This window comes from Chromobacterium vaccinii, from assembly GCF_001855275.1.
In the GTDB taxonomy this organism is placed as follows: Bacteria; Pseudomonadota; Gammaproteobacteria; order Burkholderiales; family Chromobacteriaceae; genus Chromobacterium; species Chromobacterium vaccinii.
Window position 1 is genome coordinate 3,420,129 of record NZ_CP017707.1, and the last position, 445,987, is coordinate 3,866,115.

Consider the following 445,987-nt stretch of genomic DNA (forward strand, 5'->3'; position numbering starts at 1 on the left):
GAGAATCCGATGAAGCAGCAAAGGTTCGACATCGATCTGGATAAGCATTACAACGCCACCGTGGTCATCGCCTGCGAGGAGTGCGGGCGAGAAACCCGCCAACATCTGAAGGCCTTGTTACCCGACCATGCGCTGCGCTGCAGTTGCGGCGCCGACATCACGATGGCCACGCCGGACATCCAGAAGGCGGAGCGTCAAGCCGACGCGATCCGACAATCGTACCGAATCCACTGAACCGCCTAGACTGACAATCCGTTGAATGCAAGACGCCGGCCTTCCGCGCCGGCCTTATCAGGCCAAGCCTGAATCTCCGATGCATGTCCGATGACGGCGGCCCCAGCGGCCGCCGTCGGCATTCGGCCTATTGCGCCAGCTGGGCGTCGTAGTCGCGGAAGCCATCCTCCACCGCCGGAATGATGTCGACGAACTCGAAATAAGGTTCTGTCATCAGCGGGCTGTCGCGCAGCGCGTCGATCAGGTAATAGAAGGCCTGCACCGATTCGGTCTCGAACATCGCCACGTCGCTGCAGCGGGCGGTGAAGGCTTCGGCGTCGAACCAGCGCATGCGCACCTCGGGATAGCGGGCGTAGATCGGCTTCAGGGTATCGTCCTCGAAGCGGCGGCGCTCCGGCCGGCTCAGCCGCAGCCAGTTGGGGTGGACGCGCATCAGCGCGAAGAAAGCCAGGGTCTTGGACATGGCGATATTCCCGTGTGGATGGAAAGAGAGGGCGGGCCGGCTCCGCGCCAGCCGCTAATGTAAGCGCGCTTGCGACGCCGGAAAACTCGTGTTTAGCTAAGCCCATGACCGCCATTCCGCAGCCGCGCAAACAGCCGCGCCAGGCCCGTTCCCGCCACGCCGTCGCCGCCATTCTGGAGGCGGCGGCTCGCATTCTGGCCGGCGACGGCTACGCCGCGTTCAACACCAACCGCGTCGCCGAGCTGTCCGGCGTCGGCATCGGCTCGCTGTACCAGTACTTCCCCAACAAGCAGGCCGTGCTGGCCGCGCTGCACCGCCGGCATGGCGAGGAGACGCTGGCGGCGCTGGACGACGCGCTGGCGCGCAGCGCCGGCCGGCCGCCGCGGGAGCAACTGGCGGCGATGGTGGCCGCAGCGCTGGAGCTGCACCGGCGCGAGTTGGGCCTGCACCGGGTGCTGGAGCGAGAATGGCCGATCTACGACGAGCCGCCGGCCAGCAATCCCATCGACGCCGCGCTCCATGCGCGGATCGCGGCCTGGCTGGCCGAAGCCGGCGGCGATCCCGCCCGGGCCGCGCTGCTGCTGCGGATGGCCGACAGCCTGGTGCACGGCCTGCTGCTGGACGCCGATCCGCAGGCCGAGGCGCTGGAGCAAGCGATTACCGACGCGCTGGCGGGCTATCTGGCCCTGCCGGCATATCACCACACTTGAGGAGAAGCGCAGATGCAGTGGATAGACTTTCGCAGCGATACCGTCACCCACCCGACGCCGGCGATGCGCCGCGCGATGGCCGAGGCCGAGGTCGGCGACGACGTCTACGGCGACGACCCCACCGTGCTGAGGCTGGAGGAGCTGGCCGCCGACAAGCTGGGCAAGGAGGCGGCGCTGTTCGTCCCCAGCGGCACCTTCGGCAACCAGCTGGCGTTGTTCACCCACTGTCGCCGCGGCGACGAGGTGATCGTCGAGGACAACAGCCATATCGTCTGGCACGAGGCCGGCGCGGCGGCGGTGATCGCCGGCGCCCACATGCGCACGATAGAAGGCGACAACGGCCTGATGGCGGTGGACGCGATCGAGCGCCGCATCCGCGTCGGCGACGACATCCACGAGCCGCGCACCGGCCTGATCTGCCTGGAGAACGCCCACGGCAATGGCCGCGTGCTGCCGCTGTCGGCGATGGCCGACACCGCGGCGCTGGCGCGCGAGCACGGCGTGCCGGTCCACCTGGACGGCGCGCGGGTGTTCAACGCCGCCGCCCATCTGGGTTGCGACGCGCGCGAGATCACCCGCCACGTCGACAGCGTGATGGCCTGTCTGTCCAAGGGCCTGGCCGCGCCGATCGGCTCCATTCTGGCCGGCTCCGCCGACTTCATCGCCCAGGCGCGCCGCAAGCGCAAGCTGCTGGGCGGCGGCATGCGCCAGGCCGGCGTGATCGCCGCGCCCGGCATCCTGGCGCTGAGCGAAATGGCGGCGCGGCTGGACGAAGACCACCAGAATGCCCGTTACCTGGCCGAGGGCCTGGCCAAGCTGCCGTGCGTGGACATCGATCCGGCCGACGTCCACATCAACCTGGTGTGGTTCCGCTTCAACGCCGACATCGACGCCGCCGAGCTGATGTCGGCGTTGAAGCAGGCCGGTTTCCTGGCCAACCCGCCGCATCAGGGCGCGATGCGGCTGGTCACCCACTGGCAGGTGGGGCGCGCCGACATCGACCGGCTGCTGGACGTGATGCAGCGCGTGCTCAGCGACTGAACGTCTGCCGGCCGCTTCCCGGGCGCGGGGCTCGCAAAAGGATCGAGAACCGGCCCGGGGGCCTATAACCAGTAGATGGGAACCGATGGGAGCAGGCCGGATGCGGCTACGCTTGCAGCTCGGCGCGCTGCTGGCGGCCATTCTCCTGTTCCCGATGCCGGGACGGGCCGATGGCCTGGCGCAGGTGCGCATCTACACCGACGACGATCCGCCCTACGTGATGGTGGGCCCGGGCGGACAAGTGATGGGCGGCACCACGGTGGAGAAGGTGACGCGGGTGATGCGCAAGCTGGGCCTGCCGTTCAGCGCGCTGCAGGCGGCGCCGTGGGCCCGCGCCTACCAGGAGGCGAAGAGCCGGCCGTATGCGATGGTGTTTCCCATCGCCAGGACCCGGGAGCGGGAAAAATACCTGGACTTCACTTTCAAGATCATCGACACCGACATCTATTTTTACCGGCTGGCCGCGCGCAACGACATCCAGCCGCGCACGCTGGACGAGGCGCGCAAATACAGCATCTGCGTGGTGCTGAACGACTATCGCCACGAGTTTCTGGAGGAGCAGGGCTTCGCCAGGCTGGAGGTGTCGCCGGACTCCACGCTCAATGTCAGGAAGCTGGCGGCCGGCCGTTGCGACCTGTTGCCGTCCACCGAGAGCGGGATCGCCGGCAAGCTGAAGGCGTTGGGTCTGGACCGCGCGCTGGTGGCGCGCGGCATCCGGCTGGACAAGCTGGACAGCGGCCTCTACGCCGCGTTCAACAAGGACACGCCGTCCGAGGTGATCGCCCGGTTCCGGGCCGCGGCAGCAGAGTTGCCCTGAGCGCCTGCCGGCTGGAAGGCGCTGGCGTGCCGCGCCAGACATCGTGAACCGCTGTCAAGGGAGAACGCCATGCGCACTCGACTGCTGCTGTGCTGCCTGCTGGCGCTGCCCGCCTGGGCCGAGCGGCTGGTGGAGATTCCCACCCGTCCCGGCGTCACGCTGCGTTTCCTGCTGCTGGAGCCGCCGGGGCCTGCGCGCGCCAACCTGATCCTGCTCGCCGGCGGCGAGGGCCTGCTCAAACTGTCGGCCGAGGGCGAGCTGGGCGCGGGCAAGGGGAATTTCCTGGTGCGCACCCGCCAAGGCTGGGCCGACATGGGTTTCCGAGTCGCGGTGGCGGACGCGCCATCCGACATGCCGCGGGGCCTGTTGGGCGATTTTCGCGAGAGCCCGGAGCACGCGGCCGACATCGCCGCGGTGTCCGGCTACCTGCGCCAGGGAGCGGCGCTGCCGGTATGGCTGGCCGGCACCAGCCGCGGCACCACCTCGGCGGCGGCGGCGGCGTTGAACCGGCCGGACGCGGCGGATGGCCTGCTGCTGACCTCCAGCATAGATAGCGGCCGCGGCAGCCTGGCCGGCCTGCCCCTGGAGCGGCTGGCCATCCCGGTGCTGATGATCCAGCACCGCCGCGATGAATGCCGCGCCAGCCGGCCCGGCAATCTGGGGCCGGTGGTGGACCGGCTGCGCGCCGACGCGCCGCGCGAGCTGATGCTGCTGGACGGCGGCAAGAACGAGGGCGATCCATGCCAGCCTTGGGCCTGGCACGGCTACAACGGCATCGAGGCGCGGGCGCTGGGCCTGGCCGGCGCGTGGATGCTGGCGCACGGCCGCCGTTGAGAGGACGCTATGGCGGTTGGGGCGCGCCGGTGCTACCCTCGCCGCCATCCTTGGATTTTCTATCGCCGACATCATGACGCCATCCCACGACCCCCACGCCTGGCTGGAAAGCCTGGATTCCGACCAAGCCGCCGACTGGGTGGCCGCGCAGAACGCCCGCACCGAGGGCGTGCTGGACGCCGATCCGCGCTTCGCTGGCCTGAAGGCGGACATCCTCGCCCACCTGCGCGACACGCGACAGATACCGTACTTCGCCGAGCACGCCGGCTGGCTGTACAACTTCCACCAGGACGAGGCGCATCCGCGCGGCCTCTACCGCAGAACCACCTTGGACGCCTACCGCGCCGGCAGCCAGGACTGGCAGGCGGTGCTTGACATCGACGCGCTGGCCGACGCCGATGAGCGCGACTGGTATCTGGACGGCGTGTCCCACTGCACGGTCCGGCCCGAGCGGGCGCTGGTGCATCTGACCGACGGCGGCGGCGACGCCACCGTGGCGCGCGAGTATGACGTCGAGGCGCGGCGCTGGGTCGAGAACGGCTTCAGCTTCCCGGAAGGCAAGAACCACATCGCCTGGCGCGATCCGGACAGCGCCTTCGTCTGCCCGGGCTGGAAGGGCGCGCCGCTGACCCGCTCCGGCTACCCGCGCGAAGTGTGGCTGGTGGCGCGCGGCGCGGACGGCCAGCACGGCTGGACCCAGCTGTTCGCCGCGCCGGAAGACGCGATGATGACCGCCGCCTGGCGCTTCCTCGACAGCGACGGCAGCGCCGTCGACCTGATCGAGGCCTCCGACGGCTTCTACCGCAAAACCTACCATCTGCTGGACGGCGGCCTGGAGGCGCACGCGCTGCCCTTGCCGCCCAAGGCCGAGATCGAGGCCTATATCGGCGGCGATTTCATCGTCAAGCTGGCCGAGGACTGGTCCTGGCGCGGCGAGACTTACGCCAGCGGCAGCCTGCTGGCGGTCGGCTTGTCCGGCCTGATCGGCGACGGCCCCGCGCCGCAGCTGTTGCAGGCGCCCGAGCCGCGGCTGGCTGTGGCGGCGGTGGAAACCACCCGCAGCCGGCTGCTGGTCAACCTGCTGGACAACGTCAAGAGCCGCATGCTGTGCTTCGCCAAGCAGGATGGCGCGTGGACGCCGCAGCCGCTGGACCTGCCGGCCGACGGCGTGATCGAGATCGCCGACCAGCCGTGGCAGAGCGATGTGTTCTACTACAGCTACAGCGATTTCCTGACCCCCAGCGGCCTGTACCGGCTGGACCTGGCCAGCGGCGAGCGCGAATGCCTGCGCCGCCAGCCGGAGGCTTTCGATCCCTCGCCCTATGTCGCCGAGCAATGGCAGGCGACGGCGCCTGACGGCGAGCAAATCCCGTACTTCGTGGTGCGGCGGCGCGACGCGCCGTTCGACGGCGCCACGCCGACGCTGCTGTACGGCTACGGCGGCTTCGAGGTGCCGATGCTGCCGTATTACATCGAGAACTTCGGCCCGCACTGGCTGGCCAGGGGCGGCGCCTTCGTGCTGGCCTGCATCCGCGGCGGCGGCGAGTTCGGCCCGCACTGGCACCAGGCGGCGCAGGGGCCGAAACGCCAGGTCAGCTTCGACGACTTCATCGCGGTGGCGGAAGACCTGATCCGCCGCAAGCTGACCTCGTCGGCCAAGCTGGCGATAGAGGGCGGCAGCAACGGCGGCCTGCTGGTGGGGGCGGCGATGGCGCAGCGGCCCGAGCTGTTCCAGGCAGTGGTGTGCGAAGTGCCGCTGCTGGACATGCTGCGCTACACCCAGCTCTTGGCCGGCGCCAGCTGGATAGACGAATACGGCGATCCGGACGACGAGGCCGAGCGCGCCGCGCTGGCCGCCTATTCGCCGTACCACAATCTGCGCGCCGACGCGCGCTACCCGCTGGCCTTGTTCACCACCAGCGCCAGCGACGACCGCGTCCATCCCGGCCATGCCCGCAAGATGGCGGCGCGGCTGCTGGAGCTGGGCCACGACGCGCTGTTCTACGAGACCGACGGCGGCGGCCACGCCGGCAACGCCGGCCAGGAGGACACCGCCGCAGAACTGGCGCGGGTGTTGGTGTATCTGTATCAGCGCTTGTGCGATTGAGGCCGACGATGTGGCAGCAAAGGGCGCGAGAGCGCCCTTTTTCATTGCGGCCTGCCTTTCCTGGCCGATTCCTTGAGTGATGATGTCGTTTGCATTTTGCCGATTGCCGCCGCGGGAAGCGCGGGCGTACCATCGCTCGAGGCCGGGCAGAGCCCGGCCGCTTCAGAACGATAAGAGGAAAACCATGCAAGGGAAGAAATTGCTGCCGCTGGCCATGCTGTTGTGCCTGCAGGCGGCCTGGGCCGGAGGGTTGGACTATGGCGCGTACGGCATAGATTTCCAGGGAATGGACCGCGCGGTGCGGCCGCAGGACAATATCGCGCTGCATGCCAACGGCGGCTGGATGAAGCGCGCGCGGATTCCGGCCGACCGCTCGTCGACCGGCGTATCCGAGTTGCTGTACGACCGCAATCAGCAGCGGGTGCGGGAATTGATCGAGCATGCCGATCCGGCGGCTTCGGTCGACTCGCGCAAGATCGCCGATCTCTATCGCAGCTTTCTCGATGAACAGACCATCGCCCGTCGCGGCCTGGCGCCGTTGAAGTCCAAGCTGGCCGCCATCGCCGCGCTGGACAGCGCCGACGCCGTCATCGCCTACATGGGCCGGCTGCAGGACCAGCCGGAAGACACGCCGTTCCGCTTCTACGTGGCGCAGGACAACAAGAACTCCGCGGCCTACCTGGCCGGCGTCGGCCAGTCCGGCCTGGCGATGGACCGCGACTATTATTTGCTCCAATCCGCTGATTTCGCCGCGGCGCGCAAGGCCTACCGCGCCTATCTGGCCAGGCTGCTGACGCTGGCCGGCGAAAAGGATGCCCTGCCGCGCGCCGCCGCGGTGCTGGAGCTGGAGACGCGGCTGGCCAAGGCGCAGTGGAGCAATGTCGACAACCGCGACGCGCAGAAGACCTACAACAAGACCGGCGCGGCCGAGTTGGCCAAGCGCCTGCCCGGCTACGACTGGCCGGCGTTGTTGAAGGACGCGCAACTGTCCGCCGCAGCCGATCTCAACCTGGATCAGCCCAGCTATCTGGAACAGCTGCCCGGCCTGTTGCGCGCGACGCCGCTGCCGGCGCTGCGCGACTACCTGACGCTGCGCCTGCTGGACGCCTACGCGCCTTATCTAGACAAGCCGTGGACGGCGGCGCGCTTCGCTTTCTATGGCAAGGCGCTGGATGGCCGCAGCGCCGACCGGCCGCGCTGGAAGAAGGCGGTGACGCTGGTGGACGAGGGCATGGGCGAGGCGGTGGGCAAGCTGTATGTGGCCAAGTACTTCACGCCGGAGGCCAAGCGCCAGGCCGACGAATTGGTGCGCAATCTGCTGGCGGCCTACGACCGCAGCGTGGACACGCTGGACTGGATGAGCGCGGAAACCAAGCGCGAGGCGCACCTGAAGCTGTCCAAATACACGCTGAAGATAGGCTATCCGGACAAGTGGCGCGATTACTCCAGCCTGGAGATCCGCCCGGACGACCTGATCGGCAACGCCGAGCGCGTCGCGGCGTTCAATTACCGCCGCCAGGCCAGGCATCTGGGGCAGCCGGTGGACCGGACCGAATGGGGCATGGCGCCGCAGACGGTCAACGCCTATTACAACCCGGCCAACAACGAGATCGTGTTCCCGGCCGCCATCCTGCAGGCGCCGTACTTTGACCCCGCCTTCGATCCGGCGGTCAACTACGGCAGCATCGGCGCCACCATCGGCCACGAGATCAGCCATGGTTTCGACGACCAGGGCCATCTGTTCGACGGCGACGGCAATATGCGAAACTGGTGGACGCCGGCCGACGAGGCGCACTTCAAGGAGGCGACCGCCAAATTGGTCAAGCAGTACGGCGGCTACGAGCCGGTGAAGGGGCACAAGGTCAACGGCGAGCTGACGCTGGGCGAGAACATCGCTGACAACGCCGGCCTGGAGATCGCCTACAAGGCGTACAAGATCGCGCTGGACGGCAAGGAAGCTCCGGCGCGCGACGGCCTCACCGGCGATCAGCGCTTCTTCATCGCCTTCGCCCAGTCCTGGCGCAGCAAGAGCCGCGACGCGGCCACGCTGCAGCAGATGGTGTCCGATCCGCACACGCCAGACCAGTGGCGCGCCTTCGGCACCGTCCGCAATCTGGAGCCGTTCTACCAGGCCTTCGGCGTCAAGCCGGGGGACAAGATGTATTTGCCGCCGGCGCAGCGCTTCCATTTGTGGTGGTAAAAAAAGCCGGGCTCCTTCGGGAGCCCGGCTGTGTGGAGCGCAGCGGGAAGGCGTCGTCTACCACTTGTCCTTGTCGGCGTCGAACATGCCGGCGGCCGGCCTGTGCTTCTTGGCCGGCGCCTTATTGCCGGCTGCCGGGGCGGAAGCCTCGGCTTTCGCCGGCGCGGCCGGCGCCAGTTCGCGCAACTGCAGGCCGCCTGGCGGTATCTGCTCCAGCGGCATCTTCACGTTTTCCAGATGGCCCTGGGACATCGTCGGCATCACCTTGTCGACTACCACTTCGCAGCAGTCGAATTCGGAGCGGCCCAGCGATTGTCCGGTCTGCGGATCCTTCACCTCCTGGCCCAGCGATACCAGCTTGTAACGCGCGCCCTCGCGGACGGACTGCCCGCCTTGGCTGAGAATCACGTTATTGCCGGTGCGCGAGGCGACGGAGATGGGAAAGGTGCGGACCAGGATGGCGCTGACGATGCGATCGACGATCTGGCCTTCCATGCCGCGGCGGGCGGCATCGGCGGAGCCATCGCCCAGCTTGCCGGCGTCGCCGGCGAGCATGTTCGACAGTTGCACTTGGCGGTTGGCCACGTTGATCACGCGCTGCGACAGATTCCAGCTGGCGCGCTTCTTGTCGTAGCCGAATGCGGTCAGATGGCCGGTCCAGATCAGGTCGGCGCTGAGCGCCTGGCTGATCTTGGAGCGCTCGGCGGAAGGCGTCTGGCCTGAGCTGATCATGTCCAGCTCCTGCTGCACATCGTCGCCCAGCTCGCGGTCCAGCACCGAGAAGCGGCCGGTGTTGGCCAGCGCGTCCAGCGTCTGCTGGTGTATCTCGCGGGCGACCTGTTCGGCCGGCACCGAGATGCCCGCCAGCTTGAAGGATTCGCGATCGATGTACACCGGACCGACCACGATCTTCAGCTTGCCGGCGGATGCCGGCTGGACGAATTTGGCGATCTTGGCTTCGATGCTCGCCTTGTAGCTCTTGTTCAGCAGGCCGGGCTCTTCCATCTTGACCAGCTTGAAGCCGGTCACCACGCCGCCGGATTCCTGGGCGACATATTCGGCGAACGCGTGCGCGCTGAGCTGATCGGCGTCCTTGCCGGCGGCGACGGACAGCGTGGCCTTGACCTGTTCGGAGGACATGTCGAAGGAGGCACCGTTGACCTGCTTGATCGCCAGTTTCAGCGCTTCCTCGACGGCTTCCGCCGGGCTGGCGCCGATGCCGGTTGCCGCGCTGTCCACCGATGTCAGCTTGCCGGCGTCAGGCTGGGCCTGGACCGGCGCGCTGGCATCCGCCTTGTGGGCGGTCGCCGCGTCTTCCTTGTGGGAGCAGGCCGCCAGGCCCAGGGCCAAGGCGGCGGCGCTCATCGCGTATCGCAATTTCATGTCGTTTCCTTGGCCGGGTCTGGGCTTAGAGCGCCTGGGTCGCATCCTTCGGAACCGGGATATCGTGGCTCTGGGCGAAGCTGACCGCCTGCTTCAGCGCCTCGTACAGGTTCTTGGAGTTGCCCGGCAGGCTGGTGACGATGTAGGCGCCGGAGGACAGCTTGGGCAGGTCCAGCGGGGAGGCGGATGCCAGCGCATCCTTGAAGCCGCTGAACTGGTTGGCCATCTTGGAGTACTTCAGCACGCCCTTGGCCAGCGAGCCCAGGCCTTCGGCATAGGCTTTCTTCGCCTCGGCGTCCAGCACCGTGCCGGTGTTCTTTTGCTGTTCGCTGATGGCCTTGGACACGGCGCTCTGGGCGGAGTCGGCCTTGCTCAGGCTGTCCTTGGTGGCGCCGGAGGTCAGGGCTTCGGCTTCGGCCTTGGCCAGCGCGGCGGCATCCTTGGCGCCCAGCGCGGTCGCCATTTGGGACTGGGCCATCAGCACTTGCTTGTTGGCGCCGGTGTAGGATTCGACCAGTTGTTTCTGCTGGCCGATCAGGTCGGCGCCGCTGCTGCTGTTGCCGGCGCCGCCGGTCAGGCTGGTCACGGCGTCGAACATGCCCGCCTGGGCGGTCACGGCGGTCAGGCTGAGGCCGGCAAGGGCGGCCACGATCAGGGTTTTGCGCATTTTCATCTCCGGATGCATTGTTGTTGGGTGAGTTTTTTCGGGTTTATTTGATGCCGGCGTTGGTCATCTGGCTCAGCAATTCGCGGGCGACGTCCTCGGCGGCTTTCTTCAGCGCGTTGACTTGCGCTTCTTCCTCGGTCGGACCAAGGCCGGCGGCTTGGATCGGACCGACTTCAGCCTTGGTTTCGGGGATGGAGTCGCTGGCGTCCAGCAGTTTGCCGGTGGCGGCTACCGATACGCGGAACATGCCGGTGGCGGGATCGGTGTCGGCCAGGCGCACGTCCAGCGTGCCATAGGCGATATAAGGCACCTTGGCGTTCTGCAGGCCGGCGGCCACGTTGCGCTCGGTCTGCGGCTGCAGGTCGTTGCCGGATTTGAAGTCGGCCTCCACGCTCTTGATCTTCAGCAGGCCCTTGGTGTACGGCTCCAGGTAGGCGGCATCCACCACCTTGAATCCGGCGCCGGCGAATACGCCGTTGAATACGCTTTTCAAGTAGTTGCTGGGGAAGATCGCGTAGGTTTTCTTGGTGGCCTTGCGGGTGGTGCTGCCGCCGGTTTCCACCGACTCGCGGTACTGAGCGCCGGAACGGCCGGCCTTGCCTTGCGCCTTCAGCTCCACCGCCTGGTACTCGCGGTCGTCGAAGCGCTGCGAGCTGTCGGTCTGACGGGAGACGAAGATGAAGGTCAGCTTGGATTTCTGGCCGCCGTTGGCTGCCTGGGCTGCGGCGGAGGATGCCTTGACCGCGTTGTTCAGTTGGGAAACGTTGAGCGTGGCGCGGATGGTGACGGTGAACTGGCCCATGTCGGGACGATCGTCCTCGTTCAGGATCGCGGTATCCAGGATGTACCGATCCGGGTCCGCCTTCACTTTTTCGCGGATGGCGTCGAGGTTCTGCGACTGCGAGTCGCCGGCCTCGGCATAGTACTTGTCGATGGCCTTCAACTGCGCCTGCAGCACGGCCTGGGCGCGGACTTCGGGCGTGACCTTCTTGCCGAACAGCGAGGGCTCGTATTTGACGGTCGCCTGGCCCTTGGCCGTGGCGGTCGCCGCCAACGCCTGGGCGCCGAACAGCATCAGGAATGCGATCAGGAGACTACGGATCATTTGCAGGCTTTCAGTAATTGCTGGGTGGATTGGATCTGTTTGTCGATGTCGGACGCGGAGGTGGACGATTTCAGCCAACCATTGCGGTTGCCGGCCAGATTGTCGGCCAGCTTGGCGAACAGGCCCTTGATGGCTTCGTGATAGGCGGGGAAGTCGTCTATGGTGTCTTGCGACGCCGGCACCAGCTTGATCTCGCCGTTCTTGAAGTCGGCGTCCAGATAGTTCTTGCCGGATACCGGCTCCTGGATGTTGACGTGGGCGTAGGCGCCGTAGATATAGCTGGTGCCGGCGGCCACTTCTCCGCTGGTGATGCGGCGGAGCTTAGGGATGTCCAGGGTGATGGCGTAGTCGGCCTCCGGCAGCTTGAGCATGAACACGTCGCCCTCGGATACGCGCATGGACAGCGTGTTGCCGATGGCGTAGCCCTTGGTGTAAGGCAGCAGCGGCACGCCGGTCTTGCTGGAGAGGTTTTCCGCGAACAGATCCGCGGCCCAGGTTTCCGCGGTGCCCGGCGTGCGCGTCAGCTCGGGGGGCAATGCCTTGCGGGCGTCGTCGCCGATGCGGACCTTGGCGACTTGCAGGAAGCGCGGAACCTGATCGGGCACGGCGGCCTCATGCATGATGTCGGCGAAGCGCTGCAGAATGCCGGGCTTGTCCTGTTCGCCGTAGTAGAGCGCGGCGAAGCGATCGTGCATTTCCCGCTCGCTGGGGTAGTGGTCGATCAGGTCCAAGTAGGCGAAGCTGAGCGGATAGGCGCGCAGCACGGTCATGTTCTTGAAATCGAAGAACATCGCCTGGGCGCGTACCTGGGTCATCAGTTTGGCGACATTGCCGAAGCGTTCGGCGGAAACGGTCTCGCCGGTAATCAGCAGCGTGGCGACGATGGCCTGGTCCTGCCCCTTCAGCGAAGTCAGGCCCTGCTGGTTCAGGTCGAAATGCAGCGGCTTGTCGGCGGCCAGCTTGGCCGCTAGCTGTTTGTTCAGCGGGTTGCCGCGCGCGGCCAGCGTCTTTTCCAGCTTCAGGCTGTAGGGAAAGCGGGCGGGAATGGACTTGCTGTCGCCGGAATAGGATAGGCCGGCGAACGTCACTGTGGCGGCATGGGAGGCCGTTGCGGCCAGCAATAGGCCAATGGCCAGCCATAAGGAGCGTAGCGTGGATTTCAAGAAAGCATTCCTTTCGTAATCCATACCATATCTGTATGGATTTTTAGACGTATGCCATATGTGAGGCGGCATAGTATACGTTAGGAATAATCTTTTTTGAATATTGTAAACAGTTTGCTGCGGGAAAAGGGGTTGATCGCGCTCAAGAAGGCGTGGATTCGGCGGGCGTGTGGAAGAGAAAACGGCTCCCTGGGGAGCCGTGAGGAGGACGGGCGAGGATTAGAAGCTCAGTCCCGCGCCCAGGTAGGCGCCGTCGGCCAGCGTGCGGCTGCGGCTGTCGTTGTCGCGGCGGATGTCGAAGTAGCGGTAGCCGGCTTCCACGCTGAGCGGGCCGACCACGTTCCAGCGCACGCCGGCGGCGTAATCGCTGACGCGGTCGACGCTGCCGCTGGCGAAGCTGCTCGGCGCGTAGTAGGCCTGACCGAACAGCTTGACCTTGGGCGCGAGGTCGAAACTGGCGCGGCCGCCGACCAGCGCGGCGGTGGCGGAGCCGCTGTCCGGCGACAGCGCCATCAGCTTGCCGCCGCCGGCCACGGTCAGCGGGCCCAGCGGCAGCGCGAACTCCAGGCCGGCGCCGCCGGCGCTGCCCTTGTGGTCGTCGCGCAGGTAGTCGAGATTGAGGCCGATGCCGAAACCGTCCGGCGTGCGGGTGAGTTGCTGGGTGCCGTTGCCGGCGCCGAACATGTAGTCGGCGGCGTGGGCGCCGCCGGCCAGCCCGGCCAGCGCCAGGGCGATTGCGAAATGCTTCATGCGGTCCATTCCTGTTGGTTCAAACGACAACAGGTAGTGACCAATTGCTAAAAAACAAGTTCAGCCGTCAATTGCTCAGGCGCTGCTCCAGCGCCAGCAGCATGGTTTTCAGCGCCGCCACTTCGGCTTCCAGCGCCGCCACCCGGCCGGTCAGGCCCACGTCTATCACTTCGCAGGCTGGGGCCGGGACGATCTGCGGCTCGCCGGACAGCAGGTGGCACCAGCGCGCCTCGCGCTCGCCCGGCTGGCGCTCCAGCTTCATCGCCAGCGGCGGGTACTTGTCGGCCAGCGCGTTCAGCGCGGTTTCCACCTCGTCCACGCCGGAGAAGCTGTAGATGCGGCCGGCGCGGGCGCGGATCTCGGCGCCGGTCTGCGGGCCGCGCAGCGTCAGCAGGCATAGCGCGGCCAGCCGCGCGCCGTCTATGTTCCACTCGTAGTTGAGGCGGTGCTCGTACTTGGCCACCCGGCTGCCGGCCGGCAGCCGCTCGGCCACCAGCTTCTTGGCGATCAGCGCGTCCAGCGCGGCGCTGGCGTCGGCCTCGGACAGCTGCATCACCGGCTCGCGGCTGGTCAGCTGGTTGCAGGCGCCGACCAGCGCGTTCAGCGTCAGCGGATAGGCGTCGGGCGTCAGCGCCTGCTTTTCCAGCAGCGCGCCCAGCACGCGCACCTCCATCGGGTCGAGTTGATGCGTGTCCATACATCCTCCATGGCGAGACAATACTGTCATGATCGCATCAAATCCGCCGGCCGTCCCGCGGCCTGGTCAATCCTGCTGGCGTTTTCCCAGCGCTTCCAGCTGGCGCAGGCGACGGATCTCGCGCAGGCGGCTGTTGTGCTCCTCCTCGTCCAGCGCGCGGTACAGCGACACCGCCATGCCTATCATGATCAGCATGAAGGGCAGCGCGCTGACGATCAGCACCGCCTGCAGCGCCTTCAGGCCGCCGCTTTGCAGCAGCACCAGCGCGATGGCGGCCAAGAGCACGCCCCAGATCAGCTTGACGCGGTGGCTGGGGTTCAGGTCGCCACCGCTGGTGAACATGCCCAGCACGAAGGTGGCGGAATCGGCCGAGGTGACGAAGAAGATGATCACCAGCGTCATCGCCAGCAGCGACAGGACGCGGCCGCCGGGCAGTTGCTCGAACATCACGTACAGCGCGGTGGAGACGTCGGTCTTGACCGCGGACACCAGGTCGGCGCCGCCGAACAGCTGCAGGTCCAGCGCGGTGCCGCCGAAGGCGGAGAACCAGACGAAGCTGGCCAGCGACGGCACCAGGAGTACGCCGACGATGAATTCGCGCACGGTGCGGCCGCGCGAGACGCGGGCGATGAACATGCCGACGAAGGGCGCCCAGGTCACCCACCAGGCCCAGTAGAACAGCGTCCAGTTGGCCATCCAGGTACCCTGGGTGAACGGGCTCATCCGCAGGCTGGTGCTGGTCAGGTTGCCCAGGTAGTCGCCCAGCGTGGTGGTGAAGGTGTCGAAGATGAAACCGGTGGGCCCCAGGACCACCACCGCCAGGAACAGCAGCGCCGCCAGCAGGATGTTGAGGTTGGACAGCCACTTGATGCCGCGCGACAGGCCGGTCAGCGACGACAGCAGGAACAGCGCGGTGGCGATGGCGACGATGGCCACGGTCAGGGTGGCGGACGGCGTCAGGCCGAACAGCATCTCCAGGCCGCTTTCGATCTGCAGCGTGCCGAAGCCCAGCGTGGTGGCGACGCCGAACACGGTGGCCAGCACCGCCATCACGTCGATGGCGGTGCCGACCGGGCCGTCGACGCGGTCGCCCAAGAGCGGGCGGAAGGCGGCGCTGATCAGGCCCTTCTGGCCGCGGTTGAACTTGAAGTAGGCCAGCGCCAGCGCGGTCAGGCTGTACACCGCCCATGGGTGCAGGCCCCAGTGGAAGAAGGCGTGGCGCATCGCCAGCCGCGCGGCCTCGGCCGATTCCGGCGCGGTGGACGCGCTTGCCGGCGTGGCGAAGTGGGACAGCGGCTCGGCCACGCCCCAGAACACCAGACCGATGCCCATGCCGGCGGAAAACAGCATGGAAAACCAGCTCAGGCGGGAGAACTCTGGCTCGTCGTCCTCCTTGCCCAGGCGGATATGGCCGAAACGGCCGAAGGCCAGGTAGAGCGCGAACAGCAGGAAGCCGAACACCGACAGCAGGTAGAACCAGCCGAAGCGGGAAATGGTGAAGCTCAGCCACTCGGATGCGGTGGCGGTCATGTGCGCGGGGGCGGCGGCGCCCCAGAGCGCGAACAATACGGCGAACAACAACGACAGGCGTAGGACCATCGGTACTCCTTGCATGGCGGCGCGCGTCCCCGCGCGGGGCGCGCGGCCGTGATGGATGGCGAGGCGCGGCCAGGGCCGCGGGCGAAACCGGCGATGGCCGGCGCGAAAGCCTTGTCCGGGCCAGAGCCCGCTGCGAGGCTCTGCCGCCAGCGGCCGTTGTCTGCCGGGCGCTGGCGGAGCGGGCCAGCATGGATGGATAAGGGCGCGCGGGATGGGGCGGGCGCTTTCTGTCCGATGCCGGCGGGGCTGTTTGAATATATGAATAAAATCAATGAATTGCTTTTTAGATTATCATTATTAGCATTTTCTTGTAAACATCTGTTGCGAGATCTGATGCAAACGGGCTGGGTCGGCGGCTTCGCTTGACAGCGGATGGCGGCTTCGCCAACCTGTCGCGTTCATCGGAATTCGGGCAGCGGGAACGGACATGATTCGAGTGGATATTTTGCTGGTGGAACAAGGGCTTGCCGCGTCGCGCACCGCCGCGCAGAACCTGGTGGCGGCCGGCCGCGTCAGCTGCGGCGGCGCGGTGGTGGCCAAGTCCAGCCAGAAATTTCCGGCGGACGCGGCGTTCGACATCGTCGCCGACGAGGTCGACCGCTACGTGTCGCGCGGCGGGCTGAAAATGCGCGGCGCGCTGGACGCGGCCGGATTGGACATCGTTGGCTGGACCGCGCTGGACGTCGGCCAGTCCACCGGCGGCTTCACCGACTGCCTGCTGCAGGCCGGCGCGCGCCGGGTGGTTGGCGTGGACGTCGGCCACGACCAGTTGCACCCGCGGATGCGGGAAGACGCGCGGGTGCGCTATTTCGAAGGCGTCAACGCGCGCGCGCTGGACCGCGCGGCGCTGCTGGCCGTCAATGAGGGCGACGGCTTCGACCTGATGGTGTGCGACGTGTCCTTCATCTCGCTGAGCCTGGTGCTGCCGTCGGCGCTGCCGCTGCTGACGCCGGGCGGGCGTCTGCTCAGCCTGGTCAAGCCGCAGTTCGAGGTGGGGCGGGAAGGGCTGTCCCACGGCGGCATCGTCCGCGACGAAAGCCTGTATCCGCAGGTTAAGGACAAGATAGACCGGGTGCTGGCCGAGCAGAACATGAAGACGCTGGCCTGGTTCGACAGCCCGATCAAGGGCGGCGACGGCAACCGCGAGTTCTTCGTCCACGCCGAGCGCCGCTGACAAACGACGAGGCCCGCGCAAGGCGGGCCGGATGGCATGGATGCCCCGATGGCATCGGGGCCGGCGTTCTGGCCGGGACTTACTCGACGCGGATGTCGTCGTCTTCCAGGCTGCGCACCACCAGCAGCGGGCACTGGCTGCGGCGCAGGATGTCCTCGGCGAAGCTGCCCAGGAACAGATGGGCCAGGCCGCTGCGGCCATGGGTGCCCAGCACGATCAGGTCGGCCTGCTGCGCGCTGGCGTAGCCTATCAGCAGATCGGCCAGGTCATGGCCGCCTTCCCAGCTTTTCTCCAGATGGCTGACCACATCGGTCAGGCCCGCGTTGCGGGCGATGGTCTGGGCGCGGGCCAGCGCTTCCTGGCCTTGCTCCAGCGCCAAATCGTAGCCGGGGTCGCCGGCGTAGACGCCCAGGCTGTCGACCGCCAGATCGCGCAGGCTGGCGACGTGGATCAGGCTCAGCCTGGCTTCGGTGAACTTGGCGACGCGGATGGCTTCATGCAGGGCTTTGTCGGAATTGTTGCTGCCGTCTATCGCGGCGATGATGTGACGATACATGGGCTGCTCCTTCGAAACACCGGCTTGGTGGGATGCCTTCAGCATACTCCGATGGCGGCGGCGGTGTCTCGCCGGGCGAGCGCGGGTATTGATCCAGGGCAAACTCGCGGGCTGCCATGCCTGACTCGAACCAGGCCATGGGTTCGGTTTGGTTTATGGAGTCCGCTGCGCGGACGAATGATTCCATGGCGGGGCTGCCCGCCGGGCAGGTCGGGGAGCTGTTTCGCCAGCTCCCCGACGACCCTAGGCGACCCCTGCGGCCCGCGAAACCCCGGCAAGACAGCCTTGGCCCAGACGCCGCCGATCGAAAAAACGGCGGCTCAAAGGCCCCTGGGCCAAGGCTGTCTTGCCGGCGCGGGCCGAAGGGGATGTGGAGCCTGTCGACAAACAATCAACGTTGGGACGCTTTAGACCAGGAATCCCAGATACTGCCGCTCCCAGGCGGTGACCTGGCGGTGATAGTCGTTCAGCTCCACCTCCTTCACCGCCAGATAGGCGCGGCTGAAGTCGGGCCCGAACAGCGCCTCGGCGCAGCCGGCTGCCATCGCGGCGCAGGCGGCGTCCAGCGTGGTGGGCAGGCTGGCGGCCTGCTGCTTGAACACATTGCCGTGCACCGCCTCGTCCGGGACCAGCTTCCGCTCGATGCCGGCCAGGCCGGCACCCAGGCTGGCGGCCAGCGCCAGATAGGGGTTGGCGTCGCAGCCGGGCAGGCGGTTTTCCACCCGCCGCGCCTCGGGGCCGGACACCGGCACCCTGAGCCCGACCGAGCGGTTGTCCAACCCCCAGCTGAGGTTGACCGGCGCCGCCATGCCCTTGACGAAGCGGCGGTAGGAGTTGGGGTTGGGGCAGAACAGCGGCATCAGCTCGGGCAGGAAGCGCTGCAGGCCGGCGATGAAGCTGAAGAATTCCGGGCTTTCCGAACCATCGGCGCGGCTGAAGGCGTTGCGGCCCTGGCGGTCGACCACGCTCTGGTGGATGTGCATAGAGCTGCCGGGCTGGCCGGGCAGAGGCTTGGCCATGCACACGGCGCTGAGGCCGTGGCGATGGGCGATTTCCTTCAGCGCGGTCTTGAACAGGAAGGTGTCGTCGGCCAGCTTCAGCGCGTCGCCGTGCTTGAGGTTGATCTCGAACTGGCTGGGGCCCATCTCGTGCACGCAGGTGTCGGTGGCGATGCCGAGCGTCTCGCAGGCCTGGTACAGCTCGTCGAAGAAGGCTTCCAGCTCGCCCAGCGCGGAGAAGCCGAAGGCGTCGAAGCCGGTTTCGCGGCGGCCGCTGGCGAGCGCGGGCGGCTGGAACGGCTGCGCCGGGTCGCCGTGGGCGGCGAACAGGTAGAACTCCAGCTCCGGCGCGACCACCGGCGTCCAGCCATGGGCGTCGTAGCGCGCCAGCACCTGCTTCAGCACCGAGCGCGGCGCCAGCGGCGACAGGCTGCCGTCGTGATCGACGCAATCGCAGATCACCATCGCGCGCGGAGTCTTGGCCCAGGGCACCGGACGCAGCGTGTCGTAGTCCGGCGTCAGCGTGACGTCCGGATCGTGTTCGCCGTAGAAGCTGTAGTCGGGAAATTCGCCGATACAGCTTTGCAGCGGCACCGCGCGCGCGATGCGCAGCGGCTGCCCCTTGATGAAGGCGGCGGCGGGCAGGGTCTTGCCGCGGGGAAAACCATGGACGTCGGCAAAGGCGAGCTCGACGTCCCGCGCCTTGCTGTGTTGCAGCCATTCGATGAGGCCTGCCGGCATGCGGGCATCAGACATACGATTCTCCACTGAAGCGTGCTGGGGTTCCTGTCTGTCCTCAGTTTTTTTTCTTGCTGTCATGGAGCGTGTGCCCGTAGCCATTATGCCAGCCGCAACGGCGGCGGCAAGTGCGGCGATGCCCGGAGCCGGTTTACAACTTCGCGGCGAGTGTTCTGCCGCCGCAGTTCAAGACGCGGCGGAGGGAAACGTATCGCGCGGCGCTCAGAGCCGGAAGCGGCTGACTGTCTGGTGCAGATTGGTCGCCTGCTGGTCGATGTCGCGCACCGCCTCCACCGCGTGGCTGACCGAATTCTGGGTTTCCTCGACCACGCCGGCCACCTGTTCGACGTTGCCGGCGATATTGGTGCCGGCCTGGCTCTGCTCGCCCATCGCCACCACCACGTTGTGCACGTGCTCGAGCGCGGTGCTGGCCTGCCGGCTGATCGACTCCAGCGTTTCGGCGGCCTGCTGCACCTGCTCGACGCCGGCCTGCACCGCGGGGCGGATCTCGTCCATGCGGCCGGAGACGTTGCCGGTTTCGTTGATCACCGCCTGCACGATGCTGCTGATCTCGTCGGTGGCGCTGGCGGTGCGCTCGGCCAGCTTGCGCACTTCGTCGGCCACCACCGCGAAGCCGCGGCCCATCTCGCCGGCGCGCGCGGCTTCGATGGCGGCGTTCAGCGCCAGCAGATTGGTCTGGTTGGCGATGTCGCGGATGGTTTCGGCGATGCTGCTGATGCTGCGGCTGCGTTCGGCCAGCTGGCCCACCATGTCGCTGGCGCCGTGGATCTGGTCGGCGATCTGGCGGATGCCGTCGGCGGCGTTGCCGGCCAGGGTCTTGCCCTCGCTGGCCAGCTGGGCGGTATCGCGCGCGCCGGTCTCGGTGTCGCGGGTGCTGGCGCTGACGTGGTCTATGCTGACCGACAACTGCTCGATGGCGGCGGCGGCCGAGGTGGTGGACGAGCTGGCGATGCCGGACACCTCATGCACCTTGTCCATGTCGCTGGACAACTGATGGCAGGAGTGGTTGATGCTGGAGGTGGCGCGGCCGATCTCCTCTATCATCAGGCGCAGCTTGCCGCGCATGTCGTTCATCGCGCCAAGCAGGCTGTTGGGCCCGCCTTTGACTTCGATCTCCACGCTGAGATCGCCGTCGGCGATCGCCTTGACCACGTCGGCGGCGTAACGCGGCTCGCCGCCCAGCGATTGCAGGATGGAGCGCGACATCCAGCCCACCAGCGTGCCCAGCACCACCGCGCAGACCACGGCGACGATCATCAGCGTGCGCGCCTCGCTCCAGAACAGCTGGTCGATGTCGTCGATGAAGATGCCGGTGCCTATCGTCCAGTCCCACGGCTCGAAACGGAACACGCCGTTCAGCTTGGGAAACTCCTCGTCGCCGCTGCCCTTGCGCTTGGTCTGGATCACCAGCACGCCGTAGTGTGCGTCCTTCATCGCATCGTCGTAGGCTTCCACCGTGGTGCGGCCGTCCGGCAGCTTGCTGCCCATGTCCAGCTTGCCGACGCGATCCTTGCTGGGGTGGAACAGCACGCGGTGCTCGCGGTTGCGGCCGAAGAAGTAGATGTCGTCCACCTTCAGCGCGGAGAGCGCGGCGATGGCCTGCTTCTGCGCCTCGGCGCGCGGCATGCCCTTGGCCTCCAGCTGCTGGAAGTGGGTGAGGCTGTTCTCGGCCATTTTCAGCAGGTGGACGATTTGTTCGCTTTTTTCCTGATGCAGGGTGGCGCGGGTGGAAAGCAAGGCGACGGTGGACAGGCCGAGCAGCGCCACCAAGCTGGCGACGATGATGATGATCAGGCGAGTATTCAGCTGCATTTTCGACACTCAGGTATAAGGGAACAAGCCGCCGCAGATGCGGCGGCGGCGCGGGCCCGTCGGGGACGGTCCGGCGCCGGCTGATTATGCGTTTCTGTTGTTACAGTCTAGTTCATGACACAACTGGCAACATCGCAATTTTCCCTAATGCCAATCGTCATGCCGCGGCGGTGGGCAAGCGTCCGCCGCGCACCGCGGCGTCGAACAGCCGGTAGTCGGCTTCCACCTGGTCGGCATAGGCCTGCGCGTAATCGGCCAGCGCTTGGTCGAACTTGTCCGACTCCCCCAGATAGCCGGCGATTTCGGCCGCGCAGCCGCCCGACTTGGCGTGGGCGCGCGCAAGCGTCCAGCCGCAGGCCTGGCCGTAGCTGGCCAGCTCTTCGGCATTGGTGAATGCTTCCAGCGCCGGGGCGGCCTTCATGTCGCGCAGCTGGCGCATGTAGAAGTGATGGCCGTCGGCGCCCTGGGTCCAGCCCAGGAACAGGTCGCTGGTGGCCTGCATCAATCGTTGGCCGAACACCACCCGCTTGCCCTGATTGCCGTGCACGCACGGCTGGGTGAAGGCCTCCAGCACCGACGGCCGCGCCTCCTTCAACTGCAGGAACAGCGGCTGGTCGTAGTCGTCCTGCAGCAGCAGCGCCAGGCAGCGGGTGCCGACGCTGCCGACGCCCACCACCTTGAAGGCGGCGTCCACCAGCCGGAAGCGTTGCAGCAGCTCGCGGCGGTCTTCCTTCAGGGTGTCGATGTAGCCGGTCAGCATGCGCTGGATCTTGGCCAGGCTGTCGCCGCCCAGCCAGTCGTCGCAGGCGGCCAACGGGCCGTTCCGGTCGTCGAGGTGGAAAATCACCGGCGGGTTGTCGCGCAGCCGCAAGCCGCCGTCCTCAAGGTCGGTCATCTTGGGCAGCAGCCGTTCCTGGGTCTGGTTGCGCGCCTTGCCGGCCACTTTGTTCAATTGCTGGCGCATGCCCTCGTCGGTGGCCTGGGACAGCAATTGTTCGAAATCGACGCGGCAGTACCACAGGTCCAGCTGGCTCATCTGCGAGAAAGCGCCGATGCGGCGGCGATAGGTGGCGGACAGGCGCTGAACGATCTCGCGGGTGGCCTGGGCGTCGAAGCCGCGGCTGCGGCCGGCCAGCACCAGGCTGACCGCCAGCCGCTTGACGTCCCATTCCCAGGGGCCGGGATGGGTTTCGTCGAAATCGTTGATGTCGAACACCAGTTGCCGTTCCGGCGAGGCGAAGAAGCCGAAGTTCATCAAGTGGGCGTCGCCGCAGATTTGCAGGCGCAGGCCGCTGTCGGGGCCGGCGGCCAGGTCGGCGGCCTGGATCATCGCCATGCCGCGGAAGAAGGCGAACGGCGACGCGTGCATGCGCGCGTAGCGCAGCGGCACCAGCGCCGGCACCCGGCCCTGGGAGGTGGACTCCACCTGAGCCACCACGTCGCGTTCCGGCGCCAGGTGGAGTTCGGCCTGGCTGGAGCGGGGGCATTGGCTGCGGCGGGCCTTGCCGTCGGCGTAGTGCTGATCGTACTTGGGATGGGAGGCGGTGGTCATCGGCGAGTCCGTTTGTGGCGTATGCCGTCAGTGTAACCGCGCGGGGCGGGCGGCGCGCTGCCGACGCGGTTCGGTAAGCCAGCCAGGTTTCGCCGCTGGCGCTTATTCACAGCTTGTTCTGAAATTGTCCACATTATGCACAGGCTGTTGTGGATGAAATCACTTACCCACATAGTCGGCAAGGAATAAGCGGTTTCCTGACAGTTTCCCACAGTCTTATCCCGGGATATCCAGATCATCCACAGCCAGTCGCGGAACGCTGGACTTATCCACAGTCATTTGCGGGCGCAGCCGTGAATCTGCTTCTTCCAGGCCGGGCTGAGCGGCATGCCGTTCAATCTGACCTCCAGCAGGCTGCCTTCCCCTTGCGGCAGGATGTCTACCCGAGTGCCGGAGGCGTCGCTGACCGGGTTGCGCAGCGCCAGGCTGCGGCTGCCGTCGCGCTTGTCGCGGCGCTCGACGAAATCATCGGGGATATGCAGCTTTTGCAAGCCTTGCTGCAGGCAGTCGGCCACTTGCTGCGGCGGGCGCTGGCTGTTCAGGCTGAGCGAGGGGGCGGCGCGCAGCGGCGTGGCGCAGGCCAGCAGGGACAAGGAGACGACGAGGGGAAGAACGGCGCGGAATACGAACATCGGCTTGGGCATGGGTTGGTGAAACAATGCCTTTTGGTGGGCCGGCCGCCGCCGCGGGTTCCGTCATTCGCGGCGGCAAGATGTTAAGCGATGTTACGCGAAGCGGTCGCCGGGCTGGCAGCGGAGCAGGAAGGCCAGCATGTCGGCGACGCGGGCGTCGCCTTCGATCGGGGCCCAGGCGGCCTGATCGGACTCGGGCAGGGGCTGGTATGGGCCGCGCTTCACTTCGAACACCACGCTGCCCGGCTCCAGCGACACCACCGAATGCCAGGTGCCGGCCGGCATCTCGAACGCGCGCGCGCCGCCGTCGCCCAGACGGTGGCGGGCGACCACGGTTTCGCCGGCGGCGTCGAATTCGATCCAGTCCAGCGCGCCGGACAGCATGATCAGCAATTCCGGGCTGCCGGGGTGGCGGTGCGGGCGGACATAGGTGCCCGGCTCCATGGCGATGGCTAGGCGCTGGACGACGTCGTCCAGCTCGGCGTGGATGTTGTGGTGGGCGCGCAGGCGCGGCGCACAGGCGGCCTTGGCGGACAGGTCGGCGAGGTCTTGGTTGGTCAGGGTTTTCATGTTTTTGGCAAGGCGAGCTTGTGAGGCAAAGGGGGATTATCGCGTGAAATGAGCGGGATGTCTGATATCGCGATAGGAGAGGCGGCGCCAAGAAGATGCGCGCGTGAAAATCACAGTTAATGATTTTGGCATTGAAAATTTCAATTACCGGACAATTTGAATGTTTGCCGCTCCGGCTACGTGAAGCGAGCAAATTTTACGCAGGCCTGAGCAGGGAGCTGGCGTGTCAATAAAAATGAAGAGGAACATCAAATGAAAGCAAATACAAATGTACTGCTGGCGTTGCTGGCTGGCGCCTTCGGCTTTGCCTCCCAAGCGCATTCCGCGCCAAGCGGAGCCGATTCGGCGCAGATTCCATTCAGCGTGCCCTTGACGAGGCAAGCCAATGGCTTCATGGCGGTCCAGGCGCGTCTCAATGGTGTGGATGGCCGCTTCTTGCTCGACAGCGGGGCGTCGATGACCTGCGTGGATCGCAAGCAGGCGGCCCGGTTTGGTTTGGAAAATGAAGGGATAACGAGGGCTTCGCATGGATCCGCCGGGACGACGGAGATAAAGCGGGCCGCCGACAAGCCGCTGGAATGGGGCGGTAGATTGGCGGCAGACAAGCTGGCTGTGTATCTGACGGATTTCGACGCGATCAATCAAGGCTTGGCCGAGGAGGGGATTGCCGCGGTGGATGGCGTCATCGGCATGGACGTGCTGGCCGGGCAGCATGCGGTGCTGGATTATGGGCAGCAGCAGTTGCGCGTGCGAAATGACGCCAAGCCGGCGGCGGCCTTTGATCGCTTGCCCTTGACGTCGCTGGGAGGCGAGCAGTTGATGGTGGAGGGGGTGGTCAATGGCGTGAAAGGGCGCTTCATCATCGACACGGCCGCGGACGGGACATTCGTCACCGATGACGCGCACGCCGCCAAGTTCCATCTGGCCCGGCAGGCTGGAACGGATCAGGTGCATGGCGTCGGAGGCAGCGTCGAAAGCCATTTTTACTTATTGGACAGCCTGCAGTTGGGCCCGCGTTTCACGCTGCGGCAGCAGAAGGTGATGACCATGGACTTGGCCGGCGTGAACGCCTCGCTGAAAGCCAAGGGGCTGGAGGAGGTGGATGGTTTGCTTGGCGCCAATGTGCTGAACCAGGGGGAGGCCGTTTTTAACATCGGGCAACAGGTTTTGCAGCTCAAGCCATTGATTTGATTTTGAGTCCGGGCCGGCCGGGCTGCCCTTCGGGCCATTCCCTGCCGGCGGGTGGCTTTGCCAAACGTTCCTGGCCGTGAGCGACATTGCGGCGCGCTGTTTTTCGCACTCTGTATTTGACAGAAATGGCCGCTGCCGCAATATCAAGACGAACAGACTCTTAACGCTGGCGACGGCCAAAAACGGCAGCGCATTTGAGCGGGGACGCGCCGGAGCAGGCAGTGCAGGCCACGGGATCTGGATGCGCAGCACACAGAGGTGTGGTCGACAGCGCGACCTGTCCACACCCTTGCGCGCGTTTCCGTCCTCCCCCTCCCGACGGCTGGTTTGGCCGGCAGTCCAGGGGAAGGCGCCACAAGGGCCGGAAGCGGCCTACTGTCTGACCTGCCCGTCGCCCAGCACGATCCACTTCTGGCTGGTCAGGCCGTTGAGGCCGACCGGGCCGCGGGCGTGGATCTTGTCGGTGGAGATGCCGATCTCGGCGCCCAGGCCGTACTCGAAGCCATCGGCGAAACGGGTGGAGGCGTTGACCATCACGCTGGCCGAGTCCACTTCGCGCAGGAAGCGGCGCGAGCGGCCGTAATCCTCGGTGACGATGGCGTCGGTGTGGTGGCTGCCCCAGTGGTTGATGTGCTCGATCGCCTCGTCCATGTCCTTCACCACCTTCACCGCCAGCACCGGGGCCAGGTATTCGGTGGCCCAGTCCTCGTCGGTGGCGGCCTTGACCTGCTCGCCCAGGATGGCGCGGGTGCGTTCGCAGCCGCGCAGCTCCACGCCCTTTTCCCAATAGGCGCTGGCCAGCCGCGGCAGCATGAATTCGGCGAAGGCGCTGTGCACCAGCAGCGTTTCCATGGTGTTGCAGGTGCCGTAGCGATGGGTCTTGGCGTTGATGGCGATGTTGAACGCCTTGTCCGGGTTGGCGGTGTCGTCGATGTAGACGTGGCAGTTGCCGTCCAGGTGCTTGATCACCGGCACCCGCGCCTCGGCGCTGATGCGGGCGATCAGGCCCTTGCCGCCGCGGGGCACGATCACGTCCACGTACTCCGGCATCGCGATCAGCTCGCCCACCGCGGCGCGGTCGGTGGTGGCCAGCACCTGCACCGCCTCGGCCGGCAGGCCGGCGGCGGCCAGGCCCTCGTGCACGCAGGCGGCGATGGCCTGGTTGCTGTGGAAGGCCTCGGAGCCGCCGCGCAGGATGGTGGCGTTGCCGGATTTCAGGCACAGGCCGGCGGCGTCGGCGGTGACGTTGGGGCGGGCCTCGTAAATGATGCCCACCACGCCCAGCGGCACCCGCATCTTGCCCAGCTGGATGCCGGACGGGCGGTAGCTCATTTCGTCGATTTCGCCCACCGGGTCCGGCAGCGCGGCGATCTGGCGCAGGCCGTCGGCCATTGCCAGCACGCCTTTGGCGTTGAGGGTCAACCGGTCCAGCATCGCGTCGTCGAGGCCGGCCTGGCGCGCGGCGTCCAGGTCCTGGCGGTTGGCGGCCAAGAGCGCGTCCTGTTCGCGGACGATGGCGTCGGCGATGGCGTGGAGCGCGGCGTTTTTCTGGTTGGTGTCGGCGCGGGCCAGCAGGCGCGATGCTTTGCGCGCGGCCTGGCCCAGCTGCTGCATGTATTCTTTGACGTTCATGGCGAAGAGTCCCGGTGCTGTTGTTTTCTGATTGTTTGCAGCTTAAACCAAAGCGCCGACAGCGAACAGAGACAGTCGGAATGTGGATTGGCTATTGTCCGGCAAGGGGCATGCAGAGGCAGGCCGGGCCGGGGCCAGCGGGATCGGCGATGGCCCCGCGCCGGGGCGCGGGGCGAGGGATTCAGCGCGGGATGGGTTGCAGCCGGGTCAGTTCGGCGGCGCGGGCGGCGGTGGACGCCAGCTCGCAGTCGGCGCCCACCAGCGATTCGGCGGTGCCGCCGTCGGGGTCGACGTAGGCGCTGCAGTTGGCGGCGCGGTATTTCAGCCACAGCCGCTGGGCGACTTGCAGCCTTTGCTGGCGCTTGGCGGGCAAGGCGGCCATCAGCTTGCGGTATGTGTCGTTCAGCTGCTTGTCCTGGCGCGCGTGTTCTGCCGAGAGGCAATCCAGCATGCCGGCGGTGACGCCGCCGGCCTGATCCATGCACTGGTCGTAATGGTGGCTGTACATCGTCTCTTCGGCGCAGGCGAAGGCGCGGAAGGACAGGAGGCCGAGCAGCAGCAGGACGGACAGGCGTAGGACGTATCGAGTCATGTTTTTATGGTTTTCCAAGGTGCGCACGCGGAATGATGGGGGAAAAGGCGGCCGGCCCGCGGGGGCGAACCGGCCATGGGCTTAGAGTTGCAGCGCGCCGGTCAGGTCGCCCGGCGGCTGCGCGCCGCGCTCGCGGAAGGCCTGGTTGCGAACCTTGACGCCCTCCAGCTCCGGCAGGCCGTGCAGGCGGCTGATGAAGCGGATGATCGAGGTGGTGTCGTAGAAGGTGTGGTCGACATGGCCTTTTTTGGCGAACGGCGACACCACGATGGCCGGGATGCGGCTGCCCGGGCCCCAGCGGTCGCCCTTGGGCGGCGCCACGTGGTCCCACCAGCCGCCGTTCTCGTCGTGGGTGATGACCACCACCATGTTCTTCCACTGCGGGCCGCTCATCAGGTGCTGCAGCACGTTGGCGACGTGGCGGTCGCCGCTCTCCACGTCGGAGTAGCCGGCGTGCATGTTCAGATTGCCCTGCGGCTTGTAGAAGGCCACCGCCGGCAGCTTGCCGGCCACCGCGTCGGCGATGAAGCGGTTGCTGATCGGGCTGTCGCCCAGGCCGCCGTCGCGCAGGTGCTCGGCGCGGGCCTGGGTGCCGGGCGCGAAGTTCTTGAAGTAGTTGAACGGCTGGTGGTGGTACTGGAAGTTGGGCGCGTCCGGACCGCCCTTGCCGTCCAGCGCCGCCTGCCAGCTGCCGCCGTACCAGGCCCAAGCCACGCCCTTGCGCGACAGCAGGTCGCCGATGGTGTCGTAGGTTTGCGGCGGCAGGGTGCTGGCGTCGGCCGGGTCCGCGTAGCGCTTGTCGCCGCCTTCGGCCGGCTTGACGTAGCTGGGCTGGAACGGCGGCGCCATGGTGTTGACCGCGTAGCCGTCCGGCGTGATCGCGCCGTTGTTGACGAATTGCGGCGGGCCGTCCATCGCCGAGCTGGGCGCTTTCACCTTCAGCTTGTAGCCCTTGGGGCCGTCGTCCAGCACGGCGATCTTCTTCGCCGCCGCGGTGTCCTTGGCGTTGAAGTATTCCGGCGTGCGCGCGGAGATCAGGAATTGGTGGTTCAGGTAGGAGCCGCCGAAGGCCGCCATGAAGAAGTTGTCGCACAGCGTGTATTGCTGGGCGATCTTCCACTGGTTGAGGTTCTTCGCGGTTTCGCTGTAATAGCCCATCACCAGCGCGCCGGAGTCGGCCCAGGCGGCGAACTGGTCGTTCTTGCCGCCGTTGATCTGCATCTGGTTCTGGTAGAACAAATGCCACAGGTCGCGGGTGATCACGGCTTCCGGCAGCGGCTCGCCGTCGGCGTCCTTCAGCGGGAACGGGCCGTTGGGCAGGTTCTGGATCTTGTCCTCCTCGATCAGATAGTACTTGCCGGCCACGGTCTGGCCGCGCTGCACCATGCCGCCCCAGATCTTGGGCAGGTTCTTCAGCCTGGAGCCGTCGCGGTCCAGCTGGATACAGGCTTCGGCCGGGGCCTTGGACAGCGGATGCCTGACGCCGGGGAAGTTGCCGTACAGATTGTTGAAGCTGCGGTTCTCCAGGTAGATCACCACCACGTTCTTCACGTGATGGCGCAGCCTGTCGTCCAGCGGGCCGTGGGCGGCCGGCGCGGCGTCGGCCGCCTGGCTGGCGACGGCGGGCAGCACGCCGGCGGCGCCGATGACGGCCAGGCCTTCGAACAGGCGGCGGCGCGACGGGTCCTGAGGCGCGGTTTCGGGAGTGGTTTCGGGCTTATCGTGTTCGGACATGGCGATTATCCTGTGGTGCTGGACGTAGAGCGGGAAACCGCCACTTTACTCCGCTTTGATGTCTATCTGAAGGCGATCAATCGTTTTGCATGGCGGCGCGGGCCTCGGCCAGCAGCGTTTTGGCTTCTTCCGGCAGGAATTCGGCGAAGCGCGGCGGCTCGGCCGGCGGCTCGCGCAGCAGCGCGACCGGGTCCTGGCCGTCGACGCTGCCCAGGTTGGGCGCGTGCACGAAGTAGCCGAGCAGCCGCTGCAGCCGTTCGGGCAGTTCGCGCGCCAGCTCGCGCGGCACCGCCAGGTAGTGGTTTTCCGCCTGGCGCAGCCAGCCCAGGCAGTAGCTGAGCACCACGCCGGTACGGGGCTGGCCGGTGCGGTTGGCGCCGCCGGCGTGGATGACGGAGCCGAAATAGATCAGCACCGAGCCGGCGGGCATCGCGGCCGGAACCACTTCGCTCTCGTCCGGCAGCCGCTCCTCGGTCCAGCGGTGGCTGCCCGGCGCGACGTTGGTGGCGCCGTTGTCCTCGGTGAAGTCGTCCAGCGCGTACATGCAGTTGATCATGGTTTCCGATCCGGGAACCTTGACCGGAAACATCAGCGCGTCGCTGTGCAGGAACTGGCGCGGCTCGCCCGGGCCGATGCGTATCGCCTGGGTCAGGTTGAGCTGGTATTCGCGGCAGCCCCTGAGCAGCATGATGTCCATCAGCTGCAGGATCAGCGGGTGGATGGCCAGCTCGCGGCAGACGGGCACGCGGGCGATCAGGCCGGACAGGCGGCGGGTGGCGTAGCCGTAGAAGTCGCCCTGGCAGTCGGGCGCGGCGTCCAGCAGCGGGAAGAGCTCGGCGCGGAAGCGGGCCAGCCGCTCGGGGCAGAGCAGCCCTTCTATGATGACGCCGCCGTCGCGCTCCAGCGCGGCCGCGATGCAGGATGCGGGGTGATCGGGAGAGAAGCGTTGCAGAGCGGTCATGGCGCTTCCTGCGGAGATCAATCGAAAGGAGACTATTGGCGTCGAAACGCCGCGGCGGGAAAACTGGCTGTCGGTACAGTCAGCCGCGGCGCTGGCGCGCGATCAGCCGCTGCAGCGCGCGCTTGACGTCGGGGTGGCTGATGCAGTCGGATGCCTGCTCCATGCCGTCCAGCGCGGTTTCGCTGATCGCCAGGGTCTTCGGCTTTTTGACGCGGACCAGTTGCAGCGCCACCTTGACCCGCACCTTGGACGCCGGATAGCCCTGCTGCGCCAGCTGCGGCAGCAGCCCGGGCGCGGTCATCCGCAGCCGGGCGGCGACGATGCCGTTGTCGGCGTGGATCACCAGCTCGTCGTCGCGGATGCGCACCGCGCGGCAAGCCTCGCCCATCGCCGGCGGAATCAGCTTCTTGAAGGCGCGGTCCAGCGCCATCAACTCGTGCGCGGCGGCGGAGAGGCGGGCCAGGGTCTGATCCTGGCGGGTGATGTCGTTGAGCGGGCGTCCGGACATGGGCGTGTGGGGAAACGGTCGATGCCGTATTGTAGCATCGAGCAGGCTTGCGGCCGGCGAAACAAAACGGGCGCCGTCCGGGCGCCCGTTGTCGTGGCTCGCCGAAGCTACTGGCCGCCCTCGACGTCTTCCAGGCTGAAGGTCTCGGTGTGGTCGTTGTAGGAGAAGATTTCGGCGTAGCGGCCCCAGCTGATCACGGTGTCCAGCGTCTCCTCGGCCGACTGGTCTGACAGCGAGTCTTCCAGCTCCTGGGCGAAGCGCAGCCGCGGCGCGCGCTGGCCGGGGCGCTCCTGCAGCACCTTGCGGATGTGGGCGGCCATCGGCACGTGGCGCAACAGGTGCTCGGCGAACATCACCTTGCGCTCCTGGGTGCCGTAGTCGGCGAACAGCTTGCCGGCGGCGGTCAGCAGCATGTCGCCGTCCTTCAGCTCGACGAAGCCCAGGTGCTCCAGCACCTCGGCCACCGGGAACAGGTCATCCACCTCCAGCAGCAGCTTCTCGGCGATTTCCGGCATGTCGGCCTTGCCGAAGTAGGGCTCCTGCGCCACCTCCTCGATCAGGCCGGCCATCAGGTTGGTGGACACCTCGGTCAGGTGGCTGCCGATCTCGAGCGGCAGCTTGTGCAGGGTGTGGGCGCTGCGGCGCGCGGTCATCAGCGCGTAGATGTCGTCCACCATCTTGCGGAAGGCCGGGTCCAGCCGGTTGCGGCGGTGCGGGAACGGCACCTTGATCTCGGCCACCACGCGGCCGGGATTGGACGACAGCACCAGGATGCGGTCGCACATGAACACCGCTTCTTCGATGTTGTGGGTGACGATCAGCACCGACTTGATCGGCAGCTGGCCTTCGCTCCACAGGTCCAGCATGTCGGTGCGCAGCGTCTCGGCGGTCAGCACGTCAAGCGCCGAGAACGGCTCGTCCATCAGCAGCAGCGTCGGGTTGACCACCAGGCCGCGGGCGAAGCCGACGCGCTGGCGCATGCCGCCGGACAGCTCGCGCGGGTAGGCGTTCTCGAAGCCGTCCAGGCCGATCAGGTCGATCGCGGCCAGCGCGCGGCGGCGGCGCTCCTTGGCGTCCACGCCCAGCGCCTCCAGGCCGGCCTCCACGTTCTGCAGCACGGTCAGCCACGGGAACAGCGCGAAGGTCTGGAACACCATGGCCACGCCTTCGGCCGGCCCCTTCAGCGGCTTGCCCTGGTAGTTGACCTCGCCGCCGCTTTGCGGGATCAGGCCGGCGATGATGCGCAGCAGCGTGGATTTGCCGGAGCCGGAGCGGCCCAGGAGGCCGACGATCTCGCCTTCGCGCAGCGTCAGGTTCACATCGTCCAGCACCTGGATCTCGTCGCTGCCCTTGGAGAAGCCGCGGCAGACGTTCTTCAGCTTGAAGATTTCCTGTCCCAGGGCGTTGTTTTCGGTAGTCATGCTTGATGCCCCCTCAGTTGAGACGGAGTTTGTTTTCGGCGATGGCGTACATCGGGCGCCACAGCAGGCGATTGAACAGCACCACGAACAGCGACATCACCACGATGCCCAGCAGGATCTTGGGATAGTCGCCGGCGGCGGTGGTTTGCGCGATATAGGCGCCCAGGCCGTGGGCGGCCAGCTTGTCGTCGCCCCAGGACACGAACTCGGACACGATGCTGGCGTTCCAGGCGCCGCCGGACGCGGTGATCGCGCCGGTGACGTAGTAGGGGAAGATGCCCGGCAGCATTACCTTGCGCCACCACTGCCAGCCGCGGATGCGGAAATTGTCGGCGGCTTCCCTGAAGTCGTTGGGGAAGGCGGTGGCGCCGGCGATGACGTTGAACAGGATGTACCACTGGGTGCCCAGCACGATCAGCGGCGACAGCCAGATGTCCGGGTTCAGCTTGTAGTGGACGATGACGATCACGAATACCGGGAACAGCAGGTTGGCCGGGAAGGCGGCCAGGAACTGCGCCAGCGGCTGGACCTTTTCGGCCAGCCGGGGGCGCAGGCCGATCAGCACGCCCAGCGGCACCCAGATCACCGACGCGACGGCGATCAGCAGGCTGACGCGCACCAGCGTGATCAGACCCAGGCCGAACACCCGCAGCACCTCCCAGGCGCCGACTTCGGTGGCGATGAAGTGCACCAGCTTGCTGGCGACGGCGACGGCGAGCAGCGCCACCAGCGCCCACCACAGCACGTCGATGCCGCGGGACACCGGCGTGTGGTCTTCCGAGTGGATGCCCTTGGGCAGACTGACGTTCAGCCGCAGACGGGCGGTCTTCTTCAGCAGCTTGCCGAAGGGCTTGAGCAGCTGCTGGATGAAATGGGTGCGCTGGATCAGGTTCAGCACCCACGATTCCGGCGCGTTCTGGCTGGCGGTGTCCTCCAGGCGGAACTTGTCGGCCCAGGCCACCAGCGGTCGGAACAGGAACTGGTCGTAGATCAGGATCACCACCGACATGGTCAGGATCACCCAGCCGACGGCGGCCAGATCCTTGTTCTGGATCGCCAGCGCCAGGTAGGAGCCGACGCCGGGCAGCATCACGGTCTTGTCGCCGACGGTGATCGCCTCCGACGCCACCACGAAGAACCAGCCGCCGGACATGCTCATCATCATGTTCCAGATCATGCCGGGCATGGCGTAGGGCACCTCCAGCTTCCAGAATTTCTGCCAGGCGGTGAGCCTGAGGTTGACCGATACCTCCTGCAAGTCGCGCGGCACGGTGCGCAGCGACTGGTAGAAGCTGAAGGTCATGTTCCACGCTTGGCTGGTGAAGATGGCGAAGATGGCGGCGAATTCGGCGCCCAGCACCCGGCCGGGGAACAAGGCGAGGAAGAAGGTGACGGTGAACGAGATGTAGCCCAGCACCGGCACCGATTGCAGGATGTCCAGTATCGGCACCAGCAAGAGGCCGGCGCGGCGGCTCTTGGCGGCCAGCGTGCCGTAGACCAGGGTGAAGGCCAGCGCGGCGGCCATCGCCGCCAGCATCCGCAGCGTGGTGCGCAGCGCGTATTCGGGCAGGTTGCCGGGCTCCAGCGAGATCGGCGCGGTCTGCAGCGCGGTGATCGGAGCCCAGGTTTCGCGGATGCCGGTGGTGGCCATCAACAGGAAGCCCAGGATCAGCGGAAACGCGATCAGGTCCCAGCGGTTGGGGATCAGCCGCCGGGCGGTGGCGGGCATGAAGTGGCGGACGGCGGTGGTCATCAGGCCTCTCCGTTTTCTATGTTTATCGCGGCGGGCGGCAACCGGCCCGCTTCTATTATGACAACTCTGGAGCGGGTGGCGGATGGCGTCCTCGACGTTCGGCATGCCGAGCGCCGCGCAACGATGCGTCCGCCATGTCAAAAGCCGTGCTGGAGAGCATTGCAAGCAATCCCGGAAGCGGCGTCGCGCCTTCCGGTTTCAGGGCATGGATGCTACCAGAGAAGCCATAAAACGAATGTTAAAAACCAGGAGGCTTTGTAGGGATTTTGTGACGAAATGTACTGATTGAAATGGTTGGCCGCGCAAGCGCGGCCAACCTTGGGGAGAGAAACCGCTTACAGCACGTTGACGGCCGGCGTTCCGGCAAGCACCTCGACGGTCTTGACGCTGGCGGTGGCCGGCGACGGCGCGACGCCGTTCGCCAGCTTGGCCATCTTGTGGAAGGCGCAGCTGAGCTTGCCCGGCGTCAGCGTCACCACCGCGTAGCCCTGGGCGTCGGTGTCGGCGTACTTCAGCCACGGGTTGAAGGTTTGCAGCGTGCCGGTGAAGGTGTTGACCGTCTGGCCGTTCACCGTCTGGTAGATCAGCGGCGCGGCCTTGGCGAAGGCCGGCACGGTGTCCACCACGTTTTTGAAATAGCTGAAGAAGGAGTTGCTGGAGATGCCGGCGGTGACCAGGTCCACCATCACCGGCGTCGGGCTGGCGGCGTCGAAGTCGTCATACACCTGTCCGGCGAAGAAGGCGTGGATGTCGCCGGTGATGCCCACCACGTTGCCGATGCCGTTGCCCTTCAGGAAGGCCATCAGCGCCTTGCGCTCGGCGTTGTAGCCGTCCCACTGGTCGGCGTTGAGGATGTACTGGTTCAGCAGCATGCTCGGCGGCAGGTTGCCGTTGAGCACCGGCTTCACCGAGGCGGCGAACACGCCGGCGCTGATGGCGCCGCCGCTGAAGCCGGCGAGCAGCGGCTGGGTGTTGGCGTAGCTCAGCACCGGCGTCGCGCCGCTGGTGTCGGCGGCGAGCAGGTCCTGATACAGCGCGCCGGTCAGCTGTTGCTGCTGGGCGGCGCTGAGGTTGAGGCCGAAATTCTGCGCCAGCGCGGCCGACAGGCCCTGCTCCAGCAGGCTGGCCACCGCCATGGTGCCGTCCACGCCCATGCGCAGCAGCGACACCTCGTTGCCCCACAGCTTCCAGGTGGTGGCGGCGCCCTGCATCTGCTGCTGCCACCAGGCGCGCTGGGCCGTGCCCAGGATGGACACGTTCAGCAGGTTGCCGCCGGTGGAGGCCATCTTGGCGGCCTCGGCCTGGGCCAGCGCGGCCTTGGGCACGAAATAGCGGCTGCCCAGATTGGCCAGGCCGGTGTCGGGCACGGCGGTTTCCGGAATGATGTGGTCGGAACGGTACAGGCGCTGGTCGGTCATCACCAGCGTGGCCAGGTTGCCGAAGGCGAAGCTGCGGTAGATCTGGATGTTCTGGAACGAGGGATTGGCCAGGTCTAGCTGGACATCCGCCGGCGTGTATTCGAACCAGGCCTGGTTGGCGCTGCGACGGCGCGGCGTCTGCGGCGCGCTGTCGTCGCCGGGGTAGTACACCTGGCGGTCTTGCCAGCAGTCGTCGGAGAATTCGTGGTCGTCCCAGATCGAGATCACCGGGAAATTGGCGTGCACCGCCTGGATGCGCGGATCGGCGCGGTAGCTCTTGTACAGGTAGCGATAGTCGGCCAGCGTGGTGGCGTAGATCGCGCCGTCGGCGCGCTTGGTGCCGTTGGGCAGTGTCAGCGGCGGGTGGCGGGTTTCGTTGTTGCCGGTCTGGAAGCCGGCGCCGACGGTTTCGTAGATGTAGTCGCCGACGTGCATCACGAAATCCAGGTCCAGCTGGACGATTTCGTCGAAGGCGCCCCAGTGGTTGACGCTCCAGTCCTGGCAGGTGATATAGGCGAACTTCAGCTGCGACAGCGGGGTGCCGGCTGCCGGCGCGGTCTTGGTGCGGCCGGTGGCGCTGACGGTTTTGCCGGTCAGGAAGCGGTAGTAATAGGTGGTGGCGCTGGCCAGGCCGGTCACCTTGTGGCGCACGGTGTAGTCCCAGCCCGGATCGGCGCTCAGCGCCTGGTTGACCAGCAGGTTGGAGAAGTCCGCCTTGTCCGACAGCTGCACGGTGACCGACAGCGAGGCTGCGCCATCGCCGCCGTCGACGCGGGTCCACAGGATGATGCTGTCCGGGCGCGGATCGCCGGACGCCACGCCCAGGCCGAAGCCCTGGCCGGCCGCGAGCTGGCGCTGGCTGCCCGAATCGGAGCTGTCCGAGCCGCCGCCGCAGCCCGCCGCGGCCACCGATACCGTCAGGAAACTGCCCCACTTGAGGAATTGCCGCCTATCCATCGTTTCTCCCGAGATTGTCGCTTGTTGTAGGAATGAACAAAGTTGCGGATTATCGCGGGTCAATATTTAAGTTGCATGAATGGGGCGGTCAATTGAATCGAGCGTTTGCTCTAAGCGAGCGTCGCGTAAAACCAACAGCGATTTCTCGACTCACATCTTGATGTGGCGCATGGATGCCCCCATAACCTTGTCTGCGAATGTGCTACACTTTTCAGCATTTTTTGCGGACACTCCCAACGGCCCGCTGGTTTCTGGATTCGACTACATGATTTCTTCGCTACTCAAGAAGGTTTTCGGCAGCCGCAACGATCGTCTGCTCAAGCAATATCGCCAAGAGGTGGCGCGCATCAACGCGCTGGAGCCGGCGATGCAGGCGCTGTCCGACGAGGCGCTGGCCGCCAAGACCCAGGAATTCCGCGATCGCCTGTCCAAGGGCGGCACGCTGGACGACCTGCTGCCCGAGGCTTTCGCCGTCTGCCGCGAGGCCTCGCGCCGCGTGATGGGCATGCGCCACTTCGACGTGCAGCTGATCGGCGGCATGGCGCTGCACCAGGGCAAGATCCCCGAAATGAAGACGGGCGAGGGCAAGACCCTGGTCGCCACGCTCGCGGTCTACCTGAACGCGCTGTCCGGCGACGGCGTCCACGTGGTGACCGTCAACGACTACCTGGTCAGCCGCGACGCCGGCATCATGGCGCCGCTGTACAACTTCCTCGGCCTGTCGGTCGGCATGAATTTGTCGCAGATGGCCCATGACGACAAGCAGGCCGCCTACGCCTGCGACATCACCTACGGCACCAACAACGAGTTCGGTTTCGACTACCTGCGCGACAACATGGTGTTCAGCGTCGAAGAGAAGGTGCAGCGCAAGCTGGCCTTCGCCGTGGTCGACGAAGTGGACTCCATCCTGATCGACGAGGCGCGCACGCCGCTGATCATCTCCGGCCCGGCCGACGACAACATCGACATGTACCAGCGCATGAACGCGGTGCCGCCGCTGCTCGTCCGCCAGGAAACCGAAGAAGGCGAAGGCGACTACTGGGTGGACGAGAAGGCCCACTCGGTGCTGATGTCCGAAGCCGGCCACGAGCGCAGCGAGGAAATCCTGACCCGCCTCGGCCTGCTGAAGGAAGGCGACAGCCTGTACTCCGCCACCAACATCACGCTGATGCACCACCTGATGGCCGCGCTGCGCGCCTATTCGCTGTTCCATATCGACCAGCACTACGTGGTGCAGGACGGCGAGGTGGTGATCGTCGACGAGTTCACCGGCCGCCTGATGGCGGGCCGCCGCTGGTCCGACGGCCTGCACCAGGCCGTGGAGGCCAAAGAAGGCGTGGAGATCAACCGCGAGAACCAGACGCTGGCGTCGATCACCTTCCAGAACTACTTCCGCCTGTACGGCAAGCTGTCCGGCATGACCGGCACCGCCGACACCGAGGCCTACGAATTCCAGAGCATCTACAACCTGGAAACCGTGGTGATCCCGACCAACAAGCCGATGATCCGCAAGGATTCGCAGGACAAGGTGTACCGCTCCGCCAAGGAGAAGTACGAAGCGATCCTGGCCGACATCAAGGACTGCCACGAGCGCGGCCAGCCGGTGCTGGTGGGCACCACCAGCATCGAAAACTCGGAGCTGGTGGCCAATCTGCTGTCCCAGGCCAAGCTGCCGCACAATGTGCTGAACGCCAAGGAGCACGCCCGCGAAGCGGACATCGTGGTCCAGGCCGGCCGTCCGGGCGTGATCACCGTCGCCACCAATATGGCCGGCCGCGGCACCGACATCGTGCTGGGCGGCAACCCGGCGCCGGAAATCAAGGCGGTGGAGGCCGATGACAGCCTGTCCGACGCCGACAAGCAAGCCAAGATCGAAGCCATCCGCGCCGAGTGGAAGCAACGCCACGCCGCGGTGCTGGAAGCCGGCGGCCTGCACATCGTCGGCACCGAGCGCCACGAGTCCCGCCGCATCGACAACCAGCTGCGCGGCCGTTCCGGCCGCCAGGGCGATCCGGGCTCGTCCCGTTTCTACCTGTGCCTGGAAGATCCGCTGTTGCGCATCTTCGCCTCCGACCGCGTCGCCGCGATCATGGATCGCCTGAAGATGCCGGAAGGCGAGGCCATCGAGCATCCGTGGGTGAGCCGCTCGATCGAGAACGCGCAGCGCAAGGTGGAAGGCCGCAACTTCGACATCCGCAAGCAATTGCTGGAATACGACGACGTCGCCAACGACCAGCGCAAGGTGATCTACCAGCAGCGCAACGAGATCCTGGTGGAAGAGGACGTGTCCGACGTGGTGGTGAACATGCGCGAAGGCGTGATCTCCGACCTGGTCGACCTGCACCTGCCGCCGGAATCGCTGGAAGAGCAGTGGGACCTGGCCGGCCTGGAGAAGACGCTGGCGTCCGACTTCCTGCTGGAAGCGCCGGTGGCCGAGTGGCTGAAGGCCGAGCCGAATCTGGACATCGAGCAGATCCGCCTGCGCATCGTCGACATGGCCGCCGCCGCCTACCAGGCCAAGGTGGAGCAGGCCGGCGACGGCGTGATGCGCCAGTTCGAGCGCAGCCTGGTGCTGCAGATGCTGGACAACCACTGGCGCGAGCACTTGGCGGCGATGGACCACCTGCGCCAAGGCATCCATCTGCGCGGCTACGCGCAGAAGAACCCGAAGCAGGAGTACAAGCGCGAGGCCTTCGAGCTGTTCGCCGACATGCTGGAGCGCATCAAGCGCAGCGTGGTGCAAGTGCTGATGACGGTGCAGATCCGCGGCCAGGAAGACGTGGACGCGGTGGAGCCGCATTCGCTGCCGGACTTCGAGATGCAGCACGCCGAGCCGGGTTCGGCGCTGGGCGACGACGAGGACAATCCGCTGTCGCCGGAAGCGCTGGCCTCGCAAGGCCTGCGCATCAACCGCAACGACGCCTGCCCTTGCGGCAGCGGCAAGAAGTACAAGCAGTGCCACGGCCGCCTAGCCTGATCGCCTGATCCGGCAGCCAAACAAAAAGCCGACGCGACCGCGTCGGCTTTTTTGCGCCGGTCCGCCGCCGCGCTTTGCAAGGCCATGCCATGGTGTTAGCATGGCGGCGGGTCAACAGTTCACCCAGGCGTCGCCGGCGATTTCGCCACGCTAAACCTGTCTTGGCTTGCAGCATCCATCATCTCGCTTGGCTCGAACTCGTGCCAGGCCGCAACGGCGACCGCGGCAGTCCTTCCCGACCTTGGCACGCAGACAGGATTCGAACCATGTCTCGCACCGTTTATCCGTTCTACAGCAGCGATATCTCGTCCCTTGCCCGTTCCCTGAAGCGGCAATGGATGGCGGAGGCCGAAGCGCCCGGCCATCTGCAGATCCTCAACATGCTGGCCCGCTCAGCCGGCTTCCAGAATTTCCAGCACCTGCGAGCCGAGCACGACCGCCCGGCGCCGGCCGAGCCGCAAACCGTGTCGAATGACGTCCGCCGCCTGTTGCGCCATTTCGACGACGAAGGCCGGCTGCTGCGCTGGCCGAAGAAATTCAGCGAGCAGCGCGCCTGCCTGTGGGCGTTGTGGTCGGGCCTGCCGCGCGGCGAAGCGTGGGATGAGCCAGCGGTCAACGCGGCCATCCGCGCGCTGGAGGCTTTCGGCGACCACGTGCTGATCCGGCGCGAGCTGGTGGAGGGCGATTGGATAGGCCGCACCGGAGACTGCCGCCGCTACTGGCTGATCGAGCGGGAAGCGCCGGAGGAGATGGCGGAGCTGATGGAGCGGGTTCGCTTGCGGCGCGCGGGATAAGCCGCGCGAGGGGAGCGGGTTGGCGAAGAGCCGGCCCCTCCCTTTTCTGCATGAGGGAAGGGCCGCGGGAGAAGCGATTACAGGTAGGGTTTGACCGCCGCTTCCAGTTTCTTCTCGTCCAGCTTGCCGGTCAGCGTCGCCGCCACCTTGCCCTGGCGGTCCAGCACCAGCGTGTACGGCAGGCCGCCGGTCTTGTTGCCCAGGCCGCGCATCAGGTCCAGCGTGTCGTCGTTGCCCAGCAGGATCGGGTAGCCGATCTTCAGCTGCTTGACGAAGGGCTCCACCTGCTCCTTGCTGTCCAGCGCCACGCCCACCACCTCCACGCCCTTTGGCGACAGCTTCTTGCGCAGGCCGTTCAGCATCGGCATCTCTTCGCGGCAAGGGCCGCACCAGGTGGCCCAGAAGTTCAGCACCGTCACCTTGCCCTTGTAGGCGGACACGGCCACCGGCTTGGCGTTGAGGTCGGCGAAGCGGCTTTGCTCCAGCGAGGGCGCCGCGTGGGCGGCCAGCGGCAGCGCGGCCAGCAGCAGGGAGGCGAACAAGCGTTTGGTGTTCATCGGCTTTTCCTGTGATGTCATTGGAATTGTCTTGGATTTCCGCAACTTGCGGCTCTCCGGGGATGATCGAAAAATAAACTTTATGTTAAAATGTTCGATTGATTACTTTGCGGAGTGGGCATGTCTATCCTCGTCTGCGGGGCGCTCGCATACGATACCCTGTTCTCGTTCCATGGCCGATTCGACAGCCAGATCCTGCCGGATCAGCTGCACAAGATTTCGACCACCTTCCTCGCTCCGACGATGCGCCGCGAATTCGGCGGCATGGCCGGCAACATCGCCTACAGCTTGTGCCTGCTGGGCGAGACGCCGATCGTGATGGGCGTGGTGGGCGAAGACTTCGAGCCATATCGCCAGCACCTGAAGCGGGTGGGCGTGGACGACCGCTTCATCCGCCTGATCCGCAAGCAGTATACCCCGCAATGTTTCGGCATTGCCGACAAGGACGGCAACCAGCTGATGGCTTTCCATCCGGGCGCGATGGATTTCGCCACCGAGAACCACGTGTCCGACATCAAGGACCCGATCGAGCTGGCCATTCTGTCGCCCGGGGGCTACACCGCCTTCATCCAGCACTCGCGGGAACTGGCGGCGGCGGGCATCCCGTTCATCTTCGATCCGGGCCAGGAGCTGCCGCTGCTGTCGCGCGACGAGATCCACGAGATCGTCGAGCTGGCCAGCTACGTGGCGATCAACGACTACGAGAGCGAGCTGATGCGCGAGCGCGCCGGCCTGACCGTCGACGACCTGCGCAAGAAGGTGAAGGCGCTGATCGTCACCCGCGGCTCCAAGGGCGCCGAGATCTACGTCGACGACACCGTGCACCTGATCCCGCGCGTGCAGATGCCCATCAAGCCGGTGGATCCGATGGGCTGCGGCGACGCCTTCCGCGCCGGCCTGCTGTGGGGCATCAGCCGCGGGGTGGATTGGAAGATCACCGGCCGCCTGGCCAATGTGATCGGCGCGATCAAGGTCACCACGCCGGGCTGCCAGAATCACTTCTTCGACTGGGACTCTTTGAAGGACATCTACTTCGAAGCCTATGGCGAGGAATGGCCGCTGTAATCCGGCCTGGCCGTCATGCCTTGGAGGGCGCCGCGTTTCGCGGCGCCTTTTTGTTTGTCCGGCGGGCTATGATGAGAGTCCTGGCGAAGGGCGAGGAGATTCCTCCGGCGCGGGACTGTCTGCCGCCGCTCTGCGGCTGGGGCCGCGGCTGCCGGATTTTCGCCTGCCTGGCGGGCCGCATTGAGCGCCGGCACTTGAATATGACTGTCGCCACCCCCACCATTAGCGAATTCAACGTCCGTTCCAAGGGGATATCATGCCACCTGTTCCGCACCTGGCCACCGCTCTCACCGGTCCGCTTTACGAGCTGGAAAGCCGCATCCTGGCCGCCCAGCCGCAGATCGAGCACTGGTTCCGCAGCCAGTGGCATGCCCACGCCACGCCGTTCTACGGCTCGGTGGACCTGCGCAACAGCGGCTTCAAGCTGGCGCCGGTGGACATGAACCTGTTTCCCGGCGGCCACAACAATCTGAATCCGGAATTCCTGCCGCTGGCGGTGCAAGCTGCGCAGAGCGCGGTGGACAAGGTATGCCCGGAAGCGCGCAGCATCCTGCTGATTCCGGAAAACCACACCCGCAACACCTTCTATCTGCAGAACGTCGCCACGCTGGTGCACATCTTCGAGCAGGCCGGGCTGAAGGTGCGCCTGGGCTCGCTGAATCCCGAGATCACCGAGCCGACCGAGCTGGTCGCCGCCAACGGCGACAAGCTCACCCTGGAGCCGCTGGAGCGCCGCGGCAACCGCCTGGTGCTGGCCGACGGTTTCAACCCCTGCGTGGTGCTGCTCAACAATGACCTGTCCGGCGGCATCCCCGACCAGCTGAAGAACCTGGAGCAGACGCTGCTGCCGCCGCTGCATGCCGGCTGGGCGGTGCGCCGCAAGACCCACCACTTCGAGGCCTACAACCGGGTCAGCGACGAGTTCGCCCGGCTGATCTCGATCGACCCGTGGACCATCAACCCCTATTTCGCCAGCTGTGGCGGCCTGGACTTCCACGCCCGCGCCGGCGAGGAGCAACTGGCCGAGACCGTGTCGCAGATGCTGGACAAGATCCGCCGCAAATACCGCGAATACGGCATCGACAACGACCCCTTCGTCATCGTCAAGGCCGACGCCGGCACCTACGGCATGGGCGTGATGAGCGTGAAGAGTCCGGACGAGGTGATCGGCCTCAACCGCAAGGCGCGAAACAAGATGTCGGTGGTCAAGGAAGGCCTGGAAGTGTCCGAGGTGATCGTCCAGGAGGGCGTGTACACCTTCGAGACCGTCAACGAGGCGGTGGCCGAGCCGGTGGTCTACATGATGGACCGCTACGTGATCGGCGGCTTCTACCGCGTGCACACCGGCCGCGGCATCGACGAAAACCTGAACGCGCCGGGCATGCATTTCGTGCCGCTGTCGTTCGAGACGGCCTGCCTGCCGGACCGCAAGGGCCTGCCCGACTGCGCGCCCAACCGCTTCTACGCCTACGGCGTGATCTCGCGGCTGGCGCTGCTGGCGGCCTCGCTGGAGCTGGAAGCCACCGATCCGGACGCCGAATAACCCCCGCTGGAGCATAGACATGCGCATCCTGTTCATTGCCGACCCGCTGGAACATTTCAAGATTTACAAGGACACCACCTTCGCGATGATGGAGGAGGCGCACCGCCGCGGCCACGCGCTCAGCTTCGCCGAGGCGCGCCAGCTGTCGGTGGAGGGCGGCCGCCTGCAGGTGGACGCCTGCGACCTGGCCATCACAGAGGATCGCCAGAACTGGTACAAGCTGGGCCAGAAGCTGCGCCAGCCGCTGACCGCCTTCAGCGCGGTGGTGATGCGCAAGGACCCGCCGTTCGACATGGAATACCTGTACGCGTCCCAGCTGTTCTCGCTGGCCGAGGAGCAGGGGGTCAAGGTGTTCACCAGCGGCCAGGCGCTGCGGGACTTCAACGAGAAGCTGGCCATCCTGCACTTCCCGGAGCTGATCTCGCCGACGCTGATCACCGGCGAGGCCCATCGCCTGCGCGCCTTCGTCAACCAGCACCAGGACGTGATCCTGAAGCCGCTGGACAGCATGGGCGGCGACAGCATCTTCCGGGTCAAGCCGGACGATCCCAATCTGTCGGTGATCATCGAAACCATCACCTGGCGCGGCAAGCGCACGGTGATGGCGCAGCGCTACATCCCGGAGATCCGCGACGGCGACAAGCGCATCCTGGTGATAGACGGCGTGCCGGTCGACCACTGCCTGGCGCGCATTCCCGCGGCCGGCGAAACCCGCGGCAACCTGGCGGCCGGCGGCCGCGGCGAGGCCCGGCCCTTGAGCGCGCGCGACCGCGAGATCGCCGAGGCGGTGGGGCCGGAGCTGAAGAAGCGCGGCATCCTGCTGGCCGGCCTCGACGTGATCGGCAACTACCTGACCGAGGTCAACGTCACCAGCCCGACCTGCTTCCGCGAGATCATGGACCAGGCCGGCATCAACGTCGCCGGCCAGTACCTCGACGCGCTGGAGCGGCGCTGCCAGCACTGAGCGCTTTGCCGCGCGGCGCATCCGCGCTACCATGCCGGTCTTTTGAAAGCCGGCGCCGCCGGATTGTGGAGCGATGATGGGAAAACCGCAGGAGAGTCCGTTCAAGGGCAAGACCGGCATCACCCGGCTGGTCAATGCCTTAGGCTATTCGCTGGACGGTCTGAAGGCGGCGTTCCGCCATGAGGACGCGTTCCGCCAGTTGACCATTCTGGCGCTGATCCTGATCCCGGCCGCCTTCATCGTCCACACCACGCCGCTGGCCCGCGCGCTGCTGGTGGCCAGCAGCTTGGCCACGCTGATCATCGAGCTGCTCAATTCCGCGATCGAGGCGGCGGTCGACCACACCTCGCTGGAGCGCCATCCGTTGGCCAAGCGGGCCAAGGACATGGGCAGCGCCGCCCAGCTGCTGGGCCTGATCAATCTGGCCACGGTCTGGGGCATCGTGCTGTTCGGCTGAGGGAACCGAACGCGGTCGTCCGGTTCTGACAACAAGGCCCCGCCGCGGCGGGGCCTTTGTCTTGTCCGGAAACAGGAGTGCGATATGTGGATTTCCCCGCAACAGGCCGGCGTCGAAGAGCTGGTGCAGAACCTGGCGTTGTGGCTGAAGCTGGCGGTGGAGGCCTGCGGCGCGCTGGCGATCGCCGCCGGCGTGCTGCTGGTGGCGGGCCGCTGGCTGCGGCAGACCCTGGCCGGGCTGCCTAGCGACTACAACCGGCTGCGGCTGACCTTCGCGCGTTTCCTCGCCCTGGCGCTGGAGCTGCAGCTGGCGGCCGACATCCTGTCCACCGCGGTGGCGCCCAGCTGGGACCAGATCGGCAAGCTCGGCGCCATCGCCGTGCTGCGCACCGCGCTCAATTACTTCCTGGCGCGCGAGATCCGCGAAGCGGAGGCAGGCAGTCTGCCGGTCCGGACTTGAAACAAGCTCTCAGGGCTGCTGGCGGTACAGATAGTCTGGATAGGCTTGGATGCCAGCGGGCTCCTCAGCCACCTCGCCCTGTTCGCCCAGCAGCTGCCAGCGCGAGTCGCGCGCGACCAGGGTGCGGTACACCGGGCTGCCGGCTTGGTAGAACATCAGATCCTGGCCGCGGAAGGCGTCCAGCGGCAGCAACGGGCGTTCGGACGCCGGCACCAGCATCGCTCGGCGTCATGTCGGCGATCTGCTCGCGGTCGGCGGCGGACAGGCCTACGATGGCGATCGGAAAGGCAACTGGCAGGATCAGGTAGGCGTGGCCCGCGAAGCCAAGCAGGGTGAGGATGGCGGCGCCGGTGAGTGCTGACTTTCATGGTTTCTATCCATTGATCCAGATTCGGCGGCCTCCACGGTCTGCGCTGGCGGCGTGTCGCGGCAGCGATCCGCGGCGCCGCGACAGATTGGATTGAGGGAGGCGCACCATAGACCGCGATTATAGCGCTGGATGGATAGTTGTTTTCTATATAATCAATAATTTACCCATGCTGCCGGCTTGCCGCCTGCAACGGTGGTACTTGCCTGGGGGGGATGCCTACCTGCATCAGCGGCGGCTGTGGCCGGCTTCTTCTGAGCAGGGGGGCTCCCTCTGTCATGGACGCCATGGCACTTGGATGCGCCGCATCCGGCGGCCGTCGACAACATCAGGCTGCAGTGGCCAGCACCTGCAAGGCTGACATCCTTCTTCCGCATTAACATTTGTCAATCCGTAGAATCCTGGCTGTTCCAAAGGTGGCACTCCATATTGTGGTTCGCTATTTTTAAAACCCAATATCCTGAAAATTCTCAGCAAAGTCCTGTTATAAAGAGCAGGTTTCATCATTATTTTGACTGATCTTTTTGTCAGGCTTATTTGTTTCAAAATCCCTCAACCTTCTCCTGATGAATGCCGATATTTCATTCAGCTGCTATTCATACGTTTTGACATGCCGATTTGAATGTGTGAATGGTGGGCGTGCAGTGGGCCAAAACCAATATTATGGGGGGCACACAAAATAGGAGAAGGTGCTTGTGCGTGAAATAGACTTCTCCTAATTCCTGGCTTTTAATTATTTGGGAGTCTATGTCATGAATGATTTTTTGAAAGAATCAGCAATTGGCTTGAATGAGATCCAAAATGTGGATCAACTGTGGCAGGCCGTTATCAAGTGCCGATTGCATGATAATCCTCCAATTCCAATCAGCGATGTCTTGGCGATGGAGCAGATATACGATCAGATGTCTGCCAGTCTTACGGCTCAGGATATGGCGAATGTGTTTGCTGGGGTATATATCGATTCCTACTGGCAGGATGATGGCCAGCATCCTGAAGTGATGGCTAATCATCTGACCGAGGCCTTGGGTATTCGTTATGAAACATCCTTGAACTATGCCAGGAATGCCATGAGGCAGTGGAGAGGAATTTTATGCAGGAAAAACAAATATGATACAGGCACTCTACCTGAAGCGGTTTATACTGACTCCTTGGACATTGTTTGCAATCAAGATGTTCCATTGACGTCTCAGCAATTGATTAGTCAATGGGAATCCGAGTTTTATAAGATTCCTAAAGTTGGCAAGAATTATATTTATACCCGCTGTCAAAATAGGGCATTCAATGGCAAGATAAGCCATGCAAAAGTGCAAATGTTTTATGCTGATGGTGGATTTAATCAGCCGCCTTCCTCTTGGGTGCAATGCCGTACTGTGGATGGCGGGAAGCAGCAGGGCGAAGTTTTAAATGAACGTGGCGGACTTGCTCTTTTGAATATGGGAGATAAAGGGGCGTCGGAAGGCTTTATTCTCGATTTGAGAACCCCTCAGCATGTCTGCATAGTCTCTACGGTGTCTTATCCATTTTTCAGCAAAAATAATCCGCTGACTTATACGACGGGAAACTGGAATTCCGCGCAGTGGATTCAGTATAACGGCGCAATGGCGTGGAGGAATGTTGATCCGCAGCTCAAGAGCGAAGACGAGTCTCTGGTATTTCACAATCAGGACGCAACGCCTGAGCAATTCAGTTTTGTCTTGAAATGCCGTCGCGTGCCGCCTGGATCCAAGTTGCGGATGTATTCGGAAGATCCGGCGGCGGCCTTTGATAGCGGTCTGGTGAATGTGGTGAACAATTTCCAGGAGCTGCATGTCTCCACGATTGTACCGCCGCATTATGCTGGCCATCTCAAGCTGCATCTGGAGGGGCCGGATGGCAAGCTGCTGCCGAGCGATGCCGCAGTGGATATCAGCATGCTTTGGTGCGTGCCTCATTCGCATCCTCATTACCTGAAAGCCGTGACTTTGCTCGGCGCAGTCCATGCGGTGCCGGCATTGCAAAGCGTGCATATGCCCTTGGGGAACTTCACTCTGTTGGGCGCTGGGGAGTGAGCCTGCAGGCCAAGCCGGCCGAGTTGACCAGCCCGGTCGATTGACCGGAGACGAAAACAGCCCTGTCGGCAACGCCGGCAGGGCTGTTTGTTGATCGGTTCGGGAGCGCCGGGCTTACGCCTCTTCGGCGGGCGCCGCTTCCTTGCCTTCCGGTGGCGCGATCTGCTCGGCGTAGCCGCATTCCTTCTGCGGGCACACCTTCTCGGTGCCGCGGCGCTTGGTGGTCTTGATCGTCAGGATCGGCCAGTTGCACTTCGGGCACGGCTCGGCGATCGGCGGATTCCAGGTCGCGTATTTGCACTTCGGATAGGTGTTGCAGCTGTAGAACAGCTTGCCGTAGCGGCTCTTGCGCTCGATCAGCTGGCCGGTCTTGCATTCCGGGCAGGTGACGCCGGTTTCGCGCGGCTTCTCCAAAGGCTCGATGTGCTTGCACTTCGGATAGTTGGCGCAGCCGATGAACTTGCCGTAGCGGCCTTTCTTGATGTGCAGCTCGCCGCCGCAGTCCGGGCAGGAGCGGCCTTCGATCACCGTCGGCGCTTCGGCTTCCTCGGCCGCTTGCTCAGCTGTCTCGCCCATGTTGCGCGTGTAGTCGCATTCCGGGTAGCCGGTGCAGGCGATGAAGCGGCCGCGCTTGCCGAACTTGATCGACAGCGGCTTGCCGCATTTCGGGCAGTCCTCGTCCAGGCTCTCGGTGGTGACCTCGGCGCGCGAGATGCTTTCCTTCTCGTCGATCTGCTTCTTGAAGCCCTTCCAGAAGGTGTCCATCACCGGCACCCACTGGCGGCCGCCGTTGGCGATCTCGTCCAGTTGGTCTTCCAGCTTGGCGGTGAAGTTGTAGTCGACGTACTGGGCGAAGTGCTCGGTCAGGAACTTGTTGACGATGTCGCCGGTGTCGGTCGGCAGGAAGCGCTTCTTGTCCAGGATCACGTATTCGCGGTCCTTCAGCGTCGAGATGATGCTGGCGTAGGTGGACGGCCGGCCGATGCCGAACTCTTCCAGCGCCTTCACTAGGCTGGCCTCGGAGAAGCGCGGCGGCGGCTGGGTGAAGTGCTGCTCGCCGTACAGCTTGTCCACCGGCAGCTCTTCGCCTTCGGCCAGCTGCGGCAGCTTGGCGTTGTCTTCGTCCTCGGCGTCGTCGACGTCTTCCTCGTACACGGCGAGGAAGCCGGCGAAGGTCTGCACTTGGCCGCTGGCGCGGAACACGCCTTCGCCCACCAGGATGTCGACGCTGGTGGTGTCGAACTTGGCCGGCGCCATCTGGCAGGCCAGCGTCCGCTTCCAGATCATGTCGTACAGCTTGAACTGGTCGGTGGTCAGGAAGGGCTTGACCATTTCCGGGGTGCGCAGGATGGAGGTCGGGCGGATCGCCTCGTGCGCTTCCTGGGCGTTCTTGGCCTTGCTCTTGTAGGTCACCGGGTTCTTGGGCAGGAAGTCGGCGTCCCACTTCAGGCCGATATAGCCGCGGATCTCCTCCACCGCCTCGTTGGCCAGCGCCACCGAGTCGGTACGCATGTAGGTGATCAGGCCGACGGTGCCCTGGCCGATGTCCATGCCCTCGTACAGCTGCTGTGCGGTGCGCATCGCGCGGTCGGTGGTCATGCCCAGCTTGCGCACGGCCTCCTGCTGCAGCGTCGAGGTGGTGAACGGCGCGGCGGGGCTGCGCGATTTCTTTTTCTTCTCGATGGAGCCGACCGTGGCCGGCAGGCCCTGCAGCCGGGCCAGCACGGCGGCCTGCTCGGCCTCGTTCGGGATGTCGAACTGGTCGAGCTTCTTGCCGGCGAGCTGGGTCAGCTTGGCGGAGAACTTGGTGCGGCTCTTGTGGCTGTCGAGGTGGACCGACCAGTATTCCTGCTGCTCGAAGGCCTTGATCTCGTTCTCGCGCTCGCAGATCAGCCGCAGCGCCGGGCTCTGCACGCGGCCGGCGGACAGGCCGCGGCGGATCTTCTTCCACAACAGCGGCGACAGATTGAAGCCCACCAGGTAGTCCAGCGCGCGGCGCGCCTGCTGCGCGTCCACCAGGTCCTGCGCGATGTCGCGCGGGTTCTGGATCGCGTCCAGCACCGCGTTCTTGGTGATCTCGTGGAACACCACGCGCTGGGCGGTCTTGTCCTTCAGCAGCTTCTTGCTGTTTAGGATCTGTACCAGGTGCCAGGAAATGGCTTCGCCTTCGCGGTCCGGGTCAGTCGCCAGATAGACGTGGTCGGCTTCGCGCACCGCGCTGACGATGGCGTCGACGTGCTTGCTGTTGCGCGCGATCAGCTGGTACTTCATCGCGAAGTCTTTTTCCGGATCGACGGCGCCGTTTTTCGGCACCAGGTCGCGCACGTGGCCGTAGGAGGCCAGGACCTCGAAGTCCGGGCCCAGGTATTTTTTCAGCGTTTTCGCCTTCGATGGCGATTCAACGATCAGGAGGCTGGAGGGCATATTATCTTTTCAGCAAAATTCGAGGCCGGACGCGCCCGGCCGACACATCTTGTTATATCCGTCAAACAAAACAAGAGCGCAAGGGCGCTCTTGAATACTAAATGGGGTCACGATCGGTCGGCGGCATGTTAAGCCCGCTACACCGAGGCTGACAAGCTATTGCATGGTTGGTTCGCCATGCACCGCTTCCAGCAGCGCCTCGCCCAGCAAGATGGGCAGTTCCGCCTGTTGCGCCCACAACACCATCAGCACCAGCAGCTTGGCGGTATCGACGTCCAGATCCTCGGGGTCCAGCTCCAGCAGGCGGTCGATCACCATTTCGCGCTGGGCGGGGCTGAGCGCGCCGTTGTCTTCCAGAAACTGGATCAGGCCGCGCACGTCGGGCGGCAGGTGTTCCAGCTCGCTGTCGGCGTAGACGCGCAGGCTGCTGCCCTCGTCGGCGCCCAGATAGGGCTCGACGCTGGTTTCGCTGACGCTGTCCAGCCAGTCCAGCGCTTCGCCGATGTCGTCGTCGTCGAAGCCGACGGCGTTCAGCTGGCGGGTCAGGGCGCCGCGATCGCCGAAGGCGGCGGGATCGCTGTATTGCTCGAATAGATAGGTGAGTACGTCAAACATCGGTATTTTTCATGAAGAACGCTGGGCGCTCAGAGTTGTGCGAGCCGCTGGAAGCGGCCGCCCGGCAGGCTGGCCACGCGGCCGGCCAGTTCCAGTTCGAGCAGCATCGCGTAAACCTCCCCGGGAGTCAACCCGAGCGTCCCGGCCAGCGAGTCCGCCAGCACCGGTTCCCAACCCATGCTGAGCAGCAATGGCGGCGCTTCCGGCTCTGTTTCCCGCTCAGCGGCGGCGGGCGCGGCGGGCAGCCGGCCGATCTCGTCCAGCACGTCATCCACGGTTTCCACCAGCCGCGCGCCGTCCTTGATCAGCCGGTGGCAGCCGCGGGCCTGGGCGTTGTGGATGCTGCCCGGTATCGCCATCACGTCGCGGTTGCTCTCCATCGCCAGCCGCGCGCTGATCAGCGAGCCGGACGCGTTGCCGGCCTCCACCACCAGGCAGCCGAGGGCGAGGCCGGCGATGATGCGGTTGCGGCGCGGGAAGTGGCCGGCCAGCGGCCCCATGCCCAGCGGGAACTCGGACAGGATCAGGCCTTCCGCCGCGACGCGGTGCGCCAGCTGGCGGTTGGACGCTGGATAGACGCGGTCGATGCCGGTGCCGATCACCGCGATGGTGGACGCGGGGTGCGCCAGCGCGCCGTGGTGGGCGGCGGCGTCGATGCCGCTGGCCAGGCCGCTGACGATGGTGTAGCCGTGCGCGGCCAGCGCGGACGAGAAGTCCTCGGCGTTGCGTTTGCCCTGCGGCGTGGCGGCGCGGCTGCCGACTACGGCCAGCATCGGCCGCGCCAGCAGTTCGCGCCGGCCGCGGGCGAACAGCAGCGGCGGCGGCGACGCGGCTTCCGCCAACTGCGGCGGGTAGTCGTCGTCCTGCAGCGTGATCAGGTGGCAGCCGTCGCCCTCGGCCCAGGCGAGCGCGGCCCGGGCCGGCTCCGCGGCCGCGCCGGCCTGCAGCGCCTCGGCCGCCTCGCGGCCCACCAGCTTCTCGGTTTGGGCGGCGCGGGCGGCCGCCGCGTGTTCGGCCGAGCCGAACGCGTCGATCAGCTTGAGAAAGCCGACCGGCCCGATGCCGGGCGTCAGCGCCAGCGTCAGCCAGGCTTGCAGTTCAGTGGTCATCAGTCTTCCGGCGTGGCGACGCTGTCGCCGACGTAAAGGGCGCCCAGGCTATCGAGCACCAGCGCGTAGGACACCTTGTCGAACACGCGATAGACGAACAGCGAGCCGGCCTGCTCGGTCGGCAGCTGGGTTTCGCGCTTCTTGCCGGCGGCGTCGGCGATGGTGATGGGGTTGCCCTTCTTGTAGATGCCGAACACCAGGCCCGGCTCGATGTGGTTGCGCGCGCCCAGGTTCAGCGCCACCGTCGAGTACTGGGCGGCGCCGTCTAGACCCTGGTAGACGGCGATGATCTTGCCGCGCAGGTCTTCTTCCGGGCGGCGCGGAACGTAGTTGACGAAGGCGGCCTTGGGCGCGCGCACCAGGTGGTCGCCGACCAGCACTTCGCCTGCCACGCTGCGGACGGTCAGCGTCTGGATGTCGGGACGCAGCTTGTCTACCGCCAGATCGCCACCATATACGGCTTCGACCCCTAGCACTTCCTTGCTGTCGGGGTCCACCAGCTGCTTGCCCAGCCGGTATGCCTGCCAGGTGCCGTTCTCGGTCACGCCGCTGGCGTAGACGCGGTCGCTCTGGGTGATGGTGAGCCGCTCGTCCGGCCCCGCCACCAGCCTCGGCCCAGTGGCGAACTGGGCGGGATCGACCACCAGCGGCCGCGCGAGGAAGGGCTCGATCGCTTCGGCCGGAATGCTGGCGATCGCGCGGTCCTGCTCCTCGGGCCTGGCCTGGGGCGACAGCTTGACCTCGCGCTGGATGTCGGAAGCCAGGCTGAGCCTGGGTCGGCCGTTGACATAGTCGAGTACCAGCACATTGCCCGGGTAGATCCAGTGCGGGTTGCGAACCTGGTCGCGGTTCATCCGCCACAGTTCCGGCCAGCGCCAAGGGCTTTGCAGGTAATGGCCGGCGATGCTCCACAGCGTGTCGCCGCGCGTGACGGTGTAGCGCGAGGGGGCGTCGGGCTTGACGGTCAGATCGTCTGAAAAGGCGGGAAAGGCCAGCCCCATCAGCAGGGCAAGCGATATAATGCGTTTACGCATGCGAGGAATCCCAATTTTGATGCCGGCGCGCCAAGGCGCGGCGCCGGAGAGGAACGAAGCTGCGCCGAACCGCTCTATTATCGACGCGGGCGCGGCAATACGACAACTTGGAGTGAGTGGATAGCAATGGCGCTGTTGAACATTTTGCATTACCCGGACGAAAGACTGCACACGGTGGCCAAGCCGGTGGAGGTTTTCGACGCCGCGTTGCAGCAGCAGATAGACGATATGTTCGAGACCATGTACGAGGCCAAGGGCATCGGCCTGGCGGCCACGCAGGTCGATTACCATCGCCGCCTGGTGGTGATGGACATCTCGGAGGAGCGCGATGAGCGCCGGGTGTTCATCAACCCGGAGATCGTCTCCAAGGACGGCGAGACCGTCTATGAAGAAGGCTGCCTGTCGGTGCCCGGCATCTACGACAAGGTGACCCGCGCCGAACACGTCAAGGTGAAGGCGCTGGACCGCGACGGCAAACCGTTCGAGCTGGAGGCCGACGGCCTGCTGGCGATTTGCATCCAGCATGAGATCGACCACCTGAACGGCGTGGTGTTCGTCGAGCGGCTGTCGCAGATGAAGCAGACCCGCATCAAGACCAAGCTGAAAAAGCGCGAAAAGCAGAACATGTGATTTCCGGCCGGATGGCCAGGAGCAGGCGGCGCCGCGCGACGGCGCCGCTGTCGTTGTCGGGGAACTGATCAAGATGAAACTGATTTTTGCCGGTACGCCGGAATTCGCCGCCGCCGCGCTGCGCGCGCTGATAGGCGCCGGCCACGAGATCGCGCTGGTGCTGACCCAGCCCGACCGCCCGGCCGGCCGCGGCATGAAGCTGAAACCGAGTCCGGTCAAGGAAGTGGCGCTGGCGCATGGCCTGCGCGTCGAGCAGCCGGAAAAGCTGCGCGGCAACCTGGAAGCGCAGCAGATGATGCGCGACGTCGGCGCCGAGGTGATGGTGGTGGCCGCCTACGGCCTGATCCTGCCGCAGGACGTGCTGGAGATTCCGGCGCGAGGCTGCCTGAACATCCACGCGTCCTTGCTGCCGCGCTGGCGCGGCGCGGCGCCGATCCAGCGCGCCATCCTGGCCGGCGACGCGGAAACCGGCATCACCATCATGCAGATGGATGTCGGCCTCGACACCGGCGACATGCTGAGCATCCACCCGCTGGCGATCGCCGCCGACGAAACCGCCGCCACGCTGCACGACAAGCTGGCCGCCTGCGGCGCGCAGGCCATCGTCGAGACGCTGAGCCGCCTGGACGCGATCCAGCCGCAAAAGCAGCCGGAAGACGGCGTCACCTACGCGCAAAAGCTGTCCAAGGCCGAAGCCGAGGTCGACTGGACGCTGCCGGCCGAGGATGTCGCCCGCGCGATCCGCGCCTACAACCCGGCGCCGGGCGCCTTCACCGCGCTGAACGGCGAACCGCTGAAGCTGTGGCTGGCCAGCGCCGAGGCCGGTTCCGCCGAGCCGGGCGCGGTGGTGTCCGCCGACGTCGACGGCGTGCTGGTGGGGGCCGGGCAGGGCCTGGTGCGGCTGACGGTACTGCAGGCCGCCGGCGGCAAGCGGCTGGCGGCGCGCGATTTCGTCGCCGGCAAGAACCTGCCGGTGGGAACCCGCCTGGGCGTTTGACGCACTAAGAGTCTGTCCGCGGTCTTTTTCTCGTGGCGGCGGTTCCCCGTCGGCCGCGGGTCTGGAAAAAAGATCGCGCGCAGTCTCTAAAAATAGGCAAACCCGCAGTTGCGAGAGGAGAGCATGAACGATAACTGGCTGAAGACCACGCTGCTGATGGCCGCGATCATGGCCCTGTTCGTCCTGATCGGCGGCATGTTGGGCGGCAAGGGCGGCATGTTGCTGGCGCTGTTGTTCGGCGGCGGCATGAATCTGTTCGCCTGGTGGAATTCCGACCGCATGGTGCTGTCGATGTACAACGCGCAGGAAGTGGACGCCAACAGCGCGCCCGAATTCTACAGCATGGTGGCGGAGCTGGCGCAGCGCGCCGGCCTGCCGATGCCGCGCGTCTACGTGATCCATGAGGACCAGCCCAACGCCTTCGCCACCGGCCGCAATCCTGAGAACGCCGCGGTGGCCGCCACCAGCGGCATCATGCGCATGCTCGACTACCGCGAACTGCGCGGCGTGATGGCCCATGAGCTGGCCCACGTCAAGCACCGCGACACCCTGATCTCCACCATTTCGGCGACGATGGCGGGCGCGATCTCCGCGCTGGCCAACTTCGCGATGTTCTTCGGCGGCCGCGACGAGAACGGCCAGCCGGTCGGCCTGCTGCCGCGGCTGGCGGTGGCCTTCCTCGCGCCGGTGGCGGCCAGCCTGATCCAGATGGCGATCTCGCGCGCGCGCGAGTTCGAGGCCGACCGAGGCGGGGCGGAAATTTCCGGCGACCCGCTGGCTTTGGCTTCCGCTTTGCAGAAAATTGAATATTATGCCCGGGGCATTGCGATGCCGGCCGCCGAGGCGCACCCGGAGACCGCGCAGATGATGATCATCAATCCGCTGTCCGGCGGCGGTGTCGGCGATTTGTTCCGCACCCACCCGCATACCGCCGACCGTATTGAACGGCTGCACGCGCTGGCGCGCGGCGCCTGTTGACGCAAGCACTTGAACCGACCCGCGGCCAGTCCCCAGGACTGGCCTTGTTTCATCGAAAGACACATCATGCATCAAATCCAGCAACTGGCCGCCGAGATCCTGGCCCGCATCGAGGCCGGCACCACCCTCACCGACGCGCTGGCCGACGCCCATCGCCAGGCCGGCAAGCTGACGCCAGCCGAACGCGGCGCGCTGCAGGACCTGAGCTACGGCAGCCTGCGCCATCTGGGCGTGCTGCGCCACTGCCTGCGCCAGCTGGTGCCGCATCCGCTGCCGGAGCCGCAGGTGGAGCGCCTGCTGCTGATCGCGCTGTACCAGCTGCAATACACCCGCGCCGCGCAGTACGCGGTGGTGCACGAGGCGGTGACGCTGGCCGGCATGATGGCGCGCGGCAAGTTCAAGGCGCTGGTCAACGGCGTGCTGCGCAACTTCCAGCGCCGCCGCGACGAGCTGCTGGCCAACGCCGCGGCCGATGAGGTGGCGCAGGCCAACCATCCGGACTGGTGGGTGGCGCGGCTGAAGGCGGCCTATCCCGCGGAATGGCGCGGCATCCTGGACGCCAGCAACGTCCACCCGCCGCTGACGCTGCGCGTCAATCGCCGCCGCGTCTCGGTGGACGACTATCTGGGCCGGCTGGAGGAGGCCGGCCTGGCGGCCAAGGCCCTGGGTGACGACGCGGTGCAACTGGCGCGGCCGGTGGCGGTGCGCGATCTGCCCGGCTTCGCCGACGGCCTGGCCTCGGTGCAGGACGAGGGCGCGCAGCGCGCCGCGCACTGGCTGGACCTGCAGCCGGGCTTGCGGGTGCTGGACGCCTGCGCCGCGCCGGGCGGCAAGACCGGCCACATGCTGGAGCGCGCCGACGTGGAGGTGACCGCGCTGGACATCGACGCCACGCGGCTGGCCCGCGTCGGCGACAATCTGCGCCGGTTGGGCCTGTCCGCCCAGTTGATCGAGGCCGACGCCTCGCGGCCGGACGACTGGTGGGGCGGCCGTCCGTTCGACCGCATCCTGGCTGACGTGCCGTGCTCGGCTTCCGGCGTGGTGAGACGCCATCCGGACATCAAATGGCTGCGCCGGCCCGGCGATTTCGCCGCGCTGGGAGAGCAGCAGGCGGCGATGGCCGACGCGCTGTGGCCGCTGCTCGCCAGCGGGGGAAAAATGCTATACGCTACCTGCTCGATTTTTCCCGAAGAAAACCGCCAGCAATTGGAGGGCTTCCTCAAGCGCCACGCGGATGCGGTGTGCCTGAAAGAAGAACAACTGCTGCCTTGTGAGCGACATGACGGCTTCTATTACGCGCTGCTTGAGAAACATTAGCCTGCTGTTGGCTCTGCTCTGTTGCCTGCTGCCGCCGGCGCTGGCCGACACCATAGGCTCGCGCCGCGCGGAGGCCGAGGTGATGCCGGACGGCACGCTGGCGGTCAGCACCCGTTTCCTCACCAAGCTCACCCCCAGCCTCAGCGAGGCGCTGGAGCAGGGGGTGGTGTTGGGCTTCCGGCTGGAGTTCGAGCTGACCAAGCCCCGCACCACGTCATATTACCTGTCGCTGCGCGAGTGGTTCGACCCGCACGCGCAGCTGGCTTTCAAACTGTCCTACCAGCCCTTGACCGGCCGCTACCGCGTCACTATCGGCAGCCTGTCCAATTACTATCCCACCTTGCGCGAAGCCTTGTCCGCCCTCGGCGCGATCCAGGGCTGGCGCGTGCTCAACCCCGGCACGCTGGACCCGAAGAAGCCCGGCCAGGTGGCCGGCCAGGTCCGGTTGCTGCTGGACATCGGCGATCTGCCCAAGCCCTTCCAGATGAACGCGCTGGGCTCTGACGACTGGTCGCTGGATTCCGGCTGGATCAGGCTGGACGTCAAGGACGCCGGCTGATGCGCTACGCCACCATCGCGATGGCGACGGTCGGGGCCATCCTGCTTTATCTGCTGGCGGTGGCCACCGGCAACGCTTCCAAGCTCAACGATTACTACTGGTGGGTGTTCGGGCTGAACAGCCTGTTGTTGCTGGCCCTGCTCGGGGTGGTGGGGCGCCAGCTGTGGCGCTTGCGCCAGCGGGTGAAGAACCGCGTGTTCGGTGCCAAGCTGACGCAGAAGCTGGCGCTGATGTTCGCCGGCGTCGCGCTGGTGCCGGGCCTGTTGGTGTTCACCGTGTCGGCGCAATTCCTGACCCGCAGTATTGAAAGCTGGTTCGACGTGCGCGTCGAGGCGGCGCTGGACCGCGGCCTGGTGCTGGGCCGCAGCGCGCTCAACTACGTGCTGGACGACGTTGGCCGCAAGGGGCGGATGGTGCAGGACGAGGTGGAGGCGCTGCCGGACGGCGTGCTGCCGGTGCGGCTGGAACGGCTGCGCGAGCAGCTGGGCCTGAAGGAAATCGCCATCTTCAGCCGCGGCAACGGCCAGTTGCTGGCTTTCGCTGGCGGCGACGCGCGCGGACTGCCGCAATCCCCTGGCCATGAGGCGCTGCGCGGGGTCAAGCTGCGCACGCCGCAGCAGAGCATAGAAAACGACGGCAACAACGGACTGGCGCTGAGAGTGCTGCTGGCTTACCGGGGCCCGGGCGAGCAGACGCGGGTGCTGCAGCTGCTGCAGGCGGCGCCGGCGGATATCAGCCGCGACGCCGAACAGATCGAAAGCGCTCGCTCCGAATATCGGCAATTGCTGCTGGCGCGGCAGGGCTTGCGCACCTTCTACATGCTGACGCTGGCGCTGGCGGTGCTGCTGGCGCTGACCGCGGCGCTGGCTTTCGCGCTGTTCCTGTCGGAGCGGCTGTCGGCGCCCCTGTCCGAGCTGGCGGCCGGCACCCGGGCGGTGGCGCAGGGCGACTTTTCCAAGCGCCATCCGGTCTACCGCCGCGACGAGCTGGGCATGCTGACCACGCTGTTCAACCGTATGACGCAGCAATTGGACGAGGCGCGGCAGCTGGCGGAAAAGAGCCGCGGCGAGCTCGAGGGCGGCAAGCTTTATCTGGAAAGCATACTGGCGAACCTGTCGGCCGGCGTGATCGCCTTCGGCGGCGACTGGCAGATCCGCGCCGCCAATACCAGCGCCTCGCGCATTCTGGGCTTCGATTTCAACCTGCTGGCCGAGCACCGCTTTCCCGAGTGGGGCGGCGTGATGCCGGCGGTGGCCAGCCTGGTGGAAACGGTGATGCAGCACGCAGACAGCGATGTCGAGAGCGACTGGCAGACCCAGCTCGGCTACGACACCGCCCAGGGCGAGCGCACGCTGCTGGTGCGCGGCGCGCGGCTGCCCGAGCATTCCAGCGACGGCTACGTGCTGGTGTTCAACGACATCACCGAGCTCGCCCGCGCCCAGCGCGACGCGGCCTGGGGCGAGGTGGCCAAGCGTTTGGCGCACGAGATCCGCAATCCGCTCACCCCCATCCAGCTGTCCGCCGAACGGCTGGCGATGAAGCTGGCGGACAAGCTGGAAGGGCCGGACGCCGACATGCTCAAGCGCTCCACCGACACCATCATCAAGCAGGTGGGCGCGCTGAAAAGCATGGTGGAGGCGTTCCGCGACTATGCCCGCGCACCCAAGATCAAACTGGTGAAACTTGATCTCAATCAGGTGATCCGGGAGGTGATGGCCCTTTACGAATCCAATCCTGCTGTTAAGATTGCGCTGGACGAAGTTCCGCTGATGATAATGGGGGATGCGGCTCTGCTGCGGCAGGTGCTGCATAACCTGATGCAAAACGCCCAGGATGCAGTCCTTGACGTTGGCATCCCGATGATTCAAATTAGCAGCCGACAAGAAGAAGGAAACGCGCTCGTCAGCGTCGAGGACAATGGCGCGGGCTTCGGCCCGGACATCCTCAGACGCGCGTTCGAGCCATATGTGACCAGTAAAGCCAAGGGAACCGGTCTTGGACTGGCCGTGGTCAAGAAGATTATGGAAGAACACCATGGACAGGTCATTTTGGGGAACGCCGGGCAGCATGGGGCGCGTGTCCTTCTCTCCCTGCCATTGCTGGAGGCCTAATGCGTAGCAGCGACATTTTGATTGTGGACGACGAGATCGGCATCCGAGAGCTGCTCTCCGAGATCCTGCAGGACGAAGGTTATACCGTGGCTTTGGCGGAAAACGCCGAAGTGGCCCGCCAATTGCGCAATCAGACCCGGCCGGCGTTGGTGCTGCTGGACATCTGGATGCCAGACTGCGACGGCGTCACCCTGCTGAAGGAGTGGGCCAAGTCCGGCCTGCTCAACATGCCGGTGGTGATGATGTCCGGTCACGCCAGCATAGACACCGCGGTGGAAGCCACTCGCATCGGCGCCTTCGACTTCCTGGAAAAGCCGATCGCGCTGCAGAAGCTGTTGACCACCGTTCAGCGCGCGCTGAAATACGGCGACATGCAGGCCAACACCTCGCTGAACCTGGACAAGCTGGGCCGCAGCGAGCCGATCCAGGAGCTCAAGCGCCAGCTGGAGCGCGTGGCCAAGGTCAAGTCGCCGGTGCTGCTGACCGGCGAGTCCGGCTCCGGCTTCGAGCTGGTGGCGCGCTTTTTCCATCAGGGAAACACGCCCTGGGTGACGCCGGCCAAGCTGGAGCAGCTGGCGGACGCGCCGCTGGAGCTCTTGCAGAAGGCCAACAACGGCGTGCTCTACCTGCCGGAGATCGGCCAGTACAGCCGCCGCGTGCAGCAGGGCCTGTTGTTCCTGCTGTCCAAGCTCGACCGCTTCAACGTGCGCCTGATCTGTTCCTGCAGCCGTCCGCTGCAGGAGCTGCTGGTGGACCCGGAGTGCGACAACCGCCTGCTGACCGCGCTGTCCAGCGTGATCGTGCCGATCCCGCCGCTGCGCGAGCACGCCGAGGATATCACCTTCATCGCCGAGCAGATCCTGGTGGAGCTGGTGGAGTCCAAGCAGGTGCCGGCGCGCAAGCTGACCACCGCCGCGCTGAACGCGATGCGCCAGTATGACTGGCCGGGCAATCTGGAGCAGCTGCGCAGCATCATCAAGAGCCTGGCGCTGACCGCCGAGTCGGATGAAGTCGACGCCGCCGAGGTCAACAAGGTGCTGGCGCAGTTCCGCCACGAAAAGCCGGTGGAGGAGTCGGGCTTCGACTTCAACATCCCGCTGCGCGAGTTGCGCGAACAGCTGGAGCGCCGCTATTTCGAGTACCACATCTCGCTGGAGAACGGCAATATGAGCCGGGTGGCGCAGAAGGTGGGCCTGGAGCGCACTCACTTGTACCGCAAGCTGAAGCAGCTGGGCATCAAGTTCGCCCGCAAGGTGGCGGAGGAGTAAGGCAAAACGCTTGATACTGCGTTGCGGTAATGTTGGGCTTCGCTTTGCTCAGCCCAATCTACGAGGCGCGCCTTGTCTCAGGCGTTTTGCTCGACACAAATCGCTTATCGACGCCAGCCTTTCCGGCTGGCGTTTCGCATTCTGGAGCATGAGCATGGAGCAAGACCGCGAACTGGACGACGAGGCGCTGCTGCGCTATAGCCGCCACATCCTGTTGCCGGAGATCGACATCGAAGGCCAGCGCCGGCTGCTGGCGGCGCGCGCGCTGATCGTCGGCGCCGGCGGCCTGGGCTCGCCGGCGGCGCTGTACCTGGCCAGCGCCGGCGTCGGCCGGATCACCATCGTCGACGACGACGCGGTGGAGCTGTCCAATCTGCAGCGCCAGATTGCCCACGACGCCGCCAGCCTGGGCCAGGGCAAGGCCGAGTCGGCGGCGCGTAGGATGGCCGCGATGAATCCTTCGATCGAGGTCAGGCCGCTGGCCGAGCGGTTGGCAGGCGACAGATTGATGGCCGAGGTGGCCGCGCACGATCTGGTGCTGGATTGCTCGGACAATTTCGCCACCCGCCATGCGGTTAACCGCGCCTGCGTCGCCGCCAGGGTGCCGCTGGTGTCCGGCGCGGCAGTGCGTTTCTCGGGCCAACTGGCGGTGTTCGACAGCCGCGACGCCGCCTCGCCGTGCTACCACTGCCTGTTTCCGGACGAGGGCGAGGCCAGCGACGGCCCTTGCGCCACCTTCGGCGTGCTGTCGCCCTTGGTGGGCGTGATCGGCAGCCTGCAGGCGGTGGAGGCGGTCAAGCTGCTGGCCGGCGTCGCGCCGGCGCTGGGCAAACTGACGCTGTACGACGCGCTGAACGGCGGTTTCAAGCAGATCCGCGTGCCGCGCGATCCGGGCTGCGCGGTGTGCGGGGGGAGAGGGTAGGAAAACGCCCCGGCCGGCGGGGCGGAGGTTTGCGGCTTAGAGGTGCTGCTCGATCAGCTTGCGCACCTCGTGGAAGTTCATCACGCCGACGTAGCGCTTGATGATGTTGCCCTGTTTGTCGATCAGGAAAGTCGTCGGCGCCAGTTGGATGTCGCCGAAGGCCTTGGCCGTGGTTCCCTGCGGGTCCAGCGCGACGAAGAAGGGCAGCTGGTTCTTGGCGACGAAGTTTTGCACGTAGTTGGGCGGGTCGTAGCTCATCGCCACCGCCAGCACGTTCAGCCCCTTGCCGCCGTAGTCATGGTGCAGCTTCTTGATTTCCGGCATCTCCTCGACGCAGCCGGGACAGCTGGTGGCCCAGAAGTTGACCAGCACCACCTTGCCTTTCAGCGCCGAGGTGCTGGTGGCGGCGCCGGTCAGCGAGGTCAGCTTCACCTCGGGCGCCGGGTTGCCGGAGAACATCAGCTTGTAGGCGGCGCCGGCGGCGACCAGCAGCGCCAGCGCAATGATCAAACCCTTCTTCATCTCGATTTCCTGTCGTGTCTGCCGCCGGTTCAGACCGGGCCGGCGGTCATCTGTTCCAGCATGGCCTTCAATTGTCCTTCTAGCACCACCGCCTTGTTCTGCTTGGCGTCGAACACCACGAAGGTGACGTCGGCCTCGGCCACTACAGTGTCGGCGCCCTCCAGCAGCACGCGCTGGTGGATCACCGCGCTGCGGTTGCCGATGGACTTCAGGCCGGTCTCGATCAGCAGCTGCTCGCCCATCAGCGCCGGGCGGCGATAGTCGATGTTGATGTTGACCACGGCCAGCGCCAGGCCGGATTTCAGGAACCAGTCCAGTCCGCCTTGCTCTTCGAACTGGCTCCAGCGCGCTTCTTCCAGAAATTCCAGGTAGCGCGCGTTGTTGACGTGGCCGAACAGGTCCAGGTGATAGCCGCGGACCTTGATCCGGGTGTGGTGCGCCATGTGTTTCCCCTCTATTGTGTGTGGCGGTTAATCGGCGTGGCCGTCCAGATCCAGCGGCGCGAAGGCCTCTCGCTCCAGCGGCTCTTCGACCAGGTCGGTCAGCACCGAGTGGATTTCCACCTTGAACCATTGCTGGAACAGGTTGGGACTGATGTTCTGCGGCCACAGGCTCTCGTCTTCGCACCAGTCGGCCAGCTCGGCCTCGAACAGCTGGCGATGGCGTTGCTGCACGAAGCGGCGCGCGGCGTCGGCGTCTTCCGCTGGCGGGATCAGCAGCGCGTTGCTGTCGGCGGCCAGCGCTTCCAGCGTCAGTTGCGGGTCGATGCCGCCGGGCAGGCTTTTCAGCCAGGCTAGAAACGGGGCCTGCGGGCGCAGCAGCGCGATGCTGCGGTTGACTTCAAACATGATGCTTCCTTGGTTCAATGGCTGGATAAGAGGTTGTCCCGGGTGAAGACGAAGCGCTGGTTGATGCGCATCGCCGGGGCGCGGGCCAGTGCGGGCGGAAACGGCGGGAACGGCGAGGACAGCTCGACGATGCGCTGGGCGGCTTCGTCCAGCACCCGGCTGCCGGAGCTGCGGGTGACCCGCTGTCCCTGCAGGCTGCCGTCGGCGGCTATCGTCACTTCCAGCGTCACCGCGCCGTGCAGGGCCTGGCGGCGCGCCTCATCCGGGTAATTCAGGTTGCCGATGCGCTCCACCTTCAGCCGCCAGTCGGCCTGGTAGCGCGCCCACGGATAGCCGCGGGCCGCCTCGCCAAGCGCGTTGCCGGCCTGGCCGCTCTCCTTGTCGTTGTCGACGATGGCGTTGTCGCCGCCGCGCGACAGCGCGCCGACCTGGGCCAGCAGCGAGCCGGTGCTGACCTGGCCGCTGGGCGGCGAGGGCTGGACCTTGGCCGGCGCCGGGGTTGGGCGGGCTATCGGGTTGGCCGGAGCCGGCGGCGGCATTTTCGCGGCGGGGCGCGGCTTGGGCGGCTCGCGGCGGCTGAGCAGCTGGCGCGGCTCGGCGCTGTTGCCCGAGCCTGAATGATCGATTTCGGCCAGTCGTTCGGTCGGCGGCGCGGCCGGCGCAGGATGGCGGACCAGGCGGATATTGATCTGGGACGCGGGCGCTTCGCCGGGCCGGTCAGGCACGGAGGCGCGGCCGCCCAGGCTGAGCAGCAGCAGGTGGGCCAGCAGCGAAACGCCCAGCGCCACCCACAGCAGCGGGGCGCTGGACGCGGATGGGCGGGGACGGTACAGGTGATCGGCCATCGCGGGTTTCCGGATTTTGCCAGAGTGTAGCATGGCGGCCATGCAAAAACGCCGCGCGAAGGCGGCGTTTCGGCGGCGGCGCGCGGCCGGCTTATTTTTCCAGCAGGCTGCGCAGCATCCAGGCGGTTTTTTCGTGCACCTGCAGGCGCTGGGTCAGCAGGTCGGCGCTGGGCTCGTCGGAGGCGCGCTCCACCACGGCGAATACGCTGCGGGCGGTGCGGCACACGGTTTCGTGGCCCTCCACCAGTTGGCGGATCATCTCCTCGGCCTTGGGCGGCGCGCCGGCGGATTCGGGGATGGCGGTCAGCTTGGCGTAGTCGGCGTAGCTGCCCGGCGCGTAGTGGCCCAGCGCGCGGATGCGCTCGGCGACGGCGTCCACGGCCAGCGCCAGCTCGTTGTACTGGGTTTCGAACATCAGGTGCAGGGTATTGAACATCGGCCCGGTGACGTTCCAGTGAAAGTTGTGCGTCTTCAGGTACAGGGTGTAGCTGTCCGCCAGCAGGCGGGACAGGCCGTGGGCGATTTCCTGGCGATCTTGTTCGTTGATGCCGATATCCATGACGATGCTCCTTTTTGGCGGCGCTGCTTCCAGGCCGCGTTTTGGACTACACTTCCCGTTTTGGGCGGGAAATGGGATGAAACCTTGGTTGTCGTGCCATGACGGCTGCGTCCGGCTGACGCTGCACGTGCAGCCGGGCGCCAAAAAGACCGAGGCGGCCGGCGAGCACGGCGACTGCCTGAAGGTCAGGCTGGCGGCGCCGCCGGTGGACGGCAAGGCCAATGCCGTGTTGCTGGCCTGGCTGGCCGATCGTTTCGGCGTCGCCAAGCGCGATGTGGAACTGCTGTCCGGCGACAAGAGCCGGCACAAGGTGGTGCGGATCGCCTGCTGCCTTGATGACGCGGCGGCGCTGGACCGTCTGGGTTTTCACTGAAGGCGGCGTCCCGGCGGCGTGGTTTCGTCCACGCGGCTGAACTCGCCCTCTATGACGTCGCTGCTGGCGGCGGGCCCGGCGGCCGGGCCGGCGCCGGTGGTCCGCATCGAGATGTCCGGGCCTTTCAGCGGCAGCAGCAGCAGGATGGCGGCGAGATCGCTGAGCAGGCCGGGCAGCAGGAACAGCAGGCCGGCCAGCGCGTAACGCAGCGGCCACAGCAGCGAATACAGCGAAACCTTGTCGCCCTGGCGCATCACGCTGCCCAGCGTCAGCAGCGCGCCCAGCTTCTGGTTGCGCAGCATCCACAGGCCCAGCATCGAGGACAGCACCACCAGCAGGAACACCGCCAGACCGCCGATGCGGTCGGCCAGCGCCACCAGGGCGGCGATTTCTGCGAACGGGTAAATCAATAACAGCAGCGGGAGAACGCGCATCTTGAATCCGATTCCATCTAACGATTGTTTATTGGTTGTCTGCAACGCGCCCGACGCGGAAACCGCCGAGCGCATCGCGACGACGCTGGTGGCCGAGCAGTTGGCCGCCTGCGTCAATGTTCTGGCGCCTTGCCGTTCAGTGTACCGCTGGCAGGGCGCGGTGGAGCGGGCCGAGGAGATTCCGCTGCTGATCAAGACCCGCGCTGACGCGTATCCGCAACTGGAAGCTAGGCTGGCGGCGCTGCATCCGTACCAGGTGCCGGAAATCGTCGCGCTGCCGCTGACGCAGGGATTGCCCTCTTATCTCACATGGGTATCGGACAGCGTTGTTTCAAGAGGCGAATGATTCCGGCACGGTTTGTTCCGACTGTTTTCGCTCCGTTTTCGTTCCCCTCTCCGGGCGGCGGCGGAGAGAAATTTTTCGCGATACGGCTTGACGCATCTGAAACGTTTCATTATAGTTGCGAGCTCTCGATGGGTCGTTAGCTCAGCTGGTAGAGCAGCGGACTTTTAATCCGTTGGTCGCAGGTTCGAATCCCGCACGACCCACCAGAGAAAGCTTGATATAGTGTAGTCGCATGTCCCGGACGGGTCGTTAGCTCAGTTGGTAGAGCAGCGGACTCTTAATCCGTAGGTCGAGTGTTCGAGCCACTCACGACCCACCATCCTAGACATGCCGCCGTACGTTGTGCGGGTCGTTAGCTCAGCTGGTAGAGCAGCGGACTTTTAATCCGTTGGTCGCAGGTTCGAATCCCGCACGACCCACCAATCAAGTTCATTTCTGTCTTCAGTGCAGACCGGATGGGTCGTTAGCTCAGTTGGTAGAGCAGCGGACTCTTAATCCGTAGGTCGAGTGTTCGAGCCACTCACGACCCACCACCATCCCTGCACCCTCCCCGACACGAATACCCCAATGGGTCGTTAGCTCAGCTGGTAGAGCAGCGGACTTTTAATCCGTTGGTCGCAGGTTCGAATCCCGCACGACCCACCAAGAATTACCGCGAGGGCCCGGCTATTGTCCGGGCCCTTCGCATTTCCATCGCCGATATTGCTGATAACGATAATTGTTATCATTTGATTCTTGCGCTATGCTGCGCCCTTTTTGTCACGGGCGACGCTGGTGTTGGACGGCTATTATCGCGAACTGCTCAATTTTCTCACCCGGGCCACCGGTTCGCGCCAGCGCGCCGAGGACGTGGCGCAGGACGCATATCTGAAAGTATTGAGTCTGCAGGCGCCGGAGGGCGAGGCCGGGGGCGCGCCGGTGCGCTCGCCGCGGGCGCTGCTGTACGCCGCCGCGCGCAACCTGCTGATAGACCGCCATCGCCGCGAGCAAGCGAGGCCGCAATTGGACATGGTGGACATCGAACTGGCCGCGCCCGCACATTGCGAGCCCGAGCGGCGGCTGGCCGCGCGCCAGCAACTGGCCTTGCTGGAGAGGACGATCGCGGCGCTGCCGACGCGTTGCCGCCAGGCTTTCGTGCTGTTCAAGCTGGAAGGTCTGAGTCAGGCGGAGATCGCGCGGGAAATGGGCATTTCCCGGAACATGGTGGAGAAACACATCATCAACGGCATGCTGGCTTGCAAGCGGGCGCTGGAACAGGAGGAGGGCCGATGAGGCGCGAGCGGGAAGCGGCGAACGGGGAACTGGCCGACGCGGAAGCCGCGCGCTGGCGCCTGCGGCAGCGGGAAGGGCTGGACGAGGCTGGCCGGGCGGAGCTGGCCGCCTGGCTGGATGCCTCCGGCGAGCGCCGCCGCGCCTACGCCGCGCATGCGCGAGTCGATGCCTTGCTGTCAGGCCTGAGCGGGGAGCGGCGGCGCAGGCTGGCGGCGCCCGCGCCGTCGCGGAGCCGCCGCTACGGTTTGGCCGCCTGCGCCGGATTGCTGCTGGCCTGTACGCTGGGTTGGCACTGGCGGGCCAGCCAACCGCAATGGACGCAGACGCTGGCCAGCGCGAGCGGCCAGCAGTTGGAGCGGACGCTGGCCGACGGCAGCCGCTTGAGCCTGGACGCGGACACCGTGGTGGAGGTCGCGTATTTCAAGGACCGCCGCGAGACCAAGCTGCTGCGCGGGCAGGCGATGTTCGCGGTGGCGCGGGACGCCGGGCGGCCGTTCCACGTCTCGGCTGGTCCGGTTCGGGTGACGGTGCTGGGCACGCGTTTCGCTGTGCGCAATCTATACGGCGCAGTCGAGGTGGCGGTGGAGCACGGCAAGGTGGCGGTGGCCGACCATGGCGATGCCGAGGCCGCCGCGGGCGCGAGCGGCGACGCGCGGAGCAAGCTGCTGCTGAGCGATGGCCAGCGCGCGTTCTGGCGCGATGGCTCGCTCCGCCGGAAAGCGGCGGTGTCGCCGGAATTCGTGGCCGCCTGGCGCGCGGGGCGGCTGGAGTTTTCCGATCGGCCGCTGGCCGAGGTGCTGGCCGAGTTCGAGCGCTACGGCCCGACCGGCCTCAGGCTGGCGCGGCCCGATCTGGGCGCGCTGCGTCTGAGCGGCAGCTTCGCCAGCAATGACGCGGCCGCGTTCGCCCGGATTCTGCCCCAGGTTCTGCCGGTGGCGTTGCGCCGGAGCGGCGGCGAGACGCTGATCGACGCCCGAAAATAGTCAGAACAAAAAATATTTGCCGATCGACGTCAGGATGGCGCGGGCGGCTGCGTCTTCATGGATGAGAACAATTATTAATTTCATCCGTAAGGTGGTCGCCATGTCGATTTCCCGTCCGGAGGCCGTCGCCCTGTTGCTGGGTCTGGCCTGCGTTCAGCCCGCGCAGGCCCAGTCCCGCGCCGTCGCTTTCCAGATCGCGCCGCAGCCGCTGGCCGGCGCCTTGCAGCAGCTGGCCAGCCAGGCCGGCATGAATCTGCTGTTTGATCCGGCTCTGGCCGGTAGTCGTGCCGCGCCGGGCCTGCAGGGCAGCTATACGGTGCGCGACGGGCTGCGCCGCTTGTTGGCCGGCAGCGGCCTGGCCGCCAGCCTGCGGGCGGAGGGCATCGTGGTGCGGGCGGCACCGTCGGCCGGAGGCGGCGCGGTGAATATCGGCGCCTTGCGGGTGCGCGGCGCCAGCAGCGCGCCGGGCGCCCTGTCCGACGACGAGATGTCGCTGTTCGACCGGCCGTATCTGAAGCCGGGCTCGTCGGCGGCGGTGACGCGCGAGCAGATCGAGCGCTTCCGCGGCACCTCGCCGGCAGACATGTTCAAGGGCGTGGCCGGGGTGCAGGTGGGCGAGAGCCGCAACAGCGGCTCGGTGGACGTCAATGTACGCGGCCTGCAGGGGCAGGGGCGGGTGCCGGTGGTGATAGACGGCAGCGTGCAGTCGGTGACCGCCTACCGCGGTTACGGCGGCGTCGCCGACCGCAACTATCTGGACCCGGACCTGATCGGCGGCGTCACCGTCGACAAGGGGCCGGGACTGTCGGCGCAAGGCGCCGGGGCGATAGGCGGCCTGGTGAAAATGGACACGCTGAAGGCGGAGGATATCCTGCTGCCCGGCGAGCGCCGCGGCGCGCGCCTGCGCGGCGGACTGCAGAGCAATAGCGCCGCGCCGCCGGCCGAGCTGAGCGCGACGCCGCGCCGGCACAGCCCGGGGCTGGACGGCCGCGCCGGCCACGGCAGCGTCGCCGCCGCCTTGCGCGAAGACCGCTACGAGCTGGTGGGCGCCTTCGCCTACCGCGACATCGGCAACTATTTCTCCGGCAAGCACGGCCATGAGCGCTATGTGGTGAAGAACGACTGGATGTCGTCCGGCACCCAGGAGGACGTCGGCGTCACCCGTATTTTCAAGCCCGGCGAGGAGGTGCTCAACACCGCCAACCGCAGCCGCTCGCTGCTGCTGAAGGGCACGCTGAAGCCCGACGCCGAGCGCTCGCTGGAACTGGGCTTCCGCCGCTACGACAGCGACTACGGCGAGATCATGACCTCGCAGATCGTTCGCAACGACGGCGATTCGATCCCGCAATGGCCGCGCAGCCAGGTGCGGGTGGACGCCTACACTGCCCGCTTCAAGTGGCAGCCGGACGACAATCCGCTGCTCAAGCTGCAGGCCAATCTGTGGCATACCGACATGGACAGCCGCGCCTACAACGGCGACGTGTTCCGCAATCCCGCCCAGGGCAAGCCGCGGCCGGGCTGGGGCGACTGCGACGCCTGCATAGACTTTTCCTATCTGGCGCCGGCGCAGGCGCAGCGCACCGGGGCGGATCTGAGCAACAGCTCGCTGCTGCGCACCCGTCTGGGCGCGCTGAAATTCGATTACGGGGTGTCGCTGCAGCATGAGCGGCTGGCGCCGGGCAAGGGCTTCATCCGCGACGAGGACGACATCCTCAACAACCGCAACCTGCGCGACGGCAGCCGCGACGAGCAGAGCGCCTTCATCGGCGTCAACTGGGCGCCGGCGGACTGGCTGAGCTTCGATCTGGGCGGCCGGTATCTGCGCTTTGCCACCCGCGACAACAACGTCGAAGTCAAGAAGCTGGATACCTACCGCACGGTGTCCAAGACCGCCCAGCTCTACAGCGACGACACTTTCGAGTATCTGGGAGAAGTGGAATGGAAGCCGGACGCCGCCGGCAACTTCACCGACGCCACCAATCCGTTCAAGCAGCCGGGCGCCACCTATGTCGACGGCAGCGGCCAGGCGCAGCCGCTGGCCGGCGCCAAGTCCAGCGAGGCGGAGGCGAGCTGGCGCGACAATCAGGAACTGGCGTCGCGCCAGTACCGCCGCAGTCAGCCCTACCGCCGCCGCGATAGCGGCTTCGCGCCATCCTTCGGCGTGAATCTGAAACTGGGCGACGCGGTCACCGGCTATCTGCGCTATGTCGAGGGCCTGCGCATGCCCAGCCTGATGGAGTCGACGCTGGGCTCGTCCACGCCCTTCCTCGGCGAGTTGAAGCCGGAGCGCAGCCAGAACTGGGAAATCGGCGTCAGCGTGCTGAAGGATGGCCTGCTGCGCGGCGACGACCGCTTCCGCTTCAAGCTCGCCTACTTCGACAACACCACCCGCGACTACATCTCCCGGCGGCCGATTCCCGGCAAGGAGGCGTGGGAGCAGAACTTCAGCATGGTGAACATGGATCGCTACCAGCTGTCCGGCGTCGAGCTGCAATCGTCGTACGACGGCGGCGCGCTGTTCGGCGAGCTGTCCGCCACCTACAACCGCAAGACGCGGATCTGCGACCGCGCGTCGGCCGAGTACTTCCGGGGCATCACCTGGTTCGGCGGCGAGCACCCGATGGCGAACACGCCGGAATGCACGCCCAGCGGCTTTTCCAGCAGCTATGTCCGCAACCACATTCCGCCGCGCCTCAACCTGAACCTGACACTGGGCGGCCGCGCCTTCGACCGCAAGCTCAGCTTCGGCAGCCGCGTCACCTACAACAGCGAGCCGGTGGCCAAGCAAGGCGCCAGCGTGGACGACAGCCGCTGGGAGAGCTGGAACGGCACCGCAAACCAGGTGCTGACCCGCGGCTACACGCTGGTGGACGTGTTCGCCAGCTACAAGGTTTCCAAAGGCGTCAGCGTCGATTTCGCCGTCGACAACCTGACCGACCGCTACTACCTGGACCCGCTGGCGCTGAGCCTGATGCCGGGTCCGGGGCGCACCGCGCGGCTGAATGCGACCTGGCAATTCTGAGCGACGCGTTTCCCCAAACAAACAAAAATAGTTATCATTAACATTTAATGGATTTTGTCCGCAAAACCCAGCTCAGTAGAAGAAAGCATCGGCATGACCACCATCGAACGCACCCGCACCCAGGACCTGAAGGCCCGCACCCACGACACCCACGACCAGCTGGACCAGCGCATCATGGCCAACCAGCCCTTCGCCAGCCGCGACAACTACGCCCGCTTCCTCGACGCGCAATACCGTTTCCTGCGCGACGCCGATGCGTTGTACGACAACCCGGAGCTGGCCAAGCTGTTCCCGGACCTGGCCGAGCGCCGCCGCTACCACAGCATCGCCGCCGACATGGGCGATCTGGGCCGCGCGCTGCCGCAACTGGCCGAGGCGCCGATCAGCGGCGCGCTGGACGTGGCCAGCGCGATGGGCTGGCTGTACGTGGTGGAAGGCTCCAAGCTGGGCGCGGCCATCCTGTACAAACTGGCCGGCAAGCTGGGCCTGGACGAGGCGTTCGGCGCCCGCCACCTGGCCGGCCACCCGGACGGCCGCGCCCGCCACTGGCGCGCGTTCACTTCGGCGCTGGACGGCCTGGAGCTGGACGGCGACGCCGAGGCCCGCGTCACCGCCGGCGCGGTGGCCGCCTTCGCCTGCATGAACGGCCATCTGGACCGGGTGTACGCTTGAACGCGGCGCGGCACCCGGCGGTGCGCTGGCTTTACCTGCTGGGCGGCTGCCTGATGGTGGCGCTGGCGGTGATAGGCGCGCTGCTGCCGGTGATGCCCACCACCATCTTTCTGATCCTGGCGCTGGCCTGTTTCAGCAAGTCCTCGCGGCGGCTGGAGCAGCGGCTGCTGGACCATCCGCGCTATGGCCCGGGCCTGCGGCGCTGGCGCGAGCAGCGCATCGTGCCGCTCAAGGCCAAGTGCTTCGCCGCGCTGGGCATGGGCGCGGGCTTCGTCGCGCTGCTGCTGGCGCGGCCGCCGCACTGGGTGCCGTGGCTGGTGGCGGCGATCGAGCTTTCGGTATTGCTCTACCTGCTGAGCCGGCCGTCCCATCCCGGTGAGCCGTCGGGCTGGCGCAGGCTGTCGGCCCGGCACTGGAAGGGCCTGGCGCTGCTGTCGTGCGTTGGCCTGCACCTGGCGGCGCTGACCGCCGGGCTGTGGTGGCCGGGCGCCAAGCCGCAGGCTCCGGCGCCGGCGGAGCAGCCGGCGATGCAGTGGCTGGCCGGCGGCGGTTCGACGGCGCCGGAGCAGAAACGCGTCGCCGAACGCCCCAGCGAGGCGGCGTCGGCGTCCCGCCGCGCGGCAGAGCGGCAACCGGCCGGCGTTCAGCCGGACAGCCATTCGCCCCTGGCGACCCAAGCGGCCGGCAGGCCGGCTCCCGCGCCGCGCGCGGATCAGCCGCCGGCGCCGCGGGCCGCCGCCGACCAGGCGCCCAGCCAGGCCGCCGCGCCCAAGGCCGCGTCGCAGGACGACAGCCGGCCGCGCGTGAGCCAAGGCCGCAGCAGCTGGGAGGCCCAGGTGCTGGCCAGGCTGGAGCGCTACCGGCAATATCCGGCCACGTCGCGGCTGCGCGGCGACGAGGGCACGGCCTACTTGTCCATCCGCATCGACCGCGAGGGGCGGGTGCTGGCGGCGCGGCTGAGCCGCGGCAGCGGACATCCGGCGCTGGACCAGGCCGCCCTGGACACCGCCTACCGCGCCGCGCCGCTGCCGCGCATTCCGGACGCGTTGCCGGATATGTTGGAGCTGGCGGTGCCGGTGGAGTTCTTCCTCGAACAGTAATGCCCGCCGGAGCCGGCTTGCCGCATAATGTCGGCTGACAGCCGACAAGGGGAACACAATGAACAAGCTGATGTTGAGCGCGCCGCTGCTGGCGGCGCTCGCTGCCGGCGGGGCCTGGGCGCAGAGCGCCGACGAACAGCTGCTGGCGGCGCAGATGGCTTTCCAGCAGGCGCAAAACCAGCAAAGACAGCTGGATGGCAGGCTGAAGACGGCGCAGGACGAAAAGGCGGTCGCCGAACAGCGGCTGGCCGGCGCGCAAGCCGCATTGGACAAGGCCAACGCCGAACTGGCTGCGGCCACCGACGCGCAATCGCGCAGCAAGCAGGCGCTGGATCAGGCGACCCAGACGCTGAACCAGGCCTGGCAGCGCAAGGACGGCGGGCAATAATCAGGGATTGAGCTGGCGGTAGCGGGCGATGTCCTGCTGCATCCGCTGGCGGAACGCGTCCAGCTCGGCGCGCTTGGACGCCATCTGCCGCAAGAGGTCTTGTTGCGATTGCCGCAGCAGCTGCAGATTGCGCACGGCGGCTGCCGGCGGCGTTTGCTGGTTCTGCCGTGCGCGCTCCAGATCCTGCTCCAGATGGCCGCGTTGCAGCGCCAGCCCCTGGCCGCGCAGCTCCAGCGCGCGGTAGGAGGATTGCAGCACCGCCAGCTGGCGCTCGCGGTCGGCCTGTAGGTCGGCCAGCGTCGGATAGCTCTGCACCAGCGCCTGGTCGTGGCGTGCGGCGTCCATCCGTTGTTGCTGCTGTTGGCGGGCCGCGGCGGCGGACGCCTCGCGCGCCTGGCGCTGGGCGGCGGTTTCCGCCGGCTTGTTGACGGCGCCCTGCTTGCTCAGCTCGGCGACGCCGCGGCTCTGGCTCTCAAGCGGCGGCGAGTCGCTGTAATGCGTGTTGCCGGCCTCGTCCACCCATTTGTAGACGCCGGCCTGGGCCAGCGAACACAGCAGCAAGAGGCCGGCAAGCGCTTTCATGTCAGTCGTCGACTCCGTATTGGGCGCGGTAGGCGCGCACCGCGTCGAGGTGGGCGGCCAGTTCCGGGCTGTTTTCCAGGAATCCCAGCACATCCTTCAGCGTGGCGATGGCCACCACCGGCAGGCCATGCTGCTGCGCCACTTCCTGCACCGCCGACAATTCGCCCTGGCCGCGCTCCATCCGGTCCAGCGCGATGGCGACGCCGGCCGGTTCGGCGCCGGCGGCGCGGATCAGCTCCACCGATTCGCGCACCGAGGTGCCGGCCGAGATCACGTCGTCGATGATCAGCACCTTGCCTTGCAGCGGCGCGCCGACCAGGGTGCCGCCCTCGCCGTGGTCCTTGGCTTCCTTGCGGTTGTAGGCGAAGGGCACGTTGCGGCCCTGCTCCGCCAGCGCCATGCCGGCGGCGGCGGCCAGGATGATGCCTTTATAGGCCGGCCCGAACAGCATGTCGAACTGGATGCCGCTTTGCTGGATGGACTTGGCGTAGAATCGCGACAGGTTCAGCGTGGACAGACCGTCGTTGAACAGGCCGGCGTTGAAGAAGTACGGCGACTTGCGGCCCGCCTTGGTGATGAACTCGCCAAACTTCAGCACCTGCTTGTCGAGCGCAAAACGAATAAAATCCTGACGAAAGTCGCTCATCCTCATTCCTTATCGAATCGTTAACTGTTTGAACGGCTGAAAAAAACCGCCGCAAGCATAGCACGGGAGACACAATGCTTCGAATCGTTTCCGCCAACCTCAACGGCATCCGCTCGGCGGACAAGAAGGGCTTTTTCGACTGGCTGGCCGGCATCGACGCCGACTTCGTCTGCGTGCAGGAGCTGAAGGCGCAGGCGGGCGACCTGTCCGAGCGGATGCGCAATCCGGACGGGCTGGCCGGCTACTTCCACTACGCCGAGAAGAAGGGCTACAGCGGCGTCGGCCTCTACACCCGGCACCAGCCGGACGCGGTGGTGGAGGGGCTGGGCGTCGACTGGATCGACGCCGAGGGCCGCTTCCTGCAACTGGATTTCGGCAAGCTGTCAGTGGTGTCGCTGTACCTGCCGTCCGGCTCCAGCAGCGACGAGCGCCAGCAGGTGAAGTTCGACTTCCTCGACGTGTTCATGCCGCACCTGGAAAAGCTGCGCGCCGAGGGCCGCGACATCGTGATCTGCGGCGACTGGAACATCGCCCACAACGAGATCGACCTGAAGAACTGGAAGGGCAACCTGAAGAACTCGGGCTTTCTGCCGGAAGAACGCGCCTGGATGACCGACCTCTTGGGCCGCGTCGGCTGGCGCGACGCGTGGCGCAACCTGTACCCGGACGCGCCCGGCTACACTTGGTGGAGCAACCGCGGCCAGGCTTACGCCAAGGACGTCGGCTGGCGCATCGACTACCAGATCGTCACGCCGTCGCTGATGGAGCTGGCCGAATCCGCCAGCGTGTACAAGGACGAGAAATTCTCCGACCACGCGCCGCTGATCGTCGACTACCGGCGGAGCCTGTGATGTGGGACGACGATGACGTCACGCTGCTGACAGTGCCCGGCTGGGGCAACTCCGGCGACACGCACTGGCACGGCTATTGGGAAAAAACCTATCCGCTGGCGCGCCGCGCGGAGCAACGCGACTGGCTGTACCCGACCCGCGACGAATGGGTGGCCGGCCTGGCCGCGGCAGTGTCGGAGATTCCGGGGCGACTGGTGATCGCCGCCCACAGCCTGGGCTGCCATACGACGGTCGCCTGGCTGCTGCAGGCCTCGCTGCTGGAGCAGCGCAAGCTGAAGGGCGCGCTGCTGGTGGCGCCGCCGGCGATTCCGCTGACCGACGAGCGCGCCCGCGTCAGCGGCGAGCTGCCGGAAGGCGCGCCGCTTCCGACCTTCGCCGGATTCGAGACGCTGCCGGAGCGCAAGTTGCCGGTGCCGACGCTTTTGGTGGCCAGCCGCGACGATCCGTTCTGCGAGTTCGAAGAGGCGAGGCGGATGGCCGCGCTGTGGGGCGCGGAATTCGTCGACGGCGGCATGGCCGGCCATATGGGCAGCCACGCCGGCCTCGGCAGCTGGCCGGCTGGGCAGAGCCTGCTGCAGCGGCTGATCCTGGGATAGCGGACAGTCCGTTCCCACGCGATCATCGGCGGGAAGCCCGGCTTGGCCGGGCTTTTTTCTTATGCGGAGGCGTTCAGCGCGCGACCGGCCGCGCCGGATCGCTGCACCATTCGCTCCAGGAGCCGGGATAGAGCCGGCTGCCGGGAAAGCCGGCGATCTCCATCGCCAGCAGGTTGTGGCAGGCGGTGACGCCGGAGCCGCACTGGTGGACGATGGCGGCGGGGTCGAAGCCCTCGCCCAGCAGCGCCTCCCACTCGGCGCGCAGCCGCGCCGCCGGCTTGTAGCGGCCGGCGTCCAGATTGTCCATGAAGAAGCGGTTGGCGGCGCCGGGAATGTGGCCGCCGGCCGGGTCTATCGTTTCGCCCACGCCGCGGAAGCGTTCCGGGCTGCGGGCGTCCACCACCGTGAATGCTTGTTCGTCCAGGTTGGCCAGCACCGCGCCGGCATCCACCGTCGCCTGCAGCGGGCGGCGGATGGCGAAGCGGCAGGGGCGGCGCTGCGGCGGCTCCGCGTCCACCGCGCCGCCGGCGGCCTGCCAGGCGGCGAAGCCGCCATCCAGCACCGCTACCTTGTCGTGCCCCAGCCAGCGCAGCAGCCACCAGGCGCGCGCCGCGTATTGCCCCGTCCCGTCGTCGTAGGCCACCACCTGGGTATTTTCCCCCACGCCCAGCGCGCCCAGATCCACCGCCAGCCGCTGGCCGTCCGGCAGCGGGTGGCGGCCGTTCTGGCCGTTCTTGCTGCCGGACAGGTGGTAATCGAGGTGCAGATAGTGCGCGCCCGGAATGCGCCCTTGCTCGTAGGCGGCGTGGCCGTAGTCGGGATTGTCCAGCTGGAAGCGGCAGTCCAGCACGATCAGCGATTCGCCAGGTTCGTCCATCAGCTGCTGGCAGGAAATCAGCGTGGTGTACATTTCTCGGCCTTGGTGTCGAAGAAGCGTCCAGCCTATGGTTATCACAACGGCTTTGGCAAGCCCGGCCTGTCCCTAGGTCTGGTGCTGGCGGCGAAATGCTTCGGGCCGCGGGGAATTTTCACAGTCCGAATAAATTAGTATTAGTATCAAATCGACCTTGAATTTATCAGCGTAAAATTTCAAAAAACTCATAAACCAAGCGGAGACGGGGAAGTCATGTTGAGTCAATTTTCCATAGGCCAGCGCATCGCGGCGCTGGCGGGGGCCCTGCTGTTGGCTGTGGGCGTGGTGGGCGGCGTAGGCTGGTGGTCGATGGACAAGATCAACCGGGAACTGACGGCGCTGTTCGACCAGAAGATCGCGTTCCGGCACCAGATGGACGATCTGCAGCGGACCATGCTGCATATCCGCCAGGATGAGAAGAACGTTTTCATCAGCATCGGCAATCCGGCCAATTCCGATCAGAGCATCCAGACCAACAAGCAACTGCTGGAAAAGCACATCGGGGATTTCAAGACCGGCGTGGCCAAAGCCAAGGGCATGGCGATGGCGGCGGACCACCAGGGCGAGTTCGACGGCATGCTGGACGGCATCGCCGGCTACGAACAGGGCATGAGCGGCCTGTACCAGAAGATATCGGCCGGCGAGATCGCGGCCGCCAATATCGGCGACGCCGGCATCGCGTCGTTCAAACCCAAGCTGTACGCGGCGCGAGACGCGCTGGACAAGCTGAGCAAGCTGGCGGACGACAGCGCGCAGCAGGCGGAGGACAGCCTGGAAACCAGCATGTCGCGCACCCAGCAGGGCATGCTGACGGTGCTGCTGCTGGCGCTGCTGGTCGGCGTCGCGCTGGCCTGGGTGATCGTGCGTTCGATCACCGCGCCGCTGCGGGCGATGCAGGACAGCATGCGCCATGCCGCCGAGCATAACGATCTGACCATCGCGGTGGACCAGACCGGCCGCGACGAGGTCAGCGAGACCGGCCGCGCGCTGGCCCAGCTGTTGGCCAATCTGCGCGCCTTCATCGGCCAGACCCGCGACGACGCGAAGCAGGTCAACGACACCGCGCACGCGCTGTCCGAGGTGTCGCGCCGCATTGCCGAGGCGTCCAGAGTGCAGACCGACGCCTCCTCGTCCACGGCGGCCGCGGTGGAGCAGATGACGGTCAGCATCAACCTGGTGGCCGAGCACGCGACGGAAATGGCCAGCGAGGCCAAGAGCAGCATGAGCGCGGCGGTCAGCGGCAGCGAGACGGCGGGCGAGACCGCCGGCCAGATGCAGGAGATCGCGAGGGTGATCGGCCGTTCGGAAACCATCATCAGCGGTCTGAACCAGCGTTCTGACGAGATCGGCAATATCGTCGACGTGATCCACGACATCGCCGAGCAGACCAATCTGTTGGCGCTGAACGCGGCGATCGAGGCGGCGCGCGCCGGGGAGATGGGCCGCGGCTTCGCGGTGGTGGCGGACGAGGTGCGCAAGCTGGCCGAGCGCACCGCCCAGGCCACCGGCGAGATTTCCGAGAAGATCCAGGCGGTGCAGGGCGACACCTCCACCGCGGCGGCCAGCATGCGCGAGGCGGCGGAGCGGGTGTCCAGCGGGGTGGAGCTGAGCGGGCGCTTGAGCGAAAGGCTGGAACAGATCCGGACGCTGTCGGCCGGCCTGCTGGACAAGACCAGCGAGATCGCCGCGGCGATGCGCGAGCAGAGCACCGCCAGCAACGAGGCGGCGAAGAACGTCGAGCGCATCGCCAATATGGGTTCGGAAAACGGCCAGTCGGTGGAGTCGTCGTCGGCGATGGCCAATCAGCTGTCGGGACTGGCCCACGGCCTGGACGAGGCGATCAGCCGCTTCCGCACCGCCTAGGCGGCGTCAGCCGGCCTGCAGCGCCTGGCGCAGCCGGTCGGCCAGGTCAGGCCAGGCGCGCGCCGGCGCTTCGCGGCGCGGCGCGGCCCAGATCGGGCTTGGAAAGTGGGCGTCGTCGTCGAAGCGGGGAATCACGTGCCAGTGCAGATGGGGCACCACATTGCCCAGGCTGGCCAGGTTGATCTTGGCCGGCCGCATGACTTGGCGGATGGCGGCCTCGGCGCGCCATACCCAGGCCATCAGGCGCAGGCGCTCGTCGGCTGCGAGGTCGGTCATCTCCTTGGCGTGCGCTTTCCAGACCACGCGGCAGAATCCCGGGTAGCCGGGTTCGTCCACCAGCACCACCCACAGTTCGTCGTTTTGGTACAGCAGATCGCCGGCGGGTTGCCGGCACAGTTCGCAGCTCATGTCTTCGCTCCCGATGAAATGGCCCGATTGTACGCGCGGCCGGAGCCGGCGGGGCGGTGGGCGAAACGGCTCTGTTATACTGGACATCAAATCCATGCGTTCAGTCTCGCGAATCGGGTGGTCTTATTCGCGGCGCAGCGCCAGCACTTGTTCGGGACCAATCGTGAGCCTTGCAAACAATCTTTCCATCATCCTTCTGCTGATCGCCGCCAGCGCCTTTTTCTCGGTGTCGGAGATTTCGCTGGCCGCAGCGCGCAAGATCAAGCTCAGGCTGCTGGCGGAAGAGGGCAACCTCAACGCCGAGCGGGTGCTGGAGTTGCAGCAGCAGCCGGGACATTTCTTCACCGTGGTGCAGATCGGCCTGAACGCGGTGGCCATTCTGGCCGGCATTCTGGGCGAGGCGGCGTTCACGCCCTACTTCGCCTCGATGCTGCATCTGGTGACGCCGGCGGACTGGGTCGAGCGCCTGAGCTTCATCCTGTCCTTCCTGAGCGTGACCTCGCTGTTCGTGCTGTTCGCCGACCTGATGCCGAAGCGGTTGGGCATGGTGGCGCCGGAGCGCATCGCGTTGTTGGTGGTGCGGCCGATGATGTTCTGCGTGCGGGTGTTCCGGCCTTTGGTGTGGCTGTTCAATGGTCTGGCCAACGTGTTCTTCCGCATGCTGGGCGTGCCGACCGGCCGGCCGGACGACCTCACCTCCGCCGACATCGTGGCGATGATGGACGCCGGCGCCGAGGCCGGCGTGCTGCAGCAGAGGGAGCATCATCTGATCGAAAACGTGTTCGAGCTGGAAAGCCGCACCGTGCCGTCGTCGATGACGGCGCGCGAAAGCATCGTCTACTTCACGCTGCACGAGGAAGAGGCCAGCATCAAGCAAAAGATCGCCGAGCATCCGCATACCAAGTTCCTGGTCTGCGACGGCGTGATCGACTCGGTGATCGGCTACGTCGACTCCAAGGACATCCTGATGCGGCTGATCAACCAGCAGAGCCTGTCGATGAAGCGCGAGCTGACGATACGCAATGTGCTGATCATCCCCGACACGCTGACGCTGTCCGAACTGCTGGAGCGCTTCAAGGCCTCGCGCGAGGACTTCGCGGTGGTGATGAACGAGTACGCGCTGGTGGTGGGCGTGATCACGCTGAATGACCTGATGAGCACGGTGATGGGCGACCTGGTCAACCAGTTCCAGGAGGAGCAGATCGTCCGCCGCGACGACCGCTCCTGGCTGGTGGACGGCGCGACGCCGGTGGAGGATGTGCTGCGGGCGCTGGACATCGGCGCCTTCCCCGACGACGAAAACTACGAAACCATCGCCGGCTTCATGATGTACATGCTGCGCCGGATTCCCAAGCGCACCGACAGCGTGGAATTCGAGGGCTACAAGTTCGAGGTGGTGGATATCGACAACTACCGGATCGACCAGCTGCTGGTGACGCTGGTCCCGCCGATGCAAGCCGAGGGCGAGTCCGCCCGCTGATATTACGATTGGTTACACCCGCTTACACAGGCCTCACAGACGGGGTGGGGCGGCCTGCCTACTATGGGTTCAAGGGCGCACGAAACAGCGCCCCTGAAACAGAATCCTTACACTCGTATTCGGGAGCATGACCATGAAAAAACTGACCGCCCTTCTGCTGGCCGCCGCCCTGGGCCTGGGTTCCGCCGCCACCTACGCCGCCGACGCTTCCGCTCCGGCTGCCAAGGCCGCCGCTCCGGCCAAGCATCACAAGCATCACAAGCATCACAAGAAGCACCACGCCAAGAAGGCCAGCTCGGCTCCGGCCGCACAAAAAGCGCAAGCCGCCAAGAAGCACGGCAAGCACCACCATCACAAGAAACACCACCACCACGCGAAGAAAGCGGCCTGATCGGCCGGGTCATCTCCGGATGTGAGAGAAAGGAGGCTTAAGGCCTCCTTTTTGTTTTGACGTCCTTTTTGAAGATTCTGTTGTATATCTGTCATTCAGTATCAGTAAAAACTGTACTAAATGACAGATGGTTTAGTCTGTTCTTGAATTTGAGTCTGGATATTCGATTCTGATACCAATGTAATACCACGTGAGACGCTCATGTCGGTGTATGCATAGGCAGAGCGAATCCCTCCGCCGTTCACTCAATCAAGAAGAGGAGAACCACCATGATGCCATTTCCGTTGTCGCGCGCGCTGCTGGCAGTCGGCGCCGCCTTCGCGTTGTCCCAGGCGGTCTGGGCCGCGCCGTCTTGCTCCCCGTGGGCCACCGGCAAGGTCTATAACGCCGGCGACTACGCCACCTTCAACGGCAAGACCTGGCGCGCCAGCTGGTGGACCCAGGGCGAGCAGCCGGGCAGCAGCCAGTGGGGCGCCTGGCAGGAGCGCCCGGCCAGCGAATGCGTGCCTGACGGCGGCGATCCGGGCACCCCGGGCACGCCGGGCAGCGGCGTGCCGCCCGAGCCCAAGCCCACCGTCGGCCGCCATGTCGGCTCCTACTTCGCCCAGTGGGGCATCTATGACCGCAACTACAAGGTCTTCAACCTGGTGAAGTCCGGCGGCGACAAGCAGCTGACCTTCCTCAACTACGCGTTCGGCAACGTCTACGCCGACGGCAAGTGCGGCATGGTCACCCGCGCCGAGAACGGCAACGGCGACGGCGGCGACGCTTGGGCCGACTACCAGCGCTCCTTCGCCGCCAACGAGTCGGTGGACGGCAAGGCCGACAGCTGGAACGATCCGCTGCGCGGCAACTTCAACCAGCTGCGCAAGCTGAAGCTGGCCAATCCTTCGCTGAAGGTGCTGATCTCGCTGGGCGGCTGGACCTGGTCGAAGAACTTCGGCAAGTTCGCCGCCTCCGACGCCGGCCGCAAGGCGATGGTCAGCTCGTGCATCGACCTCTACATCAAGGGCAACCTGCCGGTGGGCGAAAGCGCCGGCGGACAGGCCGCGGCGCTCGGCGTGTTCGACGGCTTCGATATCGACTGGGAATACCCGGGCGGCGGCGGCCTGCCGACCAATACCGTCGACCCCAACGACAAACAGAACTACACGCTGCTGATGGCCGAATTCCGCAACCAGCTGAACGCGCTGTCCACGGCCAACAAGCGCCGCTACTACCTGACCGTGGCGATCGGCTCCGGCGTCGACAAGATCCGCAACACCGAGCCGGACAAGTACAGCGGCTATCTCGACTGGATCAACGTGATGACCTACGACTTCCACGGCGGCTGGGACGCCAAGGGGCCGACCAACTTCCAGTCCAATCTCTACCGCGATCCGGCCGCGCCGGTGACTGGCGATCAGGTTTATTACAACGTCGACGACGCGGTGAAGACCCTGGTGGGCGCCGGCGTGCCGCGCGCCAAGATCAACGTCGGCCTGCCGTTCTATGGCCGAGGCTGGGCCGGCGTCGCCGCCGGTCCGAAGGGCGATGGCCTGTACCAGGTGGCCACCGGTCCGGCCAAGGGCACCTACGAGCAGGGCATCGAGGATTACCGCGTGCTGGTGACCCGCAGCGCCAAGCAGTTCAACAGCCCGGTGGCCAAACAGCTGTGGACCTACGACGGCAACGAGTTCTGGAGCTACGACGATCCGGCCACCATCCGCGGCAAGCTCGACTACGTGCGCTCGCAGCAGTTGGGCGGCGTGTTCAGCTGGTCGCTGGACGGCGACGACGCGCAATCGACCTTGCTGAAGACCAGCGCCGAGGTGAGGCTGGACGCGGCCACCGCCGCCCAGCGCCGCGCGGCCGCCGCGGCGGTGAAAGCCAAGGCGGTGAAGAAGTAAGCGGGGATGGGTGAGCAAACGGCGGGGCTTGCCCCGCCGTTTTTCATGGCCTGTCCGGATTCACAGCTCGGCCGCCGGCAGCACCCGCAGCGGCAGCGGCGTGGCGCTGGAGGCTTGCCAGACGGCGTTGAAGTGGTCGATCACCTGCTCGCCGCTCAAGGCGAAGGCGCTGAGGGTGGTATGGCCGTCGGCGATGGCGGTGACTTGATAGCCGCGCGACACCGCGTTGCGCAGCGTGCTGTCGACGCAGAAATCGGTGGCCGCGCCGCCTATCCACAGCTTGCTTGCGCCCTGTGCCGACAGCAGTTGCGCTAGATCGGTGTCGCAGAAACTGTCGCCGTAGCGCTTGTAGACGATGGCGTCGCCGTCCTGCCGCGCCAGCCGGGGATGCAGCTGCCAGGCATCGGAGCCGCGCGGCAGGTCGTCTTCCTCGTGCTGGACGAAGATCACCGGCATGCCGCGCTGGCGGGCCTTGGCGATGGTGAGGTTGAGGTTGTCGAGCACGGCGTCGAGGCGGGCGGCGCGAAGCTCGCCTTCGACGACGCCGGCTTGTACATCGATGATCAGCAGCGCGGTATCGGACATGTTTGCTCTCCGGCAGGTGTGGGAAAAGGGTGGGCGGCCTCAGGCCAGGGCTTCCGGGTTCAGCACATGCGACGCGTCGCCCTCGAAGAAGCGCAGCGCGTTGCGGTAGGCGATTTCCAGATATTGGCGGTAGCTGTCGGCCTCGGCGTAGCCCAGGTGCGGCGTGCACAGCACGTTGGGGCGGCGCAGCAGCGGATGGCCGGCGTCGTAGATCGGTTCCTGTTCGAACACGTCGAGCGCGGCGAAGCCGGGCCGGCCGGCGTCCAGCGCCGCCTCCAGCGCGCCGGGCGCGATCAGTTCGGCGCGGCTGGTGTTGACCAGCAGCGCGTCGGGTTTCATCGCCGAGAGGTCGGTGTGGGTCACGTTGCCGGCGGTGGCGGGGAGCAGCCGCTGGTGCAGGGTGACGACGTCGGCGTCGGCGAAGAAGGCCTCGCGGCAGGCGGCGGCCCGATACCCCAGCGCCTGCGCTTCCCCGCGGGCGCGTTCGCTGCCCCATACCAGTATCTCCATGCCGAAGGCGCGGCCGTAGCCGGCCACCAGCTTGCCGATCTTACCGAAGCCGAGAATGCCCAGTGTCTGGCCGCGCACCGCATGGCCCACCGGGCCCTGCCATCGGCCTGCGCGCAGGCTGGCCATGTTCTCCTCCAGCCGGCGGCGCGCCGCCATGATCAGCAGCCAGGTGAGCTCCGCCGGCGCGTGCGGCGTGCCGCTGCCTTCCACCACCGCGACGCCGGCGCGGGTGCAGGCGTCCACGTCGATGTTGCGGGCGAGCTTGCCGGTCTGGCTGACCAGCTTCAACGCCGGCATTCGCGCCAGCAGCGCGGCGTCCACCACGGTGCGTTCGCGGATCAGCAGCAGGGCGTCGGTTTCGGCCAGGACGGCGTCCGCGTCCGGCAGCCGGGACAAGTCGCCGACGCTGGCGCAGCGGTAGCCGGGGTTCTGGCGCAGTTCGGCCAGTTCGGGGCCGATGTTCTGGTAGTCGTCAGGGATCAGCAGCTGGATGGAAGGCATGGGCGGACTTCGCGATGAAAGTCCACAGTATAAGCATTTATCATGCGACGGGCTCGTCCAGCGGGTGGTAAGGCTGGGCATGGCAGACGCGGTTGCGGCCGCCTTGCTTGGCGGCGTACAGCGCGAGGTCGGCGCGGGCGACGGCGGCCTCCAGCGTTTCCGGCGGCAGCCATTGGCACAGGCCGATGCTGATGGTCACCGTCAGCCGCTTGCCGGAGGCGCTCATGATGTGATTGGCGACGATGCTGCGCAGGCGCTCGGCCAACGCGTCGTCGTCGCCGTGGCTATGGACCAGCACCACGAACTCCTCGCCGCCCCAGCGTATCAGCAGGTCGCCGCCGCGCAGCTGCGAGCGCAGCAGGTCGGCGATTTCGCGCAGCACCCGATCGCCGATCTGGTGGCCGTGCTTGTCGTTGACCTGCTTGAAGTGGTCGATGTCTATCATCAGCAACTGCGGCTCGGCGCTGGCGCGTTCGCAGGCCCGCAGCCAGCCGGGCAGCAGGTCCAGGAAGGCCAGCCGGTTCAGGCAGCCGGTCAGCGGATCGGTGGTGGCCAGCTGCCGCATCCGCCGCTGGTGGTGCTGCAAGGTGGCCAGCACCGCGATCAGCACCAGCAGCAGGATGGTGCTGTTGATGGCCAGATTGACCTGCAGCGCGGCGTGCAGCGGCTGCAGCGCGCGGGTTTCGTTCTGCTCCACCAGCAGGTGCCAGCCCAGTTCGGGCAGCAGGCGGGTGGTCAGCAGGTAGCGGTTGCCGTCGCGGCTGTACTCCAGCTTGCGCGGCTCGGGGCCGCCGGCCAGGATGGCGTCGGCAAGCTGGGCCAGGCCAGGCAGGTCGCGCAGCTTGCGTTGCCCGGCGCCGGCGCTGTCCAGCACGATGCGGCCGTCGTGGTCGATGAAGTAGATGCGGCGCTGGAAACGCCGCTCGTGCGCGGCCAGCTGCGCGCTCAGCTCGGCCTGGGGCAGGCCGACGCCTATCACGCCCAGCAGCTTGCCCTGGCTGTCGACGATGCGGTGGTTGATGAACAGCGTGGTCTTGCCGCCATTGGTCATGTCCTCGTCCAGCGCGATGTCGTAGGCGTCCTGGGCGTTCTTGAGGCTGCGGAAGTACCAGCGGTCTTCCGGATCGGCCGGCGACACGGTTTTCAGCACGCCGCCGGCGTAGTAGTAGCGCCGGCTGCTTTCCGATACCAGGAAGCTGCCGGTGATGCCGTAGCGGCCGTTGATGGCCGCCAGGTAGCGCGCGACGCGATCGGGGCCGCGCTCGCCGTCTTTCAGCCAGTCCTGCAGAAAGGTGTCGTTGGCCATCAGCGACGCCACCGACAAGGGTCGCAGGATACTTTTGTCTATCTCGGAAAAGATGGTGTCGCCGGTCAGCGGCAGGCCTTGTTCGACGATGCCGTGGCGGATGTCCTGGCTGCCCTGTTGATAGTACAGGCCGGCATTGACGATGATGCCGGCCAGCAACAGCAGGGCGACGATGATGGCCAGGCGATAACGAGACAATGGGCCGGACACGGCTACCCTTCCGAATGGCAAAATCGCGGATCGTAATATGAAGATAGGCGTTGCGAGGCCGCGCGTCAGCCACGAAGGGGCATGGCCAGGTACTGGAAGTGCGGATCATCGGGGTTGGTGACCAGCATGCCGCGCTGATCGCCGCCCAGGCCGAAGCGCAGATGCTCGGCCGGCACATGGGTCAGCACGTCCTGCAGGTATTGCAGATTGAAGCTGGCGTCGAGCGGCGGGCCCTGCCAATCGGTCGGCAGCGTTTCCTCCGCCTCCTCGCGGTCGGCGTTGCGGCAGCGCAGCGCCAGCTGGCCGGGGCGGATTGCCAGTTCCAGCTGGCGGAACTTGGCATGCGCCAGCACCGCCACCCGTTGCACCGCTTCCAGCAGCGGCAGGCGCGGCAGCGTCAGCTCGCAGTCGTGGCGCTGCGGCAGCAGGCGCAGATAGTCCGGCGCGCGGGCGTCCAGGAGCTTGCAGCGCAGCAGGGTGTCGCCGATCGCGCAGGCCAGTTGCCGCGCGCCGGGCTCCAGCAGGATGGGAGCGTCCCGATCGCCCAGCAGCTTGGCCAACTCCAGCGCCGCCTTGCGCGGCAGCAGCAGCGTTCTTCCCGGCAGCGGGGCCGGCAGCGGATAGCGCTGGAAAGCCAGCCGCACGCCGTCGGAGGCGATCAGCCGCAACTCGCCGCCGTCCAGTTGCAGCAGCAGGGCGTTGAGGTAGGGGCGGATGTCGTTGTCGGCCAGCGCGTACAGGATCTGGCCCAGCTTGCGTTTCAGCTCGCCCTGCTCCAGCCGCAGCGGGGCGGCGGTGTCGGCATCGGCCTCCAGCAGCGGGAAGTCGTCGGCCGGCAGCGCCTGCAGCAGGAAGCGGCTGCCGGCGGCCAGCAACAGCAGCTGGCTGCCATGGCGCTTCAACTGCAGCTCGCAGCCGGCGGGCAGCGCGCGCAGGATGTCCAGCAGCTTGCGCGCCGGCAGGCATAAGCGGAACGGCGTATCGGTCGGGACGGCCCGGCGGCTTTGCAGCTGGATTTCCAGATCGCTGGCGGTCAGCGCCAGGTTTTCGCCGTCGGCTTCCAGCAGCGCGTGCGACAGGATGGGCAGCGCGTGGCGGCGCGGCGCCACGCCGCAGACGATGGAAAGCGGCGCGAGCAGGGTGTCGCGGTCGGTGCGAAGCAGCATGGCCGGGTTCTCCAGAGTGGCGGACCCGGCAATTTATCACATCGTGCTATGCGAATGGATTATTCGTCAGCGAATCGGGATGTACAGCTCGGTCAGCGAGTCCGGGTGGCTGGGCGCGATGAAGCGCTGGTCCATGTATTCGAATTCGATGCCGTCCATCGCTTCCAGGCCGGCCGCCGGCAGCCAGCTGCCGTGGATGGCGCGGAAGGTGGCGGACAGGCCGTCCACCGGGCCGACGTGGCGGAAGCGGGCGTAGCGCTGGGCGGGAACATCGACCGCCGCCATGCCGTCCGGCACCGGCGCGTCCGCCGCTGCCTGCAAGGCGGCGAGATAGCGCCAGCCGCCGTCTGGCAAAGGCTGGCACAGGCCGTAGCTGCTGCCGGGGCGGGCGTCGGCTATCTCGTGCTCGCGTTCGAGGAAACGCTGCCACATGGCCGGGATGTCGCCCTCGTCCTGGGGACTCCAGGCGAGGCCGATGACGCGGAAGGCGGGCAGGTTGACGATGTCGGGCGTTTGCATGGCGGTCTGGCTCCATTCGGGTTGGTCGAGTCGGTGCTCGATGCGCGCGATCCGCTCGCGCCGCGTTTCGATCTCATCCCGCAGCCGCGCCGCATGCTCGCGCAGCGCGCGGCGCAGGGCCGCGTCGTCGGCGGGCAGCAGCCTGGCGATTTCGTCCAGCGGCAGGCCCAGCTCGCGCAGCATGACGACGCGGCCCAGCTCCGCCACCTGCGCCGGCAGGTAGTAGCGGTAGCCGTTGCCGCGGCCGGTCAGCGCCGGGCGGAACAAGCCGATGCTGTCGTAGTGGCGCAGCGTCTTGGTGCTGAGGCCGTAGCAGCGAGCCAGTTGTCCGATGGTGAGCATGAGTCGAAACGTGTGGTGGCGGATGGAGCCAGTGTGGACCTTGCCGCAAGGGCAAGGTCAAGCCCCGGCCTTTCCTGGGGGGAAGGGCCGGGGACGGAGTTACAACAGCACCCTTTCGATGCCGCCGTCGCGGGCGCGGGCCACGTATTCCGGCAGCCAGTTCTCGCCCAGCAGGTGGCGGGCGATCTCCACCACGATGTAGTCGGCTTCAGTGCCGGTGTCGTCGTTGTAGCGCGACAGGCCCTGCAGGCAGGACGGGCAGGAGGTGAGGATCTTCACCGGCCTGGCCGGCGGCTGGCCGCCGGTCAGCGCCTGCAGATTGCCGCGGATTTCCTCCTCCTTGCGCGCGCGCACCTGAGTGGCGATGTCCGGCCGGCTGGCGGCGAAAGTGCCTGCCTCGCCGCAGCAGCGGTCGGACAGCGGCACGCCGCCGCCCATCAGCTCGTTGACCACCTTCAGCGGCTGGTGGGTTTTCATCGGCGTGTGGCAGGGATCGTGATAGAGATACTGCTGGCCCTGGATGCCGTCCAGCTTGACGCCCTTTTCCATCAGGTACTCATGGATGTCGATCACGCGGCAGCCGGGGAAGATGTCCTCGAAGCGGTAGTGGGCCAGTTGGTCGAAGCAGGTGCCGCAGCTGACCACCACGGTCTTGATATCCAGGTAGTTCAGCGTGTTGGCGACGCGGTGGAACAGCACGCGATTCTCGGTGGTGATGGCGTCGCCCTTGTCCTGGTAGCCGGCGCTGGTCTGCGGGTAGCCGCAGCACAGGTAGCCCGGCGGCAGCACCGTCTGCGCGCCGACATGCCACAGCATCGCCTGGGTGGCGAGGCCCACCTGGCTGAACAGCCGCTCCGAGCCGCAGCCGGGGAAGTAGAACACCGCCTCGGCGTCTTCGGCCGCCTTGGGGTTGCGGATGACCGGCACGATGTGCGGATCTTCCACATCCAGCAGCGCGCGCGCGGTTTTCTTGGGCAGGCCGCCCGGCATCGGCCGGTTGATGAAGTGGATGACTTGCTGCTTGATCGGCGCCGGGCCGACGGTGGCCGGCGGCTGTTTCTTTTGGCCGCCGATCAACCCCAGCCGCTTGCCGACCTGGTTGCCCAGCCGTTGCGCCTTGTAGCCGACGCCGACCAGGCCGGCGCGTATGGTCTTGATCGTCGCCGGGTCCTTGGCGGTGAGGAAAGCCATGCCCAGCGCGGTGCCGGGGTTGAATTTCTTCTGGCCGGCCTTGCGCAGGAAATTGCGCATTGCCACCGACACGTCGCCGAAATCGATCTTCACCGGGCAGGGTTTGACGCAGCGGTGGCAGACCGTGCAGTGGTCGGCCACGTCGGACAGCTCTTCGAAATGCTTGAGGCTGACGCCGCGGCGGGTCTGCTCCTCGTACAGGAAGGCCTCGGTCAGCAGGCCGACGCCGAGAATCTTGTTGCGCGGGCTGTACAGCAGGTTGGCGCGCGGCACATGGGTGGAGCACACCGGCTTGCACTTGCCGCAGCGCAGGCAGTCCTTGATCGAGTCGTTGATCGCGCCGATGTCGGACTGCTCCAGGATCAGCGATTCCGCGCCCAAGAGCGAGAATGACGGCGTGTAGGCCAGGCGCAGGTCGGCGCCGGGCAGCAGCTTGCCGCGGTTGAAGTGGCCGTTGGGGTCCACCAGCTCCTTGTAGACGCGGAACGGGCCGATCTCGTCTTCGCTGAGGAATTCCAGCTTGGTGATGCCGATGCCGTGCTCGCCGGAGATCACGCCGCCCAGCCGCCGCGCCAGCGCCATGATGCGCTCCACCGCGTGGTGGGCGGTCTGCAGCATCCGGTAGTTGTCGGAGTTGACGGGCAGGTTGGTGTGCACGTTGCCGTCGCCGGCGTGCATGTGCAGCGCGACGAACACTCGGCCGCGCAGCACGTGCTTCTGCAGCTCGCGGATGGCGGCGCGGATGCCGGCGGCGGCGTTGCCGGAGAAGATCTGCTCCAGCTCGGCCAGCACCTCGCGCTTCCAGCTGACGCGCAGCGCGAAGTCGCGCAGCGCGTGGAACACGGTGTCCGGCCGCGCGGCGGCGTCTTCCAGCGGCGCGTCCGGCCAGCGGGCCGCGTACTCGTGGAAGTGCGCGTCCATGTGGTCGAGCAGCCACTGCCAGCGGTCGCGGTGCACCGCCAACAGCGACAGCGCGGCGGCGCGCCGGTCGCCGATCAGCTCTTCCGACGGCAGGTTGGTGTCCATCTTGTCGACCGGCAGCCGGCCGTGGAAGTACTCGGTCAGCGTATCCAGCAGTTCGATCTTGTTGGCGATCGACAGCTCGATGTTGATGCGCTCGATGCCGTCGCTGTAGTCGCCCAGGCGCGGAAGCGGGATCACCACGTCCTCGTTGATCTTGAACGCGTTGGTGTGCTTGGCGATGGCCGCGGTGCGGCTGCGGTCCAGCCAGAAGGTCTTGCGCGCCTCCGGCGTCACCGCGATGAAACCCTCGCCATGGCGGGCGTTGGCGATGCGCACCACCTGGCTGGCGGCCTCGGCGGCGGCGTTCTCGTCGTCGGAGACGATGTCGGCGATCAGCACCATCTTGGGCCGGCCCTTGCTCTTGGCTTTGGTGGCGTAGCCGACCGCGCGCACGTAGCGCCAGTCCAGGTGCTCCAGGCCGGCCAGCTGCACGCCGGCGGCCAGACAGGCGCCGCCCGGCTTGAACAGGTCGGTGATCTCGACGATGGCCGGCGTGGCCTCGGCCACGGTGCCGAAGAACTCCAGGCAGACGGTGCGGGTATGGCCCGGCATCCGGTGCAGCACGAAGCGGGCGCTGGTGATGATGCCGTCGCAGCCTTCCTTCTGCACGCCGGGCAGGCCGGCCAGGAATTTGTCGGTGACGTCCTTGCCCAGGCCCACCTTGCGGAAGGCGCTGCCGGGAATGACCAGCTCGCGGCTTTCCTCCACGGTCTTGCCGTCGTCGGCCAGCCGCGACACGCAAAAGCGCGCCTCGGCCACGTCGTGGATCTTGCCGTAGTTGTGGCCGATGCGCTCCACCAGCTGCCAGCGGCCGTCCGGGTCCACCATCTTCCAGCTGGCCAGGTTGTCCAGCGTGGTGCCCCACAGCACGGCTTTCTTGCCGCCGGCGTTCATCGCGATATTGCCGCCGATACAGGAGGCCTCGGCCGAGGTCGGGTCCACCGCGAACACCAGTCCGGCGGCGTAGGCGGCTTCGGAGACGCGGGCGGTGACTACGCCGGCGCCGCAATGGATGGTGGCGCGCTTGCCGTCCAGCCCAGGCAGCTCGATGTGCTCCACGCCTAGATGGCGGTCCAGCTTCTCGGTGTTGATCACCGCGCTCATCCGGTCCAGCGGCACCGCGCCGCCGGTGTAGCCGGTGCCGCCGCCGCGCGGGATGATGGTGAGCCCGAGCTCGATGCAGGCGCGCACCAGCGGCGCCATCTCGGCCTCGCTGTCCGGGCTCAGCACCACGAACGGGTATTCGACGCGCCAGTCGGTGGCGTCGGTGACGTGGGCGACGCGGGACAGGCCGTCGAACTGGATATTGTCGCGGCGGGTCAGCCGGGTCAGCTTCTTCAGCACCCGGGCGCGCAGCTCGCGGGTTTCGTCGAACTGGCGGGCGAATTCGTCCACCGCCTCGCGGGCGGCGGCGATCATCCGCTGCACCTTGTCGTTGCCGTCGCGGCGTTTCTCGATCTCGGTCAAGCGGTGGCGCATCGCCTCCACCAGCGCGGCCAGCCGCTTGGGGTTGTCCAGCAGGTCGTCCACCAGGTAAGGATTGCGGTCCACCACCCAGATGTCGCCCAGCACTTCGAACAGCATCCGCGCGGAGCGGCCGGTCTTGCGCGCGCCGCGCAATTCGTCCAGCAATTGCCACATCGGCTCGCCCAACAGGCGGATCACGATTTCGCGGTCGGAATACGAGGTGTAGTTGTACGGGATCTCCCGCAGGCGTTGTTCGCTGGTGATGGCTGTCATTTGTCCGCAAGCTGGGTCTTATTAGAGGAATGCCTGTCAGTGTATCCCAATTGCTGCGCTGCGAAAAATACGAGTTGAATAGGGTTTTTCCTCTTTAGATCAAGATATTGCCGGTTTGCATGAGCCATATTCATGGGGAGCGAATAGAATATTTTATTTAATGGGGATGGCGCGGCCTGCCGCTATTCGTGTCATTTTGTGCTATGGATTTCCATGTCCATGAGTTTTTCGATTTCCGGCGCGCCGGCGTTTTTCGGTAAGCTATCGGTTTTGAACGCTTCCTCGCGGGGCGTTTCGCACTATCGAGAGGATGACGATCATGTGGAAGAAACTATTGCTGGTCTTCGCGCTGGCGGCCACGCTGAGCGGCTGCGGCTACAACGCGATGCAGTCCCAGGACGAGGCGGCCAACGCCGCCTGGTCCGAAGTGCTGAACCAGTATCAGCGCCGTGCCGACCTGATTCCCAATCTGGTGAAGACGGTGCAGGGCTACGCCAAACACGAGAAGGACGTGCTGACCCAGGTGACCGAGGCGCGCGCCCGCGTCGGCAGCATCCAGATGGACGCGGCGGCGGCCACCGACGAGAACAAGCTCAAGCAGTTCTCCGCCGCGCAGAGCCAGCTGGGCTCGGCCTTGTCCCGCCTGCTGGTGGTGTCGGAAAACTATCCGCAGCTGAAGGCCGACCAGTCGTTCCGCGATCTGCAGGCGCAGTTGGAAGGCACCGAGAACCGCATCGCGCTGGCGCGCAAACGCTATATCGATTCGGTGCAGGCCTATAACGTCACCGTGCGCAGCTTCCCCAACAATCTGACCGCGATGATGTTCAGCCTGAAGACCCGCCCCAACTTCACCGTGGAGAACGAGAAGGCGATCTCCGCGCCGCCGCAGGTGAACTTCGACCAGCAAGGCAAGTGAAATGAGCCGCGCATGGGTCTGGCTGTGGCTCGCGCTGTGCCTGCTGGCGGGCGTCGCGCGGGCCGAGCTGGCGGTGCCGCCGCCGACCGCGCCGGTGATTGACCAGGCGGCCTTCCTGACCGACGCCGAGCGCGGCGAGCTGGAGAAGCAGCTGCTGGATTTCCATCAGCGCAAGGGCAGCCAGCTGGCGGTGCTGATCGTGCCGGCAGTCGACCCGGAAACGCCGTTTGATTACGGCACCCGGGTGATGGATAGCTGGAAGCTGGGGCGCAAGGGCGTGGACGACGGCGCGCTGCTGCTGATCGTCGCCGATTCGCACAAGACCCAGCTGCTGGTCGGGCGCGGCCTGGAGGGCGCGATTCCGGACATCTACGCCAAGCGCATCCTGCAGGATACGCTGCGGCCGCTGTTCAAGCAGGGCCTGCGTTTCCAGGGCATCCAGGCGGCGGCGGCGCAGATCGAGGGCCTGATAGACGGTGAGAAGCTGCCTGAGCCGGCCAGGCAAGCCGCGCAGGGCGGCGGCTGGGGCGAAAGCTGGCCGCTGCTGGCCTTCTTCCTGCTGATAGGCTCCGGCGTGGCCGGCAAGCTGTTCGGCCGGCTGGTGGGCAGCTTCATCATCGGCTGCCTCAGCATCGGCCTGTCGGTGGTGCTGGGCGCCGGCGTGATGATGGCCTTGCTGATCGGCGCGGTGGCCGCCGGCCTGTGCCTGGTTCTGGGCGAGCATGGCCTGTCGCTGGCCAGCTGGGGCAATTGGGGCGGCGGAGGCGGGGGAGGCCCCAGCTCCGGCGGCGGATGGTCGGGCGGCGGCGGGGATTTCGGCGGCGGCGGCGCTTCGGGAGACTGGTGAAATGAATCGATGGCAACGCGCATGGCGCCACCTGTGCAGCACCGGCTGGCAGGCGCGGCGGCAATTCCCGGCGGTCCAGCTGAAGCGGCTGGAGCGGCGGATCGCCGAATCGGAGCGGGCTCACCGCGGGCAATTGCGTTTCGTGGTGGAATCGGCGTTGGACTGGCGCGCCGCCTGGCGCGGCATGAGCGCGCGCCAGCGGGCGCTGCAGTGGTTCGGCGAGCTGAGAGTGTGGGACACCGAAGAGAACACCGGCGTGCTGGTGTACTTGTTGCTGGCGGAGCGGCGGATAGAAATCGTCGCCGACCGCGGCATCAACCGCCGGGTGGCGGCCGGCGAGTGGGCCGGCATCTGCGCCGAGATGCAGCGGGCCTTCGCCGCCCGCGACCACGTGGCGGGGCTGGAGCTGGGGCTGAGCCGCATCCACGAGGTGCTGCTGAAGCACGCGCCGCGGGACGGCGAGTCCTTCGTCAACGAGCTGCCGGACCAGGTGGTGGTGCGCTGAGCGGCGAGACGGAGGTCAGCGGCGCGACGAGCGTTGCGCCAGCTGCTCCGCCAGCCGCACCGCCTCGACCAGGCTGCCCGGATCGGCGCGGCCGGCTGCGGCCAGGTCCAGCGCGGTGCCGTGATCGACCGAAGTGCGGATGATCGGCAGGCCCAGCGTGATGTTGACGCCGGCGCCGAAGCTGGCGTGTTTCAACACCGGCAGGCCCTGGTCGTGGTACATCGCCAGCACCGCGTCGGCTTGCGCCAGCTTGTCGGGATTGAACAGCGTGTCGGCCGGCAGCGGGCCGATCAGATTGATGCCTTCGGCGCGCAGCGCGTCCAGCGCCGGCTCGATGACGTCGATTTCCTCGCGGCCCATGTGGCCGCTCTCGCCGGCGTGCGGGTTGAGGCCGGCCACCAGGATGCGCGGCGCGGCGATGCCGAACTTGCCGGCCAGGTCGGCGTGCAGGATGCGGATCACCTCCAACAGCAGCGGCGCGGTGACCGCGTCGGCGACCTCGCGCAAGGGCAGGTGGGTGGTGGCCAGCGCGACGCGCATGCCGCCGCCGGCCAGCATCATCACCACTTTGTTGGTGCCGGTGCGCTCGGCCAAATACTCGGTATGGCCGGTGAACGGTACCCCGGCGTCGTTGATCACGCCCTTGTGCACCGGCGCGGTCACCATCGCGGCGAATTCGCCGGACACGCAGCCGTCTATCGCCGCGTCCAGCGTGGCGAGCACGTAGCGGCCGTTGGCCGGATTCAGCCGGCCGGCTTCGGCGGGCTTGGCCAGCGGCACGTGCAGCACCTCCAGCGCGCCGGCGGGCGCCGGCAGGCCGGGGCGATAGTCGGCCAGTTCCACATCCAGACCCAGCGCCGCGGCGCGCCAGGCCAGCAGGCCGCGGTCGGCGATCGCCACGCAGCGGGTATCAGGCGCCAGCTCGGGCAGCCGCAAAACCAGGTCGGGACCGATGCCGGCCGGCTCGCCGGCGGTGACGGCCAGAACGGGCCGGCTAGCCATCACTTCTCGTCCAGATGTTCTTCGACGAAGGCGGAGTCGCGCAGCTGGCGCACCCAGTCGGTGTAGGCCTGTTCCATCTTGCGCGAGCGGATCTGCTGCTTGACCGCCATCTTCTCGTGGTCGCTGGACACGTCCTGGTTGCGTTTGCCTTCCACCAGGATCAGGTGCCAGCCGAACGGCGTGCGCACCGGCTGCGACACCTGGCCGATCGGTTGCGACACCATCACCTTCTCGAATTCCGGCACCAGGTCGCCCAGGTTCACCCAGCCCAGGTCGCCGCCCTTGGCGTTGCTGCCGTCTTCCGAGTACAGCTTGGCCATGTCGGCGAACTTGGCGCCGCGCATGATGCGGTCGCGCACCTGGTCGATGCGGGCCTTGGCGTCGGCTTCGGACACCGCCTCGTTGGTGCGGATCAGGATGTGGCGCGGGTGGTACTGCTCCACCATCATCGGCGCGCCGCCGCTGCGTTTGTCCACCAGCTTGAAGATGAAGAAGCCTTGCTGGGTGCGGATGACGTCGGTGTCGGCGCCGACTTTCAGCTGCTCCAGCAATTGGACGAACTCTTGCGGCAGCGAGGTGGCGCTGCGCCAGCCCATGTCGCCGCCCTTCAGCGCGTTGGGCGCGTCGGAGTAGGCGGCGGACACCTTGGCGAACGGTTGGCCGGCGGCGAGGTCGGCCTGGGCCTTGTGCACCTTCTGCGACAGCAGGTCGATCTGCTTGGCGTCGGCGCGTTCCGGCACTGCGACCAGGATGCTGGCCAGGTGGTATTCGGTGCGGTTGGCGCTCTGCGCGCTCTTCAGCGCCTGATCCACCTCGTTGTCGCTGACGTTGACGCGCGAGGCCACTTCGCTGTCGCGCAGGCGGGAGATGGTCAGTTCGCGGCGGATGTCGCCGCGCAGGCGATCCATCGTGATGCCGTCCTTGGCCAGCTGGGCTTTCAGGCCGGCTTCGTTCAGCTTGTTTTGCTTGGCGAGGTTGGCCACGGCCTGATCGACCGCGGCGTCCTCGATGCGCAGGCCACCGCTGGCCGCGTATTGCAGCTGCACTTCCTCGGTGATCATCTGTTCCAGCACCTGGCGCTCCAGCACCTCGCGCGGCGGCGGGGCCACCTTTTGCGATTCCAGCTGCTTGATCGCTTCGTCCACGCGCGCCTGCAGCTCTTGCCAGGTGATCACGTTCTTGTTGACCACGGCGACGATGCGATCCACTTCTCGTACCGGGGTGGCGGGGGCCGCCAGCGCGCTTTGCATGACGCTGGCGATCAACAGGGCAAGCAGGGTCTTTTTCATGGTCAGGCTTTGTTACTCGTTAATCTTGGTGTAGCCGGGTACGGCCAGACGCAGCGTGTCCTGCACGCCGTTGTTGCCCAAGGCGCCGAGGCCCTTGAGTTCCAGCTGGAAGAACCACGCGTTCTTGGTGGTGGTCGGGTCGGAGACATAGCGTTGGCTGTACATCCGCAGCGACCAGCAACCATCGTTGTACTCGAAGCCGGCCAGCCGCTCAATAGGCTTGCGTTCGATGAAGGAGTAGTTGTAGCGGCCGATCGCGTACCAGCGGCGGGCGATGGGCCACTGCGCGGCGACGTCCACCTGGCGCATCGGACCGAAGTTGTTGGAGTTGTCCAATTGCTCGTAGCGGCCGTAGCGGTAACGCACGCTGGCGACTTTGCCGGCGGCCGGGTTGTAGCGCAGCTGGGCGTTGTAGCGTTCGGTCATGCCCAGTTGCTGGTTGTATTGATAGCTGCTGTCGAAGCGCCATTCGCGGGTCAGATCGCCGCCGGCGGACAGCAACAGGTCGGAGCTGGGCTGGTTGACGGTCTGGGTGACATCGTCTTTCAGATAAAAACGCTTGCCGACCGCCAGGCGCAAGCGTTCCAGACCGTTACTCTGGTCGATGAAGCGGCTGGTCAGCGCGGTGGTGATCTGGTTGGCGCCGTTGATGCGGTCGTAGCCGGAGTAGCGGTTTTCGGTGAACAGCTGCGCGAAGTTGATGTCGTTGAGCGATGTGTCGAACTGCGGCAGCGAGAGCTGGTCCTTGTTGTTGGGAATGTTGACGTAGAACAGCCGGGGTTCCAGCGTCATCAGGTGGTCCCGTCCCAGGAACTGGGTGTCGCGGTCGAAATACAGGCCGGCGTCGGTGCTGAAGATCGGCAGCGTGCGGGTCTGGACATTGCTTGGGTTGCCCTGGAAGGCGTCCAGATTGTAATGGGTGTAGTTGACGCCCAGCTTGGGTCGCAGAAAGCCCCAGCTGCGGTCGAAGTTCCAGCTGACGCTGGGGTAGAGCACCAAGCGTTCGCCGTTCTGCAGCGAGGGATGGTCGAAGCGGGTCAGGTCCGAGATCAGATTGGCCGAGAAGCCGGCCGGCAGGCTCTGGTTCGCGTTGAACGTCAGCTGCGGCATCTTGGCGTAGGGGATGTCGCCGGGGGCCGGATTGATGGTCAGGTTCTGGTAGCGCTGGGCGCGCAGGGTGACGTTGCCGCCGCCGCCCTGCCAGGCGCGCGCGTAGTTCAGCCAGACTTCCCGGTTCAGGTTGACGTTGGAGGCGATGGCCACCTGGTCGCCGAAGTCGGTGAAGTAGTTGTTGTCGGATACCTGATTGAAATCCATGCCGAAGGCCAGCCCATTGCCGAGGTTCTGGGCGTGGTTGGCGCTCCAGGCGTAGCGGGACTGGTCGGTCAGCTTGTCTTTGGGCAGCTGCTCGGTATAAATGCGGCCGCTGTAGTCTGGCTGCAGGTAACGGAATTCGCCCGCCAGCATGTTGCCGTGCTTGACGTTGATGTGCGGCGTGATGGTGGCGTCGTAATTGGGCGCGATGTTCCAGTAGTAGGGCAGCGAGAATTCCGTGCCCGAACTGCCGGTCTTGAAGGTCGGCATCAGGAAACCGGACTTGCGGTTGCTGTTGAGCGGGAAGTCCAGCCACGGCGAATACAGGATGGGCACGCCGTAGAACTGCATCCAGGCGTTGTGGGCGACGCCGACGCCGGCGTTGTAGTCGAGGTCGGTGCGCGACGACTTCAGATACCAGGCCTCGTCGCCGGGATCGCAGGTGGTCATCCGGCTGCCGTAGACCCGATATTGGTTCTGTCCCTGGAAATCCACCTGGCTGCCGTCGCCGCGCAGGGTGACCGGCTTGGCGGGCTGCGCGCCGGGCGCCGGCTTGGCCGCGGTCTGGTTCTGCCGGGCCATGGAAAACACGGGGTCCATGCCGGTGCCGCTGTAGGTGTCGACGTTGTAGTCCAGCGTGGTGCCGGTGATCACGTCGCCGCCGCGAGTCATGCGGAAGCGGTCGCCGGCTTTCACCCTGCTCTTGTTCTGGTAGTAGTCCAGCCAATCGGACTCCACCTTCTGGTCATCCCGGGTCACCACCACATTGCCCTTGGCGTGGAGGATCACGTTCATTTCGCCGTCCAGATCGTCGGCGTGGACCACGGTCTGGCCCGGCTCCTTGGGCGGGGCGGGTACGGCTATCGGCGGCTCTTCGTCATCTGCGAAAGCGGCGGGGGCGTTCAGGGCAAAGGCGGCGGCCAGGGCCAGCGCCAGCGGAGTCAGTTTTTGTCTGTGCATGCACAAAGCCATATCGTGGGGGGCAGTGGGCGGTATAAAATCGTCCAATTCTATCAGCACCACGATAAAGCGACATGCAAAGACAGGAACAGCTCAAGAAATGGCTGGCGCAACAGTATCCCGGCGACGAAATCCAGCTTGAATTCGCCGCGGCCGACGCCGACTTCCGCCGCTATTTCCGTGCAATCTGGCCCGATGGCGCAAGCCGCATCGTGATGGACGCGCCGCCGGAGCACATCGGCACCGACGCCTACATCAAGGTGCGAGACATCTTCTCCATGGTGAAAGTGCCCGAGATTTACCTGCGCGACCGCGAACAGGGCTTCATCGTGATGGAGGATCTGGGCAAGGTCACCTACCTGGCCGCGCTGCAGCACGACGAACGTCCCCTGGTGCACCGCCATCTGCTGCTGGAGGCGCTGGACACCCTGGTGGAGATCCAGAAGGGCAGCCAGCCGGATGTGTTGCCGGAATACGACGAAGCGCTGCTGACCCGCGAGCTGAACCTGTTCCCGGAATGGTTCTGCGCCAAGGAATTGGGCAAGCCTTTGAATTTCAAGCAGCGCCAGCTGTGGGACGCCGGCGTCAAGGCCTTGCTGCCGGCGCTGCTGGCCCAGTCCAAGGTCTTCGTCCACCGCGACTTCATCGTCCGCAACCTGATGCTGACCTCCGGAGCGCCCGGCGTGCTGGATTTCCAGGACGCGGTTTACGGCCCGGTCAGCTATGACGCGGTATCGCTGTTGCGCGACGCCTTCATCGAGTGGGAAGAGGAGTTCGTGCTGGATCTGGCGATCCGCTACTGGGAGAAGGCGCGCGCCGCCGGCCTGCCGGTGCCGGAGGCCTTCGACGACTTCTACCGCGCCTTCGAGTGGATGGGCGTGCAGCGCCATCTGAAAGTGGCCGGCATTTTCGCCCGCCTGCACCACCGCGACGGCAAGGACAAGTACCGCGCCGAGATTCCGCGCTTCATCAAGTACCTGAAGCGAGCCACCCGCCGCTATGTCGAGCTGGCGCCGTTCTACCACTTGCTGGTGGACCTGGTGGGCCGCGACGAGACTGACGAGGAACTGCAGTCCAGCTACCCGGTGCTGGGCGTCAAGGGCCAATGATGCGCTGGCCGTTGCTTTTATTGCTGCTGCCGTTGGCGGCCGGCGCCGCCGATCTCAAGCAGCGGCAGTGCTTCCCGGCGCAGGAGCTGCGCGTGTGCCTGTGGCAGGATGCCAGGCTGGCCGCGCGGCAGGACGGCGGTTTCGGCGGCGGCAGCGAGGGCGATGGCTGGAAGCCGGCTCTGGCGCAGTCCGAGTTGCGAATCTACGACAGTCAGGGTGGCCAGTTGTCACGCCTGCGGGTCGGGCGCGTGTCGAAGCTGGAACGCACCCGGCTCAGCGACGGCGGCAAGCCGGTGTTTCTGCTGCAGGAGGACCATTCAGCCGGTTTCGGCTCTTATTCCGGGGTCGAGGCGCGGCCGTTCACCGTCGGCGCGCGCGGCATCCGCTTTGCCCAGCCCGAGGGGCGCGATCCGGCCCAGCCGTTCGCGATGGCGAACGCGTTGAAGAGCGGCTGGAAAGAGGCGCCGAACGGTTTCCTGTTGGCGTCGTGCGCGCCGGATTTCCCGGCCAAGGGCGAGTGGGACGGCGAAACCTTCCGCGTCAGCTATCGCCGCTTGAAGTTGCAGGATGGCCAATGGAGGCTGACCGAGCGCAGCGAGCGCGGCTTCTGGGAGAACGAAGGCGCTTTCCCGGCCGAGAGGCTGTTCCCGAAATGAACGAGAAGAATATGAAGGCAATAATACTGGCGGCCGGCCGCGGCGAGCGGATGCGGCCGTTGACCGACCACACGCCCAAGCCCTTGCTGGTCGCCGGCGGCAAGCCGCTGATCCAGTGGCATATCGAGCGCCTGGTCCGCGCCGGGGTCACCGAGCTGGTGATCAACCATGCCTGGCTGGGCGAGCGGATAGAGGAGGCGCTGGGCGACGGCAGCCGCTTCGGCGCGTCCATCGCCTATTCGCCGGAGGGCCAGGCGCTGGAAACCGCCGGCGGCATCGCCACCGCCTTGCCGCTGCTCGGCGACGCGCCTTTCCTGGTGCTGAACGGCGACGTGCTGGCGGATTTTCCGGTCGAACGGCTGATCAAGGCGGCAGCCAGGCTGGACGGCGACGCCGCGCAGGCCCACCTGGCGCTGACGCCCAAGGCCGGCTACCCAACCGGCCGCGACCTGACGCTGCGCGCCGACGGCCGCGTGGCCGCCTGCGGGGACGGCGACACGCCGTATACCTTCTGCGGCCTGGCCGCCTACCATCCGGCCTTCTTCCGCGAGGTGAAGCCCGGCGCGGCCAGTCCCTTGCTGCCGTGGCTGTTGGCGGCTATGGAGCAGGGGCGGGTTCGCGGAGAGGTGCAGCAGGGGGTGTGGCTGGACGTCGGCACGCCGGAGCGGCTGGCCGAGGCCGACCGCATCGCCTCCGGCTGGACGGCATGAGCCGGCGCATTCTCGGCATCGATCCCGGCAGCCGCATCTGCGGCTTCGGCGTCATCGACGTGCTGGGCAACCAGCGCCATTACGTCGCCTCCGGAGCCATCCGCACGCCGCAGGGCGCCAGCCTGGCGGAGCGGGTCAAGGTGATCGTGAACGGGATACATCAAGTCATCGATACCTACCAGCCGACCGAGGCGGCGCTGGAGCAAGTGTTCGTCAACGTCAACCCGGCCGCCACGCTGATGCTGGGCCAGGCGCGCGGCGCCTGCATGACGGCGCTGGTGTTGAAGGACCTGCCGGTGGCCGAGTATACCGCGCTGCAGGTCAAGCAATCGGTGGTCGGCCAGGGCAAGGCGCCGAAGGAGCAGGTGCAGTACATGGTGGTGCGCATGCTCAATCTGTCCGGCACGCCGCAGGCCGACGCCGCCGACGCGCTGGCGGTGGCGCTGACCCACGCGAATCACAGCGGCGGCGCCATCGGCAAGCTGGCGAAAAGCGGGCTGAAGGTGAGAGGCGGCCGGCTGGTGTAGGCAAGATCCGGCGGCCCCGCCGGTTGCCTATCGCAAAAAAAAGCGGCCTGCGGGCCGCTTTTGCCATTTTCGAATCCTCAGCGCCGCCGTTCCGTCGGCCACACCCAGTCGCCGGGAGGCGGCGTCTGGGTGCCGCCCGGGCTGAGCGTTTCCGACCATGCCTGGATATTGCTGGCGTACTTGCACAGCGCGGCGAAGGCGGACGCATTGCCGGCGTTGCCGTTGTATACCCCCACTTGCACGCCCTTGGGCGACAGCAGCGGGCTGCCGGAGTCGCCGCCGCGGCCGACGTTGCCGTTGGCCAGCAGGGAGACGCCGTTGGCCAGCGGCGACGGACCCAGGCGGACGATGTTGGCGACGCTGACCTGCATCAGGCTCTGTCCCAGCTGATAGCCCTGGTCGTCCATCCGCCGCTGCGCCTGCATCGCGCCGATGCCGGCATCGCAATCCTCCTGCGCCACCACTGGGACGATGCGGGCGCCGCCGCGGCCGGCGATAGGCTGGGACAGCTTGAGCAGGGCCAGATCCACGGCCACGCCGTGATGGTCGAACTTGATCCAGTTGGGTTGGGCGTTGTCGCGCCGGGCGCTGGCCTGGTTTTCAAAATTGCGGCCATAGTAGGCGGTGACGCCGGCCCAGTTGTCCAGGATGCAATGCGAGGCGGTCAGCACCAGGTCCTTTCCCACCAGCGAGCCGCCGCAGATATTGCGGCTGCCGTTCTGGTTTTGAAAATCCAGCTTGATGTAATTGGTTTCCTGCGGGGAAAAAGGCGCGGCGGCGGCGAAATGGGATAATGCCGACAGGCATGAAACGGCAAGCAGTTTCTTCACGGATGCATTCCTTGTCGATGGGGAGCCAAGGCGGCTTTGCGGCCGCTGTCAAAACCGAGCCCAGCAAGTTTGGGTTGATATTTCCAGTATTGATATTCTTGACTCTGGGTAATGTGGCCTTGCCGATTCATTATGCCCAGCTGAAATGATTGTGGAATGCTTGGGTTGGGATTGGCTCTGGCTTTTGGAATGACATTTGATTTTATATTGGCTTGGGAACTGAATGCCCAGCCGCGCGACTGGCTGAATATCAGGCTGCGGCCGGCGCGGCATGAAATGAAATAGCCATCTTGTTAATATTCACCGGCGCGCGACGAAATATAATCTGAGCTTGATTTGTTTTAAGCGTAGTTACTTTTAAATATTTGAATAGCTTATCGGGGTATATCAAAAGCCGGCAGCATGGGCTTTCGCCGCCGGGCGGGGTCTTGCCGGCCGAGCCGGGTGGGCGCGGGCGCGGCTTGTGGGATAATGCCGGCAGCCGCGCCAGTCCGGCGCGGGCCTGATTGCGAGAATGCCAAGATGATCGGACGTCTTTCCGGAAAACTGATCGAAAAATTGCCGCCGCAAGTGGTGGTGGACGTGAACGGCGTCGGCTATGAAGTGGACGTGCCGATGACCACCTTCTACCAGTTGCCGGCGCTGGGCCAGCCCTGCACCTTGTTCACCCACCTGGCGGTGCGCGAGGACGCCCATTTGCTGTACGGCTTCGCCAGCAAGGAGGAGCGGCAGACCTTCCGCCAGTTGATCAAGGTGACCGGCATCGGCGCCAAGATCGCGTTGGCGATCCTGTCCGGCATGACCGCCGACGAGCTGGCGATCGCCGTCGCCAGCGAGGACATCAAGCGCTTGTCGGCAGTGCCGGGCATCGGCAAGAAGACCGCCGAGCGGCTGGTGCTGGAGCTGCGCGGCAAGCTCGCCACCGGCGGCAACCTGACGGTGCCGGGCGGCCTGGCTTTCGCCGCCACGCCGGACGAGAAGAGCGACATCGTCAACGCGCTGCTGGCGCTCGGCTACAACGAGAAAGAAGCGGCGGCGGCCACCAAGAGCCTGCCATCCGAGGTCACGGTCAGCGAAGGCGTGCGCCTGGCGCTGAAGAGCCTGATGAAGGTCTGACGCCTATACTGCCGATGCGGCCGCGCGAGGCCGAGTCGACGGGAGGGCGAGGGCATGATGAGGCGGTGCGTGGCTGCGGTTGCGCTGGGAATCGGCCTGGGCGTCATGCCGGCTTTCGCCTCCCCCTTTCATTGCCCGCCGCATCCGATACGGTTGGCCTTCTACCGCATCGGCCTGTTCTACACCGACCGCAACGGGTTGGACTGGGATGTCGCCGAAGAGCTGCGCCGCCGCAGCGGCTGCCGCTTCGTATACGAGGTGATGCCGCGCGCCCGCATCTGGCGCGAGCTGGAGGCCGGCAGGCTGGACATCACGTTGTCGGCCATCGCCACCCCCGAGCGCGATCGCGTCTATTGGTTCCTCAACTACATCCAGCTCAAGCAGTATGTGCTGCTGTCTCCCAAGCTGCCGGCGGCCATCGATTCGATGGACGGCTTCATCCAGGCCGGCGCGCCGTGGCGCTGGGCCATTGTCCGCAGCTACAGCACCAGCGCCTATTACGATCCGCTGGTGGTCCAGCTGGCGGCGAAGGGCCGGGTGGTGGAAGTGCCGGAGGAGGACTTTCTGTTCCGTCTGCTGGCGCAAAACCGCGTGGCCGGCATTTTCTCCACGCCCATGGTCTATCGCCAGAAACTGCGCGAATTCAATCTGGAAGACAGCGTGCGGGTGGCCGATTGGGACAAGGTCTCCGCGCCCAGCCCGCGCGGCATCGTGTTCACCAAGCGGACGTTTTCCGAGCAGGACATCGGCCAGTGGCAGGCGCTGGTGGACAAGATGAACCGGGACGGCACCATGCGCAGGCTGATCGGCCGCTACATGACGCCGGCGGAGACCGAAACGGCGCTGTGGCATTGAGCGGGCGAAAAAAAAGCCCGCCTTTCGGCGGGCAAACGGATGCGGGACGGTTGCCGTCCGGGACGAACGGCGAAATCGGACTTAGCCGGCGGGCAGCAGGTTGACCTGGCTGCGCACGCTCTTCACGCCCGGCACGCGAGCCACTTCCTCGGCGATGCGGGAGACCACGTCCTGATTCGGCGCGGTGCCGTTCAGCACCACGTCGCCGTTGTTGACCTGAGCCTCGACCTTGGCGCCCAGCTGAGCGGCGGACTTGGCGACGATTTCGTTGATCTGGCGGCCCAGCTCCGCGTCGGCGGGGTTGGCGGCGGCGTGTTGCTGAACCGCTTGCTCCTGGGCCGGCGAGCTGGCGGTCTGCTTGGTTTCCGCGGCGATGCCGGCGCCGGCGTACAGGGCGGGAATCAGGCTGGCGATGATCAGGGTCTTGCGCATGATGAGTCTCCTTGGACTGGGTGAGGTCGTTGCGTTCGGCCGGCGTCCCGGGACGGCATCGGCGGGGAAGCATTTCCGCCGGGCCGTCTGTTCCGCAGCGCCTTGTGGCCAATCGCGCTTGGCTCCCGATACAGCAAGCGCCGTGCCAGCGCTTGTTTTTCCTTATTTATCAGTCGCTTGTCTGTTTTTGGCGGGGAGTGGACCGCTCAGCGGGGCCGGATTTGTCGCCGTTCGGCGACAGCGATCCGGCCATTTGCCGGAAAATCCATGCCAATCAATGGCTTGAGGCTGTCGCCGCTTGGCGACAGGCGCTTAGCCATCCTTGAACGCGGCGGCGTGCAGCTCGTGTTTCTGCAACAGCCGGTAGAACTCGGTGCGGTTGCGGTCGGCCAGCCGGGCGGCGTCGCTGACGTTGCCGCCGGTCAGGCGCAGCAGCCGCTCCAGGTAGTCGCGCTCGAACTCGCGGCGGGCTTCGGCCAGCGTCGGGATGGCGCGGGATTCGCCGGCCACCGCCTTTTCCACCTGGGACAGGGTCAGCAGCGGGCCGGTGGCCAGCACGCAGCACTGCTCCACCACATTGGCCAGCTGGCGGATATTGCCCGGCCAGCGCGCGGCGGCGAGGAAAGCGAGGGCGTCCGGCGCGAAGCCCGTCACCGTCTTGCCGTAGCGCGCCGCCACCTGTTGCAGGAAATGCTGGGCCAGCAGCGGGATGTCCTCGCGCCGTTCGGCCAGCGGCGGCAGCGTTAGCGCCACCACGTTCAGCCGGTAATAGAGATCCTCGCGGAACTGGCCGTCGGCGATGCGGGCCGGCAGGTCGCGGTGGGTGGCCGACAGCAGCCGGATATCCACCGGCAGCGGCCGGCTGGCGCCCACCGGCCGCACTTCCCGGTCCTGCAGCACCCGCAGCAGCTTGACCTGCAGCGGCAGCGGCATGTCGCCGATCTCATCCAGGAACAGCGTGCCGCCGTCGGCCTGGCGGATCAGGCCGTCGTGGCGGGCGGCGGCGCCGGTGAAAGCGCCTTTTTCGTGGCCGAACAGCTCGCTCTCCAGCAGGTTTTCCGGAATCGCGCCGCAGTTGACGGCGACGAAGGGCCGGCCGGCGCGGCGGCTGGCCTGGTGGATGGCACGCGCCAGCACTTCCTTGCCGCTGCCGCTTTCTCCCTGCAGCAGCACGCTGGCGTCGGTGGCGGCCACCATCCGCGCCTCGCTCAGCAACTCCTCCATCGCCGGGCCGCGGCTGACGATGCCGGCGCGCCAGCCGTCGCCGGGGGCGCCGTCGCCCACGGACAGCGTCAGGCCCTGCGCCACCTTGTCCAGCAGCAATTGGCCGTCGAACGGTTTTTCCAGATAACAGAACACGCCGCGGCTGACCGCCTCCACCGCGTCCGGCACGGTGCCGTGGGCGGTGAACAGGATGACCGGCAGCGTCGGATAGCGGCGGCGCGCGGTTTCGAACAGCTGCAGGCCGTCCATGCCCGGCAGCCGCCAGTCGGTCAGCAGCAGGTCGGCGCGGCGGGCTGCCATCGCCGCCAGCGCGGCTTCGGCGCTGGCCAGCGCCTCCACCTCGTGGCCGGCGGCTTCCAGCCGCAGCCTGACCAGGCACAGCAGGTCGGGATCGTCGTCCACCAGGACGATGCGGGCGGGGGCGTTCATCGCTTGCTTCCTCCGCTGAGGCCGTTGGGTTTGGGCAGATCCAGTTCCAGGCGGCGCAGCGCGTCCAGCTTGGCGGCCTGGTCGTCGATGCGTTTTTGCTGGTCGCGCAATTGCTGCTGCTGGCGGTCGTTCTGGTCCTGCAGCCGGAACTGGGCCTGGGCCTGGCGCAGCTGCAGCCGCGCCAGCGTGGCGCTGGCCGGAGACAGGCTCTTGTCGGCCAGCAGCTTGTCCAGCTCGCCGGCCAGGCGCCCCGGATCGCCACGGTTGGCGCGCAGCACGCGCAGCAGGCGGTAGCTGTCGCAGGCTTCGTAGGCCTGCCAGCGCTGGCGCACGGCTTCGTCCGGCCAGTCCAGCGCGATCAGCAGCGCGTCGCTGCCCGGGCAGTAGCGTATCGGCGGGCTGGGCTGGCGGACGCCGGCGCAGGCCGCGAGCAGCGGCAGCAGCATCAGCGGCAGCCAGCGCCGCGGGAAAACGGATGGGGTCATATCGGCTCCGGTTCAGGCCAGTGGAGGCGGAAGCGCGCGCCGGGGCCGTCGTCCAGCAGCCGCAGCTCGCCGCCCATCAGCTGCGCGTAGCCGCGCGCCATGGTCAGGCCGAGGCCGCTGCCGGGGCGTTCGCCGTCGGGCGTGGGTCCGCTCCAGAAAGGTTCGAAGATCTTGTCGCGCAGCGCGTCGGGCACGCCGGGGCCCTGATCGGCCACTTCCAGCCAGGCCTGGCCGCGCTCGCGGCCGCAGCGCAGCGTCAGCCGCCCGCCGGCGGGGCTGTGGCGGATGGCGTTGAGCAGCAGGTTGTCGACGATGGTCTCCACTTTGGACGGATCGCCGCGCACCGCGCCGGGCGCGCCGTCCAGCGCCACCTCCAGCCGTTTGGCCTGCCACAGCGGCTGGCAGCTGGCCAGCCTGGCCTCCAGCAGCTGGCGCAGCGGAAAGGCGGAAACGTTCAGCGTGGTGGACAGCCAGAGGCCGGCGTCCTGCTTCAGCAGCGCCTCCACCCGCTGGCGCAGCGTCAGCGCGTTGTTGCCCAGGATGTCGACGATGTGGCGCTGCTGCGGATTGAGCGGGCCGGCCACCTGTTCCTTCAATAGCGCGGCGGCCTCGTGTATCGACGCCAGCGGCGTCTTCAGCTCATGCGAGACCTGACGGAAGAAGCGGGTCTTCTGTTGTTCCAGCTCAACCAGCCGCAGGTCCAGCTGTTCCAGCTCCCGGCCCAGGCGCTGCAGGTCGGCGGGGCCGGCCTGGCGCCAGTTCAGCTGCCGGGCGCCGCCTGCCAGCCGGGCGATGCGGCGCTGCAGGCCGCGCAGCGGGGCGTGGATCAGCAGGGTGACGATCAAGGCCAGCAGCACGGCGGCGGCCAGCGCCAGCCAGGCCAGGCGGTTGGCCTGCAGCCGCATCCGTTCGATGTCGTCCCGCCAGCTGGCCTGCCGCTTTTCGCCGGCCTGGGCCAGCGTCTGCTGCTGTTGATCCAGCACGCGGTTCAGCTGGCGGAACAGAGCGTCGCGCTGCTGGCGGCGATTGGGGGGAAGCCGCTGCAATTGCGAGGCGAGGGCAAGGGCGCTGTCTATGCCGGCTTGCGCTTCGGCCGGAGCATCCTGCCGCAGCGTCCGCTGCGCGCGCAGCAGCTCGCCGCGCGCCTGGCTGGCGGTCTCGTTGAGCTTGCGGTCGCGCAGGATGGCCGCCTGGCGGCTGGCGCGCTCGAATTGCACCGCCTGCTCTTGCGACAGGCGCGCGATGTCCTGCCAGCGCTGGGCCTGGCGCTGGTGACGCTGGGCGCTGTCGGCGGCCAGGCCCAGCTCGTGGCGCAGCTGCACCAGCGCCGCGGCGGGGATGAGCGCGACGCCGAGAAAGCCGGCCAGCAGCAGGCCGCGGAAGGAAATGAAGCGGAGCATGGAGTCGGCGATAAAGAAAACAGGGGCGCGGATGCGCCCCTGTTCAGCAGACAGGCTGGCGGCCGATTGGTTCGCGGCCGCCGGTCCGCGCTCAGCGCGCGGCCAGGGCCGGGCGGTGGCGGCTGGCTGGCAGCAGCGCGGGCGCCAGCTCGTCCAGCCTGGGCGCGAGCAGCGGCATCAGCGCCGCCAGCTTGTCTTCCAGCGCTTCGCGCATGGTGTCGACCAGCACCTGGGTGTCGCGTTCGATCTCAAGGTTCAGCCTGCTGCCGGCTTGCTTGGCGCCGAGCGAGGTGGCGCGGCGGGTTTCCGGGATCAGCCACACTTCTATCCAGCCGGCCTGCTTGTCGATGTCGGCGATGGTCAGGCTGACGCCGTCCAGCGCCGCGTAGCCTTTGGCGAACAGGTAGCGCAGCGCGCCGGCGGGCACAGAGAGCCGCAGGCACAGGTTGTCGCCGTATTCCTTGCGCTGCTCGACGGTCGCTTGATAGTCGACGTGGCCGGACAGCGCGTGGCCGCCGATCTCGGCGCCGTCGCGCAGCGCGCGCTCGGCGTTGACCGCGTCGCCGACGCCGCACGCGGCCAGCGTGCTGGTGACCAGCGTCGGCAGGATCAGGTCGAACTCGGCGCGGTCTCCCCGCGGCGGCGCGGCCACGGTCAGGCAGGCGCCGTTGACGGACACGCTGCAGCCCTGGATGAGCCCGGCGCAGAAGCCGGCCGGGAAGTCTACGGCGATGCGGCGGCTGGCCTCGCCTTCTTCGATGGCGGCGATGCGGCCGATGGCCTGGGTGATGCCTGTGAACATGTCGCGCCTCCTCAAGCCTGTTCGCGCTGCAGCCATTCGGCCAGCTCGGCGACCGACAATTGCGGCAGGCCATGGCGCTCGGCGTAATCCTGCACTTGTTGGCCGCGCATCATGGTGCCGTCCGGATTCATCAGCTCGCACAGCACGCCGGCCGGGCTGAAGCCGGCAAGCCGCGCCAGCTCCACCGAGGCCTCGGTGTGGCCGCGGCGCTCGCGCACGCCGCCGGCGCGGGCGACGATGGGATAGACGTGGCCGGGGCGCACCAGATCGCTGGGCTTGGCATCCGGCGCGATGGCGGCGCGCATGGTGGTGACGCGGTCGGCGGCGGACACGCCGGTGGTGACGCCCTCGGCCGCCTCGATGGCGACGGTGAAGGCGGTGCCGTAGCGGCTGCCGTTCTCGGCGGCCATCGGCGGCAATTGCAGCCGCTCGGCGCGCTCGGGCGTGACGCACAGGCAGACGATGCCGCTGCCGTCGCGGATCATCCGCGCCATTTCGGGCACGGTGAGCGCGTCGGCGGCCAGGATCAGGTCGGCCTCGTTTTCGCGGTCGGCGTCGTCGGCGACGATGACCGGCAGGCCGCGGCGCAAGGCGTCAAGCGCGGCGTGGACGCGCAGGGAAAGGATATCGGTGTGGGCGTTCATGGAAACGGTCCTCAAATAATGGATTGAGAAACACGTCCCGTGGGCGTGAAGCGGATAGCGTACGGCTATCCGGCGCGATAAACGCGCGGATACGACACAGTTTTCCAGCCGCGGGCGCGGACGGATGACTGGCGTCGTCTTCTTTCATCCGGACTATTACCGTCGGCTCTGGCATTTCACCAGATCTGCTGACCCTTCGCCGTGCGGCGAAGGCGCTCGCGGGCTCGGCGCTTGCGCGCCATACCGCCGGTGGGGAATCGCACCCCGCCCCGAAGACGTTGGCCGCACAGCGCGGCCAGCGGCGAGTATAGCGCGGTGTTAGAATGTCGGCAGCAAGATTCACCCCAAGAGTTCCCCGATGATAGAAACCGACAAGCTGTTCGGCGCCGCGCCGGAGCGCCGCATCGTCACCCCGCAACGCGCGTCCGACCAGGAAGAGGCGCTGGAGCGCGCGCTGCGGCCCAAGCTGCTGGACGAGTACGTCGGCCAAAAGAAGGCGCGCGAGCAGCTGGAGATCTTCATCGAGGCGGCGAAGAAGCGCGGCGAGGCCCTGGACCACGTGCTGTTGTTCGGCCCGCCGGGCCTCGGCAAGACCACGCTGGCGCATATCGTCGCGCGCGAGATGGGCGTCAATCTGCGCCAGACCTCCGGCCCGGTGCTGGAGCGCGCCGGCGACCTGGCGGCGCTGCTCACCAATCTGGAGCCGCACGACGTGCTGTTCATCGACGAAATCCACCGCTTGAGCCCGGTGGTGGAGGAAATCCTCTACCCGGCGCTGGAGGATTACCAGATCGACATCATGATAGGCGAGGGCCCGGCGGCGCGGTCGGTGAAGATAGATCTGCCGCCGTTCACGCTGGTGGGCGCCACCACCCGCGCTGGCATGCTGACCAACCCGCTGCGCGACCGCTTCGGCATCGTCGCCAGGCTGGAGTTCTACAACGCCGAGGAGCTGACCCGCATCGTCAGCCGCTCGGCCGGCCTGCTCAATGTGCAGCTGTCCGATGACGGCGCCTTCGAGGTGGCCAAGCGCTCGCGCGGCACGCCGCGCATCGCCAACCGCCTGCTGCGCCGGGTGCGCGACTACGCCGAGGTGAAGTCCGACGGCGTGGTGACGGTGGCGGTGGCCGACGCCGCGCTGGCGATGCTGGACGTCGATCCGGCGGGCCTCGACGTGATGGACCGCAAGCTGCTGCAGGCCATCCTGGAGAAGTTTTCCGGCGGCCCGGTGGGCCTGGACAACGTCGCCGCCGCGATAGGCGAATCCACCGACACCATAGAAGACGTGATCGAACCCTTCCTGATCCAGCAGGGCTATCTGCAGCGCACGCCGCGCGGGCGGATGGCCACCGCCCAGGCCTATCTGCATTTCGGCCTGCCGGCGAAGGATGCCTGACGTCCTGCCCATGATCCGCCGAGCGGCCCTTCGGGGCCGTTTTCGCATCCCGGATAGGGCAGAAGGCGGCGGCGCTTGTCCGCGCGCAAAGGCTGGCCGGGTGGCGCGCATGCAAAGCGCGTACAATGACAGTATTCCTTGATCGAGCAAGCCATCATGTTCTACGTGTTGTTCACCACCATCCTGATCGTGGTGGTGGTTACCGCCGCCGCCGCCGCCCGTTTTTTCGACCCCGCCGTCGGCAAGATACTCAGCCGCACGCTGGGCCAGGACCTGGCCGACGCCTGGCGCAAGTACGTGTTCTTCGCCATCGTGGTCAGCGGCATTTCCGGCGGCGTGCGCCAATGGTCGCTGCAGCAGTACCTGCCGCCGGCGCCGGGCAAGGGCACCTCCCAATTGCAGCTGAGCGGCGAGCGCTGGCTGCTGGAGTTGTTCCAGGCCTTCATCAGCACCTTGCAATCCATCGCCTGGGTGGTGCTGTTGTTTTTCCTGTGCGCGATGCTGGCCTACGCGATCATGCGCGCGGTGGAGTACCGCCGCGAGGAGTCGGGCCCGCGCCGGCATGGCGACGAGTGACGCCGGCCGGCTGGCGGAGCTGGTCCGCGCCTCGCCGTGGCTGATGCGCGCGCTGCGCGCCGCGCGGGACCTGGGCCTGGCCGACTGGTGCATAGGCGCCGGCGCGGTGCGCGGCCTGGCGTGGGATGCGCTGCATGGCTTCGAATCCAAGCCGTCGGCGCTGTCCGACATCGATCTGGCGTACTTCGACGCCGCCGATCTGTCGCCCGATCGCGAGGCTGCGCTGCAGCGCCGGCTGGCGTCCGCCCATCCCGACCTGCCTTGGGAGGTGACCAACCAGGCGGCGGTGCACCTGTGGTTTGCCGATCATTTCGGCTATCCGGTCGAGCCCTTGCCGTCGCTGGAGACGGCGGTGGCGACCTGGCCGGAGTACGCGACCGCGGTCGGCGTCGCGCTGAACGCCGACGACAGCCTGCGCATCATCGCGCCGTTCGGGCTGGACGACCTGTTCGGCATGACGGTGCGCCGCAATCCGGCCAGGGTCAGCGCGGAGATTTATCGCCGGCGGGTGGCCGACAAGCGCTACCGCGAGCGTTGGCCGCGGGTGACGGTGATCCACGAATGAAAAACGCCAGCCGGAGGCTGGCGTTTTTCATGGAGCGGGCGCTCAGCTGCCGATCTTCACCTGCGACCACAGGCGGTTCAGCTCGCGGCGGGATTTCGCGTCCAGGTCCTTCAGCGCCACGTACTTGCCCTGGGACGGGTCCAGCATGATCACCGGGTTGGCCTTGATCTGCGGCTTGAAGAAGGCCTCGGCCGCCTTGACCGGGTTGGTCGCGCCGATCTGGTTGGAGATCTCCGACGCGTTCTTGCCGTCCAGCATGAAGTTGATGAACTTGTGCGCCAGGTCCGGGCGCGGCGCGTCCTTCAGGATGGTCATATTGTCGATGGCCAGCACATTGCCTTCCCGCTGCGGACGGTAGGCGAGCTCGAAGGGCCGCTTGGCGCTCTTCGCGTCCTGCTGCGCCTGGAACAGGTCGTTGGAATAGCCCAGCGCTACCCAGATGTTGCCGACGGTCAGCTCCTTGATGTAGCTCTGGTTGTTGAACGCGGCCCAATACGGCTTGGCCTTGCGGATGGTGTCCGCGGCGGCCTTCCAGTCGGCCGGATTGGCGGAGTTGGCGTCCTTGCCCAGATACATCAGCGCGGCGGCCATCAGTTCGCGCTGGCTGTCCAGCACGGTGACCTTGCCCTTGATCTTCGCCAGCACGGTCGGATCGAATACCAGCGCCCAGCTGTTGGCCTTGCTTGCTACGCCGGCTTTCTGCAATTGGGTGGCGTTGTAGCCGATCAGCGTCAGCGACACCACGGTCGGCGCGGCGTAGCGGTTGCCCGGGTCGAAGGGCTGATTGAGCGCCAGATAGCCGCTGTTCAGGTTTTTCCAGTTGGGCAGCTTGCTCTTGTCCAGCGGCTGCAGCTTGCCCTGCTTCAGCAGCGTGTTCACCGCGAAGGCGGTGGGAAACACCATGTCGTAGCCCTTGGCCCCGGCGGCCAGCTTGGCTAGCATCTCTTCGTTGTCGCCGTAATAGTCCTGAACCAGCTTGCACTTGCACGACTGCTCGAAGCGCTTGGCGGTGTCCGGCGACAGCGCGTTGTTCCAGTTGTAGATGTGCAGCACATCCGCGGCGGATGCCGAACCCCAGGCTAGTGTCATCAGCGCCGAAAGAGCCAGCTTGTTCATACCATGTCATCCTTGTGATAGCGAAAAATGAAACCCCGGCCAGACACTGGCAGGGGTCGGGAAAACTTCGCGCCTCCCGCTGCGGGGAGGCCGCGGTGTGCTTACAAGGCCACCATATTGTCGCGGTGTATCAATTCCGGCTCCACGATGTAGCCGAGCGCGGTTTCGATCTCGCGCGTGCTTTTGCGCATGATCTGGCGCGCCTCGTCCGAGCTGTAGTTGACCAGGCCGCGCGCCACCTCGTTGCCGGATGCATCGACGCAGGCCACCGCCTCGCCGCGCAGGAAATCGCCTTCCACCGCGCTGACGCCCACCGGCAGCAGGCTGGTGCCGCGCTCGCGTATCGCCAGGGCGGCGCCGTCGTCCAGCAGCAGCCGGCCGGCCAGCTTCAGGTGGTCGGCCAGCCATTGCTTGCGCGCGGCCATGCGGTTGGTGGCGGCGACCAGCTGGGTGCCGATGGATTCGCCGTCGGCCAGGCGCGACAGCACATGGGGCTCGCGGCCGCTGGCGATCACGGTGGCGGCGCCGCTGCGGGCGGCGCGCTTGGCGGCCAGGATCTTGGTGATCATGCCTCCGGTGCCGACACTGGAGCCGGCGCCGCCGGCCATCTCTTCCAGGCGCTCGTCGCCGGCTTCGGCCTGGTGGATGAATTCGGCGTCGGGATGCTTGCGCGGGTCGGCGCTGTACAGGCCTTTCTGGTCGGTCAGGATCACCAGCGCGTCGGCTTCGATCAGGTTGGTGACCAGCGCGCCCAGGGTGTCGTTGTCGCCGAAGCGGATCTCGCTGGTGACCACGGTGTCGTTCTCGTTGATGATCGGCACCACGTTCAGATTGAGCAGGCTGGTCAGCGTCGAGCGGGCGTTCAGGTAGCGGGTGCGGTCGGCCAGGTCTTCATGGGTCAGCAGGATCTGCGCGGTGCGCAGGCCGAAGGAGCGGAAGGCGCTCTCATAGGCCTGGCACAGTCCCATCTGGCCGACGGCGGCTGCGGCCTGCAGCTCGTGCACGCCCTTGGGACGCACGGTCCAGCCCAGGCGCTGGCAGCCTTCGGCGATGGCGCCGCTGGAAACCAGCACCACCTGCTTGCCGCGGCGTTTGAGTTCGGCCACTTCTTCCGCCCAGCGCGCCAGGGCGTTCAGGTCCAACCCCCTGCCATCGTTGGTTACCAGGCTGGAGCCTACTTTGACCACGATACGGTCGGAAGCGTGAATCACCGAGTGCATCAATGGACCTCTCTATGAAAGCCAATAATTATAGAGAGGGCAGTGTACCCGAAAAAGCCCGGGGCTTGCGCCAGGTCAAAATTGCTCGCTGGGACGGTATTCCATCAGCTGAAAATGCGGCGATTGCTGGTGCAGCTTGGCGACGCGGACCAGTTGCTCGCCGTTTTCATCGCGCAGCCTGAACTCGCGCAACTGGCTGAAGGGATGGCCCGGCAACAGCAGCAGCGCCGGGGCATCCGCGCTGGCGGGCAGCCTCAGGCCGCGCTGGAAGCTGTCGCCGCTGTGGGTGATGCTGGGCATGGCCCGCACCGGCTGCGGCTGCGGCCCCAGGATCTCCACGCCGCATTCCACCTCAGCGCCGGCCGGCTGCATCAGCACCCAGCGCACCGCGCACAGCCGGGCTTCGCCGGCCAGGTTCAGCAGCAGGACTTCCCCGGCGCGCAGCGGCTGCTCCTGCGGCTGGCCGCGCAGCAGGTAGCCGGATTCGCTGCGGTTGGCGATGGTCAACAGGCTGGAAGCGGGAGGCGGGCGCAGATGGGAGCCGTCCTCATCGGGATCCGCGCCGGCCGGTTGCCAGCTGCCGCCGTTGACGCGGTGCCAGATGGCGGGGACGCCTGCGGTGACCTCGGCTTGCGCGTGCGCGTCTTCCCGGCTGTGCCGCCGCCGCCGCGGGCGCTGCCACTCCTCCGCCAGGCCGCTGAGCAGCCGCACTTCGTCGTTCAGCATGGGGGAGGCGCTGCCGCTGGAGGTCTTGCGCAGTTGGGCCAGGCTTTTCCGCATCGAGGCCAGCGCGCCGGACAGCTCGAGGAGAAAGCAATCGGGCTGGGATGGAGACGGCCGGGCGGGGAGATAGCGAGGCGGGGCGTCTTCCCGCAGATCCAGAACATAGCCCTGGCGGCCTTCCGGCAAGCGCGCCAAGGGCAGCAGCTCCACCTGCTTGGCCAGATCGTAGGCCAGCTGGCGGGCCAGCTGCATGTCGCTGGTCGACAGCCGGTTGGTGGCGGTGAGTCCCAGCAGCAGCAGCTGGCGGTAGATGACGGCCAGCGTGTCGTCGCCGGCCAATGATTTGTCCTGCCAGCCGCGTTGCAGCGCCAGACCGTACAGCTGGTGGCAGTCCAGCCAGAAGCCGTCGGGGAGCGGGTAATAGTTTTGCTGGCTGATGTTCAGGTATTGCCGCGCGGCCATCATCGTGTACAGCAGCAGTTCCTGCTTGGGCTGCTCGCGCTCCAGCAGCGCATGGCGGGCCAGCTTCTCGTTGAGCGTCTGCTTGAAGGCCAGGAACAGGTTGGCGAACAGCTTGACGCTGATCGCAGCCAGCAGCCGCATCTTGGGAGAGGAGACCGCGTCGCCGTGCTGGGCTTCGTTCTCCAGCAAGGGATAGTAACGATCCAGCGCTTTCAGATAGAGCTTGAGCAGCTTGTAGCGCTGCATGGGGTCCATCGGGACGCGGCCCAGCTGGTGGAGGCCCTGGCCCAGCAGCTTGCCGCATTCGGCAAGGTCGGTGTAAGGCAAGCGCTCCAGCCAGGCGGCGACGCTGGCAGGCTGGGTGTCGACGAGTTGCGGGTCCATATCCTTCTTCGGCAAGACGAGTGGCGGCATTCGGGCTAGGCTCCGAGGCGAGCGCTGCGAAAAGGAAGGGACGGAGGTGCTCAGGGCAGCGGGGTTGCGTCGCCGCCGGCGCTTTCTCCTGCCAGCACCTCGTCCAGCGCGTCGACGCCGGCCGCCACCAGCCAGTCCATCTCCTCGGGTTTGAGCGTGTACGGGGGCATGAAGTAGACCGATTTTCCTATCGGCCGCAACAGGCATCCGCGTTTCAGCATGGCCGAAAAATAAGCCAATGCAAAGTCCGCGCGCGACGTTTCGACATCGAAGGCCCAGATCATCCCCTGATGGCGGAAGTGGCGGATTTCGGGCCGCTTGATCAGCGGGCGCATCCGTTCGGTGAAATCGGCCGCCTTGAGCCGGTTGGCCTCCAGCACGTTTTCGTCTTCGAAGATGTCCAGCACCGCCAGCGCGGCCGCGCAGGCGAGCGCGTTGCCGGTGTAGCTGTGCGAGTGCAGGAAGCCGCGCGTCACGTCGTCGTGGTAGAAGGCCTGGTAGATTTCGTCCCGGGTCAGCACGCAGGACAAGGGGAGGAAGCCGCCAGTGATGCCCTTGGACAGGCACAGGAAGTCCGGCGTGACGCCGGCCTGCTGATAGGCGAAGAAGCTGCCGCTGCGGCCGAAGCCGACGGCGATTTCATCCGCGATCAAATGCACCTCGTAGCGGTCGCACAGCCGGCGCAGCTCAGTCAGGTAGACGGGATCGTACATCGCCATGCCTGCCGCTCCCTGGACCAGCGGCTCGACGATCACCGCCGCGATCTCGCCGCCATGCTTGGCCAGCAGGTTTTCCATCGAGCGGACGGCGCGCAGCGCGACATCGGCCGCGCTTTCGCCAGGCCCCGCTTGCCGGGCGTCCGGGCTGGGCGCGCGCAGGCCGGGCTTCAGCAGCTCGGCGTAGGTGGACGAGAACAGCGGCACGTCGGTGACCGCCAGCGCGCCGACGGTTTCGCCGTGGTAGCTGTTTTCCAAGCTGACGAAACGGCTCTTCTGAGGCCGGCCGAGATTCTTCCAGTAATGAAAGCTCATCTTCAGCGCGATTTCGGTGGCGCTGGCGCCGTCGGAGCCGTAGAAGGCATGGCCGAGGCCGGATAGCTTGGCCAGGCGCTCGGACAGTTCTACCACCGGGCGGTGGGTGAAGCCGGCCAGCATCACATGTTCCAGCCTGTCCAGCTGCTCGCGCACCGCCTGCTTGATCCGCGGGTGGCCGTGGCCGAACAAATTCACCCACCAGGAGCTGACGCCGTCCAGATAGCGCTTGCCGTCGAAATCGGTCAGCCAGACACCGTCCGCGCTGGCGATGGGAACGATGGGCAGCCGCTCATGGCGCTTCATCTGGGTGCAGGGATGCCATACGGCGGCGAAACTGCGCTCCAGCCAGGCTTGGTTGCTCATGGGGCGGCTCCTGTGTATCCGGGTGGGAAAGCGATGCTAGCACAGTCCGAACGGGCAGTCCGTGTGACGAAAAACGGCAGTTTCTGACCTATGCTGACAAGGCTGTGCCCGGATCGGCGTCGATGGCCGGCCTTCCGCGGGGCTGGCATGTTTCGTGCTGGTCGGTTTCGGTACAACATGACGGGGCAAACCCGCGACCTTTGAAGATGGGAAGGAGGGATGAGGCAATGCGTCTCCCTCCACTTTGGCTAAGCTTGGCTCAAACTGGGAGTGCAACATGAAGAAACAGCATCGGCAGCGGGGCTTTACCCTGATCGAACTGATGATCGTGGTGGCCATCGTCGGCATTTTGGCCGCGATCGCGATTCCGGCTTATCAGGATTACACCAAGCGCGCGCGGGTGTCGGAAGGCTTGTCTCTGGCGGATGCCGCGAAGACGGCGGTGACAGAATATTACGCGACCAACAATTCTTTCGCCGCGTCCGGCTCTTCGCCGTATAACACGACCTACGGTTTGGCGACTTCCATCACGGGCAGCGCGGTAAGCAGCGTTAACGTTCTGGCTAGCGGTGTGATTCAGATTACTTACAACAGCACGGTTTCCAATGGCGCGCAGGTTGACCTTGTGCCTCTTGTGACCGCGGGTTCCGTGCAATGGTATTGCACTTATACCGGCTCAGGCACAACTGCGATCGGGACTCAATTGAGCGCTAACTGGGTACCGTCCACTTGCCGTCAATGATGGCGTTCGGATTTTTCAAAAGGCACTTCGGTGCCTTTTTTGTTTTGGCTGCTGATGTTGCTTTCTTCCGGGGCCATGCCATACCATGGCAATTTTAAAATAAGATGCGGGCGGCATGTATGCTGGAGAGAGAAAAGCTAGATGAGCGGGAAGCTGCCTGGCCCGTATTTTTGTTATTCTTCGGTTGCTTGATTTTACCGTTTTTGAATTACGCTCGTTACATGCCATTGCAGGATTGGTGGACAGATGCGGTCGTGGTCGCTTCTGTGGGTATCGCTGCATTGTTTACGATTTCTTGTCAGCGAAGAAGTCTAATCATACCAGCCTCAATGGTTTTTCTATTGCTGCTGACGATTTTTATTTCCCTCGGCAATACATTGCTGCTGGACAATGCGCGGATGGGGGGGGAGGTTGTGGCGTCGCTGGTGGTGATGTCGTTGCTGGCGTTCTTCTTGAGCAATCGCGTCCGACTGTCGAGGCCGGATATTTGCGTCGTTCTGGCTGTGATAATGGTGCTGGGAGCGGGAATTCAGGCGCTGCTGGGACTGACACAGGTATTGGGCCTTGCGGCTTTAGGCCATGGAATGGTGTTGTACGATCCTCTGGCGCCAACTGCAATAGTAGGCAATGTCGGCCAGCGTAACCAATATGCGCAATACCTTTGCTGGGGTATCCTGGCGGGTTGTTATCTTTATGGCCGTAATCGGCTGCGTGCCTTGTTAGGCATCCCTTTGTTGCTGGGATTGGTTTTGCTGATCACTTGGACGGGGGCGCGCCTGCCATTGGCTTATTTCCTGGGAGTGATGTTTCTGGCCTGGTTTTGGCAGCGACGCGCTTCAGGGCGCGAGTGCGTACAGCGGATGATTGTCGCTTTAGTGATATCTACTCTGCTTTTGGCCGTGGCGCAGTTGTTCAATCACGAGATTATTTATTTTCTGAATAAATTTGGGTTTCCGATAACGGCGCAAAGTGGTTCGGAGAGAATGCTGGAGGGTGGGTTTGGCGCCAGGCGGCGCGTGGAGTGGACTAAGGCATGGCAAGTGTTTCTCGAGCATCCATGGCTGGGCGTGGGTGTCGGACGCTATGCGGCGCAATCTGTCTGGCTGGAAACTTTCGGTGGATTACCCAAAGTTCCGGAAAGTGTATTGTTCACTCAGTGCCATAATCTGATCTTTCAGCTATTGGCGGAGACCGGGTGGATAGGAACATTATGCGTGGGTAGCGGCTTGCTGGTTTGTTTGTCGCCATTTTTTGGCCGTGGCCAGCAAAGTTCGGAAAATCTCATGTTGCTTTCCATTGCGCTGATGATTCTGTCGCATAGCATGTTTGAGTTTCCGCTATGGTATTTGCCGTTTTTGGGGATGCTGGTGATTGTTTGCACTCTGGGGCCGGCTCCGAGCTGGCGCTTGCGGGTGAGGACCAGGGTGCTTGGCATTTTCAGTGCGATGAGCGGTGCGCTGATGCTGTCGCATGTGCTGTTCGGCGTGGCGATCTTCTGGCGCTTGCTGAACTATGCTGCGCCTGGCGGCGTGGCGCAGGAAAATATCCAACGTGTGGATTACATCGAGAAAGTTGGGCTGAATCCCATGTGGAGCAAGTCTACCGATCTGATTTTAAGCAATTATCTGACGCCGGATAAAAAACATCTGGATGTGCAGCTGCCATTTTATGAACGATTGGCTCGTGATCAGCCATACGTGGCGGTGATGCTCCGTTTAAGCATTTGCCGGGCGCTGGCGGGGCAGCCGCAGGGAGCGGGCGAGGCGCTGGCTCAGGCCATCGCCAACTATCCTGACGAGGTGCCGAAGTTCGTGTTCACGCTGCAAGGCTGGGGAGAGCCGGAAATTGAGCCCCTGAGAGTGATGGCATTGCGCGCGGCTCAAGCCTATCAGGAGCGCGGGGCCAATACCGATGCGGGACGCCTGGCCGCGGTGATGACCGTCGCGTCGCCGGTCACGCGCAAGACGCTGTTCTGAGCTTTGTAACGCGCGGACACACTTGATGGGTTTTGCCGGGGCGGCGCATGCGGTATGCTGCCCGCTTCCTGCTTCTCGACATCTGATCTGCCATGACTTTTCAGAAGATTTCCGAGCGCCTGGCGTTGCTGGCCTTGTGCCTGATCGCCATCGTGCCCTTCGCTTCCCGCGTCCACTTCGTGCCGCTGCCGCAGTGGTTCGGCGAGATCAACGTGATCTGGCTGCTGCTGGCCGCCGGCGTGTTTTTGCTGCCCGGCGGGCGCCTATTCGATTCGATGCCGCGCGCCGGCTGGCTGTGCCTGGCCTTGGCCGGCGCCTGGGCGCTGCAGCCGCAGTTCGTCCACCTGCTATTCCCCGGCATGAGCTACGTCACCGCGCTGGCCTGGCTGGCGACGGCGTTGCTGGCCTCGGTCACCGCGTCGTTGCGCGGCGCCCTGGGCGACCGGGAGTTCGCAGTGTGGCTGGCGCGGGCAGTCATCGTCGGCGGCTTGGTGCAGTCGCTGATCGGCACTGCCCAGCTGACCGGCCTGGCGCCGGCGCTGGGACTGTTCTATGACGGCTCCCACCCCACCAGCAATATCTTCGGCCATATCGGCCAGCGCAACCAGTATGCCCATTACCTGATGTGGTCGGTGGTGTCCGGCGTCTACCTGTTCGCCGTCGGCCGCTTGGGGCGCGGCTGGCTGATCGCGCTGGTGTTGTGGATGGCGCTGATGCTGGGTTGGGCCGGCTCGCGCACCATCTTGCTCTATCTGGTGGCGCTGTCGGCGCTGGCCGGCTTGTGGCACTGGCGCAGCCGCGACGAGGCGTCGCGCCGGATGATGCTGGCGATGTGGGCCGCTTCCGGCACGATTCTGGCCGCCCAGTTCGCGCTGCCGCTGTTCAACCACCTGATCTCGCTGTTGACCCACTCCGATGTCGAGAACGCGTCCGGCATCGCGCGGCTGGCGGCCAACGGCGACGACATGGGCGCGCGCCGTTTCGCCGAGATGCACAAGGCCTGGATGACCTTCCTGGCACACCCTTTGTGGGGCGTGGGCTGGTCGCAGTACGCGGCGGAAAGCGTGCGTCTGCAGCAGCTGCCCCAGTTCGCCGCGGCCGGCTACAACAGCGGGCTGTTCACCAATGCCCACAATCTGCTGATGCAGCTGTTGGCAGAGATGGGCGGCGTGGTGACAGCGCTGGTGGTGGCCGGCTTCGTCTGGACGGTGCTGCCCTTCTTCCGCCGCAAGGCTGAGCCGGAAGGCGTGCTGGCGCTGGGTTGCATTGCGGTGACGCTGACCCACAGCATGCTGGAGTATCCGCTGTGGTACTACTATTTCCTGGCGATGCTGGCGATGTTCATGGCGATGGCGCCGCGCGGCGAGCGTCCGTTGGCCTGGCCGCTGCGTTTGCCCCTGCTGGCGGCGCTGGTGTGGGTGGGCTGGCTGTCGATCAGCACCTCCTCCATGTTCTGGGAGCTGGTGAACCTGTACGTGCCGACCGGCAACGCGGCCAAGGACAAGGTCCGCACCGAGCGCCTGGTAGAAATCGTCGAAACCAAGCCCTTGTTCGCCTACCACGCGCTGTACACGCTGGATGATTATCTGCCGGTGAACCGGGACAATCTGAAGCAAAAGCTGGCGTTGGAAGACAGGCTGACCGAATTCCGTCCTTATCCCGATGTGATGCTGAAGCGCGCCCAACTGGAGATTCTGGCCGGCGAGCGGGCCAAGGCGGAGCAGACGCTGCGCACCACGCTGGCCTCGTTCCCGACCTATGCCGGCCAGTTCCTGGAGACGCTGGGCGATCAGAACCAGGAATGGGAACCGCTGCGCCGGATCAGCCGCGAGGCTTACGACAAGCTGCCGGCGAAGTTCCGCACGCTGCAGGAGTGAATTGTCCCGCCGCCGGATGGCGGCGGACAATAAAAAAAGCCGCTCGATGATTCGAGCGGCTTTTTCGCGTCCGGCGGCGGGATCAGTTGTCCAGCACCACGCCTTCGCTGAGCGCGGTCTTCATCTTGGTCAGCGCCTTGGCCTCGATCTGGCGGATGCGTTCGGCCGACACGCCGAACTCGGCGGCCAGCTCGTGCAGCGTGGAGCCGCTGTCGTCGGCCAGCCAGCGCGCCTCGACGATGCGGCGGCTGCGGGCGTCCAGCGTGGACAGCGCGTATTCCAGGCCTTCCGACTGCAGATGGTCGAAAGCGCGGCGCTCCAGCGCGCGGGTCGGCTCGCTGTGGCTGTCGGCCAGCCAGTCTATCGGCGCGTAGCTGTCCTCGTCGTCGCTGTCGGCCAGCAGAGAGATGTCCTGGCCGTTCATGCGGATTTCCATTTCGCGCACTTCCTCGGGCTTGACGCCCAGGTCGTTGGCGATGGATTTGGCTTCTTGCTCGGACAGCGCGGAAAACCCGCTCTTCATGCTGCGCAGGTTGAAGAACAGTTTGCGCTGCGGCTTGGTGGTGGCGATGCGCACCAGGCGCCAGTTGCGCAGGATGAATTCGTGGATCTCGGCCTTGATCCAGTGAATGGCGAACGAAAACAGGCGCACGCCGCGGCCCGGCTCGAAGCGCTTCACCGCCTTCATCAGGCCGATATTGCCCTCCTGGATCAGGTCGGCTTGCTGCAAGCCGTAGCCGGCGTAACCGCGCGACACGGACACTACCACGCGCAGGTGCGACAGCACCATCTGCCGCGCCGCTTCCAGGTCGTTTTCCTGTTGGAAACGGGTCGCGAGTTCGGTTTCCTGCTCCGGCGTCAGCATGGGAACGCTGTTGACGGCCTGGATGTACTGTTCCAGGCTGCCGCTGGTCGACGGGACGGGAAGGGCAAATGTTGTGTTCATTGCGATGGCTACCTCCTTGGGTAGTGCTATGTTAGCACTCGAGTATTGAGAGTGCTAGCAGCGAAAGGTTCCCGAGTCAATGATATTTAACAATCGGCCCGATAGCTGAAACCTTTCGCTTGTCATTTTTACTTCGGCTCCACCTTGCGCAGGTGGTGGTCGGCCGCCAGCCGCGCGCCCAGCATCGCCAGCGCGGCGGAGATGCCGATCAGCGCCGCCAGCTCCGGCAGGTTCAGCGCGCGCAGCTCCACCCGTTCGCCGTACAGCATCGCGAACTCGCTGATGGCCGGGTTGGCCATCGCGGCCAGCCAGCAGGACAGGCCCCAGGCCAGCAGCGCCGCCAGCACGCCCTGCCACAGCGCGTGATACAGGAAGGGGCGGCGGATGAAGCTGTCGGTGGCGCCGATCAGCTTGGACACCGCGATTTCGTCCTGGCGGGCCAGGATCTGCATCCGGATCGCGTTGTGGGTGACCAGCACCAGCGCCAGGCCCAGCGCGGCGGCCAGGAACCAGGTCAGCTTCTTGCCCATCTCCACCATGCCGTACAGGCGCTTGGCCCAGCTGGCGTCGAATTGCGCCAGTTCCACCATCGGCAGGCCGGACAGCTCTTTCTGCAGCATGTCCAGCTCGCGCGGCTCGAGAGACTTCGGCGTCACCACGAAGGCGTCGGGCAGCGGGTTGCCTTCCAGGCCGTCGGACAGGCCGGACAGGCCGTTGCGCTTTTCAAGATCCTGCAAGGCCTGGCCTTTGCTGACGAAGGAAAAGCTCTTCACCTTGGGGTGGTGCGACAGCGTGCTGTTGACGGCGGCGATGTCGGCCTGCTCGGCCGTCTGCTCCATGAACAGCGTGATTTGCGGCGTGGCGGTCAGGCGGCCCACCCATTCCTGCACGCTGTTGACCGCGAGGTACAGCGACAGAGGCAGGGCCAGGGCCAGCGCCAGCATCAACAAAGTCAGCAGGCTGCCGAAGGGTTGGCGAACGATCTTGGCTAGCGCCTGCTTGGCGCTCTGCCAGTTCAGATAGAGAAAGTGTTTCATGCTGCGAACTGTCCTTCCCTCAGGCGGATGATGCGGCGGCCGTAATCTTCCATCAGCGTTTCGTCGTGGGCTGAGATCAGCACGGTGACGCCCACCTGGTGGAAGGACTTGAACAGCTCCATGATGTCCAGCGCGTAGGCGCGGTCCAGGTTGGCCGACGGCTCGTCGGCCAGCAGGATGCTGGGGCGGTGGACCACGGCGCGGGCGATGCACAGCCGTTGCTGCTCGCCGCCTGACAGCCGGATCGGCATCATTTTTTCCTTGGGCAGCAGGCCCACCTTGTCCAGCGCCGCGCGCACGCGCTTGGCGGCGTCGCGGCGGTCGAAGCCGATGATGTCCAGCGGCAGCATCACGTTGTCGAACACGCTGCGGTCGAACAGGATCTTGTGGTCCTGGAACACCATGCCCAGGTGCTGGCGCACGTAGGGCACCTGGCTGGCGCGCAGCTTGGACAGGTTCTGGCCATTGACGATGACGCCGCCGCTGGTGGCGCGCTCGATGCCGGCGATCAGCTTGAGCAAGGTGGACTTGCCGGCGCCGGAGTGGCCGGCGAGGAACACCATTTCGCCGGTTTCTATGGTGAACGACAGGTTCTTCAGGGCTTCGTTGCCGCCTGGATAGCGCTTGGTGACCTGGTCGAACTGTATCATTGAAAGGTTTCCCGCTTGTTGGCTGAGAAAAGGCGGCCGCGCCTGCGGCCGCGAATCATGGTCTTATTCGAACAGCGCGTCGATGTAGTCGCGGCTGTCGAACGGCCGCAGATCGTCGATGCTCTCGCCGACGCCGACGAAGCGCAGCGGAATCGGCCGCTGTTTGGCGATGGCGGCGATCACGCCGCCCTTGGCGGTGCCGTCCAGCTTGGTCAGGATCAGGCCGGTCAGGCCCAGCGCGTCGTCGAAGGCCTTCACTTGGCTGACGGTGTTCTGGCCGATATTGGCGTCCAGCACCAGCACCACTTCGTGCGGGGCCTCCGGCAGCGCCTTCTGGATCACGCGCTTCACCTTCTTGATCTCTTCCATCAGGTGCAGCTGCGTCGGCAGGCGGCCGGCGGTGTCGGCCAGCACGATGTCGATGCCGCGGGCGACGGCGGCCTGGATCGCGTCATAGCAGACGGCGGCGGAGTCGCCGCCCTGCTGCGCGATCACGGTGACGTTGTTGCGCTCGCCCCAGGCGATCAGCTGCTCGCGCGCGGCGGCGCGGAAGGTGTCGCCGGCGGCCAGGAGCACGCTCTTGCCCTGGCTCTGGTAGTACTTGGCCAGCTTGCCGATGGAGGTGGTCTTGCCGGCGCCGTTGACGCCGGTCATCATGATCACGAACGGCTTCTTGCCTTCCACGTTCAGCGGCACTTCCAGCGGGCCGATCAGATCCTGCAGCGAATCCTTCAGCGCGCCCTTCAATTCGGACGAATCCTTCAGACCCTTCAGCGATACGCGCTCGCGCACATCCTGCAGCAGATGGACGGTGGCGTCCATGCCCATGTCGGCGGTCAGCAGCACCGTTTCCAGCTCTTCGTACAGGTCTTCGTCGATCTTGCCGCCGCCGAACAAGCCGGCCAACTGCTTGCCCAGCCGGTCGCGGGTCTTGGCCAGGCCGGCTTTCAGCCGCTCGGTCCAGCTCATTTTCTTCAGCGGCGCCGGCGCTTCTTCGACCGGCGCGGCGGGCGCGGCCGCAATCGGCGCTACCGGGGCCGCTTCGGGGGCGGCCGGCGTGTCTATCGCCATCGCCGGGATCGCTTCGAGCTGAGGCTCCGCGGCCGGGGCGGGGGCATGGGTCTCGGGCGAGGCGGGCGCTTGTTCCGGCGCGGCCTGCGCCGGGGTTTCGATTTGCGGCGTTTCCGCCGGCTTGGTCTTTTTCTTGAAGAAGCTAAACATGCGTGAATGGGCCAGAAAAGCGGTAAATGGCTAAGATTGTATCCTCAAACGCCGTCGAGCACAGAATCGGCTGGCGATGCGAGGGCGGAAAACTGCGGCGTCGCTGGAAACATATATAAGGCATAGTTGCCGAATTTCGCCGCCGGCGCGACAGATTCGCCGCCCGGCGCGCGGGAATGAGGCGCTAAAGTCCTGATCAGGTTAAACTCTCGCGCTTGTCCCTAGAGTTTAGCTTTCATGAGTCAGACACGTAATAAGGTCAGAATCATAGGCGGCGACTACCGTCGTCGCCTATTGCCTTTCCCCGAAGCCGAAGGCTTGCGGCCGACGCCGGACCGCGTGCGCGAGACGCTGTTCAACTGGCTGGGCCAGGATTTGTACGGCAAGAGCTGCCTGGATCTGTTCGCCGGCAGCGGCGCGCTGGGCTTCGAGGCGGCGTCGCGTTCGGCGCTGCGGGTGGTGATGGTGGAGAAGTCGCGCAAAGTCTATGAGTCGTTGCAGGCCAACCGCCAGTTGCTGCAGGCCGGCACGCTCGACGTGGTCGCAGGCGACGCGCTGCTGTATCTGAAGAACAGCCGCGAAACCTTCGATGTGATCTTCCTGGATCCCCCGTATGACTCCGACCTGCTGCCGCGGGCGCTGCCGCTGGCGCTGGAGCGCTTGTCGGAAGAGGGCGTGCTGTATGTCGAGGCGCGGCAATGGCCGGATGAGTTGCCGGAAGGTCTGGCGGCGCTGCGGCGCGACAAGGCGGGCATGGTCCATTACGGCCTATTGAGCCGCCAGCCTGGATAGGAGCGTCGCGGCGGGGAGTTTGCGCCTATGGATATAACCAGCGCGAACTTGCGACCCAGGGCGGCGGGTGACAGAATTCATGTTGTGGAATACCTGAGGAAATTACTATGTCTTTGATGATTACCGACGAATGCATCAACTGCGACGTCTGTGAGCCGGAGTGCCCGAACAACGCGATCTCCCAAGGCGAGGAGATCTACCAGATCGACCCGGAATTGTGCACCCAGTGCGTCGGCCACTACGACGAGCCGCAGTGCCAGCAAGTCTGTCCGGTCGATTGCATCCCCCTGGATCCGTCCCGCGAGGAGACCCAGGATGAGCTCCACCAGAAATATCTGAAGATTTCCGGCAAGGCCTGATCAAGCTAAGTTATTGAAGCAAAATGGAATGCCCCGCGGTCTGCGGGGCGTTTTTTATTTTTCGGCGAAAAAGTGCAGTTTTTTTCGCAAAAGGTGTTGACGGTCAGGCGGGCCATCTATAATATTCGGGTCTCTTTCAGGAGGGATTCCCGAGCGGTCAAAGGGATCAGACTGTAAATCTGACGGCTCTGCCTTCGAAGGTTCGAATCCTTCTCCCTCCACCAGAATTAGATGAAGCGCTTGGCAGTGAAGTTAAGCTGTCTTGTTGTAAAGCCAGGCGGGTGTAGCTCAATGGTAGAGCAGAAGCCTTCCAAGCTTACGACGAGGGTTCGATTCCCTTCACCCGCTCCAAGCGTCTGATTGTAGCCTGTTTAAGGGCCCATGTAGCTCAGGGGTAGAGCACTCCCTTGGTAAGGGAGAGGTCGGCAGTTCAATTCTGCCCATGGGCACCACCAATTTTATTTGCTTGTTTCGTATTCAGGAAATTTGCCATGGCTAAGGAAAAGTTCGAGCGGACCAAACCGCACGTAAACGTCGGCACCATCGGTCACGTGGACCATGGTAAAACCACTCTGACCGCTGCTATCACCACCATTCTGTCCAAGAAGTTCGGTGGCGAAGCCAAGGACTACTCCCAGATCGACAGCGCGCCCGAAGAGAAGGCTCGTGGTATCACCATCAATACCGCGCACGTTGAATACGAAACCGAAGCCCGCCACTACGCTCACGTAGACTGCCCGGGCCACGCCGACTATGTGAAGAACATGATCACCGGCGCGGCTCAGATGGACGGCGCGATCCTGGTTTGCTCGGCCGCTGACGGTCCGATGCCGCAAACCCGCGAACACATCCTGCTGTCCCGCCAGGTTGGCGTGCCGTACATCATCGTCTACCTGAACAAGGCTGACCTGGTTGACGACGCCGAGCTGCTGGAACTGGTGGAAATGGAAGTGCGCGATCTGCTGTCTTCCTACGACTTCCCGGGCGACGACACCCCGATCGTGACCGGCTCCGCTCGTCTGGCGCTGGAAGGCGACCAGTCCGAAATGGGCGAACCGTCGATCTTCCGCCTGGCCGCTGCTCTGGATTCCTACATCCCGACTCCGGAACGCGCCGTTGACAAGCCGTTCCTGCTGCCGATCGAAGACGTGTTCTCGATCTCCGGCCGCGGCACCGTGGTGACCGGTCGCGTTGAGCGCGGCATCGTGAAAGTCGGCGAAGAGCTGGAAATCGTGGGCCTGAAGGCTACCGTGAAGACCACCTGCACCGGCGTGGAAATGTTCCGCAAGCTGCTGGACCAGGGTCAGGCCGGCGACAACGTTGGCGTGCTGCTGCGCGGCACCAAGCGTGAAGACGTGGAGCGTGGCCAGGTTCTGGCTAAGCCGGGTTCCATCACCCCGCACACCGACTTCGCAGCTTCCGTGTACGTTCTGTCCAAGGATGAGGGCGGCCGTCACACCCCGTTCTTCGCGAACTACCGTCCGCAGTTCTACTTCCGCACCACCGACGTGACCGGCGCAGTTAGCCTGGCCGAAGGCGTGGAAATGGTAATGCCGGGCGACAACGTGGAAATCACCGTTGCCCTGATCGCTCCGATCGCGATGGAAGAAGGTCTGCGCTTCGCTATCCGCGAAGGCGGCCGCACCGTCGGCGCCGGCGTGGTTGCCAAGATCATCAAGTAAGGTTTAAAGGCCAGTAGCTCAATTGGTAGAGTATCGGTCTCCAAAACCGAGGGTTGGGGGTTCGAGACCCTCCTGGCCTGCCAATTAAGACCAGCCGGCGCGTTGCGCCGGTTGGTCTTTTGTCGCATGTGTGCGAGAGAAAATCGACATGGAAATGCAAGATAAGATCAAGTTGTTCCTGGCTGGTCTTGTGGTAGTTGCCGGCATCGTCGGCTTCTATCTGATTCCGGATGGTCAGGGCCTGTTGCGCGCGCTGGCTTTCGTGGCCTCCATCCTGCTGGCTGCCGGCGTGGTGTGGACTTCGGCTCCGGGCAAGGGTTTGGTCGTGTACGCGAACGAGTCCATGGTCGAGGCCCGCAAGGTGGTTTGGCCGACGCGCAAGGAGGCGACCCAGGTGACGCTGATGGTGTTCGTATTCGTCACCGTCCTGGCGCTCTTCATGTGGCTGGTGGATTCCAGCCTGTCCTGGCTGTTTTACGATGTGATTCTCGGTCGAGGTAGATAATGGCAAAGCGCTGGTATGTGGTACACGCTTACTCTGGTTTTGAGAAGAGCGTGCAAAAAGCGCTGCGTGAACGTATCGAGCGTTCCGACATCGCAGACCAATTTGGTCAGATTCTGGTGCCGGTGGAAGAGGTTGTGGACGTCAAGAACGGCCGCAAGTCCATCACCGAGCGCAAGTTCTTCCCCGGCTACGTGCTGGTGGAAATGGAAATGACCGACGATACCTGGCACCTGGTGAAAAGCACGCCCAAGGTGACCGGTTTCGTCGGCGGCACGGCCAATCGCCCGGCTCCGATTTCCAAGAAAGAAGTCGAGGCCATCATGCAGCAGATGCAAGAGGGCGTGGAGAAGCCGAAGCCGAAGGTGTTGTTCGAGGTGGGCGAGCGCGTCCGCGTCATCGATGGTCCGTTCAACGACTTCAACGGCAGCGTCGACGAAGTGAACTACGAGCGCAACAAGCTGCGCGTGTCGGTTCAGATCTTCGGTCGCGACACGCCGGTTGAGCTGGAATTCGGCCAGGTTGAGAAGCTGTAAGATTTCGCTTGGCAAACTTTTGGAAAGCGTGTAACATTTCGCGCTTTCGTCCGGGAAGCGAACGCCTGTTCGCGCTATACCCATTTTAGGAGTTTTAATCGTGGCAAAGAAAATTGTCGGCTATATCAAGCTGCAAGTCGCCGCTGGCAAAGCCAACCCGTCGCCTCCGATCGGTCCGGCACTGGGTCAGCGCGGTCTGAACATCATGGAATTCTGCAAGGCGTTCAATGCTCAAACCCAGGGCATGGAACCCGGCATGCCGATTCCGGTTGTGATCACCGCCTACGCTGACAAGTCCTTCACCTTCACGATGAAGACTCCGCCGGCAACCTTCCTGCTGAAGAAGGCCGCTGGCATCAAGTCCGGCTCCGCCAAGGCGCACGTGGACAAGGTTGGTAAAGTAACCCGCGCTCAGCTGGAAGAAATCGCCAAGACCAAGCAAGCGGATCTGACCGCTGCTGATCTGGACGCCGCTGTTCGCACCATCGCCGGCTCCGCCCGTTCGATGGGTCTGGAAGTGGAGGGCGTGTAATATGGCTAAGATCTCCAAGCGCCTGCAAACTCTGAAGGCCACCGTTGACCGCAACAAGCTGTACGCCGTTGACGAAGCCATCGCCCTGGTCAAGGCTGCCGCCACCGCCAAGTTCGACGAGTCGATCGATATCGCCGTGAACCTGGGCGTGGATCCGCGTAAATCCGACCAAGTGGTTCGTGGTTCCGTGGTTCTGCCGCGCGGTACCGGCAAGTCCGTGCGCGTTGCCGTATTTGCTCAAGGCGCCAACGCCGAAGCCGCCAAGGCTGCCGGCGCTGAAGTGGTCGGTTTCGACGACCTGGCCGAGCAAGTCAAGGCCGGCAATCTGAACTTCGACGTTGTGATCGCCTCCCCGGATGCGATGCGCGTTGTGGGTCAGCTGGGCCAGATCCTGGGTCCGCGTGGCCTGATGCCGAACCCGAAGGTCGGCACTGTTACCCCGAACGTCGCCGAAGCCGTGAAAAACGCCAAGGCCGGTCAGGTTCAGTACCGCACCGACAAGGCTGGTATCATTCACGCCACCATCGGCCGCGCTTCCTTCGAAGCCGAAGCCCTGCGTGAAAACTTCTCCGCTCTGGTTGATGCCCTGGTGAAAGCCAAGCCGGCAGCTTCCAAGGGCGTGTATCTGAAAAAGATCGCCGTCTCCAGCACCATGGGCGTCGGCGCTCGCGTAGATACCGCTACCGTCAACGCCTAAGCGTTGCCGGGGCATGACGGGGCGGCGAAAGCCGCCTTGTCAAGGCTTTGGGCTGGCAGGCTCGCCTGCCAGATTGTCAAAGACCGTAGGTGCCGCAAGGCTTAATCGCAGATTGGCTGGTTCAGCAGTCAGCATCCTACGCAGATGGTGTACCCGAAACAGGCTTCTTAAGTTCAAGGCTCATGTAGCTCAGGGGTAGAGCACTCCCTTGGTAAGGGAGAGGTCGGCGGTTCAATTCCGCCCATGAGCACCAGTTCTTTTTGATGTCTCCTGATACAGGTCGCCGCTGCAAAGCGAGATGGAAATTTTTCCATTTCATTTCAGTCTAGGAGGTAGACCTTGAGTCTCAATATCGAAGATAAAAAGGCGGTCGTCCAAGCAGTTTCTGCTGAACTGGCAGGCGCTCAGACCCTCGTTATCGCTGAATATCGGGGCATCGAGGTAAGCAGCATGACCAAACTCCGCGCTCAGGCGCGCGAGAGCGGCGTTTACCTGCGCGTTCTGAAGAACACGCTGGTGCGTCGCGCCGTGGAAGGCACTCCGTTCGCTGAACTGGCTGACCAGATGGTCGGCCCGTTGGTGTACGCGATTTCCGCCGACCCGGTTGCTGCTGCCAAGGTGCTGCATCAATTTGCCAAGGCTGACGACAAGATCGTCGTGAAGGCAGGTTCCTACGAAGGCAAGGTACTGTCCGCTGCTCAGGTTGCTGAGCTGGCGTCCATCCCGAGCCGCGAAGAACTGCTGTCCAAGCTTCTCTACGTTATGCAGGCTCCGGTCGCTGGCTTCGCCCGCGCGCTGGCCGCCCTGTCCGACAAGAAGCAAGCCGAAGCCGCTTAACTTATTTGATTCTTATAGAATTCAGGAGATTTTCACATGGCAATCACCAAAGAAGACATCCTCGAGGCCGTTGCTGGTCTGACCGTGATGGAACTGAACGACCTGGTTAAGGCGTTCGAAGAGAAGTTCGGCGTTTCCGCCGCTGCTGTAGCTGTTGCTGGCCCGGCTGGCGCCGGCGCTGCTGCCGCTGAAGAAAAGACCGAGTTCGACGTCGTCCTGACCGGCGCCGGCGACAACAAGGTTGGCGTGATCAAGGTTGTGCGCGCGATCACCGGCCTGGGTCTGAAGGAAGCCAAAGACCTGGTCGACGGCGCTCCGAAGAACGTGAAGGAAGGCGTGTCCAAGGCTGAAGCCGACGATATCGCTAAGCAACTGACCGAAGCCGGTGCCAAGGCTGAAATCAAATAATCTTCTTTGAAAAAAGAAGGTGAGGCTGGCGGAGAAATCCGCCAGCCTTATTGCGCTTGTAGTTGGCGGAAACGAAGAAGGTAAAAGCCAGCAATATACTAGGCGTGGCTGCTGACTTTTAGTTTCTTGCGCCACCCACCTCGATGGAGACTCTATGAGTTATTCGTTTACTGAGAAGAAACGTATTCGTAAGAGCTTTGCGAAACGTACCAGTGTTCTCGACGTCCCCTTCCTGTTGGCGACCCAGATTGATTCCTACACCGAATTTCTCCAGCTGGGCAAGCCGCTGGATGAGCGCAAGGATGTGGGTCTTCAGGCTGCGTTCAAGTCGATCTTCCCGATCGTCAGCCACAACGGCTACGCTAAGCTCGACTTTGCCCATTATATTCTGGGCGAGCCTCCGTTCGACGTGCAGGAGTGTCAGCTGCGCGGCATCACGTTTGCGGCGCCGCTGCGCGCGCGCATTCGCCTGACCATTTTCGACAAAGAGTCTTCCAAGCCGGTGGTGAAGGAAGTGCGCGAGAACGAAGTCTACATGGGCGAGATTCCGCTCATGACCGGCAACGGCTCCTTCATCATCAACGGCACCGAGCGCGTCATCGTCTCCCAGCTGCATCGCTCCCCGGGCGTGTTCTTCGAGCACGACCGCGGCAAGACGCACTCGTCCGGCAAGCTGCTGTTCTCCGCCCGCGTGATTCCTTACCGCGGCTCCTGGCTGGACTTCGAGTTCGATCCGAAAGACCTGCTGTACTTCCGTATCGACCGTCGCCGCAAGATGCCGGTGACCATCCTGCTGAAGGCGCTGGGCTACAGCAACGAAGAAATCCTGTCCGAGTTCTACAGTTTCGACACCTTCTACCTGACCAAGTCCGGCGTGTTCATGCGCGTGGTTCCGGATCGTCTGAAGGGCGAGGTGGCCAAGTTCGACATCGTGGCCGCCGACGGCAAGCTGATCGTAGCCAAGGACAAGCGCATCACCGCCAAGCACATCCGCGACATCCAGACCGCCGAGCTGGACCGCATTGAAGTGCCGGCCGACGCGCTGCTGGGCAAGATGCTGGCGCATAACGTCGTCAACCAGAACACAGGCGAAGTGATCGCCCGCGCCAACGAGGAAGTGACCGAGGAAGTGCTGGCCAAGCTGGCGCTGGCGGAAATCAACCAGGTCGACGTGCTGTTCACCAACGATCTGGATCAGGGCGCTTACATCTCGCAGACCCTGCGCACCGACGACATCCAGGATCGGCTGCAAGCCCGCGTGGCGATCTACCGCATGATGCGCCCGGGCGAGCCGCCGACCGAAGACGCGGTGGAAGCGCTGTTCCAGCGCCTGTTCTTCAGCGAGGAAACCTACGATCTGTCGCGCGTGGGCCGGATGAAGTTCAGCTCCCGCACCTATCAGTACAAGTTCGACGACAAGACCCCGGAGTGGTTCAAGTCGCTGATCGGCGACAAGTTCGCGCCGCGCCGCGACGTGATGGAAGGCACGCTGTCCACTGAAGACATCGTGTCCGTGATCGCCATCCTGACCGAGCTGCGCAATGGCCGCGGCGAAGTGGACGACATCGATCACCTGGGCAACCGTCGCGTGCGTTCGGTGGGCGAATTGGCCGAAAACCAGTTCCGCGCCGGTCTGGTGCGCGTCGAGCGCGCGGTCAAGGAACGCCTGAACCAGGCAGAGTCCGACAACCTGATGCCGCACGACCTGATCAACGCCAAGCCGGTGTCCGCCGCGATCAAGGAATTCTTCGGTTCCTCGCAGCTGTCGCAGTTCATGGACCAGACCAACCCGCTGTCGGAAATCACCCACAAACGCCGCGTATCGGCTCTTGGCCCGGGCGGTCTGACCCGCGAGCGCGCAGGCTTCGAAGTGCGCGACGTGCACCCGACCCACTACGGCCGCGTGTGCCCGATCGAAACGCCTGAAGGTCCGAACATCGGCCTGATCAACTCGCTGTCCGTGTTCGCGCGCACCAACGAGTTCGGCTTCCTGGAAACGCCGTACCGCAAGGTGGTGGACAGCAAGGTCACCAACGAGATCGACTATCTGTCCGCGATCGAGGAAGGCCGCTACGTGATCGCTCAGGCCAACGCCGAGCTGAGCAAGGACGGCACGCTGATCGACGAGCTGGTGACCTGCCGCGAGAAGGGCGAAACCATTCTGGCGACCCCGGACCGCGTGCAGTACATGGACGTGGCCACCGGCCAGGTGGTGTCCGTGGCGGCTTCGCTGATTCCGTTCCTGGAGCACGATGACGCCAACCGCGCCTTGATGGGCGCCAACATGCAACGCCAGGCCGTACCGTGCCTGCGTCCGGAAAAAGCCTTCGTCGGCACCGGCATCGAACGCTCGGTGGCGGTTGACTCCGGCACCACCGTTGTCGCCCGTCGCGGCGGCGTGGTGGACTATGTCGACGCCGGCCGCGTGGTGGTCCGCGTCAACGATGAAGAAGCGACCGCTGGCGAAGTGGGCGTGGACATCTACAACCTGACCAAGTTCACCCGTTCCAACCAGAACACCAACATCAACCAGCGTCCGATCGTGAAAGTGGGCGACCACATCGCGCGCGGCGACGTGGTGGCCGACGGCGCCTCCACCGACCTGGGCGAGCTGGCGCTGGGTCAGAACATGACCATCGCGTTCATGCCGTGGAACGGCTACAACTACGAAGACTCGATCCTGATCTCGGAGAAGCTGGTCGCCGAAGACCGCTACACCTCGATCCACATCGAAGAGCTGTCCGTGGTTGCCCGCGACACCAAGCTGGGACCGGAAGAAATCACCCGGGACATCCCGAACCTGTCCGAACGCATGGCAGGCCGCCTGGATGAGTCCGGCATCGTCTACATCGGCGCGGAAGTCGAAGCCGGCGACGTGCTGGTGGGCAAAGTGACGCCGAAGGGCGAAACCCAGCTGACTCCGGAAGAGAAGCTGCTGCGCGCGATCTTCGGCGAGAAGGCCTCCGACGTGAAGGATACGTCCCTGCGCGTGCCGACCGGCACCGTGGGCACCGTGATCGACGTGCAGGTATTCACCCGCGAAGGCATCGAGCGCGACAAGCGCGCCCAGTCCATCATCGACGTGGAGCTGAAGCGCTATCGCCTGGACCTGAACGACCAGCTGCGTATTTTCGACAACGACGCCTTCAGCCGTATCGAACGCCTGATCGTCGGCAAGGCCGCCAACGGCGGTCCGAAGCGTCTGGCCAAGGGCACCGTGATCGATCAGGAATACCTGACCGGCCTGCCGACCAAGCACGACTGGTTCGACATCCGCATGGCTGACGAGGACATCGCCAAGCAGCTGGAGCTGATCAAGGAAAGCCTGGCGCAGAAGCGCGAAGAATTCGACCTCAAGTTCGAAGACAAGAAGCGCAAACTGACCCAGGGCGACGAGCTGCCGCCGGGCGTGCAGAAGATGGTCAAGGTTTACCTGGCCGTCAAGCGCCGCCTGCAGGCGGGCGACAAGATGGCCGGCCGCCACGGCAACAAGGGTGTGGTCTCCCGCATCCTGCCGGTGGAGGACATGCCGTACATGGGCGATGGCCGCCCGGTCGACATCGTGCTGAACCCGCTGGGCGTACCGTCGCGTATGAACATCGGCCAGATTCTGGAAGTGCATCTGGGTTGGGCCGCCAAGGGTATCGGCGAGCGCGTCAACCGCATGATCAAGGAGCAGTCCGCTGCCGAGATCCGTGCTTATCTGGAGCGCATCTATAACGAAACCGGCAAGCCGGAGGAAATCGCCGCGCTGTCCGACGCCGAGGTGTTGCAGCTGGCGCAGAACCTGAGCAAGGGCATGACCTTCGCCACGCCGGTATTCGACGGCGCCAAGGAAGCCGAGATCAAGCACATGCTGGATCTGGCCTACCCGAACGGCGACGCGCTGACCGAGCAGATGGGCTTCAACGAATCCAAGACCCAGATGACCCTGTTCGACGGCCGCTCCGGCGAAGCCTTCGACCGCAAGGTCACCGTGGGCGTGATGCACTATCTGAAGCTGCATCACCTGGTCGACGACAAGATGCACGCCCGTTCCACTGGCCCGTACTCGCTGGTGACCCAGCAGCCGCTGGGCGGCAAGGCCCAGTTCGGCGGCCAGCGCTTCGGTGAGATGGAGGTGTGGGCGCTTGAAGCTTACGGCGCCGCCTACACGCTGCAGGAAATGCTGACCGTGAAGTCTGACGATGTGACCGGCCGTACCAAGGTCTACGAGAACATCGTCAAGGGCGAGCACAAGATCGACGCCGGCATGCCGGAATCCTTCAATGTATTGGTGAAGGAAATCCGCTCGCTGGGCCTCGACATGGACCTGGAACGTTTTTGATTGGGTAATAGGGCGCGGCGGAAAGCCGCCGCGCCTGTCCCCTGAACTGGAGACGCAATGAAAGCTTTGCTCGATCTCTTTAAGCAAGTTACGCAAGAAGAAGAGTTTGATGCGATCAAGATCGGCATCGCCTCGCCTGACAAGATCCGTTCCTGGTCTTATGGCGAAGTCAAGAAGCCGGAAACGATCAACTACCGCACCTTCAAGCCGGAGCGCGATGGCCTGTTCTGCGCCCGCATCTTCGGGCCGGTGAAGGATTACGAGTGCTTGTGCGGCAAGTACAAGCGCCTGAAGCATCGCGGCGTGATCTGCGAGAAGTGCGGCGTCGAAGTGACGCTGTCCAAGGTGCGCCGCGAGCGCATGGGCCACATCGAACTGGCCAGCCCGACCGCGCACATCTGGTTCCTGAAGTCGCTGCCGTCGCGTCTGGGCATGGTGCTGGACATGACGCTGCGCGACATCGAGCGCGTGCTGTACTTCGAAGCGTTCGTGGTGACCGATCCGGGCATGACCCCGATGCAGTACCGCCAGCTCTTGACCGAAGAGGACTTCCTGGACAAGGAAGACCAGTACGGCGAAGAGTTCGTCGCGATGATGGGCGCCGAAGCCGTCAAGGAGCTGCTGAAGAAGCTGGACCTGGACAGCGAAATCGAAGGCCTGCGCCGCGAGCTGGAAACCACCAACTCCGACACCAAGATCAAGAAGATCGCCAAGCGCCTGAAGGTGCTGGAGGCGTTCCAGCGTTCCGGCATGAAGCCGGAATGGATGATCCTGGAAGTGCTGCCGGTGCTGCCGCCGGAGCTGCGTCCGCTGGTGCCGCTGGATGGCGGCCGCTTCGCGACCTCCGACCTGAACGACCTGTACCGCCGCGTCATCAACCGTAACAACCGTCTGAAGCGCCTGCTGGAACTGCGCGCGCCGGACATCATCGTGCGCAACGAAAAGCGCATGCTGCAGGAATCGGTTGACTCGCTGCTGGACAACGGCCGTCGCGGCAAGGCGATGACCGGCGCCAACAAGCGCCCGCTGAAGTCGCTGGCCGACATGATCAAGGGCAAGGGCGGTCGTTTCCGTCAGAACTTGCTGGGCAAGCGCGTCGACTACTCCGGCCGTTCCGTGATCACCGTGGGCCCGACCCTGCGCCTGCACCAGTGCGGCCTGCCGAAGAAGATGGCGCTGGAACTGTTCAAGCCGTTCATCTTCCACAAGCTGGAAGTGATGGGCCTGGCGTCCACCATCAAGGCGGCCAAGAAACTGGTCGAGCAGGAAGTGCCGGAAGTCTGGGACATCCTGGAAGAAGTGATCCGCGAGCATCCGGTTCTGCTGAACCGCGCGCCGACGCTGCACCGCCTGGGCATCCAGGCGTTCGAGCCGGTGCTGATCGAAGGCAAGGCGATCCAGCTGCACCCGCTGGTTTGCGCGGCGTTCAACGCCGACTTCGACGGTGACCAAATGGCCGTCCACGTGCCGCTGTCGCTGGAAGCGCAAATGGAAGCCCGCACCCTGATGCTGGCCACCAACAACGTGCTGTCCCCGGCCAACGGCGAGCCTATCATCGTGCCGTCGCAGGATATCGTGCTGGGTCTGTACTACATGACCCGCGACAAGGTGAACGGCAAGGGCGAAGGCATGGTGTTCGCCGACACCAAGGAAGTGCATCGCGCCTACGAAACCCGTCAGGTCGAGCTGGCCACCCGCATCACCGTCCGCCTGAAGGAATGGGAAAAGGACGAGCAGGGCGAGTTCCAGCCGGTGATCAAGCGTTACGACACCACCGTCGGCCGCGCGATCCTGTCCGACATCCTGCCGAAGGGCCTGCCGTTCGAGCACATCAACAAGGCGCTGAAGAAGAAAGAAATCTCGAAACTGATCAACGTTTCGTTCCGTCGTTGCGGCATCCGCGACACGGTGATCTTCGCCGACCAGCTGATGTACACCGGTTTCGCCTATTCCACCCGCGGCGGCATCTCCATCTGCGTGGACGACATGCAGATCCCGGCCAAGAAAGTTGACCTGCTGGGCGAGGCCAACAAGGAAGTCAAGGAGATCGAGGAGCAGTACCGCCAAGGTCTGGTGACTCAGGGCGAACGCTACAACAAGGTAGTGGACATCTGGGGCCGCACCGGCGACAAGATCGCCAAGGCGATGATGGACGAGCTGTCCAAGCAGAAGGTGCTGGACCGCGAAGGCAAGGAGGTCGATCAGGAATCCTTCAACTCCATTTACATGATGGCCGACTCGGGCGCGCGGGGTTCCGCAGCCCAGATCAAGCAGCTGGCCGGCATGCGGGGTCTGATGGCGAAGCCGGACGGCTCGATTATCGAGACGCCGATTACCGCCAACTTCCGCGAAGGCCTGACCGTACTCCAGTACTTCATCTCGACTCACGGCGCCCGTAAGGGTCTGGCGGATACGGCGCTGAAGACCGCCAACTCCGGTTACCTGACCCGTCGTCTGGTCGACGTGACCCAGGATCTGGTGGTGATCGAGGACGATTGCGGCACCAGCAACGGCTTCACCATGAAGGCCGTGCTGCAGGGCGGCGACGTGATCGAAGCGCTGCGCGACCGCATCCTCGGCCGCGTGACCGCGGTCGACGTGGTGGATCCGTCCTCCGGCGAGACCGTGATCGAAGCGGGCACGCTGATGGACGAGCAGATGGTGGACCTGGTCGACAGCCTCGGCATCGACGAAGTCAAGGTTCGCACCGCGATCACTTGCGACACTCGCTACGGCCTGTGCGCGAAGTGCTACGGTCGCGACCTGGCGCGCGGCAAGCGCGTCAACGCCGGCGAAGCCGTGGGCGTGATCGCCGCTCAGTCGATCGGCGAACCGGGCACCCAGCTGACCATGCGTACCTTCCACATCGGTGGCGCGGCGTCGCGAAACGCGGCCGCCAGCCAGGTGGAAGGCAAGTCCAACGGCACCGTGCGCTTCTCCAGCCAGATGCGCTACGTGGCCAATACCAAGGGCGAGCTGATCGTCATCACCCGCTCCGGCGAAGTGGTGATCCACGACGACATGGGCCGCGAGCGCGAACGCCACAAGGTGCCGTACGGCGCGACCCTGATGGTGACAGACGGTCTGGTGATCAAGGCTGGCGCTGTATTGGCCACTTGGGATCCGCACACCCGTCCGATCATCACCGAGTACGCTGGCCGCGTGAAGTTCGAGAACGTGGAAGAGGGCAACACCGTAGCCAAGCAGACCGACGAAGTGACCGGCCTGTCGACACTGGTGGTCATCGACCCGAAACGCCGCGCCGGTTCGCAGTCGAAGATGCTGCGTCCGTTGGTGAAGCTGCTCGACGACAACGGCAACGAAGTGAAGCTGGCCGGCTCCGACGCGTCGGTGTCGATCACCTTCCAGGTGGGCGCCATCATCACGGTGCGCGACGGCCAGGACGTGGGCAAGGGCGAAGTGCTGGCCCGCATCCCGCAGGAATCGTCGAAGACCCGCGACATTACCGGTGGTCTGCCGCGCGTGGCCGAGCTGTTCGAAGCCCGTTCGCCGAAGGATGCCGGCATGCTGGCCGAGGTGACCGGCACCGTTTCGTTCGGCAAGGACACCAAGGGCAAGCAGCGCCTGATCATCACCGACCTGGAAGGCAGCGGTTACGAAAACCTGATTCCTAAGGACAAGCACGTGCTGGTCCACGACGGTCAGGTGGTGAACCGCGGCGAATCCATCGTCGACGGTCCGGTCGATCCGCACGATATCCTGCGTCTGCAGGGCATCGAGGCGCTGGCCCGCTACATCGTCCAGGAAGTGCAGGAGGTGTATCGTCTGCAGGGCGTGAAGATCAACGACAAGCACATCGAGGTGATCATTCGCCAGATGCTGCGTCGCGTCGTGATCTCCGACAGCGGCGACACCGAGTTCATCCAGGGCGAGCAGGTGGAGCGCGCCGACGTGCTGGAAATGAACGACAAGATGATGGCCGAGAACAAGGAGCCGGCGCAGTACGAAAACGTGCTGCTGGGCATCACCAAGGCCTCGCTGTCGACCGACTCGTTCATCTCCGCGGCTTCCTTCCAGGAAACCACGCGCGTGCTGACCGAAGCGGCCATCATGGGCAAGCGCGACGATCTGCGCGGTCTGAAGGAAAACGTGATCGTCGGCCGTCTGATTCCGGCCGGTACCGGTCTCGCTTACCATCGCACCCGCCGCCGCCAGAACCTGGGCCTGGATGCAGCCGATTCGATGTTGTTCGACTCGGCTCCGGCTGCGCTGGAAAGCGGCGACTAACACCGGCCTGACGGCCAAGTGTTGAAAAAACGCTGCTCCATCAACGGTTAACGTTGGCGGGGCGGCGTTTTTTATTTGACGCTGGGCCGTTGACTAAAATATAATCCTCCGTCCTTTCTGGAGGCGTGTTGTCTTCGGGAAGAATCAACTAGGAACTGATAGTAATGCCAACCATTAACCAACTCGTTCGCAAGGGCCGCGTCGCCATCACGGCGAAGAGCAAGGTGCCTGCGCTGGAAGCCTGCCCGCAGAAGCGTGGCGTGTGCACCCGTGTTTACACCACCACTCCGAAGAAGCCGAACTCGGCTCTGCGTAAAGTGTGCAAGGTTCGTCTGACCAACGGTTTCGAAGTCATTTCGTACATCGGCGGTGAAGGCCACAACCTGCAGGAACACTCGGTTGTGCTGATTCGCGGCGGTCGTGTGAAAGACTTGCCGGGTGTGCGTTACCACACCGTGCGCGGTTCCCTGGATACCGCCGGCGTTAAAGACCGTAAGCAAGCTCGCTCCAAGTACGGCGCCAAGCGTCCCAAGTAATCGGGATGTTTTGAAGGCGGCCTGATCAATCCTCAGGATCGTCTAGTAAGTGACTGCTCCGCTGGGTAGTCATGAGCGAATAGAGCTCAACTGAATATTTAAGGAAGTAACATGCCACGTCGCAGAGAAGTCCCCAAGCGTGAAATTCTGCCGGATCCGAAATTCGGTTCCCAAGACCTGTCCAAGTTCATGAACGTTGTCATGATCGATGGCAAGAAGTCTGTTGCTGAACGCATCATCTACGGTGCTCTGGAACAGATCGAAAAGAAATCCGGCAAGAACGCTCTCGAAGTGTTCAATGCCGCGCTGTCCAACGCCAAGCCGGTGGTGGAAGTGAAGAGCCGCCGCGTCGGTGGTGCCAACTATCAAGTTCCTGTTGAAGTACGTCCGTCCCGTCGTATGGCCCTGGCCATGCGTTGGCTGCGTGACGCTGCGCGCAAGCGCGGCGAAAAGTCCATGGACCTGCGCCTGGCTGGTGAATTGCTCGATGCGGCCGAAGGTCGTGGCGGCGCAATGAAGAAGCGTGACGAAGTGCATCGCATGGCAGAAGCCAACAAGGCCTTCTCGCACTTCCGCTTCTAAGCTCACCCACTTAATCAAGGTGTAGATCGTGGCACGGAAAACCCCCCTCGAGCGCTACCGTAATATCGGTATCTCCGCTCACATTGACGCCGGTAAGACTACTACTACCGAGCGTATTCTGTTTTACACCGGTGTGAACCACAAGATCGGTGAAGTGCATGATGGCGCGGCCACCATGGACTGGATGGAGCAGGAGCAGGAACGTGGCATCACCATCACTTCCGCTGCTACCACCACCTATTGGAAAGGCATGGCCCTGCAGTACCCGGCCCACCATTTCAATATCATCGACACCCCGGGGCACGTGGACTTTACCATCGAGGTAGAGCGTTCCATGCGTGTTCTGGACGGCGCCGTGATGGTTTACTGCGCTGTGGGCGGCGTTCAGCCCCAGTCGGAAACCGTATGGCGTCAGGCCAACAAGTACAAGGTTCCGCGCATCGCGTTCGTGAACAAGATGGACCGTCAAGGCGCCAACTTCTTCCGCGCGGTCGAGCAGGTGAAAACCCGCCTGCGCGGCAACCCGGTGCCCATCGTGGTGCCGATCGGCGCTGAAGACAACTTCACCGGCGTGGTCGATCTGCTGAAGATGAAGGCCATCATCTGGGATGAAGCGTCTCAGGGCATGAAGTTCGAATACGGCGATATCCCGGCAGACCTGGTTTCCGTTGCCGAAGAATGGCGCGAGAAGATGGTTGAAGCCGCCGCCGAAGTCAGCGACGAAATGATGGACAAGTACTTGGGTGGCGAAACGCTGACCGAGGAAGAAATCATCGCCGGTCTGCGCGAGCGTACCCTGAAGTGCGAAATCCAGCCGATGCTGTGCGGCTCCGCGTTCAAGAACAAGGGTGTTCAGCGCATGCTGGACGCCGTGATCGAACTGCTGCCGAGCCCGCTCGACGTTCCCCCGGTTCCGGGCGAGAACGAAGACGGCACGCCGACCACTCGCGAAGCTTCCGACAGCGCATCGTTCTCCGCGCTGGCGTTCAAGCTGATGAACGACCCGTACGTGGGCCAGCTGACCTTCTTCCGCGTCTACTCCGGCGTGGTGAAGTCCGGCGACACCGTGCTGAACTCGGTCAAGGGCAAGAAAGAGCGTATCGGCCGTATCGTGCAGATGCACGCCAACGACCGTAAAGAGATCGAAGAAGTGCACGCCGGCGACATCGCCGCTGCCATCGGCCTGAAGGAAGTCACCACTGGTGAAACCCTGTGCGCCATCGATGCTCCGCTGATTCTGGAACGCATGGAGTTCCCGGAGCCGGTGATTCACGTCGCCGTCGAGCCGAAGACCAAGGCCGACCAGGAGAAGATGGGCGTGGCCCTGAACCGCCTGGCGAAGGAGGATCCGTCGTTCCGCGTGCGTACCGACGAAGAATCCGGCCAGACCATCATTTCCGGCATGGGCGAACTGCACCTGGAAATTCTGGTTGACCGCATGAAGCGCGAATTCGGCGTTGAAGCCAACGTCGGCGCGCCGCAAGTGGCCTACCGTGAAACCATCACCAAGACGGTTACCGACGTTGACGGCAAGCACGTCAAGCAGTCCGGCGGTAAGGGTCAGTACGGCCATGCGGTCATCACCCTGGAGCCGTCCGGCGAGGGTAATGGCTACAAGTTCGTCGACGAGATCAAGGGTGGCGTGATTCCGCGTGAATTCATTCCGTCCGTGGACAAGGGTATTCAAAACACTCTGTCCAGCGGTATTCTCGCCGGCTTCCCGGTGGTTGACGTCACTGTGCGTCTGACCTTCGGTTCCTACCACGACGTCGACTCCTCGCAGATCGCGTTCGAACTGGCTGGCTCCATGGCATTCAAGGAAGCCATGCGCCGCGCCGGTCCGTGCATTCTCGAGCCGATGATGGCCGTGGAAGTGGAGACTCCGGAAGAGTACATGGGCGACGTCATGGGTGACTTGAACCGCCGCCGCGGCATGGTTCAGGGCATGGACGACGACGGTTTGGGCGGCAAGATCATCAAGGCAGAAGTACCGCTGGCTGAGATGTTCGGCTACTCCACCGATCTGCGTTCGGCAACCCAGGGTCGTGCGACCTACTCGATGGAGTTCAAGCACTACTCCGAGGCTCCGAAGCACGTCGCTGAAGCCGTAATGGCCGCCAGGAAGTAATGCGCGCTGAGGCTGGCCGGGCCGACCCGGCCAGTCCCGATCTAATGTTCTTTAATTAAGGATTTTTGCAAAATGGCAAAAGAAAAGTTTGAGCGGACCAAACCGCACGTAAACGTAGGCACCATCGGTCACGTGGACCACGGTAAGACCACCCTGACCGCCGCTATCACCACCATTCTGTCCAAGAAGTTCGGTGGCGAAGCCAAGGACTACTCCCAGATCGACAGCGCGCCGGAAGAGAAGGCTCGTGGTATCACCATCAATACCGCGCACGTTGAATACGAAACCGAAGCCCGCCACTACGCTCACGTAGACTGCCCGGGCCACGCCGACTATGTGAAGAACATGATCACCGGCGCGGCTCAGATGGACGGCGCGATCCTGGTTTGCTCGGCCGCTGACGGTCCGATGCCGCAAACCCGCGAACACATCCTGCTGTCCCGCCAGGTTGGCGTGCCGTACATCATCGTCTACCTGAACAAGGCTGACCTGGTTGACGACGCCGAGCTGCTGGAACTGGTGGAAATGGAAGTGCGCGATCTGCTGTCTTCCTACGACTTCCCGGGCGACGACACCCCGATCGTGACCGGCTCCGCTCGTCTGGCGCTGGAAGGCGACCAGTCCGAAATGGGCGAACCGTCGATCTTCCGCCTGGCCGCTGCTCTGGATTCCTACATCCCGACTCCGGAACGCGCCGTTGACAAGCCGTTCCTGCTGCCGATCGAAGACGTGTTCTCGATCTCCGGCCGCGGCACCGTGGTGACCGGTCGCGTTGAGCGCGGCATCGTGAAAGTCGGCGAAGAGCTGGAAATCGTGGGCCTGAAGGCTACCGTGAAGACCACCTGCACCGGCGTGGAAATGTTCCGCAAGCTGCTGGACCAGGGTCAGGCCGGCGACAACGTTGGCGTGCTGCTGCGCGGCACCAAGCGTGAAGACGTGGAGCGTGGCCAGGTTCTGGCTAAGCCGGGTTCCATCACCCCGCACACCGACTTCGCAGCTTCCGTGTACGTTCTGTCCAAGGATGAGGGCGGCCGTCACACCCCGTTCTTCGCGAACTACCGTCCGCAGTTCTACTTCCGCACCACCGACGTGACCGGCGCAGTTAGCCTGGCCGAAGGCGTGGAAATGGTAATGCCGGGCGACAACGTGGAAATCACCGTTGCTCTGATCGCTCCGATCGCGATGGAAGAAGGTCTGCGCTTCGCTATCCGCGAAGGCGGCCGCACCGTCGGCGCCGGCGTCGTTGCCAAAATCATCAAGTAACGGAAGCGGAGATTTCTCATGTCTAGCCAAAAGATCCGCATCCGCCTGAAGGCGTTCGATTACAATCTGATCGACCGTTCCGCTCAGGAAATCGTTGAAACCGCCAAGCGCACCGGCGCCGTTGTCAAAGGCCCGGTTCCGCTGCCGACCAAAATCGAGCGCTTCAACGTTCTGCGTTCCCCGCACGTGAACAAGACTTCCCGCGACCAGCTGGAAATCCGCACTCACCTGCGTCTGATGGACATCGTAGACCCGACCGACAAGACTGTTGATGCTCTGATGAAGCTCGACCTGCCGGCCGGTGTGGATGTGGAAATCAAGCTGCAGTAATCGCTTAAGTTCAAGGGTTTGCGAGCTAAGTGCTTGCGATTCTTGAATTTTCTGTGATACATTACCGGACTCGCCATTTTGGCGAGTCCGTTTTTGTTTTTTATGTCGTGTTTTTTATGCCGGTCAATCGCAATCGGCGCCTGAAAAAGGAAATAAACATGAGTTTAGGTCTTGTCGGTCGCAAAGTCGGCATGACCCGCATTTTTGCCGAAGATGGCGCAACCATCCCGGTAACTGTGCTGGACATGTCCTCCAACCGCGTCACGCAAATCAAAACCGCTGAAACCGACGGCTACACTGCCGTTCAGGTTACCTATGGCTCCAAGAAGGCCAATCGTGTCAACAAGGCTACTGCCGGTCACTTCGCCAAAGCTGGCGTGGAAGCTGGTCTGGGTCTGGCTGAGTTCGCTCTGTCCGCCGACGCGCTGTCCAACTTCAAGCCGGGCGACGCTATCGCTGTCGAAATCTTCACCGTTGGTCAACTGGTTGATGTAACCGGCACCTCGAAGGGTAAGGGTTTCTCCGGCGTGATCAAGCGCCACAACTTCTCTTCCAACCGTGCTTCGCACGGTAACTCGCGTTCGCACAATACGCCGGGTTCCATCGGTCAAGCTCAAGATCCGGGTCGCGTTTTCCCGGGTAAGCGCATGGCTGGTCAATACGGCAACGTGAAGAGCACTGTTCAGTGCCTCGAGATCGTTCGTGTCGATGCCGAGCGTCAGCTGATCCTGGTCAAGGGCGCAGTCCCGGGTGCCAAGAACGGCGACGTCGTCGTGCGTCCTAGCGTGAAAGCGGGTGCGTGATGGAATTGAATGTAATCAATACCCAAGGCAAGGCTGTTGGCAGCCTGCAAGTGTCCGACGCTCTGTTCGGCCGCGAATACAACGAAGCTCTGGTGCATCAGGTTGTGACCGCGTTCCTGGCGAACGCGCGCAGCGGCAACCGCGCCCAGCTGACTCGTGCTGAAGTGAAGCACTCGACCAAGAAGCCGTTCCGTCAGAAGGGCACTGGTAACGCTCGTGCCGGTATGACCTCTACCCCGAACCGTCGTGGTGGTGGCCGTGCCTTCCCGAACAAGCCGGACGAGAACTTCACTCAGAAGGTTAACCGCAAGATGTACCGTGCGGGCATCGCGACCATCCTGTCGCAGCTGGTGCGTGACGAACGCCTGATCGTGGTTGACGACCTGTCGGTTGCCAGCCCGAAGACCAAGGAATTCGTCGGCGCCGTTCAGCCGATGGGTCTGGAGCAGGCTCTGTTCATCACCAATGAACTGAGCGAAAACCTCTATCTCTCTTCGCGTAACCTGCCGAACATGCTGGTTATCGAAGCGGTTCAGGCTGACCCGTACAGCCTGCTGCGCTTCAAGAAGACCGTGATCACCCGCGACGCCGTGAAGCAACTGGAGGAGCAGTGGGCATGAACCAAGAACGTCTGTTGCAAGTAATCCTTGCGCCCATCGTTTCCGAGAAGAGCACCATGATCGCTGAGAAAAACCAGCAAGTGGCGTTCCGTGTTGCTACCAACGCAACCAAGCCGGAAATCAAGGCCGCCGTGGAAATGCTGTTCAACGTAAAAGTTGACGGCGTGTCCACTGTGAACGTCAAGGGCAAGGTTAAGCGTTTCGGCCGCAGCACGGGTCGTCGCAGTGACTGGAAAAAGGCCTATGTTAGCCTGGTCGAGGGTCAAGAACTTGACCTGACCGCTAGCCCGGCCGCGGCGGAGTAAGGAGATAGAGCATGCCTATCGTTAAGGTAAAACCGACTTCCGCGGGCCGCCGTGCCGTTGTCAAGGTGGTACACCCTGACCTGCACAAAGGTGCTCCGCACGCAGCCCTGGTTGAGAAGAAAAACTCGACCGGCGGCCGTAACAACAATGGCCACATCACTACGCGTCATCGTGGTGGCGGCCATAAGAAGCACTACCGTCTGATCGACTTCCGTCGCAACAAGGATGGCATCCCGGCGAAAGTGGAACGCATCGAATACGATCCGAACCGCACCGCCCACATCGCCCTGTTGTGCTACGCCGATGGCGAACGCCGCTACATCGTCGCTCCGCGCGGCGTGAAAGTTGGCGCCGTGCTGCTGTCCGGCTCCGAGGCTCCGATCAAGGCCGGTAACGCTCTGCCGATCCGCAACATCCCGGTGGGTACCACTATCCACTGCGTGGAAATGCAACCCGGCAAGGGCGCTCAGATGGTTCGTTCCGCTGGCGCTTCTGCAATGCTGCTGGCTCGCGAAGGCGTGTACGCTCAACTGCGTCTGCGCTCTGGCGAGATCCGCCTGGTGCACGTCGATTGCCGTGCGACCGTTGGTGAAGTGGGTAACGAAGAGCACTCCCTGCGCAAGCTGGGTAAGGCTGGCGCTTCCCGTTGGCGCGGTGTTCGCCCGACCGTTCGCGGTACGGCGATGAACCCGATCGACCACCCGCACGGTGGTGGTGAAGGCCGCACTGGCGAAGGCCGCGTGCCGGTTAGCCCGTGGGGCACTCCGGCCAAGGGCTTCCGTACCCGTCGCAACAAGCGTACCGACAACATGATCGTACGCCGTCGCTATTCCACCAAAGGGTAATTGACAATGGCACGTTCGCAGAAAAAAGGCCCGTTCGTTGACCTGCATCTCCTGAAGAAGGTAGATGCGGTACGGGCAACCAGCGACAAGCGTCCGATCAAGACCTGGTCGCGTCGTTCGACCATCCTGCCGGACTTTATTGGTCTGACCATCGCTGTGCACAACGGTCGCACTCACGTTCCGGTTTATGTTTCTGAAAACATGGTCGGCCACAAACTGGGTGAATTCTCTCTGACTCGTACCTTCAAAGGCCATGCTGCCGACAAGAAGGCGAAGAAGAAGTAAGGTGAAGCGATGAGAGTATCTGCAAATCTGAAAAGTGTTCGCCTTTCGGCTCAAAAGTGCCGTCTGGTAGCCGATCTGGTCCGCGGTCAGTCCGTGGCCCAGGCGCTGAATATCCTGGCCTTCTCCCCGAAGAAGGGCGCGGTAATCATCAAGAAAGTGCTGGAATCTGCAATCGCTAACGCCGAGCACAACGAAGGCGCTGACATCGACACCCTGCGTGTCACCAGCATCTTTGTTGACAAGGGCGCTAGTCTGAAGCGTTTCACTGCCCGTGCTAAGGGTCGTGGCAATCGCATCGAAAAGCAGACCTGCCACATTTCCTTGACCGTTGGCAATTAAGGGGTAAGAAATGGGTCAGAAGATTCATCCGACGGGATTCCGTCTTGCCGTTAACAAAAACTGGTCTTCCAAGTGGTTCGCGTCTTCGCAGAACTTCCCGGAAATGCTGAAACAGGATATCGAAGTTCGCGCATTCCTGAAGAAGCGTCTGGGTCACGCTTCGGTTGGCCGCGTAACCATCGAGCGTCCGGCCAAGTCCGCCCGCATCACCATTCACAGCGCCCGTCCGGGCGTCGTGATCGGCAAGAAGGGCGAAGACATTGAAGTTCTGAAGCAAGAACTGCAAAAGCGCCTGGGCGTACCGGTCCACGTGAACATCGAAGAAGTTCGCAAGCCGGAACTGGACGCGCAAATCATCGCCGACGGCATCGCTTCCCAGCTGGAGAAGCGCGTGATGTTCCGTCGCGCCATGAAGCGCGCCATGCAAAACGCCATGCGTCTGGGTGCTGAAGGCATCAAGATCATGTCGTCCGGCCGTCTGAACGGCATCGACATCGCTCGTAGCGAATGGTACCGCGAAGGCCGCGTGCCGCTGCATACCCTGCGCGCCGATGTGGACTACGCCACCTCCGAAGCCAAGACCACCTACGGCATCATCGGCATCAAGGTATGGGTGTACAAAGGCGAGCTGAAGCCGGGCCAAGTTGTGGCCGCGCCGGCAGCTCCCGAGAAGAAAATGAGAAAGGGTGCCCGCAATGCTGCAGCCAACTAGACTCAAGTACCGTAAACAGCACAAAGGCCGTAACACCGGTATCGCCACTCGTGGCAACAAGGTGAGCTTTGGTGATTTCGGTCTGAAGGCTATTGGTCGTGGTCGTCTGACCGCGCGTCAGATCGAAGCTGCGCGTCGTGCGATGACCCGTCACATCAAGCGTGGCGGCCGCATCTGGATCCGTATCTTCCCGGACAAGCCGATCACCTCCAAGCCTGCCGAAGTCCGTATGGGCGGGGGCAAGGGCTCTCCGGAGTACTACGTGGCTGAAATTCAGCCTGGCAAGATGCTGTACGAAATGGATGGCGTATCCGAGGAACTCGCTCGCGAAGCTTTCCGTCTGGCCGCCGCCAAGCTGCCGATCGCCACTGTGTTCGTAACCAAACAGGTAGGTCAGTAATGAAAGCGTCCGAACTGAAAGCCAAAACTGTTGACGAGCTGAAGGTGGAACTGCTGAGCCTGCTGAAGGCCCAGTTTGCGCTGCGCATGCAGCACGCTACTCAGCAACTCGCCAAGACCTCTGAACTGAAGAAAGTGCGTCGCGACATTGCTCGTGTGCGTACCGTTCTGAAAGAAAAGGCAGTTTAAGATGAGCGAAACCAAAGTAGTACGTACGCTGACCGGCGTTGTGGTCAGCGACAAGATGGATAAGACTGTGACCGTTCTGGTCGAGCGCAAAGTAAAGCACCCGATCTACGGCAAGATTATCCGTCGCTCCAAGAAGTTCCACGCGCACGACGAAAACAACGAGTTCAAGGCAGGCGATCTGGTGATCATCAGCGAGTCCCGCCCGCTCTCGAAGACCAAGTCGTGGGTGGTAACTGGCCTGGTTGAGAAATCTCGTCAGGTATAAAGCTTGCAGAGGGCTGCGTCCCTCTGTATAATGGCCATCTCCTGCGCACTAACTGCGTAGGAGTTCCGCCCTTACGGGGTCCAAAACTGGCCGTTTGACACGCCACAGAATGTTCTGTGGCGTTTCCGCTGTTCGAGTCTGGCGACACATGCCCAGGCTAACGGCAGTGGAAAGTGACGGATAAAGTTGGATTAGAAAGGTAATCTCAAATGATCCAAATGCAGACCATGCTTGAGGTCGCTGACAACACTGGTGCACGTCATGTTCAGTGCATCAAAGTGCTGGGTGGCTCCAAGCGTCGCTATGCTAGCGTAGGTGACATCATCAAGGTGAGCATCAAGGATGCCGCTCCGCGTGGTCGCGTCAAAAAAGGCGACGTATACAACGCGGTCGTGGTACGCACTGCCAAAGGCGTGCGTCGTCCCGACGGCTCTTTGATCAAGTTTGACAGCAACGCTGCTGTTCTGCTCAACAACAAGCTTGAGCCGATCGGCACACGCATCTTCGGACCCGTTACGCGCGAACTGCGTACCGAGCGTTTCATGAAGATCGTATCGCTGGCTCCTGAAGTGCTGTAAGGAGAGGTCGCATGCGCAAGATTCGCAAGGGTGATGAAGTCGTAGTAATCACCGGCAAAGACAAGGGTAAGCGCGGCACTGTCCTGCGTGTTCTGGAAACCAAGCTGGTTGTGGAAGGCGTGAATGTCGCCAAGAAACACCAGAAGCCGAACCCGGTACGTGGCGTAGCTGGCGGTATCGTCGAGAAGACCATGCCCATCGACGCTTCTAACGTCGCGATTTTCAATCCGGCAAGCCAAAAGGCTGACCGCGTAGGCTTCAAGGTTCTTGAAGACGGCCGTAAGGTGCGCGTGTTCAAGTCCAGCGGCGAAGTTATCGGCGCCTAAGGAGCAAACATGGCACGTCTCTACGATTTCTACAAAGACAGCGTAGTGCCGGAACTGATGAAACAGTTCGGCTACAAGTCGATCATGCAAGTTCCGCGTATCGAGAAGATCACCGTGAACATGGGCGTGGGTGAAGCCGTTGCCGATAAGAAGGTAATGGAATTCGCCGTGGGCGACATGGAAAAGATCGCCGGCCAGAAGCCGGTCGTCACCACCGCTCGCAAGTCCATCGCAGGCTTCAAGATTCGCGACGACTATCCGGTTGGTTGCAAGGTAACTCTGCGTCGCGAACGCATGTATGAGTTCCTGGACCGCCTGGTCACCATCGCGCTGCCGCGAGTTCGCGACTTCCGTGGTGTTTCCGCCAAGTCTTTCGACGGCCGCGGCAACTACAACATGGGCGTCAAAGAACAGATCATCTTCCCGGAAATCGAGTACGACAAGATCGATGCTCTGCGTGGTATGAACATCACTATCACTACCTCGGCGAAGACTGACGAAGAGGCCCGCGCTCTGCTGGCCGCGTTCAAGTTCCCGTTCAAGGGTTAAGCACATGGCACGACTTGCACTGATTAACCGTGAAGAGAAGCGCGTCAAGCTGGCTGAGAAGTTCTCCGCCAAGCGTGACGCCCTGATCGCCACCATCAACAACCAGAACCTCTCGGAAGAAGAGCGTTTCGCCGCCCGCCTGCAACTGCAGCAACTGCCGCGCAACGCTTCTCCGGTTCGCCAGCGTCGTCGCTGCGCCGTGACCGGTCGTCCGCGTGGTGTGTTCCGTAAATTCGGTTTGGGTCGCAACAAGCTGCGTGAGATCGCCATGAAGGGTGAGATTCCGGGTGTTGTGAAGGCCAGCTGGTAATAGGAGACACATAAATGAGCATGCACGATCCTATTTCCGATATGTTGACCCGCATCCGCAACGGCCAACAAGCTTCCAAAACCAAGGTTTCCATGCCTTGCTCGAAGCTGAAGGTTGCGCTGGCGCAGGTGCTGAAAGAAGAAGGCTACATCGAAGACTTCGCCGTCGCCGGCGAAGAGAAGAAGCCTGTTCTCGATATCCAGCTCAAGTACTACGCTGGCCGTCCGGTGATCGAGCGCATCGAGCGCGTATCCCGTCCTGGCCTGCGCGTGTACAAGGGCTCCACCGAAATCCCGAAGGTCATGAACGGCCTGGGCGTGGCGATCCTGTCCACCTCCAGCGGCGTGATGACCGATCGCAAGGCGCGCGCTGCCGGTATCGGCGGCGAACTGCTCTGCGTCGTGGCGTAAGGGGGTCAAATGTCTCGCGTAGCTAAGAATCCGGTAGCCATTCCGGCCGGCGTCGAAGTCAAGTTCGGCGCAGCAGATGTGACTGTCAAGGGCGCCCTGGGCTCCCTGAGCACCGCTCTGTGCAACGACGTGGAAGTCAAGCTGGACAACAACCAGCTGACTTTCGCCGCCAAGAACGACAGCAAGTTCGCACGTGCCATGTCCGGCACCCTGCGCGCCCTGTTGAACAATATGGTGAACGGCGTATCCAAGGGCTTCGAGAAGAAGCTGCAGCTGGTCGGCGTGGGCTACCGTGCCCAGGCCCAAGGCGATACCCTGAACCTGTCTCTGGGTTTCTCGCACCCGGTGGCTCACAAGATGCCCGCTGGCGTCAAAGTTGAGACTCCGACTCAGACCGAGATCCTGGTCAAGGGCGCTGACAAGCAGCTCGTGGGCCAGGTCGCAGCCGAGATTCGCGCTTACCGTTCGCCGGAGCCTTACAAGGGCAAGGGCGTGCGTTATGCCGACGAGGTTGTGGTTCTGAAAGAAACCAAGAAGAAGTAACTGAGGCACTGACATGGACAAGAAACAGACTCGACTCCGCCGCGCACGTAAAACCCGTGCACGGATCGCGGAGCTCAAGATGGTGCGTCTCTCTGTACACCGCACCAATAGCCACATTTACGCCCAGATCATTGACGAGACCGGCAACAAGGTACTGGCCAGCGCTTCCTCGCTGGAAGCCGATGTTCGCTCCGCAATGGCCAATGGTGGCAACGTGGCAGCTGCAGCCGTGATCGGCCAGCGCATTGCCGAAAAGGCAAAAGCCGCTGGCATCGAGCAAGTTGCTTTCGATCGTTCCGGTTTCAAATACCACGGTCGCATGAAGGCACTGGCTGACGCCGCTCGCGAACACGGCCTCGTATTCTAATTCGGAGTAAAGAATGGCTAAGCACGAAATGGAAGATCGCGGCGACGGTCTGGTCGAGAAAATGATCAGCGTCAACCGCGTCACCAAAGTGGTTAAGGGCGGCCGTATCATGGCTTTCTCCGCCCTGACCGTGGTTGGTGATGGCGACGGCGGTATCGGCATGGGTAAGGGCCGTTCCAAGGAAGTTCCGGTCGCCGTACAAAAGGCGATGGAACAAGCCCGCCACAACATGGTGAAGATCAAGCTGTACAACGGTACCGTTAAGCACACCGTTGAAGGCCGTCACGGCGCGACTCGCGTCCTGATCCAGCCGGCAAAGGATGGTACTGGCGTTAAGGCCGGCGGTCCGATGCGCGCGATCTTCGACGCAATGGGTATTCACAATGTTTCGGCCAAGATCCATGGCTCCACGAACCCGTACAACGTGGTGCGTGCGACTCTGGACGGTCTGAGCAAGATCAATACCCCGGCTCAAATCGCCGCCAAGCGTGGCCTGAGCATCGAGGACATCCTGGGGGTGGGTCATGAGTAATGCCAAGACTGTCAAGGTCACTCTGGTAAAGAGCCTGATCGGTCGCCTGGAGTCTCACAAGGCTTGCGCCCGCGGTCTCGGTCTGAAGAAGATTCGTCAGACTGTTGAAGTGCTCGATACCCCTGAAAACCGTGGCATGATCAACAAGATCAGCTACCTGCTCAAATTCGAGGGCTAAGAGATGCTGCTGAACACCGTACAACCGGGCGTCGGCGCCAAGCATGCCAAGCGCCGTGTAGGCCGTGGCATCGGTTCCGGCCTGGGCAAGACTTGCGGCCGCGGCCACAAGGGTCAGAAGAGCCGTGCCGGTGGTTTCCACAAGGTAGGCTTCGAAGGCGGCCAAATGCCGCTGCAACGTCGTCTGCCGAAGCGCGGCTTCAAGTCTCTGACGGCTCGCTTCGTATGCGAAGTTCGCCTGTCCGAATTGAACCTGCTGCCGGTCGATGAAATCGATCTGCTGGCTCTCAAGCAAGCCGGTCTGGTGGCTGCCCAGGCGCTCGTTGCCAAAGTAGTCCTGTCCGGCAAGGTTGAGCGCGCGGTCAAACTGCGTGGTATCAGCGTTACCGCTGGCGCCCGCGCTGCCATCGAGGCTGCCGGCGGCAGCATTGAATAAGGCATAAATTTGTGGCGAATACTTCTCTAGTGGCCAATGCCAATAAGTTTGGTGATCTGAAGCGTCGTATCTGGTTCCTGATTGGCGCGCTGATCGTTTATCGTATCGGTGCCCATATTCCGGTCCCGGGTATCAACCCTGCCGAACTAGCGAAGTTGTTCCACACATCGCAGACGGGCCTGCTCGACATGTTCAACATGTTTTCGGGCGGCGCCCTCTCGAGGTTTACGGTGTTTGCCCTGGGCATCATGCCGTACATCTCGGCTTCCATTATTCTGCAGCTTGCGGCCGAGGTTTTGCCTAGCCTGAAGCAGCTGAAGAAGGAAGGCGATGCGGGACGTCGCAAGATAACCCAGTACACGCGTTATGCCACCGTGGCGCTCGCAACTTTCCAAAGTTTCGGCATCGCGGTGATGTTGTACAAGCAGCCTAATCTGGTGATGACTGCTCAGTGGGAGTTTTATCTGACAACCGTGGTGTCTCTGGTCACTGGAACCATGTTCCTGATGTGGTTGGGTGAACAGATCACCGAGCGCGGTATCGGCAACGGTATCTCGCTGATCATCTGCGCGGGTATCGCCGCAGGTGTTCCGGCTGCGATCGGTAAGACCCTGACTCTGACCAGCCAGGGCTCTTTGCCCATCTTGTTTGCCGTGCTGCTGTTTGTCGGAGTGATCCTGGTCACCTTCCTCGTTGTCTACGCTGAGCGTGGCCAACGCAAGGTGCTGGTGAACTACGCCAAGCGTCAAGTGGGCAATCGCGTCATGCAAGGCCAGAGCACGCATTTGCCGCTCAAGCTGAACATGGCGGGGGTGATTCCCCCGATCTTCGCCTCGAGCATCATCCTGTTTCCGGCCACCGTCCTCGGTTGGTTCGGCCAGGGCGAGCACATGGCTTGGCTGAAGGGCGTGGCTGACAAGCTGCATCCGGGTCAGCCGATCTATGTGCTGCTGTACGCGGCGGCGATCATCTTCTTCTGCTACTTCTACACGGCGTTGGTTTTCAACCCGAAGGAAACGGCTGACAACCTGAAGAAGAGCGGGGCTTTCATTCCGGGCATCCGTCCAGGTGAGCAAACTTCTCGTTATATCGAGAAGATCATCCTGCGGCTGACGTTGATCGGTGCGATCTACATCACGCTGGTCTGCTTGTTGCCGGAATTCCTGATCCTGAAGTGGAACGTTCCGTTCTATTTCGGCGGTACATCGCTGCTGATCATCGTGGTGGTGACGATGGACTTCATGGCGCAGGTGCAGTCCTACGTGTTGTCGCATCAGTACGAGAGCTTGCTGAAGAAGGCTAACTTCAAAGGCAACGCCCTTACCCGCTGACACACGAGTTGACACTGGGTTATATGGCTAAGGAAGACACTATCCAGATGCAGGGCGAGATCTTGGAAAATTTGCCCAGCGCAACTTTCAAGATCAAGCTTGAAAATGGACACGTGGTACTCGGGCATATCTCTGGGAAGATGCGGATGCACTACATCCGCATCCTGCCGGGCGACAAGGTGACTGTGGAGTTGACTCCATACGATCTGTCCAGAGCCCGTATTGTGTTCCGTGCGAAGTAACGCATTCGCTCTTTTTTGGATTTGAAAGGATCTGAACATGCGAGTACAGCCTTCTGTAAAGAAGATTTGCCGTAATTGCAAAATCATTCGTCGCAATCGCGTAGTTCGCGTGATCTGCACGGACCCGCGTCACAAGCAAAAACAAGGCTAACATTTGTTAGACCTCGATTTGCGTGATACAATCGCAAACTTTTCAAGGTCTTAAGGCTTAAGGAAAGAGTATGGCCCGTATTGCAGGGGTAAACATCCCCAATCATGCGCATGCCGTTATCGGCCTGCAGGCAATTTTCGGCGTCGGTCAGACTCGCGCTCAGCAAATTTGTGCTGCAGCTGGCGTGAATCCTTCCACCAAGGTGAAGGATCTGACTGAAGCTGAGATGGAGACTCTGCGTGATCAAGTCGCCAAGTTCACCGTTGAAGGTGATCTGCGTCGTGAAATCACCATGAGCATCAAGCGTCTGATGGACATGGGCTGCTATCGCGGCTTCCGCCATCGTCGCGGCTTGCCGTGCCGCGGTCAACGCACTCGCACCAATGCCCGTACCCGCAAGGGTCCGCGCAAGGCGATTGCCGGCAAGAAGTAAACTAAGGAACACAGAGAATGGCTAAAGCAAACACAGCTGTCCGTGTACGTAAAAAAGTGCGCAAGTCTGTTAGCGAAGGCATCGTGCACGTGCACGCTTCGTTCAACAACACCATCATCACTATCACCGACCGTCAAGGCAATGCACTGTCTTGGGCTACCTCTGGCGGCGCTGGTTTTAAGGGCTCGCGCAAGAGTACACCCTTTGCCGCTCAGGTAGCTGCAGAGCACGCTGGTAAAGTTGCCCAAGAATATGGTGTGAAGAACCTCGAAGTTCGTATCAAAGGCCCGGGCCCGGGTCGTGAATCCGCTGTTCGCGCACTCAACTCGCTGGGTTTCAAGATCACCAGCATCTCCGACGTGACGCCGGTACCGCACAACGGTTGCCGTCCGCCCAAAAAACGTCGTATCTAATTCGGAGAGTGTGAGAACATGGCACGTTATATTGGCCCGAAGTGCAAGCTCGCTCGTCGTGAAGGCACCGACCTTTTCCTGAAGAGCGCGCGTCGTGCACTGGATTCCAAATGCAAACTGGATGCTGCCCCCGGCCAGCACGGCGCCCGTCGCGGCCGTCTGTCGGACTACGGCGTCCAGCTGCGTGAAAAGCAGAAAATCCGCCGCATCTACGGCGTACTCGAGCGTCAGTTCCGCAATTACTTTGCGGAAGCTGTCCGCCGCAAGGGCTCCACGGGTGAAAACCTGCTGAAGCTGCTTGAGTCCCGCCTGGACAACGTTGTATATCGCATGGGCTTTGGCTCCACTCGCGCCGAAGCGCGCCAGCTGGTCAGCCACAAGGCTATCGTTGTGAACGGCCAGGTTGTGAACATTCCGTCTTACCAGGTTAAAGCCGGTGACGTAGTGACCGTCCGTGAGAAGGCCAAGAAGCAGGCCCGTATCGTCGAAGGCCTGGCTCTGGCCGAGCAAGGCGGCTTCCCGTCTTGGGTGTCTGTTGACTCCAAGAAAATGGAAGGCGTTTTCAAATCCACTCCGGAACGTTCCGAACTGTCTAGCGATATCAACGAACAACTCGTTGTGGAATTCTACTCCAAGTAATCGCTAGCTCTTAGGGAATGACTATGCAAAACAGCGCTTCGGAATTTCTGAAACCTCGTCTGATCGATGTACAGCCGGTTTCCGCCACTCACGCTCGCGTGTCGATGGAGCCGTTCGAGCGCGGCTATGCCCATACCCTGGGCAATTCGCTGCGTCGTATCCTGCTGTCGTCGATGCCGGGCTATGCTCCGACCGAAGTGACTATCGCTGGCGTTTTGCATGAGTATTCCGCACTTGACGGCGTGCGGGAGGATGTCGTTGACATCCTCCTCAACCTCAAGGGCGTAGTGCTTAAGCTGCATGGTCGCGACAGTGTCGTGCTGACCTTGAAAAAGGAAGGCGAGGGCGCTGTCTTGGCTAGCGATATCGAGCTGCCGCATGATGTGGAAGTGATCAATCCGGAACACGTGATTTGTCACATCTCCTCCGGCGGCAAGATCGACATGGAGGTCAAGGTTGAGAAGGGGCGCGGCTATCAGCCGGTGTCCGTTCGCACCAGCCATGACGACAACCGTTCCATCGGTACCATTCAACTGGACGCTTCCTTCTCGCCGGTTCGCCGCGTGAGCTTCGCTGTGGAAAGCGCCCGTGTTGAACAGCGTACCGACCTCGACCGCCTGGTTCTCGACATCGAGACCAACGGCGTCATCGAGCCGGAGCAGGCTGTGCGCAACGCAGCCCGCATCCTGATGGACCAGCTGTCGATCTTTGCCGACCTCCAGGGCACAGCGGTTGAAGAAGTCGTTGAAAAGGCGCCGCCGATCGATCCGATCCTGCTGCGTCCGGTAGACGATCTTGAACTGACGGTCCGTTCGGCCAACTGCCTGAAAGCAGAGAACATTTATTACATCGGCGATCTGATCCAGCGCACCGAAACCGAGCTTCTGAAGACACCGAACCTCGGCCGCAAGTCGCTGAACGAGATCAAGGAAGTTCTCGCTTCCAAGGGCCTGACTCTCGGCATGAAGCTCGAGAACTGGCCTCCGGCTGGTCTGGAAAAGCCGTAAGTTTGAGACTAAAGGACATTAACAATGCGTCATCGTTACAGTAATCGTAAACTGAACCGCACGACCAGCCATCGTCTGGCGATGCTGCGTAACATGGCCAACTCGCTGCTGAAGCACGAAGTTATCGTGACCACGCTGCCGAAGGCCAAGGAACTGCGTCGTGTGGCCGAGCCGCTCATCACGCTCGGCAAAAAGCCGTCTCTCGCCAACCGTCGTCTGGCGTTCGACCGCACCCGTGACCGCGAAATCGTGGTTAAACTCTTCGACGTGCTCGGCTCGCGTTACGCTACCCGCAATGGCGGTTACGTGCGCATCCTGAAGTACGGTTTCCGCAAGGGCGACAACGCCCCGATGGCTCTGGTAGAGCTGGTGGACCGTCCGGAAGACGCCGTTGCCGTAGAAGACAACTCCGCCGATTAATCGACGAAGTTGAAAGAAAAAGCCAGCTCCTTGGAGCTGGCTTTTTTCATGACTGGAAAGCCGGGTTTGCCTAGCGGGCCCGGCTTTGTCGCGTCTAGAAGATGGACAGTCCGGTGCGGGTGGTGAAACGGTCCAGCGCCTCCAGGCCCAGTACCGAGTTGCCGCGGGCATCCAGCTGAGGACTCCATACCGCGATGCTCATCTTGCCCGGAATCACCGCCAGCAGGCCGCCGCCGACGCCGCTTTTCACCGGCAGGCCGACGCGGTAGGCGAATTCGCCGGCGGCGTCGTAAGTGCCGCAAGTCAACATGACGGCGTTCACCTGTTTGGCCTGGCTGCGAGTCAGGTATTGTCGTCCGGTTTGGGGCGAGGCGCCGTGGTTGGCCAGGAACAGGCCGGCGCGGGCCAGCTCGAGGCAGCTCATCGAAATGCTGCAGTTGTGGAAGTAATGATCCAGCACCGTCTCCACCGGATGGTCGAGGTTGCCGTAGCTTTTCATGAAGTGGGCCAGCGCCGCGTTGCGGTCGCCGTGCTCGCGCTCCGAGGCGGCGATCGCCTCGTCGGCGGCGAGACGGGGGTTGCCGGCCTCATTCCGCAGCCAGGCCAGCAGCTGCAAGTGCGCGTCGCCAAAATGGCTGATTGCGCGGTCGGTGACCGCCAGCGCGCCGGCGTTGATGAAGGGATTGCGCGGAATGCCGTGCTCGTATTCCAGCTGCACCAGCGAGTTGAACGGATTGCCGGACGGTTCCTTGCCGACGTGGCGCCACAGCGCCTCGCCGTCGGCCTGCAGCGTCAGGGCCAGCATGAAGGCCTTGCTGATGCTTTGGATGGAGAACGGGACGTCGGATTCGCCGCAGCCATATTCCTGTCCATCCAGGGTGTGGATGGCGAAGCCGAACTGATGCGGCGACACCGAGGCCAACGCCGGGATATAGTCGGCGACTTGGCCGCGGTCATAAAACGGCAGCACTTGCTGCCGGATATCTTCAATGAGCGCTTGCAGATTCATTGACAGATTGTAAGCACTTGCCGGCAGCCCAGTCTAGAAGCTGTAGCGCTGTTCCAGAACCTCGACCGGCGCGTCCAACTCAAGCACGCCTTCGTTGCGGGCGCGCAGGTTCATGCCGAAGCAGACGCCTTCATCCTGGCGGCGGGTGCGGACCAGGGTCTGCAGCGGCTCGCCATCGGCGCGCTTTTCGCCCAGGTCCGGATCCACGGTGGTCAGCACGCAGCGCGCGCAGGGTTTCATCACGTCGAATTCAAGGCCGCCGATGCGGATCACCTGCCAATCGTCTTCTTCCCACGGATACGCGCCGCTCACGACCAGATTGGGACGGAAGTGGCGCAGCGTGACGGGCTCGGGGAGCTGGCGGTTCAAATCGTCGAGCGAGGCCTGGTTGACCAGCAGGAAGGGATAGCCGTCGGCGAAGCTCATCTTGTCGGAGCCGCCCTTGAACGCGCGGTTGGATTGCGCGCCCAGCCACAGCAGCCGGCATTCGCAGCCGAGGAGATCGGCGAACCAGGCATCGACGCGCTCGTCGCCGTGCCAGGCCTGGAAGCCGTCCTTCCAGACCTGGGCTGGATGAGGCCGGGTGTATACGGTGGCCATCGCGAAGATCGGCGGTTTGCCGGCGCGATGCAGCAGCACGCCGCCCGGCAACAGCTCGGCGCGGACGGTGACCAGTTGGGGATGCGTGCGCGCGGTAATCTGTTGGCCGTCCGGGCTGACCAGCAGCCATTCGCGGTCGTGAAGCAAGCCCAGTTTGCCCGCATAGGCGCGGTCGAAGGCGATGCCGCGGCAGGATTTCACCGGATGGACGAACATGGCGCTCAGGTGCATGGGGGTCTCCATTGTCGTATAGACGGCATGCTAGCACGGAGGCGGCGGGGGACGGGCGCGGCATGCCGATTTTCAAGCATGGCGCCTGGATGGGAGCGGCAAGTTGTAACGCGGGCATTGCATATCTGCGATCGGCCATTTACATTGAGATGCCCGCCGCTTATTGTCGGACTGTCGTGCGATGGCCGGCGCTGTCGATGGAGTGGATGTTTCATGCCATCTGGGAAAATGGAGGGCAAAATTTGCGAGAAGGGAATTGTTCGTTGAGCTTTATGCTTATTCGGACTAAACCTGAGTAGAGGCTTACAAGATAACAGCGCCCGATGCCGCAAGCCCGCGGTCGATGCGGCCTGGCAAGTAATTGGGGATGAGGAGGAAGTGTAATGCGCTCTTTGCGTGTCAAGCTGATTGCAGTGATTGCCCTGCTGTTGGTATTGCTGGGTATGGTGATTACCGTGCTGGTTTACGGCCAGATGCGGAATGAGATCGTCCGAGGCGTCGATAATGAGTTGGGCGGCACCTCCAAGGGCTACTCGGCCCTGGTGAGCAGCTGGTACAAGAGCAAGGTGGGCGTGGTGATCGCGGCCAATCCGCTGGTGGGCACGCCGGATCCGCGCCAGACCCTGGCCAGGATGAGCCAGGCCGGCGGCTTCGACATGACCTATATCGGCACCGCCGATCATGTGATGATCCGCTCCGACATGAAGCCGCAGCCGCAAGGCTACGATCCGGTGGCAAGGCCGTGGTATCAGCAGGCGTCGGCCAGCGGCAACCCCGGCGTATCCGATCCCTATGTCGATTTCGACACCAAGAAACTGGTGGTGACCTTCGTGTCGCCGGTCAAGGACGGCAGCACGCTGAAGGCGGTGGTCGGCGGCGACATCTTCATCGACGACCTGGTCAAGACCGTGCTGTCGGTCAAGCTGCGCGGCAACGGCTACGCTTTTCTGGTGGACAAGAGCGGCAAGGTGATCGCCCACCCGGACGCCAGCCTGACGCTGAAGCCGCTGTCCGAGAAAGTGCCGGAGCTGACTAGCGATCGTCTGACGAAACTGGCGACCGATACCACGATGCAGGAGGTCAACATCGGCGGCGAGAGCAAGCTGATCGAGGTGCAGCCTGTGGAGGGCACCAACTGGCTGCTGGGCGTGGTGACCGACGAGTCTGTGGTCACCGGGCCGCTGAACACCTTGCTGCTGACTGTGATCGGCATCGGCGCGCTGTGCGTGTTGATCCTGATCCCGGTGGCGAGCGTGATGCTGAGCAAGATGCTGGCCGGGCTGGGCCGCCTGCGCAACGCGATGCTGGAAATTTCCCAGGGTGAAGGCGACCTGACCCGCCGCATCCAGGTGACCGGCCAGGACGAGATCGCCGAAACCGCCACCGCGTTCAACCGCTTCATCGGCCAGCTGCAGAAGATGTTCATCGCGGTGAAGGAAGAGGCCGAACGGGTGACCGGCGGCGTCGAGAGCGTGACCGACACCGTGGACAAGGTGGCGCACGATTCGCGCCAGATTTCCGACGTGTCCAGCTCCAATGCGGCCACGCTGGAGGAGATCACCGTCAGCATCTCGCACATCGCCGACGCGGCACGCGAGGCGGACGGCCTGGTCAACCATACCGGCCAGGTCTCCAGCGAGAGCGCGCACGGCATGCAGCAGATCTCGCAGGAGATGAACAGCACCGTCGAGGCGGTGAAGGGACTGTCCACCATGCTGGGCTCGCTCGATCAGCGTTCGCAGCAGATCAGCGGCATCACCAATGTGATCAAGGACATCGCCGACCAGACCAATCTGTTGGCGCTGAACGCGGCGATCGAAGCGGCGCGCGCTGGCGAAATGGGCCGTGGCTTCGCGGTGGTGGCCGACGAGGTGCGCAAGCTGGCCGAGCGCACCGGCCAGGCCACGGTGGAGATTTCCGGCATGGTCAGCACCATCCGCGAGGAAACCAGCCAGGCGGTCAGCAATATGCAGCGCACCGTCAGCTCGGTCGACGGCGGCGTGGAGCTGACGCTGGGCGCGGTGCAGCGCATCGAGCAGATCCAGCAGGCGATGCAGGAGGTGATGGCCAAGATGAACGAGATAACCTTGTCCACCAGCGAGCAGCACAAGGCCACCACGATGATCGCCCAGAGCACCGAGCAGATCAATGGCCGCATCGTCGACAGCGACGACGCCTTGCAGACCGTGCGCGACACGCTGTCCGAGCTGTCGCACTCGGCCAGCAGCATGCGGCAGCTGTTCTCCAGCTTCCGCGTCTGATCGACCCGTCCCTCAAGCCCGGCATGTCCGGGTTTTTTCATGCCTGCGAGCCTTGCGCTTGATCGGAATGCGCAAAACGGCGTGGCGGCGGGGGACATCCGTTTCTAGAATGATTTTGTAGTCGAACTATCAAAATAAGCACGAATACGTGCGGAGTTGGGGAAGGAGCGGGAAATGGCAAACGCAGGCATGAGCTTGAAGGCCCGCCTGGTCGGCTTGATGGCGCTGGTGGTGGCGGTGGTGTGCGGCCTGGGCGTGGTATCGGTGTACAACCAGCGCCAGGTGATGCTGCAGGACAGGCAGGACAAGGTGCGCAATCTGGTGCAGAGCGCGGTGGGCCTGGTATCCAGCTACGAGAAGCTGGTGGAAAGCGGCAAGATCGGCGAGGCCGACGCCAAGCGCATGCTGTCCAAGGCGCTGAGTTCGATGCATTACGAGAAGGCGGATTATTTCTTCGCCTATGACTCGGACTGGAATTACGTCGCCCACGGCGCCAAACCGGAGCTGATCGGCAAGAACCTGGCCGGAGTGAAGGATCCGAACGGCATCGAGTTGAAGACGCTGTTTCAGAACGCGATTTCATCGCCGGGCGGCGGAGGTTATGGCGAGTACGTGTGGAGCAAGCCCGGCTTCGATCAGCCCCAACCCAAGATTTCCTATGTCACCACCACGCCGAAGTGGCATTGGATCGTCGGCACCGGCATTTATCTGGACGATGTTTCAGCCGCTTTCCATCGGGAGTTGTTGTGGCTGGGCGGCGTGCTGGCGGCGGCGCTGCTGGTGCTGCTGGGCATGGGCGGCATGATATTGCGCAATGTGCTGAGCCAGCTGGGCGCCGATCCGCAGGAGACGGTGGCGGTGGTCAAGCGCATCGCCGCCGGCCATCTGGACGAGGACGTGGCGGTGAAGGAGGGCGATCAGGACAGCCTGATGTCCGCGGTGGGCGCGATGCAGCGCGAGCTGGAGCGGCTGGTGCGCGACATCATAGACGGCGCCAACCAGCTGTCCCAGGTCAGCAGCAAGGTGACCGGCGAGGCCGAGGCGGTGGGGCGCGGCTCCGAGCAGCAGAGCGCGGCGGCCACAGCGATGGCGGCGTCGATCGAGCAGCTCACCGTCAGCGTCAATCACATTTCCGACCGCTCGCAGGATGCGCGCAACCTGGCCAACGAGTCCGGCACGCTGTCCAAGAGCGGCGGGGCGGTGATCGCCGAGGCGGTCAGCGAAATGCGGCGCATCAACGACGCGGTCGACCAGACCTCGGGCATCATCACCAGCCTGGCGGACAAGACCCAGACCATTTCCAGCATCATGCAGGTGATCAAGGATATCGCCGACCAGACCAATCTGCTGGCCTTGAACGCGGCGATCGAGGCGGCGCGGGCCGGCGAGATGGGGCGCGGCTTCGCGGTGGTGGCCGACGAGGTGCGCAAGCTGTCCGAGCGCACCGCGCAGGCGACGCAGGAAATCGCCTCCATGATCCAGGATGTGCAGCAGGGGGCCGAGCACTCCCGCCACAGCATGGAGGAGGCGGTGTCGCGGGTGAAGGCGGGGCTGGGGCTAGCCGAGCAGGCGGGTTCCGAGATCGCCCGCATCCAGGACAGCGCCAGCGGCGTGGTCGACGTGATCGGCGATATTTCCCACGCGCTGAAGGAGCAGAGCGCGGCCAGCCAGACCATCGCCCAGCACGTGGAGCAGATCGCCCACAGCGCCACCAGCAACGCGTCGGCGTCGCAGTCGGCGTCGCAGGCCATCCATAATATGCACCAATTGGCGGCCAATCTGCGGCAACTGGTGTCGCGCTTCTCGGTAAGAGGCTGAGCGGCGCGGGGGGCGCGCGGGAGTGGATGCGAAAAGCCCGGCAGCGCGCCGGGCTTTTTTTGATCAATGCGGCCTAGTGCTGGCCGCGGCGGCGCCAGCCCAGCAGCAGGGCCAGCAGCAGCAGCGCGCCGCAGCCGATGATGACCGGCAGGTTGCCGACGCGCATGTAAGGCGTCAGACCCTGGCGGCTCTGGGCGAAACCGGTCAGCACCTGTGCGGTGAACGGGGCTGCCACCGCCGAAATTTCGCCGTCCGGGCGGATGATGGCGGTCATGCCGTTATTGGTGGCGCGCAGCATGTAACGGCCGGTTTCCAGCGACCGGGCCTGCGATAGCTGCAGATGCTGGCTCATCGCCTCGCTCTTGCCGAACCAGGCCAGGTTGCTGACGTTGGCCAGGATGTCGGCGCGGGCGGCCGGGCCGATCAGCTCCTCGCCGAAGCTATCCTCGTAGCAGACGTTGAACGCCACCTTGTGCCCCGCCAGCGTCAGCGGCGCCTGATCCGCGCCGCCGCGGCTGAAGCCGGACAGCGGCATGTCCATGTGCTGGTAGATCCAGCCTATCAGGCCCGGCAGCGGCACGAACTCGCCGAAGGGCACCAGGTGGTCCTTGGCGTAATAGGGCATTTTCGGATCGGACAGCGCCACCACCGAATTCAGATAGCCGCGGCCGTCGTTGGTGCGGCGCGGGATGCCGCTGGCCAGCGCCATGCCGGCGCGGGACGCTTCGCCGCGGATCATCGACAGATAGCCGGACGGCAGATCGTCGAGGAACAGCGGCAGCGCGGTTTCCGGCAGGATCATCAGGTCGGCGCGGGTCATCGCCACTTGGCGGTAATAGGTGAGCAGCGAGTTTTCCAGGTTTTCCGGCGACCATTTCAGCTCCTGGGCGATATTGCCCTGGGCCAATGCCACCGTGATCGGCTTGCCGACCGGATGGGTCCACTCGATGTCGCGCAGCCACACGCCGCTGCCCCAGATCAGCGCGGCGGCGATCAGGATGCCGATCCGCTGCCGCATGCCGGCGCGCGCGAGCATGGCCAGCGCGCCGGCGGACAGCGCCACCAGGTAGCTGACCAGATGGATGCCGCCGACCGGCGCGTAGCCCGCCAGCGGGCTTTCGGTGATCTGCGAATAACCGGCCGCGCCCCAGGGAAAGCCGGTCATCACCCAGCCGCGCAGCCATTCGCCCAATTCCCAGGCGGCCGGGAAGGCCAGCAGCCAGCGCACGCCGGGCCGCGGGTCGATGCGGCAGGCCAGCCAGGAGGCCAGGCCGGGATACAGCGCCAGATAGGCCGGCAGCAGCAGCACCAGCGGCGCGGCGATCCAGGCCGGCAGGCCGGCCACGTCGTGCAGGCTGTCGTAGATCCAGCGAAAGTTGCTGACATAGGCGCCCAGTCCCCAGGCATAGCCTATCCAGAACGCGCGGCGCGGCTCGCGCTGCAGCAGCTCGACCAGCGCGGCAAGCGTGATCGGCATCAGCCAGAACAGCCGATAGGGGGCGAAGGCAAACAGGGTGAGGGCGCCGGCCAGCGCGGCGGCCAATAGCAGGATCAGGATTCGCATGGGGCTTGTTGCAGTTGAATACGAGAGTTGCAGCCGGCGGCTGCCGGCTGCATTCAGCATAGCCTTATTCGGCCATGTCGAGGGAGGCCTGGATGCGTTCCACCAGCAGGGTGTCCAGGCGGCGGCTGTCGGCGCGCAGCACGGTGAAGCGCAGGCCGGCGGCTTCTATCTTCTCGCCGCGCTTGGGCAGGTGGCCGGTCAGCGAGATCACCAGGCCGCCGACGGTGTCGACGTCGTCGTCGGCGTAGTCGGTGCCGAAGTAGTGGTTGAAGTCTTCGATCTCGGTCAGCGCCTTGACGCGGTAACGCTCGTTGCCGCGCACCGGCACGATGTCGTCCTCGTCGTCGTCGATGTCGTACTCGTCCTCGATGTCGCCGACGATCTGCTCGATCACGTCTTCGATGGTCACCAGGCCGCAGACGCCGCCGTATTCGTCGACTACCACCGCCATGTGGTTGTGGGTGGCGCGGAAGTCGCGCAGCAGCACGTTCAGCGGCTTGGACTCCGGCACGAACACCGCCGGGCGCAGCACGTTCTTCAGATTGAAGGTGGAGGGCGCATGGAAGTAACGCAGCAACTCCTTGGCCAGCAGGATGCCTTGCACGTCATCCTTGCTTTCGCCTATCACCGGGAAGCGCGAGTGGCCGGAATCGATCACGGTCGGCAGGAAGCGGGCGATGGGGTCGTCGATGTTCAGCACGTGCATCTGGCTGCGCGGAATCATCACGTCGCGCACGGTCAGCTCGCTGACCTCCAGCACGCCTTCGATCATGCCGAGGGCCTCGGCGTCGAGCAGGTTGCGCTCGAAGGCGTTGTGCAACAGCTCGATCAACTCCTCGCGGTCTTCCGGCTCGCGCAAGAGCATGGTGGACAGGCGTTCAAGCCAACTGGGTCGCGGTTTACTGGGGTCTTCCATTTCTTAGATGTGCTCCTCGTGGTAGGGATCAGGATATCCTAGCTGTTTAACGATTACGGTTTCAAGCGCTTCCATCGCTTCGGCCTCTTCGTCCTCTTCATGGTCGAAGCCCTGCAGGTGCAGCATGCCGTGCACCAGCAGGTGGGCGTAGTGGGCCATCAGGTCCTTGTTCTGCTCGGCGGCTTCCTGCTCCACCACCGGCGCGCACAGCACCAGATCGCCGAACAGCGGCAGGCCGGCCACCGGCTCGCCTTCGTTCAGCGCGAAGGACAAAACGTTGGTCGCATAATCCTTGCCGCGGTAGTCGTTGTTGAGCTGACGGCCTTCAGCGGCGTCGACGATGACGATGCTGATCTGGGCCTGCTTGACGTCGCGGCGCAGCGCGGCCTGGCAGGCGCGGCGGATCAGCGCGGGCTCGGGCAGGAGGCCGGCGTCGCTGCGCACGTCCAGGGTCAGCTCCAGCCGCTCGGCCAGGCGGGTCAGCAGCGGGTTGCGTTTAGCTTTTTTCATCTTGCTTGCTTTGGTAATGGTCGTAGGCGTCGACGATTTTCTGCACCAGCGGGTGGCGCACCACGTCGTTGCTGTTGAAATGATGGAAGTGGATGCCGCGCACATGGTCGAGGATGCGCTCCACCTCGACCAGGCCGCTCTTCTGGTGGCGGGCCAGGTCGATCTGGGTGACGTCGCCGGTGATCACCGCGCGGGAGCCGAAGCCGATCCGGGTCAGGAACATCTTCATCTGCTCCGGCGTGGTGTTTTGCGCCTCGTCCAGAATGATGAAGGCATGGTTCAGCGTGCGGCCGCGCATATAGGCCAGCGGCGCGATCTCGATCAAATTCTTCTCGAACAGCCGGGTCACGCGGTCGAAGCCCATCAGATCGTACAAGGCGTCGTACAGCGGCCGCAGGTACGGGTCCACCTTCTGCGCCAGGTCGCCGGGCAGGAAGCCCAGCTTTTCGCCGGCTTCCACCGCCGGGCGCACCAGCACGATGCGCTTGACCGCGTCGCGCTCCATCGCGTCCACCGCGCAGGCGACGGCGAGGTAGGTCTTGCCGGTGCCGGCCGGGCCGATGCCGAAAGTGACGTCGTGCTGCTGGATGGCCTTGATGTAGCGAGCCTGGTTCGGCGTGCGGCCTTTCAGGTCGCCGCGGCGGGTGGCCAGCACCGGCGACTCTTCCTGCTCGGCGGTGGATTGCTGCTGGCGCAGCTCCACCAGCGTTAGTTGCACGTCGTCGACCGAGATGTCCTGTTTCTCCGCCAGCAGGTAGAGCCGGGTCAGCGCCTCCACCGCCAGCTTGGCGGCCGGGCCCTGCGCGCGGAAGGCTTCGCCGCGGCGCTGGACGACGACGTCCAGGCCGGTCTCCACCTGTTTCAGGTTTTCGTCCAGCGGGCCGCACAGGCGGGCCAGCCGTTCGTTGTCCACCGGGTTGAAGCTGAGGGATTCGCTAGTGCTCATGCGTGTGCAATTGTTCGCTTAACTGTTGAAAAACGGCGGCGTGGCGGTCGTGTGACACATGACAGGCCGCCATGCCCAGCCGGCGCGCCGGCTCGATGTCGCGCTCCAGGTCGTCGCCCACCATCAGGCAATGTTCGGGAGCGAGGCTTTCCAGCGCCAGCGCGTGGCGGAAGATGCGCGGGTCCGGTTTGGCGGCGCCGGCGTCCTCCACGGTGACGACGTGGCGGAAGTGGTGGGCGATGCCCAGGTGCGCCAGCTTGGCCTGCTGCTGTTCGGCGCCGCCGTTGCTGACGATGATGCGGATCAAATGGCGGGTGGCGTCGAGAAAGTCCGCCGCGCCGGGCGTGAGCCGGCGGTGGCGGCGGTAGGCGTCCATATACGGCTGGAACAGCCGCGCGGCTACGTCTTCGGCGATATGCGGCAGGCCGAGAAAGTCGCGCAGCCGTTCGTGGCGCTGCTGTTCTATCGTCAGCTCGCCGGCCTCGAAGCGCCGCCAGTGGCGGTCGACGCAGGCGCGCCAGCGGCGGAACAGCTCGGGTTCGGATTCGGCGAAACGGGCGGCATGCGGCCCGATGAAGGCGGAAAACGCCTGATGGGTGGCGTGGCTGTCGTCGAACAGCGTGTCGTCCAGGTCCAGCAGCAGGGCCTTGATGCCGCTCGCGTTCATGCTTCCTTCAGGCTTTCCAGCCCGGGGGCGGTCATGCCGGGCACGAATTCGATGATGTCGTAGCGGGCGACGCCGCCCTGGGCGAACGGGTCCTTCGCCAGGCGGGCCTCCAGCACCGCGCGTTCGCCGCGCGCCAGGATCACGCCGCCCTCGCGCGGCACCTTGCGGCCGGAGGCCAGGAAGGCGCCGTCGGCGTAGGCTTGTTTCAGCCAGGCGACGTGGGCATCCAGCAGCGCGTCGACATCGGACAGCGGGGCGGTATAAGTCAGCGAGACGACGAACATCTTGAAATCCTCCGTATCGGAACCAGCCGAGCATACGCCGCGCGATGCGCATTGCATAGCAAGCCGGCTCCGTTCACGGTCAGGCGATCTCGTTGACCACCACCTCGCCGGCCAGCGAGTGCGGGCGGGCTTCGGTGATTCTGACATCCACCGTTTGGCCCAGCAGGCGCGGGTGGCCGGCGAAGTTGACCACGCGGTTGTTGGCGGTGCGCGCCGCCAGCATCGCGGCGTCTTTCTTCGAGACGTTTTCCACCAGCACGCGCTGCACGGAGCCGACCATCGCCTTATTGATCTCGAAGCCCTTGGCTTCGATCACCTCGTTCAGCGCTTCCAGACGGCGCACTTTCTCGGCGTGCGGGGTGTCGTCCGGCAGGTTGGATGCCGGCGTGCCCGGACGCGGGCTGTAGATGAACACGAAGCTGAAGTCGAACTCGCAGTCGCGCACCAGTTTCAGCGTCTGTTCGAAGTCGGCCTCGGTTTCGCCGGGGAAGCCGACGATGAAGTCCGAGCTCAGGCACAGGTCCGGGCGGATCGCGCGCAGCTTGCGGATGATGGACTTGTATTCCAGGCCGGTGTAGCCGCGCTTCATCGCCATCAGCACGCGGTCGGAGCCGCTTTGCACCGGCAGGTGCAGGTGGGAGACCAGCTTGGGCAGCTTGGCGTAGCAGTCGATGATGCGCTGGCTGAACTCGCGCGGGTGGCTGGTGGTGAAGCGGATGCGCTCCACGCCCGGGATCTCGTGCACGTATTCCAAGAGCAGCGCGAAGTCGGCGATCTCGCCGTCGCTCATCAGGCCGCGGTAGGCGTTGACGTTCTGGCCCAAGAGCGAGATTTCCTTGACGCCCTGGGCGGCGAGGCCGGCGATCTCGGTCAGCACATCCTCGAACGGGCGCGACACTTCCTCGCCGCGGGTATACGGCACCACGCAGAACGAGCAGTACTTGGAACAGCCTTCCATGATGGAGACGAAGGCCGCGCCGCCATCCACCTTGGCCGGCGGGATGTGGTCGAACTTCTCGATCTCGGGGAAGGAGATGTCCACCTGCGAGCGGCCGCTCTGCTTGCGGCTCTCGATCAGGTCCGGCAGGCGGTGCAGCGTCTGCGGGCCGAACACCACGTCGACGAAGGGCGCGCGCTTGACGATGGCGTCGCCTTCCTGGCTGGCCACGCAGCCGCCGACGCCGATGATCAGATTGGGGTTGGCTTCCTTCAGCGGGCGGATGCGGCCGAGGTCGGAGAACACTTTCTCCTGAGCCTTTTCCCGCACGCTACAGGTGTTGAACAGGATGACGTCGGCTTCTTCCGGGTTGTCCGTCTTGACCATGCCTTCGGCGCTGCCCAGCACGTCCGCCATCTTGTCGGAATCGTACTCGTTCATCTGGCAGCCGAAGGTCTTGATGTATACCTTCTTCATTGCTACTCGGTTTCCCGCTGGTATTCGGTTTCAGGGTTGGATCTGGGCCTGGCGCTGTTTCAGCGCCTCGACCTCGTCGTCGCCCAGCGCCCAGATGCGGTTGATATTGCCTTGCTGATCGAAGGTCACGCCTATGGCGCGGCCTTTCAGAGCGTTCAGTTGCCCGCTCAGCAGGAAGCGGTTGTGCTCATCGAACACGCGCAGGCCGGCGGCGAGCGCGAAATGCTGCGGTTCGACGGCGATCAGCGCCGTCAAGCGCTGCAGCAGCGTGCGGTCGGAGCGGACGAACTCGATGCCCGAGTCGTCGACGCCGGCCAGCCTGCCCATGACCAAGCCATCGGGCAGCAAGCGGCCTGCCGACGAAGGCAGGGCGAGGCAGAGCAGGCACAGCGTGGCGATGAGTTTTTTCATAGCAAATTGAACGCGTTGCGCGCGATTCTATCATAGCCGGCGGCCGATCCGGCCAAATGTTCAGGGGCAGGCCGCTGGCGGCATGCCTCAGGCGGAGGCTTCCGCGGGGCGGCCGTAGCGCTCGGCCAGCGCGAACATCATCGGGTTGAGCAGGATGGACACGATGGCGCCGGCCAGGATCAGCGCCTGGCCGCGCGCGCTGAGCAAGCCCAGCGACATGCCCAGCCCGGCCAGGATGAAGGAGAATTCGCCGATCTGCGACAGGCTGGCGGCGATGCGCAGGCTGGTGCGGCGGCTGCGGCGGAACAGGCGCACGATGCCGTAGGCCGCCGCCGATTTGCCGACCACGATGATCAGCACGGTGGCCAGCAGCACCGGGGTGTCCTTCAGCAGCACTTCCGGATCCAGCAGCATGCCCACCGACACGAAGAACAGCACGGCGAACGCCTCGCGCAGCGGCAGCGATTCCTCGGCGGCGCGGTGGCTGAACGGCGATTCCGCCATCACCATGCCGGCGAAGAAGGCGCCCAGCGCGAACGAGATCTGGAACAGCTGGGTGGCGCCGTAGGCCACGCCCAGCGCGGTGGCCAGCACGCCCAGCCGGAACAGCTCGCGGTTGCCGGTATGGACGATGCGCTCCAGCATCCACGGAATGAAGCGGCGGCCCACCAGCAGCATCAGCGCGACGAAAGCGGCCACCTTGGCCATGGTCATCGCCAGCGTCCAGCCCAACTGAGTCAGCGACGGCGCGGCCTGCCCGCCGCCCAGCGCGCCGGCGAAGGCCGGCAGCAGCACCAGGGTGAGCACCATCACCAGATCCTCCACCACCAGCCAGCCCACCGCCACCTTGCCGTCCTCGCTGTCCAGCCAGCCGTATTCCTCCAGCGCGCGCAACAGCACCACGGTGCTGGCCACCGACAGCGCCAGGCCGAACACCACCCCCTCGCCCAAGGGCCAGCCGAGGAAATGGGACAGGCCCATGCCCAGCAGCGTCGCGACCGCGATCTGCACCAGCGCGCCGGGGACGGCGATGGCCTTCACCGCCATCAAATCCTTGATCGAGAAATGCTGGCCGACGCCGAACATCAGCAGGATCACCCCCAGCTCAGCCAGCTCCGGCGCCAGCGCGGTATCCGCTTGGAAGCCCGGCGTGAACGGGCCGACCAGGATGCCGGCGCAGAGATAGCCCACCAGCGGCGGCAGCCTGAGGCGCAAGGCCAGCGCGCCGAGCGCGAAGGCGAAGACCAGGCCGCCGACGATGGTGGTGATCAAGGGGGTGTCGTGAGGCATGGGCGGAATTCCGGTTGAATGGCTGGATGATATAAAGACGGAATATCGGGAACCGAGTTCCGATAAATTTATTTTTTATTCAACTTTCATTTTGGCACGAAGCCGTCCCGCGCCGGCGGGGCAATACGCATCGCCGTCGCATGGAAAACCGGAGGCGGGCAGCCCGCGCGGGGGTGTCCGGCGGGCTGGCGCGGGCAAGGATCAGAAGCGTTCGAACGGCTGCAGATAGCGCCATTGTCCCGGCTGCAGCCCGGCCAGGGCCAGGCGGCCGATGCGGATGCAGCGCGCGCTTTGCAGGTTGACGCCGAGTTGGCGGCTGATTTCGGCGAAGAAGCCGTCGCCCGGCGCGTAAACCGCGCAGCGCAGCTGGTGGTCGCTCTGGCGGCTGATCTTGCACTGGCGCAAGGGCTTGCCGTCCAGGCGGATGGCGGCGACGCGCGCTTTCAACTCGTCGGCCGCCGGCGCCCGCTCCACTTGCAGCAGGAATTCCATCTCGCACTCGGCCAGATGGCGCGGCAGCTTTTTATCCTGGGTCAGGACCAGCAGGCCGTGGCAGCGCTCATCCACGGCGCCGAGGACGCTCAGGTGCTGGCGGTGGCGCGCCAGCCATACTTGTTCCGCGCCGTCCTGCGGCGAGCGGCTGCCCGGCCCCAGCAGCTGCGCCGGCGGCGCGTCCTCGCCCGCCGGGCGGTTCAGCAGCATCGTCACCGGCAGCGTCGCCAAAGCCTGCGGCGTTCCGGCCAGCGTGATTTGCTGTTCCGGCCGCACCCGCGCGCCCAGCGTATTGACCACTTTGCCGTCCACTTTAACCAAGCCCTGCTCGATGCAGGCGTCGGCTTCGCGCCGCGAGCAAAGGCCCAGTTCCACCATGCGCTTGGACAGGCGCACGCTTGTCTCATCCATTGATCCACCCCCTGTCAAACGGACGGCGATTATCCGTTGCCGCCCGCGGGCTGGCAACGGAAACAAGGCTCAGGTTGAACGGGAGGGCGGCTGGCCGCGCCAGGGGGCTGGGTTGCCGAGCGCGATGCCGGCGATGGCCAGCGCGCCGCCGACCGCCATTTCCAGCGACAGGCGCTCCCCCAGCAGGCCGGCGCCCAGCAGTACCGCGCAGAGCGGATTGAGGGCGATGAACAGTCCGGCGCGGGCGGCGCCGATCCGGCGGATGCCGTCGTAGTACCAGATATAGGCCAGCGCCGAGCCTAGCGCGCCCAGATAGAGCAGCCCGCCCCATTGCGCGGCGTCCAGCTTGCCGATGGCGGCGAGGCTGGCGTCGCCGCGCAGCCATGCAGCCAGCCACAGCATCGCCGTGCCCAGCAGGATGGACCAGGTGGCCGTCTGCAGCGGCCCCAGCGCCTGCGACAGGCCGCGCGAACCGACGCTGTACGCCGCCCAGCAGGCGACGCAGCCCAGGATCAGCAGATCGCCGCCGCCATCGGCCGCGCCGGCCAGGCACAGCGCGACGCCGACCAGCTTGAGCGGCGGCAAGGCTTCCTTCAGCAGCAGGAAGGAGGCCAGCGCGATCATGGCCGGATTGAGCGCGACGATCAGCGAAGCCCGGGCGGCGCCGATGCGCTGCAGGCCGTAGAAGAAAAACAGGTTGTAGCCGAACACGCCGAGCAGGCCCAGCGCGGACAGCCGCAGCATTTGTCCGGGAGCCGGGCGGACCAGCGGCGTGCGCGTCAACGCCAGGCAGCCCAGCAGCGTCGCGCTGGCGATGGCGAAGCGCAGGCTGGCGGCCAGCAGCGGGGGCAGGCCGCCGGCCAGCGCTTTGCCGGCGATGAAGGTGCCGCCCCAGATCGCGGAGACCAGGGTCAGGCGCAGATAGAGCCAGCGCGAGGGGAGGCGGCTGGCGGTGGGCGGCGCGCCGGCGCCGGGAGTCGAAGGCATTCAAGCCAGTCCGGTGTTGGAGCGACCGAAGCATGCATCCGCGCCGGTCAGCATCCGCAGCATGCGGGCATGGAACTGCGGCCGCTCTGCCCAAAGTCTGCGGGACTGCGCGAGGAAAAGCGCGGATTCCTGCCGGCATCCCAGGGCTTGAAGGGCGCGCATCGCGGCGTAGATGCCGTAAAGGTTGTCCTGACGCTGCCTCAGGGCCGCCAACGCCAGCGGCAGGGCTTGCTCGGCCTGGTCCGCGTCGGCAAGAACATAGGCATGGATGGACAGGTAGTACGGGTAAAGGCAGTGGCTTGCTTCGATATGCTTGGCGCAGCGCGCCAAGTCCTCGCGCAGCGCGCGGGGCTGGCCGAGGCAGCAGTCAAAGATATGGGTGCAGAACAATGCCACGACATCCGCCGGGTGGCGGCGCAGATGGTTGCCGAATTGCGCTCGCGCCAGGCGATGCTCCTTCGCTTCCCAATGCAGGCAGGCGGACTCGAGGGTTGAAACGACGGACTGCGCATGCTGTCCGCGAATGCGCTGGGCCAGCTGCGGCAGCGCTTGCGGACGACAGAACGCGATATCGTCGAAGCCGCTGAGCAGCGCCTGGAGCCGAACGCTTTCGCGAGCGAGGGGCAGGGGATGGCGTCCCGCTTCTTGCAATGACAGAAAACGATGGCTGAGGGCGGGGCAGAGCGAAGAGACGCCGTCTATCGGAGAATGGGTGTCTGGCATGGCGAGGTCTGGTTTTGGCGCGATTGAATATTTTTATGCTCATTTTCAATGATAGTAAAATGAGTAAAAACTCATGACTGGTTTGCAAAGATGACGCTGACTCAACTGGAAATCTTTTCCCTGGTCGCCGAGCTGCAAAACTTCACCGCCGCCGCCGCCCGGCTGGGCATTTCCCAGTCCGGCGTGTCCCATGCGATGCGCGAGCTGGAGCGGGAGCTGGGCGTGGAGCTGCTGCGCCGCGGGCAGGGCAAGGCGGAACCCACCGACATCGGCTTGCAGGCGCTGCGGCGGGCCAGGGGCATGCTGGGGCTGGCCGAGGCGATGCGGCAGGAGGCCTCCGACGCGCGCGGCTTGCGTCGCGGCACGCTGCGCATCGGCTCTTTCGGCCCCACCGCATCGCTGCGCCTGCTGCCTTTGCTGCTGGCGCATTATCGGCGGCTGCATCCCGGCATCGAGATCCGCGTCGACGAGGGGCCGGATGAGCAGGCGCTGCAATGGCTGCAGCAACGGCGGGTGGATATCGCCTTCGCGGTGCTGCCGGATCCCAGGTTCGTCACTTGTCCGCTGATCGAGGATCAAATGATGGCGGTGCTGCCCGCCGGCCACGCGTTGGCGGAGCGGGAGCGCGTGGCGCTGGGCGAGCTGTGCGCGGAGCCGTTCGCGCTGACCGGCGCGGGCTCGGGCGAGTTGGTGGGCAGGCTGTTCCAGGCCGAGCGCCTGCGGCCCGACATTCGCTATCGCTGCGGGCAATTGCTCAGCACGCTGGAAATGGTGGCGCGCGGCGATGCGGTGACGGTGGTGGCGGAATTGTCGCTGCCGTCGCGGCCTTATGTGGAAGGCTATGTCAGTCGTCCTTTGTCGCCCGCGGTGCGGCGCCAGGTGGGGTTGGCGATGCTGGACGAAGAGGAGGCGAGCCTGGCGGCGCGGGCATTCATGAAAATGGCGGCGCGACTGCGGAGCGAGGGCGGGCTGGAGGAGGCGAGACTGGCGTCAGCTGGCGGCACCTGACCCTTGGGTCAGGCGCGCAATGACGAATGCATTAAAATTGTTTTGAGTCAAATTGTTCCCCCGATCGGCTGCGTAGCATGCGGCGCTTGTCCGAGCCCATACGCGGGAGAATGCAGTGCAAGCCTTGAGAATCGTTTTGCTGTCCACGGCCTTCAACGGCCTGACCCAGCGCGCCTGGCTGGAGTTGCGCGAATCCGGCCACAAGCCGAGCGTGGTGCTGTTCACCGACGCCGACGAAGTGGCGCGCCAAGTGAGGGGGGCGCGACCGCAGCTGGTGATTTGCCCCTTCCTGAAGGACAGGGTGCCGGCCGAGTTGTGGCGGGACAGTCCGTTTCCGGTAGTGATCGTCCATCCCGGCATCGTCGGCGACCGCGGCGCGTCGGCGCTGGACTGGGCGATCATGAAGGGCGAGAAGCGCTGGGGCGTGACCGCGCTGCAGGCGGTGGAGGAGATGGACGCCGGGCCGGTGTGGTCCAGCCGCGAGTTCGATCTGCCGCCGGGCATCCGCAAGTCCGAGCTCTACAACGGACCGGTCAGCGACGCCGCGATGTACTGCATCCGCGACGTGGTGGAGAAGTTCGCCGGCGGCTACCAGCCGCAGGCGGTCGATTACGCCGACCCGCAGGTGGCCGGCCGGCTGCAGCCGAACATGAAGCAGGCCGACCGCGCCTTCGACTGGCGCCAGCCGGCGGCCGAGATCAAGCGCCGCATCGACGCCGCCGACGGCCAGCCCGGCGTGTTGGCCGATCTGGCCGGCGGCCGTTATTTCCTGTGCGACGCCCATCTCGACCACCGGACCGGCGAGCCGGGCCGCATCCTGGCGGTGCACGACGACGCGGTGCTGGTGGCCTGCGGCGACGCCAGCCTGTGGATAGGATCGGTGCGGCGGCAGCCGGCGCCGGGCGAGGAAACCTTCAAGCGGCCGGCCCGCCACGAACTGGGCCGCCTGCTGGACGGCGCGCCCCGGCTGGAGTGGGCGGTGGATACCCATCCGCATTGCGAGGAGAGCTACCAGCCCATCCGCTACCGCGAGGTGGGCCGGGTGGGCGAGCTGACTTTCGAGTTCTACAACGGCGCGCTCAGCACCGAGCACTGCCAGCGCCTGGTGCGGGCCTTGCAATGGGCGAAGCGGCAGGACACCCGGGTGCTGCTGATACGCAGCGGCCGCGGCAGCTTCTGCAACGGCGTCCATCTCAACGTGATCCAGGCGGCGGAGCGCCCGGGCGAGGAGGCGTGGCGCAACATACAGGCGATAGACGACGTCTGCCTGGAAATCCTTACCGCGCCGCAGCTGACGGTGGCCGGCGTGGCCGGCAACGCCGGCGCCGGCGGGGTGATGATGGCGCTGGCGGCCGACGTGGTGCTGGCGCGGCAGGGGGTGGTGCTGAATCCGCATTATGCGACCATGGGCCTGTACGGCTCCGAATACTGGACCTATACCCTGCCGCGCGCGGTGGGCGGCGAGACGGCGGCCAGGCTGTGCGGCGACTGCCTGCCCATCGGCGCGCGCCAGGCCTGGCGGTTGGGCATGGTGCAGGACATCGGCCCGCGCGATCCGGAAACCTTCGGCAGCTGGCTGCTGAGCATGGCCGCGGCGGCGGAGCGCAACTGGCCGGAGCTTGCCCGGCGCAAACAGGAGCTGGACCCGGCCCGGCTGCAGCAGTGCCGGCGCGCGGAGCTGGACGAAATGCGGCAGGACATGCTGGAAAACCGCCGCGGCTTCGCCGAGCGCTGCCAGGGTTTCGTGTTGAAGCGCCGCGCCTGCCGCACGCCGGAGCGCCTGATCGAGGACTGGGCGCGCGCGGTAGACTGAGGCGCATCCGGCGCCGGGTGTATTGTATGCTGGCATGCCCGGCGCCGGTTCCGGACGCGGCGTGAAATAGAGCAAGCCGCGTCAAGAAGGTTTTCGCGCATTCCCGCATAGTGGCCGCCATGGAGGACGAGCATGGATAAGGCGGACCGCTACGCGCGGCGTTTCGAAAAAGTATTGGATTACATCGCCAGCCATCTGGACCAGCCGCTCGACGTCGAGCGCCTGAGCCAGCTGGCCCACTTCTCGCGCTTCCATTTCCACCGACAGTTTTCAGCGTATCTGGGCGTGGGCGTGGCCCGCTACATCCTGATGCAGCGGCTGCGCCGGGCGTCGTACTGGCTGGCGTTTCAGCCGCGGCGCAAGATCACCTCCATCGCGCTGGACTGCGGTTTCGACAATCCCGAATCGTTTTCGCGCGCTTTCCGGCAAGCGCTGGGTTGTTCGCCCAGCGAGTTCCGGCGCCGTCCGGATTGGCCGGGCTGGCATGCGCGGATGACGCCTCCCTTCAGAGAGAGAATGGACAGCATGGAAGTCAACATCATCACCGTAGAGTCCGTCATGGTGGCGGCGCTGGAACACCTGGGGCCCCCGGAGCGGGTCAACGACAGCGCGCTGCGCTTCATCGAGTGGCGCAAGGCGAGCGGCTTGTCGCCGGTCGCCGGCAGCCAGACCTACGGCATCGCCTACGACAATCCGGAAACCGCGGAGCCGGAACGGTTCCGCTTCGACATCTGCGGCAGCGTCGCGGGGCCTGTGCCGGCCAATCCGCAAGGCGTGATCGTTAAACAGATTCCGGGCGGGCGCTGCGCGGTGGCCCGCCACCATGGATCGCACCACAATCTGGGCGACACGATCTGGTACCTGTACCGGGAGTGGCTGCCGGCCAGCGGCGAGGTGCTGCGGGATTTTCCTGTGTATTTCCACTACCTGAACCTGGCCAGCGACACGCCGGAGCATTTGCTGCTGACCGACGTGCATCTGCCGCTGCGCTGATGCGCTTTGGGCCGGCTGCGGCCGGCGGTCCGGTCCGCTAAGCTGAAGCGATGGAGCAAACGTTCATTTGAGCGCCGCCGAGAGGCGGCGCGGCCATTCGGGAGCGCGCGCATGAGCTGGCAGACCCACGAGGTGAGCAATCAGTACGACGAGTTGCAGGATTACAAGCTGTTCGATACCGATCCGGCGTTGAAGGAGGCGCTGCATCGCGCCGGCGCGGACTGGGCGGCGACTTGGCTGGCCGATTACGGCGAGCGGCTGGGCCGCGCGGCGACCTTCGAGCTGGCCGAGCAGGCCAACCGCTGCGCGCCGCAGCTGCAGGCCTTCGACCGCCGCGGCCGGCGCATCGACCGCGTCGAATTCCATCCGTCCTGGCACGAGCTGCTGGCGCTGTACCGCGCCCAGGGGCTGGTGTCTCTGCCGTTCGACAACGAGCGCAAGGGACGCTGGACCGCCTTCCTGGCCGGGTTCTACCTGCACGGCCAGGTGGAGGCCGGCACCCTGTGTCCGGCCACCATGACCCAGGCGGCGACTCCGCTGCTGAGGCGGGAGCCGGCGCTGTGGGCGCAGTTGGGCGACAAGCTGCTCTGTCGCGAATACGACGCGCGCGACCTGCCGGCCGAACGCAAGGCGTCGGTCTGGCTGGGCATGGGCATGACCGAGAAACAGGGCGGATCCGACGTGCGCGCCAACGCCACCACCGCGACGCCGCTGGGCGCCGGCGGGCGCGGCGGCGAGTACGCGCTGCGCGGCCACAAGTGGTTCTATTCCGCGCCGATGAGCGACGCCCACCTGGTGGTGGCGCAGTTGCGCGACGGCGGCCCGTCCTGCTTCTACGTGCCGCGCTGGCGGCCGGACGGCAGCCGCAACGCGGTGGCGATCCAGCGCTTGAAGGACAAGGTGGGCAACCGCAGCAACTCCAGCAGCGAGGTGGAGTTCCAGGACGCCTGGGGCGTGCTGATCGGCGATCCCGGCCGCGGCATTCCCACCATCATCGAGATGGCCGCCTATACCCGGCTCAATTGCGTGATCGGCAGCGCGGCCTTGATCCGCCAGGGCCTGGTCCAGTCCATCGCCTACGCCCGCCGGCGCGTCGCCTTCGGCAAGCGCCTGGCTGAGCAGCCGCTGATGCGCGCGGTGCTGGCCGATCTGGCGCTGGAGAGCGAGGCGGCGCTGCGGCTGGCGGCGCGGCTGGCCGAGGGTTTCGAAAACGACGAGCCGGCCTGGAAGCGCATCGTCGCGCCGGCGGCCAAGTTCTGGGTGTGCAAGCGCGCGGTGGAGCTGGCCGGCGAAACCATGGAAGTGTTCGGCGGCAACGGCTACGTCGATGCCGGGCCGATGGCGCGGCTGTTCCGCGAGGCGCCGGTCAATTCGATCTGGGAAGGCTCGGGCAATGTGATGTGCCTGGACGTGATGCGGGCGCTGCAGCGCGAGCCGGAAGCCTGGCAGCGGCTGTTGGACGAGTTGGCCGGGCTGGCGGGCGGCGATCGCCGGCTGCGCGCCGCGCTGGCGGATCTCATGGCGATGGCGGCCTTGTCCGCGCCGGAGCTTGAGGTTCTGGGCCGGCGCTTCGCCCAACAGCTGGCGCTGACCGCGCAAGGCTGCTTGCTGCGGGCTTGCGCGCCGGCGGCGGTAGCCGACGGCTTCATCGCCAGCAGGCTGGCGGATGGGCACTGGGGGCGGGTGGCTGGCGCGCTGGACGCGCGGGCAGTGGATGTCGGCTATCTGCTGGAGCGGGCGCTGCCGGGCAGTTGACTGCCATTCTGGACGCCAAGCGCCGCGCTGTGGATAAATCGCGCGGCGAGCCACGGGTTGTGGGTAAGTTGGCCGGATCAGGCCGTCGCCTCGGCTTCGACCCGGTTGCGGCCGCCGGCCTTGGCGCGGTACAGCGCCAGATCGGCGCGCTTCACTGCCGCTTCCGGCTGCGCGTCCGCGGCGTCGGCAGTGGCTAACCCTATGCTGATCGTGATGCGGCCGACATCCGGCGCCTGAGATTGCTCGACGGCGGCGCGGATCTTTTCGGCCAGCACCGCCGCGCCTGAGGCATCGGTTTCGGGCAGCAGCAGCAGGAATTCCTCGCCGCCGAAGCGCGCGACGAAGTCGGTGGCGCGCGCCGAATTCAGCAGCGTGTCGGCGATGTGGCGCAGCACGCGGTCGCCGGCATCGTGGCCGAAAGTGTCGTTGACGCGCTTGAAGTGGTCGGCGTCCAGCAGCAACACCGCATACGGCGCGCCGGTGCGGCCATAGCGGAGGTGTTCTTCCTGCAGCTGCTCATTGGCGGCCATGCGGTTGTGCAGGCCGGTCAACGCATCGTGGCGCGCCTGCTGCGCCAGTTCCGTGGCTTTTTGCACCAGCAGCCGGTTGGACTCGCGCAGTTGCTCGGTGCGGTCCGCCACCATTTGCTCCAGGTTGGCGTTGACGTCGGCCAGTTGCTGCTTGCGGGCGAGCAGGGCGTTGGTCATGTTTCGCATTGCTTCCGACAATAGGCGCAGTTCCTGGGTGCCGCCGGGTATTTCCCAGTCGGCATCCTCTTCGCCGCGGCCGACGCGCTTCGCGGTGCCGGCCAGTTGTTCCAGCGGCCGGCTGAACGAGGTGGCCAGCTTATATACCGCGGCCATCAGCAGCGCGCTGGCGGCCAGGCCCAGCAGCATCAAGGCGCCGCGCAGACGGTTCAGCGCCGCCAGCGCCTGTTGCTGGGGCTGGCGGACGATCACTCGCCAGTTCAGCGCCGCCTCCCGCACCTGGGACTCGCCGTACAGGTAGTCGCCGCCGCCGGGCCAGGGGCCGAGGCGGAAGGTCTGCTCCGCGGACATCGGCGCCGGGGCCTGTGTTTTTCCCACCGCCTCGAACGGCGATAGCAGGTTGTTCTGCCGGTCGACGATGAAGGTTTCCAGGCCTGACTTGGCGGGCAGCCGCTCCCGTATGATGTCTTCCACCCAGTCCCATAGCGCGTGGGTGGCCAGCACGCCGCGCAGCTTGCCCGTCGGATCGTAGATCGGGGAGGCGAAATCGACGAAGCGCAGCGGTTCGCTCTGGCTTGAGGAATTGGGGAGCAGCTTGGCCAGCAGCACGGCCTGGTGGATGTCGCCGACGAAAGGCGCGTGCTGGCCGTGGATGAACCAGGGCCGCTTGGCGGCGCTCTGGCCGACCAGCATGCCGCCGGCGGCGGAAACGATCTTGCCTTGCGTGTCGGCGATGCCGATCCAGGCGTAGTACTTGTAGGCTTGCTTGGTGCGCTCCAGGCTCTGGCGCAGGTCGCCGCCGTCCAGCGGCGCCCGGACATAGGTGGGGCTTTGCGCCAGCAACAGCACTTCGCGGTGGCGTTCCCGCAGATTGCTTGCGATGGCCTTGGCGATGCTGCCGGCCAGGCTGTTCATCGCCTCCCCCTGGTCGCGCACGATGCGGTCGGACAGCACCTGGTCGAGGCAGACGGCGGCCAGCAGCGCCGAGGCGAGAAACAGTCCGCCGAACAGGATGGCCAGCCTAAGCCGGAAGCTGCCGAGCAGGGAGTGGGGGCGGGTCATGGCGGGCCTGGCGAATGGGGCGATGCTTGATTATAGCGCCGGGCCGCATGGTTCATGCGCGCTAGGCGCGCGCCTGTTTTCGGGAGCGGGGAGCGCAAAAAAGGCCAGCTTGCGCTGGCCTTTTTTGTATTTGGTGGCGAATCAGGGACTCGAACCCCGGACCTGCGGATTATGATTCCGTCGCTCTAACCGACTGAGCTAATTCGCCGTGGAGAAACCGCTCGCGCGTCTTCTCGTCAAACTGTGGTGGCGAATCAGGGACTCGAACCCCGGACCTGCGGATTATGATTCCGTCGCTCTAACCGACTGAGCTAATTCGCCACATTTCGATGCTGTCGCACCGAGACGCGAACTATACGCAGCGCCCCGGGAGCTGTCAAGCGCCTTTTGCGGGATTGTGGCGGCGGCTCACAGCGTATAGCAGCGGTCGCCGCGGGCGAAGCCCAGCCAGTCTATGGAAACGCCTTTGCCGAAGCCCATCGCCTTGAAGGTTTCGCCCATTTCCTGCGGCGACAGCAAGCGCTGCGCCGCCTTGGCCACCGGCAGGTAGGTTTTGACGTCGTTGGCGTCCAGCGACTGCAGCCGGTCGACCAGGCCGCAGTTGACCAGGAATTGCGCCTGGCTGGTATAGCCTATCAGGTCGAGGCCGGCATCGACGCCGCTCTGGGCGACGGCGCTGAAGTCGACGTGGCAGGTCAGGTCCATCAGGCCGGGCAGGTAGAACGGGTCCTGCACCGTGTGGTGGCGGTAGTGGCCCAGCAGCGTGCCCATGCTGCGCTCCGGGTGGTAGTACTCGGACGCGGCGTGGCCGTAGTCGATCATCAGGATGGCGCCGCGGGCCAGCGCGCCGGCGACGGTGGATATGAAGCCGCGGTTGGCCAGGCTGATCTCGGTCTCGTAGCGCGGGATGTCCGGCACCAGCTGCGCGGCGAGCTCCGCCAGCCGGGCGTCGGCGAAATCGCGGTCTTCATAGGCGAGAGCGCCGTCGCGGACGGTGACGCCGCGCTGGCGAAGCTGGCGGTTTTCGTCGCGGAACACCATCTCGCAGGGCATCGCGTCCAGCAATTCATTGCCGATGACGATGCCGTCGATCGCGTCCGGCAGCCGGTCGGCCCATTCGACGCGGCCGGCCAGGTGCGGCAGCGCGGCGCGGATGTTGTCGCGCTGGCGTTCCACCAGATCCGGCGACAGGTCCAGGATCACGTATTTTTGCGGCAAGCAGCCCAGCGCCTCCAGCTCGGCCAGCAGGTCTATCGCCAGCTTGCCGGTGCCGGCGCCGAATTCGTAGATGGCGCCGGCGGTCTGCGGCAGCAACTCGGCCAACTGGCGGGCCAGCGACTGGCCGAACAGCGGCGTCAGTTCCGGCGCGGTGATGAAATCGCCGCTCTCGCCCAGCTTGCTGCTGCCGGCCGCGTAATAGCCCATGCCGGGCGCGTAGAGCGCCAATTCCATATAATGCGAAAAGGGTATCCAGCCGCCGGCGTCGGCGACGGCCTGGCTGATGCGGCCGCACAGGGCCTGGCTGGTGGCCAGCGCTTCTGGACTGGCGGCGGGTAAGGTGGTCATGGCTGTCGTCCTGCTACAATGTGGCGCGATTGTGGTGCAAAGCGCAGCGCCCGTGAAGGGGCGAGGAATTCGATTCGAGGAAGCAATGCTAACAGAGCGACAACAAGATGAGCGCGTGGTCCTGATCACCGGCGCCGCGCGCCGGGTGGGGGCGGGCATCGCCCGGCTGCTGCACGCGCGCGGGCTGAGGCTGGTGTTGCACTACCGAGGTTCGCGCGCCGACGCCGAGGCGCTGGCGGCGGAATTGAACGCGATTCGGCCGGACAGCGCCAAGCTGGCCCAGGCCGATCTGCTGGACGCGGCGGCGCTGCCGGAGCTGGCGGCGCGGGCGGTGGCGGCCTTTGGCCGGCTGGACGGCCTGGTCAACAACGCGTCCAGTTTCTTCCCGACGGAAGTGGGCCGGATCGACGAGGCGGCCTGGCACGATTTGATGGGCAGCAATCTGAAAGCGCCGCTGTTTCTCAGCCAGGCGCTGGCGCCGGAGCTGACGCGGCGCGGCGGCGCCATCGTCGGCATCGCCGACATCCATGTGGACAGGCCGATGGCGCGGCATGTGGTGTACAACCTGGCCAAGGCCGGCCACGCCCAGCTGATCCGCAGCCTGGCGATCGAGCTGGCGCCGGCGGTGCGGGTCAACGGCGTGGCGCCGGGCGTCAATCTGTGGCCGGAGAGCGAGGCTTCGTTCGACGCGGCGGGGCGCGAAGCGATCGAGGCGAGCATACCGCTGCGGCGCACCGGCGTGCCGGAAGACATCGCCCGGGCCGTGGCTTTCCTGCTGCTGGACGCGACTTACGTCACCGGCCAGATCCTGGCGGTGGATGGCGGCCGCGGCATCGTGCTGTGACGGTTTTCCGCCGCCATGGATTTTGGCGGCGGGAAACGGTAAAATCGCCTGTTTTTCAATTTCTTAGCCGTACCCATGTCCGAACTGAACGCCGCGCTCGACGACAAGGCCAAGAAGGCCGCGTTTGAAGGCAACAAACTGGCCAAGCGCCTGCGCCACCACGTCGGTGACGCCATCAATGATTTCAACATGATCGAAGAGGGCGACCGCGTGATGGTCTGCCTGTCGGGCGGCAAGGACAGCTATACCTTGCTGGACATCCTGCTGGGCCTGCAGAAGTCCGCGCCGATCAACTTCTCCATCGTCGCGGTCAATCTGGACCAGAAGCAGCCGGGCTTCCCCGAGCACGTGCTGCCGCAATACCTGCAGTCCATCGGCGTGGAGTACCGCATCGTCGAGGAAGACACCTACTCCATCGTCAAGCGGCTGGTGCCGGAAGGCAAGACCACCTGCAGCCTGTGCTCGCGGCTGCGCCGCGGCATCCTGTACCGCGTGGCGGACGAGTTGGGCGCCACCAAGATCGCGCTGGGCCACCACCGCGACGACATCCTGCACACGCTGTTCCTGAACATGTTCTACGGCGGCAAGATGAAGGCGATGCCGCCCAAGCTGGTGTCCGACGACGGCCGCCACATGGTGATCCGCCCGCTGGCCTATTGCCGCGAGAAGGACATCATCCGCTACGCCGATTGGAAAGAATTTCCGATCATCCCGTGCAATCTGTGCGGCTCGCAGCCCAATCTGCAGCGCCAGGTGGTCAAGGAGATGGTCAACGACTGGGACAAGCGCTTCCCCGGCCGCGTCGAGAGCATGTTCCGCGCGCTGCAAAACGTCGTTCCGTCGCATCTGGCCGACACCGGGCTGTACGATTTCGCGTCGCTGAAAACCGGCGACGCGCCTTTCGCCGACGGCGACACCGCCTTCGACAAGGAAGAGTTCCGCGATCCGGCGCCGGATGCGGACGACGCGGGCGAGGCTGCGCCGAAGCGCACCATCAGCATCCTGGATTCCCGCGGCAAGGAGGCCGGCTGTGGCGCGTAGGGCGCTGCACCCGTTCCGCCGCCGCGTGCGGCCGGCGGTGGAGGCGATGCCGGAGGTGGAGATCTCGGAAGAGGGCAATATCCGTTCGCTGCACCTGGGCTCGGAAACGATACAGAGCTCGATGGACCTCGACGATCCGCCGGATCTGGTGCTGTCCTACAGCCGCGCGATGATGGGCTTTCTGCTGTGGAACGACGATCCCAAGCACATCCTGCAGATCGGCCTGGGCGGCGGATCATTCGCCCGCTTCATCGATGAGTACCTGCCGGACGCCGTCAGCGTGGCGGTGGACATCAATCCGCAGGTGATCGCGGTGGCGCGCGCCTTCTTCCAGTTGCCGGAGGAGGGCGATTTCTTCGAGATCGTCGAGGCCGACGGCGCCGATTACGTGAAGATCTTCCGCGGCTCCACCGACGCGATCCTGGTGGACGGCTTCGATGGCCTGCAGATCGTCGACGCGCTGACGACGGAAGACTTCTTCGAGGACTGCAAGCGCGCGCTGAGCCCCAAGGGCGTGTTCGTCACCAACTGGTGGAGCGGGGACAAGCGCTACCAGGCTTTCATCGAACGGCTGTTGAACGTTTTCGAGGGGCGGGTGATCGAACTGCCTGCCGCCACCCATGGCAACGTCGCGGTGATCGCTTTCCGCCAGAGCCCGACGCTGACGCAGTGGGAGGCGCTGAAAAAGCGCGCCGACGAGCTGGAGGGGCGCTTCGGGCTGGAGTTCGGCGAGTTCGTCAACCGGCTGAAGCAGACCAACCAGCAGACCGCCGGGCACCTGTTGATCTGAGCCAGGACAAATCCGCCGCGAAAAGCGCGCGGCGGTTACGTTTGCTTACCCAAAAGCCGGCGCAACGCGGCGTATAATGCCAAGTTGCGCGCGCATCGAGCGCCGGTTTCGGGCCCGAGGCCCGGGTCAGACGTGGCAGTACCTTATACCTGAGTACCGAATGACCGGGCGGCAGACGGGCGTCTGCCGCTCAAGCTTTTACATCCTGTTGGGACTTTCATCGTGATCAAGCAGCAACTGCTCAATCGTATCGCGGACAAATCCGCTGTCATCGGCATCGTGGGTCTGGGCTATGTCGGCCTGCCGCTGATGCTGCGTTTCGCCGAGGTCGGCTACAAGGTTCTGGGCTTCGACATCGACAAGAGCAAGGTCGATGCCCTGATGGCCGGCAACAGCTACATCGAGCACATTTCCGCCGACAGCATCGCCACCGCCCTGACCCGCGGCTTCGAAGCCACCACCGACTTCTCCCGCGCCGGCGAGGCCGACACGCTGATCCTGTGCGTGCCGACGCCGCTGAACAAGTACCGCGAGCCGGACCTGTCCTTCGTGCTGAACACCATCGACAGCCTGGCGCCTTACCTGCGCGAAGGCCATCTGGTGTCGCTGGAGTCCACCACCTATCCGGGCACCACCGACGAAGAACTGCTGCCGCGGATGGAATCGCGCGGCCTGAAGGTGGGCGACGACGCCTTCCTGGTGTTCTCGCCGGAGCGCGAAGATCCGGGCAATCCCGATTTCACCACCCGCACCATTCCCAAGGTGTGCGGCGGCGTCACCGAAGCCTGCCAGGAAATCGGCGTCGCGCTGTACAGCGCGGTGATCGACAAGGTGGTGCCGGTGTCGTCCACCCGCGCCGCCGAAATGACCAAGCTGCTGGAGAACATCCACCGCGCGGTCAACATCGGCCTGGTCAACGAGATGAAGATCGTCGCCGACCGGATGGGCATCGACATCCACGAAGTGATCCGCGCCGCAGCCACCAAGCCCTTCGGCTTCGTGCCCTACTACCCGGGCCCGGGCCTGGGCGGCCACTGCATCCCGATCGACCCGTTCTACCTGACCTGGAAAGCGCGCGAGTACGGCGTCAACACCCGCTTCATCGAACTGGCCGGCGAAGTGAACAGCAATATGCCGGACTACGTGGTGTCCAAGGTGGCTTCCGCGCTGAACCTGCGCAAGAAGTCCATCAACGGCAGCCGCGTGCTGGTGCTGGGCATCGCCTACAAGAAGAACGTCGACGACATGCGCGAAAGCCCGTCGGTGTTCCTGATGGAAAAGCTGCGCGACCTGGGCGCCGAAGTGGCGTACAGCGATCCGCATGTGCCGGTGTTCCCGAAGATGCGCGAACATGCGTTCGATCTGAAGAGCGTGCCGCTGACCGCCGAGTCCATCGCCGGCTACGACTGCGTGCTGCTGGCCACCGACCACGACAAGTTCGACTACGAGCTGATCAAGGCCAAGGCCCAGCTGGTGGTCGACAGCCGCGGCAAGTACCTGGAGCCTGCCGAGCACATCGTCAAGGCTTAAGGCGTGCAAGGGCGCTTTCCCCGGGCGGGAGCGTGGCTGGCGGGGCTGGGCGCGCTCACGCTGCTGGCGGCGCTGGCGTTGACGCCGCTGATCCGCTATTCCAAGAGCTGGCTGGTGGCCGAGGCGCCCCAGCCGCGCGCGGACTGGATCGTGGTGCTGGGCGGGGAAAGCGGCGAGCGGGTGATAGGCGCGGCGGAACTGTACCATCAGGGCCGCGCGCCTTTCGTCTTCGTCAGCGGCGAAGGCGATTGCCTGCTAATCGTGCGCAGGCTGGTGATGGCCGGCGTGCCGCGCGGGAAGATAGGCTATGAGTGCCAGTCGCGGAATACCCGGCAGAACGCCGAATTCACCCGGCAGGCGCTGGCCTCGCACCAGCCGCGGCGCGTCACGCTGGTGACCTCGTGGTTCCACTCGCGGCGGGCGCTGGAGACTTTCCGCCAGGCCTGGCCGGAGGTGGACTGGGGCATGCACATCGTGTACCCGGGCAACGATTTGCGCCACAGCCTGGCCTTGTACGACGCCGGCGCGGTGCTGACCGAATATTTGAAGATACTGGTGTATTCAGTACGTTACTGGACGTTCAAATGATAGTGATTCCTCCGATTGCCGATCGCAAGATCCGCTTCGCCCTGGTCGGCTGCGGCCGCATCGCCAACAACCACTTCGGCGCGCTGGAGAAGCACGCCGACCGCGCCGAGCTGGTTGACGTCTGCGACATCGATCCGGCCGCGCTGAAGGCCGCCGTCGAGCGCACCGGCGCCCGCGGCCACGCCAGCCTGACCGACATGCTGGCGGAAACCAACGCCGACATCGTCATCCTGACCACGCCGTCCGGTCTGCATCCGAGCCAGAGCATCCAGTGCTCCGAAGCCGGCTTCCACGTGATGACCGAGAAGCCGATGGCCACCCGCTGGGAAGACGGCCTGGAGATGGTCAAGGCCGCCGACAAGGCGAACCGGCATCTGTTCGTGGTCAAGCAGAACCGCCGCAACGACACGCTGCAGCTGTTGAAGCGCGCGATGACGGAAAAGCGCTTCGGCCGCATCTACATGGTCAACGTCAATGTGTTCTGGACTCGTCCGCAGGAGTACTACGACGCGGCCGGCTGGCGCGGCACCTGGGAATTCGACGGCGGCGCCTTCATGAACCAGGCCAGCCACTACGTCGATCTGCTGGACTGGCTGATCGGCCCGGTGGAAAGCGTGCAGGCCTACACCGCCACCTTGGCCCGCAATATCGAGGTGGAAGACACCGGCACCGTCAGCGTCAAGTGGCGCTCCGGGGCGCTGGGCAGCATGAACGTCACCATGCTGACCTACCCGAAGAATCTGGAAGGCAGCATCACCATCCTGGGCGAAAAGGGCTCGGTGCGCGTGGGCGGCGTGGCCGTCAACGAGATCCAGCACTGGGAGTTCGCCGAGCCGCACGCGATGGATGAAGACATCAAGAAAGCCAGCTACGCGACCACCAGCGTCTACGGCTTCGGCCACCCGCTGTACTACGACAATGTGATCAAGACCATGCGCGGCGAAGCCACGCCGGAAACCGACGGCCGCGAGGGCCTGAAGTCGCTGGAGCTGCTGATCGCGATGTATCTGTCGGCCCGCGATGGCCGCCGCGTCAGCCTGCCGCTGGATTATTAAGGCGGACAGCATGTTCAGAAAAATAGTAGACGGCGCGCTGTGGGGCCTGGGGTTCTGGCTGGTCGGCGGTGTTTTGATGTTGATATTTTCTTCTTTCGGGAACCACGTTGAAGCCCAGAAGCAAGTTTCAGCGGCATCGGCGCAGCAGCGGGAGGCCGAGCGCCAACATGCCCGCTATGAGGACTTGATGAGCCGTCAGGAAAAAGCGATGGCTCGTTCCGAGCAGCAATTGACTCGCTTGGACAAGCTTTTGGAAAAATGGGAGCGGCAGAAATGAGCCAGGTTCATATCCACCCTAGCGCCATCGTCGACGAAGGCGCCTCCCTGGGCGAGGGCACCCGCGTCTGGCACTGGGTGCACATCTGCGGCGGGGCGAAGATAGGCAAGGGCTGCTCCTTCGGCCAGAACGTGTTCGTCGGCAACGATGTGCTGATCGGCGACAACGTCAAGGTGCAGAACAATGTGTCGATCTACGACGCGGTGACGCTGGAGGACGACGTGTTCTGCGGCCCGTCCATGGTGTTCACCAACGTCAACAATCCGCGCAGCCACGTCAACCGCAAGAACGAATACCGCCGCACGGTGGTGAAGAAGGGCGCGTCCATCGGCGCCAACGCCACCATCGTCTGCGGCCACACGGTGGGCGAGTACGCGTTCATCGGCGCCGGCGCGGTGGTCACCCGCGACGTGCCGGCCTATGCGCTGATGGTGGGCACGCCGGCCAAGCGCATCGGCTGGATGTGCTCGTGCGGCGAGCGCCTGTCCAACGACATCGGCACCCATTCCTGCCCGGTTTGCGGCATTCATTACGAGGTCGGCGGCAACCACTGCACGCCGATCAAGAGCGGCGAGTAAGCGCCGCCCGCGCGGCTTGTCCAGGGTGGCTCCCCATCGTTGGCGATGGGCCGCCGCCGCGCGATTTTCTAAAATATTGATTTGGGGTTGATCCTCTTATGTCCATCCAGTTCATCGATCTGAAAGCGCAATACCAGCATCTGAAAGCCGACATCGACGCCCGCATCCACGCGGTGCTGGATCACGGCCAGTACATCATGGGGCCGGAAGTGAAGGAGGTGGAGGAGCAACTGGCGGCCTATACCGGCGCCAAGCACGCCATCGGCGTCTGCGACGGCACCAAGGCGCTGCTGATCGCGATGATGGCCTTGGGCATCGGCCCCGGCGACGAGGTGATCACCACCCCGTTCACCTTTATCGCCACCGGCGAGATGATCGCGCTGTTGGGCGCCAAGCCAGTGTTCGTCGACATCGACCCCGTCAGCTACAACCTGGACCCGAACCTGCTGGAAGCGGCGATCACGCCGCGCACCCGCGCCATCATGCCGGTCAGCCTGTACGGCCAGGCGGCCGACTTCGCCGCCATCAACGCCATCGCCGACAAGCACGGCATCGCGGTGATCGAGGACGGCGCGCAAAGCTTCGGCGCCAGCCAGCACGGCAACAAGTCCGGCAACCTGTCCACCATCGGCTGCACCAGCTTCTTCCCGAGCAAGCCCTTGGGCTGCTACGGCGACGGCGGCGCGGTGTTCACCAGCGACGACGCGCTGGCCAAGAAGATCCGCGAGATCCGCGTGCACGGCCAGGACCGCCGCTACCATCATCCGGTCATCGGCCTGAACGGCCGCCTGGACACCATCCAGGCCGCGGTGCTGCTGGCCAAGCTGCCCAGCTTCGCCGACGAAGTCGCCGCGCGCGAGCGCATCGGCGCCCGCTACAGCGAGTTGCTGAAGGATGTGGCCCGGGTGCCGGTGATCGGCGCCGGCAACACCCATGTCTACGCGCAATACACCATCGAGGTGGACGAGCGCGAAGCGGTGCAGGCCAAGCTCAAGGAGCTGGGCGTGCCGACCGCCGTCCACTATCCGATCCCGTTGCACTTGCAGCCGGCCTTCGCCCATCTGGGCCAGGGCGAGGGCAGCTTCCCGCTGTCCGAGGCCGCCGGCAAGCGAGTGATGAGCTTGCCGATGCATCCCTTCCTGACGGAAGAGGCGCAGGACGCCATCGTCGCCGCGGTGAAGAAGGCGCTGGGCTGAGCGGATGGTGTCATTGTCGTCGCTGCGCGTGCCTAAAAGCGGTTTCATCCGCCACATCATCACCCTGGTGACCGGGGCGGCGGTGGCCCAGGTGGTGCCGCTCTTGGCTTCGCCGCTGATCACCCGCCTGTACGACCCGCACGAGGTCGGCATCCAGGCGGTGTACGTGTCGTGGATGTCTACGCTGGCGGTGCTGGCCACCGCCCGCTACGAGATGGCCATCGTGCTGCCGGCCGAGGAAAGCCGCGCCGACAACCTGATGGGCCTGTCGCTGCTGTGCGCCAGCGCGCTGGCCTTGTTGATCGGCCTGGTGGTGTTGATGGGAGGCCATTCGCACATCGCCGCCCACCTGGGCGCGCCGGAGCTGGAGTCCTGGCTGGTGCTGTTGCCGCTGTCGGTGTGGCTGGCGGGCCTGATGCAGGCCTGGACCAACTGGAACAACCGCCACCGCCGCTACCAGGCCAACGCCAACGGCCGCATGACCCAGTCTTTCGGCATGGCCGGCACCCAGGTGCTGGCCGGCTGGCTGGGCGCCGGCGCCGGCGGCCTGATCCTGGGCCAGCTGGCCGGCCAGATAGGCTCGCTGCTGGCGCAGAGCTGGCAGGACCTGAAGGCCCGCTTCGGCTGGCGGCGCGGCGTCAGCCGCCAGGGCATGCGCGAGGCGGCGCTCGCCTATATCGAATTTCCCAAGATCAACGCCCCGCACGCCTTGAGCACGGCGCTGCTGGACTCCGCCACGCTGGCGGTGCTGGCGGTGCTGGCCAGCACCTCGGCGGTCGGCTTCTACGGCTTGATGATGCGGGTGCTGAAGCTGCCGGCGGCCTTGATCGGCCAGGCGGTGGCCCAGGTGGCCTACCGCGAGCTGGCCGAGGCGCGCAATCTGGGCAAGCCGCTGCGCCCCATCCTGCGCAAGATGATGCTGACGCTGTTCGGCATGTCGCTGTTTCCCTTCCTGGTGATCCAGATTTTCGGCGAGCCGCTGTTCACGCTGGTGTTCGGCCGCAACTGGGCCGAGGCCGGCCGCTACGCCGAGGCGATGTCGCTGTACATCCTGTTCCATTTCGTCGCCTCGCCGCTGGGCATGGTGCCGCCGGTGATCAATCGCCAGCGCTTCGCGTTTTTCCTGTCCCTGGTGCAGGCCGTGCTGTTCCTGGGCTCGTTGTGGCTGGGCTTCCATCTCTGGCAGGATGCGGTCGCCACGTTCCAACTGGTGTCGGTCGTGATGGCCGGCTATTTCCTTGCTTACTTCACCTGGCTTTATAAGGCGGCACGATGAACTGGAATGGATTGCTCAGCCGTATCCGCTTTCGGCTATCGGCATGGGTGCGGCCGCGCATGGTATACGGCTTCCAGCGCGGCGACGGCGTGTTCCTGAAGCGCACCCGCGTCTCCAACATGACGCGCATCGAACACATAGACAAACTGATGGTCGAGGACAATGTCTATATCGGCCATTTCAATCTGCTTGACTCCTCCGGAGGCCTGTATATCGGCGAGGGCTGCCAGGTCACCAACTACGTGTCGGTGCTGACCCACTCCAGCCATGTGGCGATCCGGCTGTACGGCCGCGAGTACCTGACGCGCGACAACCATGTCGGCTACCTGAAGAAGCCCACCCGGCTGGGGCCGTACAGCTTCATCGGCCCGCACTCGGTGCTGATGCCGGGCGTCGAGCTGGGCAAGGGCAGCATCGTGTCGGCCTATAGCTTCGTGCCGGCCGGCGAGTATCCGGATTTCGCCATCCTGGCCGGCAATCCGGCGCGAGTGGTCGGCGACACCCGCGACGGCGACGCCGAATGGCTGGCGCAGAGCCCGGAGCTGCACCGCCTGTACGAGGCCTGGGCCAATGACTGACAAGATCGCCCGCCTGCTGGTGGCGGGCTCCGCCTCCATCCACACCTGGCGTTTTCTGGCCGGCATCGCGCCGCATGTGGACGAACTGTACCTGGCTTGCAACGGCGCCGTGCCGGCGGACCGCCGTCCGGCCAACCTGAAGGGCGAGCTGCGCGTCGATTTCAGCCTGAAGGCCTGGTCCACCGCCGGCCGGCTCAAAGCCTGGATCGCGGAAGTGCGGCCCGACGTCGTCCACGTCCACCAGGCCAATAGCGTGGCCTGGCACGCGCGCCGCGCGCTGGCGGGTTCGCGGATACCGATGTTGCTGACCGCCTGGGGCTCGGACGTGCTGCTGCTGCCGGACCAGAACCCGCTGCTGCGGGCGATGGTGCGCGGCAATCTCAAGGCCGCAGCCGCGATCACGTCCGATTCCTTGTACATGGCGGCGAAGATCCGCGAGCTGGCCGGCGATTGCCGGATCAGCCTGCTGAGTTACGGCATCGACGCGCTGCCGCCGCAGCCGGCGATCGACGTCAAGAAAAAGCAAGTGTTGTCGTGCCGGCTGCACAAGCCGCTGTACCGCATCGACGCCATCCTCAAGGGCTGGGCCGAGGTGGAGAACAGCGGCTGCTGCGCCGACTGGAACCTGGTGGTCGCCGCCAGCGGCGGCGAGACTGAGAATTTGAAACGGCTGGCGGCGGCGCTCGGCCTCAAGCGCGTCGAATTCGCCGGCTTCGTCGACAGCGCCGCGCTGGGCAAGCTGTACGCCGAGTCGCGCGTCTTCGTCAGCGTGCCGCGCTCGGACGCCACCAGCGTCAGCCTGATGGAGGCGATGGGCCATGGTTGCCTGCCGCTGCTGTCCAATCTGCCGGCCAATGGCGAATGGGTGATAGACGGCCTCAACGGCATGATCGCCGAGGATGTCGAGCGCCTGGGACCTGAGCTGTGCCGCGCGATGATCAAGGCCGAGGATGACGCGTCGCTGGGCGCCGCCGCCGAGATCAACCGCAGCCTGGTGGCGGCCAAGGCGCTGCACCAGGCCAATATGGCCGGGTTCGCCGACTTGATCCGCGAACTGGCCGCCAACAAGGTTTGAACCTGATGAAAATAGCCCACCTGACCTCCGCCCATCCGCGCCACGACATCCGCATCTTCGTCAAAGAGTGCAGCTCGCTGGCGGCGGCCGGCCATGAGGTGACGCTGATCGTCGCCGACGGCCAGGGCGAGGAAATCCGCAACGGCGTCCGCATCCACGATGTCGGCCCCAAGACCGGCGGCCGCCTGTCGCGGATGACCGGCACCGTCAAGCGCGTCTACCAGGCCGCGCTGAAGCTGCGGCCGGACGTGGTCCATTTCCACGACCCGGAGCTGATTCCCGCCGGCGTGCGACTGAAGCAGGCCGGCATCAAGGTGGTGTACGACGTGCACGAGGACGTGCCGCGCCAGATCCTGGCCAAGCACTGGATACCCGGCGCGGTGCGCCCGCTGGTGTCCGGCGGCTTCGAGACGCTGGAGGACTGGGCCGCGCGCCGCTTCGACGCCATCGTCACCTCCACCCCGCACATCCGCAAGCGCTTCGAGAAGCTGGGCGCCAACGCGCTGGACGTGTGCAATTTCCCGATTCTGGAAGAGCTGGTGCGCGACACGCCGTGGGAAAGCCGCCGCAACGAGGTGTGCTACATCGGCGGCATCAGCCGCATCCGCGGCATCGAGCCCATTGTCGCCGCGCTGCCGGGCACCTCCACCCGGCTGAACCTGGCCGGGCCGTGGAGCGAGAGCGACCTCCGCGCCAAGGTGACGGCCGAGCCGGGCTGGGCGCGCGTCAACGACCTGGGCGTGCTGGACCGCAAGGGCGTGGCCGAGGTATTGGCCAGAAGCAAGATCGGCCTGGTGACGCTGTTCCCCACGCCCAATTACGTCGACGCGCTGCCGATCAAACTGTTTGAATACATGGCCGCCGGCATGCCGGTGATCGCCAGCGATTTCCCGGTGTGGCGCGAGATCGTCGACGACGCCGGCTGCGGCGTGCTGGTCGATCCGCAGGACGCGGCCGCCATCTCCGCCGCCATCAACGAGCTGTTGGGCGACGAAGCGCGCATGCGCGCGCTCGGCGAGTCCGGCAAGCGGGCGGTGCTCAATAAATACAGCTGGGCGGCCGAGGCCGACAAGCTGATCAAGCTGTACGCGACGCTGTAAATCATGAAAATTCTCTACATCAACCACTACGCCGGCAGCCCGCGCCACGGCATGGAATTCCGCCCCTATTACCTGGCGCGCGAATGGGCGCAGGCCGGGCATGAAGTGAACATGCTGGCGGCCGACGTGTCGCACCTGCGCCAGACCCATCCCCAGGTCGACGGCAAGTACCGGGACGAGGACATCGACGGCATCCGCTACACCTGGTGCAAGACCCGTCCTTACCAAGGCAACGGCATCGGCCGGGTGCTGAACATCTTCAGCTTCCTGGCCAAGGTGATGGGCTTGTCCGGCCGTTATCTGAAACAGTGGAAGCCGGACGTGGTGATCGCCTCGTCCACCTATCCGCTGGACACCATCCCGGCGGCCTGGATAGCCGGCAAGACCGGCGCGCGGCTGGTGTACGAAGTGCATGATTTGTGGCCGCTGACGCCGGTGGAGGTGGGCGGCATGTCGCCGAAACATCCGTTCATCCGCCTGCTGCAGTGGACCGAGGATTTCGGCTACCGGCGCGCCGACACCGTGGTGTCGATGCTGCCCTGCGCCAGGGACTACATGATGGCGCACGGCATGGCGCCGGAAAAATACGCGGTGATCCCCAACGGCGTGGACGTGGGCGAGTGGCAGGGCGAGGCCTTGCCGCTGTCAGCCGAACACCGGATGCGGCTGGCGGAATTGAAGGCCCATGGGCGCTTCATCGTCGGCTACGCCGGCGGCCACGGCCTGGCCAACGCGCTGGATTATCTGCTGGAAGCCGCCGCCTTGATGCGCGACGCGCCGGTGACTTTTGTCCTGGTTGGCGACGGCCCGGACAAGCAGGCGCTGGTGGCGCGCGCCGCCGAACTGAAGCTGGACAACGTACTGTTCCTGCCGTCCATCGCCAAGCGCAGCGTGCCCGCCTTCCTGGCCGAGTGCGACGCGCTGTACATCGGCTGGCGCAAGCTGCCGATCTACCGCTTCGGCATCAACCCGAACAAGCTGTTCGACTACATGATGGCGGGCAAGCCGGTGATCCACTCGGTGGAGGCCGGCAACGATATGGTGAAGGACGCCGGCGCGGGCTTGAGCATAGGCGTGGAAGACCCGGCCGTCATCGCCGACGCGGTCAAGCGCATGGCGGTGCTGCCGCTGGCCGAGCGCGATGCGATGGGCGCGGCCGGCAAGGCCTATGTGCTGGCCAACCACGACTACGCGGTGCTGGCGCGGCGCTTCCTGGCCGCCGTTAAACTGCAAGGTTAGGGAGTAGGCCCGCTTGCGGGCGCTCCCCGTCGAATGTGCCTGGAAACGGGCAACCGTGATGTAAGCGATAGAAGAAAGAGAACAAGATGATGGAGAAAATCTGGATGGCGGCCGCGGCCGCTTGCTTGAGCCTCGCCGCCGTGCCGGCACAGTCCGCCGGCTTCAACTGCGCTTACGCCAAGCTGAAGGTGGAAAAAATGATTTGCGCCGACGCCGAGCTGTCGGCCCTGGATTCGGAATTGGCCAAGCGCTTCGCCGCGATTCAGGATGAGACCAAAGGCATCGACGGCGATACCGGCAAACGGCTGGATCCCTATGGCAAGGAGCAGGTGCGCTGGCTGAAGGAAGTGCGCAACAAGTGCGAGGATGCCTTGTGCGTGCGCGACGCCTACAAGAAGCGGCTGAAGTACTTCGGCAAGCTGGAAAAGGATCTGGGCTTGTGACCGCGGAGCGCGTCTGGCAGCTCAGGCGGATGGCTAGGCGCGTGACGCTTTGACCGGTTTTGTGCCGCAGCCGGCGTTGCCGGCGGCGAATGAGTGAGTGGCATGTTGACGGCTGGCGAGAAGCTGGCCGGACCCGATAGCGAAAGATACAGAAATGAGCGAACAAAAATTCCTGCCGTTCGCCTTGCCGGATATCGGCGAGGAAGAGATCAACGAAGTGGTCGATGCATTGCGTTCCGGCTGGGTGACGACCGGGCCCAAGACCAAGCAGTTCGAGGCTGATTTCGCGGCCTTCCTGGGCGACGGCGTGGAGGCCATCGCGGTCAATTCCGCCACCGCCGGCCTGCACCTGGCGCTGGAGGCGATCGGCATCCGCGAGGGCGACGAGGTGATCGTGCCGTCCTACACTTTCACCGCCACCGCCGAAGTGGTGCGCTATCTGGGCGCGCACCCGGTGTGCGTGGACGTGGATGCCGCCACCTTCAATATCCGTCCGGATGCGATTCGCGCCGCGATCACGCCTAAGACTAAGGCCATCATCCCGGTCCACTTCGCCGGCCTCGCTTGCGACATGGACGAAATCATCGCCATCGCCCGCGAGCGCGGTCTGAAGATCGTCGAGGACGCCGCCCACGCGATGCCCACCTATTACAAGGGCAAGCTGATCGGCACGCTGGATTCCGACGTGACGGTATTCAGCTTCTACGCCAACAAGACCATGACCACCGGCGAAGGCGGCATGGTGGTATCGAAAAACAAGGACATCATCGCCCGCTGCAAGGTGATGCGCTTGCACGGCATCAGCCGCGACGCCTTCGACCGCTACGTGTCCAAGACCCCGGCCTGGTTCTACGAAGTGGTGGCCCCGGGCTACAAGTACAATATGCCGGACACCGCCGCGGCGATGGGCATTCATCAGTTGAAGAAAATCCGCGGCTTCTACGAAAAACGCGAAGTGATGGCCCAGCGCTTTGACCGCGAGCTGGCCGGCCTGCCGCTGATCCTGCCGGCGCGCGCCAAGGACGAGGGCAGCAACCACGCCTGGCACCTGTACCCGGTGCGGATCAAGCCGGAGGCCGGCGTGTCGCGCGACGATTTCATCGCCAAGATGGCGGAGAAGGGCATCGGCTGCTCGGTGCACTTCATCCCGCTGCACCGTCAGCCGGTATGGCGCGACGGTTACCAGCTGACGCGCGAGCAATTCCCGGTGGCCGACGCCGCTTTCGAAGCCGAGGTGACGCTGCCGCTGTACACCAAGATGACGGACGATGACCAGACCCGCGTCATCGCCGCGGTGCGCGAGATTCTGGGCGCATGAGCCAGCGGTTGGAAAAAAAGGGCGGCGAATTGCTGCCGCCCTGCTGCCGGCCGCGCCGCCACGGCTCGCGGCTGGTAAAGCGCTTGTTCGACATCGCCGCTTCCGGCGCGGGCCTCATCGTACTGGCGTTGCCGCTCGCGGCGGTGGCGCTGTGGGTGAAGCTGGATTCGCCGGGGCCGGTGTTTTTCCGCCAGGTGCGGGTGGGACGGAACGGCACGCTGTTCCGCATCCATAAATTCCGCACCATGCAGGTGGATACCGAGCGCCAGGGCCAACTGACCGTCGGCGCCGATTCGCGCGTCACCGGCGCCGGCCGCTTGCTGCGCAAGACCAAGCTGGACGAGTTGCCGCAGCTGATCGACGTGCTGTTCGGCGACATGAGCCTGGTCGGCCCGCGGCCGGAGGTGCCGAAGTACGTGGCGCACTATCCGGACGAGGCGAAGGACATCGTGCTGTCGGTGCGCCCGGGCATCACCGACTGGGCGTCGATCCGGATGATAGACGAGAACGAAATCCTGGGCCGCGCCGCCGATCCGGAGCGCGCCTATATCGACGAGGTGCTGCCGGAGAAGCTGGGTTATTACGTCCGCTACGCCGAGACCCATAATTTGTGGGAAGACATCCGCATCATCGTCGCCACCCTGATGAAGATCGTTAGCCGATGACCTTATCCATCCGCGCCGCCGAGGCCGCCGACGCCGGCGCGCTGGCGGCCATTTATCTGGCCTGCCGCCGCGAGATGCCTTACGCGCCGTTGGCGCATGACGACGCGGCGGTGCGCGCCTGGTTCGCCGGCGCGCTGCTGCCGGCGGGCGGCGTCTGGCTGGCGGAGCGGGGCGGCGAGATTGCCGGCTTCGCCGCTTGCTCGGAACAAGATGGCCTGCTGTGGCTGGATCAGCTGTATGTCAGCGCCGGCCATCGGAATGCCGGCATTGGCCGAGCGCTGCTGGAGCGGGTGGTATTGTGGCAGACGCTGGCCTGCCGGCTGCACGTGTTTCAAGCCAACGCCGGCGCGCGGCGCTTTTACGAGGCGCATGGTTTCAAATTACTGAGCCTGGGCGACGGCCAGGATAACGAGGAACGCTGTCCGGACGCGCTGTATCAATGGCGGCCGGATACGAAAGAATGACCATGTTTGAAAAGCTGTTAGCCTTCTCCCGCCACAACAAGATGGCGATGCTGGCGCTGATGGACGCGCTGCTGCTGCCGCTGGCGCTGTGGAGCGCGGTGTTCCTGCGCCTGGGCGGCTATTGGGACCCCAAGCTCAATCCGCACCTGTGGATCTTCATCGTGCCGCCGCTGTGGGCCATCCCCATCTTCATCAAGCTGGGCCTGTACCGCGCGGTGCTGAAGTACCTGGATGACAAGATCATATTCACCGTGTTCAGCGGCGTGACACTGTCGGTGCTGGTGTTGCAGGCGGTGATCCAGATGGCCCACGTCTGGGCGATGCCGCGCGCGTCGGTGGTCATCTTCTGGGTGTTCGCGATGGCCTATATCGGCGGCAGCCGCTTCCTGCTGCGGGGCCTGGTGCGGCGCATCGACGCCACCGAGGCGCCGCGCGATCCGGTGATCATCTACGGCGCAGGCCAGGCGGGCCTGCAACTGATGCTGGCCTTGCAGGCCGGCCGCGAGTACCGGCCGATGGCCTTCGTCGACGACAATCCCGATCTGCACCGCCGCACCTACCGCGGCGTGGCGGTCCACGCGCCGGAGGAGCTGCCGGCGCTGATCAAGGACACCCAGGCCAAGTGCATCCTGCTGGCGATGCCGTCGGTGGGCCGCGGCCGCCAGCGCGAGGTGCTGGAATCGCTTGAGAAACTACGGGTGCCGATCAAGCGCCTGCCCGGCATGGCCGACCTGGTGTCCGGCGAAGCGCGGGTGGAAGAGCTGAAGGAAGTCGATATCGAAGACCTGCTGGGCCGCGAGCCGGTGCCGCCCAAGGCCGAATTGCTGGCGCGCAATATCCGCGACAAGGTGGTGATGGTCACCGGCGCCGGCGGCTCCATCGGCTCCGAGCTGGCGCGGCAGATCGTCAAGAACCGTCCGGCGCGCATCGTGCTGTTCGAATTGTCCGAGTTCGCGCTGTACAGCATAGACCAGGAGCTGGCGCAGATCGCGCCGCGGATTCCGCGCACGCCGCTGCTGGGCTCGGTCACCGACTACGCGCGGCTGACCCAGGCGATGCGCGCCTTCCAGGTGGAAACGGTGTACCACGCGGCCGCTTACAAGCACGTGCCGATGGTGGAGCACAACCCGGTGGCCGGCATCGTCAACAATGCCTTCGGCACCGACACCACAGCCCGCGCGGCGGAGGACTGCGGCGTCGACACCTTCGTGCTGATTTCCACCGACAAGGCCGTGCGTCCGACCAATGTGATGGGCGCCACCAAGCGCCTGGCCGAGCTGACGCTGCAAACCCGCCACGCGCGCGGCAGCCGCACCCGCTTCGTGATGGTGCGCTTCGGCAATGTGCTGGGCAGCTCCGGCTCCGTCGTGCCGCTGTTCCGCCGCCAGATCAAGGCCGGCGGCCCGATCACGCTGACCCACGCCGACATCACGCGTTACTTCATGACCATACCGGAAGCGGCGCAGCTGGTGATCCAGGCCGGCGCGATGGGCGACGGCGGCGACGTGTTCGTGCTGGACATGGGCGAGCCGGTGAAGATCATCGAACTGGCGCGGCGCATGGTGCATTTGTCCGGACTGGAAGTGAAGGACGAGAACCAGCCGGGCGGCGACATCGAAATCCGCGTCACCGGCCTGCGTCCGGGAGAAAAGCTGTACGAGGAGCTGCTGATCGGCGACAACGTGCTGGCCACCGACCACGCCCGCATCATGCGCGCCCAGGAGTACCATTTGTCCGAAGAGGAAATGGCGTCGCTGCTGGCCCGCCTGTCGGATGCCTGCCAAAGGCTGGACGCGCCGGCGGCGTTCGCGCTGATGCGGGAGGCGGTGCACGAGTTCCAGGCCGCAGAGGCCACCCAGGACTGGGTGACGCTGCAGGGCTGATTCCGCGCCTTTCCGCTTTTATCGACGGCTGCAAGCTACCACTTGCAGCCGTTGTCTTTATCCAGCGCGTCTTTCAATAGCATCGGCGCGGCCAACAGGCCCAGGCCGGCGTAGGCCTTCTTGCAATCGGCGCGCTCCGCCCGGTCTATGCCGCGCGCGAGACGGGCTTTCTCCGGGTTTTCGGGCAGCGGCTTGGCGTTCGGGTTCTCCGGCGCCAGGCGGCGCATCTGCTGGCGCAGCCCCTCGATGGTGACGCGCGCCTCGCCGCTTCCCGCGCTGGCTCCGCGGCGGTCCGGCCGGGACGGTCGGGATGCGTGGCCGGCCGCCCGCGGATGGGAAGGGGCTGCGATGCGGGGAGAGGGGCGTCCGGCAGCAGCCGCGCGCGCATGGATTGGCGCGGCGGGCGCTTCGGCCGCCAGGGTGATGGGCAGTATCTTGATCCGCAGCGGCGGTTGATCGATCGAAGCGGGAGAACTCTGCCCGGTTTGCAGCCACAGCAGCGCCAGCAGGTGCAACAGGCCGCTGGCGCCGACCGCCAGCGCGCGGCCGGTCCAGGGTCGCTGGTGAGGGAGAAGGATAAGAGAGCGCATGCTTGCAATGTGCACCGATGAGAAGCCTGCGTCAAAGGCGGAAGTGTTGGCATTTTGTGCGCGGCGCGCAAGGACGGTCCACGCCGCGCCGGTGTAACATTGGGCATCCCGAATCTGGACGAGCGCCGATGGAAACCCGCTGGCTGGAAGACTTCCTGGTTTTGGCCGATACCGGCAGCTTCACCCGCTCGGCCGAGCTGCGCCATCTGACGCAGCCGGCGTTCTCGCGCCGCATCCGCGCGTTGGAGAGCTGGCTGGGAGCGGACCTGATAGACCGCACCACCTATCCCACCAAGCTCACCGCCGCCGGCAAGCTGCTGCGCGAGCAGGCGGTGCCGCTGTTGGCCCAGCTCAACACCACCCGCACCATGCTGCGCGGCTTGCAGCCCTTGCCGCAGGGCACGCTGGAATTCGCGGTGCCGCATACGCTGTCGTTCTCGTATTTTCCCAAGTGGCTGACCGAGGTAGAGGCCGGCTTCGGCCGGCTGTCCTGCCGGCTGCAGGCCAGCAACGTCCACGACGCGGTGCTGGCATTCGTCGAGGGCGGCAGCGACCTGCTGATGTGCTACCACCATCCAAAGCAGCCGGTGGAGCTGCACGACGCGCGTTACGGCGGCCTGCGGCTGGGCGTGGAGCGGCTGCGGCCGTACGCAGCGGCCGATGGCGGCGCGGCGCGCTACGCGCTGCCCGGTTCAGCCGACGCGCCGCTGCCTTTCCTCGGCTACGCCAGCAATGCTTATTTCCGGCTGATGAGCGACTTGTTGCTGGTCGGCGGCCCGGAGCCGGCGCATCTGTCGTTGCGCTACGAGACCGATATGGCGGAAGGGCTGAAGCAGATGGCGCTGGCCGGGCACGGCCTGGCCTTCCTGCCGGAGAGCTCGGTGGCGGCGGAGTGCGAGGCCGGCCGGCTGGCGGGGGCCGGAAGCGACGAATGGAGCGTGGAGATGGAGGTCAGGCTGTACTGCGACCACCGCCGCGGCCGCGCGGCGTTGAAGGACTTGTGGGACTACCTGGCCGAGCGTTACCCGGAAGTCTAAGAACCTGTTTACGATCTTTTGCCTGGGCTCCCAGGCTTGGCTTGCAAGAAATCGCGTATTCGATGTACCCCCAATCCCTTCAAGCTTGCCGCCGGGTGGCAGGCCCGAGGTTTTAAGCGGCTGTCTGTTTGAGCCCCGCGACGTTAGCGCGGGACGAGTTCAGCCGCGCCTCGGGCCTGACGGGTTCCGGCGGGGAGCCGCAGGCCAGGCTTGCAGGGTGGCTTTTAGGGGTGGAAGGGATATTTGGCCAAACAAATATCCCCTCCCTGTCCGCCGGGCAGCCCCGGCTATGAAAATCATCATCCGCGCAGCGGATTCAACACGATGAAGATCGTAAACAGGATCTAAGGCAAAGCCGCGCCAGACAAGGCCGGTCCAAGGTTATGCATTTCCTGCATGACCCCATCGCCATTCGGAATTGGCCAAGCTTCCGGGGCAGGCATACAGTGCGGGGCATTCCAGGCCGCGCATGACGGCCGCCTTGAGGAGACCCTCCAGATGTCCACCCGTATCGAACACGACCTGCTCGGCAACCGCGACGTGCCGGCCGACGCTTACTGGGGCGTGCACACGCTGCGCGCCATCGAGAATTTCCCGATCACCGGCCAGACCATCGCCGGCTACGGCGACCTGATCCGCGCGCTGGCCTGCATCAAGCAAGCCGCCGCCCAGGCCAACCGCGACCTCGGCATCCTCGACCCTAAACTGGCCCAGGCCATCGTCGACGCCTGCGAGGAGATCCGCGCCGGCAAGCTGCACGACCAGTTCGTCGTCGACGTGATCCAGGGCGGCGCCGGCACCTCCACCAATATGAACGCCAACGAGGTGATCGCCAACCGCGCGCTGGAGCTGCTGGGCCATGCCAAGGGCGAGTACCAGCACCTGCACCCGAACGAGCACGTCAATCTGTGCCAGAGCACCAACGACGTCTACCCCACCGCGCTGCGCCTGGCCGCCTTCTGGGGCGTGCTGAAGCTGGTGTCGCGGATGGAAACGCTGCGCAAGGCTTTCGCGGACAAGGCGGAGGAGTTCAAGGACATCCTGAAGATGGGCCGCACCCAGCTGCAGGACGCGGTGCCGATGACCTTGGGCCAGGAATTCCAGACTTACGCCGTGATGCTGGGCGAGGACGAGCAGCGGCTGAAGGAAGCCAGCGCCCTGATGCTGGAAATCAATCTCGGCGCCACCGCGATCGGCACCGGCATCACCGCCCATCCGGACTACGCCCGGCTGGTGTGCCTGCACCTGTCCGAGCTGATCGGCAGCCAGCTGATCACCGCGCCCAACCTGATCGAAGCCACCCAGGACTGCGGCGCCTTCGTCCAGCTGTCCGGCGTGATCAAACGCGCCGCGGTCAAGCTGTCCAAGACCTGCAACGACCTGCGCCTGCTGTCGTCCGGCCCGCGCGCCGGCTTCGGCGAGATCAATCTGCCGGCGCGCCAGGCCGGCTCGTCCATCATGCCGGGCAAGGTCAATCCGGTGATCCCGGAAGTGGTGAGCCAGGTGGCCTACGAAGTGATCGGCAACGACGTCACCATCACCATGGCCGCCGAGGCCGGCCAGTTGCAGCTGAACGCCTTCGAGCCGGTTATCGCCTACAGCCTGTTCCGCAGCGCCGGCCACCTGGCCAACGCCTGCGACACGCTGACCGAGCACTGCGTCAAAGGCATCACCGCCAACCGCGAGCGTCTGCGCCTGAGCGTGGAAAGCTCGATCGGCCTGGTGACCGCGCTGAACCCGGTGATCGGCTACGAGGCCGCCACCCGCGTCGCCGCCGAGGCGCACGCCAATGGCAGCAGCGTGGCCGAGGTGGTGCTGGCCCATGGACTGCTCACCCGCGAGCAGCTGGACGACATCCTGCAGCCGGACATGCTGACCCGGCCGCGCTGGGTGACGCTGTAAACCGTTTTCCCATCCTTTGTTCGACTCGTGCTTGCCGGCGCCGCGTGCGCCGGTTTTTTTATACGCGTCACAAGCGGCTGGCGGCGGCGTTCCGATGGGGGTATAACGGTTATTGTGCACCGCACAAAATGGAGCGCGCGATGAATCATCCCGCCTGGTGGTGGAGTATCGAATTTCCTGCCCGGGCCTGGTTCTGCCTGCTGGACGACTGGCGCTGCCAGCAGCGTTTCTGGCGTTCAGGCCTGTTCCACGGCGCCCGCGTCTGCCTCAGCCCGGCGCCGCTGCAGGACAAGCTGGCGCGCCTGGCCAGGAGAAGCTGCGCCGACGGCATCGCGTTGTGCTACGACAGCTGTCCGTCGAGGTTCGAGCTGCTCGAGCAGGTCTGCCGGCACTGGCCGCGGCGGGGAGGCGAGCGCGAGCCGTGGCGGGATTGCCTGCAGCGCAGCCAGCGCGCGGTGCAGCAAGGCTTGTTGCGATTGGGACGGGAGTGGTCGCGGCTGTAGCATTCTCTGTTTCCTGATCTCCTGCCCCGGGCTTGGCCTGAACGATGCATCATCGACATTCCATTCGCTGCCGCATGAGCCCGGACTTCACGCTTGGTCTGGTTTTGAATGGCTTGGATCTGTTGTTTTAGCGCTGCGTTTTAGTCATTTTTTATGTCATTGTAATTTATTGGCTTGTGCATTAATCTAACCGACTAATCACAACAGTCGGGCAGATTCAGCCACTGCGCGGCGCATTACAATCTAGATGGCTGGCTAATCCAAGGAATGTCATGCGTTCAATCCTATCAATCGCCATTCTGCTTGCCGCTGGCAGCGCGCAAGCGGACTGGACTCCCAGAATCATTTCGGATCAGTTCGTGACTACGCTCAATTACGGCGGCGGCGCGCTCAGCTACCGGGAGGATGCCAGCAAGGGCGGCCCGGTCTGGCAGGCGGTATCGGAACTGATGAAGACGCCGAATATCCTGCAACAGGGACTGAATGGGCGGGTGGCGCAGCTGGTGTCGCAGAACGGCGCCACTTTTCTGAGCGGGACGGTCAGCGGCAACGCGCAGGTGACGATACGCCCGGATGCCAGCGGCGTGGCCTACATCAGCCTGTCCGGACTCAACTACCAAGTGCGCAACCGGTACTCCGGCCGCAAGCTCGGGGTCATCAACTACAGCTGCACCAATACCCTGACGCTGAGCAATATGGTCCTCACCGCTCAGTACGGCACCGCCGACGGCAGCATGGCCGCAGGCAAGGCAGGCATGACCGCGACGACGTCCTCCTCCACCGATTGCGATTCGAACCTGAGCTGGATTCTGCCGGTGGTCGGCGATGTATTGATCAACAAGGCTGAAGGCAAGATCGACAGCGCGATCCAGAGCGGCGTGCAGGCCAGCCTGGCACAGGTCAAGGATGCGCTGCTGTACAAGCCCGGCCAGAACCTGCTGAGCGGGCTGAACAGGCTGGTTCCCGCCGACAAGGTGGTTTCCCTGCCGGATGGGAGGACTTTCCCGGTCGGGCGCTATGTGCAGGACAACTTCCGCTACTTGCTGGGCAATAGCCAGATCACCCTGCGCCTGGGCAATTATCTGCAGGTGCTGCCGGTCAATCAGGATCCAGGCATGTATTCCAACGCGGCAAGCGAGCTCTTGAGTCTGAGCCTGTCGTCCCCCGCTTTCGCCTTGGGGCTGAAGGTCAACGAAGAGCAGGCGCTGAGCTGGAGCTGGAATTCGCAGTGCGATCCTCGCCATCCTGAAACGGTGTGCCAGGAGCCCTGATCCGGCGTCGCGGCAGCCGCCCGCTATGCCGGCAGCCGCGCTCTCCATGCCATAATCGCTTTTTTTACCCGGATGCGACGATGGCGACCCAATTTCTCCTCAGCGAGCAGCAGCTGCAACAGCTGGCGCCGCAATTGCAGCAATACCTGTCCGACCAGCTGGGGCTGGAGGTCGGCAGTTTCGACGCCCGCTTCCTGCTGGACTTCCTGGCTGACAAGATGGGACGGGACATCTACAACAAGGCCTTGCAGGATGCGCAGACCGCGCTGGCGGCGCGGATGGAAACCCTGCAAGCGGCGATCTGGGAACTGGAACGTTAGCCCGGGGCTGCCCGCGGCGGCGGCATTGAGGTTACAATCGCTTATCCCTTTCCTTTTCTTGCGGTGCCGATGCTCTACTTGCGCTTGATGATAAGAGGCTTCCTGCTGGCGGTTCTGCTGGTGGTGCTGGGCTTCGCCTATGTCGCGTGGAGCATCGTCGACTACGGCAGCGGCGAAGACGTGCCGTCTGCCGACGCCGCGCTGGTGTTGGGCGCCGCCGCCTGGGGCAGCAAGCCTTCGCCGGTGTTCCGCGAGCGCATCAACCACGCGGTCAAGCTGTACCAGAGCGGCAAGGTGCGCTGGATCGTGTTCACCGGCGGCACGCCGGAGCCGGGCTATCCGGCCGAAGCGGACGTCGGGCGCGAGTTCGCCGCCCGGCAGGGCGTGCCGATGACGGCGATGCTGGTGGAGAACCAGTCGCGCACCACCTGGCAGAACCTGTCCAACGCCCGGGATCTGGGCAGCCAGTTCGGCATCCGCTCCTATCTTTTAGTCAGCGATCCGCTGCATATGCGGCGCGCGGTGCTGATGGCCGGCGACTTGGGCCTGCGCGCCTCTCCGGCGCCCACCCAGTCCAGCCGTTTCCGCACGCTGGCCAGCTGGTCGCGTTTTCTCGCGCGCGAGACTTGGCTTTACGTCGGCTACCGGGTATTCCGGCAGCTGTCATGAACTCTGTGGATAAAAACGATTTCCGCCTGATCTTGTGAATAAGTCGGGCGGGCAAGAAAAAAGCCGGCGATCGCCGGCTTTTTCACAGCTGGAGCAAGCCTCAGGCGGCGTGCCACAGATCGATCAGCTCGCTGGCTTCCAGCGACTTCACTTCGGCGCGGCCCTGCAGCCAGGCCACCAGATCACCGCGAAGCGCTTCGTCGATCTGCACGCCGCTGATCGGGAAGGCCACGCCTTCCAGGCGGTTCTTGCCGTCGAAATGGCCGCCGAAGCTGATGCCGGCTTCGTCGAAGCGGGTCAGCCAGCCGTCCAGCAGCGCGTCGGCATCCGCGCCATCGTGCAGTTCGGCCACCAGGTGGAAACCCAGCTCGCGGAACTCGCCTACGCGCATTTTCTTGCGCTGGCGGGCGTTCAACCGTTTCAGTCTTTGAGCGGAGTTGGGGTTGCGCAGGAATGCCATGGTAGATCCTTGTTCGGAAAATGCGCTGAATGATAGCAGGTTTGCCGGATGGAGACGCTTCAGCCGCCTAGGCGACGGCATTTGTCCGACGATTAATTGTAATAAATTGACATTGTGTTGATTTATGTCGTGTGGCTAATATCAAGATTGTATTCAGAAATTAACCACAAAAAGACGACAAAGTGATGAAAGAGATCAAAAAGACAGTCCTGGCTTCCGTGATCCTGAGCGTAATGGTGACCGCGTGCGGCGGCGGCGGGAGCTCGTCCGCCGACAGCGGATCGGGCGGCGCGCCTTCGGTCGCTTTTTACCAGCGCAGCGCCAGCGGAGTCGAGGTCGGCACGCTGGATTGCGCGGGCGGCAGCTGCAAGTTGCCGGCCAGCGCCGGCGGTGCGGCATCGGGCTCGGTCTACCGTTACAGCAACACCACCGGCCGCGACCAGACGCTGCAAGTCGCCGGCCCGGTGACCTCGGCCTGGCAGGCCGAGCTGGTCCGCGTCAGCGGCGGCGATACCTCCACCCAGTTCAAGCTTTCCGGCAGCGGCCTGCGCGGCACCGACCGTGAAGTGGCGGACCGCCTGGAGGCCGAGAGCCAGGCGGTGCTGAACGCGGTGGCGAAGAACAGCCGCAACGGCGCGCTGCAACGGCTGCAATTGCAGCATTCGGCCAAATTGAGCGGCGCGCAGGCCGCGCTGCAGCAGCAAGCCTACGCGCTGGGCGACGCGCGCACCTGGCATGACATGGACGGCGACAGCCCCACCACGCTGAAAGCGGTGCGCGATCTGCCCAACGGCGGCGGCAAGGTCTATGTCTGGGGCCAGGGCGGCCTGGACGTGAGTGTCGACAACACCCAGGCCGACGCGCTGGCGGAGCGTTTCGCCAACAGCGTCTATCCGCTGGAAGCCAGCGTGGTCAGCGAGCCCTGGGGCAACGACATCCACCCGAGCTGGCGCAGCCTGGCCCTGCCCGGCGACACCAAGGACGTGCACCTGGTGCTGAGCCGGCTCAACGATCCGGCCAAGACCAGCGGCGGCCGCCTGCTCGGCTACGTGCGCTGGACCAACGCGCTGCTGGCTTCAGCCGCGGCCAGCATGTGCCAGGGCGACGCCGACTGCGCCGACGTGATCGGCAAGAGCAACCAGGCGCTGGTGACCTTCATCGATCTGGACACTTTCGCCAAGGCCGACAGCCCGGGCAACTGGTCGATGAAGGACAACGGCCCGAGTCTGGCGCTGTCGACGATGGCGCACGAGTACCTGCACGTGCTGTACGCTTACAACAAGATCCTGCGCCAGAAGCCGGGCTCGGCGCCGACCACGGTGTGGGAGAACGAGCTGGCGGCCCAGACCATGGGCTACCTGGTGTCGGCCGATACCTACACCGGCGGCCGCGGCCGCGACGCCAACTCGCATCCGGACCTGCGTCCGCGCGGCGATTTCGAGCAGTTCCTGGCCAAGCCGGCGTGCAATCTGAAGGGTTGGAGCGTCGCCGCCGACGATTACACTTGCTATCCGAAGGCGCTGGCGCTGGGCATGCAGATGCTGCACCAGTTCGGCCCCGGCGTGATGAAGCCGTGGGTGACCGGCCCCAGCAAGGGAGAGAGCGCTTTGAACGACGGATTGCGCGCGGTGGGCGGCGGCGATTACAGCAGCCTGCTGCAGCGGCTGACCACCACGCTGGGGCTGGGCGCCTATAGCCAGGACGTGGCGGGCTTCGGCTTCCCGGCCAAGACCATCACCCTGCCGGCCAACCAGTATTTCCCGGCCGGCAAGACGCTGGCGCTGCCGGCGGTGCGCTTCCAGGCATCCGACGTGGGTTGGCGCAACGACAGCAGCAAGGAAACCTGGCGCCAGGCCTTGTCGGTATCGCGCGGCGCGGCCCGGATCACCGTGCCGGCGAATAGCCATCTGTTGCTGGTGAAGCCGTGACGTGGCGCGCGCTGTGGCTGCTGGCCCTGCTGCCCTCGCTGCTGGCGATGGGCGGCCAGCCCTGGGAGCGCGGCGTGCTGGTGGAAGTGGGCGCCTATCCGCTGGTGAAGCTGGGGATAGAGCGCAGCGACGGCGCGGTGCTGGCGATACGACCAGCGGAGCCGGGCAAGGGGCTGGACCAGGCGGCGCTGAAACAGCTGCGCCGCCAGCTGGGCCATTCCATCCGCTACCGGGCGGCCGGCTACGCCGAAAGCCCGGTGTACGGCAGGGAGGTGATTTTGCAAGGCGCTGAAGCCGAGCGCTGAGCGCGGCTGTTCAGCGGAACGCCCATCCGGCATCATGCTGGATGGGCGTTCATTTTTTCAGGAGTCCGCATGCGCGTATTGAGCCCGCAGAGTTTTCTGGACATGCCGTGGGCCAATGGCGGCGGCCGCACCCGCGAGCTGTTCCGGCTGCCGCATCCGCAGCGGCGCGACGCGTTCGCCGTGCGGATGTCCATCGCCGAAGTGGCGGAGGGCGGGCCGTTTTCGCATTTCGCCGGGGTGGACCGCCAACTGGGCCTGCTGGAAGGCGAGGGCATGGAACTGAGCCTGGCCGATGGCCGCCGGCTGACGCTGGACGCGCCGGGCCAGGTGGTGGCTTTCACCGGCGAGATCGGCATCCAGTGCCGGCTGCTGGGCGGAGCCTTGCGCGATTGCAATCTGATGCTGGCGCGCGACTGGGGGCGCGGCGATCTGGAGCGGCTGTCGCCGGCGGATGGGGACGCGGTGCGGCTGGCGGCCGCCGACCTGGTCTTGCTGTATCTGCAGCGCGGCGCGTGGAACTGCGGCGGAGAGGCGCTGCCGGATGGCGGCCTGCTGCTGTTGGAGAACGAGGCCGTCGCCCTCAGCGCAAGCGGCGGAGCCGTCGGCTGGCTGGCCATCGTCCATCGCTTGCCGGCGTGACGCCGCGCGGGCATGAAAAAAAGCCAGACATACCCGGCTTTTGCTTGGCGGCGGGCGTTACAGCCCCAGCTCGCTCCACAAGGCGTCGACGCGCGCCTTGACCGCGTCGTCCATCACGATGGGCGTGCCCCATTCGCGGTTGGTCTCGCCCGGCATCTTGTTGGTGGCGTCCAGGCCCATCTTGCCGCCCAGGCCGGAGATCGGGCTGGCGAAGTCCAGATAGTCGATCGGCGTGTGGTCGATCAGCGTGGTGTCGCGCACCGGGTCCATCCGGGTGGTGATCGCCCAGATCACTTCCTTCCAGTCCCGAGTATTCACGTCGTCGTCCACCACCACGATGAACTTGGTGTACATGAACTGGCGCAAGAAGCTCCAGCAACCCATCATCACCCGCTTGGCGTGGCCGGGGTACTGCTTCTTGATGCTGACGATGGCCATCCGGTAGCTGCAGCCTTCCGGCGGCAGGTAGAAATCGACGATCTCCGGAAACTGCTTCTGCAGGATGGGCACGAACACCTCGTTCAGCGCCACGCCCAGGATGGCCGGCTCGTCCGGCGGCTTGCCGGTGTAGGTGCTGTGGTAGATCGGATTCTCGCGCATCGTGATCCGGTCTATGGTCAGCACCGGGAAGCTGTCCTGCTCGTTGTAGTAGCCGGTGTGGTCGCCGTAGGGGCCTTCCATCGCCATGTCGTCGGGGTGGATGTGGCCTTCCAGCACGATCTCCGCGCGGGCCGGCACCTGCAGGTCCGAGCCGATGCACCGGACCAGTTCGGTGCGGCTGCCGCGCAACAGGCCGGCGAACTGGTATTCGGACAGCGTGTCCGGCACCGGGGTCACCGCGCCCAGTATCGTCGCCGGGTCGCAGCCCAGCACCACCGCCACCGGATAGGGTTTATCCGGGTTTTGCTGGCGGAACTCGCGGTAATCCAGCGCGCCGCCGCGGTGGGCCAGCCAGCGCATGATCACGCGGTTCTTGCCTATCACCTGCTGGCGGTAGATGCCGAGGTTCTGCCGCTTCTTGTTGGGGCCGCGGGTGACGGTCAGGCCCCAGGTGATCAGCGGCGCGGCGTCGCCGGGCCAGCAGTGCTGGATCGGCAGCTTGCCGAGGTCCACCGCCTCTCCTTCCCTGACGATGTCCTGGCACGGCGCCTTCTTCACTTCCTTGGGCGCCATCGACAGCACCTGCTTCAACAGCGGCAGCTTGTCCCAGGCGTCCTTCAACCCCTTGGGCGGCTCCGGCTCCTTCAGATAGGCCAGCGTCTTGCCTATCTCCCTGAGCTGCATCACGTCTTCCGCGCCCATGCCCATCGCCACGCGCTCGGGCGTGCCGAACAGGTTGGCCAGCACCGGGAAGTCGTAGCGGCGGCCGTCATGGACCGGTTGTTCGAACAGCAGCGCGGGGCCGCCGGCCTTCAGCACCCGGTCGCCGATTTCGGTCATTTCCAGGTGGGGCGATACCGGCGTCTTAATGCGCTTCAGCAGCTGTTTTTGTTCAAGTTGGGCGATGAATTCCCGTAGATCGGCATATTTCATGACTTTTTCATGATCTGACGCAAAGTGTGAGAGGAAGGGCTTGGATAATCTGCCTGCGGACGTCGCACGCTACTGCCGGCGTGCATGGCTGTCAACGCCGGCATGGTTCATGGCGGCATTACTTGACTCATTGGAGAACAGAAATGAAGAAGCTCGCACTCGCCGCCATGATCGGCATGCTGTCCGCCGGCGCGTTCGCCGCCCAAGGCGACATTCTGGCACGTTTCCGCGTGATCAATGTCGCGCCGTCCAGCAGCTGGAGCAATTCCGGCCTGGTGCCGGGCCTGAATGTCGAAGCCAAGAGCTCGACGGTGCCGGAAATCGACTTCACCTACATGATCACCAACAATATCGGCGCCGAGCTGATCCTGGGCACTTCCCGCCACAAGATCACCGCCAACGGCGCGGATATCGGCAAAGTATCCGTGCTGCCGCCGACGCTGACCGCCCAATACCACTTCGCGCCGGAAGCGACCTTCCGTCCGTATGTCGGCGCCGGCATCAACTACACCCGCTTCTACAGCACGGGGCTGAATGCCTTGGGCACGCCGCTGAGCGTGAAGAACAACAGCTTCGGCCCGGCGCTGCAGATCGGCGCCGACTACGCGATCAACAAGAGCTGGTTCGTCAACGTGGACGTGAAGAAGCTGTGGATCCAGACCGACGTGACCGCCGACAAGCTCGGCGGCGCCAAGCTGGGCACGCTGCATGTCGATCCGTGGGTGTTCGGCATCGGCGTCGGCACCAAGTTCTGATCCAGCCGGACCATCGGTCATGCGAGGACGCCTGCGGGCGTCCTTTTGCATTGCGGTGAAATGTAAACGATTGATGATATTGACATCGCGGGGGAAGTCGCCAATGCTGGCCGCTGGCTGATCCGCGGAATCGGCATGCCAGGTTGGAAAAGGGCGGGGCATTTGTCGCGGCGGCGACATGAAAATCAGCGCTTGGCGACATGAATCGCATGTTTCAGACAAGTTTGTTGTCAAAATGCATCATTTCAATGAGAACCATTCGAAGTTTTTCGCGTCATCCGGAAGAGGGGACGCGCGGGTTTTTATCAGTGAAAAGAGCAACTTATCCCGCCGGCTTGACTTGTCGGGCGCGCCAGGCGGAAAAGTGAGCTGAGGTCTTGAATTTACAAGGGATTTTCGCGGCCCCGGAAACCGATTTTTTGTTAAAATGGCGCCCTTTTTCGTGGCGGGGAAGATAGATGGCTCTCCTGGAAATCAAAAACGTGGTCAAACGCTTTGGCGACTACACGGCTGTCAACGACGTCAGCCTGTCGGTCGAGGCGGGCGAGTTCTTCACCCTGCTGGGACCCTCCGGCTGCGGCAAGACCACCTTGCTGCGCATGCTGGCCGGTTTCGAGCAGCCGGATGCCGGCCAGATCCTGCTGGATGGCCAGGACATGTCGCAGGTGGCGCCGGAGAAGCGTCCGGTGCACACCGTGTTCCAGAGCTACGCGCTGTTCCCGCACATGACGGTGCGCGAGAACATCGCCTTCCCGCTGAAAATGGCCAAGTGGGACAAGCGCAAGATCGCCGCCCAGGTGGACGAATTGCTGGAAGACGTGCGCCTGACCCAGTTCGGCGACCGCTACCCGCACGAGATGTCCGGCGGCCAGCGCCAGCGCGTGGCCATCGCCCGCGCGCTGGTGGATCGTCCGCGCCTGTTGCTGCTGGACGAGCCGTTGTCCGCGCTCGACGCCAAGCTGCGCGAGGAAATGCAGATCGAGCTGATCAATCTGCAGAAAGAGGTGGGCATCACCTTCGTCTACGTCACCCACGATCAGGGCGAGGCGCTGGCGCTGTCGCACCGCATCGCGGTGATGAGCCACGGCAAGGTGGAGCAGCTGGACGCGCCGGAGAAGCTGTACAGCTATCCGAAGAACCGCTTCGTCGCCGACTTCCTCGGCCAGTGCAATGTGCTGGAAGGCAAGGTCAAGGCCTTGCACGGCGACGCCATGACCGTGGCGCTGAAGGGCTGCGGCGACGTCAAGTGCCAGGCGGTGCCGGGGGTGAAGGAAGGCCAGCAGGGCTGGCTGGCGCTGCGGCCGGAGAAGGTGAAGCTCGACAAGGAGCTGCCGGAACTGCCGGACGAGGCCTATTTCAAGGGCCGCGTCCATGATTGCCTGTACCTGGGCGACGTCACCCTCTACGTGGTGGAGGTGGCCGACGGCGTGTTGGTGGAGGCGATGCAGCCCAACAATATTCCCGGCGTGGCCAAGTTCTTCGACGACGGCGACGTGGTCGAAGTCGCCTGGCGTTTCGACGCCGGCAGTTTCCTGACGGAGTAAGCGATGGCGATGCGTGATCGTTTCGGCAAGTGGGCGCTGTCCTGGCCCCCCTTGCTGTATCTGGTATTGTTCTTCCTGATCCCGTCGCTGATCATGCTGGTGGCCGCGTTCCGCCAGCCAGGCGACTACGGCGGCCTGGCGCCGCTGTTCACCATCGAGGACGGCCAGCGCGTCTGGGAGCTGACCCTGGACAATTTCCACCGCCTGGTGGAAGAGCCGCTGTACATCGAGCTGTTCATCAAGTCGGCCGGCTACGCGCTGACCACCACCGTGGTCTGCCTGCTGATGGCCTACCCGCTGGCCTGGCTGATCGCCCGCTCCGGCAAGAAGTACCGCGATCTGCTGCTGCTGTTGGTGATCTTGCCGTTCTGGTCCAACTTCCTGATCCGCATCTACGCGTGGATGATCATCCTGGGGCCGCAGTCGGCGTTCACCAAGGCGCTGAACCTGGTGCTGACTACGCTGGGCTTCGAGCCGGTGCGGCTGCTGTTCACCTCGTTCGCGGTTATCGTCGGCCTGGTGTACGTGCATCTGCCCTTCATGGTGCTGCCGCTGTACGCTAACCTGGAAAAGCACGACATGGCCTTGCTGGACGCCGCGCAGGATCTGGGCGCCAACGCCTGGCAGCGCTTCTGGCGCGTGACCTGGCCGCTGAGCCTGCCCGGCGTGTTCGCCGGCTCGGCGCTGGTGTTCATCCCGGCGCTGGGCATGTTCGCCATCCCGGATATCCTGGGCGGCACCGAATCCATCATGATAGGCAACCTGATCAAGCAACAGATCCTGGACACCCGCGACTGGCCGTTCGGTTCGGTGCTGTCGATCATGCTGACCGGCGGCGTGCTGCTGATCGCCGTGCTGGGGGCCGCGGTGGCCAGAAAGGGGAAGGCGCGTGGCTAAGAAACAATCCAAATGGCTGTGGGCTTCGGCCGGCCTGACCTATCTGTTCCTGTACCTGCCGCTGGTCATCGTGGTGCTGTATTCGTTCAACGATTCGCGCCTGAACGCCGAGTGGGTGGGCTTCACGCTGAAGTGGTACCAGAAGCTGTTCCACAACGAGAAGATGCTGACCGCGGCCGGCAACTCGCTGCTGATCGGCATCATCGCCAGTTTCTTCGCCACCATTCTGGGCACGCTGGCCGGCATCGCGCTGCATAAGTACAAGCTGAGGCTGCTGCCCTTCCTGGTGCTGACGCCGATCGCCATCCCCGAGCTGCTGATGGGAGTGTCGCTGGTGATCTTCTTCGTCATCGTCAACCAGCTGATCGGCATCCTGGAGCTGGGCTTCGTCACCATCCTGCTGTCGCACATCGCCTTCTGCATCGGCTTCGTCGCCATCGTGGTGCGGGCGCGGATGCAGGGCATGGACGACAGCCTGGTGGAAGCCGCGCGCGATCTGGGCGCCACGCCGTTCCAGGCCTTCCGCCTGATCACGCTGCCGGTGATCAAGCCCGGCATCATCGCCGGCGCGCTGATGGCGTTCACGCTGTCGATCGACGACTTCGTGATCACCTTCTTCACCGCCGGCGCCGGCGCCAGCATGCTGCCGCTGGAGATCTATTCGATGATCAAGATCGCGGTGACGCCGGAAGTGAACGCGGTGTCATCCTTGCTGATGCTGCTGACGCTGGCGTTGATCGTCATCGCCTCCAAGGTTTCGCCGAGCGCCTTGCGCGCCAACGGCTGAGCCGCCAGGCCGAAAGGCCGATCCGGCGGCAAGGCGTTTTGCGTTGCAGCATAATGCCTTGCCGTCGCCGCCGCACCCGGGCGACGCGAGGGGGTGTCTCCCGGTTAACTCGTAGTACCACCAAGCTGTGCAATACAAAGGAAACGAAATGAAGAAGATCCTCGCGCTGCTGGCGCTGGCGGCCTCCACCCAGGCGTTCGCCGCCGAAGAGCTGCATCTGTACAACTGGAACAACTACCTGTCCGAGAGCGCGGCCAAGAGTTTCGAGGCCTATTGCAAGTGCAAGCTGGTGCAGGATTATTATGGCGACAACGAAGAGCTGCTGGCCAAGCTGGCCGCCGGCGCCAAGGGCTACGACATCGTGGTGCCGACCGGCTTCGCCGTCGACGCGCTGATCAAGCAGGGCAAGGCCCAACCGCTGGACAAGGCCCAGCTGCCCAATTTCAAGAACCTGAATCCGGGCTACCTGAACAGCTTCTTCGACAAGGGCAACAAGTACTCCGCCCCGTACGCGTTCACCACCACGCTGATCGGCTACAACGAGACCAAGCTGAAGCAACTGGGCCTGAGCGACAAGGTCAACAGCTGGGCGCTGATCTTCGATCCGGCGCTGCTGTCCAAGATCAAGGGCAAGGTCACCGTGCTGGATTCGCAGCGCGAGCTGATCTCCGCCGCGCTGATGTACCTGGGCAAGCCGGCCAACTCCACCAATCCGGCCGACTGGAAAGCCGCCCGCGACGTGATCCTGAAAGCCAAGCCGTACTGGGCCGCCTTCAACAACCAGTCCTATATCAAGGAACTGACCGTCGGCAACATCTATGTCGCCTTCGGCTACTCCAACGATATGTTCCAGGCCCAGCAGGACGCCAAGAAGGCCAAGCGCGCTTTCGCGCTGAACTTCAGCCTGCAGAAGGAGGGCAATACCCTGTCGCTGGACAACTTCGTGGTGTTGAAGGATGCGCCGCGCAAGGACCTGGCCTACAAGTTCATCAACTTCATGCTGGACGGCAAGAATGCCGCCGGCCTGACCAACGAGATGGGCAACGGCAATCCGAACGCCGCCGCCGGCAAGTTCGTCAAGACCGAGCTGACCAAGATCCCGGCGATCTTCCCCACCACCACCGACCTGCCGCGCTTGCAGCAGCTGCATGATCTGAACACCAAGGATCGCCGCGAGCTGAACAAGGTGTGGTCCGAGATCAAGCTGAAATAAGCGTATCCGCGTTGTCCAATAAAAAGGCCGGGAAGTTTCCCGGCCTTTTTCTATATATGTTCGCTGGCCTAATCCAGATGCAGCCGAAGCAGCTGGCTTATTTTCTCGACGCGGTGGTCGACGTGGGCAGGTTTGCGCGGCTCGCGGCTGACCCAGATGGTGGTCATGCCCAGCTCCTTCGCTGTCAGCAGATTGGGCAGGGAGTCTTCCACCATGATGCAATGCGCGGGATTCAGGCCTTCGCGGGCCAGCACGGTGTGGAAGGCGTCAAGGTGGGGCTTGGGGATATAGTTCAGCCGTTCCACGCCGTATACCGATTCGAAATGATGCTGAATCCGCATCCGCTGCAGAATGCCTTCCACATAGTGCTGCGGGCCGTTGGACAGGATGATCTTGCGGCCGGGAAGGACGCTGAGGTTTTCCGCCAGCCGGTCTTCGAATTGCAGCCATTGTTCCAGTACTTCCACCGGGTGGGTTTCGATCAGGAACTGCTGCGGGTCGATGCCGTGATGGGTGGACAGGCCGTGCATGGTGGCGCCGTATTGCGCCCAGTAGCGGGAGCGCAGCGCGCAGGCCTCCGTCTCGTCCACGCCGAGATGGCGCATCATGTATTCGGTCATCAGCTTGTTGATATGGTCGAAGATGCCGCCGCTGGCGTGGTGGAGGGTGTCGTCGAGGTCGAAGATCCAGGTCTTGTGGTTCACGTTCGAAACTGCATGAAAAGGAGGGACCGGAGATTATCCATTCATGGCGGCCGGCAGGCTAGCGGAAGCGGTTCAGAAAGCTTGCGGAGACCGTTTCTATTGTTATCAGTGGCTTACAGTGTTTTGACCAGATTTTTTCAATTTCTTTACAGAAAGGTGTTGACGGGTCAGGGGCCCGGGCGTATAGTTCGCCTCCTCAGCTGACGCAGCGAACGAAACAGCGGAAACGAAACGGTTCCGGTGAAGACGACGCAGCGGACAGCACTGCTCTTTAACAGAACGAATAACCGATAGGTGTAAGTGCTTGGCGAAAGCCGAACACTTGCACTGCAAGAGATAAGAGATACTTGTTTATTTCTTTGAACTTGCGTGCCAGAAAATTTGCTTGAGATTGAACTGAAGAGTTTGATCCTGGCTCAGATTGAACGCTGGCGGCATGCTTTACACATGCAAGTCGAACGGTAACAGGGTGCTTGCACCGCTGACGAGTGGCGAACGGGTGAGTAATGCGTCGGAATGTACCGTGTAATGGGGGATAGCTCGGCGAAAGCCGGATTAATACCGCATACGCCCTGAGGGGGAAAGTGGGGGACCGTAAGGCCTCACGTTATACGAGCAGCCGACGTCTGATTAGCTAGTTGGTGAGGTAAGAGCTCACCAAGGCGACGATCAGTAGCGGGTCTGAGAGGATGATCCGCCACACTGGGACTGAGACACGGCCCAGACTCCTACGGGAGGCAGCAGTGGGGAATTTTGGACAATGGGCGCAAGCCTGATCCAGCCATGCCGCGTGTCTGAAGAAGGCCTTCGGGTTGTAAAGGACTTTTGTTCGGGAGGAAATCCCGCTGGTTAATACCTGGCGGGGATGACAGTACCGGAAGAATAAGCACCGGCTAACTACGTGCCAGCAGCCGCGGTAATACGTAGGGTGCAAGCGTTAATCGGAATTACTGGGCGTAAAGCGTGCGCAGGCGGTTGTGCAAGTCTGATGTGAAAGCCCCGGGCTCAACCTGGGAACGGCATTGGAGACTGCACGACTAGAGTGCGTCAGAGGGGGGTAGAATTCCACGTGTAGCAGTGAAATGCGTAGAGATGTGGAGGAATACCGATGGCGAAGGCAGCCCCCTGGGATGACACTGACGCTCATGCACGAAAGCGTGGGGAGCAAACAGGATTAGATACCCTGGTAGTCCACGCCCTAAACGATGTCAACTAGCTGTTGGGGGTTTGAATCCTTGGTAGCGTAGCTAACGCGTGAAGTTGACCGCCTGGGGAGTACGGCCGCAAGGTTAAAACTCAAAGGAATTGACGGGGACCCGCACAAGCGGTGGATGATGTGGATTAATTCGATGCAACGCGAAAAACCTTACCTGCTCTTGACATGTACGGAACTTGGTAGAGATATCTTGGTGCCCGAAAGGGAGCCGTAACACAGGTGCTGCATGGCTGTCGTCAGCTCGTGTCGTGAGATGTTGGGTTAAGTCCCGCAACGAGCGCAACCCTTGTCATTAGTTGCCATCATTAAGTTGGGCACTCTAATGAGACTGCCGGTGACAAACCGGAGGAAGGTGGGGATGACGTCAAGTCCTCATGGCCCTTATGAGCAGGGCTTCACACGTCATACAATGGTCGGTACAGAGGGTTGCCAAGCCGCGAGGTGGAGCTAATCTCAGAAAACCGATCGTAGTCCGGATCGCACTCTGCAACTCGAGTGCGTGAAGTCGGAATCGCTAGTAATCGCAGATCAGCATGCTGCGGTGAATACGTTCCCGGGTCTTGTACACACCGCCCGTCACACCATGGGAGTGAGTTTCACCAGAAGTGGGTAGGCTAACCGCAAGGAGGCCGCTTACCACGGTGGGATTCATGACTGGGGTGAAGTCGTAACAAGGTAGCCGTAGGGGAACCTGCGGCTGGATCACCTCCTTTCTAGAGAATGGCGATTGCCAAGCACTTACAGCCTATCGGTTATTTGTAGTTAAGGGCAGCCGGGTCGAGAGGCCTGGCGCAGAGAAGTTTACTGGGTTTGTAGCTCAGCTGGTTAGAGCACTGTGTTGATAACGCAGGGGTCGTAGGTTCGAGTCCTACCAGACCCACCAGTTGGGGGATTAGCTCAGTTGGGAGAGCACCTGCTTTGCAAGCAGGGGGTCGTCGGTTCGATCCCGTCATCCTCCACCACTCAATGCAAACAAAATCAAATTGAGAAGTTTGATTCTGTTTGCGTTGTATAAACGCCCGATCTTTAACAAACTGAAGAAGCCGAATATATTGAGACGGCGAGATGAAGGCATGCAGTTAATTCTGCATGCGGACAAATCGTCATCTTGGGTATTTGATTGTATCTAAGGCTGCGTCGCCATATCAAAAGGGGCGGTGCAGTCGTCGCACAAACACATCTTGTTGTTTTAGTGGTTTAGGCTGCTGAAATGATAGGGTCAAGCGACTAAGTGCATCTGGTGGATGCCTTGGCGATCACAGGCGATGAAGGACGTGTAAGCCTGCGAAAAGCGCGGGGGAGCTGGCAATAGAGCTTTGATCCCGCGATGTCCGAATGGGGAAACCCACCGCTTAGGCGGTATCCCTGACTGAATACATAGGTCAGAGGAGGCGAACCGAGTGAACTGAAACATCTAAGTAACTCGAGGAAAAGAAATCAACCGAGATTCCGTAAGTAGTGGCGAGCGAACGCGGAACAGCCTGTATGTGATAGAGATTGCGTTAGTGGAAGGTTCATGGAAAGGACCGCCGTAGTGGGTGATAGCCCCGTACACGAAAACGCATTCTTGGTACTAAGCATACGAGAAGTAGGGCGGGACACGCGAAATCCTGTCTGAATATGGGGGGACCATCCTCCAAGGCTAAATACTCGTGATCGACCGATAGTGAACCAGTACCGTGAGGGAAAGGCGAAAAGAACCCCGGGAGGGGAGTGAAATAGAACCTGAAACCGGATGCATACAAACAGTGGGAGCGGACTTGTTCCGTGACTGCGTACCTTTTGTATAATGGGTCAGCGACTTACGTTCAGTAGCAAGCTTAACCGAATAGGGGAGGCGTAGGGAAACCGAGTCCGAATAGGGCGCTTTAGTTGCTGGGCGTAGACCCGAAACCGAGTGATCTATCCATGGCCAGGATGAAGGTGCGGTAACACGCACTGGAGGTCCGAACCCACTAGTGTTGCAAAACTAGGGGATGAGCTGTGGATAGGGGTGAAAGGCTAAACAAACTCGGAGATAGCTGGTTCTCCCCGAAAACTATTTAGGTAGTGCCTCATGTATCACTTCCGGGGGTAAAGCACTGTTATGGCTAGGGGGTCATTGCGATTTACCAAACCATGGCAAACTCTGAATACCGGAAAGTGCGAGCATGGGAGACAGACGGTGGGTGCTAACGTCCATCGTCAAGAGGGAAACAACCCAGACCGCCAGCTAAGGTCCCAAATGATCAGTTAAGTGGTAAACGAAGTGGGAAGGCCCAGACAGCCAGGATGTTGGCTTAGAAGCAGCCATCATTTAAAGAAAGCGTAATAGCTCACTGGTCGAGTCGTCCTGCGCGGAAGATGTAACGGGGCTCAAACTGATAACCGAAGCTGCGGATGGGCGCGTAAGCGTCCGTGGTAGGGGAGCGTTCTGTAGGTCTGTGAAGGTGTCTCGTAAGGGATGCTGGAGATATCAGAAGTGCGAATGCTGACATGAGTAGCGATAAAGCGGGTGAAAAGCCCGCTCGCCGAAAGCCCAAGGTTTCCTACGCAACGTTCATCGGCGTAGGGTGAGTCGGCCCCTAAGGCGAGGCTGAAAAGCGTAGTCGATGGGAAACGGGTTAAAATTCCCGTACTTTTATGCAGTGCGATGTGGGGACGGAGAAGGTTAGGTCATCAGACTGTTGGAATAGTCTGTTTAAGCCGGTAGGCTGGAGTGGTAGGCAAATCCGCCGCTCCTTAAGGCCGAGAAGTGATGACGAGGGTCTACGGACCTGAAGTGACTGATACCACGCTTCCAGGAAAAGCCACTAAGCTTCAGCTGCATAAGAACCGTACCGCAAACCGACACAGGTGGGCAGGATGAGAATTCTAAGGCGCTTGAGAGAACTCAGGAGAAGGAACTCGGCAAATTGATACCGTAACTTCGGGAGAAGGTATGCCTGTTGAGGTGAATCCCCTGCGGGAGGAGCTTTGACAGGTCGCAGAGAATAGGTGGCTGCGACTGTTTAACAAAAACACAGCACTGTGCCAACACGAAAGTGGACGTATACGGTGTGACGCCTGCCCGGTGCCGGAAGGTTAAGTGATGGGGTGCAAGCTCTTGATCGAAGCCCCGGTAAACGGCGGCCGTAACTATAACGGTCCTAAGGTAGCGAAATTCCTTGTCGGGTAAGTTCCGACCCGCACGAATGGCGTAACGATGGCCACACTGTCTCCTCCTGAGACTCAGCGAAGTTGAAGTGTTTGTGAAGATGCAATCTACCCGCTGCTAGACGGAAAGACCCCGTGAACCTTTACTGTAGCTTTGCATTGGACTTTGAACAGACTTGTGTAGGATAGGTGGGAGGCTTTGAAGCTGAGACGCTAGTTTCAGTGGAGCCGTCCTTGAAATACCACCCTGGTGTGTTTGAGGTTCTAACCTTGGTCCGTGATCCGGATTGGGGACAGTGCATGGTAGGCAGTTTGACTGGGGCGGTCTCCTCCCAAAGTGTAACGGAGGAGTTCGAAGGTTACCTAGGTACGGTCGGAAATCGTGCTGATAGTGCAATGGCAAAAGGTAGCTTAACTGCGAGACCGACAAGTCGAGCAGGTGCGAAAGCAGGACATAGTGATCCGGTGGTTCTGAATGGAAGGGCCATCGCTCAACGGATAAAAGGTACTCCGGGGATAACAGGCTGATACCGCCCAAGAGTTCACATCGACGGCGGTGTTTGGCACCTCGATGTCGGCTCATCACATCCTGGGGCTGTAGCCGGTCCCAAGGGTATGGCTGTTCGCCATTTAAAGTGGTACGTGAGCTGGGTTCAAAACGTCGTGAGACAGTTTGGTCCCTATCTGCAGTGGGCGTTGGAAGTTTGACGGGGGCTGCTCCTAGTACGAGAGGACCGGAGTGGACGAACCTCTGGTGTACCGGTTGTCACGCCAGTGGCATAGCCGGGTAGCTAAGTTCGGAAGAGATAACCGCTGAAAGCATCTAAGCGGGAAACTTGCCTGAAGATGAGACTTCCCTGGAGGCTTGACCTCCCTGAAGAGTCGTTCGAGACCAGGACGTTGATAGGTCGGGTGTGGAAGCGCTGTGAGGCGTGAAGCTAACCGATACTAATTGCTCGTGAGGCTTGATCCTATCATTTGAGTGGCTTAGCAAGGCTAGGCGACGAGAGTGGATGTGCGAAGTACATCAAATACCGAATATATGCGGGTTGGTTGAATACCAGCCCAGGCTTCTTCAAGTTTGTGCCAGTTTATGTCTGGTGGCCTTAGCGAGGTGGTCCCACGCCTTCCCATCCCGAACAGGACCGTGAAACGCCTTAGCGCCGATGATAGTGTGGCATTCGCCATGTGAAAGTAGGACACCGCCAGACGCCCCATAACGAAGCCCAGCTCACACGAGCTGGGCTTTGTGCTTTGCGCGCGCGGATCGCGCGACGTCCAGCCCCGACCGGTCCCCGGCGGGGCTTTGGCGTTTCAAGATGGTCTTTGCGGGCACCGCATCCGCTCGAGCGGTTGGCGACTGGGATCTTGCCGGGCAGTCAAACTGCTTGCGGTGGCTCGGGATCCAGCAGGCTGTCGATTTCGGTTTCATTCCAGACGGCGATGCCATTTCGTTCCAGCAGGCTGGCGGCTACGCCCTGTCCATCGCGCAGCGTGGCTGAAAAACTGCCGTCGTAAATCCGGCGGTTGCCGCAGGAGGGGCTGTTGGCTTTGAGCAGTGCCTGGGCGCAGCCATGCTGCAGGGCCGCATTCAGGGTGCGCTCCGCGCCGGCGATGAAGGCGGCGCTGACGTCATCGCCGTCTGCGCTCTGGATGCGAGCCACGCCGGCCAAGGCATCGCCGCCGTTTCCTCCGACAATCTCGGCGGCGGGCCTGGGGGTGGGTAGCCCGCCCAGGCATTCCGGACAGACGGGAATCAGGTCGAAGCGTTGCCTCAAGGTTGTCCATCGCGGGCTGGACAACGGTTTGGATTGGCCATCGTAGCGCACAGGCTGTCCCAGCAGGCAGGCGCTGACCAGCAGCGTCGGTTTTGTCATTGCAGTCTCGTTTCCAGCAAGTCCGCCAATTGTTGCACGGCGGGGCGCATCGCGTGGTCGGCGATGCCGGCGTAGCCCAATACCAGTCCGTTGCGGTAGGGCGTGTCCAGAAAATGGCGGGCCAGCGGGCGCAGCCACAGCTGGCGCTCCGCCGCAGCCGCTTGCAGTTCCCACTCATCGAAACCATCCGGCAGTTCCGCCAGCAGATGCATGCCGGCATCGCCGCCATGCAGGGGAAGGGCCGAGCCGAGGCGTTGTTCCAATGCGTGCCGTAGCAGTTGCTGACGCCGCTGGTACAGCTCGCGCATATGCCGGATATGGCGGGCGAAGTGGCCTTGCTCGATGAAGTCGGCCACCGCGGCCTGCTGGAGGTAACTGCCCTCGCCTTGCAGCCTGGCCTGGCAGCGGCGGTAGGGATCGACCAACTCGGCCGGCAGCACCAGGTAGGCTAGCTTCAGCCCGGGGAACATTACTTTGCTGAAGGTGCCGACATAGATCACGCGGCCGTCTTGATCCAGGCTTTGCAGCGCGGCCAGCGGTGCCGAGGCGTAGCAGAATTCGCCATCGTAATCATCCTCCACGATCCAGCTGTCGTGGCGGCGGGCCTGCGCCAGCAGCTCCAGCCGTCGCGGCAGGCTCATCACCGCGCCGGTCGGGTACTGGTGGGCGGGCGTGGCATAGATGAGTCGCGGCGGGTCGGCTGCCGGATCCGGCAACAGCCCCTGCGAATCAACGCGGATGGCCTGGCAGCGCAGGCCCGCGGCCAGCATGGCGGCCTGCGCTCCGGTATAGCCGGGCTCTTCTATCCAGGCGGTGTCTCCGGGCTCGGCCAGCAGCTGGGCCAGCAAGGTCAGCGCGCTTTGGGCACCGGGAACGATGACGACCTGTTCCGATTGGCAGCGGACCGATCGCGTCAAATGCAGGTATTGGCTGAGGATGGCGCGCAACTCGGGCAATCCGCCTTGATGCTGATAGTGCAGCCATGCCAGCGGCGCGCTCCGTTGCCGCCGGCTCAAGCATTGTTGCCATTGCTTGTGGGGAAAGAGCCCCAGTTCGGGCTGGCCCGGCACGAAGGCGCCGAGCTTGCGGGCAGGCAAACGGCTGGCATTGGCCAGGGCTTGGCCGCGGAGGGAAAGCTGGCGCGGGAGCGTATCGGCGTGGGCGGGTTGGGGCGCTGCGTCGCCGAAGGCGTCGCAGACATAGGTGCCCGATCCGTGACGGCTTTCCAGATAGCCTTCGGCCGCAAGCTGATCATAGGCGGAAAGCACGGTATTGCGGCCTAGCCGCAGCGTCTGCGCCAGCGCGCGGCTGGCGGGCAGCGCGCTGCCGCCGGCCAGCCGGCGCAAGCGTATCAATTCGCGCAGCTGTCGATAGAGCTGGCGCGACAAATGCTCGGGGCCATTGCGCGTCAGCCGGGGCTGCAGGTAATCGACTATCCAATCGTTGCTCAAAGTGGTTCCATTGAATTGGCTTAAGTGGAGCTTTTCTGGTGATGACTTTGAACTTAGCATAACAGTATTCCATGCACGCAGAAGGACAGGCTCCATGATCAGCCAACAGGAGTTTTACGAAGCCAAGCTGGCTTACGAGATCGATGCCGCCGATGTGGCGCAAGCGCTGGCGGAAGGTGGCCGCTCGCTGCTTCTGATCGATACCCGCAGCGCCGAAGCATTCGGCCATGAAACCATCCCCGGCGCGCTCAGCCATCCGCACCGGCTGATGACGATGGAAAGCACCGCCGACCTGCCGCGGGATATCACGCTGGTGGCGTTCTGTGACGGCATCGGTTGCAACGGCTCGACCAAGGGTGCGCTGAAGCTGGCGAAGCTGGGATTCAAGGTGAAGGAGCTGCAGGGCGGCCTGGATTGGTGGAGGCGCGACGGCTACGCCACCACCCGCGATGCGGGTTGCGGCAAGGAGGTGTGCGATGCGTGCTGATTGGGATGCGCTGGCGCAGCCGGCGGAAGCGAACGCGAATGGCCAGATGGTAGGCATGCCGGTTGAGTGGGAGGGGGCGCGGCATCCGCCGCGCAGCCTGTTGGCTGGACGCTATTGCCGGGTGGAGCCGTTGAGCCTGGGGCGCCATGGCGCGCAGTTGTTCGACGAGCTGCATCGGATGCCGGGCGGCGCGAACTGGACCTATCTCAGCCACGGCCCGTTTTTCCGTTTGGAAGACTGGCAGCAATGGGTGGCGGCGAACGAGGCGCTAGACGACCCGCAGTTCTACGCGATCGTCGACGCGCGCGACGACGCGGCGATCGGCCTGTGCAGCTATCTGCGCATCGCGCCGGCTGATGGCAGCATCGAGGTGGGTTTTCTCAATTTTTCGCCTCGCCTGCAGCGCAGCCGGCTGGCCACCGAGGCGATGTATCTGATGATGCGCAATGCGTTCGAGCTTGGCTACCGCCGTTACGAATGGAAATGCGACGCGCAGAACGCGCCGTCGGTGCAGGCCGCCTTGCGTTTGGGCTTCACCTTCGAAGGTCTGTTCCGTCAGGCCCGCGTCAACAAGGGGCGCAACCGGGATACGGCCTGGTTTTCCATCCTGGACCATGAGTGGCCGGCGCGCCGGGTGGCGCTTGAAGCCTGGCTGCATGAGGGCAACTTCGATGCCGGCGGCCGGCAACGGACCAGTTTGGCGAGGATTGTTGCGGCGCGGTAGTAAATCGCGCGGCAGGCTTCAAGCCAGAGGATGGCGGCGCTACAATAGGTGCTTGTAAACGTAGATAGTGTCGCCTGATGAAATCCCTGCCGCGCAATGCCCGTATTCGGGGCGAACCCTACCTGCCCAACCGCTTCATTTTCGGCGATGCCGTTGACGAGCAGGGTTTGGAGGGCGCCGAGTACCTGATGCATACCGAATCTCCCGCCTTTGTCTGCCGCCTGGTGGGCAATGACGATACCGACTTCCCTGGCCGCGAACGCGATGGCCTCGCGAGCGCGATGCTGTATGACGAGGAGGAAAGCCTCACCATCTATGTCTGCAATCTGCGTTTGAGGCTATTCGACTTCAATTTCTACGACGAAATCGAGCCCAGCGTCGGCGAGCTGCAGGATATCTGTGACGAGGCGATGCGCGTCTACCAGCGCTTGCACAAGGCCTATGCCGATCGCGACGCGGCCGGTCCGGAGCCGCGCGAAATGCGCATCGGGCCGACCAAGCCGCTGCCGCCGGCGGAGCGGCAGCTGGCGGTAGGCAAGCTGGCGGAGCAGGCGCGCCAGGCGGTAGGCAAGCCGATGGAGGGCGCGCAGTTGGCGGCAGCGGTGCAAATGGCGTTGTTGGCCGGCGACCAAGCGGTGTTCACCGAGGCGCAGCTGTCATTGGGGGCGGAGCCGGCGGCGCGCCAGCTGCTGGTGAACAGCGCGCGCGACGCGGTGGCCTTTCCCGAGGTGATGCGCAAGGATGGCAATGTGATGTCGTTCGAGCTGTGGGCGCTGCCGTTCGCGTTTTCCCGCAGCCAGGGCGGCGTCTGGTGGCACTTCCCGCGGTTGGAATCGCTGGAGGTGGCGCTGGCCGACGCGCTGGAGGTGCCGGAAAAATCCATTCTGTGGATTTCGCCGACGCTGTTCACCGTGGACATGCTGAATGAGCGCGCCTGCCAGGACCTGGTGCAACTGGCGCCGGTGATGGATGCCGGCTGCGATTTCGCGCCGTTGGACCCGGAATCGTCGCGCGCCACTTTCGACGCGGCGCGCAAGACGGTCGAGCCGCAGTTGGTGATGAGCTGGATCCCCTTCCTGGTGGAACGCGGCGCCCTACCGCCGGAACGAGCGCGCCGCCTGGCGCGCCGCGCGCTGGACGCATCGATGCCGCTGGTTCAGCAGGCGGTCGCCGCCGAGATGGAATACGGCGAGGCCGAGCTGTTCGCACCGCTGCCGTGGTGGGAGGCGCTGTCCAGCGGCATGCGCGCCTGGAACCGCAAGCGGCTGGGCATATCGGTGGCCTTGCTGGCGACCAGCCAGGGCGGCATCGAGAAGCTGGAGGCGGTGGCGGAATACCAGCCGGAGATCCAGGGCTACGAAGTGGGCCTGAGGCTGAAGGGCAGCGATGAAGTCGCCGCCCGCGTGCCGTGGCTGGTGGTGCCGGATGTGGCGCCCGATCGCGACGCGTGCTGGCGCGATCTGGCCGATTGCCTGAAAGAGGCGGGCATTCCGCTGTCGCAAAGCGTGGCGCGGCTGCATTGAGCGGCGGGTTGCGAAAAACAGAAAGGGGCCATTGGCCCCTTTTTCTTTTGTCCGGCTACTTCTGCCAGTAGGTTTTGACGTTGACGAATTCGTACAGGCCGAATTCGGACAGCTCGCGGCCATAGCCGGAGGCCTTGACGCCGCCGAAGGGTAGCCGCAGATCGGAACTGGTGTGGCGGTTGACGAATACGCTGCCGGCTTCGATCTGGCGGGCCAACGTCCAGGCGCGGTCATTGTCGGCGCTGTAGATGCTGGCGCCCAGGCCAAACGGGGTGTCGTTGGCCAGTCGAATCGCGTCGGCCTCATCCGCGGCGCGCAGGATGCCGGCCACCGGGCCGAACACTTCTTCGTGGTAGATGCGGCAGCTGGGATTGACGCGGTCCAGCACGGTGGCGGGATAGTAGAAGCCCGGCGTGTGAGGCATCTGTCCGCCCAGCTTCAGTTCGGCGCCGTGGTGGCAGGCGTCCAGCACCTGGGCGTGCAGCGCTTCCCTCAGGTCGGCCCGGGTCAATGGCGACAAGGTGGTGGCCGGATCGCGCGGATCGCCGGCGCGCAGCTTGGCCGCCTCGGCGCAGAAGGCGCTGACGAAGGCATCGGCGATTTCAGGTACCACGATCATCCGCTTGGCGGCGTTGCAGCTCTGGCCGGCGTCTCGGAAGCGGGAATTGGCAGCGTCGCGCGCGGCGGCCTGGACGTCGGCGTCGGCTAGCACGATGAAGGGGTTGCTGCCGCCCAGTTCGAGCACGGTTTTCTTCAGGTGCCGGCCGGCCAGCGAGGCGATCACGCGTCCGGTCTGGGTGGAGCCGGTGAAGGCGACGGCGTCGCATTGGCGGATCGCCTCTTCCACCAGCTCGGTTTCGATCCAGGCCATGTCCAGGACATGGATGCCGGCTTGCCGGACGATGTCCAGCAGCAACTGGCTGCATTGCGGAACCGACGGCGCCGGCTTAACCAAGCAGGCATTGCCCGACATCAGCGCAGGGATCGCAAAGCGGAGCACCTGCCATACCGGATAGTTCCAGGGCATGACCGCGAGCACCAGGCCCAGAGGCTCGAAGGCTACGCCGCTGCGGCTGGCCTGGGTGGGGATGTTCAGCGACCGCAGCAGTTCCGGCGCCAGTTCCGCGTAATAGCGAATCAGTTGCGCGGACTTGTCTATCTCCGCGAGGCACTCCGGCGTGCGTTTGCCCACCTCCAGCGTCACCAGATCCGCCAGCGCTTCACGTTGCTGGGACAGCAGGTCCGCCAGGCGCAGCAGCGCCGCGGCGCGTTGCTCCACTCCTTGGGCGGCCCAGCCGCTTTGAGCGGTTCGCAACTGTCGCAGGCTTTGTTCCAGGGCCGGCATGTTCCAGGAGGAACGGGTGAAGCAGACTTCGCCGGAAGAGGGATTGCAACTGGTGAAGGCGGTCATGATCAGAGGAGGGCAAAGACCTTAATGTAACAAAAAATCATGGATGGGATGACGATTTGGGTTGGATTTGATTGTGGTTTCTGCGCATTCGCTAGACAAAATTCCATCAAATTTTCCTGTCCTATTTGTCAGATTCAGTTATTTCGGTCTGGTCTTACATTTCTCCTGCCTATACGAACCAATAATAGGAGGTTGAAATGAAAGAATTTTTTCCGCTGAGTCAAGATGGACTGGTACTGGAATGGGCGAATACCGAATCCAGGATGAAACAGCTGTGGGCATTCCGACACAGGATCTTTCGCGAGCAGCTGCAGTGGGTGCCTTTATGCGAGGATGGCTTCGATAGGGACGCGTACGATGACTTTTCTGACAATCTGATGTTGTCTCGCGGGGGCCAGGTTGTCGGCGCGATACGCCTGACGACGGGGGACCATCCTTTCATGCTGGAGGTGGAGTTCTCGCGATTGCTGGCGCCTGGCGAGCGAATAGGCAAGGGATGCGAGTATTCGGAAATCACCCGTCTGGCGGTGGACCGGAGCGTGCTTGGCGCGCGCGAATCCATCATGGCGGCCAGGCTGTTGTACTTGGGGGCGTGGCTCTGGTCGCAAGTACGCGGCGTGCGCTGGATGTATTTCGTGGTGGAGCCGGTGTTTTACCGGCGATTGGTTATGATGGGCTTCCCCATCGTACCCGTGGGCATCCCCCGCCCTCTGGATGGCGGGGTGATGTCTATGACTGGTCTGCTGGACTGGGGGCAGGCGAAAACGGAGCTTATCCGTTCACTAAATCGCGGGGTGTCATCGCCAAGTGCATGCCAAGAACTATGGCATGAGTACGATTATTCGCATTGAGCTTGCGGATCACGTTAGCGACGTGAAACTTCACCGTCCTCTCGCTGATGTTGAGGATGGTGGCGATTTCCCAGTTGGTCTTGCCGCGGCTCATCCAGTGGAAGATGTCGTATTCCCGTTGCGACAGCGGCATATTGCTGGGAGAAGCTGGCGGCAGATTCGCGATGCGGACCGCGGCTTGGTGCAGGTGGGGCGTCAGGCAATTCAGCATGGCAACCAGCGCCGCGTTGCGGCTGGGTTCCTTGCCGCCGAGAGATAGGATGCTGCCGACGTTGTTGCGGTCGGACGCCGCGCTGAAGGTGATTCCGCTGGCCATGCCGTTGCTGGAGGCTTCAGCGATGAAGCGTTTTTCCTCCGCGCCCTTGGCGCGGCTGAAGCGCTCCTCCCAGATCACCGGCCCCTGGCCCAGATGGATGCGCATGATCGGGTCGTGCTGGGCGAAGTTTTCCTGAGAGTACTGGTCGAGCCAGTCAGACGGGTAGCTGACGTTCAGCACCTTTTCCATGCGCTGGATCTGGTTCTGGTTGTTCAGGCGGCCGAGGACCAGAATGATGCGGTCCGACGGGGCCTGGGTCAGGATGTTGTCCAGGAAGGCCTTGAGCTCGCCTTCGGTTTCGATGTGCCCGGCCATGTGAATCCACTCCAGCAATGTCCATTGCTGCGACGCGGTGAGTCCGGCCGGGAGCGGTCTTGCATTGATGGGTTTTGAAGTCACCATGAGCGGGTCTTCCTTGTTCTTGGTTCTGTGTGCCGCAGATAGTACCCCACATGCTTGTTGCATGTAAGACCCTGCGGATTTGAATTCATATGAATTGTTGCTTTTTCGTCATTGAGTATACCAAATTTGTAAGAGCATGAATCCTAGGAAAATTACTGATAATTCATCATTTTGTTTGTCATAACGGCATTCGTTACAAATAGAAACATGCCGGGAGGGGAAAAGAATTTGACTTTTTTATAATTGTAAAAACGATGAAATTGATTTGCATCTGCGATGACAAGGGCATGATTTGTCTGCAAATAATGCTTTGCTTATATTTATTTTGCAAGATGCGCCTGACGTTGCGATGAGTGAGGATGTCGCATTTTACCTTCACTTCAATGTCATAAATTGTAAGCAATGACTAATAAATTCTGGCAAGCGAACGCTTTAAAGCGCATAATTGGATCGCATAAAATAATTGATAAGCCAGCGGTGCCCGTTCGAGGACGCGGCTGTCAAACATCGGGGATGTAGGGTAGGCAGTCGACGCGGCCAAAGTGGTGGATAGTATATGAGATTAAACTATATTCTTTAATATCATGCAGAATTGATGTAAGCTGTTTTAATAAATAGCTTCAATTCTGTGAACGATCCGACTGCTCGCCAGACCAATCAATCAGGCAAAACAGCATGGATCGCTTCAGGAATCGCCCCGCTTATGGATACCTTAAAAGCACTCATGGTCTTCATGACCACAGCCGAGAACGGCAGTTTTTCCGATGCCGCGCGCAAGCTCGGCGTCTCGCCGGCCGCGATCAGCCAGAGCATTGCCCGCTTGGAGCAGGAACTGGAGGTGCGGTTGTTCAATCGCACTACCCGCCAGTTGACTTTGACCGAAGACGGCCGGCGCTTCTACGCGCAGTGCCGCGGTCCGGTCAACAATCTGGATTCGGCGATCAACCAGTTGAAAGCCAGCCGCGACGAGCCGGCCGGCCATCTGCGCGTCAGCATGCCCAACTCCTTTGGCCGCCGCTTCATCTTGCCCATCATGGGAGAGTTTTGCGAACGCTACCCCAAGATCAGGGTGTTCTTCGGCCTGGATGACCATTTCAGCGATTTGATCGAGGATGGCTACGATGTCGGCGTCCGTACCGGCATGATGCCGGACAGCCGCATGGTGGCGCGCAATCTGGCGCAGATGCCTCTGTACGTGGTGGCCTCTCCCGAATATTGGGACCGCCACGGCCGGCCGTCCGCTCCCGAGGAGCTGAGCGGCTACGATTGCATCAACTTCCAGTTTCCGACTTCCGGTCGCCTGTTCAAGTGGGAGTTCGACCGCAAGGGCGAGCGCATTCCGCTGGAGGTGAACGGCACCTATACACTGAACGACATGGAGGCGGTGGCCGAACTGGCTCGTCTGGGCATGGGCGTCGCGCAGCTGCCGGGCCACGAGGTGGTGCACCTGATCCGCAGCGGCGAGCTGGAGCCGGTGCTGACCGACATGGTGTCGCTGGAGCGTTCCATCTACATTTGCTTCCCGCACCGCGACCATATCGCGCCGCGTACCCGCGTTTTCGTCGATTACGTGGTGGAGAAGCTGGCGGACCATCCGGACATCATGGCGGATCTGCCGGGATTGGACCTGTCGGCCAAGCGCAGCGCTTTGCAACAGAGCGTGGGCGTGCTCTGAGCAGCCTTTCCCCATGCGAAGAAAACCGGCGCCGCGGCGCCGGTTTTTTCATGGAAGCGTGGCGGGGGAATGGTTTTCTCCCACCACTTGGTCCCGGCCTGCTTGCTTGGCGGCGTACAGGCAGATGTCGGCGCGGTGGACCAGGCTGTCTGGCGTGTCGTCGTCGGCCAGGGTCGCCACGCCTATGCTGGCGGTGACGCGGAGCGCCGGATCGAAGTCGGTTTCGCGCAGCAGCTGGCTGATGCTTTCGGCCAGCGCCAGCGCGCCGTCCTGCTCGGTTTCCGGGCAGACGATGATGAATTCCTCTCCGCCCCAGCGGGCGATGGTGTCCAGCTGGCGCGCCCGCTGGCGCAGCACCTGGCCGAAGCGCTGCAGTACCTTGTCGCCGACCAGATGGCCATGGCTGTCGTTGATGTGCTTGAAGTGGTCGAGATCGATCAGCAGAACCGAGTAGCGGCGGCCCGAGCGGCAGCTGCGCTCGGTTTCTCGCTGCAGCGCCTGGTTGGCGCGCCGGCGGTTGGCCAGGCCGGTGATGTCGTCTCGCTCGGCCTGGCGGCGCAGCGCTTTCAGCAGCTGGCGAGCTTCCCGCAGCCGGCGGATGGCGAACCAGGTCATGGACAGCGCCAGCGTGAAGCTGAGCAGCAGCACCTCGTCCAGTTGCGAGGCCGGGTGCTGGTGCAGCCAGATGTCCAGCTTTTCGAACAGATCCCAGTGAATGAACAGCAGATAGCAGCCCAGATTGAGCAGCAGGATCAGGGTCAGTTCCTTGCGTATGCGGCGGGCGCTGAACGGCCAGGGATTCATGGTGCCCCTGCGTGGGTGGCGGACTATTTTCTTGCTAGCCCATCCCGCAGGCCGGGGCAAGCGGTCGCTCAGGCCGCCATCATTCGCGCCAGCGGCGTCTGGCTCCAGTCCACGCTGTCCAGCAGGTTCTTGATGATCAGGCCCAGCTCGGTATCGCCTTCAATGGAGAGCTTGCGCTGGAAGAACAGCGTGTCCGGGTCTTCCTCGCGCAGCATCATGCGGGCGAAGTCGCAGCCGTTGGCTGCCAGGCGCAAATCAGGCTCGCCGCGGCTGGCGACGAAGGCGTCGCCGCTGGCGGCGAAGCCCAGCCGCAATCCGGCATCCTTGACGTGAACCTCGAAGCGTTTGCCGTCCAGCAGCGCCATGTCCACCGGCAGCACGCCGCGTTTCTTCAGCAGATTCAGGGCGGCGGCCAGCAGCCGGCTGGGCGGCGCGGAGGGCAGCCGCGACAACAGCCGGGCGCCGGCGGCGGGGAAGGTCAATTCTGGAACGCGCATCAGTGGGTCTCCTCCAGCGCTTGGATGCCGGCCTGGCCGCGCCAGTAACCGTCTACGAGTTCGCCAGGGGCCTGGGCGCGCAGGCCGTCCAGCAGCGAGCCGGAGCCGTCTTGACCATCCAGCCGCTGGCGGAAGGCCTGAACTACGGCTTCGGTGCCTTGCGCCTGCGGACTGATCCGCGCCCGGTGCGCGCCGGCGGCGTGCAGCTCTTCCAGGCGCGGCAGCAGCGCGTGGCAGCCGTCGGACATGGTCTGGATGCCGTTGATGGCGAGGAAGGGCTGTCCTTCGCGAGTGTCCAGCCTGAGGCCGTCTGGATGCTCCAGGCAGCGGAACTGGCAATCGTCCTTGTTCAGGTTGTAATGGCGGGCGGTGAAGCAGCGCGAGGACAGCGCCAGCGGCAACCGTCCCCAGGCGAACACTTCGGTATCGATCTCCAGCTGCTGGCCGCGGGCGGCTTCCAGCAGCGCGGCCAACGTGTCGCGGCCCATTTCCACCGGCGGCAGCCAGCGGTAGGCGCCCAGGCGGCGCATCAGCGCCAGCGTGTCGGCGTTGTAAATGTTCAGATGGGCGCCGGCGACGAAGGGCAGCTTCTTTTCATTGGCCAGCCGCACCGCGCCGAGGTCGTTGGCCTCGATCGCCAGCTGGCCGTTGTCGGCCATCTTGCGCAGCCGCTTGAGATCGGACTCGCTCTCGATCAGCGCCTGGCAGGACAGCACCACCTCGCGGCCGGTCGAGGCGAGATCGGCGGCCAGCGAAATCCAGTCCTGGCTGCGCAGCTGCTGGCGGCGGCCGCATACCACTTCGCCCAGGTACAGCGTATCCAGCGGCCACTCGGCGGCTTCGGCGTAAAAGCGGAGGATGTCGTCGCGGCTCCAGAAGAACAGCACCGGACCGAGCGACAGTTTCATGGGAATGGGATTCATGCGGGTATCCATGCGGCGGCTCATTTCCATGGCCGGTCATAGGCGCCCAGCGTCTGCTGGCGTCCTTCGGCCACCTTGTTCAGCGCCTGTTGCCAGGCAGGCAGCACCATGAAGCGGTGCCGCTCGCGGCCGGCGGCGTCCAGCGCCTCGCGCAGCGCCCTCGTCACCTGGGCGACGTAGGCCGGGCTGCGCTGGCGGCCTTCGATCTTGATCGCGGCCACGCCCATGTCCAGCAACTGCGGCAGCACCGCCAGCACATTGAGGCTGGTGGGCTCCTCCAGTGCGTAATAGGTATCGCCCTGCACGTCGAAGCGGCCCTTGCACAGCGTTGGGTAGCCGGCGGGCTGGTCCAGGCCGTATTGGTCGATCAGGATGCCGGACAGGCGCGCGTCCAGGCTGGACGGCGTGTTCTGCCACTGCACGTACTTGGCCGGCGAGCAGACGCCGTGGCTGTTCGGCGATTCGCCGGTGGCGTAGCTGGACAGCAGGCAGCGGCCCTCCACCATCACGCACAGGCTGCCGAAGCCGAATACTTCTATTTCTACCGGGCTTTGCTCGATCACTTTCTTGACCTGCTCCAGGGTCAGCACGCGCGGCAGCACCGCGCGGCGCACGCCGAACAGCTCATGGGCGAGGCGGATCGCCTCGTGGTTGGTGGCCGAGCCCTGCACCGACAGATGCAGCCGCAGCGCGGGATGGCGGCGGCTGGCGTAGTCGAGCAGGCCCAGGTCGGCCAGGATCACGGCGTCGACGCCGAGGTCGGCGGCCTGGTCCACCGCCCGGCGCCAGCGGCTGATGTCGCCGCCCTGGGCGTAGGTGTTGATCGCCATCAGCACCTGGCGGCCGCGGTCATGCGCGTAGCGGATGCCGACGCCGGCGGTGTGTTCGTCGAAATTGAGGCCGGCGAAGTTGCGGGCGTTGGTGTCGTTTTTCAGGCCGAAGTAGACGGTGTCGGCGCCATGGTCGACGGCGGCCTTGAGCGCGGGCAGGCTGCCCGCCGGGCACACCAGTTCCGGCAGTTGCTGACTGGCTGGCATCGGATAATCACGGGTAGGGGAAATGCGGGGACAGTAGCAGATGGGCGTCCGGCCGCCCTTGTTTTGGGTCAAGGAGCGCCGGGCGCGCTATTTCGGAGCGGTCAGGCTCAGGGTGAGGCTTTCGCCCTCGCTATCGGTCCAGTTCACGTCCACCCGGGCGGTGGGGCCGCTATCGTTGCCGCGGCAGCGGAACCGGGCCAGGGTGCCGCTGGCGGCGGCCGGCGCGTAACTGCCCTGGCGGCAGTCGGCGGGCTTGCCGGTTTTCCGCTGCTCCAGCGCCGCCTGGGCCAGATTGGTGGCGGTGTTGTAATCGTTGGCGGCGATCTGACTGTGCAGCAGCTGGGTTTCCAGCCGCAGCAGGCCCAGCGCGCCGACGGCCAGCACCAAGAGGCTGATCATCATTTCCAGCAAGGTGAAACCGCGCGGGGCTCGGGTCTTCATGTGTCCATCCAGCTGTAGGGCAGCGCTTTGAAACTGCTGCCGCCGTTCTGGCCGCCGCCGCTGTCGGGCGGGGCGTCCGGCCGGAACGAGTCGGGCAGTCCGCGCAGGTCTATCGTGGTGCTGGCACCCCATTGGTGCGGCCGCGCGCCCTGGCCGCCGGACTGGGCCAGCGCGCTGACGTAGCCGTGTATCGTGGTGCTGCCGCTGGAAAACAGCTGGTTGCCGGCCCAGACATTGCCGAACACCCGGCTGGACGAGCCCAGCGTGATGTCGCCGCCATGGAAGCGCTTGTCGACGTAGCCGCCGGCCAGCAACACCGCGTTGCCCACCGGCCGGCCCTTGAGCGCGCCGCCGCGGCAGTCGTCTTCCGGATAGAGGCTGGGGAAGTCGACATTGGCGCAGATGCCGATCGCGCCGGCGTAATTGACCGCGTAGCTGACGTGCTGGCCGCTGGTGGCGATGTTGCCGCTGGCGATGAAGGTGTTGTGGTAGGTGCCGTTGCCAACCTCCAGGTCGCCGTCGAACCACAACACGCCGGGCGCGAAGGTGACGCCGTCCAGCTTCCATTGGCCTGGGCGGCCGCCGGCGAAGCAGTCGTTCTGCGGGGAATGCCCCTTGCAGATCAGCGTCGCCGGCGCGCGGCAGACGCCGCTGGCGTCGGCGGTTCTGCACAAGTAGTTGGGCAGCCGGTTGTCCGGGTCCCGGCCCAGCCGGTATTCGCCGTCGGCCAGGCCGTGGACCTTGCGCACCGTCACCCGCACGCCGCCGTCGGCGGCATGGGTGAACACGTAGTGGGCCTGGCCGCGGTAGTCGTAGGCGTCCAGGCGCGGACGTTTCACTTCCAGCGGCGGCAACGGCTGCAGATTCAGTTTCAGGCCGGGCTGGAACGCGATGCGGATGTCGGGATTGCCCGCGTTGTAGCTGGCGGCGCCGGCGACGGTGGCGGCGATGGGCGCGCCCCAGCCCTGCACGCTCAGGTGGCCTTCGGCGCGCAGCGCGTCCAGCGCGCCGATCTGGCGGATGTCGACCTTGCCCTCTGCATCCAGCTGGCCAAAGCGGGCGCCGCCCATCGCGATGTCCACGTCGCCCTTCACCTCGGCCCGAGCCACTGCCGGCGCGACGCTCGGGCTGTTGAGGAAGGCGGCCTTGCCGTTGACCCGCGCCAGCGCGCCGATCGCCGCGTCGCCGCGCAGCGTCAGGTTGCCGAGCGCCTTCACCGTCTGGTAGCGGCCGTTTCCCAGTTCGATATTGCCGTTGGAGTACAGGGTATTGATGGTTTGCGATCCGGTGACGATGATGTCGCCGGTGCTTTGCAGGGTGGCGATGCCGTCTACCGAGCCGCTCAGCGTCACCGCGCCGTCCACCGTCATTTCCACCGGCTTGTCGCCGATCAGGTTGATGGCGCCGCTCAGCTCCAGGTTGCCGACCAGGGTCAGCGCGCTGCTCGATCCGCCCTGGTTGCCGCTCTGGAGGAAGTCCCGCTGCACGGTGACGCGATGGCCGTCGTAGTTGCCGGTGCTGCGCAGCCGCATCCGGTCCGGGGGGATAGCCTGCTGTGTGAGCCAGAAGCGGTCGTTATCCGCCGGGAGTGGCTGGCCGTTTGCCAGCGCCTGGCTGCCTTGGCGCAGGCCCTCCTCGGCGTTGTCCAGCGCCTGGTGGTAGCGATGCTGGTTTTGCGCGTTGGCGTGGATCAGCACCAGTTGGCGCGAGGCCGCCAGCAACACCAGGCTGGCGATCGCCAGCAGCGTCAGCACCGCGAACAGCGTGGCGAGCCCGGCGTGGCGGCGGCTCATCTTGCCGCCACTTTGGGGTGATTGCGCAGCGTCACGCTGGTGTGGATGTCCAGCTTTTCCTCCTCCGTGCCGTTGGCGGCGCGGGCGCTGACGCCGATGCCGATCGCGTCGCCGCCGGCTTCCGGGCTGAAGCGCAGCGCGTCGACGACGCCGATGCCGGGTTTGCTCAGGTCGTCCCAGCCGCTGTTGGCGGAGCAGCTCCAGCCGGCCTTGTCGCTGCTGCGCCGCTGGATGCGCTGCCCTTCCAGGCGGAAGGCGAAATAACGGCGCTCGGGCGCGGCGGAGGGCGTGGTTGGATTATCGTAGCCGTAGAGCAGGCAGCTTCCGTCTCGCTCGATGAACAGTTCGCGGTAGGGATTGTCTTCCTCCGCGCCGGAACCGTTCCAGAAGCCGGCGCGGCGAAGATCCATTGCGATCAGCGATAGCGACGCGTCCATCATCGCGCCCAGCTGCGCCTGGCGGCGTTCGCGGCTTTGCTCTCCCAGCAGGCTGACCAGCAGGCCGGACACCACCAGCAGCAGCAGCAGGCCTATGGTCATGCTGATCAACAGCTCCAGCAGGCTGATGCCGCGCGCCGGTCTCATGGACATCTGGCCTCGTCGACGATGACCAGGCCGGTGGGCAGCAACTGCAGATCCGCCGGCCGGCAGCCGGAGCGGCTGAGCCGCAGCCGCAGTCCGCCGATCATGGCGCCGCCAGGGGTTTCCGGCAGGCCGCGCAGCGGCGTGAAAACCAGCTGCAGCGGCAGCGGATCGGCCATGTCCAGCGCGATGCCGGCATGCTCGGCGCTGCCGACGCACAGCAAGTCGCGGGCGGTGTCGCATGGATCCTTCGCATCGCTCTCCGATACCCGCAGCAGCCAAGCGGCGCCGTCGCGGCGGAAGGTCACCCAGATCTTTTTCTGCCGGGTGGCGGCGCTCTTGCGCGCCAGCTGCAGCCCGCGGTCGATGTCGTCCAGCGCGCCCTGCAACTGCTGGCGGGCGATCCAGCGACCCAGCGCCGGCAGCGCCTGGGTCAGCAGGATCAGGGCCAGGGCCAGCACCACCAGCAGCTCGATCAGGGTGACGCCTCGCTGCGCGCCGCGCATCATCGTCCCCAGCAGGCGGGCGGCGTCAGGCTGACGGTCTGCTGCCGCTGGGTGAGCGTGATGGTCTGGCAATCGCGGTCCCCGGCCTGGGCGCCGCCGGGCTTGGCCGTGGCCTGGACGTAGAAGTCGGACGCGGGCTTGCTGCCGGTTCCGGTTTCCAGCTGGTAATGCTTTTGGGCGCTGACGCCGCTGGCGTAGGGCGTTTTCAGGTCCGCCAGTCGCGAGGCGTATTCGGCGTGAAAGCCCCGATAGCGTATTTGCGCCTGCTGCAACTGGTACAAGGCGTCCAGCGCGTCGCTGCGGCGGCTGCGCTGCATGTGGCTCTGGTAGGAGGTAATGGCGATGCCCGCCAGGATGGCCACCACCGCCAGCGCGATCAACAGCTCCAGCAGCGAAAAACCGCGGGTTCGGAGGGAGGCGGGAAGGTCGCTGATCATCTGGCGGCGGACTCCGGGGGCAGGGACGGGATAAAGGGCTGCATCGCGCGTCCCTACTGTGTCCTAGAAGCCGCGGCCGGCGCAGTCAAGCCGGCGGGACCGATCAGAGCAGCGGCATGACCAGTTTGGTTTTGGCCACCAGCACGATGTAGATCACCGCGAGCAAGGCGGCGATGAAGGCCGCCGCGCGGCGCCGCGGCGTGGAGCCGCGCAGCGCGATGGTGCCCAGGGCCACGTAGGCGACCAGGCCGGCGATCTTGGCTAGCAGCCAGGGGCTCTGCAGAATGGGCCAGCCGCCCATCACCACCAGCGCGATGGCACAGGCCAGCAGCAGGGTGTCGATCACGTGCGGCAGAATGCGCAGCGGCTTGTTCTGCAGCAAGTGGCCGCGGCCGCCCAGCACCAGCGCGCCGCGGGCGGCGAACAGCAGGATGGACAGATAGGCGAAGCCCATGTGGGCGTGCTTGACGATCAGATAGGGATACATGGCGGTCCGACGGTTGAGGCGCGCAGCGCGCCGATGCCGGCCATGGTACACGGCGCGGCCGGCGTTTTGTAGCGAGCGCGGGGCGGCGCGGCGGGGCGGAAAAACGAAATGTCATCATCATCGGCGTATTGAATGTCATCCGCGCGGGGCGGGCATTGATGGGCGTCAATCGCCGCCGGTTCCCCGGCCGGCCGCCGCGCGATGCTACAATCCGGCCATATCCGCATCCAGGCGCGCGCACTCCATTCCATGCTGTTTCTTTATCAATCCAATCGTCTCGAGCAACTGGGCGAGCTGTTCTGCGGCATGACCCAGGCGATGCCGCTGGCCGATCCGTTCGCGGCGGAGACCGTGATCGTGCAAAGCCGCGGCATGGGGCGCTGGATCACGCTGGACGTGGCGCGCAAGGCCGGCATCGCCGCCAATATCGATTTCGCGCTGCCGGCGGCCTTCGCCTGGCGGCTGATGCAGCTGGTGATGCCGGATCTGCCGCGCAAGTCGGCCTTCGTGCCCGAGGTGCTGGCCTGGCGGCTGCTGGCGCTGCTGCCGACGCTGGAGGGCGAGCCGTTCGGTCCGGTGCTGCATTACCTGGAAGGCGGCGAGGCCGCGGCTTTCGAGCTGGCCGGCAAGATCGCCGACATCTTCGACCAGTACCTGGTGTTCCGCCCGGACTGGATCCGCGCCTGGGAGGCCGACGAGCTATTGGGCCTGGGCGAGGACGAGGCCTGGCAGGCCGCGTTGTGGCGGCAGCTGGCCGAAAGCGATCCGGGCCGTCACCGGGTGCGGATGCTGGACCAGTTTTTCTCCGAGCTGAAACCCGAGCACCTGCCGCCGAGGGTGACGCTGTTCGGCATCGCCAGCCTGGCGCCGATGTATCTGGCGCTGGTCAAGCGCCTGGCCGAACTGACCGACGTCTGCCTGTTCACGCTGAACCCGTGCGAGGCCTACTGGGGCGACATCGTCGACGCGCGCCGGATGCTGAAGCTCAGGCAAGCCGGCGACCTGTTCGCCACCCAGGGCCATCCCTTGCTGTCGTCGCTGGGCAAGCAGGGGCGCGACTTTTTCGAGCTGATCGCCGAGGACGCCGAACTGGACGCCAAGCCGCTGTTCGCCGCGCCCAAGGGCGCCAGCCTGCTGGCCCGGCTGCAGCGCGACATCCTGGAGCTCAACGATCCATCGCAATTGCCGCGGCCTTCCGACCCGGCCGACGATTCGGTGGAGGTGCACGCCTGCCATGGCCCGATGCGCGAGCTGGAGGCGTTGAAGGACCGGCTGCTGGCGATGTTCGCCGCCGACCCCAAGCTCAGCCCGGCCGACGTGGCGGTGCTGACGCCGGACATCAACGCCTACGCCCCGTACATCGACGCGGTGTTCGGCCGCCGCGACGACGCGCCCAATATCCCGTACAGCATCGCTGACCGCCGCGTCGAGCGCGAGCAGCCGCTGCTGTCTACTTTCGCCGCCGCCTTGAAGCTGGCCGATTCCCGCTTCGCCGCCGACGAAGTGCTGGCGCTGCTGGATTGCCCGGCGCTGCTGGCGCGCTTCGACCTGGCCGACGCCGACCTCGCCTTCATCCAGGACTGGGTGCGCGACGCCGGCATCCGCTGGGGGCGGGACGCCGCGCACAAGGCTTCGCTGGGCCTGCCGGCCGAAGCCGCCTACACCTGGCGCTGGGGGCTGGACCGCCTGCTGTTGGGCACCGTGCTGCCGCCGGCGCTGGCCGGGGACGACGCCGGACTGTTCGCCGGCCTGCTGCCGCACACCGCCGCCCAGGGCCAGCTGGGCGAGGCGCTGGCGCGTTTCGCCGATTTCTACGACGCGCTGGACGCGTTGGCCGGCGAATGGTCGACGCCGGCTTCGCCGCAGCAGTGGGCGCAGCGCTTCCACCTGGCTTGCGACAGCCTGTTCCTGGCCGATGGCGACGACGAGGCGGCGCTGGAGCTGCTGCGGGAAACCTTCGCCGAGCTGGCCGAAGACGCCGATCTAGCCGGCTTCGGCCAGCCGGTGGGCCTGGCGGTGGCGCGCGACTGGCTGCTGCGCAAGCTGTCGCTGTCGTCGGCGCAGGGCTTCCTGTCCGGCGGCGTGACCTTCTGCGCGATGGTGCCGATGCGCTCGATACCGTTCCAGGCGCTGTGCCTGGTAGGCATGAACGACGGCGCCTATCCGCGCGACGAGCGGCCGGTCAGCTTCGACCTGGTGGCGCGCAATCCGCGCCGCGGCGACCGTTCGCGCCGCTTCGACGACCGCTACTTGTTCTTGGAGGCCATCCTGTCCGCCCGCGGCCGGCTGTATCTCTCTTATGTCGGCCAGTCGGCGCGCAGCGGCGAGCCCTTGCCGCCGTCGCCGCTGGTGTCGGAGCTGCTGGACACGCTGTCGGCGATGTGCGGCGAGGATATGGCGGCGCGGCTGACGCTGCGCCATCCGCTGCAGCCGTTCTCGCCCAAATCGTTCGACGGCGGCGACGCGCGGCTGGCCAGCTTCGAGCCGGCTTTCGCCGCCGCGCTGGCCGCGCCGGCTGCCGAACCCGCTCCTTTCGTCGCGCCGCTGCCGGACGAGGCGGCGGCGACGGTGGTCAATCTGCACGATTTCATCCGCTTTTGGCAGAACCCGGCGCGGGCCTGGCTGGCCGACCGGCTGGCGCTGCGCGTCGCCTACCGCGACGAGGCGCAGCCGGCGCGGGAGCCGTTCGCGATGGAGCGCGACGCCAGCCACGCGCTGCGCCGCCAGCTGGTGGAGGCGATGCTGCACCGCAAGCCGTCGGCGCCGGTGCGGCAGCGGGTGGCCGCCGCCGGCTTGCTGCCCTGCGGGGAGCTGGGCCAGGCCTGGCTGCAGGAGGAGGGCCGGGCCAGCGCACGGCTGGCCGGCCGCTTGCCGCGCGCGCTGGGCGAAGAGACGCTGCCGCCGCAGCCAGTGCACCTGGACATCGCCGGCTTCACGCTGGTGGGCGAGCTGTACGGCCTGCGGCCCGAGGGCCGGCTGGATTTCATCGTCGGCAAACTGAACGCCGCCCAGCGCGTCGCGCTGTGGCTGAGCCATCTGATCCTGTGCGCGGCCCGGCCGGCGGGCGTGGTTCCGCACAGCGCCTGCTACGACGATGCCGGCAGCACGCTGCTTAACGAGGAGATCGACGCCGCCGGCCTGCTGGCGCCGTGGCTGGTCCGCTGGAAGCAGGGCCAGGCCCAGCCCTTGCCGTTTTTCGGCCGCACCAGCTGGGCCTACGCCGAAGCGCTGGCCAAAGCGCCCGAAAACCGCGAAAAAGCTTTGGCCGCCGCCTGGCAGAAGTGGGAGCCCAATTTCATCCTCGGCGACGGCATCGCGCAGAAGGACGAGCCGGCGATCGCGCTGGCCTTCCGCCACCAGTCGCCGTTGGAAGATCCATTGTTCGTCCAGCTGGCGGAGACGCTGCTGCTGCCATTGGCCGAGCGCCTGCTGGGAGGCGAGGCATGAACGCGCCGCAGGCGCTGGACGCGCTGAACTGCCCGCTGGCGGGCGTCAACCTGATCGAGGCCTCGGCCGGCACCGGCAAGACCTGGACCATCGCCGCGCTGTTCGCCCGGCTGCTGCTGGAAGAGCGCGCCGGCGCGCCGCCGCCGGCCATCGAACAAATACTGGTGGTCACCTACACCAAGGCCGCCACCGCCGAGCTGCGCGAGCGGCTGCGCCGGCGGCTGGCCGAGATGCTGGCGCTGCTGGACGGCAAGGCCGACGGCGACGACTTCCTGCAGGCGCTGGCCGCGCGTTTTCCCGAAGGCCCGGCGCGCGACGTGGCCCGGCAGCGGCTGACCGCCGCGGTCAACGGCTTCGACGCCGCCGCCATCTACACCATCCACGGTTTCTGCCAGCGGGTGCTGACCGACGCCGCCTTCGAGAGCGGCCAGACCTTCCAGGCCGAACTGGTCGAGGACGACGCCGCGCGGCTAGCCGAGATCGTCGACGATTTCTGGCGCCGCCGCATCGTCGCCGCGCCCTTGCTGGCCCAGGTGCTGGTGGAGCGGGGCGAGACGCCGGACGCCTGGCTGGCCGAGATCCGTCCCTATCTGTCCAAACCCTATCTCAAGCTGCGCGCGCCGGACGCGGTCAGGCTGGAAACGGCGCAGCGGCTGGCTTTCGAGCGCTGGCAGGTGCTGGCCGGGGAGTCGGCGCTGGTGGAAGAGGGCTTGGCGCTGTTTCTCGCCCATCCCGGCTTCAAGGCCAATATCTACCGGCCGGACACCATGGCGCGTATCGCCGACAATCTGCGCGGCTGGTTGGCCCTGCCCGACGCGCCGCCGGAGCTGGACAGCGACAGCCGCAAGCTGTTGGATAAGCTGCGGCCGGAGATGCTGGCCAAGGGCATGAAGAAGGGCTGCGATGCGCCGGCCCACCCCTTGTTCGAACGGATGGAGGCCTGGCTTGCCGCTTGGGACGTCTATATGGACCAGGTGGCCAACTCGCTGGCCGGGCTGAAGCTGGAGCTGATCGCCTGGGCCAACGAAGAGCTGGCGCGGCGGCGCGGCGTCGAGCGCAGCCGCAGCTTCGACGATCTGCTGACCGATCTGGGCGCGGCGCTGGCGCATCCGGAAACCGGCCCCTTATTGGCGGCGCAGGTGGCGGACAGCTTCTCCGTGGCGCTGATCGACGAATTCCAGGACACCGATCCCACCCAGTACCGGATCTTCCGCCGCTGCTTCGTCGAGGAGGCGCGGCCGGTGTTCCTGGTCGGCGATCCGAAACAGGCGATCTACAGCTTCCGCGGCGCCGACATCTTCGCCTACCTGGCGGCCCGCCACGACGCCGAGCGCCAGTACACGCTGGACACCAACCGCCGCTCCGACGAGCCGCTGGTGGCCACCGTCAACGCGCTGTTCGGCCGCGAGCTGCCGTTTCTGCTCGACGGCATCGCCTACCAGCCGGTGGCGGCCAGTCCCTCGTCCGGCGGCCGGCTGGAGGTGGATGACGACCGCGCGCCGTTCAACGCGCAATGGATACAGGCCGGCGAAAAAGAATTGAGCAAGGAGGCGGCCGAGCAGGCCGCGGCCGAAGCCTGCGCCGACGAGGTCGCCCGGCTGCTGACGCTGGCGGAGGAGAACCGCGCCGCCATCGCCAAGGGCGACGCGCGGCGGCCGCTGGCCGGCGGCGACATCGCGGTGCTGGTGGCCACCCACAGCCAGGGCGACCGGGTGCGGACCGAGCTGCGCGCGCGCGGCGTGGCCAGCGTGGCGCTGACCCAGGAGAGCGTGTTCGCCAGCCGCGAGGCCGGCGAGCTGCTGGCGCTGCTGCACGCCTGGGCCGAGCCGGCCAACGAGGGCAGGCTCAGGCGCGCGCTGGCCACCGAGCTGGCCGGCCTCAACGCCGCGCGGATCAAGGCCGAACTGGAGGACGAGACGCGCTGGGAGCGCCAGCTGCTGAAGAACGCCGACGATCACCAGCGCTGGCGCGAGCGCGGCTTCATGGCCGCCTGGCGGCATTATTTCGCCCGCGAGCGCGCGGCGGAGCGGCTGCTGCCCTTGCCTGACGGCGAGCGGCGGCTGACCAATCTGGGCCACCTGGCCGAGCTGATCCAGCAGGAGAGCGAGGGCCGCCAGGGCATGGCGCCGCTGCTGTCCTGGTTTGCCGCCCGCGTCGCCGATCCGCCGCGAGGCGAGGACGCGGTGCTGCGGCTGGAGAGCGACGCCGCGCTGGTGAAGATCGTCACCGTGCACACCTCCAAGGGCCTGCAGTACCCGGTGGTGTTCTGCCCCTTTTTATGGAACGGCGCGCTGGAGCGGCGCGGCGCGGGCTTCTGGAGCTATCACGACGGCGACGAGCCATGGCTGGCGCCGGAGGCGGCCGCCGACGACGGCATCCGGCAGGCGGCGCGGAGCGAGATGCTGGCCGAAAAGCTGCGCCTGCTGTACGTGGCGCTGACCCGCGCCCAATACCGGCAGTACATCGCCTGGGGCTGGGTGCGGGAACTGAAGACCGCGGCGCTGTCCTGGCTGCTGCACGCGCCGGGCGCGCGCGACCTGGCGGCGCTGGACGCGCTGGAGCTGGACGGCGGGATGGTGGAGGCGCAGCTGCGGGCCTTTCTCGACCAGCGCGGCGACGCGGCGCGCTGGCTGGATGGCGAGGGGCGGCAGGCGCTGGCCGGCGGCCGCGATCCTGGCCGCGCCTACGCCGCGCGGCCGTTCGAGCGCAAGCTGTACACGCCGTGGAAGATCGCCAGCTTCACCTCGCTGACCCATGACGCCGGCAGCCATCTGGCCGAAGCGCCGGACCATGACCGCGTGGCGGCGTCGGCGCCGGCGGCCCCGCCGGAGGACCCGATCCGGAATCGCTTCAGCTTCCCGCGCGGCGCCAAGGCCGGCGTCTGCCTGCACGAGATTTTCGAGAACATCAGCTTCGGGGCCGGGGAAGACGACATCCAAGCGGCGGTGGCGCGCGCGCTGGCGCGGCACGGCTTCGGCGAGGAGTGGCTGGACGCCGGCTGCGAGCTGATTCTGGACGCGCTGAACGCCGAGATCGCCCCCGGCGCGCGGCTGCGCGACGTCGCCGACCACCAGCGGCTGATCGAGCTGGAGTTCACGCTGCCGGTGAAAAAGCTGGACGTGGCGGCGCTGATCGCCGCGCTGCAAAAGCCGGAGCATGGCCTGGCCGAGCCGTTCCGGCGCGCCGCCGGCGCGCTGGATTTCGCCAGCGTGCAGGGCTTTTTGAAAGGCTTCGTCGACCTGGTGTGCGAGGCGGACGGCCGCGTCTATTTGATCGACTACAAGTCCAACCATCTGGGCGACGCCTACGACGATTATCGCGACGACAGTCTGGTCCACGCGGTGGCGCGCGAGCATTATTACCTGCAGTACCTGATTTACCTGGTGGCGCTGCGGCGCTACTTCGCCGCGCGCGGCGCGGATTGGGACGGCCGCTTCGGCGGCGTGCGCTACCTGTTCCTGCGCGGCATGGGCGAGCCGGGCTGCGGCGTGTGGGCCGATGCGCCGGCCGCTGCGCTGCTGGACGCGCTGGACGCGCTGCTGGCGGGATCTGGAACCAAGAGAGGCCCTGGTAGTTCTACGCAGTGATGGCGACCGGGGATGGCAACTAAGCTAAGCAAGTGGATAAGGATGTGAAACATGTTTGAATCCGCCGAAATCGGCCACAGCATAGACAAAGACACTTTCCGCAAGATGATGCCGGCGCTGCGCGAGGCGCTGCTGGACGTGCAGTACGACTTGAAGGAAAAAGCCGATTTCCCGGTGCTGATCCTGATCCACGGTTTCGACGGCGCGGGCCGCGGCGAAACGATGAATTTGATCAACGAGTGGCTGGACCCGCGGCTGATCCACACCGTCGCCTTCGACAAGCCCAACGACGAGGCGCGCGCCCGGCCGTGGATGTGGCGCTATTGGAACGAGCTGCCCGCCACCGGCCGCATCGGCATGTTCTTCGGTTCCTATTATTCCGATACCTTGTTCGAGCGGGTGTTCAACCGCAGCGACCGCGACGCCTTCGACCGGCAGATTTTCGACATCCTGCGCTTCGAGCGCATGCTGACGCTGGACGGGGCGGTGGTGTTGAAGTTCTGGTTCCATCTGAGCCGGGACAAGCAGAAGCAGCGGCTGAAGATGCTGGAGCAGGACCCGGCCACCAACTGGCGCGTGACCAAGACCGACTGGGAGCACTATGAGCGCTACGACAAGATACGCAAGTACGGCGAGCACATGCTCAGGCTGACCAATACCGCGCACGCGCCGTGGATCGTCATCGACGGCGAGGACGCCAACTACCGCAGCCTGACGGTGGCCAACACCATACTGGAGGCGATACGCAACCGCCTGGGCCAGCCGATGCTGAGCACCGACCGCGTCGAGGCGCCGCCGCTGCTGGCGCCGATAGACAACAAGCTGGTGCTGGACACGCTGGAGCTGGAGCAGAAGCTGGGCAAGGCCAGCTACCAGAAAAAACTGGACCAGCTGCAGGGGCGGCTGAACAAGCTGACCCGCGATCCGCGCTTCGGCAACCACTCGCTGGTGCTGGCGTTCGAGGGCAACGACGCGGCCGGCAAGGGCGGCAGCATCCGCCGCATCACCCAGGCGCTGGATGCCCGCCGCTACCGGGTGGTGCCGGTGGCCGCGCCGACGCAGGAGGAAAAGGCCAAGCCCTGGCTGTGGCGTTTCTGGCGGCATCTGCCGGGCAAGGGCGGCATCGCCATCTTCGACCGCAGCTGGTACGGCCGTGTGCTGGTGGAGAGGGTGGAGGGCTTCGCCGCCGAGGCCGACTGGATGCGCGCCTATTACGAGATCAACGACTTCGAGCACCAATTGACCGAGAACGGCGCCATCGTGCTGAAGTTCTGGCTGGCGATCAGCAAGGATGAGCAGCTGGCCCGCTTCAAGGGCCGGGAGGAGACGGGTTTCAAGCGTTTCAAGATCACCGACGAGGATTGGCGCAACCGCGACAAATGGGACCTCTACCGCCAGGCGGTCAGCGACATGGTGGACCGCACCAGCACCAGCAAGGTGCCGTGGACGCTGGTGGAGGCCAACAACAAGTATTTCGCGCGCATCAAGATACTGTCCACCATCTGCGATGCGCTGGAGGCCAGGCTGAGTGAATAGGCTGTGGTGGGGATTGATGCTGTTGCTGTGCCTGCCGGCGCTGGCCCAACCCACGCTTCGGGCCGGGCTGGCCAACGACAGCGGCGAATCGCTGCGCGCGAACGCCGACGATGGACTCTCGCTGGCCTACCGCGACGCGCTGGCCTTGATCGCCCGGCAAAGCGGCGTCCATTTCCAGCTCGACTACTATCCCTCGCAACGGCTGGAGCAGCTGTTCCAGGTGGGCAAGCTGGATGTCGAAGTCGGCGTCAACGCGTCATGGCGCGCGCTGTCTCCGGTGGCCGGCTTCTACACCCAGCCCATCGCCGACGCGGAGTTCGTGCTGTGCCTGCCGCCGGACAAGGGCAAGCGGCCCGCCACCCTGGCCTCGCTGAAGGGCGGCACCATAGGCACGCTGCTGGGCCAGCGCTTCCCGTCGCTGGAGAGCGCGTTCGCCAGCCGCAAGCTGCTGCGAGACGGATCGGCCAACGAGGACGAAATGCTGGACAAGCTGCGCCAGGGCCGGGTCCAGGCCGTGGTGCTGGAGCGCCGCCGCGCGCAATACTGGAGCCGGCGCGACGAAGGCGGCCGCTGCCTGCCGGGCGAGTCGCTCGGCAGCCTGCCGGTGGCATTGCGGCTGCATCCGCGCTATCGGGACCTGCTGCCAGGCCTGAACCAGGCTATCCAGCAACTGCATGATCAAGGCCGTCTGCGGCCGCTGTTCGCCCGCCATTGAGCGCGGCGTCCGACCATCCGGAAGTTTCATCGATGAAAACCGATACCCCGCTGCTGCCCGGCCAACTCGTCCGGCTGTTCCAACGCCTGGCGCCCGATGCCGACGACAGGGTGCTGGCGCTGATAGGCGAATTGAGCAGCGCCAATCTGGCCGGCCATGTCTGCCTGCCGCTGGCCCACCGTGGCGAGGCGGCGGCGCTGCGGGGCAGCCCGCTGGTCGGCAAGCCGGGCGATTACGCGCCCTTGATCCTGGACGAGGCCGGGCGGCTGTATTTCGCCCGCCACTGGCACGATGAGGACCGGCTGGCCGAAGGCCTGGCGCGGCTGGCCCAGCCGCTGCCCCCGCCGGACGAGGCGCGGCTGGCCGATCTGCTGGCCCGGCTGTTTCCCGGCGCGGACGAAGGCGAGCCGGACCGGCAGAAGCTGGCGGCGGCGCTGGCCGCGCGCCAGCGGCTGATGGTGATTTCCGGCGGCCCCGGCACCGGCAAGACCACCACCGTGGTGCGGCTGCTGGCGTTGCTGGCGGCGATGTCGCCGCGTCCGCTGGTGATGGCGATGGCGGCGCCGACCGGCAAGGCTGCGGCGCGGCTGTCCGAATCGGTGCGCGCGGCGCGCGACCGGCTGGACGTGGATGACGCGGTGCGCCGCCAGCTGCCGGCCCAGGCGGAGACGCTGCACCGGTTGCTCGGCCTGCGCCCCGGCGTGGAGGCGCCGCGCCACCACGCCGGCAATCCGCTGCCGCTGGACGTGCTGGTGGTGGACGAGGCGTCGATGATAGACCTGGCGTTGATGGCGCGCGCGGTGGCGGCGCTGCCGTCCCAGGCCAGGCTGATCCTGCTGGGCGACCGCGACCAGCTGTCGTCGGTGGAGGCCGGCGCGGTGCTGGGCGAGCTGTGCGGGCGCATCGCCTATCGCGACGAGACCTCGCAATGGCTGCAGCGGGTGGCCGGGGCAAGCCTGCGGGGCGACGCCGCGCCCGGCGGCGCGCTGACCGACTGCGTGGCGCTGCTGACCCGCAGCCACCGCTTCGGCGCGGATTCCGGCATCGGCGAACTGGCGCGGCGAGTCAACGCCGGCGAAGGGCGGGCCTCGCTGCAAGTGCTGGACGATGCCGGACGGCCAGATGTCTGGCGGCAGGATGCGGCCGACGACGCGGCGCTGCTCGCGCGCCGGCGCGGCTACCTGGACGCGGTGGCCGCCGGCGCCGGCGCGGACGAGGCGCAGCGCGAGTTTTCCGCCTTCATGCTGCTGGCGGCCGAGCGGCGCCAGGTGGCCGACTGCAACCGCCGCATCGAGCGCGAGCTGGAAGCGGCCGGGGTCAAGCAGGAGGGCCGCGACTGGTATCCGGGCCGGCCGGTGATGATAGGCGAGAACGATTACGGGCTGGGCCTGTTCAACGGCGACATCGGTTTCGCCTTGCAGCGGCCGTCCGGCCTGAGGGTGCTGTTTCCATCGGCCGACGGCGGCTGGCGCGAGTTCGCGCCTGGGCGGTTGCCGGCGCACGATACGGTATTCGCGATGACGGTTCACAAGAGCCAGGGCTCGGAGTACGACGAGGTGTGGCTGCAGTTGCCTCAGCAGGCCGGCGCGCTGCTGAACCGCGCGCTGTTGTATACCGCCATCACCCGCGCCCGCTCCCGTTTCGCCGCGGTGGGGGACGCCGAAGTCTGGCTGCGCGGGGCGGAACTGGCGCCGCGGCGGGATTCCGGACTTGGCGATCGGCTGCGTTGAAATCGCGGGAATGCAACAGTCTCGGGCTTTGTGCGACGAAGGATAGTCAAGCGTCGGCAGACATCCTAATATGCAGCCTTCCCGGAACAACGCAGGGGGAGTGGTCATGCAGGTGGACGCCGTACTCGGCTATCTGGACAAGGTCAGCCGCTTCGATGCTCAGCAGTTCACGCCGCTGTTCATCGGCACCGAAAGAATGGGGTGCGTCAACGCCCAGTGGAAAGAGCGCCTGCTGCAGCATGAGCCGCAATTGTTCGAGGATACCTTCCAGGGCCTGCGTTGCAAGGCGAAGGGCAGCTATCGCAGCATCAGCCACGCGCTGGCCCACGCCGCGCGGCGCTGGCAACAGGCCGGCTGGCTCAACGGCTGGCGCAACGAGAACTTCACCGCCTTCCGTCAGGACGGCAGCTCTTATTTCGAATTGGAGCGCGCGGCCTTCCGCCCGTTGGGCCTGACCAGCCGCGCGGTGCATGTCAACGGCCTGTACCGGTTCGACGACGGCGAAGTCCGGATGTGGGTGGGACGGCGCAGCCCGCACAAGGCGGTGGACCCGAACCGGATGGACAACCTGGTCGGCGGCGGCGTCGCCGCCGGCGAAACGCTGGCGCTGGCCCTGGAGCGGGAGTCGTGGGAAGAGGCCGGCGTCGCGCGCGAGCGGGTGGACGGCCTGAAGCCGGCGTCGCTGCTGCTGGCGCAGCGGCCGGTGGCGCGGGGCCTGCACCGCGAATGGCTGTACGCCTACGATCTGTGGCTGGCGCCGGGAGAGTCGCCGGCTTGCCAGGATGGCGAGGTGGCCGAACATCTGCTGCTGCCGTTCTCCGAGGTGGAGCAGCTGCTGGTGGACGAGCGCTTCATGATAGACGCGGCGCTGGTCTGCATGGACTGCCTGTGCCGGCATGGCTACTGGGAGCGCCACAACCAGAAGATGGCCGACGCGCTCTCGCGGGTCCGCTACGAGCTGGGCCAGGAAATGGGCGTGCCGGCCTGAGCGCCGGTGTTCGGCGGAGGCCGCGCGCTCATCGACAACCCGGCCAGGCCGGGTTTTTTTATGCCGGTTTTCCCATATTCAATTTTCTCATTCAGCTGTCCAGGCTTTTTCCCGGCATTATCCGCATTTATTAGAATATTTGCATTGAATTGTAAACAAAAACGGATTTCTCCTTACATGGCGCGGCACCGATTTTCTATCAGGTAAACTCATGTAGAATCGAGTGCTGGAAATGCATTCCGTATAAAAATATCCGGCAGCGCCATTTTTCGAGAAAATAATAATGTATCGGTTGAAACTGATTTCACCGGATTTCGGCATCGATGACAGCGGGCCCCTGCATCCCACCCAGGAGCAGGCGCGCAAGGCCGCCGAACTGATGTTGCACGTCTACAAGGGCAGGCTGAGGGCCGAGGTCCACAAGGTGGACGTGAAGACGCGCACGTCGGAAAAGCTGGAAGAGGTATATATCCGGCTGGAGGTGCAGAACTGAGGCAATTCGCCGGATGCCGCCAATCTCGGCTATTTTCGTGCGCGAAAATGACTGCAAGCAAACTTTCCCATTGCAGACCTGCCGAAGATACGCTACCGTCATCGCTCCACTAAACCCCCTGTCCGGCAGCCACCCTGGTTGTCGGGAATGGAGCGATCTTTATGTTTTCCTGGTTTGAACGCCGGATATCCCCCTATCCGGACACGCCTGCCGCCCAGCCTCCGCGCGGCTTCTTCCCCTTTATCTGGTTCTGTACCCGCGGCATGCGCGGCCTGATCCTGTGCATGACCCTGCTCACCGCGTTGATCGGCGCCTTCGAAGCCCTGCTGTTCTCGATGCTGGGCTCGGTGGTGGACTGGCTGGCCAAGGTGCCGGCCAACCAGCTGTGGCAGCGCGAGAGCGGCCATCTGTTGCTGCTGGCCGGCATTCTGTTGGCCAGCGTGCTGCTGGTGTCGCTGCAGGCGATGAGCAAGTATCAGGGCCTGTTTTCCAATTTCCCGATGCGGCTGCGCTGGAATTTCCACCGCCACCTGCTGGGACAGAGCCTGAGCTTCTATCAGGACGAGTTCGCCGGCCGGGTGTCGGCCAAGGTGATGCAGACCGCGCTGGCGGTGCGCGACACCGTGCTGATCATCACCGACATCCTGGTGTTCGTCGTGATCTACTTCGTCACCATGATCGCGGTGCTCGGCCATTTCGATGTCATGCTGCTGCTGCCTTTCCTGGCCTGGCTGGCGCTTTACGTCGCGACGCTGTGGTTCTTCGTGCCTAGGCTTGGCAAGGCGGCCACTCTGCAGGCCGACGCGCGCAGCCTGATGACCGGCCGCATCACCGACGCCTATACCAATATCGCCACGGTCAAGCTGTTCTCGCACGGCCAGCGCGAGGCGCGCTTCGCCAAGGGAGCGATGGAGGAGTTCCTGTCCACCGCCTATCGCCAGATGCGGCTGGTCAGCGGCTTCGAGGTCGTCAACCAGCTGACCAGCATGCTGCTGATCGGCATCACCACCGGTTCCGCGCTGTGGCTGTGGAGCCAGGGCCAGGTCAGCATCGGCGCGGTGGCGGCGTCCACCGCGATGGCGCTGAGGCTGAACGGCATCTCGCACTGGATCATGTGGGAGATGTCCAGCCTGTTCGAGAACATCGGCACGGTGCAGGACGGCATCACCACGCTGTCGCGCACGGTGGCGGTGGTGGACAAGCCGGCCGCGGCCAAGCTGGAAGTGCCGCGCGGCGAGATCCGCTTCGATAATGTCGATTTCGCCTATGGCGGCGCGAAAAATGTGATTTCCGGCCTGGACCTGACGATACGTCCGGGCGAGAAGATCGGCCTGGTCGGCCGCTCCGGCGCCGGCAAGTCCACCATCGTCAACTTGCTGCTGCGCTTCTACGACCTGGATGGCGGCCGCATTCTGATCGACGGGCAGGACATCGCCGGCGTGACCCAGGACAGCCTGCGCGCCAGGGTGGGCATGGTGACCCAGGATACGTCGCTGTTGCACCGCTCGGTGCGCGACAACCTGTTGTACGGCAGGCCGGACGCCAGCGACGAGCAGATGGCGGAGGCGGCGCGCAAGGCTGAAGCCGATGATTTCATCCGCTCGCTGACCGATCCCAAGGGCCGCATCGGCTATGAGGCGCATGTCGGCGAACGCGGCGTCAAGCTGTCCGGCGGGCAGCGGCAGCGGATCGCCATCGCGCGGGTGATGTTGAAGGACGCGCCCATCCTGCTGCTGGACGAGGCGACCAGCGCGCTGGATTCGGAAGTGGAAGCGGCGATCCAGAGCAGCCTGTACCGGCTGATGGAAGGCAAGACTGTGGTCGCCATCGCCCACCGCTTGTCCACCATCGCGGCGATGGACCGGTTGATCGTGCTGGACCAGGGCCAGGTGGTCGAGGAGGGCACGCATCAGCAGTTGCTGGCGCAGGGCGGCCTCTATGCCCGGTTGTGGACGCACCAGAGCGGCGGCTTCCTCGGAGAGGAGGACGGCGACGAGGAGTCGAACCTGTCCTTGATGGGCTGATCGCCATCCAACCCTCCGGCATGCCGGAGGGTTTTTTCATGGAGTGAGACCAATGCCGGCATGAGGCGGCTGAGCCGGCGGCATCTGCGGTTTGCGCCGGTGGCTGGAGATTTTATTCGTCTAGTTATTGTAAGTACGTACAGTTATTTTTATGTCAGTCTTGATTTAATATTTATTGTTTTGACATGAGCGGCGGTTCTCCGCTGGCGGGGCTAATGAATAATTTCAATATTGTGGTTTCTTTCTTGCGTTCGGTGGAGGAGGGGAATTTTTCGCAGGCGGCCCGTTGCATGGGCTTGACCCCGGCGGCTGTCAGCAAGCATGTGCAACAGTTGGAGAGCGAGCTGGGCGTGCGGCTGGTGCATCGGAACACGCGGGCGCTGGCGCTGACCGCCGTCGGCGAAATGTACTTCCAGCGGATGTCCAATCTGTACAGCGAGCTCCGGCAGCTGGAGCAGGATGTTCGTCACCATGGCAGCGAGGTGGGCGGGCGTCTGAGGCTGACCTTGCCCAACGGCATCGGCAGGAACTATTTTCTGCCGGTGTTGAACGAGTTCTCCCAGTTGCACCAGTCCTTGAAGCTGGAGCTCCATTTCGAAGACCGCATTGTGGATTTGGTGCGGGATGGTTACGACGCGGGCATCGGCGACCAGTTGGCCAAGGACAGCAGCTTCGTCGCCAAGGCCCTGCTGCCGCTGCAACGCCTGGTTTTCGCCTCCCCGGCCTATCTGACTAGATCGGGCACGCCGCAGACGCTGGCCGATCTGGACGGCCACGACTGCATCCGGGTGGTCAGCCAGAACAGCGGCAGGCTGATGCCTTGGGAATTCAACGACAACGGGGTGCTGCGGCGGGTAGAGGTGGAGGGGCGGCTGACCGTCAACGATCCGTTCGCCGCCTGTGAGGCGGCGCTGCAGGGAGCCGGCTTGGCGATGATAGGAACGGTGCAGGCCTACCCCTATCTCGCCACCCGGCGTCTGGTGCCGTTGTTGACCGATTTCGCGCCGCCGCCGCGCTCCATCTATTTCTACTATGCGCACCGGCGGCATTTGTCGCTGCCGGTGCGTCTGCTGCAGGATTTCCTAATGGTGCGCATGCAGAAATCCATGCCCCCCATTTTTGGCGATGGCTACCGCTGGCCGGCGTAGCTTCTCTTCCACGTCAGGCGCGTCGAGGTAGTTGAGGAGGATGGACGCCCACGCTTGTTGGAATCGTTGCAGCCAGCCGTGCAGATCATATCCATCGTCCGGCGTGTACACGCAGACCTGGGCCGGGAAGTCGCCGTTGTCCCGGGCCTGCAGCGGATAGGCGCGGCGGGCGGGGGCGAGCCAGGCGAATTCGAAGAATTCCAGTTCGTCCGGCTGTTCCCCCAGCCGTTGCAGCGCCTGTTGCAGCAGCTGTTCTGGAGCGGGCAGGGCGGCGATGTCCAGCTCCCCGTCGCGGGGCATGCCCAGCATCATCGTGGCGGCCTGGCCGCGCGCAGCGGGCAGTTGCTGGGGCAGCGCTTGCGCCAGCACGCTATCGACCCACAGCTGGTAGAAGGATTGTCGATAGACCCGTTCCGCCAAGTGCCAGATCTTCATGCCGGCCGGACGGCGATTCGGCTCGATGACCGCAGTCCTCGCGCCGGCATCGTCCAGTTTGACCTCGTTGTGGAACGGGCCCGCGAATTGGCCGACCAGCAGGTTGGCGCTCTGGCCGGCCCGGATCAGACGATGTCTTTCCGCGGGCTGGAGCCGGGCTGGCAGCAACTGGCCGGTTTCCACCGGATAGCGGCCGCTGGCGCTGATCTTCTCGGTGATGAAATGCAGATTGCCGATGCCGTCGAACGAATATTCGCGATGGAAGGGAATGTAGCCTTCCGCGATCAGGCCGCCGTCCAGATAGGGCAGGACTTCCTGCCAGGCTGCGGCCAGATCGTCGCCCTGCTTCAGCAGCAGCACGCCGCGGTTGTTGCCCTCGCAGGACGGCTTGAGCACGAAGCCTTCCGGATTGCGCTCGGCGAAGGCCGCGAGTTCGGCCTGCGTGCGGATGATCTGGAAAGGCGGGCAGTACAGCGATTGCGCGCCGAACAGCTCGGCATGCTTTTGTTCGCGCTGCCGGTAGACGGATTTGCTGAAGGCGGCCTGGGCCAGGTCGGCGTCGTCCACCGGCAGACCCAGCGCTCTGAGCAGGGATGCGCCGCTGGCGACAGCGTTGTCGGAAAACACCAGCCCACCTGCCAGTTGGCCGAGCCAAGGCTGCAATGCCTGCAGCGCCTGGTCGACGAAGCCGCCGTCCAGCGGATTCAGATCGATGACCGCGTCGGCCAGTTGATGGTCTTGCTGGCTGGGATGGTGGCGAATCAGGATGGTGGAGAGCTGGTAGCGAGTCCGCGCGTAGTCGAACATGCAGGCTACGTCGCCCACCCGGCTGAGGTTGTAGTCCACCAGCAGCAGCCAGCGTTTGTTTTCAGATGTCATCGCAGTAATACCTCGTTCAATCGGCATAGTGGGCGACAAGCGTGCGGCTGGACGCGCGCAGCAATTCCGGAATCACTTCGTGGCGGCTCTGATAGTCGAACGACCACAGCGCTTGGCCGAGGAAGACTTCCCGCGCGCCTTCGGTAATGGTCTGGCCCGACTGCAGGAAGCACTGCAGCTGGTCCGGGGCGTGGGGATGCTCGTTCCGTTCGATCGAGTCTATGGTGCCGGGCCGGCAGAAGTAGGCGCGGAAAAAGCTGGCGCGGCGCCGGGGATATTCCGAGTCCAGCGCGGCCAGTTCGCTCCCGGCCTGCAGTTGCTGGCCGGAGTCGGCGGCCAGGAGTTGCTTCAGCCAGAAGTCCAGCAGATTGCGGCCGTCGCATTGCACGGCGACGCTCGGCGAGATCAGGGAGCCGCCCACGCGGGGGTTGATTTCAATCAGTTCCCAGCCGCTGGCGCATAGCCGGGCTTCCAGATGGAAGCAGCCCCAGTCGGCGCCGCAGCCGTGCAGCACGGCCTGCAGCCATTGCCTGGCGCCGTCCGCCTGGGAGGGTTCCCAGTCCAGCGGCGGCGAGACGCAGCATTCCTCCAGCACCGTGTGTTCCTGCTCCGTCACCTGCAGCTTGTGGTGCACGCCCAGCAGATAGGCGCGGCCAGCCTGCATCATGACTTCGAAGCTGAATTCCGGGCCGTCCAGGTAATCTTCAATGATGAACTGCGGATTGCCGATCAGGCCCGCGTACAGCGGATCCCGGCTGGCCTCCTCGCCGATCTCGGAGAGGCGGGCCATGTTCAGGCCTGGGCGCAGTTTGCTGGCGCCGAAGGAGGCCAGGCCGCGGCGCGGCTTGACGAAGCCAGGGCGGCCCGCGCTCAGCCAGGTTTCGAGCGAAGCATCGCTGGCCAGTTCGGTGCGGGTCTGGCTGAGGCCCAGCGCTTGCAGCCGCTGGCGCAGCCAGTGCTTGTCGGTCAGGTTGTCCACGGTGTCGGGCGCCAGGTCGGGCACGCCTAGGAGCGCGTTGGCTTGCGCCATCAACCGACGGTAGCCCTCCCACACCGATACACAGGCCGCGGGTTCCCAGCCCTGTCCGCGCCAGGCGTCGATGGCCTGCAGCAGGTCGGCTTCTTCCAGCTGGTGCCCGGCGGCGGCGCGCACGCCGTCCGCCAGGCCGGTCAGAGCGTCCAGCCGTTCGCTGGCCGCGCCCAAGGGGGCGGAGCTGAGGATCAGCACCGCTTGCCCTTGCCTGCGTGCCGCAGCGGTCAGGTCTTCCATGAAGGAATAGCCGCAATGGCTTAACAGAATGATGGCGCGTTTCATGGCATTAGGCCGCTTTGCTTTCCTGGGCCAGGGTGTCTTGCGCCAGTTCTTCGAAGTACATCGCCAGGATGCGCTGGTGTTCTTGCAGGTAGCGTTCCAGGTGAGCGATGTCCTGCTCGCTTTCAATCAGGAGGCGCAGCGCGGCCCAGACTTCGCCCGGGTGGTCGTCATTGATGTCGGTATGGGAGTGGGCGATCTGGCCGACCAGCTTCTGGTCGCCGATGCTGTGCTTCATGGCCTCGATCTTGCGCGGTTCCAGCTTGACGTTGACGTACTCCACCAGATAGGAGTAAGCCACTACGCCCAGCGGGCCTTCATGGTCCAGCAGGTAGCTGAAGAAACCGGTCAGCAGCTTGGTGGACAGGTAGGGCTCGGTGGCCAGGAAGGTTTCGCGGCTGACGCCGGCGCGCTGCAGATCCTGGATGAACAGTTCGTCGTGCAGCATTTCCTCCATTTCATAGTTCGCCCAGATCTGGGCGGCTTCCGGGCTGCGCTTGGCGATTTCCGCCAGCGTCTTGGACTCGGCCACGCGCAGCAGGCGAATGCGCCATGCGGTTTCGATCAGGTTGCGGCGGTAGTACTCGCTGTTCACCTCGCGGCGTTCCAGGTGGTCGGCGGCGGGCACGCTGGCGTACCAGGCGTCGATCTGGGCGTCGATTTGCTGATCGATCTTCTGGCGCAGTTCTTGGGACTGGCTGGAGGAGAGGAAGGGCTTGCTGCGGTTCAGGCCGGTGTTTTTGCAACGGTTCATGTTGATTTTTCCTGTTGAGTGGTGGTGGTTTATAGCTCTGGGCTATGGCTTGAAAAATGGCTTCCCGCCGCCAGCGCGGGCGGAGTCGCCGGGTAAATGGGATTGCGCGGTTTTACAGCGCGGGGGCGCGATCCAGCTCCGGGGACGGCGCGGCCGCGTGGGGCATGGCGTCGCGGGTGGCGACCTCCAGCGTCACGTCGCCGTTCAGCCGGCATTGGCAGGCCAAGCGGTAGGGACCCGATTCGAATCCCATCCTCTGGACGAAATCGCGCTCGTTTTCCGCTACGGGGCCCAGCAAGGATGCTCCGTGGTGCACCTTGACCAGGCAAACGCCGCAGACGCCGGAGCGGCAGCCGAAGGACAGGTGTTGTTCGCCGTAGTATTCGAATTCAAGGTCGATCAACGGGCTTTCCGCCGGCAGTTCGAGTTGCTTGTGCTCAGGCAGCAGGGTGATTACCGGCATAGAGCGTTCTCCTGTTCGATCGAGGGCAGGGCGGCCGGATTCTGGTCGCTCAGCAATGTGTATCGGTGGCGCCGCAGCGCATGGCGGGCGGCATCGAGAAAGTGGGAAGAGCCGCTGACCACGGCCAGGCCCTGGGTCGAGGGCGAAGGCAGGGCCGCCAGCGCCTCGTTCAAGGCATCGTGTTCGTCCAGCGGCAGCAGCGTCAGCGACAGGCCGGCCCAGGCCGCCGCCAGTTTTTCCAGCCAGGGCCGTTCGGCCGCCAGATAGCCGGAGGAGGCCTGCCACAGCAATCGGCAGCGGTGTCCTGGCCGGCGGCGGGCCATCCAGTCCAGCATGGCGCGGGATTGGGCGTAGCCGGATTGGCTTGCGATCAGAATGTCCGGCAGGCGCCTGTCGTCCGTCAGCGCGATCGCGCCGTGCGGCAGGCTGATCTGCAGCGAGCCGGCATCCAGCGCCGCGAACAGCTGCGGATTGCTGCGGCTGTCCCTGCGTCGGGTGACGTGCAGCTCCAGGCTGGCGCCCGGTTGCAGTCCGGCGACGGAAAAGAAGGGCCTTCCGTCCGCCAGTTGGACCTGGATCGCCTGGCCGGGCCGCACATCCGGGTGGCGGGATGGCAGGCCCAGCGTGACGCGCTCGGTGGCCGCGTCCAGTCGCTGGCGGCTGAGCACCGGCGTTTTCAGCGCGGATGACTCAAGCATGGACGGCTTCCTTTTGCAGCAAGGGCATGACGCCGCCGCAGAAGTGGCGCATTTCGTCGCGTGACGGCCAGCCGGAAAAAATGAAATTGCGGATGCCGTGGCGTTCGTATTCCCGGATGTAATCGGCCACTTCTTGATAGCTGCCGACGATGGCGATGGCGGGGCCGCCGCGGTAGGGGACTGCGCCGGTCCACAGATAGGGAGACGGCCAGTGGTCCGGATATTGTTCGGCGAGGCGGAAACTGCCCTTGACGGCCTCGGAGTCGCAGCGGGAAACGAAGTCCTTGATGAAGGCGCGGTGTTTTTCATCCGGGCGGGCCATCATTTCCGCTATCGCGTCCAGAGCCTGCTCCCGCGTCTCGCGGGCGATCACGTGCAGCCGCAGGCCAACTTCCTTGCCCGCTTGCAACAGCGGCGCGGCATGGACGCCGACCTTGGCCGGCAGGTCGCCGTAGCACAGCCAACAGTCGGCGCGCTCTTCGGCCAGCGCCTTGGCCGGCGCGCTGGCGCCGCTGACGTAGATGTAGGGGCGGCCGTCGCCGGGGTGGCGCAGGCCGAGGGTGGCCGCTTCGATCTGGTAATGCTGGCCGTGGAAAGTGACGGGTTCGCGGCTGGCCCATAGCGCCTGCATGATGCCAAGGAACTCGTCGGCGCGGCGGTAGCGATCGTCATGCTCCAGAAAATCGCCGTAATAAGCCTGTTCTTGCGGAGAAATGCCGGCCACCAGATTCAGGTCCACGCGGGACTGTCCCATGCATGCCAGGGTATTGATGACCTGCGCCAGCAAGGTCGGCGACATCAGGCCCGGACGATAGGCGAGGATGAAGCGGACGCGGCGGGTTTCCCGCAGCAGCGCGGCAAGCAGGGGAATGGGGTCCGGCATGTAACAGCTCATCGGCATCAGCAGCGAGTCCACGCCTGCTTCTTCCGCTTCGCGGGCGAAGCTGATCATGGTGTCGACGTCGACCACGCCGGCATCGAAGCCGCCGCTGGCGCTCTGTTGCCCGCTATCCAGCGGCAGGCTCCAATGTATGCGAACAGTCATTTGCTGACGATCTCCAGAAGAATGGTTGCAGGACTAATATATTACTTCGGCATATTTTTTGTTAAATCATATGGAAAATGAGATTTAACGATTTGGAATGGTTTGATTTGATAATTAGTAATGATGGACTGTTCTGGAATGAAAAACGGGCTCATGGCTAAGCCATGAACCCGTTGCGGGGGAGGGCGGAGGCGTCAGGCGAGACTGGGCTGGGCCGTGATCGCGCGGGGGCGGATATAGGCTTGCAGCGGCATCCACAGGCCGAAGGCGAGCAGGGCCGCGCCGATGAACAGCCACTGGAGAGGAATGCGGTTGGCCAGCAAGGTGACCAGCAAGCCCGACAGCGGCAGGCTGAGCTGGTTCAGCAGCACGATCACGCTGATGACCCTTCCCAGTTTCTCCTTGGGAATCCAGTGCAGCCGCTCGGTGCGGATGAACACGTTGAAGAGGCCGCACAAACCGAAGCTGAGCGCGTATCCCAGCACGAATATCGAATAGTGGCTTGCCAACCCCATCAGGACGCCGCCGCTGATGATCAGCGCGAAGGCCGCCATGCCCAACTGGTAGACGGATGCCCGGCGCAGCAGCCAGGGCACCAGCAGGAAGCTGGCGATGGACAGCATGCCCATGAAGGCCTGCAGCGTCGCGTAGACCTGGTCGGTCTTGCCGAACACGCCAACAGTGACGGCGGCGCTGGTCGATAGCGCCAGTCCGACCACGAGGTTGACCAGCATCGACAGCGCGACCAGAGCCAGCAGCACGGGAGCCTGTCTCAGCGTGGCGAAGCCGTGCTGCAAGCTGTCGAGGAACAGCGGTCTGCGTTCGGACGGCTGGCTGGCCGCGCGCGAGGGCATCGGCGGCAGCGTGCAGACGCCGGCAGCGCTGACGGCGAACACGCCGCAGGCCGCCCACAGCAGTTGGCTGGGAGCCAGCCAAAGGCTCAACGCGCCGGCCAGCGCCGGGCCCAGCACCCCTGCGGAATAATCTATCGCTTGCAAAATGCTTTGCGCTTTCGGCATCTGTTCCGGCGGCACCAGCATCGGAACCGTGCTTTCCAGCGCGATGAAAGCCTGGGCATAGCAAGCCGCGCAGATGGCCATCAGGATGGCGGCCATGGCGAAGCTGTGGCCCGGCCACATTGCGAGGCCCAGCGCCGCCAGCAGGCAGGCACCGGCCCGGGTGCCGTCGGCCAGCGCGTAGACGCGGCGGCCTCCCAGCCTGTCGGAGAACGTGCCGGCGAGCGGCAGCGAGATCACGCGCGGCAGCCACTCGCACAGAAAGGCTAGGCCGGACATCGTCGCGCTGCCGGTGCTGTGATAGACGATCAGCGGCACGGCGAACATCAGGAACTGGTCGCCCAGCGCCGAGGCCGCCCGAGATCCAAGAAACGACAGCATTCGCACATTGTTCATGCCGGCACCTCGCGGACTTCTTCCTGGAGGCGGGGATGCAGGGTGACCGCGGCGAACAGCGCTTCCATCCATGCTTGCAGCGCGGTTGTCGACTCGGCGCCGACCACGCCGGAGAACGGCACCTCGAAAGCCTGGTAAGTGATGTTGCGCGGCAGTGGCGTATCCCTCGGCAGCACGCTGTGGCGCAGCAACTCGGATGATTTGCAGAAGGACTGGTGGCCCTCCAGCTCCACGAAGCCGTCGGGCAGGTGATGGCCAGGGAACACGAACCATCCGAAGAAGGTCGTCTTGCGCAGCGAGCCGGGCAGGTCCGGCTGCTCTCCGCACAGGATGGCCAGTTCCTGAGCCGGCAGGTAGATGCCGGTCGCCATCTCGAAGGTGTCGACCACGTCTGCGCCGCCGACCCGGTTGGCGATCTCGAGGAAGACCCAGTCGCCGCTGCCGTTATCGTCTATGACTTCGAGGTGGAAGGCGCCGGAGCGCAGGCTGATGGCGTCGATGGCGCGTTGAACCCATTGCTCCTGCGCGGCGTCGAGTTTGAATTGAACCGAACCCAGCGGCTGGCCCTTGGCGTAGTCGAGGCAGGTGCCGATGTAGCGGCTGCCCACCAGCGCGACGACCTTGCCGTTGTGCACCAAGCCGTCCAGGTGCAGCAAAGGGCCGGTGATGAAGGTTTCCACCTCGAAGCGCTCCGCGTTGGCGTGGAAGTCTTGGTCCAGGCGGGGGATGCCGGCCTGGCGGCTCTGCAGGGCGCTGGCCAGAGAGGCCGGATCGTCGAAGACTTGGACGTCTTCGCTGGAGGCGCCGTCCACGGGCTTGATGACGGTGCGTCCCGGCCATGGGGCGCCGCCTTGGGCAAGGAATTCGGCGAGCGGCAAGGCTTGCGGCACACGCAGTCCGGCCGCGGCAGCCCTGTGTTTCATGATCAGCTTGTCCCGGACGGCCATTACTTCGTCGATGCTGGCGCCGGGGACGCCGAGCGCCTCGCGCACCTTGGCGGCATCGAGGAGCTCGTACTCGGAAAGGGAAATCACCCGGTCGAAATGCAGTTTGAGATCGGACAGAATCGCCAGCACTTCGCTGGCGGTATCCTTGAGGCCGGGCCGTTCGAGTCGGGCGCAGCGCAAACCTTCGGGCAGGTTTGCCAATTGTTTGGCGGTGCCGATGTAGGTGACGTTGTGCCTGTCGTGGTCGATGCCGAGATGGTAGTTGATCTTTTGATAGGGGATGCGGTGTAGGATCAGGATGTTCATGAGACTTTCCAGGTTCCATGCCGGCGCGTGCGCGATGCGGCGAAGCCGGCGGGCTGAGTTATGGGTGTCTCATGTTAAAGGCGTATTTCAGGGCGAAAGAGAGAGCGGGAGGAAAAACAACTGTGACGGTTTGGAATAGATGCGGCAGGCGGGTTCAACGAAATGCAAAAGGCGGATAGTGCGGGGCAGCGTTGGGGAATCAGTTTGCGGGGAATGGAGGAGGGAAAACCCGGAATGAACTCAATGTCATGAAATGGCGCAAGCGCTTGATTTGGTTGGCGCACCCGACAGGGATCGAACCTGTGACCTTCAGCTTCGGAAACTGACACTCTATCCAACTGAGCTACGGGTGCGCTGACACTTGCAATCAAGTGAACGCATCATACCGCAAACATCTAATCCGAGTCCAGAGTATGGTTTTTTGCCTTGCGAACTTGCATACCGTATAATTAACCAGTTTTAATTGTCATTTTTTCAGGCGAGGCTTGGGATGAGTAATGAGAACGGAATGGCCCCCGGCCAGATCGTAAAGGTGCTGGTCAGCGTCGTTGTCTTCCTTGTCGTGGCGATTTGGCTATTGGCCAAGCTCGCCACCAGTGGTTTCAATGTGGATGCCGAGGTGATGACCAAGGAAGCCGTGGCAGCCCGCCTGAAGCCGGTCGGCGAGTCCAAGGCCAGCGACGCGCCGCCGGGCATGCGCACCGGCGAACAGGTCTACAAGGGCATCTGCATGTCCTGTCACGCCACCGGCCTGGCCGGCTCTCCCAAGTTCGGCGACGCCGGCGCCTGGGGACCGCGCATCGCCAAGGGTTGGGACATGCTGGTCAACCATGCCTTGCATGGCTTCAACGCGATGCCGGCCAAGGGCGGAGCGACCGATCTGAGCGATGACGAAGTGAAGCGCGCGGTCGCCTACATGGGCAACGCCGGCGGCGCCAAGTTCACCGAGCCGCCGGTTGGCGGGGCGGGGGGAGCAGCCGCTGCGGCGGACCCGGCGGTGGTCGGCAAGAAGATTTACGACAGCGTGTGCGTGGCTTGCCATGCCGCGGGCGTCGCGGGCGCGCCGAAGTTCGGCGACAAGGCGGCGTGGTCTGCGCGTCTGAAACCGGGCATGGACGAAGTGGTGAAAATCGCCACCAAGGGCCTGAACGCGATGCCACCCAAAGGCGGCTATACCGGTAGTGATGCGGAATTCCGCTCGGCCATCGAATATATGGTCAATAATTCAAAATAAGCAGCATTTGATATAAAAAAGCACCCAATTGACATTGGGTGCTTTTTTAATGCATTTTGGGTTTTGTGAAATGTCAATACGTATGACTTGCTAAAAAGGACAGGTGGCAGCTTGGCGGATATCGGGCATCATTCGCTCATCTGATTGACCGATTGGCTTTCCAGCCCTTCAGTCAGGTGAGGTTCCCCAGCCTCGCTTCACCCAGAGATGTTCCTCATTCTTCTTTATGGCGCCTCGCGGCGCCATTTTTCTTGCCCGTTCAATCCGTCGGCGTTTCGCCCGATTTGTCCTTGCCGGCCAGCATCGCGGTCAGGTTGGCCAGCCGGGACTTGCCCTCACTTTTGCTTACCAACGGCTCGGCGCCGGGCTTGCCGAAATGGCGAAGGTCTTCGCCGTCGATTTCGCTGATGAAGCGCGACGGTTCGATGAATTGCCATTCGCCCGCGCGGCGGCGCTTGACGCAGTAGCTGAGCGTCAGGCTGCGCTGGGCGCGGGTGATGCCGACGTACATCAGCCGCCGCTCTTCCTCCACCATGCCGTTTTCCACCGACTCGCTGTGCGGCAGGATGCCTTCCTCGCAGCCCACCAGGAACACGTGCGGGTACTCCAGGCCCTTGGACGCGTGCAGCGTCGACATCTTCACCGCGTCCACCTCGCCTTCGTCGCGCCCTTCCAGCATGGTGATCAGCGCGATGGTCTGCGTCAGCTCGATCAGGTTCTTGCCGTCGGCCTCGCCCTTTTTCGCCAGCCAGGCCACCATTTCCAGCATGTTCTTCCATTTGGTTTCGGCGATCTTGGGGCTGTCCTCGCTGTCGTACAGCCAGGCTTCGTAGCCTATCGCCTGCAGCAGCTCCATCGACAGCTTGCCGGCTTCCTCGCGTGTGGCGCGGTACTGCAGCTGGGTGATGAATTCGCAGAATTGCTCCAGCGGCGCCAGTTGCGCTTGCTGCACCTGCACCCGCAGGCCGGCGTCGTGGGCGGCGGCGAACAGGCTCTTGCCGTACTGGCCGGCCCAGGCGCCCAGCTTCTCCAGCGTGCCGGCGCCGACGCCGCGCTTGGGCGTGGTCAGCGCGCGGATGAAGGCTGGATCGTCGTCCGGGTTGGTGACCAGCCGCATATAGGCCAGCAGGTCCTTGATTTCCGGTTTGTCGAAGAAGCTCTGGCCGCCGGCCATCTGGTAGGGGATGCGCTGGTTGCGCAGCGCCTGCTCGAAGATCCGCGCCTGGTAGTTGCCGCGGTAGAGGATGGCGTAGTCCTTGAACTCGGTCCTGCACTCGAACTTGTGGGCCAGCAGCTTCTGCACCACCGTCTCCGCCTCGTGCTCTTCGTCCTTGCACTGGACCACGTGTATCGGCTCGCCCAGGCCCAGCTCGCTCCACAGCTGTTTTTCGAACAGCTTGGGATTATTGGAGATCACGCTGTTGGCGGCGCGCAGGATGCGGGCGGTGGAGCGGTAGTTCTGCTCCAGCTTGATCACCTTAAGCTGCGGGAAATCCTGCTGCAGCAGGCGTAGGTTTTCCATATTGGCGCCGCGCCAGGCGTAGATGGACTGATCGTCGTCGCCCACCGCCGTAAATAGGCCGCGCACGCCGGCCAGCAGCTTCACCATCTGGTACTGGCAGGTATTGGTGTCCTGATATTCGTCCAGCAGCAGGTAGCGAAGTTTGCCCTGCCATTTGAGCAGCACTTCCGGGTGGGTGCGGAACAGCTGCACCGGCAGCCGGATCAGGTCGTCGAAGTCCATCGCCTGATAGGCGGTCAGCGTGTCCTGATAGGCCAGATACGTCTTGGCGCAGATGCTTTCCCACTGGTCCTGCGCCGCCAGCAGCATGTCGTCCGGCGTTTTCAGATCGTTCTTCCACAGCGAGATCTGGCTCTGTACCTTGCGTATTTCATCCTTGGCCGTGGTGTTCAGGATGTCGGCGATGATCTTGCCGGCATCGTAGGCGTCCAGGATGGAGAACTGGGTCTTGTAACCCAGATGGGGCGCTTCCTGGCGCAGTATGTGCATGCCGAGCGAGTGGAAGGTTGACACCGTGATGCCGCGGATTTCGGCCGATGTCATCAGTTTGCTCACCCGCTCCAGCATTTCGCGCGCCGCCTTGTTGGTGAAGGTGATGGCGGCGATATGGCGGGCGGGGATGCCGCCCTCGCGCACAAGATGGGCGATCTTGTAGGTGATCACGCGGGTCTTGCCCGAGCCGGCGCCCGCCAGCACCAGCAAGGGGCCGTCAAGGTAATGGATGGCCGCGCGTTGCGGCGGATTGAGCAGGGGAGCGGACATGGCGGTCGGGCCCGGACGGGCGCAGCAAATCGGTAATCAAGGCCATGCATTGTAGCATGGGGTATCATGGCTTATCGCGGATGGCGTCCCACTCTCGCAGCCGATCCGCCACTCAAGGAAACAATATGGCCATCTACGCAATCGGCGACATCCAGGGCTGTTTCGAGCCGTTCCAGCAATTGCTGCGGCTGATAGACTTCAATCCCGGCAAGGATACGCTGTGGCTGACCGGCGATCTGGTCAATCGCGGACCGCAGTCGCTGGATGTGTTGCGCTGGGTGTTCCAGCACCAGGACCAGGTGGAGATGGTGCTGGGCAACCACGACCTGCATTTGCTGGCGGTATCGGAAGGTTTCGGCAAGCTCCACCGCGACGACACCATCGAGGACATTCTCAACGCCGCCGATGGCAAGGTGCTGCTGGACTGGCTGCGCTGCCAGCCGCTGATGTTGGAGGGGCAGGGCTACGCGATGGTGCACGCCGGCCTGCTGCCGGAGTGGACGATAGCCAAGGCGCTCAGACTGGCGGAGGAGGTGGAGTTCGGCCTGTCCGGCAACCGCCACCGCGAGTTTCTGGGCCGGCTGTACGGCAACAAGCCCACGCGCTGGAGCGACGATCTGAAGGGGGCGGATCGGCTGCGCCTGATTGTCAACGCGATGACGCGGATGCGTTTCCTGACGCGCGACGGCGAACTGGATCTCAGCTACAAGGGCGAGCTGGAGGGCGCGCCGGCCAATCTGATGCCATGGTTCGAGGCGCCGGGGCGCCGCCACGGCGGCACGCCCATCATCTGCGGCCATTGGTCGGCGCTGGGCGTGCATCTGGACGAGGATATTCTGGCGATAGACTCGGGCTGCCTGTGGGGCGGCAGCCTGTCGGCGCTGCGGCTGAATGACAGGCAATTGTTTTCCCTGCCCTGCCAGGCTTACCGTGAAATCGCGCTTGCAACAGGCAGATAAATAAATCTTTATCAAAGCTGGCAAGTGGCGGGGCTTGTTGTCATAATTGCCGCCTCCGCCAGCTTGTTACCTTAGCATGAGCTATCTGTCCATTGAGTTCGCCCTGGCTTTCGTCGGTTTTTTTACCGTCTACTGGGGCTGCCGCCGCATGCCCAGCATGCAGAACCTTCTGCTCCTGCTGGCCAGCTATTTGTTCTACGCCAAGCTCGACTGGCGTTTCGCCTCCATTCTTGCCGTCTACACGCTGGTCCAGCATGGCCTGAGCCGGCGGATGAGCGCGTCCGCCAGTCCGCGGCGCTGGCTGCAGGCTTCCTTGCTGCTGGCCGTGGGCAATCTGGCCTTGTTCAAGTATTTCGATTTCTTCCGCGAAAGCGCGCAGGCCGGCTTGAATGCGCTGGGGGTGACGGCGCTGTTGCCGGCGCTGGACATCCTGATGCCGGTGGGCATTTCCTTTTATACCTTCCAGTCAGTCAGCTACTTCGTGTCGGTGTACCGCAAGGAGATCAAGCCGGCGGCGCTGCCGCAGTTCGCGCTGTTCCTGGCGTTCTTCCCCACCCTGCTGGCGGGGCCGATCTGCCGCGCCGGCGATCTGCTGGAGCAACTGCGCAGCCCCGCCCGGCGGCAGGTGGCGCAGCTGGACCGCGCCTTGGGCCTGATCGCGCTGGCCTTGCTGAAGAAGCTGTGGCTGGCCGGCTGGCTGGCCAGCGCCTGGGTGGACCCGGTGTTCGCCGCGCCGGACACTTTCCATACCCTGGAGGTATGGGCGGCGTTCTACGCCTACGCGCTGCAGATCTATCTGGACTTCTCCGGCTATACCGACCTGGTCACCGCGCTGGCGCTGCTGCTGGGCATCCAGCTGCCGCGCAACTTCGACGCGCCCTACCTGGCGCTGAACCTGCGCGATTTCTGGCGGCGTTGGCACATCTCGCTGTCCAGTTGGATCCGCGATTACGTCTACATCCCGCTGGGCGGCAACCGCGATGGCTTCGCCCGCGCGCAGATCAACCTGCTGGCGGCGATGCTGCTGTCCGGCTTGTGGCACGGCGCCAGCCTGAAATACCTGGTGTGGGGCGCGATGCACGGCCTGGGCGTGGTGGCGTTGAATGTCGGCGACAAGCTGTGGCGGCGCGACGCCGTCAGCGGCGCGTCGCCGTGGCTGGCGCGGCTGATCACTTTCCATTACGTTTGCCTGGCCTGGGTGTTCTTCCGAGCCCAGTCGCTGGACGAGGCGATGGATTTCCTGCGCGCGATGTTCGAGCGCTCCGGCCAGGAGCTGACGCTGAACGCGCCGGGCCTGCTGCTGCTGTTGGCGCTGTGGCTGGCGGCGCTGCCCATGCTGTCCTCCCTGCCCGAGCGCTGTTTCGGCCGGCTGGCCGCGCTGCCGTGGTGGGGCAAACCGCTGCTGTTGAGCGCCATCGCGCTGCTGGTGATCTCGTTGGCGCCGTCCGGCATCCCCGCTTTCATTTACTACCAATTCTGACGATTCGACCCTCGCCATGCTCGCCGCCTATCCGCACCGCCGCATCCTCGTCATCCTGCTTAGCTGCATGCTGTTGCTGTTCTGGCTGGAGCAGGCCGCCGTCAACGCCTACTGGCGGCAAACCTTCCACGCGCCCAGCCTGCTGGAGCGGCTGGACGCGCTGTCGCCATGGCGCGAAGGCGGTTCGCTGGGCGGAGGGCTGCGCCGGCACAGCGAAGCGCTGCAGCAGCAGGTGGGCGGTTGGGACCGCCGCATGATAGACAGCTTGAACGCCTGCTGCCTGAAGCCGAGGCCGGCGCCGGCAGCCAAAGTCGCGGCGCCCAAGCCGCAGGCCTCGGCTGGCGCGGCGGCGGCTGTCAAAGCGGTGGACTCCCGCCTGCTGCTGGAAGAGGGGCTGCCGGTGTTGCTGGCCGGCGATTCTATGATGCAGGGCGTGGCGCTGCACCTGTTGCCGCCGCTGTTCCGACAACATCAGGTCAAGGCGATCGATATCAGCAAGCAAAGCACCGGTCTCACCTATCCGGATTTCTTCAACTGGCCGGCGACGGTGGAGCGCCAGCTGGCGGCCAATCCCAAAGCGCAGTTGCTGGTGATGTTCATCGGCGCCAACGATACCTGGGACATGGTCAACGGCAATCATTACATCCGCTTCGCGTCTCCCGACTGGGAGCAACGCTACCGCGAGCGGATCCGGAGCATTCTCGCCAGCGCGAGCAAGCGCAAGGTCAAGGTGCTGTGGCTGGGCCTGCCCAATATGAGCCGCGACAAGATGAACGACGGCGTGCACTACCTGAACCGCCTGTACCGGGAAGAGGTGGCGGCCGGGGGCGGACGCTTCATCTCCACCCGCGAGGCGCTGGGCAGCCAGGACGACAGCTTCAATAAATTCATGACATTGCCCGACCAGGGCGAGGTGGCGGTGCGTACCGCCGACGGCGTGCATTTCACCCGTCAGGGCCAGCTGCTGCTGGCGCGCCGCGTGCTGGCGGAATTGAGGTTCGAATGACATTCAAGGCAATCGCGCGCGCGTCGCGCTGGATGATGGCGGCCGCGCTGGCTGCCCAGGCGCAGGCCGCGCCGGTGCAGGATTTCGGCGAGCCCAACCTGGCTCGCCTGGCCGCGCGCTTCAGCCTGCAGGGCGATGCCCAGCCGCCGGTGCGGGTGGTCCAGTTCGGGGATTCGCACACCGCCGCCGACTACTTCAGCGGCGAATTGCGCGCCCGGCTGCAGGCGCGCTACGGCGATGCCGGCATAGGCTGGCTGCCGCCGGTCAATGTGCCGGGGCAGCGCAACGCGCTGGCCTATATGCGCAGCGAAGGCTGGGCGCTGCGCAACAGCCGCCGCGACACCGATCCGGACTTCCCGCTGGGCGGTTTCGTCGGCGTCGCCCAACGGCCCGGGGCCAGCATCGCGGTGCGCCCGCGCGCCGAGGACAAGGGCTTGTGGCGGGTGCGGATCTGGCTGCGGCAGAGCGCGGACGGGCAGGGGCTGACCGTAGACGACGGCAGCGGTCCGCGACGAGCGCAGGCTAGCGCCGGCGCGGGTTGGCAGCGGGTGGAAATGAAGCTGAAGCTGCCGTTCACCTTGCGCGCGGATAGCCTGCCGGCGCCGGAGGTGGGCGGTTATGAGCTGGAAAAGCTGGCACCCGGCGTGGTGCTGGATACCGTGGGCAGCAATGGCGCGGAACTGGCCTTGTGGCGCAGCTGGGGCGGAGCCTGGGGCAGGCAGCTGGCGGCGCGGGAGGCTGATCTGGTGATTCTGGCCTACGGCACCAATGAGGCTTTCGACCCCAAGCTGGATCTGGACGAATACCGCGCCACATTGCAGGGCGCGGTCAGCCTGGTGCGCAGCCAGTTGCCGCAAGCGGCCATCCTGCTGCTGGGCGCGCCGGATTCGGCGCGAAGCAAGGGCGGGGCGGTCAGCCGCGAGTGCGCGGCGGGCCCGCAGCGGCCGCTGATGCTGAGCGCGGTGCAGCAGACACAGCGCCAGTTGGCGCGCGACAACCATTTGCTGTATTGGGACTGGCAGCAGGCGATGGGCGGGCCGTGCAGCATGCGCGCGTGGCGGCAGCAGCAACTGGGCCGCCCGGACATGGTTCACTTCACTGGACCGGGCTATGTCCGCCTGGGCGACGACCTCTATGAAGGTTTGAGCCAGCGGCTGGCGCGCTGAGCGCTCAGGCGCCGGTTTCCGCGGCCGGCGCCGGCTGCGGCTTTTCCTCCAGTTGCAGGCGCAGGCCGCGCGCTACTTCAAGCCTGGCCTGTTCCGCCAGCAGGAAGCGGTTGTCCAGGCCGGCGTCGCCGGCTTTCAGCGGCAGCCCGTAGCTGATCTCCACCTCGATCTGCGGCACGCTCAACACCTTGCCTATGCTCTGAAATAGCGAAATGTCGTCGATGTAGGCGGCTTCCCGCAGCAGGCTGCCGTCCGTCCGCTGATAACGCAGCGATACCGGCTGCACGGTGCCGCCTGCCAGCAGCGCGGCTTCGAACAGCGAGGCCTTGAACGGCAACAGGCCGCTGCCATCCGAGGTGGTGGATTCCGGGAATACCGCCATGCAGCCGCCGTTTTTCATCGCTTCGGCCAGTATCTGGTTGACGCGGCTGGCGTCGCGGCGGTTGCCGCGGTCGATGAACAGCGTGCCGGCCACGTAGGCCAGCCAGCCTATTAGCGGCCATTTGCGGATCTCGCGCTTGGCGACGAAGCGCGACACGGTGCAGCTGTTCAGCGCCACGATGTCCAGCCAGGACACGTGGTTGGCGACCAGCAGGGTGTTGGGCGGATAAAAGCCCGGGTTGACGCCTTGCACCTTGATGCTGACGCCGAGTATCTTCAGCGCGTGCTGCGCCCAGCGGCGGGTGACCACCGCGCGCTCGGCCTGGGCCAGCCGGGAATAGCGGGTGGCGACGATGAACACGCCGACGGCCAGATGGCCGAGCAGGCGCAAGACGCGGCCGCAGCGGGTGGCGAATGAAGTGGTGGCGGGTGACTTCAAGATCGTTACGGTTTCAAGTCTGAGGAATGACAGGCCGCCACTCTATCACGGCTGGCACAGCGGGCAATAGTAAGTGCTGCGCTGACCCTGGCGGATTTGGCGGATCGGCGTGCCGCAGCGCCGGCATGGCTCTTCCTGGCGGTTGTACACCATATAGCTTTGCTGGAAGTAGCCGGGCTTGCCCTCGCTGTCGACGAAATCGCGCAGCGTGCTGCCGCCGGCGTCGATCGCGCGCCGCAGCACCGCCTTGATTTCGGCCGCCAAGCGGTCGCAATCCGCGCGGGACAGATCGCAGGCCGGACGCGACGGCGAGATGCCGGCGTGGAACAGCGATTCGTTGGCATAGATGTTGCCGACGCCGACCACCACGTGGTTGTCCATGATCGCCAGCTTGATCGGGCTGCCGCGGCGGCGCATGGCCTGGAACAGCGCGTCTCCGCCGAAGGCGTCGGACAGCGGCTCCGGCCCCAGCGCCTTCAGCAGCGGATGCAGCTCGAGCGGGCCGATGTGCCACAGCACGGCGCCGAAGCGGCGCGGATCGCGAAAGCGCAGTACCTGGTCGCCCAAGAGCAGGTCCAGGTGGTCGTGCTTCTGCGGCGGCGAGCCGGCCGGCATCACCCTCAGGCTGCCGGACATGCCCAGGTGGATCAGCAAGGTGCCGCTCTCGCATTCCAGCAGCAGGTATTTGGCGCGGCGGCGCACGGCCAGCACTTTTTCGCCGGCGACGCGCTCCGCCAGATCCGGCGGCACCGGCCAGCGCAGACTGGGATTGCGGACAACGGCGCCGCGCAGGATGCGGCCTTCCAGATGCGGCTCTACGCCGCGGCGGGTGGTTTCGACTTCGGGCAGTTCTGGCATGGGCGGGCTGCGATTCGGTAAATGGTGCAAAGATGAAAAGCGGACATGCTATTCTACGCGTTCAACAGGCTTTGAGCAGGCAACTTAATCCATGCGAATGAAACCGCTGAAACGATCCCTCCCGTTGCTGCTGGCGCTGCTGCTGTCGGCCTGCGCCGGCGTCAAGCCACCGGCGTCGGCGCCCGCTCAGCCCGAATCGAAACCGGCCGCCGCGGCCGAGCCGGACGAGGCCGTGCTGCCCAAGGTCGAACTGTCGCCCGAAATCCTCTACGGCGTGCTGGCTGGCGAGATCGCCGCCCGCCGCGGCGCGGCCGGTTCCGCCGGGCTTACCTATCTCGATCTGGCGCGCGAGACCCGCGATCCGCGGATGGCCCAGCGCGCCGCTGAATTCTGCCTGTTGTCCGGCCAGTTGAAGCCGGCGACCGAGGCGCTGCAACTGTGGATAGAGCTGGATCCCAACTCCCTGCCGGCGCGCGAGCAGCTGTTCATCACGTTGATGCGCGGCGGCAAGCTGGCCGAAAGCAAACCCTTGATCGAAGAGCTGCTGCGGCTGGAACCGCAGCGCGCCCCGGCGATTTTCGTCCAGCTGGCGCGGCTGAGCGCCAGGCAGGACGGCGGCTCGGCTCCGTCTTACCGCCTGGTGGAGGAACTTGCCGATCGCTATCCCGATCTGCCGGAGGCCCGTTTCGCGGTGCTCGCCGCCGCCGCCGACAACAATGACCAGGCCGCGGTGGACCGCGAGTTCGACCGCCTGGCGCGCATCGCGCCGAAATGGGACCTGCCGGTGGCCTGGCAGGTGGACAGGCTGCGCCGCAAGGACATCAACGCGGCGGCGGAATTCCTGCAGCGCGAGCTGGCGCGCCGTCCCGACGCTGGGCTGGAGCTGCAGACCGCCTACCCGCGCCTGCTGGTCGGCGCCAAGCGTTTCCCCGAAGCGCGCGCCGCTTTCGAAGCCTTGCTGAAGACGCATCCGGACAATGCCGACCTGTTGTACGCGACCGGCCTGCTGGCTTACCAGATGCGCGATCTGAAAACCGCCGACGACCGGCTGCAGCACGCGCTGGCCAGCCAGTATCAGGAACAGGACTTCGTCCGCTACACGCTGGGACAGATCGCGGAAGACAGCCGCGATGTCGAGCGCGCCGAAAACTGGTACCGCCAGGTCGGCCCCGGCCAGCAATATCTGCCCGCGCAATCCCGGCTGGCGATACTCGAGGCCGGAAACGATCATCTGGAAGAGGCGCTGGCTCGTCTGAACGGTTTGGGCGGCAACGACCAGGAGAAAGTTTCGGTGGCCTTGCTGCAATCGCAGCTGGCGCGAGAGGCCAAGCAGCCGCGCCGCGCTTACGAAGTGTTGACCCAGGCGCTGCAGCGGCAGCCGCGTTCGACCGAACTGCTGTACGAGCGCTCGCTGGTGTCCGACATGCTGGGCAACACCGGCAATTCCGAGCGCGACCTGAAACAGATCTTGAAGGACAAGCCCGGCGACGCCCAGGCCTTGAACGCGCTCGGCTACACGCTGGCCAACCGGACCACGCGCTACCAGGAAGCCTATGGCTACATCGAAAAGGCGCTGAAGGCGGAGCCGGGCAATCCGGTGATCCAGGACAGCCTGGGCTGGGTGCAGTACAAGCTGGGCCGGCTGGAGGCCGCGCGGCGCAATCTGGAAAAGGCCTACGCCGCGATGCCGGATCCGGAAGTGGCGGCGCATCTGGGCGAAGTGCTGTGGAAGCAGGGCCGCCGCGACGAGGCCATGGCTGTGTGGAGCAAGGAGCTGGCGCAGCATCCCGGCCACGAGGTGATCACCGAGGCGATGCGCCGCCTGGGGGCCAAGCCGTGATCCGGCGCGCGCTGCTGCTGTCGTTGGCGCTGCTGCTGGCCGGCTGCGCCAACGAAGCGCTGTTCCGCCCCAAGCCGTCGCTGGAAGCGGCGGCCGACGCGCCGTTCAGCGTCAGCGGCCGCCTGTCGGCCAATCTGGACGGCAAGGGCCATGTCGCCAATTTCGACTGGCGGCACCAGCCGCCGCGCGACGAAGTGGCGATCAACTCTCCGCTGGGCAACACTGTGGCCAAGGTGCTGCGCGATCCCGGCGGCGTGACGCTGCTGGCCGACGGCAAAAGCTGGCAGGCCGACGATGTGGAAAGCCTGACCCGGCAGGTGATGGGGTGGCCGCTGCCGCTGTCCAATCTGGTGTGGTGGATACGCGGCCTGCCGGCGCCCGGCCTGGAAAGCCGCGTCGACGCCGACGGCAATCTGGAGCAGCAGGGCTGGCATATCCGCTTCGTCCGCGACGCCGACGTCGAGGCCGACCATCCCAAACGGGTGGAAATGCAGCGCGAAGGCCTGACCGTCAAGGTCGTGGTGCAGAGCTGGCAGTGAGCCGGCTTCCCCGCGCGCTCCGAATACCCACCATTCAGATACAGAACAAGATAGACATGCGGCATCCGTTTCACACCTATCCGGCTCCGGCCAAGCTCAACTTGTTGCTGCACGTGGTCGGCAAACGGCCCGACGGCTACCACTTGCTGGAGACGGTGTTCCGTTTCATCGATTTTGGCGACACGTTGCGCCTGGCAGTCCGCGACGACGGCGCGATCGAGCTCTTGACGCCGACCGACGGCGTGCCGCCGGAGCAGGATCTGACCGTGCGCGCGGCCCGGCTGCTGCAGGAGGAAAGCGGCTGCCGGCTTGGAGCGAGCATCGAGCTGGAAAAACGCACCCCGATGGGCGGTGGCCTGGGCGGCGGCAGTTCCGATGCCGCCACCGTGCTGATCGCGTTGAATCGCTTGTGGGGGCTGGATTGGCCGCGAGAGAGGCTGCAGGCGCTGGGCTTGAGGTTGGGCGCCGACGTGCCGGTTTTCATCTTCGGCCGCAATGCGTTGGCCACCGGAGTCGGAGAGGTGCTGGAGCCCCTTTCCTTGAAGCCTGCCTGGTATTTGGTAATTCACCCACAGGTTCATGTGCCGACTGCCGAGATATTCCGCAATTTTTCGCAAAGCATGTTGACAGAGGTAGGTCGCCTCGGCATAATGCGAATCCTCGAAACAACGCAGCAGCGCAGAAACGACCTGCAAAACGTTGTAGAGAAAAGATTTCCAGCGGTGAATGAAGTACTGAGCGAGTTAAGAAAATATGGTTCGCCGCTGATGACCGGTTCCGGCGCTTGCGTGTTTATGGAATTCGAGTCGAAAGACGAAGCCGATAAAGTTTACCGAGTGTTGTCGAAAAAATATCAGGGATTTGTAGCGGAAGGACTGAATGTCCACCCTCTGTTCGACAGCGCTGAATAAGGTTACTGGGGAGTCGCCAAGTGGTAAGGCACCGGATTTTGATTCCGGCATTCGTAGGTTCGATCCCTACCTCCCCAGCCAGGACTTTCTCCGAATAAGAGAGAGCATGAAAAAAGCGTGTAAGAGAGCCTTACACGCTTTTTCTTTATCCAGCTAAGGCAAAGCGAATCATGGCGGCATACGACAGTTTGATGGTATTTACCGGTACGGCTAATCCGGAACTTGCTCAGAACGTAGTCAAACATTTGGATATTTCGTTGGGGCGCGCCGATGTCGGCAAGTTCAGCGATGGCGAAGTGGCAGTGGAGCTGCTGGAAAATGTTCGCGGCCGCGACGTTTTCATTCTGCAATCCACCTGTGCGCCGACCAACGACAACCTGATGGAAATCCTGACCATGGCCGATGCGCTGAAACGCGCGTCCGCCGGCCGGATCACCGCGGCGATTCCCTATTTCGGCTACGCCCGGCAGGATCGCCGTCCGCGCTCCGCCCGCGTGCCGATTTCTGCCAAGCTGGTGGCCAATATGCTGACCAGCGCCGGCATCGACCGCGTGCTGACCGTCGATTTGCATGCCGACCAGATCCAAGGCTTCTTCGACATCCCGGTGGACAACGTTTATGCGACCCCGGTGTTGTTGAAGGACATCCGCGCCCAGCGCTTCGACGACCTGATCGTGGTCAGCCCGGACGTGGGCGGCGTGGTACGCGCCCGCGCGGTGGCCAAGGCGCTGAACACGGATCTGGCGATCATCGACAAGCGCCGCCCGAAGGCCAATGTGGCCGAAGTGATGAACATCATCGGCGATGTGTCGGGCCGCACCTGCCTGATCGTCGACGACATGATCGACACCGCCAACACGCTGTGCAAGGCGGCCAGCGCTCTGAAGGAGCGCGGCGCCGAACGCGTGCTGGCCTATGCGACCCACCCGATCTTCTCCGGTCAGGCGGTGGACCGCATCAAGAATTCCGACATCGATATGGTGGTGGTGACCGACACCATCCCGTTGACCGCCGCGGCCAAGGCCTGCCCGAACATCCGGGTGGCTTCGATCGCCGGCCTGCTGGCAGAAACGCTGCGCAGGATCAACAACGAAGAATCGGTGTCCTACCTCTTCAATGAGGAACTGGTTGCGACGGGCGCTTGCCTGCCGTAAACATCTGGCCTGCTGGTCGCGGCGGGCCGGGTGCTTTTAACTGAAACTGGAGCTTTACAATGTCTTTTGAACTGATTGCTAGCAAGCGTGTTGATCTGGGTACGGGTGCGAGCCGCCGCCTGCGTCACGCTGGCCAAGTGCCGGCCGTGGTTTACGGCGCCGGCAAGGAAGCCGTTTCCCTGGTGCTGGATCACAACACCATGTACTACGCGCTGAAGAACGAAGGCTTCCACGCTTCCGTGCTGGATCTGGTCATCGACGGCCAGAAAGAGCAAGTGAAAGTGGCTGCATTCCAGATGCACCCGTACAAACAGCAAGTGATGCACATCGACTTCGCTCGTGTGTGATTTCTGCTGCCGTCGCCGTTCGCGGTGACGGTGAAAAGCCCGTTGTGCGCCCAGGTGGCGGGCAGCGGGCTTTTTTCATTGGAATGAGCGATATGTCTGGCACCCGCCTGATTGTCGGCCTGGGCAACCCGGGCCCCGAATACGAAAAGACGCGCCATAACGCCGGTTTCTGGCTGGTGGACGAGTTGTGCTGGCAGTTCAAGGGCAACTGGCGCACGGAAGGCAAGTTCCACGGCGACGTCGCCAGGATCCAGATCGAAGGACAGGACGTCTGGCTGTTGAAGCCGATGACCTATATGAACCTGTCCGGCCAGGCCGTGCTGGCGCTGGCGCATTTCTACAAGATATTGCCGGACGAGATCCTGGTCGTGCATGACGAACTGGATCTCGCGCCCGGCGTGGCCCGCTTCAAGCAGGGCGGCGGCCATGGCGGCCACAATGGTCTGAAGGACATCGCGGCGCGGCTGGGCTCGCCGGCCTTCTGGCGTCTACGGCTTGGCATCGGCCATCCGGGGGACAAGAAGGAAGTGGCCAACTTCGTGCTGAAAAAGCCGCGCGCCGAGGAGCAGCAGGCGCTGGACGAGGCCATTCTGGCATCCTTGCGCGAGCTGCCGCGCGCGATCGCCGGCAAGATGGCCGAGGCGATGAAGGCGCTGCACACCGAAGCCAAATGATTGCTGGCTGGCGGTCCGACGGTCCGTCGCCATAATGGATTGAAATAGAATTTCTTTAGGAAGACAGCAATGAGTCTGAAATGCGGTATCGTCGGCTTGCCCAACGTCGGCAAGTCCACCCTGTTCAATGCGTTGACCAAGGCCGGCATCGAAGCCGCCAACTACCCGTTCTGCACCATCGAGCCCAATGTCGGCATCGTCGAAGTGCCGGATGCGCGCCTGGCCGAACTGGCCAAGATCATCAATCCGCAGAAAATCCAGCCGGCCATCGTCGAGTTCGTCGACATCGCCGGCCTGGTGGCGGGCGCCTCCAAGGGCGAAGGCCTGGGCAACCAGTTCCTGGCCAACATCCGCGAGACCGACGCCATCGTCAACGTGGTGCGCTGCTTCGAGGATGACAATATCGTTCACGTTGCAGGCAAGGTGGACCCGATCGCCGACATCGAAACCATCCTGACGGAGCTGGCGCTGGCCGACTTGTCCGCGGTGGAAAAAGCGATGCAGCGCGAAGGCAAAAAAGCCAAGTCCGGCGACAAGGACGCGCGCGCGCTGATCGCGGTGCTGGAAAAGCTGGTGCCGCACCTGGACCAGGGCAAGCCGGCGCGTTCGCTGGGCCTGTCCGACGAGGAAAAGGCGCTGATCAAGCCGCTGTGCCTGCTGACCATCAAGCCGGCGATGTATGTCGCCAACGTGGCCGAAGACGGCTTCAGCGGCAATCCGCTGCTGGAGCGGGTGCAGGCGCTGGCCGACAGCGAAGGCGCGCCGGTGGTGGCGCTGTGCGCGGCCATCGAATCCGAAATCGCCGAGCTGGATGACGCCGACAAGGCCGAGTTCCTGGAAACGCTAGGCCTGGAAGAGCCTGGCCTGGATCGCCTGATCCGCGCCGGCTACAAGCTTTTGGGCTTGCAAACCTACTTCACCGCGGGCGTCAAGGAAGTGCGCGCGTGGACCATCCATATCGGCGACACCGCGCCGCAGGCTGCCGGCGTGATCCATACCGATTTCGAGCGCGGCTTCATTCGCGCCCAAACCATCTCCTACACTGATTTCATTGGCTACGGCGGCGAGGCCAAGGCCAAGGAAGCCGGCAAGATGCGAGCCGAAGGCAAGGAATACGTGGTGCAGGACGGCGACGTGATGAACTTCCTGTTCAACGTCTGATCAGCGCGCTCAATCGAACGACTCATCTTCGTATGAAGGAATGCGGCCGGAGGATGGCGCATGCCATTCTCCGTCTGGATAGGGGAATGTATTTTGGAACGGCAGTCTGAATCCGATGAACTGAGTTTATTTGACATCGTTTTGGTGGTTAAAGAGCAGTGGCGCTTGTTGCTGATGGTGCCGACGTTGTTTGTCGTTCTGGCGGCAGCGGCAAGCTTGTCGCTGCCGAATCAGTATACGGCCAAGACGATGCTGAATATCCCCGCCCCGGTTGGCGCGGTGGGAGGCATGAGCATCGTGCAGAGTCCCAGTTTGTTGGAGCCGGTGGTCGAGAAGTACAAGCTGCAGCAGTATTATGGCGTGGAGGATAAGCGAGGCGCCCTGCTGGCTTTTTCCAGCTCGCTGAAAACGGTTGTCGGAAAAGATGGCTTGCTCGAGATCTCGGTGACCGACCGTGATCCCGAGCGAGCGGCAGTTTTGGGCAATGCTTTGGCGGAAATGACCAGGAAATATATTCTGGATTCCAATTTAACCGAACAAAGCAAACGCTACGTCGTTTTGCAGAAAAAGTTGAATGATGAGCTCGAGCAGGCGGACCGGTTTTCGAGAAAGGTCGCGCAGCTGGTGCCGGATCAGGAAGTCTTGCTGGGCGGCGCTGGGATTCAGGTCATAAACGGTTTTGCAACGCTGGAAGCGCAACTTGCGTTGCAGATGTCGCTGCAAAGCGTGCAGTCTGCAGGCGGCTCGACTGTGGTTTCCAATTTGCAGTCCGCGATCATGCAGCTGCGCGCCAGCCTTGAATCGACGGATCCCAAGGCGCGTCAAATGTCCAACGAGCAGTTGGTGGCCTTGAGGAACTTGTATTTTCATCGGGCATTGGCGGCCGAGCTTCAACGGCAGGTGTTCCTGGCGAAGTCTTTGGCGGAACAGGATATCCAGGTTGTTTTGAAAGCCAGCGCGCCATTGGAGAAGTCGGCGCCCAAGCGCAGCTTGTTTGTTGCGTTGGCAGGCGCAGTTGGTTTGATGCTGTCGATTCTCATCATTGTATGCAGGAAGTACTGGAAAGGCTTGCAGGGGCGGTTGGCTGGCAAGTCGGCGTGACGGCATCGTTGATGTTGAAATGGCGCAAAGCTCTGTCGGTGTATTCCGACAGGGCTTTGCGCTTTATGGGAGATGCGCAGCGCGCAATCGGTCTGGTACGCATCAACATTTACTGATATTCTTCATGCTAACTTTGTTTTTGATTTATATTTCTAAAGGTTATATTGATATGAAGAAATGGATGACGGCTTTGTTGCTGGCGACTCTGGGCAGTCATGCCTTCGCGGCGGACCTGCTGGATGCGGTCAAGCAGCGGGGCACACTGAAGATCGCGCTGGAAGGCACTTACCCGCCGTTCAACTTCAAAGACGCCAAGCAGCAGCTGACCGGTTTCGACGTTGAGATCGCCACCGAGATCGCGCGCCGGATGAAGGTGAAGCCGGAATTCGCCACCGCCGAGTGGAGCGGCCTGCTGGCCGGCTTGCAAAGCGGCAAGTTCGACATCGTCGTCAACCAGGTGGGCGTGACCGCGCAGCGCCAGGCGGTGTTCGATTTCAGCCAGCCTTACACTTACTCCAGCGCCCAGCTGATCGTGCGCAAGAACGAAAGCCGCGTCTTCAAGAACTTGGCCGACCTGAACGGCAAGAAGCTCGGCGTCGGCCAGGGCAGCAACTACGCCGACATGGCCAAGGCCGCGGCCGGGGTGCAGGTGAAGACCTATCCCGGCGCGCCGGAATACCTGCAGGATCTGGCCACCGGCCGCCTGGACGCGGCGCTGAACGACAGCTTGCTGATCCCGTTCGCGATCAAGCAGGCCAAGCTGCCGCTGAAGGCCGGCGCGCCGGTGGGCGACGTGGCGACGATGGCGATCCCGTTCGCCAAGGGCAATCCGCAATTCAAGTCCGAGATCGACAAGGCCTTGAGCGGCATGAAGACCGATGGCACCTTCCGGAAGATTTCCGTGAAGTGGTTCGGCATCGACGTGTCCAAGGCGCCCGCGGCGGCGAAGAAATAAGCCGGTTTGTGATAGCATGAGCCGCACGCCCCTGCTTTAGCGGGGGCGTCGGCTTTTCAGGGAAGGGAAGAGATGGGCGATTGGATGGCTCTGTTCGAGGCGGCGCTGCCCGTGCTGCTGCAGGGCGCGGCGCATACGCTGCTGTTCGCGCTGGTGGCGATGGTGCTGGGCCTGGCGCTCGGTTTCGCGGTGGCGATGGTGCGGGTGGCGAAGCTGCCGGTCTTGTCGCAGCTGGCGGCGTTCTATGTCAGCGCGATGCGCGGCACGCCGCTCCTGGTGCAGATTTTCGTCATCTACTACGGTTTGCCGGGCGTGGGCCTGGAGCTGGATCCGGTGCCTGCCGGCGTGCTGGCCCTGACGTTGAATGTGGCGGCCTATCTGTCGGAGAGTTTGCGCGGCGGCATTGCCGGCGTGGCCAAGGGGCAGTGGGACGCGGCTTTCTCGCTGGGTTTCACCTGGTGGCAGACGATGCGACACATCATCGCGCCGCAGGCGCTGCGCTTGTCGGTGCCCAGCTTGTCCAACAGTCTGATCTCGCTGATCAAGGACACTTCGTTGGTATCGGTGATCACCGTCACCGAGCTGATGCTGGCGACGAAAGAAGTGATCGCCCAGACCTTCCAGCCGCTGCCGCTGTATCTGGCCGCTGCCGCCATCTATTGGGCGCTGAGCGCGCTGTTCGAGCGCTTGCAGCGCCATGTGGAGAACCGGCTCAATCTGGCGCATCAGCGCTGAGCCGTTGTTGGTTTCCGCCATATGAAAAAGCCCCGCATCGCGGGGCTTTTCGTTTACGCAGGCTCCGGCATGCCGTACATGCCGTCTATCAATATGCGGCAGCGCTCGGTGATCACCTTGCGGCGCAGCTTCAAGGTCGGCGCCAGCTCGCCGGCGTCCACGCACCACGGCTTGTCCAGCAGCGAGAACTTCTTGATGTGCTCCCAACTGCCGAAGTAGCGGTTGAAGCGTTTGACCTCGCGGTCGATCAGCTCCACTACCTTGGGATGGCGGCTCATCTCGCAGTCGGTGGTGTAGGAGATGCCGTGCTCGGCGCACCATTCCTTCAGCTTCTCGAACAGCGGCACGATCAGCGCGGCCGCGTACTTCTGGCCGTCGCCCACCACCATGATCTGGTCGATGAAGGCCGATTCCTTCAGCTTGTTCTCCAGCGCCTGCGGCGCGATGTACTTGCCGTTGCTGGTCTTGAACATTTCCTTCTTGCGGTCGGTGATGCGCAGGTAGCCGTTCTCCAGCACGCCGATATCGCCGGTGTGCAGCCAGCCGTCGCGCAGCGCGTCCGAGGTCTGTTCCGGCTCCTTGTAGTAGCCGGACATCACGTTGTCGCCGCGCACCAGGATCTCGCCGTCGTCGGCCAAGCGCACTTCGACGCCGGGCAAGGGCAGGCCGACGCTGCCGATGCGCACGCCGCGGGCGGTGAACGGATTGGCGGAGATCACCGGCGAGCTCTCGGTCATGCCGTAGCCCTCGGCCACGGCGATGCCGGCGGCCCAGAACATCCGCGCCAGCCGCGGCTGCAGCGCGGCGGAGCCGACGTTGATGGAGATCAGCTCGCCGCCCATCGCCGCGCGCCATTTGCTGTACACCAGCTTGTCGGCCAGCGCGTGCTGGATCGCGTCCAGCGGCGAGCGGCGGCGGTTGGGGTCGAAGCGCTCGGCGCGGGCTAGCGCCCATTGATAGATGCGGCGCTTGGCGCCGGTCAGGTCGCGCGCCTTGCCCACCAGCTTCTCGTGAACCTTCTCCAGCACGCGCGGCACGGCGCTGAAGGTGTGCGGCTTGACGTCGGCCAGCGCCGACGACAGGCATTCCACGCTGGCGAAATAGATGCCGGTGCCGCTGTACAGGTAATAGAACACGCCGGCGCGCTCGAAGATGTGCGACAGCGGCAGGAAGCTCAGCGCGCGGCAGCGGCCCTGCGGCAGGCCGGTGAAGGCGGCGGTGGCCACCACGGTGCTCAGCACGTTGCGGTGGCTCAGCATCACGCCTTTGGAGCGGCCGGTGGTGCCGGAGGTGTAAATGATGGTGTAGACGTCGTCGGCGCGCGCGGCGTCGCGCAGCGCGTCCAGCTCGGCCATCCGCTCCAGGCGCGCGCGCTCGGCGATCTCGCGCCAGGAAGGCGCGCCGTCGATGTCGGCCAGGCCGTAGATCGGGCAGGACAGCCTGCCCAATGCCTCGTGCAGTTTTCGTTGCAATGCAGCACTGCCGGCGAAAGCCAGCTTGACCTCGGCATGCGCCAGGATATAGCGTGCATCATCAAGGGTGATGGTGGGGTACAGCGGCACGCTGACCGCGCCGATTTGTTGCAGCGCGATATCGACCAGCACCCATTCGATGCTGTTGTCGGCGGCGATGGCCACCTTGTCGCCGCGCTGGATGTCCATTTCCATCAGGCCCAGGCTGACGCGGTTGACGGTGTCCTGGACCTCGGCCGTCGACAGTTGCCGCCAAGCCTTGCCGGACTTCGCCGCCAGGCAGTCCGGGCGGGGATGGTTGGCGAGTTGGTGGGACAGGATGTCAAAAACGCGTTCTAGCTTCATGCAAACGATGGTTTTAATGCGAAACGCAGCAAAATAGCCCTATTGGCCGCCGCTGTAAAGTAAAAAACGGCGCTAGCTTGGCGAAAATCAGGACAATTTGCCGATATTTGCTCGCAATTGGCCTGAAATTTTGGCATCGTGATGAAATGAGCATGGCAAATGCATGATTTGCAAGGAGTTAGGGTTTGATTGTCGGGCAATTTGGCCCAAGCTCATGATTTAGAGGGATTTTTGTGAAATTCGCTACCCGTGCCATCCATGTCGGCTACGACAACGCCGAGCACAATCGCTCGGTGATGCCGCCGCTGTACCAGACCTCGGCCTTCGCCTTCGACCATGTCGGCGAAGATTTGCGCTACGCCTACGCCCGCACCGGCAATCCGACCCGCAGCGCGCTGCAGGACTGCCTGGCCAGCCTGGAGGACGCCAAGCACGGCCTGGCCTTCTCCAGCGGCATGGCGGCGATAGACGCGGTGCTGCGCGCCTGCCTGAAGCCCGGAGACGAGGTGATCGCGGTGGCCGACCTGTATGGCGGCGCTTACCGGCTGCTGACCCGGGTGATGGAGCCGGCCGGCATCAAGGTGAGTTTTGTCGACCTTTCCGATCCGGCGAGGCTGGAGATGGCGATCACGCCGGACACGCGGCTGCTGTGGCTGGAGTCGCCGACCAACCCCTTGCTGGGCATGGTCGACATCGCCGAGCTGTCCGCCATCGCGCGCCGCCATGGAGTGAAGGTGGCGGTGGACAGCACCTTCGCCACGCCTTATCTGCAGCGGCCGCTGGCGCTGGGCGCGGACATCGTCGTGCATTCCGCCACCAAATACCTGGGCGGCCACTCCGACGTGTTGCTGGGCCTGGTGGCGGTGAGCGACGACAAGCTGCACCACGACATCCGCTTCCTGCAGAATGCCGCCGGCGCGGTGCCGGGGCCGCAGGACTGCTTCCTGACGCTGCGCGGCATCAAGACGCTGGCGCTGCGGATGGAGCGCCATTGCGACAGCGCCGAGAAGGTGGCGGCCTGGCTGCTGGAGCAGCCGGCGGTGGCCAAGGTGTTCTATCCCGGCCTGCCAGAGCATCCGGGGCATGAGTTGGCGAAGCGGCAGATGAAGCGTTTCGGCGGCATCATCAGCATCCGCCTGAAGGACAACAGCCGCGAGGCGGCCAGCCGGGTCGCGCAGAAGCTGAAGCTGTTCGCGCTGGCGGAGTCGCTGGGCGGCGTGGAGTCGCTGGTCAACCACAGCTACACGATGTCCCACGGCGGCATGCCGGCCGAGCAGAAGGCGGCGCTGGGCATCGTGGAGGGGGGCCTGCGGCTGTCGATAGGCATCGAGGACCTGGACGACATCCTGGAGGATTTGGCGCAGGCGCTGCGCGATTGATCGAACCGGGCGCGGGGCCCGGCTAGCTGGCAAGACCCTAGAACAAGGAGAATACGGATGTCTGCAGCGAAATGGCAGCAGTTGCAACTGAAGTTACCGGTGATACAGGCGCCGATGGCCGGCGGCGCGACCACGCCCCAGCTGGCGGCGGCGGTGGGCGAGGCCGGGGGCCTGGGTTTCCTGGCCGGCGCGCTGCTGTCCCCGGCGCAGATCAGGGAGGAGGCCGGCAAGATCCGCGCCTTGAGCGACAAGCCGTTCGGGATCAACCTGTTCGTCCTGGGACGGCCGCAGCCGAACCCGGATGAGCTGGCGCTGGCGCTGGATCTGCTCAAGCCCTGGCACGCGGAACTAGGCCTGGATGCGCCCGCCGCGCCGGACAGCTTCTGCCAGCCTTTCGACGAACAGCTGGAAGCGGTGCTGGAGCTGAAACCAGCAGTGGCCAGCTTCGCCTTCGGCATCCTCGACGCGGAGCAGATGCGCGCGCTGGGCGACGCCGGCATCCTGGTGGTCGGCACCGCCACCAATCTGGCCGAAGGACTGGCCTGGGCCGCGCTGGGCGCGGACGCGGTGTGCGCGCAGGGGCGGGAGGCCGGGGGCCACCGCGGTACCTTCATCGGCGAGCAGGGGCAGTCGCTGCGGCCGATGCTGTCGCTGACCTATGAGTTGGCGCAGAACCTGCCGCTGCCGGTGATCGCCGCCGGCGGCATCATGCACGGCCGCGACATCGCGGCGGCGATGCGGCACGGCGCCGTCGCCTGCCAGCTGGGCACCGCCTTCCTGCGATGCCCGGAGTCCGGCATCTCGCCGCTGTGGAAACAGGCGCTGGCGACGGCGAAGCCGGGATCCACCCGGCTGACCCGGGCGTTTTCCGGCCGCTACGCGCGCGGCCTGGACAACCGCTATATGGAAGAGATGGCGCAGTGGCAGGACAAGTTGCCCGCCTATCCGGTGACGAACGCGCTCACCGGCGCGATGCGCGCGGCCGCCGCCAAGGCCGGCCGCAGCGAGCTGATGTCGCTGTGGGCCGGCGAAGGCGTCGCCGACGCGCGCGAACTGCCGGCCGGCGAGCTGATCGCCCAGCTGCAGGCGGAATGGCAGGCCGCCTACCGCTAGTCTTCGCTTCGGTAGATGGCGACGGTGCGCAAGCCCGCGCCGTCTATCGCCGCCCGGTACATCCCCTCGCAATTGAACGGCAGCGCCACCCGGCCGTAGCGGTCGACGGCGACCACGCCGCCGGTGCCGCCCATGGTCAGCAGCTGGCCGTAGACCACGGCGTCGCAGGCCTGGGACAGGGTTTCGTCCAGATGGCGGACCCGGGCCGAGATTTCATATCCGGCGGCGGCGCGGACGAAGTATTCGCCGTGACCGGTGGCCGACACCGCGCAATAGGCGTCGGCCCAGGTGCCGGCGCCGATCACCGGGGTGTCGCCGATGCGGCCCGGCCATTTGGCGGTGCGCCCGCCGGTGGAGGTGGCCGCCGCCAGCCGGCCTTGCGCGTCCAGCGCCACCGCGCCGACGGTGCCGTGCTTGCGGTCCTCGGAGATGTCCTCGTCCGAGCCGCCGTTGGCCAGCCTTTCCTTTTCCGCCAGCAGGGCCTGCCAGCGTTTGTCGGTGTGGAAGTATTCCGGCGGCCGCATCTCCAATCCTTCCCGGCGGGCGAAATCTTCCGCCGCCGCATACCCCAGCGTCACGTGGGGCGTGCGCTCCATCACCGCCCGCGCCAGCAGCACCGGGTTCTGCACAGCGGCGAGGCCGGCGACGCTGCCGGCGTCCTGGCGGCTGCCATCCATCACGCCGGCCTCCATTTCCTGCTTGCCGTCCAGATTGAACACCGAGCCGCGGCCGGCGTTGAACAGCGGATCGTCTTCCAGCGCGCAGACTGCCGCGCACACCGCGTCCAGCGCCGAGCCGCCGCCGCGCAGCACCGCGTGGCCGGCCTCCAGCGCCTGTTCCAGGCCGGCGCGGTAGGCGCGCTCCAGTTCGGCGTCCATGTCGCTGCGGCGCAGGGTGCCGGCGCCGCCGTGCAAGGCGAGGGCGATGGTCATGTGTCGATATCCAGGGGGGCGAGTGGACTGTTAGCATGAGGCTTTTGATGGGAGTTCGCCAGAGATGCGCAACGACGACGGTGTGGCGACCAGCGCGCTGGTTTTGTTGATAGGCAAGGATGGTTACTGGTGGCAGCGGCGCGCGTGGGATGACGACAGCCATCCGGGTTGCTTGGACTTCGCAGCCGGGGGCGGCATTGAGGCCGACGAAACGCCGCTGGCGGCGGCCGCGCGCGAATTGGCGGAGGAGTTGGGCGTGGCCGGCTTGCCGCTGCGCCCATTGGGCGAGATGCGGCTGGACGGCGAGCGCTGCGCGCTGTACGACGCGCCGCTGCCCGAATCCTGGCGGCTGGGGCCGGAGGTGGCGGAGCTGCTGGCTATGCCGTTGCAGGCCTTGCGGGAACAGGCCTTGCATCCACAGCTGGCTGACTGGCTTGGCAAGGCGGGCGGGCCGGGCGCATAATTGTCGAGTAAATTACTCAACAATTGGAGTGAAGATGGACGCCGCGCTGGAAGCCGAGATTCAACAGAAATACACCGTTGAAACCATCACCGACATGAAGCGCTGGACCGGCAAGCTGATCAGTTTCCGGCTGACGCGGCCGGACGGCTTCCGCTTCGCGGCCGGCCAGTTCGCCCGGCTGGGCCTGCCGCTGGAGAGCGGCGGCCAGGTGTGGCGCGCGTATTCGATGTGCTCGGCCGAGTACGACGAGTTCCTGGAGTTCTATTCCATCGTGATGCCGGAAGGCTTGTTCAGCTCCCGGCTGGCCAGGCTGCAGCCGGGCGCCGAGGTGATGCTGGACAAGCGGGCGATGGGCTTTTTCCAGGCCGAACGGCTGCCGGCCGGCAGGGACTTGTGGCTGATCGCCACCGGCACCGGCATCGCGCCCTACCTGTCCATTCTGAAGCAGCCTGGGGAGTGGCAGCGTTTCGAGCGCATCGTGCTGGCGCATTGCGTGCGCGAGGCGGCGGAGTTGTCGTTCCAGGACGAGATCGCCGCGCTGCGCGGCCATCCGCTGTGGCATGAGCATGGCCACAAGCTGCAGTACCTGCCGGTGGTCACGCGTAATGCGCCGGCCGGCATGCTGAGCCAGCGCGTGCCGGCCCTGCTGGAAAGCGGCGAGCTGGCGGCGCGCGCCGGCATCGAGATGTCGCCGGAGCACAGCCGTTTCATGTTGTGCGGCAACCCGAAGATGGTGGAAGACACCCACCGCCAGTTGATGAAGATGGGCTACCGGATGACCCGGCAGAACGCGCCGGGCCATATCGTGCTGGAAAACGGCTGGTAAGCGCTTGGCCCCGCCGAGCAAACTCCTGCTGCGTCGGCGCGCCCTGCCTCAGGCGCTTTTCCGGAATGCTTAACGGTTGGGGGCGGCAAGCAGGCTGCCGAACACGAGGAAGCTGGCGCCGCTGGCCTTGTTGATCAGATGGCCGCCGCGCTCGTTGTCCAGCCAGCGCCGCAGCGAGTGCGCCAGCAAGGCGTAAGCGCTGTGGATCAGCACCAGCAGCGCGCTATAGCTGCTGACCAGCAGCAGGAAGTCGCTGGTGTAATGGGCGCTGCCAGCGGCGATGAACTGCGGGAAGATGGCCAGGAAGAAAAAGATGGACTTGGGGTTGCTCAGCTGCAGCAGCATGCCGCCGGCGAATTGCCGCCAGGGCCCGGTCCGTTTGGCTTCCGGCGCGTCGAAACGGAAGGCCGGCGCGCGCAGCAACTTGATGCCCAGGTAGAACAGGTAGCCGGCGCCCAGCCACTTCAGCGCGGTGAACGCCAGCGCGGAAGTGGCCAGCAACAAGCCCAGGCCGGTGGCGGACAGCGCGGCGACGATGAAGCTGCCGCCGGCGACGCCGAGTATGCCGGGCAGGCTGCCCTTGAGGCCGAAACGCAGCGCGTTGCCCAGCGAGTTGAGCACGCCGGGGCCGGGCGTCAGGATGGCGAGGCTGGCCATCAGCAGGAACAATGGATAGTGGTGCATCGGGTTTCTCCCAAGTGCCGCAAATAGAAATCCTGATGCTGCGTTGCGCCGACTGGCCGTACTGTCTGCGTCGGCGCGCCCTGCCTCAGGCATGAAACAGCATGTTGTTAGCGGCACTAAGCCGCGGCCAGCGCGCTTTCTTCGCGCAACAGCGACAGATTGATCAGATCCTGGTAGCGTCCCAGCCAGAAGCCGGCCTGGCGGGCTCGGCCTTCCGTCTTGAAGTCCAGCCGTTCCAGCAGCGTCAGCGAAGCCTGGTTGTCCGGATGGACCTGGGCCTCGATCCGGTTCAGCTCCATATGTTCGAAGCCCCAGGCCAGCGCGGCGCGCAGCGCCTCGCTCATCAGGCCTTGTCCCTGCCGGCCGCGCGCCAGTTCGTAGCCCAGCGTGCAGCAGCGCCAGCCCGGGTTCCATTTGAACAGGCCGATGCTGCCGATCAGGGGGCCGCCTTCGCGCGGAGCCAGTCCCCAGCGGATGCCGGGCGCGGGCAGGCTTCGCCAGCCGGCGAACTTCTCCACCATTTGCCGGGCCTGTTCCAACGTGGCGAGCGGATCGGTGCCGAACCAGCGCATCGCGTCGGCGTCGCCGTGGATGTCCAGCAGCGCCGGCGCGTCGTCCAGCGTGATTTCGCGCAGCGCCAGCCGCGGGGTATGCAGGGTCGGGAAGTCCATTCATTCTCCTGGTCAGGACAAATAGATATACCCTAAACGCCGCGGCCCTTCAAACCTGGACGCGAGTCTGTTCGCGTCCGGATGATGCCGGTATGATGAATGCCTTCGTCACCGGTAACGGAGCCCCGCGCATGCCCACCCTGTCCACCCTGCTGTTGTTCTCCCTCGCCTGTCTCGCGCTGGCCGCCACGCCCGGCCCCGACATGCTGCTGATCGCCAGCCGCAGCGCCGGGCAGGGCCTGCGCGCCGGCTTCGCCACCTTGTTCGGCATCCAGCTTGGCACCTATTGCCACGCCCTGCTGGCGGCGCTGGGACTGGCCCAGTTGTTCGTGCTGGTGCCGGTGGCCTACGACGCGGTGCGGATCGCCGGCGCCGCCTATCTGCTGTATCTGGCCTGGACCACCTTGCGCAGCAAGAGCGTGCTGCGCGCGGCCGAGCCCGGCGCCGACGGCAAGCCCTTGGTGCGCATCGCGCTGCAGGGGCTGACCACCAATCTGCTCAATCCCAAGATGGCGCTGTTCGTGCTGGCGCTGTTCCCGCAGTTCGTCGAGCCGCAGGCCGGTCCGGTGGCGCTGCAGATCATGCTGCTGGCCACGGTGCTGAACGTGGTGGGCTTCGGTGTCAACGCGCTGGTGATCGTCGCTAGTGGCCGCATGGGCCGAGCGTTGGCGGGCGGCAAGGGCCGACGCTGGCCGCAATATCTGCTGGCGACGGTATTCGGCGGCCTGGCTTTGCGCTTGCTGGCAGCGGGGCAGAAGTGAACGGGGCCGGCCCGGGCGACGGCGCTTAATCCCTCCCCGGTTTTGCTCTACCATGGCTTATGACCGCCGTCCGCAACGGGCGGCGGCGGGCCGATGGACATCGGCCCGGATGCCGCCGGATGCCAGTGTATGAAGCCTGCCGATGAAGACGAAGACATCGCCTCCCGCCTGATGTCGCTGCAACGGGATTGTCCGCTGCTGATTTCCCTGTTCGACGAGCGCGATTGCCTGCGCTACGCCAACCCGGCTTTTTGCGCGGCGCTGGGGGTGGCGCCGGATGAGCGCATCAGCTGGGAGCGGCTGATGCGGCGCAATTATCAAAACCGCCAGGGCACGCAGATCCAGACCCGGGATTTCGAATCCTGGCTCGCCTCGGCGAAATCGCGCCGGGCCAAGCTGCCGTTCCGCGCGTTCGAAACCGATCTGGCCGACGGCCGCTGGATCTGGATGACCGAGACCACGCAGACGGGCGGCTGGATGCTGTGCGTCGGCAGCGAGATCACCGAGCTGCGCGTCGGCGAGCGCGAGCTCAGGCAGGCGCGCGACCTGGCGCAGCGCGCGGCGCTGACCGACCCCTTGACTGGCATCGGCAATCGCGGCCACATTCTGCAGCAGATGGACGGCCTGGTGGAGCAATACCATGGCGGCGCCTGCCAGGCCGCCGCGGTGGCCATCCTGGATCTGGACAATTTCAAGCTGATCAACGACTTGAAGGGCCATCTGGCCGGCGACGCGGTGCTGCGCGATTTCGCGCATAGGTTGCAGCCCTTGCTGAAGCCCCATGACAGTCTGGGGCGGCTGGGCGGGGAGGAGTTTCTGCTGCTGTTGCCCGGCAGCGGCCTGGAGCAGGCGGAAGCGTTGATCCGCACCATACTGTCCGATGTGCAGTCGTCGCGGCCGCTGGCGGATGACCCGGCCTTCTCCTACACCTGTTCGATCGGAATGTCGCTGCTTCGCGCCGGCGACGATCTGTCGGCGCCGCTGGGCCGGGCGGACGAAGCCTTGTATCAAGCCAAGGCCGGCGGGCGCAATACCTGGCGCGTGCGGCTTTAAGTTGGGAGCGGCATGAAAAAAGGCGGGATCGCTCCCGCCTTCTTTGTTTCCGGCTACTGTCTTATTGCTTGACGCAGTCCACGCAGTAAACCTTGCGGTCCTGCACCTCCACCGCCACCAGCCCGTGGACGTCGGTTTCGAAGCCCGGCAGCTCGCGGTTGAAGGCTTGGGCGAAGCGCAGGTAGTCGACGATGGTTTTGTTGAAGCGCTCGCCCGGTATCAGCAGCGGGATGCCCGGCGGGTACGGCGTCAGCAGCACCGCGGTGACGCGGCCTTCCAGCTGGTCCACCGGCACGCGCTCGATCTCGCGGTGCGCCATCTTGGCGAAGGCGTCGGCCGGGCGCATCGCCGGCTCCATGTCGGACAGGTAGATGTCGGTGGTCAGGCGCGCCACGTCGTGCTTGGTATACAGGCCGTGGATGCGCTGGCACAGGTCCTGCAGGCCGACGCGATCGTATTGCGGGTACTTGGCGACGAATTCCGGCATCACGCGCCACAGCGGCTGGTTCTTGTCGAAATCGTCCTTGAACTGCTGCAGCAGCGAGATCAGCGTGTTCCAGCGGCCCTTGGTGATGCCGATGGTGAACATGATGAAGAAGCTGTACAAGCCGGTTTTTTCCACCACCACGCCGTGTTCGGTCAGGTACTTGGTGACGATGGCGGCCGGGATGCCCATTTCCTCGAAGCTGCCGTCCACGTCCAGGCCCGGCGTCAGCACGGTGGCCTTGATCGGGTCCAGCATGTTGAAGCCGTCCTCGATGCCGGCGAAGCCGTGCCAGCGCTCGTCGGGGCGCAGCGTCCAGTCGGTCTGGTCGCAGATGCCGTCGTCGGACAGGTCGTCCGGGCCCCACACGCTGAACCACCAGTCGCGGCCGTATTCCTCGTCCACCTTGCGCATCGCGCGGCGGAATTCCATCGCCTCCACCAGCGACTCTTCAACCAGCGACTGGCCGCCCGGCTGCTCCATCATCGCGGCGGCCACGTCGCAGCTGGCGATGATCGAGTATTGCGGGCTGGTCGAGGTGTGCATCAGGTAAGCCTCGTTGAACCAGGCGGTGTCCAGCTGGCGGTTCTGCGGGTCCTGCACCAGGATTTGCGAAGCCTGGCTGATGCCGGCCAGCAGTTTGTGAGTGGACTGGGTGGAGAACACCAAGCTGTCCTCGCAGCGCGGACGGCCTTCGCCGATGGCGTGGAAGTCGCGGTAGAAATCATGGAAGCAGGCGTGCGGCAGCCAGGCTTCGTCGAAGTGCAGCGTGTCCACCTCGCCGTCCAGCAGGCCCTTGATCTCCTCGACGTTGTACAGGATGCCGTCGTAGGTGGACTGGGTCAGCGTCAGGATGCGCGGCTTGCGGTTGGGGTGCTGCTCCAGCATTTCGCGCGCGAACGGATTGGCCAGGATCTTCTTCTTGATGGTGTCCGGCTGGAATTCGGATTTCGGGATCGGACCGATGATGCCGTAGTGGTTGCGCGTCGGCATCAGGAACACCGGGATCGCGCCGGTCATGATGATGGCGTGCAGGTTCGACTTATGGCAGTTGCGGTCCACCAGCACGATGTCGCCGGCGGCGACGCAGCTGTGCCAGACGATCTTGTTCGACGTGGAGGTGCCGTTGGTGACGAAGAACAGGTGGTCGGCGTTGAAGATGCGGGCGGCGTTGCGCTCGGACGCCGCCACCGGGCCGGTGTGGTCCAGCAGCTGGCCCAGTTCGTCCACCGCGTTGCAGACGTCGGCGCGCAGCATGTTCTCGCCGAAGAACTGGTGGAACATCTGGCCCACCGGGCTCTTCAGGAAGGCCACGCCGCCGGAGTGGCCGGGGCAGTGCCAGGAGTAGGAGCCGTCGTAGGCGTAGTCCACCAGCGCGCGGAAGAACGGCGGCGCCAGATTGTCCAGATAGCTCTTGGCCTCGCGGATGATGTGGCGGGCGACGAATTCCGGCGTGTCCTCGTGCATGTGGATGAAGCCGTGCAGCTCGCGCAGGATATCGTTGGGGATGTGGCGCGCGGTGCGGGTTTCGCCGTACAGGTAGACCGGGATGTCCGGATTGCGGCGGCGGATCTCGGCGACGAAGCCGTACAGATTGCCCAGCGACTCTTGGGCCGAGTCCACGGTCTGGAATTCCTCGTCGTCTATCGACAGGATGAAGCCGGCGGCGCGGCTCTGCTGCTGGGCGAAGGAGGTGAGGTCGCCGTAGCTGGTGTAGCCGATCACGCTCATGCCTTCCGTCTCCATGGCGGCGGCCAGTTCGCGGATGCCGGAGCCGCTGGTGTTTTCCGAGCGGAAATCCTCGTCGATGATCACGATGGGGAAGTGAAAACGCATACCTGAGTCCTTGTTGCTGTTAACTCGGACATTGCAACGGAGCCGATGGCGTCACCGGACTTTGCCGCGGCAATGTCGCTAGGTGCGCGTGGGGCGCAGATCTGTACGCACGGGCAGAAGAACGGGTCTTCGCCGCCGCCCTGGAGGCTGGCCTTGAGGCGCGAAATAGTGGGCTGGGCCTTGCTGGGGGAGGGCGAGCCGCCGTGTCTGGACAACAGGCGGGGCGCCGCGCCGAGCGCGGAACAGCCGATCTAAAACAGGGTCGCTTTGCGCCGCGGTCCGTACCTGGCGACCATCGGTCGCTTCACGTCAGCCGGCCTGGAGAACATCCCAAGAAGCGCGCATTGTAGACCCTTTGCCTGTCATGTTGTTGTGCGTTGCGGTAGATGGCGTGAAAAAATCGCGCCTTGAACAATCACCCGGGGCAAGAGGAGGGGGGAGCCCCTGCCCACATGCCCTTCCGGGACGGTTAAGGGGCTGTTTTCATTGGCAGTCGGCAGGCGGGTCCCGGGTGTCGTCGGAGGGGGGCTGCGCCAAGCGCAACTGTTGTTTTTTTCTCCGTTTTTCCAGATACAGGCCGGCTGCCTTGGATACCACCGCCAGGCCGCCTGCGGCCAGCAGCGCGACCAGCGGCGCGGCGGCCAGCCAGGGGAAGTAGGCGATGGCCAGTGCCAGCAGGCACAGGGCGACGCCGATGCTGAGAAAGGCCGGCGCCTCGCTGCTTTCCACCATCCGGCTGCCGCGCACCGCGGAGCCCAGCGCGTCGCCGATGCGCATTGCCTGGCGCGCCGCGGCGCTGGCGCTGCTGAGCGCCATTTCCCTGGGCGTGCCGCGTATCCGCCTTTCCTGCTTGCTGACAGGACGCGGCACCGGTTTGCGCCGTTCCTGGCGCAGCACGATCTCGGTGGACTGCTCCAGATCCTGCAGGAAGCGGTCGGCCAGTTCTCCGGCCAGGCCGGCGTCCTCCAGCGCGATGTCCAGCTCGCGGTTGACCAGCCAGCTCGACAGATTGAGGTTGGTAGAGCCGATGCGGGCCCAGCGGCCGTCGGCTACCGCCGTCTTGGCGTGGATCATCGGCCCGTTCCATTCGAACACCCGCACCCCGGCTTCCAGTAGCGGGCGATACTGGGTGCGGGACACGGCGGCGATCCAGCGGATGTCGCTGGAGCGCGGCACCAGCAGGCGCACGTCGACGCCGTCCCGGGCCGCCTGCTTCAGCGCGGACAGGTAGAGGCTGGTGGCCATGAAATAGGCGTCGGTCAGCCACAAGGTGCGGCGGGCGAAACTGGCTACCAAGAGGTCCAGCCGCATCATCCGCGCGGTGGACGGCGTGGTGGCGATCAGCCGCGCGGCCGCCTCGCCGCAGGGCCGCGTATCGGCAGGAGCCAGCCAGCGCGCGTCCAAGGGCTCGCCGCAGCTGGCCCAGCTGTCGGCGAAGGCGGCCAGCGCCGGCGCCAGCAAGGGGCCGCGCAGCGCCAGGCCGGTGTCGCGCCACGGCGCGAGCCCCTTGTCGGGCTGGCCTTGCCAGCTCTGGCTGACGCACAGGCCGGCGACGAACAGCTCTCGCCGGTCGACGATGATCATCTTGCGGTGGTTGCGTCCCAGCAGGGCGAGTCCGGCGCTCAGGCTGGGCGGATGATAGGCGCGCACTTCGGCGCCCGCATCCAGCAGCGGTTTGAAGAAGCTGGACAAGTGAGCGCGCCAGCTGCCCAGCCAATCATAGAGCAGGCAAACTTGTATGCCTTGCTTTGCCCTTTCTATAAGGATGTCTCGCATTTTCAGCCCAAATTGGTCATTGGCGAAAATATACATTTCGATGAAGACGGAATTCTGGCTGGAAGAGATGGATTTTTCCCAGGCAGGGAAGTTCTCGGCGCTGTCGTAAAGCAGGCGCACCTGATTGCCGCCCACCAGCGGCGCGCCGGCGGAGCGGGAAAGCGCCTGTTCCGCCAGCTGGCGGACGAATTGCAGAGTCTGTTGCGACTGCTCTTCTCGGTTCATGATTTTTCTGAATTTTGTCTGACAGAATACAAAATATTGCTGAAATGGCTACTTTGTATCTGGTTTTCAATGAGAAAAATTGTCGTTTTTTTGAAAATTTTCGTCTCAAAAACTCAAAAAAAATGCAGTAATCGAGTAGTGGAATTACATATCAAAACAAGTCATTGCGCTTCAAATGATTGAAATCAAATGATTATTGCGCTGCGCCAAACTGTCTTGCGGCTGGCGCGATCTTGCCCGTAGAATCGAACGCATCACTACAAAGTATAAACGGGCAGAGAAATGGACAGACAGAGCCGCCTGCAAGGCACATTGTATAAACCCGAGTTCGAACAGGACAGCTGCGGCTTCGGCCTGATCGCACAGTTGGACGACAAGCCCAGCCACTGGCTGGTGGCCACCGCCATTTCCTCGCTGGCCAAGCTGACCCACCGCGGCGCGGTGGCGGCGGACGGCAAGTCGGGCGACGGTTGCGGCCTGTTGTTCAAGAAACCGGACGGGTTTCTGCGCGAGGTGGCCGGCGAAGCCGGCATCGCGCTGAAGTCAGTGTACGCCGCCGGACTGGTGTTCCACCACCCGGACCGCGCCATCGGCGAGCGCAGCCTGGCCCGCCTGCGCGAGCATCTGGAAACGCAGCAACTGGAGGTGGCCGGTTTCCGCGTGGTGCCGGTGGACCTGTCCGCTTGCGGCGACACCGCGCTGGCGTCCTTGCCGGCGATCTCCCAGGTGTTCGTGAACTGCCCGTTCGGCATGGACGAGCCGGCCTTCCAGCGCCGGCTGTACATGGGCCGCCGCCAGGCGGAAAAGGCCTGTCGCGACGACGATCCCTGTTTCTATCTGCCCACGCTGTCGCCGCACACCATCTCTTATAAAGGCCTGGTGACGCCGGACAATCTGCCGCGCTTCTTCCTGGACCTGGCCGATCCGCGCTTCGAGTCCAGCCTGGCGGTGTTCCACCAGCGCTTCTCCACCAATACCTGGCCGCAGTGGAAGCTGGCCCAGCCCTTCCGCTTCCTCGCCCACAACGGCGAGATCAACACGGTGCAGGGCAATCGCAACTGGGCGCGCGCGCGCGAGCGCATCATGGACTCGCCGCACCTCGACATGGACGCGGTGCGCCCCATCGTCCAGACCGACGGCTCTGACTCGATGAGCCTGGACAATATGCTGGAGGGCCTGCTGATGGGCGGCATCCCGCTGTTCCGCGCGCTGCGCCTGCTGGTGCCGCCGGCCTGGCAGAACGTGGACAGCACCGACAAGGACCTGCGCGCCTTCTACGAATTCAACTCCATGCACATGGAGCCGTGGGACGGTCCGGCCGGCATCGTGCTGACCGACGGCCGCTACGCCGCCTGCATGCTGGACCGCAACGGCCTGCGTCCCGCGCGCTGGGTGCTGACCCGCGACAACATCCTCACCATCGCTTCCGAAGTGGGCGTCTGGGACTACCGGGCCCAGGACGTGGTGAAGAAAGGCCGCGTCAAGCCGGGCCAGCTGTTCGGCGCAGATCTGCTGAACGGCGAATTGCTGATGCCGGAAGACATCGACGCGCAATTGAAGAGCGCCAAGCCGTACCGGCAGTGGATCAAGGACAGCGCCAAGTACCTGGAGCTGTCGATCGAGGACGACGCCGGCGTCGAGCCCTTGTCCAAGGATGAGCTGGCGCGGCTGCAGAAGTTGTTCAACCTCAGCCGCGAAGAGCGCGACCAGATCCTGCGCGTGCTGGCGGCCGACGGCCAGGAGGCGGTGGGCTCGATGGGCGACGACACGCCGATGGCGGTGCTCTCGCAGCGCGTGCGTTCGCCGTTCGACTATCTGCGCCAGCAGTTCGCCCAGGTGACCAATCCGCCTATCGATCCGATCCGAGAGGCGGTGGTGATGTCGCTGAATACGGTGTTCGGCCCGGAGCGCAATATGTTCGAGGAGAGCGCCGAGCACGCCAAGCGTCTGGAAGTGCGCAGCCCGGTGCTGAGCCACGAAAAGTTCACCCGTGTCACCACCCGGCCGGAGCCTTATCTGAAGGCCACCAATTTCGACCTGTGCTACGACCCGGCCGAGACCACGCTCAGCGAGGCGATTTCCTGTCTGGCCCGCCACGTGGTGGAGGCCGTGGAGGAGGGCACGGTGGTGGTGGTGCTGTCCGACCGCCACGCCACCGGCGAGCGGCTGCCGATTCACGCGCTGTTCGCCACCGGCGCGGTGCATCACGCGCTGATCGACGCCGGCCTGCGCTGCAAGACCAATATCGTGGTGGAGACCGCCGCCGTGCGCGACGCCCACCAGATGGCCTGCGTGATAGGCTACGGCGCCACCGCCGTCTATCCCTACCTGGCCTACCAGACCATTCTGGAGCTGGTGAGCAATGGCGATGTGAAGCTGAAAGCCAACGAGGCGCTGCAGCACTACCGCAAGGGCATCAACAAGGGCCTGCTGAAAGTGCTGTCCAAGATGGGCATCTCCACCATCGCCTCCTACCGCGGCGCGCAGCTGTTCGAGGCGGTGGGCATTCACGAGGAGGTGGTGGAGCGGTGTCTGAAAGGCACGGTGTCGCGCGTGTCCGGCGCCAATTTCGCCGATTTCGAGGCTGATCAGAAACAGCTGGCCAAGCTGGCGTTCAACCCAATGCGGGGCCTGAACCAGGGCGGCCTGCTGAAATACGTGCATGGCGAGGAGTATCACGCTTACAACCCGGACGTGGTGATGCTGCTGCAGAAAGCGGTGCAGAACGGCGATTACGGCGTCTACCTGCAATACGCCGAGACGGTGAACACCCGTCCGGTGGCGATGCTGCGCGACCTGATGCAACTGAAGCTGGCCGGCGAGCCGATTCCGCTGGACGAGGTGGAGCCGGTGGAGGCCATCGTCAAGCGCTTCGACTCGGCCGGCATGTCGCTGGGCGCGCTGAGCCCGGAGGCGCACGAGGCGCTGGCCATCGCGATGAACCGCCTGGGCGGGCGCTCCAATTCCGGCGAGGGCGGCGAGGACCCGGCGCGCTACGGCACCGAGAAGATGTCCAAGATCAAGCAGGTGGCGTCCGGCCGCTTCGGCGTCACCCCGCACTACCTGGTCAACGCCGAGGTGCTGCAGATCAAGGTGGCGCAGGGCGCCAAGCCGGGCGAAGGCGGCCAGCTGCCCGGCGACAAGGTGTCCGGGCTGATTGCGCGGCTGCGCCACGCCAAGGAGGGCGTCAGCCTGATCTCGCCGCCGCCGCACCACGACATCTATTCCATTGAAGACCTGGCGCAGCTGATCTTCGACCTGAAGCAGGTGAATCCATCGGCGCTGGTGTCGGTGAAGCTGGTGGCCGAGCCCGGCGTCGGCACCGTCGCCGCCGGCGTGGCCAAGGCTTACGCCGACTTGATCACCATCTCCGGTTACGACGGCGGCACCGGCGCCTCGCCGCTGACTTCGGTCAAGTACGCCGGCTCGCCGTGGGAGCTGGGCCTGTCCGAGGCGCAGCAGGTGCTGCGCGCCAACGGCCTGCGCGGCCGGGTGCGGGTGCAGACCGACGGCGGCCTGAAAACCGGCCTCGACGTGGTCAAGGCCGCCATTCTCGGCGCCGAGAGCTTCGGCTTCGGCACCGGGCCGATGGTGGCGCTGGGCTGCAAATACCTGCGCATCTGCCACCTGAACAACTGCGCCACCGGCGTGGCGACGCAGGAAATCAAGCTGCGCTCCAAGTACTTCACCGGCCTGCCGGAGATGGTGGTCAACTACTTCCTGTTCATCGCCCGCGAAACGCGGGAATGGATGGCCAAGCTTGGCGTGCGCAGCATGGAAGAGCTGATCGGGCGCATGGACCTGATGGATGTCTTGACGGGAGAGAGCGAGCGCCAGGGCCGTCTCGATCTGGCGCCGCTGCTGTCGCAAGGCACGGTGTCGGACAGCGAGCCGCGATTCTGCGTGTCGGACAGCAACCCGTCCTTCGACAAGGGCGAGCTGGCCGAGCAGATCCTGCGGGACGCGTTGCCGGCCATCCACAACAAACAGATGCTGGAGCTGAGCTATCCGATAGAAAACACCCACCGTTCCATCGGCGCGCGGCTGTCCGGCGAGATCGCCCGCGTCCACGGCGCGGCGGGGCTGCCGTTCGGCTGCCTGAAAGTCAAATTCAGCGGCAGCGCCGGACAGAGCTTCGGCGTGTGGAACGCGGCCGGTCTGCATCTGGAACTGGAAGGCGACGCCAACGACTATGTCGGCAAGGGCATGGCCGGCGGCCGCGTCACCATCTATCCGCCCAAGGATGCCGGCTACAAGGCGGGCGAATCCATCATCATCGGCAACACCTGTTTGTATGGCGCCACCGGCGGCCAGCTGTTCGCGGCCGGCATCGCCGGCGAGCGCTTCGGCGTGCGCAATTCCGGCGCCTTGGCGGTGATAGAGGGCGCGGGCGACCATTGCTGCGAATACATGACCGGCGGGGCCGTGATCGTGATGGGAGAAACCGGCTACAACTTCGGCGCGGGCATGACCGGGGGCTTCGCCTTCGTCTACGACCCAAACGAGAAGTTCGCCTACCGCTACAACAATGAGCTGATCGACATCCACCTGATCAACGGCGAGGCGATGGGCATGTACCGCGCCTACCTGCTGGAGAAGATCGCCAAGCATGTGGAGCTGACCGGTTCGGAAACCGGCCGCGCGATGCTGCAGAACTTCGACGACTACGTCGACTACTTCTGGCTGGTGAAGCCCAAGGCCGCCAAGCTGGAAAGCCTGCTCAAAGACTAAGCGCCGGCAGCCATCCAAATACAGGGCGGCGCGCGGCGCCGCCCACCCTAGCGGGAGAGAACACGATGTCCGATGTATTCCAGTTCATGAAGCTGTCGCGCAACCCCGGCGACAAGATCGACGCTGCGGTCCGCAAGATCGAATTCAAGGAAATCTACCAGCCGCTGCACGCGGTGGACGCCGCCGACCAGGCCGAGCGCTGCCTGTCCTGCGGCAATCCGTATTGCGAGTGGGAGTGCCCGGTGCACAACTACATCCCCAACTGGCTGAAGCTGGTGGAGGAGGGACGCTTGTTTGAAGCGGCGGAGCTGTCGCACCAGACCAATAGCCTGCCGGAAATCTGCGGCCGAGTCTGCCCGCAGGACAGGCTGTGCGAAGGCGCCTGTACGCTGAATCAGGGCGGCTTCGGCGCGGTTTCCATCGGCAGCATCGAAAAGTACATCACCGACGAGGCGTTCAAGGCGGGCTGGCGGCCGGATATGTCCAAAGTGGTGTGGACGGATAAGACGGTGGGAGTGATCGGCGCTGGCCCGGCGGGTTTGGCCTGCGCCGACGTTCTGGCTCGCAACGGGGTCAAGGCCGTGGTGTATGACCGTTATGAGGAGATCGGCGGACTGCTGACCTTCGGCATTCCGGAGTTCAAGCTGGAAAAGGATATTGTGCGCCGTCGCCGCGAAATACTGGAAGGCATGGGCGTCGAGTTTGTGTTGAATACCGAGGTTGGAAAGGATATTCCCATCGACAAGCTCTTGAAAAAGCACGATGCCATCTTCATGGGAATGGGAGCCTATCGGTATATGCGCGGCAATTTCTCGGGAGAAGACAGCCCAGGAGTTCTGGAGGCGCTGCCCTACCTGATCAATAATGTGCGACAAAGCCTTGGCACTCTGCCGCAAGGAGAGTCTGCGATATCGATGCGCGGCAAGCGAGTGGTAGTGCTTGGGGGCGGCGACACGGCGATGGACTGCAACCGCACGGCCATCCGCCAGGGAGCGAAACGAGTGATCTGCGCTTACCGCCGTGATGAGGCTAATATGCCGGGTTCCAAGCGCGAGGTGGGCAACGCTCGCGAAGAAGGCGTCGAATTCCTGTGGAACCGTCAGCCGGTATCCATCGAGCCGATGATAGGCGGCACCCTGGCGGTGAAACTGGCCGAAACCCGCCTGGGCGAGCCGGACGCCAAGGGCCGCCGCAACGCCGAGACGGTGCCGGGCAGCGAAGAAATCGTAGAGTGCGACCACGTGATCATCGCCTTTGGCTTCCAGGCTGAAGCGGCGCCATGGTCGGAACAGCTCGGCATAGCCACGGCTTCCAATGGCCGCACGCAAGCCGCTCCGCATGGCATGTACAAATATCAGACCAGCAACCCCAAGGTGTTTGCCGGCGGGGATATGGTGCGAGGTGCGGATCTTGTCGTAAGAGCTGTGGCTGAAGGAAGACAGGCGGCGGAGGGGATTCTGGCCTTTGTGAGTGTTTGGTAGAAGAAAACTCATCTGTGGCATCAATCGCAGCTAGTCGTGCACTCATTGAGTTAAGATGCGCCAAGGAGCTTGAAACATAATGTCTGAAAACGGCATCATGTCAGGACATCGCTTCGTGAGGCGAGAAACGTGTCTGACGCTTAATAGGTAGCAAAGCAATGTTGTAATGACAGCTCATCATGGTTGATCTGGAGGTTTGCTACCAACTTTGCGTGGCTGAAAATGGTGCGTTATTCATATTTCTCGGAAGTATGAAGGTCTAGCAAAGTATGATCTGGAGGAGGGCAAGAGTCTTGGTCTTCCTCTTTTTCATGCCTACGCGAATAAAAATGCCATCAATATAGGGTAGTAATTCATAGCCCTTATTGCGATTGTTTACTTATGTTTTATTATGGACCCGTATCAGGTTGAGCGCTACAATGCGTAGCCTGCAAATCAGGTAAAGCATACTCTCATATTGAGATTTCCATTATCCGTGCTTGCATTTCTATGCAAAATAAGCTTGTTATGCATACGAATGAAATAGAATGGCTGATTCAGTAAGTATTTATATGAATCTATCGGGGGGGGGGGTAAATGCTCGCAAGTTTAAATGATGAGTTTTGCGAATTTAATTAGCCTGGTGTTTTAGTACGGATGGCATGCTGGGCGTTTATTTTGTAGTGCTAAAATCTATATTCATCATTTAATATTGTTGGATATGTAATCTATGCGCCAAGCGCTATCGCTTAGTATGCCTCAGTGGCTTTGGCAATATCCGCTAAGCTTTAGACTGACTATGGTTGTTTCAAAAATCTCTATGCAATGAGCTCTATAAAGTATAAAGCTACCTTCATAAGTAAGCATTTCAGGAGGGGTCAATGAAAATCAGAGCCAATGGGGCGAAGGGAAAGTAAAATGGAAGTCAAGCTGGTACAGCTTCAAAAGCATGGTGATGACCGTGGGGCATTGATAGCTCTTGAGGATCAGAAGAACGTTCCATTTCCAATCCGACGAGTTTATTACCTATTTGGAACAAAGCCAGGTGTTAGACGTGGACTGCACGCGCATCACAATCTAAGGCAGATGATTATTGCAGTAAGAGGCTCTTGTCGCTTTCTACTTGACGATGGACGCGAGCGAGTTGAGTTGTTGTTGGATAATCCTGCGCAAGGCTTGATCGTAGAGTCGATGATGTGGCGTGAGATGTATGATTTCTCGGAGGATTGTGTACTTATGGTTCTAGCGGATGCTCATTATGATGAGATCGATTACGTTAGAGATTATAAAGAGTTTATTGAAATGTGCAGAGGGGAAAGTGATGAAAAGTAAAAAAATATTTATTGTCGGAGCTGGGGAATTCGCAGAAATCGCGTATGAGTACTTTACTCATGATTCTGAATATGAAGTCGTAGGGTTTTGTGTAAATCGTGCCTATATCAATGAAAAAGTTAAGTTTGGCTTGCCTGTCGTCCCGTATGAGGAAATAGAAAAACAGTTCCCTGCTGAAAAGTATATGGCATTTGTTGGGATTCCCGCATCAGATTTAAATCGGTTGAGAACAAAATTCTATAACGATTTAAAAAATATGGGTTATGAATTCGCAACATATATTAGTAGTCGTGCATTTGTATGGCGAAATGCAGAGATTGGCGAGAATACCTTTATTTTTGAGGATAATACAATTCAACCTTTTGTGAAAATTGGTAATAATTGTATTCTTTGGAGTGGGAATCATATCGGGCATCGCACTGTAATACAGGATAACTGTTTTGTAACATCACATGCGGTTATTTCAGGGTATTGCAATATTGGATCGGGTTCTTTTATTGGCGTTAATGCAACATTGAATGACAATATTACAGTCGCTGAAAATTGCCTTATCGGTTCTGGTAGTTTAATCGTTAAAAATACAGAGCCAGAAAAAATATATGTTGGAAATCCGGCCAGAGCTGTTCCGGGTAAGAGTAGCTTTTCCGCAGGCATATGAGGTATTTATATGAAATGGGAAAAACTAGGTCTGATATTTAATGCTAATTCGCATGCCAATGGTTCGTGGTTTGTTAATTCTGCATTGACGCCGCAACCATACCAATTGAATGATGAAACTATCAGGGTCTATGCAGGGTTTCGTGACACTGCCGGGATCAGCCGGATTGGTTTTGTGGATATAGACGCTCGAAATCCAAGTAAGATTTTGCGAGTTTCTGATAAGCCGGTTCTCGATATTGGGCGAGACGGATGTTTTGATGATAATGGTGTAATTCTGGGTGATGTTGTCGGCACTTCTGATGGGATCTATTTATTTTATGTAGGCTTTCAATTGGTTAAGAAAGCTAAATTTCTTGCATTTTCAGGTGTTGCAGTTTCACATGATAATGGTGAAACCTTTAATAGGTTAAGCGAAGCTCCTATTCTTGGGCGAGCAGCAGGCCAAACGACCATTGGTGCAATTCATACTGCTCGTTATGAGGACGGGCTGTGGCGGCTGTGGTTTGCGCGAGGAAATGGTTGGGAAGTCATCAATGGTACTGCATATCCACAGTACCATATATGCTATACGGAAACTAAAAATCTTCTTGAAATTCCAAGGCAAGCTGAAACATGTGTGGAAGCTATTTGGCCAGAATACCGTATTGGCCGGCCTAAAGTATATAAATTGAAAGATGGCAGCTATGTCATGTATGCCACAAAAGGGAGTCTCTCAGGTGAGTATACCCCTAGTTACTTCCAATCAAATGATGGCATTCAATGGAATCGTAATGATTCGTTGCTCGGAATTTGCTGTGGCTCCGAAGGGTGGGACTCAGAAACACTTTGCTATCCTGCGCTTATAGCCAATGGTAATCAGACTTTAATGATATATAATGGCAACCGAATGGGGGTAGATGGATTCGGTGCCGCCATCAGTCAGGATATAGCACTTGCGTAGTTTTCAAATTATCAAATATACGCCTGAATTCAAAGATGACTGGGATAAGGTAGTCCAGGCTTCAAAGAATGGGAATTTCCTCCATCTCCGTGGGTATATGGATTACCATCGTGAGCGCTTTAATGATGAGTCTATTTTAATCTCTTCAGAAGGTAAACCGGTTGCAGTGTTTCCGTGCAATCAGGTAAATACTTCAATCATCAGTCATGGAGGGCTCACATATGGAGGACTTCTATATGGAAATAGCCTTCATGCGGCGGAAATTCTTGAGATTTTTTCCTCCATTAGTCATTATTTTAAAGCCCTCAGCTGTGAAAGAGTGCTGTATAAAGCAGTTCCGCATGTATTTCATAAGTATCCGGCTGAGGAGGATCTGTATGCTTTGTTTCGATTGGAAGCCAAGCTGATAAGGAGAGATATCTCTTCAGTAATCGAGCTATCGACCCGACCCAAGTTAAGCGATTCCAGAAAAAATACAGCGAGGAAAGCTCAGAAGGCCGGAGTCGTTTTCGAAGAGCTTACAGATTTATCTTCGTTCCACAGTTTACTTTCATCTGTTTTGGCAAAGTTTAATTGCGTTCCCGTGCATTCTGATGTAGAGCTTCAACTTTTACATAGAAGCTTCCCTGAAAACATCAGGTTGTTTGGAGCTTTATTATCTGGCAAGTTATTGGCGGCAGCGTTGATTTATGATTTCGGTCATGTTGTTCACAGCCAGTATCTGGCCAGTTCTGATGAGGGGCGGATATTGGGGGCTTTAGACTATGTGCTAATTCAACTAATCGACGTCGTATTTTCTGATAAAAAATACTTTAGCTTTGGTGTTTCCACGGAAGAGCAAGGGCGTGTTCTGAACGAAGGCCTTATTCGACAGAAAGAAGGCTTTGGGGGACGCGGCGTGGTGCACGATTTTTATGAATGGACACTGTAACGTGATTTCTTTCCTTGATCTAAAGGCAATTAATAGCGCTCATCGTGATGAGTTAACCGCTGCATTCGAGCGTGTTTTGAATTCTGGCTGGTATGTTTTGGGAAAAGAGGTACAGGCATTCGAAGCTGAATTTGCTGAGTACTGTGGAACAAAGCATGCTATTGGGGTCAGTAACGGGCTTGATGCTCTACATCTTATCCTGAGAGCTTATGGTATCAGTGATGGCGATGAGGTGATTGTTCCATCAAATACCTACATTGCAACTTGGCTTGCCGTAACATATGCTGGGGCAACCCCTGTTCCTGCTGAGCCTGATGCTACCTCATATAATTTAGATCCCACTCGATTAGAAGCCCTCATTACGCCACGTACTCGAGCAATTCTTGCTGTACATCTATATGGCCAACCCGCTGACATGGATCCCATTTTGCAAATCGCGGATAAGCATAACTTACTCGTCATCGAGGATGCTGCCCAAGCGCATGGTGCAAAATATAAAGAGCGCAAAGTTGGTGGATTGGGGCATGCTGCAGGTTTTAGTTTCTATCCTGGGAAAAATTTGGGAGCGCTGGGGGATGCTGGTGCAATTACTACCAATGATACTGCGTTAGCCGAGAAAATTCGCATACTGCTTAACTATGGCTCTCGTATTAAATATCAGAATGAAGTCCAAGGTTTTAACTGTCGCCTTGATGAGTTACAAGCAGCGTTTTTACGCGTCAAGTTAAGATATTTGGATCAAGAGACAGCTAGACGTAAACAAATTGCAGCATTATATAGTGAAAAGCTGGCGGGCTTAATTGTTCCGTTGGTAAATGATGGCTTCGACCCTGTTTGGCATTTGTATGTTGTCCGTAGTAATAAAAGGGATGAACTACAAAAATGGCTTGGTGAGCGTAATATTGGAACTTTAGTTCATTATCCAATTCCTCCGCATCTACAGCCTGCATATCAATCTCTTTGTTATAAGATTGGCGATTTCCCAATTGCTGAGTCTATTCATCAGGAAGTACTTAGTCTTCCTATGGGGCCAACTCTTAGCGATGAAGAAGTGCTAGCAGTCGTAGATGGCTGTAATGCGTTTTTTAGGGCTTGAGTAGGCTTGGGCATTGGTAAGTAAATATGGCTATCATCGTCAAAGTAATGGGAGGTTTAGCCTCCCAACTTCATAAATATGCGGTCGGTCGCGCATTGTCGTTAAAACATAATCAAGAGCTAAAACTTGACCTTACTTGGTTTGAGGCAACGCCTCTTGGTGATACGCCTAGGATGCTGTTACTAGATCGATTTCATGTCGAATATGAGGTTGCTAGCCATTCTGAGATAAAAATCCTGAAAGGTAGCCGGCTCCGCAATGCCATTGCTGGCAGAGTCATGGCTATATCAGGTGTTGATTTAAGTACACCAACCAGATTTTCTGGCAAGCGATTAAATGATTTCTCTCATAATAAGAAAAATATGTCGTTTCCAAGCCGTGGAGCATACCTTGAAGGGGAGCTTGTGGGAGATGGTGTATTTTCTGATATCCGCGAAAAACTGCTATTAGAGTTTACTCTACGGCCAGATTTTATTACTTCTAAAGTAAGAGAAATGGCTGAAAAGATGCAAATGTCTCATTCAGTAGCTATTCATATTCGCAGAGGCGATTATTTATCAAACCCTAATGCATTACGATACCACGTATCATGTGGGCTAGCATACTTTCAAAGCGCTATGAATATTATGAAAAAGAGAACTGGAGAATATCCTTTATCTTTTTTTCTTTTCTCAGATGACATTGAGTGGCTTCAGGAAAATATGAAGCACTTTCCTGCAGGATCTGAAGTGGTAAAGGAGTTTACAGATGAGCAAAGCTTTTTTTTGTTGTCTAGATGTAAGCACTTCGTAATCAGTAATAGTGGCTTTAGTTGGCTGGCAGCTTGGGCGGGCTATACTGAGAATAGTGTTGTCATTGCGCCAACTGTATGGCTAAAGGATAAGGATAAAAATAATAAGCATGTACAAGAAATGAAATTTGGCGAGATGGTATTGGTTGATAATGAATAATTATCCGTGTGTGAGTGTTATCCTTCCCTCTTATAATCATGCTGAGTATGTGGAACAAGCGATACTCAGTGTTATAAGTCAATCATATCCCAATGTTGAGCTTATTGTTATTGATGATGGCTCTAATGATGGAAGTGTAGAGCTCATATTCAAACTTCAACAAATACACAAATTTAAATTTATTGCCCAAGAAAACAAGGGCGTATACGAGACAATTAGCCTTGCTCTTGATATGTCTACTGGGAAATATATTTCACCATTCTCATCTGACGATATTTATTGTAGAGACAAGCTTCATACGCTTGTTGCTATGCTTGAACAATGCCCAGAAGCAGCGGTTGCATATGGTAGAATTGCGCTAATTAACTCTCGTGGCGAACAAACTAAAGAAATATCTGAACCCTATCAGAGTGGTAATATATTCCAAAGCTTGCTTCGTGGAGATTTCTTTATCAATGGGTTGGCGGCATTAGTTCGTAAAGATATTTATGTGTCGGCACGAAATAATGCTTCATATGTAGATGATTTGCCAATTTGGCTATCTATTGCTGAGAATTACCAATTCTTGTACTGCAATAAAGTTTTGGCACTTTATAGGCGACACGAGAACCACTTATCTGGCAATTTAGTGAAAATGCTTGAAAGTGAAGCCGCCATTCTCGATCATTACAGCGAGAGATCTGGCTATGGCTCAGCAATAAAGCGTTGGAATTTAAAATGGTTTTATAGTTGTGCAGCATCAGATAAAAAGCGTGCAATAAAATATCTTTTTTCATCATTAAATATTGAAAATTTGTGCACTGTCAAATTTTACTGGGGGTTAATACGCCTAGCAATTTTCTGGAAAAACTAGGCAGTTGCAAACATGATTAAAAAAGATAAATTACTCGCAATATTAGCGGTTGGTGTGCAATATATAGGCATGCTAGTGCTTTTTAAGCTCTTGGCCTCAAAGTTAGATAATACGACTTTTGCTGAATACATGTTGTTTATTGCGGCAGCTAATCTTTTATTAGGGCTGCCATTTACGGCGGTACAGCAGGCAATTATTCGTTTTGCTCCTGGTATGGGCAAAGAGCACTCACAGCAAGTTATGGCGATTGCAGTAAGCCAGGCAATAATAGCAGTGCTCTTTATTATGTTGCTTATATCACTGCTCCAGTTTATTCCGAGTCTTGCAAGTTTAATGCATTCATATCATGCTATGGCTGCACTTGCATTTACGTCCTCTGAAGCGATAAAGCTTTATGTATTAGCTTATGAGAATGCATTGCAAAATAGAAAATCTTATTTATGCTTAACATTTTTTGAGTATGCAAGTAAAGTCTCACTTACAGCTATCTTGTTGATATTTAATTTTGCTAATCTACTACATCTTGTTTTTATTCTAATTGCCTGTAATGTCTTGGTTATCTTGTATTCAGTAAAAATTGGAGGTTTTGAATGGAGGATAAATGGAATTTTAAGCCAGCTTAGAACGAAATTATCTTTACAGATACTTCTTTTTTCGTTGCCAGTAGCTTGTTGGTCAATTTTTGGTTGGCTTAGAGATATGTCGGGCCGTTATATTATTGAAGCGCTTTTGACCAAACAAGATGTGGCTGCATTTTCAGTACTTGCGACGTTAACATCCCTCATCCCTGGTTTTGTTAACTCGGTAGTAGGGAATTATTATATACCTATCGTATATGCGAACCACAATTCAGGAAAACGAGCAGTTGAAAAAAGCATTAATACCATAGTTCTAGCTATGCTTATATTTAGTGCTTTAGCTATTATTATTACATTTTTTATGTCAGATTTTTTTGTAGCAATAGCTTCTTCAGCAAAATATGAATTTGTTGCTCAATATCTTCCATATACTTTGGCGGCGTATTTTTCATTCTGCATAGCCATGATCGCCACCACCGAATTATATGCGAAAGGGGCAGTTAATTGTTTATTTTTACCCAATGTAATATCCGGAATCTTGGGCTCTTTTGCTTTTTATTTTTTCATTTCTAAATATGGATTTAACGGTGCAATAGGGGGCTATGTTGTATCGTATATAAGCTACACGCTATCAGTTTTTCTGCTTCTATTTTACTCAAGGCTTAGTAAGCAGAGTATGGCCTAAAGCGAAGTTAATCTCTATTTAGGAGGGGTGGCATTGATTATTACTTTAATGCATGAATTGCCGTACTTTTTACTTTTGACAATATCAGGTTATGTCGGTATTCACTCGAATAATTTTAAAAGTACAGTATTAAGTATTTCTTTTTTATGCGTAGCTATTGCATTTCTTGCCAGCGGTTTTTCAAGATTATTTTTGTATAATGATTACGATGATTTTACTCAATATTATCAGTATTTTACTACTATCTCCAGCATTGCTGACGCTATACCATATCCCTACGCTGACCCGCTATTTTATTTACTGCTTTATTTTATAAAACTATTTGGAGTATCTACGCCAGAATGGCTATATTTTTCATTTGGCATGGTTTTTATCCTTATTTTATATATTTGTACGTCAAGAAATAGAAATAGTAACAGTGTTTTGTTTTTATTTCTTACCTTGTTATCTCCCTTTTTTATTATTTATAGCGGGCAATTTGTTAGGCAGTCTCTAGCATTATGTATGTTAATGGCAGCAATCTCATTGGAAGGACCAAAGAAAAGACTGCTGGGCGTTTTAATTGCCAGTGGTTTTCATTTTTCAGTATTGCTCGCAATTCCAGTAATTTGGGTAGAAAAGATTAAAGTCCATAAAGCAATAAAGATTTTCTTTATATTGATGATGCTAACTTATTTATTTCCCATAAATAACAATTTCGTAAGTCTTTTCTCCTCAAATGACTTATTGTTTTCTAAGGTTGAATATTGGCTCAATGATGACCTTGAGCCAGGATCTCTAGTTTTTAAGTGGATGCCATTATTTATTTGCTCTGTGCTACTGACAAAATTCACTGCAACAATATTTAATGTTAAATACCAAACTGTAGAAAATGAGATTACTGGTTTTGAAGCACGTATTTTTTGGTTGCTGATCTATTTCACTATAATAGGTTTCTGGGGAAGATATTTGAATGTATTTTCCTTGAGGTTTGGATTGTGGGCAGTTATTTTCAGCGCCGCCCCAATATTTATTTTGCGAAAAAACCTGCCCAGAACCTTATTTTCTATATTGTGTATTTTATTATATATAGCGACCGCGATAAATTTGGCTTTAAATAAGTCTCCAAGTGATTTCGAATATATATATCGTTATGTTTTTTTTCCTGGCTTAGGATAGGTTTGGGAACTTTAATAAAATTATTTGGAAGATACATGAGAATTACAATCGTCTCAAGATATTGGCCTGCATGTGAAAGATCAGGTGTAACACTTGCGGCTGCTGAGCACGTAAAAATGCTAGTAAATAATGGTCATGAGGTTAGTATTATTGGATCCCACTCTAGTGTGAGCGAAGAAAAGTTACCTGTTGTAGAGCGTATCCATGTCCAATCATCAGGTAGTGGAGCGCTTTATTCGCCTTCGAGGATAGACAAATCGCTTCTTAGGCAAGCTCTTGCTAAGACGCGGCCAAATTTGGTAATTATTGAAGGCTGGCAAACAGCTATTACAGATGCTGCTGTGGATGTCTCTAATCAGATGAATATCCCCATTCTGATGATTAGCCATGGTGTATCTGTTCATCCATTTAGTTTCAGGCTAGTGGATGTCATGAGAGCAATTGGCTGGATTTACTATAGATTAAGCGTGCTCCCCAAAAGAATTAAAAAACTTAGTTTATTAACTACACTGGATGAAAAAGCTGTTTCAAACCGTTTTTATGATCGTGATCTTGCTCATAAATTTGGAATTACAGTATCCTCTTTAGTTAATACGCCTATTCATTTATCTGATAAAATTTATAAGCGCGAGAAGCGTAAACTACAGATTCTTTTGATAGGATATTATTCTGAAATAAAAAACCAGCTAGGTGCGTTAGAGGTAATTCAAGATTTACCTGAGATATTTAAGCTTCGTTTTATTGGACCCCGCAAAGGTGCTTATTACCAGAAGTGTCTAAGGCGTGTCAAAGAGCTGGAGTTAACAGAAAGAGTTATGTTTTCTCAGGATGACGAATGTGAAATTTCATCTGAAATTGCCGCTAGTTATGTTGTTTTATCGACCTCTATCACCGAAGTTTTGCCAATCACACTACTAGAGGCAATGGCAAATGGTACTCCATTTGTCGCGACTCCAGTTGGGGCTGTTCCGTCGTTAGGGGCAGGGATTATTGCCGCTAATTCAAAAGAGCAAAGGAATGCTATTTTGGCATTGTCTAATGATGATAAGCTCTGGAATCAGACTGCAGATATAGGCAGGCTACAATATCAATTATGTTATTCAAGCAAGAATGTTTATGAGAGTTTATGTAAAATTATACCGCTTGCGATCAAGGAAAGTAGACAGCGGTAACGTTGTATAACTATTAACTCATGCCCAGTGAGTTTTCAATTAATCAATGATTAATTGAAAATTTTAATATTAACTATTATTGCATCATCGGTTATAGCAAGGTTGCAACGTAAGGAAAGTCCATTCACCATAACGTCATTAACGTAATGATGGGATGTGAAAGTATGATGGAGCCGTTAGGCTCAAAGCCACTCAGAGGATGTTGGTTATTCAAGCAATTTACGCTAAGAGGCATAGGTGCCCTTTGGCCACACTTAAAGATTTCATAGAAGATATACCGATATAGTATGTCATTAAAATTGCGAGGTAAATAATTTCTCGACAATAGTATTTTGGTATGGGTCAGCAAGCTCTGTTACAGGTTGATATGCATTAAATACATTGGCCGCAGATTGCATAGCATTAGCACCGATTACGATGCTAATTATTGCGAGGGCTCCTGGGTCTTCGTATGAGTTGGTTCCGTTCATTAATTAGATGTGTCTTTGGTTGCTAGCTGTTTCAACATGTCTGAAATTGCGAACGATGCCGTATTTGAATAGGTTTGAATTATTTGATAAAGCTGTGGATGTTTAGATTTTTGCATGGTGGTTCATCGATGAAAGGTGATGGTGTCGTGCTAAAACATAGACGTAACTATCTGCAATCATGATGGAGAGATGCTTACTGTACGCATTCGCCCTGCCGGTATACGAACTAAATAACCCATTTGAATGCGCGGCTTGTAGGCTAAAAGAGTAATACCTACATTACTGGCCTTGCCTCGAATGTTTTACTTATGCTAATGCGTAACTTTAGGCGGAATTAGTTGATGTAATCGCGACAACTGAATCAAATGATTAAAATTGATGCGCGGGAGAAATATATGTATTTATTATTTTCACCCGTATGTAAATTGGTTTGTTATTATTGACTTCAAAATACGTGAGATGTTTTATGCCACAAAATCAGATATGTAAGTGCATGTTTTTATGATGAGCGGGTGTGCATTTGGTAAAACATGCAAATAAATTTTACTAAATTAAGGTCAGAAAATGCTTTCTATGCTGATGTCTGTATATGGAAAAGATAATCCTGATCATTTCCAAGTAGCACTTGAATCTATTGTAAAGCAAACAGTATTGCCATCTGAAATTATTTTGATAGCAGATGGACCTTTAACTGATGCCTTAGATAGTATTATTGAAGAATTTTCAAAAAAATTACCAATATTTTGCCATAGATTAAGTCAAAATCAGGGACTTGCGGTTGCCTTAAATTATGGTCTTGAATTAGCTACCCAGCCGTGGATTATGCGATTTGACTCTGATGATTATTGCCATCCAGACAGAGTTAAAGAGCAAATTGAGACTATTGTTAGTAATCAGTTTGATATATTTGGCTCTCAAATTGCAGAGTTTGAATGGGACCCTATAAAGCCAACGTACTGTAGACGTGTACCATCATCCCATGAACAGATTTGTAAGTTTGCAAGGAAAAGAAACCCGTTTAACCACATGACTGTATGCTATAAACGCTCATTGGCCATAGAGTCTGGTGGTTATCCTCTGATTCCATTAATGGAGGATTATGCATTATGGGCACTGATGCTTGCGAGAGATGCGAGGGCATATAACTCACCCTCTATTTTGGTGCATGCCAGAGTAGGTAATGGTATGACTAAGCGAAGGGGAGGACTTAAATATGTGCGATCGGAAATAGCTTTGCAAAAACATCTTCATATAGTGAGTAGTAAAAATCTTCTACACTGTCTATGTGATGGTATTGCTCGCTCATTTGTTTTTTTATCTCCAGATTTCTTGAGAAAAATTGTGTATCGGTTAATTTTAAGAAGGAAGCTATAGGACATAGTGATTGCTAAAATAACAATCTTTAGGTATGACTACATCTTTAAGATTAATGTGAAATTGAATTATCTTGTAGTTTGGAATAATATTTTTTACGAAGGTGGAATATGATTGTTACACGCCTTTGCGGTGGGCTTGGGAATCAGTTATTTCAATATGCTGCTGCTAGAATGTTAGCCCAAATCCATAAAGCTAAAATTTTTGTAGATTTGGGTTGGTTTGAAAATATACCAAATAAAAATACAAGTAGGTATTATGAACTGGATCATTATCGACTTCCAATTGAAAAACTAGTTTTGGAAAGCTCGATTCAGAAAAAAATGTTAGAAGCTCCTTTTTTTAATTTAATACCAATAAAGCGGCTTGGATTAAAAATTTACCGTGAACAATCTTATTGTTTTGATACAAATTTTTACAATGCACTTGATAATTCTTATCTGAGAGGGTATTGGCAGAGTCATTTATATTTTACGGACATTAGAGATATTCTTGTCAAGGAACTGCAGCCTGTCACGCCACCATCTCCGATGGATGTGGCTATTATGGATATGATTGAAAATTCTGAAAATTCGATCTCAATCCATGTAAGGCGAGGCGATTACGTTTCTCTAAAGTCTGCTAGCAATACCCATGGGACATGCAGCCTTGATTACTATAAAAAATCAATTAACTTCTTTGCGGAGCATGTATCAGATCCGCATTTTTTTGTATTTTCAGATGATATAAACTGGTGCCGTGAAAACTTAAGCTTTCCACATAAATCTACATTTGTTTCCCATAATAATGCAGCGACAGCATTTCAAGACCTTAGATTGATGGCGCATTGTAAGCATAATGTTATAGCTAATAGCAGTTTTAGTTGGTGGGGTGCATGGCTTAACTCGAATGATCACAAAATAGTTATAGCTCCAATGAATTGGTTTAATCAAGCTTCACACGATACGAAAGATTTACTCCCATTAAATTGGGTAAGGCTGTGAGATGATTATGTATATGGTAAGGGAATAAATAATATTTTTATTTTATAACCAGATATTTGTGTGGATTTAATAATGTCTTAATTGTGGTGTTGAGCAGATGGCGAAAACTTTGGGATGACTTATATGAGTATGACTATGCCGAGAAATAATTTTTTAGATGCAGTAAGAGGTTTTGGCATTTTTTTGGTAGTCATAGGCCATTTGATACAAATGAGGTATATGCCGGGCTCGTTTGATTCTAATATTATTTTTAAAATAATATATAGCTTTCATATGGCTCTTTTCTTTTTAATCTCGGGGTATTGTTTTAAAGAAAAGAGCTTTTCTGATGAAATAATATGGTCAGCCAAAAGATTGATTGTTCCATTTTTTTTCTTCTATTTTTTGGTGAGTTGCAAAGCGGATGCAAGGCAGTTTTTTTCCACAATCGTGGATTATATTATGAATCCGCAGATTGGGTTTTGGTTCTTTTTTGTATTATTTGCAATTAGAATTTTTGTAACTGCCTTATTGGCATGCAAATGGGTATTTAAGGGAGTTGTGTTAATTTTCGTTAGCCTCGTTTTGGTTAAAATGCATACCATTGCAAGCGCACATTATATTCTTTTTTATACACCATTTTTCTTGCTAGGTTATTGGGTAAGAGAGTATTGTGATGTTTTGGTTATTAGTAAGGATAAGAATGTTGTGCAAGAAAATATCATTCTTTTTCTTATTGTAGCATTAGTTATTTACCTAGGGATATTTTCTCTATTTTATACTAGAACAACTGTTGGTAGTTATTCTGGATTGTTTTTGATTCAGAAGTCAGTGTTGGCTTTTTTAGGAAGTGCTATAGTTATTATGTTTTTTGGATTAATATATAAGTATGTTAAAATTCCTTTGCTTGAATATGTGGGGAAGTTTACTTTGTCTATATATGGCTTGCATCTTTTATTTATTTTTAGTTATGATTTAATCGGATGGGGGGCTTTGGTTTTTATGGTATTAATCCCTGTGCTGGTTTCTGAGATTTATTCTAGATTGCTACGCTCAGCTAAGTCTCTGGCTTTCTTATCTAGGTGAATAGTATCCTCACTTTTTTCCGTCTAACTAGAGCTTTATTGTATTTTCGCAGAGTTCTGTGCCGAGCAGACGACTGACTTATACATCTGGTGACCTCCTCCCGGCTAACCGAGCGGTCTAGTCTAGAGATTTCCGGCTTCAAGGTGAGCAAGTCTGAACTCGCTCGGGGTCTGGTCGCCCAGCGAACTGTGCGGCCTGAATTCGTTGTAATCCTGCCGCCAACGCTCGATCTTTTCACGTGCGTCATCCAGCGATAAAAACCAATGCACATTCAGGCACTCATCCCGCAGACTGCCGTTAAATGACTCGATAAAGGCATTATCCGTGGGTTTCCCTGGTCGTGAGAAGTCCAGCGTGACGCCTTGCTCATAGGCCCACTGGTCCAGCGCCAGGGAAATAAACTCGCTGCCGTTGTCGACCTGAATCCGTTGCGGCGTCCCGCGCAAGGCTTGCACATGCTGCATCGTAGCAACCACGTCTGCGGCTTTCAGCGCGAAATCCACCGTGATCGCCAAGCTCTCCCGACTAAAATTATCCACCACAGTCAAGACCCGGATTTTCTGGCCGTTGAACAACTGATCGGCGACGAAATCCATGCTCCAGCAGGCATTCAAACTGGAGACCGCCGGCCGAGCTTGCCGGTGCGCGGCCGCCACTCGCCGCTTGGGCCGTTTGCGCCGGAGGTTCAAACCCTCCTCGCAGTAGATCCGGTAGGTCTTCTTGTGATTGATCTGCCAGCCCTCACGCCGCAGCAGGACGTGGATGCGGCGCGCGCCATAACGAATGCGGGTGGCGGCGATCTCGCGGATTCGCTGCCGCTCCGCACGATCATCTCGAGGGTGAGGGCGATAAAAATAGGTAGCTTGCCGCAGTTGAATGACTGCGGTGGCGCGACGAATGCTGACGCGTACGCGTCGATCAGGAAGTTGGCCAACTCGCGTTTGCGGGCCGGCCTCACAGCTTTTTTTGGATGACTTCCTGCAGCATCTGCTTGTCCAGGCTCAGGTCGGCGACCATGCGCTTGAGGCGGGCGTTCTCTTCTTCCAGTTGTTTCAGGCGGCGCAATTCGCTGACACCCAGGCCGCCGTATTTCTTCTTCCAGTTGTAGAAGGTGGCTTCGGAGACGCCCATCTTGCGGCAGACCTCGGCGACGGTGGTACCGGACTCCGCCTGGCGCAAGGCGAAGGCAATCTGTTCTTCGGTGAACTTCGATTTTTTCATGACAAATCTCCTGCCCGGATGGGCTTAAATTTGCCAGAAATCTCTACTTTTCGCCGCTACGTTTTTGCGGGAGGAGGTCAGAAGAGGACGTTCAGCCCTGCACTTTATAAACGTTGGAGGAAAGTTGCAGCGTAGCGTCGAAGGTGACCGGCGGGCGGTGCGGATGCACTTTGAGCACGGCGTCGACGCGGAAGCGCAGGTGGCGTTCCATTTCGCGCGGGGCATCCAGGTTGACGCGCACGCGCGACAGCCGCGGTTCATGCAGCTCGATCGAGCGGCGCAGTTGCTCGCGCAGCAGCTCGCGATCGTCCGGGTTCAGCAGGCTGATGCCGGACAGGTCTGGGATGCCAAAGGTGAGCAGGCTTTCGCGCGCTTGGGGGAAGGACTCCATCAACTCGTCCAGTGGCATCAGCCGGGTATTGAGCAGTGCTTCCAGGTCGCGAGCCAGCGCCCGCTTGAACTGGGAAAGTTCAAACAGGCTGATCGACTCAATGTGGCTCTGGTCCGGCTCGTCGTCTAGCAGCCGATCCAGCACCGAGGGCAGGATCTGCGCGTGGCGGGCGATGCTCATAGACCGAATAGGGATGAAGCCTGGCGGGCCAGCATCCAGCGGAAGGCGACAAAGATGCCGGTACCGACGATGGCCAACAGCGCAAAGTACAGCCACAGGGGCAACTCGTGGCGGACGAAGGCCTGGAAGCGTTGCGGCAACTGCCAGTTGGGCGCGAAGTCGGCCTTGCCGCCGCGAACCTGCTGGATCTCCTGGCCCAGTTTGTGGGTCAGGTAGCCCAGCTTTTCCTGGCCTTCCAGCAGGTACTTGCCCTGGAAGCCCAGCAACAGGCAGGTGTAGAACACTTCCAGCGGTTCGATGTTCTCGGCCGGATTGTTGCGCAGCTGTTCCAGTCGGTTGAAGAAGCCTTCTCCGGCCAGGTGCTCGCCGAACAGGCGCAGCTGCAGCGGCATGCGTTCCCATTCGTCGCGCAGCGCGAAATCGGAGGACAGGATGATCTCGTCCATCAGCGCGCAGAATGCGTATTTCGCATGGCTGATGGCGTTGTTGTCCTTGCTGAAGTTGCGCGCGTTGCGCTCGAACTGGCCGAGGAAGTGGTCGACGCGGCGGTTGAACTCCACCCCGCTGCTCGGCGGGTTGCCTTCTTTCAGCAGGAACAGCAGGTAGATGCCATCTTCCAGCATCTCGCGCATGGACGGCGCCGCCGGGGCGGAGACGGCGATGGCGCGTTCAGGGGTTTGGGTGCTTGATTGGTTCATGGTGTGCTCAGCGGAAGACCGCGATCAGTTCTATCGAAATATTGGCCAGGGTTTGCGGAATATAGATGCAGACGCTGCGCGATTGCAGCATGCGGCTGTATATCTCGCTGCCTGGTTCCAGCGCGAAGTAGTGGTTGCCCACCCGCACCGGAATGGCGGACGGCGTTTGCGCCGAGTGGGCCAGGCTGACGCCGCGCATCGCGGAGTTGAGGATGCGTTCCACATCGTCCGGCGCGCCGATCTTCAGCTTGAGCGGCACGTTGTCGATGATGTGGCTGGCGGGCTGGTCGCTCTGCACCGACAGGTAGAAATCCACGTTTTCCAGCAGGCGGTCGCTTTCCAGGCGGCCGATGTGGAAGGACGGGCGCGGCGAGTGCAGCGGGATGACCTTGTAGCGCGCGGAAACCACGGTTTCCAGCAGCTCGCGGATCTGCAGATCCAGCGGCGGGAACACTTCATGAAGCTTGTCGTGGCGGTAGCCCGGGATATCGGACAGCGTGTACAGCGTGGTGAAGGTCTGCAGCTCGCCGCAGAACTCGGACAGCGCCATGTACAGCTCTTCCGGATGCAGCGGCTGGCATTGCGACAGATGGCGCAGGCGCGCGAAATTGCGGTTGACCGTGTGCAGCAGCCAGAAGGAGCTGATGTCGGCGGAGCCGAACTCCATCACGCTCTTGGCGCGCTCGCGGTGGGCGCCGGCCAGCGACTGGCTCTTCACCAGCAGGATGTCCAGCAGGCGGCGCAGCATCTGCATCAGCTCGGTGGACCCCTCGATGGCCAGCAGCGGCGGCAGGAATTCTCGGCCCACGCCCCATTGGCCAGTGGCGTCCTTTTCCAGCTGGCACAACGGGATGGAGTCGTAGCCGTCGCGGTTTTCCTCTTCCAGCATCAGCTTGACGTCCAGCTGCAGCGTGGACAGGTCGGCGGCCAGCGCCTGGGTGTACAGATCGGACACCTCGCGATGGTCGCTGTGGAAGCGGGTGGGGCGGGCGCTGGCCTCGCCGTTGCGGGTGTTGCCACCATAAGGCTGCAGCTGGGCCAGGCAGGCGTACAGCGTGGTTTTCACGCCGGCCTGCGGCAGCGAGGCGAGGTCGCGGCTCAGCGGCAGCGGGGTGTGGGCGGGCGCCTGGAGCAGGGTGCCATCGCGGAACAGCAGCGTCAGCTCGTCCACGCGAACGAGACCGCCCTTCAGCGCGGCTTCATCCAGCGCCAGCCGCTGCACGCCCCAGGCGTGGCGGTGGGTCAGCTGCAGCAGGCTGGCCTGGGTTTGTTCCTGGAACAGCGCGTGCTGCTGGAAATGCTGCGGGCGAAGGAACATGCCTTCGCCCCATAGGATTCTTTGTGCTTGAAGCATTACAGCTTGAACCTCGGCATGGGTTGGTCGCGGGGAGCCGCGTTGATTAGTTGCGGGAAGCCGGGCACTCGACCGCGCCGCTCTTGGGCTGGTCGGGCAGTTGCAGGGCTTCGGGCTTGATCGCCTGCAGATAGCAATCGGCGACCTTGAATTTCAGGTCTTTGCTGCGCACGCGATTGGCGTCATATAACAAGCGCCAGAATTGCGGGTTGGGCTGTCTGAAATATCCGATCACGCCGACGAAATTAGCGCCCTCGTCAATGGTGATATCCATTTCCTGTTTGCCGCCGGGAACGAATAACAGCTCTTTGCGAGATAATATGGCAGAGCCGAGCATATTCTCGATTGGTTTGCCACTGGCCAAAAGGTCAGGTGTGAGTAATTTGAATTCCTGATCGGATTTCAACTGATAAACCTGAACCACGACGGATAGCGGCTTTCCATGTTTGTCGCGGTTCAACATCTGGCTGGCTTCGGTGCTGAGCGTGATATTCTTTGGGCCTCCGCAGCCGCCGAGCAGCGGCAGTGCCAAGGCTGCGAGGATCATGCAAGTTTTTTGCCAGTGCTTAGTGAAGTCCATATAATCCACACCCAAATAGTGGTTCATTCTACAGAATTTGCCAGTGAGGAGTCAGAGAAACCCTGTCTGGTTTTGAAAGGGTACTTGACTTCTTTGCAAATCAAATCAAGCATATCGCGTATTTTGTCAGTTCATCAATCGTTTGTTTTTTATAAAAAATTCCAATGATGTTTTTTGTGCCGCTGATTGTGGCCGGTATCGTTCTTCTATTGCTGTGGCTCGGCTGGCGGTTTTTTCTCGGCGGAGCGCGGCTCCAGGTGGAGCGGGCGACAATCGCAACCCCAACAGATCTGGCGTGCGAGCCGGTGGATATTCCGGCCGTCGAAGCGCCCCCTTCGCGCCCGCTTTCCGGAGCCGGAGGCGTCTTCGCCTGGATGAAGGCGTGGCCGGTGGGAATGCTGCTGCCGATGCTGGCGCTGCCGTTGGTCGCGGCAGTTGTGGCAATAACGTTGCACTTTGGCGGCTATCACAAGGATCCGCAGTTCGTGCCCGGGGAATACGCGCATGGCAATCAGATCCGCCAAGCGCTGCTGGAGGAGAAGCTGGTGCCGCCGCCTCCGCTGCCGCCCAGCGCTTTCGTCGACGCGGTGGCGGAAAAGCCGCAGTTGGCGCTGGATAAGGCTGACCGCGACTGGAGCCGGATGGATCCCGCCTTCGTCCAGGATGTGCTGAGGGTGATGGAAAGAATGAAGGCGAGGGGGTTTCCAATGGTGTTGCTTGAGGGATACCGCAGCGCCGAGCGCCAGAACAGATTGGCTGGCGGCAGCACCAAGGTGACGCAGGCCAAGGGCGGGGAAAGCAAGCACCAGTATGGGCTGGCGGCCGACCTGGCGCCGGTGCGGGGCGGCAAGGTGGTGATTTCAGAGCGGGATCCATGGGCGATGCAGGCCTACAACGCGTTGGGCGAAGAGGCGCAAGCGGCAGGTTTGACCTGGGGCGGAGTGTGGAGTTTCCGCGATTACGGCCACATCGAGCGCGCGGGTTCGCTGCGCGCACTGTTGGCGCAGCGCAACAAAAAATGATTTCAGCTTCTAAGGGAAGGTAAATTCGGTGTTACACAAAGGTTGGCTACGGAATGCCAAGGTGGCGTCGGCCATCGGATTCTTGATCCTGATCGCGCTGATCTGGTGGCTGGGCCCCTGGCTGGGCCTGAAATCTGTCGAAGCGCGACTGGGCTGGATCGTGGCGGTGATGATCGTATGGGTGCTGGCGCTGCTGATAGGCCAGGCGCTTGGCCGCCGCGCCAGCGGCATGCTGGAAGGCATGCTGCGGCGGCAAGCCGACGACGCGGTGATCAACGCCAGCGCCGACAAGCGCGCGGAAGTGACGTTGCTGCGGCAGCGCCTGCTGGGCGCGATCGATACGCTGAAGAAATCCAATCTGGGCAGCGCCCGCGGCAGCGCGGCGCTGTATGAGCTGCCCTGGTACATGATCATTGGTCATCCGGCGGCAGGCAAGAGTTCCGCGATTCTGCAATCGGGCTTGAGTTTCCCGTTCAGCGACAAGAGCGGCATCCAAGGCGTGGGCGGCACGCGCAACTGCGACTGGTTCTTCTCCACCGAGGGCGTGTTGCTGGATACCGCAGGCCGCTACGCGACCGAGAGCGAGGACCGCACCGAATGGCTCGCCTTCCTCAGGCTGCTGAAGAAGCACCGCGCCAAGGCACCGGTCAACGGCATCATGGTGGCGATCAGCCTGCCGGAGCTGGCGCAACACAATAGCGAGGGCTTCGTGCTCTACGCGCGCCAGGTGCGCGAGCGCATCCACGAGGTGTGCAACACCTTCGGCCTGATGGTGCCCATCTATCTGGTGTTCACCAAGCTGGATCTGCTGGGCGGCTTCGCCCAGTTCTTCCACGACGCGGGCGAGGAAGAGCGCTCTCGTGTCTGGGGCGCGACGCTGTCGGCCGACCAGGGCACCGGCTTCGACGCCGGCGCCGTCGTGGGCCAGCAGTTCGAGCAGTTGTACCGCGGCCTGGTGCAGATGGGCGAGGAGAAGCTGGTCGGCGCGCGCGGCGACGCGGTGAAATCCGCCCACTTCGCCTTCCCGATCGAGTTCCACGGCCTGCAGGAAGCGGTGGTGAAGTTCGTCCGCCTGCTGTTCGAGGAGGATCCGTATCACTCCCGTCCGTTGCTGCGCGGCTTCTACTTCACCAGCGCGCTGCAGGAAGGTGTGCCGCGCATCGTGACCGCCGGTCGCGTGCAAGGCCAGTTCGATCTGTCTTCCGCCGGCATGGACAAGCATCAGGCCCCGGCTTCGTACAGCTACTTCCTGCGCGGCCTGTTCCGCGAAGTTTTGTTCCCCGATCAGCACCTGATTTTCCAGCAGACCAAGCCCAGCGGCAGCCGTTGGCGTCTGGCCGGCATGGTGGCGGGCCTGGTGACGCTGGCCGCGGTGGCGGGCGCGTGGACCTGGTCCTTCGTCGGCAACCAGCAGATGATCACCCAGGTGAACGCCGAGCGGGTACAGGCGCAGAAGCTGGCCGCGTCCGGCCAGTTGTACGATCGCCTGAATGGCCTGCTGATCCTGCAGCGCCGGCTGGAGGAGCTGCAGACGTATCGCCGCAACGGCGAGCCGTGGCAGATCGGCCTGGGCCTGTATCAAGGCGAAGAGCTGGAGCGCAATCTGCGCAAGGCTTATTTCGCCGGTTTGAAAGACGTGATGCTGCGCCCGGTGCAGAAAAACCTGGAGACCACGCTGGCTGCGCTGAAGCCTGGCGCGGTGCAGCCGGTGGCGATGACCCAGCCGCCCAAGCCGGAACCCAAGCCCGAGACGAAGCCCGTTCCGGCGCCGAAACCGGCCAAGCCGTACAAGCCGCGTCCCAAGCATGGCCTGCCCAACATTCAGCTGGGCGCGCTGGAAATGCCGCAACGGGCGACCACCGGCAAGTTGGATGCCTCCGCGCCGGCGGCGGGCGAGGCCGCAGCGGAAAGCGGCCAGCCGCAGAAGTCGCAAAAGCTCGATGTCGCCTACAACGCGCTGAAAACCTATCTGATGCTGCATGACCGCCGCCGGATGGAGGACGCGCATCTGGCCGACCAGCTGCCGCGTTACTGGCGCCCGTGGCTGGAAAGCCAGCGCGGCGAGTATCCGGTCAGCGAGGTGATGGGCCAGGCCGAAAAACTGGTGGCCTTCTACGTCAGCCAGATCAAGGAGCCGGATCTGCCGCTGATCGACAACGATGTCAAAGTCGTCGCCGACGCCCGCGACGTGCTGCGCGGCTCGTTCAAGCAGCTGTCCGCCCAGGAACGCGTGTTCAACGAGATCAAGGCGCGCGCCAACACCCGCTTCGCGCCGTTGACTGTGGCCCGTATTCTGGACAACCGCGACATGGACATCATGGCCAGCAGCCAGATGGTGGAGGGGGCCTACACCCGCGAGGCGTGGAGCACCTATGTGCGCGCAGCCATCGACGAGGCCAGCAAGGGCACGATACGCAGCGACGACTGGGTGCTGGCTTCCAGCACGCAGGACGATCTGGGCAAGGATGGCGACGTGGAGAAAAACCGCGCCGCGCTGGAGGCGTTGTACCGTTCCCAGTACATCGCCGCCTGGCATAAGTTCCTGGCCGGCGTAGTGGTGCGCGACATCGCCAATCCTGCGCAATCGGCTTCGGCGATGACCCGTCTTGCCGACAAGCAGAATTCGCCGATCAAGCTGATTCTGACGCGCGCGGCGCAGGAAACCTCCTGGGACAATCCGTCCGAGTTGAATCGTTCGCTGGAAACCGCCAAGCGCTCGGTGCTGGAGAAAACCACCGAGTTCTTCAAGAGCGGCGACACGCAGGCCGCGGGCAAGAACGAGAAGCAGTATGGCGTGGTGGGCGCGCATTTCGCCGGCGTGGCTACGCTGGTCAAGGGCGACAACTCGCCGATCAACAGCTATCTGGATCAGCTGGCCAAGCTGAAGGTGAAGATGGCCGCCATCGCCACCACCGACGAACCAGGCCCGCAGGCCCGCACCGCGTTGCAGTCCACGCTGAACGGCTCTGGTTCCGAATTGGGCGACACGCTGTCCTATGTCGACAATACCCTGCTCAACGGCGCGACATCCGACACGGTGGAGATGGTTCGCCCGATGCTGGTGCGCCCGCTGTCGCAGTCGTACAGCGCGCTGCTGGGCCCGGTGGCGCAGGACATTAACCAGGCTTGGGCCAACGAGGTCTTGCCGCAATGGCGGCAACTGGCCGGGAAGTATCCGTTCAGCGATTCCAACAGCAGCGCGTCGGTGGCCGACATCAACCGTTTCGTCAAAGCCAACGACGGCACGCTGGACAAGTTCATCAACAAGTACCTGACCGGCCTGGTGCAGAAAAAGGGCGATGAACTGGTGCCGCGCGCCTGGGGCAACCAGGGCGTGCGCTTCAACCCGCAGTTCCTCAGCGGCGTCAGCAGCCTGATGGCCTTGGCCAATACCCAGCTGCAGGACGGCGAGAACAGCCGCTTCGAACTGCAGCCATTGCCGACGCCGGGCTTGTCCGAGATCGTGCTCAGCATCGACGGCCAGGAGCTGCGCTACCGCAACGGTCCGCAGCAATGGCAGCCGTTCAACTGGCCGGGCACCAACGGCGAGGGCGCGCGCATTCAGGTGGTCAACTACGCGGGCTCCAGCACCGTGGTGGGCAACCAGTCCGGCCGCATGGGCCTGATGCGCCTGCTGGCCGGTTCCAAGGTCAGCCAGGAAGGCGACGGTTCCGCCCAGCTGACCTGGATGCTGCCCAAGGGCAGCGGCGCCGAGGGGCAGACCGTTCGTTTCAATTTCCGCATGCTGGGCGGCGTCAATCCGCTGCAGTTGAACCGCCTGTACAAACTGACGTTGCCCGAGCGCGTGACGTTGTAATGGAGAGATGAACGGCATGCCGCTCAATTTCAAGCGCACCCAGGAGGTGCCTCCGCAGTTCTGCATTTTCGGCAAATTGCCGCGGCGCGCCGACTTCGTGCGCGTCAACGCCACCCACCCGGCGGCGATGCAACTGGACCAACTGCTGGCGCAGAGCCTGCAGCGGCTGGAGTTCACCGAGGAGGCCACGCGCGACTACCTGGCCATGCCGCCGACCTCCTTCGTGCTGCAAAGCCGCGACCATAACTGGCTGTCGCTGGGCGTGATCCAGCCCAGCCGCGACGAGGGCGGCCGCAACTACCCGCTGGTGGCGGCTTCGCTGGTGGCGGTCGACCCGGCGCTGCCGTCCACCGCCATCCTGCTGCTGGCCAATGAGTTGTTCTTCACCGGTCTGAAGGAGCAGCTGTCCAGCGCCATCGAGAACTCGGTGGAAATGCTGGCCTGCAAGCAGTTCCTGGAGGAGCAGCTGCGTTTCGGCGCCTCGTCGGTGGCCGACATCGACCTGGCGCAGCAGTTGCTGGAGAAGCATCTGTCGATGACGGCCGCCGACTCTTTGTCGCGCAGCCTGAGCGCGGCTGGCCGCGGCGATCTGGAGTCGGTGCTGCTGGCCTTCGTATTCCATCACCGGCTGTTGAAGAAATTCCGCGACAGCCTGCCGGTACAGGCCTATGCGCTGCCCTTGCCGGCGGTGGAGGGCGACAACGTGCTGGCCGCGGTCACCTGGCTGGCGTTGTACCACGCCGCCACCGACAATGGCGCGGCGCTGGAGCAATGCCTGATCATGCGCCGCCCGGAAGGCCACTTCCTGGTGCTGTTGCCGGCGGGTTTGAACGAGCAGATCGCTAGCCAGTGCTGGGGCGCGCCGCTCGATCCCAAGCACGTGGTGGATATCGACGACGTGAAGGCGCCGTGGCGCAATCATCAGTCCTACGCCGAAGCGGCCTATGTGCTGGGGCGGCAATTGAATGATCCGGGCCTGTCTTTAGCACAGTTGCGAACCGTTCTATCCAGTCTCGCGCGCAATATTGCGTAGCTTAGTTTTGAACCTTTTTGAATAGAGAAGAGCCATGGGCAAGGAAAGCACTCAGAAAAAACTGTCGAGGGTCCGTCCGCCTCGCGTGCAGATCACCTATGACGTAGAGATCGGCGACGCGATCGAAACCAAGGAACTGCCGTTCGTGCTGGGCGTGCTGGGCGACTACTCCGGCCACAGCAAGGAGCCGCTGCCGAAGATGAAGGAGCGCAAGTTCGTTCAGGTCGACCGCGACAACTTCGACGAGGTGCTGAAGGGCATGGCGCCTCGCCTGGCGATGAAGGTGGACAACGCGCTGAAGGATGACGGCACCCAGCTGGGCGTGGAGTTGAATTTCGAAAACCTGTCCGACTTCGAGCCGCAAAACGTGGTGCGCCAGATCGATCCGCTGAACCAGTTGCTGGAGGCCCGCACCCGCCTGGCCGACCTGCGCAACAAGCTGGCCGGCAACGACAAGCTGGAAGAGCTGCTGGACGAAGTGGTGCGCGATACCGAGAAGCTGCGCCAGATCGGCGGCAAGAAAGAAGGAGGCGAGCAGTGAGCGCGGAATTGCAACAACAGGCGGCGCCGGCCGCGGCTGACGGCGTCAGCCTGCTCGACAGCATCATCGAGCAGAGCCGCATCGCCACCAACGACAGCGAAAAGAGCCACACCCGCGATCTGATCGGCGAACTGGTCGACCAGGTGCTGCAAGGCAGCGTCACCGTCTCGCGCGACCTGTCCGCCAGCATCGACGCCCGCATCGCCGAGATCGACAAGCTGATCTCCGATCAACTGAACAACGTGATGCACCACGCCGAGTTCCAAAAGCTGGAAGCGTCCTGGCGCGGTCTGAACTACCTGGTGATGCAGTCCGAGACCAGCACGCAGCTGAAGATCAAGGTGCTGAACGCGTCCAAGAAGGACCTGGTCAAGGACTTCAAGGCGGCGGCCGAGTTCGACCAGAGCGCGCTGTTCAAGAAGATCTACGAGGAAGAGTACGGCACCTTCGGCGGCGCGCCTTACGCCGCGCTGGTGGGCGACTACGAATTCACCCGTCATCCGGAAGACTTCTATCTGCTGGACGAGCTGTCGCACGTGGCCGCTTCCGCCCACGCGCCGCTGATCTCGTCGGCCGATCCGGGCCTGTTCGGCCTGGAGAGCTTCTCCGACATCGGCAAGCCGCGCGATCTGGCCAAGATCTTCGACACCGTCGAGTACGCGAAGTGGAAGTCCTTCCGCGAGTCGGAAGACTCCCGCTACGTCGGCCTGGTGCTGCCGCACGTGCTGGGCCGCCTGCCGTATGGCCGCGACAATGTGCCGGTGGAAGCATTCGATTTCGAAGAGAACGTCGACGGCAGCAACCACGACAAGTACTTGTGGACCAACGCCGCTTACGCCTACGCCGCGCGTCTGACCGACGCCTTTGCCCAGTTCGGCTGGCTGGCGGCCATCCGCGGCGTGGAAGGCGGCGGCCTGGTGGAAGGCCTGCCGGCCCACACCTTCAAGACCGACGACGGCGAAGTGGCGCTGAAGTGCCCGACCGAGGTGGCGATCACCGACCGCACCGAGAAACTGCTGTCGGACCTCGGCTTCATCTCGCTGGTGCATTGCAAGAACACCGACTACGCCGCCTTCTTCGGCGGACAGTCGGCGCAGAAGGCCAAGACCTACAACACCGATTCGGCCAACGCCAACGCGCGCCTGTCGACGCAGCTGCCGTACATCTTCGCGGTATCCCGCATCGCGCATTACATGAAGTCCATCATGCGCGACAAGATCGGCAGCTTCGCCTCGCGCCAGAACGTGCAGGACTACCTGAATACCTGGCTGGCCCAGTACGTGCTGCTGGACGATTCCGCCAGCCAGGAGGCCAAGGCCAAGTACCCGCTGCGCGAAGCGCGCGTCGACGTGGTGGAAGTGCCGGGCAAACCTGGGGTTTACCGCGCCGCCGCCTTCCTGCGTCCCCATTTCCAGCTCGACGAGCTGACGATTTCTTTGCGTCTGGTGGCAGAGCTGCCGCAACCGGCTGGCTAACGCGGCGCATTGATTATTTGGGGGAGTCCCGCCCCCATTTTTTTGAACCTTGTTTAAGGAGAAGTACAGATGGCTTTTGATGCATTTCTGAAAATCGATGGCATTCCTGGTGAGAGCGGCGACGACAAGCACAAAGACTGGATCGAAATCCAATCGTTCAGCCATAAGCTGGAACAACCGGCTCAGGCTTCCGCCAGCACCGCCGGCGGCGCTACCGCCGAACGCGTGAACCACGGCGTGTACGAAATCACCCACTTCCTGGACAAAGCCAGCCCGAAGATCTACGAAGCTTGCTGCACCGGCAAGCACATCAAAGAGATCACCATCGAGCTGTGCCGTGCGGGTGGCGACAAGGTGAAGTACATGGAAATCAAGATGGAACAAGTCCTGATCTCCAAGGTTGAGCCGCACGGTTCCGCCACCGACAGCGGCTTCCCGGCCGAGAAGGTGAGCTTCAGCTATGGCAAGATCAAGTGGACCTACACCCAGCAGAAGCGCGCCGACGGCGCCGGCGGCGGCAATGTCAGCGCCGGTTGGGACCTGACCGCGAACAAAGTCATCGCCTAATTCCAGCAATGGAATCCAGACCCGCCCGGCCCCGGGCGGGTTTTTAAGTTTTTTTCACTTGGGGAAAGTCGCTATGAAACGTTTGTTGATCGCCGTGGTTGTCGCCTTGTCTTGCGTCGCCTGCAAAACGGTGCCGACCAAGGAGCAGGTGGAGGCCAGCAAGGCCGTCGCCGCCGCCAATGATGCCAAGGCGCAGATTGCCAAGCAGGCTGCCGCCAACTACGCGGCCGACGCTACCCTGGTGCCGTTTGAAAAGATGGACGCCAAGCTCAATCCGGTGGGCGAGGCTCAGCTGGATCTGTTGCTGCCCAAACTGAAGACCGCCAAATCCGTTCTGATCCGTGGCCATTGCTATCGCCGCGATATCGGCAACGCCAAAGCCGCGTCCCAGACCCGCGCCGCCAATGTGCGCGAATACCTGGTGAACGCTGGCGTGCCGTCCAGCAGGATCACGCTGCGTTACGACACCGAACGTCCGGTGCACGGCGTGCGCCTGATCGTCAGCGACTGATAGATGCTGTGAAACTGCCGCCCCGTTGCCGCATCTCCGCCGATATCGGCGTGAGTTCCACGGAGCGGCACCAAAGAATCCAGATACAACGATAACGGATAGATTGCGCCATGGACCTTAGCACTCTGCTTTCCTCCTTCGCCTCGGCCTTCAATCAAGACCAGCGCCTGCTCACCCTGGAGCTGGGCAGCGGGCAGGTCGCCGCCGAGCAGCTGCTGCCGCAAAGCCTGGATGGCGAAGAGGGCGTGTCCAAGGCCTATCGTTATCAACTCACCTGCCTCTCCCCCGACGGCGCCATCGAACTCAAGACCCTGCTCGGCCAGTCCGCCCGCATCGGCATCGCCGACGCCCAAGGCCAGGAAACTGTCCGCTGCGGCGTGGTCAGCCAGGCCCGGCTGATGGGTTCCGACGGCGGCTTCGCCCAGTACGGCCTGACCATCGAGCCGCCAATCGCGCTGCTGCGCCACCGCCGCACCTCGCGGGTGTTCCAGGACTTGAGCGTGCCGGACATCGTCCAGCAGATCGTCCACGAGCACCAGGCGGCCAACCCGGTGTTCGCCCGCGCGCAGGCCATCGAGTTCAAGGTCGGCCCGGCGCAGCCGCGGAGCTACTGCCTGCAGTACCGCGAGGACGATTTCAGCTTCATCGTCCGCCTGCTGCATGAAGAGGGCTACGCCTGGCGCTTCGAGCATGTGGACGGCGACAGCCCGCAGGTCAAGCTGGCGGTGTTCGACGACGCCTACAGCCTGCCGCCGGCCGAGATCGAGCGCGTGCGCTTCCACCGCAGCGACGCCACCGAAGAGGAAGACGGCCTCACCGACTGGAACGCCAGCCGCCAGATCGTCCCCGGCAACGTGGCGCTGGCCACCTTCGACTACCAGCCGGTGTCCACCCAGCACACCGGCGACAGCAGCCAGATCGACCAGGGCCAGGGCGGCCAGGCGCTGCAATCCAGCCTGCAGGACTACGACCCGCAGGGCCTGTATTACGCCGGCGACGCCGACCAGCTGTCGCACTACGCCCGGCTGCGGCAACAGGCGCACGACCTGCAAGCCAAGCAATTCGAAGGCGGCGGCTCCATCCGCGGCCTGACCGCCGGCCAATGGTTCCGCCTGGACGACCACCCGGCGCACGAGGCCGACAGCCACGAGCAGCGCGAATTCGTCGTCACCGGCCAAAGCTTTCAGGTGCGCAACAACCTGCCGACCGACCTGAAAGCCATCCTGCCGGCGGGCGACCAGGCCGACGCGCCGTTCACCACCCGGATCCAGGCCCAGCGCCGCGGCATCCCGCTGACCCCGGCCTACGCCGGCACCGCCTCCGCCAAACCCACCTCGCTCGGCGTGCAGACCGCCACCGTGGTCGGCCCCGCCGGCGAGGAAGTCCACACCGACGCCCAGGGCCGGATCAAGGTGCAGTTCCACTGGCAGCGGCCGGAAGAGCATCCCACTATCGGCGCCGGCCTCGACGACAAATCCTCCTGCTGGCTGCGCGTCGCCATGCCCAGCGCCGGCGCTGGCTGGGGCCACCAGTTCATCCCGCGCATCGGCCAGGAAGTGCTGGTCGACTTCATCGAAGGCGACATCGACCGCCCGGTGATCACCGGCGTGTTGTACAACGGCAGCCACCCGACGCCAGACTTCAGCGGCGCCGGCTCGCTCCCCGCCAACAAGACCCTGTCCGGCATCAAATCCAAAGAACACCAGGGCGGCGGCTACAACGAGTTGCTGTTCGACGACACCCCCGGCGAAGTGCGCGCCAAGCTGTCGAGCGAACCGGGCAAGACCCAGCTCAACCAGGGCTACCTCGCCCACCCGCGCAGCAACGGCAAAGCCCAACCGCGCGGCGACGGCTTCGAACTCAGAACCGACCACCACGGCGCCATCCGCGCGGCCCACGGCCTGCTGCTGTCCACCGAGGCGCAGAACGGCGCCGGCGGCAAACAACTGGCGCGCGAGCACGCCCAGAGCCAGCTCGACGCCGCGCTGAGCCTCTCCCAGGCGCTGGCCGAGACCGCCACCGGCCAACTGGCCGACACCATGGAAACCGGGCCCGACGAAATCGGCCCGGACAACGCCAAGGCCGGCAAGAAAAGCGACGGCCACCTGCAGCACCACGCCGACGCGCTGAAAGCCTGGGAAGCGGGAACCAACACCGACAAGGACGGCAAAACCGCGAAAGACCAAGCCGGACAGCAGCCGCTGCTGATCCTGTCCGCACCCGCAGGCATCGCCTCCCTGACCGAGCAAAGCCAAACCCTCAGCGCTGGCCAGAACCTGAACCTGGTCGCCCAGCGCGACGCCAACCACACCACCGGCCGCCGCTGGATTCACAACGTCGGCCAGCACATCAGCCTGTTCGTGGCGGGGGTGAAGGACAAGGTGGCGCTGAAGCTGATCGCGGCGAAGGGCAAGGTGCAGGTGCAGGCGCAGAGCGACGCGATGGAGCTGACGGCGGATAAGGATCTGACCATCACCTCGGCCAAGCAGACGATACATGTCAACGCCAAGCAGGAAATCCTGCTGACCTCGGGCGGGGCTTATATCCGCCTGAAGGACGGCAAGATCGAGCTGCATGCGCCCGGCACCATCAGCATCAAGGGGGCCAGCCACAATTTCAGTGGACCCGCCCAGATGAATCCGCCGCTGCCGATGTTCCCCAAGGAGATTTGCGTAGAGTGTCTGTTGCGCAGCGCCAAGGCGGGTTCCGCATTCAGCAAGGTGCAATGATGAAGCTGATTCACTCTTTTGATATCGAGGCGTTGTTCAATTTATTGCAACAGCACGGGCCATTGGGCGAGGAGCAGCATCAATATCTGCTGTTCGATGGTGCACTGAATCCGAAGCTGCCCCAGCAACTTCGTCGCAGCGGCTTCCCGTGGCGCAGCGTATTCACGCAAAGCGATGATGGTGATGAGCAACTGATGGCGGCCTCCCCACTGCTGATGGAGTGGCAGGCATCCCAGCAGGCATCGGTGGAGCGTTTGCTGATGCAGTGCGATGGTTTGCCTATGGTTAGCGTTTGGCACAGCACGGAAAGCCTGCCGGAACTGGCTGCTCGTTTGTTGCCGTGGTGCGTGGTCAAGGCCGACGATCAGCATTTCAATCTGCGCTTTCCCGATACCCGCCGCCTGAAAGGCATTGTCGGTGTGCTGGACGATGAGCAGCGTGGGCAATTTTTCGGCCCCGCCGCCCTGTGTGCTGCTCCTACCCGTTTTGGCGCTTGGGAAACTTTGACCTTGCCGCGGGAACCCTTGGCGCCAGCCGACAAGGTGACGCTAAACGCCGAGCAAACGCTGGCGCTGATCCGCGATGGGGAGGAAGACGAGACGCTGTTCCAGTTGCAGTTCCATCGCGCAATCCGTCCCGACGTGTTGGCGGATTGCCATCCGGTCGTGGAGAAGGTTTTGTCGCACGCGGACAAGAACGGCATCGATGCGCCGGACGATCGTTACCAGCTCTGTCTCGATGCGCTGCGCGACCCTACAGTTTTCAACTTGGAAGGGTAAAGAGAATGTTCAGTCGAATTGGCAAGTTATTGGCGGTACTGCTGGCTGTGCTGCCTCTGTGGGCGAAGGCGGATGAGTTTGTCGGCGGCTATACGCTGCTGCCGTCCGGAGAGATGCAACAGGTTTATGGCGATGACGGCAAGCCCTTGCATCTGCTGACGGTGGAGAAGCGCGACGGTGGCTATTGGCTGCGGGCGCAGGGGTTATTGGGCAGCGGCGAGGCGCAAAAGGTCGAGCTGCAAAAGGACGGCAAGCGTCTGGCGCAGTGGCTGGGGAATGAGCAGGATGCCGGAAAGCCGATCCAGTCCAGCGCCCTGGTGGGCGACCGGATTGCGTTGTTCCGCATCGCCAAGGGTACGGAATTGCAAGGCGCCAATGGGCGCGCCCACGTGATGCGCACCGATTACCTGCTGGTGATGCCCGGCATCGATCTGGAGCTGGAACGGGCGCCGGAAACCGAATGAGCGCTGCGCGGGCCGTGCTTGCCGTTTGCCGTCGAGCCATCCCCTTGTTGGCGGGCCTTGCGCTGAGCGCCTGCGCGGGCATTGGAGGCCAGCCGCTGGGCGCGTCGATGACGGCGCTGAATTACACCGGCCAGGGCTATGACTGGGTGGCGGTGGCTCAGCCGCAAACGCCGGAGCAGGCGGAAGCGGCGGATATGGTGAAGCCATATGGCGGCAGCGGCATCATGTGTTGCGTCAACCTGCCGGCCAAATGGCAGCCTGGCATGCGGCTGGTGGTGCAGACCAAGGATGAGACTAAGGCCAAAACGGCAGCGGAGTGGTCCAAGGAGAACATTCCTCTGAAATTGCGGCTGGTGGATGTGCCGCCTTATGCCGAGGACGACGTGGGCACAGTATGGGTACAGTTGTTGCCGAACGATAATGTGGCGCTGGTGGTCAGCCGTTACGATCCGTCCAATTCCAACTGGCCGGGGGTGATTAAGGGGTGGCCTAAGCCCTCAGTGGAATATAGAAGGAAAATCTGGATAGAGGATTTGAAAAGAGAAAAAGAATTGCTAAAGGTTATGCAGCAGGTTATTAAAGATTCTAAGGTAGATGATAAAGAGAAGCCCGCTATGCAGGAAGCAATAACCGATATTAAGGGAAATATCGATAGGCTTGAAAGTGCTTTGAAGTGAGTGTTGAGACTGGTTTTTATAGTCATCTAAAACTTAAATCTACGAAGGTAGTTATTTCGTGCCGGATCAGAGTTTTCCTAGGTAAAAACTGCGCTGGTGATTGATGATTCTATATATATTAAAAATGGCTCCAGCTTTGATTTTAATCTGTTTTTAGGGTCTGTGTTTATAAAGGTCCTGGTTGTAAGGATAATGTGTGAAGTTGGGCTGCTATTTATAATTTGACCTGATTGGGAAGAATGGAGATTCCGGTGAGTGCAATTATCAAAAGAATTGCGTGGCTTTTGTTTTCTTGTTTCGCGCTCAGTGCCTGCGCCGGCACCGGCGGTCAGCTGGGTGCATCAATGACTGTGGTGAACTATAGCGGCAAGGGTTATGACTGGGTGGCCGTAGCCAAGCCGGATGCGCCGGAGCAAGCGGAAGCAGCGGATATGGTGAGCCCATATGGCGCCAGCGGCATCATGTGCTGCGTCAATCTACCCGCAAAATGGCAGCCAGGCATGAAATTGGTGGTGCAGTTCAAGGATGCAACCAAGGCGAAGACGGCGGCGGAATGGTCCAAGGAAAATATTCCGCTGCAGTTGCGGACAGTAGAGGTGCCGCGTTATGCAGAGGGTGATGTGGGCACTGTCTGGGTGCAATTTCTGCCGGATAACAAGGTGGCGCTGGTGGTCAGCCGGTACGATCCGTCTAATGCGAACTGGCCGGGGGCGGTGAGGGGGTGGCCAAAACCTTCTGTAGAGTATCGAAGAGTATTATGGGATAGAGATAGTGATTTGTTGAAGAAACAGTTGTTGAAAATGCAAAAAGCAAAAGAGGTAGCCATTCAAAGTGAAGATAAACGTGGTTATCAAGATGCAATAGACTCTATTTTATGGGAGTTGAAATTGTTAGGAGGTCGGCCATGACTAGGCTGGCCGATAACATTCCGCGTTTGATGGCTGATCCGTGTAATTTCGACAAGTTTTTTGATGAGAAAGAAACGAGGGATCTACGGCGGCTCTCCATGCGAGAACTTCCCCCAATAGGTAACCCGAACGCCAGTTGCGATTTCAATCTGTTTTTTGGCTTTTTCTTCGATGGCACGCGTAATAATTACAATCTGTGCACAAAGAATGAGGGATTTTCCAATGTCGCGCGCTTGTACGATACCTACCCTGGAAAGGTCGTGCCTGGCATTATTACGGAAAATCAGCCATTGGATGGAAACGATGATTACCCCCATTTCTTCAAGGTTTATATCCCGGGCGTAGGCACGCCGTTTCCGCAAGTGGGCGACAGCGGCCAAGGCATGGACGCGGCCTTCGGCGCCGCTTCCGCGTTGTATGGCCATGAGCGCATCGTCTGGGCGTTGATGCAGGCGATCAACAACGTCAACCGCTATTTCGTGGGTCAGGAATTGCTCGATAAGGGCAAGATCTCGTCGCTGAGCAAGCAGTTGGTGATCACCGGCTGGCACCTGAAGAAGGAGCGCTGGCTGACCGCGCGTGAGATGGACCAGGGCAAGCAGAGCACTTACGACACATTGCGCGAGCAACTGAAGCTGCTGCATCGGTCGATCAAGGACTTCATGCATGCGCCGGGCGAGAAGCCGGCCAATATGTCCAAGGGCAAGGTGGGGACCATCCACCTGTCGGCGTTCGGCTTTTCCCGCGGCGCCACCAAGGCGCGCTGCTTCAGCAACTGGATGCAGCGCCTGTGCCAATTGGACGCCGAGCTGACCGGCCAACCGGGGCAAATGACCTTGGGCGGCTTTCCGGTGAAGTTCGACTTCCTGGGCATCTTCGACACCGTGGCCGCGGTAGGGCTGGCATCGTCCACGCTGTTGTTCGACGGCCATGCCGAGTGGGCGGACGCGGAAACCTCGCTGCGGGTGCCGATGGATATGCCCTGCGTGCACTTGGTGTCCGGGCACGAGATTCGGCGCAGCTTCCCGCTGGATTCTATCGAGATGGGCGCCGGCGCGCCCTCGAATAGCGAGGAAATCATGTTTCCCGGCGTGCACTCCGATGTCGGCGGCGGCTATGTGCCGAAGGAGCAAGGCCGGGGTACCGATCCCAAGGGCGCGGACATGCTCTCCCGCATTCCGCTGGTGGTGATGTATCGCAAGGCGCGGCTGGCCGGCGTGCCGCTGAAGGCGGAGAAAGCCACTGCCATTGCCCAACTGCGGATGCAGGTGGACCCGAAGCTGATCGACGATTTCAACAACTATCTGGACACGCTGCCCCAAAAACAGGGCAGCTACAAAGAGCTGCTGCGCTCGGTGTACTGGCCTTACATCGCCTGGCGCTTGAGCTGGGTGGACAAGCAGGATGACGCCTCGCTGCGCGCGCATTTCGATAATCTGCAAAACGCGTCGAATGCGGACGTCAACGATTTGCTGGGCGGCAACGCCAAGCTGGCCGAGCACCTCAGCTATTACAAACGCTGGAGCAGCGGCGAGATAGTGCAGACCGGCCGCTTGCAGCGGCCTTATCATCCGCCGACCTTCGATCCCAAGGTGGTCAAGGATTGGACGGAGTTCAAGGCGATCTGGCCCGAGCTGGAGAAGGGTGCCCAATCTGCCTGGCTGAAGCCGGCGGCCAACCATTTGTTCCAGTACTACGTCCATGACTCCTATGCCTGGTTTCGGTTGAGCGGCAAGGAGGAGCCGGAGATTTTGGCCATGCTGGAAAAAATGTCCCATCAGGACCAGAGCCGATTGAGCGAAGAGGAGAGGGGCTGGGTCAAGCTGTATGTTGACTCCGACCGAACTCAGGTTCCCAAGCGCGTGACCGAGGGCCAGGAACCGTTCCTGGCGGGGGCGGGCTATCTGCGTTATCGCAAGGTGTATGCCGGCGCCGACAATGTTTTGCTGACCCGGCGCGGACAATCTTCATCGGATACAGCGCTGGCCTGAGCTGGCTTGAATAAAAATGCTTGAATCCTTACTACCGTATTACGAACGCGAACTTGGCCACCTGCGGGAGCTGTCGGGCGAGTTCGCGCGCCGCTATCCCAAGATCGCCGGCCGGCTGCAGATGGAAGGCGACCAGTGCGCCGACCCGCACACCGAACGGCTGATCGAAGCGTTCGCGCTGCTGGCGTCGCGCATCCACAAGAAGCTGGACGACGATTATCCGGAAGTGGCGGAAAGCTTCCTGGACGTGCTGTACCCACACTATCTGCAGCCGATTCCGTCGGCCACCATCGTCCAGTTCGAGTGCGATCCGGCGCGGCCGGAGATCGCCAAGCGCTACCGCGTGGAGCGCGGCCAGCCGGTGCACGCGCCGGCTATCAACGGCGTGGTGTGCAAGTTCCGCAGCGCCTACCCGGTGGACCTGTATCCGCTGTCGCTGAGCAATGCCAAGCTGGAGCTGACCAGCGGCTCGCCCTATCTGCGCCAGCTGGCGCCGGACGCGGCGGCGCTGTTGACGATGGAGTTCCAGACCCACGGCGGCCTGGCCTTGAACAGCATAGGCTTGAGCTCGCTGCGCTTCTTCCTGGACGGCGAGCCGGCGCTGATGCACCTGCTGTACGAGCTGTTGTTGTCCCAGGTGCTGCGCATCCGCGTCGGCGACGGCAGCGAGGACCCGTCGCGCAGCGCGGTGCTGCCGGCCTCGGCCATCCGTCCGGTGGGTTTTGGCCGCGACGAGGGCATGCTGGAGTACGACGAGCGCTCGTTCATGGGCTATCGGCTGCTGACCGAGTATTTCTGCTATCCGGACAAATTCCTGTTCGTCGACATCGCCGAGCTGGACAAGGTGGCTGCGCGGCTGGGTGGCGGCAAACTGTTGTTGCAACTGGTGCTGGGCGACTACCCGGACAGCGAACGCCATCACCGCCTGTTGACCCAGCTGCAGGCGCATCATCTGAAGCTGGGCTGCGCGCCCATCGTCAACCTGTTCAACCAGCCCGGTGAGCCGATCCGCGTCAGCCATCAGAAGGCCGGCTACGCGGTGCTGGCAGATGGCCGCAAGCAGCAGGCCTACGAGGTGATCCAGATCCGCCGCGTGGTGCGGGTGGAGAAGTCCGGCGAGGGCGAAAGCAGCGAGGAAGTGCCGCCGTTCTACGCGACGCGCCACGGCAGCGAGCGCCAGACGCCGCGATTCTACTGGCACGCCAGCCGCGAAGGCTCGCCGCGCGCCGGCGACAAGGGCACCGACCTGGAATTGCACCTGGTGGACCTGCAGTTCAACGCGGTGCGGCCGGCGGCCGAGGTGCTGAGCCTGGACTTGCTGTGCAGCAACCGCGACCTGCCGGAGCAGATTCCCTTCGGCGGCAGCCAGGCGGCGCAGCGCACCGATTTCAGCCTGCCCGGCCATTCGGTGGTGAAGCGGGTGCGTTTGCTGCGCAAGCCGTCGGCCACCCAGCGCAGCCCCTTGGGCCGCGCGGTGCAGTGGCGGCTGATCTCGCATCTGTCGTTGAACTACATGTCCATCGTCGATTCCGGCGTGGCGGCGCTGCAGGAGATGCTGGCGCTGTACAACCTCACCGGCTCGCCGGTCAATGTGCGCCAGATCCAGGGCGTGGTGGGCATAGACAGCAAGCCGGCGGTGACCCGCGTCACCGGCCGCGATTTCGCCGGCTTCGTCCGCGGCAGCGAAATCAGGCTGAAACTGGACGCCGATTATTATGTGGGCGGCAGCGTTTACCTTTTCGCCTCGGTGCTGGAGCGCTTCTTCGCGCTGTATTGCGCGCCCAACAGCTTCACCCGGCTGCGGGTGGAAACCGCGCAGCAGAACCAGGAAGTGGCGGTGTGGCCGGCGCGGGCCGGCGAGGCTTTGGTGATTTGAGGTGGCCATGGAGTGGATGGTGGTTTCCGCGCTGATGCCTAGCGTGCTGCAACTGTTTTATTACTCCTTTTTCCATGGACGCACGGAAAAAGAGAAGCAAAGCCGGCGGAATTGGATGGTTTGTGCGGGTTTGCCGTTGGCATTTATCATGAGCGGCATCCTGTATTTTTTCAGCGGATCCTTGGCGGAGACGGCCATGGTTTCGCTTAGTCTCGTAGCGGGAGGCGTTTTGGGTTTGATCACCGGGCTGTTCTTCGGCTCATGGGCAATCAGGGGCAGGATGGAGGATGCGGATGAGCGGCGCTGACGTGGCGGTGACGCCGTCGCGCCGGCCGCGCGACCTGCATCGCGAGCTCGCGGCCGACGCCAGCCAGTTCGGCTTCTTCCAGGCGGCGCGCATACTCGGCCTGTCCGGCGCGCGCCGGCCGGGCGCGCGGCGCGGGCGTTTGCCGGAACGGCTGCGCTTTCGCACGCTGGCGTCTTTGTCCTTTCCCGCCAGCGAGCTGACCGGCTACAAGCCGGCGGCGGAAGAGAGCGACGCGGCGGATGAGATGACGATCAGCTTCCTCGGCCTGACCGGGCCGAGCGGCGCGCTGCCCACCGCCTACACCGAGCTGCTGCTGGAGCGCCGCCTGCGCCACCGCGACGACACCATGCACGCCTTCTTCGACTTGTTCAGCCACCGGGCCGCGTCGATGTTCTTCGACGCCTGGTGCAAGTATCGCAGCTGGATCAACGTCGAGGCCGGCGAGCGCGATGGCTTTACCCGCAATCTGCTGGATCTGGGCGGCGTCGGCCTGTCCCAGCTGCGCCAGCAGATGGGGCCGGGCGCGGAGCTGGACGAGCGGATGTTCGTCTATTACGCCGGCCTGCTCAGCCAGAAGCCGCTGTCGGCGCAGTCGCTGTTGACGCTGGTGGAAGGGTTCTTCGGCGTCGACGCCAGCCTGGAGCAGTTCGCCGGCCAGTGGCTGCAGGTGCCGGAGGGCGAACAGAGCCAGCTGGGCATGGATGGCTGCGAGCTGGGGCTGTCGGCCTTCGCCGGCGAGCGCATCTGGGACCGCCAGACCAAACTCAAGCTGCGACTTGGGCCGCTGCGCCGCGAGCAGTTCAACGCGCTGCAGCCGCACGCCGCCGGCGCGCAGGCGCTGCGCGCGCTGATGAAGTTCGCGCTGGGCCATGGCCTGGCCGCCGAGGTGTGCCTGGTATTGGACGAGCGCGATGTCCAGCCGGCGGCGCTGGGCTCGGCCACGCTGAGTCTGGGCGGCGACAGCTGGATGGGCAGGCCGTCCGGCCATCCGGACGATATGCGTTACACGCTGTTGGACTGAAACGGGAAACGGAAGCCATGGGCATACTCAAGCGATTGATGGGCCGCGGGAAAACCGCTCAGCTCAGCGTGAGCGGCGGAGACGCGCCGCCGGAACTCGCCGCGGCGGTTGAAGCCCTGCAGGGCGAGGATTGGCCCCAGGCGCTGCGGCTGGCGCAGCCGCATCTGGAGGCGAAGTCCGCCAGCCTGCGCGCCGACGCCTACCGTCTGTGCGCGCTGGCCACCAGCCGCCAGGGGCAGTGGCGCACGGCTTTCTCCTGCTGGCAGAAGCTGTTCGAGCTGGAGCCGTCCGCCCACAACGCCTTGCAACTGGCCAGCGCGTCGGTGATGGCCGGCGAGGTGGAGCGGGGCAAGGCCTGGCTGATGAAGTTCGACGAGATCAACCGCGTCCGCCGCGAGTCCTCTTGCGCCGCGGCCTACGTCAATTTCATCTCCGCGCTGACCCAGGCTGGCCACGCGCGCGAGACGCTGCCCTACCTGACCTGGCTGCGCGAGCTGTACCGCCAGCTGAAGATCACCGACGACATGTTCCTGCACCAGCGCGGGGTGCCGTTCTTCGCGGTTTTCCTGGAGAACAGCTGGCCCTTGCTGCTGCAATGCCTGAACGAGAAACAAGTCCGGGAATGGTACGGCGCGATGCTGGCCGACCTGGACGACGACGGTTGCGCGGCGCTGAGAGGCTGGCTGGGCGAGATGATGCCGGCCGCCGCCGCCAACGATGAATGATTTGAATCCACACCTTTAGAGAATGAGTGCAAGCATATGTCCGTATCGCTGAAATCCCTGATAGACCGGTTGACGCCCACTGCGCGGCAGGCCATTGAACAGGCCGCCAGCCGCGCGCTGGCCCGCACCCACTTCGAGATCGAGATCGAGCATGTGCTGCTGGCGATGTTCGACCAGGACGACAATGCCGCGCTGGCGGCGCTGCGCGCGCTGGGCGCGGACCTGTCCCGCGTCGAGCGCGAGCTGGACGCCGCGCTGGACAACTTCCGCAGCGGCAATACCCGCAACCCGGTGCTGTCGTCGTGGCTGCCCAAGTGGCTGGAGAAGGCCTGGCTGCTGGCCAGCGCCGAGCACGGCCAGGACAATGTGTCCACGCTGGACCTGCTGCTGGCGCTGTGGCAGGACGACGCGCTCAAAGGCGCGCTGCAGTCCGGCGCGCCGGCATTGGCCCGCCAGGATGCCGGCAGGCTGCAAGGCGCTTACGCGGCGCTGCGCCAGCATGGCGGCGAGACGGCTGGCGGCGCTGAGCCGGTGGCCGAGTCGGATGAGGGGGATATCCAACAGGCCGCGCCGCAGGGCAAGCGCGGCAGCCCGGCTTTGGACAAGTACACCATAGACCTGACCGCGCAGGCCAAAGCCGGCAAGATCGACCCCATCCTGGGCCGCGACGTTGAAATCCGCCAGATGATAGACATCCTGATGCGCCGCCGGCAGAACAATCCCATCCTCACCGGCGAGCCAGGGGTCGGCAAGACCGCGGTCGTGGAGGGGCTGGCGCGCAAGATCGTGCTGGGCGAGGTGCCGCCGGTGCTGGCAGGCGTCTGCTTGCGCACGCTGGACCTGGGCCTCCTGCAGGCCGGCGCCAGCGTCAAGGGCGAGTTCGAGAACCGCCTGCGCCAGGTGATCGACGAGGTCAAGGCCAGCCCGGTGTCCATCATCCTGTTCATCGACGAAGCGCATACCCTGATCGGCGCCGGCGGCGCGGCCGGCCAGAACGACGCGGCCAACCTGCTGAAGCCGGCGCTGGCGCGCGGCGAGCTGCGCACCATCGCCGCCACCACCTGGGCAGAGTACAAGAAATACTTCGAGAAGGACGCCGCGCTGGCGCGCCGTTTCCAAGTGGTGAAAGTGGAAGAGCCGGCGCCGGAAATCGCCGTGCAAATGGTGCGCGGCCTGACCGACGCGATGGCCAAGCACCACAAGGTGGAAATCCTCAACGAGGCTGTGGCCGCAGCGGTGCAGCTGTCCAGCCGCTACATCGCCGGCCGCCAGTTGCCGGACAAGGCGATCAGCGTGCTCGACACCGCCTGCGCCCGCGTCGCGCTGTCGCGCGCCGGCAAGCCGGGTCCGATCGAGGACGTATCGGTGCTGATCGCCAACATCGACCGCGAAACCGCGGCGCTGGAGCGGGAGGAAGGCCATGCCGACCGCATCGCCGAGCTGCAGGCGCAGCGCGCCGAGCTGGAGCAGGATCTGGCCGCGCTGCACGAGGCCTGGGAGGCGCAGCAGAAGCTGATCGTCGAGATCGACGAGCTGAAGGCGCAGAAGGACGAGGCCAAGCCGGCCAAGGGCAAGAAGATCAGCCCGCTGCAGGCCAAGCGCAAGGAGCTGCGCGAGCTGCAGAAGACCCAGCCGCTGGCTTTCGAGTGCGTGGACGAGAGCGTGATCGCCGACGTGATTTCCGGCTGGACCGGCATTCCGCTGGGCCGCATGGTCAGCAATGAGCTGGAGCAGGTGCAAAAGCTGGCCAAGCTGCTGGCCGCGCGCGTGATCGGCCAGGACCACGCGCTGGAGCAGATCGCCGAGCGGGTGCAGATCGCCAAGGCCAATCTGGAAGACCCGGGCAAGCCCAAGGGCGTGTTCATGCTGGTGGGCCCGTCCGGCGTCGGCAAGACCGAGACCGCGCTGGCGCTGGCCGAGGCGCTGTATGGCGGCGAGCGCAATCTGATCACCATCAATATGTCCGAATACCAGGAAGCGCACAGCGTGTCCGGCCTGAAGGGCTCGCCGCCGGGCTATGTCGGCTACGGCGAGGGCGGCGTGCTGACCGAGGCCGTGCGTCGCAAGCCGTATTCGGTGGTGCTGCTGGACGAGGTGGAGAAGGCGCATCCGGACGTGCTGGAGCTGTTCTTCCAGGTGTTCGACAAGGGCGTGCTGGAGGATAGCGAAGGCCGCGAGGTGGACTTCAAGAACACCATCATCCTGTTGACCTCCAACGCCGGCACCGAGCTGGTGATGCGCGCCTGCGAGCACGGCGTGACGGTGGAAGACGAGACCCGCGATCCGACCGCCGACGACCTGGTGGAAATCCTGCGCCCGACGCTGCAGAAGACCTTCAAGCCGGCCTTCCTGGGCCGCCTGACCATCGTGCCTTACTTCCCGATCAGCGACGACGTGCTGCGCGCCATCGTCGGCCTGAAGCTGGACAAGATCCGCCAGCGCATCGCCGACAACCACGGCGCCCAGGTGGAGTTCCCGGAGGAGCTGACCGAACAGATGGCCGCGCGCTGCATGGACGTGGACAGCGGCGCCCGCAACGCCGACGCCATCCTCACCCGCACGCTGCTGGCGCAGATCTCCAACGACCTGTTGGCGCGGATGGCCTCCGGCCGTCCGGTGAAGAAGATCGCCGTGGCGTTGAAGGGCGAGCAGGTCAAGGTGAAGGTAAGCTAAGGAGCATTCGCGATGTGGAGAACCTTGGGCCTGTTCGGCGGCGTCACCATCGGCTGGTGGGCGCTGCTTTGGCTGGCGCTGCCGCAAAGCTGGCAGCGCATCAGCCCGTCGGCCATCCTGATGCTGCACCTGGGGCCGCCGATGCTGCTGAGCGCCGGCGTCAAGCTGTGGAGCTATCTGAAGGAAAAGCGCGCGGCGGAGGAGGCCAAGCAGCAGGAAGAGCAGGCCGAGGCCGAGCGCAGCGACAAGCGCGAGGCGGCGCGCGCCCAGCACGCCGCCGAGCTGCTGGAGCGCCAGCGCGCCATCGGTTGCCGCTGGTTGTGGACGGCGGCCGCGCCAGTGAAGGACGAGCCGGCTTGGCTGGCGGAAATGGCCGACGGCGTCCATTGGCAGGCGCTGGCGCGCGATGAGGTGGAAGCCGGCGAGGCGATGGACGCGCTGTCGCCGCATCTGGCCGAGATGCTGGCCGCACTGTACGCCGAGGCACCGGGCGCGGCCTGGCTGCCGTTGTTTCTGGAGCCGATGCGGCAGGTGCCGGGCGTCGAGCAGCTGGCCCGCGTCAAGGAACTGAAGCAGCAGGCGGTGGCCGATAGCTTGGGCGGCGACGCCCACGTCGGCGGCGACTGCCGCTTCCTGTCCGGCAGCGGCCAACTGGCGGACCGCGTGCTGCAAGTGCTGGAGCAGGACCCGGAGCTGCCGGGCCTAGTGGTGCTGGCGGCCGACGCGCCGCTGGCGGAGCGGGACGACGATGACGATTGGGGCGAGGCCGATCCCGAACTGGGCAAGCGCCGCAGCTGGTTCGGCGAGCCGGGGATCGCGGTGGTGGCCATGCTGTTCCTGCGCGACGAACTGGCCGCGCCAGCGGAGCCGGAACAGGAGGCGGAGGACGCCGACCCCTACCAGCCCTACTGGGAAAAGGATTTCGCCGGCGGGGCCGCCGGTTGGGGCGTGGTGCCGCCCAGCCAGCAGGCCAGCCTGGCCCGGCTGCCGAGGCTGGCCGTCCTGTCCCAGTCCAGCTCGGTGAGCCTGGCGCAGGACAAGGCGCTGCAACTGGCGCGCAGCCTGCAGCCGGTGCTGGACAACGCGCTGGTCAACGCCGCGCTGCTGGACTATCCGTTCAGCCCGGAAGAGGCCAAGCCGGAGAGCAATCAGGCGTCGACCCTGGCCTGGCTGTGCCACAACAGCGGCCAGATCGACGTCGGCGGCGTGCGCCTGGCGGCCATTGCCACCGCGCTGTCCCGCCACCAGGTGGAACTCCACCCGATAGACGAGGCGAGCAACGTGGTGCGCGAATGGGGCGACGCCGGCGCGGCGACTGCCGTGCTGCTGGCGGCGGCGGCGGTCTGCCATTGCGCGCGGCTGCAGGCGCCCGCGGTGATTACTCATTTCCATGACGAGCTGGTGTCGCTGGCCCTGGCCAGACCGCCGGCAGAGGAGGCGACAGCATGAAGGCTGCAATCCGTTTGGGCGACCCCACCGACCACGGCGGCAAGGTGGTGAGCGCCGCCTCGTCCACCACGCTGTTCGGCAAGCAGGTGGCTTGCGTCGGCGATTCCGTCACCTGCCCGCAGCAGGGCCACGTCAACTGCACCATCGTCGAAGGCGACGGCGGCTGGCTGGTCGGCGGCAAGGCGGTGGCGCTGGACGGCCACAAGGTCAGCTGCGGCGCCACGCTGATTTCCACGCTGCCCCAGGTCAGCAAGGGTTAGAGAAAGAATATGGATCAAAGCATTGAACACCTGATGCGGCCGGTACGTCCGGATGCGCCGGCCGGGGAAGACCTGGCTTATTCGCTGGTTTTCGACCAGATCCGCGAAGCGCGCCGCAGCGACGATCCGTCGCTGGCGCAGGGAGACTGGGAGCAGTCGCTGAAAACCGCCGAGTGGCCGCTGGTGATACGCCTGTGCGAGGACGCGCTGCAGAACAAGAGCAAGGATCTGCAGCTTCTGGCCTGGTACGCCGAGGCGCAGACCCAGGTCAACGGCGCCGCCGGCCTGGCGCGGGGCCTGTCCCTGGTCAGCGGCTGGCTGCGGGATTTCTGGGAAAACGGTTATCCGGAGCTGGACCCGCACGATCTGGACGAGCGCCTGGCCAAGCTGGAGTGGCTGAACCAGCAGCTGGGCAACGCGCTGCGCAATGTGCCGTTGATCAAGCCTGAGTTCGGCGGCTACAGCTGGCATCAGTGGCAGCAGTCGCGCGACGTGGAGAATCTGGGCCTGAAGGATGGCGAGGCGCGGGAAGCGGCCATCGCCGAGGGCAAGCTCAGCGGCGACGCTTTCGAGAAGGCCGCCACACTGTCGGGCCACGGCTGGTTCCAGGCCAAGGCCGAGGAGCTGGTGGCGCTGTTGACCGCCTATGAAGAGCTGGACGCCCAGGTGGACCAGCGCTTCGGCCAGGCCGGCCCCAGCCTGGCCGACATCCGCAACGCCATCTACGCCTGCCAGGACCTGGTCCTGCGCTATCGCCAGCAGTTCGCCGGCAACGCGCCGGCGGCCGCGCAGCAGCGGCCGCCCGCCGAGGAAAGCAAAACCGTGAGCCAAGCCATGCCCAGTCCGGTCCATACCGCCGTTCCGGCCAGCGCCTTCAACGGCCAGATCCGCAGCCGCCAGGAGGCGGTGACCGCCTTGACCGAGGTGGCCCGCTACTTCCGCCACAACGAACCGCACAGCCCGGTGGCGCTGCTGGCCGAGCGCGCGGCGCGCTGGGCGGAGATGAGCCTGGAGGAATGGCTGCAGCATGTGGTGAAGGACAGCGGCACGCTGAGCCAGTTGCAGGAGCTGCTGGACGTACGCCAGAACGAGTGAGTTTGCAGCAATGAAACGGCGGTCTCTATCGCCGGGAGAAGAAAAACACGCGGCCGCCATGCCGCGTGTTTTTTTGTTTGCATTCCGATTCGGCGTCGCTTGGCTGGATGGGTGCCTGCGATGACGGAGGTATTGGGGTATTTATCGAAGCGTTTCACCGAGAGTGGTCGGCGGATCGCCGAACATCGCATAAACAAGCCTTATTTTCAGCATGGGCTGCCGTCCATTTTGCTTGGGATGGATTTCATGAATTAAGCGTCAATTTTACTGATATTTATAAGTCATTCATCCTGTCATTTTGTTGCGTGAATGATTTTACTGGGTTGATTTTAATTGGATTTTTTATGATTTGCCTTATTGATTAATTTAGTGAGAAATATATTTTTCAAATATTAACTGTCGTTAGATTCCAATTTAAAACAATGGCTTGTGTCTTTTTGGCCGCAAGGCCGACACAAGGATGATGGATATTAATGTTTTTTATTTTTTCGAATCGACAAATGATGTAATTTGATGACATTCACATTTTCGTGCGAGCGCCGCCGCGCAGGCTGCGGCGAGCCCGAATCCGGGTCACGGCGAAGCGTGGATGACGTTGCTGGGAGTCAGGTCGTTCTATTGATGGAAATCCATTGGGGCGGGTCGCTAGCGGCGGCCGCCGTTTTGCTTAAATCGTGAGAGTCAGGGGGCAGGGAATGAAGGTTCTGATCAGTCCTATCAGTACGGCGGAAGCGGTTGTGGCCTGGGAATGCGGCACGAACATCATCGATATCAAGAACATCAACGAGGGCTCGCTGGGGGCGAGCTTTCCCTGGATCATCCGCGAGGTGATCGCCCGCATCAATGACCCCAAGGTGGTGTTCAGCGCCACGCTGGGCGATCTGCCGCACAAGCCGGGCACCGCCTCGCTGGCGGCGCTGGGCGCGGTCAGCAGCGGCGTCAAATACGTCAAGGCCGGCCTGCACGGCTCCAAGGACGTGGCCGAGGGCGTGGAGCTGATGAGCGCCGTGGTGCGCACCTGCAAGGACTTCGATCCGTCCGTGACCGTGGTCACCGCCGGCTATGCCGACTATCAGCGTTTCGGCGGCCTGTCGCCGCAGCAACTGGTGGAAATCGCCGCCGAGTCCAAGTCGGACATGGTGATGGTGGATACCTACATCAAGGACGGCAAGTCGCTGTTCGACGCGCTGAACGAGCAACAGCTGACTGAGTTCGTGCAACAGGCCCACGCCAAAGGCCTGAAGGTGGCGCTGGCCGGTTCGGTGCGCGCAGAGCACCTGGAGCTGCTGGCCCGCATCGGCGCCGACGTGGTCGGCGTGCGTGGCGCGGTGTGCAGCGGCTACGACCGCGGCACCACCATCGACCCGGTGAAGGCCGAGCAGTTCATCAAGGCCGCCAACGCCATCGCCGTGGCGCAGTGACGCGGCCATCGTGAGCGGCATTCCACACTCCGCATCCGCGCCGGGCTGCGCGGTGGTGAAGCTGGGCGGCAGCCTGATCACCTCCGAGGGGCCAGGCGGCCCGGACGTCAACCGCGCGCTGTTGACGGCGCGCGCGCGCGAACTGGCCGCCAGCGGCCGGCCGCTGGTGCTGGTGCACGGCACTGGCGCTTACGGCAAGCCGCCGGCGCGCCGCTATGGCTATCTGGACGGCAGGCTGCCCCGCGGCCGAGCCGGCGTGGTGGCCGAGGTGGCGCGCGATCTGGCCCGGCTGGAGCTGGAAGTGTTGGATTGTCTGGAGGCGGGCGGCCTCAAGCCTTTGCGGCTGCCCGCCATCCAGTTGTTCCGCGCCAGCGCGGGGCGCGCTTCTCCGCTCGACCTGGGGCCGGTGCGGGCGCTGCTGGCTCGCGGCGTGACGCCGGTGATCGGCGGCAATTTCGTGTTGGATTGCGACGGCTTCGCCGTCTGCTCCAGCGACATCATCGCGGTGGAGCTGGCGCTGGCGCTTGGCGCGGCCAGCCTGGTGCTGGCCACCCGCGCGCACGGTGTCTACCGGGAGCATGGCCGCAGTGAGGCGATACACGGGCAGCTGTCCGAGAGCGACGGCGACGCGCTGCGCAAGATAGACGCGGCTGGGCAGGACGTCAGCGGCGGCATGCTGGCCAAGATATCTCATGGCTTCCGCGCCGCGCGCCATGGCATCGCCACTTATGTGGTGGACGGCAGGGTGGCCGGCAATCTGAACGGCGCGCTGGACGGCTCGCCGCTGCAGGGCACGCGGCTGCTGTCGGATCGGGCGGGAGGATAGCCGCATGTGCGGAATCGCGGGAGCGCTGTTGGACCGCCACGCGCACGATGGCGACGTGGTCGAGGCCAGACGGATGATATTGCGCCAGACCCACCGCGGCCCGGACAGCCTGGCGGCGCGGCGCGTCGGTCCGGCATTGCTGGCCTCGTCCAGGCTGGCCATCGTCGACGTCGCCAACGGCAGCCAGCCTTTCTGCAATGAGGACCGCTCCATCCACGCCGTGTTCAACGGCGAAATCTACAACCATCTCGAGTTGCGCGAACAACTGTCGCGCCGCGGCCATAGCCTGTCTGGCGGCAGCGACGGCGAAGTCATCGTCCATCTGTACGAGGAGCTCGGAGCGGATTGCTTCCAATGGTTGGACGGCCAGTTCGCCATCGCCATCTTCGACTCCCGCGACGGCTCGCTGCATCTGGCGCGCGACCGGATGGGCATCTGTCCCTTGCATTGGGCGCGGCTGGACGGCGCGCTTTATTTCAGCTCCGAGATCAAGGGTCTGCTGGCGGTGGCCGGCATGCCGCGCCGGGCGGAGCCGCGGGCGATGCTGCAGCTCGGCTATTTCGGCGCGGTCTGCGCGCCGCTGACGCCGTTTTCCGGCATCCATCAACTGCCCGCCGCCCACAGGCTCAGCTTCCGCGCTGGCCGGGCGGAGACTAGCCGCTATTGGACGCTGGATTTCCCGCTGGCCGGCGAACACGCCAGGCTGACCGAGGCGCAGGCGGCCGACGGCCTGGCGGCTCGGCTGGAGCGCGCGGTGGCCAGCCACGCCCAGGGCGAGTTCGAGCCGACCTGCTTTCTCAGCGGCGGCATCGATTCGGCAGTGATCGCCGCGCTGCTGCAGCGCGGCAGACAAGCGCCGATCGCCGCTTTTTGCGCCGCATCCGAACATGGACGGATGGATGAGGGCGGCGCGGCGGGCCGCACCGCCGAGTGGTTGGGAGTGGATCTGAAACGGGTCCGGATCGACGAGGCGGGCATCGCCGACGCCTTCCCCCGGCTGATCTGGCATGGCGAGACGCCGATGATTTCCACCGAGGCGTCGGCTCTGATGCGGCTGGCGGGCGAAGCCGGCAAGCGCTCCAAGATCGTGCTGACCGGCGAGGGCGCCGACGAGGCCTTCGCCGGCTATCTGGCCTTCCGCCAATACCGGCGATTCGGCGCGCTGACGCGCCGGGGCCTCGCGCCGCTGCGGGCGCTGATGCGGCCCTGGCTGCGCAGCCATTACGGCTCGGAGTGCCTGTTGCCGGGCGAAGACAGGCTGGGCGCGCTGGCCGAGCATTTCGGCTGCGTCCCGGCGCAAGCCTATGAATGGGAGTTCTACCACGAGGCGCTGACGCCGTTGTTCTCCGCCGATCTGCGCGCGATGGCTGCGGCGGGCGGCTGCTGGGACGGCTTCGAGTTCGACCGCGGCGCGGTGCGCGGCCGCCACTGGCTGGACCGTTCGCTGTATGTGTCCTATCAGGTGATGCTGTCCAATTATCTGCTGGGCGCGCATGGGGACCGCATCTACGCCGCCAATTCGGTCGAGGGGCGCTATCCCTTTTTGGACCGGGATCTGGTCGAGTACGCGGCGGCGTTGGATCCGGCGCTGAAGCTGCGCCGCGGCCGGGAGAAGCACATCCTGCGCGTCGCCGCGTCGCGCTGGCTGCCGGACGAGGTGGCCTGGCGGCCGAAAACCCGCTTCGTGATGCCGTTCGGCACCCCTTTCGTCGGCCCGCGCGCATCGCCGCTGTACGCCGAGTTGCTGTCGCCAGGCAAGCTGGCCGAGTACGGTTATTTCGATCCCGAGCGGGTGCGGCTGCTGTTCCAGGCGCTGGCCTCGCCGCCGTCTGCCGGCGGCAAGGCCAGGCGCTATCTCGAGCGGCTGGGGCTGGGTTTGGGCGCCACCTTCGTGGCCAGCACCCAGCTCTGGCACCACCTGCATCTGGCCGATGGCGAGTCGGCCGCGTCCGGGGATACGGCGCGGCGATCCGCGCCGGCGACCATCGCATGAGCAAGGAGCCGTTGATGAACGCAACAGCGCACGATGCGCAGCGCATGCCGACCGAACTGGAGCGGCTGCGGGGCAGGATAGACGAACGCATCGCGGCGGCGATCGAGTCGTTGCGCGAAGAGGGGCCGGAGCGCGGCCATCCGCTGATCGGCCGGGTATACGGCTGGCTGCGGCATTACCTGGACTGCGACGGCAAGCGGATGCACGGCATCGCGGCGGCGCTGGCCCATCTGGCCTGCGGCGGCGACGAGGACGCCATCCTGCCGGTGGCCGCCGCGATGCAGCTGTACCACCACCACACGCTGGTGCACGACGACATCTACGACGAAGACGCCGCGCGGCGGGGCTGGCCGACGGTGCACCAGGCCTTCGCCGGCTGGTTCGCCGATCGGCACGGGCCGGAGGACGGCGTCGGCCGAGTGTTCTCCGGCGGCGCGATGCGGCGCGGCGCGATCACCGCCTTCGCCTACGGCAAGATCTGCCGCGCGCTGGCTGGCAGGCTGCTGCTGGAGAGCGGATTCGATCAGGCCGCGGTGCTGGACGTCGCCCGCGCGCTGGAGCGGCACGAATTCTTCGACAACGCGGCCCAGCTCAAGGATGTGTTTCACGAGGGCGACGAGATGCCCTCGCCGCAGGCCTGCCTGGACAACGCCTGGCTGAAGACCGGCCGATTGTTCGAGCTGTGCGCGTACGCCGGGGCGCGGCTGGCCGGCACGGAAGCGGGCCGGACCGAGTCGCTGGAGCGCTGGGCGGGACAGTCGGCGCTGGCCTATCAGCTGCAGGATGACCTGGAGGACTTGAACGCCGCCAGCGAGAAGGGGCAGGGACGCGGCGTCGCCACCGATCTGCTGCACTGCAAGCCCACTTATCTTTACGCGCTGGCCAAGACCATGGCCGAGGGCCGCGACCGGGACGCGCTGCTGGCGTGGCAATCGGGCGCGCAAGCCGGCCTGGACAGCGGCGACATCATCGCCATCCTGGCGCGCAGCGGCGCGCTGGACGCTTGCGGCAGCGAAGTGGCGCGCTGCATCGCCCGCGCCGGCACGGCGCTGGACGACGCGACGCCGGCATTGGCGGCAGACAGGCTGCCGTTGCTGCGGCAATTTTCCGACTACTTCGTGTCGCCGGCCTACTGGCACCGTCCGTTGGCGGCTTCGCGCCCGGCGGCGGCGCTGCTGGCCTGAGGAGGACGCCGATGGCTTACGCGCCCCTGATCTTCGATCTGCACGGCGTGCTGCTGGGACGGCGGGAGCCGGCCGGCCACCAGCCTGCCGGAGAGGTGCTGCGCCAGCTGCGCGCGGCCGGGCATCCGCTGCGCTTCCTCACCAACTCCAGCAGCGTCGGCCGGCAACAGGTGGCGAAGCAACTGGCGTCGGCCGGCGTCGAGGTGGACGCCGGCGAGGTGTACACCGCGGCGATGACGGTCGCGCATTATCTGCGGCGCTGTGGCCGGCCGCGCAAGCTGTTCGTCGTCGGCTCCGACGCGCTGCGCGCCGAACTGGACGCCATGTGCGGCGGATTGCTGAGCTGGGCGGCGCCGGAGGAGGCGGACACCGTGGTGGCGAGCCGTGATCCGGAGCTGGACGAGGAAACGTTGCGGCGTCTGGCGCGGGCGGGGCAGCCGCAGCTGATCGCCACCTGCCGCGACCTGGGCTTTCCCGACGGCGACCGCATCCATCCCGGCCCCGGCCAGACCGTGGCCCGCATCGAGCAGGCGCTGGACGCGCAGGCGCTGGTGTTGGGCAAGCCGAACCCCTATGCGCTGGCTTCGGTGATGGATTTGCCGGCGCCGTTGTCCGACTGCGTGGTGATCGGCGACTCGCCGCTTCAGGACGTCGCGCTGGCGCGCAACGCCGGCGCGAAAGCGGTGCTGGTGACGCCCGGCGGCGACGCGCCGGGCGGCCCGGAGCCGGACTGGCGCATCGACGCCATCGATCAACTGCTTCCCTTACTGTGCAGGTGACAGCATGAATATCCGCGCCTTGAGCCTAGGCACCGCCGGCTACTTCTTCACCAACCGCTTCCACATCGCGCTGATGCCGGTGTTCCTCACCTATTTCTGGAACCAGGCGCTGCGCTTGCCGCTGGGCTTCGATTACTACCTGATGATCGTGCTGACTACCGCCGGCGGCTACATCTACAACATCTACACCGACGCCGAGGAAGACGACGTCAATTACAGCAGCCGCTACCGCTTGTTCGGCCGCAACCGCCACACCAAGGCGGTGGTCGCCGCCTGCTTCTTCGGCGGCTTCCTGCTGTCGCTGCATGCGGGCTGGATCTTCGTGCTGTACGGCGGCGCCGTGCATTTCCTGGGCTCGCTGTACAGCCGCCCGCTGCCGTTCAACTGGCGAGGCCGGCCGCTGCGGATCAAGGAGGTGCCGTTCGTGAAGAACCTGTACGCCGGGCTGTTCTGGTCGGTGGCGCTGGTGCTGACGCCGCATCTCTATGTCGGCGTCCGGCCCGGCGAGGCCGCGCTGCAGGCCATCGTCCTCAGCTTCGCCCTCAACTACTTCGTCGAGTTGATGTGGGACGTCCGCGACATGCCGGGCGACGCCCGGGCCGGCTTCCGCACCGTGCCGCTCCTGATTGGCGAGCGGGCCGCCTACTGGCTGCTGAGGATGGTGCACCTGCTGACCTGCGCGCTGATGTATTACGGCGCGGCCTCCGGCGTGCTGACCCCGGGCTGCATGCTGTTCGCCGTCGTGCATCTGCCGGTGGGCTTGCTGTTTCTGGAATGGTACCGGCGCCAGCCGGAAAAGGACTGGGCTTCCCATCTGTACATCATGTACGGCGGCGGCCTGCTGGCGGCCGGCATGGTGTGGACGCATTCACTGACTACAGGGAGTTGATGTGATTACCACGCAATTCAAGGCGGCGCAGCAATGCGCATCGGCGGCCCTCCATCGCTACCTGCCGGAGCGCGAGGACATGGCCTGGCTGGCCGAAGTGGTCGATCGGCCCCGTTTCGGCTGGGACTGGCCGGCATTGGAGCAGGGTTTCTTCCAGCCGCTGCGCGAGTGGGCGGACAAGCACGACGGCAGGCTGAAGCCGGCGCTGGCCGGCTTGCTGATCGACGCGCTGGGCGGCGACAAAAGCGAGCATCCGGCCTTGCTGGCCGCGCTGGAGTTCACCCACTTGGCGTCCTTCATGCTGGATGATCTGGCCAATGGCCGCGATCTGGACGCCAGCGTCAGCGACAAGGTGGCGGTGCCGCTGCCGGTCTGGGTCACCATCGCCTACAACGCCCGCCAGCTGGCGCCGGTACTGGTGCTGCGCCGCGCGGACAACCTCGCGCCGGAGGCGAGGCTGCGCCTGGCCCAGCGCTATCTGTTCCAGCAGAGCCTGGGCACCACCATGGACTTGTGGGGCGCCGAGCGCAGGCTGGAGCACGGCTCGCTGACCGATTTCATCGCCCATCTGGCCAATTACGCCGGCGCGCCGGGTTTCGGCCTGGCCGCCGCGACCGCCGCCGCGGCGGCGCGACTGGCGCCGGCCGACGCCGACGCGCTGCGCCAGGCGGGGACCGAACTGGGCGTATCGCTGCGACTGCGGGCCCTGGCCGACGGCCAGCCCCGTTCGTTGTCGTTGAACGGCAGCCGGGTGGCAGAGGCGGAAGTCCGCTGGCGCGCGGAATACGACCGCGCGGCGCTGCTGGCCAGCGCCGACCGGCTGCAGTCGTCCGCGCTGGACGGCGCGCGCCGGCTGGGGCCGGATGTCGGAGCGGCGATGGCCGGTTTTCTCGCGGCGCTGGACGCGCCGGTTTCGGAAGGGAGGCAGTGATGAGCGACAGCGCGCAATACAGCGACGACTTCCTGGCCGACATGGCGCCGACGTTGGCGGAGCAGTACCGCCGCTGGTATCCGTGGTGCCGCGAAACGGTGCTGGCGACGATAGACCGGCTGGCGAGCCGAAACTATCTGGAGGCCGCGCTGGGCGCGCGGCTGTCCGAACCCATGCTGCAGGCGGTGAAGGATGCTTGGCTTGATCCCTACCGTTCCTACCACAACCGGATGGGCAAGATGCTGCGGCCCTTCCTGGTGTGCAGCGTGATGCAGGCTTTCGAGCGCGATCCGCGGCGGACGCCGGTGGTGGTGGCGATCGCCGAGATCATCCATGCCGCCTCGCTGGTGTTGGACGACGTCGCCGACGATTCGCCGCTGCGCCGCGGCGGGCCGACCGCGCATCGCCAGGTCGGCGTCCGCGTCGCCGGGGCCGCCGGCTCCGCCTGGCTGAACGCCTGCTTCCAGCTGCTGGCCGCCGACGATTCCGGCCTGGAGCCGGAGCAGGCGCAACGGCTGGCCGACGAGATCGCCTGGGAGCACTGGGTGACCGGCGTGGGCACCACGATAGACACCACCTGGCCGTGGATGGGGCGGCTGGACGGCACGCCGGCGCAGTATCTGCAGTCGGTGGTGCACCGCTCGACCTCCTATACCTACCGGTTGCCGTTGAAGCTGGGGGCGATCGCCGCCGGCGCGTCGCCGCAGCAGACCGCGCAGTTCGCCGCGCTGGGGGAGGAGCTGGGCATCGCCTTCCAGATCATCGACGACATCCTCAATGTGCAGCCGGGCGACGACAAGTGGGGCAAGGCGCTGGCCGAGGACATCACCCAGGGCAAGATCAATCTGCAGGTGCTGCTGGCGCTGGAGCGGCTGGGCTCTACCGAGCGGGCCAGGCTGGTCGAAATCCTGCAGAGCCGCACCGCCGATCCGCAGACGCTGGCCGAGGCGGTGGCGCTGATGGCGGGCTCCGGCGCTTTCGACGCCGCGCGCGACATCGCCCAGGGCTATATCGACAGCACCCAGGCCATTGTCGCCGGCATGGATTTCCTCAATCCGGTCGACCGCGAACGCTTCTCCGCCTTCGTCGACTACGTGATCCACCGCAATCGCTGAACGGTATGGGCCCGCAATGGCGGGCATCGCCCGCGGCCGCGCAAAGGCAATGACAAATGAATTTAAAGGATCGAGGATTGCAGGGGACGGTGTTGCTGACCGGCGCCACCGGCGGCTTGGGCGGGGAATTGCTGCCCAGGCTGCTGCGGCGCCATCCGGCTTGCCAGGTGGCGGCGTTGGTGCGCGGCGACACGCCGCAGCAGGCGGCCGGCAGGCTGGGCGAGGCGATGGATTACGGCGGCCTGTCGCCCGCGGAGCGGGCCAGGGTGTTGCTATGCCATGGCGACGTCTCTCAGCCTCGGTTCGGCCTGGCCGAGCCGGCCTGGCGCGAGCTGGCGGCGCGGACCCGCCGCGTGTTCCACCTGGCGGCCAGCGTGGATTTCGACCTGCCGCTGGACGCGTCGCGCGCGGCCAATGTCGACAGCACCCGCGCGGTGCTGGCGTTCGCCGAAGAGGCGATGCGCGCCTCGGCCGATTTCCGGCTCAACTACGTGTCCACCGCCTACGTGTCCGGGCGGCGGAGCGGGCGGCTGGGCGAGGATGAGCTCGACCAGGGGCAGGCTTTCTGCAACGGCTACGAGCAGTCCAAATTCGAGGCGGAGCAATTGGTCTGGCAGGCGAGCGGGTGGCTGCCGCTGACCGTCTATCGGCCCAGCCAGATCATCGGCGAGTCGCGCGCCGGGCGCATACGCAAGTTCTTCGGTTACTACGAATTCCTCAAGCTGGCCGAGCGCGGCCGCATGCCGGTGCTGCCGGCGAACGCCGGGGCCCGGCCCGATCTGGTGCCGGCGGATTACGTGTGCGAGGCGATGCTGCACCTGGACGCGTCCGCCCATGCCGTCGGACGCTGCTATCACCTGACCGCCGGTCTGGCCAACAGTCCGGATTTCGAGCGCATCTTCGGTCTGATGTACCAGGAGCTGGCCGAGCGCCGGCCGGATGGCAATGGCAGGGCGCCGGCCAAGCCGAGGATGTTCCGCCCGGAGGATCTGGAGGCGATGGCGTCGCCGGAAGAGCTGCGCCGTTTCCACCTGAGCCCGCTGAAGCTGCTGTTGCGCACCTACCGCGCCTACCTGGCCGAGGAGCGCGATTTCGATTGCGCGGCCACGCAGGCGGAGCTGGCCGCCGCCGGCATCGCGTTGCCGGATGTCGAGGCCGCGCTGCGGCTGAGCACCCGCTACGCGCTGGACGCCCGTTTCGGCCAGCGCGCGCGTAGCGGCGCGTTCGAGCGGCAGCCGGCCTGATCACAAACCTAGCTGGAGCAGACAACGATGAAACGCGAATTGCTGGCCATACTCCGCTGTCCCCATTGCCGCGGCGAACTGCATGTGGCCGGAAGCGGGGAGCAGGAGGGAGAGTTCGAGGACGGCGAACTCAGCTGCGTCGGCTGCCGCCGTCATTACCCGGTGGTGCAGGGCGTGCCGCGCCTCTTGTTGCAGGACGGCCTGGTGGCCAGGACCCGCAGCGGCTTCACCTACCAGTGGAACAAGCGGCAAACCGGCCGCGCCGAGCGCCGCGCGGTGGTGTACGGCTACGAGATAGGCAAGTTCATGGACTGGTTCGTCGGCGAGTTCACGCCCGGCCTGTCCGCGCGCGCGTCCGGAGCCTGGCTGCTGGACGCCGGCTGCGGCAGCGGCGAGAAGGCGCGCGAGCTGGCGCGGCGTTTTCCGCAGCACCAGGTGGTGGCGATAGATCAGTCCAACGCCATCGCCCGCGCCGCCTGGGAAAACCGCGATCTGCCCAATCTGCATTTCGTCCAGGCCAACGTCTGGTTCCCGCCGTTCGCCAATCACAGCCTGCAGTTCGCGATGAGCATAGGCGTGCTGCACCACACGCCGGACACGCTGCGCGCCTTCCGCGCGATCGGCGCGCTGGTGGCGCCGGGCGGCGACTTCATGACCTGGCTGTATCCGCTGCCGGAGGAGGACAGCTTCTGGGCCGGGCTGTACCGCCAGCGGGACAGCCATTTCCTCAAGCTGGGCCACCGGCTTCCGCACTGGATGACGATCGCGCTGTGCCACGCCTATATCGCCGTCTTCTTCCCGCTGGTGCTGCGCTTCCTCAAAGCCCAGTACCGGGTGAACAAGGACCGCTTTCCCATCTATCCGGACCGGCCGACGCTGGGCGAGCTGTACCGCAGCTCGGTGTTCCTGTCCTTCGACAACGTGATGCCGCCGCACCAGTTCCGCCACGGCAGGCCCGAGGTCCGCGGCTGGTACCGCCAGCATGGCTTCGGCGCGGTCAACGACCGCTACCCGGGCTTTTTCCACGCGATACGCGGCCACGCCGCCTGATTACCAACGGAGGAGACTGCAATGAACGACGCCACCGTCGCGCTCGAGGCCGCGCTGGAGGACAAGCTGCGCGACTTCCTGGTCCGGCTGCTGAAGCTGGACGAAGACCAGCCGCTGCCGGCCGACGCCGACCTGATCAACCAGATCGGCCTGGACTCCATCGAGGCCTTCGACGCCATCGCCACGCTGCACGAGTTGCTGGACGCGGTGATCCCCGAGAACTTCAACCCCAAGGTGGTCAACAGCATACGCACGCTGGCGCGCTACGTGCTGGACGCCTTCGGAGATGGCGCGGCCCGCCGCTTCATCGAGCTGGATCTGGAAGCGGTGACGGCCTTCGATGTCGAGGAGGACCTGTAGCCGTGGCGGCGCGGCAATTCTCCGGCGAGGAGCTGGCGGCGCTGCTGCCGCACGCCGGCGACGCCTTCTTCCTCAGCGACGCCGAGGTGGATGGCTGGAAGGCCAGCGGCGGCGCCAGCTGGCGGGCCGATCATCCCCACCTGCGCGGACACTTTCCGGGTGAGCCCATCGTGCCCGGCGTCTACCTGCTGGAAGCGGCCGCGCAGCTGGCCGGGGTGGCGATACGCTGCGGCGCGGAGGACTGGACGCCGGAAACGCTGGGCGTGCTGGCCGGGGTGCGCAAGTCCTATTTCCATCGTTTCGTCCGGCCGGACGAGCGGGTGGATTACGCGCTGGAGGTGAAGCCGACGCCGGGCAGCGCGATGTACGCGGTCAGCGGGCTGGGCGAGGTGGGCGGGGACAAGGTGCTGACCGTGGAATTGACGATAGCCGGCGTGCGGCGCTAGCGCGGCGGCGGGAGGGGGCATGGACAAGCGAAGAGTGGTGATCACCGGCATCGGCGTGGTGTCGCCTTACGGAGCGGGTTTGCAGCGCTTCTGGCAGGCGCTGGCGGGTGGCGAGAGCGCGCGGCGGCCGATACAAGGCTTCGACGCCTCGGTTTACCGCAGCGCTCAGGGCGGCGAGGCGCCGGCGGAATTGCTGGAGGATGCCGGCGCGCGCGCGGGCTGCGGCGACCCGGGCGAGGACAGCGCCTACTTTCTGGAGCTGGCCGCCGCAGAGGCGTTGCGGGACGCCGGCCTGGGGCCGGTATTCGATGACGCCGACCGCGTCGGCTGCGTGCTGGGCACGCTGTGCGCCGGCATGCGCAATATGCGCGAATACGGCGCCGCCTACGAGGCGGGGCGGCCGTCGCCGGTGGCGGCGGAAACGATACCGGCCCATTACCAGCTGGACTTCCTGGCGCGGCGGCACAATCTGACCGGACCATCGTCGCTGGTGTCCACCGCTTGCTCGTCCACCACCGACGCGCTGGGCTACGCCTTCGACCTGATACGCGGCGGCGAGTGCGACCGCTGCCTGTCCGGCGGCGGCGACGTGCTGGCGGAGATGATACACGCGGCCTTCAACGGCCTGTATTCGATCACCACGGGCGAGCCCAGGCCGTTCGACAGCGAGCGCGACGGCTTCTTCATCGGCGAAGGCGCCGGCCTGTTCCACCTGGAAACGCTGGAGTCGGCCCGCGCGCGCGGCGCGCGCATCCATGCCGAGATCCTGGGCTACGGCCTGTCCAACACCGGCCACCACCTGACCGCCACCTCGGAAGACGGCGCCGGCGAGGCGCTGGCGATACGCCGCGCGCTGGACGACGCCGGCCTCGCGCCGGCGGACATCGACTACATCAATTGCCACGGCACCGGCACCCGCCACAATGACGCGTCCGAGATCCGCGCGATCAATCTGGTGTTCGGCGACGCCGCCGAGCGGCTTCACATCAGCTCCAACAAGGCCTCGATCGGACATTGCATGGGCGCGGCCGGCGCGCTGGAAGCGGCCGCCACGGTATTGGCGCTGGAAAGCGGTTTGATTCCGCCGACGCTGCACACCCGCGGCGACGAGGCGGAGCTGCGCAGCCGCCTGGTCGGGGCCGAGGCCAGGCCGGCTGCGCTGCGGCGGGCGCTGTCGCAATCGTTCGGCTTCGGCGGCGCCTGCTCCTGCATCGTGTTCGGCCATTACCGGGGGGATGGACATGCGTGACGTGGCGATTACCGGCATCGGCGTGGTCGGTCCGCATGGCGTGGGGCTGGATGGCGCGCTCAATGGCCGCTTCGTGTTCTCCGCCTGGCCGGAGGCGGCGTCGCCGCCGCACGCCGAGTCCCTGATCGCCAGCGTCGGCGATTATCCGCGCACCCGCTATTTCAACGAGCGCGCGCTGCGGCTGATGGACAAGCCGATGATGCTGGCCAGCTTCGCCGCCGGATCGGCGCTGGAGGACGCGGGCTACGGCGACGGCGAGGCGCCGGAAGACTGCGCGACGCTGTTGGGCACCGCGCGCTCCGAGCAGACCTCGGTGCACAAGTTTTCGCTGCCGCTGCTGCAGGGGCGGCCGGAGCGGATCAATCCGGCCGAATTCCCGCTGGTGGCGCGCAATATCGCCTGCGGCCAGATGGCGATCCGCTTCGGCCTGCGCGGCCCCAGCTCGGTGCTGGCTTCGGGGCCGCTGGCTTCGCTGCAGGCGGTGGCGCGCGCCGCCGGCCTGATCCGCTCAGGGCGAGCCCGGGTCGCGCTGGCGGGCGGCGTGGAGGCGTTGTCGCGCTTCGCCTTGCGTTTCTGCCGCGATTATTACGGCGACGCCGCGCTGGCCGGCAGGCCGGCCTTCTTCGGCGAACGGGGCGGCGGGCTGATCCCGTCCGAGGGCGCGTGCATGCTGGTGCTGGAAGACGCGGAGCACGCGGCGGCGCGCGGCGCGCGCGTCTACGCCAGGCTGGGCGGCTGGCATGCCGGCCGGCTGGGCCGGGGCGACGCGGTCCAATCGCTGCTGGACGGCTGGCGCGGCGCGGCCGACGCCGAGCCGGCCCTGCTACTGCCGGGCGCCGGCGGCGCGGGCCGCGATCACGAAAAGCTGGAGACGCGGGCCTTGCAACGCTGGCTGGCGGAGCGCGCCGGGCAGCCGTGCAAGCTGCTGGCCGCGCGGGCGCTGGCGGGGGAGGGCGAGAGCTGGAGCGGCGCGCTGCAGGTGGCCCTGGCCGCCGCTTCGCTGGCAAGCCGTCGCGCGCCGGCCACGCCGGACGTGGCGGCGGACGCCGATCCGGCGCTGGCGCAGGCCGCCGGCGGCGGCGCCTTGTCGGACGACGCCGCCGCGCTGGTGTTGGGCAACGACGCCGCCGGCGCGTTCTGCGCGCTGGGGCTGCGCCGGTGAGCGCCGTTGTTTTCGCGCTGCGCGCCGGGGCGCGGCGGCCATATGGAGAATCCGAATGAGTGAACACGCACTGCCGCTCGCCTTGCGCAAGGCGGCGCTGGTCACCGGCGCGGGGAGGGGCATAGGCCGCGCGATCGCGCTGGAGCTGGCCGGCCGCAAGCTGCCGGTCTTCGTCAACTACCGGCTGGACGGCGCCGCGGCCGAGGACGCCTGCGCGGCGATCCGGGCCGCGGGCGGCGAGGCCTATCCGATTCGCGCCGACGTGTCCAACCGCGACGCGGTGGCGGCGATGTTCGCCGACATCCGCCAGCGCGGCTTCTGGGTGCAGACCCTGGTCAACAACGCAGGCATCGTCCGCGACGGCCTGCTGGCGATGATGCCGGCCGACGACTGGAGCGCGGTACTGGGCAGCAATCTGGACGGCAGCTTCCACTGCGCGCGCGCCGCGCTGCAGACGATGATGAGCCGCAAGAGCGGGCAGATCGTCAACATCGCCTCGGTCGGCGGCATGCGGGCGCAGGTCGGCCAAGCCAATTACGCGGCGGCCAAGGCCGGCTTGCTGGCGCTGACCCGCGGCCTGGCGCGCGAGGTCGGCCGCTACGGCATACGCGTCAACGCGGTGGCGCCGGGCTTCATCGACACCGACATGCTGACTGAAATGAAGGCGTCGGACAAAGGCGCGGCGCTATTGGAGGATGCCCGCGCCAGGCAAATTCCGCTGGCGCGCTTCGGCAAGCCGGAGGAGGTGGCGCAGACCGTCGGCTTCCTGTGTTCGAGCGCGGCCAGCTACATCACCGGCCACGTGCTGGTCGTCGACGGAGGGCTGTGTGCCTGAAGCCCGGCCCTTGCTCGGCCAGCTGTTCTCGCCCATCCGGCTGAATAGGCTGCGGCTGCCCAATCGGCTGCTGATGAGCTCGATGCACCTGAACCTGGACGAGTGCGACGACGCCTGGCAAAGGATGGCGGCGTTTTACGCGCTGCGCGCGCGGGAGGGCGTCGGGCTGATCGTCAGCGCCGGCTGCGCGCCGGACGAGGCGGGCAAGACCACCAAGGGCGGCTTCGCGCTGTGCCGCGACGACGAAATAGAGCCGCACCGGCTGATCACCGGCGCGGTGCATGAAGTCGGCGGCCGCATCGCGCTGCAGATTCTGCATTTCGGCCGCGAGGCCTTTCACGGCGGCATGGTGTCGTCGTCGGCCGAGCGGCTGCCGTCCAGCGTATTCACGCCCAGGCCGCTTGGGGAGGCCGAGATCCAGGCGACCATCGCCGCCCACGCCGATTGCGCGGCCCGCGCCGTCGCCGCCGGCTACGACGCGATCGAGCTGCTGTTCGGCCAGGGCTTTCTGGTGCACCAGTTCCTGGCCCCGGCCTGCAATAAGCGCACCGACCGCTGGGGCGGCGGTTTCGACAACCGCGCGCGGCTGGCGGTTGAAATCGCCGCCGCGGTGCGCCGCCGCGTCGGCCCGGATTTTCCGCTGATCTTCCGCCTGCCCTGCATGGATCTGCTGCCTGACGGACTGGACGCCGAGGAGTCGATGGCGCTGGTCGGCAAGCTGCTGCCCTACGGCATCGATCTGCTCAACGTCAGCATAGGCTGGCACGAATCCGAGGTGCCGACCATCGCGATGGCGGTGCCGCGCGCGGCTTTCGCCGACGCCGCCCGCTTGGCGCGGCGGCGTTATCCGCAACTGAAGCTGGCGGTCAGCAACCGCGTCAACGACCCGCGCGACGGCGAGGCGCTGCTGCTGGACGGCTGCGCCGACGTGATCGCGATGGCGCGTCCCTTTCTGGCCGACCCCGCGCTGGCGGGCAAGGCCGCGGCCAACCGCTTCGACGAAATCAACGCCTGCATCGCCTGCAACCAGCGCTGCCTGGACCACGTGCTGACCGGCCAGCCAGTCGGCTGCAGCGTCAATCCGGATTGCGGCCTGCCGGACGAAGGGCGCTACCCGCCGCTGCCGCGGACGCTGGAGGTGGCGGTGGCCGGCGGCGGCATCAGCGGCATGGGCGCGGCCTTGTTCCTGGCGCGGCGCGGCGCGCGGGTGACGCTGTTCGAGGCCGAGGACGAGTTGGGCGGCCAATTGCGGCTGGCCGCGCGCATTCCGCAAAAAGAGGAGTTCGCCGCCACCATCCGCCATTACCGCGGCGAGCTGCTGCGCGCAGGCGTGGCGGTGCGGCTGGGCTGTCGTTTCGACGCGCGCGCGGTCGACGCCGCGCGCTGGGACCACGTGGTGCTGGCGCAGGGCGCCGCGCCGCGCCGGCCGGAAGGCGTGCCGGGGTTGGGGCTGCCGCATGTGCGGGACTACGCCGAGGTGCTGGAGCAGGGTTGTCCGGTGGCGTTTCCGGTGGTGGTGATCGGCGGTGGGGGCATCGCCTGCGATCTGGCGAAATACCTGGCGGCCAAGCGCGGCGAGTTGACCCGTGGCGCCCGGGCCTACCTCGCGCGGCGCCTGCCGGCGGAGGCGCTGGCGCCGTATCTGGACGGCGGCGCGGACGATGAGGCGCCGGCGATCACGCTGCTGCAGCGCTCCGGCCGCAAGTTCGCTCACCGCGTCGGCCGCACCACGCGCTGGATATTGATGGACGCGCTGCGTCGCGAGGGCGTGCGGCTGCTGAGCCGGATCGACGTCGTCGAGATCACCGGCGACGCGGTGATCGTGCGCGAGCGCGGCGGCGCGGCGCGCAGCCTGCCGGCGCGCAGCGTGGTGATCGCCGCCGGCCAGGCGCCGCGTCCGGGGCCGGAGGACGCGCTGAGGCGGGCCGGCATTCCCTGCACTGTGCTGGGGGCGGCCGACGGCGGCTTCTCCGGCGTCAATCTTGCCGCGGCGCTGGAGGCGGCTTACCGGTTTGCGATGGAGCTGACATGAACACGATGCGGGCGGTGGTATGGGAAGGGCCGCAGCGGCTGCGGCTGGCGACGCTGCCGCGGCCGGCGCTGCTGGAGCCGGACGACGCGCTGCTCAGGGTCACCCACGCGTCCACCTGCGGCACCGATCTGCACATCTACCGCGGCGCGGTGCCGGGTTTCGAGCCGGGCACGGTGATCGGGCACGAGTTCGTCGGCGAGGTGGCGGCGGTGGGGCCTGCGGTGAAGCTTTTGCGGCCCGGCCTGCGCGCGGCCTGCGCCGATTTCATCGCCTGCGGCGCCTGCGCGCAGTGCGCGGCCGGGCGGCACGCCCAGTGCGGCGAGCGGCGGTTGTTCGGCTTCTCCGGCCTGCAGCCGCGGCTGGACGGCGGCCTGGCCGAGTACGTGCGGGTGCCGCGGGCGGATGTCGCGCTGACGCCGCTGGCCGCTGGCGCGGATCCGCGCTTGGGCCTGTTGTCCGGCGACGTGATGCCGACCGCGCTGGGCGCGCTGCAGCGTCTGGCGCTGGCGCCGGGCGAGCGCCTGGCGGTGGTGGGGGCTGGTCCGGTAGGCGTGCTGACCGCCTGGCTGGCGGCGCGCCGGGGCGTCGAAGTCTTGCTGCTGGAAGCCAATCCCGCCCGCGCGGCGCGCGCGCTGTCCGGTGGGTTGGCGGTGGCGGAGATCGCGGCCGGGCAGCCGCTGTCGGACGCGGGGCCGGGCTTGGCCGGCGTTTTCGACGCCGCGGTGGACGCGGTGGGCGGCGAGCGCGGCTTGAAGACCGCGCTGGCCGCGCTGAGGCCGCGGGGCCGGCTGGTCGGCGCGGGATCGCAGGCCGGCCGTTTCGAACTGGACTGGGGCGCGCTGATGCAGCGAGAGATTTCGCTGCAGTTCGTGATCGGCGATCCGATCGGCCTGCGCGGCGAAGTGGAGGCGGCGATGGCCGACTGCGCGCCGGCGCTGGAGCTGATGTTTTCCGACAGATTGCGCCTGGACGAGGTGCCAGACTACTTCGCCGCGCTGTGCCGGCGCGAGCGTTTCAAGGCCTTGGTCGAGGTGGCGGGGGAGGCGGCATGAACAGGCGGAGTGGGAGAAAGCGGCTGGCTTTGATCGGCTGCGGCGCGATGGGAACGGCGCTGGGACTGCGGCTGCTGGGCCTGAGCTGGGAGGTACGGGTCTATAACCGAAGCCCGGAGCGGACGGCGCCGTTGCGGGACGCCGGCGCCAGCGCGCATGCGACGCCGGCCGAAGCGGTGGCCGGGGCCGACTGGGTGGCGACGGTGCTGACCGACAGCGCCGCGCTGCGCGCGCTGCTGTTCTGCGATCAGGGCATCGCCAGCGTGCCGGCCGCCGGCCGCCGCCTGGTGGACCTGGGCACCCATCAGCCCGCCCAATTGGCCGCGCTGGGCGCCGAATCCGCGGCGGCCGGCTGGCCGCTGGTGGAGGCGCCGATGACCGGCAGCGTGCACGACGCCAGCCACGGCACCCTGCATTTCCTGGTGGGCGGCGCGGAGGAGGACGTAGAGTGGGCGAGCCCGCTGCTGTGGGCGCTGGGGCGCGGCGTTCACCACTTGGGCGGGTTGGGCGCGGGCAATACCGCCAAACTGGCCTTGAACCTGCTGGTGGGCGTGATGGCGGGCGGGCTGGGCGAGGCGATCGCGCTGCTCCGGGCGCACGGCCTGGCGGTGGACAGCTTTCTCGACGCGCTGGACGGCAGCGGCCTGGCCTCGCCCTTGTACCGGCGGCTGGGGCAGCGCTATCTGGACGGCGACCACGCGCCGCGTTTCTCGCTGGCCAATCTGGAGAAGGACCTGCGCTGGGAGTGCGAGCACGCGCTGGCCAGCGGCCTGCAGCCCAGGCTGGCGCCGGCGTTGTGCCGGCTGCTGGGGCCGCTGACCGAGGAGGCCAAGCGCCGCGACTACTCGGCCTTGATCGCCCACCTGGCCGGCGAGCCATCCTGTTGAATCCTTTGTCATGGTTGTTGAATTTATTAAATGATATATTCATTAACAGCCATGCCGACTTTCCCTTTCGAAAAACGAGCGAGCGCTTCATGAGTACAGCAGTCAAACCATCGGCAAGCGGACCCATCGTCGAGCTGCAGGACGCGGGCCGCACCTTCCTGCTGGGCGAAACCCGGATCGAGGCCTTGCGCCACGCGTCGCTGGCGGTCCAGCCCGGCGACTTTCTGGCGATCTGGGGGCCGTCCGGCTCCGGCAAGTCCACCCTGCTCAACCTGCTGGGCCTGATCGACAGCCCCAGCTACGGCCGGATGCTGTTCCGCGGCCAGGATGTCGCCGGCCTGGACGACAACGCCCTGTCCGACTACCGCAGCCGCGAGATCGGCTTCGTGTTCCAGAACTTCAACCTGATCCCGGTGCTGTCGGCGCTGGAGAACGTGATGCTGCCGCTTTACTGCCAGCGCATTGCCAAGGCCCAGGCCAGGGAGCGCGCCCGGACGTGGCTGCAGAAGGTGGGATTGGAGGCTTTCGCCGATCATCCGCCGGAAAAGCTCAGCGGCGGCCAGCGGCAGCGGGTGGCGATCGCGCGGGCGATGGTGACCGAGCCCTCGCTGGTGATCGCCGACGAGCCGACCGCCAACCTGGACTCGCGCACCAGCCGCGAGGTGATAGACCTGATGCAGGCGCTGAACCACAAGACCGGCGTCACCTTCGTGCTGTCCACCCACGATCCCAGGCTGCTGGCGCGGGTGTCGCGCCATCTGGCGCTGCGCGACGGCGAGATCGCCGAGGCCTCCTACGAGGAGAGCATGCTGAAACTCAACGCGGAGAGCCTGACATGAACCCCATCGTGATGGCGTGGCGCAATCTGCTGCGCAACCGCCGCCGCAGCCTGGTCACCCTGTTGTCCATCGCCTTCGGCATCGCCGCGCTGGCGCTGTTCGCCGGCTATACCCAGACCATCTACACCGGCCTGGCCAATCTCTCCATCCACGGCGAGATGATAGGCCACCTGTCGGTCAACAAGCGCGGCTGGCGCACCGAGGGCAAGCTGCATCCGGCGCGCTACCTGCTGACGCCGGCCGAGATCGCCAAGGTGGACGCCATCGTCCGCAAGCGCCTGCCGCAGGGCCACGTGCTGCCGCGGATGGGGCTGGACGGCATGATTTCCAACGGCCGCAACAGCACCATCTTCATCGCCGAGGGCATAGACCCGTCCGCGCTGCAGCTGATACTGGGACCGCTCAGCGGCGTGCACCGCAACATCGTCGCCGACAAGCCCAACGGCGTGTCGGTCGGCGAGGCGCTGGCCGCGGTGCTGGGGCTGAAGCGCGGCGGCGAGGCCTCGCTGCTGGTCGGCACCATCCATGGCCAGGCCAACGCCGCCGACGTCGAAGTCAACGACGTGATCAATACCGGCAACACCGCCACCAACGACAAGTTCCTGCTGGTGCCGCTGCAGCTGACGCGGTCTCTGAAGGACGTCGGCGAGCAGGCCGAGTGGCTGACGGTATTGATCAACACGCCGGCGAAGGCCGGCGGCCAGCTGGACAAGGGCATGCTGGCGATGCTGACCACGCCGGCGCCGGACGAGGCCACTACTATCGCGCTGCGCGACCGGCTGCAGGCCGATTTCCAGGCCGCCGGCCTGGACCTGGAAGTGCGCACCTGGCAGGACATGTCGCTCTACTACAAGCAGGTGAAGAATATGTATGACCTGATCTTCACGCTGCTGTTGGGCATCGTGCTCGCCATCGTGGTGCTGAGCATCGCCAACGCGATGAGCATGAGCGTGCTGGAGCGCACGCGCGAGATCGGCACGCTCAGGGCGATGGGCTACCGCCGCGTCCGCGTGGTGGGGCTGTTCATCGCCGAGGCCTGCCTGCAAGTGGTCTTGGGCTGCCTGCTGGGGCTGCTGCTGTTCTGGCTGGCCAGCCACGCGGTCAACGGCGCCAACATCCAGTACGTGCCGCCGGGCAACAGCGTCAGCGTGCCGCTGTACATCGATTTCGATCCGGCCCGGACCGTGTTCGCGATGCTGCTGCTGGGCACGCTGAGCATCGTCGCCGCCTGGCTGCCGGCGCGCAAGGCGTCGGGCCAGCAGATCACGCTGTCGCTGGCGCACAGCTGAGAAAGGGGAGCGCATGAAAACGATGACGATGGCGGCCGGCCTGCTGCTGGTCGGCCTGATCGCCGCGCCGGCGGCCATGGCGGCGCCGGACGCGCAGGAGCTGCTGCGCCAGTCCGATCAGGCGCGCGGCGGCGATCTGCCGGGGCTTGCCTGGGAGGTGAGGCTGGCCAACAGCGGCAGCGCCAGCGAAGACTTGCAGCCGATGCGGCTGGACGTGCGGGCCAACAAGACCGCCAGCCTGGCCGAAGTCAGGGAGCCCTTGAGCAACAAGGGCTCCAAGATGCTGCAGGTGGACCGCAATATGTGGCTGAGCAAGCCCGGGCTGAAGAAGCCGGTGGCGATCTCGCCGCGGCTGCGGCTGTCCGGCCAGGCGGCGATAGGCGACATCGCCGCCACCAATTACGCCAAGGACTACGCGGCCAAGCTGCTGCGCGAGGAGACGCTGAACGGCGAGCCCTGCTACGTGCTGGACTTGAAGTCGGCCAACAAGCAGAGCACCTACGACCGCATCGTCTACTGGGTGTCGGAAAAGCGGATGGTCGGCGTGCAGGCGCAGTTCTACAGCCTGTCCGGCAAGCTGCTCAAGCAGGCCAGCTTCCAGTACGACAACACGGTCAAGGTGGGCGGCAAGAGCATTCCCTTCGTCAGCGCCATGCAGATCAACGACGCGCTGACCGACGCCCGCACCACGCTGAAGTACGGCGAGCTGCGGGTGAAGACCTTCGCCGATGCCGAATTCCAGGTGGACAATCTCTGAGCGCGGCGCGGCCGGTCTGGCCGCGCTGCTGCTGTGCGCCGGCGTCCACGCCGCCGAAGGCGACGGCGGCGAGGCGTGGCGGACAGACGCCAGCCTGGAGACCTGGCTATACGGCGACGCCTACCGGCTGACCTCCCCGGCGCCGCTGCCGCAGAGGCAATACCACGCCGAGGGGCGGCTGGACCTGACGCTCAGGCGCGACGCGCTGCGCGTGGAACTGGCGCCCAGGCTGAGCTGGCTGCGCGCCTGCCCGCCCGGCGGCGCGGATTGCCGCAGCGACGGCCAGGCCAGCCTCAACCAGGGCTATTTCAGCCTGGCCAGCGGCGGCGAGCAACTGGCGGCCGGCCGCGAGAAATTCAGCTGGGGGCCGGCCAATTTCCGTTCCCCCAGCAATCCTTTCTACTTCGACAGCGGCCGGACCAATCCGCTGGCCGACACGCCCGGCATCGATCTGGCGCGCTGGACCCACAGCGGCGGCGGCTGGCGGCTGACCTCGGCCTACGTGTCCGATACCCGGACCCTGGCCCAGCCCAGGCAGCGGGACACCGTGCTGTTGAAGCTGGACCGGCAGGGCGACGATTCGCTGGCCAGCCTGGTGTTCAGCCAGGCGCGCAGCCAGCGCCAGGGGCCTTTTCTCGGCGCTTTCGCCCAGTACACGCCCGACGACGCCTGGCTGCTTTACGGCGAGGCGTCCGCCCAGCGGCGCGGCGCGGCGACGGCCGCGCGCTGGCTGGGCGGCGCCAGCTACACCAGCGCCGCCGGCCGGGTGTGGTCGGCCGAATACCTGTTCAATGGCGACAACGGCGCGGCCACGTCGCAGGCCGATCCCGCGGCGCTGCGCGGCCGCCATTACCTGTGGGCCAGCGTGCAGAGCAACCCGCAGGAGTTGGAGCGCTACTGGCGGCTGGAGTGGACGCGCAACCGGGACGACCATAGCCAGGGTTGGACGCTGTACGGCGAGCGCCGGCTGCAGCCGCGCCTGTCCGGCTTCGCGATGCTGATTCTGGGCGAGGGCGGCGCCGGCAGCGAGCTGGGGGGCTTCTACCGCAGCGGCGTCACGCTGGGTCTGAAGCTGTTTCTGCTGTAAGCGCCGGCGTGTCCGGCTCGGCATGGCGCAGGCCGGGATGCCTGCGCCTGGATGCTGGGCGGAGGCGGGGGCTAGAGCAGCTTGGAGCCGATCAGGCGGTTGAACAGCGAGCGCGGGATCTTGCGATGCAGGCCGTGATGGACCAGGAATGCCTTCAGCGTCTGCAGCCGGGCCTGCTCGATGCCGAACTTCTCGCACAGGTAGTTCTTGCACTTGATCACCGAGTCGGTGGTGCGCGGCGCGTTGCGCGGCCGGTACTTGTCCATGAAGGCGGCGATCTGCTTGAACTCCCAGTTCAGCAGCAGCAGGAAGCAGACCTCCTGTTCGTATTCGGTCAGCGTCACGCCTTCCAGGCTGCTGTAGGGCGAGCCCTGCTCCAGGCTGCAGCCGGCGCCGAACTCGAGCACGTAATTGGGGATGATGTTGAGGAAATTGCCTATTTCGACGTCCTGGCCGCTGTAGATGGTGCCGAGGATCGACTGGCTGGGGTGGTGGACCAGCATGTGCTTGTTGAATACGCGGGCCTTCAGGCCGTCGGCGTATTCGTGGATGTTCAGCGTGGCGATCTTGCGCTCGATTTTGCCGCCGCGCATCAGCGACAGATCCTCGCTCACATAGCTGTCGGCGAATTCGGCGGTGCCTTCGCACGGCATTTCGCAGTCCAGCCGGCCGGAGACGTCGCCGCCCTGTTTCAGCGCCACGATCCTGGCGTAGGCATCGGTGGAGATCAGGTGCCGGGAATGGATGTCCTTGGCGCCCAGCATCATGTCCGAGCTTTTGGACAGCATTTCTATCGATTGGCGAAATCCGGCCAGGAAGCTTTTGTGCTCGTCGGTGAATTGATCCGGGGCCAGCATGGCGTACGTCATCGGCGATATTCCTTTTCAGGCGGCGGACGGGATCGGGGAGCAGACGCCGCATTGCCCTTTTCACTCGGGAATGGCTCGCTCTGGGCCCGTTCAGATGGAAGCTGGACATTCTAATGGGTCAAGCGGCCTCGGCATTCTGGGCCTGTCCAAGCGGCCATGCCGCGGCAAGGAGGAGCGCGCTGCGCAAACGGATTGGCAGGCGCGGCGGCGGAACGGGAAGGGCGGACCGTGCGCCGAGGCCTGGCTTGGGGAGCGCTCGCGCTCAGGCCGCCAGGCGCGCTGCCTGCTGAAAGCGCAGGCAGTAGGACAGCTGCAATTTGAGCCGGCACAGCGTCAGACAGTCGTTCGACCAGCCGCGGGGCGGGCCCGGCGCGCGCAGTTCCTCGTCCGTCAGACTGGACTCCAGGCTGGCGATCTGGCTGCGCAGCGGGGCGATGCGGGCCAGCCGCAGCTCCAGCAGCACTTTTTCTTCCGGATGCTGGCGGCCGGCCAGGGCGGCGGCGCGGACCTGCCAGTAACGGGGGTCGTACCACGGACCGGTGCCGGGCGGCAGGTCCCGGTAGGGAATGTGCTCGATATAGGGCAGATAGAGATCGCCATGCCAGACGGCGTCGTCCTCTATCATGCCGCATAGCTGCAGCAGCAGGTTTTCCTGGCGCAGCGACCAGCCGGACGCGGATACGAAAACCATGGCCTCGGGCAACAGGTGGAAACCTTGATGTTCCAGCATGGAGCGCAGCGGATCGCTCAGCTTGCCGCGCGCGTAGATTCTCAGCCTGTCGTCGTCCGGCGAGTAAGTGGCGGTCAGAGGTTTATTCATTTTCCACTCCCCTTGTTTCACGCGCGGCGCTGGATGGGCTGGCGAGCCAGGATATTTGGTTTTGTCGCTGGATTTTGCCTTGTTGTCCTACGAGGAGGAACTCCAGTTTTCTGGAGGTTGGCGGTTATCGGGTGATAAGCGGAGGCGATTGTTATTGATTCGAATAATCCGCTATTGAAAATTCGAATCGGCGCCATTCCCGGTGCGGCATCCGCTGGCGATGGGCAAGCCCGTCGATGCCGGGCCGCCGAGGCGCTAGGATTGGCCGTTTTCCAGCCGGGCTGACGGTTTGGCCAGATAAAACCATTCCTGGCCGGCCTGGGCCCGGGGATTGGGAAACACGATGCGGGCATCGTCAGGCGCCGTGACCGGACTGCCGTCGGCGCGGCGGCCGATCAGCTCGCCCTGGCGGACGCTGTCGAAGCTGCTCCAGGCGCGGGCGAAACTGTCGGCGTCGTCGCGCTTGTCCACCACTTCATAAAGGCTGAGCAAGGCCATCGGCTGCGGGGCGGGATCGGGCGCGTCCACCATGCCGAGGTGGGCCAGGGTGTTGAGGATCGCGCGGTAGGCGATCTCCGGCGCGGCCGGATCGTCGTGGCGGCCGCATTCCAAGGTCAGCGCCCAGCCGCCCTGGCTGCGCATGTATTCGGTGGTGCCCACGCCGTAGCGCGGGTCGGCGTTGAGCTCGGCCAGCGCCGCGTCGCCGGCCGGCGACTGCCGCCGCCGCTCCACGCCCAGCGCGTAGGTGGACAGCCAGCCGTCCACCGCGTCGGCGACGCCCAGCCGCCGCGCCAGCGCTTCCTCGCGGGCCGCGTGGACGAACGGCTCCAGCTCGCCGTCGTTGTCGGCGGGGCCCAGGAACACGAACGGTTGTCCGGGCGACTGGAAGGAATGCAGATCGAGCAGGACCTGATGCTCGGCCAGCAACGGGCACAGCCAGTTGGCGACATGGTCCTCGTAGTCCCGCGGATGATCGCAGGGCGCGAGATTGCGGTTCAGGTTGCGGTCGCCGCCGCGCTGGCCCAGCCGGTAGGCCAGCGGATTGGCCACCGGCACCAGGGTCAGCTGTCCGGCGCGCAGCGCCAGCGCCCCCCGTTCCAGCTCCGCCATCGCGCGGCGGATGGCGATGGCGCCGCACACTTCGTTGCCGTGCACCGCGCCGGTGATGATCAGGGAGGGGCCGTCCGGCAGCGCCTGGTAGCGGTGGCAGGCGAAGGCCTGCGGCCAGCCCGGGTTCACTTGAGCCATACGTCCTCGAAATCGAAAGAGCCGTTGGGGTTCATGATGAAGCCCTGCACATTGGCGCGCAACGGGATGTAGATCCGGGAGTGGGCGATGGTGATCCATGGCCGCTCGCGCTTGAAGATTTCCTGCGCCTTCAGATAGTACGGCGTCCGCTGTTTTTGGCCGGTGGTCTGGCGGCCCAGCTGCAGCAGTCGCTCGAACTCGGCGTTGCAGAAGCGTTGGCCGCCCTTGCTGACGCTGCAGGACAGGCTGTTCCACAGGAAGTCGTCCGGGTCGCCGGAGTTGCTGGTGAGGCCCGACATGTAGACGTCGTGCTCGCCGGCGCCGGCGCGTTTCAGATATTCGCCCCACTCGTAGGATTGGATGTTGGCCTTGACGCCGATGCGGGCCCAGTCCTGCTGGATCATCTGCGCCATCAGCTTGCCGTTGGGATTGGTCGGGCGCTGCACCGGCAAGGCCCACAGGTTGACGGTGAAGCCGTTGGGGTAGCCTGCCTGGGCCAGCAAGGCCTTGGCCTTGGCCGGATCGTATTCGTTGCGGGTTTTGGGGTTCCAGCTCCAGGTGGACGGCGGGAAGGGGTTCACCGCCTGGGTGGCGCCGCCCTTGGGGAACAATGCCTTGAACAGCGCGTCGCGGTTGATCGCGATGTCCAGCGCCACCCGCACCTCGCGCTTGGAGAACTGCGGCCGCTTCAGGTTATAGGCCAGGTAGGAGATGTTGCTGGCGCCGGTGGCGGCGATCTTGATGTTTTTGTCGCCGGAGAGCGCGTCGAGGTCGGACTCGCGCACCGCCGCGGCCACCTGGCATTCGCCGGCCTTCAGTTTCTGGATGCGGACCTGCGGGTCGGCGACGATGGCGAACACCAGGCTGCGGGTTTTCTGCGGCTTGCCCCAGTACTGCGGGTTGGCCTCATAGCGGACGATGGCGTCCTTGGCGTAGCTCTTGAAGCGATAGGGGCCGGTGCCCACCGGCAGCAGGTTGATCTGCTGCGGCTTGCCCGCCTTCAGCAACTGGTCGGCGTATTCGGCCGACTGCATGCCGGCGAAGCCCATCGCGAAGAAGGTGAGGAAGGGGGCGTTGCGCGCTTTCAGCCGGATCTGGAGGGTGTGCTCGTCCACTTTCCGCACCGATTCGATCAGCTTGGACAGGCCATAGCCGTCCGGTCCGGTCAGCGGGGTCTTGAAGGCCTGGTTGAAGGGAAGGTCCGGCCGTATCCAGCGGTTGATGGTGAAGACCGCGTCGTCGGCGGAGAAGTCCCGGCTGGGCGTGAAATAGTCGGTTTGATGGAACTTGACGCCGCGGCGCAGTCTGAACGTATATAGTAGTCCGTCATCCGATACCGACCAGCTTTCCGCGAGGCCGGGCCGCAGCGCCACGCCGCCGCGCTTGAATTCGACCAGGCCCTGGAACACCGGCTTGGCGATGTTGTAGGTGGTGGCGCTGTCCCACATCGCAGGATCGAAGCCTTCCGGCGAGGCTTCCGTGCAGAACACCAGCGGTTTGGCGGCCAGGGCCGGGGCGGGCAGCGCCGCGGCCAGCAGGGCCGCGAGCGGGAGCAAGGACGAAGGGCGGGGCAGGGTCATCTCGGTTTCCTGTATGGGTATTATTCGTTCCGAGCCTACCATGGTCCAAGGTCGGAGTCGGATCGTCTTCACAGTATCGCTCAAGCGCCGGCTTGCCGGATTTGCGGCAGGTCAGCGGCGAGGGAGGAGCCATGGACGCAACCATCAGGCTGGAAGAGCTGGCAAGCCATCCCGAATACTTGTCCATCGAGGGCATGGCCGGCGTCAGGCTGGACCTGCGCTACGCCAGCGCCGACAACTTCGTCGGCCGGGATCTGTACGGCCCGTCGGCGCGGGCGTTGCTGCATAGCGCGGCCGCAGAACGGCTGGCCCGCGCCGCGGGCGAACTGGCCAGCCGCCGGGCCGGGCATCGGCTGCGCGTTTTCGACGCCTTGCGGCCGGGCCGGGTGCAGCGGGTGCTGTGGGATATCGTCAAGGACACGCCGCAGCGCATTTACGTGGCCGATCCGGCGCGCGGCTCCATCCACAGTTTCGGCATGGCGGTGGACATCACCGTCGAGAACGAGGCGGGGCGCGAGCTCGACATGGGCACCGGCTTCGATGACTTCACCGAGCGCGCGCAGCCGCAACAGGAGGCGGAGATGCTGGCCAGGGGGCTGCTCAGCGACACGCAACTGGCCAATCGCCGGCTGCTGCGCGGCTGCATGGAGGCCGCCGGCTTCCGCGGCATCGCCACCGAGTGGTGGCATTTCGAGGCGGCGGACCGCGACTGGGTGCGCGCGCATATGCGGCTGATCGAGTAGCGGACGCGCTGGCGCCGCCTAGGATCGCGTCTAGGCGAAAACAAAACCGCCCGGCATCGCCGGGCGGTTTCTTCATGCGCTTGAGGCGGCTAAGCGCCGGCGTCCATGCCGCCTTGCGTATTGACGTAGCGGTAGCTGGGCCCGGCGGTTTTCTCGCTGCCCGGCGCCACCGGCGTTTCCATCAGGCTGACCGCTTGCACCTTGAGGTCGTACATCAGGCCGATGGCGGTGTCGATACGCCTGGGCTCGCCGTTGAAGGCTTGATGCAGCGCGTTGAGCAGGCTGCTGTAGCTGTAGGCGAAAGCCTCCATCCTCACCTTGGCCTGGGTGTTGTCCTGGTAGTCGTAATCCTGCGGGTTGGACACCATCGGATACACGCCGGCCGGGTCGTAGGGGACGTCCGCTCCGGCGTATGCGTAGCCGCCGTCCGGCGTGGCCACGATGCGTTTGCCGTAGTAGATCTCGCCGTACTTGTAGTAATGCGCCGGGTTGTCCGGCGACTGGTTGGGATTGGTGCTGGTGCCCTCTCCTTCCACGATGATGATGTTGATGGCGTGCAGGGCGCTGGCCACGTCGGTGATGGGAAACAGCCGCTCCGCAGAGAACCAGCCCAGCACCTGGAGGGGCACGGTGGCGGGTTTGAAGATGCCGTCGCCCAGCAGCTTGATCTGCTGCTTGATCGCCTCGTAGAACTCGCCGATGGTGGCGTAGTCCGGTTCCTCCTCCGCGAGCTTAGGCGTCTCCACCGGAACCGGGTCTTCCGGCTCCTCGATCACCATGAAGGTGTTGAACACCAGCTCCTTGGAGAAAGGCTCGATGCCGACGATGAAGCCCTCACCGCCGATCGACATCGGCAATGGCCCCGGATACTTGGGGATGAACTGCGGCGTGTTGATCTGCGGATGTCCGCCGATGGCGATCAGGATGTTGCCGGCTATGCACATGTGCAGCATTTCCTGCATCACGATGCTGTGGATCAACTGGCGGATCTCCTCGTTGTAGCCGGGCTTGAGCGAGAAGATCGCGGTCAGATAGGGCGGGATGGTGGCGTGCTCCAGCTCCACCGCGTTTTGCAGGTAAACATGCAACTCGGCCGCGGTTTTGGCGGCGCGGATGCCGTGGATGATGCTGCGTTGCAAACGAATCATGGCCTGTTCTCCCTCAATCCTGAGACGGCGCGGCTTTGCGCTGCGCCTGGCGTTGCATCACCACCGCGGTCTTGCCGGCGACTTGCAGTGCGTCCAATGTCACCGCCACCGCGTCGGCATCCACCTCTTTGGGCGCGGCCGGCGCGGCGGCCTTGAGCGGAGGAGACCCTTTGAGCGGCTTGCCCTGCGCGTCGGTCTGATCCAGCCACTTGAGGATGATGGCTCGCTTGTCGTCCGACAGGTCGCGCGTCACCGGCATGTGGTTGGGATCGCTCAGCGGCAGGCGGAACGCCAGTTTGAGAATGTCGAGGTGGCGCACCACCGAGTCGTAGTCGCCCAGATCCACCACGTGCTTGCTCATGATGGGATACAGGTTGCCGTACTGGACGAAAATGGGACGGATGTCGTCGTACCAGGTGGGGTGATCCGGCATCGGCACGCGGTCGAAGGCCAGCACGCTGACGAAGTTCCAGTAATTGCTGACATAGCCCTGAGGCTGCTGTTGCAACTGGTAGCCGATGCCGTACAGCTGGCCGTCGATATAGCCGCGCGGATTGCCCGGCCCGGCCGGAATCGCGCCGATCACCGCCTTGCCGTAGCCGCTGTCGTTGGTATGGAAGGAGGCCGGATACTGCACGGCGTCCGCCGGCACGCTGATCTTGGGCGGCAGCACCGGCTTGTTGTTCGGTGGCGACGGCGGCAGCGGCTGGCCGCCGCCCATCAGCGTGGCTCCGTTGGGCAGCAGCTCCACGTCGACCTGCGCGGATAGCGGCAGTCCGTAGCGGCTGGCGTAGAAGCTGACTGGAAGCTGCTGTCCGGCGTTCAGGCGCAGCACATGCTCGTCGGAACGCACATACAGACCATCGATGGACTCTTGCACCAGCACCTGGAACACATCGCCGGAGGGCGCGAGCAAGACCAGCGGACAGGACTTCAAGGCCGTCGCCGCGCCGGGAACGGCGGAGTAGTCGAAGTCCTGGATCGCCGCGGTCTGGCGATACCACGGCGACGGATCGGTGCCGGCCGCCGCGTTTTGCTGCGGCGGATCGTAAGCCACCTGGCCCAGCACGATGACCTCATCCTGGTCCAGATTGCCGCTGATCGGGGCGTGGGCCGGCGTTTTCAGCACGCCCAGCGTCAGCGGCCCCATATCGACGAAGGCGCCGCTGGCGTCGACGATGGGCAGCGCGTTGCCGAAGTCCGCGGTCAGCGTATTGCGTTCCGGGTGATTCTTGCACTGGAAGCTGTAGATGCCGCCGGACGGCACCATCGGATAGACATTGGGGTTGGGGTCCAGCTGCGCGGTCATTTGCCGGCCCAGGGTGAAATGTTTGGGCTCGCGCTCATGATAAGGGCCTATGGTGCCGACGATGTGGCCCTGGGTGTAGCGCGGAATGGAGGGATCGCGCCCGTAGCCGAACAGATTGAATTCGATGGACAGCAAGCCGTTCTGGGTGGCCTGGCGCATGGCCTCCAGCACCGGGGACTGGATCTGGCCATTCCATTGCACGTTTTCCAGGATGGACTGGAAATTGGCGGCCAGCAGCTGATCGGAGCGCACGCCCTGCTGCTGGCGCTGCCACAGGTTCATGAAGCCCACCGGCTGCATGTCGCCGATGAACAGCGCCCGTTCGACGTCATTGGTCAGCCGCACCTGCATGGCCCAGATCTGCGACACCATCTGCTGTTGCGGGTCCAGATCCGCCATTTTGCCCGGCGCGCGCTGGTCGGCGTTTTCCATCGCCAAGCCGATGATGGGGTCCTGCGCGCTGCTGGTGATGGGCTTGCCGTTGAGGCTGGCGCCGGTCACGCTGCAGCTGACGAAGCGGAAGATGGCGGTGCCTTGCGGATTCCAGCCGCCGTCGCCGAATTGCTGGTATTCCTCTTTGAAGGCGTCGGAATCGTAATAGCAGACATTGTTGTTGATGGTGGACACGTCCGACTGGAAATAGCCGGAGAAATGGATGCGGGGCGAGTCTAGGTAACTCATGGCGTCTCCTTTACGGCTGCAGGGTGGCCCAGCTGGCGTCGGGCGGGGAATCGGCTTTGTCGGCGGCAGGCCCGCCGGCCTTGTCCGGACAATCGGTGGCGAACAGGCAGCACCACTCCGGTTTGGCGGGACACATTTCCGCCACTTTCATCCAGGTCTGTTTCGGATCGGGCTTTTGCGCGCGGAAATTCTGGTAGTTCTGGCTGACCATGGGCGCGTCCGGCGGCGAGCCGGGATCGCCGGAGAAGAAGAACGATTGCGGATGCCGGTACGGCGCCCCCTTGCCGCCGTCGCGCGTGGCTTGCTTGTAGAAGGCGTAGCCGAACAGGATGTCGCCGGGCTGAACCACGCGCGAGTAGGCCTGCAGGCTGTTGTCCAGATGCGAGCTTTGCTCGGCGTTGTACGGCAGGTGCTTGATGAAGTCGCGGCGCGGCGGGTGGTTGTCCAGCGAGAACTGGCAGCATTGCGGCGTGCCTTTGGGCCGATCCGCGTAGCGCAGGAAGTAAGCCTTGTTGCCCAGCGACACGAAGGAGCAGCTGTAGTGGTTGCTGCCGGGGAAGATCGGCAGGCAGCGCTTTTCATAATGCTCCATCATCGCGCCGCGGCCATCGCCGTCGGCCGGCACATAGCTGGAGTCGTAATAGCTGGCGCCGTAGGAAACTTCGTAATCCTGGCCTTCGGTCATGCCGGCCGGAGGCGAGGCGTAGGGCGGCGGATATTGCTTGATCGCGGCCTGGTTGAAGATGCGGTACATGGTCCAGTCGCTTATCCACCATTCGGGAAACAGCGGATTGCTGGGCTCGCCGGGCTTGCGCGGATAGACGCAGCTGCCCGGCAACAGACAGCCCACGGTATTGTGCACGCCGCCGGTGTAGTAGCTGTGGCGCGCGGCCGGCGTGCTTTTCAACGCCTTGAGCGTGGCTGGGGCCGACGCCTCCGGCATGTCGGCGGCCTGGACCCAGGCCGCGGCGCAGGCCAGAACCAGCGCGCTGCGGCGCGCGGCGGCGAAGACAGACTGTTGCAATGACATCGATCGTGCTCCTTGTGTGTAGGCAGACCCACGTCCCCTTGCCGCACAGCCATGCGGCGAGTCCGCATGGGTGGGCCGCTTCGAACACGCTCCGGGGCCCATGCTTGAGATCGCCACAGTCGATCCACATCGTATTGTTTTTGTTGAAATTAAATGCACGCAGCATCATTGCAAGTGTGGTTATAGTTGCCGGGTTTTAGGACGCAAAGGAAAATTTGGGATGTGAACAAAGGCGGCCCGGCGTTGGGCGTCTGTTCTGCTAGCTTGCGCGTGGAAGAGGGGCGAGGCTGCGCCCTGGCTTCACGTCGACGCCTATCGGGCGGCGCAAACCCAAAGGGCGTGGTGAATTATCTTGCCCCGGCGCTTGACCCGAACTTGGGGTGGATAGGATAATTTCTCGTTTTTTCAACTGCTTAGTTGTCGTCGCCATGTTCCAGGCACCCCGGCGCGATGGAGCGTTAGCGGCGTGCCGTGGCCAAGAGACGCCTGCGGCGGCCCCCAAGCGACGAAAACGGGCGAAAATCGGTCGGAATGAACAGTAACAAGATTGAACTCAATGGCGCTGAAAGCCGCGCCGATCAAGGAAATTCAGTGAGATTGCCGCCGCGCCGCCTGTCCGTCGCCCCCATGCTGGACTGGACCGACCGCCACTATCGCTACTTCGCCCGCCAGATCACTCGCCATACCTGGCTATATACCGAGATGGTGACCACCGGCGCGCTGCTGAATGGCGATGTCGCCCGTCATCTGCGTTTCGACGAGGCTGAACATCCGATCGCGCTGCAACTGGGCGGCTCCGAGCCGGCCGAGCTGGCAGTGTGCGCCAAGTTGGCTCAGGAATGGGGCTATGACGAAGTGAACCTTAATGTCGGCTGCCCGTCGGAAAGAGTGCAGAAGGGGGCGTTCGGCGCCTGCCTGATGGCGGAGCCCAAGCTGGTGTCCGATTGCGTTAAGGCGATGCGCGACGCCGTCGACATCGACGTTACCGTCAAGCACCGCATCGGCATCGACCGGATCGAGCATTACGATTACTTGCGCGAATTCGTCGACACCGTGGCCGAAGCCGGCTGCGGCACCTTCATCGTCCACGCGCGCAACGCCATCCTGAAAGGTCTGAGCCCGAAGGAGAACCGCGAGATTCCGCCGCTGAAGTACGACTACGTCTACCGGTTGAAGCGCGAGCGGCCTGATCTGGAAATCCTGATCAACGGCGGGGTCAAGACCAACGCCGAGATCGCCGAGCACCTGAAGCACGTGGACGGCGTGATGGTCGGCCGCGAGGCTTACCACAATCCCTGGCTGATGGCTGATTGGGACGCGCTGTTCTACGGCGATGCGGCCGCCGGTCCCGAGCGGGCGGCGGTGGTGGAGGCGATGATGCCCTATGTGACGGAGCGCCTGGGCGACGGCAGCAATGTCCGCCACATCGCCCGCCACATCCTGGGTCTGTTCCAGGGCTTGCCCGGCGCGCGCAACTGGCGGCGGATGCTGTCCGATTCCAAGCTCTTGGACGGCGCCGACGCCGGCCTGCTGCGCCAGGCCTACGAGGCGACGCTGGCGGGCCGCCGCGCCTGATCATCCGATGGCCGCCGACGAGCGGCTGTCTTCGCCAGGCGGCCCCGGCCGCCTTTTGTCATGGTTGTCATGCCCGGCGTGACTGTCTGGAGGTGGATCCCAATTGAAAAAGTTGCAAAAGCTGATGCTCGCCCTGTCGCTGTCTTCCGGCCTGGCCTGGGCCGGCCCCAATGACGTGCTGCATATCTACAACTGGAGCGGCTCGCTGTCCGACAACATCGTCAGGCAGTTCGAGAAGCGCTGCGGCTGCAAGGTGGTGCAGGACTACTATGGCGACAACGAGGAAATGCTGGCCAAGCTGGCCGCCGGCGCCAAGGGCTACGACATGGTGTTTCCCTCCAGTTTCGTCGTGCAGGCGATGACCAAGCAGAAGCTGTTGCAACCATTGGACCATCGCCAGATTCCGAATCTGAAAAACGTGGCGCCGGCCTATCTGTCGCAAAGCTACGATCCGGCCAACCGCTACACCATTCCCACCGTGCTGTCGCTGACCTCCGTCGGCTACAACGTCGAGAAGCTGAAGCAATTGGGCGTCGATCCCTCCAGCTGGTCGGTGATCTTCGATCCCGCAGTGCTGCGGAAGATCAAGGGCAAGGTGACGGTGCTGGACAGCTCGCGCGAGGTGTTCGCCGCAGCGCTGTTTTACCTGGGCAAGGACCCGAACCGGGCGACCGACGCCGACATGCGCGCCGCGCGCGACGTGATCAAGAAGGCCAAGCCGTACTGGGCGGCCTTCTCCAACGCCAGCTACCTCAAGCAGCTGGCGGTCGGCAATATCTGGGTGGCGCTCGGCTATTCCACCGAATTCTTCCAGGCCAGCGAGGATGCCCGCCTGACCAAGCGTCCGTTCCATATCGGCAACGCGCCGCAGCGCGAGGGCAACGAGCTGGGTGTGGATACCATGGCGATCACCGCCAGCGCCAGGCGGCCGGACCTCGCCCACCAGTTCATCAATTTCATGCTGGAAGGCGAAAATGCCGCCCAGTTGACCAATCTGAACGGCGCGACCAACCCGGTGGCCACCGCCAGCCCCTATTTCCGCGCCGATCTGAAGACCAGCCGGGTGATCAATCCGACGGCCGAGCAAGCGAAGAAATGGACGGTATTGCGCGAGTTGACGCCTGCCGAGCGCCGCGCGTTGGCGCGGATGTGGACGGAAGTGAAGGTCAGCCGCTAAGCTGGCGGCCTGGCCGGACGCCATCGACCCGGTTCGGCCGCATTCACGAGATAGAAAGAGCGAAAAGATGTTCGACCAACTGGTTCTCGCCAGCAACAACGCCGGCAAGCTGAAGGAATTCGGCGCGCTGTTCGCCGAATTGGGCGTCACTGTGCGAGCGCAGCGCGATTTCGACGTGCCGGAGTGCCCGGAGCCGCACCACACCTTCCTGGAAAACGCGCTGGAGAAGGCGCGCCACGCCAGCCGGCTGACCGGTCTGCCGGCGCTGGCCGACGATTCCGGCATCTGCGTAGAGGCGCTGGGCGGCGCGCCGGGCGTGTACTCGGCCCGTTTCGCCGGCGAGCCCAAGTCCGACGCGCGCAACAACGCGCTGCTGGTGGAAAAGCTGCAAAGCGAGGCCAACCGCCGCGCCTGGTACTACTGCGTGCTGGTGCTGGTGCGGCACGCCGACGATCCGCAGCCGCTGGTGGCCGACGGCATCTGGCTGGGCGAGGTGCGCGACGAGGCCACAGGCAGCGGCGGCTTCGGCTACGATCCTTACTTCTTCCTGCCCAGCCACGGCGTGACGGTGGCCGAACTGGACGCCGTCGAGAAGAACCGCGTCAGCCACCGCGGCCAGGCGTTGGCCGCGCTGATGGCCAAGCTCAAGGCGCTGGCATGAGCGTGGCGAATCGGTTTATTGCCCGCAACGCCCGGGATGCGAGATCGCGAAACCAAACGAGCGGCGACGAGATAGTACAAGTGGTACAGCGAGGAGCCGCGACGTGCAGGTGACAAAGATATCGCTTTCCGGGCTAGGCGGACAGGGCGGCCTGCGCGAGCTGCCGCCCCTGGCGCTGTACGTCCATTTCCCGTGGTGCATCCGCAAGTGCCCGTATTGCGACTTCAACTCGCATGAGCCGAAGAGCGGCTTCGACGAGATGGCCTATGTCGACGCGCTGCTGCGGGATCTGGAATTCAGCCTGCCTGAAGTATGGGGCCGGCCGCTGACCAGCATCTTCATGGGCGGCGGCACGCCCAGCCTGTTCAGCCCGCAGGCGATGGATGTCTTGCTGGCCGGCGTGCGCGCGCGCATGAAGCTGCATCCGGATGCTGAAATCACGATGGAGGCCAATCCCGGCACCTTCGAGATCGAGCGCTTCCGCGGCTACCGCGAGGCCGGCATCAATCGGCTGTCCATCGGCATCCAGAGTTTCGATCCCAGGCATTTGAAGGCGCTGGGCCGCATCCACGACGGCGACGAGGCCAAGCGCGCGGTCGAGATCGCGCTGACCTACTTCGACAACGTCAACCTGGACCTGATGTACGCGCTGCCGGGGCAAGCGCTGGATGAAGCGCTGTCCGACCTGAACACCGCGCTGTCCTACGGCATCACCCATCTGTCGGCCTACCATCTGACGATAGAACCGAATACGATGTTCGCGGCGCAAACGCCGAAGAACCTGCCGGACGACGAGGTGTCGGCCGACATGCAGGAAGCGATAGAGTCCTGCCTGGCAGCCGCCGGCTTCGATCACTACGAAACCTCGGCCTTCGCCAAGCCCGGCCGCCATAGCCGGCACAACCTCAACTACTGGCAGTTCGGCGACTACGTCGGCATCGGCGCCGGCGCCCACGGCAAGATCAGCAGCCACGCCGGCATCGTGCGCCAGATGCGGCACAAGCAGCCGGCGGCCTATCTGAAGGCGGTGGCGGACGGCAATCCGCTGCAAAGCCAGCAGAAGGTCGCCCGCGCCGATCTGCCGTTTGAATTCATGATGAATCTGCTGCGCCTGACCGGCGGCTTCGAGAGCCGCCTGTTCCAGGAACGCACCGGGCTGCCGCTGGCGCTGATCCGCCGCCAGCTGGACGAAGCCCAGGCGCAAGGCCTGCTGGACGGCGATGGCGCCATTCTGCGCCCGACGCTGAAAGGCCAGCGCTTCCTCAACGATTTGCTCACCCTGTTCCTCAAAGAAGGAGATGAATAATGGCTAAGGAAATTATCCACACCGACAAGGCTCCGGCCGCAATCGGCGCTTACTCGCAAGCCGTCAAGGCAGGCAACACCGTCTACCTGTCCGGCCAGATCCCGCTGGATCCGGCCACCATGGCCGTGGTGGAAGGCGGTTTCGCCGCCGAAACCCACCAGGTATTCAAGAACATGAAGGCCGTGTGCGAGGCCGCCGGCGGCAGCCTGGACCAGATCGTCAAGCTCAACGCCTACCTGACCGACCTGTCCAACTTCGCCACCTTCAACGAAATCATGGGCCAGTACTTCAGCCAGCCGTTCCCGGCCCGCGCCGCCGTCGGCGTGGCCAGCCTGCCCAAGGGCGTGCTGGTGGAAGCCGAAGCGGTGCTGGTGCTGTAAGCGCGCCGCGTCCGCGATGAAAAAAGCCCCGGGAAACCGGGGCTTTTTGTTGGACAAGGGATTCAGCGCAACTGATAGCGGGTGTAGAGGCCCCGGCCTTGTCTATCCAGGCTCCATATCGTGACGCGCAGGAAGTCGGGCGAGGTCAGCGTGGGACTCTTGTGGGCGTTGAGCGTCAGCGGATTGGCTAATGCGCCCGCGTTGTCTTCGATGCGTAGCGGCTGGCCTTTTTGACGCATGTCCAGCAACAGGCTGTTGAACCAGAGCTGCTGTGGCATTTGCCAGGCGAGTTTCAGATCGCTGGCGCCGTTGGCCTTGGTGAGCGCCTGCAGCGTGTCGCTTGTCAGAGCGGGAAAGGCCTGCTGAGCGATTTCGGCGGCGGTGAGCAGCGGCGCGCGCGGGCTGAAGTCCTTTCCGACCGGCTGGGTGAAGCGGTCATCGGAGTAAAAGCGCAATTTCAGAACGTTCCGGCTCAAGGCATCGTTGTAGGCGGCGGCGAAGCTGTCGGGGGTCAGGTAATTCACCGGGCAAGGATAGTCAGGATTCGCCGATGTCAGCTCCTGAGGTTCCAGTTGCGCGCACTCGGCATTTCCCTTCAGGGTAAGGATGGCTTTGCCGTCGGCCAGCAACTGGGCGCTGCGGGCGATAATTTGTGCGGCGGGACGGTCAGGCTGGATGTAGATCGGGTTGTCGTGCCGGGCATATTGGCTGAGCACCAGGTTCAGCAGGCTGACCTTGGTGCTGCCGTTGTCGGGGGCGCTGATGATCTGGCGGGCCCCGGCATCCATTTGCAAGGAGACGGGGCTGTCATTTCCCGCCAGCTTCCAGCCTTCTTTCTGCAAGCGGGCCTTCATGCGGAAATAACTGGGCGCCATGCCCGCCACGCGGACCGTCATCGAAATCTGGCAGAGCGCGGCGCTGTAACAGGTTTCCACCTTCGGCGGCGAGAAACGTCCGCCGACATAGGTTTCCCCGTATCCGGCGTCTTCCATTTCCCGGGCCAGATATTGCGCCGCGTTGTCGCCGTCAAACTGGAAATCGTCGCTGAGCAACGCCGCCAGGCGCTTGTCCAGGCCGTCCGCGCTGAGATAGGCGGCGTTCAATTGCGCCGCCAGCTCATCCAGCCGGCTCAGGTCCGGCAGGTCATCGGCCGGCAAGGGGTTCGGCTTTTGATCCCGGCTCACCATGGTTGCGGTCTGGGCGCGCTTGCTTTGCAGGCGTATGGTCCCCGCTAGGCTGCCGGCGGAAACCTCCACCATTTCCAGCAATTTGTCGTGTCCGGTCTTGTCGGCGGCGAAAGCCGTCCGCAGCAGATCGGCGCGGCTGTCCAGACCGACGGCCTGCATCAAGGGGGCCAGCGCGGTTTTCAGGCTGGCTTGGCTCTGGTTCAGCTTGGCGATGTCGAATTTGGCCGCGCAAACCGCGGCATTGAGGAAGCATTCGTTCGCCTCGGTGTTACTGCTCATCGACAGAATGGCGTCGGTCAGCGGCGTGATGTTGACGGTCCCCGTTTGCGTGGCGACCGAGTGGAGAGACACCGGCACGCCGCCGATCAGTCCGGTAGCTTCCAGCAGCGTCGGTGAGGCGAACTGGCTCAAGTCGGCGCTGTAACGGCCTTGCGCATCGGTCTGGACTGTAATCGAGTGGCCCTGGGCGTCTTTGATCGTGATCGAGCCATTGTCCAATGGGGAGCCGGAAGCCGCGGTGCCGTTGATCTGGCCGAGCGTCTGAGCATTGCCGCCGAATGTGGAGTGGCTGCCGTCGCCTCCGCAAGCGGTCAGCGCGAACGCGATGGCCAATGCGAGAACGGATTGTTTCATCACAGTATTCATCATGCGAGTTGTTTTAGTTTGGCGAAGCGTTGAGAAATAGTTAGGACGCAATAGTACATTGACATTTTGCTTGCGTCATTTATGTCCAGGCGAGCAGTGGCGGGACGACGGAGAGTTGGGCATGGTTCCGAGATTGAGACTCTGAGGCCGCGAGATGAAAAATCTTTTCCTGCTGGGTTTGTTGTTAGGCGCGGATCTGTGTTCAGCCGAAGTGTTCAAGTGCCGGAACGCCGATGGCAGCGTGGTCTATGGCCAGCAGCCATGCCCGGCGGGCAGCCAGACAGTGGAAATGGATAGGCATCCGTTCAGCGTGATAGAGCAGAACGATGGCGGCCAGACGGCGAAGCGCTATCGCGAGCAATTGCGGCAGTGGTCGGACCTGCGCGACAAAAGCCGGCAGGCAGATGCCAAGGCGGAGCTGCGCGAACGGAGCGCGCAGCGCAGGAAATGGCTGGCCGAGCGCGAGCATTGCCGCAGGCTGGACGCCAAGCGCGCGGCGCTGGACGCTAACCTGCGCCGCGGCCAGCCGCTGCAGGAGGCCGAGCGCGTGAAACTTCGTCTTGCCAAGGTGGAGGATCAAATGCAGGATCGCGCCTGCCACCTATACAAGGAGGATTGATGGGCGCTTACCGATTCCAGATCGTCAACGTGTTCGCCGAGCAACGCTTCGGCGGCAATCCGTTGGCGGTATTCACCGATGCCGCGGGTTTGTCGGATGACGACATGCAGCTGATCGCGCGGCAGTTCAATTTGTCGGAAACCGCGTTCCTGCTGCCCGGGGATGCCGATTGTGTCGCCAGCCTGCGTATTTTCACGCCTGGCAGCGAACTACTCTTCGGCGGCCACCCTACGTTGGGCTGCGCGGCGGTGCTGCATGCGCGCGGGGAGTTGGGAGATGATTTCACGCTGCGGACCCGCTCCGGCCTGATCCCGATCCGACATGTCGACGGCGTGTTTCGGCTGCGGGCGCTGCCTGCGTCGGTCCGGTCCGGCTGCAGCGCCGGCGAGGCCGCGGCGATGCTGGGTCTGGCCGAAGGAGATGTGCGGCATGCGCCGCAATGGGTGGATGCCGGCAGCGAACAGCTGTTGATCGGCCTCTCCAGCCGCGAGGCGGTGCTGCGCGCGAAGCCCGATCCCGCATTGTTCGCCAGGCATGCGGCGGGGTGTCCCGGCAACGGCGTAGCCTACGTCTGGCATCAGGATGGCGGCGTCGCCACCGTGCGCTTGTTCTTCGAACAGGATGGCGCGGTCCTGGAGGATCCCGGCACCGGCAGCGCCTGCGCCAACCTGGGCGGCTGGTGCGCGCTGAATGGTCTCGCGCCGCTGTCGTGGCGGGTGGAGCAGGGTGAGGCGATGGGGCGTTCCTGCGTGCTTTATCTGGATGTGGATGCGGCCGGCTCGATAGCCGTCGGCGGCAGGGTGAAGTTCTTGGGAGAGGGCGAGTTGCGCTGCTGATTCCGTCTCCCGGCTTGACTGGCCTGCCCGCTATTGGCATCCTAGAGCCGCTACTCCAAACTGTTGTTTCATAACAAACGAGACGAGGAAAAAACATCATGATCCGAATCGCCAAAGCCGCCTGCCTCGCGACCGCGCTGGGCCTGGTCAGCCAACTGGCGCTGGCCGGCAGCGCCGCCGGCCTGTGGAAGACCATTGACGACGAAACCAAGCAGGCCAAGGCCCTGGTGCAGATCAACGAAGCGCCCAACGGCGAACTGACCGGCAAGGTGATCAAGCTCTACCTGCACCCGGACGCGGTGTGCGACAAGTGCGACGGCGCCAACAAGGGCAAGTCGGTGAACGGCATGCAGATCCTGTGGGGCCTGAAGAAGAGCGGAGAGGAATGGTCGGACGGCCAGATCCTGGATCCGAAGTCCGGCAAGATCTACACCTCCGGCGCCAAGCTGATGGACGACGGCAAGAGACTGCGCGTGCGCGGCTACATCGGCCCGTTCTTCCGCACTCAGGTGTGGGAACGCCAGCAGTAAGCCGACGGACGCCAGGTCCATCGAAAGGCGGAAGCCGGCGCGAGCCGCTTCCGCTTTTTGCGTGTTGAAAACACGCCGCGAGCATAGCGAGGCTCCCTTGCAGGGCAAGGGCGGGGGGGGATTCGATGGTCAGGCGGCGGGCGTGCCCACTGATTTGGCGAGACCCGGCTAGGCCGGATCCTGCCGCATCGAATCCATATCTGACCTGCCGCCTGAATGGAAGCCGGCGCGAGCCGCTTCCGCCTTTCTCATTGTTGGGTACAATCGCTACTCATGAATTCCCCGATCGATCTCGCCAACCAGCCGCCGGCGGCGCCGGCCGCGCTGGTCAAGAAGCTGGAGAAGCTGGGCATACGCCGCCGCTTCGACCTGGTGCTGCACCTGCCGCTGCGCTACGAGGACGAAACCCATCTGTACCCGATCGCCGACGCGCCTTATGGCCAGCCGGCGCTGGTGGAGGGCACCGTCACCGCGCACGAGGTCAGCTACAAGCCGCGCAAGCAGCTCAGGGTGCAGATCGAGGACGGCAGCGGCACGCTGCTGCTGCGCTTCATCCACTTCTATCCCAGCCAGCTCAAGCAGTTCGCTGAGGGCAGCCGCGTGCGCGCGCTGGGCGAGATCCGCCGCGGCTTCGCCGGCGACGAGATGGTCCATCCCAAGACCCGCGAAGTGCGCGAGGGCGCGCCGCTGGCCGACAGCCTGACCCCGGTCTACCCGACGGTCAACGGTCTGACCCAGCCGGTGCTGCGCAAACTGGTGCACGCCGAGTTGAAATCGCAGCGTCTGGACGAGCTGCTGCCGGCGCCGTTGATGGAGCCGCTGGCCCTGCTGCCGTTCGCCGACGCCATCCGCCTGCTGCATCTGCCGCCGCCGGAGTGGTCGGCGCAGCAACTGGCCGATCCGCAATTGCCGGCCTGGCAGCGGCTGAAATTCGACGAGTTGCTGGCGCAGCAGCTGTCGATGCGCCTCGCCTACCGCGCGCGCCGGCTCGGGCAGGCGCCGCGCATCGCCGGCGACGGCAGCCTGAGTGGAAAACTGCTGGCCCATCTGCCGTTCCAGCTGACCGGCGCGCAGCGCAGGGTGCTGGACGAAATCCGCGCCGACATGCGGCAAGCGCACCCGATGCACCGGCTGCTGCAGGGCGATGTCGGCAGCGGCAAGACCATCGTCGCCGCGCTGGCGGCGCTGTCGGCGATCGAGGCCGGCTACCAGGTGGCGCTGATGGCGCCGACCGAAATCCTGGCCGAGCAGCATTACCTGAAACTGTCCGGCTGGCTGGCGCCGCTGGGCACCTGCGTGTCCTGGCTGTCCGGCAGTCTGCGCAAGAAAGCCAAGCAGCAGGCGCTGGACGAGATCGCTTCCGGCCAATGCCGGCTGGCGGTGGGCACCCATGCCTTGTTCCAGGACGACGTGGCCTTCCAGAAGCTGGGGCTGGCCATCGTCGACGAGCAGCACCGCTTCGGCGTCGGCCAGCGGCTGGCGCTGCAGGACAAGGGCGAGGAGCCCCATCAGTTGATGATGTCGGCCACGCCCATCCCGCGCACGCTGGCGATGAGCTTCTACGCCGACCTGGACGTATCGGCGATAGACGAGCTGCCGCCGGGCCGCACCCCCATCGTCACCAAGCTGATCGGCAGTCCGCGCCGCGCCGAGGTGGTGCAGTTCGTCGAGAAGACTTGCGCCGAGGGCAATCAGGCCTACTGGGTGTGCCCGCTGATCGAGGAATCCGAGGCGCTGCAACTGCAGACGGCGGTGGATTGCCATCAGCAGCTGCTGCAGGACTTGCCGGGCCGCCGCATCGGCCTGGTGCATGGCCGGATGAAGGCGGCGGAGAAGGCCGAGGCGATGGCGGCGTTCGGGGCGGGCCAGCTGGACGTGCTGGTGGCGACGACGGTGATCGAGGTCGGCGTCGACGTGCCCAATGCCAGCCTGATGGTGATCGAGCACGCCGAGCGCATGGGCCTCGCGCAATTGCACCAGCTGCGCGGCCGGGTAGGGCGGGGCAGCGCCAGGAGCGTGTGCGTGCTGTTGTTCGAGAACCCCTTGTCTGATCTGGCCAAAGCGCGGCTGAAGGTGATCTACGAGAATACCGACGGTTTCGAGATCGCCCGCCAGGATCTGCAGATCCGCGGTCCCGGCGAGTTTCTGGGCGCGCGGCAAAGCGGCTTGCCGATGCTGCGCTTCGCCGACCTGGAGCAGGATCAGGCGCTGCTGGAGGCGGCGCGCGATCTGGCGCCGGTCTTGCTGGAGCGCTGGCCGCGGGAGGCCGAGGCGCATCTGGAGCGCTGGCTGGCCGGCCGCGAGCAATTCCTCAAGGCATAAAAAAATCCGCCGCGATTGGGGGAAATCGCGGCGGCGAGGGAGGATTGCTGCAAACAAAAGAAACCATTAATGAAGCAGGCGTATATTAGCAATCAATGAATTTTTCGTTCAAGCGCGGACAGCCGCTCCGTTGACCTGGATCAAGCATGAAAAAAGCCGCTCATCGAGCGGCTTTTGCGTTTGGGCGCGGTTCGGGTCAGAACCACTGCGCCGCCAGGTAGTACAGGCCGGCGGCCAGGCCCATCGAGGCAGGCAGCGTGAACAGCCAGGCCAGCGCGATCGAGCGCACGGTGCTCATCTGCAGGCCGGCCTTGTCGGCGATCATGGTGCCGGCCACGCCGCTGGACAGCACGTGGGTGGTGGACACCGGGAAGCCGAACCAGCTGGCCAGGCCGATGGACACGGCGGCGGTGGTCTGCGCGGCCACGCCCTGGGCGTAGGTCATGTCCTTCTTGCCGATGCCTTCGCCCACGGTCTTCACCACGCGGCGCCAGCCTATCATGGTGCCGATGCCCAGCGCCAAGGCCACGGCCACGATCACCCAGGTGGGCGCGTATTCTGTGGTGGTGGTCAGATCCTTGCGCAGATTGCTCAGCAGCTGCTTGTCGTCTGAGGACAGCTTGGGCAGATCGGCTGCCTTCTTGGCGGCGTCGTCCAGGCACAAGAGCTGGGTGCGCACGTCCCAGCGTTGAGAGGCGCTGAGGGTATGGTAGTCGTTGCCGTCGCCCATCAGCTTCAGCAGCTGGTCGGCGGTGGCCACCGTCTGCTGCGGGTGGCACTCGTACTGGCTGGTGCTGGTGGACTTGACGATGATCTTGGACAGATCGGCCTCGTGGCGCTGGTAGAACTGCTGCAGATGCTGAGCCGCGTCGCGGGTGCGCTCCAACTGGTACGGGGTGCTGTCCAGGTTCAGCACGAACTTGGCCGGCACGATGCCGATCAGCACCAGCATCACCAGGCCGACGCCCTTCTGGCCGTCGTTGGAGCCGTGGGCGAAGCTGACGCCCATCGCCGACACGATCAACATGAAGCGGGTCCAGAACGGCGGATGCTTGCGGCCCTCCACCTGCTGGCGCTGGTACGGGGTTTTGTGGACGTTGCTGCGAGGACGGAAGCGCCGCAACAGGATGACGATCAGGCCCGCCATCACCGCGCCGGCGATCGGCGACACCAATAGCGAGGCGCCGACGTCGATCGCCTTGCCCCAGTTGATGCCGTGCGACAGCGAGGTGTTGTTGATGAAGCTGTTGGCCACGCCCACGCCCAGAATGGCGCCGATCAGCGTGTGGCTGCTGGACGCCGGCAGGCCCAGATACCAGGTGCCGAGGTTCCACAGGATGGCGGCGGCGAGCAGGGCGAACACCATCGCCATGCCGCGGCTGGTGTTCACCGAGATCAGCAGGTCCACCGGCAGCAGGTGCACGATGGCGTAGGCGACGGCCAGGCCGCCGCTCATCACGCCGAGGAAGTTGCAGACGCCGGAATAGAACACGGCCAGGCGCGGCTTCATCGACTGGGTGTAGATGACGGTGGCGACGGCGTTGGCGGTATCGTGAAAACCGTTGATGAACTCAAAGGCGAGCACGAAGCCCAGAGAAAGCATCAAAGTGATGGCTACATGGGTATCGAGCCCGGAAAACAGGTCCAGCATGGCGTGTCAGCGTTTATCGTAAAGGCGGGATTGTTGTGTTCCGCGCCATGGCCGTCAAGTCTTTATAAAAAAAAAATAAAGCGTGTGGTTTTGCCTGCGAAAACGGCAAAATCTTCTTGACAGCGCTGGGTTGCAAGACGGCTAAGTCCATGATTTTGCAAAATGGCGTCATCATTATTGCTTGGCCGGACGGCATGAAAAACGGCTGGCGGAATGGGGCCTCCAGCCGTCTCTGGGGATGGGATCAGCCGAATTTGCCGGTGATGTAGTCCTCGGTCGCCTTCTTCTGCGGCGTGGTGAAGATGGTGTCGGTATGGCCGAACTCCACCATCTCGCCCAGATACATGTAGGCGGTGTAATCGGACACCCGCGCCGCCTGCTGCATATTGTGCGTCACGATGGCGATGGTGTAGTCCTCTTTCAGTTCGTGGATCAGCTCTTCGATGTGGGCGGTGGAGATCGGGTCCAGCGCCGAGGTCGGCTCGTCCAACAGCAGCACTTCCGGCTTGGAGGCCACCGCGCGGGCGATGCACAGCCGCTGCTGCTGGCCGCCGGACAGCGAATTGCCGGACTGCTTGAGCTTGTCCTTCACCTCGTCCCACAGCGCGGCCTTGCGCAGCGCCCATTCGACGCGGTCTTCCATCTCGCCCTTGGACAGCTTCTCGTACAGCTTCACGCCGAAGGTGATGTTGTCGTAGATCGACATCGGGAACGGCGTCGGCTTCTGGAACACCATGCCCACTTTGGCGCGCAGCAGGTTGACGTCGACGTCGCGCGCCAGGATGTTCTGGCCGTCCAGCATGATCTCGCCCTCGGCGCGCAGGCCGGGGTAGAGCTCGTACATGCGGTTGAAGGTGCGCAGCAGCGTGGATTTGCCGCAGCCGGACGGGCCGATGAAGGCGGTCACCTTGCGCGGCGCGATCTCCAGCTGAATGCCTTTCAGCGCGTGGAAGTTGCCATAGAAGAAGTTCAGGTCGCGGACCTCGAGCTTGGAGGCGGTGCTGGTCATGGTTGTCATGCCTTAATTCGATTGATTCTTGCGGCCGCCCATCCAGCGGGCGACGATGTTCAGGGCGAGGACGCTGAAAGTGATCAGCAGCGAGCCGGCCCAGGCCAGCGTGTGCCAGTCCTCGTAGGGGCTCATCGCGAACTGGAAGATCACGATCGGCAGGTTGGCCATCGGCTGGTTCATATTGCTGTTGAAGAACTGGTTGTTCAACGCGGTGAACAGCAGCGGCGCGGTTTCGCCGGAAATCCGGGCCACCGCCAGCAGGATGCCGGTCAGCACGCCGGCTTGGGCCGCGCGCAGCGTCACGGTCAGCGTCACCTTCCATTGCGGCGCGCCGAGCGCGGCGGCGGCTTCGCGCAGGCTGTTCGGCACCAGGCGCAGCATGTTCTCGGTGGTGCGCACCACCACCGGGATCACCAGGATGGCCAGGGCGAAGGAGCCGGCCCAGCCGGAGAAGTGGCCGACCGACACCACGTACACCTCGTACACGAACAGGCCGATCACGATGGACGGCGCCGACAGCAGGATGTCGTTGATGAAGCGGGTGATGGGCGCCAGCCAGCCGCGCTGGCCGAATTCGGCCAAGTAGATGCCGGCCAGGATGCCGATCGGCGTGCCGAACAGCGTGCCGAAGGCGGTCATCACCAGGCTGCCGTATATGGCGTTGGCCAGGCCGCCGGCGGAACCCGGCGGCGGCGTGCTTTCGGTGAACACCTGCCAGCTGATGCCGGACAGGCCGTGCTGCAGCAGCGTGATCAGGATCCAGAACAGCCAGAACAGGCCGAAAACCATGGTCAGCATCGACGCGGCCATGGTCAGCCGGTTGACCAGCCGGCGCCGGCGGTAAGTGAGGCTATCCTGCTTCAGGCCGGATGCGGGGGCGGTGCGCAAGGCGTCGTTCATTGTCGCTTGGCTCATCGTTTTGACGTCTTTCATGTCAGGAAGGCTTGCCTTCCTGCTTCTTCAGGCGCAGCAGCAGCAGTTTGGAGCAGGACAGCACCACGAAGGTGATGAAGAACAGGATCAGGCCCAGTTCGATCAGCGAGCCCATGTACAGGTCGCCGTTGGCTTCGGCGAATTCATTGGCCAGCGACGAGGCGATGGAGTTGCCCGGCTCGAACAGGCTGGTGGAAAAGCGGGTGGAGTTGCCGATCACGAAAGTGACCGCCATGGTTTCGCCCAGCGCGCGTCCCAGGCCCAGCATGATGCCGCCGACGACGCCGGTCTTGGTGTAGGGCAGCACCACGTAGCGCACCACCTCCCAGGTGGTGGAGCCCAGGCCGTAGGCCGACTCCTTCAGCATGGTGGGCACCACTTCGAACACGTCGCGCATCACCGAGGCGATGAATGGAATCACCATGATGGCTAGGATCAGGCCGGCGGAGAACAGGCCGATGCCCATCGGCGCCCCCTGGAACAGGAAGCCCAGCAGAGGCAGCTCGCCCAGATTGTCGATCAGCCATGGCTGGATGTGGTCGGCGAAGAACGGGGCGAACACGAACAGGCCCCACATGCCGTAGATGATGGACGGAATGCCGGCCAGCAACTCGACGGCGATGCCCAGCGGGCGCTTGAGCCAGGTCGGGCACAGCTCGGTCAGGAACAGCGCGATGCCGAAGCTGACCGGCACGCCGATCAGCAAGGCGATGAAGGACGTGGCCAGGGTGCCGAAGATGGGCACGACGGCGCCGAATTTTTCCTGCACCGGATCCCAGTCGGTATTGAACAGGAAGCTCCAGCCGAAGCCCTTGATGCTGGGCATGGCGCCGACCAGCAGCGAAAGGAGGATGCCCAGCAGCAGCGCCAGCACCAGGAAGGCGAAACAGCGGGTGGTCACCCGGAAGATTTTGTCCAGCAGCTGCTGGCGTCCCAGTTGCTGCTCATAGCTCAGTTTTTGCATGCGCCGATTCTTGATGGTTCAGACACAAGGCCGGAGAGAGCGAACTCCCCCCGGCCTGGGTGCGACAGTATAAGCGTCGCCTGTCAGTTCCAGACAGCCTTGCCGCTGCCGTCGGTGATTTGTTTCCAGCTGGTGCGGATCACGCCCTTCACGCTATCGGGCATCGGGATGTAATCCAGTTCCTGCGCGGTTTTGTCGCCGTTCTTGTATGCCCAGTCGAAGTACTTCAGCACTTCGGTGGCCTGCGCCGGCTTGTCCTGCTTCTTGTGCATCAGGATGAAGGTGGCGCCGGCGATCGGCCAGCTCTGCTTGCCCGGCTGGTTGGTCAGCAGCAGGTAGAAGCCCGGCGCTTTCTTCCAATCGGCGTTGGCGGCTGCGGCCTTGAACGAGGCCTCATCCGGCTTGACGAAGGCGCCGGACTGGTTCTGCAGCAGGCCGTAGGCCAGCTTGTTCTGCTTGGCGTAGGCGTATTCGACGTAGCCGATGGCACCCTTGATGCGCGACACGTAGTTGGCCACGCCCTCGTTGCCCTTGCCGCCCACCGAGCTGCCCTTCCAGCTGACGGCGGTGTTGGAGCCGACGTCCTTCGCCCATTCCGGCGATACCTTGGACAGATAGTTGGTGAAGATGAAGGTGGTGCCGGAGCCGTCGGAGCGGCGGACGACCGAGATGCGCTGGTCGGGCAGCTTGACGCCCGGGTTCAGCTTGGCGATGGCCGGATCGTTCCACTTGCCTACCTTGCCCAGGTAGATGTCGGCCAAGAGCGCGCCGGTGAATTTGATCTGGCCGGCGGCGACGCCCGGGATGTTGTACACCGGCACCACGCCGCCCATCACGGTCGGGAACTGAGTCAGTCCGGACTTTTCCAGCTCTTCCGGCTTCAGCGGCATGTCGGACGCGCCGAAATCCACGGTCTTGGACTGGATCTGCTTGATGCCGCCGCCGGAGCCGATGGACTGGTAGTTCATGTTGTTGCCGGTGCTGCCCTTGTAGGTCGCCGCCCACTTGGCGTACAGCGGGTAGGGGAAGGTCGCGCCGGCGCCGGTGATGTCAGCCGCGTAGACCGAGCCTGCGATCAGCGTGGAGCCGAGGACTGCGGCCAGACGAACAGACTGTTTCATTGCTTAACTCCCGAACGAAAGGATGGGACTGCGTTTGTGATGGTCGCCATCGTATCGGGCGAATCTTTCAGTAATATTACAAGTCGTAAATGCTTGATCCAGGCCCATTGGAGCGGCGGGGCGGGGCGCGCTATAATCGGCGCCAACCAAGCAACATGAAGTGGAGAAACGCATGTCCGGCAAACTGGTGATTGGCAACTGGAAGATGAACACCCGCGGCGACAGCGCCCGCCAGCTGGCGGCGGCCTTGCTCGCCGACGAAGAAACCAATCGCGAAGGCGTCGGCATCGCCGCTCCCGCCGTCTACCTGGCTGCGCTGGCCGAACAACTGAAAGGTGGCAACATCGCCTTGTCCTCCCAGGATGTCAGCCGCTTCGCCGCCGACGGCGCCTTCACCGGAGAGGTGAGCGCCGCGATGCTGGCCGACGTGGGCTGCCGCTACGCGCTGGTCGGCCACTCCGAGCGCCGCCAGTATTTCCGCGAAGACAACGCCGCGCTGCTGGCCAAGATGCGCAATGCCATCGCCGCCGGCGTGGTCCCGGTGCTGTGCGTCGGGGAGACGCTGGAGCAGCGCGAGTCCGGCGCTTATCTGGATGTGGTGCGGGAACAGCTTGCCATCCTGGCCGATATCGCCGATGGTGAATACGTTGTCGCCTACGAGCCGGTGTGGGCCATCGGCACCGGCAAGGTGGCGTCGCTTGAGCAGATCGCCGAAATCCATGCATTCATCAAAAATTGGTGCTTGCAAAACGTTTCCGGCTCCGATAAGATTCGCGTCCTCTACGGCGGCAGTGTCAAAGCAGAGAATGCCGAGGCGATCCTGGCGACGGAAAACGTCGGCGGAGCACTGGTCGGAGGGGCCTCTCTGGACGCCGGTTCATTCAGAGTGATTTGCCAAGCCGCAGGAAAAATGATATAGTATGGAACTTCTCAAGACGCTTATTTGGATTGTAAATCTGCTGTCCGCAGCATCTATCATCGTCCTTGTTCTGATGCAGCATGGCAAGGGTGCGGATATGGGCGCGGCTTTTGGTAGTGGCTCGTCCGGCAGTCTGTTCGGGGCGTCTGGTTCTGCGAATTTCTTGAGCAGAACGACCGCGGTTGCTGCCGCGGTGTTTTTCTCGACTTCTTTGGCGCTGGTCTTTCTTTCCGGGGGTGGAAAGAGCGATCTCGGCGTGATGGGCGGTAAGATTGAACAGGCTGTGCCGCAAATCCCGGCAGGCGCGCCTAATAAAAATGCTTCGGGAACGGCTTCCAAAATCCCGGAGTAACAATTTAAAGCTTTGCTGTGCCGACATGGTGAAATTGGTAGACACGCTATCTTGAGGGGGTAGTGGCGAAAGCTGTGTGAGTTCGAGTCTCACTGTCGGCACCACCATTCAAAAACAGGCCACCGGGACTCCGGTGGCCTGTTTTATTTGGAGCCAAGAGGGGGCGACCCCTCTTTTTTTGGGGGTGTACGGGAAATGCTGCAAAACTACTTTCCCATTCTGATGTTTGTCATCGTCGGACTTCTGGTCGGCGTGGGCCCTATTGTCTTGGGCAAACTGCTGGCACCAAACCGTCCCGACGCTGAGAAACTTTCTCCATACGAATGCGGCTTCGAGGCCTTCGAAGATGCCCGCATGAAGTTTGACGTCCGCTATTACCTGATCGCCATTCTCTTCATCCTGTTCGACCTGGAAATCGCCTTCCTGTTTCCGTGGGCGGTGGTGTTGAAGGATCTGGGCGTCTATGGTTTGGGCGTGATGGTCGAATTTCTGGCCGTGCTGACGCTCGGCTTCGTCTACATGTGGAAGAAGGGAGCTCTGGAATGGGAGTAGAAGGGATTCTGGAGAAAGGCTTCGTCACCACGACAGCCGACAAGCTTATCAACTATACCCGCACTGGTTCTCTGTGGCCGATGACCTTCGGCCTGGCCTGTTGTGCGGTGGAAATGATGCACGCCGGCGCGGCGCGTTATGACCTCGACCGCTTCGGCGTCGTGTTCCGTCCCAGCCCCCGCCAGTCCGACCTGATGATCGTCGCCGGCACGCTGTGCAACAAGATGGCGCCGGCCCTGCGCAAGGTTTACGACCAGATGGCCGAGCCGCGCTGGGTGATCTCGATGGGCTCCTGTGCCAACGGCGGCGGCTACTATCACTATTCCTATTCTGTAGTTCGCGGCTGCGACCGCATCGTGCCTGTGGATGTCTACGTGCCGGGCTGTCCGCCGACCGCGGAAGCGCTGCTTTACGGCATCATCCAGCTGCAGAACAAGATCAAACGTACCAACACCATCGCCCGCTAAGGTAGAAACTATGGCCTCCAAGAAAATGGAAGCGTTGGGTTCGGTCGTTGCCGCGGCGCTGGGCGACAAGCTCGTGAGCAGCACGCAGGCTTTGGACGAGCTGACCATCGTCTGCAAGGCGTCCGATCTGCCGTCCGTGGCGCTGACGCTGCGCGACCACGCCGACCTCGCCTTCGAGCAGTGCATCGACGTCTGCGGCATGGACTACAGCGCCTACCGCGACGAGCCGTGGGACGGTCCGCGCTTCGCCGCCGTGTACCATCTGCTGTCCGTCAAGCTGAACCATCGCATCCGCCTGCGCGTCTTCGCCGCAGACGACGATTTCCCGGTGATCCCATCGGTCAACGACGTCTGGAACGCCGCCAACTGGTTCGAGCGCGAAGCGTTCGATCTGTACGGCATCGTGTTCGAAGGCCATCCCGACCTGCGCCGCCTGCTGACCGACTACGGTTTCGTCGGCCACCCGTTCCGCAAGGACTTCCCCTTGTCCGGCCACGTGGAAATGCGCTACGACCCGACCCAGCAGCGCGTGATCTATCAGCCGGTCACCATCGAACCGCGCGAAATCACGCCGCGCATCATCCGCGAGGAGAATTACGGTGGCTGAGATCCGTAACTACACCCTCAACTTCGGCCCGCAACACCCGGCCGCGCACGGCGTGCTGCGCCTGGTGCTGGAACTGGACGGCGAAGTCGTCCAGCGCGCCGACCCGCACATCGGCCTGCTGCACCGCGGCACCGAGAAGCTGGCCGAGAGCAAGACCTTCATCCAGTCGCTGCCGTACATGGACCGTCTCGACTACGTGTCGATGATGTGCAACGAGCACGCCTACTGCCTGGCTATCGAGAAAATGATGGGCATCGAGGTGCCGGAGCGCGCGCAATACATCCGCGTGATGTTCGCCGAAATCACCCGCGTGCTGAACCACCTGCTGTGGATCGGCGCCCACGCGCTGGACATCGGCGCGATGACGATGTTCCTGTACGCGTTCCGCGAGCGCGAAGACCTGATGGACTGCTACGAGGCGGTGTCGGGCGCGCGCATGCACGCGGCTTACTTCCGTCCGGGCGGCGTCTACCGCGACCTGCCGGACAGCATGCCGCAGTACACCGTGTCCAAGATCAAGAACGCCAAAGAGCTGGCGCGCCTGAACGAAGGCCGCAAGGGCTCGATGCTGGACTTCATCAGCGATTTCACCGACCGTTTCCCGGGCTACGTCGACGAGTACGAAACCCTGCTGACCGACAACCGCATCTGGAAGCAGCGGACCGTGGGCATCGGCGTGGTGACGGCCGAGCGCGCCCTGAATCTGGGCATGACCGGCCCGATGCTGCGCGGTTCCGGCATCGCCTGGGACCTGCGCAAGACCCAGCCGTACGATGTGTACGACAAGATGGACTTCGACGTGCCGGTGGGCGTGGGCGGCGACTGCTACGACCGCTACCTGGTCCGCGTCGAGGAGATGCGCCAGTCCAACCGCATCATCCAGCAGTGCGTGGCCTGGCTGCGCGCCAACCCCGGCCCGGTGATCACCGACAACCATAAGGTGGCTCCGCCTTCGCGCGAAGGCATGAAGTCCAATATGGAAGACCTGATCCACCACTTCAAGCTGTTCACCGAAGGCATGCACGTGCCGGAAGGCGAGGCTTACGCCGCGGTGGAGCACCCGAAGGGCGAGTTCGGCATCTACCTGGTGTCCGACGGCGCCAACAAACCGTACCGCCTCAAGATCCGCGCGCCGGGCTATGCCCACTTGGCCGCGCTGGACGAGATGGCCAAGGGCCACATGATCGCCGACGTCGTCGCGATCATCGGTACGCAGGATATCGTGTTTGGGGAGATTGACCGCTGATGCTGTCCGCACAATCGCTAGCCTTGATCGACCGCGAGGTCGCCAAATATCCGGCCGACCAGAAACGCTCCGCCGTCATGGGCGCGCTGCGCATCGCGCTGGACGAGCGGCGCGCCGCCGGTGAGACCCCGGAAGCGCGCTGCCTGAACCAGGAGCTGATCGAGTTCGTCGCGAACTACCTGGGCATCGCCCCGGTGGCCGCCTACGAAGTCGCCACCTTCTACAACATGTACGACATGAAGCCGGTGGGCAAATTCAAGATCACCGTCTGCACCAACCTGCCCTGTGCGCTGTCCGGCGGCGTCAACGCCGCGGAGTACATCTCGAAGAAGCTGGGCATCGCCATCGGCGAAACCAGCGCCGACGGCATGTACACCCTGCTGGAAGGCGAATGCATGGGCGCCTGCGGCGACGCGCCGGTCTTGCTGGTGAACAACCACAAGATGTGCAGCTTCATGACGCCCGCAGCAATCGATAAAAAACTGGCGGAGTTGAAATAATGGCTGTCTTCGCTAATGGCGTGATTTTCGACGGCGTCGACACCGCGCAGCCCGACTGCTGGCGTCTGGACGCCTACGTGGCCCGCGGCGGCTACCAGGCGCTGCGCCGCATCCTCGACTCCAAGATGACGCAAGAGGACGTGATCGCGGAAGTGAAGAACTCCGGCCTGCGCGGCCGCGGCGGCGCGGGCTTCCCCACCGGCCTGAAATGGAGCTTCATGCCGCGCTCGTTCCCGGGCGACAAGTACGTCGTCTGCAATACGGACGAGGGCGAGCCGGGCACCTTCAAGGACCGCGACATCATCCGCTACAACCCGCACTCGCTGATCGAGGGCATGATCATCGCCGGTTACGCGATGGGCACCAAGGCGGGTTACAACTACATCCACGGCGAAATCTTCGAGGACTACGTGTTGTTCGAAGAGGCGCTGGAAGAGGCGCGCAAGGCGGGTTTCCTGGGCCAGAACATCCTGGGCTCGGGCTTCAACTTCGACCTGTTCGCCCACCACGGCTACGGCGCCTACATCTGCGGCGAGGAAACCGCGCTGCTGGAATCGCTGGAAGGCAAAAAGGGCCAGCCGCGCTTCAAGCCGCCGTTCCCGGCCAGTTTCGGCCTGTACGGCAAGCCGACCACGATCAACAACACCGAATCGTTCGCTTCGGTGCCTTTCATCATCCGCGACGGCGCGCAGACCTTCCTCGAGAAGGGCAAGCCGAACAACGGCGGCACCAAGCTGTTCTCGGTTTCCGGCCACGTCAACCGTCCGGGCAACTACGAGATCGCGCTGGGCACCCCGTTCTCCGAGCTGCTGGAAATGGCCGGCGGCATGCGCGACGGCAAGAAGCTGAAGGCGGTGATCCCGGGCGGCTCGTCCGCTCCGGTGCTGCCGGCCGACATCATGATGCAGTGCACGATGGACTACGACAGCATCGCCAAAGCCGGTTCGATGCTGGGTTCGGGCGCCGTGATCGTGATGAACGAGGACGTGTGCATGGTCAAGGCGCTGGAGCGTCTGGCCTATTTCTACCACGAAGAGTCCTGCGGCCAGTGCACGCCGTGCCGCGAAGGCACCGGCTGGCTGTACAAGGTGATCCATCGCATCGTCAATGGCCAAGGCCGCAAGGGCGATCTGGAGCTCCTGGATTCCGTGGGCAACAACATGGCCGGCCGCACCATCTGCGCGCTGGCCGATGCCGCGGTGTTCCCGGTTCGCAGTTTCACCAAGCATTTCCGCGAGGAGTTCGAGCACGCGATCGAACACGGAAAGACCTTGGTGGATCACAAATGGTGTTGAGCGATGCTTGAAATCGAAATCGACGGTAAGAAACTGACGGTGCCGCAAGGCAGCACCGTCATCGAGGCGGCCCACTCGGTGGGCACCTACATTCCGCACTTCTGCTACCACAAGAAGCTGTCCATCGCGGCCAACTGCCGGATGTGCCTGGTGGAAGTGGAAAAGGCGCCGAAGCCGCTGCCGGCCTGTGCCACCCCCGTCACCGACGGCATGAAGGTCCATACCGCGTCGCCGCTGGCCAAGAAGGCCCAGCAGGGCGTGATGGAATTCCTGCTGATCAACCACCCGCTGGATTGCCCGATCTGCGACCAGGGCGGCGAATGCCAGCTGCAGGATCTGGCGGTCGGCTACGGCAACTCCACCTCGCGCTACGAGGAAGAGAAGCGCGTGGTGGTGGGCAAGGACATGGGCCCGCTGGTTTCCGCCGAGGAAATGTCGCGCTGCATCCACTGCACGCGCTGCGTCCGCTTCACTGAAGAAGTGGGCGGCTTCCAGGAAATCGGCATGGCCAACCGCAGCGAGTTCTCCGAGATCCTGCCGTTCCTGGGCAAGACCGTGGACTCGGAAATCTCCGGCAACGTGATCGACCTGTGCCCGGTGGGCGCGCTGACGTCCAAGCCGTTCCGCTACAGCACCCGCGCCTGGGAGCTGTCGCGCCGCAAGTCGGTGAGCCCGCACGACGGCCTCGGCTCCAACCTGGTGGTCCAGGTGAAGAGCAACGAAGTGATGCGCGTGCTGCCGCTGGAAAACGAAGCCATCAACGAGTGCTGGATCGCCGACCGCGACCGCTTCTCGTACGAAGGCCTGAACAGCGCCGAGCGTCTCTCCAAGCCGATGATCAAGTTCGACGGCAAGTGGCACGAGACCGACTGGGAAACCGCGCTGAACTACGTGGTGAAGGGCCTGAACGGCGTGTCCGCCGATCACGGCAAGGACGCCATCGGCTTCCTGCTGAACCCGCACTCCACCACCGAGGAACTGCACCTGGCCCAGAAGCTGGCCCGAGCCTTCGGCGTCGACGCCATCGACTACCGCCTGCGCCGCAGCGACTTCTCCGCCGACAGCGCCAAGCAGGGCGCCGAATGGCTGGGCTCCACCATCGCCGAACTGGCCGACGCCAAGTCGGTGCTGGCGGTGGGGTCCTCGCTGCGCAAGGAACAGCCGCTGCTGGCCTCCCGCCTGCGCGCATCGGTCAAGAAGGGTTCCGAGCTCAACATTATCCACGTCGCCGACGACAATCTGCTGACCAAGATCAACGGCAAGCTGATCGTGTCGCCGCTGGCGCTGGTGAACGCGCTGTCGCAGGTGCTGAAGGCTGTGGCCGAGATCAAGTCCGGCTCCAGCGAAATCGACCTGGCGTCGGTGGAAGTGTCCGCCCAGGCGCGCGTCATCGCTGAAAGCCTGACCGGCGCCGAGACCGCGTCCATCGTGCTGGGCAACGTCGCGCAACACCACCCGGCTTACGGCCAGCTGCTGTCGCTGGCCCAGGAAATCTCCCGCCTGTCCGGCGCGCGTTTCGGCATCCTGGCCGAAGCCGCCAACAGCGTGGGCGCGGAGCTGGTGGGCGCGTTGCCGAAGACCGGCGGCAACGCCGCCGCGATGATCGCCAAGCCGAAGAAGGCCTACTTCCTGCTGAACACCGAAGTGGAGTTCGACAGCTACAACCCGCAGGCCGCCGTGGCCGCGATGAAGCAGGCCGCCACCGTGATCGCGCTGACCGCCTACAAGGGCCAGGGCCTGCTGGATTACGCCGACGTGCTGCTGCCGATCGCGCCGTTCTCCGAGACCGCCGGCTCCTTCGTCAACATGGAAGGCAAGCTGCAGACCTTCAACGGCGTGGTGAAACCACTGGGCGAAACCCGTCCGGCCTGGAAGGTGCTGCGCGTGCTGGGCAATATGCTGGGCCTGTCCGGCTTCGAGCAGAACAGCGCCGAGGAAGTTCGCGCCGAGTTCGGCGATCTGGCCTCCAAGCTGAACAACGCGCTGTCCAAGGTCGCCGCTAATCCGGCCGTGTCCTCCGGCATCGTCCGCGTAGGCGAAGTGCCGATGTACCAGGCCGACGCCATCTGCCGCCGCGCGCCGTCGCTGCAGCAAACCAACGAAGCCAAGGGCGCCGCCGCCGTCCGCGCGCACAGCGGCCTGCTGGCCAAGCTGGGCGTGGCCGCCGGTTCCACCGCGCTGCTGAAGCAGGGCGAGGGCGAGGCGCGCGTTTCGGTCGAAGCCGACGACAGCCTGCCGGCCGACGTGGTACGGGTCGCCGCCGCGCACGCTTCCACGCTGGCGCTGGGCGGCATGTTCGACGCAATCGAGATCAAGCAGGGGTAAACGATGGAGTTCTTGCAAGGTATTCTTGGCACTGACGCAGGGCTCCTGGTGTGGACCCTGCTGAAGATCATCGCCATCGTGCTGCCGATGTTGGGCTGCGTAGCGTATCTGACGCTGGCCGAGCGCAAGGTGATCGGCTACATGCAGATCCGCATCGGCCCGAACCGGGTCGGTTATTTCGGTCTGCTGCAGCCCATCGCCGACGCGGTGAAGCTGCTGATGAAGGAAATCATCCTGCCCACCAACTCCAGCAAGGGCTTGTTCCTGCTGGCGCCGGTGCTGTCCATCGGACCGGCCCTGGCGGCCTGGGCGGTGATTCCGTTCACCGAACACCTGGTGGTGGCCAACGTCAACGCTTCGCTGCTGTACATCCTGGCGCTGACCTCGATGGGCGTGTACGGCGTGATCATCGCCGGCTGGGCGGGCAACTCGAAGTACTCCTTCCTCGGCGCGATGCGCTCCGCCGCCCAGATCGTTTCCTATGAGCTGGCGATGGGCTTCGCGCTGGTGGGCGTGCTGATGGTGTCCGGCAGCCTGAACCTGGTCGACATCGTCAAGCAGCAGTCTTTCGGCATGGGCGGCGGCTCGCTGCTGTCCTGGAACTGGATTCCGTTGTTCCCGCTGTTCATCGTCTACCTGATCTCCGGCGTGGCCGAGACCAACCGCGCGCCGTTCGACGTGGCGGAAGGCGAGTCGGAAATCGTCGCCGGTTTCCACGTTGAATATTCGGGCATGGCGTTCGCGATCTTCTTCCTGGCCGAATACGCCAACATGATCCTGGTCGCCGCGCTGACCGCGCTGCTGTTCCTGGGCGGCTGGCTGTCGCCGTTCCCGGCGTCGTGGGGCATCCTGGGCGCCGGCGGCTTCCACTGGCTGGCGATCAAGGTGTCGATGGTGCTGTTCTGCTTCCTGTGGTTCCGCGCCACCTTCCCGCGCTATCGCTATGACCAGATCATGCGTCTGGGCTGGAAGGTGTTCATCCCGGTGACCCTGGCGTGGATCCTGGTGGTGGGCGTGTGGATGTTTACCCCGCTGTCCATTTGGCACTGAGACAGGGGATAGGTGAAAAAATGAATTCGATCCGCAACTTTTTCAAGACCTTCCTGCTGGTGGAGCTGGTCAAGGGCCTGATGGTCACTGGCCGCTACTTCTTCGCCCGCAAGATCACTGTGCAGTTCCCGGAAGAGAAGACGCCGATTTCGCCGCGCTTCCGCGGCCTGCACGCGCAGCGCCGCTACGCCAACGGCGAAGAGCGCTGCATCGCGTGCAAGCTGTGCGAGGCGGTGTGTCCGGCGCTGGCCATCAACATCGAGTCCGAGCAGCGCGACGACGGCACCCGCCGCACCACGCGCTACGACATCGATCTGACCAAGTGCATCTTCTGCGGCTTCTGCGAGGAAGCCTGTCCGGTGGACGCCATCGTGGAAACCCACATCTTCGAATACCACGGTGAAAAACGTGGCGACCTCTACTACACCAAGCCGATGCTGCTGGCCATCGGCGACAAGTACGAGGCCGAAATCGCCGCCAACAAGGCGGCTGACGCCAAGTATCGCTAAGGGGAGGCCATGAACCTAACTACGGTAATTTTCTACGTTCTGTCCGCCATCCTGGTCTTCGCCGGCGTGCGGGTGGTCACGGCCAAGAACCCGGTGCACGCCGCGCTGTTCCTGGTGCTGGCCTTCTTCACCAGCGCCGGCCACTGGCTGCTGATGGAGTCGGAGTTCCTGGCGATCACGCTGGTGCTGGTCTACGTCGGCGCGGTGATGGTGCTGTTCCTGTTCGTGGTGATGATGCTGGACATCAACATCGAGAAGCTGCGCGAAGGCTTCTGGAAGAACCTGCCGGTGGCCGCCACCGTCGGCGCCATCATGGTGTTCGAAATGGCGCTGATCCTGGTCAGCCCGCAGGCCGCGCTGTCGCAGTACAAGGCCGCCGCGCCGCTGGCCGCCGACTTCAGCAACGTGAAGATGCTGGGCAGCCAGCTGTACACCACCTATCTGCTGCCGTTCGAGATCGCGGCGGTCGTGCTGCTGCTGGCGATGATCGCCGCCATCGGCCTGACCATGCGCGCGCGCAAGGACAGCAAGACGATCGACCCCGCCGTCCAGGTGAAGGTGCGCCGCGAAGACCGCGTCCGCATCGTCAAGATGGATGCCGTGAAAAAAGTGGAAGAAGCCGAACAGGCCGATTCCGGTGAGCAACAGGCCTGACGGCCAATCAACCAATAAGGGAGGAAACGTGCTGACACTGACTCACTTTCTGGTGCTGGCCGCCATCCTGTTCGCCATCAGCGTGCTCGGGATTTTCCTGAACCGGAAAAACCTGATCATCCTGCTGATGGCCATCGAGCTGATGCTGCTGGCGGTGAACTTCAACTTCATCGCGTTCTCGCACTACCTGTCGGATTCGGCAGGCCAGATCTTCGTGTTCTTCATCCTGACGGTTGCCGCCGCCGAGTCCGCCATTGGTCTGGCGATCCTGGTGGTGCTGTTCCGCAACCTGCAGAGCATCAACGTTGAAGACTTGGGCAGCCTCAAGGGCTAACGGCAAACCGGAACCATTACAAAGCACAAAAGCATGGATATGAAGAGCTTATACCTGCTGATTGCACTCGCTCCGTTGGCGGGTTCCATCATTGCGGGCCTGTTTGGATGGGCGATCGGACGGCGCGCCTCGCACGTCGTCACGATAGCCGGCGTGGCGCTGTCCGCCGCGCTGTCGCTCAAGGTGCTTCTGGGCTTCCTCAACGGAAGCGCGGAAGTGTTCAACGGACCGGTCTACACCTGGCTGACCGTCGGCGGCTACGAGTACTCGGTCGGCTTCCTGGTCGACTCGCTGACCGCGATGATGCTGGTGGTGGTCACCAGCGTGTCGCTGATGGTGCATATCTACACCATCGGCTACATGCAGGACGATCCGGGCTACCAGCGTTTCTTCAGCTACATCTCGCTGTTCACCTTCTCGATGCTGATGCTGGTGATGAGCAACAACTTCGTCCAGCTGTTCTTCGGCTGGGAAGCTGTGGGCCTGGTGTCCTATCTGCTGATCGGCTTCTGGTTCAAGCGCCCGACCGCGGTGTTCGCCAACCTGAAGGCCTTCCTGGTCAACCGCGTCGGCGACTTCGGCTTCCTGCTGGGCATCGGCCTGGTGCTGGCCTACTTCGGCGGCTCGCTGAACTACAGCGACGTGTTCGCCGCCGCGCCGGCGCTGGCGCAGAAGACCATCGAGATCATCCCCGGCCAGCAATGGTCGCTGCTGACCGTCACCTGCATCCTGCTGTTCATCGGCGCGATGGGTAAATCCGCCCAGTTCCCGCTGCACGTGTGGCTGCCGGACTCGATGGAAGGCCCGACGCCGATCTCGGCGCTGATCCACGCGGCCACCATGGTGACCGCCGGCATCTTCATGGTGTCGCGCATGAGCCCGCTGTTCGAGATGTCCGACACCGCGCTGAACGTGGTGATGGTGGCAGGCTCGATCACCGCGCTGTTCATGGGCTTCCTCGGCATCGTCCAGAACGACATCAAGCGCGTGGTGGCTTATTCCACGCTGTCGCAGCTGGGCTACATGACCGTGGCGCTGGGCGCTTCGGCGTACTCGGTGGCGATGTTCCACGTGATGACCCACGCCTTCTTCAAGGCGCTGCTGTTCCTGGCGGCCGGCTCCGTGATCATCGGCATGCACCACGACCAGGACATGCGGAACATGGGCGGCCTGCGCAAGTACATGCCCATCACCTGGCTGACCTCGCTGCTGGGTTCGCTGGCGCTGATCGGCACGCCGTTCTTCTCCGGTTTCTACTCCAAGGACTCGATCATCGAGGCGGTCGCCGCTTCGCATCTGTCCGCGGCCGGTTTCGCCTACTTCGCCGTGGTGGCCGGTGTGTTCATCACCGCCTTCTACTCCTTCCGCATGTACTTCCTGGTCTTCCACGGCAAGGAGCGTTGGATGGAGAACCATGGCTCGCACCACGAGCACCATGGCGACAGCGATGAGGAGGAAGTGTCCCATGACCATCACCATGGACTGGGCCCGAACGACAAGCCGCACGAATCGCCGTGGGTGGTGACGCTGCCGCTGGTGCTGCTGGCCATTCCGTCGGTGCTGGTGGGCTACTTCGCCATCGACAAGCTGGTTTACGGCGACTTCTTCAAGGGCGTGATCGCGGTCAACCACGAAGCGCACCCGGGCATGGAAGAGCTGGCGCACGAATTCCACGGCGCCTTCGCCATGACGCTGCACTCGTTCACCACGCTGCCGCTGTGGCTGGCCATCGCCGGCGTCGTCGTGGCCTGGTACTTCTACATGAAGGCGCCGCACATCCCGGCCGCCATCAAGGAAAAGTGCGCCCCGATCCACAAGCTGCTGGAAAACAAGTACTACCTGGACGAGATCTATTTCGCCGTGTTCGCCAAGGGCTCGCGCGCGCTGGGCACCTTGTTCTGGAAGGTGGGCGACACGCTGCTGATCGACGGCCTGCTGGTCAACGGCACCGCCAAGCTGGTGGGCTGGTTCTCCAGCGTGGTGCGCCGCATGCAGACCGGCTTCATCTACAGCTACGCCACCGCGATGATCATCGGCGTGCTGGGTCTGATGACCTGGTGGTTCCTGCCGCTGATCCTGCGCTGAGTCCGGATTCCGGGATTGAAATAACAATATAGGTTTGACTATGTTCACAAATCTGTTAAGTCTGGTGATCTGGACGCCGATACTGGCCGGCCTGGTAGTGCTGGCCACCGGCGGCGACCAGCGCGCGCCGCTGGCGCGCTGGCTGGCGGTGGCGGGAGCCCTGGCGGGCTTCCTGCTGTCGATCCCGCTGTTCACCGAGTTCAACAACCTGAACGGCGGCATGCAGTTCGAAGAGATGAAGCCGTGGATCGCTTCGCTCAACATCAACTACCACCTGGGCGTGGATGGCATCTCGATGCTGTTCGTGGTGCTCAACAGCTTCACCACGCTGTTGGTGGTGATCGCCGGCTGGGAAGTGATCCAGAAGCGCGTGTCGCAGTACATGGCCGCCTTCCTGATCATGTCCGGCCTGATCAACGGCGCCTTCGCTGCGCTGGACGCCATCCTGTTCTATGTCTTCTTCGAAGGCATGCTGATCCCGATGTACCTGATCATCGGCGTCTGGGGCGGTCCGCGCCGCGTCTACGCGTCGATCAAGTTCTTCCTGTACACGCTGCTCGGCTCGCTGCTGATGCTGGTCGCGTTGATCTACCTGTACTTCCAGGCCGGCAAGAGCTTCGAGATCCTGGCTTTCCACGACATCGCCAAGATTTCGCTGACGGTGCAGATCCTGCTGTTCGTCGCCTTCTTCATGTCCTTCGCGGTGAAGGTGCCGATGTGGCCGGTCCACACCTGGCTGCCTGACGCCCACGTGGAAGCGCCGACCGGCGGCTCCATGGTGCTGGCCGCGATCACGCTGAAGATCGGCGCTTACGGCTTCCTGCGGTTCATCCTGCCCATCATGCCGGACGCCGCGCGCGAGCTGTCGCCCATCATCATCGGCCTGTCGCTGGTGGCGGTGGTCTACATCGGCCTGGTGGCGCTGGTTCAGTCCGACATGAAGAAGCTGGTGGCGTACTCATCCATCTCCCACATGGGCTTCGTGACCCTGGGCCTGTTCCTGTTCACCGGCAGCGAGCTGAACCAGTGGGCGGTCGAGGGCGCGCTGGTGCAGATGGTGTCCCACGGCTTCGTCTCCGCCGCGATGTTCTTCTGCATCGGCGTGATGTACGACCGCGTGCACAGCCGCAACATCGCCGACTACGGCGGCGTGGCCAACAAGATGCCGATCTTCGCCGCCTTCATGATGCTGTTCGCGATGGCCAACTCCGGCCTGCCGGCCACTTCCGGCTTCGTCGGCGAATTCATGGTGATCATGGGCGCGGTGCAGGTGAACTTCTGGTACGCCGCGCTGGCCGCCACCACGCTGATCTTCGGCGCCGCCTACACCTTGTGGATGTACAAGCGCGTGATCTTCGGCGACGTGGCCAACGAGCATGTGGCCGAGCTGTCCGACGTCAACAAGCGCGAGTTCCTGGTGCTGGCCATCCTGGCTCTGATGGTGCTGGGCATGGGTCTGTATCCGCAGGCTTTCGTCGCCAAGATGCACCTGGCGGTCAACGACCTGATCACGCACGTCGCGCAGACCAAGCTGCCGTAAGGACGGAAGGAATACACACAAATGAATTGGGCTGATCTCAACCTGATACCCGCGATGCCGGAGCTGTTCCTGATCGGCGCGTTGCTGGTGGTGCTGATGCTGGATCTTTTCATCTCGGATGAAAAGCGCTGCGTCACCTACGGCCTGACGCTGCTGACCCTGGTCGGCGCCGCCGTCGCGCAGGTATGCACCTTTACCCCGTACCCGGTGACCACGTTCTCCGGCATGTTCGTCGCCGATCCGCTGGCGGCGCTGGTCAAGCTGGCGATGTACGGCGTCACCGCCATCGTGCTGGTGTACAGCCGCCAGTACACCGCCGACCGCGGCCTGTTCAAGGGCGAGTACTTCTCGCTGTCGCTGTTCGCGCTCTTGGGCATGAACCTGATGGTGTCCGCGTCCCACTTCCTGACCCTGTACATGGGCTTGGAACTGCTGTCGCTGGCGTTGTACTCGCTGATCGCGCTGCAGCGCGACTCCGTGCCGGCCACCGAGTCGGCGATGAAGTACTTCGTGCTGGGCGCGCTGGCTTCCGGCCTGCTGCTGTACGGCATCTCGATGATCTACGGCGCCACTGGCTCGCTGGAGCTGGCCGCCATCGCCAAGGCGATCAAGTCGCACTCCGCCAACGGCGTGCTGCTGATCTTCGGCCTGGTGTTCATCGTCGCCGGCCTGAGCTTCAAGCTGGGCGCCGTGCCGTTCCACATGTGGGTGCCCGACGTCTACCAGGGTTCGCCGACTTCCGTCACGCTGATGGTCGGCGCCGCCCCCAAGCTGGCCGCTTTCGTGTTCGTGCTGCGCATCCTGGCCCAGGGCCTGGACGCGCTGGTGGGCGACTGGCAGGGCATGCTGATGATCGTGGCCGTGCTGTCGATGGCCATCGGCAACATCACCGCCATCGTGCAGACCAACATCAAGCGGATGCTGGCTTACTCCACCATCTCGCACATGGGCTTCCTGCTGTTGGGCGTGCTTGCCGGCACCAAGCAGGGCTACTCCGCCGCGCTGTTCTACGCGGTGGTGTACGTGGCGATGTCGCTGGTGAGCTTCGGCATCATCCTGGCGCTGTCGCGCAAGGGCTTCGAATGCGAGAAAATCGACGATCTGAAGGGTCTGAACAGCCGCAACAGCTGGTACGCGCTGCTGATGCTGCTGGCCATGTTCTCGATGGCCGGCATTCCGCCGCTGGCCGGCTTCTACGCCAAGTTCGCGGTGATCCAGGCCGTGGTGCAGATCGGCATGATCAAGCTGGCCGTGTTCTCCGTGCTGATGTCGGTGATCGGCGCCTTCTACTACCTGCGCGTGGTCAAGGCCATCTACTTCGACGACGCCCAGGACAACGCCCCGATCAACGTTCGCGCCGACATGAAGCTGGTGCTGTCGCTGAACGCCCTGGCGCTGCTGGCAGTGGGCATCCTGCCGCAGTCGCTGCTGGAGCTGTGCGCGCAAGTGATGCGCCAGTCTCTGGGCATGATGTAAGGACTGGACCATGCAGACCGGCATCGTGATCCTGCTGCTGCTGGCCCTGGCGGCCGCCAATCTGCCGTTCGCCACCCCCCGCGTGGCCTGCGTGTTCAAGGTGGCGCGCAAGCATTTCGGCTGGCAGGCGCTGGAGCTCGTCGTTCTGTATCTGCTGGTGGGCTTGCTGGCCCGCCTGCTGGAGGCGCAGACGATGCCGGTGCATGCGCAGAATTGGCAGTTTTACGTCACCACTTTCGCGCTGTTCGTGGTGGCGGCCTTTCCGGGTTTCGTCTACCGCTATTTCTGGCGCAAGCCGGGACAATAGCCGCGCTAACGCGCAAGCCACAAAGCACTGCCTCGGCAGTGCTTTTTTATTGTCATTTGTTGCGGCTGCTTGCTTAATATCTCATTTTGAATGAAATTGACATTTTATATCCGCATGAAATGCGGTGAAAACTCAATGGTCATCATCATGCGCAAACTACTGACAGTTTCCTTGCTCGTCCTGCTGGCGGGCGTTGCCCAGGCCGATGAGCTGAAACCGGCCCGCCACGGCGATTTCGCCCATTACACCTTCGCGCTGGCGTGGCTGCCGGGCTTCTGCACCGCGGGCGGAGAGGGTTGTCTGCCGAGCCAGCCCAAGGAGGAACTGATCGGCCTGCACGGTTTGTGGGCGTCGGAACCCAAGAGCCTGGAAGACAAGGGCGTGAAAGTGCAGCAATGGTGGGCGTCGGGCTGCTCGATGCTGCCGCATTTGACGGCGGTCCCGTTGCTGTCCGAAGAACTGCGGCAAAGGCTGAAGGAAACGATGCCGCAGCTCGCCAGCGATCTGCAGACCCATGAATACGTGAAGCACGTGCAGTGCTTCGGCTACGACGCCAACGAATTCTTCTCCACCGCTCTGCAGATGCGCGAAGCGGTGGTGGACAGCGACTTTGGCCGCTACCTGAGCGCCCAGGCCGGCCAGACCGGCACCGGCGCGGAAGTGAAGGACGCGTTCACCAAGGGCTACGCCACCGGCGAGCGCGGCGCGTTGCAATTGCGCTGCGCCAAGGACGCCAAGGGACGCAACGTGCTGACCGAGCTGTGGTTCACGCTGAAGAAGGACAAGCTGGACAGCTTCCCGGAGGTGGACAGCTTCATGGACACGCCGGCGGCGGAGCGTGAGGACACCTGCTCCCAGCCCTTCCTGCTGCCCAAGTGGTAAGCGGGCATGAAAAAGCCGCCCGGCCGTGAGGCCGGGCGGCTATTCCATTCGTAAGCCAAGCGCTCAGTCGGTGCCGTATTGCGGCGAGCGGGGGCCGTACAGCACGCCGTTGGCGTGCCCCGCGGAGAGCAGCTGATTGCTGGCCATGCCGGCGACCGGATAGGTGGCGTCGGTGGCGCTGTTGACGATCTGCTTGATCGCGGCGTTGATCAGCATGCCCACCAGTCCGCCTGCATTATTGTTGTTGCTGTTGGCGTTGTTGGCGGCGGCGCTGCCGGCCCACAGCTCCTGGCCGCTTTTCAGATCCACCAGCTTGGTTTGCACTTCCACTTCCGCGACGCTGTCCAGCACGCTGTAGCGCACGCCATAGCGCTTGACCGTGGTGTACAGCGCGGCATCTGCGCCGAAGATCTCTCGCAGCTTGACTGGGGAGACAGCCTGAATGTCGTTGGCGGTGGAGAGGCCGTTCTGCTTGAAGGTTTCCGTCATCAGCGCGACGGGGACCACGTAGTAGCCGGCTTCGGCCAGCGGGTAGGTCATCTGCGACAGCACGCCGTTGGGGCCGTTGACTTCCGGCGAGTCATTGACCGGCGGCAGGACCAGGATGGCGCGGGGACGGCTTTGCTTGTAGGCGGTGTAGTCGCGATTGACAACCGGGGCGGCGCAGCCGGTGGCCAACGCGGCCAAAGAGGCGATCAGCGTCGCCTTGACGAGATGTTTGAGCATGATGTCCTCTTATTTTTTCAGCTTGCTCATCAGGAAGTTCAGATAGGAAGCCGATTCTGGGAACAGCTTTTTCTCGGCCTCGAACTCCTGTGCCATCCGGTCGGTGTTGCCGGCGTTTGCGTACAGCATGCCCAGATGGGCGTGATAGCCCGGCGGCTCCTGATTGCCCTTGGCTCGGATCTTCTGCAGCCCTTCTTCCAGCACGGAGATCTGCTTCTGAGCGTCCGCGCCGTCGCCTTTCAGGTATTCATACACTTCCGGTTGGTACGACTCCCATTGATAGAGAGTCTTGGGGCCGGTCGCGCAGGCGCTGAGCAGCGCGCAGCCGGCGAGCATGCCGATCACGCGGCGATGCGACTTGATGCTTTTCGTTTTCATTGTCTCGGTTTTGTTTTTGTATGGGTTGAGGCTTATTTGCCAGGCGTCCAGGCGCCAGAGTCGATGCCGTTGACCAGGTTGTTGACCGCTTCGCGCATGGCCAGATCCAGCACCTTGCCGTTCAGCGTGGAATCGTAGCTGGCGGTGCCGCCGAAGCCGATGATTTCGCGATTGGACAGCGAGTATTCGCCGGCGCCTTGGGAGGAGAAGACGACTTCGGAAGTCTGGGTGTTGACCACGTTCAGGCTGACCTTGGCGTAGGCGATCTGCTGTTTGCCGCGGCCGAGGATGCCGAACAGCTGGTGGTCGCCCACTTCCTTGCGGCCGAATTCGGTGACGTCGCCGGTGATCACGTAGTCGGCGCCCTTCAGCGCTTGCGCCTGCTTCTTCAGGCCGGCCTCCTGCTTGATTTCCGCCAGGTTGTCGCGGTCGAGCACGTTGAAGCGGTTGCTCTGTTGCAGATGGGTGATCAGCACGGTTTTGGCTTGGCTGCCCAGGTGGTCGACGCCATCGGAGAAGATGCCGCGCATGAAGCTGGAGCGGTTGTCGAACTTGCCGACCGAAATCGGCGCGCGCGGACCGTTGTAGGGCTTGTTGGCGCTGGCGACCTGCGCGACCGCGAGCGTCTGGGACGACTCGGTGGCGCAGCCGGACAGAAGGGCGGCTGCCAGAGCTGCGGTGAAAAGAGTTTGTTTTATCATTAACAATCTTCCTGTTTGAAATACGTGTGCGTATGTTAACGGCGGTTAACAATATACCGTAAGTCGGAAGACTGTTATCGGATTAGGTGATTGACATTTGAGGCCGGGCAAGCGCCCGGCCTGCCGGATCAATAGACGCGCGTCTCGCCCTGCGGGCGGTTCTTGAAGCGCTTGTGCAGCCAGAAATACTGATCTGGAATTTCGCGGACGCGGTCTTCCAGGAAAGCGTTCATGCGGCGGGTGTCGGCCTCGATGTCTTCGCTGGGATAGCCGTCCCAAGGCGGGTAGAACTCCAGCTCGAAGCGATCGCCGACGCGGCGGGGGATCGCCGGCACCACCTTGGCGCGAGCCAGCTTGGCGATGCGCGACATCCCGGTGATGGTGGCCGCCTTGACGCCGAAGAAATCGACGAACAGGGAGTCGCGGACGCCGAAGTCCTGGTCCGGCAGATACAGGAAGGGCGCGTGGTCCTTGCGCATCGCCTTGATGATGGGGCGCAGGCCCTCCTGGCGCGACACGATGTAGGCGTTGTCGTAGCGCTGGCGTCCGGCGTAGATCTGCTTGTCCAGCGCTTCATTCTTCTGGTGGGAGTACACGCTGACCAGCGGAATGTACTGGTTCAGAGCGTAGACGCACATCTCGAAGCCGACGAAGTGCGGGTAAAACAGAATCACATCCTCGCCCTTGTCGCGAAGATCGGTGACGTAATGCAGGTTCTTGATGTCCACCAGGTTGTCGATCCGCTTGGCCGAACTCCACCAGCACACGCCGTACTCCAGCACCATCCGTATCATGTGCTGGCAGTTCTTGCGGATCAGCCGCTTGCGTTCGGCCAGCGGCATGTCCGGGAAGCACAGCCGCAGATTGATCAGGCCGACGCGGCGGCGGCCGCGCGCCAGCAGGTAGGCGAGATTGCCCAGGCCGGCGGCGATGAGGCCGATGGCCCGCATCGGCAGCAGGCGGATCAGCCATAGCAGGGCGAAAGCGATTTTCATGCGTGTCCTTGTTCTGCGTCCGGCCGGGTGACGCCGGCCGGGCATTTGTAGCGGTTGTAGCTCCACAGGTATTGGCTGGGGAAGCGGCGGATCAGGTTTTCCACCTGGGCGTTCATCCGCGCGCAGTCGGCTTCCTTGTCGCCGGTGAATGGCTGGGCCAGCGGTTCGATGTGCACCGCGAAGCCCTGGCCGCCGGGCAGGCGCTCGCCGACGAAGAACAGCGTGGTCACCTTGCTCATCTGCGCCAGCCTGGGCACCAGCGTCATCGTGTAGGCGGGACGGCCGAAAAACGGCGCCCACACGCCCTCGCCGTTGCCGGGCACCTGGTCGGGCAGGATGATGGTGGCTTCGCCGGATTTCAGCGCCTTCATCAGCGCGCGCACGCCGGCGGCGGTGGCCGGCGCGGTCCGGCCCTTGCCGCGCGCGCGGCCGGCCTGCATTACCGGCTCCAGCCACTGCAGCTTGGGCGGCCGGTACATCGCGGTCAGCGGAAACGGCAGCCGCGAACTGATGTAGCGGCCGGCGATGTCGTAGCTGCCCAGATGTGGCGTGATGAAGACGATGCCGTTATTCTGTTCCAGAGCGGTCTCGACATGCTCCCAGCCGTGGCACTGCTTGACCATGGCGGCGATGTCTTCCGGGCTGCGGCACCAGGCGATGGCCAGCTCCAGCGCGCCCTTGCCGGTTTCCGCCGCCGCCAGTTTGACTTGACGCGGTAAAAGCTGATAGTTTTGGAAGATTTTACTAGAACCCAGATTCTCCCGCAGCCGCGCCGCGAACCGCGGGGACGCGAGATAAGTCAGCCGCCCCAGAGCGGCACCCAAACCTTGTAGCCAGGATAATGGGAGGCTCGCCAGGAAGGTCAGTAGCAGTTGGACTAGCTTGGACATAAGCTGAGCGGTCTTGGTCTGAAAGCGGCCTATTCTACCATCACGGGGTTTTGTATTTTTTGGGAACGCATAATAAATGAGTGAATACCTGTTTACCTCCGAATCGGTCTCGGAAGGCCATCCGGACAAGGTAGCCGACCAGATTTCCGACGCCATCCTCGACGCGATCCTGCGCGAGGACAAGCACGCGCGCGTCGCGGCCGAAACGCTGGTCAACACCGGCCTGGTCGTATTGGCCGGCGAGATCACCACCACCGCCAACATCGATTACATCAAGATAGCTCGCGAGACCATCAAGCGCATCGGCTACGACGATTCCGAGCTGGGCTTCGACTACCGCGGCTGCGCGGTGATGGCTTGCTACGACAAGCAATCGCCGGACATCGCCCAGGGCGTGAACGAAGGCGAGGGCCTGGACCTGAACCAGGGCGCAGGCGACCAGGGCCTGATGTTCGGCTACGCCTGCGACGAAACGCCGACGCTGATGCCGTTTCCGATCTACTACGCTCACCGCCTGGTGCAGCGCCAGGCCGAACTGCGCAAGGACGGCCGCTTGCCGTGGCTGCGCCCGGACGCCAAGAGCCAGATCACCTGCGTGTACGACGCCGCCACCGGCCTGCCCAAGCGCATCGACACCGTGGTGCTGTCCACCCAGCACAGCCCGGACATCGATCACAAGACGCTGTCCGACGCGGTGATCGAAGACATCGTCAAGCCGGTGCTGCCGCCGGAAATGATCACGCCGGAAACCAAGTTCCTGATCAACCCGACCGGCCGCTTCGTCATCGGCGGCCCGATGGGCGACTGCGGCCTGACTGGCCGCAAGATCATCGTCGACACCTACGGCGGCGCGGCGCCGCATGGCGGCGGCGCGTTCTCCGGCAAGGATCCGTCCAAGGTTGACCGTTCGGCGGCGTATGCCGGCCGCTACGTGGCGAAGAACATCGTCGCCGCCGGCCTGGCCCGCCAGTGCCAGATCCAGGTGTCGTACGCGATCGGCGTGGCCGAGCCGACCTCGATCGCGGTGGATACTTTCGGCACCAACCGCATTCCGAACGAGAGGATCGTCGAGTTGGTGAAGAAGCATTTCGACCTGCGTCCGAAGGGCATCATCCAGATGCTGGACCTGCTGCGCCCGATCTACGGCAAGACCGCCGCCTACGGCCACTTCGGCCGCGAGGAGCCGGAATTCAGCTGGGAGCGCACCGACAAGGTCGAGGCGCTGCGCGCCGACGCCGGCCTGTAACCCTGGCCGGCCGCAGCCAAAAAAACCGCCAGTTTCGACTGGCGGTTTTTTTATTGGCCGCTGGCGGCGCGCACGCTGCAGTTCTTGCCGGCCGCCTTGGCCTGGTACAGCGCCTGGTCGGCGCGGCGGTACAGCTCGTCCAGCGCGCGGCCGTTGCCGGGCAGGGCGGCGATGCCGCAGGAGAAGCTGGCGCGGAACGGATGTTCGCCGGCGTGTTCCAGACGATGAAAATCGCGCCGCCATGCTTCAACCCGCTGTTGCGCCTGCTCGGCATCGCTGCCCGGCAGCACCACCATGAATTCCTCGCCGCCCAGCCGGCAGACGATGTCGGCGGCCCGGCTTTGCTGTTGCAGCAGGCGGGCCAACGCTTGCAGCACCCTGTCGCCGACCTGGTGGCCGTGCAGGTCGTTGATGCGCTTGAAGTCGTCCAGATCCATCATCGCCACCGCTATCGGTTTCGCCTCGCGCTCTGCGCGCTCGCGTTCGCGCTCGAAGGTTTCGTCCAGGTAGCGGCGGTTGAACAGATGCGTCAGCGGATCGCGCAGCGTCTGTTCGCGCAGCGCCGCCTGCAGCGTTTCGATTTGCGCCAATCTGTCGGTCAGCTGCAGATTGGCCTCGCGCAGAGCGTCTTCGGCTTGCCGCCGCTGGGTGATGTCGCGCATCACCAGCATGCGGGTGCGCGCCGGCTTGTGGAAAGGCTCGATTTCGTAGGCGCGGATGTCCAGAATGCGGCCGCCGTCCGGCGTCGTCAGCTCCAGATGCGCGCCGGTTTCCAGCATGCTGGCTTCCAGCCATGGGGCGGGCAGCGGCTGGCCGGGCCAGTCCGCCGGCGCGCCGCCCAGCATGCGGATCCCGGACGGGTTGATGTCGAGGATGCGCAGCTGGTGGTCTACCACCACAACGCCGTCGCCCATGGCTTCGAAGGCGCGGGCGCGCGCCACCGGCACCAGGTGCAGTTGGCGGAGGTAGAGCAGATCGATCGCGAAGATCAGGCCGGTGAAGGCGAAAGAGTGCGGCGTCGGGTCCAGGCCTTGCAGAGGAAAGGCGCCAGTCAGGTAAAGAATATTGCCGAACCACGGCGCGATCGCGCTCAGCATCAGCGTCAGCGACTGGCCGCGGAAATGGGCGGGGAAGTAGTGCAGCGCGCGGATCAGCAGCAGGCTGCCCAGCAGCATCATCAGATAGGAATAACCGGCCACGCCCAGCCAGAACGCCGGACCGTGGCCGTAGATCAGCAGGTTGTGGCCCGAGGGGCTGGGCTGGAAGCTGGTCCACACCAAGTGGTGGCGCTCGTTGCTGGCCGCCAGCAGCAGGCAAACGGCGGGAATGGCGAACAGCAGGGCCAGTCCGCGCCGCCGCAGCGAGATGTGGTTGTAGTCCAGCGCCAGCAGCAGGAACAGCACCGGGGTGCTCAGCGTGCCCAGGTATTCCACCTTGGACCAGAACAGCTTGGCGGCTATGCTGGTGACGGACAGTTCGCACATCGCGCCAGCCGCCCAGAACGCGACCGAGGCCATCAGCAGCGCCAGCCAGCGCACGCCGGCGAATTGCCTGCGGCTCCAGGCGATGATGCTGATGGCGGCGGCCAGCAGCGCGGCCAGGCCGGATAGCGCGGCCAGCGGGGTGAACACGAAACTCATGGCGGTCCGGGGGAGGGACAAGCCCTTAGTTTATCGCTTTGACATGACAAGTCCTACCTTTTCCGATTCGACTGGGTATAATGTCCCGGTCACCCGAGGAGCGCTGCGAGGAGTCTTCTCCCCAGGCTCGGGCAGCCGCAGGCCGTTTCATCAGCCAGCGACCCAACGGCGCTCACCTGACTCATGACCGTGGCGGCACGGGATGACGGGTGGGCCGCATCCTGGCTGGCCGCGTGAACAAGGATGCTTCACGATGGCTGATTTTTCCGATTTCCATGTAGCAGACATCGCGCTTGCCGGTTGGGGGCGCAAGGAACTGAACATCGCCGAGACCGAAATGCCCGGTCTGATGGCGGTCCGCGACGAATACCACGCCGCGCAGCCGCTGCGCGGCGCGCGCATCGCCGGCAGCCTGCACATGACGGTGCAGACCGCGGTGCTGATCGAGACCCTGACGGCGCTGGGCGCCGAAGTGCGCTGGGCTTCGTGCAATATCTTCTCCACCCAGGACCACGCAGCCGCCGCCATCGCCGCCGCCGAGATTCCGGTGTTCGCGTTCAAGGGCGAGAGTCTCGACGAGTACTGGGAATTCAGCCACAAGATCTTCGAATGGCCCGAGGGCCAGCCGGCCAACATGATCCTGGACGACGGCGGCGACGCCACGCTGCTGCTGATGCTGGGAAGCAAGGCCGAGCAGGACATCGGCGCGATCGCTCACCCCACCAATGAGGAAGAGACCGCGCTGTTCGCGTCGATCAAGCGCCATCTGGCCATCGACCCGCGCTGGTACTCCAAGCGCCTGCAGCACATCCAGGGCGTCACAGAGGAAACCACCACCGGCGTGCATCGCCTGTACCAGTTGGAGAAGGACAGCCAGCTGCCGTTCCCTGCGATCAACGTCAACGACTCCGTCACCAAGTCCAAGTTCGACAACCTGTACGGCTGCCGCGAGAGCCTGGTGGACGGCATCAAGCGCGCCACCGACGTGATGGTGGCCGGCAAGGTGGCGGTGGTGCTGGGCTACGGCGACGTGGGCAAGGGCTGCGCGCAGAGCTTGCGCGGCCTGGGCGCCACCGTGTGGGTGACCGAGATCGACCCGATCTGCGCGCTGCAGGCTTCGATGGAAGGCTACCGCGTGGTGCGGATGGACGAGGTGGCCGATCAGGCCGACATCTTCGTCACCGCCACCGGCAACGTCGGCGTGATCACCCACGATCACATGAAGAAGATGCGTCACAACGCCATCGTCTGCAATATCGGCCACTTCGACAGCGAGATCGAGGTCGCCAGCTTGCGCCAGTACCAGTGGGAGAACATCAAGCCGCAGGTCGACCACATCATCTTCCCCGACGGCAAGCGCATCATTCTGCTGGCTGAAGGCCGCCTGGTGAACCTGGGCTGCGGCACCGGCCACCCGAGCTTCGTGATGTCCAACAGCTTCACCAACCAGGTGCTGGCGCAGATCGAATTGTTCGCCAACGGCCATCAGTATGAAAAGAAAGTGTACGTGCTGCCCAAGCATTTGGACGAGAAGGTCGCCCGTCTGCACCTTTCCCGCATCGGCGCGCGCCTGACCGAACTGTCCGATCAGCAGGCCGCTTACATCAGCGTGCCCAAGCAAGGTCCTTATAAGCCGGATCACTATCGTTATTGATTATTGAACCTAGGCGAAACGGACAGGCCCCATAAAATGGATCTGTCCGTTTTTTTTCGGGCAAGCCAAACGAGCAACGGCACATAGAGGCCGGCAGCCAGGACAGCGATAGAGAGGATCACCATGACGCAGACGCCGCGCACCTTCAGTTTCGAATTCTTTCCGCCCAAGACGCCCGAGGGCGTGGCCAAGCTGCGCACCACGCGCCAGCAGCTGGCCCAGTTCAAGCCGCAGTTCTTCTCGGTGACTTTCGGCGCCGGCGGAACTACCCGCGACGGCACCTTGTCCACCGTGCTGGAGATCCGCAGCGAAGGGCAGGCCGCCGCGCCGCACCTGTCCTGCATCGGCTCCACCCGCGAGAACATCGCCGCCATCCTGAACGAATACCGCGGCAACGGCATCCGCCATCTGGTGGCGCTGCGCGGCGACATCCCGTCGGGCATGGTGGCCGCCGGCGAATTCCGCTACGCCAACGAGCTGGTGGAGTTCATCCGCGCCGAGCATGGCGACCATTTCCACATCGAGGTGGCGGCCTATCCGGAATTCCATCCGCAGGCGCGCTCGGCCGAAGACGATCTCGCCAACTTCGTGCGCAAGGTCCGGGCCGGAGCCGACTCCGCGATGACCCAGTACTTCTTCAACGCCGACAGCTATTTCCGCTTCGTCGACGAAGCGCGCGCGCGCGGGGTGGACATTCCCATCGTGCCGGGTATCATGCCGATCTCCAATTTCGGCCAGCTGTGCCGCTTCTCCGACATGTGCGGGGCGGAAGTGCCGCGCTGGCTGCGCCTGCGCATGCAGGCCTATTACGACGATACCGCGTCCATCCGCGCGCTGGGACTGGACGTGGTGACCGAGCTGTGCGACCGCCTGTTGCAAGGCGGCGCGCCCGGTCTGCATTTTTACACATTGAACCAGGCGGGCCTGGTCTCCACCATCTGGCAGAGGCTGGGCCTGTGACGGCGAGCGGGCGGCGTAAAGCCGCCCGCGGCCGCGAACGACAGGAAAGCCCATGCAAGACCAGCAATACGTTCAACGACAAATTCAATCCGAACCCAGGAAATCGCTGCTCGGCCAGGTGATCTTCAGCAGCCGCTGGCTGCAATTGCCCATTTATCTGGGCCTGATCGTGGTGCAGGGCGTCTATGCGTGGAAATTTCTCGCGCAGCTGTGGGAGCTGCTGGAAGGGCTGAACCACCTGACCGAGACCGACATCATGCTGGCGGTGCTGGGCCTGATCGATGTGGTGATGATCGCCAACCTGCTGGTGATGGTGACGGTGGGCGGCTACGAGACTTTCGTGTCGCGGCTGCGCATCGACAGCCACCCGGACCAGCCGGAGTGGCTGGACCACGTCAACGCCTCGGTGCTGAAGGTGAAGCTGTCGATGGCCATCATCAGCATTTCGTCCATCCATCTGCTGCAGACCTTCATCAACGCCAGCCGCATCGACGAGCACACCATCAAGTGGCAGCTGTTCCTGCACCTGGCCTTCCTGCTGTCGGCGGCGGCCATCGCCTACACAGACAAGCTGCTGGCCGGCGCCACCGCCCATCATCAGCGCGATTGATCGGCGCAGCCAAAACAAAACGGCCCTTCCGGGCCGTTTTGTTTTTGGGGCGCGCGCAGCTTACATGCCGCGCATCTGTCCCAGCGGCAGCGCGGTGGTGCGCTTGATCTCCTTGAGCACGAAGCTGGACTTCACGTCCTCGACGCCCGGATGCTGCAGCAACTCGTCCATCACGAAGCGCGAGAAGTGCTCCATGTCTTCGAAATACACTTGCAGCAGGTAATCCATCTCGCCGGTCATCGCGAAGCAGTTGATCACTTCCGGCCAGTTTTGCACCGCGTCGATGAAGCTCTGCAAATGCATATTCCCGCGTTTTTCCAGCGTGACGCGCACCCAGGCCTGCAGGCCTAAACCGATGTGAGCGGGGTCGAGCAGGGCGACGTACTGGCGGATTACACCGGACTCTTCCAGTTGCTTAAGCCGGCGCAGGCAGGGCGACGGCGACAGCGCCACGCGTTCGGCCAGCTCGACATTGGTCAACCGGCCGTCAAGCTGCAGCTCGGCCAGAATACGCAAGTCTGTCTTATCCAATGTGAGACTTGGCATATTTTCTCCTGATAATCGGTTTGTTGAGACATTTTATTCCTCAATATCGCTCGGCAAAATCCATTTAGCAAGATAATTGCCGCCCGCTTTCCATAGAATAAAAAGCCTAAATCGCAAACGGCGGCGCAAGACTGCCGATGCATGTCGATGGTGTGTGACAGCAGACAACGATTCGTTCGGAGGAGAGCCAAGCCGTGCCGTTTTTGGCGGCCGGCGTCGGCGCGCGTGTCCCATCGCGCGTTCCGCTTCCCCTTGTCTCTGCTTCCTCCCGCCCCGTCGAACCGCTTCCTCCGCCCTGCGGATAGGCATGCGGTCAGCTTACATAACGCGGACCGTCCGCGCACGTTTACAAAAGTCTGAACGAAAATTGATAGTCCATGCCGCCATTGACAGGTATGGGGCTATAAACAGAGGAGAAACAGATGAAAATGGAAGCCATGCTGCAAAATCCGCTCGCTACCGACGGTTTCGAGTTCGTCGAATACACCGCTCCCAACGCCGAGGGCGTGGAGAAGCTGAACCAGCTGTTCCTGTCGCTGGGCTTCACTGAAGTGGCCCGCCACCGCAGCAAGGACGTGCGCCTGTACCGCCAGGGCGACATCAACTTCATCCTGAACGCCGAGCGCAGTCAGCCGGCCAGCGAATTCGCCAAGGCGCATGGCCCGTCGGCTTGTGCGATGGCCTGGCGCGTCAAGGACGCCGCCAAGGCGTACGAATACGCGCTGTCGCACGGCGCCAAGCCGTACCAGCGTCCGGTGGGCGCGATGGAACTGAACATCCCGGCGGTGGAAGGCATCGGCGGCTCGGCCCTGTATTTCGTCGACCGCTACGGCAAGGACAAGGACATCTACGAGATCGACTTCGTGCCGCTGGAGGGCGTGGACCAGCATCCGTACGGCGTCGGCCTGACCGAGATCGACCACCTGACCCACAACGTGGCGCGCGGCAATATGGCCACCTGGGCCGATTTCTACACCGGCATCGCCAACTTCCGCGAGATCCGCTACTTCGACATCGAAGGCAAGCTGACCGGCCTGGTGTCCAAGGCGATGACCAGCCCCTGCGGCAAGATCCGCATCCCGATCAACGAGTCGTCCGACGACAAGAGCCAGATCGAGGAATTCCTGCGCCAGTACAACGGCGAAGGCATCCAGCATATCGCGCTGACCACCGCCGACATCTACGCCACGGTGGAAACGCTGAAGGCGCGCGGCACCCGCTTCCTCGATACGCCGGACACCTATTACGAGAAGGTGGACGCCCGCGTGCCGGATCACGGCGAGGACGTGGCCCGCCTGCACAAGAACAGCATCCTGATCGACGGCGCGCCGGTGGAAGGCATCCTGCTGCAGATCTTCACCGAAACCGTGATCGGGCCGATCTTCTTCGAGATCATCCAGCGCAAGGGCAACGAGGGCTTCGGCGAAGGCAACTTCAAGGCTCTGTTCGAGTCCATCGAGGAAGACCAGATCCGCCGCGGCGTGCTGAAGGCCGATTGATCCATTCCCGCCGCGGCGGCCGGCTCCGGACTTCCGGGCGGGCGCCGCGGCGTCTTGCCGTATGTGCATCATGCAATGGCGCGGCCTGTGCGTCGCAGGCCGCGCCGACAGGACATCCAAAATGCGTAAATGGATCAGTTACCCGCACCGCGAAGGCACCATCTCGCGGCAGGCCCACGCCGACTTTCCGGCCGAGGCCATATACGAGCGCGAAGTGGGCCGCAGCGGCTTCTTCGGCCCGGCCACCCACCTGCACCACAAGCACCCGCCGACCGGCTGGAGCGCCTGGGAAGGCCCGCTGCGCCCGCGCGCCTTCGATCTGAACGAGCTGCCGCACGGCGCGCCGGCGCCGTGGGACGCGCCGCTGGTGTTGCACAACGCCCAGTGCAAGCTACGGATCTGGCGCTGCGACAAGGCGATGACCCAGCTGTTCCGCAACGCCGACGGCGACGACCTCTTGTTCATCCATGCCGGCAGCGGCGAGCTGTTCTGCGACTACGGCCACCTGAGCTACCGCGACGGCGACTACATCCTGGTGCCGCGCTCCACCAGCTGGCGCATCGAGCCGGCTAGCCCGACCACCATGCTGCTGGTGGAAACCAGCAACGGCGCCTACCAGCTGCCGGAAAAGGGCCTGGTCGGCCCGCACGCCATCTTCGACGAGGCGGTGCTGGACGTGCCGGCGATCGACGACGCCTTCCGCGCGCAGCAGACCGAGGACGAATGGCAGGTGGTGATCAAGCGCCGCGGCGCGCTGTCCACCGTCACCTACCCGTACAACCCGCTGGACGCCATCGGCTGGCACGGCAATCTGTCGGTGGCGCGGGTCAACTGGCGCGACATCCGCCCGCTGATGAGCCACCGCTATCACCTGCCGCCGTCGGCGCACACCACCTTCGTCGCCGACGGTTTCGTGATCTGCACCTTCGTGCCGCGGCCGATCGAGTCCGATCCGGGCGCGCTGAAGGTGCCGTTCTATCACAACAACGACGATTACGACGAAGTGATCTTCTACCACGCCGGCGACTTCTTCAGCCGCGACAACATCAAGCCCGGCATGCTGACCTTTCACCCGGCCGGCTTCACCCACGGCCCGCACCCGAAGGCCTTCGCCAAGGCGATGACCGACCCGAAGAAGTTCACCGACGAAGTGGCGGTGATGATAGACGCGCGCGACGCGCTGGAGCAGGGCCCGGGCCTGGCCAGCGTGGAGTGGCAAGGCTACGTGGACAGCTGGAAACCCAAACAGGCCTGACGCCATTGCTGCTGCGCGAGCCGATCTCGGCGCTGCGATGCTCGCGGTACGATTTGTACCGCTGCGCTTCTCGCGCCGACCTCGGCCCGCTCGCGACGCAATCGTGTTCAGGGCAGGCCGAACATTGATTGATATAGAGGAACGGCCCGAAGCGGCCGAAGCAGAAAGAACATCAAGATGAAATTAGCCACCTACCACAACCACACCCGCGACGGCCAGCTGATGGTTGTCAGCCGCGATCTCACCCGCGCCGTGGCGGTGCCCGCCATCGCCGCCACGCTGCAGGGCGCGCTGGACAATTGGGCGCAGGCCGAGCCGCGCCTGAAGGAAGTCTACGCCGCGCTGAACCAGGGCAAGGTGCCGGATGAAGTCGCCTTCGATTCCAAGCGCTGCCTGAGCCCGCTGCCGCGCGCCTACCAGTGGGCCGACGGCAGCGCCTACCTGAATCACGTCGAGCTGGTGCGCAAGGCGCGCGGCGCCGAGGTGCCGGAAAGCTTCTACACCGACCCGCTGATGTACCAGGGCGGCTCCGACGCCTTCCTCGCGCCGACGGCCGACATCCCGCTGCGCGACGAGGCCTGGGGGCTGGATTTCGAGGGCGAGGTGGCGGTGGTCACCGGCGACGTGCCGCTGGGCGCGCCGGCCGACGCCAAGCACATCCGCCTGCTGATGCTGGTCAACGACGTGACCTTGCGCGGCCTGATCCCGCCGGAATTGGCCAAGGGCTTCGGCTTCTTCCAGAGCAAGCCAGCCACCGCCTTCTCGCCGGTCGCCGTCACGCCGGACGAGCTGGGCGAAGCCTGGGACGGCGGCAAGGTGCATCTGCCGCTGTTGGTCGACTACAACGGCGCTTTCTACGGCAAGCCTGATTGCGGCGTTGAGATGCAATTCAGCTTCCCGCAACTGGTGGCCCACGTGTCCAAGACCCGCGAGCTGGCCGCCGGCTCCATTGTCGGCTCCGGCACCATCTCCAACAAGGACCGCTCGGTCGGCTCTTGCTGCCTGGCCGAGCAACGGATGATAGAAACCATCGAGCAGGGCGCGCCGAAGACGCCGTTCATGAAGGTGGGCGACACGGTGCGCATCGAGATGAAGAGCGCGGCCGGCGATAGCATCTTCGGCGTGATCGAACAGACCGTGGTGAAACATGACTGATCGCGTGTTGTACGGCTATTTCCGCTCCAGCGCCGCCTACCGGGTGCGCATCGCGCTGAACCTGAAGGGGCTGGATTACCGCTATCGGCCGATCAATCTGCTTAAGGGCGAGCAGCGCAGCGCCGAGTACCTGGCGATCAACCCGCAAGGCCTGGTGCCGCTGCTGGACGACGGCGGCGTCAGGATCGCCCAGTCGCTGGCCATCTGCGAATACCTGGACGAGGCTTACCCGGACACGCCGCGGCTGTTGCCGGCTGAGCCGGCGGCGCGGGCGCGGGTGCGCTCGCTGGCGCTGGCCATCGCCGCCGACATCCATCCTTTGCAGAACACCCGGGTCGGCAAGTATTTGCAGACCGAGTACGGCAAGGACGAGGAGGGCAAGGCGGAGTGGATACGCCACTGGATTCGCACCGGCTTCGACGCGCTGGAAAAGCAGATGGCCGAGTCGCCGGGCCGTTACGCGGCCGGAGATCTGCCGACGCTGGCCGATGTCTGCCTGCTGCCGCAGGTGTTCAGCGCCCGCCGTTTCGGCGTGGATCTGGCGCCGTATCCGAACATCGTCCGCGTCGCGGAGGCGCTTGAGCATTTGCAGGCATTCGCCGAAGCGCATCCGTCCCGTCAGCCGGACGCGATGTAAGTCTTTGATCTGAAGGCCCGGCCGCGTAGAGCGGCCGGGCCGCTTGTTTTCACAGGGCGGCGACAGGCTGTTTTTTTGCAATTATTCCTTGACGCGAATAGCGTCCTCTGATTAAATGCGTGGCTCTGACGGCGCGGTAGCGCTGAAGGTAAAAGTGGCCAGTTAGCTCAGTTGGTAGAGCAGCGGATTGAAAATCCGCGTGTCCGTGGTTCGATTCCGCGACTGGCCACCACAGCAAGGCCAGTTAGCTCAGTTGGTAGAGCAGCGGATTGAAAATCCGCGTGTCCGTGGTTCGATTCCGCGACTGGCCACCAGATTGAAAAAGCCGAATCCGCAAGGGTTCGGCTTTTTGCATTGGGCGCCGGGATGGCGCCAGGCAGCCTCAGCAGGCGTCCTCCACGGCGCTTTTGGGCGAGGGCGCGCGGGGGAGGGCGGCGGCGATCAGCAGCGCGCAGGCGCCCGCCGCCAGCGTCAGGCTCAGTCCGGCGCGGGCGCCGTAGGCATCGATCGTCAGGCCGCACAAGGAAGCGCCGCCGGCCACGCCCAGCAGAATGCCGGTGACCAGCCAGGTCAGGCTTTCTGTCAGCCGCGCGCGCGGCACGGCTTTCTCCACCATTTCCATCGCCACTATCAGCGTCGGCGCGAAAGACAGTCCGGACAGCAGCATCACGGCAGCCAGCCAGAAAACATTCGGCGCCAGCGAGATGAAGACGGAGCTGGCCGCCGTGGCCGCGCAGCAGCACAGCAACAGCCTGCCCAGCGGCAGCGCCGGTTTGAGCGCGCCGAAGGCCAGTCCGCCGATGCCGGAGCCCAGGGCGTACAGCGCCAGCACCCAGCCGGCCGCGGACGGCGAGCCTTGCGCCTTGGCGAAAGCCACCGCCGCGACATCGATGATGCCGGCGATGGCGCCCAGCGTGCCCATCAGCAGGGCGAGAACCGGCACCGGCGGCAGGAAGAGCGCGGAGCGGCCGCTGCCCGGCGCGGAGGGGTGGGCCGGCGGTTCGGTGGCTTTCTGGCGCAGCAGGGCGAAGACGCTGAACAGGATCAGCAGCGCGGCCGTCAGCGGACCGGCTTCGGGAAACCAGGCCATGCACAGGCCTATCGACAGCGGCGGGCCCATCACGAAAGCTATCTCGCTCAGCACGCTGTCCAGCGCGAACGCCGTCGGCAGCAGCGTCTGGCCTTCCAGCAGCTTCGCCCAGCGGGCCCGCGTCATCGCCGGGATGCTGGGCAGGCAGCCCGCCGGCGCCGCGCACAGGTACAGCGTCCAGTGCGGCGCGTCCAGGCGGCTGCACAGGACCAGCGCCAGCAGGGCGAGAGCGCCGATGCCGGTGGCCGGCGGCAGCACCCGGCTCTGGCCATAGCGGTCGGCCAGGCGGGACACCTGCGGCGTCAGCAGGGCGGTGGCCAGCATCAAGGTGGCGGCCACCGATCCGGCGAGACTGTAGCTGTCCCGGGTCAGCGACAGCATGGTGATGATGCCGACCCCCACCATGGTGCTGGGCAGGCGCGCCACCCAGCCGGCCAGCGCCAGCGCCGTAACGCCCGGCGTGCGGAATAATTGGCCGTATCGATTGGCCATGGGAGTTCTCCTTGCGGTTTTCCGAGCGTAGCGGGGGGGGCATGCGGATAGGTCAAGTTATCCAGGCCATATGTCTTTGTCAATTTGAGGACGGTCGGCGGAGGTCTTGGTTCGACGGCGTATAATCGGCAGCTTGTATTGCGCCGGAGCTCACATGCCTTACCGTTTCATCGCCTCCGATCTGGACGGCACCCTGCTGGACCAGCATCACGCCGTGACCCCGTTGACCGCCGCAACCCTGCAGCGTCTGGAAAAACGCGGCGTGCGGTTCGCGCTCGCCACCGGCCGCCATTACCTGGACGTCAGGGGCATCCGCCAGGCGCTGGGCGTGCGCGCCCATTTGATCACTTCCAACGGCGCGCGGGTGCATGATCCTGACGATGCCTTGATCTATCGGCGGAACATCGACGCGGAGCTGGTCCGCGTCATTTCGCAGCCGGAGTTCGCCGCCGGCGCCATCGTCAATTTCTATCTCGACGACGAGTGGCTGATCAGCGAACCCTGCCAGGAACTGCTGGACATGCACAAGGATTCCGGCACCGCGTATCGGGTGTGCGATCTGGCCCGCCACGGCGGCGAGGGGGTGGGCAAGGTGCTGTACATCGCGCCGCACGAGCATTTGCTGGGCGTGGAGCGCAAGCTGCGAGAGCGTTTCGGCGACAGGCTCTATATCACCTTCTCGCTGGAGCATTGCCTGGAGGTGATGGCGGCCGGCGTGTCCAAGGGCCATGCGTTGGAACGGGTGCTGGAGCGGCTGGGCATCCCGGCGGACGCGTGCCTCGCTTTCGGCGACGGCCAGAACGACATCGAGCTGCTGCAAGCGGCAGGCCATCCGCGGGTGATGGGGAACGCGCATCCGCGGCTCAGCGACATGCTGCCGCAGGCGCGCCGCATCGGCAGCCATGCGGAGTCGGGCGTGGCGCTGCACTTGCGGGAGCTGTTCACGCTGTAGCCGGCGGCGCGTTCGCAGACTGGATTTCTCCCGCTGGCCAAGCGGGGCGGGAGCGCGTTAAGCTAGGTAAAACGTCTGTCCTTGTTTCTGATCGTCGATCGAGTTCGTTGTGCTGAGTGGCCATGCCGGGGGGATCGCCATGAATTCATCGTGTCTGGAAAATGAGAGCGGAAACGCCCGCCTGCCGGGGCGCGCCATCATCGAGGAAATGCTGGCCGCCGCCGGCGTCGCCGTCAACGGCAGCCGTCCGTTCGACATTCAAGTCCACCATCCGCAGTTCTACCGCCGCGTGCTGCAGCAGGGCTCCTTGGGCCTGGGCGAAAGCTATATGGACGGCTGGTGGGAGTGCGAGCGGCTGGACGCGTTCTTCCAGCGGGTGATGCGCGCCGGCCTGGAGAATAGGCTGCCGCGGCGCTGGCGCGACACGCTGTACCTGATGGCGGCCAGGCTGGTCAATTACCAGTCCTTGCGGCGGGCCCGCAAGGTGGGCGAACACCATTACGACCTGGGCAACGACTTGTTCGCCGCGATGCTGGACCCGAACATGCAGTACTCCTGCGGCTACTGGAAGGACGCCGCCACGCTGGAGGAGGCGCAGGAGGCCAAGCTCAGGCTGATCTGCGACAAGCTCGGGCTCAAACCCGGAATGCACCTGCTGGACATAGGCTGCGGCTGGGGCGGCCTGGCCGCTTACGCCGCGCGCCATTACGGCGTCCGGGTCACCGGCATCACCATCTCCGAGCAGCAGCGGCAGTTGGCGCTGCAGCGCTGCGCCGGGCTGGACGTGGACATCCTGTTGCAGGATTACCGCCACCTGGCGCTTAGGGCCGACCGCATCGTCTCGGTGGGCATGTTCGAGCACGTCGGGCCGCGCAATTACGATGCCTATTTCGAGACCGCCGCGCGCAATCTGACGCCGGACGGCCTGTTCCTGCTGCACACGATAGGCGCCAAGACGACCGATTTGCGCATCGACCCGTGGATAGAGAAATACATTTTTCCCAACGGCTGCCTGCCGTCGGTCTCGCATATCGCCCGGGCCAGCGAGCGCTATTGGCTGGTGGAGGACTGGCACAATTTCGGCGCCGACTACGACCTGACGCTGATGGCCTGGCTGCAGCGCTTTCAGCAGGCCTGGCCTCAGCTGACGGCCCATTACCCGTCCCGCTTCTACCGGATGTTCACCTATTACCTGAACGCCTGCGCCGGGGCTTTCCGCGCGCGCGACCTGCAGTTGTGGCAGGTGCTGTTCAGCCGGGAGGGAGTAGAGGGCGGGCTGAGGGTGGCGCGCTGAGGGATGGGGAAATGAAAAACGCCAGCGAGATTCGCTGGCGTTTTTGTTTGCGGCATGACTGGGAATGGTCAGCCCTGCAGCGCGGCGGCCAGCGCCGTGGCCTGCTCGCCGACGATCAGGTGCAGCACGCCCGGCGCCACCTGGGTGACGGCGGAGACGCCGGCGGCGCGGGCCGCGGCCTCGTTGAAGCGGGCGGCGTCCTTCAGCTCCACGCGCAGGCGGGTGTGGGCGATGGCCTCCACCTTGCCGAGGTTGGCCGGGCCGCCCAGCGCCTGCTTCAGCGCGGAGACGTCGGCCTTGGCGGCTGCCGGGGAGGCCGCGGGCGCGGCGGCCGGAGCCGGAGCGGCAACCGGGGCGGACGACAGCTCGGCATCGCTGCCCGCGCCGCGCAGATAGATCTCCATATCGGTCTTCAGGTTCTCGGACAAGGGGCCGAAGATGGCCTGGATGCCGCTGCCCACCACCACCACGCCGGACGCGCCCATCGCTTTCAGCTTGGGCTGGTCCACCTTGGCGGTGTCCTGCACCGCGATGCGCAGGCGGGTGATGCAGGCGTCCAGGCTGCGGATGTTGGAGCGGCCGCCGAAGGCCAGCACCAGTTGGCGGGCGCGCTGGTCCTCGCTGACGGCGCCGATGCTTTCGGCGCTTTCATCTTCGCGGCCCGGCGTCTTCAGATTGAACTTGGCGATCACGAAGCGGAACACCGAGTAATAAACCACCGCGTAGATCGGCCCCAGGATGAACACGTAGCCGGCGTGCTTGGCCTTGTCGCCGATCAGGTTGAACATCAGGAAGTCGATGCCGCCCTGCGAGAAGGTGAAGCCCATGTGCATGTCCAGCGTATTGGCCACGAACTGGGTGGAGGCGGCCAGCACGGCGTGGATCAGGTACAGCACAGGCGCGACGAACAGGAAGGAGAATTCGATCGGTTCGGTGATGCCGGTCAGGAAGGAGGTCAGCGCGGCGGAAATCATGATGCCGCCGACCTTGACGCGGTTCTCCGGCTTGGCCGAGTGCCAGATGGCGATGGCCGCGGCCGGTAGGCCGAACATCTTGAACAGGAAGGCGCCGGACAGAATGCCTGCGGTCGGGTCGCCGGCGAAGAAGCGGTTGATGTCGCCGTGGATGATCTTGCCGGACGCATCCGGGAAAGCGCCGATTTCAAAGAAGAACGGCACGTTCCAGATGTGGTGCAGGCCGAACGGAATCAGCATCCGCTCGACGAAGCCGTACACGGTGGCCGCGGTGCGCGGATCGCTGACGGCCGCCCATTGCGAGAAGGACTTGATGCCGTTGCCGATCGGGGGCCAGACGAAGGACAGCACCACGCCCAGGCCGATGGCGCCGATGGCGGTGATGATGGGCACGAAACGCTTGCCGGCGAAGAAGCCCAGGTACTCGGGCAGCTTGATCCGGTAGAAGCGGTTGAACATATAGGCCGCCAGGCCGCCGGCGAGAATACCGCCGAACACGCCGGTCTGGATCGACGGCAGGCCCATGATGGGGGTGGTGGCGACGCCAAGGATGCCGGCCATCACGCCCAGGGTGACGGTGGTGACCAGGTGGCCGATCACCGCGGCGATGGCGGCGACGCCGTCGTTCTCGGTGAAGCCGAGCGCCACGCCGACGGCGAAGATCAGCGGCAGGTTGCCGAAAATCACGTCGCCGGAGTTCTTCATCAGCGACAGGATCGCCAGGAAGACTGTGTTCTGGGTGTGGAAGTCGGTCGCGCCGATGCCGAGCAGCAAGCCCGCTACGGGCAGCACCGCCACCGGCAGCATCAGCGCCTTGCCGATCTTCTGCAGAAAAGCGAATGATTGACTAAACATGATTATTATCCTGCTTTGACATGCTTATGGAATTTCGAGCGGCAGTGACGCCGTCCCCTCTATAAAGCCTCTTCGCGCGCCAAGCCGCTTGAGTGGCGCCGGACGGCGCCGGGTTTTCCCGGCGGTCTCCCCGCCCGGCGCCGCGAACCTGGCCTGCGCCGAGGCTTATTCTGTTAACGAGCGAGTTGATTCAGATGGTGGCGGACGTCGGTCACGGTGGACAGCGCCAGGACCTCGCGCGCCAGCTCGCGGCACTCGTCCATGCTCCAGCGCGCCAGCGTGGCTTTCACCGAGGCGACCGCCGGGGTGCTGACCGACAGCTCGGTCACGCCCATGCCCACCAAGAGAGGCGCGGCGCGCTCGTCGGAAGCCAGGCCGCCGCAGACGCCCACCCACTTGCCGTGCGCGCGCGCGCCCTCGCAGGTCAGCGCGATCATCGCCAGCACGCCCGGGTGCAGCGCGTCGGCCTGCTTGGCCAGTTGCGGGTGGCCGCGGTCCATCGCCAGCACGTACTGGGTCAGGTCGTTGGTGCCGATGGAGAAGAAGTCCACTTCCGGTGCGAAGCGCGCGGCCAGCACCGCGGCCGACGGCACCTCCACCATGATGCCCACCTTGACGCCGGACACGCCCAGCGCGGCCTGCTCTTCGGCCAGCACCGCCTTGGCGGCGCGCAGCTCTTCCAGAGAGGCCACCATCGGGAACATGATGTGCAGCTGCGTCAGCGGAGCGGCTTGGAGGATGGCGCGCAGCTGGGTGCGCAAGAGGTCGGGGCGTTCCAGGCTGACGCGGATGCCGCGCAGGCCGAGGAAGGGGTTGTCTTCCTTGGGCAGCGGCAGGTAGGACAGCGGCTTGTCGCCGCCCACGTCCAGCGTGCGCACCACCAGCGGGCGCTCCTTGCCCAGCGCCTCGGCCACCGCGCAGTATTCGGCGGCTTGCTCGGCTTCGGTGGGCGCGGTTTCGCGGTTGTCGAACAGGAATTCCGAGCGCAGCAGGCCCACGCCCTCGGCGCCCTTGGCCACAGCTTCGCGCGCGTCGGCGGCGTTGCGGATATTGGCCACCACGTCGATGCGGGCGCCGTCGCGGGTCGCGGCCGGACGCATCGAGCTTTCGGCCTCGGCGGCGCGGCGCTCGGCCAGGCGGGCGATATCGTGCTCGGCGGCGGCGATGTCGTCCGCGCTCGGCGCGATGGCCAGCGTGCCCTCGTTGCCGTTCAGGATCACCTGCAGGCCCTCCGGCAGCTTCAGCGCGGCCTGGGAGATGCCACAGATCGCGGGGATGCCCAGCGAGCGGGCCAGGATGGCCACGTGGCTGGTGGCACCGCCGGTGCGGGTACAGAAGCCCATCACCTTGGATGGATCCAGCGCGGCGGTGTCGGACGGCGCCAGGTCTTCGGCGATCAGGATGGAGCCGGCCGGCAGTTCCAGCGCGGCCTGCTTCACGCCGGCCAGCAGCGCCAGCACGCGGCGGCCCACGTCGCGGATGTCGTTGGCGCGTTCGCGCAGCAGCGGATTGTCTTGAGCTTCCAGGCGGGCGGAATAGGCGCTGAAGGCCGCGCGCCAGGACCAGGCGGCGGACTTGCCGTCGGCCAGGCCGGTATAGGTCTGCGCCAGCAACTCAGGGTCTTGCAGCAGTTCCTGGTGCATGGACAGGATGGCCTGCTTCGCCGGGTCAGTCAGCTGGGCCTTGACCAGGTCCAGCTGGGCCGAAGCCTCCTCGGCGGCGCGGGAGAACGCCTGCTGTTCCACATTGGCGCCCTTGCCGTGCTCGGGCACGTCGAATTCCTGCATGCGGTGGTGGACGATGCGGCCGATGGCGATGCCGGGCGAAGCGCCGACGCCGGCCAGTTGGCTATCGCTGTCCTGCTGCTGAGCGAAGACCGGCGCGGCGGCCGGGGCGATAGGCGCCTCGTCGGCCTTTTCGCCGCAGCGGTCGTTCAGCAATTGGGTCAGTTCCGCGATGGCGGCTGAGGCGTCGCCGCCGGCGGCGCGCACGCGCACCAGGTCGCCCAGCTTGGTGGCCAGACCCATGATGGCGACCACGGATTTGGCGTTGGCTTCCTTGTCGCCCAGAATCAACTGGATGTCGGAGGAGAAGGTCTTGGCCTTGCTGGCGAATACCGCCGCCGGACGGGCATGCAGGCCGGCGGGGTTGCCGATGGAGATGTCGGCGGACAGTTGGGGTTCGGCGGTTTCGGTAGGCAACACGGCCTTGCCGTTGGCCAGCTGCAGCGACAGCACCACGCTCTTGCCGGCGTCGACCATGCCGTCGGCCAGGCTCATCCTGGCCACGGTTTCGCCGTTGGTGACGATGATCTGGGTCAGCAGGCTGGCGGCCTTGCGGCCGACCAGGTCAAGGTCGAAGTCGATGACCGGCTGGCCGACGGCGACTCGCTGGCCTTGCTCGACCAGGGGGAAAAAGCCTTCGCCTTTCAGCATCACGGTGTCGATGCCGATGTGCACCATCACTTCCACGCCTTCGGCGGTGGTGATGGTCAGCGCGTGGTGGGAGGAATGCAGATTGCTGACCACGCCGCTGACCGGAGCCAGCAGACTGCCCGAGGTGGGATCGAGCGAGATGCCGTCGCCGACCATCTTGCCGGCGAACACGGGGTCCGGAACGCTGTCCAAGGGGACCAGCCACCCGGAAAGGGGGGCTAGAACATCTAATCTTGGTGCGGTGGTGCCCATGAGAAACTCCTCAATTCGTGGATAATTCCAGTCGTTTTATTACGAGCGTCAATCAAGCCGTTGGATGGGGGCCGGGCGATGGCCGCGCTGCGGCATGCTTTTGTTGTGCTGGCTTGTCCTGACGGGGTTTTGACAATTATATACAGGCAGTCGCCTTGTCGGGCCGGCGACTGGGCTTGTGCGTATCTTGCCAATTTTGTAGTTTAACTACATGCAAATCACGCAGCAGCTTGATGGCAATCAAGAAAATGTGCAAGTCGGAATTGTCTTGATTGTCTGCTGCATTGCAGCATATTGGTGGGCTGGCGCGAGATAGCGCTTGAATATTGCGGACTTGGGGAGCTGGGAGGAAAGACCGGCGCTGTTGCATTTTTGTAATGCAACTCTAAAAAGCGAAAAGCCCCGCGGAAGCGGGGCTGGAGATCGGTGATCGGGCTTGGTCAGGCTTGGCGCTGCCGTTCCGGCTGGCCCAGCAGGAACAGCGCGAGCGAGCTGGCGATCAGGAAGGCGGGGTATTCCCAGCCGCCGCCCTCGTTGGTGAACATCCAGCCCTTGGCGCCGTGCACCAGAACGATGGCGCCCAGCAGTTGCGGAATCAGCAGCAGCGCCACCCAGCGCGCCTGGATGCCGGCCAGCAGCAGCAGGCCGCCGCCGATCTCGATCAGGATGGCGAAGTAGCCGACGAAGCCCGGCAGACCCAGGCTGGCGAAGTATTCGGCGGTGCCGGCCGGGGTGAAGACAAACAGCTTCAACGCGCCGTGAGACAGGTACATCAGGCCCAGCGCCACGCGCAGCACCAGGGCGGCCAGGTAGGGGTTTTGCAGACGGTTCATGATTGCGTTCCAGTTCAGATTGGTATGGCGCTATTTGACCATCAGCTTTATATTCAATAAATACTACAATTTGAAAATTATTATTTCTCTATAAGAAATTATATGGATAGATTCTCCGAGATACGAGCCTTCGTCTGCGTGGCCGAGCTGGGCAGTTTCGTCGCCGCGGCGGAAAGGTTGGAGCTGTCGCGGGCGATGGTGACCAAGCTGGTGGCGGCGCTGGAGAACCGGCTGGGCGTGCGGCTGATGCATCGCACCACGCGCAAGCTGTCGCTGACCGAGGCCGGCGAAACCTATCTGGCCCAAGCGGGCAGCCTGCTGGGCGAGCTGGACGAGCTGGACGCGCTGCTGTCCCACGGCGCCAGCGAGCCGGTGGGCAGGCTCAGGGTATCGGCGCCTGTGTCCTTCGGCATGCGCTACCTGGGGCGCATCATCGGCGGCTTCCACCAGCGCCATCCGCAGATCGAGGTGGAGCTGAGCCTGAACGACCGCCGGGTGGACCTGGTGGAGGAGGGGTTCGATCTGGCGCTGCGGGTGTCCAATCTCAGCGACTCCTCGTTGGTGGCACGCAAGCTGGCGCAGATCGAAGACCTGTTGGCCGCCTCGCCGGATTATCTGGCGCGCCACGGCGCGCCGGGGAGTCCGGCCGAGCTGGTCGACCACCAGTGCCTGCTGTACGCGCTGACATCCCAGCCCAATGTCTGGGACTACCAGGCGCCGGACGGCAGCCAGGGTAGGGTGAAGGTCCGGGGCGGACTCAAGGCCAATAACGGCGACGTGCTGACCGACGCCGCCGTGCACGGCATGGGCATCGTGCTGCAGCCGCGCTTTCTGCTGGACGAGGAGCTGGCCGACGGCAGGCTGGTGCCGGTGCTGCCCGGCTACCATTGGCATTGCCTGGACCTGTCGGTGGTCTATCCGGTGCGCCGCCATGTGCCGGGCAAGGTGAGGGTGTTCGTTGAATACCTGGCGGAATTCTTCCGCGGTTGAGGTGGGTTGTTCATGCCAACTGATTGATTTTCAATATAAATGTTTGTATGCGGACAATCATCTCTTTTCCTATAACGGAAGCCGGCGCGCGTAGGCACGCGCTCCGTGTATCGGGAAGGAGTAGGTCATGCAAACAAAGATGATGGTGGCCGGTTTGCTGGTGTTGGGCGCGACGATGACTGCGGCGGCGGCGGGTTGCGCCAAGCAGCAGAAGCCCGATTATCCGGTGGCGGCGATGAGGGATGACGTGGCCGGGGTGGTCAAGGTGACGTTCAAGACCGGCGCCGACGGCTCGGTATCCGGCATCAGAAGCGCGACGTTCAGCGCGGCGATTCCGCCGCAATACCGCAGCGGCTTCCGTTCGGAGATCGCCAAGGCCTTGCGCGAATACCGCTGCGCGCCGAGCGCGACCTTGAGCCAGGAATTCGATTTCAAGATGGAGGAGTAAGGCGTTAGATACGGGGCGGCGCGGGAGCGCCGTCTGTTCTCAGGGGTAGAACCAGTACAGGCTGTAACCCATCGCATGCACCTTGCCGGCATCCAGCCGCATGGTGACCTTGACCTCGCTGTTGGCGTTGAAGCGGTTCAGCTTCAGGTCGTCCGGCTTCAGGTATTCCTTGGGCGCGAAAACCTTGCGGATCAGCACCTGGTCGTCGCTGTCCTTCAGCGTCACTTCTAGCATCGGATACGCCTGCGGATACTGCGCATGGTTCTTCAGCGTCGCCGACAGCTGGATCAGGTTGGGGTAGTCGGGGACGAAGGCCAGCTCCGACCATTCGGTGCGGATCAGCGCGATGTCGGTCGGCCATGGCACTTCGCAATCCAGCGCGCGGCATAGATGTTCCAGCGTCGGCCGGGATTCCGGCACTTCCGCCGCGATGCGGGTGCGATTGATGTAGACCAGCTGCGCGGCGAGGAACAGCGCGCCGATCACCGCCAGCGCGGCCAGCAGGCCATTCAGCCAGGGGCCGGCCGGCTTGTGGGTGCGGGCCGCTTCCTCCTCCACCGCGTCGGCGTCGGTGAACAGCGGCTCATCGAATTCGACATGCGCCGGCGGCACTTCCTCGGCATGCGCAGCCTCGGCGCGCCGGCGGCTGCCGAACACCTCGGGCTGGGCCGGGGCGGGCGGCGGTTCGGGATCGTCGAAGGGATTGCCGATCGGCGTGGAGACATGGCGGTTCTGCATCGCCTCGGACAGCGCGCGCTGGAAGGCTTCCACGTCTTCCTGCCTTGGGGGCGGCGCTTCGGCCTGAACGGGAGCGGCCGCCGCGCGCGGTTGCTGAGCGGCGACCGGGTCCGGCAGGATCTGGACATCGCCTTGCTGGGCCTGAGGATCGAAGTCCGGCACTTCCAGCTCGAAGTCGTCCATCGGATCGCGAGCCGGGGGCGCCGCCAGAGCCGGCGCCGGCTCGGGGCGGGTGATGACGAAATGGTCCGGGGCCTTGAATACATGGGAACAGCGCCCGCAGCGCACCAGTCCATTGGCGGCTGCTAACTGGCTGTCATTGACCTTGAAGCGGGTCTGGCAGTTGGGGCACTGTGTCGTGTATGTCATACGGCGGCGCGTCGGGTTCCTGTCAGTCTAGTCCATCCTTCGTCGAACACCGGCGGGTCCATCTCGAACCATTGGCTGTAGATGGCGGACAGTTCTTCGGCTTGTTCGGCGAGGATGCCGGAAAGCACGATTCTACCACCGGTTTTCACATGGCTTGCCAGCAGGTCGCCCAGCATGCGCAGCGGATTGGCCAGAATATTGGCCAGCACCACGTCGTACTGGGTTTGCGGATTGGCGTCCGGCAGGAAGAAATCGGCCGCCACGCCGTTCTGCTCGGCATTGTCCTTGCTGGCGCGAACCGCCTGCTGGTCGATGTCGATGCCGACGGCCGAGGCCGCGCCCAGCTTCAGCGCGGCGATGGCCAGGATGCCGGAGCCGCAGCCGTAGTCGAGCACGCTTTCGTTGCCCTGCAGCTGCTTGTCCAGCCATTGCAGGCACAGCCGGGTGGTGGGGTGGCTGCCGGTGCCGAAGGCCAAGCCCGGGTCCAGCTGCAGGTTCACCGCATTGGGGGACGGGGCCTCGTGCCAGGTCGGGGTGATCCACAGCCGGTCGGAGATGCGGATCGGCTCGAACTGCGACTGCGTCAGCCGCACCCAGTCCTGCTCCTCCACGCGCTCGACGCTGTAGGCCGGCATGGCCAGCTGGCAGGCGTTGGCGGCGGCGGCGATCAGCAGCGCCACTTCGGCGTTCTCGTCGAACAGGGTGATGATGCGGCTCTGGCTCCACAACTGGTCCACCGGCTCGCCCGGTTCGCCGAAGATCGGCTGCTCGCGGTCGGTGCCGGCCCAGGCGTCTTCGATGGCGGTGGACAGCGCGCCGGCATCCATCAGCGCGTCGGCCAGCCGTTCGGCGACGGCGGAATCGGAATCAATGGTGGCTTGCAACCATGCCATCAGGCTTCCCCTTTTTTCTGCTGCAGGCGGTGCTCCAGATAATGGATGCTGGTGCCGCCGCGCTGGAAGGCCGCATCCAGGAACAGCTCCTGGTGCAGCGGAATATTGGTCTTGATGCCGGAGATCGCCATCTCCGACAGCGCCACGCGCATCCGCGCCATCGCCTGGTCGCGGGTGTCGCCGTAAGCGATCAGCTTGCCCACCATCGAGTCGTAGTGCGAGGGCACGGTGTAGCCCTGGTAGATGTGCGAGTCGATGCGGATGCCGGGGCCGCCGGCCGGGTGGTAGCTCTCGATCTTGCCCGGGGACGGCACGAAGGTGAACGGGTCCTCGGCATTGATCCGGCATTCCATCGCGTGGCCGGCGAACACGATGTCTTTTTGCTTATAGCGCAGTTTCTCGCCGGCGGCGATGCGGATCTGTTCCTGCACGATGTCCACGCCGGTGATCATTTCCGTCACCGGATGCTCCACCTGCACGCGGGTGTTCATTTCGATGAAGTAGAACTCGCCGTTCTCGTACAGGAACTCGAAGGTGCCGGCGCCGCGGTAGCCGATGCGGCGGCAGGCTTCGGCGCAGGCTTCGCCGATCTTCTGCCGTTGCTTGTCGGTGATGCCCGGCGCCGGCGCTTCCTCGATGATCTTCTGATGGCGGCGCTGCATCGAGCAGTCGCGCTCGCCCAGATAGATGGCGTTGCCGTATTCGTCGGCCAGCACCTGGATCTCGATGTGGCGCGGCAGTTCCAGGAATTTTTCCATGTACACGGTCGGATTGCCGAAGGCCGCGCCGGCTTCGGTGCGGGTCATCTGCACCGAGCTGATCAGCGCGCCTTCGGAGTGGACCACGCGCATGCCGCGACCGCCGCCGCCGCCGGAGGCCTTGATGATGACCGGGTAGCCGATCTTCTTGGCGATCTTGGCGATTTCGACCGGATCGTCCGGCAGCGCGCCGTCGGAGCCGGGCACGCAGGGCACGCCGGCCGCGATCATCGCGTGCTTGGCCGACACCTTGTCGCCCATCGTGCGGATGGTGTCCGGACGCGGGCCGATGAAGACGAAGCCGGACTGTTCGACGCGTTCGGCGAAATCGGCGTTTTCCGACAGGAAGCCGTAGCCGGGGTGGATGGCCTGGGCGTCGGTCACCTCGGCGGCGGCGATCAGCGCCGGCACGTTGAGGTAGCTCTTGGCCGACGGGGCCGGGCCGATGCAGACCGATTCATCGGCCAGCTTCACGTATTTGGCTTCGCGGTCGGCCTCGGAGTGCACGACCACGGTCTTGATGCCCATTTCACGGCAGGCGCGCTGGATGCGCAGCGCGATTTCACCACGGTTGGCGATCAGAATTTTTTCGAACATGGAATCTCTCCGCGGGTTGATCCGGTCCGGGCGCTTGGCCGGTCCGGGGCCCATGCTGTCACGTCAAACGACAAGGGCACAGACCTTGGCCGTGCCCTGAATCTCGCGATGTCGTCCGAGCGCTTACTCGATGACGAACAGCGGTTCGCCGTATTCTACCGGCTGGCCGTCTTCCACCAGGATGGCCTTGATCACGCCGGAGCGGTCGGCTTCGATCTCATTCATCAGCTTCATCGCTTCGATGATGCACAGCGTGTCGCCGGCGCTGACGCTCTGGCCCA

General features: G+C 64.0%; 415 protein-coding genes, 19 tRNA genes, 3 rRNA genes, 1 pseudogene and 2 riboswitches (1 of these 440 running past the window's edge). Of the genes and pseudogenes, 289 read left to right on the forward strand and 149 right to left on the reverse strand.

Annotation, left to right across the window (positions count from 1 at the left end; all coding sequences use genetic code 11):
• The first annotated feature begins 9 nt into the window (after window positions 1–9).
• Window positions 10–234, forward strand: a complete 225-nt coding sequence (locus BKX93_RS15825; protein WP_021475044.1) for a hypothetical protein — start codon at window positions 10–12, stop codon at window positions 232–234.
• A gap of 127 nt (window positions 235–361) precedes the next feature.
• On the opposite strand, the gene BKX93_RS15830 is transcribed toward BKX93_RS15825, so the two are convergent.
• On the reverse strand, window positions 362–697 hold the full coding sequence (locus BKX93_RS15830) for a darcynin family protein (RefSeq protein ID WP_070980562.1): 336 nt from the start codon (window positions 695–697) through the stop codon (window positions 362–364).
• A 104-nt stretch (window positions 698–801) separates the two neighbouring features.
• Between BKX93_RS15830 and BKX93_RS15835 the strand changes: the two genes are divergently transcribed.
• From BKX93_RS15835 to BKX93_RS15860, 6 genes are all read left to right on the forward strand, one after another.
• Window positions 802–1,407, forward strand: a complete 606-nt coding sequence (locus BKX93_RS15835) for a TetR/AcrR family transcriptional regulator (protein WP_070980564.1) — start codon at window positions 802–804, stop codon at window positions 1,405–1,407.
• Between the two features lie 12 nt (window positions 1,408–1,419).
• Entirely contained in the window at window positions 1,420–2,448 is a 1,029-nt protein-coding gene (gene ltaE, locus BKX93_RS15840; RefSeq protein WP_070980566.1) for a low-specificity L-threonine aldolase, read from the forward strand.
• Window positions 2,449–2,548: 100 nt separating this feature from the next.
• The gene (locus tag BKX93_RS15845) at window positions 2,549–3,265 is read left to right on the forward strand and encodes a substrate-binding periplasmic protein (protein ID WP_046157898.1); all 717 of its coding nucleotides are present in this window, start codon (window positions 2,549–2,551) and stop codon (window positions 3,263–3,265) included.
• A gap of 69 nt (window positions 3,266–3,334) precedes the next feature.
• The gene (locus BKX93_RS15850; protein WP_046157899.1) at window positions 3,335–4,099 is read left to right on the forward strand and encodes an alpha/beta hydrolase; all 765 of its coding nucleotides are present in this window, start codon (window positions 3,335–3,337) and stop codon (window positions 4,097–4,099) included.
• Window positions 4,100–4,172: 73 nt separating this feature from the next.
• Complete coding sequence (locus BKX93_RS15855; protein ID WP_046168301.1) at window positions 4,173–6,206, forward strand: prolyl oligopeptidase family serine peptidase; 2,034 nt, start codon at window positions 4,173–4,175, stop codon at window positions 6,204–6,206.
• A 184-nt stretch (window positions 6,207–6,390) separates the two neighbouring features.
• A complete protein-coding gene (locus tag BKX93_RS15860) occupies window positions 6,391–8,406 on the forward strand; it encodes a M13 family metallopeptidase (RefSeq protein WP_235429495.1) in 2,016 nt (671 codons plus the stop codon).
• 57 nt (window positions 8,407–8,463) lie between these two features.
• Here the strand turns inward: BKX93_RS15860 and BKX93_RS15865 are convergent, their stop codons facing one another.
• The 7 genes from BKX93_RS15865 to BKX93_RS15895 all read right to left on the reverse strand — a co-directional run bounded on the left by BKX93_RS15865 (window position 8,464) and on the right by BKX93_RS15895 (window position 15,770).
• The gene (locus BKX93_RS15865) at window positions 8,464–9,789 is read right to left on the reverse strand and encodes a CsgG/HfaB family protein (RefSeq protein WP_070980568.1); all 1,326 of its coding nucleotides are present in this window, start codon (window positions 9,787–9,789) and stop codon (window positions 8,464–8,466) included.
• Window positions 9,790–9,814: 25 nt separating this feature from the next.
• Window positions 9,815–10,456, reverse strand: a complete 642-nt coding sequence (locus BKX93_RS15870; protein ID WP_046157933.1) for a hypothetical protein — start codon at window positions 10,454–10,456, stop codon at window positions 9,815–9,817.
• A gap of 43 nt (window positions 10,457–10,499) precedes the next feature.
• Window positions 10,500–11,561 carry a hypothetical protein gene (locus BKX93_RS15875; protein WP_222103262.1) on the reverse strand — a complete coding sequence of 354 codons (1,062 nt, stop codon included), beginning with the start codon at window positions 11,559–11,561 and terminating at the stop codon, window positions 10,500–10,502.
• On the reverse strand, window positions 11,558–12,724 hold the full coding sequence (locus tag BKX93_RS15880; RefSeq protein WP_046157903.1) for an acetate and sugar kinases/Hsc70/actin family protein: 1,167 nt from the start codon (window positions 12,722–12,724) through the stop codon (window positions 11,558–11,560). The genes BKX93_RS15875 and BKX93_RS15880 overlap by 4 nt, the downstream gene beginning before the upstream one ends.
• Window positions 12,725–12,943: 219 nt before the next feature.
• The gene (locus BKX93_RS15885; RefSeq protein WP_021475056.1) at window positions 12,944–13,474 is read right to left on the reverse strand and encodes a YfaZ family outer membrane protein; all 531 of its coding nucleotides are present in this window, start codon (window positions 13,472–13,474) and stop codon (window positions 12,944–12,946) included.
• A 67-nt stretch (window positions 13,475–13,541) separates the two neighbouring features.
• Window positions 13,542–14,171, reverse strand: coding sequence for a YceH family protein (locus BKX93_RS15890; RefSeq protein ID WP_046167233.1), 630 nt, complete (start codon window positions 14,169–14,171; stop codon window positions 13,542–13,544).
• A 66-nt stretch (window positions 14,172–14,237) separates the two neighbouring features.
• The gene (locus BKX93_RS15895; protein ID WP_070980569.1) at window positions 14,238–15,770 is read right to left on the reverse strand and encodes a glycine betaine uptake BCCT transporter; all 1,533 of its coding nucleotides are present in this window, start codon (window positions 15,768–15,770) and stop codon (window positions 14,238–14,240) included.
• 427 nt (window positions 15,771–16,197) lie between these two features.
• Between BKX93_RS15895 and BKX93_RS15900 the strand changes: the two genes are divergently transcribed.
• Window positions 16,198–16,944, forward strand: coding sequence for a TlyA family RNA methyltransferase (locus BKX93_RS15900; RefSeq protein ID WP_070980571.1), 747 nt, complete (start codon window positions 16,198–16,200; stop codon window positions 16,942–16,944).
• A gap of 79 nt (window positions 16,945–17,023) precedes the next feature.
• Here the strand turns inward: BKX93_RS15900 and BKX93_RS15905 are convergent, their stop codons facing one another.
• From BKX93_RS15905 to BKX93_RS15930, 6 genes are all read right to left on the reverse strand, one after another.
• Window positions 17,024–17,500: a universal stress protein gene (locus tag BKX93_RS15905; protein WP_046167230.1), complete on the reverse strand. Its 477-nt coding sequence runs from the start codon at window positions 17,498–17,500 to the stop codon at window positions 17,024–17,026.
• A gap of 407 nt (window positions 17,501–17,907) precedes the next feature.
• Window positions 17,908–19,254, reverse strand: coding sequence for a glutamine synthetase family protein (locus BKX93_RS15910; protein WP_070980573.1), 1,347 nt, complete (start codon window positions 19,252–19,254; stop codon window positions 17,908–17,910).
• A gap of 204 nt (window positions 19,255–19,458) precedes the next feature.
• Window positions 19,459–21,069, reverse strand: coding sequence for a methyl-accepting chemotaxis protein (locus BKX93_RS15915; protein WP_046157909.1), 1,611 nt, complete (start codon window positions 21,067–21,069; stop codon window positions 19,459–19,461).
• Between the two features lie 157 nt (window positions 21,070–21,226).
• Window positions 21,227–22,621 (reverse strand): DUF2252 domain-containing protein, encoded by a 1,395-nt coding sequence (locus BKX93_RS15920; protein WP_070980575.1) that lies wholly within the window; start codon window positions 22,619–22,621, stop codon window positions 21,227–21,229.
• A gap of 275 nt (window positions 22,622–22,896) precedes the next feature.
• Entirely contained in the window at window positions 22,897–23,265 is a 369-nt protein-coding gene (locus BKX93_RS15925) for a hypothetical protein (RefSeq protein ID WP_070980576.1), read from the reverse strand.
• An 81-nt stretch (window positions 23,266–23,346) separates the two neighbouring features.
• On the reverse strand, window positions 23,347–23,823 hold the full coding sequence (locus BKX93_RS15930; protein ID WP_046157912.1) for a WbuC family cupin fold metalloprotein: 477 nt from the start codon (window positions 23,821–23,823) through the stop codon (window positions 23,347–23,349).
• A gap of 252 nt (window positions 23,824–24,075) precedes the next feature.
• Between BKX93_RS15930 and BKX93_RS15935 the strand changes: the two genes are divergently transcribed.
• Window positions 24,076–25,014, forward strand: coding sequence for an aspartyl protease family protein (locus BKX93_RS15935; protein ID WP_046157913.1), 939 nt, complete (start codon window positions 24,076–24,078; stop codon window positions 25,012–25,014).
• A gap of 372 nt (window positions 25,015–25,386) precedes the next feature.
• On the opposite strand, the gene BKX93_RS15940 is transcribed toward BKX93_RS15935, so the two are convergent.
• The 8 genes from BKX93_RS15940 to BKX93_RS15975 all read right to left on the reverse strand — a co-directional run bounded on the left by BKX93_RS15940 (window position 25,387) and on the right by BKX93_RS15975 (window position 35,990).
• The gene (locus tag BKX93_RS15940; protein WP_046157914.1) at window positions 25,387–26,646 is read right to left on the reverse strand and encodes a glutamate-5-semialdehyde dehydrogenase; all 1,260 of its coding nucleotides are present in this window, start codon (window positions 26,644–26,646) and stop codon (window positions 25,387–25,389) included.
• Between the two features lie 181 nt (window positions 26,647–26,827).
• Entirely contained in the window at window positions 26,828–27,238 is a 411-nt protein-coding gene (locus BKX93_RS15945; protein WP_070980578.1) for a lysozyme inhibitor LprI family protein, read from the reverse strand.
• Between the two features lie 81 nt (window positions 27,239–27,319).
• Window positions 27,320–28,972 carry an acid phosphatase gene (locus BKX93_RS15950; protein ID WP_046167223.1) on the reverse strand — a complete coding sequence of 551 codons (1,653 nt, stop codon included), beginning with the start codon at window positions 28,970–28,972 and terminating at the stop codon, window positions 27,320–27,322.
• A gap of 76 nt (window positions 28,973–29,048) precedes the next feature.
• A complete protein-coding gene (locus BKX93_RS15955) occupies window positions 29,049–29,933 on the reverse strand; it encodes a phytanoyl-CoA dioxygenase family protein (protein ID WP_052729336.1) in 885 nt (294 codons plus the stop codon).
• 79 nt (window positions 29,934–30,012) lie between these two features.
• Window positions 30,013–30,441: a DUF721 domain-containing protein gene (locus BKX93_RS15960; RefSeq protein WP_021475559.1), complete on the reverse strand. Its 429-nt coding sequence runs from the start codon at window positions 30,439–30,441 to the stop codon at window positions 30,013–30,015.
• A gap of 107 nt (window positions 30,442–30,548) precedes the next feature.
• Entirely contained in the window at window positions 30,549–31,862 is a 1,314-nt protein-coding gene (locus tag BKX93_RS15965; RefSeq protein ID WP_021475560.1) for an ABC transporter ATP-binding protein, read from the reverse strand.
• A gap of 13 nt (window positions 31,863–31,875) precedes the next feature.
• Complete coding sequence (locus BKX93_RS15970; protein ID WP_046167222.1) at window positions 31,876–33,615, reverse strand: ABC transporter permease; 1,740 nt, start codon at window positions 33,613–33,615, stop codon at window positions 31,876–31,878.
• 335 nt (window positions 33,616–33,950) lie between these two features.
• Window positions 33,951–35,990 carry an alkaline phosphatase D family protein gene (locus tag BKX93_RS15975; RefSeq protein ID WP_046157918.1) on the reverse strand — a complete coding sequence of 680 codons (2,040 nt, stop codon included), beginning with the start codon at window positions 35,988–35,990 and terminating at the stop codon, window positions 33,951–33,953.
• A gap of 265 nt (window positions 35,991–36,255) precedes the next feature.
• On the opposite strand from BKX93_RS15975, the gene secA reads away from it, so the two are divergent.
• Together secA and BKX93_RS15985 are read left to right on the forward strand one after the other, a co-directional pair.
• Window positions 36,256–38,967: a preprotein translocase subunit SecA gene (gene secA, locus BKX93_RS15980; RefSeq protein WP_070980579.1), complete on the forward strand. Its 2,712-nt coding sequence runs from the start codon at window positions 36,256–36,258 to the stop codon at window positions 38,965–38,967.
• Between the two features lie 266 nt (window positions 38,968–39,233).
• The gene (locus BKX93_RS15985; protein ID WP_046157920.1) at window positions 39,234–39,761 is read left to right on the forward strand and encodes a DUF2087 domain-containing protein; all 528 of its coding nucleotides are present in this window, start codon (window positions 39,234–39,236) and stop codon (window positions 39,759–39,761) included.
• A 77-nt stretch (window positions 39,762–39,838) separates the two neighbouring features.
• Here the strand turns inward: BKX93_RS15985 and BKX93_RS15990 are convergent, their stop codons facing one another.
• Window positions 39,839–40,318: a TlpA family protein disulfide reductase gene (locus BKX93_RS15990; RefSeq protein ID WP_082113790.1), complete on the reverse strand. Its 480-nt coding sequence runs from the start codon at window positions 40,316–40,318 to the stop codon at window positions 39,839–39,841.
• Window positions 40,319–40,438: 120 nt separating this feature from the next.
• Between BKX93_RS15990 and BKX93_RS15995 the strand changes: the two genes are divergently transcribed.
• The 5 genes from BKX93_RS15995 (at window position 40,439) to BKX93_RS16015 (ending at window position 44,806) form a co-directional block, all read left to right on the forward strand.
• A complete protein-coding gene (locus BKX93_RS15995; RefSeq protein WP_046157922.1) occupies window positions 40,439–41,383 on the forward strand; it encodes a carbohydrate kinase family protein in 945 nt (314 codons plus the stop codon).
• 256 nt (window positions 41,384–41,639) lie between these two features.
• Complete coding sequence (gene gshA, locus BKX93_RS16000; RefSeq protein WP_046157924.1) at window positions 41,640–42,926, forward strand: glutamate--cysteine ligase; 1,287 nt, start codon at window positions 41,640–41,642, stop codon at window positions 42,924–42,926.
• Window positions 42,927–42,945: 19 nt separating this feature from the next.
• Window positions 42,946–43,890: a glutathione synthase gene (gshB, locus tag BKX93_RS16005; protein WP_070980582.1), complete on the forward strand. Its 945-nt coding sequence runs from the start codon at window positions 42,946–42,948 to the stop codon at window positions 43,888–43,890.
• 76 nt (window positions 43,891–43,966) lie between these two features.
• Window positions 43,967–44,347, forward strand: a complete 381-nt coding sequence (locus tag BKX93_RS16010) for a diacylglycerol kinase (protein ID WP_046157936.1) — start codon at window positions 43,967–43,969, stop codon at window positions 44,345–44,347.
• Window positions 44,348–44,431: 84 nt separating this feature from the next.
• The gene (locus tag BKX93_RS16015; RefSeq protein WP_046167215.1) at window positions 44,432–44,806 is read left to right on the forward strand and encodes a DUF1622 domain-containing protein; all 375 of its coding nucleotides are present in this window, start codon (window positions 44,432–44,434) and stop codon (window positions 44,804–44,806) included.
• Between the two features lie 9 nt (window positions 44,807–44,815).
• Here BKX93_RS16015 and BKX93_RS25780 read toward each other — a convergent pair whose 3' ends face one another.
• Window positions 44,816–45,025 (reverse strand): hypothetical protein, encoded by a 210-nt coding sequence (locus BKX93_RS25780; RefSeq protein ID WP_235429438.1) that lies wholly within the window; start codon window positions 45,023–45,025, stop codon window positions 44,816–44,818.
• Between the two features lie 900 nt (window positions 45,026–45,925).
• On the opposite strand from BKX93_RS25780, the gene BKX93_RS24805 reads away from it, so the two are divergent.
• Window positions 45,926–47,221 carry a hypothetical protein gene (locus tag BKX93_RS24805; RefSeq protein WP_144410292.1) on the forward strand — a complete coding sequence of 432 codons (1,296 nt, stop codon included), beginning with the start codon at window positions 45,926–45,928 and terminating at the stop codon, window positions 47,219–47,221.
• A gap of 114 nt (window positions 47,222–47,335) precedes the next feature.
• Here BKX93_RS24805 and topA read toward each other — a convergent pair whose 3' ends face one another.
• From topA to BKX93_RS16050, 4 genes are all read right to left on the reverse strand, one after another.
• Window positions 47,336–49,645 carry a type I DNA topoisomerase gene (gene topA / locus BKX93_RS16035; RefSeq protein WP_046157929.1) on the reverse strand — a complete coding sequence of 770 codons (2,310 nt, stop codon included), beginning with the start codon at window positions 49,643–49,645 and terminating at the stop codon, window positions 47,336–47,338.
• A gap of 156 nt (window positions 49,646–49,801) precedes the next feature.
• Entirely contained in the window at window positions 49,802–50,260 is a 459-nt protein-coding gene (locus BKX93_RS16040; RefSeq protein WP_046157930.1) for a Smg family protein, read from the reverse strand.
• A gap of 29 nt (window positions 50,261–50,289) precedes the next feature.
• The gene (gene dprA / locus BKX93_RS16045; RefSeq protein WP_459542283.1) at window positions 50,290–51,372 is read right to left on the reverse strand and encodes a DNA-processing protein DprA; all 1,083 of its coding nucleotides are present in this window, start codon (window positions 51,370–51,372) and stop codon (window positions 50,290–50,292) included.
• Window positions 51,369–52,403, reverse strand: a complete 1,035-nt coding sequence (locus BKX93_RS16050; protein ID WP_070980585.1) for a LysM peptidoglycan-binding domain-containing protein — start codon at window positions 52,401–52,403, stop codon at window positions 51,369–51,371. Before BKX93_RS16050 ends, dprA begins: the two co-directional genes overlap by 4 nt.
• A 126-nt stretch (window positions 52,404–52,529) precedes the next feature.
• Here BKX93_RS16050 and def point away from each other — a divergent pair, with 126 nt between their 5' ends.
• The 8 genes from def to BKX93_RS16090 all read left to right on the forward strand — a co-directional run bounded on the left by def (window position 52,530) and on the right by BKX93_RS16090 (window position 61,185).
• A complete protein-coding gene (def, locus tag BKX93_RS16055; RefSeq protein ID WP_046167211.1) occupies window positions 52,530–53,033 on the forward strand; it encodes a peptide deformylase in 504 nt (167 codons plus the stop codon).
• Between the two features lie 73 nt (window positions 53,034–53,106).
• Window positions 53,107–54,030: a methionyl-tRNA formyltransferase gene (fmt, locus tag BKX93_RS16060; RefSeq protein ID WP_070980587.1), complete on the forward strand. Its 924-nt coding sequence runs from the start codon at window positions 53,107–53,109 to the stop codon at window positions 54,028–54,030.
• 123 nt (window positions 54,031–54,153) lie between these two features.
• Window positions 54,154–55,008, forward strand: a complete 855-nt coding sequence (htpX, locus tag BKX93_RS16065) for a zinc metalloprotease HtpX (protein WP_070980589.1) — start codon at window positions 54,154–54,156, stop codon at window positions 55,006–55,008.
• A gap of 66 nt (window positions 55,009–55,074) precedes the next feature.
• On the forward strand, window positions 55,075–56,325 hold the full coding sequence (gene rsmB / locus BKX93_RS16070) for a 16S rRNA (cytosine(967)-C(5))-methyltransferase RsmB (protein ID WP_046158946.1): 1,251 nt from the start codon (window positions 55,075–55,077) through the stop codon (window positions 56,323–56,325).
• Window positions 56,312–56,884 (forward strand): DUF4390 domain-containing protein, encoded by a 573-nt coding sequence (locus tag BKX93_RS16075; RefSeq protein WP_231161921.1) that lies wholly within the window; start codon window positions 56,312–56,314, stop codon window positions 56,882–56,884. The genes rsmB and BKX93_RS16075 overlap by 14 nt, the downstream gene beginning before the upstream one ends.
• Complete coding sequence (locus BKX93_RS16080) at window positions 56,884–58,995, forward strand: sensor histidine kinase (protein ID WP_070980590.1); 2,112 nt, start codon at window positions 56,884–56,886, stop codon at window positions 58,993–58,995. Before BKX93_RS16075 ends, BKX93_RS16080 begins: the two co-directional genes overlap by 1 nt.
• Entirely contained in the window at window positions 58,995–60,263 is a 1,269-nt protein-coding gene (locus BKX93_RS16085; protein WP_011137805.1) for a sigma-54-dependent transcriptional regulator, read from the forward strand. The genes BKX93_RS16080 and BKX93_RS16085 overlap by 1 nt, the downstream gene beginning before the upstream one ends.
• A 154-nt stretch (window positions 60,264–60,417) precedes the next feature.
• A complete protein-coding gene (locus tag BKX93_RS16090) occupies window positions 60,418–61,185 on the forward strand; it encodes a HesA/MoeB/ThiF family protein (RefSeq protein WP_115616297.1) in 768 nt (255 codons plus the stop codon).
• A 36-nt stretch (window positions 61,186–61,221) separates the two neighbouring features.
• Here the strand turns inward: BKX93_RS16090 and BKX93_RS16095 are convergent, their stop codons facing one another.
• From BKX93_RS16095 to BKX93_RS16115, 5 genes are all read right to left on the reverse strand, one after another.
• The gene (locus tag BKX93_RS16095; RefSeq protein WP_070980592.1) at window positions 61,222–61,707 is read right to left on the reverse strand and encodes a TlpA family protein disulfide reductase; all 486 of its coding nucleotides are present in this window, start codon (window positions 61,705–61,707) and stop codon (window positions 61,222–61,224) included.
• A gap of 29 nt (window positions 61,708–61,736) precedes the next feature.
• A complete protein-coding gene (locus BKX93_RS16100; protein WP_070980595.1) occupies window positions 61,737–62,150 on the reverse strand; it encodes an acyl-CoA thioesterase in 414 nt (137 codons plus the stop codon).
• 27 nt (window positions 62,151–62,177) lie between these two features.
• Complete coding sequence (locus tag BKX93_RS16105) at window positions 62,178–62,555, reverse strand: hypothetical protein (RefSeq protein ID WP_046158940.1); 378 nt, start codon at window positions 62,553–62,555, stop codon at window positions 62,178–62,180.
• A 14-nt stretch (window positions 62,556–62,569) separates the two neighbouring features.
• Window positions 62,570–63,400 carry an energy transducer TonB gene (locus BKX93_RS16110; RefSeq protein WP_046167205.1) on the reverse strand — a complete coding sequence of 277 codons (831 nt, stop codon included), beginning with the start codon at window positions 63,398–63,400 and terminating at the stop codon, window positions 62,570–62,572.
• A 91-nt stretch (window positions 63,401–63,491) separates the two neighbouring features.
• Window positions 63,492–63,959 carry a Dps family protein gene (locus BKX93_RS16115; RefSeq protein WP_021475269.1) on the reverse strand — a complete coding sequence of 156 codons (468 nt, stop codon included), beginning with the start codon at window positions 63,957–63,959 and terminating at the stop codon, window positions 63,492–63,494.
• Window positions 63,960–64,035: 76 nt separating this feature from the next.
• On the opposite strand from BKX93_RS16115, the gene BKX93_RS16120 reads away from it, so the two are divergent.
• A complete protein-coding gene (locus tag BKX93_RS16120; RefSeq protein WP_070980597.1) occupies window positions 64,036–64,332 on the forward strand; it encodes a DUF167 domain-containing protein in 297 nt (98 codons plus the stop codon).
• Here BKX93_RS16120 and BKX93_RS16125 read toward each other — a convergent pair.
• Window positions 64,326–64,766 carry an FxsA family protein gene (locus BKX93_RS16125; protein WP_070980600.1) on the reverse strand — a complete coding sequence of 147 codons (441 nt, stop codon included), beginning with the start codon at window positions 64,764–64,766 and terminating at the stop codon, window positions 64,326–64,328. The genes BKX93_RS16120 and BKX93_RS16125 overlap by 7 nt on opposite strands.
• A 31-nt stretch (window positions 64,767–64,797) precedes the next feature.
• Between BKX93_RS16125 and cutA the strand changes: the two genes are divergently transcribed.
• The 12 genes from cutA to BKX93_RS16185 all read left to right on the forward strand — a co-directional run bounded on the left by cutA (window position 64,798) and on the right by BKX93_RS16185 (window position 72,549).
• On the forward strand, window positions 64,798–65,112 hold the full coding sequence (cutA, locus tag BKX93_RS16130; protein WP_200896587.1) for a divalent-cation tolerance protein CutA: 315 nt from the start codon (window positions 64,798–64,800) through the stop codon (window positions 65,110–65,112).
• A 130-nt stretch (window positions 65,113–65,242) separates the two neighbouring features.
• Window positions 65,243–65,318: transfer RNA gene (locus tag BKX93_RS16135), tRNA-Lys, on the forward strand.
• A gap of 37 nt (window positions 65,319–65,355) precedes the next feature.
• Window positions 65,356–65,431 (forward strand) — tRNA-Lys (locus tag BKX93_RS16140).
• A 27-nt stretch (window positions 65,432–65,458) separates the two neighbouring features.
• A tRNA-Lys gene (locus BKX93_RS16145) sits at window positions 65,459–65,534 on the forward strand.
• A gap of 35 nt (window positions 65,535–65,569) precedes the next feature.
• A tRNA-Lys gene (locus tag BKX93_RS16150) sits at window positions 65,570–65,645 on the forward strand.
• A gap of 36 nt (window positions 65,646–65,681) precedes the next feature.
• A tRNA-Lys gene (locus BKX93_RS16155) sits at window positions 65,682–65,757 on the forward strand.
• 129 nt (window positions 65,758–65,886) lie between these two features.
• Entirely contained in the window at window positions 65,887–66,384 is a 498-nt protein-coding gene (locus BKX93_RS16160; protein WP_052717433.1) for a sigma-70 family RNA polymerase sigma factor, read from the forward strand.
• The gene (locus BKX93_RS16165) at window positions 66,381–67,367 is read left to right on the forward strand and encodes a FecR family protein (RefSeq protein WP_070980602.1); all 987 of its coding nucleotides are present in this window, start codon (window positions 66,381–66,383) and stop codon (window positions 67,365–67,367) included. Before BKX93_RS16160 ends, BKX93_RS16165 begins: the two co-directional genes overlap by 4 nt.
• Window positions 67,368–67,467: 100 nt before the next feature.
• Window positions 67,468–70,389, forward strand: coding sequence for a TonB-dependent receptor (locus tag BKX93_RS16170; protein WP_070980604.1), 2,922 nt, complete (start codon window positions 67,468–67,470; stop codon window positions 70,387–70,389).
• A gap of 93 nt (window positions 70,390–70,482) precedes the next feature.
• On the forward strand, window positions 70,483–71,061 hold the full coding sequence (locus BKX93_RS16175; protein ID WP_046159143.1) for a biliverdin-producing heme oxygenase: 579 nt from the start codon (window positions 70,483–70,485) through the stop codon (window positions 71,059–71,061).
• Window positions 71,058–72,161, forward strand: coding sequence for a TonB family protein (locus tag BKX93_RS25405; RefSeq protein ID WP_070980606.1), 1,104 nt, complete (start codon window positions 71,058–71,060; stop codon window positions 72,159–72,161). Before BKX93_RS16175 ends, BKX93_RS25405 begins: the two co-directional genes overlap by 4 nt.
• A 58-nt stretch (window positions 72,162–72,219) precedes the next feature.
• Window positions 72,220–72,549: a hypothetical protein gene (locus tag BKX93_RS16185; RefSeq protein WP_052717431.1), complete on the forward strand. Its 330-nt coding sequence runs from the start codon at window positions 72,220–72,222 to the stop codon at window positions 72,547–72,549.
• On the opposite strand, the gene BKX93_RS16190 is transcribed toward BKX93_RS16185, so the two are convergent.
• Both BKX93_RS16190 and pyrE read right to left on the reverse strand, forming a co-directional pair.
• On the reverse strand, window positions 72,550–73,131 hold the full coding sequence (locus BKX93_RS16190) for a DUF4124 domain-containing protein (protein WP_046158048.1): 582 nt from the start codon (window positions 73,129–73,131) through the stop codon (window positions 72,550–72,552). It abuts the gene before it with no gap.
• A 1-nt stretch (window position 73,132) separates the two neighbouring features.
• Window positions 73,133–73,777 (reverse strand): orotate phosphoribosyltransferase, encoded by a 645-nt coding sequence (gene pyrE / locus BKX93_RS16195; protein ID WP_046158049.1) that lies wholly within the window; start codon window positions 73,775–73,777, stop codon window positions 73,133–73,135.
• A gap of 74 nt (window positions 73,778–73,851) precedes the next feature.
• Between pyrE and BKX93_RS16200 the strand changes: the two genes are divergently transcribed.
• On the forward strand, window positions 73,852–74,628 hold the full coding sequence (locus tag BKX93_RS16200; protein WP_046158050.1) for an exodeoxyribonuclease III: 777 nt from the start codon (window positions 73,852–73,854) through the stop codon (window positions 74,626–74,628).
• Window positions 74,628–75,224 (forward strand): alpha/beta hydrolase, encoded by a 597-nt coding sequence (locus BKX93_RS16205; RefSeq protein ID WP_070980608.1) that lies wholly within the window; start codon window positions 74,628–74,630, stop codon window positions 75,222–75,224. The genes BKX93_RS16200 and BKX93_RS16205 overlap by 1 nt, the downstream gene beginning before the upstream one ends.
• Before the next feature lie 73 nt (window positions 75,225–75,297).
• Here the strand turns inward: BKX93_RS16205 and BKX93_RS16210 are convergent, their stop codons facing one another.
• Window positions 75,298–76,134, reverse strand: coding sequence for a sulfurtransferase (locus BKX93_RS16210; protein WP_046167201.1), 837 nt, complete (start codon window positions 76,132–76,134; stop codon window positions 75,298–75,300).
• A 216-nt stretch (window positions 76,135–76,350) separates the two neighbouring features.
• Here BKX93_RS16210 and BKX93_RS16215 point away from each other — a divergent pair, with 216 nt between their 5' ends.
• Window positions 76,351–78,000, forward strand: coding sequence for a methyl-accepting chemotaxis protein (locus tag BKX93_RS16215; protein WP_070980610.1), 1,650 nt, complete (start codon window positions 76,351–76,353; stop codon window positions 77,998–78,000).
• A 6-nt stretch (window positions 78,001–78,006) separates the two neighbouring features.
• On the opposite strand, the gene BKX93_RS16220 is transcribed toward BKX93_RS16215, so the two are convergent.
• Window positions 78,007–78,408, reverse strand: a complete 402-nt coding sequence (locus BKX93_RS16220) for an HIT family protein (protein ID WP_046167200.1) — start codon at window positions 78,406–78,408, stop codon at window positions 78,007–78,009.
• Between the two features lie 163 nt (window positions 78,409–78,571).
• On the opposite strand from BKX93_RS16220, the gene paeA reads away from it, so the two are divergent.
• From paeA to BKX93_RS16235, 3 genes are all read left to right on the forward strand, one after another.
• The gene (gene paeA / locus BKX93_RS16225; protein ID WP_046158054.1) at window positions 78,572–79,888 is read left to right on the forward strand and encodes a polyamine export protein PaeA; all 1,317 of its coding nucleotides are present in this window, start codon (window positions 78,572–78,574) and stop codon (window positions 79,886–79,888) included.
• 133 nt (window positions 79,889–80,021) lie between these two features.
• Window positions 80,022–80,279 (forward strand): hypothetical protein, encoded by a 258-nt coding sequence (locus BKX93_RS16230; protein ID WP_070981860.1) that lies wholly within the window; start codon window positions 80,022–80,024, stop codon window positions 80,277–80,279.
• Window positions 80,280–80,548: 269 nt separating this feature from the next.
• On the forward strand, window positions 80,549–82,168 hold the full coding sequence (locus tag BKX93_RS16235; RefSeq protein WP_115616284.1) for a glycosyl hydrolase family 18 protein: 1,620 nt from the start codon (window positions 80,549–80,551) through the stop codon (window positions 82,166–82,168).
• 60 nt (window positions 82,169–82,228) lie between these two features.
• On the opposite strand, the gene BKX93_RS16240 is transcribed toward BKX93_RS16235, so the two are convergent.
• The 6 genes from BKX93_RS16240 to BKX93_RS16265 all read right to left on the reverse strand — a co-directional run bounded on the left by BKX93_RS16240 (window position 82,229) and on the right by BKX93_RS16265 (window position 91,261).
• The gene (locus tag BKX93_RS16240; RefSeq protein WP_070980612.1) at window positions 82,229–82,753 is read right to left on the reverse strand and encodes a cysteine hydrolase family protein; all 525 of its coding nucleotides are present in this window, start codon (window positions 82,751–82,753) and stop codon (window positions 82,229–82,231) included.
• Between the two features lie 39 nt (window positions 82,754–82,792).
• The gene (locus tag BKX93_RS16245) at window positions 82,793–83,764 is read right to left on the reverse strand and encodes a D-2-hydroxyacid dehydrogenase family protein (RefSeq protein WP_046158056.1); all 972 of its coding nucleotides are present in this window, start codon (window positions 83,762–83,764) and stop codon (window positions 82,793–82,795) included.
• 40 nt (window positions 83,765–83,804) lie between these two features.
• Window positions 83,805–85,280, reverse strand: a complete 1,476-nt coding sequence (locus BKX93_RS16250) for a sensor domain-containing diguanylate cyclase (protein WP_145929331.1) — start codon at window positions 85,278–85,280, stop codon at window positions 83,805–83,807.
• Between the two features lie 65 nt (window positions 85,281–85,345).
• Window positions 85,346–86,446: a DNA polymerase III subunit beta gene (dnaN, locus tag BKX93_RS16255; RefSeq protein ID WP_046158058.1), complete on the reverse strand. Its 1,101-nt coding sequence runs from the start codon at window positions 86,444–86,446 to the stop codon at window positions 85,346–85,348.
• A gap of 66 nt (window positions 86,447–86,512) precedes the next feature.
• Window positions 86,513–87,307: a MerR family transcriptional regulator gene (locus BKX93_RS16260; RefSeq protein WP_070980615.1), complete on the reverse strand. Its 795-nt coding sequence runs from the start codon at window positions 87,305–87,307 to the stop codon at window positions 86,513–86,515.
• A 99-nt stretch (window positions 87,308–87,406) separates the two neighbouring features.
• Window positions 87,407–91,261: a DUF3683 domain-containing protein gene (locus BKX93_RS16265; protein WP_070980617.1), complete on the reverse strand. Its 3,855-nt coding sequence runs from the start codon at window positions 91,259–91,261 to the stop codon at window positions 87,407–87,409.
• 319 nt (window positions 91,262–91,580) lie between these two features.
• Here BKX93_RS16265 and BKX93_RS16270 point away from each other — a divergent pair, with 319 nt between their 5' ends.
• Genes BKX93_RS16270 through BKX93_RS16280 form a run of 3 tightly spaced genes read left to right on the forward strand, consistent with a single transcriptional unit; the run spans window position 91,581 to window position 93,529 of the window.
• Entirely contained in the window at window positions 91,581–92,177 is a 597-nt protein-coding gene (locus BKX93_RS16270) for a LemA family protein (RefSeq protein WP_390115190.1), read from the forward strand.
• Between the two features lies 1 nt (window position 92,178).
• A complete protein-coding gene (locus BKX93_RS16275) occupies window positions 92,179–93,024 on the forward strand; it encodes a TPM domain-containing protein (RefSeq protein WP_070980618.1) in 846 nt (281 codons plus the stop codon).
• A gap of 1 nt (window position 93,025) precedes the next feature.
• Window positions 93,026–93,529: a TPM domain-containing protein gene (locus BKX93_RS16280; RefSeq protein WP_046167193.1), complete on the forward strand. Its 504-nt coding sequence runs from the start codon at window positions 93,026–93,028 to the stop codon at window positions 93,527–93,529.
• A 15-nt stretch (window positions 93,530–93,544) separates the two neighbouring features.
• Here the strand turns inward: BKX93_RS16280 and pdxA are convergent, their stop codons facing one another.
• The 3 genes from pdxA to BKX93_RS16295 are packed head-to-tail and all read right to left on the reverse strand — an operon-like array spanning window position 93,545 to window position 98,094.
• Window positions 93,545–94,531 (reverse strand): 4-hydroxythreonine-4-phosphate dehydrogenase PdxA, encoded by a 987-nt coding sequence (pdxA, locus tag BKX93_RS16285; protein ID WP_070980620.1) that lies wholly within the window; start codon window positions 94,529–94,531, stop codon window positions 93,545–93,547.
• A complete protein-coding gene (locus BKX93_RS16290) occupies window positions 94,531–95,820 on the reverse strand; it encodes a peptidylprolyl isomerase (protein ID WP_021477434.1) in 1,290 nt (429 codons plus the stop codon). The genes pdxA and BKX93_RS16290 overlap by 1 nt, the downstream gene beginning before the upstream one ends.
• 12 nt (window positions 95,821–95,832) lie before the next feature.
• A complete protein-coding gene (locus BKX93_RS16295; protein WP_070980622.1) occupies window positions 95,833–98,094 on the reverse strand; it encodes an LPS-assembly protein LptD in 2,262 nt (753 codons plus the stop codon).
• Window positions 98,095–98,168: 74 nt separating this feature from the next.
• Here BKX93_RS16295 and amgK point away from each other — a divergent pair, with 74 nt between their 5' ends.
• From amgK to ruvC, 4 genes are read left to right on the forward strand one after another with little or no spacing between them, the layout of a single operon-like run.
• Entirely contained in the window at window positions 98,169–99,203 is a 1,035-nt protein-coding gene (amgK, locus tag BKX93_RS16300; RefSeq protein WP_070980624.1) for an N-acetylmuramate/N-acetylglucosamine kinase AmgK, read from the forward strand.
• Window positions 99,200–99,859: a hypothetical protein gene (locus BKX93_RS16305; protein ID WP_070980625.1), complete on the forward strand. Its 660-nt coding sequence runs from the start codon at window positions 99,200–99,202 to the stop codon at window positions 99,857–99,859. The genes amgK and BKX93_RS16305 overlap by 4 nt, the downstream gene beginning before the upstream one ends.
• Window positions 99,860–99,870: 11 nt before the next feature.
• Window positions 99,871–100,569 carry an N-acetylmuramate alpha-1-phosphate uridylyltransferase MurU gene (gene murU, locus BKX93_RS16310; RefSeq protein WP_186009430.1) on the forward strand — a complete coding sequence of 233 codons (699 nt, stop codon included), beginning with the start codon at window positions 99,871–99,873 and terminating at the stop codon, window positions 100,567–100,569.
• On the forward strand, window positions 100,566–101,096 hold the full coding sequence (gene ruvC / locus BKX93_RS16315; protein ID WP_046158068.1) for a crossover junction endodeoxyribonuclease RuvC: 531 nt from the start codon (window positions 100,566–100,568) through the stop codon (window positions 101,094–101,096). Before murU ends, ruvC begins: the two co-directional genes overlap by 4 nt.
• Window positions 101,097–101,173: 77 nt before the next feature.
• Here the strand turns inward: ruvC and BKX93_RS16320 are convergent, their stop codons facing one another.
• Window positions 101,174–101,926 carry a trypsin-like serine protease gene (locus tag BKX93_RS16320; RefSeq protein WP_070980626.1) on the reverse strand — a complete coding sequence of 251 codons (753 nt, stop codon included), beginning with the start codon at window positions 101,924–101,926 and terminating at the stop codon, window positions 101,174–101,176.
• Between the two features lie 522 nt (window positions 101,927–102,448).
• Here BKX93_RS16320 and ruvA point away from each other — a divergent pair.
• On the forward strand, window positions 102,449–103,042 hold the full coding sequence (gene ruvA, locus BKX93_RS16325; RefSeq protein WP_046158070.1) for a Holliday junction branch migration protein RuvA: 594 nt from the start codon (window positions 102,449–102,451) through the stop codon (window positions 103,040–103,042).
• A gap of 69 nt (window positions 103,043–103,111) precedes the next feature.
• Complete coding sequence (locus tag BKX93_RS16330; protein WP_186009431.1) at window positions 103,112–103,897, forward strand: substrate-binding periplasmic protein; 786 nt, start codon at window positions 103,112–103,114, stop codon at window positions 103,895–103,897.
• A gap of 81 nt (window positions 103,898–103,978) precedes the next feature.
• On the opposite strand, the gene BKX93_RS16335 is transcribed toward BKX93_RS16330, so the two are convergent.
• From BKX93_RS16335 to ribB, 6 genes are all read right to left on the reverse strand, one after another.
• Window positions 103,979–104,329 (reverse strand): BON domain-containing protein, encoded by a 351-nt coding sequence (locus BKX93_RS16335; protein WP_046158071.1) that lies wholly within the window; start codon window positions 104,327–104,329, stop codon window positions 103,979–103,981.
• A gap of 312 nt (window positions 104,330–104,641) precedes the next feature.
• A complete protein-coding gene (locus tag BKX93_RS16340; RefSeq protein ID WP_046167186.1) occupies window positions 104,642–105,982 on the reverse strand; it encodes a sigma 54-interacting transcriptional regulator in 1,341 nt (446 codons plus the stop codon).
• Window positions 105,979–106,467: a hypothetical protein gene (locus tag BKX93_RS16345; RefSeq protein ID WP_070980630.1), complete on the reverse strand. Its 489-nt coding sequence runs from the start codon at window positions 106,465–106,467 to the stop codon at window positions 105,979–105,981. The genes BKX93_RS16340 and BKX93_RS16345 overlap by 4 nt, the downstream gene beginning before the upstream one ends.
• A complete protein-coding gene (locus BKX93_RS16350) occupies window positions 106,464–107,867 on the reverse strand; it encodes an ATP-binding protein (RefSeq protein WP_070980632.1) in 1,404 nt (467 codons plus the stop codon). The genes BKX93_RS16345 and BKX93_RS16350 overlap by 4 nt, the downstream gene beginning before the upstream one ends.
• A 91-nt stretch (window positions 107,868–107,958) precedes the next feature.
• Complete coding sequence (locus tag BKX93_RS16355) at window positions 107,959–108,669, reverse strand: riboflavin synthase subunit alpha (RefSeq protein WP_070980634.1); 711 nt, start codon at window positions 108,667–108,669, stop codon at window positions 107,959–107,961.
• An 11-nt stretch (window positions 108,670–108,680) separates the two neighbouring features.
• Window positions 108,681–109,313 (reverse strand): 3,4-dihydroxy-2-butanone-4-phosphate synthase, encoded by a 633-nt coding sequence (ribB, locus tag BKX93_RS16360; RefSeq protein ID WP_046166905.1) that lies wholly within the window; start codon window positions 109,311–109,313, stop codon window positions 108,681–108,683.
• Between the two features lie 132 nt (window positions 109,314–109,445).
• A riboswitch (FMN riboswitch) is annotated at window positions 109,446–109,594 on the reverse strand.
• Window positions 109,595–109,671: 77 nt separating this feature from the next.
• Between ribB and ruvB the strand changes: the two genes are divergently transcribed.
• The 3 genes from ruvB (at window position 109,672) to BKX93_RS16375 (ending at window position 111,850) form a co-directional block, all read left to right on the forward strand.
• Window positions 109,672–110,709: a Holliday junction branch migration DNA helicase RuvB gene (ruvB, locus tag BKX93_RS16365; RefSeq protein WP_046158076.1), complete on the forward strand. Its 1,038-nt coding sequence runs from the start codon at window positions 109,672–109,674 to the stop codon at window positions 110,707–110,709.
• 156 nt (window positions 110,710–110,865) lie between these two features.
• Window positions 110,866–111,285, forward strand: a complete 420-nt coding sequence (locus tag BKX93_RS16370) for a hypothetical protein (protein ID WP_046158095.1) — start codon at window positions 110,866–110,868, stop codon at window positions 111,283–111,285.
• Window positions 111,272–111,850 (forward strand): nucleotidyltransferase family protein, encoded by a 579-nt coding sequence (locus tag BKX93_RS16375; RefSeq protein WP_070980635.1) that lies wholly within the window; start codon window positions 111,272–111,274, stop codon window positions 111,848–111,850. Before BKX93_RS16370 ends, BKX93_RS16375 begins: the two co-directional genes overlap by 14 nt.
• Window positions 111,851–111,892: 42 nt before the next feature.
• On the opposite strand, the gene BKX93_RS16380 is transcribed toward BKX93_RS16375, so the two are convergent.
• From BKX93_RS16380 to BKX93_RS16395, 4 genes are all read right to left on the reverse strand, one after another.
• Entirely contained in the window at window positions 111,893–112,966 is a 1,074-nt protein-coding gene (locus BKX93_RS16380) for an ABC transporter substrate-binding protein (protein WP_046166907.1), read from the reverse strand.
• Window positions 112,967–113,067: 101 nt separating this feature from the next.
• Complete coding sequence (proB, locus tag BKX93_RS16385; protein WP_021478158.1) at window positions 113,068–114,186, reverse strand: glutamate 5-kinase; 1,119 nt, start codon at window positions 114,184–114,186, stop codon at window positions 113,068–113,070.
• A 75-nt stretch (window positions 114,187–114,261) separates the two neighbouring features.
• Window positions 114,262–115,755 carry a hypothetical protein gene (locus BKX93_RS16390; protein WP_070980637.1) on the reverse strand — a complete coding sequence of 498 codons (1,494 nt, stop codon included), beginning with the start codon at window positions 115,753–115,755 and terminating at the stop codon, window positions 114,262–114,264.
• Window positions 115,756–115,835: 80 nt separating this feature from the next.
• Window positions 115,836–117,182 (reverse strand): adenosylmethionine--8-amino-7-oxononanoate transaminase, encoded by a 1,347-nt coding sequence (locus BKX93_RS16395; RefSeq protein WP_046158080.1) that lies wholly within the window; start codon window positions 117,180–117,182, stop codon window positions 115,836–115,838.
• A 277-nt stretch (window positions 117,183–117,459) separates the two neighbouring features.
• Here BKX93_RS16395 and BKX93_RS25905 point away from each other — a divergent pair, with 277 nt between their 5' ends.
• The 3 genes from BKX93_RS25905 (at window position 117,460) to BKX93_RS16410 (ending at window position 121,777) form a co-directional block, all read left to right on the forward strand.
• Window positions 117,460–117,924 (forward strand): pilin, encoded by a 465-nt coding sequence (locus BKX93_RS25905; RefSeq protein WP_046166909.1) that lies wholly within the window; start codon window positions 117,460–117,462, stop codon window positions 117,922–117,924.
• A gap of 119 nt (window positions 117,925–118,043) precedes the next feature.
• Window positions 118,044–119,900: a PglL family O-oligosaccharyltransferase gene (locus BKX93_RS16405; protein ID WP_070980639.1), complete on the forward strand. Its 1,857-nt coding sequence runs from the start codon at window positions 118,044–118,046 to the stop codon at window positions 119,898–119,900.
• Window positions 119,901–119,992: 92 nt separating this feature from the next.
• Window positions 119,993–121,777, forward strand: a complete 1,785-nt coding sequence (locus tag BKX93_RS16410; RefSeq protein ID WP_046166911.1) for a PglL family O-oligosaccharyltransferase — start codon at window positions 119,993–119,995, stop codon at window positions 121,775–121,777.
• An 82-nt stretch (window positions 121,778–121,859) separates the two neighbouring features.
• Here BKX93_RS16410 and rpoH read toward each other — a convergent pair whose 3' ends face one another.
• The 4 genes from rpoH to ftsY all read right to left on the reverse strand — a co-directional run bounded on the left by rpoH (window position 121,860) and on the right by ftsY (window position 125,631).
• Window positions 121,860–122,723 carry an RNA polymerase sigma factor RpoH gene (gene rpoH, locus BKX93_RS16415; protein ID WP_021478152.1) on the reverse strand — a complete coding sequence of 288 codons (864 nt, stop codon included), beginning with the start codon at window positions 122,721–122,723 and terminating at the stop codon, window positions 121,860–121,862.
• A gap of 128 nt (window positions 122,724–122,851) precedes the next feature.
• Entirely contained in the window at window positions 122,852–123,760 is a 909-nt protein-coding gene (ftsX, locus tag BKX93_RS16420) for a permease-like cell division protein FtsX (RefSeq protein ID WP_046158084.1), read from the reverse strand.
• Window positions 123,757–124,410, reverse strand: a complete 654-nt coding sequence (gene ftsE / locus BKX93_RS16425; RefSeq protein ID WP_011137750.1) for a cell division ATP-binding protein FtsE — start codon at window positions 124,408–124,410, stop codon at window positions 123,757–123,759. The genes ftsX and ftsE overlap by 4 nt, the downstream gene beginning before the upstream one ends.
• Window positions 124,411–124,473: 63 nt before the next feature.
• Window positions 124,474–125,631, reverse strand: a complete 1,158-nt coding sequence (gene ftsY, locus BKX93_RS16430; RefSeq protein ID WP_070980640.1) for a signal recognition particle-docking protein FtsY — start codon at window positions 125,629–125,631, stop codon at window positions 124,474–124,476.
• A gap of 237 nt (window positions 125,632–125,868) precedes the next feature.
• Between ftsY and rsmD the strand changes: the two genes are divergently transcribed.
• The 49 genes from rsmD (at window position 125,869) to rplQ (ending at window position 159,016) form a co-directional block, all read left to right on the forward strand.
• A complete protein-coding gene (gene rsmD, locus BKX93_RS16435) occupies window positions 125,869–126,423 on the forward strand; it encodes a 16S rRNA (guanine(966)-N(2))-methyltransferase RsmD (RefSeq protein ID WP_070980641.1) in 555 nt (184 codons plus the stop codon).
• 107 nt (window positions 126,424–126,530) lie between these two features.
• Complete coding sequence (locus BKX93_RS16440) at window positions 126,531–126,782, forward strand: YfhL family 4Fe-4S dicluster ferredoxin (protein ID WP_021478148.1); 252 nt, start codon at window positions 126,531–126,533, stop codon at window positions 126,780–126,782.
• Window positions 126,783–126,921: 139 nt separating this feature from the next.
• A tRNA-Tyr gene (locus tag BKX93_RS16445) sits at window positions 126,922–127,006 on the forward strand.
• A gap of 53 nt (window positions 127,007–127,059) precedes the next feature.
• A tRNA-Gly gene (locus BKX93_RS16450) sits at window positions 127,060–127,133 on the forward strand.
• Between the two features lie 26 nt (window positions 127,134–127,159).
• Window positions 127,160–127,234, forward strand: a tRNA-Thr gene (locus BKX93_RS16455).
• A gap of 39 nt (window positions 127,235–127,273) precedes the next feature.
• Window positions 127,274–128,464 (forward strand): elongation factor Tu, encoded by a 1,191-nt coding sequence (gene tuf / locus BKX93_RS16460; protein WP_046166914.1) that lies wholly within the window; start codon window positions 127,274–127,276, stop codon window positions 128,462–128,464.
• Between the two features lie 7 nt (window positions 128,465–128,471).
• A tRNA-Trp gene (locus BKX93_RS16465) sits at window positions 128,472–128,547 on the forward strand.
• A 65-nt stretch (window positions 128,548–128,612) separates the two neighbouring features.
• The gene (gene secE, locus BKX93_RS16470; RefSeq protein ID WP_021479132.1) at window positions 128,613–128,969 is read left to right on the forward strand and encodes a preprotein translocase subunit SecE; all 357 of its coding nucleotides are present in this window, start codon (window positions 128,613–128,615) and stop codon (window positions 128,967–128,969) included.
• Window positions 128,969–129,502 carry a transcription termination/antitermination protein NusG gene (gene nusG, locus BKX93_RS16475; protein WP_021479133.1) on the forward strand — a complete coding sequence of 178 codons (534 nt, stop codon included), beginning with the start codon at window positions 128,969–128,971 and terminating at the stop codon, window positions 129,500–129,502. The genes secE and nusG overlap by 1 nt, the downstream gene beginning before the upstream one ends.
• Before the next feature lie 100 nt (window positions 129,503–129,602).
• The gene (gene rplK, locus BKX93_RS16480) at window positions 129,603–130,034 is read left to right on the forward strand and encodes a 50S ribosomal protein L11 (protein ID WP_021479134.1); all 432 of its coding nucleotides are present in this window, start codon (window positions 129,603–129,605) and stop codon (window positions 130,032–130,034) included.
• A gap of 1 nt (window position 130,035) precedes the next feature.
• Window positions 130,036–130,731: a 50S ribosomal protein L1 gene (gene rplA, locus BKX93_RS16485; protein ID WP_046158923.1), complete on the forward strand. Its 696-nt coding sequence runs from the start codon at window positions 130,036–130,038 to the stop codon at window positions 130,729–130,731.
• Between the two features lie 178 nt (window positions 130,732–130,909).
• Window positions 130,910–130,984: transfer RNA gene (locus BKX93_RS16490), tRNA-Thr, on the forward strand.
• Window positions 130,985–131,070: 86 nt separating this feature from the next.
• The gene (gene rplJ / locus BKX93_RS16495; protein WP_021479136.1) at window positions 131,071–131,568 is read left to right on the forward strand and encodes a 50S ribosomal protein L10; all 498 of its coding nucleotides are present in this window, start codon (window positions 131,071–131,073) and stop codon (window positions 131,566–131,568) included.
• A 36-nt stretch (window positions 131,569–131,604) separates the two neighbouring features.
• A complete protein-coding gene (gene rplL, locus BKX93_RS16500) occupies window positions 131,605–131,976 on the forward strand; it encodes a 50S ribosomal protein L7/L12 (RefSeq protein WP_046158922.1) in 372 nt (123 codons plus the stop codon).
• Between the two features lie 154 nt (window positions 131,977–132,130).
• Complete coding sequence (rpoB, locus tag BKX93_RS16505) at window positions 132,131–136,303, forward strand: DNA-directed RNA polymerase subunit beta (RefSeq protein ID WP_046158921.1); 4,173 nt, start codon at window positions 132,131–132,133, stop codon at window positions 136,301–136,303.
• Between the two features lie 57 nt (window positions 136,304–136,360).
• Window positions 136,361–140,551 (forward strand): DNA-directed RNA polymerase subunit beta', encoded by a 4,191-nt coding sequence (gene rpoC, locus BKX93_RS16510; RefSeq protein ID WP_046158920.1) that lies wholly within the window; start codon window positions 136,361–136,363, stop codon window positions 140,549–140,551.
• A gap of 164 nt (window positions 140,552–140,715) precedes the next feature.
• Entirely contained in the window at window positions 140,716–141,087 is a 372-nt protein-coding gene (gene rpsL / locus BKX93_RS16515; protein WP_011137738.1) for a 30S ribosomal protein S12, read from the forward strand.
• Between the two features lie 111 nt (window positions 141,088–141,198).
• Window positions 141,199–141,669: a 30S ribosomal protein S7 gene (gene rpsG / locus BKX93_RS16520; protein ID WP_021479140.1), complete on the forward strand. Its 471-nt coding sequence runs from the start codon at window positions 141,199–141,201 to the stop codon at window positions 141,667–141,669.
• A gap of 28 nt (window positions 141,670–141,697) precedes the next feature.
• Window positions 141,698–143,797, forward strand: a complete 2,100-nt coding sequence (gene fusA / locus BKX93_RS16525; RefSeq protein ID WP_021479141.1) for an elongation factor G — start codon at window positions 141,698–141,700, stop codon at window positions 143,795–143,797.
• A 72-nt stretch (window positions 143,798–143,869) separates the two neighbouring features.
• Window positions 143,870–145,060, forward strand: a complete 1,191-nt coding sequence (tuf, locus tag BKX93_RS16530) for an elongation factor Tu (RefSeq protein ID WP_046166914.1) — start codon at window positions 143,870–143,872, stop codon at window positions 145,058–145,060.
• A gap of 18 nt (window positions 145,061–145,078) precedes the next feature.
• A complete protein-coding gene (gene rpsJ / locus BKX93_RS16535; protein WP_011137734.1) occupies window positions 145,079–145,390 on the forward strand; it encodes a 30S ribosomal protein S10 in 312 nt (103 codons plus the stop codon).
• Between the two features lie 158 nt (window positions 145,391–145,548).
• Window positions 145,549–146,193 carry a 50S ribosomal protein L3 gene (gene rplC, locus BKX93_RS16540; protein ID WP_021478354.1) on the forward strand — a complete coding sequence of 215 codons (645 nt, stop codon included), beginning with the start codon at window positions 145,549–145,551 and terminating at the stop codon, window positions 146,191–146,193.
• Complete coding sequence (gene rplD, locus BKX93_RS16545; RefSeq protein ID WP_011137732.1) at window positions 146,193–146,813, forward strand: 50S ribosomal protein L4; 621 nt, start codon at window positions 146,193–146,195, stop codon at window positions 146,811–146,813. Before rplC ends, rplD begins: the two co-directional genes overlap by 1 nt.
• Window positions 146,810–147,118: a 50S ribosomal protein L23 gene (gene rplW / locus BKX93_RS16550; RefSeq protein ID WP_021478355.1), complete on the forward strand. Its 309-nt coding sequence runs from the start codon at window positions 146,810–146,812 to the stop codon at window positions 147,116–147,118. Before rplD ends, rplW begins: the two co-directional genes overlap by 4 nt.
• 11 nt (window positions 147,119–147,129) lie before the next feature.
• Window positions 147,130–147,963 (forward strand): 50S ribosomal protein L2, encoded by an 834-nt coding sequence (gene rplB / locus BKX93_RS24100; protein ID WP_021478356.1) that lies wholly within the window; start codon window positions 147,130–147,132, stop codon window positions 147,961–147,963.
• A gap of 6 nt (window positions 147,964–147,969) precedes the next feature.
• On the forward strand, window positions 147,970–148,248 hold the full coding sequence (gene rpsS / locus BKX93_RS24105; protein ID WP_011137729.1) for a 30S ribosomal protein S19: 279 nt from the start codon (window positions 147,970–147,972) through the stop codon (window positions 148,246–148,248).
• Between the two features lie 9 nt (window positions 148,249–148,257).
• Window positions 148,258–148,587: a 50S ribosomal protein L22 gene (rplV, locus tag BKX93_RS16560; protein WP_021478358.1), complete on the forward strand. Its 330-nt coding sequence runs from the start codon at window positions 148,258–148,260 to the stop codon at window positions 148,585–148,587.
• Window positions 148,588–148,597: 10 nt separating this feature from the next.
• Entirely contained in the window at window positions 148,598–149,299 is a 702-nt protein-coding gene (gene rpsC, locus BKX93_RS16565; RefSeq protein WP_021478359.1) for a 30S ribosomal protein S3, read from the forward strand.
• Window positions 149,283–149,699, forward strand: coding sequence for a 50S ribosomal protein L16 (rplP, locus tag BKX93_RS16570; protein ID WP_011137726.1), 417 nt, complete (start codon window positions 149,283–149,285; stop codon window positions 149,697–149,699). The genes rpsC and rplP overlap by 17 nt, the downstream gene beginning before the upstream one ends.
• Window positions 149,699–149,887: a 50S ribosomal protein L29 gene (gene rpmC / locus BKX93_RS16575; RefSeq protein ID WP_021478360.1), complete on the forward strand. Its 189-nt coding sequence runs from the start codon at window positions 149,699–149,701 to the stop codon at window positions 149,885–149,887. Before rplP ends, rpmC begins: the two co-directional genes overlap by 1 nt.
• A gap of 1 nt (window position 149,888) precedes the next feature.
• A complete protein-coding gene (gene rpsQ, locus BKX93_RS16580; RefSeq protein WP_021478361.1) occupies window positions 149,889–150,152 on the forward strand; it encodes a 30S ribosomal protein S17 in 264 nt (87 codons plus the stop codon).
• Between the two features lie 209 nt (window positions 150,153–150,361).
• On the forward strand, window positions 150,362–150,730 hold the full coding sequence (gene rplN / locus BKX93_RS16585) for a 50S ribosomal protein L14 (RefSeq protein ID WP_011137723.1): 369 nt from the start codon (window positions 150,362–150,364) through the stop codon (window positions 150,728–150,730).
• An 11-nt stretch (window positions 150,731–150,741) separates the two neighbouring features.
• A complete protein-coding gene (gene rplX, locus BKX93_RS16590) occupies window positions 150,742–151,056 on the forward strand; it encodes a 50S ribosomal protein L24 (protein WP_011137722.1) in 315 nt (104 codons plus the stop codon).
• A 9-nt stretch (window positions 151,057–151,065) separates the two neighbouring features.
• Entirely contained in the window at window positions 151,066–151,605 is a 540-nt protein-coding gene (rplE, locus tag BKX93_RS16595; protein WP_021478362.1) for a 50S ribosomal protein L5, read from the forward strand.
• Between the two features lie 4 nt (window positions 151,606–151,609).
• Window positions 151,610–151,915 carry a 30S ribosomal protein S14 gene (gene rpsN, locus BKX93_RS24110; protein WP_082107071.1) on the forward strand — a complete coding sequence of 102 codons (306 nt, stop codon included), beginning with the start codon at window positions 151,610–151,612 and terminating at the stop codon, window positions 151,913–151,915.
• A gap of 14 nt (window positions 151,916–151,929) precedes the next feature.
• The gene (gene rpsH / locus BKX93_RS16605; RefSeq protein ID WP_021478363.1) at window positions 151,930–152,325 is read left to right on the forward strand and encodes a 30S ribosomal protein S8; all 396 of its coding nucleotides are present in this window, start codon (window positions 151,930–151,932) and stop codon (window positions 152,323–152,325) included.
• 9 nt (window positions 152,326–152,334) lie between these two features.
• A complete protein-coding gene (gene rplF / locus BKX93_RS16610) occupies window positions 152,335–152,868 on the forward strand; it encodes a 50S ribosomal protein L6 (protein ID WP_021478364.1) in 534 nt (177 codons plus the stop codon).
• A gap of 13 nt (window positions 152,869–152,881) precedes the next feature.
• Window positions 152,882–153,235 carry a 50S ribosomal protein L18 gene (gene rplR, locus BKX93_RS16615; protein ID WP_021478365.1) on the forward strand — a complete coding sequence of 118 codons (354 nt, stop codon included), beginning with the start codon at window positions 152,882–152,884 and terminating at the stop codon, window positions 153,233–153,235.
• A 13-nt stretch (window positions 153,236–153,248) separates the two neighbouring features.
• Entirely contained in the window at window positions 153,249–153,767 is a 519-nt protein-coding gene (gene rpsE, locus BKX93_RS16620) for a 30S ribosomal protein S5 (protein WP_021478366.1), read from the forward strand.
• The gene (gene rpmD / locus BKX93_RS16625; RefSeq protein ID WP_011137715.1) at window positions 153,760–153,945 is read left to right on the forward strand and encodes a 50S ribosomal protein L30; all 186 of its coding nucleotides are present in this window, start codon (window positions 153,760–153,762) and stop codon (window positions 153,943–153,945) included. Before rpsE ends, rpmD begins: the two co-directional genes overlap by 8 nt.
• Window positions 153,946–153,948: 3 nt before the next feature.
• A complete protein-coding gene (gene rplO / locus BKX93_RS16630) occupies window positions 153,949–154,380 on the forward strand; it encodes a 50S ribosomal protein L15 (RefSeq protein WP_021478367.1) in 432 nt (143 codons plus the stop codon).
• A gap of 11 nt (window positions 154,381–154,391) precedes the next feature.
• A complete protein-coding gene (gene secY / locus BKX93_RS16635) occupies window positions 154,392–155,711 on the forward strand; it encodes a preprotein translocase subunit SecY (RefSeq protein WP_021478368.1) in 1,320 nt (439 codons plus the stop codon).
• A gap of 23 nt (window positions 155,712–155,734) precedes the next feature.
• Window positions 155,735–155,953, forward strand: coding sequence for a translation initiation factor IF-1 (gene infA / locus BKX93_RS16640; RefSeq protein ID WP_031296780.1), 219 nt, complete (start codon window positions 155,735–155,737; stop codon window positions 155,951–155,953).
• A gap of 37 nt (window positions 155,954–155,990) precedes the next feature.
• Window positions 155,991–156,104 (forward strand): 50S ribosomal protein L36, encoded by a 114-nt coding sequence (gene rpmJ, locus BKX93_RS24115; protein WP_011137711.1) that lies wholly within the window; start codon window positions 155,991–155,993, stop codon window positions 156,102–156,104.
• Window positions 156,105–156,174: 70 nt separating this feature from the next.
• On the forward strand, window positions 156,175–156,537 hold the full coding sequence (gene rpsM, locus BKX93_RS16645; RefSeq protein WP_021478370.1) for a 30S ribosomal protein S13: 363 nt from the start codon (window positions 156,175–156,177) through the stop codon (window positions 156,535–156,537).
• Between the two features lie 17 nt (window positions 156,538–156,554).
• Entirely contained in the window at window positions 156,555–156,950 is a 396-nt protein-coding gene (gene rpsK / locus BKX93_RS16650; protein ID WP_011137709.1) for a 30S ribosomal protein S11, read from the forward strand.
• Window positions 156,951–156,968: 18 nt separating this feature from the next.
• The gene (gene rpsD, locus BKX93_RS16655; RefSeq protein ID WP_021478371.1) at window positions 156,969–157,589 is read left to right on the forward strand and encodes a 30S ribosomal protein S4; all 621 of its coding nucleotides are present in this window, start codon (window positions 156,969–156,971) and stop codon (window positions 157,587–157,589) included.
• A gap of 23 nt (window positions 157,590–157,612) precedes the next feature.
• A complete protein-coding gene (locus BKX93_RS16660; protein WP_021478372.1) occupies window positions 157,613–158,596 on the forward strand; it encodes a DNA-directed RNA polymerase subunit alpha in 984 nt (327 codons plus the stop codon).
• A gap of 24 nt (window positions 158,597–158,620) precedes the next feature.
• A complete protein-coding gene (gene rplQ, locus BKX93_RS16665) occupies window positions 158,621–159,016 on the forward strand; it encodes a 50S ribosomal protein L17 (protein ID WP_021478373.1) in 396 nt (131 codons plus the stop codon).
• A 94-nt stretch (window positions 159,017–159,110) separates the two neighbouring features.
• On the opposite strand, the gene BKX93_RS16670 is transcribed toward rplQ, so the two are convergent.
• Both BKX93_RS16670 and BKX93_RS16675 read right to left on the reverse strand, forming a co-directional pair.
• The gene (locus tag BKX93_RS16670) at window positions 159,111–160,025 is read right to left on the reverse strand and encodes a glutaminase (RefSeq protein ID WP_046157409.1); all 915 of its coding nucleotides are present in this window, start codon (window positions 160,023–160,025) and stop codon (window positions 159,111–159,113) included.
• Between the two features lie 33 nt (window positions 160,026–160,058).
• A complete protein-coding gene (locus BKX93_RS16675) occupies window positions 160,059–160,856 on the reverse strand; it encodes an MOSC domain-containing protein (protein WP_046157410.1) in 798 nt (265 codons plus the stop codon).
• Window positions 160,857–161,239: 383 nt separating this feature from the next.
• Here BKX93_RS16675 and BKX93_RS16680 point away from each other — a divergent pair, with 383 nt between their 5' ends.
• Together BKX93_RS16680 and BKX93_RS16685 are read left to right on the forward strand one after the other, a co-directional pair.
• On the forward strand, window positions 161,240–163,117 hold the full coding sequence (locus BKX93_RS16680) for a methyl-accepting chemotaxis protein (RefSeq protein ID WP_046166917.1): 1,878 nt from the start codon (window positions 161,240–161,242) through the stop codon (window positions 163,115–163,117).
• 174 nt (window positions 163,118–163,291) lie between these two features.
• Window positions 163,292–164,935, forward strand: coding sequence for a methyl-accepting chemotaxis protein (locus BKX93_RS16685; RefSeq protein ID WP_046157412.1), 1,644 nt, complete (start codon window positions 163,292–163,294; stop codon window positions 164,933–164,935).
• Between the two features lie 73 nt (window positions 164,936–165,008).
• Here the strand turns inward: BKX93_RS16685 and lnt are convergent, their stop codons facing one another.
• From lnt to BKX93_RS16745, 12 genes are all read right to left on the reverse strand, one after another.
• Window positions 165,009–166,499, reverse strand: coding sequence for an apolipoprotein N-acyltransferase (gene lnt / locus BKX93_RS16690; RefSeq protein ID WP_046157413.1), 1,491 nt, complete (start codon window positions 166,497–166,499; stop codon window positions 165,009–165,011).
• A 64-nt stretch (window positions 166,500–166,563) separates the two neighbouring features.
• Window positions 166,564–167,415 (reverse strand): CorC family transporter, encoded by an 852-nt coding sequence (locus BKX93_RS16695; RefSeq protein ID WP_021477432.1) that lies wholly within the window; start codon window positions 167,413–167,415, stop codon window positions 166,564–166,566.
• Between the two features lie 3 nt (window positions 167,416–167,418).
• Window positions 167,419–167,925 (reverse strand): rRNA maturation RNase YbeY, encoded by a 507-nt coding sequence (ybeY, locus tag BKX93_RS16700; RefSeq protein WP_046157414.1) that lies wholly within the window; start codon window positions 167,923–167,925, stop codon window positions 167,419–167,421.
• Window positions 167,912–168,871, reverse strand: a complete 960-nt coding sequence (locus tag BKX93_RS16705) for a PhoH family protein (protein WP_046157415.1) — start codon at window positions 168,869–168,871, stop codon at window positions 167,912–167,914. The genes ybeY and BKX93_RS16705 overlap by 14 nt, the downstream gene beginning before the upstream one ends.
• Window positions 168,861–169,538 (reverse strand): HAD family hydrolase, encoded by a 678-nt coding sequence (locus BKX93_RS16710; protein WP_070980643.1) that lies wholly within the window; start codon window positions 169,536–169,538, stop codon window positions 168,861–168,863. Before BKX93_RS16710 ends, BKX93_RS16705 begins: the two co-directional genes overlap by 11 nt.
• Entirely contained in the window at window positions 169,535–169,822 is a 288-nt protein-coding gene (locus BKX93_RS16715; protein WP_070980645.1) for a YciI family protein, read from the reverse strand. The genes BKX93_RS16710 and BKX93_RS16715 overlap by 4 nt, the downstream gene beginning before the upstream one ends.
• A gap of 79 nt (window positions 169,823–169,901) precedes the next feature.
• Window positions 169,902–171,236 (reverse strand): tRNA (N6-isopentenyl adenosine(37)-C2)-methylthiotransferase MiaB, encoded by a 1,335-nt coding sequence (gene miaB, locus BKX93_RS16720; protein ID WP_070980646.1) that lies wholly within the window; start codon window positions 171,234–171,236, stop codon window positions 169,902–169,904.
• Between the two features lie 30 nt (window positions 171,237–171,266).
• Window positions 171,267–171,647: a hypothetical protein gene (locus BKX93_RS16725; protein ID WP_070980647.1), complete on the reverse strand. Its 381-nt coding sequence runs from the start codon at window positions 171,645–171,647 to the stop codon at window positions 171,267–171,269.
• 87 nt (window positions 171,648–171,734) lie between these two features.
• Window positions 171,735–172,937: a cation:proton antiporter domain-containing protein gene (locus BKX93_RS16730; protein ID WP_070980648.1), complete on the reverse strand. Its 1,203-nt coding sequence runs from the start codon at window positions 172,935–172,937 to the stop codon at window positions 171,735–171,737.
• Window positions 172,938–173,138: 201 nt separating this feature from the next.
• The gene (locus tag BKX93_RS16735; RefSeq protein ID WP_070980649.1) at window positions 173,139–173,840 is read right to left on the reverse strand and encodes a S4 domain-containing protein; all 702 of its coding nucleotides are present in this window, start codon (window positions 173,838–173,840) and stop codon (window positions 173,139–173,141) included.
• A gap of 69 nt (window positions 173,841–173,909) precedes the next feature.
• Window positions 173,910–174,827, reverse strand: coding sequence for a DMT family transporter (locus tag BKX93_RS16740; RefSeq protein ID WP_070980650.1), 918 nt, complete (start codon window positions 174,825–174,827; stop codon window positions 173,910–173,912).
• Window positions 174,828–175,550 carry a tetratricopeptide repeat protein gene (locus BKX93_RS16745; protein WP_144408742.1) on the reverse strand — a complete coding sequence of 241 codons (723 nt, stop codon included), beginning with the start codon at window positions 175,548–175,550 and terminating at the stop codon, window positions 174,828–174,830.
• A gap of 90 nt (window positions 175,551–175,640) precedes the next feature.
• Between BKX93_RS16745 and BKX93_RS16750 the strand changes: the two genes are divergently transcribed.
• From BKX93_RS16750 to BKX93_RS16765, 4 genes are all read left to right on the forward strand, one after another.
• Complete coding sequence (locus BKX93_RS16750) at window positions 175,641–176,558, forward strand: LysR family transcriptional regulator (protein WP_046157422.1); 918 nt, start codon at window positions 175,641–175,643, stop codon at window positions 176,556–176,558.
• Window positions 176,559–176,673: 115 nt separating this feature from the next.
• Window positions 176,674–178,371, forward strand: coding sequence for a hydrogenase maturation protein (locus BKX93_RS16755; protein WP_046157423.1), 1,698 nt, complete (start codon window positions 176,674–176,676; stop codon window positions 178,369–178,371).
• 132 nt (window positions 178,372–178,503) lie between these two features.
• The gene (locus BKX93_RS16760) at window positions 178,504–179,364 is read left to right on the forward strand and encodes an AraC family transcriptional regulator (RefSeq protein WP_070980652.1); all 861 of its coding nucleotides are present in this window, start codon (window positions 178,504–178,506) and stop codon (window positions 179,362–179,364) included.
• 111 nt (window positions 179,365–179,475) lie between these two features.
• Window positions 179,476–181,119 (forward strand): acyl-CoA dehydrogenase family protein, encoded by a 1,644-nt coding sequence (locus BKX93_RS16765; protein WP_070980653.1) that lies wholly within the window; start codon window positions 179,476–179,478, stop codon window positions 181,117–181,119.
• A gap of 77 nt (window positions 181,120–181,196) precedes the next feature.
• On the opposite strand, the gene BKX93_RS16770 is transcribed toward BKX93_RS16765, so the two are convergent.
• The 4 genes from BKX93_RS16770 to BKX93_RS16785 all read right to left on the reverse strand — a co-directional run bounded on the left by BKX93_RS16770 (window position 181,197) and on the right by BKX93_RS16785 (window position 184,454).
• Complete coding sequence (locus tag BKX93_RS16770) at window positions 181,197–182,888, reverse strand: sensor domain-containing diguanylate cyclase (RefSeq protein WP_070980655.1); 1,692 nt, start codon at window positions 182,886–182,888, stop codon at window positions 181,197–181,199.
• Between the two features lie 131 nt (window positions 182,889–183,019).
• Window positions 183,020–183,096: transfer RNA gene (locus tag BKX93_RS16775), tRNA-Met, on the reverse strand.
• Between the two features lie 36 nt (window positions 183,097–183,132).
• Window positions 183,133–183,209: transfer RNA gene (locus BKX93_RS16780), tRNA-Met, on the reverse strand.
• An 87-nt stretch (window positions 183,210–183,296) separates the two neighbouring features.
• Window positions 183,297–184,454, reverse strand: coding sequence for a class I SAM-dependent methyltransferase (locus BKX93_RS16785; protein WP_070980657.1), 1,158 nt, complete (start codon window positions 184,452–184,454; stop codon window positions 183,297–183,299).
• An 85-nt stretch (window positions 184,455–184,539) separates the two neighbouring features.
• On the opposite strand from BKX93_RS16785, the gene BKX93_RS16790 reads away from it, so the two are divergent.
• The 19 genes from BKX93_RS16790 to BKX93_RS16880 all read left to right on the forward strand — a co-directional run bounded on the left by BKX93_RS16790 (window position 184,540) and on the right by BKX93_RS16880 (window position 202,394).
• Entirely contained in the window at window positions 184,540–185,298 is a 759-nt protein-coding gene (locus tag BKX93_RS16790; RefSeq protein ID WP_046166926.1) for a pteridine reductase, read from the forward strand.
• Between the two features lie 75 nt (window positions 185,299–185,373).
• Window positions 185,374–186,339: a tRNA 2-thiocytidine(32) synthetase TtcA gene (ttcA, locus tag BKX93_RS16795; protein ID WP_070980658.1), complete on the forward strand. Its 966-nt coding sequence runs from the start codon at window positions 185,374–185,376 to the stop codon at window positions 186,337–186,339.
• Complete coding sequence (locus tag BKX93_RS16800; protein ID WP_021477413.1) at window positions 186,329–187,129, forward strand: polyamine aminopropyltransferase; 801 nt, start codon at window positions 186,329–186,331, stop codon at window positions 187,127–187,129. Before ttcA ends, BKX93_RS16800 begins: the two co-directional genes overlap by 11 nt.
• A 225-nt stretch (window positions 187,130–187,354) precedes the next feature.
• Window positions 187,355–188,659, forward strand: a complete 1,305-nt coding sequence (locus BKX93_RS16805; protein WP_070981862.1) for a nucleotide sugar dehydrogenase — start codon at window positions 187,355–187,357, stop codon at window positions 188,657–188,659.
• A gap of 3 nt (window positions 188,660–188,662) precedes the next feature.
• Complete coding sequence (locus BKX93_RS16810; protein WP_082107072.1) at window positions 188,663–189,247, forward strand: YdcF family protein; 585 nt, start codon at window positions 188,663–188,665, stop codon at window positions 189,245–189,247.
• Window positions 189,244–190,302: a Gfo/Idh/MocA family protein gene (locus BKX93_RS16815; RefSeq protein WP_070980660.1), complete on the forward strand. Its 1,059-nt coding sequence runs from the start codon at window positions 189,244–189,246 to the stop codon at window positions 190,300–190,302. Before BKX93_RS16810 ends, BKX93_RS16815 begins: the two co-directional genes overlap by 4 nt.
• A 10-nt stretch (window positions 190,303–190,312) precedes the next feature.
• Complete coding sequence (locus BKX93_RS16820; protein WP_046157431.1) at window positions 190,313–190,579, forward strand: hypothetical protein; 267 nt, start codon at window positions 190,313–190,315, stop codon at window positions 190,577–190,579.
• The gene (locus BKX93_RS16825; protein WP_021477408.1) at window positions 190,576–191,157 is read left to right on the forward strand and encodes an acyltransferase; all 582 of its coding nucleotides are present in this window, start codon (window positions 190,576–190,578) and stop codon (window positions 191,155–191,157) included. Before BKX93_RS16820 ends, BKX93_RS16825 begins: the two co-directional genes overlap by 4 nt.
• Before the next feature lie 98 nt (window positions 191,158–191,255).
• Complete coding sequence (locus tag BKX93_RS16830) at window positions 191,256–192,353, forward strand: DegT/DnrJ/EryC1/StrS family aminotransferase (RefSeq protein WP_070980664.1); 1,098 nt, start codon at window positions 191,256–191,258, stop codon at window positions 192,351–192,353.
• A gap of 13 nt (window positions 192,354–192,366) precedes the next feature.
• Window positions 192,367–193,629: a lipopolysaccharide biosynthesis protein gene (locus BKX93_RS16835; RefSeq protein ID WP_186009432.1), complete on the forward strand. Its 1,263-nt coding sequence runs from the start codon at window positions 192,367–192,369 to the stop codon at window positions 193,627–193,629.
• Complete coding sequence (locus BKX93_RS16840) at window positions 193,626–194,207, forward strand: acyltransferase (protein ID WP_046157434.1); 582 nt, start codon at window positions 193,626–193,628, stop codon at window positions 194,205–194,207. The genes BKX93_RS16835 and BKX93_RS16840 overlap by 4 nt, the downstream gene beginning before the upstream one ends.
• On the forward strand, window positions 194,200–195,282 hold the full coding sequence (locus tag BKX93_RS16845; RefSeq protein WP_070980668.1) for a glycosyltransferase family 4 protein: 1,083 nt from the start codon (window positions 194,200–194,202) through the stop codon (window positions 195,280–195,282). The genes BKX93_RS16840 and BKX93_RS16845 overlap by 8 nt, the downstream gene beginning before the upstream one ends.
• Window positions 195,283–195,287: 5 nt before the next feature.
• On the forward strand, window positions 195,288–196,382 hold the full coding sequence (locus BKX93_RS16850) for a glycosyltransferase family 4 protein (RefSeq protein ID WP_046157461.1): 1,095 nt from the start codon (window positions 195,288–195,290) through the stop codon (window positions 196,380–196,382).
• A gap of 3 nt (window positions 196,383–196,385) precedes the next feature.
• On the forward strand, window positions 196,386–197,621 hold the full coding sequence (locus tag BKX93_RS16855; RefSeq protein ID WP_070980669.1) for a glycosyltransferase family 4 protein: 1,236 nt from the start codon (window positions 196,386–196,388) through the stop codon (window positions 197,619–197,621).
• A gap of 86 nt (window positions 197,622–197,707) precedes the next feature.
• Window positions 197,708–198,064 carry a lysozyme inhibitor LprI family protein gene (locus tag BKX93_RS16860; protein ID WP_046157437.1) on the forward strand — a complete coding sequence of 119 codons (357 nt, stop codon included), beginning with the start codon at window positions 197,708–197,710 and terminating at the stop codon, window positions 198,062–198,064.
• A gap of 154 nt (window positions 198,065–198,218) precedes the next feature.
• Window positions 198,219–199,382: a DegT/DnrJ/EryC1/StrS family aminotransferase gene (locus BKX93_RS16865; protein ID WP_070980671.1), complete on the forward strand. Its 1,164-nt coding sequence runs from the start codon at window positions 198,219–198,221 to the stop codon at window positions 199,380–199,382.
• The gene (locus BKX93_RS16870) at window positions 199,379–200,047 is read left to right on the forward strand and encodes a sugar transferase (RefSeq protein WP_083340582.1); all 669 of its coding nucleotides are present in this window, start codon (window positions 199,379–199,381) and stop codon (window positions 200,045–200,047) included. Before BKX93_RS16865 ends, BKX93_RS16870 begins: the two co-directional genes overlap by 4 nt.
• Window positions 200,044–200,511, forward strand: coding sequence for a GNAT family N-acetyltransferase (locus BKX93_RS16875; RefSeq protein ID WP_070980673.1), 468 nt, complete (start codon window positions 200,044–200,046; stop codon window positions 200,509–200,511). The genes BKX93_RS16870 and BKX93_RS16875 overlap by 4 nt, the downstream gene beginning before the upstream one ends.
• Before the next feature lie 2 nt (window positions 200,512–200,513).
• On the forward strand, window positions 200,514–202,394 hold the full coding sequence (locus BKX93_RS16880) for a polysaccharide biosynthesis protein (RefSeq protein WP_070981872.1): 1,881 nt from the start codon (window positions 200,514–200,516) through the stop codon (window positions 202,392–202,394).
• A gap of 35 nt (window positions 202,395–202,429) precedes the next feature.
• On the opposite strand, the gene BKX93_RS16885 is transcribed toward BKX93_RS16880, so the two are convergent.
• Entirely contained in the window at window positions 202,430–202,984 is a 555-nt protein-coding gene (locus tag BKX93_RS16885; protein ID WP_070980675.1) for a hypothetical protein, read from the reverse strand.
• Between the two features lie 128 nt (window positions 202,985–203,112).
• Here BKX93_RS16885 and BKX93_RS16890 point away from each other — a divergent pair, with 128 nt between their 5' ends.
• From BKX93_RS16890 to BKX93_RS16915, 6 genes are all read left to right on the forward strand, one after another.
• Entirely contained in the window at window positions 203,113–204,021 is a 909-nt protein-coding gene (locus BKX93_RS16890; RefSeq protein WP_070980677.1) for a LysR substrate-binding domain-containing protein, read from the forward strand.
• A 498-nt stretch (window positions 204,022–204,519) separates the two neighbouring features.
• On the forward strand, window positions 204,520–205,923 hold the full coding sequence (gene aspA, locus BKX93_RS16895) for an aspartate ammonia-lyase (protein WP_046166934.1): 1,404 nt from the start codon (window positions 204,520–204,522) through the stop codon (window positions 205,921–205,923).
• Between the two features lie 140 nt (window positions 205,924–206,063).
• Window positions 206,064–206,426 carry a hypothetical protein gene (locus BKX93_RS16900; protein ID WP_070980678.1) on the forward strand — a complete coding sequence of 121 codons (363 nt, stop codon included), beginning with the start codon at window positions 206,064–206,066 and terminating at the stop codon, window positions 206,424–206,426.
• Between the two features lie 359 nt (window positions 206,427–206,785).
• The gene (locus BKX93_RS16905; RefSeq protein ID WP_200896015.1) at window positions 206,786–207,697 is read left to right on the forward strand and encodes a hypothetical protein; all 912 of its coding nucleotides are present in this window, start codon (window positions 206,786–206,788) and stop codon (window positions 207,695–207,697) included.
• Window positions 207,698–207,777: 80 nt separating this feature from the next.
• Window positions 207,778–208,017, forward strand: coding sequence for a DUF2164 family protein (locus BKX93_RS16910; protein ID WP_021477392.1), 240 nt, complete (start codon window positions 207,778–207,780; stop codon window positions 208,015–208,017).
• 69 nt (window positions 208,018–208,086) lie between these two features.
• A complete protein-coding gene (locus BKX93_RS16915) occupies window positions 208,087–208,686 on the forward strand; it encodes a YdcF family protein (RefSeq protein ID WP_046157446.1) in 600 nt (199 codons plus the stop codon).
• Window positions 208,687–208,786: 100 nt separating this feature from the next.
• Here the strand turns inward: BKX93_RS16915 and BKX93_RS16920 are convergent, their stop codons facing one another.
• On the reverse strand, window positions 208,787–209,146 hold the full coding sequence (locus tag BKX93_RS16920) for a YggL family protein (RefSeq protein ID WP_046157447.1): 360 nt from the start codon (window positions 209,144–209,146) through the stop codon (window positions 208,787–208,789).
• Window positions 209,147–209,331: 185 nt separating this feature from the next.
• Here BKX93_RS16920 and BKX93_RS16925 point away from each other — a divergent pair, with 185 nt between their 5' ends.
• The 3 genes from BKX93_RS16925 (at window position 209,332) to BKX93_RS16935 (ending at window position 212,018) form a co-directional block, all read left to right on the forward strand.
• Window positions 209,332–211,074, forward strand: a complete 1,743-nt coding sequence (locus BKX93_RS16925; protein ID WP_070980680.1) for a M30 family zinc metallopeptidase — start codon at window positions 209,332–209,334, stop codon at window positions 211,072–211,074.
• Window positions 211,071–211,379, forward strand: coding sequence for a hypothetical protein (locus tag BKX93_RS16930; protein ID WP_070980682.1), 309 nt, complete (start codon window positions 211,071–211,073; stop codon window positions 211,377–211,379). The genes BKX93_RS16925 and BKX93_RS16930 overlap by 4 nt, the downstream gene beginning before the upstream one ends.
• Window positions 211,380–211,448: 69 nt before the next feature.
• Window positions 211,449–212,018, forward strand: a complete 570-nt coding sequence (locus tag BKX93_RS16935) for a HutD/Ves family protein (protein WP_052729285.1) — start codon at window positions 211,449–211,451, stop codon at window positions 212,016–212,018.
• A gap of 57 nt (window positions 212,019–212,075) precedes the next feature.
• On the opposite strand, the gene ubiD is transcribed toward BKX93_RS16935, so the two are convergent.
• On the reverse strand, window positions 212,076–213,551 hold the full coding sequence (ubiD, locus tag BKX93_RS16940; protein ID WP_070980683.1) for a 4-hydroxy-3-polyprenylbenzoate decarboxylase: 1,476 nt from the start codon (window positions 213,549–213,551) through the stop codon (window positions 212,076–212,078).
• A 143-nt stretch (window positions 213,552–213,694) separates the two neighbouring features.
• Here ubiD and BKX93_RS16945 point away from each other — a divergent pair, with 143 nt between their 5' ends.
• The 5 genes from BKX93_RS16945 to BKX93_RS16965 all read left to right on the forward strand — a co-directional run bounded on the left by BKX93_RS16945 (window position 213,695) and on the right by BKX93_RS16965 (window position 218,747).
• Window positions 213,695–214,306, forward strand: coding sequence for an OmpW/AlkL family protein (locus tag BKX93_RS16945; protein ID WP_046157451.1), 612 nt, complete (start codon window positions 213,695–213,697; stop codon window positions 214,304–214,306).
• A 458-nt stretch (window positions 214,307–214,764) separates the two neighbouring features.
• A complete protein-coding gene (locus BKX93_RS16950) occupies window positions 214,765–215,850 on the forward strand; it encodes an ABC transporter ATP-binding protein (protein WP_046166938.1) in 1,086 nt (361 codons plus the stop codon).
• Window positions 215,851–215,853: 3 nt separating this feature from the next.
• A complete protein-coding gene (locus tag BKX93_RS16955; protein ID WP_021477383.1) occupies window positions 215,854–216,747 on the forward strand; it encodes an ABC transporter permease in 894 nt (297 codons plus the stop codon).
• Window positions 216,740–217,534, forward strand: a complete 795-nt coding sequence (locus tag BKX93_RS16960; protein ID WP_021477382.1) for an ABC transporter permease — start codon at window positions 216,740–216,742, stop codon at window positions 217,532–217,534. The genes BKX93_RS16955 and BKX93_RS16960 overlap by 8 nt, the downstream gene beginning before the upstream one ends.
• A gap of 148 nt (window positions 217,535–217,682) precedes the next feature.
• A complete protein-coding gene (locus BKX93_RS16965) occupies window positions 217,683–218,747 on the forward strand; it encodes an ABC transporter substrate-binding protein (RefSeq protein WP_046157453.1) in 1,065 nt (354 codons plus the stop codon).
• A gap of 68 nt (window positions 218,748–218,815) precedes the next feature.
• Here the strand turns inward: BKX93_RS16965 and BKX93_RS16970 are convergent, their stop codons facing one another.
• A complete protein-coding gene (locus tag BKX93_RS16970; protein WP_046157454.1) occupies window positions 218,816–219,451 on the reverse strand; it encodes a pyrimidine 5'-nucleotidase in 636 nt (211 codons plus the stop codon).
• Window positions 219,452–219,844: 393 nt separating this feature from the next.
• Here BKX93_RS16970 and BKX93_RS16975 point away from each other — a divergent pair.
• From BKX93_RS16975 to rrf, 5 genes are all read left to right on the forward strand, one after another.
• A 16S ribosomal RNA gene (locus BKX93_RS16975) occupies window positions 219,845–221,380 on the forward strand.
• Window positions 221,381–221,473: 93 nt separating this feature from the next.
• Window positions 221,474–221,550, forward strand: a tRNA-Ile gene (locus tag BKX93_RS16980).
• A gap of 3 nt (window positions 221,551–221,553) precedes the next feature.
• Window positions 221,554–221,629 (forward strand) — tRNA-Ala (locus BKX93_RS16985).
• A gap of 255 nt (window positions 221,630–221,884) precedes the next feature.
• Window positions 221,885–224,775 (forward strand): 23S ribosomal RNA (locus tag BKX93_RS16990).
• A gap of 123 nt (window positions 224,776–224,898) precedes the next feature.
• A 5S ribosomal RNA gene (gene rrf, locus BKX93_RS16995) occupies window positions 224,899–225,013 on the forward strand.
• The 16S, 23S and 5S rRNA genes sit together here with 2 tRNA genes alongside, the layout of an rRNA operon.
• A gap of 168 nt (window positions 225,014–225,181) precedes the next feature.
• On the opposite strand, the gene BKX93_RS17000 is transcribed toward rrf, so the two are convergent.
• Together BKX93_RS17000 and pdxR are read right to left on the reverse strand one after the other, a co-directional pair.
• Complete coding sequence (locus tag BKX93_RS17000) at window positions 225,182–225,679, reverse strand: 2-thiouracil desulfurase family protein (protein WP_046158790.1); 498 nt, start codon at window positions 225,677–225,679, stop codon at window positions 225,182–225,184.
• A complete protein-coding gene (gene pdxR, locus BKX93_RS17005; RefSeq protein WP_070980685.1) occupies window positions 225,676–227,130 on the reverse strand; it encodes a MocR-like pyridoxine biosynthesis transcription factor PdxR in 1,455 nt (484 codons plus the stop codon). Before pdxR ends, BKX93_RS17000 begins: the two co-directional genes overlap by 4 nt.
• A gap of 94 nt (window positions 227,131–227,224) precedes the next feature.
• Between pdxR and BKX93_RS17010 the strand changes: the two genes are divergently transcribed.
• The 3 genes from BKX93_RS17010 (at window position 227,225) to BKX93_RS17020 (ending at window position 229,864) form a co-directional block, all read left to right on the forward strand.
• A complete protein-coding gene (locus BKX93_RS17010; protein WP_046158792.1) occupies window positions 227,225–227,617 on the forward strand; it encodes a rhodanese-like domain-containing protein in 393 nt (130 codons plus the stop codon).
• Entirely contained in the window at window positions 227,607–228,341 is a 735-nt protein-coding gene (locus BKX93_RS17015; protein WP_046168781.1) for a GNAT family N-acetyltransferase, read from the forward strand. The genes BKX93_RS17010 and BKX93_RS17015 overlap by 11 nt, the downstream gene beginning before the upstream one ends.
• 77 nt (window positions 228,342–228,418) lie before the next feature.
• Entirely contained in the window at window positions 228,419–229,864 is a 1,446-nt protein-coding gene (locus BKX93_RS17020; RefSeq protein ID WP_046158794.1) for a hypothetical protein, read from the forward strand.
• Window positions 229,865–229,919: 55 nt separating this feature from the next.
• Here BKX93_RS17020 and BKX93_RS17025 read toward each other — a convergent pair whose 3' ends face one another.
• A complete protein-coding gene (locus BKX93_RS17025; protein WP_046158795.1) occupies window positions 229,920–231,275 on the reverse strand; it encodes an aldehyde dehydrogenase family protein in 1,356 nt (451 codons plus the stop codon).
• Window positions 231,276–231,472: 197 nt separating this feature from the next.
• On the opposite strand from BKX93_RS17025, the gene BKX93_RS24120 reads away from it, so the two are divergent.
• Complete coding sequence (locus BKX93_RS24120; RefSeq protein ID WP_082107354.1) at window positions 231,473–232,126, forward strand: acyl-homoserine-lactone synthase; 654 nt, start codon at window positions 231,473–231,475, stop codon at window positions 232,124–232,126.
• On the opposite strand, the gene BKX93_RS17030 is transcribed toward BKX93_RS24120, so the two are convergent.
• Window positions 232,047–232,907 (reverse strand): LuxR family transcriptional regulator, encoded by an 861-nt coding sequence (locus tag BKX93_RS17030; RefSeq protein WP_081665865.1) that lies wholly within the window; start codon window positions 232,905–232,907, stop codon window positions 232,047–232,049. The genes BKX93_RS24120 and BKX93_RS17030 overlap by 80 nt on opposite strands.
• 640 nt (window positions 232,908–233,547) lie before the next feature.
• Between BKX93_RS17030 and BKX93_RS17035 the strand changes: the two genes are divergently transcribed.
• Complete coding sequence (locus BKX93_RS17035) at window positions 233,548–234,519, forward strand: LysR family transcriptional regulator (protein ID WP_046158796.1); 972 nt, start codon at window positions 233,548–233,550, stop codon at window positions 234,517–234,519.
• Window positions 234,520–234,567: 48 nt separating this feature from the next.
• On the opposite strand, the gene BKX93_RS17040 is transcribed toward BKX93_RS17035, so the two are convergent.
• The 10 genes from BKX93_RS17040 to BKX93_RS17085 form a co-directional block, all read right to left on the reverse strand.
• Window positions 234,568–235,323 (reverse strand): GGDEF domain-containing protein, encoded by a 756-nt coding sequence (locus tag BKX93_RS17040; RefSeq protein ID WP_052729441.1) that lies wholly within the window; start codon window positions 235,321–235,323, stop codon window positions 234,568–234,570.
• A 68-nt stretch (window positions 235,324–235,391) separates the two neighbouring features.
• Complete coding sequence (gene ubiT / locus BKX93_RS17045; protein ID WP_021475639.1) at window positions 235,392–235,820, reverse strand: ubiquinone anaerobic biosynthesis accessory factor UbiT; 429 nt, start codon at window positions 235,818–235,820, stop codon at window positions 235,392–235,394.
• Window positions 235,820–236,743 carry a U32 family peptidase gene (locus tag BKX93_RS17050; protein ID WP_070981878.1) on the reverse strand — a complete coding sequence of 308 codons (924 nt, stop codon included), beginning with the start codon at window positions 236,741–236,743 and terminating at the stop codon, window positions 235,820–235,822. The genes ubiT and BKX93_RS17050 overlap by 1 nt, the downstream gene beginning before the upstream one ends.
• A gap of 20 nt (window positions 236,744–236,763) precedes the next feature.
• Complete coding sequence (gene ubiU, locus BKX93_RS17055; RefSeq protein WP_046168780.1) at window positions 236,764–237,780, reverse strand: ubiquinone anaerobic biosynthesis protein UbiU; 1,017 nt, start codon at window positions 237,778–237,780, stop codon at window positions 236,764–236,766.
• Window positions 237,781–237,867: 87 nt separating this feature from the next.
• Complete coding sequence (locus BKX93_RS25410) at window positions 237,868–238,221, reverse strand: type IV pilus modification PilV family protein (protein ID WP_046158798.1); 354 nt, start codon at window positions 238,219–238,221, stop codon at window positions 237,868–237,870.
• A complete protein-coding gene (locus BKX93_RS25415) occupies window positions 238,218–240,014 on the reverse strand; it encodes a DUF4097 family beta strand repeat-containing protein (protein WP_070980687.1) in 1,797 nt (598 codons plus the stop codon). Before BKX93_RS25415 ends, BKX93_RS25410 begins: the two co-directional genes overlap by 4 nt.
• Window positions 240,011–240,604 carry a prepilin-type N-terminal cleavage/methylation domain-containing protein gene (locus BKX93_RS17070; protein ID WP_145929333.1) on the reverse strand — a complete coding sequence of 198 codons (594 nt, stop codon included), beginning with the start codon at window positions 240,602–240,604 and terminating at the stop codon, window positions 240,011–240,013. Before BKX93_RS17070 ends, BKX93_RS25415 begins: the two co-directional genes overlap by 4 nt.
• On the reverse strand, window positions 240,595–241,101 hold the full coding sequence (locus BKX93_RS17075) for a GspH/FimT family pseudopilin (protein WP_186009433.1): 507 nt from the start codon (window positions 241,099–241,101) through the stop codon (window positions 240,595–240,597). Before BKX93_RS17075 ends, BKX93_RS17070 begins: the two co-directional genes overlap by 10 nt.
• The gene (locus BKX93_RS17080; RefSeq protein ID WP_046168777.1) at window positions 241,101–241,538 is read right to left on the reverse strand and encodes a type IV pilin protein; all 438 of its coding nucleotides are present in this window, start codon (window positions 241,536–241,538) and stop codon (window positions 241,101–241,103) included. The genes BKX93_RS17075 and BKX93_RS17080 overlap by 1 nt, the downstream gene beginning before the upstream one ends.
• Before the next feature lie 103 nt (window positions 241,539–241,641).
• Complete coding sequence (locus tag BKX93_RS17085; RefSeq protein ID WP_046158802.1) at window positions 241,642–242,025, reverse strand: SirB2 family protein; 384 nt, start codon at window positions 242,023–242,025, stop codon at window positions 241,642–241,644.
• Between the two features lie 249 nt (window positions 242,026–242,274).
• Between BKX93_RS17085 and recC the strand changes: the two genes are divergently transcribed.
• The 9 genes from recC (at window position 242,275) to BKX93_RS17130 (ending at window position 257,693) form a co-directional block, all read left to right on the forward strand.
• Entirely contained in the window at window positions 242,275–245,472 is a 3,198-nt protein-coding gene (gene recC, locus BKX93_RS17090; protein WP_070981880.1) for an exodeoxyribonuclease V subunit gamma, read from the forward strand.
• On the forward strand, window positions 245,469–249,059 hold the full coding sequence (gene recB / locus BKX93_RS17095) for an exodeoxyribonuclease V subunit beta (protein ID WP_070980692.1): 3,591 nt from the start codon (window positions 245,469–245,471) through the stop codon (window positions 249,057–249,059). Before recC ends, recB begins: the two co-directional genes overlap by 4 nt.
• Before the next feature lie 51 nt (window positions 249,060–249,110).
• The gene (pap, locus tag BKX93_RS17100) at window positions 249,111–250,595 is read left to right on the forward strand and encodes a polyphosphate:AMP phosphotransferase (protein WP_046156710.1); all 1,485 of its coding nucleotides are present in this window, start codon (window positions 249,111–249,113) and stop codon (window positions 250,593–250,595) included.
• Window positions 250,588–251,310, forward strand: a complete 723-nt coding sequence (locus BKX93_RS17105) for a substrate-binding periplasmic protein (RefSeq protein WP_144408840.1) — start codon at window positions 250,588–250,590, stop codon at window positions 251,308–251,310. The genes pap and BKX93_RS17105 overlap by 8 nt, the downstream gene beginning before the upstream one ends.
• Before the next feature lie 32 nt (window positions 251,311–251,342).
• The gene (gene recD / locus BKX93_RS17110) at window positions 251,343–253,040 is read left to right on the forward strand and encodes an exodeoxyribonuclease V subunit alpha (protein ID WP_070980694.1); all 1,698 of its coding nucleotides are present in this window, start codon (window positions 251,343–251,345) and stop codon (window positions 253,038–253,040) included.
• A 106-nt stretch (window positions 253,041–253,146) separates the two neighbouring features.
• Window positions 253,147–254,028 carry an NUDIX hydrolase gene (locus BKX93_RS17115; RefSeq protein WP_070980695.1) on the forward strand — a complete coding sequence of 294 codons (882 nt, stop codon included), beginning with the start codon at window positions 253,147–253,149 and terminating at the stop codon, window positions 254,026–254,028.
• A 283-nt stretch (window positions 254,029–254,311) separates the two neighbouring features.
• A complete protein-coding gene (locus BKX93_RS17120) occupies window positions 254,312–254,521 on the forward strand; it encodes a hypothetical protein (protein ID WP_021478246.1) in 210 nt (69 codons plus the stop codon).
• A 161-nt stretch (window positions 254,522–254,682) separates the two neighbouring features.
• Window positions 254,683–256,545 carry an ABC transporter ATP-binding protein gene (locus BKX93_RS17125; RefSeq protein ID WP_046156706.1) on the forward strand — a complete coding sequence of 621 codons (1,863 nt, stop codon included), beginning with the start codon at window positions 254,683–254,685 and terminating at the stop codon, window positions 256,543–256,545.
• Window positions 256,546–256,760: 215 nt separating this feature from the next.
• Complete coding sequence (locus BKX93_RS17130) at window positions 256,761–257,693, forward strand: LysR family transcriptional regulator (protein WP_021478244.1); 933 nt, start codon at window positions 256,761–256,763, stop codon at window positions 257,691–257,693.
• On the opposite strand, the gene BKX93_RS17135 is transcribed toward BKX93_RS17130, so the two are convergent.
• The 9 genes from BKX93_RS17135 to BKX93_RS17175 all read right to left on the reverse strand — a co-directional run bounded on the left by BKX93_RS17135 (window position 257,628) and on the right by BKX93_RS17175 (window position 266,297).
• Window positions 257,628–259,007, reverse strand: coding sequence for an ATP-grasp domain-containing protein (locus BKX93_RS17135; protein WP_052717558.1), 1,380 nt, complete (start codon window positions 259,005–259,007; stop codon window positions 257,628–257,630). The genes BKX93_RS17130 and BKX93_RS17135 overlap by 66 nt on opposite strands.
• Before the next feature lie 16 nt (window positions 259,008–259,023).
• Window positions 259,024–260,322: an ATP-grasp domain-containing protein gene (locus tag BKX93_RS17140; protein WP_083340583.1), complete on the reverse strand. Its 1,299-nt coding sequence runs from the start codon at window positions 260,320–260,322 to the stop codon at window positions 259,024–259,026.
• A gap of 4 nt (window positions 260,323–260,326) precedes the next feature.
• Window positions 260,327–261,073, reverse strand: a complete 747-nt coding sequence (locus tag BKX93_RS17145; RefSeq protein WP_046156705.1) for a heme oxygenase-like domain-containing protein — start codon at window positions 261,071–261,073, stop codon at window positions 260,327–260,329.
• A gap of 112 nt (window positions 261,074–261,185) precedes the next feature.
• Window positions 261,186–261,536, reverse strand: coding sequence for a 2Fe-2S iron-sulfur cluster-binding protein (locus BKX93_RS17150; RefSeq protein WP_052717560.1), 351 nt, complete (start codon window positions 261,534–261,536; stop codon window positions 261,186–261,188).
• On the reverse strand, window positions 261,527–262,234 hold the full coding sequence (locus BKX93_RS17155) for a ferredoxin reductase domain-containing protein (RefSeq protein WP_046156704.1): 708 nt from the start codon (window positions 262,232–262,234) through the stop codon (window positions 261,527–261,529). Before BKX93_RS17155 ends, BKX93_RS17150 begins: the two co-directional genes overlap by 10 nt.
• Window positions 262,227–263,279: an LLM class flavin-dependent oxidoreductase gene (locus tag BKX93_RS17160; protein ID WP_046156703.1), complete on the reverse strand. Its 1,053-nt coding sequence runs from the start codon at window positions 263,277–263,279 to the stop codon at window positions 262,227–262,229. The genes BKX93_RS17155 and BKX93_RS17160 overlap by 8 nt, the downstream gene beginning before the upstream one ends.
• A 194-nt stretch (window positions 263,280–263,473) precedes the next feature.
• A complete protein-coding gene (locus BKX93_RS17165) occupies window positions 263,474–264,691 on the reverse strand; it encodes an MFS transporter (protein WP_070980697.1) in 1,218 nt (405 codons plus the stop codon).
• The gene (locus BKX93_RS17170) at window positions 264,688–265,944 is read right to left on the reverse strand and encodes an ATP-grasp domain-containing protein (protein ID WP_070980699.1); all 1,257 of its coding nucleotides are present in this window, start codon (window positions 265,942–265,944) and stop codon (window positions 264,688–264,690) included. Before BKX93_RS17170 ends, BKX93_RS17165 begins: the two co-directional genes overlap by 4 nt.
• 276 nt (window positions 265,945–266,220) lie before the next feature.
• Window positions 266,221–266,297, reverse strand: a tRNA-Arg gene (locus BKX93_RS17175).
• A gap of 137 nt (window positions 266,298–266,434) precedes the next feature.
• Here BKX93_RS17175 and BKX93_RS17180 point away from each other — a divergent pair.
• Complete coding sequence (locus tag BKX93_RS17180) at window positions 266,435–267,178, forward strand: c-type cytochrome (RefSeq protein WP_070980700.1); 744 nt, start codon at window positions 266,435–266,437, stop codon at window positions 267,176–267,178.
• Window positions 267,179–267,437: 259 nt separating this feature from the next.
• Here the strand turns inward: BKX93_RS17180 and BKX93_RS17185 are convergent, their stop codons facing one another.
• On the reverse strand, window positions 267,438–269,462 hold the full coding sequence (locus tag BKX93_RS17185) for a UvrD-helicase domain-containing protein (protein ID WP_046167932.1): 2,025 nt from the start codon (window positions 269,460–269,462) through the stop codon (window positions 267,438–267,440).
• A gap of 125 nt (window positions 269,463–269,587) precedes the next feature.
• On the opposite strand from BKX93_RS17185, the gene BKX93_RS17190 reads away from it, so the two are divergent.
• From BKX93_RS17190 to BKX93_RS17205, 4 genes are all read left to right on the forward strand, one after another.
• Window positions 269,588–270,421, forward strand: a complete 834-nt coding sequence (locus BKX93_RS17190; protein ID WP_046156698.1) for a symmetrical bis(5'-nucleosyl)-tetraphosphatase — start codon at window positions 269,588–269,590, stop codon at window positions 270,419–270,421.
• A 76-nt stretch (window positions 270,422–270,497) separates the two neighbouring features.
• Complete coding sequence (locus BKX93_RS17195; RefSeq protein ID WP_046156697.1) at window positions 270,498–271,901, forward strand: MBOAT family O-acyltransferase; 1,404 nt, start codon at window positions 270,498–270,500, stop codon at window positions 271,899–271,901.
• Between the two features lie 16 nt (window positions 271,902–271,917).
• The gene (locus BKX93_RS17200; protein WP_046156696.1) at window positions 271,918–272,907 is read left to right on the forward strand and encodes an SGNH/GDSL hydrolase family protein; all 990 of its coding nucleotides are present in this window, start codon (window positions 271,918–271,920) and stop codon (window positions 272,905–272,907) included.
• Window positions 272,904–274,073, forward strand: coding sequence for an SGNH/GDSL hydrolase family protein (locus tag BKX93_RS17205; protein WP_052729228.1), 1,170 nt, complete (start codon window positions 272,904–272,906; stop codon window positions 274,071–274,073). The genes BKX93_RS17200 and BKX93_RS17205 overlap by 4 nt, the downstream gene beginning before the upstream one ends.
• 4 nt (window positions 274,074–274,077) lie before the next feature.
• On the opposite strand, the gene BKX93_RS17210 is transcribed toward BKX93_RS17205, so the two are convergent.
• Both BKX93_RS17210 and mutM read right to left on the reverse strand, forming a co-directional pair.
• Window positions 274,078–274,893: a lysophospholipid acyltransferase family protein gene (locus BKX93_RS17210; protein WP_046156695.1), complete on the reverse strand. Its 816-nt coding sequence runs from the start codon at window positions 274,891–274,893 to the stop codon at window positions 274,078–274,080.
• A gap of 45 nt (window positions 274,894–274,938) precedes the next feature.
• Entirely contained in the window at window positions 274,939–275,751 is an 813-nt protein-coding gene (gene mutM, locus BKX93_RS17215) for a bifunctional DNA-formamidopyrimidine glycosylase/DNA-(apurinic or apyrimidinic site) lyase (protein WP_046156694.1), read from the reverse strand.
• Between the two features lie 91 nt (window positions 275,752–275,842).
• Between mutM and BKX93_RS17220 the strand changes: the two genes are divergently transcribed.
• The 11 genes from BKX93_RS17220 to BKX93_RS17270 all read left to right on the forward strand — a co-directional run bounded on the left by BKX93_RS17220 (window position 275,843) and on the right by BKX93_RS17270 (window position 285,168).
• Window positions 275,843–277,591 (forward strand): tetratricopeptide repeat protein, encoded by a 1,749-nt coding sequence (locus BKX93_RS17220; RefSeq protein WP_070980702.1) that lies wholly within the window; start codon window positions 275,843–275,845, stop codon window positions 277,589–277,591.
• Entirely contained in the window at window positions 277,588–278,130 is a 543-nt protein-coding gene (gene lolB / locus BKX93_RS17225) for a lipoprotein insertase outer membrane protein LolB (protein ID WP_144408841.1), read from the forward strand. The genes BKX93_RS17220 and lolB overlap by 4 nt, the downstream gene beginning before the upstream one ends.
• Before the next feature lie 56 nt (window positions 278,131–278,186).
• The gene (gene ispE / locus BKX93_RS17230) at window positions 278,187–279,041 is read left to right on the forward strand and encodes a 4-(cytidine 5'-diphospho)-2-C-methyl-D-erythritol kinase (RefSeq protein WP_046167933.1); all 855 of its coding nucleotides are present in this window, start codon (window positions 278,187–278,189) and stop codon (window positions 279,039–279,041) included.
• Window positions 279,042–279,047: 6 nt separating this feature from the next.
• Window positions 279,048–279,122: transfer RNA gene (locus BKX93_RS17235), tRNA-Gln, on the forward strand.
• Between the two features lie 89 nt (window positions 279,123–279,211).
• Window positions 279,212–280,195, forward strand: a complete 984-nt coding sequence (locus tag BKX93_RS17240; protein WP_021478224.1) for a ribose-phosphate pyrophosphokinase — start codon at window positions 279,212–279,214, stop codon at window positions 280,193–280,195.
• A 59-nt stretch (window positions 280,196–280,254) separates the two neighbouring features.
• A complete protein-coding gene (rplY, locus tag BKX93_RS17245) occupies window positions 280,255–280,542 on the forward strand; it encodes a 50S ribosomal protein L25 (protein WP_046156691.1) in 288 nt (95 codons plus the stop codon).
• 92 nt (window positions 280,543–280,634) lie between these two features.
• Window positions 280,635–281,216: an aminoacyl-tRNA hydrolase gene (pth, locus tag BKX93_RS17250; RefSeq protein ID WP_021478222.1), complete on the forward strand. Its 582-nt coding sequence runs from the start codon at window positions 280,635–280,637 to the stop codon at window positions 281,214–281,216.
• Between the two features lie 69 nt (window positions 281,217–281,285).
• Window positions 281,286–282,377: a redox-regulated ATPase YchF gene (gene ychF / locus BKX93_RS17255; RefSeq protein ID WP_046167934.1), complete on the forward strand. Its 1,092-nt coding sequence runs from the start codon at window positions 281,286–281,288 to the stop codon at window positions 282,375–282,377.
• A 60-nt stretch (window positions 282,378–282,437) separates the two neighbouring features.
• On the forward strand, window positions 282,438–283,478 hold the full coding sequence (locus BKX93_RS17260; RefSeq protein WP_070980704.1) for a Wzz/FepE/Etk N-terminal domain-containing protein: 1,041 nt from the start codon (window positions 282,438–282,440) through the stop codon (window positions 283,476–283,478).
• Between the two features lie 181 nt (window positions 283,479–283,659).
• Complete coding sequence (locus BKX93_RS17265) at window positions 283,660–284,433, forward strand: transporter substrate-binding domain-containing protein (RefSeq protein ID WP_244887189.1); 774 nt, start codon at window positions 283,660–283,662, stop codon at window positions 284,431–284,433.
• A gap of 72 nt (window positions 284,434–284,505) precedes the next feature.
• The gene (locus BKX93_RS17270) at window positions 284,506–285,168 is read left to right on the forward strand and encodes an amino acid ABC transporter permease (protein ID WP_046156687.1); all 663 of its coding nucleotides are present in this window, start codon (window positions 284,506–284,508) and stop codon (window positions 285,166–285,168) included.
• A gap of 53 nt (window positions 285,169–285,221) precedes the next feature.
• Here BKX93_RS17270 and BKX93_RS17275 read toward each other — a convergent pair whose 3' ends face one another.
• Window positions 285,222–286,985 (reverse strand): AMP-dependent synthetase/ligase, encoded by a 1,764-nt coding sequence (locus BKX93_RS17275; RefSeq protein ID WP_070980706.1) that lies wholly within the window; start codon window positions 286,983–286,985, stop codon window positions 285,222–285,224.
• A gap of 233 nt (window positions 286,986–287,218) precedes the next feature.
• Between BKX93_RS17275 and BKX93_RS17280 the strand changes: the two genes are divergently transcribed.
• Both BKX93_RS17280 and BKX93_RS17285 read left to right on the forward strand, forming a co-directional pair.
• Window positions 287,219–288,364: a trans-sulfuration enzyme family protein gene (locus BKX93_RS17280; RefSeq protein WP_070980707.1), complete on the forward strand. Its 1,146-nt coding sequence runs from the start codon at window positions 287,219–287,221 to the stop codon at window positions 288,362–288,364.
• Between the two features lie 57 nt (window positions 288,365–288,421).
• The gene (locus tag BKX93_RS17285; RefSeq protein ID WP_070980709.1) at window positions 288,422–289,477 is read left to right on the forward strand and encodes an NAD(P)H-dependent flavin oxidoreductase; all 1,056 of its coding nucleotides are present in this window, start codon (window positions 288,422–288,424) and stop codon (window positions 289,475–289,477) included.
• On the opposite strand, the gene BKX93_RS17290 is transcribed toward BKX93_RS17285, so the two are convergent.
• Window positions 289,474–290,409 (reverse strand): isoaspartyl peptidase/L-asparaginase family protein, encoded by a 936-nt coding sequence (locus BKX93_RS17290; RefSeq protein ID WP_070980711.1) that lies wholly within the window; start codon window positions 290,407–290,409, stop codon window positions 289,474–289,476. The two genes, BKX93_RS17285 and BKX93_RS17290, sit on opposite strands and share 4 nt — an antisense overlap.
• Before the next feature lie 64 nt (window positions 290,410–290,473).
• On the opposite strand from BKX93_RS17290, the gene BKX93_RS17295 reads away from it, so the two are divergent.
• Together BKX93_RS17295 and BKX93_RS17300 are read left to right on the forward strand one after the other, a co-directional pair.
• Window positions 290,474–290,872, forward strand: coding sequence for an NUDIX domain-containing protein (locus tag BKX93_RS17295; protein WP_046156682.1), 399 nt, complete (start codon window positions 290,474–290,476; stop codon window positions 290,870–290,872).
• Between the two features lie 34 nt (window positions 290,873–290,906).
• Window positions 290,907–291,698: a ferredoxin--NADP reductase gene (locus BKX93_RS17300; RefSeq protein ID WP_046156681.1), complete on the forward strand. Its 792-nt coding sequence runs from the start codon at window positions 290,907–290,909 to the stop codon at window positions 291,696–291,698.
• 69 nt (window positions 291,699–291,767) lie between these two features.
• Here the strand turns inward: BKX93_RS17300 and BKX93_RS17305 are convergent, their stop codons facing one another.
• Entirely contained in the window at window positions 291,768–292,382 is a 615-nt protein-coding gene (locus BKX93_RS17305; protein ID WP_070980713.1) for a LysE family translocator, read from the reverse strand.
• A gap of 116 nt (window positions 292,383–292,498) precedes the next feature.
• A complete protein-coding gene (locus BKX93_RS17310; RefSeq protein ID WP_070980714.1) occupies window positions 292,499–293,053 on the reverse strand; it encodes a GNAT family N-acetyltransferase in 555 nt (184 codons plus the stop codon).
• Window positions 293,054–293,184: 131 nt separating this feature from the next.
• Between BKX93_RS17310 and BKX93_RS17315 the strand changes: the two genes are divergently transcribed.
• Complete coding sequence (locus BKX93_RS17315; RefSeq protein WP_070980715.1) at window positions 293,185–293,814, forward strand: LysE family translocator; 630 nt, start codon at window positions 293,185–293,187, stop codon at window positions 293,812–293,814.
• Window positions 293,815–293,943: 129 nt separating this feature from the next.
• On the forward strand, window positions 293,944–294,867 hold the full coding sequence (locus BKX93_RS17320; protein WP_046156678.1) for a GGDEF domain-containing protein: 924 nt from the start codon (window positions 293,944–293,946) through the stop codon (window positions 294,865–294,867).
• Between the two features lie 61 nt (window positions 294,868–294,928).
• On the opposite strand, the gene BKX93_RS17325 is transcribed toward BKX93_RS17320, so the two are convergent.
• Both BKX93_RS17325 and BKX93_RS17335 read right to left on the reverse strand, forming a co-directional pair.
• The gene (locus BKX93_RS17325; protein ID WP_070980716.1) at window positions 294,929–297,187 is read right to left on the reverse strand and encodes an arginine/lysine/ornithine decarboxylase; all 2,259 of its coding nucleotides are present in this window, start codon (window positions 297,185–297,187) and stop codon (window positions 294,929–294,931) included.
• Between the two features lie 483 nt (window positions 297,188–297,670).
• Window positions 297,671–299,188 carry a phospholipase D-like domain-containing protein gene (locus BKX93_RS17335; protein WP_070980717.1) on the reverse strand — a complete coding sequence of 506 codons (1,518 nt, stop codon included), beginning with the start codon at window positions 299,186–299,188 and terminating at the stop codon, window positions 297,671–297,673.
• A 282-nt stretch (window positions 299,189–299,470) separates the two neighbouring features.
• Between BKX93_RS17335 and gltB the strand changes: the two genes are divergently transcribed.
• From gltB to BKX93_RS24165, 15 genes are all read left to right on the forward strand, one after another.
• Entirely contained in the window at window positions 299,471–303,919 is a 4,449-nt protein-coding gene (gene gltB, locus BKX93_RS17340) for a glutamate synthase large subunit (protein ID WP_070980718.1), read from the forward strand.
• Window positions 303,920–303,984: 65 nt separating this feature from the next.
• Window positions 303,985–305,400, forward strand: a complete 1,416-nt coding sequence (locus BKX93_RS17345) for an FAD-dependent oxidoreductase (protein WP_070980719.1) — start codon at window positions 303,985–303,987, stop codon at window positions 305,398–305,400.
• Window positions 305,401–306,297: 897 nt separating this feature from the next.
• Window positions 306,298–306,711, forward strand: a complete 414-nt coding sequence (locus BKX93_RS17350) for a sugar 3,4-ketoisomerase (RefSeq protein WP_046167948.1) — start codon at window positions 306,298–306,300, stop codon at window positions 306,709–306,711.
• Window positions 306,701–307,369 carry an acetyltransferase gene (locus BKX93_RS24130; RefSeq protein WP_082107223.1) on the forward strand — a complete coding sequence of 223 codons (669 nt, stop codon included), beginning with the start codon at window positions 306,701–306,703 and terminating at the stop codon, window positions 307,367–307,369. Before BKX93_RS17350 ends, BKX93_RS24130 begins: the two co-directional genes overlap by 11 nt.
• Before the next feature lie 9 nt (window positions 307,370–307,378).
• Window positions 307,379–308,311, forward strand: coding sequence for a hypothetical protein (locus BKX93_RS24135; protein WP_083340584.1), 933 nt, complete (start codon window positions 307,379–307,381; stop codon window positions 308,309–308,311).
• The gene (locus tag BKX93_RS17355) at window positions 308,304–309,242 is read left to right on the forward strand and encodes a GNAT family N-acetyltransferase (protein ID WP_222103263.1); all 939 of its coding nucleotides are present in this window, start codon (window positions 308,304–308,306) and stop codon (window positions 309,240–309,242) included. Before BKX93_RS24135 ends, BKX93_RS17355 begins: the two co-directional genes overlap by 8 nt.
• A 1-nt stretch (window position 309,243) precedes the next feature.
• Complete coding sequence (locus BKX93_RS17360) at window positions 309,244–310,338, forward strand: DegT/DnrJ/EryC1/StrS family aminotransferase (RefSeq protein WP_244887190.1); 1,095 nt, start codon at window positions 309,244–309,246, stop codon at window positions 310,336–310,338.
• A 26-nt stretch (window positions 310,339–310,364) separates the two neighbouring features.
• Window positions 310,365–311,288 (forward strand): alpha-1,2-fucosyltransferase, encoded by a 924-nt coding sequence (locus tag BKX93_RS24140; RefSeq protein WP_083340585.1) that lies wholly within the window; start codon window positions 310,365–310,367, stop codon window positions 311,286–311,288.
• Window positions 311,281–312,141, forward strand: a complete 861-nt coding sequence (locus BKX93_RS24145) for a glycosyltransferase (RefSeq protein WP_083340586.1) — start codon at window positions 311,281–311,283, stop codon at window positions 312,139–312,141. Before BKX93_RS24140 ends, BKX93_RS24145 begins: the two co-directional genes overlap by 8 nt.
• 12 nt (window positions 312,142–312,153) lie before the next feature.
• Window positions 312,154–313,404 (forward strand): oligosaccharide flippase family protein, encoded by a 1,251-nt coding sequence (locus tag BKX93_RS24150; protein ID WP_083340587.1) that lies wholly within the window; start codon window positions 312,154–312,156, stop codon window positions 313,402–313,404.
• Between the two features lie 27 nt (window positions 313,405–313,431).
• Window positions 313,432–314,562, forward strand: coding sequence for an EpsG family protein (locus tag BKX93_RS24155; protein WP_145929334.1), 1,131 nt, complete (start codon window positions 313,432–313,434; stop codon window positions 314,560–314,562).
• A gap of 35 nt (window positions 314,563–314,597) precedes the next feature.
• Window positions 314,598–315,734, forward strand: a complete 1,137-nt coding sequence (locus tag BKX93_RS24160; RefSeq protein ID WP_083340589.1) for a glycosyltransferase family 4 protein — start codon at window positions 314,598–314,600, stop codon at window positions 315,732–315,734.
• Between the two features lie 1,034 nt (window positions 315,735–316,768).
• Window positions 316,769–317,578, forward strand: coding sequence for a glycosyltransferase (locus tag BKX93_RS17365; RefSeq protein WP_070980722.1), 810 nt, complete (start codon window positions 316,769–316,771; stop codon window positions 317,576–317,578).
• A 110-nt stretch (window positions 317,579–317,688) separates the two neighbouring features.
• Complete coding sequence (locus tag BKX93_RS17370; RefSeq protein ID WP_070980724.1) at window positions 317,689–318,561, forward strand: alpha-1,2-fucosyltransferase; 873 nt, start codon at window positions 317,689–317,691, stop codon at window positions 318,559–318,561.
• Window positions 318,562–318,684: 123 nt separating this feature from the next.
• Entirely contained in the window at window positions 318,685–319,626 is a 942-nt protein-coding gene (locus tag BKX93_RS24165) for an acyltransferase family protein (protein WP_186009434.1), read from the forward strand.
• Between the two features lie 125 nt (window positions 319,627–319,751).
• Here BKX93_RS24165 and BKX93_RS24170 read toward each other — a convergent pair.
• From BKX93_RS24170 to tssJ, 5 genes and pseudogenes are all read right to left on the reverse strand, one after another.
• A pseudogene (locus BKX93_RS24170) lies at window positions 319,752–320,847 on the reverse strand (transposase); the annotation flags it as partial.
• Between the two features lie 91 nt (window positions 320,848–320,938).
• Window positions 320,939–321,418, reverse strand: coding sequence for a type VI secretion system baseplate subunit TssE (gene tssE / locus BKX93_RS17390; RefSeq protein ID WP_046158971.1), 480 nt, complete (start codon window positions 321,416–321,418; stop codon window positions 320,939–320,941).
• The gene (gene icmH, locus BKX93_RS17395) at window positions 321,415–322,116 is read right to left on the reverse strand and encodes a type IVB secretion system protein IcmH/DotU (protein ID WP_046158972.1); all 702 of its coding nucleotides are present in this window, start codon (window positions 322,114–322,116) and stop codon (window positions 321,415–321,417) included. The genes tssE and icmH overlap by 4 nt, the downstream gene beginning before the upstream one ends.
• Window positions 322,117–322,123: 7 nt before the next feature.
• Window positions 322,124–323,470: a type VI secretion system baseplate subunit TssK gene (gene tssK, locus BKX93_RS17400; RefSeq protein ID WP_070980729.1), complete on the reverse strand. Its 1,347-nt coding sequence runs from the start codon at window positions 323,468–323,470 to the stop codon at window positions 322,124–322,126.
• A gap of 46 nt (window positions 323,471–323,516) precedes the next feature.
• Window positions 323,517–324,077: a type VI secretion system lipoprotein TssJ gene (tssJ, locus tag BKX93_RS17405; protein WP_083340591.1), complete on the reverse strand. Its 561-nt coding sequence runs from the start codon at window positions 324,075–324,077 to the stop codon at window positions 323,517–323,519.
• 137 nt (window positions 324,078–324,214) lie between these two features.
• On the opposite strand from tssJ, the gene BKX93_RS17410 reads away from it, so the two are divergent.
• The 43 genes from BKX93_RS17410 to BKX93_RS17620 all read left to right on the forward strand — a co-directional run bounded on the left by BKX93_RS17410 (window position 324,215) and on the right by BKX93_RS17620 (window position 373,397).
• Window positions 324,215–325,072, forward strand: coding sequence for a M15 family metallopeptidase (locus BKX93_RS17410; RefSeq protein ID WP_244887192.1), 858 nt, complete (start codon window positions 324,215–324,217; stop codon window positions 325,070–325,072).
• A gap of 61 nt (window positions 325,073–325,133) precedes the next feature.
• Window positions 325,134–328,889 (forward strand): type VI secretion system membrane subunit TssM, encoded by a 3,756-nt coding sequence (gene tssM, locus BKX93_RS17415; RefSeq protein ID WP_244887193.1) that lies wholly within the window; start codon window positions 325,134–325,136, stop codon window positions 328,887–328,889.
• 16 nt (window positions 328,890–328,905) lie between these two features.
• Window positions 328,906–329,922 carry a type VI secretion system-associated protein TagF gene (tagF, locus tag BKX93_RS17420; RefSeq protein WP_046158978.1) on the forward strand — a complete coding sequence of 339 codons (1,017 nt, stop codon included), beginning with the start codon at window positions 328,906–328,908 and terminating at the stop codon, window positions 329,920–329,922.
• A 34-nt stretch (window positions 329,923–329,956) separates the two neighbouring features.
• Window positions 329,957–330,463 carry a type VI secretion system contractile sheath small subunit gene (gene tssB / locus BKX93_RS17425; protein ID WP_021475344.1) on the forward strand — a complete coding sequence of 169 codons (507 nt, stop codon included), beginning with the start codon at window positions 329,957–329,959 and terminating at the stop codon, window positions 330,461–330,463.
• Entirely contained in the window at window positions 330,460–331,938 is a 1,479-nt protein-coding gene (tssC, locus tag BKX93_RS17430) for a type VI secretion system contractile sheath large subunit (protein WP_021475345.1), read from the forward strand. Before tssB ends, tssC begins: the two co-directional genes overlap by 4 nt.
• A 69-nt stretch (window positions 331,939–332,007) precedes the next feature.
• On the forward strand, window positions 332,008–332,505 hold the full coding sequence (locus tag BKX93_RS17435) for an Hcp family type VI secretion system effector (RefSeq protein WP_011137524.1): 498 nt from the start codon (window positions 332,008–332,010) through the stop codon (window positions 332,503–332,505).
• 73 nt (window positions 332,506–332,578) lie between these two features.
• Complete coding sequence (locus tag BKX93_RS17440; RefSeq protein ID WP_046168829.1) at window positions 332,579–333,016, forward strand: OmpA family protein; 438 nt, start codon at window positions 332,579–332,581, stop codon at window positions 333,014–333,016.
• Between the two features lie 110 nt (window positions 333,017–333,126).
• Window positions 333,127–335,745, forward strand: a complete 2,619-nt coding sequence (locus tag BKX93_RS17445; RefSeq protein WP_070980732.1) for a type VI secretion system Vgr family protein — start codon at window positions 333,127–333,129, stop codon at window positions 335,743–335,745.
• Window positions 335,742–336,524 (forward strand): DUF4123 domain-containing protein, encoded by a 783-nt coding sequence (locus tag BKX93_RS17450; RefSeq protein ID WP_070980734.1) that lies wholly within the window; start codon window positions 335,742–335,744, stop codon window positions 336,522–336,524. Before BKX93_RS17445 ends, BKX93_RS17450 begins: the two co-directional genes overlap by 4 nt.
• Before the next feature lie 5 nt (window positions 336,525–336,529).
• Complete coding sequence (locus BKX93_RS17455) at window positions 336,530–336,988, forward strand: hypothetical protein (RefSeq protein WP_144408907.1); 459 nt, start codon at window positions 336,530–336,532, stop codon at window positions 336,986–336,988.
• Window positions 336,985–337,665, forward strand: a complete 681-nt coding sequence (locus BKX93_RS17460; RefSeq protein ID WP_070980736.1) for a DUF3304 domain-containing protein — start codon at window positions 336,985–336,987, stop codon at window positions 337,663–337,665. The genes BKX93_RS17455 and BKX93_RS17460 overlap by 4 nt, the downstream gene beginning before the upstream one ends.
• Before the next feature lie 251 nt (window positions 337,666–337,916).
• Window positions 337,917–338,573, forward strand: a complete 657-nt coding sequence (locus BKX93_RS17465) for a DUF3304 domain-containing protein (protein ID WP_186009435.1) — start codon at window positions 337,917–337,919, stop codon at window positions 338,571–338,573.
• 290 nt (window positions 338,574–338,863) lie between these two features.
• Complete coding sequence (locus BKX93_RS17470; RefSeq protein WP_342341855.1) at window positions 338,864–340,564, forward strand: T6SS phospholipase effector Tle1-like catalytic domain-containing protein; 1,701 nt, start codon at window positions 338,864–338,866, stop codon at window positions 340,562–340,564.
• 16 nt (window positions 340,565–340,580) lie between these two features.
• The gene (gene tssF, locus BKX93_RS17475; RefSeq protein ID WP_070980740.1) at window positions 340,581–342,440 is read left to right on the forward strand and encodes a type VI secretion system baseplate subunit TssF; all 1,860 of its coding nucleotides are present in this window, start codon (window positions 340,581–340,583) and stop codon (window positions 342,438–342,440) included.
• 7 nt (window positions 342,441–342,447) lie between these two features.
• On the forward strand, window positions 342,448–342,747 hold the full coding sequence (locus BKX93_RS17480) for a hypothetical protein (protein ID WP_046168580.1): 300 nt from the start codon (window positions 342,448–342,450) through the stop codon (window positions 342,745–342,747).
• Window positions 342,734–343,768, forward strand: coding sequence for a type VI secretion system baseplate subunit TssG (gene tssG / locus BKX93_RS17485; RefSeq protein WP_235429510.1), 1,035 nt, complete (start codon window positions 342,734–342,736; stop codon window positions 343,766–343,768). Before BKX93_RS17480 ends, tssG begins: the two co-directional genes overlap by 14 nt.
• Window positions 343,769–343,785: 17 nt before the next feature.
• Entirely contained in the window at window positions 343,786–344,493 is a 708-nt protein-coding gene (locus BKX93_RS17490; RefSeq protein ID WP_046159117.1) for a hypothetical protein, read from the forward strand.
• A 36-nt stretch (window positions 344,494–344,529) separates the two neighbouring features.
• Entirely contained in the window at window positions 344,530–347,166 is a 2,637-nt protein-coding gene (tssH, locus tag BKX93_RS17495; RefSeq protein WP_046168582.1) for a type VI secretion system ATPase TssH, read from the forward strand.
• Window positions 347,167–347,178: 12 nt separating this feature from the next.
• Entirely contained in the window at window positions 347,179–348,615 is a 1,437-nt protein-coding gene (locus BKX93_RS17500; RefSeq protein WP_070980741.1) for a hypothetical protein, read from the forward strand.
• Entirely contained in the window at window positions 348,612–348,875 is a 264-nt protein-coding gene (locus BKX93_RS17505; RefSeq protein ID WP_021477958.1) for a PAAR domain-containing protein, read from the forward strand. The genes BKX93_RS17500 and BKX93_RS17505 overlap by 4 nt, the downstream gene beginning before the upstream one ends.
• 9 nt (window positions 348,876–348,884) lie before the next feature.
• Window positions 348,885–349,970 (forward strand): type VI secretion system protein TssA, encoded by a 1,086-nt coding sequence (gene tssA / locus BKX93_RS17510; protein ID WP_046168584.1) that lies wholly within the window; start codon window positions 348,885–348,887, stop codon window positions 349,968–349,970.
• Window positions 349,971–350,665: 695 nt separating this feature from the next.
• Window positions 350,666–351,391, forward strand: a complete 726-nt coding sequence (locus BKX93_RS17515; RefSeq protein WP_021477960.1) for a (5-formylfuran-3-yl)methyl phosphate synthase — start codon at window positions 350,666–350,668, stop codon at window positions 351,389–351,391.
• A 10-nt stretch (window positions 351,392–351,401) separates the two neighbouring features.
• On the forward strand, window positions 351,402–352,217 hold the full coding sequence (locus BKX93_RS17520) for an isopentenyl phosphate kinase family protein (protein ID WP_160300458.1): 816 nt from the start codon (window positions 351,402–351,404) through the stop codon (window positions 352,215–352,217).
• Between the two features lie 4 nt (window positions 352,218–352,221).
• Window positions 352,222–354,210: an asparagine synthase (glutamine-hydrolyzing) gene (gene asnB / locus BKX93_RS17525; protein WP_070980743.1), complete on the forward strand. Its 1,989-nt coding sequence runs from the start codon at window positions 352,222–352,224 to the stop codon at window positions 354,208–354,210.
• A gap of 14 nt (window positions 354,211–354,224) precedes the next feature.
• Window positions 354,225–355,394 (forward strand): polyprenyl synthetase family protein, encoded by a 1,170-nt coding sequence (locus tag BKX93_RS17530; RefSeq protein WP_186009436.1) that lies wholly within the window; start codon window positions 354,225–354,227, stop codon window positions 355,392–355,394.
• A gap of 11 nt (window positions 355,395–355,405) precedes the next feature.
• Window positions 355,406–356,173: an HAD-IIA family hydrolase gene (locus tag BKX93_RS17535; protein ID WP_052717682.1), complete on the forward strand. Its 768-nt coding sequence runs from the start codon at window positions 355,406–355,408 to the stop codon at window positions 356,171–356,173.
• Window positions 356,174–356,177: 4 nt separating this feature from the next.
• Window positions 356,178–357,062, forward strand: coding sequence for a UbiA family prenyltransferase (locus BKX93_RS17540; RefSeq protein ID WP_046168589.1), 885 nt, complete (start codon window positions 356,178–356,180; stop codon window positions 357,060–357,062).
• A gap of 1 nt (window position 357,063) precedes the next feature.
• A complete protein-coding gene (locus BKX93_RS17545; protein WP_046168590.1) occupies window positions 357,064–357,993 on the forward strand; it encodes a hypothetical protein in 930 nt (309 codons plus the stop codon).
• Window positions 357,993–359,108: a polyprenyl synthetase family protein gene (locus BKX93_RS17550; RefSeq protein ID WP_235429359.1), complete on the forward strand. Its 1,116-nt coding sequence runs from the start codon at window positions 357,993–357,995 to the stop codon at window positions 359,106–359,108. Before BKX93_RS17545 ends, BKX93_RS17550 begins: the two co-directional genes overlap by 1 nt.
• Before the next feature lie 56 nt (window positions 359,109–359,164).
• Window positions 359,165–360,352: an SDR family oxidoreductase gene (locus tag BKX93_RS17555; protein WP_083340593.1), complete on the forward strand. Its 1,188-nt coding sequence runs from the start codon at window positions 359,165–359,167 to the stop codon at window positions 360,350–360,352.
• Window positions 360,353–360,379: 27 nt separating this feature from the next.
• Entirely contained in the window at window positions 360,380–361,402 is a 1,023-nt protein-coding gene (locus BKX93_RS17560; RefSeq protein WP_046159125.1) for a methyltransferase domain-containing protein, read from the forward strand.
• Between the two features lie 21 nt (window positions 361,403–361,423).
• Entirely contained in the window at window positions 361,424–361,762 is a 339-nt protein-coding gene (locus tag BKX93_RS24815; RefSeq protein WP_046159126.1) for a phosphopantetheine-binding protein, read from the forward strand.
• Window positions 361,763–361,764: 2 nt separating this feature from the next.
• Window positions 361,765–362,208, forward strand: a complete 444-nt coding sequence (locus BKX93_RS24820) for a 3-hydroxyacyl-ACP dehydratase FabZ family protein (RefSeq protein ID WP_070980748.1) — start codon at window positions 361,765–361,767, stop codon at window positions 362,206–362,208.
• Between the two features lie 19 nt (window positions 362,209–362,227).
• On the forward strand, window positions 362,228–363,457 hold the full coding sequence (locus BKX93_RS17575) for a beta-ketoacyl-[acyl-carrier-protein] synthase family protein (protein ID WP_070980750.1): 1,230 nt from the start codon (window positions 362,228–362,230) through the stop codon (window positions 363,455–363,457).
• Window positions 363,450–364,619: a beta-ketoacyl synthase gene (locus BKX93_RS17580; protein WP_186009437.1), complete on the forward strand. Its 1,170-nt coding sequence runs from the start codon at window positions 363,450–363,452 to the stop codon at window positions 364,617–364,619. Before BKX93_RS17575 ends, BKX93_RS17580 begins: the two co-directional genes overlap by 8 nt.
• A gap of 55 nt (window positions 364,620–364,674) precedes the next feature.
• Window positions 364,675–365,454, forward strand: coding sequence for a 3-oxoacyl-ACP reductase FabG (gene fabG / locus BKX93_RS17585; protein ID WP_046166395.1), 780 nt, complete (start codon window positions 364,675–364,677; stop codon window positions 365,452–365,454).
• Window positions 365,447–367,486: an FAD-dependent oxidoreductase gene (locus BKX93_RS17590; protein WP_083340594.1), complete on the forward strand. Its 2,040-nt coding sequence runs from the start codon at window positions 365,447–365,449 to the stop codon at window positions 367,484–367,486. The genes fabG and BKX93_RS17590 overlap by 8 nt, the downstream gene beginning before the upstream one ends.
• A complete protein-coding gene (locus BKX93_RS17595) occupies window positions 367,483–368,538 on the forward strand; it encodes a zinc-dependent alcohol dehydrogenase (RefSeq protein ID WP_070980755.1) in 1,056 nt (351 codons plus the stop codon). The genes BKX93_RS17590 and BKX93_RS17595 overlap by 4 nt, the downstream gene beginning before the upstream one ends.
• Window positions 368,535–369,425, forward strand: a complete 891-nt coding sequence (locus BKX93_RS17600) for an NAD(P)-dependent oxidoreductase (protein WP_082106998.1) — start codon at window positions 368,535–368,537, stop codon at window positions 369,423–369,425. Before BKX93_RS17595 ends, BKX93_RS17600 begins: the two co-directional genes overlap by 4 nt.
• An 89-nt stretch (window positions 369,426–369,514) precedes the next feature.
• The gene (locus tag BKX93_RS17605) at window positions 369,515–370,264 is read left to right on the forward strand and encodes an ABC transporter ATP-binding protein (RefSeq protein WP_046159016.1); all 750 of its coding nucleotides are present in this window, start codon (window positions 369,515–369,517) and stop codon (window positions 370,262–370,264) included.
• A complete protein-coding gene (locus BKX93_RS17610; RefSeq protein ID WP_046166393.1) occupies window positions 370,261–371,553 on the forward strand; it encodes an ABC transporter permease in 1,293 nt (430 codons plus the stop codon). The genes BKX93_RS17605 and BKX93_RS17610 overlap by 4 nt, the downstream gene beginning before the upstream one ends.
• Before the next feature lie 13 nt (window positions 371,554–371,566).
• Window positions 371,567–372,310 carry an outer membrane lipoprotein-sorting protein gene (locus BKX93_RS17615; protein WP_046159014.1) on the forward strand — a complete coding sequence of 248 codons (744 nt, stop codon included), beginning with the start codon at window positions 371,567–371,569 and terminating at the stop codon, window positions 372,308–372,310.
• Entirely contained in the window at window positions 372,282–373,397 is a 1,116-nt protein-coding gene (locus BKX93_RS17620) for a hypothetical protein (protein WP_046166392.1), read from the forward strand. Before BKX93_RS17615 ends, BKX93_RS17620 begins: the two co-directional genes overlap by 29 nt.
• Before the next feature lie 71 nt (window positions 373,398–373,468).
• Here BKX93_RS17620 and BKX93_RS17625 read toward each other — a convergent pair whose 3' ends face one another.
• From BKX93_RS17625 to BKX93_RS17640, 4 genes are all read right to left on the reverse strand, one after another.
• On the reverse strand, window positions 373,469–374,266 hold the full coding sequence (locus BKX93_RS17625; protein WP_046159012.1) for a hypothetical protein: 798 nt from the start codon (window positions 374,264–374,266) through the stop codon (window positions 373,469–373,471).
• A 262-nt stretch (window positions 374,267–374,528) separates the two neighbouring features.
• Window positions 374,529–375,086, reverse strand: a complete 558-nt coding sequence (locus BKX93_RS17630) for a hypothetical protein (RefSeq protein ID WP_070980757.1) — start codon at window positions 375,084–375,086, stop codon at window positions 374,529–374,531.
• Between the two features lie 255 nt (window positions 375,087–375,341).
• Window positions 375,342–376,334, reverse strand: a complete 993-nt coding sequence (locus BKX93_RS17635) for a M14 family metallopeptidase (RefSeq protein ID WP_083340595.1) — start codon at window positions 376,332–376,334, stop codon at window positions 375,342–375,344.
• On the reverse strand, window positions 376,322–377,914 hold the full coding sequence (locus BKX93_RS17640; RefSeq protein ID WP_070980758.1) for an ABC transporter substrate-binding protein: 1,593 nt from the start codon (window positions 377,912–377,914) through the stop codon (window positions 376,322–376,324). The genes BKX93_RS17635 and BKX93_RS17640 overlap by 13 nt, the downstream gene beginning before the upstream one ends.
• Before the next feature lie 131 nt (window positions 377,915–378,045).
• Between BKX93_RS17640 and BKX93_RS17645 the strand changes: the two genes are divergently transcribed.
• Entirely contained in the window at window positions 378,046–378,657 is a 612-nt protein-coding gene (locus tag BKX93_RS17645; RefSeq protein ID WP_070980760.1) for a M15 family metallopeptidase, read from the forward strand.
• An 89-nt stretch (window positions 378,658–378,746) separates the two neighbouring features.
• On the opposite strand, the gene BKX93_RS17650 is transcribed toward BKX93_RS17645, so the two are convergent.
• From BKX93_RS17650 to BKX93_RS17660, 3 genes are read right to left on the reverse strand one after another with little or no spacing between them, the layout of a single operon-like run.
• Window positions 378,747–379,805, reverse strand: a complete 1,059-nt coding sequence (locus BKX93_RS17650; RefSeq protein WP_046166389.1) for a ferritin-like domain-containing protein — start codon at window positions 379,803–379,805, stop codon at window positions 378,747–378,749.
• 13 nt (window positions 379,806–379,818) lie between these two features.
• Window positions 379,819–381,795 (reverse strand): hypothetical protein, encoded by a 1,977-nt coding sequence (locus tag BKX93_RS17655; protein WP_070980761.1) that lies wholly within the window; start codon window positions 381,793–381,795, stop codon window positions 379,819–379,821.
• 10 nt (window positions 381,796–381,805) lie between these two features.
• Window positions 381,806–382,825 carry a hypothetical protein gene (locus tag BKX93_RS17660; protein WP_070980763.1) on the reverse strand — a complete coding sequence of 340 codons (1,020 nt, stop codon included), beginning with the start codon at window positions 382,823–382,825 and terminating at the stop codon, window positions 381,806–381,808.
• 627 nt (window positions 382,826–383,452) lie between these two features.
• On the opposite strand from BKX93_RS17660, the gene dusA reads away from it, so the two are divergent.
• From dusA to BKX93_RS17685, 5 genes are all read left to right on the forward strand, one after another.
• Window positions 383,453–384,400: a tRNA dihydrouridine(20/20a) synthase DusA gene (gene dusA, locus BKX93_RS17665; RefSeq protein WP_483294889.1), complete on the forward strand. Its 948-nt coding sequence runs from the start codon at window positions 383,453–383,455 to the stop codon at window positions 384,398–384,400.
• A 103-nt stretch (window positions 384,401–384,503) separates the two neighbouring features.
• On the forward strand, window positions 384,504–385,577 hold the full coding sequence (locus BKX93_RS17670) for an ABC transporter substrate-binding protein (protein WP_083340596.1): 1,074 nt from the start codon (window positions 384,504–384,506) through the stop codon (window positions 385,575–385,577).
• Between the two features lie 67 nt (window positions 385,578–385,644).
• Window positions 385,645–386,238: an RdgB/HAM1 family non-canonical purine NTP pyrophosphatase gene (rdgB, locus tag BKX93_RS17675; protein WP_070980767.1), complete on the forward strand. Its 594-nt coding sequence runs from the start codon at window positions 385,645–385,647 to the stop codon at window positions 386,236–386,238.
• Window positions 386,239–386,341: 103 nt separating this feature from the next.
• Window positions 386,342–387,544 (forward strand): radical SAM family heme chaperone HemW, encoded by a 1,203-nt coding sequence (gene hemW / locus BKX93_RS17680; RefSeq protein WP_070980768.1) that lies wholly within the window; start codon window positions 386,342–386,344, stop codon window positions 387,542–387,544.
• Window positions 387,544–387,924 carry a RidA family protein gene (locus BKX93_RS17685; RefSeq protein ID WP_046155452.1) on the forward strand — a complete coding sequence of 127 codons (381 nt, stop codon included), beginning with the start codon at window positions 387,544–387,546 and terminating at the stop codon, window positions 387,922–387,924. Before hemW ends, BKX93_RS17685 begins: the two co-directional genes overlap by 1 nt.
• 62 nt (window positions 387,925–387,986) lie before the next feature.
• Here BKX93_RS17685 and BKX93_RS17690 read toward each other — a convergent pair whose 3' ends face one another.
• Window positions 387,987–389,744, reverse strand: coding sequence for a carboxypeptidase-like regulatory domain-containing protein (locus BKX93_RS17690; protein WP_070980769.1), 1,758 nt, complete (start codon window positions 389,742–389,744; stop codon window positions 387,987–387,989).
• Between the two features lie 166 nt (window positions 389,745–389,910).
• Here BKX93_RS17690 and BKX93_RS17695 point away from each other — a divergent pair, with 166 nt between their 5' ends.
• The 4 genes from BKX93_RS17695 to recG all read left to right on the forward strand — a co-directional run bounded on the left by BKX93_RS17695 (window position 389,911) and on the right by recG (window position 394,063).
• On the forward strand, window positions 389,911–390,375 hold the full coding sequence (locus tag BKX93_RS17695) for a DUF4124 domain-containing protein (protein WP_046166382.1): 465 nt from the start codon (window positions 389,911–389,913) through the stop codon (window positions 390,373–390,375).
• Window positions 390,375–391,211 (forward strand): PhzF family phenazine biosynthesis protein, encoded by an 837-nt coding sequence (locus BKX93_RS17700; protein WP_046166381.1) that lies wholly within the window; start codon window positions 390,375–390,377, stop codon window positions 391,209–391,211. The genes BKX93_RS17695 and BKX93_RS17700 overlap by 1 nt, the downstream gene beginning before the upstream one ends.
• Window positions 391,212–391,309: 98 nt before the next feature.
• Window positions 391,310–391,741 (forward strand): DUF2147 domain-containing protein, encoded by a 432-nt coding sequence (locus BKX93_RS17705; RefSeq protein WP_046155449.1) that lies wholly within the window; start codon window positions 391,310–391,312, stop codon window positions 391,739–391,741.
• Window positions 391,742–392,014: 273 nt separating this feature from the next.
• A complete protein-coding gene (gene recG, locus BKX93_RS17710) occupies window positions 392,015–394,063 on the forward strand; it encodes an ATP-dependent DNA helicase RecG (protein ID WP_070980770.1) in 2,049 nt (682 codons plus the stop codon).
• Between the two features lie 196 nt (window positions 394,064–394,259).
• Here recG and BKX93_RS17715 read toward each other — a convergent pair whose 3' ends face one another.
• The 5 genes from BKX93_RS17715 to pstS all read right to left on the reverse strand — a co-directional run bounded on the left by BKX93_RS17715 (window position 394,260) and on the right by pstS (window position 399,744).
• The gene (locus BKX93_RS17715; protein WP_021476490.1) at window positions 394,260–395,714 is read right to left on the reverse strand and encodes an inorganic phosphate transporter; all 1,455 of its coding nucleotides are present in this window, start codon (window positions 395,712–395,714) and stop codon (window positions 394,260–394,262) included.
• A gap of 244 nt (window positions 395,715–395,958) precedes the next feature.
• Window positions 395,959–396,732 carry a phosphate ABC transporter ATP-binding protein PstB gene (gene pstB / locus BKX93_RS17720; protein ID WP_186009439.1) on the reverse strand — a complete coding sequence of 258 codons (774 nt, stop codon included), beginning with the start codon at window positions 396,730–396,732 and terminating at the stop codon, window positions 395,959–395,961.
• A gap of 3 nt (window positions 396,733–396,735) precedes the next feature.
• Window positions 396,736–397,626, reverse strand: coding sequence for a phosphate ABC transporter permease PstA (gene pstA, locus BKX93_RS17725; protein ID WP_021476492.1), 891 nt, complete (start codon window positions 397,624–397,626; stop codon window positions 396,736–396,738).
• A gap of 34 nt (window positions 397,627–397,660) precedes the next feature.
• A complete protein-coding gene (gene pstC / locus BKX93_RS17730; protein WP_021476493.1) occupies window positions 397,661–398,623 on the reverse strand; it encodes a phosphate ABC transporter permease subunit PstC in 963 nt (320 codons plus the stop codon).
• 83 nt (window positions 398,624–398,706) lie between these two features.
• Window positions 398,707–399,744, reverse strand: a complete 1,038-nt coding sequence (gene pstS / locus BKX93_RS17735; RefSeq protein ID WP_021476494.1) for a phosphate ABC transporter substrate-binding protein PstS — start codon at window positions 399,742–399,744, stop codon at window positions 398,707–398,709.
• Window positions 399,745–399,916: 172 nt separating this feature from the next.
• On the opposite strand from pstS, the gene tpiA reads away from it, so the two are divergent.
• The 19 genes from tpiA to BKX93_RS17830 all read left to right on the forward strand — a co-directional run bounded on the left by tpiA (window position 399,917) and on the right by BKX93_RS17830 (window position 416,844).
• Window positions 399,917–400,663, forward strand: coding sequence for a triose-phosphate isomerase (tpiA, locus tag BKX93_RS17740; protein ID WP_082106995.1), 747 nt, complete (start codon window positions 399,917–399,919; stop codon window positions 400,661–400,663).
• A gap of 1 nt (window position 400,664) precedes the next feature.
• On the forward strand, window positions 400,665–401,015 hold the full coding sequence (gene secG, locus BKX93_RS17745; RefSeq protein WP_021476496.1) for a preprotein translocase subunit SecG: 351 nt from the start codon (window positions 400,665–400,667) through the stop codon (window positions 401,013–401,015).
• Window positions 401,016–401,034: 19 nt separating this feature from the next.
• A tRNA-Leu gene (locus tag BKX93_RS17750) sits at window positions 401,035–401,119 on the forward strand.
• A gap of 91 nt (window positions 401,120–401,210) precedes the next feature.
• On the forward strand, window positions 401,211–401,567 hold the full coding sequence (locus tag BKX93_RS17755; RefSeq protein WP_011134496.1) for an NADH-quinone oxidoreductase subunit A: 357 nt from the start codon (window positions 401,211–401,213) through the stop codon (window positions 401,565–401,567).
• A complete protein-coding gene (locus BKX93_RS17760; RefSeq protein ID WP_011134497.1) occupies window positions 401,558–402,034 on the forward strand; it encodes a NuoB/complex I 20 kDa subunit family protein in 477 nt (158 codons plus the stop codon). The genes BKX93_RS17755 and BKX93_RS17760 overlap by 10 nt, the downstream gene beginning before the upstream one ends.
• Before the next feature lie 10 nt (window positions 402,035–402,044).
• Window positions 402,045–402,641 carry an NADH-quinone oxidoreductase subunit C gene (locus BKX93_RS17765; protein WP_046155445.1) on the forward strand — a complete coding sequence of 199 codons (597 nt, stop codon included), beginning with the start codon at window positions 402,045–402,047 and terminating at the stop codon, window positions 402,639–402,641.
• On the forward strand, window positions 402,634–403,887 hold the full coding sequence (locus tag BKX93_RS17770) for an NADH-quinone oxidoreductase subunit D (RefSeq protein ID WP_046155444.1): 1,254 nt from the start codon (window positions 402,634–402,636) through the stop codon (window positions 403,885–403,887). Before BKX93_RS17765 ends, BKX93_RS17770 begins: the two co-directional genes overlap by 8 nt.
• A complete protein-coding gene (gene nuoE, locus BKX93_RS17775; RefSeq protein ID WP_021476499.1) occupies window positions 403,887–404,387 on the forward strand; it encodes an NADH-quinone oxidoreductase subunit NuoE in 501 nt (166 codons plus the stop codon). Before BKX93_RS17770 ends, nuoE begins: the two co-directional genes overlap by 1 nt.
• Window positions 404,387–405,682, forward strand: coding sequence for an NADH-quinone oxidoreductase subunit NuoF (gene nuoF / locus BKX93_RS17780; protein ID WP_046166378.1), 1,296 nt, complete (start codon window positions 404,387–404,389; stop codon window positions 405,680–405,682). The genes nuoE and nuoF overlap by 1 nt, the downstream gene beginning before the upstream one ends.
• Before the next feature lie 3 nt (window positions 405,683–405,685).
• On the forward strand, window positions 405,686–408,007 hold the full coding sequence (gene nuoG, locus BKX93_RS17785) for an NADH-quinone oxidoreductase subunit NuoG (RefSeq protein WP_070980771.1): 2,322 nt from the start codon (window positions 405,686–405,688) through the stop codon (window positions 408,005–408,007).
• A gap of 3 nt (window positions 408,008–408,010) precedes the next feature.
• On the forward strand, window positions 408,011–409,057 hold the full coding sequence (gene nuoH / locus BKX93_RS17790; protein WP_021476502.1) for an NADH-quinone oxidoreductase subunit NuoH: 1,047 nt from the start codon (window positions 408,011–408,013) through the stop codon (window positions 409,055–409,057).
• 29 nt (window positions 409,058–409,086) lie between these two features.
• Window positions 409,087–409,566, forward strand: a complete 480-nt coding sequence (nuoI, locus tag BKX93_RS17795) for an NADH-quinone oxidoreductase subunit NuoI (RefSeq protein ID WP_199776295.1) — start codon at window positions 409,087–409,089, stop codon at window positions 409,564–409,566.
• A gap of 9 nt (window positions 409,567–409,575) precedes the next feature.
• A complete protein-coding gene (locus tag BKX93_RS17800; protein ID WP_070980772.1) occupies window positions 409,576–410,220 on the forward strand; it encodes an NADH-quinone oxidoreductase subunit J in 645 nt (214 codons plus the stop codon).
• 28 nt (window positions 410,221–410,248) lie between these two features.
• Window positions 410,249–410,554 (forward strand): NADH-quinone oxidoreductase subunit NuoK, encoded by a 306-nt coding sequence (gene nuoK, locus BKX93_RS17805; RefSeq protein WP_011134506.1) that lies wholly within the window; start codon window positions 410,249–410,251, stop codon window positions 410,552–410,554.
• A 33-nt stretch (window positions 410,555–410,587) separates the two neighbouring features.
• A complete protein-coding gene (gene nuoL / locus BKX93_RS17810) occupies window positions 410,588–412,639 on the forward strand; it encodes an NADH-quinone oxidoreductase subunit L (RefSeq protein ID WP_046155440.1) in 2,052 nt (683 codons plus the stop codon).
• A gap of 40 nt (window positions 412,640–412,679) precedes the next feature.
• On the forward strand, window positions 412,680–414,179 hold the full coding sequence (locus BKX93_RS17815) for an NADH-quinone oxidoreductase subunit M (RefSeq protein WP_021476506.1): 1,500 nt from the start codon (window positions 412,680–412,682) through the stop codon (window positions 414,177–414,179).
• Window positions 414,180–414,200: 21 nt separating this feature from the next.
• Window positions 414,201–415,655, forward strand: a complete 1,455-nt coding sequence (gene nuoN / locus BKX93_RS17820; protein WP_046155439.1) for an NADH-quinone oxidoreductase subunit NuoN — start codon at window positions 414,201–414,203, stop codon at window positions 415,653–415,655.
• Window positions 415,656–415,665: 10 nt separating this feature from the next.
• On the forward strand, window positions 415,666–415,962 hold the full coding sequence (locus BKX93_RS17825; protein ID WP_046155438.1) for a DUF2818 family protein: 297 nt from the start codon (window positions 415,666–415,668) through the stop codon (window positions 415,960–415,962).
• A gap of 147 nt (window positions 415,963–416,109) precedes the next feature.
• A complete protein-coding gene (locus tag BKX93_RS17830; protein ID WP_070981892.1) occupies window positions 416,110–416,844 on the forward strand; it encodes a ribonuclease T2 family protein in 735 nt (244 codons plus the stop codon).
• A 63-nt stretch (window positions 416,845–416,907) separates the two neighbouring features.
• On the opposite strand, the gene BKX93_RS17835 is transcribed toward BKX93_RS17830, so the two are convergent.
• The 5 genes from BKX93_RS17835 to BKX93_RS17855 all read right to left on the reverse strand — a co-directional run bounded on the left by BKX93_RS17835 (window position 416,908) and on the right by BKX93_RS17855 (window position 420,534).
• Window positions 416,908–417,570, reverse strand: a complete 663-nt coding sequence (locus tag BKX93_RS17835; RefSeq protein ID WP_046155437.1) for a DUF799 domain-containing protein — start codon at window positions 417,568–417,570, stop codon at window positions 416,908–416,910.
• A 9-nt stretch (window positions 417,571–417,579) separates the two neighbouring features.
• On the reverse strand, window positions 417,580–417,948 hold the full coding sequence (locus tag BKX93_RS17840; RefSeq protein ID WP_046155436.1) for a DUF4810 domain-containing protein: 369 nt from the start codon (window positions 417,946–417,948) through the stop codon (window positions 417,580–417,582).
• 32 nt (window positions 417,949–417,980) lie between these two features.
• A complete protein-coding gene (locus BKX93_RS17845) occupies window positions 417,981–418,649 on the reverse strand; it encodes a CsgG/HfaB family protein (protein WP_021476512.1) in 669 nt (222 codons plus the stop codon).
• Window positions 418,650–418,777: 128 nt separating this feature from the next.
• Complete coding sequence (locus BKX93_RS17850; protein ID WP_046155435.1) at window positions 418,778–419,644, reverse strand: lipid A biosynthesis lauroyl acyltransferase; 867 nt, start codon at window positions 419,642–419,644, stop codon at window positions 418,778–418,780.
• A complete protein-coding gene (locus BKX93_RS17855) occupies window positions 419,641–420,534 on the reverse strand; it encodes a lysophospholipid acyltransferase family protein (RefSeq protein WP_046166373.1) in 894 nt (297 codons plus the stop codon). The genes BKX93_RS17850 and BKX93_RS17855 overlap by 4 nt, the downstream gene beginning before the upstream one ends.
• 76 nt (window positions 420,535–420,610) lie before the next feature.
• On the opposite strand from BKX93_RS17855, the gene metK reads away from it, so the two are divergent.
• Window positions 420,611–421,780, forward strand: coding sequence for a methionine adenosyltransferase (gene metK, locus BKX93_RS17860; RefSeq protein WP_046155433.1), 1,170 nt, complete (start codon window positions 420,611–420,613; stop codon window positions 421,778–421,780).
• A gap of 50 nt (window positions 421,781–421,830) precedes the next feature.
• Here the strand turns inward: metK and BKX93_RS17865 are convergent, their stop codons facing one another.
• Window positions 421,831–423,420 (reverse strand): histidine kinase N-terminal 7TM domain-containing protein, encoded by a 1,590-nt coding sequence (locus BKX93_RS17865; RefSeq protein WP_070980773.1) that lies wholly within the window; start codon window positions 423,418–423,420, stop codon window positions 421,831–421,833.
• 89 nt (window positions 423,421–423,509) lie between these two features.
• A riboswitch (S-adenosyl-L-homocysteine riboswitch) is annotated at window positions 423,510–423,601 on the forward strand.
• Window positions 423,602–423,673: 72 nt separating this feature from the next.
• Between BKX93_RS17865 and ahcY the strand changes: the two genes are divergently transcribed.
• From ahcY to BKX93_RS17880, 3 genes are all read left to right on the forward strand, one after another.
• Complete coding sequence (gene ahcY / locus BKX93_RS17870; RefSeq protein WP_046166371.1) at window positions 423,674–425,074, forward strand: adenosylhomocysteinase; 1,401 nt, start codon at window positions 423,674–423,676, stop codon at window positions 425,072–425,074.
• A 123-nt stretch (window positions 425,075–425,197) separates the two neighbouring features.
• The gene (gene metF, locus BKX93_RS17875; protein WP_021476518.1) at window positions 425,198–426,034 is read left to right on the forward strand and encodes a methylenetetrahydrofolate reductase [NAD(P)H]; all 837 of its coding nucleotides are present in this window, start codon (window positions 425,198–425,200) and stop codon (window positions 426,032–426,034) included.
• 52 nt (window positions 426,035–426,086) lie between these two features.
• Window positions 426,087–426,644 carry a TIGR00645 family protein gene (locus BKX93_RS17880; protein WP_046155430.1) on the forward strand — a complete coding sequence of 186 codons (558 nt, stop codon included), beginning with the start codon at window positions 426,087–426,089 and terminating at the stop codon, window positions 426,642–426,644.
• A 60-nt stretch (window positions 426,645–426,704) separates the two neighbouring features.
• Here the strand turns inward: BKX93_RS17880 and BKX93_RS17885 are convergent, their stop codons facing one another.
• A complete protein-coding gene (locus BKX93_RS17885) occupies window positions 426,705–427,190 on the reverse strand; it encodes an Lrp/AsnC family transcriptional regulator (RefSeq protein WP_021476520.1) in 486 nt (161 codons plus the stop codon).
• A 422-nt stretch (window positions 427,191–427,612) separates the two neighbouring features.
• Here BKX93_RS17885 and hppD point away from each other — a divergent pair, with 422 nt between their 5' ends.
• The 6 genes from hppD (at window position 427,613) to BKX93_RS17915 (ending at window position 432,050) form a co-directional block, all read left to right on the forward strand.
• Window positions 427,613–428,689 (forward strand): 4-hydroxyphenylpyruvate dioxygenase, encoded by a 1,077-nt coding sequence (gene hppD, locus BKX93_RS17890; protein WP_021476521.1) that lies wholly within the window; start codon window positions 427,613–427,615, stop codon window positions 428,687–428,689.
• 121 nt (window positions 428,690–428,810) lie between these two features.
• Window positions 428,811–429,944: a homogentisate 1,2-dioxygenase gene (locus tag BKX93_RS17895; protein ID WP_046155429.1), complete on the forward strand. Its 1,134-nt coding sequence runs from the start codon at window positions 428,811–428,813 to the stop codon at window positions 429,942–429,944.
• Between the two features lie 177 nt (window positions 429,945–430,121).
• A complete protein-coding gene (locus tag BKX93_RS17900) occupies window positions 430,122–431,099 on the forward strand; it encodes a fumarylacetoacetate hydrolase family protein (RefSeq protein ID WP_070980774.1) in 978 nt (325 codons plus the stop codon).
• On the forward strand, window positions 431,092–431,736 hold the full coding sequence (gene maiA / locus BKX93_RS17905) for a maleylacetoacetate isomerase (protein ID WP_046166369.1): 645 nt from the start codon (window positions 431,092–431,094) through the stop codon (window positions 431,734–431,736). The genes BKX93_RS17900 and maiA overlap by 8 nt, the downstream gene beginning before the upstream one ends.
• Window positions 431,737–431,892: 156 nt before the next feature.
• A tRNA-Phe gene (locus tag BKX93_RS17910) sits at window positions 431,893–431,968 on the forward strand.
• 6 nt (window positions 431,969–431,974) lie between these two features.
• Window positions 431,975–432,050 (forward strand) — tRNA-Phe (locus BKX93_RS17915).
• A gap of 68 nt (window positions 432,051–432,118) precedes the next feature.
• On the opposite strand, the gene BKX93_RS17920 is transcribed toward BKX93_RS17915, so the two are convergent.
• Window positions 432,119–433,318: an MFS transporter gene (locus tag BKX93_RS17920; RefSeq protein WP_070980775.1), complete on the reverse strand. Its 1,200-nt coding sequence runs from the start codon at window positions 433,316–433,318 to the stop codon at window positions 432,119–432,121.
• A 154-nt stretch (window positions 433,319–433,472) separates the two neighbouring features.
• On the opposite strand from BKX93_RS17920, the gene BKX93_RS17925 reads away from it, so the two are divergent.
• Complete coding sequence (locus BKX93_RS17925) at window positions 433,473–434,270, forward strand: Cof-type HAD-IIB family hydrolase (RefSeq protein ID WP_046155425.1); 798 nt, start codon at window positions 433,473–433,475, stop codon at window positions 434,268–434,270.
• Window positions 434,271–434,409: 139 nt separating this feature from the next.
• Entirely contained in the window at window positions 434,410–435,564 is a 1,155-nt protein-coding gene (cfa, locus tag BKX93_RS17930; RefSeq protein ID WP_070980776.1) for a cyclopropane fatty acyl phospholipid synthase, read from the forward strand.
• 68 nt (window positions 435,565–435,632) lie between these two features.
• Here cfa and ptsG read toward each other — a convergent pair whose 3' ends face one another.
• The 3 genes from ptsG to BKX93_RS17945 form a co-directional block, all read right to left on the reverse strand.
• A complete protein-coding gene (ptsG, locus tag BKX93_RS17935; RefSeq protein WP_070980777.1) occupies window positions 435,633–437,393 on the reverse strand; it encodes a PTS glucose transporter subunit IIBC in 1,761 nt (586 codons plus the stop codon).
• A gap of 173 nt (window positions 437,394–437,566) precedes the next feature.
• Window positions 437,567–440,080, reverse strand: a complete 2,514-nt coding sequence (ptsP, locus tag BKX93_RS17940; RefSeq protein WP_070980778.1) for a phosphoenolpyruvate--protein phosphotransferase — start codon at window positions 440,078–440,080, stop codon at window positions 437,567–437,569.
• Between the two features lie 440 nt (window positions 440,081–440,520).
• Window positions 440,521–440,913 carry a DoxX family protein gene (locus tag BKX93_RS17945; RefSeq protein ID WP_070980779.1) on the reverse strand — a complete coding sequence of 131 codons (393 nt, stop codon included), beginning with the start codon at window positions 440,911–440,913 and terminating at the stop codon, window positions 440,521–440,523.
• A 102-nt stretch (window positions 440,914–441,015) separates the two neighbouring features.
• Between BKX93_RS17945 and BKX93_RS17950 the strand changes: the two genes are divergently transcribed.
• Both BKX93_RS17950 and BKX93_RS17955 read left to right on the forward strand, forming a co-directional pair.
• Complete coding sequence (locus tag BKX93_RS17950; protein WP_046155420.1) at window positions 441,016–441,903, forward strand: LysR family transcriptional regulator; 888 nt, start codon at window positions 441,016–441,018, stop codon at window positions 441,901–441,903.
• Window positions 441,904–442,030: 127 nt separating this feature from the next.
• Window positions 442,031–442,351, forward strand: coding sequence for an energy transducer TonB (locus BKX93_RS17955; RefSeq protein ID WP_052717286.1), 321 nt, complete (start codon window positions 442,031–442,033; stop codon window positions 442,349–442,351).
• A gap of 39 nt (window positions 442,352–442,390) precedes the next feature.
• On the opposite strand, the gene BKX93_RS17960 is transcribed toward BKX93_RS17955, so the two are convergent.
• The 4 genes from BKX93_RS17960 to accB form a co-directional block, all read right to left on the reverse strand.
• Window positions 442,391–443,458: a DUF3426 domain-containing protein gene (locus BKX93_RS17960; protein WP_046166363.1), complete on the reverse strand. Its 1,068-nt coding sequence runs from the start codon at window positions 443,456–443,458 to the stop codon at window positions 442,391–442,393.
• Window positions 443,455–444,351 carry a 50S ribosomal protein L11 methyltransferase gene (gene prmA / locus BKX93_RS17965; protein ID WP_046155418.1) on the reverse strand — a complete coding sequence of 299 codons (897 nt, stop codon included), beginning with the start codon at window positions 444,349–444,351 and terminating at the stop codon, window positions 443,455–443,457. Before prmA ends, BKX93_RS17960 begins: the two co-directional genes overlap by 4 nt.
• Window positions 444,351–445,706 (reverse strand): acetyl-CoA carboxylase biotin carboxylase subunit, encoded by a 1,356-nt coding sequence (accC, locus tag BKX93_RS17970; protein WP_021475511.1) that lies wholly within the window; start codon window positions 445,704–445,706, stop codon window positions 444,351–444,353. The genes prmA and accC overlap by 1 nt, the downstream gene beginning before the upstream one ends.
• A 123-nt stretch (window positions 445,707–445,829) precedes the next feature.
• Window positions 445,830–445,987: the 3' end of an acetyl-CoA carboxylase biotin carboxyl carrier protein gene (accB, locus tag BKX93_RS17975; RefSeq protein ID WP_070980780.1), read on the reverse strand. 301 nt of this gene lie beyond the right edge of the window; the window shows 158 of its 459 coding nt (coding positions 302–459); its start codon lies off the right edge, out of view; it ends in the stop codon at window positions 445,830–445,832.

What these genes read in the sequence shown, in the direction of transcription:
- BKX93_RS15825 (WP_021475044.1), top strand. Translation starts at nt 10, where the DNA reads ATGAAGCAGCAAAGGTTCGACATCGATCTGGATAAGCATTACAACGCC.
- BKX93_RS15830 (WP_070980562.1), bottom strand. Translation starts at nt 697, where the DNA reads ATGTCCAAGACCCTGGCTTTCTTCGCGCTGATGCGCGTCCACCCCAAC.
- BKX93_RS15835 (WP_070980564.1), top strand. Translation starts at nt 802, where the DNA reads ATGACCGCCATTCCGCAGCCGCGCAAACAGCCGCGCCAGGCCCGTTCC.
- ltaE (WP_070980566.1), top strand. Translation starts at nt 1,420, where the DNA reads ATGCAGTGGATAGACTTTCGCAGCGATACCGTCACCCACCCGACGCCG.
- BKX93_RS15845 (WP_046157898.1), top strand. Translation starts at nt 2,549, where the DNA reads ATGCGGCTACGCTTGCAGCTCGGCGCGCTGCTGGCGGCCATTCTCCTG.
- BKX93_RS15850 (WP_046157899.1), top strand. Translation starts at nt 3,335, where the DNA reads ATGCGCACTCGACTGCTGCTGTGCTGCCTGCTGGCGCTGCCCGCCTGG.
- BKX93_RS15855 (WP_046168301.1), top strand. Translation starts at nt 4,173, where the DNA reads ATGACGCCATCCCACGACCCCCACGCCTGGCTGGAAAGCCTGGATTCC.
- BKX93_RS15860 (WP_235429495.1), top strand. Translation starts at nt 6,391, where the DNA reads ATGCAAGGGAAGAAATTGCTGCCGCTGGCCATGCTGTTGTGCCTGCAG.
- BKX93_RS15865 (WP_070980568.1), bottom strand. Translation starts at nt 9,789, where the DNA reads ATGAAATTGCGATACGCGATGAGCGCCGCCGCCTTGGCCCTGGGCCTG.
- BKX93_RS15870 (WP_046157933.1), bottom strand. Translation starts at nt 10,456, where the DNA reads ATGCGCAAAACCCTGATCGTGGCCGCCCTTGCCGGCCTCAGCCTGACC.
- BKX93_RS15875 (WP_222103262.1), bottom strand. Translation starts at nt 11,561, where the DNA reads ATGATCCGTAGTCTCCTGATCGCATTCCTGATGCTGTTCGGCGCCCAG.
- BKX93_RS15885 (WP_021475056.1), bottom strand. Translation starts at nt 13,474, where the DNA reads ATGAAGCATTTCGCAATCGCCCTGGCGCTGGCCGGGCTGGCCGGCGGC.
- BKX93_RS15890 (WP_046167233.1), bottom strand. Translation starts at nt 14,171, where the DNA reads ATGGACACGCATCAACTCGACCCGATGGAGGTGCGCGTGCTGGGCGCG.
- BKX93_RS15895 (WP_070980569.1), bottom strand. Translation starts at nt 15,770, where the DNA reads ATGGTCCTACGCCTGTCGTTGTTGTTCGCCGTATTGTTCGCGCTCTGG.
- BKX93_RS15900 (WP_070980571.1), top strand. Translation starts at nt 16,198, where the DNA reads ATGATTCGAGTGGATATTTTGCTGGTGGAACAAGGGCTTGCCGCGTCG.
- BKX93_RS15905 (WP_046167230.1), bottom strand. Translation starts at nt 17,500, where the DNA reads ATGTATCGTCACATCATCGCCGCGATAGACGGCAGCAACAATTCCGAC.
- BKX93_RS15910 (WP_070980573.1), bottom strand. Translation starts at nt 19,254, where the DNA reads ATGTCTGATGCCCGCATGCCGGCAGGCCTCATCGAATGGCTGCAACAC.
- BKX93_RS15915 (WP_046157909.1), bottom strand. Translation starts at nt 21,069, where the DNA reads ATGCAGCTGAATACTCGCCTGATCATCATCATCGTCGCCAGCTTGGTG.
- BKX93_RS15920 (WP_070980575.1), bottom strand. Translation starts at nt 22,621, where the DNA reads ATGACCACCGCCTCCCATCCCAAGTACGATCAGCACTACGCCGACGGC.
- BKX93_RS15925 (WP_070980576.1), bottom strand. Translation starts at nt 23,265, where the DNA reads ATGCCCAAGCCGATGTTCGTATTCCGCGCCGTTCTTCCCCTCGTCGTC.
- BKX93_RS15930 (WP_046157912.1), bottom strand. Translation starts at nt 23,823, where the DNA reads ATGAAAACCCTGACCAACCAAGACCTCGCCGACCTGTCCGCCAAGGCC.
- BKX93_RS15935 (WP_046157913.1), top strand. Translation starts at nt 24,076, where the DNA reads ATGAAAGCAAATACAAATGTACTGCTGGCGTTGCTGGCTGGCGCCTTC.
- BKX93_RS15940 (WP_046157914.1), bottom strand. Translation starts at nt 26,646, where the DNA reads ATGAACGTCAAAGAATACATGCAGCAGCTGGGCCAGGCCGCGCGCAAA.
- BKX93_RS15945 (WP_070980578.1), bottom strand. Translation starts at nt 27,238, where the DNA reads ATGACTCGATACGTCCTACGCCTGTCCGTCCTGCTGCTGCTCGGCCTC.
- BKX93_RS15950 (WP_046167223.1), bottom strand. Translation starts at nt 28,972, where the DNA reads ATGTCCGAACACGATAAGCCCGAAACCACTCCCGAAACCGCGCCTCAG.
- BKX93_RS15955 (WP_052729336.1), bottom strand. Translation starts at nt 29,933, where the DNA reads ATGACCGCTCTGCAACGCTTCTCTCCCGATCACCCCGCATCCTGCATC.
- BKX93_RS15960 (WP_021475559.1), bottom strand. Translation starts at nt 30,441, where the DNA reads ATGTCCGGACGCCCGCTCAACGACATCACCCGCCAGGATCAGACCCTG.
- BKX93_RS15965 (WP_021475560.1), bottom strand. Translation starts at nt 31,862, where the DNA reads ATGACTACCGAAAACAACGCCCTGGGACAGGAAATCTTCAAGCTGAAG.
- BKX93_RS15970 (WP_046167222.1), bottom strand. Translation starts at nt 33,615, where the DNA reads ATGACCACCGCCGTCCGCCACTTCATGCCCGCCACCGCCCGGCGGCTG.
- BKX93_RS15975 (WP_046157918.1), bottom strand. Translation starts at nt 35,990, where the DNA reads ATGGATAGGCGGCAATTCCTCAAGTGGGGCAGTTTCCTGACGGTATCG.
- secA (WP_070980579.1), top strand. Translation starts at nt 36,256, where the DNA reads ATGATTTCTTCGCTACTCAAGAAGGTTTTCGGCAGCCGCAACGATCGT.
- BKX93_RS15985 (WP_046157920.1), top strand. Translation starts at nt 39,234, where the DNA reads ATGTCTCGCACCGTTTATCCGTTCTACAGCAGCGATATCTCGTCCCTT.
- BKX93_RS15990 (WP_082113790.1), bottom strand. Translation starts at nt 40,318, where the DNA reads ATGAACACCAAACGCTTGTTCGCCTCCCTGCTGCTGGCCGCGCTGCCG.
- BKX93_RS15995 (WP_046157922.1), top strand. Translation starts at nt 40,439, where the DNA reads ATGTCTATCCTCGTCTGCGGGGCGCTCGCATACGATACCCTGTTCTCG.
- gshA (WP_046157924.1), top strand. Translation starts at nt 41,640, where the DNA reads ATGCCACCTGTTCCGCACCTGGCCACCGCTCTCACCGGTCCGCTTTAC.
- gshB (WP_070980582.1), top strand. Translation starts at nt 42,946, where the DNA reads ATGCGCATCCTGTTCATTGCCGACCCGCTGGAACATTTCAAGATTTAC.
- BKX93_RS16010 (WP_046157936.1), top strand. Translation starts at nt 43,967, where the DNA reads ATGGGAAAACCGCAGGAGAGTCCGTTCAAGGGCAAGACCGGCATCACC.
- BKX93_RS16015 (WP_046167215.1), top strand. Translation starts at nt 44,432, where the DNA reads ATGTGGATTTCCCCGCAACAGGCCGGCGTCGAAGAGCTGGTGCAGAAC.
- BKX93_RS25780 (WP_235429438.1), bottom strand. Translation starts at nt 45,025, where the DNA reads ATGCTGGTGCCGGCGTCCGAACGCCCGTTGCTGCCGCTGGACGCCTTC.
- BKX93_RS24805 (WP_144410292.1), top strand. Translation starts at nt 45,926, where the DNA reads ATGAATGATTTTTTGAAAGAATCAGCAATTGGCTTGAATGAGATCCAA.
- topA (WP_046157929.1), bottom strand. Translation starts at nt 49,645, where the DNA reads ATGCCCTCCAGCCTCCTGATCGTTGAATCGCCATCGAAGGCGAAAACG.
- BKX93_RS16040 (WP_046157930.1), bottom strand. Translation starts at nt 50,260, where the DNA reads ATGTTTGACGTACTCACCTATCTATTCGAGCAATACAGCGATCCCGCC.
- BKX93_RS16050 (WP_070980585.1), bottom strand. Translation starts at nt 52,403, where the DNA reads ATGCGTAAACGCATTATATCGCTTGCCCTGCTGATGGGGCTGGCCTTT.
- def (WP_046167211.1), top strand. Translation starts at nt 52,530, where the DNA reads ATGGCGCTGTTGAACATTTTGCATTACCCGGACGAAAGACTGCACACG.
- fmt (WP_070980587.1), top strand. Translation starts at nt 53,107, where the DNA reads ATGAAACTGATTTTTGCCGGTACGCCGGAATTCGCCGCCGCCGCGCTG.
- htpX (WP_070980589.1), top strand. Translation starts at nt 54,154, where the DNA reads ATGAACGATAACTGGCTGAAGACCACGCTGCTGATGGCCGCGATCATG.
- rsmB (WP_046158946.1), top strand. Translation starts at nt 55,075, where the DNA reads ATGCATCAAATCCAGCAACTGGCCGCCGAGATCCTGGCCCGCATCGAG.
- BKX93_RS16080 (WP_070980590.1), top strand. Translation starts at nt 56,884, where the DNA reads ATGCGCTACGCCACCATCGCGATGGCGACGGTCGGGGCCATCCTGCTT.
- BKX93_RS16085 (WP_011137805.1), top strand. Translation starts at nt 58,995, where the DNA reads ATGCGTAGCAGCGACATTTTGATTGTGGACGACGAGATCGGCATCCGA.
- BKX93_RS16090 (WP_115616297.1), top strand. Translation starts at nt 60,418, where the DNA reads ATGGAGCAAGACCGCGAACTGGACGACGAGGCGCTGCTGCGCTATAGC.
- BKX93_RS16095 (WP_070980592.1), bottom strand. Translation starts at nt 61,707, where the DNA reads ATGAAGAAGGGTTTGATCATTGCGCTGGCGCTGCTGGTCGCCGCCGGC.
- BKX93_RS16100 (WP_070980595.1), bottom strand. Translation starts at nt 62,150, where the DNA reads ATGGCGCACCACACCCGGATCAAGGTCCGCGGCTATCACCTGGACCTG.
- BKX93_RS16105 (WP_046158940.1), bottom strand. Translation starts at nt 62,555, where the DNA reads ATGTTTGAAGTCAACCGCAGCATCGCGCTGCTGCGCCCGCAGGCCCCG.
- BKX93_RS16110 (WP_046167205.1), bottom strand. Translation starts at nt 63,400, where the DNA reads ATGGCCGATCACCTGTACCGTCCCCGCCCATCCGCGTCCAGCGCCCCG.
- BKX93_RS16115 (WP_021475269.1), bottom strand. Translation starts at nt 63,959, where the DNA reads ATGGATATCGGCATCAACGAACAAGATCGCCAGGAAATCGCCCACGGC.
- BKX93_RS16120 (WP_070980597.1), top strand. Translation starts at nt 64,036, where the DNA reads ATGAAACCTTGGTTGTCGTGCCATGACGGCTGCGTCCGGCTGACGCTG.
- BKX93_RS16125 (WP_070980600.1), bottom strand. Translation starts at nt 64,766, where the DNA reads ATGCGCGTTCTCCCGCTGCTGTTATTGATTTACCCGTTCGCAGAAATC.
- BKX93_RS16165 (WP_070980602.1), top strand. Translation starts at nt 66,381, where the DNA reads ATGAGGCGCGAGCGGGAAGCGGCGAACGGGGAACTGGCCGACGCGGAA.
- BKX93_RS16170 (WP_070980604.1), top strand. Translation starts at nt 67,468, where the DNA reads ATGTCGATTTCCCGTCCGGAGGCCGTCGCCCTGTTGCTGGGTCTGGCC.
- BKX93_RS16175 (WP_046159143.1), top strand. Translation starts at nt 70,483, where the DNA reads ATGACCACCATCGAACGCACCCGCACCCAGGACCTGAAGGCCCGCACC.
- BKX93_RS16185 (WP_052717431.1), top strand. Translation starts at nt 72,220, where the DNA reads ATGAACAAGCTGATGTTGAGCGCGCCGCTGCTGGCGGCGCTCGCTGCC.
- BKX93_RS16190 (WP_046158048.1), bottom strand. Translation starts at nt 73,131, where the DNA reads ATGAAAGCGCTTGCCGGCCTCTTGCTGCTGTGTTCGCTGGCCCAGGCC.
- pyrE (WP_046158049.1), bottom strand. Translation starts at nt 73,777, where the DNA reads ATGAGCGACTTTCGTCAGGATTTTATTCGTTTTGCGCTCGACAAGCAG.
- BKX93_RS16200 (WP_046158050.1), top strand. Translation starts at nt 73,852, where the DNA reads ATGCTTCGAATCGTTTCCGCCAACCTCAACGGCATCCGCTCGGCGGAC.
- BKX93_RS16205 (WP_070980608.1), top strand. Translation starts at nt 74,628, where the DNA reads ATGTGGGACGACGATGACGTCACGCTGCTGACAGTGCCCGGCTGGGGC.
- BKX93_RS16210 (WP_046167201.1), bottom strand. Translation starts at nt 76,134, where the DNA reads ATGTACACCACGCTGATTTCCTGCCAGCAGCTGATGGACGAACCTGGC.
- BKX93_RS16215 (WP_070980610.1), top strand. Translation starts at nt 76,351, where the DNA reads ATGTTGAGTCAATTTTCCATAGGCCAGCGCATCGCGGCGCTGGCGGGG.
- BKX93_RS16220 (WP_046167200.1), bottom strand. Translation starts at nt 78,408, where the DNA reads ATGAGCTGCGAACTGTGCCGGCAACCCGCCGGCGATCTGCTGTACCAA.
- BKX93_RS16230 (WP_070981860.1), top strand. Translation starts at nt 80,022, where the DNA reads ATGAAAAAACTGACCGCCCTTCTGCTGGCCGCCGCCCTGGGCCTGGGT.
- BKX93_RS16235 (WP_115616284.1), top strand. Translation starts at nt 80,549, where the DNA reads ATGATGCCATTTCCGTTGTCGCGCGCGCTGCTGGCAGTCGGCGCCGCC.
- BKX93_RS16240 (WP_070980612.1), bottom strand. Translation starts at nt 82,753, where the DNA reads ATGTCCGATACCGCGCTGCTGATCATCGATGTACAAGCCGGCGTCGTC.
- BKX93_RS16245 (WP_046158056.1), bottom strand. Translation starts at nt 83,764, where the DNA reads ATGCCTTCCATCCAGCTGCTGATCCCTGACGACTACCAGAACATCGGC.
- dnaN (WP_046158058.1), bottom strand. Translation starts at nt 86,446, where the DNA reads ATGCTGCTTCGCACCGACCGCGACACCCTGCTCGCGCCGCTTTCCATC.
- BKX93_RS16260 (WP_070980615.1), bottom strand. Translation starts at nt 87,307, where the DNA reads ATGCTCACCATCGGACAACTGGCTCGCTGCTACGGCCTCAGCACCAAG.
- BKX93_RS16265 (WP_070980617.1), bottom strand. Translation starts at nt 91,261, where the DNA reads ATGACAGCCATCACCAGCGAACAACGCCTGCGGGAGATCCCGTACAAC.
- BKX93_RS16270 (WP_390115190.1), top strand. Translation starts at nt 91,581, where the DNA reads ATGTGGAAGAAACTATTGCTGGTCTTCGCGCTGGCGGCCACGCTGAGC.
- BKX93_RS16275 (WP_070980618.1), top strand. Translation starts at nt 92,179, where the DNA reads ATGAGCCGCGCATGGGTCTGGCTGTGGCTCGCGCTGTGCCTGCTGGCG.
- BKX93_RS16280 (WP_046167193.1), top strand. Translation starts at nt 93,026, where the DNA reads ATGAATCGATGGCAACGCGCATGGCGCCACCTGTGCAGCACCGGCTGG.
- pdxA (WP_070980620.1), bottom strand. Translation starts at nt 94,531, where the DNA reads ATGGCTAGCCGGCCCGTTCTGGCCGTCACCGCCGGCGAGCCGGCCGGC.
- BKX93_RS16290 (WP_021477434.1), bottom strand. Translation starts at nt 95,820, where the DNA reads ATGAAAAAGACCCTGCTTGCCCTGTTGATCGCCAGCGTCATGCAAAGC.
- BKX93_RS16295 (WP_070980622.1), bottom strand. Translation starts at nt 98,094, where the DNA reads ATGCACAGACAAAAACTGACTCCGCTGGCGCTGGCCCTGGCCGCCGCC.
- amgK (WP_070980624.1), top strand. Translation starts at nt 98,169, where the DNA reads ATGCAAAGACAGGAACAGCTCAAGAAATGGCTGGCGCAACAGTATCCC.
- BKX93_RS16305 (WP_070980625.1), top strand. Translation starts at nt 99,200, where the DNA reads ATGATGCGCTGGCCGTTGCTTTTATTGCTGCTGCCGTTGGCGGCCGGC.
- murU (WP_186009430.1), top strand. Translation starts at nt 99,871, where the DNA reads ATGAAGGCAATAATACTGGCGGCCGGCCGCGGCGAGCGGATGCGGCCG.
- ruvC (WP_046158068.1), top strand. Translation starts at nt 100,566, where the DNA reads ATGAGCCGGCGCATTCTCGGCATCGATCCCGGCAGCCGCATCTGCGGC.
- ruvA (WP_046158070.1), top strand. Translation starts at nt 102,449, where the DNA reads ATGATCGGACGTCTTTCCGGAAAACTGATCGAAAAATTGCCGCCGCAA.
- BKX93_RS16335 (WP_046158071.1), bottom strand. Translation starts at nt 104,329, where the DNA reads ATGCGCAAGACCCTGATCATCGCCAGCCTGATTCCCGCCCTGTACGCC.
- BKX93_RS16340 (WP_046167186.1), bottom strand. Translation starts at nt 105,982, where the DNA reads ATGAACGCCCCCGCCCGCATCGTCCTGGTGGACGACGATCCCGACCTG.
- BKX93_RS16345 (WP_070980630.1), bottom strand. Translation starts at nt 106,467, where the DNA reads ATGACCCCATCCGTTTTCCCGCGGCGCTGGCTGCCGCTGATGCTGCTG.
- BKX93_RS16350 (WP_070980632.1), bottom strand. Translation starts at nt 107,867, where the DNA reads ATGCTCCGCTTCATTTCCTTCCGCGGCCTGCTGCTGGCCGGCTTTCTC.
- BKX93_RS16355 (WP_070980634.1), bottom strand. Translation starts at nt 108,669, where the DNA reads ATGTTCACAGGCATCACCCAGGCCATCGGCCGCATCGCCGCCATCGAA.
- ribB (WP_046166905.1), bottom strand. Translation starts at nt 109,313, where the DNA reads ATGAACGCCCACACCGATATCCTTTCCCTGCGCGTCCACGCCGCGCTT.
- ruvB (WP_046158076.1), top strand. Translation starts at nt 109,672, where the DNA reads ATGATAGAAACCGACAAGCTGTTCGGCGCCGCGCCGGAGCGCCGCATC.
- BKX93_RS16370 (WP_046158095.1), top strand. Translation starts at nt 110,866, where the DNA reads ATGTTCTACGTGTTGTTCACCACCATCCTGATCGTGGTGGTGGTTACC.
- BKX93_RS16375 (WP_070980635.1), top strand. Translation starts at nt 111,272, where the DNA reads ATGGCGACGAGTGACGCCGGCCGGCTGGCGGAGCTGGTCCGCGCCTCG.
- BKX93_RS16380 (WP_046166907.1), bottom strand. Translation starts at nt 112,966, where the DNA reads ATGAACAAGCTGGCTCTTTCGGCGCTGATGACACTAGCCTGGGGTTCG.
- proB (WP_021478158.1), bottom strand. Translation starts at nt 114,186, where the DNA reads ATGCACTCGGTGATTCACGCTTCCGACCGTATCGTGGTCAAAGTAGGC.
- BKX93_RS16390 (WP_070980637.1), bottom strand. Translation starts at nt 115,755, where the DNA reads ATGGACCCGCAACTCGTCGACACCCAGCCTGCCAGCGTCGCCGCCTGG.
- BKX93_RS16395 (WP_046158080.1), bottom strand. Translation starts at nt 117,182, where the DNA reads ATGAGCAACCAAGCCTGGCTGGAGCGCAGTTTCGCCGCCGTATGGCAT.
- BKX93_RS25905 (WP_046166909.1), top strand. Translation starts at nt 117,460, where the DNA reads ATGAAGAAACAGCATCGGCAGCGGGGCTTTACCCTGATCGAACTGATG.
- BKX93_RS16405 (WP_070980639.1), top strand. Translation starts at nt 118,044, where the DNA reads ATGCTGGAGAGAGAAAAGCTAGATGAGCGGGAAGCTGCCTGGCCCGTA.
- BKX93_RS16410 (WP_046166911.1), top strand. Translation starts at nt 119,993, where the DNA reads ATGACTTTTCAGAAGATTTCCGAGCGCCTGGCGTTGCTGGCCTTGTGC.
- rpoH (WP_021478152.1), bottom strand. Translation starts at nt 122,723, where the DNA reads ATGAACACAACATTTGCCCTTCCCGTCCCGTCGACCAGCGGCAGCCTG.
- ftsX (WP_046158084.1), bottom strand. Translation starts at nt 123,760, where the DNA reads ATGAAACACTTTCTCTATCTGAACTGGCAGAGCGCCAAGCAGGCGCTA.
- ftsE (WP_011137750.1), bottom strand. Translation starts at nt 124,410, where the DNA reads ATGATACAGTTCGACCAGGTCACCAAGCGCTATCCAGGCGGCAACGAA.
- ftsY (WP_070980640.1), bottom strand. Translation starts at nt 125,631, where the DNA reads ATGTTTAGCTTCTTCAAGAAAAAGACCAAGCCGGCGGAAACGCCGCAA.
- rsmD (WP_070980641.1), top strand. Translation starts at nt 125,869, where the DNA reads ATGAGTCAGACACGTAATAAGGTCAGAATCATAGGCGGCGACTACCGT.
- BKX93_RS16440 (WP_021478148.1), top strand. Translation starts at nt 126,531, where the DNA reads ATGTCTTTGATGATTACCGACGAATGCATCAACTGCGACGTCTGTGAG.
- tuf (WP_046166914.1), top strand. Translation starts at nt 127,274, where the DNA reads ATGGCTAAGGAAAAGTTCGAGCGGACCAAACCGCACGTAAACGTCGGC.
- secE (WP_021479132.1), top strand. Translation starts at nt 128,613, where the DNA reads ATGGAAATGCAAGATAAGATCAAGTTGTTCCTGGCTGGTCTTGTGGTA.
- nusG (WP_021479133.1), top strand. Translation starts at nt 128,969, where the DNA reads ATGGCAAAGCGCTGGTATGTGGTACACGCTTACTCTGGTTTTGAGAAG.
- rplA (WP_046158923.1), top strand. Translation starts at nt 130,036, where the DNA reads ATGGCTAAGATCTCCAAGCGCCTGCAAACTCTGAAGGCCACCGTTGAC.
- rplL (WP_046158922.1), top strand. Translation starts at nt 131,605, where the DNA reads ATGGCAATCACCAAAGAAGACATCCTCGAGGCCGTTGCTGGTCTGACC.
- rpoB (WP_046158921.1), top strand. Translation starts at nt 132,131, where the DNA reads ATGAGTTATTCGTTTACTGAGAAGAAACGTATTCGTAAGAGCTTTGCG.
- rpoC (WP_046158920.1), top strand. Translation starts at nt 136,361, where the DNA reads ATGAAAGCTTTGCTCGATCTCTTTAAGCAAGTTACGCAAGAAGAAGAG.
- rpsL (WP_011137738.1), top strand. Translation starts at nt 140,716, where the DNA reads ATGCCAACCATTAACCAACTCGTTCGCAAGGGCCGCGTCGCCATCACG.
- rpsG (WP_021479140.1), top strand. Translation starts at nt 141,199, where the DNA reads ATGCCACGTCGCAGAGAAGTCCCCAAGCGTGAAATTCTGCCGGATCCG.
- tuf (WP_046166914.1), top strand. Translation starts at nt 143,870, where the DNA reads ATGGCAAAAGAAAAGTTTGAGCGGACCAAACCGCACGTAAACGTAGGC.
- rpsJ (WP_011137734.1), top strand. Translation starts at nt 145,079, where the DNA reads ATGTCTAGCCAAAAGATCCGCATCCGCCTGAAGGCGTTCGATTACAAT.
- rplC (WP_021478354.1), top strand. Translation starts at nt 145,549, where the DNA reads ATGAGTTTAGGTCTTGTCGGTCGCAAAGTCGGCATGACCCGCATTTTT.
- rplD (WP_011137732.1), top strand. Translation starts at nt 146,193, where the DNA reads ATGGAATTGAATGTAATCAATACCCAAGGCAAGGCTGTTGGCAGCCTG.
- rplW (WP_021478355.1), top strand. Translation starts at nt 146,810, where the DNA reads ATGAACCAAGAACGTCTGTTGCAAGTAATCCTTGCGCCCATCGTTTCC.
- rplB (WP_021478356.1), top strand. Translation starts at nt 147,130, where the DNA reads ATGCCTATCGTTAAGGTAAAACCGACTTCCGCGGGCCGCCGTGCCGTT.
- rpsS (WP_011137729.1), top strand. Translation starts at nt 147,970, where the DNA reads ATGGCACGTTCGCAGAAAAAAGGCCCGTTCGTTGACCTGCATCTCCTG.
- rplV (WP_021478358.1), top strand. Translation starts at nt 148,258, where the DNA reads ATGAGAGTATCTGCAAATCTGAAAAGTGTTCGCCTTTCGGCTCAAAAG.
- rpsC (WP_021478359.1), top strand. Translation starts at nt 148,598, where the DNA reads ATGGGTCAGAAGATTCATCCGACGGGATTCCGTCTTGCCGTTAACAAA.
- rplP (WP_011137726.1), top strand. Translation starts at nt 149,283, where the DNA reads ATGCTGCAGCCAACTAGACTCAAGTACCGTAAACAGCACAAAGGCCGT.
- rpmC (WP_021478360.1), top strand. Translation starts at nt 149,699, where the DNA reads ATGAAAGCGTCCGAACTGAAAGCCAAAACTGTTGACGAGCTGAAGGTG.
- rpsQ (WP_021478361.1), top strand. Translation starts at nt 149,889, where the DNA reads ATGAGCGAAACCAAAGTAGTACGTACGCTGACCGGCGTTGTGGTCAGC.
- rplN (WP_011137723.1), top strand. Translation starts at nt 150,362, where the DNA reads ATGATCCAAATGCAGACCATGCTTGAGGTCGCTGACAACACTGGTGCA.
- rplX (WP_011137722.1), top strand. Translation starts at nt 150,742, where the DNA reads ATGCGCAAGATTCGCAAGGGTGATGAAGTCGTAGTAATCACCGGCAAA.
- rplE (WP_021478362.1), top strand. Translation starts at nt 151,066, where the DNA reads ATGGCACGTCTCTACGATTTCTACAAAGACAGCGTAGTGCCGGAACTG.
- rpsN (WP_082107071.1), top strand. Translation starts at nt 151,610, where the DNA reads ATGGCACGACTTGCACTGATTAACCGTGAAGAGAAGCGCGTCAAGCTG.
- rpsH (WP_021478363.1), top strand. Translation starts at nt 151,930, where the DNA reads ATGAGCATGCACGATCCTATTTCCGATATGTTGACCCGCATCCGCAAC.
- rplF (WP_021478364.1), top strand. Translation starts at nt 152,335, where the DNA reads ATGTCTCGCGTAGCTAAGAATCCGGTAGCCATTCCGGCCGGCGTCGAA.
- rplR (WP_021478365.1), top strand. Translation starts at nt 152,882, where the DNA reads ATGGACAAGAAACAGACTCGACTCCGCCGCGCACGTAAAACCCGTGCA.
- rpsE (WP_021478366.1), top strand. Translation starts at nt 153,249, where the DNA reads ATGGCTAAGCACGAAATGGAAGATCGCGGCGACGGTCTGGTCGAGAAA.
- rpmD (WP_011137715.1), top strand. Translation starts at nt 153,760, where the DNA reads ATGAGTAATGCCAAGACTGTCAAGGTCACTCTGGTAAAGAGCCTGATC.
- rplO (WP_021478367.1), top strand. Translation starts at nt 153,949, where the DNA reads ATGCTGCTGAACACCGTACAACCGGGCGTCGGCGCCAAGCATGCCAAG.
- infA (WP_031296780.1), top strand. Translation starts at nt 155,735, where the DNA reads ATGGCTAAGGAAGACACTATCCAGATGCAGGGCGAGATCTTGGAAAAT.
- rpmJ (WP_011137711.1), top strand. Translation starts at nt 155,991, where the DNA reads ATGCGAGTACAGCCTTCTGTAAAGAAGATTTGCCGTAATTGCAAAATC.
- rpsM (WP_021478370.1), top strand. Translation starts at nt 156,175, where the DNA reads ATGGCCCGTATTGCAGGGGTAAACATCCCCAATCATGCGCATGCCGTT.
- rpsK (WP_011137709.1), top strand. Translation starts at nt 156,555, where the DNA reads ATGGCTAAAGCAAACACAGCTGTCCGTGTACGTAAAAAAGTGCGCAAG.
- rpsD (WP_021478371.1), top strand. Translation starts at nt 156,969, where the DNA reads ATGGCACGTTATATTGGCCCGAAGTGCAAGCTCGCTCGTCGTGAAGGC.
- BKX93_RS16660 (WP_021478372.1), top strand. Translation starts at nt 157,613, where the DNA reads ATGCAAAACAGCGCTTCGGAATTTCTGAAACCTCGTCTGATCGATGTA.
- rplQ (WP_021478373.1), top strand. Translation starts at nt 158,621, where the DNA reads ATGCGTCATCGTTACAGTAATCGTAAACTGAACCGCACGACCAGCCAT.
- BKX93_RS16670 (WP_046157409.1), bottom strand. Translation starts at nt 160,025, where the DNA reads ATGAATCTGCAAGCGCTCATTGAAGATATCCGGCAGCAAGTGCTGCCG.
- BKX93_RS16675 (WP_046157410.1), bottom strand. Translation starts at nt 160,856, where the DNA reads ATGCACCTGAGCGCCATGTTCGTCCATCCGGTGAAATCCTGCCGCGGC.
- BKX93_RS16680 (WP_046166917.1), top strand. Translation starts at nt 161,240, where the DNA reads ATGCGCTCTTTGCGTGTCAAGCTGATTGCAGTGATTGCCCTGCTGTTG.
- BKX93_RS16685 (WP_046157412.1), top strand. Translation starts at nt 163,292, where the DNA reads ATGGCAAACGCAGGCATGAGCTTGAAGGCCCGCCTGGTCGGCTTGATG.
- lnt (WP_046157413.1), bottom strand. Translation starts at nt 166,499, where the DNA reads ATGCGAATCCTGATCCTGCTATTGGCCGCCGCGCTGGCCGGCGCCCTC.
- BKX93_RS16695 (WP_021477432.1), bottom strand. Translation starts at nt 167,415, where the DNA reads ATGGAAGACCCCAGTAAACCGCGACCCAGTTGGCTTGAACGCCTGTCC.
- ybeY (WP_046157414.1), bottom strand. Translation starts at nt 167,925, where the DNA reads ATGAAAAAAGCTAAACGCAACCCGCTGCTGACCCGCCTGGCCGAGCGG.
- BKX93_RS16705 (WP_046157415.1), bottom strand. Translation starts at nt 168,871, where the DNA reads ATGAGCACTAGCGAATCCCTCAGCTTCAACCCGGTGGACAACGAACGG.
- BKX93_RS16710 (WP_070980643.1), bottom strand. Translation starts at nt 169,538, where the DNA reads ATGAACGCGAGCGGCATCAAGGCCCTGCTGCTGGACCTGGACGACACG.
- BKX93_RS16715 (WP_070980645.1), bottom strand. Translation starts at nt 169,822, where the DNA reads ATGTTCGTCGTCTCGCTGACTTATACCGCCCCGCTGTCCGATGTCGAC.
- miaB (WP_070980646.1), bottom strand. Translation starts at nt 171,236, where the DNA reads ATGAAGAAGGTATACATCAAGACCTTCGGCTGCCAGATGAACGAGTAC.
- BKX93_RS16725 (WP_070980647.1), bottom strand. Translation starts at nt 171,647, where the DNA reads ATGAAAAAACTCATCGCCACGCTGTGCCTGCTCTGCCTCGCCCTGCCT.
- BKX93_RS16730 (WP_070980648.1), bottom strand. Translation starts at nt 172,937, where the DNA reads ATGCCTCACGACACCCCCTTGATCACCACCATCGTCGGCGGCCTGGTC.
- BKX93_RS16735 (WP_070980649.1), bottom strand. Translation starts at nt 173,840, where the DNA reads ATGGATGAGACAAGCGTGCGCCTGTCCAAGCGCATGGTGGAACTGGGC.
- BKX93_RS16740 (WP_070980650.1), bottom strand. Translation starts at nt 174,827, where the DNA reads ATGCCTTCGACTCCCGGCGCCGGCGCGCCGCCCACCGCCAGCCGCCTC.
- BKX93_RS16745 (WP_144408742.1), bottom strand. Translation starts at nt 175,550, where the DNA reads ATGCCAGACACCCATTCTCCGATAGACGGCGTCTCTTCGCTCTGCCCC.
- BKX93_RS16750 (WP_046157422.1), top strand. Translation starts at nt 175,641, where the DNA reads ATGACGCTGACTCAACTGGAAATCTTTTCCCTGGTCGCCGAGCTGCAA.
- BKX93_RS16760 (WP_070980652.1), top strand. Translation starts at nt 178,504, where the DNA reads ATGGATAAGGCGGACCGCTACGCGCGGCGTTTCGAAAAAGTATTGGAT.
- BKX93_RS16765 (WP_070980653.1), top strand. Translation starts at nt 179,476, where the DNA reads ATGAGCTGGCAGACCCACGAGGTGAGCAATCAGTACGACGAGTTGCAG.
- BKX93_RS16770 (WP_070980655.1), bottom strand. Translation starts at nt 182,888, where the DNA reads ATGACCCGCCCCCACTCCCTGCTCGGCAGCTTCCGGCTTAGGCTGGCC.
- BKX93_RS16785 (WP_070980657.1), bottom strand. Translation starts at nt 184,454, where the DNA reads ATGACCACCTTACCCGCCGCCAGTCCAGAAGCGCTGGCCACCAGCCAG.
- BKX93_RS16790 (WP_046166926.1), top strand. Translation starts at nt 184,540, where the DNA reads ATGCTAACAGAGCGACAACAAGATGAGCGCGTGGTCCTGATCACCGGC.
- ttcA (WP_070980658.1), top strand. Translation starts at nt 185,374, where the DNA reads ATGTCCGAACTGAACGCCGCGCTCGACGACAAGGCCAAGAAGGCCGCG.
- BKX93_RS16815 (WP_070980660.1), top strand. Translation starts at nt 189,244, where the DNA reads ATGATAGTGATTCCTCCGATTGCCGATCGCAAGATCCGCTTCGCCCTG.
- BKX93_RS16820 (WP_046157431.1), top strand. Translation starts at nt 190,313, where the DNA reads ATGTTCAGAAAAATAGTAGACGGCGCGCTGTGGGGCCTGGGGTTCTGG.
- BKX93_RS16825 (WP_021477408.1), top strand. Translation starts at nt 190,576, where the DNA reads ATGAGCCAGGTTCATATCCACCCTAGCGCCATCGTCGACGAAGGCGCC.
- BKX93_RS16830 (WP_070980664.1), top strand. Translation starts at nt 191,256, where the DNA reads ATGTCCATCCAGTTCATCGATCTGAAAGCGCAATACCAGCATCTGAAA.
- BKX93_RS16840 (WP_046157434.1), top strand. Translation starts at nt 193,626, where the DNA reads ATGAACTGGAATGGATTGCTCAGCCGTATCCGCTTTCGGCTATCGGCA.
- BKX93_RS16845 (WP_070980668.1), top strand. Translation starts at nt 194,200, where the DNA reads ATGACTGACAAGATCGCCCGCCTGCTGGTGGCGGGCTCCGCCTCCATC.
- BKX93_RS16850 (WP_046157461.1), top strand. Translation starts at nt 195,288, where the DNA reads ATGAAAATAGCCCACCTGACCTCCGCCCATCCGCGCCACGACATCCGC.
- BKX93_RS16855 (WP_070980669.1), top strand. Translation starts at nt 196,386, where the DNA reads ATGAAAATTCTCTACATCAACCACTACGCCGGCAGCCCGCGCCACGGC.
- BKX93_RS16860 (WP_046157437.1), top strand. Translation starts at nt 197,708, where the DNA reads ATGATGGAGAAAATCTGGATGGCGGCCGCGGCCGCTTGCTTGAGCCTC.
- BKX93_RS16865 (WP_070980671.1), top strand. Translation starts at nt 198,219, where the DNA reads ATGAGCGAACAAAAATTCCTGCCGTTCGCCTTGCCGGATATCGGCGAG.
- BKX93_RS16870 (WP_083340582.1), top strand. Translation starts at nt 199,379, where the DNA reads ATGAGCCAGCGGTTGGAAAAAAAGGGCGGCGAATTGCTGCCGCCCTGC.
- BKX93_RS16875 (WP_070980673.1), top strand. Translation starts at nt 200,044, where the DNA reads ATGACCTTATCCATCCGCGCCGCCGAGGCCGCCGACGCCGGCGCGCTG.
- BKX93_RS16880 (WP_070981872.1), top strand. Translation starts at nt 200,514, where the DNA reads ATGTTTGAAAAGCTGTTAGCCTTCTCCCGCCACAACAAGATGGCGATG.
- BKX93_RS16885 (WP_070980675.1), bottom strand. Translation starts at nt 202,984, where the DNA reads ATGCGCTCTCTTATCCTTCTCCCTCACCAGCGACCCTGGACCGGCCGC.
- BKX93_RS16890 (WP_070980677.1), top strand. Translation starts at nt 203,113, where the DNA reads ATGGAAACCCGCTGGCTGGAAGACTTCCTGGTTTTGGCCGATACCGGC.
- aspA (WP_046166934.1), top strand. Translation starts at nt 204,520, where the DNA reads ATGTCCACCCGTATCGAACACGACCTGCTCGGCAACCGCGACGTGCCG.
- BKX93_RS16900 (WP_070980678.1), top strand. Translation starts at nt 206,064, where the DNA reads ATGAATCATCCCGCCTGGTGGTGGAGTATCGAATTTCCTGCCCGGGCC.
- BKX93_RS16910 (WP_021477392.1), top strand. Translation starts at nt 207,778, where the DNA reads ATGGCGACCCAATTTCTCCTCAGCGAGCAGCAGCTGCAACAGCTGGCG.
- BKX93_RS16915 (WP_046157446.1), top strand. Translation starts at nt 208,087, where the DNA reads ATGCTCTACTTGCGCTTGATGATAAGAGGCTTCCTGCTGGCGGTTCTG.
- BKX93_RS16920 (WP_046157447.1), bottom strand. Translation starts at nt 209,146, where the DNA reads ATGGCATTCCTGCGCAACCCCAACTCCGCTCAAAGACTGAAACGGTTG.
- BKX93_RS16925 (WP_070980680.1), top strand. Translation starts at nt 209,332, where the DNA reads ATGAAAGAGATCAAAAAGACAGTCCTGGCTTCCGTGATCCTGAGCGTA.
- BKX93_RS16935 (WP_052729285.1), top strand. Translation starts at nt 211,449, where the DNA reads ATGCGCGTATTGAGCCCGCAGAGTTTTCTGGACATGCCGTGGGCCAAT.
- ubiD (WP_070980683.1), bottom strand. Translation starts at nt 213,551, where the DNA reads ATGAAATATGCCGATCTACGGGAATTCATCGCCCAACTTGAACAAAAA.
- BKX93_RS16945 (WP_046157451.1), top strand. Translation starts at nt 213,695, where the DNA reads ATGAAGAAGCTCGCACTCGCCGCCATGATCGGCATGCTGTCCGCCGGC.
- BKX93_RS16950 (WP_046166938.1), top strand. Translation starts at nt 214,765, where the DNA reads ATGGCTCTCCTGGAAATCAAAAACGTGGTCAAACGCTTTGGCGACTAC.
- BKX93_RS16955 (WP_021477383.1), top strand. Translation starts at nt 215,854, where the DNA reads ATGGCGATGCGTGATCGTTTCGGCAAGTGGGCGCTGTCCTGGCCCCCC.
- BKX93_RS16965 (WP_046157453.1), top strand. Translation starts at nt 217,683, where the DNA reads ATGAAGAAGATCCTCGCGCTGCTGGCGCTGGCGGCCTCCACCCAGGCG.
- BKX93_RS17000 (WP_046158790.1), bottom strand. Translation starts at nt 225,679, where the DNA reads ATGACAAAACCGACGCTGCTGGTCAGCGCCTGCCTGCTGGGACAGCCT.
- BKX93_RS17010 (WP_046158792.1), top strand. Translation starts at nt 227,225, where the DNA reads ATGATCAGCCAACAGGAGTTTTACGAAGCCAAGCTGGCTTACGAGATC.
- BKX93_RS17015 (WP_046168781.1), top strand. Translation starts at nt 227,607, where the DNA reads ATGCGTGCTGATTGGGATGCGCTGGCGCAGCCGGCGGAAGCGAACGCG.
- BKX93_RS17020 (WP_046158794.1), top strand. Translation starts at nt 228,419, where the DNA reads ATGAAATCCCTGCCGCGCAATGCCCGTATTCGGGGCGAACCCTACCTG.
- BKX93_RS17025 (WP_046158795.1), bottom strand. Translation starts at nt 231,275, where the DNA reads ATGACCGCCTTCACCAGTTGCAATCCCTCTTCCGGCGAAGTCTGCTTC.
- BKX93_RS24120 (WP_082107354.1), top strand. Translation starts at nt 231,473, where the DNA reads ATGAAAGAATTTTTTCCGCTGAGTCAAGATGGACTGGTACTGGAATGG.
- BKX93_RS17030 (WP_081665865.1), bottom strand. Translation starts at nt 232,907, where the DNA reads ATGCAACAAGCATGTGGGGTACTATCTGCGGCACACAGAACCAAGAAC.
- BKX93_RS17035 (WP_046158796.1), top strand. Translation starts at nt 233,548, where the DNA reads ATGGATACCTTAAAAGCACTCATGGTCTTCATGACCACAGCCGAGAAC.
- BKX93_RS17040 (WP_052729441.1), bottom strand. Translation starts at nt 235,323, where the DNA reads ATGAATCCCTGGCCGTTCAGCGCCCGCCGCATACGCAAGGAACTGACC.
- ubiT (WP_021475639.1), bottom strand. Translation starts at nt 235,820, where the DNA reads ATGCGCGTTCCAGAATTGACCTTCCCCGCCGCCGGCGCCCGGCTGTTG.
- BKX93_RS17050 (WP_070981878.1), bottom strand. Translation starts at nt 236,743, where the DNA reads ATGAATCCCATTCCCATGAAACTGTCGCTCGGTCCGGTGCTGTTCTTC.
- ubiU (WP_046168780.1), bottom strand. Translation starts at nt 237,780, where the DNA reads ATGCCAGCCAGTCAGCAACTGCCGGAACTGGTGTGCCCGGCGGGCAGC.
- BKX93_RS25410 (WP_046158798.1), bottom strand. Translation starts at nt 238,221, where the DNA reads ATGAAGACCCGAGCCCCGCGCGGTTTCACCTTGCTGGAAATGATGATC.
- BKX93_RS25415 (WP_070980687.1), bottom strand. Translation starts at nt 240,014, where the DNA reads ATGAGCCGCCGCCACGCCGGGCTCGCCACGCTGTTCGCGGTGCTGACG.
- BKX93_RS17070 (WP_145929333.1), bottom strand. Translation starts at nt 240,604, where the DNA reads ATGTCCATGAGACCGGCGCGCGGCATCAGCCTGCTGGAGCTGTTGATC.
- BKX93_RS17075 (WP_186009433.1), bottom strand. Translation starts at nt 241,101, where the DNA reads ATGCGCGGCGCGCAGCGAGGCGTCACCCTGATCGAGCTGCTGGTGGTG.
- BKX93_RS17080 (WP_046168777.1), bottom strand. Translation starts at nt 241,538, where the DNA reads ATGATCAGCGACCTTCCCGCCTCCCTCCGAACCCGCGGTTTTTCGCTG.
- BKX93_RS17085 (WP_046158802.1), bottom strand. Translation starts at nt 242,025, where the DNA reads ATGTATCCCTATCTGATCGTCAAGCACGCCCACATGGGCTTCGCCTAT.
- recC (WP_070981880.1), top strand. Translation starts at nt 242,275, where the DNA reads ATGCTGTTTCTTTATCAATCCAATCGTCTCGAGCAACTGGGCGAGCTG.
- recB (WP_070980692.1), top strand. Translation starts at nt 245,469, where the DNA reads ATGAACGCGCCGCAGGCGCTGGACGCGCTGAACTGCCCGCTGGCGGGC.
- pap (WP_046156710.1), top strand. Translation starts at nt 249,111, where the DNA reads ATGTTTGAATCCGCCGAAATCGGCCACAGCATAGACAAAGACACTTTC.
- recD (WP_070980694.1), top strand. Translation starts at nt 251,343, where the DNA reads ATGAAAACCGATACCCCGCTGCTGCCCGGCCAACTCGTCCGGCTGTTC.
- BKX93_RS17115 (WP_070980695.1), top strand. Translation starts at nt 253,147, where the DNA reads ATGCAGGTGGACGCCGTACTCGGCTATCTGGACAAGGTCAGCCGCTTC.
- BKX93_RS17120 (WP_021478246.1), top strand. Translation starts at nt 254,312, where the DNA reads ATGTATCGGTTGAAACTGATTTCACCGGATTTCGGCATCGATGACAGC.
- BKX93_RS17125 (WP_046156706.1), top strand. Translation starts at nt 254,683, where the DNA reads ATGTTTTCCTGGTTTGAACGCCGGATATCCCCCTATCCGGACACGCCT.
- BKX93_RS17130 (WP_021478244.1), top strand. Translation starts at nt 256,761, where the DNA reads ATGAATAATTTCAATATTGTGGTTTCTTTCTTGCGTTCGGTGGAGGAG.
- BKX93_RS17135 (WP_052717558.1), bottom strand. Translation starts at nt 259,007, where the DNA reads ATGACATCTGAAAACAAACGCTGGCTGCTGCTGGTGGACTACAACCTC.
- BKX93_RS17140 (WP_083340583.1), bottom strand. Translation starts at nt 260,322, where the DNA reads ATGAAACGCGCCATCATTCTGTTAAGCCATTGCGGCTATTCCTTCATG.
- BKX93_RS17145 (WP_046156705.1), bottom strand. Translation starts at nt 261,073, where the DNA reads ATGAACCGTTGCAAAAACACCGGCCTGAACCGCAGCAAGCCCTTCCTC.
- BKX93_RS17150 (WP_052717560.1), bottom strand. Translation starts at nt 261,536, where the DNA reads ATGCCGGTAATCACCCTGCTGCCTGAGCACAAGCAACTCGAACTGCCG.
- BKX93_RS17155 (WP_046156704.1), bottom strand. Translation starts at nt 262,234, where the DNA reads ATGCTTGAGTCATCCGCGCTGAAAACGCCGGTGCTCAGCCGCCAGCGA.
- BKX93_RS17160 (WP_046156703.1), bottom strand. Translation starts at nt 263,279, where the DNA reads ATGACTGTTCGCATACATTGGAGCCTGCCGCTGGATAGCGGGCAACAG.
- BKX93_RS17165 (WP_070980697.1), bottom strand. Translation starts at nt 264,691, where the DNA reads ATGAACAATGTGCGAATGCTGTCGTTTCTTGGATCTCGGGCGGCCTCG.
- BKX93_RS17170 (WP_070980699.1), bottom strand. Translation starts at nt 265,944, where the DNA reads ATGAACATCCTGATCCTACACCGCATCCCCTATCAAAAGATCAACTAC.
- BKX93_RS17180 (WP_070980700.1), top strand. Translation starts at nt 266,435, where the DNA reads ATGAGTAATGAGAACGGAATGGCCCCCGGCCAGATCGTAAAGGTGCTG.
- BKX93_RS17185 (WP_046167932.1), bottom strand. Translation starts at nt 269,462, where the DNA reads ATGTCCGCTCCCCTGCTCAATCCGCCGCAACGCGCGGCCATCCATTAC.
- BKX93_RS17190 (WP_046156698.1), top strand. Translation starts at nt 269,588, where the DNA reads ATGGCCATCTACGCAATCGGCGACATCCAGGGCTGTTTCGAGCCGTTC.
- BKX93_RS17195 (WP_046156697.1), top strand. Translation starts at nt 270,498, where the DNA reads ATGAGCTATCTGTCCATTGAGTTCGCCCTGGCTTTCGTCGGTTTTTTT.
- BKX93_RS17200 (WP_046156696.1), top strand. Translation starts at nt 271,918, where the DNA reads ATGCTCGCCGCCTATCCGCACCGCCGCATCCTCGTCATCCTGCTTAGC.
- BKX93_RS17205 (WP_052729228.1), top strand. Translation starts at nt 272,904, where the DNA reads ATGACATTCAAGGCAATCGCGCGCGCGTCGCGCTGGATGATGGCGGCC.
- mutM (WP_046156694.1), bottom strand. Translation starts at nt 275,751, where the DNA reads ATGCCAGAACTGCCCGAAGTCGAAACCACCCGCCGCGGCGTAGAGCCG.
- BKX93_RS17220 (WP_070980702.1), top strand. Translation starts at nt 275,843, where the DNA reads ATGCGAATGAAACCGCTGAAACGATCCCTCCCGTTGCTGCTGGCGCTG.
- ispE (WP_046167933.1), top strand. Translation starts at nt 278,187, where the DNA reads ATGCGGCATCCGTTTCACACCTATCCGGCTCCGGCCAAGCTCAACTTG.
- BKX93_RS17240 (WP_021478224.1), top strand. Translation starts at nt 279,212, where the DNA reads ATGGCGGCATACGACAGTTTGATGGTATTTACCGGTACGGCTAATCCG.
- rplY (WP_046156691.1), top strand. Translation starts at nt 280,255, where the DNA reads ATGTCTTTTGAACTGATTGCTAGCAAGCGTGTTGATCTGGGTACGGGT.
- pth (WP_021478222.1), top strand. Translation starts at nt 280,635, where the DNA reads ATGTCTGGCACCCGCCTGATTGTCGGCCTGGGCAACCCGGGCCCCGAA.
- ychF (WP_046167934.1), top strand. Translation starts at nt 281,286, where the DNA reads ATGAGTCTGAAATGCGGTATCGTCGGCTTGCCCAACGTCGGCAAGTCC.
- BKX93_RS17260 (WP_070980704.1), top strand. Translation starts at nt 282,438, where the DNA reads ATGCCATTCTCCGTCTGGATAGGGGAATGTATTTTGGAACGGCAGTCT.
- BKX93_RS17265 (WP_244887189.1), top strand. Translation starts at nt 283,660, where the DNA reads ATGACGGCTTTGTTGCTGGCGACTCTGGGCAGTCATGCCTTCGCGGCG.
- BKX93_RS17270 (WP_046156687.1), top strand. Translation starts at nt 284,506, where the DNA reads ATGGGCGATTGGATGGCTCTGTTCGAGGCGGCGCTGCCCGTGCTGCTG.
- BKX93_RS17275 (WP_070980706.1), bottom strand. Translation starts at nt 286,985, where the DNA reads ATGAAGCTAGAACGCGTTTTTGACATCCTGTCCCACCAACTCGCCAAC.
- BKX93_RS17285 (WP_070980709.1), top strand. Translation starts at nt 288,422, where the DNA reads ATGTCTGCAGCGAAATGGCAGCAGTTGCAACTGAAGTTACCGGTGATA.
- BKX93_RS17290 (WP_070980711.1), bottom strand. Translation starts at nt 290,409, where the DNA reads ATGACCATCGCCCTCGCCTTGCACGGCGGCGCCGGCACCCTGCGCCGC.
- BKX93_RS17295 (WP_046156682.1), top strand. Translation starts at nt 290,474, where the DNA reads ATGCGCAACGACGACGGTGTGGCGACCAGCGCGCTGGTTTTGTTGATA.
- BKX93_RS17300 (WP_046156681.1), top strand. Translation starts at nt 290,907, where the DNA reads ATGGACGCCGCGCTGGAAGCCGAGATTCAACAGAAATACACCGTTGAA.
- BKX93_RS17305 (WP_070980713.1), bottom strand. Translation starts at nt 292,382, where the DNA reads ATGCACCACTATCCATTGTTCCTGCTGATGGCCAGCCTCGCCATCCTG.
- BKX93_RS17310 (WP_070980714.1), bottom strand. Translation starts at nt 293,053, where the DNA reads ATGGACTTCCCGACCCTGCATACCCCGCGGCTGGCGCTGCGCGAAATC.
- BKX93_RS17315 (WP_070980715.1), top strand. Translation starts at nt 293,185, where the DNA reads ATGCCCACCCTGTCCACCCTGCTGTTGTTCTCCCTCGCCTGTCTCGCG.
- BKX93_RS17320 (WP_046156678.1), top strand. Translation starts at nt 293,944, where the DNA reads ATGAAGCCTGCCGATGAAGACGAAGACATCGCCTCCCGCCTGATGTCG.
- BKX93_RS17325 (WP_070980716.1), bottom strand. Translation starts at nt 297,187, where the DNA reads ATGCGTTTTCACTTCCCCATCGTGATCATCGACGAGGATTTCCGCTCG.
- BKX93_RS17335 (WP_070980717.1), bottom strand. Translation starts at nt 299,188, where the DNA reads ATGAACCGAGAAGAGCAGTCGCAACAGACTCTGCAATTCGTCCGCCAG.
- gltB (WP_070980718.1), top strand. Translation starts at nt 299,471, where the DNA reads ATGGACAGACAGAGCCGCCTGCAAGGCACATTGTATAAACCCGAGTTC.
- BKX93_RS17345 (WP_070980719.1), top strand. Translation starts at nt 303,985, where the DNA reads ATGTCCGATGTATTCCAGTTCATGAAGCTGTCGCGCAACCCCGGCGAC.
- BKX93_RS17350 (WP_046167948.1), top strand. Translation starts at nt 306,298, where the DNA reads ATGGAAGTCAAGCTGGTACAGCTTCAAAAGCATGGTGATGACCGTGGG.
- BKX93_RS24130 (WP_082107223.1), top strand. Translation starts at nt 306,701, where the DNA reads ATGAAAAGTAAAAAAATATTTATTGTCGGAGCTGGGGAATTCGCAGAA.
- BKX93_RS24135 (WP_083340584.1), top strand. Translation starts at nt 307,379, where the DNA reads ATGAAATGGGAAAAACTAGGTCTGATATTTAATGCTAATTCGCATGCC.
- BKX93_RS24140 (WP_083340585.1), top strand. Translation starts at nt 310,365, where the DNA reads ATGGCTATCATCGTCAAAGTAATGGGAGGTTTAGCCTCCCAACTTCAT.
- BKX93_RS24145 (WP_083340586.1), top strand. Translation starts at nt 311,281, where the DNA reads ATGAATAATTATCCGTGTGTGAGTGTTATCCTTCCCTCTTATAATCAT.
- BKX93_RS24150 (WP_083340587.1), top strand. Translation starts at nt 312,154, where the DNA reads ATGATTAAAAAAGATAAATTACTCGCAATATTAGCGGTTGGTGTGCAA.
- BKX93_RS24160 (WP_083340589.1), top strand. Translation starts at nt 314,598, where the DNA reads ATGAGAATTACAATCGTCTCAAGATATTGGCCTGCATGTGAAAGATCA.
- BKX93_RS17365 (WP_070980722.1), top strand. Translation starts at nt 316,769, where the DNA reads ATGCTTTCTATGCTGATGTCTGTATATGGAAAAGATAATCCTGATCAT.
- BKX93_RS17370 (WP_070980724.1), top strand. Translation starts at nt 317,689, where the DNA reads ATGATTGTTACACGCCTTTGCGGTGGGCTTGGGAATCAGTTATTTCAA.
- BKX93_RS24165 (WP_186009434.1), top strand. Translation starts at nt 318,685, where the DNA reads ATGAGTATGACTATGCCGAGAAATAATTTTTTAGATGCAGTAAGAGGT.
- tssE (WP_046158971.1), bottom strand. Translation starts at nt 321,418, where the DNA reads ATGAGCATCGCCCGCCACGCGCAGATCCTGCCCTCGGTGCTGGATCGG.
- icmH (WP_046158972.1), bottom strand. Translation starts at nt 322,116, where the DNA reads ATGAACCAATCAAGCACCCAAACCCCTGAACGCGCCATCGCCGTCTCC.
- tssK (WP_070980729.1), bottom strand. Translation starts at nt 323,470, where the DNA reads ATGCTTCAAGCACAAAGAATCCTATGGGGCGAAGGCATGTTCCTTCGC.
- tssJ (WP_083340591.1), bottom strand. Translation starts at nt 324,077, where the DNA reads ATGAACCACTATTTGGGTGTGGATTATATGGACTTCACTAAGCACTGG.
- BKX93_RS17410 (WP_244887192.1), top strand. Translation starts at nt 324,215, where the DNA reads ATGATGTTTTTTGTGCCGCTGATTGTGGCCGGTATCGTTCTTCTATTG.
- tagF (WP_046158978.1), top strand. Translation starts at nt 328,906, where the DNA reads ATGCCGCTCAATTTCAAGCGCACCCAGGAGGTGCCTCCGCAGTTCTGC.
- tssB (WP_021475344.1), top strand. Translation starts at nt 329,957, where the DNA reads ATGGGCAAGGAAAGCACTCAGAAAAAACTGTCGAGGGTCCGTCCGCCT.
- BKX93_RS17435 (WP_011137524.1), top strand. Translation starts at nt 332,008, where the DNA reads ATGGCTTTTGATGCATTTCTGAAAATCGATGGCATTCCTGGTGAGAGC.
- BKX93_RS17440 (WP_046168829.1), top strand. Translation starts at nt 332,579, where the DNA reads ATGAAACGTTTGTTGATCGCCGTGGTTGTCGCCTTGTCTTGCGTCGCC.
- BKX93_RS17445 (WP_070980732.1), top strand. Translation starts at nt 333,127, where the DNA reads ATGGACCTTAGCACTCTGCTTTCCTCCTTCGCCTCGGCCTTCAATCAA.
- BKX93_RS17450 (WP_070980734.1), top strand. Translation starts at nt 335,742, where the DNA reads ATGATGAAGCTGATTCACTCTTTTGATATCGAGGCGTTGTTCAATTTA.
- BKX93_RS17455 (WP_144408907.1), top strand. Translation starts at nt 336,530, where the DNA reads ATGTTCAGTCGAATTGGCAAGTTATTGGCGGTACTGCTGGCTGTGCTG.
- BKX93_RS17460 (WP_070980736.1), top strand. Translation starts at nt 336,985, where the DNA reads ATGAGCGCTGCGCGGGCCGTGCTTGCCGTTTGCCGTCGAGCCATCCCC.
- tssF (WP_070980740.1), top strand. Translation starts at nt 340,581, where the DNA reads ATGCTTGAATCCTTACTACCGTATTACGAACGCGAACTTGGCCACCTG.
- BKX93_RS17480 (WP_046168580.1), top strand. Translation starts at nt 342,448, where the DNA reads ATGGAGTGGATGGTGGTTTCCGCGCTGATGCCTAGCGTGCTGCAACTG.
- tssG (WP_235429510.1), top strand. Translation starts at nt 342,734, where the DNA reads ATGAGCGGCGCTGACGTGGCGGTGACGCCGTCGCGCCGGCCGCGCGAC.
- BKX93_RS17490 (WP_046159117.1), top strand. Translation starts at nt 343,786, where the DNA reads ATGGGCATACTCAAGCGATTGATGGGCCGCGGGAAAACCGCTCAGCTC.
- tssH (WP_046168582.1), top strand. Translation starts at nt 344,530, where the DNA reads ATGTCCGTATCGCTGAAATCCCTGATAGACCGGTTGACGCCCACTGCG.
- BKX93_RS17500 (WP_070980741.1), top strand. Translation starts at nt 347,179, where the DNA reads ATGTGGAGAACCTTGGGCCTGTTCGGCGGCGTCACCATCGGCTGGTGG.
- BKX93_RS17505 (WP_021477958.1), top strand. Translation starts at nt 348,612, where the DNA reads ATGAAGGCTGCAATCCGTTTGGGCGACCCCACCGACCACGGCGGCAAG.
- tssA (WP_046168584.1), top strand. Translation starts at nt 348,885, where the DNA reads ATGGATCAAAGCATTGAACACCTGATGCGGCCGGTACGTCCGGATGCG.
- BKX93_RS17515 (WP_021477960.1), top strand. Translation starts at nt 350,666, where the DNA reads ATGAAGGTTCTGATCAGTCCTATCAGTACGGCGGAAGCGGTTGTGGCC.
- asnB (WP_070980743.1), top strand. Translation starts at nt 352,222, where the DNA reads ATGTGCGGAATCGCGGGAGCGCTGTTGGACCGCCACGCGCACGATGGC.
- BKX93_RS17530 (WP_186009436.1), top strand. Translation starts at nt 354,225, where the DNA reads ATGAACGCAACAGCGCACGATGCGCAGCGCATGCCGACCGAACTGGAG.
- BKX93_RS17535 (WP_052717682.1), top strand. Translation starts at nt 355,406, where the DNA reads ATGGCTTACGCGCCCCTGATCTTCGATCTGCACGGCGTGCTGCTGGGA.
- BKX93_RS17540 (WP_046168589.1), top strand. Translation starts at nt 356,178, where the DNA reads ATGAATATCCGCGCCTTGAGCCTAGGCACCGCCGGCTACTTCTTCACC.
- BKX93_RS17550 (WP_235429359.1), top strand. Translation starts at nt 357,993, where the DNA reads ATGAGCGACAGCGCGCAATACAGCGACGACTTCCTGGCCGACATGGCG.
- BKX93_RS17555 (WP_083340593.1), top strand. Translation starts at nt 359,165, where the DNA reads ATGAATTTAAAGGATCGAGGATTGCAGGGGACGGTGTTGCTGACCGGC.
- BKX93_RS17560 (WP_046159125.1), top strand. Translation starts at nt 360,380, where the DNA reads ATGAAACGCGAATTGCTGGCCATACTCCGCTGTCCCCATTGCCGCGGC.
- BKX93_RS24815 (WP_046159126.1), top strand. Translation starts at nt 361,424, where the DNA reads ATGAACGACGCCACCGTCGCGCTCGAGGCCGCGCTGGAGGACAAGCTG.
- BKX93_RS17575 (WP_070980750.1), top strand. Translation starts at nt 362,228, where the DNA reads ATGGACAAGCGAAGAGTGGTGATCACCGGCATCGGCGTGGTGTCGCCT.
- BKX93_RS17580 (WP_186009437.1), top strand. Translation starts at nt 363,450, where the DNA reads ATGCGTGACGTGGCGATTACCGGCATCGGCGTGGTCGGTCCGCATGGC.
- fabG (WP_046166395.1), top strand. Translation starts at nt 364,675, where the DNA reads ATGAGTGAACACGCACTGCCGCTCGCCTTGCGCAAGGCGGCGCTGGTC.
- BKX93_RS17595 (WP_070980755.1), top strand. Translation starts at nt 367,483, where the DNA reads ATGAACACGATGCGGGCGGTGGTATGGGAAGGGCCGCAGCGGCTGCGG.
- BKX93_RS17600 (WP_082106998.1), top strand. Translation starts at nt 368,535, where the DNA reads ATGAACAGGCGGAGTGGGAGAAAGCGGCTGGCTTTGATCGGCTGCGGC.
- BKX93_RS17605 (WP_046159016.1), top strand. Translation starts at nt 369,515, where the DNA reads ATGAGTACAGCAGTCAAACCATCGGCAAGCGGACCCATCGTCGAGCTG.
- BKX93_RS17610 (WP_046166393.1), top strand. Translation starts at nt 370,261, where the DNA reads ATGAACCCCATCGTGATGGCGTGGCGCAATCTGCTGCGCAACCGCCGC.
- BKX93_RS17615 (WP_046159014.1), top strand. Translation starts at nt 371,567, where the DNA reads ATGAAAACGATGACGATGGCGGCCGGCCTGCTGCTGGTCGGCCTGATC.
- BKX93_RS17620 (WP_046166392.1), top strand. Translation starts at nt 372,282, where the DNA reads ATGCCGAATTCCAGGTGGACAATCTCTGAGCGCGGCGCGGCCGGTCTG.
- BKX93_RS17625 (WP_046159012.1), bottom strand. Translation starts at nt 374,266, where the DNA reads ATGACGTACGCCATGCTGGCCCCGGATCAATTCACCGACGAGCACAAA.
- BKX93_RS17630 (WP_070980757.1), bottom strand. Translation starts at nt 375,086, where the DNA reads ATGAATAAACCTCTGACCGCCACTTACTCGCCGGACGACGACAGGCTG.
- BKX93_RS17635 (WP_083340595.1), bottom strand. Translation starts at nt 376,334, where the DNA reads ATGGCTCAAGTGAACCCGGGCTGGCCGCAGGCCTTCGCCTGCCACCGC.
- BKX93_RS17640 (WP_070980758.1), bottom strand. Translation starts at nt 377,914, where the DNA reads ATGACCCTGCCCCGCCCTTCGTCCTTGCTCCCGCTCGCGGCCCTGCTG.
- BKX93_RS17645 (WP_070980760.1), top strand. Translation starts at nt 378,046, where the DNA reads ATGGACGCAACCATCAGGCTGGAAGAGCTGGCAAGCCATCCCGAATAC.
- BKX93_RS17650 (WP_046166389.1), bottom strand. Translation starts at nt 379,805, where the DNA reads ATGATTCGTTTGCAACGCAGCATCATCCACGGCATCCGCGCCGCCAAA.
- BKX93_RS17655 (WP_070980761.1), bottom strand. Translation starts at nt 381,795, where the DNA reads ATGAGTTACCTAGACTCGCCCCGCATCCATTTCTCCGGCTATTTCCAG.
- BKX93_RS17660 (WP_070980763.1), bottom strand. Translation starts at nt 382,825, where the DNA reads ATGTCATTGCAACAGTCTGTCTTCGCCGCCGCGCGCCGCAGCGCGCTG.
- dusA (WP_483294889.1), top strand. Translation starts at nt 383,453, where the DNA reads ATGCTGGACTGGACCGACCGCCACTATCGCTACTTCGCCCGCCAGATC.
- rdgB (WP_070980767.1), top strand. Translation starts at nt 385,645, where the DNA reads ATGTTCGACCAACTGGTTCTCGCCAGCAACAACGCCGGCAAGCTGAAG.
- BKX93_RS17685 (WP_046155452.1), top strand. Translation starts at nt 387,544, where the DNA reads ATGGCTAAGGAAATTATCCACACCGACAAGGCTCCGGCCGCAATCGGC.
- BKX93_RS17690 (WP_070980769.1), bottom strand. Translation starts at nt 389,744, where the DNA reads ATGAAACAATCCGTTCTCGCATTGGCCATCGCGTTCGCGCTGACCGCT.
- BKX93_RS17695 (WP_046166382.1), top strand. Translation starts at nt 389,911, where the DNA reads ATGAAAAATCTTTTCCTGCTGGGTTTGTTGTTAGGCGCGGATCTGTGT.
- BKX93_RS17700 (WP_046166381.1), top strand. Translation starts at nt 390,375, where the DNA reads ATGGGCGCTTACCGATTCCAGATCGTCAACGTGTTCGCCGAGCAACGC.
- BKX93_RS17705 (WP_046155449.1), top strand. Translation starts at nt 391,310, where the DNA reads ATGATCCGAATCGCCAAAGCCGCCTGCCTCGCGACCGCGCTGGGCCTG.
- recG (WP_070980770.1), top strand. Translation starts at nt 392,015, where the DNA reads ATGAATTCCCCGATCGATCTCGCCAACCAGCCGCCGGCGGCGCCGGCC.
- BKX93_RS17715 (WP_021476490.1), bottom strand. Translation starts at nt 395,714, where the DNA reads ATGCTGGACCTGTTTTCCGGGCTCGATACCCATGTAGCCATCACTTTG.
- pstB (WP_186009439.1), bottom strand. Translation starts at nt 396,732, where the DNA reads ATGACAACCATGACCAGCACCGCCTCCAAGCTCGAGGTCCGCGACCTG.
- pstA (WP_021476492.1), bottom strand. Translation starts at nt 397,626, where the DNA reads ATGAACGACGCCTTGCGCACCGCCCCCGCATCCGGCCTGAAGCAGGAT.
- pstC (WP_021476493.1), bottom strand. Translation starts at nt 398,623, where the DNA reads ATGCAAAAACTGAGCTATGAGCAGCAACTGGGACGCCAGCAGCTGCTG.
- pstS (WP_021476494.1), bottom strand. Translation starts at nt 399,744, where the DNA reads ATGAAACAGTCTGTTCGTCTGGCCGCAGTCCTCGGCTCCACGCTGATC.
- tpiA (WP_082106995.1), top strand. Translation starts at nt 399,917, where the DNA reads ATGTCCGGCAAACTGGTGATTGGCAACTGGAAGATGAACACCCGCGGC.
- secG (WP_021476496.1), top strand. Translation starts at nt 400,665, where the DNA reads ATGGAACTTCTCAAGACGCTTATTTGGATTGTAAATCTGCTGTCCGCA.
- BKX93_RS17755 (WP_011134496.1), top strand. Translation starts at nt 401,211, where the DNA reads ATGCTGCAAAACTACTTTCCCATTCTGATGTTTGTCATCGTCGGACTT.
- BKX93_RS17760 (WP_011134497.1), top strand. Translation starts at nt 401,558, where the DNA reads ATGGGAGTAGAAGGGATTCTGGAGAAAGGCTTCGTCACCACGACAGCC.
- BKX93_RS17765 (WP_046155445.1), top strand. Translation starts at nt 402,045, where the DNA reads ATGGCCTCCAAGAAAATGGAAGCGTTGGGTTCGGTCGTTGCCGCGGCG.
- nuoE (WP_021476499.1), top strand. Translation starts at nt 403,887, where the DNA reads ATGCTGTCCGCACAATCGCTAGCCTTGATCGACCGCGAGGTCGCCAAA.
- nuoF (WP_046166378.1), top strand. Translation starts at nt 404,387, where the DNA reads ATGGCTGTCTTCGCTAATGGCGTGATTTTCGACGGCGTCGACACCGCG.
- nuoG (WP_070980771.1), top strand. Translation starts at nt 405,686, where the DNA reads ATGCTTGAAATCGAAATCGACGGTAAGAAACTGACGGTGCCGCAAGGC.
- nuoH (WP_021476502.1), top strand. Translation starts at nt 408,011, where the DNA reads ATGGAGTTCTTGCAAGGTATTCTTGGCACTGACGCAGGGCTCCTGGTG.
- BKX93_RS17800 (WP_070980772.1), top strand. Translation starts at nt 409,576, where the DNA reads ATGAACCTAACTACGGTAATTTTCTACGTTCTGTCCGCCATCCTGGTC.
- nuoL (WP_046155440.1), top strand. Translation starts at nt 410,588, where the DNA reads ATGGATATGAAGAGCTTATACCTGCTGATTGCACTCGCTCCGTTGGCG.
- BKX93_RS17815 (WP_021476506.1), top strand. Translation starts at nt 412,680, where the DNA reads ATGTTCACAAATCTGTTAAGTCTGGTGATCTGGACGCCGATACTGGCC.
- nuoN (WP_046155439.1), top strand. Translation starts at nt 414,201, where the DNA reads ATGAATTGGGCTGATCTCAACCTGATACCCGCGATGCCGGAGCTGTTC.
- BKX93_RS17825 (WP_046155438.1), top strand. Translation starts at nt 415,666, where the DNA reads ATGCAGACCGGCATCGTGATCCTGCTGCTGCTGGCCCTGGCGGCCGCC.
- BKX93_RS17830 (WP_070981892.1), top strand. Translation starts at nt 416,110, where the DNA reads ATGCGCAAACTACTGACAGTTTCCTTGCTCGTCCTGCTGGCGGGCGTT.
- BKX93_RS17835 (WP_046155437.1), bottom strand. Translation starts at nt 417,570, where the DNA reads ATGCTCAAACATCTCGTCAAGGCGACGCTGATCGCCTCTTTGGCCGCG.
- BKX93_RS17840 (WP_046155436.1), bottom strand. Translation starts at nt 417,948, where the DNA reads ATGAAAACGAAAAGCATCAAGTCGCATCGCCGCGTGATCGGCATGCTC.
- BKX93_RS17845 (WP_021476512.1), bottom strand. Translation starts at nt 418,649, where the DNA reads ATGATAAAACAAACTCTTTTCACCGCAGCTCTGGCAGCCGCCCTTCTG.
- BKX93_RS17850 (WP_046155435.1), bottom strand. Translation starts at nt 419,644, where the DNA reads ATGAAAATCGCTTTCGCCCTGCTATGGCTGATCCGCCTGCTGCCGATG.
- BKX93_RS17855 (WP_046166373.1), bottom strand. Translation starts at nt 420,534, where the DNA reads ATGTCCAAGCTAGTCCAACTGCTACTGACCTTCCTGGCGAGCCTCCCA.
- metK (WP_046155433.1), top strand. Translation starts at nt 420,611, where the DNA reads ATGAGTGAATACCTGTTTACCTCCGAATCGGTCTCGGAAGGCCATCCG.
- BKX93_RS17865 (WP_070980773.1), bottom strand. Translation starts at nt 423,420, where the DNA reads ATGAGTTTCGTGTTCACCCCGCTGGCCGCGCTATCCGGCCTGGCCGCG.
- ahcY (WP_046166371.1), top strand. Translation starts at nt 423,674, where the DNA reads ATGGCTGATTTTTCCGATTTCCATGTAGCAGACATCGCGCTTGCCGGT.
- metF (WP_021476518.1), top strand. Translation starts at nt 425,198, where the DNA reads ATGACGCAGACGCCGCGCACCTTCAGTTTCGAATTCTTTCCGCCCAAG.
- BKX93_RS17880 (WP_046155430.1), top strand. Translation starts at nt 426,087, where the DNA reads ATGCAAGACCAGCAATACGTTCAACGACAAATTCAATCCGAACCCAGG.
- BKX93_RS17885 (WP_021476520.1), bottom strand. Translation starts at nt 427,190, where the DNA reads ATGCCAAGTCTCACATTGGATAAGACAGACTTGCGTATTCTGGCCGAG.
- hppD (WP_021476521.1), top strand. Translation starts at nt 427,613, where the DNA reads ATGAAAATGGAAGCCATGCTGCAAAATCCGCTCGCTACCGACGGTTTC.
- BKX93_RS17895 (WP_046155429.1), top strand. Translation starts at nt 428,811, where the DNA reads ATGCGTAAATGGATCAGTTACCCGCACCGCGAAGGCACCATCTCGCGG.
- BKX93_RS17900 (WP_070980774.1), top strand. Translation starts at nt 430,122, where the DNA reads ATGAAATTAGCCACCTACCACAACCACACCCGCGACGGCCAGCTGATG.
- maiA (WP_046166369.1), top strand. Translation starts at nt 431,092, where the DNA reads ATGACTGATCGCGTGTTGTACGGCTATTTCCGCTCCAGCGCCGCCTAC.
- BKX93_RS17920 (WP_070980775.1), bottom strand. Translation starts at nt 433,318, where the DNA reads ATGGCCAATCGATACGGCCAATTATTCCGCACGCCGGGCGTTACGGCG.
- BKX93_RS17925 (WP_046155425.1), top strand. Translation starts at nt 433,473, where the DNA reads ATGCCTTACCGTTTCATCGCCTCCGATCTGGACGGCACCCTGCTGGAC.
- cfa (WP_070980776.1), top strand. Translation starts at nt 434,410, where the DNA reads ATGAATTCATCGTGTCTGGAAAATGAGAGCGGAAACGCCCGCCTGCCG.
- ptsG (WP_070980777.1), bottom strand. Translation starts at nt 437,393, where the DNA reads ATGTTTAGTCAATCATTCGCTTTTCTGCAGAAGATCGGCAAGGCGCTG.
- ptsP (WP_070980778.1), bottom strand. Translation starts at nt 440,080, where the DNA reads ATGGGCACCACCGCACCAAGATTAGATGTTCTAGCCCCCCTTTCCGGG.
- BKX93_RS17945 (WP_070980779.1), bottom strand. Translation starts at nt 440,913, where the DNA reads ATGAACCGTCTGCAAAACCCCTACCTGGCCGCCCTGGTGCTGCGCGTG.
- BKX93_RS17950 (WP_046155420.1), top strand. Translation starts at nt 441,016, where the DNA reads ATGGATAGATTCTCCGAGATACGAGCCTTCGTCTGCGTGGCCGAGCTG.
- BKX93_RS17955 (WP_052717286.1), top strand. Translation starts at nt 442,031, where the DNA reads ATGCAAACAAAGATGATGGTGGCCGGTTTGCTGGTGTTGGGCGCGACG.
- BKX93_RS17960 (WP_046166363.1), bottom strand. Translation starts at nt 443,458, where the DNA reads ATGACATACACGACACAGTGCCCCAACTGCCAGACCCGCTTCAAGGTC.
- prmA (WP_046155418.1), bottom strand. Translation starts at nt 444,351, where the DNA reads ATGGCATGGTTGCAAGCCACCATTGATTCCGATTCCGCCGTCGCCGAA.
- accC (WP_021475511.1), bottom strand. Translation starts at nt 445,706, where the DNA reads ATGTTCGAAAAAATTCTGATCGCCAACCGTGGTGAAATCGCGCTGCGC.